Genomic DNA, 418,109 nt, shown 5'->3' on the forward strand with positions numbered 1-418,109 from the left:
AAAATTCCGGTCCCCGGGAGGCTGCCAGCGTTTCGTCTCCGTCTTCTCCGCCGTCCGTAACCTCTTCGTCGCGCCCCGCTCCATCGACAACGCCCTCTCCCGGCACATCCAGCGGGTCAGGGCATTTGCCCAATGGAATAGCGCCACCGCGCTCCCCGCCTGAAAACGTTTGGACAGCGGGTAACTCAAAAAGCCAAAGTTAACGCGACAGCACCCGTGTCCTCAAACTGTCCGAGTTCCAGTTTGGCGGACGTCGTGTCCAGCCAGCGTCGGGCCAGCTTGGCCGAGGAGAAGGTCTGGTGGATTCTCTCGCCGCCTGCGATGCGCTTGCGGGCACGATACTGGCCCTTACCGCGATACTCGACGCCTGCGGGGAGGGGGCGGCCTGTCGCAGGATCGATTTTGGCAGAAGTGATTCGGTCTTTCATGGTGAGCCTCGCCTGGGCCCAGCATAGCCTTTTCATGGGCCCATTGGGACCATGTGCTTATCGTCTTTTTTTGGCAGTGGGCCCAAGGTGGGCCCAAAAACGGGCAATTGTTTCGCTCTATGGCTGCTAAGTCATTGAAAAAAATTGGCGTCCCATAGGGGATTCGAACCCCTGTTGCCGCCGTGAGAGGGCGGCGTCCTAGGCCTCTAGACGAATGGGACATTGGCCGTGGCGGGTTCTTAGTCGAACCCTGCGTCGGACACAAGCGGTCAGAAAAAAATATTCCTCGGGATGGAGGAGGGGGCGCTTTTTTGACGGGCGCATGATCGGCTTCAGGGCTGAATGCTCACCCGACCTGCCTCGCGCCCGTGGGGCACGTCCCACAGGATCACGCGATCCGGGCCGCCACCCGTGAGCTGTACGGCCAGGGTATCGGCGTCGCGCCAGGTGATTCCCGCGATATGGCTTCCTTCCGGTTCATGCAGCGAGGCGGAGAGGCTTTGGGCGCCGGCTGGCCTCGTGGGGTGCGACAGCCGATGCGCGACGACCACTAACAAAACTACAGTTCCAACGACGATCATCGCGCCCATGCCAATCACGGCGGCTAGAAGCCCTCGGTGCGCCACGCTACCCTGCTTCATCCCAGATACGCCTTTCCGTTCGATCAAGCGGCCTGTAGAGACCTTCCATGACCGTTTCAAGCCAAGATCTACGCACGCTGGTGGCCGCGGAGCAGCACGCCGGGGAGCGGATCGACCGGGCTCTCGCCGCAGCGTTCCCTGACCTGTCACGTTCACGGATCAAGGCGCTGATCGAAGCGGGCCATGTGACACGGGACGGGGCGCTGGTGCGCGAACCTGCCGACTCCCTTCGTATTGGCGCGACGCTGGTGCTGAGCGTTCCACCGCCCGTGTCCTCGACGCCTGAGCCGGAGAACATTTCCTTGCCGGTTTTATATGAGGATGCCGATCTGATCGTGATCGACAAACCCGCCGGGCTGGTCGTGCATCCTGCGCCGGGCAACGAGACCGGCACGCTCGTCAACGCGTTGCTGGCGCATTGCGGTGATTCCCTCTCGGGTATTGGCGGGGAACGGCGCCCCGGCATCGTGCACCGCCTCGATAAGGACACGTCCGGCGTTATGGTCGTGGCCAAGACGGAGCAGGCGCATGTCGCGCTGTCGAACGATTTCGCGGCGCGACGAATCGACCGGAAATACCTCGCTTTGTGCTGGGGCGTGCCGTCTCCGGGAAATGGCGATTACGAGGGCGCGATAGGCCGGGACAAGGCCGACCGCAAACGGATGGCGATCGTCGCAAGGGGAGGGAAGGAAGCTCTCACGCACTACAAGGTGCTGAAAAGCTTCAACGCCTGCGCGGCGTTGATGGAGTGTAAGCTGGCCACAGGCCGGACTCATCAAATACGCGTCCATTTTTCCGCCAACGGACATCCGCTGATTGGCGACCCTCTGTATCTGCGGCGCATTCCGGCAGTCGCCAAACGTTTGCCTGTCGAAACGCGCGATGCGGCGCTCGATTTTCCCAGGCAGGCGTTGCATGCGGCGCGACTGGGATTCGTTCATCCGCGCACAGGGGAAGCGCTGTTGTTCGAAACTATGCCGCCAGAAGACTTTCGGGCGCTTGAACTGCAGCTTGCAGAAAGTTAAGGAGTTGGATTTCTTGTAAATCTTGACTTTTTGGAGGCAGCGCCCTAGAAATCGGTGGTCTTTTCGACGCGCCGATGCGGCCGCCGGAATGGACGTTCCGGTCTCGTTCGCTCAACGGAGGGACGCAGACCGGGAACGATGTGTCCAGTCCCAGCGTGTCCCGATCACGCAGGCGCGTGTCCCCGACAGTCCCCTACGAAGTCGGTCTCCACGCCCTCGCTATCGGGAGAGAAAGGAGAATCCTACCATGGCGTCGTCCGCCCTTACAGTAGGTCCCGATACCAGCCTCTCTCAGTATCTGCAGGAAATCCGCAAGTATCCCCTGCTGACCCCGGAAGAGGAAACGTCGCTGTCCCGCCGCTGGCGCGACAACGGCGACGTGAAAGCCGCCCATAAACTCGTCACCTCGCACTTGCGTCTCGTCGCCAAGATCGCCCTCGGCTACCGCGGTTACGGCCTGCCGCTGAACGAACTAATCAGCGAAGGCAATGTCGGCATGATGCAGGCGGTGCGCCGCTTCGACCCGGAGCGTGGTTTCCGCCTCGCCACATACGCTATGTGGTGGATCCGCGCGGCGATTCAAGAATACATCCTTCACAGCTGGTCGCTGGTGAAGATCGGCACGACGTCGGCGCAGAAGAAGCTCTTCTTCAATCTGCGCCGCCTGAAAGGCCAGATGAAGGCCATAGACGAGGGCGATCTGCAGCCGGAGCAGGTGGACGCCATCGCCAAGGCGCTGGGCGTCCCCGAAGACGACGTGATCAACATGAACCGCCGCCTTGCTTCCGGCGACCACAGCCTGAACGCGCCTCTACGTGCCGATGCCGACGGGGAGTGGCAGGACTGGCTGGTCGACGACGCTGAGAGCCAGGAAGACACGCTCGCCGAGCACGAGGAATTCTCGGATCGAAAGGCGCTTCTGGTAAACGCGATGAGTGCGCTCAACGAACGGGAGAAGCGTATCTTCGAGGAAAGGCGTCTGAAGGACGACCCGAAGACCCTTGAAGAACTGGCGCAGCACTACGGCGTGTCGCGTGAGCGCGTTCGCCAGATTGAGACCCGCGCCTTCGAAAAGGTGCAGGCTCACATGAAGGCGGAAATCGAGGAGCGACGCGGGGCGGCGGCCTGAAAGGGCCGCCGGTGGCGTGTCGCTCTCGCGACTTCTTTAAGGAGCCGGGTTGCTGTGGACCTGATGGATGGCGTTGATCTTCGCCTCCAGTTCCGGCGTGATCGTCACATCGACCGATTCGAGAATCGTGCGAAGCTGGGCCACGCTGGTCGCCCCAATGATATTCGAGGTGACGAACGCCCGTGACGTCACGAACGCCAGCGCCAGTTGTGTCGGATCTATCCCCTCCTCTCGCGCCAGCGCGATATACGCTTCAATGGCGACGTCGACGCCCGGTTTTTCGTAGCGCTGGCCGCGATTGAACAGGGTCGTGCGCGCCCCCGCCGGTCTGGCGCCGTTCAGGTATTTTCCCGTCAGATACCCTTGCGCCAGAGGCGAATACGCCAGAAGCCCAACCTTTTCGCGGATCGCCATTTCTGCGAGCCCGATCTCGAAAGTCCGGTTGATCAGGTTGTAGGCGTTCTGGATCGACGCCACGCGAGGTGCGCCGCTTTTTGACGCCGCAATGAACTGCGACACGCCCCAGGCAGTCTCATTGGAAAGGCCGACGTGGCGAATTTTTCCCTGCGTGACCAGTTCTCCGAGCGCGCCCAGCGTTTCCTCGATCGGAACTTCGTCTTCCTTCGGCACGTCGCGGAACGTCGTGCCGCCGTCGCCGAACAGCCCGACTTTACGATCCGGCCAGTGCAGCTGGTACAGATCGATGTAATCGGTCCCAAGGCGACGCAGCGATCCTTCGATCGCGTAACGGATCTGAGCCGGCGTCAGCCGCGTCGGCTCTCCCTCCGGTCGGAACCACGGGTTCGTTCCGCGTCCTACCACCTTGCTGGCGATCACCAGTTTGTCGCGACCGCCTTTGGCCTTCAGCCAGCTGCCGATGATTGTCTCTGTTGCGCCATAGGTCTCTGCACGCGGCGGAATGGAGTAAAGTTCGGCGGTGTCGATAAAGTTGACGCCATGATCCAGCGCCATGTCGAGTTGTGCGTGGCCTTCGGCCTCAGTGTTCTGCTGCCCGAAGGTCATGGTGCCGAGGCATATCTCGCTCACCATGACGCCGGTGCGGCCGAGTTCACGTTGCTTCATGTCAATTTTTCCGCATAGCCAGTGATATCGGCAGTCGACCGGGCGGGGATGTCTGACTGCCGGAGGCAAGCAGTATCGCTTTCAATACAGCTGTGGCGCAAGTCATCGCTAGTTGCGGCCGCCAGGCGCTAGCCGGAGTTCGCCAGCGAAAGCCTGTCATTCACGAGGACTTCGTAACGCCTTCCGCACGGTTCGCTTCGGAGGCGGGCGACAGACCCATCCAACGTTCGCGGTCGGGCCGCATGCCGTCGGAGTTCCGGAGCGTTCTGGCATGCCCCGCAATGGCGATTGACATTCTGTAATGCGAACAGTAACGACTTAGATGATAATGATTATCATTCGTGACATTGTATGTCAATCGTACGGAATGCCTGACAAATGACTGTAAAAACAAAGGGATGTGTAGACGCTGTGATCGGCATGGCGTCCGGCACGGCTATCTGTAGCGTCGCCGTAATGATTGGCGCTCACGCCGCTGCGGCTGCGGACACACTTGAACACGACAAGAAAAAGAAGCGCCATCATTCAGCGGATATCGAGCAGGGCAAAGCTATTCCGGCGCATGAAGAAATAGACGTTGTTGGACAGTGGCAGCATCGTTCGCCAAAATTTACGGCGCCCTTGCTGGATACGCCAAAAAGCGTTTCGATTATCTCTCGTGAGTTACTCGACCAAACAGCATCCCATACGCTTGTAGACGCCTTGCGGAACGTGCCGGGCATCACGCTCGGGGCTGGTGAGGGAGGAAACCCGGTTGGTGATCGGCCCTTCCTGCGTGGTTTCGACGCCCAGTCCAGCACTTTCGTAGACGGATTACGCGACGTGGGCGCGCAGTCGCGCGAGACGTTCAATGTGGAAAGCGTAGAGGTCATCAAAGGCGATTCCGGCGCAATCAGCGGTCGCGCCGGGGCAGGTGGCTCCATCGTCATCGACAGCAAAATGCCCAAGCTCAAACAATCGATCGAAGCCAGTCTCGGTTTTGGAAACGCGGACTACAAACGCGGAACCTTCGACGGAAACTGGAGAGTTTCCGACACGGGCGCATTTCGCCTCAACCTCATGGGCGATGATGAGGGCAAGGCGGGCCGCGGCCCCTCCCACTACAGGCGTTACGGCGTGGCTCCCTCGCTCTCTTTCGGTCTTGGAACGCCGAACCGCATTACCCTCATGTATTATCACATGCAGAATGATGATCTTCCCGACGTAGGAATCCCCTACGACAATCCGACGTTCAACGCCCGAACGGACGGAACTGCGCGCGTCAGCGTCGCTGGCAGCGGCGCTCCGGTCAAGGTTCCGTTCAACACCTGGTATGGCCTTGAGAGCCGCGATTCCAATCAGGATGGAATCGATATGGGGACGCTGCGCCTTGAGCATGATTTCAGCAGTAACCTGCATATACGAAACACAACGCGCTATTCGGAAACGACGCAGAACGACGCCTGGACCATGCCGGACGACAGCCAGGGCAATATCTATTACGGATATGTCTATCGACGTTTGAACAGTCGCATATCGACATTTGACACCGCGACGAACCAGACTGATTTCTACGGCGTCTTTCATTTGCTGGGCTTCAGAAACCAGTTCTCGACGGGAACGGAATTCACGCGCGAGCAAGGCAAGAACGACACCTATACGGCCTATGTGAACGGCGTGAGCGTCACGTCGGGGACGAATTTTACGCATTGCGCGACTGCTCTGGCGTTTTCTACCCACACCTGCACGAGCCTGACCAATCCCAACGGGAATGATCTGTGGACCGGGCAATTGCGGCGCACGGGAAATCCAAACAGCACACGCATGGATACAAAAGCTGTTTACTTTACAGACACGATTACGTTCATGCCGCAACTTCTCGCCAATTTTGGCGTCCGACTGGATAACGTGCAGAGCACATACAGAGCATCGACCGGCGAGTACGGCCGTGGCGACAATCTGTTCACCTATCAGGGAGGGCTTGTCTATAAACCCGCCCGAAACGGCTCCATCTACGCCTCCTACGCAACGTCGGCGATCCCTCCGGGAAATTCCGTTGGGCAAGGTTCTGACGATATTTCTCTTGGGGCGGATCGTTCAGGAAACGTCGGCAACGTATTGAAGCCAGAAAAGGATCGTACGATCGAGGTTGGAACGAAATGGAACGTTCTTCACGATCGTCTGACGCTTACCGGTGCGTTGTTCCAGATCGATACAACGAATTTCAAAATAACTACAGCGACGGGCGGTATTTCGAACGGTGGTAGCAAGCGGACGCGCGGCGGCGAGGTTGGCGTGTCAGGAAACATCACTCGTGATTGGGCGATCACGGCGGGTTACAGCTATCTCGACGCGCGTCTGGTGCAGGCGGGCGGCAGCGGCAGTGCGGCAGGCGTTATGAACGGTCGTCGCGCGCCGAACGTGCCGGAGCACAGCCTGTCGATCTGGACGACCTATAATATAACACCGGCGTTTAAAGTTGGCGGCGGCGCCTACTACATGGGCAAGGTGTATGGAACAGATTCACCCACTGTCCCCAAATTCGTTCCCAGCTACTGGCGCTTCGACTTCATGGCCAGTTACCATTTCATGAAGCACTACGGCTTACAGCTTAATATTCAGAACATCGCCAACAAACGTTACTTCAATCAGGCGTATACGACGCATTACGCGATGCAGGCTGCTGGTCGCACTGCTTACGTCACCTTGAATGCCCACTTCTGAAGCCCAGGAAGTCCTGTTTGGCGACGTAGCCCGACAGGCCCGCTCCGGTGATCCGCAAGCGCAACTTGCATTGGGGCAAATGCTGCTCAACGGCGTGGGCGTTGCGCGCGACGAGAGCGCGGCGCTGCGCTGGTTTTTGGCCAGCGCGGCGCAAGGAACGCCGATGGCGTGCAACATGATCGGCAGGAGCTGTGAACTCGGCAAGGGTGTTGCGATCGACTTGCATACCGCAATGCTTTGGTATGAGCGCGCCGCCCGCGCAGGTTTGGACTGGGGGATGTATAATTTCGCCACGGGGCTGACTTTGGGGTGGGGCGGCGAGAAAGATCTTCCCGCCGCCCTCGCGTGGTACAGGCGTGCAGCTGCGCTGGGTCATTGTAAATCATTCAACATTATTGGCGGATTTTATGAAGATGGCTGGGCCGTCGCACGAGACCTGCGCCGCGCGCGCGCTTATTACGTACGCGCGGCGCGGTGCGGAGATTTTCGTGGCTGCTTCAACCTAGCCCGCTTTCTGCTTCAGGAAGGGCGCGACGCAGAGGCGGAGCGTTACGTAGCGATGGCGCGTCAGATGGGCACGAAAGAATTTCTCGAAAAAATGGATGCGTTTCTGGAGCGTCGCGTCAACGCGTAGCGAGTGGCGGGTGCGCCCGTTGACATCGGCGGACGGGTCGGCGTTTAGGGCGGCGGAGCCAGATACAGCCGGGATTGTCCATCTGGCGAAACATCGGCGGCGCGAAAGGTGTCGAGCACAGGCTGCAGGAGCCTCCGCTGACCCTGCTTTTCCGGCTCCGGGCGACCACGCCGCTGCGGCTGCTCGAACGTAGCCGGCAGCACGAACATGGCGAGCCGCCCACTCGCAAGCAACTGCCGGAACGCCGCATCCGAGCCGCCTCGCCGGACATATTCGGCGTAATTGAAGACGTCGATCTGATTGCTCTTTCCCGCCCAGTAGCAAAGCGCGTTCATATGGCAGGCCACGTCGCCGGGCTCATCATGAATCTTGGCGATGAACGTGTTCCATTCTGATGAAGATTGGCCAACGGAGGCGATAGCGGCGACGCCCCGCGGCAGAAGTACCGGCGCACCGATCAAAAACGGCGCAATCGCAAGAAGCAACAGGACGACGGCCCTGCGTTCTCTCCTGGCGTCGCCCGAAGGCGTTGCGGGAGGCGAGAGCGCTACGCCCGTCAGGATGGACAGGGCGACAAGCGCCTCGAACCATGCGTTCAGGGCGACGCCTTCGCCGCATCTCTGAAGTAGGGCTGACGCCACCGCGAAAATAGCTGCGCTGACCGCGAACGTTCGATGACGAAGCGGGGTCGCCCGCCGCGCCAGAGTCGTGGCGACAAGAGTGAGCGTCAGAATTTCGGATGTGCGCCGCATCCCGCGCAGGGCCAGTGACGGATCGACGACACGGGGATGTCGGAGCAGGGCGATCAGGAATTCCGGGCCATAAGCCGCTAAGCACACGCCGACGGCGAACAGAACGAATGCACTGGCGCTCGCTAGCCAGATAAACAGGCGTGTCTGCGCAGAGCGCCTGCCATCGGCTGTGCTCGATCCGAAGGCGTCGACGCCCAGTTGCATCGTTATGGCGAGGGGCCACGCGATAAGGTTGTGCTTCACCATCCCAGCCGTCACCATCAACGCCGCGGCTGCGATCAGCCGCCAGTTTCCGGCGCGGCCAAGGAAGATTGTGACCCCGCCGAGCATCAGCGCGATCCCCAGCCATTGCGGGTCGTTCATCGCGACGTAGTCGTGGCTGAAGGCTGACACGTAGAGCAGAGGCAGGAGGGCGGCGCACACAGCGCCGCGTGGCGTGGCGCCGCACCGACGGGCGATCACCGACGCCAGAAACGCCGATATAAACAGGGCGGCGAGGGCCACGATACGGCCCGCGACGATCATGTCGCCGTCGAGCCGCCCCAGTTCGCCGACGATCAGAAAAGAGAGAGGCGGGTAGTTGTTGAAGATCAGGCCGCCCGGAGCAGGGTAGAGCGGCCCGCCGCCAAGTCCGACGGCCCTGAGCGCCGCATAGGCGTTCCAACCCTCGTTGTAATTGATCGGAATATGCGTGGGCAGCGCAAGCACCGCTCCACCGATCATGACGATAATCGACAGTGCGGCGCCCAGCAGAAGCATGACGAACAGCGACCCGGAAAGGGATCGCGGTGGGGCTTCTGGCATGGGCTCGGCGTGCTCCGGTCAGCGGCTGGGCGGCGCCTGAGCGCCGGGATGGGCTCTTATGAACCCAGGGTCCGGGGGGAGCAATGTCGCGGCCCGTCTGCGTCGGGTTCAGAACGCATAAGCCAAACCGGTGCGAAGCTGGACGCCATTGCTCCAACTGCTCGGTTCATAGATGCAGCAGAGCGCATGCCGGTACAGGAGGTTCTGGCTTCTGCCAAAGGAGCGGTAACGGTATTCCGCCTCGATTGTCCAATGTAGCGCCGCCATCAGGCGATAATCGAAGCCGAGAGATGCTTCCCATTCGGGCCGGGGGCGCAGACGGAACGTGCCGTCCTGCCCGACGGCGTTCATGCGGGTTCCCACAAGTTCAGCCCAGCCGAGACGCCCCCGCACAACGAAAGCGTCGGTCAGCGCGTAATCGAGACGCACTGTGATCCCGGCCAGGAACCCTCCATAGGTTTCTGTCGATCCAGAGACCATATCGGAGCCGCCGACAGCGCGCCGCCAGGACCAGTAGCCGCCCTGCATCGCTGGCGTGATCATGAATCGATCCGTGACCATGATGCCCTTGCCGATCTCAAGCCTGGTGTCGGTGGTCAGGGAGCCGCTTGTGGAGTTGAAGGGGCTTATGGCGCCGGTTGCGAAAGATTGTGCTGAACCACGATACTTCACCGACCCGTCGCCGAACGCGAAATGTAGCGCGAGGAAGATGTGTTCGACTTCATACGTGTCGAACATCGCCGCCGCGTCCGCCTGAAAACCGGGAACCCACCCGTTTTCACGGTTGTACCCGGTGAACGGGCCTTGGTACAACCCCTTCTCCTTGTAGTTGTTCCACGCGCCCGTCATCGACAGGCCGATCTCCCGGTTCACCTGCACGACAGCTGGAATCCACGATCCATAGGCGCGTCGATGGACGGGCATGGGGCGATACGGCGTGATGTCGGGGCCGACGGCGACGTCGACCAGAGGCCGCACGTAGCCGGGGTTCTCTCCCATGGTCATCAGCATCCGGGCCATGTCGCGGTGGCGGAGTTCGTCTTCGCGCCGCTCGTCCAGAAACTGCGTCGTGTGGCTGGGAGCGAACTGGGCGAACGCAGCCTTGACCGGGGCCAAAGAACAGGCGGCGACGCCAAAACACAGAGCAATCTTGCGCACGCGCGCCTCGTTCTCATCATGGACCGAGCCGGATCGAATCTCCGGCGAGCGTTATGATGTAGTCGCGTGCGGTTAAGCTAATCTTGACGCGGGCTTATTCCGCCCGCCACCCGTCGAGCTTCAGCGTCTCTCCTGCGAGATAGAGGCTGCCGCATATCAGCACGCGCGCAGGCGGCTCCTTCGCCAGAGCGGCCAGCGCGGCGGAGATGGTCGGGCCGACGCGTGCGACGCCACCGCTGGCGGCGACGATATCTTCGACGGGCAGCGCCAGATGCTGTCCGGGCTCCGCGACCGCCCACAGCGTCGTCGCATGGCGGGCGACAGGCGCGAGGAAGCCCCGCGCGTCCTTGGTCTGCTTCATGCCGACAAGCACATGCAGCGGCCGATCGCTCCAGCGCTCGAGAAACGGAGCGAGAGCCTCGCCTGCGCCGGGATTGTGCCCGCCGTCGAGCCACAGTTCCCAGCCATCGGGCATGGACCTGGCCAGCGCGCCGTCGAGCCGCTGCATTCGTGCGGGCCAGCGAGCCCGCCCGACGCCCTCCCATGCCTGATCCGGAAGGCTCAGGCCGCTCGCGCGCAACGTCGCGACGGCGAGTCCGGCGTTGTCGGCCTGATGTTCGCCCGCCAGCGCAGGGGCGGGCAGGTCGAGCGCGCCCCTGTCGTCGCGATAGCGCAGCGCGCCCGAGGTTCCGGCAGCCTCCAGTAGCCATTCATGTCCCTGCCGCAAAAGCGGTGCGCCCCGCGCCGCCGCTTCATGTTCCAGCACGGCCATGACCTCGTCGCCATGACGCCCGGTGACGCAGGGAACGCCGGGCTTGATGATCCCGGCTTTTTCTCCTGCAATCGCGGTCAGCGTCGACCCGAGAAACGCCTCGTGGTCCATGGAAATGGACGTGATCGCGCATGCCGCCGGGCGCGTCAGCACGTTGGTCGCGTCGAAACGACCGCCGAGTCCGACCTCGATCACAGCAAGTTCGGCCGGATGGCGCGAAAACAGGAGAAAACCTGCAGCGGTCAGGACTTCGAACACCGTGATTGGGGCGCCGTCGTTGACCCGCTCGATCTCTTCCAGGACGGCGGTCAGTTCCTCTTCGCTCACCAGCTTTCCGGCGATGCGGAACCGTTCCGTCACGTCGATCAGATGCGGCGAGGTCATCACATGCACGCGCCATTCCGCCGCCTCGCCAATGGCGCGGAGATTGGCGCAGGTGCTGCCCTTGCCGTTGGTTCCTGCGACGTGGATCACTGGCGGAAGCCGTCGCTCCGGGTTGCCCAGACGTGTCAGCAGCGCCTCGAGACGACCGAGGGACAGGTCGATCAGCGCCGGGTACAGCCGGTTCAGCCGCTCGAGCACGACGCCGGTGCGTCCTGTGAACTCTGCGCCGAGTCCGCCGCCGGCGGGCTTTGTCGGAAGAGAAGCGGCTTGAGAGGGAGGCTGGGTCATCGGTCTTGTCCGCTTCCGGGTCCGTTCGTCGCCGCCGACTGCGGACGCGTCCAGTGATTGTCCATAGAGCGGCGAAAAATAGCCGGCGCGTCGTCTGGACCGTGCCACGTCCCCTACAGGCGGCGTGACGGCGTTCGCCCCCACTTTGCGTCTGTAGGACGAGCGCTCAGGCCGCCGTGCGCGCGGCTCCGCTTTCGGGCTGGGACGTCGCTCCGCCGGACGGCGCTCCTTCGGGGGCGGGCGACGCTTGTTCCGGCGTCTCGTTCGTCAGCAGACCGATCACCCGGCCCAGCGTAGCGCGCAGGTCGCGGCGTTCCACCACCATGTCCAGCATGCCATGCTCAAGCAGGTATTCGGAGCGCTGGAAGCCTTCCGGCAGCTTCTCGCGCACCGTGTCCTCGATCACGCGGGGGCCGGCGAAACCGATCAGCGCCTTGGGTTCAGCGATCTGCACGTCGCCCAGCATCGCAAAGGACGCGGTGACGCCGCCCGTGGTCGGGTCGGTGAGGACGACGATGTAGGGCAGGCCTGCATCCTTGAGCATCTGCACGGCTACGGTCGTGCGCGGCATCTGCATCAGGCTGATCAGACCCTCCTGCATGCGCGCGCCGCCGGACGCGGTGAACACGACCAGCGCTGAGCGCTGCAATACTGCGAGGCGCGCGGCGGCGAGGAACGCCTCGCCCAGCGCCGAGCCCATGGTGCCCGCCATGAATTCATAAGCCTGCACGGCGACCACGGCCGGATGTCCGGTGATCTTGCCGTGGGCCACCACCAGCGATTCATTGATGTGGGACTTCGCGCGCGCGTCCTTCAGACGGTCGGAGTAGCGCTTCTGGTCGCGGAAGCCGAGCGGGTCGTTCGGAACCTTCGGCAGTTCGATCAGCGTGTAGCTGTCCTTGTCGAACGTCCATTCCAGACGGTCCGCCGCCACAACCTTCATGTGGTGGCCGCAATGCGGGCAGACGTTCAGCGTACGCCGAAGTTCCTTGTTGAGCACCATCTGATGGCAGGAAGAGCAGTTGGTCCACAGATTATCGGGGACCTCGCGGTTGAGGAGCCCCCTGATCCGGGGGCGGACATAGGTGGTCAGCCAGCTCATGCCTGAACTCCATCTGCGGCCTCGTCGCCATAGCGGCGGCCGCGGCCTCAGCTTGTTAAATGTTTGGACGCTGTGTCCGGACGGCGTGAAGACCAAGCGACCGGGCGGCGCCCTGCGGGTGCGGCGCGGCCGCTCGTCGGCCACGCTCATCTGCGCGGGGGCAATTGCATAGCGTCGCTGTGGCGCGCTGCCAAGTAAGCGGTCGCCTGAAAAGGTTGGGCGGCGCCGATCCGACCTTTGCTCAGCGTGCGGCGCAGTCCCGTGTGGCCTTCGCCGTCACGAAAATGTTCGAAACACACGAAAGGAGGTGCATGCTTCCGCGCTGCCTCGCAGCGCGTCGGGCTCAGGGAGGCGACGTTTTGTCGGGCCGCACGGTCACGATATAATGGACGACACACTCAATCCCGCCGACCTCAACGTGCGGCGGGAGGCCAACTCCAGTGCGAGGCGCCCAATGCGGGACTTCCGATCCCTATATCGTCATGGCTTCGCCCGCGTCGCCGCCTGCACCCTGCCGGTGACGCTCGCTGATCCGCGCGCCAACGTCGCGCGCGTCATCGAAGCTGCGACGGAATGCGGAGACGCAGGCGCCGTTCTTGCGGTCTTCCCCGAGCTTGGCCTTTCTGGCTACGCGATCGACGACCTGCGGCAGCAGGACGTGTTGCTCGACGCGGTGGAGGAAGCGATCGCCAGCCTCGCCGCCGCGAGCGAAACATTGCTTCCGCTGCTGCTGGTCGGCGCCCCGCTGCGTCATCGGGACGCGCTGTATAACTGCGCCGTCGCGATCCATCGCGGTGAAATTCTCGGCGTCGTGCCGAAGTCCTTTCTGCCTAACTATCGCGAGTTCTACGAGGCGCGGCAATTCACGCCCGGGGCCGGGTTGCGCGGGGAGAGCATTCGCGTCGCTGGCGCGGAGGCGCCGTTCGGCTGCGACCTGCTGTTCGAGGCGAGCGACATCGCCGGTTTTCGCGTCGGCGTCGAAATTTGTGAAGACCTGTGGGTCGCGTTGCCCCCGAGCACGCACGCGGCGCTTGCCGGAGCTACGGTGCTGGCGAACCTATCCGCCAGCGATATCACCGTGGGCAAGGCGGACGAGCGTGACATGCTGTGCCTGTCGCAATCGGCGCGCTGTCACGCCGCCTATCTTTATGCGGCGGCGGGCGAGGGTGAATCGACAACCGACGTCGCGTGGGACGGGCAGGTCTCGATTTTCGAGAATGGGCGCAAATTGGCGGAAAGTGATCGCTTTCCGGCGGGCGCCCGGCTTGTCATGGCCGATATCGACCTCGACCTGCTACGGCAGGAACGCGCGCGCATGACGTCCTTCGCCCACAGCGCATCTGCTACGGGCGACGCAGGGTGGCGGCGGATCGTGCGCCGCTTTTCTCCTCCGTCGGGTGATCTGGGCTTGCGCCGCGTCGTGCCGCGCTTTCCCTTCGTGCCGGACGATCCGGCGCGATTGGCGCAGGACTGTTACGAGGCCTGCACCATACAGGTCGCGGCGCTCCGTCGCAGGATGGAGGCCAGCGGCGCAAAGACGATGGTCATCGGTGTGTCCGGCGGCCTCGATTCGACACAGGCGCTTCTGATCGCAGCCCGGGCCGCCGACGAACTGGGCGTCGGGCGGAAGTCGGTGCTGGCGTTCACGATGCCGGGGTTTGGCACTGGCGACGAGACGCGCGCCAATGCGCACGCCCTGATGAATGCGCTGGGCGTCACTGCGGAGGAACTGGAGATCCGATCTTCCGCGTTGCTGATGCTGGAGCAGATTGGCCACCCCTACGCAGACGGCGAACCGCTCTACGACATCACCTTCGAGAACGTTCAGGCCGGGCTGCGGACAGACTATCTTTTCCGGCTGGCGAACCGACACAACGGCATAGTGATCGGCACCGGGGATCTGTCCGAACTCGCGCTCGGCTGGTGCACCTACGGCGTCGGCGATCAAATGTCGCACTACAACGTCAATGGCGGCCTGCCGAAAACACTGATCCAGCACCTGATCCGCTGGTTCATCTCTTCCGGGCAGTTTAATGTGGAAGCGGCGGAGATTCTGCGCGCAATTCTCTCGACAGAAATTTCACCGGAATTGATCCCCGCAGGTGAAAATGGCGCGCAGAGCACTGAGGCGACCATTGGGCCATATGCGCTGCATGACTTCACGTTATTTCACGTCCTGCGTTACGGTTTTCGGCCATCGAAGATTGCGTTTCTGGCGGAGGCCGCGTGGCGCGACGCGTCGCGCGGGGCATGGCCGCCGGGATACCCCGAGGCTGATCGGCGCGAGTATGATCTGCCCGTTATCCGTCGCTGGCTTGGTGTCTTCCTGAGGCGGTTTTTCGCCACCAGCCAGTTCAAGCGCTCGGCCATGCCGAATGGCCCGAAGATTGTCGCAGGCGGAGCGCTGTCGCCGCGTGGAGACTGGCGCGCGCCGTCGGACGGGAACGCGCGGGCGTGGCTGGAAGAACTGGAGCGTGGCGTGCCGGAATGAAGCGCGCATAATAAGTTACAGGATTCGAAGAATACAAATTTGATATCTTATATTATTTGAAAAAACTTTGGACGCCTGGCGGCGCCAGGACTCTTTTTGCTGTGTTTTGAAATGTGGCGCAGTCTTGGGGGGCTTGATGCGTCGTCTTGTTTTTCTGGTCGCCATTTTTGTTCTGCACCTGTCGTCCGTCGCGCACGCGCAGCTTCCGACCAGTGTGTCCGTTACTTCGGGTTCTGGCGTTTCCGCGAAAACATTGTCGCGTATTGATAACAGCGGCGGGACGATGCTGGTCTTCAAAGTTGGCGACGAAAGCGAGGCGTTGACGGTTCAGGGCGAGGCGTTTGACGCGCTGCTTGGAAAGATGATCGCGCAACGGGCTTTACCGGACAGTTTTTCCGTAAGACTGGCGGGTTCCCGGACGGCTTTGATCCGCCAGTTGCAGGACGAATTGCAGCGCCCGGACGCCAACTGGAATGTCGATACAGGGCAGCCCAGGCACGGCGCGTTGCCGGACGTTTTGATGGGAGAGTTGAACTCTGTCCTGAAAAAATCGCCCGTAGCGAGCGCATTTGCGCATCATGGATATGTTCTGACTGTCGAAGGTCTCGAGCATATAGAGGAAGATCCCGGAAGCTTCCCCAGGCCACACGTTCGTGTGCCAACGGATATTCTTGTGATGGAAATCACTGCAGGCAAGGAGGCGGGTAAATGACGCGCCGTGCGCTTCCTTCTTTTGACAGGCTGGTCGCCAATTACCCGTATCGGTAAACAGTGCTCGCGTTGAAGCGTATGATCGGCGGGGCCGCCGATGACACGACTGCCCCGTCGAGCGATCAGTGGCTTGGAGGTGCGTCTGGCGACACCTGCATCCTACGTATGAGCCATGCTTTCAAATACAGCGGGGCTCACATTCCGCAACCCGCCCAACACATGGTGACGGTCCGTGGCGCAGATCGTCTACGATACGGATTTCGGGCGAGGGAGTTCGACGCCCGGGTGCGATCCTCTGATGGGCCGCCGGATATTGAGGTGAAAGGCAAGTCGGTTTCTCGCGAGAAATTTCGGGGGAAAGTGGGTTTCATCAGTTTTGATATTACGTTTGGCCTCACCCCTGACGGCCGGACGCGCGCTACGGGTCATATCGACCCGTGGGATGGGGTGACCTTTTTTGATGAGATAAACGGCATCAGTCGCCCTGATCGGAATTTTTTCAATGTCGCCGACGGGATGGCGCTACGGCTCGCGCCAGGGAAAGCCAATATGCCACGGTTCTGATGAGCCGGTAGAGGTCGATAGTTTGCCGTTTTTTGCGTCGCGTTTTTTCGATTTTCAGCGGGTGTCGAGCCAATATCGTTTGACAAAGTCGTTGTTCTTGATGGGTGTTTTTATTTCTTCGGGGTCGGTTTTTTTTGCGCTCACGAAGCCTGCAGTAGTAATCAAATTCACCCTAATCCATGTGTCTGAGCGTATGTTTGGAAATTCACGCTGGGGGACGAGTGTGCCCGGTTCGGGCTGCTTCCGACGTGTATTTCCGGGTGTCGGCGCGCGCCGCCTTGACGACCGTGAGCGCCGAGGGCGCGCGTTGGGTCGCTGCCAGCGTGAATTTCCAAACAGGCTCGAAGGGCGGCGTGACGCGTCCGCGAGACGTAAATAAACTCAAGCCCGGACCGTTTCTTAGGGTTTTGTTTTCTATTTTGTCCACATTTTGGGGCGTTGGATCAAATCCTCAAAGTGAATGGGTCTATGTCTGGGGCTGCTCATCCTGAACACTCATCGGCCGCCGATGATACGGTCGCGACGGACGATAACACGGCGTTTGGCGTAACTTCAGCGTCGATCAGGCCCTATCCAGATCCGGCATCCCGGCCGACGCAGGAAGGACCATCCGGCGTTCGGTTCGATTTCAACGTCGGCTGTCGTGTAGCCGTGCCTCATCCTGAAAGCGGAGACTGGCGTGTTCAACTGCGGGATCTGAATACGGGCAACATTCTTTTCGATCAGACGGGTATTAAGGGCGCTACGATCCATTCCAGTAAGCGCTGGTTCGTGCGCTTTGGCGTGACTGTGTGGAAAAGCGGGCGTGAGGGAGGTCCGGGAGAGGAAGTTTTTCGTCACGAATACGATGCGCGGGGAAAGAGCGTTCTGGTCCAGTTTCCAATCGGAACGCTTGGCGACACGCTTGCCTGGATGCCTTACGCGGCGCGCTTCGCCGAGGCGCACGGCGCGAAGGTCACGTGTGGATTGTCCTCTTTGATCGCACCGCTTTTTCGTGACGCATATCCTGATATCGACTTTGTTACGCATGAAGAAATCGTCGAAAAAAATCTCGCCGAGACGTTCTATGCAACCTATAGTCTGGGGTTGTTTTTTGACGATGCGGACTGCAACCACCAGCCCACAGATTTCAGGTTTGTCGGCTTGCATCGAACCGCAGGTTATATTCTCGGCGTTCCTCCGGGAGAACACCCGGCGCGGATAGTGTTTCCAGACGAAGGGCGTCCGATTGAAGAGCCTTATGTGTGTATAGCCGTGCAGGCGTCTTCTCAGTGTAAATACTGGAACAACCCGAGTGGCTGGCTGGACGTCGTCACCCATCTCAAGGCGCACGGATATCGCGTCGTTTGTATAGACCAGAAAAAAGTGCATGGAACCGGCATCGTCTGGAATCACATTCCATTTGGGGCGGAAGACCAGACCGGCGACCGGCCTTTGGCAGAGCGCGCCCGGTGGCTGAAACATGCTGATTTTTTTATAGGCAACAGTTCAGGGCTGGCGTGGCTCGCCTGGTCGGCAGGCTGCCCTGTCGTTCTGATTTCCGGCTTCACGCATCCGACCAATGAATTCCACACGCCCTATCGCATCATCAACTGGCATACGTGCAATTCCTGCTGGAACGACCCGCGGGAACGGTTCGATCACAAGGACTTCCTTTGGTGTCCAAAACACAAGGACACGTCGCGGCAGTTTGAGTGCACACGATTGATCACCAGCGAGATGGTGATTGGGCAGGTGGACGAAGCCATACGCGACGTGCGCGGAGATTCGCCCTGATCAAAAAAACCGTCAGGGGACGGTCGATCAGTTATGCAGTTGTTTTTCGTATCTAGCCCGCCAAGATCCGCTATGTTCGGGGCCCTCGCCCTAGCCGTGTTCAGGCGACACACACACTCTCTCTCTGTAGAGTGATCTGTCATTCAGATTTTTTGCGGAAAGTTTTAAAGGAAGATCTGGAGCTGCTTGCGGCAGGACTACTTTCCAATCAGTTTCCGCATCGAGGGAATGGTCGTGGCGCCTGCGTCGCTTGCCCTGCTGCTTGCCTGAGAGTCGATCGTCATGTCGCCGGTTGAAAGGTCTGCTGACACGACGACGGGTTCACGAACGTCAGCATTTGGAGAAGATGCTGAATAGATTGCTCCGAGCTTCAGCGTCGAGCCGCCGTTGCCGCCGACTACGCCTATAGCTTCCAGCTTTTGGCAGGTTTCGGCTTCGAAATCGCCCGCCCCGATCGTTTCCAGCCGACCGACATGGCCATTTTGGGGATCGAGCCATGTGAGTAGGCATGGGCCTCGATCATCACCCTTCCAGTTCTGCGTTTCGGAGTAAAGATATCCGACCGTCTGTCCCGCCGCGTTAATGGCGTAGAATTGGGCGTCTTTGCTTGGTTTGAACGATGACCTGTCAGCTGCGGGTAGAACCCCGGAATAGGCCTTTGCGTCGCTTGCTGTCATCGTGGCGATTGGCGCTGCGTGTAGCGGGGTGCGCGACAGCAGAAGACATATGCTCGCAGTCGCGGACGTGCGCAGGAAACTGTTCCGAAAAGAGTGCATGATCAGGCCCTCAAGGCGATAAGGTAGTTTTTCTCGAGCTTCGCGTCATACCGGTTTTCGGCATATTTGGGGCCATTGTAGCGGCGCGCAAAAGTCGTCCAGTGTTTATTGACAATAGATGTTTGCAATACTGCGTCTTCGCGGATGAAGCAGACAAAGGCGTCAGCCTGTTTGTTGATGTCTGCCATGTTTGTTACGAACTGTTCAACCGAGGAGCACCCGGCCGCCCGAAAATTTGCTCCCATGATCTGAAAGGCGCCCCACGATGCGGATTGCAACGCCGCATCGCGGTCCAACTTCAGGGCTTTTTCGAGACGGCCGTATTGCGCGCTGAACTTCCCGTAACCGCCTGCTGTTTTGTTCGAGATATCCGGTGCGACGGCGTCAAAGCGGCCATGCGTGAGTTTGTGGAAGTAGTGACGTTCAAACAGGATCGTCGGGCGGCCCTGAGCATCGAATGGCTGGCGGGATGTCTCGGTCATAACCACAGCCTTGATGGCGGCTACTTCGCAGCCGATATTTTGCGCCATCTGGGTATATTTCTCTGGACTGATCGTAGCGCCCGATGTCGCTTTGGGGAGGGCGTAGTCAGCGTCGTCGCTATTTGTCGGAGTGTAGGGAGGGGACGCAACCGGGATGCGGCGTGGCCGAAGAAAGGCGCCGCCCACTTTGTTCAATGCGTTGATGGTAGGTCCATTGGCGGCGATCAGGCCGTCTGGATGAGCAAGGTGGGCGTGAGTCGACTGGAACTCCCTGATCGCGGAGCAGGTCAACGCGCCGCAAAATCCATCCGTAGCAAGCCTGTTGCGGTTCGAGGGAATATAATTGAGCAATATTTGCACAGCTCTGACATCGTTGCGTAAATTCACGCCATGTTCGCCAACTGATGCAGATAGTCTCAATGTCCTGCTCCCGAAATATATCGCACGCACGATAGCATCCGGTACAATGCCGCGGGAGTGATCAGGAAAAATTTTTAGACGAAAATTTGCTGACGAAGCCGTCTGACTAGTCTTTAAGCGGGGCTGTCGCTCTTCGGCGTGTTCCCCGGGGCCGCCATGTCCCCCCTCTCATCCCCCGTCGCATTTCGTCGCGTTGCGCTGTATGACGGCATCCGCTTTGCCGTCCGTCTGGCGGCGAGAGCGCAGGGAGGGAGCCCTTACGCATGTCCGATTGTCTGTTCCACCGCTACCGCGCGCATGTCCTCGACGTGCTGCGACGCGTCGCGCCCGAGGTGGGCGATGACGTCCTCGCCCGCGTGGAACTGACGCCGACGCGCGATCCCGCTCATGGGGACATGGCGACCAACGCGGCGCTTCTGGCTTCGAAGGCCGCCCGACGCAAGCCTGCGGACATCGCGAAGGATCTGGCGGCGGCGCTGGCAGAAATCGACGGCGTGGCGCGAGCGGAGGCCGCCGGGCCGGGCTTTGTGAACCTGACGCTGGACCATGCCGTGCTGCAGAGCGTCGTGCCGTCCGTGCTGCGCGCGGGCGAAGGTTTCGGCGATTCACGCGTTGGCGGTGGAGAGCGGGTGAACGTCGAGTACGTTTCGTGCAACCCGACGGGGCCGATTCATGTTGGTCATTGCCGTGGCGCCGTGGTCGGCGACGCGTTGGCGAACCTGCTGCGCAAGGCTGGCTACGCCGTCACCAAGGAATTTTACATTAACGACGCCGGCGCGCAGGTCGCCGCGTTGGCCTGGGCTGCTTACTGGCGGTATCTGGAGGTCATCGGGACAACGATGACTGAAGAGGAATATGACGCCGTAGTCCCCGGCGGCCTGCAATATCGCGGCGATTACCTGATCCCCATTGGCCAGGCTCTGGCGGAGGCGCACGGGACCAGCCTTGCGGAAGACGGCGCGCGTCCTGCCGCGCCGGAGCGCTGGTTCGATCTGGTGAAGGCCTTCGCCATCGCCCAGATGATGGCCGGAATTCGCGAAGATCTTGAGCTTCTTGGCGTGCGCCATGACGTCTTCACGTCCGAAGCCAAGGTGCTGGCGGATGGCGTGACTGATCGCGCGATAGGCGTTCTGGAAACGAAGGGTCTGCTCTACGAAGGCGTGCTGGAGCCGCCGAAGGGCAAGCTGCCGGACGATTGGGAGGCGCGGCCGCAGACGCTTTTCCGTTCAACGGATTATGGCGACGACGTGGATCGTCCGCTTCGCAAGTCGGACGGATCGAACACCTATTTCGCCAATGATATCGGCTACCATCTCGACAAGGTGGAACGCGGCGACGCGACGCTGATCGACGTGCTCGGCGCGGATCACGGCGGCTATGTCAGCCGCATGAAGGCCGCCGTCAGCGCGTTGACCGACCGGCGCGTGGCGCTTGACGTGCTGCTTTGCCAGATCGTGCACATCGTGCGCGACGGGCAGCCGGTGAAGATGTCCAAGCGCGCAGGAACCTTCGTGACGCTGCGCGATCTGCTGGACGAAGTTGGACGCGACGCGGTGCGCTTCACCATGCTGACGCGCAAGAGCGACGCACAGATGGAGTTCGATCTGGACGCAGTCGTCGCGCAGACGCGCGACAATCCGGTGTTCTACGTTCAATATGCGCACGCCCGCTGCCGCTCTGTCCTGCGTGCTGCGGAAGAAATGCTGGGGGCGGAGGCGGTGACGCCTGTGGCGCTTGAGGCCGCTGATCTCGCCAGTCTGACGGCGGACGCCGAGGTCGCCCTGATCCGTCGCATCGCAAGCTGGCCGCGTACGGTAGAGGGCGCTGCGCAGGCGCACGAACCGCACCGTATAGCGTTCTATCTTGGCGACCTTGCCGCCGACTTCCACACGTTGTGGAATCGTGGGCGCGACGACGCCGCGCTACGCTTCCTGCAGGCGGACGAGCCGGAGGCGACGCGCGCGCGCCTGGCTCTGGTCGCGGCGACGGCGATGGCGATTCGCTCGGGGCTGGCGGTTCTGGGCGTCGAACCGGTGGAGGAGATGCGATGACAGACCGCGACGACACGCCGCCAGATCCGCACGAAGATCGGCTGAACCGTGCGCGCGAGCGTATGGCGACCGATTACGAGGACGCACCGCCTCCGCGCCGGTCTGGCGGCAAGCTGGCGCTGGGCGCGCTGCTGGCGGGCGACGCGAACACACGTCGCCTGACCTACGGCGTCGCCGGGTTGGGCGGGCTGCTGGTGCTTGGCATCGGCGGTTGGTCCCTGCTGGGTCATCATCAGGGAGGCATTCCTGTTCTTGGCCCGCCGCCGGGACCGGTGCGTGAAAAGCCAGCTGATCCGGGCGGCATGCAACTCGATGGCGTGATGGCGCCTGCCGAAACGCCAGAGGGCGCCACCCACCTGGCGCCGGGGCCGGAGCAGCCGGACCCGGCGGCGCTGGCCGCACGTTATGGAGGGAAGGCCGCGGCTTCTGAAGAGCCGCCCGCCGCCGCTCCTGCGCCAGCGTCCGCTCCGGACGCTGCTTCGGCTCCGGCGAAGGACACCCCGTCGCAGGCCGCGCCAAAGGCGACCGACGCATCGCCGTCGCCTACGCCTGCTGCGCCTCCTTCGACCGTAACCGCCAAGCCGTTGCCGGATACGGCGACGACACAAACGAGCCACGCCGATCAAGCTGACGCACCGCCGGTCCAGTCGAAAGCGCCGCCCGAGGAAACCGCCAAACCGGTTGCAAGCGGACCGTACGGCGTGCAACTGGCCGCGCTCGACTCCGAAGCGAACGCCCGCAAGGAGTGGGATCGCGCAAGAGCGACCGCGCCCGACCTGTTCGCCGGTCATACGCCCGAGATCGAGAAGGTGACCAACAAGACCGCGATCTTTTTCCGCTTGCGGATGCGTGGCTTCGACAGCATGGCCGCAGCTCAGTCCTTCTGCGAGAAGCTGCGCGGACACGGGCATGCCTGCAATCCGATCCGCCCCTGAGGACACAGCCTCGGACGGGGTTGGGGCAGATGACGATGCGCGCAGCAGGGGCGCTGGGGTCGTGACCGGTTCCGCCGGGGCGCAAGCGGCTGAGGCGGCCGGGGAGGATGCTGACGGGCTCCCGCGTTCTCCGGTGTTGCGGCTGGAGGGGTTCGAGGGACCGCTGGACCTGCTGCTCGATCTGGCGCGGGCGCAGAAGGTGGACCTCGCCCGTATTTCGATCCTGCAACTGGTTGAGCAGTATCTGGCGGTCGTCGAATCCGCACGATCAATTCGTCTCGAACTGGCGGCTGATTGGCTGGTGATGGCGGCCTGGCTGGCGTGGCTCAAGTCGCGTCTGCTGCTGCCGCCAGAGGATGGCCCCGACGAGGAGGCGGAGGACGCGGCAGAACTGCTGGCGGCGCGGCTGGAGGAACTGGCCCGTATCGGCGCCGCCGCAAGCTGGCTGGCGGAGCGGCCTCAACTCGGTCGCGACGTGTTCGCACGCGGGGAAGCCGAGTCCCTGATCGAGATTGATCGGTCCGGGCTCGTCCTCGACGTGCCGCAACTGATGCGGGCTTACCTCGCAGCGATCCGCCGCTCGTCCCGCACGCGGGTCTATACGCCGCGCGCGATCCGCTTCTGGACGGTGCAGGATGCGCTTTCCAGACTGAAGCGCCTGCTGGGCGACACGCCGCCGGGCTGGAGTTCGCTTGACGCCTATCTTCCCGACCTGCCCACCTCGGGCGATGAAATCGAGAGCATGAGAATACGACGCGCGGCCATGGCCGGAACCCTGATCGCCGGGCTTGAACTGGCCAAGAGCGGGACGCTGGAACTGCGTCAGGACGAGGCGTTCGGACGAATCATGTTGCGTCCGCAGGAGGGTGGAGCGTGAGCGGGGCCGATGAAACTATGGGCGCCGACGACGCGCGCTGCGATGACGCTGCGCAAAAAGCCGCGATGACGCTGTCCGGCGCGGGCGAGACGGGCGCTGCGAAGGCGGCAGGGTCCGCCACAGACGTATCAGTGGGCGCTGAGTTCGAATCTGACATGCGGCAATCTTACGCCTCCGCGACACAGGAGTTCGAAGCAGGCGCTTCGGAGGCTGATGCTCCCGAAGCTGATGACGCTGGAGCCGGCGCACTGGCGGAGGTAGGCGCCGACGTCGCTATTTCTGCGGCTGAAATACGTGACGCCGAGAGCGCGCAAACAGACGGTTTCGTGTCTGACGCTGACAGGCGCGAAACCGCCGAAGACCCGTCGGTGGTTGTTCCTGCGGCGAATGTTGCGCCACTGGCTGAGGCGAATGGCGCCGAAGGTCAGACCGTCGACTCGCAGCCCGCAGAACCTCCCCCGCCGCCCGGCGAGCAGGTGATCCGTGCCGTAGAGGCTCTGATCTTCGCCAGCACGGAGCCGGTCAGCGCCCGGACGATTCTCGGTCTTCTGGAAAGCCGCGCCCTGATTCCGGAAGCGGTGCAGGATGTCGGAGCCTATGTGCGTGAGACCCTCGTCGCGCTTGTGGCGCGCTATGACGGGCGAGGGGTCGCTCCGGTTGAAGTCGCAGGCGGCTGGCAGTTCCGCACGGCGGCGGATCTGGCCCCGATGCTCACCAAGGTTCTCGCCAAGCCGCGTCGATTGCAACGCGGCACGATGGAGACACTGGCGATCATCGCCTATCACCAGCCCTGCACCCGGGCGGAAATCGAGGAAATTCGCGGCGTCAGTCTGGGACAGACCGTGCTCGACACATTGATCGAGGAATCCCTGATTGCGCCGCGCGGGCGAAAGGAAGTGCCGGGACGTCCGGTGTTGTGGGGCACGACGGCGGATTTTCTGCGGCATTTCGGGCTGACCAGCCTGACAGCCCTGCCGCGTCGTGAGGAGCTTCTTGGCGACATGCCGACCTCGCCACGTCTGCCCGTCACACATAATGCACAGCAGAACTCCGCCGATCTGCTGACGCACGGGACGGAAAGCTCCGAAGAGTCGTCTTCTCCGGAGGATGAGAAGGACATGGGTGGGCGCTCCGTGCCCGATGACGATACGCGCGAGCCATCAGGGGGAGACGCAGGCGCATCGGAGGCTCTGTCTGACGACGAGGACTGATGCTTCATCCGCCGCCGGTGGTTTCCACATCGCTGCGGTCAGGGTAAGCGTGATCCGAATTCCAGCTCTCCCGCTCGGGTGGGCTGGTCGGCAGCAGGTCGCGCAATGACCGGCTGTCGTCTTCATGCTATGCGCGAGACCCCTCGCGCGCTGGTAGATCATGCCGCCGCATCGCGGGCGGCTGTTCGCGTGGGCGGTGACGATGTTTGATTTCGCATGGTCGGAATTCGCCCTGATCGGGATGGTCGCCTTGCTGGTGATCGGCCCGAAGGATATGCCGACCGCCATTCGCGCCGTCGCACGTATGGTGCGAAAGGCGCGAGGTCTCGCCACCGAGTTCCAGAGCCATGTTGATGAAATGGTGCGAGAGGCAGACCTCGGCGAAGTGCGGGATCATGTCCGTGACCTGCGCAATTTCGACGTGCGCGGGCGGGTCATGCGTGCGGTCGATGGCGACGGCAAGATTCGCCGCGCGTTTGACGATCCGCTCGCTCGCTCAAGCTTGCTGACGGGGCCGGAGAGCAGCCGCTCCGCATTGTCTTCCGACACACCGTCGTTGGCGGTGGCGTCCTCTGGCGGAATCGCGCCACCGTTGCTGCCGCCAGCGATGGAGATCGGCGCCCCGGTGGCGCCGCCCGAACTTGAGCTGACTGCGGTTCAGGACGAGCGCCCGAAACCGCCGCCAGCCGTGTTGCCGCCCTCCATCGCGCGCCGCGTGACGGCTGAACACCGCCGTCTTGCCGCGCCGTCGATCCTGCCGCCGGTCCGCGTCCTGCACGGAACGCATCGGGTGGCTCCGTTCGCGGCGTTGGTCACACAGAATGAGAAGAGCGCCGACCATACGGCCATTCGGGAGGATGGGCTCTGAAACAGGACGCCATCAATGACGAGCCCATGCCGCTTCTTGAGCACCTGCTCGAACTGCGGCGCCGGTTGCTCTGGTCCGCCGTCAGCTTCGGCCTGTGCTTCGCGCTGTGCTACCACTACGCGGGCGACATCTATCTGTTTCTCGCACGGCCGCTTGGCGAGATCATGCGCCAGAAGGGCGAACAACCGCATCTGATCTATACGGCGCTGTACGAAGCGTTCTTCACCTACATCAAGGTCGCGGCCTTCGGCGCCGCGTTCCTGTCCTTCCCCGTCGTGGCGATACAGGCGTGGATCTTCATCGCGCCGGGCCTCTATCGCTCGGAGAAGCGCGCCTTCGCGCCGTTCCTGATCGCGACCCCGATCCTGTTCCTGCTTGGCGCGGCGCTGGCCTATTACTTCATCTTCCCCGTCGCGTGGCGCTTCTTCCTGTCGTTCCAGACCTCCGGGGGCGATGACGGGTTGCAGATCCAGCTTCAGGCCAAGGTGTCGGAATATCTGGCGCTGGTCATGAAGCTGATCATGGCGTTCGGCGTGGCCTTTGAACTGCCGGTGGTGCTGACCCTGTTGGCTCGCGCCGGGATCGTCACCTCCGCACAGTTGAAGAGGTTCCGTCGCTACGCGATCGTCGGCGCCTTCGTTGCGGCGGCGATCCTGACGCCGCCTGACGTGATCACGCAGACCGGCCTCGCCGTGCCGCTGATCATCCTTTACGAGATTTCCATCATCTCCGCCCGCCTCGTGGAGCCACGGAGCGAGCCGACACAGACAGACCAAGAGGCTTCCTGATGCACGACCTTCGCGCGCTGCGCGCCGATCCCGCCGGATTCGACGCCGACCTCGCCCGCCGTGGACTGGAGCCCGTGTCCGCCTCGATCCTCGCGCTCGACGAAGAACGCCGCGCCGCCCAGACCGCGTTGCAGGAGAAGCAGACACGCCGCAACGCGCTGTCCAAGGAAATCGGCGTCATTCGCCGCAACAAGGGCGACAGCGCGGCGCTGGAGGCCGAAGCGGTCGCCCTGCGCGCCGAGATGGAAGGGCTGGACGCACGCGCGCAGGCGCTGGACGTGGAGACGCGCGATCGCCTCGCCGTGCTGCCCAACCGGCTTGACGCCAGCGTGCCGGCGGGCGCGGACGAGACCGCGAACGTCGTGGTCCATGAACGCGGCGCCGTGCGCAATTTCGCCTTCACGCCGAAGCAGCATTTTGAACTCGGCGAGGCGATGCAGCAGGACGGTTACGCGCAGATGGACTTCGCCACGGGCGCGCGTCTGTCCGGCGCGCGCTTCGTCATGCTGCGTGGCGGGATCGCAAGGCTGGAGCGCGCGCTGGGTCAGTTCATGCTGGACCTGCATGTAACCGAGCACGGCTACAGCGAAACCCATGTGCCGGTTCTGGTGAATGAGCCCGCGATGTATGGCACCGACAAACTGCCGAAATTCGCGGATCAGTCCTTCGTCACAACCGACGGTCGCTGGCTGGTGCCGACCGCCGAAGTGCCGCTGACGGCCTCCGTCATGGGCGAGATCGTGGATGCCGCGCAACTGCCGATCCGCCTGAGCGCGCTGTCGCTCTGCTTCCGCTCTGAAGCGGGCGCGTCCGGTCGCGACGTGCGCGGGATGTTGCGCCAGCATCAGTTCGAGAAAGTCGAAATGGTGTCGGTCACCACGCCCGAAGAAAGCGACGCCGAGCATGAGCGCATGACGCGCTGCGCCGAGCGCGTACTGGAATTGCTGGAAATCCCGTATCGTCGCCTGCTGCTTTGCGCTGGCGACACGGGCTTTGGCGCCGCGAAGACATACGACCTTGAGGCATGGTTGCCGGGCCAGCAGGCCTGGCGTGAAATCTCATCCTGCTCCAACACGCGTGACTTTCAGGCGCGGCGGATGAACGCGCGCTATCGCCCCGGTGAAGGCGCGCCGGTGTTCGTGCATACGCTGAACGGATCGGGCCTTGCGGTCGGGCGCACGCTGATCGCGGTGATGGAGAACTGGCAGGAAGAAGACGGTAGCGTGACCGTGCCGCCTGCGTTGCGGCCGTATATGGGTGGGGTGGAGCGGTTGGGGTAAGATAAACAGAGAAATTCGATTGTGTTGAAGATTTTATTTCATATATTTGCGGAAAGCACAGTTGAGAGTGTTTATAATCATGTTTGTAAATAAATTCTGTAGCCCGGGGTGGAATTCATGAAAATAAAACCGTTTACTGTTAAAATTATTGTATTCATATTCTATGCTGCGATATCCGCGATTTTATACCGTCCTTTAGGATCGTGGTTTACTCATATGGTTGGGGGAGGTGATCCTCTTCAATTCGTATGGGCGCTGAGTTGGTGGCCGCATGCAATCTGGCATGGCCAGAATCCGTTCGTTACTGATCGTATCTGGAGTGGTTTTGGGTTCAATCTGACTTGGTCGACAGCAATTCCGACACTAGCGATTCTTAGCGCGCCTCTGACGATGGTGGCAGGGCCGGTTTTGGTGTTTAACTTGGTCAACGTAGGGGGGTCAGCGCTTTCCGCGTTCAGCGCCTATTGTCTGGCGAAAAACATAACTGGTCGTGACGCTCCATCATTTATGGCTGGTTTAGTTTTCGGCTTTTCGGCCTATGAATCAGCTCAGATGCTGGGTCATCTGAATTTGACGTTCACACCATTAATACCACTTGCCGTTCTGCTTTGCCGCTTGCGGTTGCAAGAGAAAATACGTGTAAGATATTTTGTGATTTTTATGGCGCTCACGGCTCTCGCGCAAATGGGTATTTCAAGCGAGGTTTTGGCGACTTCGTCGGTTCTTGGTGTGGTTGTCTGGTTTGTTTGCTTGATAGGAGCCAGCAGAGGTGAGCGCATACGGCTTGTGCGTCTGGCTGTTCATATTTTACTTTCCGGATTGCTAACACTCGTCTTGGCTGGACCATTTCTGTACTACATGGTTCTAGGGGCGCATCTGACGCCTCGTGTTATGAACGACCCCGAAACTTACTCTAATGACGTATTGTCATTTGTTCTGCCCACGGTAGTGCTAAGAGCAGGCTCTCGACTTTTTCAGGATGTCACGAATAATTTTACCGGTAATGCATCGGAGTGGAATGGCTATATCGGATTGCCGATGTTGCTTGTCGCTTTGTGGATGGTGTTTCAGCGCGCGCGGGTGTCGCGCCTTGTTTGTGTGATTGCAGTTTGTACTGGCGTGGCTGCCGTTTTTTCAATGGGTGGTCATTTGCATTCAGGTCGACAAACAAGTTCGTTTGCTTTGCCTTGGGCATTCGCTGAGCGGCTGCCACTATTGGGTTCGGTGCTTCCGTCGCGAATTGGCATGTTCGTCAACTTAGGCATGGCTCTCTTACTGGCGATATTTTTATCGGAGCGTCGTTCCGGTTTTCGTTACGCGGTTGCGATCATTGCTTTGCTTTGTCTCGTGCCAAAACGTGATTTTTATCGCGGCGGTTCGTGGCCCACCGATCCGTTTTTTACGCCGGCTCACATTAAGGCGATCTTGCCTCCCGACCCTGTTGTACTAATTTTGCCATTTGGAAGTATCGGACCATGTATGGCGCTTCAGGTCGATGCGGGCTTTAACTTTCGTCAGAGTGGTGGTTACCTTGGATATACTCCGGCCGAGGCTTCTGCAGATCCACTGATTTCTGCGCTGCAGCAACGCCGTGTCGACGCAGACTTTACTGATCAACTGGCTCGGCATGTAAAAAAATATAAAATAGACGCGATTTTGATAACTCCCGAGACTGATCCTAACCTGCGTAAGGCGGTAGAGAGTATAGGGTGGCAGTCTACTTCTGATGGGGATGTGATAATTGTGCGTCCATTTGAGAAACAATAAGCCGTCGTCAGGACCCATTGAGGTGGGCGTAGCGGTACGATTCTGGCCGCTGTGAGGAAGTTGGCTCTGAGTGATTTGGAGGGTTCGAAAAACCTCCTGGTTTTGAGTTTATCTCTATGTTTCCATTTTCCCTGGGTTGGTCAGGGGGATGGATCGTGAAACCGTCTGGTTTCTTTGACGTTAGAAGAGCGCCTGGCCCGTTTGAGAGGGCTTGGTGACCAGTTCGAAGCTTTTCCCGGACTGTGGATTTTGAAGTGCTCCGCACAGATATAGATAAGGCTCTGGCCTGTGCGTGGCGGAAAAAAAGGGGGGCGCCCACCGTTTGATCCGGTAGTGATGTTCAAGATCCTGGTCATCCAGATGCTGAACACCTTGTCCGACGAACAGGTGGAATACCCGGTCAACGACCGCCTGTTCCGTGAGCGTCTGACCCAGGCCGATGCGATTGACGTTCTGTTTGATTGCCTTGACGTCACCCTGAGGGATGCTGGTTATCTGCCGATGTCATCAGGTCAGATCCTGGATGCAACGCTGGTGACGGCTCCAAGGCAGCGCAATACCAACAGTGGGAAAGCGGATCTTCGGGAGGGACGGATACCACAAGACTGGCAGGACAGGCCCTTAAAGCTTTCTCGCAAAGACCGTCATGCACGCTGGACGTTGAAGTTTATCAAGGCGAAGCAGCAGGAGGATGGAACCCTATCGACAACAGATCTTGCCATCCCGCTCTTTGGCTATAAGCTGCATATTTCCATTGTTCGGAAGTTCCGGCTAATCCGTCAATGGAAGGCGAGCGATGCAGCCGCCAGTGATGGTGCGCAGCAGATTACGCGAGAGGCTTCTAGGCTCAGGACCCATTGATATGAGCGTCAGGTTGTGATTCAGGCTCCTTGAGGAGACTGAAGATGAGTGACCTGTATTGGTTGACGGACGAGCAGATGGAGCGTCTGCGGCCTTTTTCCCGAAGAGCCATGGTAAGCCTCGGGTTGATGACCGCCGTGTGTTGAGCGGGGTCATTTTCGTGAACAGAAATGCTCTGCGCTGGCGTGATGCGCCCCGGGAATACGGTCCACACAAGACGCTCTACAACCGGTGGAAGCGCTGGCGCGCCATGGGGATCTTCATCCGCATGATGGAGGGACTGGCCTCCGGAAGGGCAGAGCCTCAGACAATCATGATTGATGCGACCTATCTCAAGGCACATCGCACAGCTTCGAGCCTGCGGTTAAAAAAGGGGCTCCAGGCCGTCTGATTGGGAGCACCAAAGGCGGGATGAATACGAAGCTGCATGCCGTCACCGACCGGAACGGACGTCTGCTCGACTTCTTCATGACAGCAGGCCAGATCAGTGATTACACCGGCGCCGCAGCTCTTTTGGACGGTCTCCCACCAGCCGAATGGATGCTGGCGGACAGGGGCTATGATGCTGACTGGTTCATGGACGCCCTGGGGGAGAAAGGGATCAAACCCTGCATTCCGGGACGGAAATCCCCGGGGAAACCCACAAAATACGACAAGCGGAAATACAAAAGACGCAACCGTATCGAGATCATGTTCGGGAGGCTCAAGGACTGGAGACGGGTCGCGACACGCTATGACAGATGCTCCACCGTATTCTTCTCGGCCATCCGCCTCGCTGCAACCGTCATGTTTTGGCTATGAGTCCTGAGCCTAGGACGTGTCGTCATTTAATGGCGATGATGGCGGCGACGAGTTGGACTGCTGCGAGGAATGTTGACTTCAGCTTGTCGTATCGTGTTGCGATGCCCCTGAATTGCTTCAGTCTGGCGAAGAACCGTTCGATGATGTTTCGTTTTTTGTAAAACGAGAAGGACATTTTCCTTGGATAGCGTCGGCTTTTCTTTGACGGAATAACCGGTGCTATCTGCCGTTCTTCAAGCTTTTCGATAAGCGTATCGGCGTCATAAGCCTTGTCGGCGATAAAGGCTTCAGGGTCGACTTCGTCCAGAAGGGTGTCTGCTTTAGTGATGTCGGCCCTTTGCCCTGGTGTCAGGGAAAGAGCCACGGCCTTTCCCGCAGCATCGACAATAGCGTGGATCTTCGTGGTCAGTCCGCCCCGGGACCATCCGATGGCCTGATCCGCGCCCCTTTTTTAAGAGCGCCTGCACTATGCTGATGTGCCCGGACGATCGTGCTGTCGATCATCATGTATTCATTGTCGCGGTCGGCGGCCAGATGCCGGAAAATCCGTTCGATGACACCGCTTTCGCACCAGCTGGGCAACCGTCGGTGGACGTTCTTCCAGTCACCAAAGCGGACAGGCAGATCGCCTCAGGGAATGCCTGCGCGGTAACGATACAGCACAGCTTCGACAAACAGGCGGTTATCCGCAGCCGTGCCACCAACATGACCTTCACGACCCGGAAGAAGATCCTTTACCCGCTCCCACTGACTGTCGCTCAGGCGATACCGACGCATTCACAGTCCTCCCCCGCTCCAAAAACAAAGAGAAAACATCACAGATCAGGTGGAAGTACAAGCTTCAGGGTACCGCCCCCCTAACTGACGACACGCCCTAGATAAAACCAATACGGCTCCAACGGCTTGGGCGGATACTGCCTGCCGCTTAAAAGCCAATAGAACTTCATGGGCAAGCATGGCCTTGCCTCAAAGGTCCACAGAAAAAAGCCGCATCTCAAGCCTGCGCCACGACGTATCCAGAGGTTGAATGCCGGAAAACCGGTCATCCGATCCCGCATCGAACACGTTTTTGCCGATCAGAAGTCACAGACGGGGCTCGTTGTCCGAACAGGCGGCATAACGCGAGTCGCCGTGAAGATTGGACTGGCCAATATCGTCATCAACATACGCCGCTCTCTTTTTCCGCAGCGAATTAACGCCGCAGCGTAGCGATCCAAAGGATGACCTCCTTGCTCTGCTCAAAATGCAGAACGGAAGCCAGGCGCCAAAATCAAGTCGCAAAAACTTCAATCAACGGCGCTTCGAGCCCTCCGACTTTTGGCTCTAATCAGCGCGTCTTGAGTTTTGGATTTTATTTTTTACTTCAATCAATTCTGTGATATATCTTCCTTCTAATATATATTGGCCTATTCTTTGTTTCCATATACATCCTTCCTATATATTCACCCAAAATTCCTACACTGATAATTTGCACGCTTCCAAGTAGAGTTATTGCAAAAAATATAGATGCGTAACCAGGTACTGCACTTCCAAAAATCATGGTCCTAAGTGTAATGAAAATTCCGTATAGAAGAGTTAATAACGCCCCAGTGCATCCTATGTAAGTCCAAATTCGTAGTGGCACTGTAGAAAAGCTAGTTATTCCTTCAATGGCGAAATTCCATAACGAAAAGGGTGAGAACTTTGTAACCCCACTGACACGCGGCGCTCTGACGTAATCCACGGTTACGGTACGAAAGCCTACCCAGGCGAATAATCCTTTCATAAAGCGCTGCTGTTCAGGGAGCGTTTTGAGCGCATCTACTACGCATCGGTCCATCAATCGGAAATCGCCGACGTTCTCAGGTATTTTTATTTTTGAAATGCGGTTGTGAAGTGAATAAAACCAAGAAGCCGTGGCGCGCTTTGCTACACTGTCCGATGACCGGTCGATGCGTCTACCGAGAACCACCTCGGCTCCCTCACGCCACTTCTCCACCATGGTCGCAATGATCTCAGCTGGATCTTGCAGATCGGCGTCAATCACCACAACAGCTGCGCCGGAAGCGGTGTCTAGTCCCGCGGTGAGTGCTGCTTCTTTACCAAAATTACGGGACAGTTCGACGACTTTAAATCGGGAGTCGCTTAACGAAAGATCTATCAACTTTTGTAGAGTTTTGTCAGAACTTCCGTCGTCCACGCAAATTAGTTCCCATTCGCTGGAGGGGATTTTTGCGAGAGTTGAGGAAATTGTTTTTGAAAAAAAATCTATACCTTCCTCTTCATTGTAAAATGGAACAACTAAGGAGAGGTTATCTACCATAAAAGATGCCGCCAATTTTACGTCTGATAGCCAACACGAGTGAGAGGCGTATGCGCGTCCCAGTTACATGGCTGCAGACCCGGTGTCCGTATACCGTGAGTTTCATTGAAGGGTTGATAGTCTTTTTGCCAACGCAAGTGTAATTGATCATATTTCAGTTTGCAACGTACTGCCTCAATCGTTGTATTAAAATGAGAGATTTATTTCTAAGAGAGCCTCTTGACAAAGAGCCTATTTTTGATACGAAATTTATGTCAATATACTATTCGATTATAAATATTGGTTGCATATTTCGATGATTTTTATTTTCCGTACGGAGTGATTTCGGTGCTGGCTTGCGGGTCAATTATCAGCAAGATGCATCTTGCGTCGACGGATTGAGACGTGTGGTAGATGCGGCAGCGAAGACCAATGTGGATGGCTCGGAAAGCCCTCATTTGAACTGTTCCGTTATTTAGTGACATCGCTGAGTCATGATTCTGTCGTGACCACAACAATGTGGTCTTGCAGTTCTATATTTGTATGTCAGCTGCTTCATAACTCGAATTGATCATCGGTCTTTCGGGGGCTTCGTTTCCAAAAGTTAAAGGGATAAGAGAGGCGTCTGCTCACTAAACACGGAAACGACAATTCGTTTCCGTGAGTTCGGCAAAGAAGGGATAGTGCGTGCTATTCCTTAAGCAGGCAGCGCCTCAGGCTCACTCCGAGCCCGCTTCACCAGCAGCTTGTTCAGCCCGTGGACATAGGCGCGGACGGCGGAGACCACCGTGTCGGCGTCAGCGCCCTGTCCATCGACCATTTTGCCGTCTTCTTCCAGACGCACCGTCGTACGGGCCTGCGCGTCAGTGCCTTCGGTGACGGCGCCGACGGAATACAGGGCCAGACGCGCCTCATGAGGGAACGCGCTGCGGATGGCGTTGAAGGCGGCGTCGACGGGGCCGTTGCCGGTGGCGGTGGCTTCCACCAGTTCACCGTCGATTTCCAGCTCCAGCGTAGCTTCGGCCGGGCGGCGTGAGCCTGCGGAAACGTCCAGCGCCAGGAAGCGGATACGGGCGTGGTCGCGAACCTCGTCATCGACCAGAGCGACGATATCGTCGTCGTAGACGACCTTCTTGCGGTCGGCCAGATCCTTGAACCGCTCGAACGCGTCGTTCAGCTGGTTATCGCCGATTGTGTAGCCCAGCGCCGTCAGCTTGTCGCGGAACGCGGCGCGGCCTGAATGCTTGCCCAGCACCAGCGAGGACTTGGACCAGCCGACGCTCTCCGGCGTCATGATCTCATACGTCGCGGCGTTCTTCAGCACGCCGTCCTGATGGATGCCGCTCTCATGCGCGAAGGCGTTGCGGCCGACGATGGCCTTGTTCGGCTGCACGTCGAAACCGGTGATGGTCGAGAGCATGCGCGAGACCTTCAGCAATTTCTCGCTCTGCACGCCGTTGGTGTAGGGTATCTGGTCCTGACGCGTACGCAGCGCCATGACGATTTCTTCCAGCGCAGCGTTGCCCGCGCGCTCGCCAATGCCGTTGATCGTGCATTCGATCTGCCGTGCGCCGCCGCGCAGGGAGGCCAGCGTGTTGGCGACGGCCAGACCCAGATCGTTGTGGTTATGCGCTGAGAAAATGACCGTGTCGGCGCCGGGCACGCGCTCTTTCAGCATGGAGAAGATGCGCTCCATGTCCTCGGGCGTGGCGTAGCCGACGGTGTCGGGGATGTTGATGGTCGTGGCGCCCGCCTTGATCGCGGCTTCGACGCAGCGGCACAGGAAGTCCGGCTCGGTGCGCGATCCGTCTTCGGCGGACCATTCGACGTCGGCGGTGAAGTTGCGGGCGGCGACGTTGCCTGCGGTGATGATCTCCAGAACTGTCTCCGGCTCCATCCGCAGCTTGTATTTCATGTGCAGCGGGGAGGTGGAGATGAAGTTGTGGATGCGTCCGCGCTCGGCGCCGGCGATGGCCTGCCCTGCGGCGGTGATGTCGTTCTTGCCGCCGGAACGGGCCAGCGCGCAGACGACCGACCCGCGCACGACGCGGGCGATTTCACTGACGGATTCGAAGTCGCCTTTGGAGGCTACGGGGAAACCCGCCTCGATGACGTCCGCGCCAAGATCGGCCAGCGCCTGCGCCATGCGCAGCTTCTCGTCCAGATTCATCGAGAAGCCGGGGGATTGCTCTCCGTCACGCAGGGTGGTGTCGAAGATGATGACCCGGTTGTCGTCGATGCGGCCGAAGGAAGGATGATCGATAGCCATGGTAACCTCGGTATGGTCTGCGCCGTCATAACGGCTTGCGCGTTGTCCCGGTTCCGGCGTCGAAATGACGAACGGAACGCTGATGCTGTCTTCGAACCCCTGGGCGCGCCGACGTCCTGTCGGCCCGATCGCTCAGGGGCGGATAAGTCGAAGGAGAAGCTGGGGAAGCTGACCGAGGGTGTGGACGCGCGTCATCGGCGCGCTGTGGCGCGGCATCGAATCAGAAAGGACGCGGGTCGGAACCATGCGGGGTAGGATACAGGACCGCATCGCGGACGCAAGGAAAATTCTCGCGCGGGGCGGGCCTGAAAACCGGGAAACAGTCTCCGCCGCGCAGCCGGTCTGGCGCGCGGCGGAGGATGGGGCGCTTCAGAGCGCGCCCTGAACCCAGGCCTTGAGCTGGCTCTTGGGCAGTGCGCCGACCTTGGTTTCGACCGGCTTGCCGTCCTTGAACAGGATCAGCGTCGGGATGCCGCGCACGCCAAAATTGTTCGGGGTGACGGGGTTGTCGTCGATGTTGACCTTGGCGACGGTCAGCTTGCCCTTCAGTTCAGCGCCGATTTCATCGAGCGCCGGGGCGATCATCTTGCAGGGGCCGCACCACTCCGCCCAGAAGTCGACAAGGACCGGACCCTCGGCCTTGAGGACGTCGGTTTCGAAGGTGCTGTCGCTGACTGCGACGGTGTTCTCGCTCATGTTGGCGCTCCAGTTGTGTCCCCGAACACTTGGGGTGAGACGCGGCGGGGTCAAGTCCCCCTCTGCTGCGCGCTCTTTCCTGCGGCGAACGCCCGCCGGAAAGTAAAAAAATGTATCGCAGGAAAAATACGATGCGCGCTAGAAATGGTGCGCATCGTCACGACAGCGCGACGCCGTTTCGAGCGCCCTGCTTTGGGATCTGACCGTCAGATCCGGGGTGTCGGACCGCCAGGGAGCATCGCCCCGAATGTTGGCACTGATACGTAAAAGTCTGACTGAAAAGGGGGGCGCGTTGCGATTGGCGGTGGTGGTCGCGGCCCCTGCGGCGGTCGCGGCGGCGTTCGTCGCGACCGCCGGGTGGCTGTCTCCCGACCGCCTCACCCCGGTGACGTTCATGCGTGATTTTCACGCCGTAGATGGATCTCATCCGGGCTTCAGGCGCAATCATGCGAAAGGCGTATGTGTGTCCGGCTGGTTTGACGGGTCTGGCGCGGCGACGCCCCTGTCGCGCGCGGCGCTGTTCGGAAAAGAGCGTTCGCAGGTCGTCGGGCGTTTCGCGCTTGCTGGCGGCGCGCCGAATCAGCCCGACGCGCCGGGCAAGGTGCGCAGCATGGCGTTGCGGCTCATGCCGACGAATGGCGCCGAATGGCGCATGGGCATCAACGATATCCCGGTCTTCCTTGTCAGAAACGCGGCGGATTTCAGTGATTTCACGCTGGCCACTGCGCCTGTTCCCGGAACGGGGCAGCCGGACCCCGCCCGGATAGGGGCTTTTCTGGACAAACATCCCGAAACCAAAAACGCGCTGGGCCTTCTCAAGGCGCGCGCGCTGACGTCCGGCTTCGCTAACGACACGTATAACAGCCTCGACGCCTTTCTCTTCGTAAACGCTGAGGGGGGTGCGACGCCCGTGCGGTGGACGATGGTCCCGGAGCAGACGGTTGAGCCGCCTGCGGCCGGAGAGGGCGGGCAGGATTACTTGTTCGACGATCTTCTGAAAGCGCTGGCGCAGGGGCAGCTTCGGTGGCGCCTGATGGTGACGGTCGGCGAACCGGGCGATCCAACGGCCGACCCGACCGCCGCCTGGCCAGAGCAGAGACGCAAGGTCGACGCAGGGACGTTGACGCTCACGAAGGCGGAGAGCGAGGACGGCGGCCCATGCACGGGCATAACCTTTGACCCGCTGATTTTACCGGAGGGCGTCGCTCCGTCCGACGATCCGATTCCGGCCGCACGTTCGGCTGTTTATTCCCGCTCCTTCACCCTGCGCTCCGACGAAACCAAGCCGCCCAGCGAGATTACGCCCGCCGCCGTTCGCTCCGGAGGACAATAATGCGCAGTGTCGAGAGTTTTCCGATTTCCGCGCGCGTGCTGCACTGGCTCATGGCGACGATGATTTTGGCGATGCTGTTCATCGGCGTTTTTATGGCGGCGACCGTCGGTCCGGTCTATCACACGCTTGTCGATCTGCATCGGCCCTTGGGCATAGCGATCCTGCTGCTGGCGCTGGTTCGGCTTGCCAACCGGTTCCTGTTTCGTGCGCCGCCATTGCCTGACACGTTGCCGCCAGCTCTCAAGTTCGCTGCGCGAGCATCCCATGTCGTGCTTTACGCCCTGATGATCGCGCAGCCCCTCGTGGGGTGGGGGATGCTTTCTGCGGGCGCCTATCCGGTGACGATGTGGGGCGGCGCGTCGTTGCCGCCGATCCTTCCGTATGACACGGCGTTATTTGCGACATTACGCCATCTCCATTCGTGGCTGGCGTTCTCACTGTTCGCTGTTGTGCTTGCTCACCTCGGGGCCGCGCTGCTGCACGGCCTGGTGCTGCGCGACGACGTGTTCCCGAGCATGACGTTTCGCCGCGGCAACGGGGAATAATTTCAGAGCAAGGGGTGTACGCGGGCGAAACTGGCTCCGGAGTCACGTCGCGGTGGAGATACTGCGTCGAGGAAAGGAGAGGGCGTGTCGGCGGGAAGAGAGGCGTCGTTCGCGACGCCAAGCAGCAGGCGCACCCGCCGCGTCTCGGCGTCGCTGGCCAAGGCATAGAAGATGGCGCGGGACGCCCGCCGCGCCACGATCACCCCTGCGCGCCGCAGGGTTGCGAGCTGCTGGCTGAGCGTTGGTTGCGTGACGCCGGTTTCGTTCTCGATGTCGCTGACGGCGCGTTCGCCGCGCAGTAGCGTGTCGAGGATAAGCAGGCGTTGGGGTTGCGTATAAATTTTCAGAAATTCTGAAAGTTTTCGTGCGCTTTCGGGCGTCAGGGCGCTCATGATGCGGAGGCTTCCTGAAGAAACCATCGCGGGCCGAGTCGCGCAAAGTCCCTCTGTATCTCTGGCGGCGGCGCAATCGGCGGTTCGCCGGGGCGCCAGCCTTCCGGCGTCAACACTGGCCTGGCTGTCACCAGTTGCAGGGCGGCCAGCAGGCGTTTGAGTTCGTCAACGGACCGGCCGACTGTTGGCGGATACCACTGGATGGCCCGGATCACGCCTTCAGGGTCGATGACATACACGGCGCGAATGGTCGCGCTGTTCTCGGACGCGTCGTCCAGCATGCCGTAAGCTCGCGACACGGCCATAGAGGGATCTTCAGCGATGGGGAATGGAATTTTTACGCCGAACTCCGCTCTGATGGCCTCGATCCACGCCAGATGGGAAAAGACGCTGTCGATCGAAAGGCCGATCAAGGCGCAGTCCATGGCGGCGAATTCCGGGGCTGCGGCGGCGAGGGCGATGAACTCGCTGGTGCAGACGGGCGTGAAATCAGCCGGGTGGGCGAACAGGATGGCCCACTGGCCGCGCAGATCGCTGAGCGTCAGTTCCCCTAGTGTCGTGCGGGCGGAAAAGTCAGGCGCCTTGTCTCCAATCTTGGGGAAGGGGCGGAATGTCGGCGTCGCGCTCTGACTGGAAAAATCGTTCATGGTGTTCTTTATGAAATTCAGGATGCCTTGACGCAATATAGTTTCATGATTAAATAAATTAAACAATTCTTTTTTCCGTCGATGGAAGGCGTCTCGATGTCGGACAGGGTGCTCGCGGAAGCTTCTGAGCAGATTGCTGCGGTGCGACGGGGCGCGCGTCCTGCGCCCGTGGTGCGGACATTCTTTGACGAGAAAACCTTTACGGCCACGCATGTCGCGCATGACCCTGTCACCCGAGAAGCCGCCGTCATAGACAGTGTTCTGAATTATGATCAGGCGTCGGGACGCACGCATCATGATGAGGCTCAGCGTGTGGTCGATTACGTGAGGGCTGAGGGGCTGACGGTCACCTGGGTCCTTGAGACCCACGCGCACGCGGATCATCTGTCGGCGGCGCCGTGGTTGCAGATGCAGTTGGGCGGCAAGCTGGGCATTGGGGCGGAGATCGTTCGGGTTCAGGATGTGTTCGGCAAGATTTTTAATGCCGGAACTGAATTCGCCCGCGACGGGTCGCAGTTTGATCACCTGTTTCATGACGGTGACCGTTTTTCGCTTGGAGATATGGAGGTCACTGCCCTCCATGTGCCCGGCCACACGCCCGCTGACATGGCGTTCGTCATCGGCGACGCCGCCTTTATCGGCGATACGCTGTTCATGCCGGATTACGGTACGGCCCGCGCTGATTTCCCCGGCGGCGACGCTCGGCAATTGTTTCAGTCGATCCGACGTCTTTTATCCCTGCCCGGCGAAACGCGTCTCTTCCTCTGTCACGATTACAAGGCGCCGGGCCGCGACTGCTACGCATGGGAAACCACGGTCGCAGCCGAGAGGGGTGGCAATATCCATGTGCATGACGGCATCGAAGAAGATGCATTTGTGCGGATGCGGTGCGACCGTGACGCCACGCTTTCCCTGCCGAACCTTATCGTGCCGTCGGTGCAGGTGAACATGCGCGGCGGGCGGATGCCGGAGCCGGAGAGTAACGGAACGCGTTATCTGAAGGTGCCGATCGACACTCTGTGATGCGCGTGGAAGAATATTTGTTTATGTGTGGCGAGGATTTTGGGCTGTTCCCCCTTTCGTTCGGGGCTTCAGGCGTTTTCGTCGGCATGACGACCTGACATGGAACCCCTGATTCTGCACGCAGCGCTTGAAATCGCTTGTGGATCTCTGGTCGGATTCACGCTCGGTCTGATCGGTGGCGGCGGTTCGATCCTCGCTGTGCCATTGATGGTCTATGTCGTCGGCGTCGCCAATCCGCATGTCGCCATAGGGACCAGCGCCTTCGCAGTCGCGGTCAACGCCCTCGCCGGTCTGGCGCATCACGCACGTTCCGGCGTGGTGCAGTGGCGCTGCGCCGGCCTGTTCGCCAGCTGCGGCGTGGCGGGCGCTTTGGCGGGAGCCACGATCGGTAAAGCCGTAGACGGTCAGCGCCTGTTGCTTTGCTTCGCGCTGCTGATGATTGTCGTTGGCGTGCTGATGTTACGCGGTCGCAAGCGCGCCGTCTGTCCCGGCGGCGGGTTTACGTGGGCGGCGGCGCCGAAGGTTATGGGGGCCGGACTTGGCGCCGGAGTCCTGTCGGGATTCTTCGGTATCGGTGGCGGATTTCTGATCGTGCCCGCCCTGATCGCCGCTACGGGGATGCCGATTTTAAGCGCGATCGGCACGTCGCTGGTCGCGGTCTCCGTTTTCGGCTTCAGTACGGCCGCGAGTTATCTTGCTTCCGGCCTGATCGACTGGCCGCTGGCCGGGTTGTTTATTCTGGGCGGCGTCGCGGGCAGCTTCGCCGGAACGCGGGCGGCCCGAAGCATGGCGGGAAAGACCGGCCTTCTGTCTACGCTTTTCGCGTGCGTCATCTTTGTTGTCGCTGCCTATATGATCTGGCGCAGCGTCTGACGCACGCGATTGGCCCAACCGATAGGCCGCCGGCAGCGGATCAGGGCGTAATTGTTCCCTCAATTCTCGTTACGACGTCGCCGCCGATCCAGATATCGTCCTTCTCCCGCTCGACGAAGACGCGTCCGATACGCCCGAGAGCTGCCCCCTGACTGGCGATATACTGTGATGGCGCGAATCCTCCGTCGATAAGCCACTGCGCGATAGCCGCGTTCAGGCTGCCTGTGACGGGGTCTTCAAAACCTCTTCCATCTCCTTCACTGTATAGCGCGCGGATTTCGAATTGCGCCGCATCGCCGTCTTGAGCGGGGTCCCAGGCACCGACAAGTCCCAGTTTCAGTCCGTCGAATGCGTTCCAGTCTGGCCGTGCGGTCAGGACGGCCTCGCGGGAGCGAAGGCGGAGGGCGAGCCATCCGGGGCCATTGTCCGCCCATTCCGCAGAGATCACGTCTTCGACGTTCAGCCGCACTGCCGCCGCCGCTCTGGCGATTGTCGCCTCGTCGGCGGGGCCGCTGCGCCGGCGGGGTGGGGCGGCGAACGAATAACGTCCATCTCGCTCGCGCACAGGCACTAGCCCCACGCCGCATTCCTGCATGATGGCGTCGCTTTTGGGGTGTCCGCCAAGCGTCCGCCATACGTAAGCCGTGCCCAGCGTCGGGTGCCCGGCGAAGGGGAGTTCGCCGTGCGGCGTGAAAATGCGGACGCGATAATCCGCTTTTGGATCTTCGGGTTTGAGGATGAACGTCGTCTCGCTGAGGTTCGTCCAGTTGGCGATCTGCGCCATCTGGTCGGTGCTCAATGCATCGGCCCCGGCGACGACTGCGAGCGGATTGCCGCGAAACGCCTCAGCGGCGAACACGTCGACCTGAAGGAAGGGCAGTTCTGTCGTCATGGCGTTATTGGTCCTGGTTCGTGGTGGTTGTGGCGTCAGTTGCATCGGCGAGGCGAGTCAGCAGTGGGTTGTGAAAGGATTGTATGGCGCGCCGGAAACTTTCGCGATGACAGGCGGAGTTCTCAGCGACGGACTTCAGTGGCGCCGACACGTTGCTGGCTCCGCCGCATGCAGTGATCGAAGCGGCGTCCAGGCGGTGCAGGAGCGCTTTGGCGCGTGCAGCGTCCGTGAGGTCTTCCGGGCGCCATGATACAGCGACGCGCTCAGTGACTGTGTCGTCGTCATGCGCTGCGGCTGGCGCGCGGATCGCGAGTAGTAGGGTCAGGCCGCCGATGATCGCCGTTAGCGTCCAGGCGGCGTTCATAACGTCGTGCGGAATTCTGATGTTACGCCGGTCGAGTTGACCTGTGGGGGGCAGGGCGGCTCTGCCCATGAAAGCGGAAAGCATGAAGGTTGTTCCGATTGTTATAGTACAATCAACACGAATCGATTCGATTGCTATAAATTGCCAGCTTCACAAAAGAGATCAATTCTTATATTGAACCAATACAATTTACCCGCAGGAGACGTTGCATGTGGACGCCCGTGTTACCTGATGGCCACGCTCCCCTTTATGAGCGCCTTGTCAGCGCCATAGATCACGACATGCGTGCGGGCGTTTTGTCCGATGGGGAGAGGCTTCCGCCGCAACGCGAACTGGCTTTTCGTCTCGGCGTCAGCGTTGGCAGCGTGACGCGTGCGTATGCCGAGGCGGAGCGGCGTGGGTTGCTGTCGGCCCATGTCGGTCGTGGGTCGTTCGTGCGGGTGCAGGCTGATCCTCTGCGCGATGTGCCGACGCGGGAGAGGGGCATGGTGATCGCGCAGGATCGCGGTACCGTTGACCTGCGGTGCAATACCCCGCCTCCTGTGTCGCTTGTCGGGTCGTTGAACGCCGCGCTGGCGGAGCTTGCCGCGCGAGGCGTTCTCGAACCCGCGCTGCAATACGTGCAGGGCGCGGGGTTGCCAGCAGTGCGTGAGGCGGCGGCGTTGTGGCTGGACCGGCAATTCGGTTTGCAGGTCACGGCTGGCGATCTGGTGCAATGCAATGGCGGTCAGCACGCGCTGGCGCTGGTTTTTTCGTCTCTTTGCCGTCCCGGCGATACGGTTCTGTGCGAATCTTCGACTTTCTACGGCGCGCGGATGGCCGCCGAACATTTCGGCATCGCCATGCGTGGCGTCGCGATGGATGCGGAGGGGCTGTCGCCGGAGGCGCTTGACCGCGCGGCGGCGGAAACGCGGGCGCGTCTGTTGTTCACTGTGCCGACGCTGCATAATCCGACATCCCGCACCATGTCGATTCAGAGACGGAAAGAAATTGCGGAGGTCGCTCGTGCGCGTGATCTTCTGATTCTCGAAGACGACGCCTATTATTCATACTCGGGCAAGCCTCCGCAGATCGCCCGGTTCGCTCCTGAGCGGACGATCTACCTCGCCAGTCTCTCCAAGGGTGTCTGTCCGGGGTTCAGGCTGGCGTTCCTCGTGCTGCCGCAATTGTTTCCGGTCGAGAGAATGCTGCGTGGCGTGAGGGCGTTGGGATATTGCCCTCCGGCGTTGGGTGGGCTGGTGTTCTCGCAATGGGTGGCGGACGGACGCGTCGATGCGATCATGGCGGACGTGCGCAGGGAAGCGTCCGAACGGTTTACGATGGCGCAGGCTGCGCTCGGGACCGCGATGGCGTCGCCCGGCGGCCCTTGTTCGCCGCATGTCTGGTTGCCTCTCTCTCCGCTGGCGGCGGAGCAGGTGGCTGCGCGCGCGTTGCGCGGCGGGGTCGAGTTGACGCCGCCGGACGCGTCGACCGTGTCGAACGATGCAGATTCAGGCCTGCGGTTGTGCCTGGGTGCTCCGGATGATCGTGCGTCGCTCGCGATGGCTCTGTCGGTGGTCTCGGAGGCGCTGGTGCGTCGGGAAGAACTGGCGTGTGAGGGGGTGGTATAAAAATTTTCCGAGATGGTGTTTTTTGTATATTTTCCATCTCATTTTTGTAGCGCAGATGATGTTATGCGAACGCTTGAGTAAACGCCGTGACCGGCGACGGTGTTGGTCTCGCTTGTTTTTCATTAAATTGACGCACGTGCGCGGGATTGAATGGACGGTCTGCGGAAGCGCACGAACAAACTTCAGCGTGTCCGATTTATTGTGGATTCAAATTAACAAAATAGACCAATAAACACTATGCTCTGTTTCCCAGGTATAATGCCCCAGCGGTGCGTAAATTAAAATCGCTGGTTCCACGAAAATTCTGATAATTATTTCGGATCACCAAACCAAGGTCTTGGCAAACCGGGTGTTCGTGACGACGTAGATTGTCAGCTTCCACGTCGGCGTTCTGTTGGTCATTCAGGCTGCTGGCGTTTAGAGGAAACCAGGGTTGTTTTTGGCCGATTTTACGCCCCAAACGATAACCTCGATCTTCGATAAATTGTTTGGCGTGCCCGAGTTCATGGAGTAAGCCGATCTCTGGGGAGTAATCAGCGTCTACGAGGCCTCGACTGTTTTCCCTTTTTCCAAAAATTGTGAGTGAACGGTTGGCTGCCCAGACGATGCAGGGCGGCGGTATTTGAAGGTCGTTCTTGTATGGGTAGAAACCACTGTCTTGATCTCTAACGACAAGGACATTGATCTCGATGTCGGAAGTTTCGACGTATGATATTATCCCGCAGGCATTTTTGCTGCATTTTTTTAGATATTCAATGGCGTTCAAAAAATATGTGCTGGCGAGGTGATACTCTATATGAGATATCTCAGGCTTTCTTGCGAGACTGATCATTTTTTCTCTGCTTGACGTATGATTTTGCAAGTGGAGCCTTTTTTATTTTTTTGATGCAATGCATTTTTGGTTACAATTGAAATTTTCTATATAATTACTGCATCGCATATTGTATCTGTATTTTTTATATATCGTTTTCTTATCTGGGGTATTTCATTGAATCGCCATGTGTCTGTATGAGTGGGTTTGCCTAAAATTTTGTGGCGGACTGGGTGATTGCTATGATTTATCGTCCGATCAGCAGTCTGTTGCCGTTGTATTTAGTGCTATTATAATCTGTCTATTCGATTAATTGCTGAATTTAGGAAGTTTCAAAAATCAGAGGAAATTCGCGATGTTCCGTAATGGCGGTTTGAACGATGGTGGATGGGGCCGGGTGGTGCTTCGGGGTGCCGTATCTAAGCTACGAGGAAGATGAGCGCTTTCGATATCTCTCCAATTCTAATGCTCGAACGCACTGGTGCAAACCGGCGGCAAACATTTTTCTGCCGCGATGAGGGTTCGGTGAAGTGATCGTTGATCGTAATTTAAGGATTTTTTTGACGTTCAGGTAAGCAGAAAATTTAGAGTAGAACCACAGGATTCTGAAACTTTAAGCGTCAGCAGCGCGTCGGCCCGCGTGCGTCCAATCGTCACGGATGCGATCGGCAGGCCAGCGGCGGCCGCCCTTGCGACGAAGCGGTAGCCGGACTGGACCATCAGTGAAGAGCCGACGACCAGCATGGCGTCGGCGCGTGCGAGATGCGCCAACGCTGCGTCGCGTCTTTCGGCAGGCACGTTTTCCCCGAAGAACACGACGTCCGGCTTCAGGACGCCACCGCACCGCGCACAGGGAGGAATGCGGAACGTCGAGAAATCCTGTCCGTCCAGATCGGCGTCTCCATCCGGCGCATTGGTCGCGTCGAGCGCCGCCCAGCCGGGGTTAAGGTCGAGCAGTCGCGGCTGAAGGTCGTGGCGGCGGCTGGTTTGTCCACAATTCATGCAACGGATTGCGTCGATACGACCATGCAGGTCGATCACGTTACGGCTGCCGGCGGCCTGATGCAGCCCATCGACGTTCTGCGTCAGAAGCACTTCGCACTGACCGCGCGCTTCCAGCGCCGCCAATGCGCGATGTGCGGCGTTGGGAAGCGCGGCGCCGAGCTGCCGCCAGCCGATCAGACTGCGCGCCCAGTATCGACGGCGTACGGCTTCGTCTCTCATGAACGCCTGAAAAGTGACCGGCTGTGGGCGTTTCCATTCGCCCCGCTCGTCACGGTAATCAGCGATGCCCGATTCGGTGCTGCATCCGGCGCCGGTCAGCACGAAGATGCGTTGATGGCGGTCGACGAAGGCGCGCAGGGCGTCATTGCTGGCGGAGGCAGGCTGAACCGTCTCAGCGCTGTCGGATAGGGACGTCGCCACGTCACTCTGTCTCGTAATTGAACCCGTAATCGAAGCTGTAGCGGTGAGAGCCGTCCGACTGATCGATCGTCATCGAACCGTACAGGCCGGTCAGGTCGCCGGTCCCGGAGTCGGGCACGACGGTGACGCTGCTCTCGGCGCGCCCGCGGGTCAGCGTTCCGGAATGCTGCAGCGCGAATGTGCCTTCCCGTCCGTTCAGCCGTCCCGAAATTCGCTCCATCGCGACATAGCCTGCGGAGCCGGGCGTGTCCGTGCGAGCGCCGAACATGCCGCCGGAGGATGCGCCTTCGAGGTCGCCCTGAAAGCGTTTGGTAAACGAAAGGCGGCTGAACAGCCGGTCGAACTCGGCTTCTGGACGGAGATCGACGGTGAATGTGCCGACGGCGTGAGCCGTCATGTCCGGCGGAGTCATGGGGAGCCGCTCTCCTTGCTGGTTCAGGGCAGGCTTCCGTAACGGAAACGCGATCTCACCATAGGGCCGAACGAAGCAGACGCGCCAGCAGCTAAAAGAAAGCGGGGCGGCGCCATGCAAGCGCCGCCCCGCTGTTTTTTCGGCTGTTTTCCTGAATTATTTTTTTGCGGCTTCGAGCGCGGCCTTGATCAGTTCTCCGGCGCGCTCCTTGTCGCCCCAGCCGGTGACTTTTACCCACTTGCCCTTTTCCAGATCCTTGTAGCGCGTGAAGAAGTGCTCGATGGCCTTCACGGTGATTTCGGGCAGATCCTCGATCTTCTCGACCTTCGAGAACTGCGGGTGGATCTTGTCGTGCGGCACGCAAAGGATCTTCTCGTCCTGCCCGGCCTCGTCCTCCATCAGCAGCACGCCGATCGGACGTGCGCGGATCACGCTGCCCGGAACGACGGCCTGCGGCGTTAGGACCATGGCGTCGGCCGGATCGCCGTCGGCCGCCAGCGTGCCGGGAATGAAGCCATAGGCCGCAGGGTAGGCCATCGGCGTGAACAGGAAGCGATCGACGAACAGCGCGCCGCTCTCCTTGTCGATCTCGTATTTGACCGACGAACCCTGAGGGATCTCGATCACGACGTTGATGTCGTTCGGCACGTCCTTGCCGGGGGAGAGTTTCGAGACGTCCATGGGTCGCTCCGTGAGAAGAATTTGTGGCCTGAAAATCGGCCCGCAGACCCTATCCGCGCTGTTTCTCGTTGCCAAGCGGGCGCCATGTGCGGGTTGCGTCTTGCAAAATGCTTCGGGTTGAGCGAATCAGGGGCCGCCTGCGCGCCCGTAGCTCAATTGGTTAGAGCGGGCCGCTCATAACGGCTTGGTTGCGGGTTCAAGTCCTGCCGGGCGCAGGCGCATGTCCGACCTGCCGTATTAACTTTACGTCCAGGCGCGGTCCCTCTGGTCCCCTTCTCAGGAGTTCGTCCCATGGCGGCTTATCAATATGTCTATGTGATGAAGGACCTGACGAAGTCCTATCCGGGCGGGCGTGAGGTCTTCAAGGGCATCACCCTGTCCTTCCTGCCGGGCGTCAAGATTGGCGTGCTGGGCGTGAACGGCGCCGGTAAGTCGACCCTGCTGAAGATCATGGCCGGGATCGACAAGGAATATGGTGGCGAGGCCTGGGCGGCAGAGGGCGTGAAGGTCGGCTATCTGGAGCAGGAGCCTAAGCTCGATCCGAACCTTACGGTCGGCGAGAATGCGGCGCAGGGTTTCGGCGATCTGAAGAAGGCGGTCGACCGCTTCAACGAGATTTCGATGAAGTTCGCCGAGCCAATGGAAGACGAGGAGATGAACGCTCTCCTCGCCGAGCAGGCTGAGCTTCAGGAAAAGATCGACGCTGAAGACGGCTGGGAGCTTGACCGCAGGCTCGACATCGCGCTCGATGCGTTGCGTTGCCCGCCGGCCGACAGCCCGGTCGACAAGCTTTCAGGCGGTGAACGCCGCCGTGTCGCGCTGTGTCGCCTGCTGCTGGAAAAGCCCGACATCCTGCTGCTCGACGAACCGACCAACCATCTGGACGCCGAAAGCGTCGCGTGGCTGGAAAAGACGCTGCGCGAGTACACAGGCACCGTCATGGTCATCACCCATGATCGCTACTTCCTGGACAACGTGACCAACTGGATTCTCGAAATCGAGCGTGGCCGCGGCTATCCGTTCGAAGGCAATTATTCTTCCTGGCTGACCCAGAAGCGTAAGCGTCTGGCGCAGGAAGAGAAGGAAGAAAGCTCCCGCCAGCGCGCTCTCGCCGCCGAACAGGAGTGGATTTCCTCCAGCCCGAAGGCCCGTCAGGCGAAGAGCAAGGCGCGTATCACGAAGTACGAAGAGCTGCTGGCGCAGAGTAACGAGAAGGCCAACGGCGTCGCCGATATCGTCATCACGCCTGGACCGCGTCTCGGTGGTGTGGTGATCGAGGCCGAGGACCTGCGCAAGGGCTTTGGCAACCGTCTGCTGATCGACGATCTGAGCTTCAAGCTGCCGCCGGGCGGCATCGTCGGCGTGATCGGCCCGAACGGCGCGGGTAAGTCCACGCTGTTCAAGATGATCACCGGCGACGACAAGCCGGATAGCGGTTCGCTCACGGTCGGCGACACTGTGAAGCTTGGTTATGTCGATCAGTCGCGTGACAGCCTCGATGATAACAAGACTGTCTGGGAGGAAATCTCCGGCGGCACCGACGTGATCTATCTGGGCAAGCGCGCCGTGGCGTCGCGCGCCTATGCCGGCGCGTTCAACTTCAAGGGCGCGGATCAGCAAAAGAAGGTCGGTGTTCTTTCGGGCGGTGAGCGCAACCGCGTTCATCTGGCGAAGATGTTGCGCAAGGAAAGCAACGTCATCCTGCTCGACGAACCGACCAACGATCTTGACGTCGATACGCTGCGCGCGCTGGAAGACGCGTTGGCGGAGTTCCCCGGTTGCGCTGTGATCATCACCCATGATCGCTGGTTCCTCGACCGTCTGGCGACGCATATTCTGGCCTTCGAAGGCGACAGCCACGTCGAATGGTTCGAGGGAAATTTTCAGGCCTACGAAGAGGACAAGCGACGTCGCCTCGGCGCCGACGCGACCGAACCCAGCCGCATCAAGTATCGCCCGCTGGCGCGCTGAGACCCGCGCCGCCTGAGGGGCGGAGGGACGGCTTCATGCTCCGCGCCTCTCCGGCGTTTCGCTTGATGCGGACGTGGGCCGCTTTCGGCGTGCGGGGAGGTTGGGCGTGACCGGGCGTTCGTTACGGACAGCGCGTCTGACGCTTGATCCGGTATCTTGGCGCGACATGGATGATATCGCGCGTCTGAAGGCGGATGGCGGCGCGTTCGCCATGATGCTCGGCGGCGTGCGTAACAGGCAGCAGGCGGAAGCCGAAATGGCTTCTGACGTGGCTTGTTGGGCCAAGCATGGCGCTGGCATGTTCGCAGTCCGTGAAAACGGAAAGCTCGTCGGAATCACAGGTGTTCACGAACGACCGGATGGCCGGGGCATGGCGTTGCGGTTTTCGATCTATCCATGGGCCGGAGGGCGTGGATTGGCGCGGGAGGCGGCGGCGGCGGCATTGCGGCAGGCGCATGCTTCCGGACTGCAGCGCGTGATAGCCATTGCGCGTGAGACCAACATTGCATCGCGTAAGGTGCTTGGCGGTATCGGTATGCATGTTGTCGAGCAATTCGATCGTGACGGGCACGAGATGCTGGTGTTCGAGAGCGTGTCCTCTTCTGCGGATATTTGAACGGTATTGTTTAACCGGCCGATGTGCCGAGGCAGGACTTGTCTAACTGGCGACGCCCGGGCGTCCAATGTTCGGCTTCTTGGTGGTGCATTACGAAATTTACAGAGGGGGCGTCTGCCGTCGGCGTTTCTGCGTTCGTTCTAAAAAGTATTGATGGATATCAAAATGATAAGAAAGCAATAAAATAATGTCTGGTTTGGGGGTGGAGTGATTTTTCAAAATTTTATTGTAATTGATGAAGATTTTTCTCTGTGTAGATTTTGGCGGCGTCGGATGCTCGCCTGAAAGGCGGTGCGAATTGGAATGTCGTAAAATACGAGTGACAGCCATGAGAGGCAGATAGCGGTAATGGCGCTCGCCAAGGCAATTTGGACAGAAGGCGTGGCGCCAAGTTGCGCTGAAAACCAGACGTGAACCGGATCGTGCAGCAGATAAAGCGGGTAGGACATTTCGCCCATCCAGGAAAAAATTCTGTTTGCTCTGGTTGAGTTGATAGCTTCCAGGCCAGCAATGATGAGTGCTGGAAAGCCAAATATGATCGCGCCCATGTCCATGGACAGGTCGATTGCGCTCCGGTGCGTCAGGGGGCACGTCAGGCATGCGAGCAATCCTGCGGTTGCGATGGCAAGCCCTCCCGGGATGCGCGGAAGGCGATGCTCCTTATGAAAACGCCATATCAGCACGCCAGCCGTGTAGGAATAGCCTACTCGGGCGATTGCGCCGATGGCGGTCGTAGTCCGGGCGCCGAGATCGAGCGTTCCGAAATGATGGCTGCATAAGGCCAACACGACAGCGGATGCGGCCATGACGCCTGTCAGACCGGCAGTCCCCATGCGTCTTAAGAGCAGTACGTGGCATATATTGGCGAATAACTCGAACAAGATCGACCAGGTCGCGATGTCATAGGGGTAGAGCGTGCGTCCTCCGGACACGGCCGGGATCAGAAAAATTTGCGACAGAAATGAAAAACCGGGCGAGGTGGGAAGGCGATGTGCAAGATATGCTGCGGCGCAACCGGCGCATGTCGAGAGAAGAAGCAGAGGGTAGAGACGGGGGAGGCGCACCTTCAGCATGAAGTCGGGCAAATCCAACCCGGCGCTCAGGCGTTTTTCATATGCAGCGCCCATCACCAGGCCGGATAGCGCGAAGAAAAAATCTACGGCGAGATACCCGCGTGGCGTCCAGTGCGAACTGTCTGCAATCTGATAGTGAAATATCATAACTGCGATAGCAGCGACGCCGCGTAACCAGTCCAGGCCGTTGAAGCGTGCATTGCCCGTCATGTCCTGCCTTTGCTGATAAATTATCGGTGTCAGGCGTCGTTCCGTAACGAAAAGCCGCTCGTGCGCTACGATGAAACAAAGTGGAGAATACGAAACGTCCCCAAGTCAACCCGATGATAATAAAATTAGCTATTTTCGAGCATATTTCCGAATATGAATTGATAAAAGTATCACTTATGATAAAAATATTTATGTATTATAATTTTATGGATCACGTATTTTGCGTGGATTTTCGACACATTTTTTGGATCGCCACAACATCGGATTGGACAAAAAAAGTCTATAAAAATAGCCAATTCATGTCGCGTTCGCCACGCATGCGAAACCTGAAAATATCACTGCTTTTGCATTGCGGTATGGAGACGTTGTTATGTTTTAGAAAATAAATTTTATAATAATACTATCAAATATAATAAAAAATTTCTGTAAATGACCGTTGTCGCTTACCGGGCGCGTGACGCGCCCGGTAAGCCACCGTGAATGAGACCTGGTGCGCTCGATTGGCGAAATTTGGTTGTGCTGCGACTTCAGTAATAAAAGAATGAGCGTGTAGCGCTCGACGTCAGCACGGGTGCGAGCGTGGCCGCCGCGCGGGGCGCAATTGACGCGGCGGTTGAAATGCCCAGAGGGTGGGTTCCGTCTGCGGATGGCATCGATGCAGTGAACCACCCCGTCGTCGGCGCAAAAGTTATGTTCGCGTTGTTGACTGCAGCAACGGCGGCCTGCAGTCCGGTTGTCACGGTGGCCAGTTCATCGGCGGTCATATAAGTCGCGCGGCCCTGATATGGTTGGAGGACGACGATACGGGTCGCAGGACACGTGGCGACAAGATTTTGCAGCACGGTCGTCATGGCCGCCTGCACAGCCGCCGCCGTGGCTTTTTTTGCGCCATCGTTCGTCCCCTCGTTGAGAACGATCAGATCAGGAGCCGGTGAGAAATTTCTGAGCTGCCCGCCCCAGAGCATGTTCCACGTCGTCGTGAGCGGCGGAACATTTCCGTTCCCTGTGACTGTCAAACCAGAGCCGGTGAATGCGACGACGCCAATATTCGCGCCGAGCGCCGCGCGTTGCCTGTAAGCCCAGGCGAGCGAGGAATCGCTAACGCTGGCGTCCGTCGAACTGCCAACGGCCGAGATGGACAGATACCCTTCGCTGATGCTGTCGCCGTAGATCAGGACGTTTTTCGTATAAGCGGTCATTGAGCTGACGGTCGCACCGAGGGCGAGCGTGAAGCTAGTGATTTTCAGGCTGGTATTTTGCGGAGACCAGCGGCTTTGGGTGCATGTCGCAGACTTGAATTGAATCTCGACCGTATGGACCGGCCAGGATGCAGTCGCGGCGGGGATGATGGGCGTGATGGTCGCCGCGGCAGTGAATAGCTGGGGCGCCTGTCCGTCGATTGTCACCCAAATCTGCGGGAACGGCGCAAGATTTTGCGTTACGTCGCATGCGATCTGCAAATTGGTTCCGGTGAAGCAGAAGTTCAGATATGCGCCCGGGTTGACCGAGGTCGCGACCTGCGAACCGACCTGCCAGTTATAGGGTGAATACGTGATCGCTGCGTTGTCGGGCGTTATGATCGCCTCCGTGCTGGGCGCAGCGGCGGTCACAGTAAGCGCCGCAGGATCGAGAAGACCGCCGTTGTTTGTGACGCCGAGAGCGCCGGACCCGGCCACCGAAGGGGTGAATGCGAACGTGTGCGCGGCCGTCGAACCTGCGGGCAGCGTCACCGTCAGAGGGGAGAAAACGCCGCTCAACTGCCAGGAGGGCGTTACGACGACATCGGCGGACGGTCCCGTAGAGCCGTTTGGCGTCAGCGTGTAAGTGGAGGAGTGGCCGACAGTGAGTGCGCTGGGGCCGCTCAATGAATAGGTCGTGCTGGTCGTCGCTCCTTGCGGATAGACGACCGAGGATGTGGCGAAATACGCAGCGTCGCCCGATTGATCCGCGCCTTCGATGGCGTAGTAATACGTGGCGCCCGTCGCTCCCGACGTATCGGTGAACGAAGGCGTCCAGCCTGCGCTGTGATCGCCGACGGACGGCCCGGTCCACGCGAAAAGCGGCGTCGCCGTCGTGCTGGTTGGCGGCAATCCTGTAGCGGCGGTCGCACGATACAGTCGATATTCGTAACCTGAGGCGATCCCGTCGCCGCCCGTCATTGCCGCAGTAGCGGCGATGGTGACTGACGCGCTTCCCGCTGTAGCCGCGACGCCGCTCAAGGAAAGGGGGGCGTATGTTGTGAGGGATAGCGCGGGCGGGTTGATGACGCCGCCGCTGTTTGTCGTGGACAGGGAAACGGCGCCGGCTGCCGCAGGCGTATAGGAAAACGAACCGGTCGTGGCGCCGACGGCGATGCTGATCGTGGTCGGTGAGAACACACCGCCGGCGCCCGCATCGGAAGGCGTGAATGTGACCGCAGACGTCAGGGCTGCGCTACCAAGTGTCAGAACGAATGTGCTGGCGCTCCCTGTCGGTGCGCGCGAAGGACCGGAGAGTGCGCTTGTGACACTGGCGGAGGCGGAATCAGTTCCATCTCCATCGAGGTGATACAGCGCGACGAGACCAGATTCAGAGCCGGTGTAAGGGCTGGTCGTCGGTGTATAGGCGCCGCTGTCCCGAGTGGGAGAGAAGATCGCCACTTCATCGATGACGCCAGCATTTGTGTATGGCTTGCTTGAGCCCGGATAGAAGCCGACGCCAAAAACCTGCTTGGTCCATGACATGGCCGCCTGCACCGTGGATGAGACGGCGGCAGTGGCGACGGCCGCGCCATCCACCAGCAACTGCATGGTCGCGTTGCTGTAGATAAGGGCTACGCGGTGGCTCTTGCCGTCAGCGTAGGCGCCGGGGCTGGTCACGGTCGCGTTGGTTCCGCCGACATAGCCAATCCACGCTTGTATTTTTCCGGCTGACGTAAAGGCCAACGCGAAAAGATAGTCCTGCATCGCGATGATCGCATTGGTTGACGGAGCAGTCGTATACTCAATGACGCATTCGACTTCCAGCGACGCGCCGGCAGCCGAGAACAGGGCGGCGGCGGAGACTCCGGATCCTCCGGATTGCAGAGCCTGCCCGAAAGTCGAAACCGGGCTCGCTGCGAACGTGGCGGCGCTGTTGAGGGTGAGATCATGCGCCATGCGTCAGCGTCCTCCCAAAGCTGCGACGAAAAACCGCACGCGACATTCGTATCTGAGGAGATGAAAGGTTTTTGAAAACGAAGGGGAAGGACATGCTGTGCGGCTCTCGCAAAAGCGGACCTGCCGTCGCAGCCATATCGGCGCGCAGGCTGGCGCTCTTTCTCAATATTTGTTCAAACGGTTCGGTCCGGCGCGCCGCCTCCAGGCCTGCAGGGAGTGGCGTAGGAATCAGACGGACTAACGGCGGAACGGTGAAGTGTATTTATCCGACCCCAGAACGATGGTCCGAAAATTTCCGACCGCGTATCGTCTGACTGTAGTGTCCTTATCTGAGCTGTCTGATCGAGCAGCTTCTGCAGCATGATCGGAAAACGACGCGGAGTTGTCGTTTGTATTGCGCGTCGTTGTCGGTGGAACAGGCGCATTCTTCGGATCACCATCTGATGACATGCATTCTGCGCCGTATCGTGCCACAGAGAATGTCGCTCTGTTAACGGGGCTGGTGACTCACGCCGAGGAATATTCGGCGCCAGGCATTATGCAGGGTCATCCCCCGTCAAAAAGAAACTGCAGCCGAACGGAACCCCATGCCCGCCCAGACGCCCAACGCCGTCGTTTCAGTGGCCGTCGTCGCAGATGGGTTGCCCGCCGCCGTAAGAGCAAAGGCCGTGATCGCGGTTTCGCTTTCCCTGTTGCTGGCTCTCCTCGATTACGCGATCGCCAATGTCGCTCTGCCGGAAATCGCACAGGATCTGCAGGCGTCGTCCTCGGCCTCGATCTGGGTAGTGAACGCGTACCAACTGGCGAGCTTCGTCTCGCTTTTGCCGCTCGCGGCTCTGGGCGCACGGGTGGGTTACGCGCGTCTTTGCCTGTTCGGGGTTGTGCTGTTCATGGCGTCGTCGGTTGGATGCGCCATGTCGACAAGCCTGCTGTTTCTGTCGATCGCGCGCGCGGCGCAGGGCCTTGCAGGGGCCTGTATTCTCAGCGTGAACACTGCGTTGATCCGGTTTATCTATCCTCATGCGGAACTGGGGCGTGGCCTTGCGCTCAACACTGTCATTGTCGGCGTCGGGCTCGCACTGGGGCCGACAGTCGCCGGACTGGTGCTCGCGGTGGCGACGTGGCCGTGGCTTTTCTGGATCAACATCCCTCTTGGCGCGCTGACGCTCTTTCTCGGCTATGCGTCGCTGCCGCGTGTGGCGGCTCACGGTTCCATGCCGGACGCGTTGGGGGCGTTGCTGTGCGTGATCGCTTTCACGGCGCTCGGTCTGGGCGCTGACGGCCTTGCTCACGGTGCGAACTGGTCTGTGCAGTTGATATTGTTGGCGGCGGGAGGTGCGGCGTTGATGGCGCTGACCCGACGTGAATCCGGTCTCGCCCACCCGATTCTGCCGGTCGACCTGCTTCGCGCTCCCGCGTTTTGCGTTGCATTTCTTACCGGCTTGATCGGCTATGTCGCATCGAATTTCTTTATAATCTCGATGCCGTTTACGCTGCACCAGGATTATGGATGGAGCGCCACGGCTACAGGCCTTTTGATGACCTCATGGGCGTTCGGACTCATAACGTCGTCGACGATGACCCGGCGTTTGTCGGACAGGGTTCCTGCAAGCGTAATTTCTTCCGCGGGTTTGCTGTTGACGGCTGTGGGTTTCGTCGCATTGCGGTTACTGCCGGATCATCCGGGAGCGTTCTCAATCGGATCGCGCATTTTCGTCGCGGCCTTCGGGTTTGGTCTGTTTCAGGTCCCGAACAATCGTGCGATGATGTTCGGGGCGCCGGCGGGGCGGGAAGGCGGAGCGAGCGGTATGGTGCAGGTTTCGCGGCAGGGCGGGCAGACGCTGGGAGCGATCGCCGTCGCGGCGACCTTGCGGATTGCGGCGCCGAATGGCGGGCTCGAATGCCTTGACGCCGCCGCCGCGTGTGCTGCGCTCGCGGCTGTGCTCAGCGCGTCCAGGCTTGTCAGAAAAAGGTCTCGCGCCGCATCTGCATAGGAAGGCTTTTCGTTGTCAGATTGGAATGCCGCCTCTTCAAGTCTTCTGGTGAGGGCCGGACGCGAAACAGATGCGCCGTTGCTTCCCGATGTCGAGCGATCAGCCGCACAGGCGTTTCTTCAGGTTCCGGGGTTGGAATGGATTGCCGCCGATGATGTAACGTCGGAGGCCGAGCATCGTGCAGCCATCCGCGCCGGGGCGAGTTGGGTCGCAGAAATTTCGCGCGAACTGGTGGGGTTCGCTGTCGCCACCGAGGTCGGCGACGCCCTTCATCTGGAGGAATTGTCGGTGCGTTTCGACGCGCAGGGCAGGGGCGTTGGCGCCGCCCTTATGCGAAACGTGATCGACTTCGCCGTTTTACGCAGACGATCGGTCGTCACATTGACGACTTTTCGTGACCTGCCGTTCAATGAGGCATTCTATTCGCGCTTTGGTTTTTTGACGCTGACGCGAGATCGGCTTTCCGCACGATTACGCGACATCCTCTCGCAGGAGGAGTTGCTGGGGATGCCGCCTGATCGGCGATGCGCGATGTCGTTGAACTTGGAGAGGGAGAAGCCGGGTGGGGGCGAAAGGTGACGTGGCGTCGGTGAGGGCTCGGTTGGCGCGCATCCTGCGCGTCTTCGCTTTGGCTGGCGCTGTTTGCGGTCTTCTCCTGTTCTTTTTTGGAAAAAAGGATCAAGAAGCAATTGGTTATGTGAAGACATCCTGCTGGAAATATTTGCCTGAGCAGTAAGGGGCTTTTGACCCCTCAAGATCGAGATCGGACATCGGTCGAAAACCCGAATCCTTAATCAGGCCAAAATATCTTTAGATCATTTCCAGAGGCACGGCTTTTCTGGGCGGCGGAAACGCCGTGTCGAGAGCAGCAAGATCGTCATCCGACAGTGTTATTTCCTGCGCAGCGATGTTCTGGCGCTGATGCCTCACCGTCGCAGCTTTCGGGATGGCGATGACGTTCGAACGACGCAGAACCCACGCCAGCGCAATCTGAGCAGGGGTCGCCTGTCCGAGCGACGTCGTGTGCTTTCTGGCGATATCGGCCAGTGTTTCATTGCGAAGAAGAATGCCGCCCTGACCGATGGGGGAGTAAGCCATCGTCGCAACGTTGCGCTGCGCGTCCTCACCCAGAAGATCGAACTCAACGCCGCGGTGGTCGAGGCTGTATAGTATCTGGTTGCTTACGCACTTTTCGCCCTGATCGACGCTGAAAAGTTCGCCCATGTCGTCGATGTCGAAGTTGGAGACGCCCCAGTCGCGGATCAGCCCCTCTTCGCGCAGGCGCTCGAACCCTTCGATGGTCTCGTTCAAAGGGATCGAGGAACGCCAGTGCAGCAGGTAGAGGTCGATGTAATCGGTCCTGAGTTGTTCCAGAGAAGCGCGGCAACTTTGTGCGACGCCGCGCTTCGATGCGTTGGAGGGTAGAACCTTCGTGACAAGATAGACGTCGCTGCGACGCCCCCGGATGGCCTCGCCCACCAGGTCTTCCGACCGTCCATTCCCATACATTTCAGCCGTGTCTATGACGCGCAGCCCGAGATCCAGCCCGGTCCGAATGCTCTCGATTTCCTCTATGCGGCGTAGGGGGTCGTCGCCCATGTTCCACGCACCCATGCCGAGCGCCGGGACTTCAACGCCATTTTTGAGCTTGACCGTTTTTGTCATGACCCGACCTCCATGCCCCGAACGCCATGTGCCGACGATCGTTCCTCGCCGACTACGCTGCCGACGATGACTGCTGTGTGATCAACGCGCCGATTTCAGGCGACGTCAATAAACCTGACCGGGGACGATCTGGGTGGTGAAGGCGGGCGTTGCGACGTTCTCGCGCGCATCGACGCCGATGTTGGTGTGATTCCCGGCGTCGCCCGACAGCGTGGCGTCCCACGTCTCTACAAATTGTGAACGAAGAATTTCGTCGTATACCGCCAACGTTGCGCGCTGCATGGTTTCGGTCGTGTAGTGCGCCAGAACGTTCTGACGCGCGTGCTCGCCCATCGCTGCGCGCTGCTCGGGCGTTGCGGACAGCGCGCCTGCCAGCATTTCCGCGAAGGCGCGGGCGTCTCCCGGAGGGAACAGCAAGCCGGTTTCGCCGTGCGTCACCGTCTCCATGGCGGCGCCGTGAGCCGCTACGATGACCGGACGCGCCATAGCCTGCGCCTCGACCACCACGCGGCCGAACGGCTCCGGGCGGAGCGAGGGCACAACGGCGACCTCAGCGAGAGCAAGGGCTGCAGCCATGTCCGAACAATGACCGCCAAATCGCACGCGGTTGGTCAGGTCAAGCGAGGCCGCCTTGGCGCCGAGGCGCTCTGCGAATGCGTTGTCGCGGGCTCCGTCGCCGACGAACACGCAGACCCAATTCCGGTCAGTCCAGTTTTCCCGCGCCATGATCGCCAGCGCGTCGAGCGTCAACGCCTGTCCTTTCCATTCGGTCAGGCGGCCGGGCATCAGAATGACGGCCTGATCTGCGGCTACGTTCCATGCCTCGGCGAGGTTCTGGATACGGTCGCCGCGAACCAGCGCCGGATTGAAATGCCGGGTGTCTGCGCCGCGCGGTATGACACGCAGGCGATCCGGTCCGACGCCGTAGTCGCGGGACAGGCGTTGGGCGATGTAGTCGCTGATGGCGATGACCCGTTCGCCTGATGCGAGAACGGAGTTGTAGGTTTTTTTGCCCGGAAATTTCTCATGGTGAACGCCGTGCCATGTCGTCACGAAATGCGTCTTCGTTGATCTGCAGGCGAGGCGCGCGGCCCAGGCAGGGGCGCGTGAACGCGCATGCACAAGCGTCACGCCCTCGGCGGCGATGAGGGCCTTGAGCCGCCGTGCGTTGCGAAGAATGCCCAAAGGCGACTTGTCGCCGAGCCTGAGCGAGATGTGGCGTCCGCCTAAATATTCCACCCGTGGAACGAGTCGCCCTTCGGCGCTCGCCACGAGAGCTCTTCCGCCAGCCTGAGCGATGGCTTCGACCATCTCCAAGGCTCCCCGTTCCACGCCGCCTGCGTCAAGCGACGGAAGTACTTGCAGAATCACAGGACGATAAGCGGAGGCAGTCATCACGTTCGATCCTTAGCACGCTCTGGCGCGTGCTGCATCCGCTGTGCGGTGAAGGGTTAACACTTTATTGATTCTTCGTCTCGCGGCGGGAGGCCCGCTGCGATCGTGCTTGACCGGAAGGCGGCGGACGCGGTCAATTGCGGCATGGCCGTTTGTTCTTCGCCGATCCGCCAGAGCGTGACCGGTCTCCCCGCCTTCGGGGGGAGCGCTGCGCGTTCGCTCGCGGTTCTGCCTATTTTGGGCGCTCTGAGCGGCCAACCGGCGCAGGCGGCTCGCCCATCGCACGCGCCGCAGCCGCCCTTCGTCTTCTCCGAATGCGCGGCCCTTCTGGACGACGACCCGGAACAGACATCCGATTATATAGCCTCCCATCGCGTCGCGGGGCGTGAGCGGGCGGCGAAACGTTGCGAAGCTCTGGCGCAAGTGAATATGGGCGACCCTGCGGCCGCCGCAGCGATTCTCGACGATCTGGCGCGCAGCGGCTCAGCGGCGGTGGATACCGATCCGGACGCGTCTAGGGCCGCTGCCGCCACCGACGCCGCGCGAGCCTGGCTCGCGGCGGGGCGTCCTTCACGAGCGGAAGCGTCGGCGGCTTTCGGGCTAGGGCTCGCCCCGACATCGACGCCTCTGCGTCTGGTGCGCGATCGGGCCCTGTTGCGGCTGGGGCGGAGCGAGGAAGTCCTGTCGGATGTTTCCTCGATACCGTCCGACGCTGCGAACCTGCCGGATACGCGCCTGTTGCGCGCGACGGCGGAGCGCATGCTCGGCAGATTGCGGGCGGCCCACGTCGATATCGCCGCCGCCGCCGCCGCTTCTCCGGACGATCCATCTATATTGCTGGAGAGAGGTGTGATCCGGCAGCGTCTGGGCGACGGTCTGGGGGCGCGTCAGGACTGGGAACGTGTGGTCGAACTGGCTCCCGATACGCACGAGGGGGATTCTGCGAATCAGGATCTGACGCTGCTGGCGTCCGACCCGGATACGGCGTTGGGTCCGACCAGTTCAGCGCCAGCGACTGCCTCGCCTGCGCCGGTCGGGTCTGCCGTGCGAACCACCACTCCGCCGTCGACTGCCGTTTCGCGCTCTCCAGCGGCACCGACTCTGCGTCGAGACGCGGACAATATGTCGCTGAAACCAGCGCCCTGAGATGTTTTCGTGGTGACGGCTGTGCAATGCGCCAGTGCGCCCGCGCGCATTCTGGTCATCAAACTGGGCGCCTTGGGCGATTTCGTACAGGCGTTTCCCGCCTTCGCCGCGATCCGGGCGCATCATCCTGATGCGGCGATCACGCTGCTGAGCACGCGGCCTTTCCTTGAGCTCGCCGCCGCCAGCCCATGGTTCGATGCAATCGAAATCGACACCCGCCCAAAATTGTTCGATCGCCGTGGAATGGACCGCCTGCGTGTCGCGTTACGGGGATTCGACCAGGTCTACGATCTGCAGACGTCCAATCGATCGAGTTGGTATTACCCTCTGGCGGGACGTCCTCCGTGGTCGGGTATTGCTCGCGGCGCGAGCCTGCTCCACGCCAATCCATTTCGTAATGAAATGCATACCCGCACGCGACAGCGCGATCAGCTTCGTATGGCGGGCTTGCCTGACGTTCCGTCGCCCGACCTGAACTGGCTGGCGGCCCGCGGACCAATGATCGAGGACGATTATGCTCTGATCGTACCGGGCGCCGCGCCGCATCGACCGGGAAAACGCTGGGCCGCACAAGGTTTTGGCCGTACCGCTAGTGTGCTGGCGGACAGGGGGGTGCTGCCCGTGATTGTCGGTTCAACTGACGACGCTCCGCTGGCGCATGTTATCCGTGAGGCTTGCCCGGAGGCGCTCGATCTGACCGGGAAGACGAGCCTTCCCGATCTCGCCGGTCTGGCGGCGCGAGCGTCACTCGCAATAGGCAACGATACCGGTCCCATGCATCTTGCTGCTGCAATGGGGGCCCGTTGCGTCGCGCTATTTTCTTCGGAAAGCGATCCGGGCCTGACCGCCCCTCTTGGCATGCGGCCGGGACAGGTCACTGTGATCCGCGTAAACGATATGGCGACTCTTTCGGTCGATAGGGTTGTCTCCGCCCTCGGCTGACGCCATTACAGTGGCCCCCGGCGTCATGCGTCGTGGGTTTCAATCATGTACCGGAGCTTGAACCATGCTTGCCATCACCCTGCCCGACGGAACCGTGCGCCGCTATGACGGACCGGTGACGGGCACGGAGATCGCCGCGTCGATCGGCCCGGGACTCGCCAAGGCGGCGCTCGCTATCGAGGTCGATGGAAAGCTGCGCGACATGGCGCTGCCGGTCGAAGCGGACGCTGCGATCCGCTTCGTGACCCGCAAGGACGAAGCCGCGCTGGAGATGATCCGCCATGACGCCGCCCATGTGCTGGCCGAGGCCGTGCAGTCTCTGTATCCCGGCACTCAGGTCACCATCGGCCCGTCCATCGAAAACGGCTTCTATTACGATTTCTATCGCAACGAACCGTTCACGCCGGACGATTTCGCCGCCATCGAAGCGCGGATGCGCGAGATTGTTACGGCGAACGCTTCGTTCGTGCGCGAAGTATGGCCCCGTGACGAGGCGATAGCGTTTTTCGAGGCGCGCGGAGAGCGCTTCAAGGCTGAACTGATCCGCGATCTGCCGGAGGACGAGCAGATCTCGATCTACCGTCAGGGCGAATGGCTCGATCTGTGCCGCGGTCCGCATCTGCGCGGCACGGCGGATGTCGGGAACGCCTTCAAGCTGATGAAGGTGGCGGGCGCCTACTGGCGCGGCGACCATCGCAACCCGATGCTGACCCGCATCTACGGCACCGCCTGGCGCGATCAGAAGGAGCTGGACGCTCATCTGCTGCAGCTTGAAGAAGCGGAGCGTCGTGACCATCGCCGGATCGGCAAGGAGATGGATCTCTTCCATATTCAGGAAGAAGCCGTCGGGCAGGTGTTCTGGCACGCGAAGGGCTGGCGTCTGTACACCGTATTGCAGGATTACATGCGCCGCGCCCAGGTCCGCGCCGGGTATGACGAGGTGCGCACCCCGCAACTTGTCGACCGCTCGCTGTGGGAAGCTTCGGGTCATTGGGACAAATATCGCCACCACATGTTCATCGCGACGGTCGAGGACGAGGACAAGACCCTCGCCCTCAAGCCGATGAACTGCCCGTGCCATGTGCAGATTTTCCGCCATGGCTTGCGCTCCTACCGCGAATTGCCGCTGCGTATGGCGGAATTCGGCGGCTGTCACCGTTATGAACCCTCTGGCGCGCTCCACGGCATCATGCGCGTGCGCGGATTCACGCAGGACGACGGGCACATTTTCTGCACCGAAGCCCAGATCGCCGATGAGACGGTCCGCTTCGTCGCGATGCTCGCCGACGTTTATCGCGATCTCGGGTTCGAGCAGTTCCGGGTGAAATACGCCGACCGGCCGGAAGCAAGCGCCGGGTCGGACGAGGCGTGGGAGAGGGCGCAGAGCGCGCTGATCGACGCCTGCCGCATCGCGGGCGTAGAATACGAGCATAACCCGGGCGAAGGCGCCTTCTACGGCCCGAAGCTGGAGTTCGTGTTGCGCGATGCAATCGGCCGTGACTGGCAGTGCGGCACGTTGCAGGTGGATATGGTGCTTCCGGAGCGTCTGGACGCATCCTACGTCGGAGAGGACAGCGCGCGCCATCGTCCGGTGATGCTGCATCGCGCCATTCTGGGTTCGTTCGAGCGATTCATCGGAATCCTGATCGAGCAACATGCAGGCAAGTTCCCGCTCTGGCTGGCGCCGACGCAGGTTGTCGTGGCGTCCATCGTCTCGGACGCCGAACCCTATGCGCTCGAAGTCGTGGAGACGCTGCGCAAGGCCGGTCTCGTCGTTGAAGCGGATGTCCGTAACGAGAAGATCAACGCGAAGATCCGCGAGCACAGTCTTGCGCGCGTTCCGGTCATCCTGGTGGTCGGCCGTAAGGAAGCCGAGGCCCGGACGGTCGCCATGCGCCGTCTTGGTGGGGCGGAGCAGCAGGTGCTGTCTCTCGCCGAAGCCGCCGATGTGCTGGCTCAGGAAGCAACGCCTCCCGATCTGCGTCGCGCCTGAGCGCTAAGCGCCGGTAGAGCCGCCATACGTCCGGATTTTTTCGATCCGGCGTATGGCGACTGCCAGATTGCGCGCGAACCGCCTTGATGCAGGCGGTCTCAACCCGTTTGAGTGCGGCGGCCCTCCCTTCAACTTGGGAGGGAGATGCCACCATTTGTCAGCGGGAAGAACACATGCAGCGCGCCCCGAAGTCTCGCCTGCGGATGCAGCAGCTATAGACTGGGGCGAGAAGGGCGCAATGCAATCACGGCAACGTCGGTTACTGCGGACTGCAGGCAGCTTGACGCGTGTGGCTGTGCGTGCCGTCTGACACGGCCTGTTTGCCGCCACGCCCAACCGCTACCGACATGAATGCCGAAAATAGAGAGACAGCCGCGTTTCGCGATGGGCGACCGCGTGGTTTCATGCTCTATCTTTTCGGAATCGTGACGTTTGAGGGGCGGTCGTAAAACTCAACATGAAAACAAATTCGTTTTTTCAGTGGGTGAATCTCCGTTCCAGAGAGCTTTTGGCCGTCGCAGTGACAGCGGGTGCACCCTGCGCCACTGCCGCGCCTACGCATGCCGCGACCGGGCAGGCGGGGCTTCCCCCGGGTTTGACTGCGGCAATCATCGACACGACGGTCGAACGTACGCGACAGGCGTTCGACGTTCCCGGAATCGCCATTGGCATTGTGCATGATGGCAAGATCGTCTTCACCCGCGGCTATGGGCGTCGTGCAGAAGACAGGGCAAGTCCGGCGGTGGACGCCCGTACCCTCTTCGCGATCGGTTCCAACAGCAAGGAATTCACAACCACGGCGCTTTCCGTGCTGGTCGACGAGGGCAAGTTGCGATGGGACGACCGCGTTATCGATCATTTGCCTGAATTTCGCGTATCGGATCCATGGATCACACGCGATTTTCGGATTTCCGACCTGCTGACCCATCACAGTGGCATGGGGCTGGGGACGGGCGATCTCATGCTGTTTTCCCATAGCACGTTCACCCGCAGGGAGGTCCTCGCGGCGTTGCCCTATATGCCGTTCACCGCTCCGTTCAGGACTACATACGCCTATAACAACCTGCTTTACGTCGTTGCGGGCGCCGTGATCGAACGCGTGAGTGGGCAAAGCTGGGAAGAGTTTTTGCAGTCGCGTCTGATCGACGCTGCGGGCCTGCCCGCATGTCAGAGCACGCCGCCGACCCGGGACGAGGCCGACGTCGCGACCGGGCAGGGGGAAGGCGGCCCCTTGCCCGTACGCGAAGGATTGCGTCTGCCCGCCGTGGCGCCTGCTGGCGGCGTGTGGTGCAGTGCGGATGGCGTTAGTCGCTGGGCGCAGATCTATCTCAACGGCGGCGTTACGCCGGAGGGCAAGACGATCTTCAGCCGCGCCCGACGCGATGAGGTCTGGGCGCCGCACGCTTTGCTGCCGCTGCCTGATACGGCGGAGGCGACGAAAACGCATTTCCGGGCTTACGGATATGGCTGGTTCATCGAAGATTTTTACGGACAACGGCGCGTCTGGCACACCGGCACGATCAACGGCATGGTCAGCTATGTGAATTTCCTGCCCGAACTCGGGACCGCGATTGTCGTTCTGACCAATCACGACGATCACAACGCAACCTATTCAATAGCGACGACCCTGAGTTCCTACGTTGTGAAGGGCGGAAGCGACGACTGGATCGGGCATTGGAAAAGGGAAGAGGACGCGAAGAAAGCGGCGAACGCTGAGCAGGCGTCGGCCCGCGGTCCCGGCTCTCCCGCTCGGCCTTTTCATCAACTTTCGCAGGATGAACAGCGAGAGTATCTCGGCGCCTATCGCGACGACTGGCGCGGCGATATTTTCGTCACAAGGCGTGGAGGAGACCTGCGGCTGACATTCTCGAAAGCTGATGGGTTGGCGGGAACATTATCGGCCCTGCCGCACGATCTGTTTGTCGCGCGTTGGGACATTCGCGGTCAGGATGGAGAGGACGATTGCTACGTGCAGTTCGAGCGCGATGTCGAAGGTAAAATTACAGGAATGAAGATGCGGCTTTTAGGATCGGATTTCAGCTTTGACGCTCAGGATCTGCATCCGCGCAAGATTTCGGACCATTCGTGATGGAGCGCGCAGTGAATCAGGAGCGCCGTCTGGCGCTGCGTACGGTCGGCCTGCTGACGTCCGGAGCGCTGCTTGCAGGTTGTGTGTCCCGCGTGCGTGAGACGCCGCTGTTTGCTCCCGAACCGTCGTTCGCGGCGGCGGACGCCGCAGTGCGCGACGCGATCGCCACGGGCGCATGTCCTGGCGCGGTGCTGGCGGTGGGGCGGTCCGGTCGCATCGTGCACAGCGCCGTGTTCGGTCGCCGCGCCGTCACGCCAGTCGCTGAGCTGATGACCTGGGACACCGTGTTCGACATGGCGTCCCTCACCAAACCCATGATCACAGCTCTGGCGGTCATGCAACTTGTCGAGCAGGGCAGGTTGGACGTCGACCAGCCGCTCGCCCGCTACTTGCCGGATTTCGCCGCCAACCGAAAGGCGGCGATCACGCTGAGGCTGTTGCTGACGCATTATTCCGGCCTGCCGCCCGATCTCGCGCTCGACCGGCCGTGGTCGGGGCGGGCGCAGGCATGGCGCCGGGTCGTCGCAGCAACGCCGATCCATCCGCCCGGCGAGACGTTCGTTTACAGCGACATCAATTTCATAGCATTGGGTTTTCTTGTCGAACGCATCAGCGGCAGAACGCTTCCAGATTACGCCGCGACGCATATTCTGACGCCGCTGGGGATGAAGGACTCGGCCTTTTTGCCGGGGGCGTCGACGCGCGCAAGGGTGGCGCCGACCCAGTTCGACGAACACGGCGTCATGTTGCGCGGGGTCGTGCATGATCCGACGGCGCGCCGGATGGGCGGCTACGCTGGACATGCAGGGCTGTTCTCGACGGCGACGGATGTGGCCACATACGCCACGGCGCTGCTCGATCGTCGCGCCGGGCGTGACAGCCGTTTCCCGCTCGCGCGAGCGACATTGCTGATGATGACCACGCCACAGCAACCCGCCGGGCGCGCCGAACAGCGCGGGTTCGGGTGGGATATCTCGTCGCATTACGCGACTGCGCGTGGTGAACGGTTTTCGCAAGAGTCTTTCGGTCATACCGGATTTACCGGAACGTCTCTGTGGGTTGATCCAAAAAATGATTGTTTTGTGACTCTCTTAACCAACCGTGTGCACCCGGACGGCCATGGAGGGGTAGTGCGTCTGCGTAAGGATGTGGCGACGGCCGTAGCGAGGGCGCTTTCGATCTGAGCTTGCGTGAAGCTGCACTACGGGCACTTGTTGAGAGCAGCTCATTTCGGTCGAATATGATTTTCTGTATATCGAAAAAATTGCAATGCGGAGAATCTGACGGCGGCTGGAACGCATGATCGTTCCAGCCGCCGCATGCGGCTTGTGTAATTGAAACAGGTGTGAGTCTTACGCGGCTGCCGGTATGCTTCATGGTTCGCTAATCGTCATCGTGTGCGGTTGTAATTCGATATATTTTTTATGAATGACTAGAATTCTCGTTATTCCATCGAAGGGCGGCGTTGAATTTTCCCGACTTGATCCTCTCGAACGCAACCGTATTTTCGTTGTGTTTTTTGATTTATCGAGCGCGGAACCTGATGCACGGGTGATGGGGGCGAACAGCTCTTAAGTCATTTTATGCGATCAATTCGCATTTACATCTTCGGCGCCGTGACGTAAGTCACATTCAGAAACATTGCCTCGTAGGTGTTTTGTGCGAGTTCCAAGGAGAGGGCCGAGTTTCCGATGAGTGATTTAATCCGACGTTGCGTCGCGCCGTTGTCTGTCGCGGGAACTCTGTTTGCCCTGAGCCATGCTAATGCTTCAGACACCATCGGCGCCGCTGAGCGGGAAGATGTTCCCGCCGACAAGCTGTACGACAGGAAAAATCAGAAAACGCCCACTCCCGGACGAAATTTTGAGAGCGGGGATGTGGAGAATCTGACTGTCAAAGGACATGGTTTCAACACCATGCATCAGAATCTCGGTCTGTCCAGAATGCCGCAGGACGTGCTTCATACGGCTCAGACGATCGACGTGGTGCCGCAGGAACTGATGCGCCAGCAGAACGTGAAATCTTTGGATGAGGCGCTTCGCAACGTGCCCGGCGTGACATCATCGATCGGCGAAGGCGCCGGTGGAATGAACGGCGATCAGTTTCTGATCAGGGGTTTTCAGGCCCAGAACGATATCTATGAAGATGGATTGAGGGATTTTGGCGTATATTCAAGGGATTCATTTAACCTTGAAACGGTGTCCGTCATAAAGGGACCTTCGTCGGAGGTGTTCGGCAACGGCACTACTGGCGGCGCCATTAATATGATCACGAAGTCGCCCACGCTGGCGAACCGTTACGCCGCAGAGTTCTCCGGAGGGTCGGGTAGTTATTATCGGGGAACGCTGGATGTCAACCAGAAGATAAACGATTCCACGGCTTTCCAGCTTTCAGGCATGGGCGACGAACACAACGTCGTTGGCCGCGATTATATCTACTCGCACCGTTGGGGCGTGGCGCCTTCCATCGCCTTTGGATTGGGTAAACGTGCGACGCTTGTATTGCAGTATATGCATCAGTCGGAAAACTCGATTCCGGATTTCGGCGTTCCGGTCGTCACGAAGCCTGGAGCGGCCTACGGCCAACCGATCACGGCATATGGTATTCGCAGAACGAATTTTTATGGAACGAGCAATGATCAGAATGCAACAAATGACAATATGGAGACGGCTCGCTTTACCTACAAATTAAATGATCACATTACGTTTTATGATGATCTTCGGGGCGGCCAATACTACCGTACCTTTGCTGCGTCGAAAGCGACTTGCGACACGACCTGCGTAGATAATTATTTTGATGGGAATGCGGCCAGCGCTCTTGTCGCGCGTTCAGGCCCCAACGGCGCCGGTAACGGAGCTGGCGCGGGCACGTATATGGCGCCTCTTCCTTACCAGCAACAGAGCTGGTCCGTTCAAAATGTCGCTTCAATGGTCGCGAATTTCAGAACTGGATTCTTGAAACACCAACTCGTGGCGGGTTTTGATCTCGAGCGTGTCAGCGATCGACGTGAGCAGTCGACATATCTGAAGGCCAAACCCTATGCGAGCCTGGTCAATCCTAATCCTTATGTAGGAAATCTTGACCTTGTATCGGGCGATTCCAACCCCGGCGGATTAGTCAATTTGGGCGGAATCGGCGCGAAGGCCAACAGCAACGGCTACGGCTTTGACACCGGATTATTTCTGTTTGACCAGATCTGGTTCACCGACTGGCTTTCGCTTAAAGGCGGTTTTCGTTGGGATCGGTGGCAGACTACGTACAATGTCACCGGAGGAGATGTCTCAAAATATCCCGACAAGCATTTTCATGACGTCAGCGGCGTATTCAATCCCAACGTAAGCCTGATCGCCACCCCGGACAGCCATCAGACCTATTACTTTACGTGGGCCAGCTCGACCACGCCCATGGGTATGTACGTCACCAACGGCTCCGTTCCGATCCGCCCGGGTACGAATTCCTTCGCCAGCCCGGAAAAGGCGCAGCTTTACGAGGTTGGCGCGAAGTACAGCCTGTTCCATGATCGTATGGGCTTCACGGCTTCATTGTTCCGTCTGGATAAAGGGAATGCTCTCAATGCGGATCCTGTGACAGGTCAAATTGAAAGTTCCTCGGACAGGCAGCGCAACCAGGGGCTCGAGCTTTCTGCCGGGGGCGTTATCCTGCCGGGCTGGAACGTGACGGCGACATATGCGCTGTACGACAGCGACACGACATCATCAGCCACTGCCGCCAATCGGGGCAAGAACGTCCAGTATGTTCCCCATAATCAGGCGACGTTCTGGACCGCTTATAACGCGTTTTCCAACAAGCCGTATAATTTCATGGTCGGCGGGGGCGTGACGTGGCGTCAGCATGTGTGGCTCAATGCGGCCAATACCGTGCGCGCGCCAGCAAATCTTGATTTCAGCGCCGTCATTTCTCACCGTTTCAACGAACACTGGAAAATTTCAATGAACGGTTACAACCTCGCCAATCACCTGAATTATCAGAGCCTCTTCTCTAACCGCGTTACGCCGTCTGCAGGCCGTATGTTCCTGGGCGAACTGAGCATGGTTTACTGAACGTTTAGCAATATGCAGTAGTCGCACGGCATATCGAGTCCGTGCGACGTCATAGTATTTCTAACTGAAGAAACTTTATTCCGTTTATTCAGGGCGATTTTCTAGATTTTTTAAGGAAGCGTTCACGTCCGCCTGAGACTCGACCGCTTCCTTGCCCCGGCTTACTTCTGAACCGGGACCTCGATCCAGCTTCCCTTCACATCAATGGAAACGGTCGCCGGTTTGTATGAATCAGCCGGCGCCAAAAAGATATTGTCGACATAACTCTGCGGGTTTCGGTCGTAGAGAGGGAACCAGCTCGACTGGATCTGCACCATAATCCGGTGGCCAGGCAAGAACGTGTGGTTCGTCATAGGCAACGGAAACTTGTACAATTGCGGGGTATTCGCCGGGACGGCCGCCGGCTTGTCGAAGCCGTTCCGATACCGGCCACGCAGGATGTCCGCGCTCACCATGAACTGGTAACCGCCCATCTCCCGCTGGTCCGCGACCTCGTCAGGATAGACGTCGATCAGCTTCACCACGAAATCGCCATCGGTTCCCGTCGTGGACGCCGTCAGATGCACGAGCGGTTCGCCGCGAAGGGTGACAGGCTGCGTCAAGACCGGAGAAGTGAAGGTAGCGACGTCCGTTCGCGCTGTAACGTTGCGCTGATCGGTCGCCAGCCAGTAAGGCCAGGGCGATCCCTCCACGCCCTTGGGGCGGATCGGCCGCGGAATATAGGGAACCGGATGCGCGGGATCGGCGACGTAGTTCACGGGACTGGCGTCCGCACCCGGCGTGCTGAAGCCCAGCCCGTGGTTCGCTTGAAAATGCAAAGCTTCACAACCGGAGGCGCAGGCGGCTGGCGGCAACGCGTCCGTTGTCTCCCATACGTTGTCCCCGGTCCGGAAACGTGTGACGCGGGCGGGCAGAGGCGTCGCAGCGTCTTTCAGGTAGTGGGCGAGGAAAGGTTCAAGAACGTTCTTGCGAAAATAATATCCTGTGTCGGAACGCAGGGCCACCGGACCCAACGTGCTCGCCGCCCTGATCTCTCCTCCATGGTTCCACGGTCCCATGACCAGATAGAGGTTGGCGCTTGATGCTGGAGAACGGTGGAGTGCGTAATAGGTCGCGAGTGCGCCGTAGATATCCTCCTGATCCCAGAGGCTGTGCACCAGCATGGTGGGGACCTTCAGGCCTTCGCTGGCGAGAATCTTGTCCATCGCCTGAGCCTGCCAGAAGGAATCGTAAGCAGGATGGGCGAGCAGGGCGCGGAAGAAGCCGATCTGCTCCATCCCGCGTGACTTGCCAACGGCGCCAGCCGATACGCCGTTCAGATAGAGGTCGTACCCGTCGTACTGGCTGGACCACCATTTTACGGTGTTCTTTGGCGTGCCGTCCTGCTCATAGACGTACGGAAGCATTTCTTCACGGAACGCCCCGTTGTGGAACCAGTCGTCTCCCATCCACCCATCCACCATGGGATTCATCGGCACAGAAACCTTCAGCGCCGGATGAGGGTGCACAAGTGCGGTCAGGGCGGTATAGCCGTCGTAGGACACGCCAATCACGCCGACCTTGCCGTTACTTTCGGGAACGTTGTGGATCAGCCACTCGATCGTGTCCCAGGTGTCGGTTGAATGATCGACCGACGTAGCGTTCAGGGGGCCGCGCATCGGGCGGTTCATGACGTAACGTCCCTCGGATTCGTATTTTCCACGCACGTCTTGCAGCACGCGGATATAGCCTCCGTCGAGGATCACGTCGGGCATGTTGTCATAACCCTGCAGGCTCGACGCCTCGTCGCCGCTCGACGTGCGCGCCGCCATCTTGTCCGCGCTGTAGGGCGTGCGGGTCATCAGCATTCCGGCGTCGTGCGCGCCCTTGGGAATGATAATGATCGTGTGCAGCTTCACGCCGTCGCGCATCGGAATCATGACGTCGCGCCGGACGTAGTTGAAACTTGAAGAATCAACCTTGAAGGTTTCTGGCATATCCGGAAACAGGCCGGTAGTCGGCGCGGCGAGCGCGGTAAGGGGAAGCGCCTGCGTCGCCAGAAGAATTTTCAATATTGCGCGTATTTTCATAAACTGTGTCCGGGAGTGGTGGGTGAATGCGAAGACGCTAAGCCGCTCGTTCGCTGACGGGCGGCCGCGCTGTTTCGTCGATGGTTGGAGAATGACGGTGACCTGTTCGAGGGGGACGCCAAGACGAGCGGACGGCAGGCCGCGCATCGATGGTCGGGAGCGGGCCAATCTGGCGGTCATGGGTGGAGATATGCTGGCACGACGTTCCCTTGGGTTGTATTCGATCTCGAAACGATAAATGTGCTGCAAAAATATTGTCAAACTACGGCGGGCGCCGATTCCGGACATTTTGCTTCACGGGGGAGGGCTGAGTCTGTTTTATGGCGGACGACGCCGCTCTCAAGACGGCGCGTCTGACGCGTAAGGAAAAACGATGCCACGCTCGTGTCCGCCCCCATCGCATATGAAAATTCCGCTCGGTTTGCGCAACGCCGCGACGACGGCCGTCGTGCTGGCGCTGGCCGCCTGCTCCGGATCGCCGGAAGAGCCGAAGGCTCCGCCGCAGGCCGCTGGTCAGTTGACGTCCTCTGAGCCGCTTCCGGCTGCGGATGCGCTGTCTGAGGCAGGGACGTCGTTGCGCATCACTTATCTTTCCACCGATGGCGTGACCGGCTCTGGTCTCGTTCCTGTAACGGGGGAAGTGTTCATTCCGTCAGGGGCGCCGCCCGCAGGGGGGTGGCCCATCGTCGCATGGGCGCATGGCACTGTAGGCGTCGCGGACTCGTGCGCGCCTTCGCAGAATCCGGTCACGCCTCGGAATCAGGCCTATCTTTCCGCATGGCTGCAGCGCGGATTCGCGATCGTCGCGACCGATTATCAGGGGCTGGGAACACCCGGCCCTCATCCGTACCTGAACGCGCGCGCCGAAGCTTACAGCGTGCTCGATTCTGTGCGGGCGGCCCTTTCGGGCGTCAAGGGCTTAAGCAACAAGGTCATGATCGTCGGGCAATCACAGGGGGCAGGGGCTGCTTTCGCCGCCGCGGCCTACGCGCCTGTCTACGCGCCCACGCTTGGCGTGAAGGGTACGGTCGCGACAGGAATTCCATATATGAGCCCCCAGATCGTTCAGGCGATGCTGGCGAACATCACGAAGGCGCAGCACGTCAAGAGCAAGGCGGCCAAGGGCGGTCACGGGAAAGTTGCGCCGTCGGGCGAGGGTGATCCAACAGTTGTCTACGCTTTGTTGCTCGGCGCGTCGCAGGCGGCGCTCGATCCCGGCTTCAAGCCGGAGACGGCGTTTACCCCGGCGGCTATGCCTTCGTTCCAGGCTGCGTCGCAGATGTGCATCGATCCTCTGTTCAAGCAGGTCGGCGCGGCGGGGCTGACGCCTGCAACGGCCTTCACGCCCGGGTTCGCGCAGGCTCTGGCGCCAACTTTCCGCGCGATGGCGTATCCGACGCTCAAGCTGGCGCAGCCGGTATTCATCGGAACCGGAACCGCAGACAAGGACGTCTCCCCGGCGTCGCAGCTCGCGCTCGTTCATGATGCGTGCGCAGCAGGCTCGACAGTGCAGGCGCATCTTTACAAGGGGCTGGCGCACTCTCCGACCTTGTTGGCGTCGCTGAAAGATTCTGCAGCTTTCACCGAAGCGGTGATGAACGACAGGCCGGTGGTCGCCGAGTGTACGCCGACGCCGAAATAGGCGAGCTTCCGGGCGAGGCGATTAAGCCCCGCCGCGCCCGGACTCAACCTGGATGGTCAAAGCGCCCCCTTCACATGGATTCGTTTGTTCAGGGGGATGAGGCGTTTTGAAATAATGAGATGGAGCATTTCCGCTGAACCGGAGTTCTGTGGAAATGCTTTCGATCATAATGCAGAGCTAGAGGCGAGACGGTCCGCTCTCTGGCGGGTCGGACAGAGCCCTCACTATCTGACGTAGTTTCTTGATCCGCGTGGAATACGTGAGGCCTTATTTCGTCGCCGCTCTGCCCAGACACGCGCGAGCGGAGCGGCTTTTCCGATATGCTGGATGTCTTTTCTTGCGAGTATCCCAGTCTCAGGCGGACAGTTCGCCAATCGTCGGGCGGTTTAGCATCGCCATCAGTTCTTTGCGCGTGTCCGAGTTTTCGCGGAACACGCCGAGCATCCGGCTGGTGACCATCGACACGCCGGGGCGGTGGACGCCGCGCGTCGTCATGCACTGGTGTCCGGCTTCGATGATGACGGCGGTGCCGTGGGGCTGCAGCACAGAGTCGATGGTGTTGGCGATCTGCGCCGTCAGACGCTCCTGAATCTGGAAGCGACGGGCGTAGGCGTCCACCAGACGCGCCAGCTTGGAAATTCCGACCACACGGCGGCGCGGCAGATAGGCGACGTGCGCGCGGCCGATGATCGGCGCCATATGGTGCTCGCAATGGCTTTCGAAACGGATATCGCGGAGCAGCACGATCTCGTCGTAATCCTCGACTTCAGAAAACGTGCGTTGCAGTAATTCTTCGGGATTGACCGCATATCCCTGAAAAAACTCTTCGTACGCGCGGGCTACCCGGGAGGGCGTGTCCAGCAGGCCCTCGCGTTCGGGGTCTTCTCCAGCCCAACTGAGGAGAACGCGGACAGCCTGTTCAGCTTCCTCGCGGGTCGGGCGGCGTGTGTTCGGGGCGGGAGACGACGTATCGGCCATTGGCGCAACTTCTTTCGGAAAATTCTCTTCACAGCGGAAGGCGCTGAGGCGTCTGTATGAAGAGGAAAAATTGGGGCGTCTGGAGCGGCGATTCAGTGAATGAGGCCCGACTGGTAGGGGCTGTCCAGACTGAAGGCGGGAATGGAAATTTCGAAACCACGTCCGGTCGCGACCTCAATCATGTGATAGGCGCCGCGCATGATGCCGCTTGGCGTATCGAGCGACGCACCGGAGGTATATTCGAAACCCGAACCGGACTCGATGACGGGTTGCTCGCCCACTACGCCCTCGCCGCGCACGTGCTCGACGTTGCCGCGCCCGTCGATGATCTCCCACGACCGCTCGAGCAGCTGCACCGACGTTGCGCCGTGGTTCTCTATCCGTATGCGGTAAGCCCAGCAGAAATTGTTTTCTTCCGGCTGGGACTGATCGTCGAGCCAAAAGGCCCGCACCTGCACCCGCAGGCCCTGAGTTGTCGCCTCGTAAGACGGAAGCGCCGCGATCGCCTCGTTCAGCGCGGCTTCGGCGTCGGCGAACGGCTTCGGGGGCATTGGCGGCCGACCGGACATGTCTGCTTCCTCCCTGATGACGACTGTCGGGCGTTCTCGCGAGCCCGGTAGGGGTTCCGATTGAAACGGCGCCACCGAACACGGGTTCGATGAATACGCTCCAACCCTTTGTTTGCAGAACGTTCTTAATCCCCTTCCGCCCGCTATGGCTGAAGGGGATGCGCTCCGCGTTCAGGCGGTATGGCTCGCCTGTCCGAGCGCCGCAACGCCCCGTTCGAGATCGGCGATCAGATCGTCTGCATCTTCAAGCCCAACCGACAGCCGGATAGCGCCGTCGGAGATGCCGAGACGGGCGCGTTCTTCCGCGCCGATTTTCATATGAGTCGTGGTCGCCGGATGCGTCGCGAGAGAGCGTGCGTCGCCCAGATTGTTGGAAATCAGCACGACGCGCAGGGCGTTAAGGAACGCGAAAGCGCCCGCTGTTCCGCCCGCGACCTCGAACGCCACCAGCGAGCCGAAGCCTGTCATCTGCCGCGCGGCGATCTCGTGCTGCGGGTGGTCTTTACGACCCGGGTACCGCACGCTGACCACGCCGGGCGCGCTGGCGAGCCAGTCCGCGACGATCGCCGCGTTGCGGGTCATGGCGTCGACACGCAACCGGAGGGTCTCCAGGCTCTTGAGCATCACCCACGCATTGAACGGCGACAGCGCATTGCCAGTGTTGCGTGTGAAGGGTTGCACAACCTCTTCGATCCATTGCTTCGATCCGAGGATGGCGCCCCCGAGCACGCGCCCCTGTCCGTCGATATGCTTGGTGCAGGAATAGACGACCACATCGGCGCCCAGAGTCAGGGGCTTCTGGTAGACCGGCGACGCGAATGCGTTGTCGACGATCACGATGGCCCCGGCCGCGTGCGCCCGTTCGGCGATGGCGCGCAGGTCGAGGACGTCGAGCATCGGATTCGACGGGCTTTCGAGCAGCACGGCTGCGGTCGGTTGGCGCAGGGCTTCGCTCCATGCGTCCAGATCGCCGCCGTCGACGAACACCGTCTCAACGCCGTATTTCGGCAGGAGACTGGCGATGATCCAATGGCAGGAGCCGAACAGGGCGCGCGACGCGACGACGCGATCGCCAGCTTTCACGTGCGCCAGCAGGGCAGAGGATACGGCGCCCATGCCGGTCGACGTGGCGATACAGGCCTCCGCGCCCTCAAGGTCGGCCAGGCGACGCTGCAGGGCGTCCACAGTGGGATTGCCGAAGCGGGAATACTGATAATGAACGGCGTCGCCGGTGAACGTGGCTGCGGCCTGCTCGGCGCTGTCGTAAGCAAAGCCGGAGGTGAGGAACAGCGCCTCGCTCGTCTCTCCGTAGGGAGAGCGTTCGACATTGGCGTGCAGCAGGCGGGTCGCCTCGCGCCATTCCTGCGAGACGTCAGGGGACCCGTTTGTGTCTGATGTGCTCATCGCGGTCTCGGTTCTTTCCTGTCCTCCGCGCGGGACGGGTGAGGGAACCTGACGCGTTGTCGCCCCCACGCGGATCGTCGACCGTGGAAACCTTGTCGGACGCACTCGCCCGCCAACGCCTCTTTAGCGCGATTCTTTAGCCTCGCCGCAAGCCGGCCTAACAAATCGCGAGGCCCTCCGCGCTATTTGCGGGAGGGACGAGCCTTATCGCGGATCAGCCTTCGGCCCGTCAACCGGATTGGGCGCCCGGGCGGGGTATAGCTGCCTTCGCGATACCATGCCGTGTCTGGGGCCCGGCATACATGTCGTCGGTTTTCAGCGCGCAATCCGGTTGGCTGCGACGGCGTCTGTCCGACGTGCCCGCCGGAACTGAACGCCATGTGTCGGCAACATACTGACGGAGGGGGAAGGCGATATCGTTCGCAAGGGAAGGGGGGCGATCGAAAAGGATCAGGTGAGGAGCGCTGCCGCGGGCGCCCTGTCCGCTGATATGTGCGCCGGGATAGAAAATGATTCTGTTGGGGGGAGGGTCATGGAGGCGCTTCGGGCGCTTCGGTCCTGATCCTTTGAGGCATCGAATTGATGCGGTTTTTGATCAACATCCCGTGATAGGCGCAGGCGCCGCATGGATCATGAGGCGTTGCAATCGGGTCTCCGGCAAGGAGGTTCCTCCGCGTCCAGAACGATTGTCATCCACGGCGGGCATGGCTATAGATCGGCCAACGCGGGTGTAGTTCAATGGTAGAACGGCAGCTTCCCAAGCTGCATACGAGGGTTCGATTCCCTTCACCCGCTCCAGCGACACGCTGATATGGCCGCCTTCAGGCCCTCCGTCCCCCCGGCTCGACAATTTGCGGTATTAACGTCATGCGCAGGCGCAGCGTTGTGTCTCACGTATGATTTGAGCACATTACGCGCGAGACAACAGGAGCCTCTGATGACCCGTCTATCCACGCATGTTCTCGCGGCCCTCGCCGTCGCCGCCGGACTGGCCTCGGTTTCCCCGGCTGCCCGGGCCGACCAGCCCGCACCGGTTTCAAAGGGTGGCGAGACTGCGACCAGCGACAAGAACCCCACTGGAACGAATCTTGCGGTGGCGACTGCGGCTCAGGTCGCCGAGATTTCTCCGGCCAACGTCGCTGGACTTCTAAACTACTGCGTCGAAACCGAGCAGGTTTCGCATGAGGACGGCGACGCCGTGCAGACGGCGCTGAACGCGAAGACCAATGCGGTTCCGACCGACCACGCTGGCAACATGGACTACGCCATCGGCACGGCCGGACAGTTTCTGGTCGGCGGCAAGGCGTCCACACTTACGGGTCTGGACCAGCCGGCGCAGGGCAAGCTGTGCACGGTCGTTCTCGCGCGTTCGCGTTCCCTGATCTGAGGTCAGGTTTCTTCGGCGCGGCGCCTTTCTCAGGCGCCGCGCCGAAGGCGTGTTCCGCTCAGGTCCTAGGGTTCTGGCGGGGCAATATTCTCAAGATAACGCCGTTCCTGCGTATTGCAGCGTGCCAGATCGCAGCGCCGAGATGCAGCAGAAGCAGCGCATAAAGCGCCCATTGCGCCGTCGAGTGGATATTCCACGCGATATCGCCGCGAGCCTCGTTCTTCGCGAAGGACGGAAGCGGCGCAATTCCGAAAAGCGACACTGGATGCCCGTTCGCGGCCATCATGTAGCCGCTGACCGGCATCACCAGCAGCGCGATATAAATCAGCCAGCGCGAGATCGTAGCAGCGGTTTCCAGAAGCTTGCCGCCGCCCCCGGCAACAGGTTCACGCCGCGAGATACGGACGCCGATGCGCAGAAAGGTCAGGAGCAATATCAGAAGGCCGACCGATTTGTGCCAGAACATCAATTGCGGGTGCGTCATGAAGCCGGTCTGATCGTCCGGCGTCGCGGCAGCCACCCAGCCTAGCGCCATGACCGCCACAACCAGCGGGGCGCTCAGCCAGTGAAGCAGGATCAGCGCCGACGAATAGCGTGTAGGCGCGTCTGAAGTCGGTAGAGTCGAGGGCACGCTGGTCTCTCCTCAGTGGGCGCGCGGTGAAGCAGACAGCGCGCTGGAGCGTTACGCAACGAATTTCCACATAGTCGGCGTTTTTCCTGAAGAGTTCACGGGGAGCCGGCCCCGGCGCCAGTCCCGTCAACCCCAATCCCGTCCACCAAGGCAAAACGGGGCTGACTGTTGACCGTTTCCAGCCACATGGAGAGAGGTCGGACCCATAGGCCGCCTTGCGTTTCGCTGCGATATACGACCAGCGGCTCTTCGGTCTCGCTGTGTCGCGCCACGCCGAGCACTGTGTAGAAGCCGCCCTTATAGTGGCGGTACCGCCCTGGCGGCGCCAAGAGTTCTTCCTGCAAAATCAAATCGCTCCTATACGTTAACGCCGCTATTATAGCGTTGGCGCCGCGCCGTGGCGGCGCGAGACATTGTCGTCACCGGAGATTCAAGACGTTGTCAGACCTCCTATCGCGCCCCTTCACAACATCGTCTCCTCCCGCGCGTCGTGCTGACGCCCAAGGTGGACGCAGGTTTGACATTCGTCGCGCGCTCATCCTTTGCGGGACCGTCCTGTGTTGGGCGCCCGCTGGAGGAGCGATGGTCGCCGGAACGGCCGCAGCGGCGGTGCACCATCACAGCCGAAGCTCCACGAAAAATTCTCAGGCGGCGTCAGGCAAGCCGGTTCTTCTCAGCCAGCAGCCGGGTACCGAACTCGACAAGCAGGCGCGCCTGCTCAGCGCGGACGATATTGCAACTTCACTGCGGCATCATCAGCCGCCACTGGTTCTGATTGGATCGGCCCCCCTATCTACGCGCAAAGGCGAGATAGCGCTCTTTGTACAGCTGCAGTCCGCAGCCCTCTGTGGGTCGGCCGGATGCTCGACGGACGTTTACCTGCATCGGGGCGACGACTGGATCAAGGTGCTCGATTCCATTAGCGGCGCCATCAGCATACTGCCGCAGAGCCATGGCGGCATGTATGACATTATTGTGGACGGAGATGACCGCTGGGTGTGGCGCGGCGGCAGTTATCAGGACACGGTGTCGGCTCCCCCTATAGGCAATCTGCGGGGTGAGATTAAGCGGTTTCAGGCTGAAAATGGCGTCAAGGACGACGGCGGGCATTAAGACCGCCTCGCTCGCCGCTCAGCAGGGGGCTTGTTTGACTGTGTTGCTATGGAGCGGGCATATGTGGAAGGTCTCCGGTCGGGAGTTTATTCCGCGTGTGGCGGCAGCGTGGGCTGCGTCGTCTACAGGGTGTGGATCATGATGCGAAATGCGGTCGCAAAATGCACGCTCGCCGCATCGCTCGCCGCCTGATTCAACAGGATGTCCACGTTGGGTTGAGACGTGAGATAGATTTGGCAAAACCCGCCCGTGACCTGTTCCCGGTGTCCCGTGACACACGGGGCGTGGCGTTGCATGAGCGCTTGCCGCAGCGCCGCGGTCCCGGCTCCGTCAGCGGAGATGACCGCGTCGAAAGGGGTCTGGTCAATCTGCGCGAGGCTGACGGCGACCGGATGCATCGAAAGGCCGCCGACCGTGAGTTCGCCGTCGAAGTGGTCCACGACCTGATTGGCCTCTCGCTCCGATCCTGGCGTGGCCTGATTGTAGACGACTGCGACGCGGATCGCTCCTTGCAGTGGCGGTTCAATGAAGTGCAGAGCCTGCCCCACGATCATGATGTCTTTCGCATTTAGGGGTTCGGCCGCCGCCGCCCTGCACATGGCTGCGACCAGACATAGAACTGGCGGGAGAAGCGCGAGGCGTCTGAAGTACGAAATGCGACGAAGAAAATGCGGCACGACTCTCAGCCCGGATCAGATATGGACATGATCGGTCATGCCTATTGAGGAACATTTAAGCGCGGTCATATCGCGCTTCAGGGGCTCGGAAACTGTGCTTTCTTTGCAGCCTGTAGCCACGCCTGCACTTGTCCTTCCGGGTCATCGGCAAGAACGAAGTCTGATACGGCCGCGACGGAATCCGCGCCAGCGGCGAGGCATTCCGGCATTCTGGCCAGCGTGACCCCGCCGATCGCCACCAACGGAACGTCGCCAGCCAGCTTTCGCCATTCGCCTATACGCTCGACCCCCTGCGGCCCGAACGCCATTTTCTTCAGGCGCGTGGGCCATACAGGCCCGAGGGCGACATAATCGGGGCGCAGCGCCAGCGCTCGGCTTAACTCTTCATGGGAATGCGTGCTGACGCCGAGCCGCACGCCCGCCGCCCGTAGGGTGCCGAGGTCCGCCGTATCGAGATCTTCCTGCCCAAGATGCACGTAATCCGCGCCGGTCTCGATCGCGATCCGCCAGAAATCGTTGACGACGAGCGTCACGCCAAGCCTTCGCGCGGAAGCCAGTGCGGTCGCAATCTCCTCGCGCAGGGCGTCGCCGTTCATATCCTTGACGCGAAGTTGGATGAAGCGCGCGCCGGCGCCGCCCAGACGGTCGATCCAGAACGCGCGATCGACGACAGGGTAAATTTCCTGCGGCAGTCTTCTGGTCATCATGACAGGGCGGGCTTTCCAAGCAGCGGGGTCGAAGGCGCGGCCATGTCGCGGGCCTCCATCGGGTCGGCGATCCGAGCGAGACGTCCAGCCTCGACGGCCAGACGAAACGCCCGGGCCATAGCTACGGGGTCGCCAGCCTTTGCGACGGCCGTGTTGATCAGCACGGCGTCGTAGCCGAGTTCGAGCGCTTGTGTGGCGTGCGACGGCAAGCCGATCCCCGCATCGACGACGAGGGGGACGTCCGGGAAGTGCGCGCGCAAGGCGCGAAGGCCGAAGACGTTGTTCAGGCCTTTGCCGGACCCGATTGGCGCACCCCATGGCATTAACACCTCGCACCCGGCGGCGAGTAGTCGTTCCGCCACAACGAGGTCTTCGGTCGTGTAGGGGAAGACTTTGAACCCTTCGGACGACAGGATGCGGGCTGCTTCGACCAGTCCGAACACGTCCGGCTGAAGCGTGTCGGACTCCCCGATCACCTCCAGTTTCACCCAGTCGGTTTCGAACACTTCCCGGGCCATATGCGCGGTGGTCACCGCCTCTTTCACCGTATGGCATCCCGCCGTGTTGGGCAGGACAGGCGTTCCCAGATCGCGGATCAGGGACCAGAAAGCCTGGCCAGCTCGCGCGCCGGCGGATTCCCGGCGCAAGGAGACGGTGACGAGACCGGCGTCGGCCGCGCGCACGGAGTCGGCGAGAATTTCCGGCGACGGGTACTGGGCTGTGCCCAGCATCAGGGGCGACGCCAACTCCGTTCCATAGAATAACATGAGATCAACCGCCTTGCATCGGCGCGACGATTTCGACGCGCATACCGTCAACGATGTCCAGCCCGCAGCGGCGGGACCCGGGGATGAACTCCCCATCGACGGCCGTGGCGATTCTCGCGTCGCCGTAGCCCAGTTCGTCGACGAGCGCCGCGAGCGTTCGGGCGTTCACCACCCGCGTCTCGTCATTCACCACGATGTTCATGCCTGACCTCCGTGTCGCTGATAGCACGTACATGCACTGATTTGGTTCGACATGCGCGTGAACGCAAGCCGAAGCGGTCTGAGTGGGCCATCATGCCGGAGGCGTTGGCGTGCGTTCCAGCTGCGAAGTGGCGAAGTCGACGTGGTCCCGGCGGCTTGATGTGGCGACCATGTCGGTCCTTGATCAAGTTAAGGTTCGCCCGCTCGGGCCGTCGCCTCCGCGTGCGTCGGGGGCGGAGAGCGGGTGCGCGGCGAGCGGATGTCGCGTGCCTGATCGTCTGGGCCGCGTGATGGAACGTCGTTGAGCCGAGTTTCGGGGGTAAGGGGCATGCGGCATGCGGCATCATGTGCACAGAAAATGATGATCTGACGTTCGCCCGTAAGGACGTCCGATTGAATGCATTACGTATTTGATTGGAGGCGTCCTGTAAGTCGCGGAGCGCGTTGACGCTGTTTGATGGTAGATCGTTTAGAAAAAAGGGTCTTCAAATAAAGGGAAGAATTGAACTGCTTTATCAGTGTGAGGCGACGTTAACTATGGGCGCGCTGCCTGATTACGCAATTTTATGCGAATGCGATCAGGTCATGAACGTATTCAGGAAATGGCCTGATGTTTACAAATAAATTAAAAAAATACTATATATAAAATGAGATTATCATTTCAGTGGATTTCCCCCTCTTTCTCCAGCAGCGACACGCCTTGGTGAAAGAGGGGAGGGAGCTTGCGGGACTCAGAACCCAGTCGATATAGTGCCCGTCATTGTAAAGCGGGGCACAAGCCAATACGTCGCGCCGTTGCCGCCGGCCAGCGTTGTGCCGTCCATCAATGTGGTGGAGTGGTTGTTGGTGCCGAACCCATAGGCGCCGCTGCGCACGCGAGAATCCGTAAGGTTGCTGAAATTCAAACGAAAAGTCGGGCTTTTTAGGTAACGCCAGGGCTTGAAGCGATACCCGAGCGAGATTGCGTCAGTGATATAGCCGGGCATCCGTTCGTCGCCGACAAGCGTGACAGATTGTGGGCCGACGTATTTCAGCGTGAAATTGCCAAAGAAACGCCCGTCGTCGTAGGTCAGGCCGAAGCTGGTCGTCACGTGCGGGGCGCCCACGGCCTGCTTGCCCTTGGTGTTAAGATATGTGTTCTGGTACGGCACGTTGCTGTCGAGCCTTGCACTCAGATACTCAAAGCCAATGAACGGACTGATGTGGTGCCACGGGTGGGTGGCGAGCATCAGGTCGACGCCGCGCGTGGTCTGGTTGCCCACATTGACAGTACTGGTCTGCGTGTCGCTGACCGCCACGGACATCAGGCGGTTGGTGATGTTCATATTGAAGAAGGAGAGATCGACGATGAAATGATCGTCGTTGTAACGGTATCCAAGTTCCTCAGAGATGGAGTACTGAGGCTTGGGCAGTGTGCCCTGATAGTTCGGCGACAGGGCGTCCGGGCTGGGTTGCCGGAAATTGCCCTGCGCATTCACATAAATCTGGTGGTGTGGATTAAACTGATAGCTGATCGACAGATGCGGCAGCGGGGATGTCAGGTTCATGCCGTAGCGGCCTGAGTAGCTGTATCCAGAGCCGCCGCTGACGCCCACGCCGCTGTAGGGGTCCCAGTAATTGGTCATGATGTATTTGAAGCCTGCGTTGATCACGAGGCGATCTTGCAAGTATTTGGCTACGTCTTCGATGAAGAGCGCGTGCAGATCATAGCCTGGATTGGTGTAATAGCTGTTGACGCGCCTGAGTTGACCATCGACCAACGTAAATGCCTGAGACGTCTCCGTGTTCGGGCTTGGGTTCGAGCCGTCCGTCCTCGTGTAGCTGGAGGGAATGCCGTAAGTCGTGGTGTAGTGTTCGAACCAGTACCCGAACGTCAGGTGATTGTGGCGGTCGACGTCAACGCCCAGTTTCGCCGTCACGCCCAGCTTCTGGTCCGCGTATTGCTGGTAGTACGACGTCAACCATGTATTGGGGTCGGTAATGGGCGTGCCGTTGGACGTGTAGTAACCGGTGGCGCCCGCAGTGCCGCCGACCCGGCTGCTGGTCGCGCCGTTCCCATCCCATCCGCGACCAAGATTGAAATAGGGAAGCAGGTCGAACGACACATGCTTCGTCAGGACGAAATGCTGTGGCGCCGACAGGAAAAGCTGGTTCCAGTGATCGATATTGTTCTTCCAGTAACGATTGGCGTCGTCCGACGTGGGGTCCCAGGTATTGGTCTTGTTGTAGTTAACGCCGTTATGTTTCAGATCATAAAACTCAGCCGCCGTCGGCTTGTGGTCGATGGTGAAGTCCTCGTAGTTCCATGAAATGAAGATGTCGTTGGTCGACCCGTTGGCCCAGGTCTTCTTCATCCCGAAGTCGATATGCTTGCGCCAGTTGATGCCGGATCCAAGCCAGGAGCGGGCGTGGGTGTTCGAAAACGAGAAGTAGCCCTTGACGCCGCTATGACCGATCTCGCCGCTCTCCAGACGGATAAACTCGCGGGACATGTTGTTTGTGCCGTAGGAGAAATCCACCATGCCCCCGAATTTATCGGTCGGGGTGTGGGTCGTTTCGTCCAGTACGCCGCCTGCGGCGGCGGTGATGGGCATTTCGACACGCGAGGATGAGGGCGTAATCGTAACGCTCTCGACGTTTTCTGCGTCCGCGTCCTCGTTGAGGTAATTGGCGGACGTCGCGGGGGCTCCGTTCAGAAGCAGGCCGATGTCGGAGTCCGTCAGGCCCCGTGACTGAATGTTTCCACCCTGCATTCCCGATGTGTCGGCGACAGAAATGTTCATGCTGGGCGTGTTTTTGGCGATATCGAGGATGGTCGCCGTAGGCGAGATCATATCGATATACTGCTTGCTGACCGTCTGCACGTTGCTGGCGCTGGTCTCGACCCGCATCATGCCGCCGCCGACCTCTCGCGCATGGCGAGAAACGGACACGTTGACGGACTCTGACCCCTTTGCGAGGACGTGCACGGGGCGGCGTGGCGCTGGAGCGACGGCTGCTGCTGCTGCTGGAGCTGTGGTGGCGGCACGCGGTGTCGTGACGTGTCGTTTGTGACTCTTGCTTGTCGACGTCGCGGCCTCGGCGCAACCGACCCACACGATGCCTGCGCAGGCGAGGCCCGTTGTGCATGTGAGCAAGGACATGGCTGAGGGCCCGCGGCGCGGCCCTGCTTTATGGTGAATCATGACTCCCCCCGGAGCGAAATGCTCGAACACCAATGCGCGTCCGCTTCATCCCCCCTCAGAAATGGTGCGACCGACGCTTTGCAGCGTTCGACTTTACAGGGCCGAAAGTCGCCAATCAATGCGTTCGTGGAATATTTCGACGCGCCAACCCTAAGGGGGCCGGTAACGGAATATTATTCCGGATTCGGAACCATGTGATAAGGAACCACGCCTCGTTCCTCGCCGCCGGCGTCGATTTGAAATCCGGCGGCCGGGAGCGCCCTGTGGCGGCAGTCAGTGCGTATGCAGGCCCGGCACCCCGGGCCGATTGGAATGATCATCCGTTCGTCGTCCAGGTCGAGGCCTGCGGCGTAGACGATATCCGACGCGTGCGAGATGGAGCAGCCAAGCACGACTGCGACGAGGCGCGGTCGGTCGAAATATGAAACGCCGGCGTGGCCGACCGTGCGGGCGACGTTCAGGTACACGGCGTCGTCTGTCGTACGCGACACCTGCACATGCAACTGACCCGGCGCTGAAAAACTGCGGAAGACGTTCCATTGCGAGCACAGGCCGCCGAAGCGCGAAAGGCTGAAGCGTGTAGCGCTGTGGCTCTTGAGGATATTGCCAGCGATGTCGGTCTTGATGAAATAGAAAGGGATTCCCTCCGCTCCGGAACGCTGCAGGGTCGACAGACGGTGACAGACCTGTTCGAAGCTGACGCCGAACTGACGCTGGAGTTGGTCCAGATCGTGCCGCTTCTCCAATGCTGAGTGTCTGAAACGCTCGTAGGGGAGTAGCAATGCGCCTGCAAAATAGTTGCTCATGCCGACGCGCGCCAACCCGCGCGCGTCCGAACTGTTCAGGTGTGCGCGCTTGATCGCCCGGTCCAGCACGCGGGCATAGTCCAGCCGCCCTACGGCTTGCGCCATCCAGAAGACGGCGCTTTCCGACGGGACGCCGTCGGCGATGAAAAGCCTCTTGCCGCGCCGGTCCAGGCGCCAGACTACGCCCTTGCGGTCGAGGTCCGTGTCAGTCACGACGCGTATTCCGTGACGATCCCGCAGGTAGCGGGCCAGATTGGCCGCCATCATTCCGTTCGAAAAGGCGCTCGATTCATAGAGGTCCTCGGCGGCGCGGTCGGCCTCATCGAAGTAATTGTGTTCGTCATGCACCCAGTCGCCGACGGCTTCATAGGGCGGGGTCGTGGCGGGCTTGAGGTCGTCGTTTCCTGTTTTGCGATCAGAGAAAATGGACGGCGCGCCAGTCGCCCCGGCGCGCGCGGGAGAAGGTGGGGCGCTGGCGGGCGAGTGCGGATCGTTGGATTTGAGGTTGCGTGGCATGGTGGCGTTGTCTGGCGCCGCATGCTCGCTCATCGCGCGGAAGGAGCGGTAGAGGGTTATGAACCGATCGGCGAGGCCGGGCGCAGCCCGGACCGCGGCCTGAAGTTCCGCGGGACGAAGGGAGGCCGTTTTGAAGAGGGGGTCGCCGAGAATTTCACGAAGCGCCTGGATTTGGCGAATTTCGTCGGTATCGCCGAAATAGGCTTCCGAAACTTCAAAAATTTTGCAAAGTTTTAGCAGGAGCGGGGGCGGGATGGGGCGTTGATCGTTTTCGATCTGATTAAGGTAGCTGGCGGAAAGGCCGAGTTCTTGAGCAAGCGCCTGTTGGGTCTGTCCGATACGACCGCGTAACTCGCGAATTCGAGAACCTGCGAACACCTTGTTTGCACGACGGATCATCTTCGCATCCTTTGCAAAACGCTCTCTGATCCTCGCATTTATTCGCTCGCTTTGCTATACCGCGCCTCGCGTCTGTGAGTGTAGGATAAATAAGGGAATAGGCTGACACGCGTCGCAATTATGGTGCGCCGCGGGGTGTGGATATGTGCCCTGAAGGCGGCGGATGGAGCGATAATGTCTGGTGACTTTAAGGTGTTGCGGATGGCGTCGGTGATCCGGGTTGGCGTGAGTGGCGGGTATGGTCAGTGGGCGATGCTCTGTTGGAGTTGCGCTTCTTGGATATGAGTGAGGCGTATTGATGATGGTTGTTTCGTGATGGGCGATGTGACGCGTTGCGCTAGAGGTGTTTTGTAAAAAATCGTCCATTTTTGAGGAGACTTAATATTTATGTATCTTATGAATAATAATTTTTATTTTGTTGTTGGGGTTTGTGCGGATTGATCTGCGTCGCTCGGGTTGTTGTCCGTAATCTGTGACATTGGCGTCGCGTGTGCCGGAAAATAATAATTCAGAAAATATATATGATGTGTATGAGCATCGTCGGCTCTCTCTCTCTCCACTCTTGCGAGCGCGTAAAGTTGTGATCGTTCGCCGAATGTCTTGAGCGGATGAGGTGGGCGTGACAGCTTGGGGCGTGAAGTTTCCGGCTCTGCCTCATATTTTAAGAGATATGGATATGTGCGCTGCGGCGGACGCGTTGCAGAAAGATACGTTTTTCTGTTCATCGGGCGTGTGGCGCGATCCTGCGATTTTAATCTGAAATGATTCGGGTATTTCAAGAAAAATTGTTTTAATTAATTGAAAATTTTACTGCTGCGATGGCGCTGGTCGTTACGTCAGATTTTCAGATGTTTTCCAGTGAGGCGCATGGCCCCAGGGGACATGATGCGCGTGTGGGATGTGTTTTTGCGATATTGAAATAATTTCAATGATATTAAGTGTCTATAGGATAAAAGATCAGTGTGGTGTCACTCAAGCTCGAGTTGTGAAAACTGTAACGCCGCGCGGGTGGCTGTGTGCCACGGGAAGTCGATTGAGAGGCGCGGTTCTGGTCTGGTGAAAGGGGTGGATTTTGGAGAGGCAATCGCGTAAACTACGCTTATGGAGCAACATACAATAAAAAATGAAAAGCTCTTATACCCCAACGGAGGTAATGTCGGTGCTCGACAATGTGCTCAGCCTGGTGTCGTCTAACCTGAACGACCTCGATGCTGAAAAAGTAGAGCGTGTTTCCGCGTTGCGCGCGCAGGCGGAAGGTCAACCGGATCAATTCTGGCTTGAACGTGCGCGTATGCTTGAGTGGGAAAAAGCGCCGACAAAAGCGTCAAATTCCTCGTTTCGCGGAGGCGTATCCATCCGCTGGTTCGAGGATGGGCGCCTCAATGCGTCGTATAATTGCCTCGACCGCCATCTGCGTGAGCGCGGGGATCAGGCGGCGTTGATCTGGCAGAGCGAAGACGCAAGCCATTCGCGCGTTCTCACCTATCGGGATCTGCATGCTGAGGTCTGTCGTTTCGCCAACGCATTGCGCGCCCTCGGCGTGCAGCGCGGCGACCGCGTGGCGATCCATTTGCCGCTTGTGGTCGAGGGCGTGGTGGCGATGCTCGCCTGTGCGCGGATCGGCGCGATTCATGTCGTTCTGTTCGGAGGATTCTCGCCGGAGGGACTTGGTGAACGGCTGGTCGACAGTGGAACGGTCGTTGTCGTGACGGCCGACGCCGGACGTCGCGGCGCGAAGCGCGTGCCTCACAAGACGGCGATCGACGCGGCGTTGAAACATGCAGGCACGATCTCGAGCGTTCGGAACGTGATTGTCGTCCGCGTCACCGGTGATGATGTCCCGATGAAAGAGGGACGCGATCTCGAATATGCCGCTATCACCGAAGGCGCGTCGACGGAGTGCGCTCCGGAAACGATGGCGGCTGAAGATACGCTTTTCCTGCTTTATACTTCCGGAAGCACAGGCAAACCGAAGGCGATGCTGCATACCACCGGCGGTTATCTGGTGTGGGCGGCCTATACCATGGACATCACCTTCGCGCCGGAACCGGGAACGACCCACTGGTGCACGGCGGATATCGCATGGATCACCGGGCATACCTATGTCGTCTACGGCCCGTTGCTGAATGGCGGCACTACTCTGATTTACGAAGGGCTTCCGTCCTACCCTCAGCCAGGGCGCTGGTGGGACATAATCGACAGGCACAATGTCTCCGGGCTCTTCACTGCCCCGACGGCCATTCGTTCGCTGATGCGTGAAGGCGACGGCGTGCCGGCTCAATACTCGCTGAAGTCGCTGCGTCGTCTCGGCTCGGCTGGCGAGCCGATCAGTCCGGACGCGTGGGACTGGTTCCATCAGGTCGTTGGCCGTGGCGAGTGCCCCTTCATTGACGTCTGGTTCCAGACCGAGACGGGAGGTTTCATGCTCGGACCTGTGGCGGGCGCGCAGCATCTGAAACCAGGATGGGCGACGACTCCTTTGCCGGGGCTGAAGGCGGTGCTGACGAATGAGAAAGGCGAACTGATAGAAGGAAACGGGGAAGCCGAGGGTTGCCTCTGCTTCGCCGGGTCCTGGCCTGGTCAGGCGCGGACGATTTGGGGCGATCACGGACGCTTCCGACAGACATATTTCAGCTTCAGCGTGGGGCTTTACTTTGCTGGCGACGGTGCGCGCCGCGATGCTGACGGGTATTACCTCATCACCGGCCGCATGGACGACGTCATCAACGTATCAGGTCATCGTATCGGCACGGCGGAGATCGAGGACGCTGTGGCGACGGATCACTCCGTGGCGGAAGCGGCCGCCGTCGGCGTCAATCACGATCTGAAGGGGCAAGGCATTGTCGTGTTCGTCGTGGCGCGGAGCGATAAAGTCAGGCCGCCGTCAACCAAGCTGACGAATGTGATCAGGGAGCGCGTCGGGCCGTATGCGGCGCCGGAGAAAATCTTTCTAGTCGCCGATCTTCCCAAGACGCGTTCAGGTAAAATCGTCAGGCGGCTTCTCAGGAAAATCGCGTCGGGCGAAACGGACGCCCTTGGCGATCTTTCGTCGCTTTCCGACCCGTCGATCCTGCCGGGATTGATTGAGGAAGTTCGTACCCAAAGCGCGCAGTGAGTGAAGTGTTGTGGACGTAACGTTGCTCTTCGTTACGTCTTTGCTAAGATGTTATTAATCGCTCGAAGTGACGATGCGCCCGGTATCGTCATTTCGGAGCTTACAGCATGTCCTCCTCGATTTCTGGTCTTTCCGGTTCGGCGTTGAGCAGTCTCTACGGCGCAGGATCTTCCTCGGCGTCGTCTTCAGGCGCATCATCGAGTTCGGGAACGAGTTCGTCACAAGACACCACGACGGTGACGACGAATGCCGACGGATCCATTACGACAACCGTCACGGATTCTCAGGGCGACATTATTTCCGAAACAACTACAGGCGCGTCGAAGACTGCGTCCAGCGCCGATAGTTCCGCGCTCGATATCACCGCCTGATCTTTATCGGTTCTGGATGTGGTTAAGCTGCGTCTAAATGCTGTAGCTGAACCATCTCCCTGATGAGATCACAGTAAAAGGCCCTTCGAAACGCATGTTTCGAAGGGCCTTTTGTTTGCGAACGAGGCAGGTGTGTCATTCGGCTTTTTAGTGCCGTGTGAAAACAGAAAGGCCGCCAACCCATGGGGTCGGCGGCCTTGCCTGAGACTTCCGGTTTGAACCGGAAGCAGATCAGCGCTTGCTGAACTGGAAGGAGCGGCGGGCCTTGGCCTTACCGTACTTCTTACGCTCGACCTGACGGGAGTCACGGGTCAGGAACCCGGCCGCCTTCAGGATGCCGCGAAGGCCAGGTTCGTAATGGGTCAGCGCGCGGCTGATGCCATGACGAACCGCGCCAGCCTGACCGGACAGTCCGCCGCCGGTGACGGTGCAGACGACGTCGAACTGGTTGTAGCGGTCAGCCACAAGGAAAGGCTGGGTCAGCAGCATGCGCAGCACGGGGCGTGCGAAATACGTGACCACCGGGCGGCCGTTGACGGTGATGTCGCCTTTGCCGGGCTTGATCCACACGCGAGCGACGGCGTCCTTGCGGCGGCCGGTCGCATAGGAGCGGCCCTGCGCGTCGCGCTTTACTTCATACACGGGGGCTTCCGAAGCGAGCGTCGCCGGGGCGATGTCCTTCAGATCGGCCAGTGTGCCGGTGCGTTCCAGAGTTTCGGACATAGTGATCAGACCCCACTCTTCGCGATGGCGGTGTTCTTGCGGTTCATCGCCGCGACATCCAGTTTCACCGGCTGCTGCCCGTCATGCGGGTGCTCGGCTCCGGCGTAGACATGCAGGTTGCGCATCTGGGCGCGCTGCAGCGGGCCGCGCGTGATCATACGCTCGACAGCCTTCTCAACGACCTGACCCGGGTTCTTGCCGGTCAGACGCTGGGTGATGGTGCGTTCCTTGATGCCGCCCGGATAACCGGTGTGGTAGTGGAACAGCTTCTGCCCAACCTTGTCGCCGGTCAGCTTGATCTTCTCGGCGTTGACGACGACGACGTGATCGCCGCAATCGACATGGGGGGTGAACTGCGGCTTGTGCTTGCCGCGTAGACGCTGGGCGATGATGGCGGCGAGCCGACCGAGAACGAGGCCTTCGGCGTCGATCAGGATCCAGTTCTTCGTCACCTCCGCGGGCTTGAGCGAGAGGGTGGTCTTCATTGGTCGTATGTCCGTCCAGAAATCTTGATCGGTTCGGGTGGCGCGTTATGCGCACGGACACGGGCTTCGTCAAGCACGATCGTAAGGCGTGATGAGGTTTCTTGGGTTTGTTCGCCGTTTTTCAGGGCTTTTTGATTGCGGTAACATAATACCGCATTTTCCGTTTCGACTGTCCCTGTCTGGAAAAGCCCGGCCGGTGCGGCGTTCGCTGGCGTATCCTGAGGTCCAGCGCCTTGTTTTATAACGGATGGCGGCCTCTTCGGGGTGTCGGTCGACGCTCATGCTGTTACCTAGGGGGCTCGCTGTCGCCCGTGTCGATTCCGGTTTGCGGGCTGTCGACGTCGAATCGTCACTTAAGGACCAGATATGATGCAACCCCGCGTCCTCATAGCTTCCTCCGCGGTTCTCGCCGTTGTTTTGATTGGCGGCGGCGGAGCGGCCTGGGTATGGGCGCAGCGTGTTGCGGACGCCCGGCTGGACGCTGCTCTGGCGCAGTTTCGCACGCAACTGCCGCCGGGGAGCGAGTTGACCTACCGACAGGCCAAGGCGATGCCTCTCGGACATGGCGCGCGCTTGAAGGACGTCATGCTCAGGGAGGAAGGGCTGACATTCACTGCGTCCACGCTGGAGGCGCTCGGCGTTATGGCGCCTGACGCAGGGACGAAAGCGCCGCTGCGCTTCGATCATCTGATCGCTTACGACGGGCGCCTGCAGGCGCCGTCTCTGGAGGTCATGTTCAAGCGTGTCGCGGTCGACCAGTTGCAGACGCCGATGCAGGGTGAGTCGCTGGAGAAGCTGGTTTTCGGGCACGGGGAACTGTCCGAGCTGTCGATAAAGCCCGCCGAGGTGCAGGCTGACTTCGCTATCAAGGCTGCGTCGATCGACAATTTTGGCGTTGGTAAGGCATCGCGGCTGGATGTCGCCGATTTCGTATTCCACGGATATGCGACGCCAGCGCGCCAGATCACGTTCGCGCATCTTGCAGTGGATGGTCAGGATATCGCGTCGCGCGTCAATGGCGGCCCCGGCGCCAAACTTCCGCCCCGCGACGGCGACAGCGGCCTGCGTCTGGACGACCTGAAGCTGGACGGAGAAGCGGACGGCGCACCGGGTAAAATGCAGGCGTTTCTTTCCTTGAAACGGCTGGTCGAGCACGCAGCGACAAACGACCTGAAGAGCAACGCCAGGGTGACGGTCGATCACCTGCTGATCTGGCCGTCGGCGCCCCATTTCGAGATTCTGAAGGAACTGGGCTACCCGTCGCTGGACGCCTCGATTGCCATGAACGTGATTGTCGACGGTCGCGCGCATACAGCGACCGTCAAGAATTTCGACCTGACTGCGGCGGGGGCTGGGCGTCTTACCGTCAGCGAAGACCTGAGCGAGATGGATATGCCGAGCGTCCTCGACCTAGCGGGCGCAGGCGTGACAGGCGCGAAGGTTAACCGTCTTGATATTGGCTGGCGCGACGAGGGGCTGGTGAATCGGGCGATCACTCGATCGGCCGTGGCTCAGGGCGTCGATCCGGACGCCTATCTCTCGGCGCTGAAGCGTTCGTTGGCCCCGACCGGGGCTGCGCCGGACAGTATGGGTGCGCAACTGGCTCAATACCTGCAGGCGCCAGACAAGGGAACGCTGCGGATATCGCTGGCGCCGCCTCAGCCGCTGCCGCTGATCGCAGTCATTGCTGCGCTGCCGATGGCGCTTTCGTCCGGCGGGTCCTCCGAGCTGGTTCAATCCATGGGGCTCACGATTCACGCGCCCGCAAGTGGCAGTAAGGGGGAGAAGGCGCCGGACGCGACGATGGGCGGCGATGGCGATGCGGCCGACGCCACGGACGAGGTTCCGCCCGATGCGCTTTCCGCACCGTCCAAGGCGGCGCCGCGTCCATGAGCGCGGAAACGGTTCATGTCATCGGCGCGGGCGGACGTTCTGGCGCGGCGCTATGTAAGGCGCTGCTCGCTCAGGGGCGAGCCGTTGTGCCGGTGGTCCGGGACGACGATCGCTATCGGCGCGGGTTAGCGCGCGCGGGCGTGGTCCTGACGGGTGCGGGTGCGCTGCGGGAGGCGCGGTTTGGGGATCTCGAAGCGTCTCTTCCGCCGTTGCGCCGAGCGCTTGCCGATGCGACGACTGTCGTTTGCACCGCGCATGCGCGCAATGTTCCGGTCGTTCTTTCCTGCATGCCTGAGCGTGCGCAACTGGTGTGTCTTGGCAGCACGCGGAAGTTCACGCGCTGGCCTGATGCCCATGGCGATGGGGTGCTGCGCGGTGAGCGAGCACTGTTGGAGTCTGGCCGCCCCGGCGTCATCCTGCACCCGACGATGATCTATGGGGCAGAGGGGGAAAACAACGTGCAGCGCCTCGCCGCGCTCTTGCGGCTTTTGCCTGTCGTGCCGCTTCCTGCTGGCGGGCGAGCGTTGGTGCAGCCGATTCATCAGAGCGACGTCACGGCGAGTGTTCTGGCGGCGATCGACATCGACTGGCGCGGGCCGGAAGCCATCGTGATCGCGGGCGCGGCGCCTGTTTCCTATCGTGACTTCGTCCGGATGGTGGCGGACGCGGCGGGTGTCCGGCGTCGACCGGTGCTGTCCGTGCCCGCCGCGCCTCTGATCGCTCTTGCGGGCGTGACACGGGCAATTCCTGGAGCGCCAGATATCGGCGGGGCCGAAGTCCGCAGGTTGCTTGAGGATAAGGCGTTCGACGTTACGGCTATGCGCGAGCGTTTGGGCGTTATGCCGCTGGCGCTGCAGGAGGGGCTGGAGCGCCTGTTTGGTGGCCTGTGAAGCGATGGATGGTGCTCATCGCGTTTGGCGTTGCGGAGCACGGTTTGATTTTGCGTGATGGCATATTTCTCGGGAATGATATTTTAAAAAAATTCTGTAAATTATAAGTTTTTAACATTTTATGCGGAGATTTTTCTGCAACGATTGAAAGATCGTTTGAATGTCTGCGTAAGCTATAGCTCATGAGTGCGGACGTTTCGCTATGACGATGAATCCCCATCCGCTTGTGCCGGGTAATGGACAGAGTTCCCTTTCTCCGTCGCTGAGAGTCTTATGCGTTCGATCAGTGAATGATCGCTATTGTCAATTTTGTGAAAAATGATTTCATGAATTGTGAAAATCATATCTACAGAAGGGGGTGAATCATAGCGTCTCGTGCGTGATGCGCCCGCCCACGATGGTCAGGACGTTCTGAAGTGAAGGGAGGTCGTCGGGATCGACCGTGAACGGGTTCGCGGAAAGCACCGTAAGGTCGGCGTACGCGCCCTCGGTTATTCGCCCCTCATCCTGGTCGCGTCCTGCGGCGTAGGCCGCGCCTTCAGTATAGGCGTGAAAGGCTTCCGGGAACGTTATCGCCTGCCGCGTCACCCACCCGGCGTCGGCGGGCGCGCCGAGCGGACGGCGCAGCACCGCCTTGCGGATGCCAAGCTTTGGATCAAGCGGCACTATGGGCCAGTCGGTGCCAAATGCGAGCCCGGCCCCTGCATCCAGGAGGGCGCGCATGGGAAAGGCGTTTTGCAGGCGTCGCGTTCCGACGCGGGCTTCCCACACGCCCTCCATGCCCATCCAGACGTCGGACGGCGCGATCATGACAGGCTGCATGCTCGCGATGGCGCCAATGCGAGAAAAGCGATCAATATCCGCCCGGTAAGGGAGTTCGACATGCTCTACGCGCGGCCGCAGACGATGCGACAGCAGCCCGGCGGCTTCAATGGCGTCCAAAGAGAGGGCGATGGCGCCGGGACCGATGGCGTGGGTCCATATGGTGAAGCCAGCTTCCATGCCGCGACGGACAGCGTCGATATAGGGTTCCTTCTCCCACAGCAGCGCGCCGGTCAGATCCGGCCGATCCGCATAGCCATCCGGCATGGAGCCGGTATGGGATTCAAGCACGCCGTCGAGGAAAAATTTCAGGCCGTCGATGCGGAGCATATCCGTGTCATAGGTCGCGCGCAGCGCAACTGCGTCGCGCAGTCTCGCTTCCGTCATTGAGGGCGGCGCGATTTCCGTCATCATGCCGATCCGGATGGGAAGTTTTCCGGATAACTCAAGATCGTGCAGCATTGGCAGGAGCGATTCGTCGAAGGCTGCGCTCTGCATCCGGGTCACGCCGCAACGCGCCGCTTCCTGGAACGCCAAATCGAGGCCGCGTCGCCGATCCTGCTCATGTGCAGCGGGCATGTGGCGGCGGACCAGATCAACGGCGTGCTCCTTGAGCCAGCCCGAGGGGGAGCCGTCAGGACGGCGGACGATCTCGCCGTTCGGCGGGTCGGGAGTCTCGGCGGTGATTCCCGCAACTTCGAGAGCGCGGCTGTTGGCCCAGGCCGCGTGCGCCATGGCGGAGACAAGCAGGACCGGCCGGTCGGAAGAGACCACGTCCAGCATCGCACGGTCGAAGACACCGCCGGGCAGGTCAGGGTAGCCGTAGCTCCATTCGAGCCCGTATATCCAGGGCGCGTCCGGCGTGGCGGCGGCGCGCGCCGCAACACGTTCCACGACCTCTTGCATGCTACGGGCGTCGCGAAGACCTACCGCAGAGAGGTATTCCGCCGCCATTAACACATGAACGTGCACGTCAATGAAGCCGGGCGCCAGGAACATGCCGCCCAGATTTCGAATAGTCGTCTCGGGGCGACATAAGGCGCGGATCTCTTCCGTCGGGCCGATATGGACTATGCGTCCATTGGATATCCCAACGGCCGCTCCGATCAGGGGCCGGGTGTGAGATCCTGTATGAACCGTGGCGTTGAGAAGGGCCAGGTCGAGCGTCATGCCTGTGTTCCCCCGAAGATAAAGCTGAAGCCCCTCGCGCCCGCTGTCCGGGGTCTGCGTGAGCCTGAGCGGTCCGCATTTCAGGCTCATATGTGGCCCTGATTGTATAAGCTTCTCGTGACAGCGCCAATCTGGCCGCAATGGGCGACGGTCGTCAGAGTGGCGAGCGCGCCAAACATTTGGACGACGCGGAAATGTTCTTGCCTGCTCCGGATCGTTTGCTGTTATAAAAATGAAGATTGGAACCTGCCCGTTTTCCGCGATTTAAAGTCTTGAACAAGGATTGATCGTTTCGTAGGCGTCGGCGCTTATTTTGGCGGCGTTGGCTAGGCGCAGGCGTGCCCCCGCCTCGGAAGTTTCGATGCGTGGACGATGGGAGTTGCGTGCATTCTGTCCAGTGCGGCTATGGCCGCACCGGGCGTCGGGGCTCCGGCGCGCCAATGATTTCATGTGAGGCGGCGCGATGGATACGGAGCACTCGGATCGGAACATTGCGGCAGGAACGGTGGCGCTGCTGGAGCGTCTGGTCGCGTTTCCGACCATATGTCGTCAGGATAATCTTGAATTGATCGATTGGCTCGCCGCCACGCTGATGGAAGCGGGCGCGCGCGTGGAAATCGTGCCGGGAGATGAGCCGGGGCGTGCGGGGCTTATCGCAAGCGTCGGTCCTGATCGCCCGGATGGCCTTGTGTTGTCCGCTCATAGCGACGTGGTGCCGGTCGAAGGGCAGCCGTGGACCACCGATCCGTTCGGCCTGGCAGAGCGCGACGGCAAGTTGTTCGGACGCGGCTCAAGCGACATGAAAGGGTTTCTGGCCTGCGCCGTCACGGCGATCCGCGACGCGGCGGCGCGACCGTCCCTGGCTCGGCCGCTGCATCTCGCCGTTTCCTATGATGAAGAAATCGGTTGTGTCGGCGTTCATTCGCTGTTGCGACGATTGCAGGAGCGGGAGTTCGCCGCTGCCGGGTGCGTGGTCGGCGAACCGACCGGGTTACGGGTCGCCGTCGCGCACAAGGGCAAAGTCGCAGCGCGGATTACGTGTCATGGACAGGCTGCGCATTCCGCTAATCCTGCACTGGGTCGCAACGCAATTCTTATGGCTTCGCGCATGATTTCCGAAATCGAGGCGATACAGGCGGATATGATCGCGAACGGACGGCAGGACGTCATGTTCGAGACGCCGCACAACACCGCGCAGGTTGGGCTGATATCCGGTGGTGTGGCGCTGAATATCGTGCCCGATCTGTGTGTCGTGGACTTTGAGATGCGACTTTTGCCCGCAGAAGCGTCGGATGTCTGGATCGAGCGTCTGCAGCGGCATGCAGAGCGCGTTCAGAGCGAGTTTCCGGGCGGTAGAATCGGGATCGAGGTCATTAACGCATACCCGGGCCTTAAAGCCGAGGCGGGCTCTGCGACAGGCGCGCTCGTGCTGGCTGCGGCAGGACGTAATGACGTCGTAACTGTAGGATTCGGGACGGAGGCCGGGCTGTTTCAGGAAAAACTTGGTCTGGACACGATCATATGCGGTCCGGGGTCGATAGATCGTGCGCATAAGGCGGACGAATACGTCACGCGTGACGAACTGGCCGGGTGCGAGAGGTTCCTGTCAAAGCTCGTTGATGCGCTTGTCTGAAAGAAACGCGTCAGTCGCTGCCGGGCAATTTTTTTCCGGCGAGCAGCTTGCGGCACACATCGAGAACAGCGCGGCAGCGGGCGGTCCGCCGTACTCCGGAGATCGTCGCTATGCCGTAGCGCAGCGGGCGGACGTCGTCTTTCAGGGCGAGGTAGGCCAGCGCTCTCCCGTCCAGCGCCGCCTTGTTGCGTGGTCGGGCGTTCGCCAGTCCGTAACCGTCGCCGCGCGCTACAAGGCTGCGAACAACGTCGATGCTGCCAAAACGTCCGGCGATTTTCGGCGACAGAGTCTGCTGACTGAACAGGCCGAGGAAGTAGTCACGCGACAGAGGCAGGTCGAGCAGGAGAAAGGGTTCGTCGATCAGTTCGGACAGCGAAACGGATTTGCGGCGCGCAAGCCTGTGCGTGGTCGACACCATGACAAAGGGGGGCAGAGTGGCCAGCGGTTCGAACTGGACGTCCGGCGGGGTGTTGAGATCGTAGGCGAGGCATGCGGAAATTTCCCCTCGTCGCAGGCGGTCTACAAGTTCGGCATGATGCCCGGCGCTCACGAGAAGCCGCGCGGCCGGATGATGGTTTTCAAACGACTGCAGCAGTTCAGGGACGATCAGCGAATACAGCGTCGTCATACAGCCGATTTCGACCTGGCCATTGATCCGGTTGGACAGACCTGCAGCTTCGGCGTCGAATTCCTGCGCATGAAGCAGAAGGCTTTGCGCTTCCCGAAGAAAGCTCTGGCCTTCCGGCGTCAACGACAACCCGGCGGCGTGATGGCGGATAAAAAGCGGGATGTTGAAAGCCGCCTCCAGTTGAGAAATGGCTGCGGATATGGACGGCTGCGAAATGTTGACCTGTCGCGAGGCCGCTGTGATCGAGCCAGTTTCAGCAGCCGCCACGAAATATTCGATTTGTCTCAGGGTGAACCGCATGGAGTTGCTCCGAACGGTCCATCGGGCATGCCGACACCCGTCAATAGAGAGGTATAGAGAATGACGTTTTCCATTGTCGCCCGATGTGAGCGTACGGGTCAATTCGGCGTCGCTGTCGTGTCGTCGTCGCCGGCGGTGGCGGCGCGATGCGCTTTTGCTCGTGCGGGGGTCGGCGCAGTGACGACCCAGAACGTCACCGATCCACGCCTGGGGCCGAAAGCTCTTGATTTTCTCGCAGAGGGACTGTCGGCGGCAGACGCTCGCGATCAGGTGTCCGCGGCGGCGACCTATGCTGAATTCAGGCAGGTGACCATCGTGGATCGAAATGGCGAGGGGGCGATTTGGTCGGGTGGCCGGACCCTTGGCGTGAACGCGGAAGCTCTGGCGCCGAACGTCGTCTCCGCGGGCAATCTTCTGGCGAATGATAGCGTCCCGGCGGCGATCGTCGCGGCGTTTGGTGCGTCCGATCCTGGGCAGGAACTGGCCGAAAGAATTTTGCATGCGCTGGAGGCTGGTTTGGCCGCGGGCGGCGAAGCAGGCCCCGTGCACTCGGCCGGATTGCAGATCGTCGAGGGCGAGGCGTGGCCGTTGGTGGACTTGAGGATCGACTGGTCAGAGGAGCCTGTCGCCGATCTGCGCGGCTTGTGGGAGCTGTGGCGACCGCAAATGCGCGATTATCTTAGTCGTGCGCTGAATCCGCTGGACGCCCCGTCTTACGGGGTTCCCGGCGACGAATGAATGAATTTTGTAAAAAATTGTTATTTCGAAATTTACATAGCATTTTCTGATGATAGGCATCGGTAGTCCTTGCTTGGTCAGAACGATGCGCAACCCTACTGTTCGGATGTTCTGGGCGTCACGCCCGCGCGTTGGCGACGTATCGCCGGGACACCGTGGCTGTGACGGGGGCGGTGGTTACTGCTTCGTCAGGCTCGCTTGCCGGGCTGCGTCTGAGACTATTCAGGTTTAGGCAAGGCGTTCCTGATGGGAGCGTCACTGTCAGGGAAAGACAAGAGTATGATTCACAAACGCATCCGTCCGTTCAATACGAAAGCCACCTACCCGGAGCAGAGCCTCGATAACGATCTCTGCCAGGCGGTGGTGGCTGGCAAGACCATCTATCTGCGCGGGCAGGTTCCTCAGGATCTTGATACGCGCGAAAATGTCGCGGTGGGCGATCCGGAGGGACAGGCGGAGAAAGTGATGCAGAATATCGAGTTGCTGCTGCGCGAATGTGGGGCGGAACTCGCGCATATCTGCAAGGTGACAGTGTATCTGACCGATATCCGCCATCGCGAAACGACCTACCGTGTGCTTGGCAAGTGGATGAAGGGCGTATTTCCGGTTTTCACTGGACTCGTCGTCGTGGCTCTTGCTCGGCCAGAATGGTTGATTGAGGTGGACGTAATTGCCGAGCTTCCATAATCGCGGACGTAGTATTGTATATACAATTCGGTGAGTGATTTGTGGTGATCGTCGGCGTTTATTCCATCCAATTTGAGTTCAATTGCGAGGACTGATTTCCGGCTCAAAAAGGCGAGTATGGCCCGGCGTCGTCGGCTGCTGAACGTTCCGCGTCTCGCGGGGATTTTGGTGAGTGTTGTAAGATCGCAACATTCAATTTTTGTTCCGAAAATGTTTTGAATTTGGCTTGTCGCCCACATTCCGTATATGCAACCATAATCAATAATGGTTAGCGTCTTTCGGGGCGACGTGTGCGACGCCGCATGCGGCAGGACATAACTGGCGCATTGGGGCGTCGTGGTGAGGAGTTGCGGCGAGATGATCAAACACACGACATGCCTTACCGGCTGCGTGGCAGTTTCAGCGATTTTGGCGATCGCGCTCGCAGGGACGGCGGGAGCCGCCACGCGAGCCCATCATCGCGGGTCATCAGGCGCTAGCGCCGCGGCGAGTTCGGCAATTTCTCCACGTAATGGGGGCGCCGCTGCAGCGGTGCCTGTAAAGCGGGCGCCGACCGTTTTTAACGCAGCCGGAACAGAGGCCGTTGCGGCCGTCGGGCACAGGCATGTTTCGGGCGGCGGCATGATGCGCGCGGAAACTGCAGCGAAAGCCGTCAGCACGGTTACGCACGAATATATCTCGAAGCAGTCCCCCGCGTCCAATGCTCTGGCGCTGATTCAGATGGCCCCGGGCGCCAACGTCGCCATGGGCGATCCGTTCGGCGTCAGCGATGAATCGATGATCACCGTGCGCGGCATGAACCAGCAGCAGATCGGGTACACCTTCGAAGGTGCTCCGATGAACGATCCCGACGATTACACGCCGAATTCGTCGGAATGGATCGATTCCGAAAATATGGATAATGTGCAGCTGCAGCAGGGGTCTGGCGAGTTGAATTCACCACTGACGAACTCAGCTGGCGGCATCATGGCCGTGAATATGCGCAATCCGAAATACGAGCATGGCGGCGAACTCGACATCAGTTACGGCACGCATCAGCTAAATCGGCAGTTCATCCGTTATGACACTGGCGAAATCGGCCATAGCGGCGTTCGCGCGTTTGCTTCCTACTCCAATCTTTCCGGCAAGGCGTGGCGTGGCCCCGGTCGGAACAACCGACGTCATATGGATTTCAAGGCGATCAAGGAGTGGGGCAACAGCTTTATTTCTGTCGCGGGTTCCTACAACAATGAAAATACGGCGTATTACCCGACCTACAACTCCGTCAGCGAGTGGAATCAGGAGGGGTTGAGCCACAACTTCTCTGGCACATATAACGTCAATGACGCCAGCTATAACGGTTTGAACAGCTACTATAAGTTCTATCAGACCAACTGGGCTGACATTCTGATCAGCGCGCCGATGCATTTCGAGGCGAGTCCGAAGCTGACTTTCGACGTTTCGCCGTATGTCTATCACGGAAGCGGCGCTTATCCGTTCGGTGCGGGCAGCCTTTCGAACGGCGCAGGCGATTACGGCGGTTTGCTGGCGATCAATGGCTCTAACTACAACGGAACCGGCACGACTGGCGCGTCGATCGCGACTGGCAATGCTGCCACCTACAGCACCGCGCAAGGCGAAGCCATCAACGCCATGTATAACTGGCTCGGCACAGAAGGGTACGCTGGGCTTAATTCGTCGGTGAAATACAAGACTAAACACAACGAGCTGACGTTCGGCTGGTGGTTCGGCTATACCGATATGCAGGCTCTTGAGCCTTTTTCCGCGCTGACCGCGACTGGCCAGGCCGCCAACTTCGATGGTCGCTACAATCTGAAGCTGACAGACGGGACGCTTTTGAGCGAGCAGTCGTACCACACGATCACCATGACCAATATGCTCTATATCGGCGATCAGGTGACGCTTCTCAATGATCGCCTGCATATTTCTGCAGGTTTCAAGGAAGCGATGATCTCGCGCGACGGCACGTTCGGGCAGCCTGTCGAGGGATATTACAAGGTGGGCTACAACACCGCAGAGCCCTTGCCGCGGATGTCCATCGACTACCACGTCAATCCGAACGTCATGGTTTTCGCCAGCGTCAACACCAATTTTCGTACGCCAGTCGGTACGGCGATGTATAACGCCTACGATAACCCCTGGAACGGATCGCAGATCACCACGGGCAATACCAAGCTGAAAAACGAATACAGCATCGTCGAAGAAGTTGGCGCGCGATATTCCGGCAGCCTTGGAAACGCATCCATCACCGGCTTCAATTACAACTTCACCAACCATCAGGTGAACGCCTATAATGGCGCCAACCCTCTGCCTGTCGCGATGAACGTCGGCGGCATGACGATCCGAGGCGTGGACGCCCAGATGGGCCTGCGTCCGTGGCATCACTTCTCGCCTTACGCTTCTGGCGAATACCTCTACGCCACGACGGATAACAATATTCCTGACGATACTGGTGGATATCTCAACACCAAAGGGAAAATCGCGCCGTCTGCGCCGCGTTGGCAGGCGTCAGTCGCGCTCAACTACGACGACGGTACGATGTTCGGCAGCGTGACGCTTCGCTATGTCGACAAGCAGTACAGCACTTACACGAATGACGAGCAGATCAAGGGTTACAAGCAGGTCGACATGATGATCGGCGCGCGGATGAAGAAGATCGGGTTCATGAAGTCTCCTTCTATCCGTTTGAATATTATCAATCTGGCCGATCACCATTATCTGTCGGGCGTGTATTCGCCGGGAACGACCGCTGGCACAGCGCAGCTACTCGCCGCGCCAAATTTCGCCTGCCTGGCGACCTTCAGCACTGGGTTCTGATCGTCGATCCGCATTGGGACAGGGCGTGATTGATCGCGCCGGTGTTCCGCAGACAATCGACTTTCTTGCCGCTAACTTGGGAGTGATGTCCGCATGACGATGGATAGTTATGCGGAGTTTCCCTCTGAGAGCTCTGTAAACGCTTCGGCTGCCTCCCCGGCGGGGGCTGTTTTGCCGCTGCCGGTCCTGATCGGCGCCTGTATCGGCTCGGGCACGGCGCATCTCGCCTCTTCGGCGATGCCTTTTCAGGTCGACGCCTTGATGACTGGCGCGAATTTTTCGGCGACGAACTCAGGATGGTTCGGTTTCTTTGAGATCATTGCCCTGTCGCTGACGATGATCGCCCTGTCGCGCCTGCATCGCCCACTTCCGCCGGTCGTGACCGCCATAGCCGGAGCGGCCCTTGGCGCAATCGCGAACATACTGCTCTTCAGTGTCGCGCGCTCGACGCTCGCCTGCTGGGGGTGCGCAATTCTGATCGGCGTCGCCTCAGGATCTCTGGCGCGCTCCTATATTCAGGCAGTCTCTGCGTCGCGCAATGTCGATCGCGTGTATTCGATTGCTAGCGGCGGCGGCCTGATTGTCATAGTCGGGGCGATATCGCTGGTGCCTCTGGCGACGCGTCTATGTGGTCCTTTAGGGGCTTTTCTTGCCTTTTGCGCACCAATGCTGGTCGCGACGCCGTTGCTGCTGATGCTCCGCAAGGCCCCGCACGCGGCGGCGGCCCATGAGCGCGCGCCGCTGCGTCTCAGCGCGGGCGGGGTGGCGCTGGTCTTCATGTGGACACTGTCGTCGCTCGGTCAAAGCGTTGCATGGTCGTTCGCCGGGCGTGTCGGCGCCCATTTGGCGTTGAGTGAAAAATTCATCGTCACCCTGTCATCTGTCGGAATCATCGCGGGCGTGCTTGGTAGTTTCGGCGGCGCTGTCATCGCGACGATGCTGCCGCGTTCCGTCGTGTTGCTCTCCAGTCTGGTGGGCGTCGCGGCTGCCTGCTTCTTCTCCTGCGCAGCCTGGAGTCCGTGGAGTTACGCCATAGCCATCACGGGATTCTGGGTGTTTTCGATGCTGTCTTACGCCTATCTGCTTGGAAGCGCCGCCTCTCTCGATGACACTGGCAAGGCGGGGACCTTGTGCAGTGGTATGGACAGGCTTGGGTTCGCTCTGGGCGCCCCGCTCGGCGGATTGGTCGTGGATCACGGCAGCTTCCTGACTCTGGCGCTGATGGCTGCCGGGGTTGCCGGACTTGCGATTCCGTTCTGCTATCCTGTGCTGCATCGAGAACTGCGCGCAGCCCTCTGAACGTCGTCTGGAGCCGTAACCATTCACAGGCATGGCTCCAGCTTATTGTTTTGGCGAGCATCCTGATCCGACTGAATGATTCCGTTTGCTCGGATAATACTCTGATGCCTGCAAGGAATTCCTCTAATGCCGCACACCCATGCATCGTCCGATGGCGTGATCGAACTGAAGGAAAGTCTGCGTTGGCGCGACGTCGCCGCGGTCGCAGAGGGGAAGCGCGTGATCCTTTCAGCGGCAGCGCTCGCACGCGTGACTGCCGGAGACGACCGGCGTCGCACCATCGTCGCCAGCGGCGACCGGGTTTATGGCGTCACGACAGGAGTCGGGGCGTTGTCCGAAGTCGTCGTCTCGCGGGAAGCTCAAAGCGCGCTGTCCCACAACATCCTGCGCAGCCACGCCGTGGGCGTTGGCGCGCTACTGCCGCCTGTCGAAACACGGGCGATCATGGTCGCTGCGGTCAATAATTTTGCGCACGGACGATCCGGCGTCCGCCCTGCTGTCGTTGCGCAGATTCTCGACTTACTGAACGCAGGCTGCACGCCGTCGGTCCCGAGAGACGGATCGGTCGGTTACCTGACCCACATGGCGCATATCGCTCTCACACTGGTGGGGGAGGGGGCGGCTATGTCGCCCGTTGATGATCGGGAGACGGATGGCGCCGCCGCACTTGCGCGGATCGGCAGGGAACCGTTGCGCCTGGAGGCGAAGGAAGGGCTGTCGCTCGTCAACGGCACGCCGTGCGCCACGGGAATGGGCGCGCTTTTGCTGGCGCGACTGGAACGGTGGCTCGATTGGGCGGACGCCATCGCAGCCCTGACGTTTGAGTGTCTGGAAGGGCAGGACGTAATTTTTCGGCCTGAGTCCACGACCTTGCGCGCCCGCCCCGGCATGGCGCTTGTCGCCGCGCGCATGGCGAAGCTTCTGGAGGGTTCGGTGCGGATCGAGGCTGCCCGCGGCAAGCGCACACAGGACGCGCTCAGCTTACGGACCATTCCGCACCTTCATGGCGCAGTCAGGGACGTCTGGACGAATGCGGCGGATTGCGTGGATCGGGAGCTGGCAAGCGTCACGGACAATCCGGCGCTTCTTGACAGCGCCGATGGACCGTTCGCCATGTCGGAGGCGCACGCGGTCAGCCCGGACATAGGATTGGCTTTTGATCAACTCGGCGTCGCCATTGCGGAATTGGGGATGATATCGGAGCGTCGTCTTGACCGGATGCTCAACCCGATGCTGAGTGGGCTGCCTGCTTTTCTGGCGGGGGCGTCTGGCGCGGAATCAGGCTTCATGATCGCACAGTACACGGCCTCTGCGCTTGTTTCGGCCAATCGTCGCGATGGACTTCCGGCCAGTCTGGACGGAGGCGTCACCTCGGCATTGCAGGAAGACATGCTGTGCCACGCGACCGCGGCCGTCACCAAAGCTCAGGCGATTCTCGACCGGACCGCGCTGATCCTGACGATCGAGTTGCTGGCGGCGGCGCAGGCCTGCGATCTGGTCGGATGCGTCGAGAAGCTGGCTCCGCGTACGCGTCAGGTATTCGGATTCGTTCGGAGCGACGTCGCCCGGTATGCCGACGACAGGCCACTGGCCGGAGACATCGCCCGGATGAAAGCTCGCCTCGCGGAGACGCCTGTGGAGAGGGTCGTCCCGGTGTAACGCCTCCGGGTCAGACCTCGTCAGTCGAGTTTCGCCACCCGATCAGCGCGGATCATCGTCAGCAACGTCGCTTCCATCTCGCGCAGCGGGATCATGTTGGGCCCGTCGCTCGGCGCGCTGTCCGGGTTTTCATGTGTTTCCATGAAGACGCCGGCGACGCCGACCGCAAGAGCCGCACGCGCCAGCACAGGCGCGAATTCACGCTGGCCGCCAGAAGACGAACCAAGCCCGCCCGGCTGCTGCACGGAGTGCGTGGCGTCGTAGATCACCGGATAGCCCGTGCGGGCCATGATTGGCAGGCTGCGCATGTCGCTGACTAACGTGTTGTAGCCGAAACTGGCCCCACGCTCGCACAGCATGATGCGCTCGTTGCCGGTCGAGGCGATTTTCGCGGCCACATGGGTCATGTCCCACGGCGCGAGAAACTGCCCCTTCTTGACGTTGATCGCAGCGCCCGTCTCGCCTGCAGCCAGCAGGAGATCGGTCTGGCGGCACAGGAACGCGGGGATTTGCAACACGTCGACGGCTTCGGCGGTTGGCGCGCATTGCTCGGCCGAATGCACGTCGGTCAGCACCGGAACGCCGAAACGTTCGCGCACGCCTACGAGAATTTCCAGCCCTTTCGCCATGCCGACGCCACGCTGGGAGCCAAGGCTGCTGCGGTTCGCCTTGTCGAACGAGCTTTTGTAGATCAGCCCGACGCCCAGCCGGGTGCAGATCTCGACCAGCGCGGAAGCCATATCGTTCGCGTGGTCGGTTGATTCGATCTGGCAGGGGCCAGCGATGAGCACGAACGGCAGCGCGTTGCCGACGGCGACGTCGCCGACCGTGACCACTCGTTGGGAGGACGCATTCTCCGTGCTCATACGAGGCGTGCTTTCTGTAGCGCGGCGGCGACGAAGCCGGAGAACAACGGATGTGGCGCGAAGGGGCGCGAGATCAGCTCCGGATGGTACTGAACGCCCACGAACCAGGGATGGTCAGGGTATTCGACGACTTCCGGCAAAATGCCGTCAGGCGACATGCCGGAGAACTTCAAGCCGGCGGCTTCGATGCGGTCCCTGTAGTGGACGTTTACCTCGTAGCGGTGACGATGCCGCTCACGAACCGAAGTCGAGCCGTAAATTTCAGCCGCTCGCGAGCCTTCGGCCAGCTTCGCCTGATAGCCGCCAAGGCGCATCGTGCCGCCAAGTTCCCCGCCCTCGCGGCGGCGAAGCAGTTCGTTGCCGCGTGCCCACTCGGTCATCAGGCCGACCAGGGGTTCATCCGTAGGGCCGAACTCGGTCGAAGACGCTTTCGGCAGTCCTGCAAGATTGCGCGCGCATTCGATGACCGCCATCTGCATCCCGAAACAGATGCCAAGGAACGGCACCTTGTTCTCGCGCGCAAACCGCACCGCTTCGATCTTGCCGCCGGAGCCGCGCTCCCCGAAACCGCCAGGCACCAGAATGCCGTGCGCTTCACGGAGACGATCGAGGGACACGCCCGATTTCTCGCCTGACCTTTCGAACATCTCCGATTCGACCCAGTCGAGTTTCACGCGGACCTTGTTGGCGATGCCGCCATGCAGCAGCGCCTCGTTCAGCGATTTATAGCTGTCGAGCATAGCCGTGTATTTGCCGACTACGGCGATACGGACCTCGCCTTCCGGTTCGCGGATGGCGTCGACGATGCGTTTCCAGCCCGAGAGATCCGGCTCGTCCTCGTAGGGCAGGCGGAAATACCGCAGCACTTCCGTGTCCATGCCCTCCGCATGGTAAGACAGGGGACAGGCGTAGATCGTGTCGACGTCGCGCGCCGCGATGACTGCTTCCGGGCGCACGTTGCAGAAATTCGCGATCTTGCGCCGCTCGTTGTCAGGAATCGCCCGATCGCAGCGGCACAGCAGAATTTGCGGCTGAAGGCCGACATTCTGCAATTCCTTGACCGAATGCTGCGTCGGCTTCGTCTTCAACTCTCCAGCCGAGGGAATCCACGGCAGCAGCGTGAGATGCACCACCATGGTGTTCTCGACGCCGAGGTCGTTGCGAAGCTGGCGGATGGCCTCAAGGAACGGCAGGCTCTCGATGTCGCCGACGGTGCCGCCGATCTCGACCAGTACGAAGTCGAGCCCTTCGGTGTCTGCGACGACGCGTTCCTTGATGGCGTCAGTGATGTGCGGAATGACCTGTACGGTCCCGCCGAGATAATCGCCGCGCCGTTCACGGGCGATCACGTCGGAGTAAATCCGCCCGGTCGTCGCGTTGTCTGATTTCGTGGCGTTGACGCCGGTGAAGCGCTCGTAGTGACCGAGATCGAGGTCGGTCTCGGCGCCGTCGTCTGTTACGAACACTTCGCCATGCTGATACGGGCTCATCGTGCCCGGATCGACGTTCAGATACGGGTCGAGCTTGCGAAGCCGAACCGAGTATCCGCGAGCTTGAAGGAGGGCGGCAAGAGCCGCAGATGCGATTCCCTTGCCGAGAGAGGACACCACACCGCCGGTGATGAATACGAACCGCGTCATGGACGCTCTCCCTACACCGACAGGGCAGGGAGAGGGAAGTACGGAATGAGCGTCAGGCGCTCAGTGCTGCGTGGCGTCGGGCGCAGGCGTCGCAGGCGTCGCAGGCGCGGTTGCCGCAGGAGACGTCGCAGCGGGGGCGGTAGCCGGGGAAGCGGCGCTCGGCGCAGGCGCGGTTGGGGTCGACGCGGTCTGCGCGGGAGCCGCGAGAATGTCGTGACCGCCGCCCGTGACCGCGCCGCGGTTGATGACCGCGAGCGTTAGGGACAGCACCATGAAAAGCGCCGCGAGAATGGAGGTGGACCGCGTCAGCAGGTTGGCCGTGCCGCGTCCTGACATGAAGGCGCCCATGCCCTGCGAGTTGCCGATGCCTAGACCGCCGCCCTCGCTACGCTGAATGAGCACCGTTCCGATGAGGGCGATGGTGACGAAAAGATGCAGGACGAGCAGGGCGGTGGTCATGGAGTATCCGGTTCGAAATTAAACAATCCGCGCGGCCTTGAGGCTGACGGGCGTCAGGCGCCCGGCGCGGCGTGAATGATGGACAGGAACGCGTCCGGCTTCAGGCTGGCACCGCCGACAAGCGCGCCGCCCACATTCGGAATGGTCAAAATCGACCCGGCGTTCCCCGCATCGACCGAGCCACCATACAGAATCCGGAGAGTTTTTCCACTCTCGTTGAACTGGCGCACCAGCTCCGCCCGGATGAAGCCGACTGTCGCCTCAATATCTTCGCTGGTCGCGGCGAGGCCGGTGCCGATCGCCCAGACCGGCTCATAGGCGACGACGCCGGTGAAACCGTCCGGCAGGGAGCCCTTGATCTGCCAGCCCAGAACGCTTTCCGTCTCCCCGCTCTGCCGCTGATCTTCGGTCTCTCCGATGCAGACGATTGGCGTGAGGCCAGCCTTCGCGGCGGCGACGACTTTCTCGCGCACTGTCTCGTCGATCTCGCCGTGATCGCGACGGCGCTCCGAATGCCCGAGGATGACGTAGGCGGCGCCAGCGTCCGTCAGCATCTCGGGGGAGATGTCGCCGGTGTGGGCGCCGCGCTCCGCCTTGTGACAATCCTGTGCGCCCAGAGCGACAGGCGCGTCTTCAAGCAGGGAACCGACGAGCGCGAGTTGAGTGAAGGGCGGACAGATCGCCACGTCCACGCCAGCAGCGGGTTGCGCGCGCAGCCCGTCCACGAGCGCCTTGACGCGAGCAGTGGAGTCGGCGCGCAGGCCATTCATCTTCCAGTTCCCGACAACGAGTGGCTTGCTCATCCGACCTCTCCCCTCCTCGCGCTCCGGCTCCGGCGCGCCTGTCTTTCCTGCGTCCCGTTTTTCCGCGCGGCGCGTTTATTCGACAATGCGTAATCCACTGCGGCGCGATCGGGCAAGCCGGGGGTAAAGCGCGCGCCGCCCATCCTTGCGGCGCAGCTTGTAGGCCCCGCTTCTGGTCAACAGGGCGAGGGATGAATAAGGTGCGCCGCCCGGACGCTTCGCGTCATCGCAAGCCGCCCGGCATCCTTGATACGCCCAACCGCCCGGACTGCTTCCCTTATGATCTCGTTCCTGCGCCGTTTCGTCGTCGACTCATGGGTCGGCCGGGTCCTCGCTCTGGTGATCTTCATCGCATTCGTCACCTGGGGCGTGGGCGACGTGATCAGCAATCTCGGAGATGATCCGTCCGTCGCCGCCAGCGTAGGATCGCGCAAGATTTCCGCCCGTGAACTGGCGACCGCTTTGCAAGCGGAACTGCCGCAGATGGCGCAGCGCATGGGCGCGCCCGACATCAAGAACCTTCCGCCCCAGTTCCGCAATCAGATGGCGCAACAGGTGCTGCAACGGCTGATTGGTCAAGCGCAGGTGCTGGAGGCCGGAGCGGCGATGGGTCTCGTGGTCCCCGATTCCGCCGTCCGGGAGGAAATTTTCGCAATGCCCTACTTCAAGGGCAAGGACGGAAAGTTCGACCGCAAATTGTTCGACTCGCGTATGGCGCAGGCAGGTATGACGGAGCAGCGCCTGATCGGTCTCGTGCGTGACGACCTCGCCGGTCGTGGCGTGCTCGACGCTACTCTCTCCGGTGCCCATGTGCCCGATGTGCTGGTGAGCCGGACATATGGCTTTGAAACGGAGACGCGTGTTCTGGACGTGCTTCACATTCCGTTTGCGTCCGAACCGATGCCGCAAGACCCCGATGAAGCTACGTTGCGGCGGTTCTATACGAACCACCCGTGGCTGTTCGTCAGCCCGGAACTTCGTCATGCAAGAGTTGTCGTTCTGTCGCCCGACACGGTTGCGTCCACCGTGTCTGCGACCGACGAGGAAATGCATCGTCTCTATGACGCCCAGAAAGAGCGGTTCCATCTGCCGGAACTGCGCAGCGTTCAGCTTGTGACGGCGCCCGACGAGACGCAGGCGCAGGCGATCGCAACAGTATGGCGCGGCGGGGCGACCTGGGCCCAGGTACAGGCGGCGGCGAAAGACAGCGCCGCCGTGGAGTTCGACGACGCGCGCGAAAGCAGCCTGCCGTCGGAGGCCCTGCAGAAGCTGGTCTTCTCGGCTCCGGCCGACACCGTGCAGGGGCCTGTGAAGGTCGATACCGGCTGGGTGGTCTTCCATGTGGTCAAGGTCACACCGCCCAAGGATACGAGCTTTGACGACGCGAAGGCTTCGCTGAAGGATCAGATCGTCAAGGCGCGTGCGCCGGAGACGGTGAACGCTAACGTGAAAAAGCTGCAGGACGCGATCGCCGGAGGCGGACTCGACGCGATTCCATCCGATCTTGGGGCGGCGGCGGCGGCGGGCACGCTGGATTCAGCAGGCATGACGAAAGACGGCGAGCCCGCGCCTCTGCCCGCATCAGGTGCGCTTCGGGCCGCTGTCGTGGCACGCATTTTCTCGCAGGCGAAAGGCGCGCCTCCCGTGCTGACGGAAGCGACCGCTCCGGCGAAGCAGGGGCAGCCGGGCCAGTCGCTTGGCTGGTACGCCGTCTCAGTCGACGACGTGACGGCGAGCCAGCCGGTGCCGTTCGATCAGGCCCGTGCTCGCGTGCTCGCGGCGTGGCGGGACGAGGCGCGCAGGCATGCGGCGGACGAGCAGGCTACGGGCCTGTATCTGGCGGCTCAGCAGCAGGGCGGCATTGCAGCCGTGGCTCCCACGGGCGCCGACCTCAAGAAGGGCGTCTTCGCGTCGCGTGCGCGTCCGCCGGAGGGGCTGCCTGAGGATTTGGCGCAGACGGTGCTGAGAATGCCTGCCGGACGCAGCGTCATGGGAGAAGATGCGGAAAGCTACATCGTCGTGACCGCGACGGCCGTGCAGCACCCTGATCCTGCCGCCGACTCACTCGGGTTCGGACGCGTCCGCGACGGGCTGACCGACTCGCTGACGTCAGATCTGACCGGGGTGCTGACCAGGTCGCTGGGCGAGCGTTATAAGGCGAAAATCGTTCCCGCCGGGGTGAAGGCAGCGCTTGATATGGCGGGCTTTGGAGACGGCTCCTGATGCGTTTGACGAGCTTTTCTTCTCCTACCCGCGCCGAGTGTGCGGAGGCCTGGGGACGAGGCGAGGCCACGGTGATCTACGCCGTGGAGGCCGCGGACCTGCTGACGCCTGTCGCCGCCTATATGCGTCTTGTCGCGTTGAACCGGCATGGCGGACGCAACACGCTGCTGCTTGAATCGGTCGAAGGCGGCGTGTCGCGCGGGCGTTATTCCGTGATCGCGCTTGAACCCGATCTCGTATGGCGCTGCCACGACGGAAAAGCCGCGATCAATCGGACGCCCGGCGTCGATCCGGAGGCCTTTGCGCCGCTCGAGACTGCGCCGCTGGACAGCCTTCGCGCGTTGATCGGTGAGAGCCGTCTTGATTTGCAGGACGGGTTGCCTCCGATGACGGCAGGGCTGTTCGGATATCTCGGCTACGACATGGTTCGCCAGATGGAGCGTCTGCCTGACGCGCCGCCGGACGATCTAGGGTTGCCTGAAGCGATCCTCATGCGGCCGGGCCTGTTTGCGATCTTCGACACGGTGACGGACGAACTGATTCTTGCAGCGCCAGTCCGTCCTGCTGAGGGTTTGACGGCCGATGCTGCGTTCGATCGCGCGGAGGATTTGATCGCCCGTGCGCGGGTCAGTCTCGCGGCGCCGCTGACGCCGCCGCAGGATCCGCACGTCAGTGCCATCCAGCTCCCGCGTTCGACGTTCTCGGCGGCGGAGTTCGAGGCGATCGTTGCGCGTATTCAGGAATATATCGCTGCGGGCGATGCGTTCCAGGTTGTGCCAAGCCAGCGCTTCACCACAGAATTCGCGTTGCCTTCGCTGTCGCTTTATCGCGCGCTGCGACGCGTCAATCCGGCGCCGTTTCTGTTCCATCTCGATTTCGGCGGGTTTTCGCTGGTTGGGTCGTCGCCGGAAATTCTGGTTCGTCTGCGCGACGGCAAAATGACGGTGCGTCCGCTGGCGGGAACCCGCCCTCGCGGTGCGGACGCCGCAGAAGATCTGCGGCTGGAACAGGATCTGCTCGCCGACGAGAAGGAGCGGGCGGAGCATCTGATGCTGATCGACCTCGGGCGTAACGACGTTGGACGCGTCGCGGCGCCAGGGTCGGTAAAGGTCACGGAAAGCTTCGTGATCGAGCGTTTCAGTCACGTTATGCACATCTCTTCGACGGTCGAAGGTGTGCTTCGTCCTGAACTGGAGGCGCTCGACGCCCTGGTCGCTGCGTTTCCGGCGGGGACTCTGACCGGGGCGCCGAAGATCAGGGCTATGGAGATCATCGACGAGGTCGAGCGCTCACGACGTGCGACCTATGCCGGTTGCATCGGGTATTTCGGTGCGGGCGGGGAAATGGACACCTGCATTGGTCTGCGAATGGCGGTGGTCAAGGACGGGAAGATGCACGTTCAGGCCGGGTGTGGCGTCGTCGCGGACAGTGTGCCGAGGTTGGAGCGTGAGGAGACGGAGCACAAGGCGCGCGCGCTGTTCCGTGCTGCTGATGAGGCCGTGCGCGTCGCCATGCGAAACAGGGGCGACTGAGAACAAGTTTATATGAGGGTCGGAGCGCGCTTTCGGCGGTTGTTTTTGGCCCTACGTCGATCGCCATATGAAGTTTGCGCCAGATCCTGTGCTTTGACGCCCCGTGTTTGCGGGTGCGCCATTCACCTTCTCCCTCGACCTTGATGCCGGTGCTGTCGATCGGAGGACGGAGCGGACCTTCCGAACCGCGATAGGGAATATCGACCGTCAGGGATTTCTGCCGGCGGCTCAGTGTGCTGAAATCCGGCACGGACCACGCAAGTCCGGCCAGACGCAGGAGACTTTCGACAAAACCCGTCGTCTGTCGCAGCGCAAAACCGAACAGAACTCTCAGCGTCAGACAGGTCTGGATCGCAGCATCGCTGTAACCCGGCTGACGGCCACGACGTCCCGTCGGAAGAGCCTCCCAATTCATCGACGGGTCAAACCACACCGTCAGAGATCCAGGCTTCTTCAGCGCTGTGTTGTAGGAGGACTAGTTCGTCGTTCGGTAGCGCATGGGTTGCCGCTTGCTCATCACACCCAGCGAACAAACTGAACTCAAACAGGGAATCCCGGCCCCGTATTTGCTCAACAAAGCCTGGCGGACGGCAAAATGGCGCCGGTTTCGAGGATGATCTCGATGGAGCAGAAGGTCGTGGCTATATCGCGCAGATAGCACTGGATCGTGTCGACGTCCCGATCGAAGAGGGGATCGCTCGGTTTCGGTCGGGGATGGCCGTGACAGCAGAAATCGTCACTGGAAAGCGAAGAGTCATCTCGTATCTCCTGCCGCCAATCCAGCGTTATGCTCAAGACGCGGGGAGAGAGGGATGATAAGACTCATCGCAATATGAACAACAGCAGTGTGTGAGCACCTTATGCAACAAGTTCCAAAAAAAGGCACGGAGGAATATTATGTGGCCTCCGTGAGATTTGCTGATAAGATAATAACAAAAATACCAGAAAAAGTGAGATATTTGCTTTGGTTTATTTCTGTATTTTCAATAATTAGTATATTGGCTCTTATATTTGTAAATATCCTGCATATTGAGTTTTTCTATAGACGTCATACGCATAGCGATGACATGAAATTCGTATTTTTTCTTCTGTTTGTATGGGGTCCACTGTTGTTAATCGGATGGTCTTGGCTCGTGATCATTTACAGTAAATACTACGCCAATATCATGATCGAGAAGTTGAAACGAAACAAGTAAAGTCGCAACAAAGCCGCCCGAGGCCTGTCGAAGAATTCGTAAGCCTTCACGACGCGGCGATCGCAGGCGAACGTTGGGTCATGGATGGAAATTATTCCAGATGTATGCAGAAACGTTTTGCCCGTTCTACCGGGGTGATTTTGCTTGATGTTTCAACCGTGACCAGTCTGATCCGCTACCTTCGTCGATCATGGGGGAGGCGCGGTCGTATTGGTGGACTGGATGGGGGAGCGGACAGCGTAAAATGGGATATGATTCGTCATATCGCAGGTGCAGGAAGAGAAAACAGGAAACGATATCGGTCTGTGTTGGCGGAGTTATCCACGCCGACGATTGAACTTATGTCGTTGCGCCAGATAACTCGCTTTTGCCAGCAGGAAGGACTTTCTCGGCGGGCGTAGCCACAGCGCACGATCGAACTTCTTCGCTGATAACTGATGATGATCCTACTTGCAGTTGTGGCGTCACGGTGAATCGGCATAATTCGTGATTCGTTATCTTTTGATCAGAGATTCTTGACGGAAATTGTCTCTGAGAAAGACCATTGTCGATTTTTATGATTTTCTCTGTAAATTCTATGAAAATTTCTGGAAATCTGGTCGTGCGCGAATAGGTGGACGGCAGCGTCGAAAAATCGCCTTAGCCGAATTGAGATCATGGCGCCGGGCATGTGCACTCGCGATCAAATCGCATGGAGGTATTTTTCTTTGCTTTGGTTGATTTTTTCGGCGAGAAAATCACCTCTGTATTTTTATGAAATCGTCGACAGCCAGGTTTCCGGTCAGAAAATGTTCTATGCAGGCGATAGCAAATCGGATTGCAGCTTCATCACCAACCGGAGAATCGGAACAAGCGGCTGCTTTCCGTCGATGCGAATCCATTCGTCCAGAGCAGTCCGAAAGGCGGCTATTCCAGATCGAGCGGCGACGCGCGCGGAGAGCGCCCGGCCGTCTGATGGCGGCAGCCGTCGGGACAGGGCATTGGCGAGGCTGTCTTCCCACTGCGCGTATTTCCTCAGGCTGACGGGCTGAAGCGCAGGCGTGCGTTCGATGAGTACGACGAACGCCAGCGCCTTTGCTTCAGTAGGAGCAATATGGGGAATCACAGCTTCCAGCGCATGACCTATCAGCGTCTGAGCGGAACATCCGTCGGGGCAGGCGTCCACTGTGGCGGCCAGAACCGACGTCATCTGCAGCGTCCAGGCGGTGACGATGTCCGCTTTGGTCGGGAAATACCGGAACAGTGTTCGTCGTGAAATTCCCGCTGTGGCCGCTATTTCATCCACAGTCGTTTCATCAAAACCCTGACTGGAGAGCAGGGACATCGCGGCGTCCACAAGCGCATCGTGCGTTTCGATGCGGCGTTGTTCACGTCGGGATAGAGGGGACTCAGGTAACGAGGGCAAAATCTGTGGCTCCATGCTGGTCGTTCTTTTGAAACGCTGTCGTTCGTTTCGAAAGTCTGTGCGCGGAAAACCGCAGCCAACGGCCAGCGAGAATATTATGTGGTAGCGGAGTGAGACCGCCTGGCGGCGCGGCGTCGAATCTTGCCGTGAAATTGATCCCCTCTCTTGCGGCGCCGCTGAGGGCAATGAGCTGTGGAATTGGCCGCTGATTTAGGCGCAACCCGAATGAAATGGCTGTTCAGGTTAAAGCGTCGGGCTGGCGGCTTGTCTATGAAACAATTCGTTTGCAAGGAAATGTGTCAATTGGGCCGCTACGCAGGGTCTGTGGTCCTCTCTCCGAATTTCGGAGGGGCTATATCTTTGCTGCGGTCCGAATTTTATACGTAAGCATTTTCGGCAGTACGCAAGAGAGAAAGCCTTGCGTGAAATCTTTTCTCTTTCTGACATGACATGGATGGGTTTCAGCTACGACTACCGCTGCGCCGACCAACGCCGCCAGGCCGATGCCTCGTGAGGCCATCAATGTCAGCAACGCTTCAATCCTTACCGTCGGGGGGCCTCTGCTGCCGAGAGGCCGCACTTTCGAGACAGCGGACTGGCGCATACTCGCTGGCTGCTGGCATCCCGTGACTCTGGTTCGTGACGTTGGAGCCAAGCCGTTGGGCGTAACCCTGTTGGGTGCCCCCCTTGTGGTCTATAAGGCCGGTAAGAAAATCGTGATCGCCGAAGACCTCTGTCCACATAGCGGCGTGCCGCTCAGTATGGGGGGGCGGCGATGAGGAGACCGTAGTCTGCGCTGATCACGGGTTCCGGTTTGGGTAAGGGGGGGCGCGCAGCGTTCGATAAGCCAAAGTGCGCTTGCGGTAACTGTCCGCTGCGCGACTCATCATCTGCCGGTGACGGTCATTGATATTGCCGATGAGCTTCCCGGGGCTGCCACGTATAACGGCTCCTTCGGGAAACTCCCTGCCTTCGGGAATCACTGTTCCAGCGGCCACGAGGCAACTCGCGCCAATGCGTGCGCCGTTCATGATGATCGCGCCCATACCGATTAGGGAGTCGGCGCCGATGACGCATCCATGGAGCATGGCCAGATGTCCGACCGTGACATGTTCAGCGACTTCTAGAGGAAAGCCGGGGTCGGTGTGCAGGACGGCGTTGTCCTGGATATTGCTTCCCTCCCCAATGACAACAGCCTCCGTGTCGCCGCGCAGGACAGCGCCGAACCAGACGCTTGCCTGAGCCCTCACAGTAACCGAGCCAATCAGAGTGGCGTTCTCGGCGATGAAGCCTGCGTGCGGCGAGATGTCTGGAATTCGGCCACCAAGTTCGTAGAGCATGTCTTTACTCCGCTTCGGCGCTTTTTTCGGAGGGCGGTCTTTACGCGCAGATTGAAGCTATTTGAGGAAAGATGGCGTTGACGATCTGGAAGTCTTGCAGCTTCAGGATGAGCGTCCGCCACTGCTCTGACAGATTGAAAATACCGTAGAAAGCGGATCGCGGAGAATTTTGGCGACCTCGGCGGGATTGAGTCTTCTCAAAGCCGTCTGGAAAAATAATTTCATCAGTCAAGACCTTTACCTCTTGGGTGTGGGGTGAGGCCTGTCGGTATTTGCGGGCTTCGGCAGTGTCGTGCGGTTTCAGGCGGCCCCTTAAGCGTGTCGCTTCATCGGCTCGGAAAGCATGGCGTCGATCTGCGCCGCCGATCCGGGCCGTCCAAGCATGAATCCTTGAATGAAGGGGATATCATTGTCACGCAGCCACTCCAGTTGATCGTTCGATTCCACGCCCTCGGCGACCACATACACATTCATATCGGATGCGAGACGGGCGATGGTGCGCACAATAGCTCCGACCTTCCTGGACTGAGGCAGGTCCCGGATGAAGCTGGCGTCGATCTTTATGCCGTCCACATCAAAGCCGCGCAGATATGTCAGTGACGAGTAACCGGTTCCGAAATCGTCCAGCACAATACGGACGCCCATCCGCCTGATGGCGTCGAGCTGGCTTACGGTCCCTGCGCTGGCCGCGAGGAAGACTGTCTCGGTCACTTCCAGAATTAAACGCTCGGGCTGAATGCCTGTATCCCTGATGCAGGCTCGTAATACCGGAACGAAACGCCCGGAGTGCAACTGCCGGGGAGACAGATTTACCGCAACCGGGATGGGCTCGCGCCATGTCATGGCTTCAAGGCATGCGGCGTAGAGTACAAACGCGCCTAGTTCCTCGATCAGGTCGTTCGTTTCGGCGATGGCGATGAATTGTCCGGGGGAGAGAACGCCGCGCGTCGGATGTTGCCAGCGCACAAGTGCCTCAGCGGAGACCACCGCGCCGGTGATCGTGTCCCGCACCGGCTGGTATTGGAGAAAGATCTGATGGCTGTCGAGCGCGGTGGACAGTTCCAGGCTCAGGCGCATGCGGCCAAGATATTCCGTCTCCATCCATTCGTTGAACATCACGCACACATTTTTGCGTTCTTTCGCCTGGTAGAGCGCGAGATCCGCGCGGCGAATCAGTAGGTCCGGGCCGTCCCCATGTTCCGGGAACAGGGTCACGCCAATGCTGGCGCTCGGTTCCAGGGACATGTCGTTCACACGGTAGGCCTCATGCAACAGGATATTGAGTTCGTTGCTGACGCTGAGGGCGGTAGCTTCGGTAGCGCCGGAGAGCAGCACAGCGAATTCGTCTCCGCCGAGACGTCCACCGAAATCATTCGGTCCAAGGGCTCCGCGTAGCCGTTGGCTGATGATGCGTAATAGGCTGTCGCCGATGGCGTGCCCCAGATCGTCGTTGACGCGCTTGAAGTCGTCGAGGTCGATTAGCAGCAGGGCGAAAGGTTCGCCGGCGACGCATATCTCGCTGACGCTTTCGACAAAGGCGCGGCGGTTCAGCAGGCCGGTCAGATCGTCATGCGTGGCCAAATACTGGATGCGTTGCTGCGCTTCCCATTTCTCCGTGATGTCGGAACCTATGCCGCGAAAGCCGTTGAACAGGCCATCGCGGTCATGAGATGGATGGCCGGTCAGGCTGATCCGCCGTGGGCGAGCTTCGTCTGGAGCCAGAACGATGAGATCGCGAAATGCGGTGTGGTCTGCGAGTAGCGAGCCCAGACTCCGCTCCTCTCCGGGCGCATTGACGAGGTTAAGTTCGGCGAACGAGCGTCCTTCAAGATCCTTGGTTTTTTCGTCGATAAGTAGCAGCCACATGCCGGCGCTGACGTTGCGAAGCCGACCGCCGGCGTCAGTTTCCCACGTCCAGTCTGTGGAGACTTCCTCATATTCGCGCAGGAAGATGTGCAGCGTTTCATGTTGCCGCTCGAGATGCAGACGCCCGAGCGACCGGTCGAGAAGCAGCTTGTTCATGTAAACAAGCCCGACGAAGACGAACGCCACGAAGCCGAGGAAGGAAACGATCGCCACACCCTGCATTGGTTGCAGGTCGATCAGGATCGCGCATGAGCAGAATAGCGTCGTGGGGATATAGAACGCGAGAGCAGCGCCGATGGGGACGCCCAGCATCGAACTGGAAAGCAGGCCCATGATCAGACCGATGATGATACCGTGCTGATCCGGGCGGGCGCGAAGGGCCATCAGGTTTGTATAGGCGCCCCACGCGAACGCCAGCATGATGAGAATCCAGAAAGCTGCGTTGATGAACGCAGAGTCTTCTTGATCACGCCTCCAGCGCCATGACGTCGCTCCCAGAGCCGTGTAGAGCGTGACGATTAATCCGCACAAAAACGCGGTTGAGCGGTCGAACTGTTCGCGGAATCCGAAGGTGAAGAGAAGGCAGCTTCCAATCCCGAGGCCGATGAAAAGAATGACCATGTCCGAGAGAATCAGGGCCTGTTCGTGCCGCAGGGCGCGACGGTTCTCTCCCGCCTGACTGAGGCGAAAAAAACGCCAGATTCTCGAGAGGTTCCCGGGGTAGCGCAGGTGGATATCGTCTGCCTTGTCTCTCATGGCTTTCGTCCGGGCGTCGATTTAGTCAGCTTGGGAACGAACATGGCCGTCTGACGCCGGTATTCCATATATCCGGCCGCCAACGCAGAAGATGAGAAACGACGCTCCTCCGAACGCGCCAGCAGCGCGTACCAACCGATGAGTGCGCCGCATACAAGCCATTGAACTCCCCCGACGCCCACAGCGGAGGCGACCCAGAAAATCATATAGGAAAGGTAGAACGGATGGCGCGCGAATGCGTAAGGGCCGTGGCGGTATAGGGTGTCTGCGCCGTCCGCCGAGTGCGCGATGCGCGGAGGCGCCGCGCGGGTGGCTCTGGCTGTCCACCAGAAGAGGGCGGCAGATAACCCGAACAGCACGATCGCGGTCGCTGTCGCAGCTTCTGTCAGCCTGGCCTCATGGCGAAGGTAGAGAAGAAATATCGCATATCCCGACGCATTGAAGACAGAGAGCGCCTTCATGCCCCGGGGCGTTGCGGCGCTTTTGCGAAAATGGGCGACGACGCCCCACACGAAAGAAGCGAACGGCGCCAGGGAGGTGAGAGCCAGGAGAATTGCCTCCATGGTCATTGTGGGGCCACGAGAGCAAGCGCCACCGGCTCGCCGGAAAGGAAACTCTCCAGTGGACCGGTTGCGCCCGCAAATGGGTCAAGAATCGGATACGTAAGGCGGGTCACGTCGTAGCGTTCGCGGTCGCAGGCCATCAGCAGCATCGGGCAGTGCAGGCCTGGATAAGGGCGCAATTCTGTTTTGGATGAGTATCCGAGACGCTGGTAGAACGAGACGTGTTCCTCGCGCACACAGGCTAGCAAAATCTCCGCGTCGGCGGTGATGCCGATATAGCCCGCCATCCGGTACAGCATGAAAATCAGCCCTGTATTGTTCAGCACTGACGGGCTTCGAACAAGGCGGGTGGTCTCCACTGCACGAAATCCTCCATGGCCGCCCGGCCTGTCGCCGGCGAGAATACGCTGCACCTCTTCAGGGAACGCATGAGAGGCCGGGGAGGCGCCCCCGTGTCCGCTTTCAGCCGTCAGCAGGCATGTTCTAACTGACCCAATCGGCACGCCAAATCGATACAGGACCACTGTGCGGCTGTTCGGGAGGGAGTCGTATTCATCAGAGAAAAGTTCGTCGTCGTTAGGAGAAATGTAACCAAAGTACAAATAGCTTTCGTAACGCAGCCGAAAAGCGTCCCGACGCGTTTCCGGGTCCAGCGCTACGCGCGCGACATACTTGGACGAGCGCAGCGGGGCCAGAAATGGGGCCGAAGGGTGATCCGCGGAATTAATACGGGCGTTTTGGACTGGGGACATATTCGATCGTCCCTGTCTTTGGTTTCCCACGAGCATTGTTCCCTCGGCTCCGACTGCGGTCATCGGATAAACGAAAGTTTGGAAAGAATGGTTGATCTGGATCTGGTCAAAACGGCTAATGAATTCAAATCTCTCAATGAAGGTGAGATTCTGAACGGTTATTTAGACGGATTCTACGGCGGACCAAAGCCCGGATGCGATTCGTCGGAGTCTTATCGCCTTGGCTGGGCTAATGGTCGGACTGATTCCGGGCTGGGGATGACCGCAGAGGCGCAGCAGTCGGACGCCGATCGGCTCGCCGTGTCCTCGTGAATGTATTTTGTATTTATGTCTTCTGGCGCAGTTGAAAAATGAACGTGGCGTGATCCGCCGTCATATGTCGGCGTCGAACAAAACAAGGCGACGCGTAGCGATCGGCCACTGTGTTTTCCGGGTCATGCTGAACATCGTGGGAACGCAGATATTACAAATGACGCCGGGGCAGGGGTTATTATTAATATAAATACTCAATAAGCAGGTGAGTTTTTAGAAAAAAACAGTAGAAATAGGCAGTTCACGCCCCGCGTTTGCTGTCCTCGATCGCCTGCCGAGCCGCCGTAGCAATCTGATCGACCCGCTCGTTCTCGGCGACGCCTGAATGGCCGCGCACCCATTTCCAAGTTACCTGATGTTTTTTGTCGGCGTCGAGAAGCCTGCGCCACAGATCCATGTTCTTGACGGGATCCCCCGCAGCATTCCGCCAATTCCGTCGGACCCAGCCTGTATGCCAGCGCGTGATGCCGTTTTTGACGTATTCGCTGTCGGTGTGAAGGTTGACGACGCAGGGGCGGGTCAACGCTTCAAGGGCCTCGCACGCAGCCGTCAGTTCCATGCGGTTGTTCGTTGTCTCGGCCTCGCCGCCCGACAACTCTCGTTCCCGCCCCTTGAAGCGCAACAACACGGCCCACCCGCCGGGGCCGGGATTCGGCTTGCAGCCGCCGTCCGTCCACACTTCGACAACGGAGGCGGCGTCTTCAGCCGACAGCGCAGACGCGTCGCCGTTCTCAAGATCCGTGCTTTCAGACACCGTAGGCTCCGATCGTCGGGGTGGCGAGATGGAAGCGGAGTCGTCGGACGTAGGCCATCGGGTCCTTGCGCGTCACCAAAGCTCCGGCGGGCGTGTTGAGCCAGTCGTACAGGCGGGTGAGGCTGAAGCGCATCGCGGCTCCGGCGGCCAGCACGGGGAGCGCTTCGCGCTCCGCCGCAGAAAGTGGTCGTACGCTTTCGTAGCCTTCGAGCAGGCGGCGGGCGTACGTCACGTTGAAGTCGCCCTGATCGTTGAAACACCACGCGTTGAGGCAGATTGCGACGTCGTAGGCAAACAGATCCGTGCACGCGAAGTAGAAGTCGATCAGGCCGGACAGGTCATCACCGAGGAAGAAGACATTGTCGGGAAAAAGATCCGCGTGGATATGCCCGCGGGGAAGATCCGGCCGCCCCGCCGTGCCGGGCCAGTATGGCAGGATGGAGTCCAAAGCCGCTCGCAATTCGTCGATCAGGCCGGGGAAAGCTGACGAAGCCTGCTTGTTCTCCGAACTGGCCTGCAGCAGCGGCGGCCACGCTTCCGGGCCGAGCCCGTTGGCTCGGGTGGGGGTATAACCGGTTCCGGCGAGATGAAGGCGGCCAAGAGCAGCGCCAAGAGGCGCGCAATGGCGCGCCTGCACCTGTCGAGGCCAGACGCCGGAGAGAAACGTTGTGATGGCGGCCGGACGACTGGCCAGGCGACGCAGCGCCTCGCCGTCGCGTCCTGCCACGGGCAGAGGGCAATTCAGCCCTTGCGTCGCAAGATGCTGCATCAGGCCCAGAAACCAGGGCAGGTCGCCTGGATCGACCCGTTTTTCATAAAGAGTCAGGATGAAATCGCGCTGCTCTTCACCCTGCGCGGTACGCAGGACGAAGTTGCTGTTCTCAACGCCTTCCGCGATCCCGCGAAAGGCTACCAGACCGCCGATGTCGTATTCGGTCAGGAACGCCGCCAGAGCGTCGTCCCCGACATCTGTGTAAACTGCCATACGGGTCTGAAGATCAGCCGAGCGGGGCGGGAAGACGGAAGGTGACGTTCTCTTCCTTCACCGTCCGTTCCTCGATCTTCAGCGTGTAGCTTTTGGCCAGAGCCGTGACCATCTCCTGCACGAGCGCTTCGGGGGCGGACGCTCCGGCGGTGATGCCAAGGGTACGCACGTCTTCCAGCACCGACCAGTCCAGCGCCGCGAGCTTCGGAACAAGCAGCGCGCGCTTCGTTCCGGAACGCTCCGCGACTTCACGCAGACGTTGGGAGTTGGAGGAGTTCGGCGAACCGATGACGATCACCAGATCGCAGTCAGGAGCGATCGCCTTGACGGCTTCCTGCCGGTTGGTCGTCGCGTAGCAGATATCCTCGCGCTTCGGGCCTTCGATAAGGGGGAAACGCGAGCGAAGGATGTCCACGATCTCGGCCGTGTCGTCGACCGACAGCGTCGTCTGCGTGATGAAGGCGAGGCGCGCCGGGTCGGCTGGCTGCACCGTGCGGGCTTCCTCAGCATCATTGATCAGCGTGACGGCGCCGGGCGGCAATTGGCCCATGGTGCCGATCACTTCCGGGTGTCCGGCGTGTCCGATCATCAGAATGTGGCGCGACTCGGGGCCGCCGTCGGCGTAATGACGCTCGGCCTCGCGATGCACCTTGGAGACGAGGGGGCAGGTCGCATCCAGATACAGCAGGTTGCGACGCTCTGCTTCCGCCGGGACGGTCTTGGGGACGCCATGGGCCGAGAAGACGACATGGCCATCGGCCGGAACCTCGTCCAGTTCCTCGACGAAGATGGCGCCCTTGGCTTCCAGCTCTTCGACGACGGTGCGGTTATGGACGATCTCGTGGCGGACATAGACCGGTGCGCCGTAAGCGCGGATGGCCTCCTCAACTACACGGATGGCCCGGTCGACGCCGGCGCAAAAGCCGCGAGGGCCCGCCAGAATGACCCGTAGATCGCGCGCCGCGCCAGTCGTGGCGCGGCCGTCGTCGGTAATGGTGTCAGAGACGGTGAGTTGATCGGGCATTGTCTTCCCCAGGCGGTCGGCGGACAGGACGAACGGCCGCCGAGAAACGGTCGGGGCCACACTGCAAGATGGGTTTGTCCTCGCCCTACGGCAATACGCGTCTCTTGCGCAAGCGGTAACGGGCGCCGGACGTGTTTGCGAATGGCGTGCGACGTCACGTCAGGATGGCGTCGGCGAGGGTTTTTCGCCATGAAGGCGCGCTGGCAAGATGGACGGGTTTTCATGTCGTGACATCTGTTGAATAGTCGCCATCTGTGAAGCGCATGGCGAAGCTCGTCCGCTCTTCCATACGTTATGCATGTTTCTTCAGAGGTCGCCCGTTGCATTGGATTCAGTCACCAGCGCGTCGAACGCCCGTCAGTCCGGACCCTTTCATGACAGCTCCAGCCCCTCGGATTTCGGTTATGCCTCGCTACACGGGAACCGCTGAATTTTTCTTCGCCGCCCGTCGCGCGGGCGCACACGTTCAACGCAAGGGGCTGCCTGCCGCGCTGGCGCTGGCGTCGTGCCTTGGCATCGCCGCCTGCGGCTCGGACGACGCGGACATGCGTTTCGCTCCGACATGTCCGACGCCGCACATTCCGGCTGAGGTGGGAGATTACTACGCCTATGCTGGCGGCAAGACAGATTTTGCCCACCTGATCATGAGGGCGAGCATCACGCGCCTTGGCGGCGACTGCATCGCGGGCGGCCCCAAAATGCTGAAGACGCGGGTGGGGCTGCATATCGTTGCGCGTCGCGGCCCTGCGCCGTGGACAGGCGACCTGACGTTGCCGTGGTTCGTAGCGGTGGTTCACAATGACAAGATCGTCGGCAAGCATGTCTTCATCCAGCCGGTCACGTTCCCTGCGAACGTCTCAACCGTCGAATTCGACACGCCTTTGACCACGGTCGACCTTCCGGTGAAGCCGACGAACGGCGACAACGATTATCGATTCGAGTTGGGATTTCAGCTTACGCCAGCGGAACTGGCCTATAACCGCGACCATGGCGTTACCGCAGCCTTCAAGTGACGCTTCTGGGCGCTGGCGCGATTGCAAAATAGCGTAACCTTTCGCCCTGTGCATGCGTTGATCCCTCAACGGGCTTACAAATCGCTTGCGATGGGCCGGCTGCCCTGACTTTCAGACGTAATTGCCGCTGCGTTCTCACTCGATCGGCGCGGAGTCGCCACGAAATCGGCCTTGCTCTGCCCGTCGTTTCATCGGGTGTGTACGAAGCGACGACGAATGGCGAAGCGAGTTTTCGGAGTGTCGTTACGATCGCAATGCACTGCGGAATTCCACACATGGTCCTTTCGTGCGACAGGGCTTGAGCCATGTCCGAGTGTTCGTGTTCCAGTCCCGGGTTCGATTGTCGCTGACGTGGAAGAAAATGCGGCTTATCGTTCGATAATATCGCCCTGCACGAAGGCGAACTCGTTCCGATTGCGTGGCGTCGGCTCTTAAAGGCGGATGCCGCCTGACCAACCAAAATCGCGGGACGGCATAGATGCGCGCCCGTGTAGCGAGCGCACATATAGCTTGAGGCACGAGTGAACCGATAAGCCGCTAAAACCGGAAGATGAAGTTCGACTGATAATAAGTGCCGCTGGAAGCCCCCGCGCGCGCCATGCTGGAAGAAACCATGAAGCGCGAAACATATTGCTGCCACGTCACGTGTGGAAGGATTTGCCATGTCAGCGACGCCTGCGGCGCCATGCCGATGAACCCACCGTGTAACTGATGTGCGAAGGTGTAACGTCCTGAGCTCATATATACGGCGTCGTTGGTGCTTTCGCGCCACAGCAGAGGGTATTTGACCTGCACGGATACCTGCTTGAACGGTGAGAAACGCACCAGTGGGGCAAGGCTGACAAGATTCGATCCCGAGAGATAGGTTGTGGTGTCGAGGTAGTTCGTCTGGGGGTTAAAGGGGACGATAAATGTCCCGACGCCCCCGGTTTTTCTGGCGTCGTCGCCGCCCGAGTAAAGATCGGTCTGCAGGCCCAGAAAGGGACTGGTCGCCAACTTGAGCCGGTAACCGACCAGTGTGTTGACGGCGAAAGCGTTAACTGACCGGGGTTTGTTGGAGCCGGCGTATTGGAAAACGCCTCCCTGCCAGGTGCCGCCGATCGAGAATTCGATTGGTCCCGCGACGCCGTAGTAACGCCCGCCAAAATTGTTGCGTGTGGTGGAACCCGATGACGAGCCCGTCGCCGTGGCTATGGCTGCGCCGGATCCTGCGAGTTTATAGCCTATGTAATAGAGATCCAGAAACGAATAGCCGTCGCCGCCGAGAAAGCGAAAATCTGGCGGAGCCCAGGTCATATCGACTCCGTAAAGACGGTTTTTGTAGTTTTCCGTATCTTGGAACATACCGGTCTGGGAGTCGTCGGTCTGCACGAAATCGTAGGCGTCGATGCGAAAACGAGACCAGATGGAATAAGCGCGAAAACCGTTCCACGACAGCGGGACGTTGGGCGTTTCACGATTGTAGAGCAGGTATGTGGGGGCGTCCAAAAACTGCTGGCGGCCGAAAAGAAAACCTGCGCGCGCGCCGAGAAATTTTCCACTGAGCTCTACGAACGCCTGTTGCACGTCGAGGCGCTTGCGATAGGTCGTCCCGTAGCCGTAAGCCGCCCATCCTGCCGCGTCCCCGTTAACCAGCTGGCCAAAGAAGCGCAGGTGAGAGCCCAGATGCAGGTCTGCGCCATAGAGATTGCGCACACCAAAACGACCTGAGTCGTTCGGGGTTTTTGTTCCGAGCACAGGCCTTGTCTCGAACCAGTTGCGCAGTCGCGTCTCGCCCGAAAATGAAAGCCAGATGGAACCGCTTTCGTTGAGGGGGACGTATTTCAGCCAATCGAATGGATCGCCCTTGCGAACGTGATGCGGCCTGACGCCCGTCCAGTCCTGTCCCCAGGGAGTCATGCCGGAAGGACCGAAGCCTGAGGCTTCCCCGGTGCCGCGATTGAACACGAGGTTGTTGCCGTATGAGGTCGTGATTGTCGTCAGCGGCTGCCCGGGAAAGCCGGCGTAAGGTATCCGCCCTATTGGCGTGCGTCGTACGGTGCGCGGCGCCACGACTGACGTTGTTGTCGGGATGCTGGCGGGGATAGCGGCCGCCTGTGCGGCGGACGATTGAACGGTCTTGCTGGCCGACTGGTGTGTGGTCGCCGTGAGTGAGGCGGTTTGGGCGACTGCGGCGCCGCCGGACATTGCGATTGTGGCGACGGTGAAGGCCGAGAGGCTGGGGAAGACTTTATTCACTATTTAACACCGTTATATATACAATACGCGACGTTCGTTAATGGCATTTTGCATTGTACAATTAATAACGCAATATCATGGTGAAAATAAGATTTTATCGGAAAATTGCGTAATGTGTCGGTTGACGGCGAGATCGAACCGGTTGAGAATTTTTCAATATGGGGAGTATTTTTTGAAAATATTTGAAAACAAAGGAAAATATATTGTTGTCGTGCTTTGGGTGGTGGGGTGATAAATATACTATTTAATGTAGTGAATTATAGGCAATAAAAAAAGAATAGTCATGGAAGGCGGCCGTCACGCGGCGTCTGTTCGAATAAGGAGGATGCTCGTATTGATCGTGGCGTGCGTTGATTGCGCCGCGCGTGCGGTGCTGGTGACTTAGAGTTTTGGTGGGTATTTTTTGGGGCGTTCGCGATTGCCTCGCACATTCGAATTTTATCAAAACATGTCTATACGCACCTGCCCCGCATATGCGGGCAGGTTGGCGTAAAAGGCGTGCTGCCGCGCGAAACCGGTAGCGCGAAGCGGTTGTTCGGCACGGGTTCATGTAGGGACAGGGTTCGCCGCCACTCGCTTTGGTCGTCGTCTGTAACGCGACACCCACACGCCGCCCGGGCTCTCTGCTGCGCGCCCGTTGCCGCATGGCTGGAAGAAAGCTAATCCAAAGGGAGGTCAAGGCCGGATCGGCGTGGCGGCGCAGTTCGCGTCAACTACGATCGGCAATATCAGCGGAGCCGGTCGTCGGCGCCGACGCAAGTGTATGGAGTATTCTCTGCGTGCGTGAGCCTCCCACGAGACCCCGGTCTGCCGAGCGAGCGCGGGGGGCGACCTCTGCCTGGCGTCCCCGTATATCCGGGATCGCGGCACGGGCGGCGATCCGTAAAGCAGGGCTTTTCCTGACCGCAGCGAGCGTGCTCTCCGCATGCGGCGGCTCAGGCGGTGTGAAAAAGTCTCCTCTGTCGCTGCTGGGGCTCGGGCAGGCCGCTCGTACCGGTTATGTCGGTACGGTCGTCGCCGATGAGCCGATCGCGGCGCTCGCCGCCCATGATGTGTTGTTGAGAGGCGGGAATGCTGCTGACGCAGCGGCGGCTTTGGGGCTCGCTTTGTCCGTCACGCTTCCGTCGCGGGCTTCTTTGGGAGGGGGCGGTGCCTGTCTGGCCTGGAAGCCCGGCGACCGGGATGGCGGCAGGGCGTTCCTCTTCCTCCCTACGGGCGATGCGCCGCAGGACGCGCAGCAGGCGTCGGCGTCTCGTGCCGATCGTCCGGCGTCAGCGCCGATGTTGGCTCGTGGTCTGTATTTGATGCAGATTCGGTATGGGAGCGTCGATTTCGCCGATCTTACGCGCCCGGCGATCAGTCTGGCCCGCGCCGGTTTCGAGGTCAGCGGGCAACTCGCTGCGGATCTGTCCGTCGTGCAGGCGCCGCTTCTCGCAGACGAGGGCGCGCGAGCCGTCTTTGGACGCGTCGACGGTTCGGCCCTCAAGGCGGGCGATATCCTCCGCCAGCCGCGTCTCGCCGGATCTCTTGAGCGGATTCGCAGTGGCGGCGTGGGCGACCTCTACTCGGGCGCCCTTGGGCAGACGCTGGTTGCGGCAAGCAACGCAGCGGGCGGCGGTCTGACGATGGCCGGTCTGCGCAGCGCCCTTCCTGCTTCGGTTGCGCCGCTTACCGTAACGTCAGGCAATGTCAGCGTGTCGTTTCTGCCTCCGCCTGCTGATGGTGGTTATGGCACCGCGGTCGCATGGCTTGGACTGGCGAACGGCCAGGGGAGTTCTAGCAGGGGGCGGCAGGCTGTGGCCGCATGGCGCGCCAGCGAAGCCGGTGGTTCCGTTGGCACACAGTCCGCTCGCGCCGAGGCGTTGCTGAATTCCGGACATGCTCCAGCCAATGGTGGAACGTTGCCCAGTCTGCCTGCGTCGACGTCCTTCGCGGTGGTCGATCGTGACGGTGAATCTGTCGCATGCGCGCTCACAATGAACAACCTGTTCGGCACAGGCCGTATGGCGGGCTCGACGGGTATAGTTCTGGGCGCGTCGGCTGCGCATAAACCTGGCCCTCTATTGGCCGCAGCGATCGCGCATCGCCGAGCCGATGTATTTCTTGCCGCCTCGGCCGCCTCGGGTCAGGCTGACGCCGCCGACGCAGCGGCCGCTGCTCTGACTGGCGCTCTGGGCGGCAACGTCAAGGCGATGTCGCCGACGACCGAAGCGGGGCGCGCCAATGCCATCTCCTGTCCCGGCGGCCTGCCCGGCGAGGGCGAGCGTTGTCGCGGCTGGACCGACCCTCGTGGCGGCGGCTATGTATCTGCGAGCGACGGCTCCTGAAGCGAGATCCGTCAGGCAGAGGGGCGGTCGCGCTATTCCGTCCCTCGATAACACTATGAAGTGCGCCTTTACCCGCCGCCGAAACTGCGGACGAGGCTCCCGGCAACCAGTTGCCATCCGTCCACCATCACGAAAAAGATGAGTTTGAACGGCAATGATATGGTGGCGGGCGGCAGCATCATCATGCCAAGGCTCATCAGGACGGTGGCGACGACGAGGTCGATCACCAGAAACGGAAGATAAAGCAGAAAGCCCATCTCGAAGCCGCGACGTAGCTCGCCGATCATAAAAGACGGGACAAGTACGCGCCAGGGCGTATCGGCTGCCGTCGCTGGCGGGTGCAGGTTGGCGAGGTGGAAAAATGTGGACAAGTCCACAGGACGCGCATTCGCGAGCATGAATTTTCGAAAGGGTTCTGCCGTTGCGCGAAGCCCATCCATTTCCGTCAGACGGCCGTCCATCATCGGCGCTACGCCGTTCGTCCAGGCAAGATCTAGCGTAGGCTGCATGACGAAGAAGGTCAGGAACAGGGCGAGTCCGATTAGCACGGTGTTGGGCGGCGTTCCCTGGGCGCCGAGCGCGCTGCGCAGAAGCGACAGAACGATAACGATCCGTGTAAACGCGGTGACCATCACCATAAGGCTGGGGGCCAGCGAGAGGATCGTTATCAATGCCGAAAGCTGGATCAATCGTCCCGTAGTGCCGGGGCCGCCGCCTTGTCCGAGGTCCAGATTGATCGATTGCGCCTGCGCGGCGTGGGAATGCAGACAAAGCGCAAAGCCGATGATGACCGCGTAAGCTACGGCATCACGGAGCAAACGATTTATGGCGTTGGGCGTTCCTGGCGTCACCGGCGTTTTCACGATTCCGCCTCATCGTTCGGCGCCCATCCGACCACGAGGTCGTTTGGCCCCCCGGTGAGGATAAGAAGCCTCTTGCCGTCGCATGTTAAGACATTAAGGCGTCGCTTCGGATCGATGGCGAGAGATCCTGCCACGGCGACACCTGCGACTGCTTTCCCGTTCGGTCGCAGGCGGTCGGCAAATTTCCATCCGTGGCGGCTGAGCAGGATCATCGCGACGACCGCGACGAGCGCAAGCAGGGCGGAGGCGGCGTCGTGAAATCCCATTCGCATGTTCCGTGGCTGATGCGTATGGACGTCATGTGGACTGCAAAAGCTAACGAAGTATTTAGCGAAAGATTCAATTTAAAAATATAAACAAAAAATCCAGAATATAATGTCAATTAACGTATTTTCAGCTTTTGACGGTCATGGTCGATGCTTGGGATGAAGCGTTAAAGAAACTGGAGAACGTAGATGCTGGAGGCTTCCCGATCAGTTGCCGGCGGGGTCGATATTTTTGGCCTCGCTCAACGCCGTATGCAATGGTTGGAGGCGCGTCAGCAGGTTCTCGCAGGCAACGTCGCCAACGCCAATACGCCGGGATACGCGCCACAGGACGTCGCGCCTTTTGACGGGATAATGGGGCAGTTCGATATCCCGCTTGAAACGACCTCCCAAAAGCATATCCCTGTTGGGGCGCGTGGAAGAGTGCAGAAAGTCGCAGGCGTTGACGAGCAGTCGCCGGATGGGAATCGTGTTTCCCTGGAAACGCAAATGGAAATGGTCGCCGATACAGGAGATCAACAGCGCCTCGCGGCTAATGTTTACACAGCTTACAAGACGATGCTCGGCGCTGTTTTGGGAAAATGACGGTCTGAAAAATGGATATGACGTCAACGCTGAATATATCCGCCGCGGGAATGGATGCGCAATCGCAACGTCTCCGTGTTGTCGCGGAAAACTTAGCCAATCAGGACACTACCGGCTCTACGCCGGGAGCTGATCCCTATCGTCGAAAGACCATCACTTTTCAGAATGAGGTCGATCGACAAAGCGGCGTCCCTACAGTCAGGGTCAAAAAAATTGGTCAGGACATGTCTGATTTTGAAACCGAATATGATCCGTCGCACCCAGCGGCGGACGCACGTGGCTATGTGAAGAAGCCGAACGTCAACACGATGGTGGAAGTGATGGATGCGCATGAAGCGCAACGATCCTATGAGGCCAACCTGAATACGTTGCAGGCGACACGCTCAATGATGACTCGCGCGATTGATCTGCTCAAATGATAACTGAATCGAGCTCGGCCAACTTCCTGGCGGCGGCTGCGTATGCGCGCACTCAGGCAGGCGCCGCTACTTCGCATGATTCAGATGCGACGTTTGCCGGGGGAGGCGGAAGCGTTCAGGGATTCGGCGCTGCGTTGGAAAACGCGGTCGAAGACTTTGTCAGTTCCGGTAAGACAGCAGAGAAAAAGGCGGCTTCAGGACTGAGGGGGCAGGGTAACCTGACCGATATCGTGACGTCCGTATCTGAAGCGCAGATGGTTCTGCAGACCGCGTCGGCAGTACGTGATCGCGTCATTCAATCATATCAGGAAATCATGCGCATGACGATATAGAATTTAACTTTCTATTTATATTAAGAAGAAATTTAATGAATACGATAGATATAGCCAATATTCTACGTGAAACCCTGTTTGTGGCTGTGAAGGTCGGAGCGCCCACTCTTTTGGCGTCGCTGGCTGCGGGTTTATGCATATCCATTTTGCAGGCGGTTACACAGATCAACGAGTCCACGCTTGCATTTTTGCCGAAATTTTTAGCGTCTATGGCGGCGTTGCTGTTTTCCGGGTCTTTTATGTATGAAACGTTAATAACATACACACGGCATATTTTTGATCAGGTTATCGTCGCAGGCGGATCTTGAGTGACGACCTTACGACCCTGATCGCAGAACTGCCTGCGCAGGCGGTGATCTTCTCTGCAGTACTATCCAGGGTTGGGGCGATGGTCGTTACTATGCCAGGGCTGGAAGCAGAGACGCCAACTTCAGTGAGGGCTGCTCTGGCAGTAGTCATATCGCTTTTGATGTTTCCTGTTTTGGATAAATATTTTTCGGGGATCGGCGCGATCAATATCCTTGATCCGGGGCGAATGGTCTTACTCATCGGCGGCGAATTGCTGAACGGCGCGTTGATTGGCTGGCTGGCTCAGTTGATGGCGCTTTCGTTTCCAATTGCGGCGCAAATACTTTCAACGTTTACAGGTCTGTCGAACGTCCTTCAGCCTGATCCGGCTCTTGGGTCACAGGAGACGCCGCCAAGTCGTCTGGCCTCGATCCTGATCCCAGTCGTGCTTTTTTCGTCAAATCTCTACGTGCTGCCTCTGCGAGCGCTGGCAGGCAGCTATAATGTGTTTCCGCCAGGATATTTTCCGCTTCCTGGCGATGCTGCGAGGAGCGTTGCTGAAACAACGTCTCACTCGTTTCTTCTGGCCTTCCAGCTGGCTATGCCTTTCGTTCTGATCGGTGCGTTGTGGCCTGCCATGTTGGGGTTATTGAATCGTTTTTCTCCGTCATTGCAAATTTACTACCTTGCTATGCCCGCACAGATGCTCGGAGGAATTCTGCTGCTGGCGTTGTTCATTCGCGGCATGCTGGAGACGTGGACAACTGCGTTCTCTGCCTCCCTGAATGGTCTGCCCGGGATGGGTGTATTTTGAAGAGCGTAAAATCATATCGTGGTTCATAAGAAATGTTAATTAATAAATCTATGATTTCGGATCATGGCTGAGGGAGATTCGGGCTCGAATACCGAAGCTCCGACCGCTCAAAGGTTGGCTCGCGCCCGAGACGAAGGCAACATCGCGCAGTCGCGGGAGTTGCATCTTCTTTCCAGCCTGGGCTTTGCAACGTTGGCCCTGACCATGGCGCTCCCTGCCGGATCTCGTGATTTTGTCATCAGGATGCGTGGATTGATGGCGAATAGCTCGCAAATAGACCTCGATCCTGCGAGCGTTGCGGAGCTGTCCTGGTTGGGCGTTCGCATGATGCTGGTAGTGGGAGCGCCCATCGTCGCGGCGGCGTCTTTGGGCGGCGTCGCTACGGCGCTTCTGCAGTCCGGGTTTCTGCTCCGGATGGAAGCCCTCATCCCCGACATCGGCCGCTTAAACCCGTTATCGGGGATAAAACGAATATTCAGCGTCAATAATGCCGTCGAAGTTGCGAAGTCTGTTGTAAAGATGGGCGTATTTTCTTTTCTTTTATTTGGCGTCATTCGTGAGACTTTGTCGGCCGCCATGGTGTCATCAGGGTGGACTGTGGAATTTTTTACACGACAACTCTACGGTTTTTTTATCAGATCTATAATGACTATTCTGGCTGTCCAGGCGATCATCGTCGTTCTGGACGAAGGCTGGACCCGTTATCGGCGTGTGCAGGATCTGCGTATGAGCAGGCACGACATACGTGACGAGATGCGGCAATCCGAGGGTGACCCGCATGTGAAGGGTCGGCTCAAGCAGATACGCATGAGCCGATCGCGGAAACGTATTCGAGAGGCCGTTAAGACCGCTACTGTGGTCGTCACAAACCCGACCCATTATGCGGTCGCATTAGCTTACGATTCCGGTGTCAACACAGCGCCGCGCGTGGTCGCAAAGGGCGCGGACGAATTGGCTGCGCGCATACGTGAATTCGCTTACGAGGCGCGAGTGCCTGTCGTGTCCAATCCGCCGCTTGCGCGCAGCCTGTATACATTGCCGGAAGACGCTGAAATTCCCTACGAATATTTTCAAGCTGTGGCGGCGATCATCGCATATGTCTGGAAGCTTAAAAGACCTGCTCCGAATGCGCCTGCCCCTGTGCGGTAGTAATGGGGTGTGCTGTACTAGAGATTACGCTATCAACAGACGAAAGCGTCAATGAAAGATGACGTTTTTACGTGTTTTTGATTGTATGATCCGCACAGATTCAAAGAGGTCGGCATTGCTTACTTTGCCTGCGTTTGCGACAGTGTGACCTGCATGCTTAATCCAGTTGGACAGGATTTTATTTGCCGCAACTGAACCTGACCCGGCTTGTCGGCCAAACCAGTTTCTACAGGGAAGGGAGGGGGGGGGCTTTCCCCCCAAATCACGGCAAACCCGGTAATCCGCCAAACCAGGTGTGGGTTCTTTTTGGCTTAAAGCGACGTTCCGGCGACGAACACACAACTTCGATTGATTGAGGGCGGCGTGGCTTTCCCTGATGTGGGCGTCGGGGAGAGTTGACGCACGCGTATTGGCGCTTGAAAGGATCATTGGCAACCTGTGCGCTCGATATGGAGAGGAACGACCCGGGGATGAACGAACTGCAGAGGCCGCATGTCGTGGTTGTCGGCGGCGGTCCTGCGGGGCTGGCTGCGGCGGAGACACTCGCGGCGCGATCCTGTAAGGTGACGGTGGTAGACCGTATGCCCAGTCTTGGCCGCAAGTTTCTGATGGCTGGCCGAAGTGGCCTCAATCTTACCAATAATGAATCGCTCTCGGACTCTGACAACGGTGGATTTCTTCGCCGTTATGGCAACGCTGCATCGTGGTTGGGTTCTTCGGTCCGGGCGTTCCCGCCCGAGAAACTGGTGAACTGGGCCGGAGAACTTGGGCAGCCCTGCTACAGCGGGGGAGGTGGGCGCGTGTTCCCGAAGGCGATGAAAGCGTCGCCATTGCTTCGGGCGTGGCTGCAAAGACTTGGCGCCGCTGGCGTGTCGGTTCAAAGCGGTTCGCGCTGGATTGGGTGGAGTGAGGACGGCGCTCTCCTGTTTGAACACCGGGACGCCGTCGCATCGATGACTCCCGATGCGACCATTCTTGCTCTTGGCGGCGCCAGCTGGTCCCGGCTCGGTTCGGATGCGCGCTGGGTAGGCGCTCTGGTGGAGCGGGGCGTCGACATGACGCCGTTTCGCCCGGCAAACTGCGGCTTCGTCGCCGCGTGGTCGGATACTTTCCGCGAGCGCTTCGCCGGAACGCCACTGAAGCGTATCGCCGTATCATTTGAAGGCGTCGCCTTGCGTGGCGAGGCCGTGGTGACGGCCCGAGGGATCGAGGGCGGGGTCATTTATGCGCTGTCGGCGACGCTACGGGACGCCATCGACCGAGGCGGTTCAACTATTTTACATCTTGATTTGCGGCCGGATCTCGACGAGGCGGCGCTCGCCCGCCGCCTCGCCAGCGTGCGTCCACGCGAAAGTCTGTCCAATCGCCTGCGCAAGGCGGCTCAGCTTCCGCCCGTCGCGGCGGCGTTGCTGCGCGAGGTTGGTGAGCCGCCTAAAGACCCCGTTTCGCTCGCTCGCCTGCTGAAGGCGGTTCCCGTCAGTTTAACCGCGACAGATTCGCTCGACCGGGCGATCTCCGTAGCGGGCGGCGTGGCGGCGTCGGCGTGTGACGAGCGTTTCATGCTCACCGCCATTCCGGGCGTCTTTGTCTGCGGAGAGATGCTTGATTGGGAGGCGCCGACCGGCGGGTATCTTTTGCAGGCGTGTTTTTCCACGGGCAGGGCCGCAGGCGAAGGCGCCGCACGTTGGCTGGAGACGCGCGGACTGTTGCGCGAACAGGATTCGGGACTGTATCCCCACCCGTCATGAGCAGCGCGATCGATATGGGTGAAATTTCCGGCGGGGGGCCTGCGACGCTCGACCTTACCGAGCTTCTGGCCACGCGTCTGCTCGTGCAGGGCAATTCGGGTTCTGGAAAATCTCATCTTCTGCGCCGCTTGCTGGAGCAGACGGCGACACTGGTGCAGCAGGCGATCATCGATCCCGAAGGCGATTTCGTCAGTTTGGCCGAGGCCTACAGCCATCTGGTGATCGACGCGGCGGAGCACACGGAAGCAGCGTTGCAGGCGGCGGGCGAGCGGATGCGGGTGCACCGGGCTTCCGTAGTGTTAAATCTGGAAGGGCTCGACGCTGATCTCCAGATGAAGCGCGCAGCGGCTTTTCTGGGGGGCATGTTCGATGTGCCGCGCGCGCATTGGTACCCGGTGCTGGTGGTGGTCGACGAAGCGCAACTCTTCGCGCCGGCCGCAGCGGGAGAGGTGACGGAGGAGGCGCGTCGCGCCTCGCTCGGGGCGATGACCAATCTGATGTGCCGGGGACGCAAGCGCGGCCTTGCTGGAGTGATCGCAACGCAGCGGCTCGCCAAGCTGGCGAAGAACGTCGCGGCGGAGGCGTCCAACTTCCTGATGGGCCGTACCTTTCTTGATATCGACATGGCGCGCGCGGCGGACCTTCTTGGCATGGAACGGCGGCAGGCGGAGGCGTTCCGCGATCTTCCTCGCGGAAATTTCGTGGCGCTTGGTCCGGCCCTGACCCGACGCCCGCAGACCATTCGTGTCGGCGCAGTGCACACCGAAAGCCGTTCAGCAGGTCCGGTGCTCGCGCCGTTTTCTCCGCCGGTCGAGCCGGTTGCCGAACTGATTCTGGCGCCGCTTCCTGAGCCGGAGCAGTTCGTCCGCCCTCGCCGTGTTGCGCCGCCTCCGCCCGACCTGCTGACTCAGCTGGCGAGTCATGGAGATGCGCTGGCAGAGGCGTCGACGGACGCAGCAGCGGAGGCGCAGGAACCCGTTGATCCGGTCGAACGGCGCCGCGCGCTGGCGGCTGTGTTGCGGGAAGTTCTGGTTGAGGATGACGGGGGGTTCAGACCTCCCGCTTCCTTGTATCAGGATTTTCTCGTCCGGTGCCGTATCGCGGGCCTCGGCCGCGACGCCATGGACATGCGCGCTTTTCGTCGCGCGCTAGCCACCGCCCGCAGCGGCGTCGCCGAGGAGGCGGAAGAAACGGACGAGTGGCGTGCGGCTGAGGAAGTTGCGTTCTCCTTGCCCGACGATATGCAGGGGACGTTTCTCTTCCTTGCGCGAGCCGCCATGGATGCGGCCCCATGCCCCTCGGACGCGGATATTGCGCGGATTTACGGGACACATTCGACTGGCCGTGCGCGCCGGATGCTGGGATGGCTGGAAGAACGCAACTTCGTCGTGCTGAGGCTCGATGGCGCGGGGCGTCGTCGAGCGGCGATCATAGGTCTTGGGTGGGAGACCGCACCGGGCGATCCGGGGACTTGAGGCGGGCCAGACCGTCACTCCGGTGGATTGCCATGGAGAGATGCAGCGTGGATAAAAGGCCGCGCGCTGGTTGCGTAACCTGGCCAGAAAGAAAGAACGAAATCATGTCCTTCCCGCACCGCTTCGCTCTTGCGCTGGGCGCCGCCGTTCTCGGCGCAGCAGTCATTCCGCCCGCGTCCGCGCAGGGCGTGATCACCAGCAACATGACTGCAGTCGACACTGTGGAGACGATTGATCCCGACACCGGGACGGTGCTGCTGACGACCGCCGGTGGCGACCATGTGACGGTGAGCGTCCCGGCCGACGCTCGCAAGAAGCTGCCGCATATTGAGCCCGGCGATCAGCTTCGCCTGCATTTCTTCCAGACCGTTGACGCTGAAATTGCGCCGCCTGACTCGCCGGCGCCTGAGTCGACCGTCTCCGCGAGCAAAGGCTATGCTCGCCGACATCCTCACGGAACGATGGTCTCGTTCCGTCGCCAGCGCGTGCATGTCCTCGCCGTTGACGCGCCGCATCATACAGTGACGTTCAGCGACGGAGATCTGGCCAGCCGAACGGTCACGGTGCGCCAGAAGGCCATGCGTGATTTCCTTGCGACGTTAAAGCCTGGCGACACCGTCGACCTGACCACCATGGACTCGGTCGGGTTCGAAGTCCTCAACCGGACCGTGACGCCTGACGTCAAAGTCCAGGAAAACGCCGGACAGCACTGACCGGACCTCGGCCGTCAGGTTCCGACGGCCGTCGACCCCTCGTCTTGCTGGCGCCAGCCGCGCATTCTACGCTGCCCTGACTTGTTGAAAACGGGACGGGGTTTGGTGGATGAAATGGAGCACTTTCGGGGCGGTCGTCACCGTCGGTCTCCAAGTGTTCTTTATCATTCGCGCGTTGTTGCGCCCCCACCGCCAGCCCACGTCGCGCGTGGCATGGGTCGCCATTCTTGGCGCTTTGCCGTTGCTTGGGACGGTCGCCTACATCCTTCTCGGGGAGACATATCTCGCGCCAAAAATCGTGACGCGGATACGCGAGGCGATGCGGCGCCTGCCCGTTCCGGGGCGTCATTCCGATGAGCTGATAGACGCAGAACGCGAATTTGGGATGGAGCCACGTCTGGCTCCGCTGTTTCGGGTCGGCCAATCCATCAGTGGTTACCTGCCGCTTGCGGGCAACAGCGCCACACTAATGCGGGATTCGGATGCGGCGATCGACGCCATCGTCGCCGATATCGAGGCATCCCGAGAGCATGTACACATAAGCTTCTATATCTGGCTGGCTGACAACAACGGCATGAAGGTCGTGACGGCGCTGATCGCTGCGGCGAAGCGCGGGGTGGTTTGCCGTGTGATGGCGGACGATCTGGGATCGCGGCGTCTGATACACAACGACCATTGGAGCGCGATGGAGCGCGCCGGTGTGAGGCTCGTTCGCGCCCTGCCGTTGGGCCATGTGCTGCAAAGACCTTTTCGTGGGCGCTTTGACATGCGCAACCATCGCAAGATTGTCGTGATCGACAGCCGCGTCACATATTGCGGCAGTCAGAACTGCGCGGATGCGGCGTTCAGGGTCAAGGCGAAATATGCGCCGTGGGTCGATGTTCTGGCGCGCTTCGAGGGCCCGGTGGTGCTGCAGAACCAGCATTTGTTCGCCACGGACTGGTTCGCGCACACAGATGAGGACCTGACGACGCTTCTCAGCAACGCGGGCACCGAGGAAACCGGTGAGATTGTCGCGCAGGTAATCGGCACCAGCGCAGCCGTGCGTTACGCCGCCATGCCAGAAATGTTTGTCTCGCTGATGGACGCGGCGGCGGAGGAGTTGACGGTCACGACGCCGTATTATGTGCCCGACGAGCCGATCCAGATGGCTCTCTGCGCCGCCGCCAGACGAGGCGTAAAGACGACGCTCACGGTGCCGCTTCGTAATGATTCATGGATCGTTGCAGGGGCAAGCAGAAGTTATTATCGGGACCTTTTGGACGCGGGCGTAAAGATCTACGAATATCCACTCGGGCTTCTGCATGCCAAGCTCATGACTGTCGACGGCAAAATGACGCTGATCGGTTCCGCCAATATGGATCGTAGAAGCTTCGACCTTAACTTCGAAAATAACATTCTCCTCGCGGACAGGCCGTTCACTGCGAACATCCGAGAGCGGCAGCAAACTTACATCGACGCTTCGATCCCGGTCCGCGAGGAGGTGGTGGACAGCTGGCCCAAATACCGCGTTCTTTGGAACAACGTTCTGGCGATGATCGGGCCGGTTCTTTGATGGGACGCGGTTTAATGGGGTGTAACAGGCTTCAATTTTCAGAAAGAAATTTAGATATGAAATGAACGATGATCGTGGAGACCCTGCAGGCTTTGGTTGTTTTACCGCAACATTGAAGAGTGATGTATGTAGAAGTCCGCTATGTGGTCCGTCCGCAATGATTCATATATTGTGCAGGTCAAATAACCACGCTGCCAATTGAGGCTCCGTCACCAGCCCGAACTGGTGAAAACAGAGCCGTGAGAGGTCTGGAAATTTATGGGAGATGGATTTTTTCGGGCGCCGCGAAACGGCGCAGGGCTGGAAGCATGTCTGACGGTTCCGGGCGTCGCGTATAATCCGGATTGACTTCCGCATAGAGAATTATTCCGTCCTGTCCAATTACGTAACGGGCGGGCATCGGTAATGTCCAGCTGTTGTCGCCGTTGAAGCCTGGCAGGTCGTTTTTAAGATCTTCATATAGTGCGACCAGGTAATCCGGCAGTGCAAAACGTAATCCGAAAGCTGCGGCGACTTCGTTATGTGTGTCGGACAAGATGGGGAAGTCGAGCGCATTCTGTCGCACAGATTTGCGACTGTTAACAGGATTCTGCGGTGAAATCGCTGCAACACTTGCTCCAAGGGCGTGGAAACTCGACAAAGATTCCTGAAGGGCCTGTAACTCCATATTGCAGTAAGGACACCACACGCCACGATAAAAGCTGAGAATCAGTGGCCCGCTGGCTAACAGCGAGGCCGAGGATATCGCGCGGCCGTCCGAATCATTCAGTATAAAGGCAGGAGCCTTGTCGCCCGCCTTCAGCGCAAGGCCCGCTGCGTTCGACGCAATCAGTTCCGCCGTGGCGCGGTGCATGGTTTCGATGACAGATGGAGGAACGCTGTAAGGAGGTTTGCCAGCTTCGAAATCGGCCTTGAAAGCGTCCAGCTTCGCCTGAAGAGTCATGGGTTGTCTCCAAATCTTGTTAAAAGCAGAAGTTGTTTATCAAGCGGAATCAACGGAGAAGTTGCGCGGTCAGGCATGGCTTCTCGGGGGATTTAGCTCACGCAGCGTCCTGATATGGCGGCTGGTCGGTGTAGCCGTGGGCGCCGCCGCCATGAAAGGTTGAGCGGTTAAGCGGAAGGCCCGCGCATATGGGTCAGCGGCGCCGTCACGACACGATGGTCGAGTTCCAGAGCGCTTGCCCGGAATGGAGTAAACAATTTGCTCATGGTAAGCGCCTTTAGGTCTGTATTCAGGACTCCGGAGCGAGCGCTGTGACGCGTCGAATAGCGCGCTGAACAGCTGGGCGGGCTCCCACCTCCGTGAACCAGCGTGCGACATCGGGGGCTGCGTCCAATGTCACTCCCGCAAATTCGCGCCGCCAGAGCCATCCGAAATGAGCGATATCTGCGATGGTGAAGTTTTCTCCGGCGACAAAGCGGTTCTTTGCAAGAACTCCATTCAGGATGCCGAGTATTCTGGCGGCTTCGCTGGAGAAACGCCCGATCGCCAATGGCTGAGGCTCTGCCGCCTGGCGTTGGAAAAAACCGGCCTGCCCGAAAGCGGGGCTGAGGCCAGAGGCGTGGAAGAAAAGTTGTTCGAACGTCCGAAACCGGGCATCCCCAGATACAGGAAGGAGTTTACCGGTTTTTTCGGACAAGTAGACCAGAATGGCCGCAGACTCTGTCAGGATGAACCGATGACCCGCTGCACTGGAATCGACCAGAACGGGAACCTTGGCGTTTGGATTCAACGCAAGAAAATCGGGAGCTTTCTGCTCACCCTGGCGCACATTGACGTTGTGAAGCTCATAATCCAGCTCAAGCTCTTCAAGTGCGATCAGAACTTTGATGCTATTCGGCGTCGAAAACGCATAAACATCAAGCATTGTTGTTATCCTTTTTACTGTAATGTCGGGAGGAGGCGGCGAAGCAGCGGGATCAGAACTGCGATCGCCGCCTGAGTTGGGCTGCCGTGAAGATGGAGTGCGAAAAGCGCATTCAACACCGACGGTGCGTTCACCAACCGCTCCAGCATGTCCTGATCTCCTGCGGCGCTTCGAACCACCCGAAGCTGGTGAAGACGTAGCGGCGTCAGTCTGGACACGGCAGGCAGCTTGCGGCGATAACGCTCATTCCCGGGAGGAATGACATGGATCGTTATCAGGCGATGACCACTTTTCTAAGGGTGGTGGAGACCGGCTCGTTTTCCGCCGCTGCTCGGTTGTTGAATGTGGGCCAGCCAGCAGTTTCCAAGACAATTGCGCAGCTGGAGGCGCGTTTGCAGGTGAGCCTGCTAGTCCGCTCGACGCATGGACTCAATCCGACCGAAGCAGGTCAACTGTTTTACGAGAGGGCGAGCGCGGCGATTCAGGAAGCTGATGAGGCGGAATCCGCAGCGCGCGGCGCCGGGGCGGGCCTGACAGGTAAACTGCGTGTCTCGGCGGCGACCACGTTCGCCCGTTTGCATGTTGTGCCTCACTTGCCAGAATTCCTCGACGCCAACCCCGGACTGGAAATCGACTTCATCCTCGACGACAGGATGATCGATCTGGTGGGCGAGGGTGTGGACGTGTCGTTGCGCATGGGAGAGTTACCTGATTCCGCTGCTGTTGCGCGCCGCCTTGCCACAGGGCGGCGTTCCGTCATGGCGACGCCGGCTTACCTGGCGAGGGCGGGTGAGCCGAAAACGCCGGCCGACCTCGCGGCTCATCAGGCAATTGTCTATAGCCGACAACCAAATGTCTGGTCCTTCACCCGAGATGGAGCCGCGGCGTCAGTCACGGTGCACGGGCGCTTAAAACTCAGCGCCGCAGAGGGAATAAGGGCTGCCGTTCTGGCGGATATGGGATTGGTTATCTCGTCTGACTGGATGTTCGCTGATGAATTGGCCTCTGGCGTCGTGAGCAAGGTGCTGTCGGGGTGGAGTCTGCCGACGATCGATCTTTGGGCAGTATTTCCGACAGGGCGCATGGCAAGCGCCAAGGCGCGTCGGTTTGCAGCCTTTGTAGAAGCGCTGATGAATCGATGAGCCAATATTCCAATCTGGAATAAACGTTAGTCGCACGCGCCTGCTACGCGCCGCGGTCTTGTTCCAGCAGGTTCTGGTTTGTCGAAACGATACAAACAGGAAGGAACCTGATCATGACCCAGTTTACCGCATACACCGCCGACACCGCTCCAGACGCTGCGAAGCCGATCTTTGAGGGCGTTGAAGCCGCTTTCGGATTTGTGCCTAATCTTCAATCCTATATGGCGGAGTCCCCGGAGCTTCTATCGGGGTATACCGCGCTCTGGGATCTGTTCTCCAAGACGACCCTGACGACGCATGAGCAACAGGTTGTCTATCTGACAGCAAACTTCGAAAATGAATGCCATTATTGCATGACCGGTCATACGACCCTGGCGATGATGCAGAAGATGGACTCCGCTGTCATCGCCGCCCTTCGCGATGGAACGGAATTGCCCGACGCACGCCTTGAAGCCTTGCATCACTTTACTTCACTGGTTGTCCGCAATCGCGGCTGGGTGTCAGATGATGAGGTCGATGCGTTCATTGCCGCAGGTTTCACGCGCCGTAACGTGCTGGAAGTTGTTCTCGGCGTCGCGACCAAGGTGATCAGTAATTATACGAACCATATCGTGCACACTCCGCTCGACGCTTTTATGAAGGGCAACGAATGGACCAGGCCTGAGGCCGGAGTCTGAAATCTGAGTTTCCTGAAGTTCTGAAACCTGTCGTTTCGGATTTCGTTATTGTGGATAGACGCCGCAAAACGATGTTTCGGTCTGCGTAGGCTCGTCGGTAAAAGCATGCCAGCCTTTGAGCCGAAGATAGGGGCGTCTGAAGCCGTAAGGACGTGAAACCAGTAGCGCCGTTTGGCGGCGCTACTGGTTAATACTGCTCTGCCCGTTTTCTGCCTTAATCGGGCCGGGAGTTTATCTTCGGCGCCCGTCGCGTGGGGGTTTCGCGCAGTGCGCGGTCGGCGTAGGCGCCCGTGATCGCCGCCTGCCCGCCGTGCTCGAACAGATCCAGCAGCAAGGCGCTGTGAACGAAGGCAAGATGACTGAAAGCTTGAGGAAAGTTACCGAGAAACGATCCATTTTCCGAAATTTCTTCCGAGTAGAGGCCGACATCGTTCTGTAAGGCTCGAAGCGCCTCGAAGCGCGCACGCGCCTCTTTTTCCCGACCAAGCCATAGAAGGGCGTCCACCATCCAGAACGCGCAAATCAGGAACGTGCCTTCGTGTCCGGGCAGCCCATCATCGTTACGGTATCGGTATACAAGATGACCATGCCCAAGTCGATCGATAATTTTGTTGACAGTTTTCTCAAATATCCGTCGGTCGACAGGAAAACCTACCAGAGGCGCAATCAGAAGGGCGGTATCGACATCGTCCGAGCCGATATATTGGGGATAAAATCCTTCGGCGTGAACTGCCGCTCCATTGACGCAGGCGACGATTGCATCGCGTTCGCGCGTCCACTGTGGACGTTCTCCAAACAGCCGGATCGCCCTGTCCAGGGCGACCCAGTTCATAATCGCGGCATGCAGATATCGCTGTTCAGGTTTACGCGGCTCCCAAAGACCGGCATCTGGTCTGCGCCAGTGTGCCGCCGCAATATCGGCGAGCCGGATCGCATGCTTTTGCATAACCGAGGTCAGTTTTCCGCCTAATTGATCGTAGAAATGGAACAGGTCCAGCAACTGGCCATAGGCGTCCGCCTGATGCTGTTCGGCAGCCTTGTTGCCGTGCCGAACCGGCGCGCTACCCTGCCAACCTTCGAAATGTGCAATTTCGTGCTCTGTCAGTTCTGTCGTTTCACCCCTGACGCCGTATAGCGGACGCAACAGGTCGTCATCGTTGACAAGGGTCGAGATGAAGCCGAAAAAATGCTCGGCCTCCTGGGTCATTCCGAATTTTTTAAGAACATAAAATGAAAGACAGGCGTCGCGAATCCAGCAGTATCGATAGTCCCAGTTGCGTATGCCTCCAATTTCCTCTGGAAGGGATGTGGTCGCGGCGGCGACAATGGCTCCTGTGGGCGTATAAACGAGAGCCTTCAGCACCAATGCCGAACGATTGAGTTCTCCGCTCAGGGGACCGGTGTACGCAGCGCCTGATGACCAGCGGGTCCACGCAGCCCGCACGTAGTCCATCAATGCCGGGACATCGGGTGGCGTGACCGGAAGGTCGCCGAGATAGAGCAGGAGAGAATGCCATTGTGTAGCCGTGACGTCGAAACAGGCTATGGCCTCTCCCTCGCTGATCTCGAAATCCAGTTCAGAGCCAAGGGAAAGCCTGCCGCCAACCGTAAGTCCGTTTTCAGCGCGAGATATAGTGTCCGGGGTGGTGGAAAAGCCATCCAGCGGCCGAAATCGGACGATCATGGGAACGCGCCCGGAAATGCCGACCAGATGGCGCACGAGACATGGGCGTTCCCGTGAAGGCCCCGGCCGCGCCATGAAGTCATGAACAGTCACAATGCCATCGCCGTGGATGAAAGTCGTAGCCAGAATATTGGTGCGCCCCAGATATTCACGCGTTGTTTCAAAATTTCCGACGGGCTGGAGAATAAAATACCCGCCACGAAGACGATCGAGCAAACGCGAAAAAGTTGGCGCGGCATCGAAGCTCTGAAGGCACGCCCAGTCGATAGAGCCGTCACGTGCGACGAGAGCGCTGCCTTCGCAATTGCTGAGCAGCGCGTAATCTTCGATCGGCCGGTACGACCGGGCGTAAGGCGAACCTGCTGTCAGCTGCAACAATTCGGACATCTTACGCCTGCTGTGTTGGTTGGCTCTGGATGTTCCAACCCGTGCAAGGTTGACCGGTTGCGTGGTGTCTGAAATCTTAAGTATTACATTTGGTTTATTAGATGCGTCAGCCTCGATGCCGGTATGACGCGACGAGAGCGCACGATTCCTTCTATGCTCTTGTTTTCAAGAAAAAAGATCGCTTGCGCTCGTCAATGCTCGGATATGCAGCCTGTTTGCGGCCAGGACGGTCCCGATAGCAACGATGTAGCCTCACCGAACACGCTTTCCAGCTACCCCAGCTTCTCTCGCATCGCCATAGCCAGTTCCGCCGACCGACGTCGTGCAGCGTGATCGTAGAGCGGAAACGCGATCATCAACTCGTCTGGCCGATGGCGATCAATGAACCTCGACAGGCGCGGCAGGATGCTTTCCGGGGAGCCTGCGAAGGTGCAGGACAGCGTGTGGTCGAGCATCGCCTGTTCCTGCGGGAGCCAGTTCGGCGCGTCGATCGGCGGCGGATATGGAATAGGGCGACCGCGCCGCAGCGCGATGAAATACTGCTGTAACGACGTAGCCAGACGCTTCCCTTCCGCCTCATCGTCCGCAGCGACGATATTGACGGTCAGCATCACACGGGGGCGCGGGCAACGCTCGGATGGTTCGAAACGGGACCGGTAAAGAGCGATCGCTTCCTCCATCTGCCCGGGCGCGAAATGGGACGCGAAGGCGTAGGGCAGGCCGAGTTGCGCAGCCAGCACGGCGGAGAACAGCGATGAGCCAAGGATCCACACCGGCACGCGCAATCCCGCGCCCGGCACCGCGCGCACCAGATGCGCGTCGGTGTGGTCTGACGGTTCGAAGTAATGCAGCACTTCGACCACGTCCTGCGGGAAGCGGTCCGGCGCGTGCGGGTCGCGGCGCAGCGCCATGGCCGTGCGTTGATCCGCGCCGGGCGCACGGCCCAGACCGAGATCTATGCGGCCGGGAAACAGGGTCTCCAGCGTGCCGAACTGCTCGGCGATGGCCAGTGGCGAGTGGTTGGGCAGCATGACCCCGCCGGATCCGACGCGAATACGCTCCGTACGGGCCGCCACCTGTCCGATCAGGACGCTGGTCGCGGCGGAGGCGATGCCGGGCATGGAGTGGTGTTCGGCGAGCCAGTAGCGGTGAAAGCCGAGTGAGTCGCCCAGCCGCGCGAGGTCGAACGTGTTGCGGAACGCATCCGCAGGCGTTGAGCCCTGCGCAATCACTGCGAGGTCGAGGATGGAGAAGGGGATCACGCTGCGGGCCTCCAGACTGGACAGTCCGGGTTCATATGGGCGCCGTGCGGGAGCGCCGCCAGTGCGGGGAGGCGTTCGTGAAGCGCCACCCCAGAGCCTGAAGCTCAGTCCTCGTGAGAAAAACTCTGGTAGATCGCCGTTTCGAAATCCATGTAACCGCTGAAGGACGGTCCGTCGGCGAAGGGAAAAATCTGCGTGGCCCAGAAGCCGCCCAGCCCGTTCCTGCGGTCTATCCAGTAATAGAGATTGGCGAGCCCGGCCCACCCGAGCGCGCCCGCCGGTCGTCCGGTGGGGGCGTCTTCATCATTGATCATGAACGTATATCCCCACGATTTTGATTGGCCGGGGAAAAACTCCGCGTCATTGGAAAGGCTCGGGATGACGCCGTCCAGACTGGTCACCTTCAGGTCCCCCAGGCCGTTTCGCGACATGGCGGCGACCGTTTCCGCGCGCAGGACGCGGCCATTTTCTCCGGCCCCGTCGTTCAGGATCATGCGGATGAAGCGCATGTAATCGCCTACGGTGGAATACAGGCCGTGTCCGGCCATATGAATTTCCGGGTCCTGCGCCAGCTCGAAATCGGCCAGCGGGTTCAGCGCTCCACCCTCTTCCCGCTGGTGCATGGCGGCAAGGCGGGAGCGCATGTCAGCAGACAGGGTGAACGACGTATCGTTCATGCTGAGGGGTTCGAACACGCGCGCTTTTAGCACATCGCCCAGCCGCGCCCCGGCGATGCGTTCCACGGCCAGCCCCGCCCAGTCGATATTCACGCCGTAGTTCCAGCGCTCGCCCGGATCGAACAGCAGCGGCGCCGTGATCGAGGCCTTGCTCGCGGAGACGATGCTCGGCAGACGCCCGTCCTCAGCCAGTCTCCTGTAGCTTTCGCTGAAGAAATCATATCCGAAGCCGGCCGTGTGCAGCATCAGCATCCGGGTGGTGATATCGCGTTTCGGCGCCCGCAGCATGGGCGCGCCCGCCGCGTCGAACCCCTCGATGACCTGAATATCGCCAATCTCCGGGACATAGGTTTTCGCGGGCGCGTCGAGGTCGAGCCTGCCTTCCTCGACCAGTTGCATGACGGCGACGCCCGCTACGCCCTTGGTGCAGGAGAAGATGCGGAACACCGTGTCGGTCGTCATGGCGCTCCCGCCGCCGAGGGAGCGCTCTCCGAACGCGCCTTCGTAGAACGTCTCGTTTCGGTTCGTCGCCATGGCGACCACGCCGGGCACTCTGTCGTTGGCGGTAACGGCGCGCTCAAGGATGGCGTCGCAGCGGCTTTTTGTCTCATCGCGCATAACTGTCCCTTCGAATCGGAATATATTCGGGACAATGGCTCTGAATCGACCTGTGCGCCGCCTCTGATCGGCAGGCGGCGCCTGTTATCGGCGCCGTAACGGTCCGATTGGCGTCAATCAGTTGTGAGCGCGCCGCACGGCGGACGGAAGTTCACCGAAGCGCTGTCTGAAGCTGCGCGCAAACTCGCTGAAATTGACATAGCCCCAGCGGCTGGCGACGGCGCCGACAGTCTCCTCCGGCCCGCCCTCAAGCAGATCGCGGCGGGCGTGCAGCAGTCGCTGTTCGCGCAGAAAGGCGCTGGGGCTGGCTCCGCGATAGCGTCGAAAGGCGCCGGACAGGGTTCTGACGCTGACTCCCGACGCGGCGGCGACCTCGGTCATCGTGGGCATGGCTGCGACATGCGCGCGCATGAACTCCTCCGCGCGTCGCACGTAGAACGGCGCAGCTTCGTGCGTCGGACGGTCAAGTTCGATACCGGCGTTCGCCGCCCAGTTTTTCAAAAGCTCCAGACACACCATTTCCTCGACACGCGCGCTGGCGCGGTTGTCCGGGGACCACTGGCTTGCGAAACGCGCAAGATATTCCATCAGCGCGATCCACGAGCCATTGCGGTCGCCAAAACGGGTTTTTGTGGTCCAGAGCCCGTCGCCGGGTGCGACATCGAACCACTGACGGGCGAAGTTCGCGAGCGTGTCGTGCGCGATTGTCAGGTTCAACTGCAGATGGTCCGGGCTGGCCCGCAGCCAGTACGACGTTCGACTGCAGTCAACGACAAAGCTCTCGCCGCCTCTCGTTGAAACGCTTCCCGATCCACTGGACGAATGTTCGATGGCGCCGCGCAGTGTGGTGAGGACAAGAACTCGACCGGCGGAAGGATCGAAGTCCGAGAGATGGACCGGCGTGCCGTAGGCAAAGCGGGTTGCGAGGATGCGTCCGGTGTCGAACGAGTACATGGTGGCGTCCGGTCGCGCCGCCGCCGTCAGGGCTTCCGTTCGGTAGGGCATGTAGGCGTCGCGACAGAAGCTTCTGACTTCATCCCAGTCGGATGAATGGGGCTTGTGGCGTTGTCGGCGAGGCAGGCCGCCGGCGTCGATCAGAAGGGCGTTTTCGAGCATGGGGCGCGCAGGCTTTTCGTGGCGGGAACGGGCGTGCCACTTGTCTGCGCTCCGGGAGGGTGACGTCGGAAATCAAAATATCCGGAGAGCGCGCCAGATCTCCGGCGCGACGTTCAGGCGACGTATCTGATCGCCGCGCCGACGCCTGCCCGGCGTGCCGTGAGCAGCCGCGCTTCTCCGCCGTCATCGACCAGAAAATCCCGCCACACACGGAATGATTTCAATGCGCCCGACGTCACGAGCGCCGCGCCGCCGTTTTCATCGGGCGACAAAGTATCGGTTACGACGGCTTCGCGGCTTTCGCGCAGGGTGCGCAAGTTTGCGATCTGCGCCGAAAGCGTAGGACCGCCATCGAAGATGTCTATGTAGCCGTCGTGGCTGAAGCCTTCTGCTTCAAGAATGCGTCGGGCCGGTATGGCCTGATCGTGCGCGCGGCCGATGCACTCCCGCGCGGCTTTCGGCAGCAGATCCACATAAATGGGATAGCGCGGCATCAGGTCGGCGATGAACTGGTTGCCGTGAAGCGCATTGTAGTGATCGGCTTCACGGAAGTCGCGACCGAAGAAAATACGGCCGATGGCGTTCCAGAACGGCGATCCATCGGGGCCGACATAACCGCGCAGATCGGCGATGATTCTGTCGGGGAAGCGTTCTCGGTGCTGGGCGATGAACAGGTAACGACTGCGCGCCAGCAGGGCGCCGAGTCCCCCGGAGCGGTGATCGGGGTGCAGGAACAGGCCGCCGACTTCCGCTGCGCCGTCAAAGTCGTTGACGATATGCAGAAGCCGCGCCGCGAAGCTGTGCGACAGTTCGCGCGACACATGCGTGTGCGTGGCGATCTTGTAGCTGTAGAACGGCCAGGGAACGCCGATGCGCGAGAAGACGCAGGCGCAGCCGCCGATCGCGCCGGTGTCCTCGTTTTCCAGCACAAGAAAATAAAGTTCATTTTCCGGCGCTTCGAGTTGACGGGCAAACGATGCTTCGCTCCATCCCAACCGAGCCTTAAGCGCGTCGCGGTCATGGGGCAGATTGAGCAGTCCGCCGTCAGTATGGCTTGCGAGTTCATACAGCGCATCGACGTCGCTGGAATTCGCGGGACGCACGACCCAGGGAGACTCCGCTCCCTGACGTGCGGCGGTCGCAGATTGCGCGAGGGGCGGCACCATGCGGTTCATGCCGCGGTCAGCCCCAGAAGGGAAAACAGGGCTTCGCGGGCGGCGCGGCAATCGGCCCACAGATCGGCGTGGCCGAGATCGTCCGGCGCGATGCGTTCGGGCCAACGCTCGTCGACCAGAGCGGCAATGGCGTCGATCCGGCGTTCGCTCAACAAGAAACGTCTGTCGAGCGCGGCTTCGGCAGCCTCGTCCACAGCGACGCGCAGGCGCAGGCAGGCGGGGCCGCCGCCGTTGCGCATGGATTCCCGCAAATCCATCATCTGCACCTGTCGGATCGGGCCGTTCCCAGCAAGCATGGTGTCCAGCCATTGTTTCACCGACGGCGTGGCGTCGCATTCCGCCGGTACGACCAGAGTCATCCCGCCTTCCGGCCGGGTGAAGAGCTGCGCGTTGAACAGGTAGGAGCGAATGGCGTCCTCCAGGCTGACCTGATCGGCGGGCACTTCCAGAATGCGGGCTTCAGGAAGGTGCTGGCGGATGAAGCCGTATACTGCATCCCGGTCCTCGAACGCTTGCTCATGGGTCAGCAGGACCGATTCATTCGCGACCGCCACCACGTCATTGTGGAAAGCCCCTGCCTGCAACGCGGCGTCGCTCTGTCGCGCCAGCAGCACGCGCTCCGGCAGCAGGCCGTGACGTCGGGCGATCGCAGCGCTCGCGGCCTTAGCCTGCCGCGCCGGGAAGCCGCCGGGGATCGTCTCACCGTAGACGAAAATCTCGATGCCCGGGGCGCCGTGATGCGTGCACAGGCGCATGTGGTTTGCTGCGCCTTCGTCTCCCAGTGCGGCCGGGAGGGCGTCATGCACTGCGAAATACCGCTTGTTCGCGAACAGCGTCTTCAACAGTCGCGTCGTCTCGGGCGCCTCAAGGCTGCGATGAATCATGGAGGAGAGATTCGCCACGGACACATGGCAACGGCGATCGGCGGTGTCGGGCGATGGGGACACTGTCGCGGCGTTCGCGGTCCACATAGGAGAGGCGGAGAAGGCGGCCATTAGAAGGCCGGGCTCGTCGCGCCACGCGGCGGCGCAGACGGCTTCGTCTGCGCCGCCGAACCCACACTGGCGCAGCCACGCGACGTTGGGGCGGTCATGCGGCGGCAACAATCCCTGACCCAGCCCAAGCTCCACCATGCGCCGCATCTTCTCCAGTCCCTGCAGCGCGGCTGCTCGCGGGCGGGAGACGTCGCCAGCGTTGCCGGTCGAGGCGCGGTTGCCGAAGGAGAGGCCTGCGTAGTTGTGGGTCGGGCCGACCAGGCCGTCGAAATTGAACTCGCGCATAGGCGGCTTTCATCACTGGGCGTCAAAAAGGCGAGGGGCGGCCTCGTCGGGCGCGCCCGGGTTCTTGTTCACGGAGCGTCGTCGCCGTCCGAGCTGGCCGACGGTTCCGGGGCGCGGTGGTGTCATACAGGAGCGCGCACGATTACGCACGCGTTCGGGATGGATATGGAGACGGTGTCGCTGAAATATCATGCGGCACTGCAAGTCTGAGAGCTTTGCGGCGTCCGTCCGGTTATGCGCTCTTGACGCTCGTGGACAGTGCGGCTCTGGCTCTGGCTCTGGCTCTGGCTCTGGCTCTGGCTCTGGCTCTGGCTCTGGCTCTGGCTCTGGCTCTGGCTTGCTGTTGCTGTTGCTGTCGCTGTCGCTGTCGCGCAGCCAGGCGTATGGTGCCGCGTGTCGGCGGATTTCCGGTGCTTGCCAGCCCGGCCGCTCAAACCGCCGGAGTTGCAGATGCACGATCAGAACGCCTCAAACCCCGCAGAATTCCCGAGCAAAGCGTCGCCGGGCGATCTGCTGGCGCTGGACGCTGCCGAGATGGCGGCCGCGATCCGCAGTGGCGCGCTTTCGCCGGTGACGCTGGTGGAACGCGCGTTGGAACGAGCCGAGGCTGTGCAGGCGCAGCTCAACGCCTTCGTAGTCATTCGTCGGGACGAAGCGTTGGAAGCTGCTCGTGTCGCCGAGCGAGAAGCTGCAGAGGCGGGTAAGAGCGGAGCCGCGCTGGGGCCGCTGCACGGTGTTCCGGTGGCGTTGAAGGATATGACGCCGACGAAGGGCGATATCTGGACCGATGGGTCGCGGCTGTTCGACGGGCGCGTCGCGGACCATGACGCGACAATCGCCGACGCCCTGCTGGGGGCGGGCGCGATTCTTCTTGCCAAGACCACGACGCCCGAGTTCGCCTGGTCAAGCCGCACGGACAGTCCGCTTTGGGGCGTCACCCGCAATCCATACGATCCGTCTCGCACGTCTGGCGGAAGCTCCGGCGGAGCGGGCGTGGCTGTCGCCACCGGCTGCGTACCGCTGGCGGAAGGGTCGGACATGGGGGGGTCGATCCGGATCCCGGCAAGTTGTTGCGGCGTGATTGGCTTCAAGCCGAGTCTTGGGCGCATTCCCTACACCGGCTTGCCCAACGCGTTCGATCCATTGTCGCACTGGGGACCGCTTGCGCGCACCTGCCGCGACGTCGCGCTGTTTCTCGACGTGACGCAGGGGGGCGTCAGTCACGACGGCGCGCCGCGTAATGGCGACCCGGGTTACGACCTCGCGCCGGTGGAGCGTTTCGCCGCACGAGTGGGGTCTCTCGATCCGGCGCGACTGCGCGTCGGCGTCTCGGTTGATCTGGGGTGCTACGAAGTCGACGCCGCCATAGCCGACAACCTGCGCGCGACGGCGGACGCGCTCGCCCGCATGGGGGCGGAGGTGGAGGTGGTCGACGTCGTGTTTCCCGCCGAACATGCGGCGCTTTGGGACCGCGAATGGGCCGTCTGGCAGGCTTTCTATTACGGAGAAGCCGCCGCAGGGCGGGAGGACGCGCTCGATCCCGAAATGCGCGCGCTGATCGAGGAGGGGCGGCAAATACGCGCGGTTGATTACAGGCAGGGCGAGATCATGCGCACGACGATGTGGCGTTCCCTGGCGCCGATCCTGCGGCGTTGCGACGTTCTGCTCTGTCCGACTTTGGCGCGCGATGTCCCGTCCGCCGATGGATTGTTGCCGCCCGCATATGTGACTGCAAATGGACGATTGCGGGAGGTGACGATGACGGGAGCGTTCAATCTGCTTGCGCGTCTGCCCGCATTGTCGGTTCCGAGCGGCGTCTCGGCGAGCGGCCTGCCTACGGGCGTGCAGGTCATAGGGCGGCCTGGGGACGATCTTACGGCGCTACAGGTGGGGGCGCTGATCGAGAGTGCCATCGGCGCGCCGATAGCGCCGGTGGGAAGCTTCGGACAGTAATCGAGAAAAAGCGGCAGGGGCGCCAGATATATTGGCTGCGTGTCGGCCCGCTTCCACGTGTCAGCCGGTAACGCCGGGCGCGCCAGCGTTTTTGGATGCGCGTGATCAAGTTTTCACGGGGGCTTCCTGCGCCCTCTTGCGTTACGTTGAGATATAACCGGATAGTGCGCCACTGTCCGTCGTTTAGTAAGGACGTCTCAAACAAGAACGTCAGCGACTTGGCCTGAAATAAAAAAACACAAGGGCTCAGGATGACATTGGTAGATATCAGCGCCCAGCCTGAACGGCACGGCGCAAAAATTCGGTCAGCGGTCGCAGCGGGCGACGGCGCGCGGTCGCGGATCGCTGCATCGTGGCACAGATGCGCGTCTTATTACGGACTTGCGCCGGAAAGCGTCGTCTCCCGACGCATTCTCACTGAACGGGAGCTGCGCGATTCCAGGGAGCAGCTGGGAAGTCTCAGCGACCGAATTTTTCCTGCGTTGTCGCGGCTTTCCAAAATCCTATCCCCGTATAACGTGTGCACGAGCTTTGCTACGCCCGACGGCGTGATCGTGGCGCTTGAGACCTTCGTTGACGACGCCGATGCCCTGCGTAACTGGGGGCTGGCGCGAGGAGCGGACTGGAGCGAGCCAAGGGAAGGCACCAACGGCATCGGAACGTGCCTTGTCGAGGAAACGCCCATCGCGATCCGCCACGATGAGCATTTCTTCCTGCGCGACACTGTGATGACCTGCCTCGCGGCTCCGGTTTTCGACCATCTCGGGCAGATCGGCGGGGCGTTTAACGTCTCGTTATGCGGTTCTGACGTGGACAGCCCGGCCAGAGCGCTGATCGCGTCTCTTGTGCTCTCCTCGACGCGGCAGATCGAGATTGATCATTTTCACGCGTGTTACGCCAATCGAAAAATCATATCTCTCCCGCCGGCGAATGGGCAGTCGGGCGGCGTTCTTCTGGCGGTCGACGCTGACGGCGTGATATGCGGCGCGACACGGGCTGCGCGTACGCAATTTTCGCTGACCGACGCGCGTCTGCGCTCCGGCGTATGCGCGTCCGACGTCGTCGCGCAGGGGGATGATGATTTCGGGACGTCGGAACGGTCCGTCATTCGCCGTGAACTCGTCCGGACCAATGGCAACGTGTCGGCCGCCGCCCGAAATCTGGGCGTCAGCCTTGCCACGCTCAAGCGGCGCATCGCCCGCTACGAACTGCGTAACGTCTTCCGGGGCGAGTGAGCCGTCCACGAGCGGGTAGTCGGGATGAAGTGGCTCTCTGGTGAGCCACTTCTCTGGCGGGGCCAGCTGGACGCCGACGACAAATCGATAAAACCCTCGCAAATATTCATCGTCCGACCAGTGAATGCGAGGAAGGCCCAATGGCCCACGACAAAGAAGACAAAAAAAACGCTCAGCCTCGATACAGCAACTTTATCAACGGCAAGTTTGTTGACGTAACAGGCGAAGCGCTCGAAGTTCGAAATCCGGCCAACGGGCGGCTGCTCGGGCACGTGCCAGCCAGCGATGCGAAGACCGTCGCCGACGCTGTCGCTGCGGCGAATGCGGCGCAGGGGGCATGGGAAAAACTCCCGGCCATACAGCGCGCAGGATATCTCAGGAAAATATCGGCCGGCATCCGCGCCCGCCGCGGCGAATTCGCGCGCACGATCGTCGAGGAGCAGGGCAAGGTCCAGCCGTTGGCGGAGGTCGAGGTCGATTTCGCAGCCGATTATTTCGACTACATCGCCGAATGGGCGCGTCGTCTGGAAGGAGAGGTGCTGACCAGCGACCGCGTAAACGAGACGATCCTGCTGCTGCGCAAGCCGCTGGGCACTGTCGCTGGCATCCTTCCCTGGAATTTTCCGTTTTTCATGATCGCCCGCAAGGTGGGGCCGGCGCTTCTGACCGGCAACACGATCGTGATCAAGCCCAGCGAAGAAACGCCGATCAACGCGCACAAGTTTGCGGAACTGGTGGCCGAGACAGATCTCCCACCGGGCGTCTTCAATCTGGTCAGCGGAACCGGCGCCGTCTGCGGGCAGGCTCTTACCGAGAGTCCGAAAGTCGACATGGTGACTTTCACGGGAAGCGTGCAGACCGGCATCAGGATCATGGAGACCGCAGCGCGGAATCTCACGCGCGTCAATCTTGAGCTGGGTGGGAAGGCGCCGGCCATTGTCCTCGCAGATGCGGATCTCGATCTCGCAGCCAAGGCGATTCATGCGTCACGCGTGATCAACGCTGGACAGGTCTGTAATTGTGCGGAGCGCGTCTATGTCGAAAAGTCAGTCTACGAAGCGCTTCTCGAGAAACTGAAGGTTCTGTTCGCAGCCACCCGCTATGGAGATCCTTCGGAAGATCGTACTCTGGATATGGGGCCGCTCATCAATCAGGCGGCGGTCGATCGTATAGTCAAAATGGTCGAGCAGGCGAAAACTGAGGGCGCGAATGTTGTCGTCGGCGGAAAAGTGGATGACCAGAAGACAGGGTTCCACTATACGCCGACGCTGCTCTCCGATGTGACGTCCGATATGGATGTAATGAAACGTGAGACTTTCGGCGCTGTGCTGCCTGTTATGGCGGTGTCCGGTCTGGATGAAGCGATCGCTCTTTCCAATGATTCTGAATATGGGCTCACATCGTCCATCTACTCGACCAATATCAATTCCATCCTGAAAGCCACGAGGGAATTGAAGTTTGGCGAAACTTACGTGAATCGCGAAAACTTCGAAGCGATGCAGGGGTTTCATGCAGGACGTCGGAAGTCCGGAATCGGCGGCGCCGATGGCAAGCATGGGCTATATGAATTCACGGAAACGCACGTCGTCTACATGCAGGGATAGAGCTGACGAACTCTCCTGCCTTCAGAAGAAAAAATGATAAAAAAGTCGTCGCTGAGGCGGCGGCTTATTCGGAGAAGAACAATGACCGTCGTCAACGCGGCATATTTAAAGTCTGATCATAGATCATCCTCCCGTCTGAAGCAGCTTGGCCTGTTTTGCGCTGCGTCCCTGTCGTCGCTGTGCGTTGCAGCGGGCTCCGCGCAGGCCGCCGCAGGGCCTGCTGACGTCGATGGTCAGAGGATCATCAACGCCGACAAGGAACCCGGTAACTGGATGTCCACAGGTCGGACATATGACGAGCAGCGGTTTAGCCCCCTGACCCAGATCACGAGCGATAACGTCGGCAAGCTGGGGCTTGCGTGGCAATACAAGCTCGATTTCGACCGTGGCGTCGAAGCCACGCCGATTGTCGTCGATGGCGTGATGTACACCACGGGCGCGTTTGCAGTTGTTTATGCGCTGGATGGAGCGACGGGAAAGTTGCTCTGGAAGTTCGATCCGAAGGAAGATCGCGCCAAGTCGGGACAGTTTTGCTGCGACGCCGTGAACCGTGGCGTGGCGGTGTGGAAAGGTCGCGTCTATGTTGGAACAAATGACGGTCGCCTTATCGCGATCGACGCAAAGACCGGTCAATCCGTCTGGGACGTCGACACAATTGCCGACCACGATCGCTCTTACGCTATTTCAGGCGCACCGCGTATCGTCCATGGCAAGGTGATCATCGGCAACGGCGGCGCGGAATACGGCGTACGTGGCTATGTGACAGCTTACGACGCCGACAGTGGAAAGCAGGCGTGGCGCTTCTACACGGTGCCGGGCGATCCGGATAAGCCGCAGGAGACGCCTGAACTTCAGATGGCCGTTAAGACCTGGACCGGGAAAGCATGGTTCGAGCAGGGCGGCGGCGGCACCGCGTGGGACTCCATGGCGTATGACCCGGACCTGAACCTGCTCTATATCGGCACAGGCAACGCGTCGATGTGGAACTACAAGCTTCGCTCAGAAGCCAAGGGCGATAATCTGTTCCTGTCGTCGATCGTCGCGATCAACCCGGACACTGGAAAATACGTGTGGCATTATCAGACCACGCCGGGCGACGCGTGGGACATGACGGCCACCCAGCATATGATTCTCGCGGATCTGAACATCAACGGGCAGCCGCGCAAAGTCATCATGCAGGCGCCGAAGAACGGCTTCTTCTACGTTCTTGATCGCGCAACAGGAAAGTTCATTTCGGCGGAAAAATACGCGCCGGTGAACTGGGCCAGCAAGATCGACCCGAAAACCGGTCGCCCTGTCTTTACCGGGGATGCGAGCTACTGGGAAAAGAAAGGCCCTGTTCTGGTGCGTCCCGGTTTCTGGGGTGGGCATGACTGGCAGCCGATGTCGTACAATCCTGCTACTGGGTTGGTCTACATCCCGAAACACGTGTTCGCCGTCGAATACGAAGATACGCCTGATTACAAATATATCCAGCATAAGCGAAATTTCTATCAGTTGGGCGTCGGCGCCGCCGCGATGAAGGACGATCCGGCGGATATGGAAAAATGGGCGAAGAGCTGGACCGGCGCGCTGCTTGCATGGGACCCGGTGCATCAGAAAAAAGTGTGGGAAGTTCCCTACACGACGATTTTCAATGGCGGTACGCTGTCGACTGCCGGAAATCTGGTCTTTGAAGGCACCGCAGATGGTCGTGTCGTTGCTTATAACGCCAAGGACGGGAGCAAGCTGTGGCAGTCTCCGGCGCAATCCGGCGTTATCGCCGCGCCAGTTACGTACGAGGCCAATGGCGCTCAGTATGTGACATTCATGGTCGGCTGGGGCGGCGCTTTCCCGACATTTGCAGGCGGCGCATCCCTGCGGGCTGGCGTGAAACCATGGGCGCAGGTCCTGACTTACAAACTTGGCGGCACGGCTGAATTGGCGAAAGCTGAATACAAGGTGCTGCAAACGCCGGAACCGCCCGCGCGTGCAGGGACGCCGGAGGATATCGCCATGGGCAAGGATGCGTTCAATGGCCATTGTTCGCAGTGTCATGGCATCAACGCGGTTTCGGGTGGCGTCGTGCCGGATCTGCGTCGTCTGTCGGCGGCCCAGCATCAGATGTTCCCGATGATCGTTCAGGGCGCTTACCAGAGTCTTGGCATGCCGTCCTACAAGGGTGTCCTGACCGAGACTCAGATTGGTCAGATCCATGATTACCTGATCAAACGCGCCTATGACCTTCAGGACGAATTGAAGAACGGACACAGCATAGCCGACTAAAATGGCCTGCGGTTTCTCTCCGGAGCCATGCAGGCTTCGGAGAGAAATGGTGAAGTAAAACGATGTAGTCTTTAAGGTGTGACGGCGAACTGAGCACGTGGAAAAAGGACAAGATCAGCCGACGAAGGCGGAATCCTTTCCGAGATAAAAACAAAAACAATAATCGCTACGGGCCGCTACAGACACTGTCGTTGCGGAGCCGTTGCTCGGAGACAGGTTTCAATGACCACGGTAAATATAAAACGCCGCACGATCTATGCGTGCGCAGGACTCGCTATTTCTGTGCTCGGCCCGCACGCGGCGCAGGCGTCAGACATAACTTTCGCGGTCATAGGTCCGCATGAGTACGATCTTCCCGTCGATTTCAAGCCCTTCAACGTGTTCGTCCAATATGGCGACGGCAATGCTGCTGGAAACACCTATGACGGTCAGGGAAATCGCAGAGGGACAGGGGGAAGTCATACATGGGTTGGCCTCAGCAAATACGTGCATTTTCGGAGTTTTGAGGCGATTCCCAAAGTAGGGTTCGCCTTTGAACTGATTCAGGCGGAGAGCTTCACGCTTGCGAACGGAACGAATTACGGCGGGTTAGGTACGACCATTCCCGGATTTGCGTCCTGGTTCAAGCCAAACAGTCACAGCACGTTCGGGTTTCAGACTTTCATGCAGTCACCGTCCGGTACGCGCGATGCAACGGCTTCACACTACTGGTCAAATATTTCCAGTTTTCTCTTTGACTATGAGTGGAAGCATTTCAGCTTTGACGGCGATCTTGGCGCCGTGACTTCCGTAACGTCGAGGCATTTGAAAAATCAAAATTCTTATACCCCGGGTACGAGTTTTTTCACGAATCTTCGGTTTAGCTGGAAGGCGACGAAACTATTTGAACCGTTCTTCGCCTTTGATTGGCAGAACGTCGCCGGAATTTACGACAAGACACAGAAAATGTACGTATCGGACAGCAGTTCGCGAGAGGTCGCCGGTGGAATGGGCGTTATGCTTAATCTGAGCAAGAGCGTGTCCCTGACCATGCGGTATTCGCATTCTATCGAAGGGAGAAACGTGCCGGAGACGAACGCATATTATATGAAGTTCGTCTATTTGTGGTGATCGTCAGCCGAAGCCGCTGCTGCGCGGCGGCGGCGATATCGTGTTGTGCAGCCGGATAATTCGGTGTTTGTCGTCGCGCATTGCGCGCCTGGTCGAGGCGCACAGACTCCTGCATGCTATGCCGTTCAGAATTCCAGACAGATTTTTCCGAAATGTCGATTGCTTTCCTGATGCCGAAACGCCTGGACAATTTCCTCCAGAGGGAAGCTGCGGTCGACGACAGGCTTCATGCCGTTCGCGTCGATGGCCTTGATCATTTCGATCTGCTGTGCGCGATTGCCAACCAGAACACCCTGCAGGCGAATCTGTTTGACGAGAACAGGAACGAACTGTAGCGCAGCTTCGACGCCGCCCAGAATGCCGATAACTGAAATATGGCCTGCGGCGCGCACCGCCTCCATGGACTGCTGTAGCGTTGATGGGCCGCCAACGTCGACGACATGATCGACGCCTCGACCGCCGGTCAGCGCGCGAGCGGTCTCTCCCCACGCCGGATCTGAGCGGTAATTGATTACGTGATCTGCGCCGAGGGAGCGCAGGCGCTCGAGTTTCTCGTCGCTTGACGAAGTCGCGATCACTGTCGCTCCCGCCATTTTTGCGAACTGCAGCGCGAAAATGGACACGCCGCCTGCGCCCTGCACAAGCACGACGTCTCCGGGTTTCACATGGTCGTCGGAAAACAGAGCCCGCCATGCGGTGAGACCCGCCGTAGTCAACGTTGCGGCTTCGGTGTGGGAGTAGCCTTTGGGAGCATGGGTGAAGGCAGTGATTGGCGCAGTCACTTCCTCCCGCGCGTATCCGTCTACGCCGTCGCCGGGAACGGTTGCGAACCCCACGACGTTCGGTGCGCCAGATAACCACGTCGGAAAAAACGTGCTGACCACCCGGTCGCCGACAGCGAACTCGTTTACGCCTTCGCCGATTGCGATCACCTCTCCCGCGCCGTCCGCCATCGGGATACGCGGTTCCGCCGGTCCCCACACGCCGCTGACCACTACGTAATCGTGGTAATTCAGGGAGTTGGCGTGCAGTCTGACCGTTATTTCACGGGGGCGTGGCGCAGGAGCCGGACGCTCGGCGACGGTGACGTGGTCGAAGCCGCCGCCTGTGCCGACGATGATTGCTTTGGGCATGTGATTCTCCCGTTGTCGCGATCAAGCCTATGTCGCGCCAAAGGATGAGCCAAGTGGTGGGCCGCAATTTCTGTAAGTGCATGAACGCGTGCCGTGAAGGTATGCAGGCGGTACTTGAGTTTTGAGAGATAAAAATTTTTGAAAATATATCGGCGTTGCGAAAAATACTGTCGCTTCGGTCGGCGGTTCGGTAGCCAGAGTCGCCGGGCAAAAAATCGTCAAAGCATGTAATTGGGATAATCAGTCACGAAGCCACGAGAAAGGGTAATGCGTCAATTTAGTGTGTGACAGGCATGCTGGCAGCCTCAAAGTCGCGCTCGTCCGGCCGCCTCGCTTTCCAGCACGGCTCTGTCCTCCGATGGAAAAAGTCGTTTTTCAAAACCGCGAATAATCTTCCGCCCCGGAGTTTCAATGAACCGGTAGGACAGGGCTGAGACGGGAAGAATGACCGCCCAACATGCGACGACGCCAACGGCGCGCGCCAAATCGAACCCGATGCGCGCCTGGAGCAGCGCTTCTGCGTGCCACATGATAAAGAGCAGGGGAAAGTGCCAAAGGTAGATAGCGTAAGACCAGAGGCCAAACATGTAGATTGGTCGCGCGCTAAATATTGTGGAGAGCGCACCATTCCGAGCGCTCAGGGCAATCATCAACGGAGGAAGCAACGCGACAAAGACGATGTCTGACCGGGGTATTGCGATTGCGCAGATCAGAGCGAGGCCTATCGCGAGGTCGATGCAGGTACGTGTAGACAGGCCGAAACGCGTCACGGTTCGGCTTTCCGTTCGTCGCGAAAACAGGCGACTGGTCGCGGCGCGATAGCTGACGAGTCCAAGAGTAAACTCAGCCATGCAGCGTAGTAGAGGCCAGAACGGTGCGCCGTCCGACAGATCAAGTGGCCCGTGGCGTTCGCTCAGTATGTCGGTCGTGGAGTGGCAAGCGACAGCAAGAACCCCGCACCCAGCTAGCAGAACGGTCAAAGCAGGCAGAACCTGGCTCCGTGAGGTGACGGATTTTAACAGCAGCGGGAATAGAAAATAGGCCGCGAATTCGGTTGAAACCGACCATGATGGCCCTAGGATTGAGGGGCGGCCAACCCAAGCCTGAATCAGAAAAATGTTGAAAGGCAGGTCCGTCAGTAGCGATCGTGCAGGGCCGTGCGTCAGAAAGGCCTGACCAATCAGGCGGGTGGACACGAGCAGCAGTACAAAAATGTAGAGCGGGTAGATTCGCGCAATGCGTCGTAACATGAAGACGCAAAAGGTTTTGCCAGTCAGCGGATGTGTAAATATGCGGCGATAGGACATCGCCATTACGAAGCCGCTCAAAACGAAAAAAAGATCGACCGCGAGGTAGCCATGTTTGATCATCGCGTCGATCAGGCCGCTGCCCGGATCGTGTACCACCATATGAAAGAGGACCACCCACACAGCGGCGACGCCGCGTAATCCGGTCAGAGAACGGATTTCTTCTGAGGCGTCGATCGAAGGAGCGACGCCGGTCAGATATTGAGGCGTTTCAATGATGTTGGTCGTACGCAACCTGAAACTCCTCGCGTAGGCAGGTCGATGAGCGCAATTGTTATGCAGTGGGATATTCAATGTTACGCATGAGTAACACGACGCGCAGCGCGCGTATCGCTCGAGTACGTGAATTTCATATCAATAATTGGCTGATCAAAGGCGGTCAGGGGCTTCTTTGCGGTGCCCGCCCGGCTTCGCTGACACGCAGGCGCCCGTGCGCGCGCCGCCGGTGTTTTTTGGCGACCAAATACCCTCTGTCGTGCGTCGGCCTTGCCCTTCGGCCTCGTGGGGGGTAGAAGCCCGCCTCTGATCCCCCAGCTTCTCTCTTCCAGGGACGACTTATGAAACAGCAGGCGAACCTGATCCGCGCCGGACAGGTCATCGAGCATGACGGACGTCGGTGGACGGTCCTCAAGCAGCAGATCATTACTCCCGGAAAGGGTGGAGCCTTCATTCAGGTCGAGATGCGCGACCTGAAGACCGGCAACAAGACCAACGAGCGGTGGCGCACCGCCGATACGGTCGAGCGTCTGATGACCGAGGACAAGGAATACACCTATTCCTATTCCGACGGCGACACGCTCGTGCTGATGGACCCCGAGACGTTCGAGCAGTTCATGATTTCTGTCGAGCTTCTGGGCGAGCAGGCCCCGTTCCTGCAGGACAACATGGTCCTGAACGTGAATCTGGTCGAGGGCGACCCGGTGGCCGTCACGCTGCCGCCGCACGTCACGCTTGAGATCGTCGAGGCGGACCCGGTGGTGAAGGGGCAGACTGCAAGCTCGTCCTACAAACCTGCGGTTCTGTCCAATGGCGTGAAGACCATGGTGCCTCCGTTCATTGAGGCGGGCGAGCGCATCGTGATCCGGACTGACGACGCGAGCTATGTGGAGCGCGCGAAGTCCTGAATTCAGGACTGACCAGACGCTTCATACGCCGGACGGATGCCTGTCCGGCGTCTCTGACCAAGATTTTCCCAAGGATGTGACCTGTGGCCATGCGCCTCTCCCCCGTGATGACCGTCATGCAGAACGCGGCCCAGAAGGCTGCGAAGCGCCTTCTGCGCGACTTCAACGAGGTCGAGCAGTTGCAGGTCAGCATCAAGGGACCCGGCGACTTCGTGTCGCAGGCCGATCTGCGCGCCGAGGCCACCATCCGTGAAGAGCTTGAGCGGGCGCGTCCCGGCTACGCCTTTCTGATGGAAGAGTCCGGCGCTTCCGGCGGTGACAACTGGACCTGGCGCTGGGTGGTCGATCCGCTCGACGGAACGACGAATTTCCTTCATGGCCTGCCGCACTGGGCGATCTCCATCGGGTTGCAACGACGGTTGTCGGATGGATCGGTCGAGCTGTCGGCCGGACTGGTCTACAACCCGGCTGCCGGTGAGATGTTCTGGGCGGAAAAGGGCGTAGGCGCGTTCTTTAACGAGCGTCGTATGCGCGTATCCGCCCGTCGTGAAATGTCGGAGTCCCTGTTCGCGACCGGCATTCCCTTCGCCAAGGTGCCCGCGCGTCAACGCCTGCCGTTTGCCCGCACGATGGGCGCGCTGATGCCGCAGGTGGCCGGAATCCGTCGCTTTGGCGCGGCGGCTCTCGATCTCGCGTGGGTGGCCGCCGGGCGCTATGAAGGATACTGGGAGTTCGGCATTCGCCCGTGGGATTGTGCTGCGGGGGCGCTGCTTGTGCGCGAGGCCGGAGGCTACTGCACCGACCCGGCAGGCGTGGATATCAACGACCTTCCCGATGATGTGCTGCTTGTGGCCGGAAACGCGCAGCTCCATGGAAAGCTCCGTGAAATCGTCGCGGACAGCCTCGTCGAGCGCGACTGACCGCCCGGGACGCGATCTTGCGCGCCGTTGACGAAGCTGCCCGCGGGCGGACCTCTCTCCTGCGGGGGCGCAGCTTGACGTGCGGATTTTGCCGGGTGACATCGGCATATGGCTTTGTTTCCAATCGGGAGATGAAGCAGACGTCGAGCGATCTGCCTGGAGCGTGCTATTTCGTGCCGCGGAACTGGTTGTCATGAAGCTGCATTTCTGCGCCGCCGTTTCGGTCGCGGCGGTTTTGACCGGCGGCGTCGCGCTTGTCGCGCCTTTGTCGGTCCGCGCGCAGGTGACCACCAATCCGGACGCGCTCGATTCGATAACGCCTGAGCAGAAACCGAGGCAGGAGGCCAGCGCCTCAGGACACAAAGCCCTTGCGCAGAGATCAGCGCGTGTCGGTGCCGACTCCAGCGCTACGGTTAAACCTGCGGCGGCATCGCAGCTGACAGCGCCGGAAAAACCTGTCGACGGCGCCGTAGCTGCGGCATCTGGAAAGAGCGACGCGCAGCCGCAGGCCTCCGCGCCTGCGAAACCTGTGGCGCCGGGCAAACCACCGCCGCCGCCAACTATTCCGCCCGCACCGCCCCCGATTCCGATCCTCACGCCGCCGCCGACGCCGGTCGATCTTCACCCGTTTCCAAATCCTGCAGATCCTCCGGCAGTCAAGGATGCGCAGGGGGCGGCGACGCCTATCGACGGTGGCGTGCGCATCACCTTTGCTGCGAAATCGTTCGATCTGAACGCGGAAACCCGCGATGCGGTCCTGGCCTTCGTGAAAGCCCTGCAGGAAAAACCAGACTCGCGCGCCCTGATCGACGCGATCGGCAGCGGCGCGCCTAACGATCCGTCCCGCCCACGTCGTATGGCGCTACAGCGGGGCCTCGCCGTTCGTGCGGTCCTGATGAACGCGGGCGTGCCGTCGACGCGTATCTACGTCCGGGTTCTTCCCGCGCTGGCCTCTCCCAGCCCCGAACCTGCCGACCGGGTGGACATAAGGCGTTCGGACGCGGTACCGTAACCGTCGGCTCCGTTACGCCTGCGTCCCGACCACATTCTCATAATCCAAGGCGCCCGATGACCAAACCCACGAGTTATCTCCTCAGGATGGTCGCGTTTCTCGCCGCCGTCATCATTGTCTGCGGCTTGTTGTGGCGCCCGCTACGTGCGGCGTTCTTCAACAACCCGATGCTCGACGGCCTGATCCTGTTGATTCTTACCATCGGCGTGGCGTGGAACATCCGTATGGTGCTGAGGCTTCAGCCCGAGGTCGAGTGGGTGGACGCGATGCGGCAAGGCCGGACCGCTTTGGCGCCGCCCGAGCCGCCGACTATGCTCGCTGCGGTCTCCACCGCGCTTGCGGGGCAATCGGGCAGGAGCCGGATCGCGCTGTCCACGCCCGCCATGCAATCGATGCTCGACAGCCTGTCCGGTCGTCTGGACGAGGGGCGCGAGGTGTCGCGCTATATGACCGGATTACTGATTTTCCTCGGTTTGCTGGGAACGTTCTATGGCCTGCTGCTGACTGTCGGAGCCATCGCGGACGTGATCGGCGGCATGTCGATCGGCAACGGCGATCTCAACGCCATGTTCGACCAACTTAAGGCGGGTCTCGCCAAGCCGCTTCATGGCATGGGCACGGCCTTCTCCGGCTCCCTGTTCGGTCTGGCGAGTGCGCTGGTTCTCGGTTTCCTCGATCTTACCGCCGGGCAGGCGCAGAACCGCTTCTTCAACGAACTGGAAGAATGGCTGGCCAGCCTGACGCGTTTTTCCTCGACTATGGGCAATGTCGAAGGCGACGGCTCTATCCCGACCTACGTGCAGGCCTTGCTGGAGCAGACGGCGGAGAATCTCGAAGGCTTGCAGCTTATGCTGCGGGCGAGCGAGGAGCAGCGCACGCTTCAGACCCAGATGCTGGCGCGTCTGAGCGGTCATCTTGGCGCCATGGCGAATCAGGGTGGCGACAACAACGAATCCCGGCAGGCTCATATCCACCTGCGCAACATCGAGACGCTGCTGAGCCAGCTTGTGTCGGACGCGGAGCGAGGCAGGCAGCAGATCATTGCCGACGTTCGCAGCGATATTCGTCTTCTCGCCCGCACGGTCGCCGCGACCGGCGGCCAGACCCCGCAATAAGGCGCCCCGATGCGACCGGGTCGCCGCGGCAGAACCCATCAGGCCGGGCTGGATGCGTGGCCTGGCTACGTGGACGCGTTGTCCACGCTGCTGATGGTCGTCACCTTCGTTCTTCTGGTCTTCGTGCTCGGGCAGGCTTTCCTGTCCGTCGCATTGAACCGGCGCGAGCATGTGCTCGACAAGCTGCAGGTCCAGGCGGCCGAACTGGCGCGTATGCTGGCGCTTGAACAGAAGACGACGTCCGATCTGAAGGCGAACGTCGCGACGCTTTCAGCCCAGCATGACAAGGACGCGGCCAGCCTTGCGGCGATCGGCGGCCAGCTTGAGCAGGCGCGCGCAGATACGAAAAAGGCGTCCGACCTTGATCACGCGGCGGAAGACAAGGTCACGCAGCTCGATCAGCAACTGACGTCGTTGAACCAGCAGTTGACGGCGATATCGCAGGCTCTCGACATCGCCCACAAGGACGTGTCGGATCGTGATGCGAAAATCGCCGATCTGGGCAACAGGCTGAACATCGCGTTGGCTGACAAGGTGGAGCAGCTCAAGCGGTATCGCTCCGAATTCTTCGGACGACTACGCGACGTGATGAAAGATCAGAAGGGTGTGCAGATCGTCGGCGATCGCTTCGTGTTTCAGAGCGAGGTGCTGTTTCCGACCGGCAGCGCCGACCTGACCCCGAAGGGCGCTGCGGAGATCCGGACGCTGGCCAAAACCTTCCGGCAGGTGTCATCGCAGATTCCTGCTGACGTTCCGTGGATTCTACGCATTGATGGTCATGCCGACCGGCAGCCTATCCACACGGCGTTCCCCAGTAACTGGGAGCTGTCGAGCGCCCGCGCCATCACAGTGGTCAAATTGCTTATCGCCGAAGGCGTGGACCCGCATCATCTGGCGGCGACCGGCTTCTCCGATTACCAGCCTCTGGTAGAGGGTTCGACTTCCGAGGCTTTCGCTCGTAATCGCCGCATCGAATTCCGGCTTACGGATCGCTAAGAAGACGCGGAGCACGCGTCTCTGCGTTCAACGCTGCTCGTAATGCCAGGTTGCGAGCAGCGCTGAGACGAAGCCACGGGATTCCCTCGGTTTGGAGGCCGTGCTCCTGATGGCGCGGATAATTATTCGCTTGCCCCCGATGGTATTGGGCTATGTCGCGGCGCTTAGGCCCGATCTTCAGACAAGAGCGATAGGGCGCGGCAATAGGTAAGCGCCTTTCCGCTTCCAATCCTGATACGGCGGCCTTTCGCGGCGATGTGACGCTGAAAAGCCTGCAGAAGGCTGGAAGCGTGAGATGGCGACCCGTCAGGCGGCCGAGATATGGCGATAAAGCGTGTGAGCTGAGGACTGTCGTAAAGTCAGATGTCCGGTTCGCGCCGGGACGAGGAGATGGTTTCGGCTCCTCGTTCGATCAAACAATGTTATGCGAGCGGATGCGTCCGTCCGGTCGGATACTGGGTTATCCTGCGGCGTCGAGGAACCGCCGCAGGCCGAACCCGGTCGCCTTCTCCGGGGCGATGGAAGGTTGCATCGCGACGCTGAAACGCTGCAGCGCGGCGTTCCAGACGGAGATATCCGCGTTTTCAGGCGCTTCCACAGTCGTCACGCCGCAGCGCAGGAGAAATTCGTACTGGTCGGGCAGGATGTGGCCAACGGCGCGCACCTCGCCTTTGAAATGCAGGTGCTCGCGAAGCGCCCGCGCCTGACTGAAAGCGCGGCCGTCGCGGAAAATCGGAAAACGCACAGCCACCAGAGACAGCCTTGCAAGAGCTGCGCGAAGCGTCTCCGCCGCTTCGTCGGGCGCGAGCAGAACGCCGAGTTCGCCGCCTGCGCGACCGAGCCCCTCACTGAGGCGCGAGGAAGGCACGATGACGGGGCCTTCGCCCAGCGGCTGGCCCTCAACGGCGTAGGTCCAGCGGTCGGCGACCGCGCGGCCGTTTTCAAGCAGCGGCATAGACAACATCCTTGAAGGCGGCCGTCCCGAGACGGCGGAAAGTGTCGAGGAACCGCTCAGAACCTTCGCGGCGCGCCAGATAGAGATCGACCAGCCGGGAGACGGCGTCGACAGTATCGTCCTCAGTCATGGCCGGGCCAAGAATCTGACCAACGGAAGCGTCCTGCTCACCGGATCCGCCCAGGGTGATCTGGAAAGCCTCTTCGCCGCGCTTGTCCACACCAAGAATGCCGATATGGGCGGCATGATGATGGCCGCAGGCGTTGATGCATCCCGAAATATTGAGCCGCAGCTCACCAATTTCCCGTTGCAGGGTGATGTCGGCGAAACGTTGGCTCAACTTCTGCGAAATGGGGATCGAACGCGCGTTGGCGAGTGCGCAGTAATCGAGGCCGGGGCAGGCGATGATGTCGCTGATGAAGTTGATGTTCGCGGTCCCGAGGCCTGCGGCGTCGAGACGGCGCCACAGTTCCTGTAGCCGATCCTGTCGAACATGGCCGAGCACGACGTTCTGCAGATGCGTCACACGGATTTCGCCGAAGCTGAACTCGTCCGCCAGATCGGCCAGAAGGTCGAGCTGCGCGTCCGTTGCGTCGCCGGGGATTCCACCGGCTGGCTTCAGAGACACGACGACCGAAATATAGCCCGGCGCGCGGTGCGGGTGTGTATTGGTCCGAACCCATCCGTCGAACGTCCGGTCGGCGGCGCGCGCAGCGGCGAGCACGGCAGTCGCGCCAGCTTCCGGTTCGAAGTGCGGCGCCCCGAAGCGTTCGCCGATCGCTGTGACGATGGAGGGATGCAGGCGATACCGCGCGCGATCCATAGCGGCGAACTCCGCCTCGACTTTCTGGCGAAAAACATCAGGGCCGAGCGCCTGTACCAGGATCTTGATACGCGCTTTGTAGATGTTATCGCGCCGACCATACTCGTTATAGACGCGCAGGATCGCTTCCAGATACGCGATCAAGTCTTCCTCGGGCAGATCGTCGCGCAGACTGACGCCCACGATCGGCGTACGCCCCAGACCGCCGCCAACGAACACCTCGAACAGCGGCGCGCCGTTGTCGCCGGGACGCGCGATCAGGCCGATATCGTGGAAGCGTGCGGCGACACGGTCGTTCGGGCTTCCAGAGATCGCGATCTTGAACTTGCGTGGCAGGAACGTGAATTCCGGATGTAGCGTAGACCACTGGCGCAGGATTTCGGCATGGATGCGCGGGTCGAGCAATTCGTCCGCCGCCGCACCTGCGAATTCGTCCGAGGTCACGTTGCGGATGCAGTTGCCGCTGGTCTGGATGGCGTGCATGTCCGCTTCAGCCAGAACTTCCAGCGCGGCGGGCGTGTCCTCCAGCTTGATCCAGTTGAACTGGATGTTCTGCCGTGTGGTGAAATGGCCGTATCCACGGTCAAACTCTCGCGCGATCCGCGCCAGCGCGCGCATCTGGCGCGAGTCCAGCGTTCCATAAGGGACCGCCACGCGGAGCATGTAGGCGTGAAGTTGGAGATAAAGCCCGTTCATCAGACGCAGCGGCTTGAATTCGTCCTCGGTCAGGGCGCCAGAGATGCGGCGGCCCACCTGATCGCGAAACTGCTCGATCCGGTCGCGCAGGAAGTCACGGTCAACCTGATCGTAGGCGTAGCGCCCGACGGGAGGCGCCGCGCTGTCCTGCCTTACGAGGGTTTCGGTCGACATCCTTTTTCTCTCCTCCATGTGAAGCGATGCGCTTCATCTCAATCCCGCCGGGTCGCAAGACCTTAACGGGTGTGCCTCACGGTCATTATTTCGAAATCATCATCGAAGACGTCCGGTTTTCACCGACGACTCTTCAGGCCCGCTCCGGAGCGAAGACGGTCGGCGCGAACTCAGGGTGCACAGACGGTCCGAAGGCACGAATTCGTTCGCGGGTGGTGAGGGGCGTGATCTCCGCCTCGTCCTCACGGGTCTGCACACCGTAAATCCCCAGCACGCCCTGTGCCTGAGCCTGTCCCTGTAGCGTCTTCAGAAGCGCTTCGACTTCGTCGTTCGGGACAAGGGCAGCGTCGCCGATGCGTTCGCGCCATGCCCCGTCCGCCGCGCGCCAGACCACGATCCCGTCAAGCAGCCGGTTGGCGGTGATCACGCTACGACCATCGGTGTCGCGTCTGTTGCTTCTGATATCCACAGTGAAAGAAATCCGTTACGCAAAAACCGCTCTACATTTACGACGCCGATTCAGAAAATACAAGATCAACGGCGTATATCACTATATTTAAGCGTGCAAATAGAAACTGCTCTACACGGGCTCCGGAATGGCGTCGGAGGAAGTCGTCACGGCGTCGATCGGAAGGCGGGCGTTTTCGACAGCCGGTTTTCCATTCTGAAAGAGACGCGCCTGGGCGATCTCCAGAACGACCAGGCCGGATGGCGGCGCGCTCACGGGGCGCTCGATCTCGACAGTGCGTGTGTCCAGATCGACGGCCAACCGTTCCAGCGGCCCACGCCGGCCGACGCGTTTCGCCGTTCCGCCGGAGGCGTCGGGACGAAGCACCGCCTCATGGGGGCGGATCAGCGCCTCGGTCGAGCCGTCGACGGCAGTCGTAGAAAACGGCGCGACGTGGGTGTCGGCGGGGACGAAAAGCCCATTGGACACGACACCAGGAAAACGCAGCGTCTCGCCGAGAAACTCCATGACGAAAGGCGTTGCTGGCGTTGCGTCCAGCGTCTCTCCATCCGCGTCCTGCACAATGCGCCCATCCTGCATCACGACCAGCCGGTCCGCGACGTCGAGCGCCTCTTCCTGATCATGGGTGACGAGGATTGTCGTCAGGCCTAATTGATCGTGCAGATCGCGCAGCCAGGTCCGAACGGCGCGGCGGACCATCGGGTCGAGTGCGCCGAACGGCTCGTCAAGCAGCAGCAGGCGCGGGCCGGTGGCCAGGGCGCGGGCCAGCGCCACGCGTTGTCGCTGGCCGCCCGACAGACGCTGCGGGTAGGCGGCTCCAAGATCCGGTAACTGGATCAACGTGAGAAGCTCCGCGACTTTCGCGTCGATCTCGGCGCGGGAAGGGCGGCTCGCGCGCGGACGAACGTCCAGCCCGAAAGAGATGTTGCGTGCGACAGTGAGGTGTCGGAACAGAGCGTAGTTCTGGAACACGAAGCCGACGTTGCGCTCGCGAGGAGGAAGACCTTCCATCGCACGCCCGTCAATCTCGACATGGCCCGAGGACGCAGGGTCAAGCCCCGCTATGGCGCGCAGCAGAGTCGTCTTGCCCGCGCCTGATGGCCCGACCAGCGCCACGAACGCCCCGTCGGGAACGTGCAGCGACACGTTGTCCAGCACGACCTTGCCCCCGGCGACCTGGCGCGTGAGATTTTCGATCAGAACGCTCATGCGCCGCCTCCAGCGGTTTCAGCCTTGCGTGGTTCTTCGCGTCGTATCCGGGCTTCGAACAGCGAGCGCATGCCGACGGTCGCCGTCGCCATGATGGCGAGAAGCGCCGCCATGCTGAAGGCGGCGACGCTCTGGTAGCCATTATAAAGCGTTTCGATATGCAGCGGCATCGTTTCCGTAAGGCCCGGTATATGGCCTGAGACCACAGAAACTGCGCCGAACTCGCCCATCGCGCGGGCGGTCGTCAGCAACACGCCCGAAAGCAGCGCCCAGCGCGCTTCCGGCAGCGTGACGCCCCAAAGAATGCGCCAGAAAGACGCCCCCAGCAGCGTGGCGGCTTCCTCAGCGTCGCGGCCCTGTTGCTCCATCAGCGGCAGCAGGGTGCGTGTCACGAAGGGGAAGGTGACGAACAGGGTAGCCAGCAGGATGCCCGGCGTGGCGAAGGCGATGGTGATTCCGACCCTGTTCAGGGCCTCTCCCCACCAACCCTGCGTCCCGAACAGCAGCAGCCATACCAGACCTGCGACCACTGGCGACACGCTGATCGGAATTTCTATCAGTGCGACAAGAACCCCGCGTCCCGGAAACCGGTATTTCGCCAATAGCCATCCGGCGAGAACGCCGAAACTGGTGTTGATGACCACGGCGGCGACCGTCATTTCCAACGTCAGCTTGATCGCGGAGAGGGCGTCGGGATCCGTGATGCTCGCCAGCGCGGCGCCCAACCCGGAGCGCAGGGCCTCGGTGAAGACGAGGACGGGTGGCAGGACAAGCATTAGCCCCACGATCGCGTAGGCTGCGGCGATTAGCGCGATCTCGGCGGGCGAACGGCGAGCGCTGTCCGGTGAGGATGATGCGAGTGCGTTCACGCCGCGCCCTCCGCCACCAGTCCTCGTGCCGCGCGTCTGCGCAGCATGGCCACGGCGGCGAGGCACGCTGAGGACGCCACGAGCAGGATGAAAGCGATCGAGGTCGCTCCCGCGTAGTCGAACTCCTGCAACCGCACGACGACAAGAAGCGGAGCGATTTCGCTGCGAAACGGCTGGTTGCCCGCGATGAAGATGACCGAGCCGTATTCGCCTATGCCGCGCGCGAAGGCGAGGCCGAAGCCGCTGATCAGCGCTGGAAGAAGAGCGGGCGTCAGCACCCGCGCCACGATCTGCCAGGGTCTGGCGCCCAATAGTGTCGCGGCTTCCTCAAGCTCCGGCGGCAGATCGCGCAACACGGGTTCGACGCTGCGAACGATGAAGGGCAACCCCACGAACATCAGGGCTGCGACGATACCCGTCACGCTGTAGGCGACGCTGATTCCCAGTCGTGATAACGGCGCGCCTAACCAACCCTGCGGGCTGTATAAGGTCGCGAGGGTAATGCCGGTGACCGCTGTGGGGATCGCGAACGGCAGGTCGATCAGCGCGTCGATCATGCGTCGTCCTGGAAGGCGCGTCCGCACTAGCGCCCAGGCCAGAATCAGGCCGAGCGGCAGATCCAGAATGGCGGCGAGCACGGCGGACTGGAAGCTGACCCGAAGCGCTGCGAACATGCGTCCGTCGTTGAGCGCAGCGAGCATCGCCGATGCGCCTTCCTGCCAGGGTCGTACCGCCAGCGCGGTAAGCGGAAGGACGACGGTCAGGCCCAGCCACAGCAGCGTCGCGCCCAGCGCTAGGCGGAACCCCGGCAATGGATCGCGAGCGCGCCGTCCCTTCGCGTGCAGCGTCGAAGGCTCACGCGTAGGGGAAAGCGTCGCGGAAGGGGTCATTTACTGTAAATCTGATCGAAGACGCCGCCGCTTGCGAAATGCTTTTTCTGCACGGCGGTCCAGCCGCCGAGACTGGCGATGTCGAACGTCTTCACCGCAGGGAAGATCGACGCGCTTTCTGCCGCCACAGTTGGATCGACCGGGCGGAAGTAATGCTTGGCGCCGATTTTCTGGGCCTCGGGCGTATAAAGGAACTCGAGATAGGCCTGCGCCGCCTCCCGTGTGCCGTGCGCGTCCACATTCTTGTCGACCAGTGCGACCGGGGGCTCAGCAAGGATGGTCAGGTCGGGAACGACGATGTCGAATTTATCCGGCCCGAGGTCGCGCGCTGCGAGCAGCGCCTCGTCCTCCCACGCGAGAAGAACGTCGCCCAGTCCACGCTGCACGAAGCTGTTGGTCGCGCCCCGCGCCCCGGCGTCGAGCACCGGCACGTGAGCGAACAGAGATTTGAGGTAGGCGCGCGCCGTATCCTCCGTCCCACCCGGTTGACGCAACGCCCAGCCCCATGCGGCGAGGTAGTTCCAGCGCGCGCCGCCGGAGGTTTTGGGATTGGGGGTTACGACCTGCACGCCGTCACGGACCAGATCGGCCCAGCCGTGGATTCCCTTCGGGTTGCCTTTGCGCGTCAGGAACACGATTGTGCTGGTGAACGGCGTGGAATTGTGCGGCAACCGCGTCTGCCAGTTCGTCGGCAGAAGGCCATGCGCCGCCAGCATGTCGACGTCATAGGCGAGGCCCAGCGTCACCACGTCGGCGGGCGCTCCCTCGAGGACAGAGCGGGCCTGCGCGCCGGAACCGCCGTTGGATGTGCGCACCGCAAGGGCGCTTCCGCCATGAGTGGAAGCCCACTTGGCGGCGAATGCGTGGTTGATGTCGGCGTAAAGCTCGCGGGTCGGGTCATACGACACGTTGAGCAGCGCCTGAGCGGCGCTGGCCTTGTGTCCACGCCCGATGGCGGCCAAAGCGGCGCATGCTGCCGCGGCGCCGAAGAGCGTGCGGCGGGTGAGGGTGAGCGGCGAGGATGACGTCATTGGCTCGGCTTCGTGGGTTTCAATATTACCGTATTTTACGGTGGTATACGCAATATACCCTACTACGTGGCGCTAAATATCGGCAAGCCCCGTCGTTATCTCTGAAAACCACGGTATAAAATCGTTTTTATTTAGCCACAGGAGGGGCGGCGGCGTGAAGCGTCTAAAATGACGCGTAATGTAACATCTGTCCGTGTTGCGCAGGCGGACGAAACTTGGGAAAACGCGTGGGATCGCGCTCCGCATGGCACCCTAGGCGCAGCGTTTGGGAGATGATTTACGAACATGGTCACGTCCAACAGGCTACGCGGATACGGACTCCGGACGCTCTCAACCCGCCTTACCGCGACTTTTGCGCTGGCTCTCCTTGTGGCGCCGTCCTTTGCGTCCGCGCAGGACGCTGACCCGGACGAACACAAGGGGCCGGACATGCATCAGCTCGCCGCACATCCATCAGCGCCTCCGGTCCACAAGGATTACAGTCACTACCTCTATCGTCCGCACGGCGATCGGGTGCAGGAGCAGCCGGATCTCGACCGACTCCTGTTCTGGACGCCGGACGGAAAACCAGACGGTTATGCGCAGCGCCGGGGCGAGAGCGTCATCTATTACGACGCGGCGGGACGCGCGGTCCGGGTGCAGCGCCTCGCTCCTGAGGATCTGCAATAAGCCGGATCGTTACCGGCTTAACGCGCCGTCCGGGTCGTCATCCTCCGGGCAGGCGTATTCTGGAAAGACGGCGCTCATCAAAGTAACGCGCGAGAGGCGTTACACGCTCCGAAGTGAACGGATGCCCGCCTAGACCGTCGCGGCTGCGGCGAGGGGAGGGGGTAGCCCCTCCTCCCACGGAGGGACGCCGCCGTATCGTTCGGCGCCGTATTGCTCCGCCAGATAATCGATCATAGCCCGAACCTTGAGGGATACGGTGGGGGTAGGTGCGTAGACCGCATGTAACTGCGATGCTTCAAGCAGCGGCGCGTCGAACGCCAGCGTCACGAGCGCGCCGGAGCGCAGGGCGTCGGCGACAATGAACGTCGGCTGATAGATAATGCCCTGACCGACGATTGCTGCTTCTCGCAGGGCGTCGCCATTGTTGGCCACCAGGGGGCAGCGGATCGGGGCGGTTCTTTCGCCTTTGTCCCCGAAGCTCCATCGCGTCGTGCCGACCGCGTCACTGAGCGTATACCCGAGGCAGGCATGGCGCTGCAGATCGGCGACCGTCGCGGGTGTGCCGTGTCGTGCAAGGTACGACGGCGCGGCGCAGACGACCATGCGGATTGACGCGAGCTTGCGCGCCCGCAGGCTGCTCGGCGCCATACGCCGGATGCGCAGGGCAAGATCCCATCCATCCTCGATCAGATCCACAGTGCGGTCATCCAGCCCAAGGTCGACGGTCACAAGCGGATAACGCTCGCTAAATCCTGAGAGCAGCGGCGCAACGTAGCGAATGGCGAACGAGACCGGCGCGTTCAGTCTGAGCGTGCCGCGGGGCTCCTGCGCATCGACGGCGACGGCTTGTTCGACGTCGTCCAGTGCCGGGAGAATGCGCTGGCACCCATCAAGAAAGCGCCGTCCGGCCTCCGTCAGGGAAAGGCGACGCGTACTGCGCTGAAACAAGGCGACGCCCAGGCGCGTCTCCAGCGCTGCGATGTGCTTCGTCACCATTGTCTGCGACATGCCGAGCGACCGAGCGGCGGCGGCGAAGCTGCCGTCAGCGACGACGCGAACGAATGTCTGCATTCCGGTGACGCGATCAAGCATCGGGGGGTATCTCACACCAGGAGTGTTATATGAACGTCCTGAACGAGGGATTATCGTCTGGTGGTCGTAGCGGCAAGATCGCGCCGTGTTTCGACGACAAAAGGTGACGCCGATGACGGCCTCGACCACCACGCCTGCCCGGCAACCCGTTTTGTTTGCGCCTCATGGCGGAGGACCATGCTTCTTCATGGACCAGCCGGTCATATGGGATCGTATGGCGGCTTATCTGCGCGGGCTGGCTGCAACCCTGCCGCAGCGTCCACGTGCGATACTGGTCGTCTCCGGGCATTGGGAAACCGAGCGGCCGACGGTGACATCCAGCGCAGCGCCACCGTTGATTTACGATTACTACGGATTTCCAGAGCATACGTATCATCTGCAATACCCTGCGCCGGGATCGCCCGAACTTGCAGCGCAGGTCCGGTCGCTCCTGTCCGCCGCCGGAATCGCAAATGACGAAGACCCCGAGAGGGGGTTCGATCACGGCGTGTTCATCCCGTTCCTGCTCGCCTTTGGCGACGCTGACATCCCGGTTGTCGAGCTGTCGCTTCGGCAGGATATGAACGCTGCGGAAGAGGTCCGCATCGGCGCGGCGCTGCAATCACTGCGCGGCGAAAATGTGCTGATCGTGGCTACCGGGATGACGTACCATAACCTGCGGCAACTCCGGCAGTCGGATCCGTCGTCAGCGGGCGCGTCGCAAGCCTTCGACGCCTGGCTGACCAAGGCGGTCGAGGCGGAGCCGGAGGAACGGAATGCGGCGCTGCTGCGTTGGGAGGCGGCGCCAGGCGCTCGGCAGTGCCACCCGCGTGAGGAGCATCTTTTGCCGCTGATGTTCGCAGCCGGCGCTGCGGGCGCGGATCTTGGCAAACGCGATTACAGCGACGTCGTCATGGGAAAGGCCATGTCCGGTTTTCGCTTCGGCTGAACAGTTTCCGTCGGCGCAGGGACGCGCCGACGATCGCCCCGACCGGGCGACGCCACATTGGCAATGAAAGAGAGAATTTATGAAAACGCGTCTTGTGACTTCGACAGTCGCCGCTCTGGCCGCTGTTGCGTTCATTTCTTGCGCTCGCGCCGAAACGTCGGCTCAGGGAATTCAGGCCGGCCAGTATAAGGTCGAGCCCGGCCACACGCAGGTCACGTTCTCGCTGCTGCATTTTGGGTTCACCCAGTATTCGGGAATGTTCTCCGGCGCTTCGGGTTCGTTGAAGATCGATCCGGCCCATTTGGCCGCCACGAAGCTGACGGTCAGCCTGCCGATCGCCAGCGTCGCGACGACGAGCGACGTGCTGACTGGCGAGTTGAAAGAGCCCGACTGGTTCGACGCCGCGCGCTATCCGACCGCGACGTTCACCTCCAAAAGCGTCACTGCGACCGACGCCGGACATGCGACGATCAGCGGTGATCTTACCTTGCACGGCGTCACGAAACCCGTCGTTTTGCAGGCGCAGTTCATTGGCGCTGGCGTAAACCCGATGGACAAGGCGTACACGATCGGATTTCAGGCGACCGGGGTTATCAAGCGCAGCGATTTCGGTGTGTCGAAATACGTTCCGATGGTTGGTGACGACGTGACCCTGTCCATTGCAGGTGCGTTCGAAAAGCAGAACTAATCTGATCCGGTCTCTCTGACCGGATATCGAGTTTCAAAGCGGCGGCCGACAGGTCGCCGTTTTTTTTTGTAGCAAGAGGGGTGTCATTTTCATGTAATCCATTGAAATAGCGCGTGTTTTTGTTGGGGCATCATTGGGCTCCGTGCGTCGATGGTCGACCTGATGCGTCATTGCCTTTGGGGGCGAGGCAACACAGCGAATCATGGAAGCTTGCCCAATACGCAGCGTCGCCATCACGTTATGAACAGAATTTATGTATTTATGAAATCAAATCATTTTTATTCACTCGACTGGTCATGCATAAATAAGTGCTAGCGCTTAACAGTTGATGTGACGAAGGCTTCAATGATTCAGGATTCAGCCTTTTATATAAGACGGATTTGTTTTGATGAGGATTATTGTCCCTCTGACAATACGCGTCTCACGACCAACTTCGCCAATCTGGCCAGAGGGGAAAGTCGTCAGGAGAACCTGCGTAACGTCCTGCGGATGATTGACAATCGTTTCAACGATCTGGCCCATTGGGATAATCCGAATGGGGATCGCTATTCCGTTGAGATTGAGATCGTCTCAGTTGAGATAGATATCGATTCGGAGGGCAAGAGCATTCGTTTTCCGTTGATCGAAATGTTGAATACTACAATTGTCGATAAAAAAGACAATAAACGCATTGCGGGTGTAACGGGTAATAATTTTTCTTCTTACGTGCGCGATTATGATTTTAGTGTTTTATTGTTGAATTACAACAAAAATAGGAGAGAATTTGGCGTTCCTGCCAATTATGGAAATCTGCACGGCAATCTCTTTAAATGTGCTGTGAATTCGTCCGCTTACAAAAAAAACTTCGATAAAGACCCTTTAATATGTCTCAGTGTTTCAAGCAACAAGACCTATCTTCGAACTGGAAATGAGCATCCTGTTCTGGGTGTGGAGTATCAGCAGAGTGAGTTTTCCCTGACGGATCAATATTTCGCAAAAATGGGAATGCGAGCTCGTTATTTTATGCCACCCGGAGGCGTGGCGCCGCTAGCTTTTTATTTTTTCGGCGACCTTCTCTCTGATTATTCCGCTCTGGAGTTTATCGGCACCATCAGCACGATGGAGTCCTTTCAGAAGATTTATCGCCCCGAAATCTACAATGCCAACGCCGCTGCGTCTGATTGCTATCAACCGAGTTTGAAGCATCAGGATTATTCTACAACCCGCATTGTCTATGACCGGGATGAGCGTAATCGACTGGCGGTAGCGCAGGGTAAATATACGGAGCAAAGCCTTATCAAGCCATACCGGGACATGCTTGAGGCATGGTCGGAAAATTACGCCGCCTGATTCCACGGACAGCACAAGGTCATCTTTTATGAAAACACTGCTCCCGACCTCCACCGCAGGCAGTCTTCCGAAGCCGTCCTGGCTTGCTCAGCCTGAGTCGCTCTGGTCTCCATGGAAATTACAGGGCGAAGAACTGCACGAAGGCAAACAGGACGCCTTGCGTCTGACTCTGGATGAGCAGGATCAAGCAGGTATTGATATCGTCAGTGACGGTGAACAGACGCGTCAGCATTTTGTGACGACATTCATCGAGCATCTCAGCGGCGTCGACTTTGAAAATCGACAGACGATCAAAATTCGGAATCGCTACGACGCCAGCGTGCCGTCGGTTGTGGGTGCAGTCACCCGCGAAAAGGCCGTTTTCGTCGAGGATGCGCAGTTTCTACGCGCGCTGACAAAAAAGCCAATCAAATGGGCGCTGCCGGGCCCAATGACTATGATCGACACCCTCTATGACGGTCACTATAAAAGCCGGGAAAAACTGGCATGGGAGTTCGCAAAAATCCTTAACCAGGAGGCGAGAGAACTGGAGTCCGTCGGCGTTGATATTATTCAATTTGATGAGCCTGCATTCAATGTTTTTTTTGACGAGGTGAATGACTGGGGCATCGCCACGTTGGAGCGAGCCATTAAAGATCTTAAGTGCGAAACGGCAGTTCATATTTGCTACGGTTACGGCATTAAGGCCAATATAGACTGGAAAAAAGGCCTGGGGGCGGAGTGGCGACAATATGAACAAATTTTCCCGAGGCTGCAGAAATCCGCTATCGATTTGATTTCGTTAGAGTGTCAGAACTCACGCGTTCCGATGGATCTGATAGAACTTATTCGTGGTAAAAGAGTAATGGTCGGCGCCATTGACGTGGCGACCAATGTGGTTGAGACACCAGAAAATGTCGCCGACATTTTGAGGAAAGCGTTGAAGTTCGTAGATGCAGACAAACTCTATCCCTGCACAAACTGCGGCATGGCTCCTTTGCCTCGAGAGGTGGCGCGCGGCAAGCTTCACGCGCTGAGCGTCGGTGCGGAAATCGTCCGAAGAGAACTTTCTTCGTGAGAGAAGGCGCGACCGGAATAGCGCCAAGTAGGACTTGATGAGGCGGTCTCGGCAGTGCGCTCGTGGTGCGAGCGTCAACGTCAATTTTGACTTATCTCTTGACGTCACAGTTGTCGAACAAGGCAGCCACTGTCATACTTTTTTTATACAGAATGTAGATAAATCTTTTGGTAATTGAATATTTTTCGTAATCATTTCGAGTGCGTGATCGAGCGTCCACTTGATGTGTTCCCGATGAGAATACGCCATGTGGCAAGCAGGACTGGAAGCGCCAAAAGCATGCGCAGATGGGCTCTATCGCCATGGAAAGCCGTTCGACATCCGTCGCCATATCCGTCGTGGGATATGGCGGTGCATCCGGTATGGTCAGGCATATAAGTCTTCTGGCGTTTTTCTAGTAACCGTCTGAAAATTGTGCATTTCAAAAATAACGCAAAGTAAGAAATCACTTCCCCTCTTGGCAGAAATGGAGACCAGGCCGCTGACGATGACGCAAAACGCCGGGGCTCAGTCCGCTCTGCATTTGCTACTTAAACCGCGTGTTGCACTGATTATCAGAACAATGGCATTATGCAGCACGGACATCCGAACTGGCTTTCCGCTTCAGGAGGGGCGTCTTGGGTTTGGCATCACATGTCCAGATCGCACCATCATACTCTCTATCTGCGCCGCCCTTCGAGGCCGGTATAAGCGTCTCTTTGAGAAAACTTCTTCCTCTGACTTGCGTACGATCAGGCGTCATCGTTCGTTATCAAAGGTAGACATGCGGATGATCCATGTCTTCGCCGATGATAGGAGTTTCAAAAAATGAAATAAAGTAATATATTGCTATGTCAAATAAAAATAGTGTAATTTGGAGCCATGCATGAGTGTTCTTGAGCGCAGTCATTTGATAATTATTCAAGAAGTTGCGCGAGAGGGATCGTTGACGGCTGCGGGGGCGCGCCTGCATCTGACTCAGCCGGCTCTCAGTCACGCCATCCGCAAGATAGAACGTCAGCTTGGCGTGAAGATATGGCGACGGGAAGGACGATCGTTGGCGCTCACTCAAGCGGGGGAGTGGCTGTTGTCGTTGGCGAACCGGTTGCTTCCCCAGTTTGAACTGGCGGAAAATCGCCTCGAGCAATTCGCAAATGGCGAGCGTGGCACGTTGCGCATCGGAATGGAGTGTCATCCCTGTTATCAATGGCTTATCAAAGTCGTATCCCCTTACCTGGATCGGTGGCCGAAAGTCGATGTCGATGTAAGGCAAAAATTCCAATTTGGTGGAATTGGCGCGCTTTTCAGTAACGAAATTGATATTTTGGTCACCCCTGACCCACTTTATAAGCCAGGCCTGAAGTTCACGCCGGTTTTTGACTATGAACTTGTTCTGGTTGTTGGGAGTAAGCACTCGTTGAGGGGTGAAAAATTTGTTTTGCCTGAGCACTTGGCAGGCGAAACGTTGATAACATATCCGGTTCCGACAGAGCGTCTCGATATTTACACGCAGTTTCTCCAGCCGGCAGGCATCGCCCCGCGGCAGCAGACACAGATAGAAACGACTGACATTATGCTGGTGATGGTAGCGCACGGTCGAGGTGTCGCGGCGCTCCCCCGATGGCTCGCAGAAGAATATGCATCACGGTTTGAACTTTGTACGATAAGCCTTGGAAAAATGGGTATCGCGAAGAAGATATTTCTTGGTTGCCGTGAGACTGACGAAGAAATTCAATATGTGGAAGATTTTATCGAATTCGCAGGTTCATCGCATTTAAATAGTGGACGGTGATTCCGGGATTGGGCATTTGCTCGCAACTTCTACAGATTTTGGAAGAATTTTAATTCTATCTTATAAGACGAAATATGAGTGAACCGCATTGACTGACACACAAACAGATGGAATGCTTGTGGCCCGATTTTAGGCTCGGCACCTATTAATGTATTGGATTGAGTGGGGTGTTGCGATTCACAGGTCTCCGATGGAGGAGCTGTCTTTGAGGGATGTGTTTTTGCTGTCTGAGAGCCAGATGGAGAAGATCTGGCCGCATTTTCCGCTGGCGCATGGGGTGCCACGCGTGGACGACCGACGGATCCTGAGCAGGATTGTTTATGTGATCCGCAACGGCCTTCAGTGGAAAGACGCCCCGAAAGCCTATGGTCCGCACAAGATCTTGTATAACCGCTTCATCCGATGGAGCCGCCTGGGCGTCTTTGACCGGATCTTTGTCGCCCTGACAGAGCATGCTGGCCGGTCGAAGCGTCTGATGATTGACGTGACACATCTCAAAGCGCACAGAATGGCAGCGTCGCTGCTCAAAAAGGGCTTTTCCCCGCTATATCGAAAGCTGCATGCCGTGTGCGATGTCAGGGTAGGCCTGTCCGCCTTCATCTGACTGCGGGACAGGTCAGTGACTTCAGAGGCGCAGACGTGCTGCTGGCGGATCTCCCCAACGGGACAGAGTAAGCATTGGCGACAGGGGATACGACAGCAACCGGATCTGGCCGTCTCTGGCGGAACGCAACATCACTGCCTGTATTCCGCCGAAGAAGAACCGGAAATCAAAGCCGCCTTACGACTGGCGCCTGTATAAAAAGCGCTATCTGATCGAAAACATGTTCGCAAAACTGAAAGACTGGAGGCGTGTTGCAACCAGATACGACCGCTGCGCTCATACTTTCATGTCCGCAATCCACATCGCAGCAATGAAGCGCACCAGATGGTTTGGAACCGCCGGACACAACGTTTGGAACCCCAGACAATGGTCCGACGGGCGCCTCCTAGAGCCGTCTAAGAGAGACGTTAGAGACCAATAATTCGCCCCTCGGGGCGCGTCCCGCAAAGCGACTATCCAAGCCGTATGCGGCTTCAACCTCCATCAAATGAAACGGCGCGAATACTTCTCGCGTCTCCGGTCGGTCGTTGATCGAAAGCATGAACGTCCCGCGCAATGACGCCAAAAAGTCAGCCAGAGACGCGAACGCAGACCGATCGAACGTGGCGGCGTAATAGTCCTCTGATCCCCAGTAAGGCGGGTCGAGATAGAACAGCACTCCCGCGCCGTCATATCGCTCTATCAGCCGCGCATACGGCAGACATTCGATCGTCACCGAGCCTCGCTGGACGTCGCCTTCAAGATCGTAAGTCGCGGGATCGACCACCGAGATCCGCGTGAAATATCCCTAGGCATTGTTCACGAAGGTCACCGCGCCGATCAGCATGTCGCGGTGAATGTTGGAATACGCGCCGCTGACCGGCACCAGCGTGTTAGGCGTCCACAGCGCGCCGCCCATGCTGTGGCCCGCGACCGTGTAAACACGGGCTGTCCCATCCGCGCGGGTCGTCCGCATCCGCTACAACGCCTGATCCTGCAACGTCCAGGGCGTCCCGTCCGTTCGCGGCTTTGTCGCCTGGGCTTCTTGCTCCGCGTTGCGCGGGTCGCGTGATAGGCGTCCGGATTGAGGTCCTGATTACGCAGGTATCCGGCTGCGTCTGCGTCAAGCGCAACCACCGCGTAATTGTCGCGTCAAAAGACTATCTCGCCGCACGAGAGACACCCATGACGCCAGAAGCTCTCGTGGATCACGATTGCCTGCATCAGGGGCCCGGCGCCGTATGGAAACTGATCGGTCCTGACGGCCGTCTCGCTGAGATCGAGGCCAGATCGAGACTTCGTTGCAACAATGGCGAAGTCTGGCACGATTGGGCGTTGGCTGGCTCAGGCATCGCAATGAAATCGTGGATCGACGTAGCCGAAGATGTACGCGCCGGAAGGCTTATTCATGTTCTACCTGAATGGAGAAGTCCTCCGGCGCCGATCTGCGCATTGCTACCGACGCGAACCCTCGTCCCTACGCGCGTTCGTGTGTTCCTGGAAAGCATGGCCGATCAGCTTCGCAAGAATGATAGCTTGCAGCCGCTTCAGGCCGCCGGCGCAACTTTCGCAGAGTAATAGCGTCGCAACCTGCCATCTCCGACATTTACCTGTGCCGTTTAGAGATTTACCCGCGCCACTCTACATACGGGCCCAAGAACAGCTGACGGACTCAAAACTCTTTTACAGTGAGTGGACTCCACTAAAGCGAAGAAATGGCCGGAGCCGGAAACACGTCAACCCACAAAATCATTATAACTGCCCGTTAGATAACTACTCACCATCATCACCTGTCGCCCACGCTCGCTCTTGCAGCTTAAACAGCAGACGCCGTTCATCAAAGAACGCCCCTTAGACACGCTCGATCAGAAGCGCGACGCCCTGTCCGACTCCGACGCACATGGTCGCTATCGCACGTCTCAGACCAAGCGTCTCAAGCGCACTAACAGCCGTGAGAGCCAAACGTGCACCCGACATTCCCAAAGGATGACCCAGTGCAATTGCGCCGCCATTTGGATTGACATGAGCGGCGTCATCCGGGAGGCCAAGCTGACGCAGCACCGCGAGGGACTGACTGGCAAACGCCTCGTTCAACTCGAAGATATCAATGTCTGCAAGCGACAGACATGTCCGCGCGAGAAGCTTCGTCACCGCGGGCGCAGGGCCAATGCCCATGACGCCCGGCTCCACTCCTGCGGTCGCCATGGCGACGACGCGCGCTCGTGGCGTAAGACCGTGACGTGATGCGCCCTTTTCACTTGCAAGCACAAGCGCTGCCGCACCATCGTTGACGCCAGAGGCGTTGCCTGCCGTCACCGTGCCGCCCTCAGCCTTGAATGGGGCGCGTAGTTTATTCAACGCCTCAAGCGTCGTGTCTGCACGCGGATGCTCATCTTGTGAAAAAACGCTCTTTGTCTTTCGTGTTTTAACGGTTATCGGCGTAATCTCTTTAGAGAAGAAACCGCTGGCCTGAGCTTTGGCGGCGCGTTGTTGTGAGTTGAACGCGAACAAATCCTGATCCGCTCGCGAAATGCCATACCGCTCTGCAACATTTTCTCCCGTTTCAGGCATGGAATCCACGCCCCAGGCCGCCTTCATGGCGGGGTTGACGAAGCGCCAGCCAATCGTCGTATCGAACATCTCTGCTTTACGGCTAAACGCTTCGCTAGCCTTGCCCATTACAAAGGGAGCGCGGGTCATACTTTCAACGCCGCCCGCCAACAAAAGCTCGCCTTGGTCCGAACGGATCATTCTTGCCGCAGTGCCTACGGCGTCAAGTCCGGAACCGCAGAGGCGATTGATGGTCGATCCCGGCGTCGTGACAGGATATCCGGCGAGGAGAACAGCCATGCGTGCGACATCACGGTTATCTTCACCGGCCTGATTGGCGCAGCCAAGATAGCAATCATCCACAGCATCCCAGTCTACGGATGTGTTACGTTCACGCAGGACGCGAAGCGGATGCGCCGCGAGATCATCCGCACGGACATCCTTCAGGGCGCCGCCGAAGCGGCCGATTGGCGTGCGAGTGAAGTCACAGATAAATGCCTCAGGCATATCAGTTCTCTTTCCTGTACAGCACCGCGCCAGTTTGCACCTGCAACGCCTCAAAACTCAGGCCGGGGATAATTTCGACCACCTCAAACCCGCGCGACGTCACATCAATGACCGCAAGATTGGTGTAGATGCGGTCTACGACGCCCGGCGCCGTCAGTGGATAGGAGCAATGACTCACCAGTTTTGGAACGCCATCCTTCGTCGTGTGCTCGGTCACGACCCATATCCGCTTGGCGCCCACGGCAAGATCCATCGCTCCACCTACAGCGGGCGCCGCGTCTTCAGCAGATGTAGCCCAGTTCGCAATATCTCCATTTTCCGCCACCTCGAACGCACCGAGAATACACAGATCGATATGCCCGCCACGGATCATCGCGAAACTGTCTGCGTGATGAAACAATGATGCGCCATCAAGCAAGGTGACATTCTGCTTGCCTGCGTTGATCATCCACGGATCGACATCCTCGGGTGCCGGTGAAGGCCCCATACCCAAAATGCCATTTTCCGAATGGAGGATAATTTCCCGGTCTTTCGGCAGGCAGTCTGCAACCAGGGTCGGAATCCCGATTCCAAGGTTGCAGACCCAACCTTCCGGGATGTCGTGCGCCACACGAGCGGCCATTGCGCGACGGGAGAGAGGTGTAAATTCGGACATGCGACTTTTCCTTGAGAATACTCTCTATCAAACCGACACATTGCTCTGGAATGGCACGACACGGCTGACGAACAGGCCCGGCGTAACGACGTTTTCCGGACGAATCTCGCCCAGTTCGACAATTTTCCTTGCAAGCACGATTGTGGTTTTTGCCGCTGTGGCCATGATCGCGTTGAAATTCCGACCGCTTCCGCGATAGTCGCAGTTGCCCCAGCGATCGACGCGCCACGCTTCCACCAGGGCCACATCAGCCGGAAGCCAACGCTCCATCAGGTAGGTCTTGCCGTCAAATTCACGGGTTTCTTTTCCTTCGGCAATCTTGGTGCCAACGCCGGTCGCCGTATAAAATGCGGGGACGCCGGCGCCTGCCGCCCGGATGCGTTCAGCCAAGGTTCCCTGGGGAACAATTTCCAGTTCCAGTTTTCCAGCCTTGAACAGATCTTCAAATACGACCGATCCGGCGGAGCGCGGGAAGGAGCAGATGATTTTTCGCACCCGACCAGCTTCCATCAGTTTCGCAAGACCAACATGGCCGCTACCAGCATTATTAGCGACGATGACGAGTTCCCGAGCGCCTTGCTCAATCAGACCTTCGATCAGGGAGTCAGGCTGCCCGACCGAGCCGAAACCGCCGACCATGACCGTCGATCCATCCTGGATGCCCTCCAGCCCTTCGGCGACATCACGTACCCGTTTATCGATCATATTTTCTCTCCTGCACGCACAACGAGATGCCGCAAAATGTGCGCTTAGCGCACATAAATTCGCTATACGCACATACTCCGCCCGAATAAAAAGGATGCAAGTAAAAAATACGGGATCATGCCGCGTTGCAAGCCGACAGACCTGCGCACCATCCGTCCGAAAACATTTCGGGCAGAACAAAATATTATGCGATCAATAAAACGCTGGGGCTACGATATCGGCCGCCTGTTTCAGGGCTGGGAGGAAAACCTCTTCCAAATCATTCCGGCTGGTTCGGTGACTCTGTGTGCCGACATTCAGCGCCGCGACCACCTGCTTCCCTTGTCGCCTTATGGGGACAGCAAGGGAGCGAAGACCAGGTTCGAGTTCCTCGTCGAGAATGCTGTAACCATCCTCGGCCACGCGACGAAGTTCCTGCAGCAACAGAGTACGATCGGTTTTGGTCGTTACTGTCCTCTGCACAAGAACGGGAGGGATGAGGCGAGCCCAGTCTGCGGGAAGCAGGTCGGCAAGCAGGACTCGTCCCAGCGAGGTGCACCAGGCAGGCAGGCGCGTGCCCGGTCCCAGATTGAGCGAGACGATCCGACGGGCCTCCGCCCGCGCCAGATAGATAATGTCGGAACCCGAGAGCACCGCAACCGAGAAACTCTCGTCAAAGCGGTTACTCAGTTCATCCAAAACAGGCTGCACATTGCGCGTGAGCGGCGCCGAAATCATTGGCGCCGCGAGGGCCAGAACTTTGGGGGTCAGGGAGAACAAACGCCCATCACTGACCAGATACCCTTTCGCAACGAGTGTCAGCAAGGAGCGTCTCGCGCTGGCGCGTGTCGTATCAGTACGACGCGCCACTTCAGCAAGGGTCAGCCCCTCGGAGGCGTCGGCGCAAGTGAGCAGAACATCCAGGCCGCGGGCCAGGGCATCGACAAAGTCACGACTTGCCTTGTCAGTCCTATTTTTCAACGGCATGCTTCTGATAGTTTCCATGGAACGAGGTGAAATTCACGTAAATGCCGGACCAGTTCCAGCCAGCGTCTGTATCCCGTCGGGGATGGGATAACCCAGATCGGAATATATCTCCTTGATCGTATGCGCCATCACGACGAGTTCGGGAGACTGATCTCCTGAACGATAGCTCATGATGATGGGAGAAGACGCCTCTTCGGTCGTCCTTATGTCGCCAATCCCGATCTGGTTGCACGTCTTCACGAAGATCTCCCTCTCTCAGAGCCTGACGGGGATACTTTCTTTGGCGGCGGCATGCAGGGCTATACGGATTATCCTGTCGCTGCCGCGGCGCCCTGACCTTTGGGGAGATGACACTATGCCCGATACTTTTTCCGCACTCCCGGCAGTGACCCGACGAAGCGCCTTGACGCTGCCGATCGCGACCGCCGCACTTGCTGTAACGGCAGGTCGAACAATGGCGGGACCGCTCCAGCCAGCCACAACCGAAACCACGGAGCCCCTTGGCATCGGGTTGGAGGGGTGGCCATATCCAGGCCCTGTTTCATTCCTGCCGCTTGTGATGGGCGGCCAGTCAGTGCGTATGGCCTATATGGATTTCGCGCCGACGTCGGGGGCCAATGGCCGGGCGATCTTTTTGCTGCACGGAAAAAACTTTGATGGCAGCTACTGGAGCGGACCGATCGACTGGCTGCGGGGCGCCGGCTTCCGGGTGATCGTGCCAGACCAGATCGGTTTCAACAAATCCTCCAAGCCTGATCTCGACTATTCTTTCGAAGCGCTCTCACGCAACACCCTGGCCTTGGCTGACGCCCTGTCGCTTGGCCGAATCACGTTGTTCGGCCACTCGACCGGCGGTGCGCTCGCTGTGCGCATGGCCAGTATGGTGCCCGATCGGATTGAGCAACTCGTCCTCGAAGACCCGATCGGATTGGTCGATTACCGTGCTTTCATCCCCTCGCAGGAAACTGAAACGCTGGTTACGGCCGAGCATGCATACACGATCGACAGCTACCGGGCGTTCATTGCTCACTTCTTTCCATTGTTGCCTAAGAATTCTTATGAGCCATTTGTGACATGGCGAATGCGGACAACGCTATCAAGCGAGTTCGATCGCTTCGCCCGCGCTTCGGCGCTTACTTACCAAATGATTTATCGAGAACCAGTTCGTCCGCTCTACGCTTCCCTCACCATGCCCGTCATGCTTACTGCGGGAACGAAGGACCGTTCGGCGCCGCTCATATCCTATGCATCCGCCGCAGCCAGAGCGGCGATGCCGGGGATCCATCCGGCAGCGCAGCAGGCAGTAAACGAGCTGCGCAATGGTCGATTTATCTCTTTCTCAGATGCTGGCCATGTGCCGCACTTAGAGATGCCGGAGCGATTCCGCGCAGAGCTTCTTTCATTCATGAAATCATAGGGTATTAAAATGTTTTTTAGAAAATATCTCTATCTTGTCTCTATGGCGATAACCGTCCCTGCCTTGGCTGCTCCGACCACAGGTGCGTTTCATTCTATCGTGAATGTTGACTTGATGCCGAGCGATCAGGTCGAGGGAGAAAAGCTTCTGGTCAATTATCGCGATCAGCTAAAAAACGATCCGAATGTTCAGTCGATCGCCCTGATACAGCAGGCTGGCGACGCGTCGAATCATTTTATCCTGACTGAAACCTTCGCCAGCGAGGCGGCCTATCGACGTTTTATCGAGTCAGAGGCGGTTCGTCGCTTTCGAGCTGCGCTCTATCCTCATCTGGGCAGTCCTTGGGATGAGCGCTTAGGCAGTGAACAGTTGCGTTAAATTTCAGAGATCGTGTGAAAGGCAAAATATCCGGACAGTAATCACAACTGCCGTCGCTTAAAGATAATTGGTGCGCTCTGGCGGCCTGCTATTGCCAGATCTCTTCCAAAATACACATTGTAGCCGCCCGCCGCAGCTTACGCGCTTCAAAGAACGGCTGCCGCGTTGCCTGAACGTCGCGCGCCCCAACATGGCCGCCCTGACGGCTCACCTGCGACGGGCGCCTAACGACATACGCTTTGAGGCTGATCGTGTAGGCCGGAGAGACATGCCGCAGCTATGTCAGAGCGTCAAAGCCCCGCAGCCCGCTCAATAGCATCGCGACATTCCAAAAGCATTTTCTCCGTGTCACCCGATTGGGCGTCGTAGCGCTGCCGTGTCTGAAGAATGGAAAGAGCATAATTACCGGTGAGGATTCCACGGATAGGGGCAGCTATTGCGCACACGCCTTCTGAGTATTCCTCGACGTCTTGAAAAATACAGTCCTCTGGAGTCGCCTGAATGCCAGCGATTAGTGCATTGGCGTCGAACAAGGTTCGTGAGGTGTGCCTTCTCAGGGGCGTAGCGAGGAGGGCTTTGCATTGTTCGGCAGACAGTTGCGACAAATGAGCCTTGCCGCTCGCAGTGCAGTGCAGCGGGAGTGGCGTGCCGACATGGGTGACCACCTTCAACGTATGCGGGGCGTGTACCTGTTCAACAACTACAGCCGTCGAACCTTGCAATATGGTCAGGTCGATCGTGTCATTGACGCGCTTGTTGAGAATTTTCATATGAGGGCGACACATACTGATGACGTCGCGATGGACCGACCCGGCAATCCGGGCCAGTTCGGCGCCAAGAGACACCCCGGGTGTCAGTGGGTTCGTTGTGACAAAACCTTCTGCTTCGAGCGCCCCGACAATTCTCTGAACTGTAGCGCGCACCAAGCCGGTTTCAGTCGCGATCTTTCCAAGGCTAAGGCCGTCGCCATGGTCTGCAAGGGCGCGCAGGATAGCTGCAGCGCGTGAAATGAGGCGCATTTCGCCTCGAGCCGGCCCCGCTTCACCGGTATTGTCTATGTCTGTCGCACAATTGCGACCGACAGTTGACCTGCTTGGCTTCATTTCCAGTCCACTGCCCCTGAAGTCTTGGAAAGCAACCATAGCTGTATCGTTTGGCGAACACAAAATCGGGCTTCCTGGAGGCTCGAGCCGTGAGGTTGTTCGGCGGTCTGATCGTCGCCGAAGCTGTCTACCGGAGCGCCATTACTTTTTGGAGTAAGGCCTATCTGTCGCAAGGCAACCAACGAAGACGGTAGATTTTACATAAGGTCAGAGCATGGGGCCGTCGCGCAACATTCAACGCGTCGCGGTATGGCGCACCTGCCCGAAACTCGCCACCTGATCCAACATGACGATCGTGCGGCTACCGCGAAGCTTTTCTGAATGCGATCAGGCGGAGAACGTCCGGCGCCCTTTTGTAGACCTATAGGACAAGAGCAGGGTGGCAAGTGACAGCCCGCCCCTGCTCTCAGAAACACACGCATCTGTGTAGTTCGTCTGTTTAAGCACAGATTTTTGATAAATTCGACCCGGAAAGTACTGGTCGATCAGGCTTAGAGAGCATAAACATCATCAAACAACGATACATATGTATCGTCCAGCGATACACTTTTTATCCGGAGGCGCCAGCCCAGCATGCCGCTTATAGTGAAACCGAATGCGGATGCTTCGTGTGGGCCGTAAAATAGGAGGGAAGCACAGTGAGTGATCTTCCTGCTCAAATTCTTCTGACGCTCAGTACGCTGGGCTACAGCGCGATTCCCGCGATTTTTGACTCAAACGAGACGCATATGACGAATCCGCACTGGGTTCCCCACGCGCGCTTTCATGTGGTCTGGCAAGTGTTGAGCTATATCGGCGTCGCCGCTCTCGCGCTCTACTTTATCTGGACGCCCGACGACGGGTCCGGTCGTAATCTGTGGTATGCATCATTTTTGTCGATAGCTGCTTACACAGGCTTTTTCAGTGCGTCCCTGACGACGAAGCTCTACGGTGGAGCTAATTACGATGAGAACGGCGTGGTGCCATACAGGCCGCCATTTCTGGGCCGCTATATGGCCTTTGAAGTAAATATCACGCTTTTTTCTGGCGCCGTGGCTATTCTGGTAATGGGCATGTTGTGCATCTTCATGTCACACTCAACTCATATCTCGAACACTCTCGCTACGGCGATCTGGTCCTTCATGGCTGTTACGACTGTCGTATTGCTGGTGCTGATCGTCGTGTTCGTCGGCGGATTCATGCGACGCGGCAAGGGGATGGATGTCGGAATTTCTCAAGTACCAGACGAAATAAATAATTTTTCCTGAAAAACAGCGTGCAAGGTGGAGAATATGGATATTCATCAGGAAAGCGGCATTCGTGATGCTGCGGCTGCAATTGTTAGCGCTTTCGACAAACGGGTCCCTACGGATCCGGTGAAATCACTGATTGAACCGCTGGGACTTGGCGCCGCATACAAGGTGCAGCGCGAAGTTGTCGCTCATCTTTCAAGAAACGGCGCGCGCTTGACCGGGCGAAAGATTGGTCTGACAGCGCGATCCGTTCAATCGCAGCTCGGCGTTGACCAGCCCGATTACGGTGCGCTGCTCGATACGATGGAATACGCGGACATGGATGAAATTCCATGGAACACGCTTATTCAGCCGAAGATTGAGGCGGAAGTCGCGTTCGTTCTGGAACGGGATCTTGATCAGGAAGGGCTGTCGATGGTCGATGTCATTGGCGCAGTAGCTTACGCACTTCCAGCCATTGAGGTCGTGGACAGCCGCATTCGTGACTGGAAAATATCGATCTTTGATACAATCGCGGACAACGCCTCCAGCGCTGCCTATGTGCTGGGTGGCGAGCCTCGGAAAATCGACAAGCTTGATCTCCGGTTGTGCGGTATGCGCATCGATAACGCAGGAGAGCCGGTATCGACGGGCTGTGGCGCCGCATGTCTGGGCAATCCGTTGACTGCGCTGACCTGGCTCGCGCGCCAGATGGTGCGTCTGGAACAGCCTCTCAAGGCCGGACAAATAGTCCTTTCCGGGGCTTTGGGGCCAATGGTGTCGGTGGCGCGCGGGGAGGTTTACGAAGCGCAGGTCGCCGGCCTGGGCAGCGTGCGCGCCGTGTTCGGAAGATAAACAGATACCCCTTAGAGGAAAAAGGAGGACATCATGTCATTCATTCAAAAATTCGCTGAGAGGGTTGATACGGCGGCCATCTCTGCGACAGCCATTCCGCAGATTACGCAGGAGCAAAATTTCGGGGTAGATGAGGCGTATGCGATTCAGGCGGCGAGCATCGATCGTCGTGTGCAACGGGGCGATCCCATTGTGGGCATCAAGATGGGTTTCACCAGTCGAGCCAAGATGGTGCAGATGGGCGTCAGCGACTTGATCTGGGGCCGCCTTACGCGCTCCATGATCGTGGAAGACGGCGGTTTTACCGAAATGTCGCGTTATATCCATCCACGAGCCGAGCCTGAAATAGCCTTTCTTCTTCGTAAGCCGCTGAGTGGCGTCGTTACGCCGCTGCAAGCCCTTGACGCCGTGGGCGGCGTGGCGTGTGCAATCGAGTTGATTGACAGCCGCTATGAAAATTTCAAATTCTCTTTGGCTGACGTGGTAGCCGATAACGCGTCGTCCTCTGGGTTTGTTGTCGGAACCTGGCGTGAGCCGGGGACAGACCTGAACAATATCGGAATGATCATGAACGTAGACGGCCGCCCGGTGGGCTACGGGTCGAGCGCCGCTATTTTGGGCGATCCAGTGCGGGCGCTGGTGTCCGCCTCGCGCGTTGCAGGCGAAGCGGGCCTTTCTCTGGAGCCCGGGATGGTCGTCATGGCGGGCGCCGCCACTGCGGCGATTGCGCTGGAGGCAGGACAGCATGTTCGCCTGGAGGCCTCCGGGTTAGGTTTTTGCGAATTCCGAATTCGCTGACGAAAGGGAAGATACAATGCCGATTATACAAATTAATCTCGTTGAGGGGCGTGACGATAAGGTCGTCAGTGAATGCGTGCGCGAAGTAGCTCGCACGGTCAGCCGCACCTTGGATGCGCCACTTGCTTCGGTTCGCGTCATGGTCAACGTGATAAATCCTCAGTTTTTCTCTGTTGGCGACGTAACGAAAGCAGAGTCTGCAGCTCAGAAAGACAAGTCTTAATCTTGATAGGGTCCGTATAGAATTTCATAGGCCGGATCTGGCTGCAGACGTCCGATCGTGCATGAATACCGGAGGGAGAGCGCAATGCAAGTTCCTGTAAATAACTTTAAGAAAGCTTTGTCTTCTGGAGATTCGCAACTGGGCATCTGGGCAAGTTTTGCCGATCCCTATGCCACAGAAGCGATTGCGACGGTCGGCGCAGACTGGCTGCTGATTGACGGCGAACACGGGCCAAACGACGTGCGCAGCATTCTGGCGCAACTTCAAGCGGTGGCCCCCTATGCTTCACATCCAGTCGTGCGGGTTGTGGACGCCAATCCCGCCGTCATCAAGCAGGTGTTGGACATTGGCGCGCAGACGCTGATGGTTCCCATGATCGATACTGCTGAACAGGCGCGCGCGGTCGTGGCGGCGACACGCTACCCGCCGAACGGCATACGCGGCGTGGGCGCGGCTTTGGGACGTGCGTCGCGTTGGACAAGCATACCGGATTACGCCGATTCTGGCGTGAAAGAAATCTGCGTGATCGTTCAAGTCGAAAGTGTAAAAGGAATTTCTAACATCGAAGAAATCGTCTCTGTCGACGGTGTCGACGGCGTCTTCTTTGGGCCGGTCGACCTTTCTGCGTCTATGGACCTTATGGACCAACCGACGCATCCGGATGTCGTGAAGGCGATCGAACATGGAACGTCCATTGCTAGAGCGGCCGGAAAAGCGGCAGGCGTCCTCGCCACGGATGTTGAACGCGCTAAGGGATATCTTGCTGCAGGTGTTCAATTTGCCGCTGTAGGCATCGACATTCTCATGCTTATCAATTCTGGGCGAGCGCTTTTGCGCGAGCTTAGGGGTGATGCTGATGAGAAAAGAACATCCTACGGATGATATTTGGAAGATGTAGTGAATAAAGAAGTTATTCCAAGATGAAATGTCTCTTCTTTTCAGTGTCAGATTACGTAAGGTGTTGCAGCGTTATGTGGAATCGATGACCGACTGTCTGTTTCTCTGTTTCTCTGTTTCTCTGTTTCTCTGTTTCTCTGTTTCTCTGTTTCTCTGTTTCTCTGTTGCTCGAGGGGGCGCAGAGGATCCTGGCGTAAGGCGTGGCTCTCGCGGATGAGCGGAGTTTGACCCTCTTCCTCGCGATCGTGGACTGCAGCGCTCTCCCGCCTGCGTTCGTGTGGATGGACGAGGCTGCACCTGTTACTGCGGAAGTTGCTATTGGAGGAGCGCGTACGGCGGCGTATCTCGGTGCTCCGTCAAAGCTCTTCGAAGACATGATCAATACCGGTCAAGCGTCGATGGCGACGGTCCCTGGGTTGTTGCCGCTGCAAGGAGGCGTGCCGGTTCTGCTCGAGGGGGCCGTCATCGGTGCGGTCGGCGTCAGCGGTTCATCGGGTGAAAATGATCAGGACATCGCCACGCGGATCGCCGAGTGTTTGTGACTTATGGTTAGTGACGCAACGGGCCGCACGTAAACGTCATGTGTTGAGAAAGGTTAACACTATCATGAGCCTCAACAGAAAAACTCTTGTCGTGATCGGCGGCACGTCGGGCTTTGGGAAGGCTCTCGCGGAGCGGGCGGCGGCACTTGGGGCTTCTCTCGTGGTGACGGGCCGGGACGCGGCGAAACTGAGCCAGGTGGTGGACGAATTCTCCGGGCGAGGTTTTCGCGTGAAAGGACATATCGTTGATGCGTCAAATGAGGATAGCCTCGCATCCTTTTTCGAGAGCGTCCCGTCGTTTGATCATCTTGTGTCGATGGCTGGCGGATTCATGGGGGGCGGGTTCCTCGGCGCAGATTACGAGACGATCTATCGCGCGGTCGACGAAAAGCTCTTCGCGAATCTCCGTATCGCGCGTTATGCGGCGGCGAAGGTTGGAGCGGGCGGCAGCATGGTGTTTACCGCAGGAGCCGGCGGGCGGCCCGACAATGCTTCCGGGGCTATCGTCGGAAATGACGCCATTCGTCTGCTGGTGCAGGGGCTGGCCGTGGAACTGGCGCCTAATGCGCGCGTGAATGCGGTGGCTCCGACCTGGACGGAAACGCCACTCTGGCGAAACATGCCGCCGGCGGACGTTCAAGCCACGAAGGAGCGCTTTGCCAAGGCGATCCCCATGGGACGAACGGCCACGATTGACGAGGTCGTTCAGGTTTATCTTTTTCTGATGCGGTGCGGTTTCATTACCGGTCAGACGATCATTGTCGATGGTGGGTTGACACTGGTGACATGATTCTTCCCGCCAACGTCGGCTATCTGGTTAACCCGTATGCCGCGATAATCGAAAAAATCATGACGGAATCTTTAGTAAATGCCACTCCAGATAACCCAGAGGTTCGAGAAGGTATCGGGATCGTCGAGAGGATATGCGACAAGCCCTTTCGGCAGCAAATCGATGGCGATTTTGGCAACGAACTGAGCGCCATAAAGCCGGGGCGAGGATCAGGCTATCAGGCTATGCCGTGCCGGACTGCCTACGAAGATCCACGTCATTGTCGGTACTGCCGGAAAGGTTGCGGTTCTTTCTCTGCCGCCCGGATAAAGGGTCGATGTCACTGAAGCTGAAATATTGTTTGATGAAGTCGAACCCGAGTTCTTCATCGTCGGCAGTGTTTATGATGCCGATCCGCTTATTAAAAGGCCTTATGTCCAGCAGATCACGCCGGTTATCCCGTCGAGGAGAAATCGACCCAATTGATAGAAAATTAGCTTCTTGGTTTATAGAAACAGAAACATTATCGAATGCTTATCCGTCAGACTGAGGCAGTCCACGGCTATCGTAACACGCGGCGGCAAACTGAAATCAATTTTTCTCGCCGCCGTTCAACCCGTCGTCGCTATCTTCGGAATTACCCAATGCCCTACTTGGCGACGGGCGTCGTCGTTTTTTCACCCGCATCCTTTTCGAGCGGAATTTATTTGAAAATGGTTACCATGCCCACTGTGGGGATAGGTGCAACAGGCACGCTCTCAAAGTCAAGAAGTTCTTCGATCCTTTCCACGTGATTCGGTGTTTGTAAATCAACCAATAAGTTAACAGCATTGGGATAAGTTTTGTGTGTTATTCTATAATTTAATCTCCCTGATTCTGTTCAATGGATTTCTTCGCCATCGGTGGATAATTTTTGTCCAGATGGTGACACAATATACAAAAATTTTAAGGGAGCGGCATCTTCTCGCTTATGTTTAATGAACGCCATAACAGATCCCAGGTTATCGAATTTCTTTTTCCTGATTCCAGGTTTTGTTTTTTTTTGATAAAATAAGGACCAATATTCGAACATCTTCTACCGCTCCCATTTATGCTCAGGCGATGTTTAATAACTTCTATTTGAATCAATTTCAAAAAATTACCACATTTCAATGAGATTCGCATGATAATGAGAAACGATCGTCGGTTCTGTCCTTCTGACACGCCCAACCCATCCCGAAAGTAAAGAATGGTTCCAATTTTTTTCGAAAAATACAGAGAAACAACGCCGAAACCCTTTGGACTTGCAAATGGCATATCCTCCGATATTGGCTTCTTCGAGTAGAACCGAATCCCCCAAATTCGGTAACACACTGGAATTCTTCGAATAAGCGATAAACTTCACCACGATTTTTACTTTCATCAAAAGTTTAACGTGTTTCGATTGAGACCTATGTCATGCAGAGCCGTTGGAATTCGTAATCGAATAACCATTTTCGTGAAGGGATTTGATGATATCGTCGGCTAGATCTTCATATGACGGTTCTTCATAATCCTTATCTTGCAAGCAACGGGTTATGATGTCGCGCATCCGAAAATACGCCTCATCTTTTATAGTCATGCGCCTTTCCCCTTGTTTTCTTCAGCATACTCCCAGCCTCCCCCGAGTGATTTGTACAGTTGAACAAGCATAGCCTCGGACTCGGCTTTGCTGCTCACTAAGCGGGAGCTCTCGTCGAGATACTCACGCTCAGATGCGATGACATTCAGATAGTTTTCTGTTCCATCGGAGTAGCGTTGCTGAGCGACATCTAGTTCTCGTTTCGCTTCCGTTACAGTATTTTTAATCTCATCGTGAGTTTTTTGTACGTTTCTATATGAAACCATGGCGTCATCTACTTCATTCCACGCTTTCAGAACGACTTTCTGATAGGCGATTGCGGCCTCTTTTTGCTCTGCCTTACGTAGATGCAATTCCGCGCGGAGCTGGCCTCCCTTAAAAATCGGGATGTCGAGAGAGGGACCAACGGCGCCTGCCCGAGAACTAAGATTGAACATTTTGGGAAATTGAATGGACTGCGTACCGAAATTCCCGCTCAAAGAAATGTCAGGGTAGAAGGCCGCAACCGCAGCGCCAGTCTGCGCTGTTGCTGCGTGGAGTTTGGCCTCGGCTTCGCGAATGTCCGGCCGACGTCGCGCGAGTTCAGACGGCAATCCGGTCGGTACTGACGGTGGAAGGTCAGGTTGGTTTGTCGATGCCAGCAATTCGCCATCAAGTGAATGTGGGGATTGAGCGAGAAGCAAGGTGATGGCGTTCAAGAGGTGAGAACGTAGAGATTCCATAGCTGGAAGTGTCGAACGCATCGACGTTTCAAGTTCTAGCGACTCAGCCAGGTCCAGGTTATTGCCGGTTCCAAACATGATTTGGTTGCGGACGAGCCTGGTGTTTCGCTCTGCTATTGCGACGTTGCGTTTTGTAATTTCTATTTTATTCTGAACAGCTCTTAAGGAGAAATAATTAAGCGCGAGGTCGGAGACAGTCTCCAATGCGATCGCGTGTCGCGCCTCTTCAGCTGCCGCCGTATTGGCGCGTGCGGCTTCCACCCTGCGTCTGATACGTCCGAAAAGATCGGCCTCCCAGGAAGCCATGATCGAATTCGAGAAGAGATCGTATTCAGTCGGCGCGCCTGGTCTGGGCTGTACAAGCTGCAGAAATCCTTGAGGGCTCATCATCGTCCGCGAATAGCTGGCGGAGGTGCCTAACTGAGGGAGTCCTTGAGACGCAGCCGCGTTTCGTTCCTGCCGTCCTTCCTCAACGCGCTGCTCCGCCATAGCCAGATCAAAGTTTTGAGCAGCGAGCCGTGAAACCAGAGACGTCAGTTCGGCGTCATGGAAGCTGTTCCACCACGTGGCATCGACCGCGCCGCCATAGGTTGTGCTCGCTACCGAATGAGGGCTTTCATTCCACCTGCTCGGCAGGTTGGCGTGCGGTTCCTTGAAATCTCGTCCAACCGTGCAGGCGCCCAGCGTGGTCGCCGCGCACAGAAGATACAACCGTCGAGTTTTTCTTCCAAACATGGTCATCTCATTCGTGTGCAAGCGTCACTGGCGCAGTCGAATTGGTCTGCGCGCCAACAACATCGTCAAAATTCGTGTAAATCGTGGTCTCAACCGAATAACCAAGTCGCAACAGATGCGCTAAAGGCTGACGAGGACTGACGACGATCTTTACCGGGAGACGCTGAACGATCTTTGTGAAGTTTCCGGTCGCGTTCTCTGGAGCGATCGGCGCAAACTCTGCGCCAGTAGCGGGAGGCACGCTGTCTACGACCCCGTTCAGGTCAACGTCATACGCATCCAGATGGATTTTCACCTTTTGCCCCGGGCGGACGTGACGCAAAGCGACTTCACGGTAATTCGCCTCGATATAGATGTCGTTCATGGGAACCACAGCCATAATGGTAGCCCCCGGGCTCACGTAATTGCCCGCCTGTACCGTCCTGGCGCCAACCATGCCGTCGACGGGCGCGTGAATACGGGTATAGGAGAGGTTCAGGCGGGCTTGCTCCACCCGAGCCTCATCCGCGCGCACCGCCTGCGTTGCTGCATCATGTTTGGCCTTAAGGATATCCAACTGGTGGCGCGCGGCTTCCAGTGCAGCCTGCGCTCCCATCAGATCGGCTTCATCCTGGCGCCACTTTGTGGCCGACAGTTGCTTCTCCTGAGACGTGCCAGCGCCTGTACTTGCAAGATGATCGTATCGGTATGCGTCCTGTTTGGAAAAATTCATTTTGACTTCGAGGGCCTTAACGCGAGCTTCGGCTTCTGAAATCAAAGACGGTTGCCGCGCGACAGTCGCTGCGGCGTCGTCCACTTCAGCCCGGTCCCGGGCGAGGGTCGCTTCTGCGTCAGCCAGCGCGGTATGGTAGTCCCGGTCGTCGAGCACGGCGAGAATATCGCCTCGCTTCACCATCTGGTTGTCGTTGACATTGACTGTCTCGATCTGCCCCGGGATACGCGGCGCAATTACAGCGTTATGAGCGTGAACATAGGCGTCATCTGTCCATACATTTTTTGTCGGAATAAAAATGATTCCAAGGACCACGACAACGAAGCAAAGCGCTACAGCCACCCCGAGGAACAGGGGCCATCTGCTTTTTGGCGTTTCGTGGCCAGGGGGAGCGGAGTGGGGATGTGGATCAGCCATAAAAATTCACCTGTTATTTCTTCATCAGAGCTATACGAGGGGCGTAAGTGCGGATCGGTAACGTAACGATCAGCAGCATCAGACCGACTGATATTGCTGCGAACACAAGATACGCATCGCTGACAGTAAGAGTTGTTACCTCGGCTTTTACCGTATGGGAGAACCACTCAAGGCTGCCGTCGAAGCGGGGCGCTCCGTCAGGAAGCAGCGGCGTCGGGTGTTGCGGAAGATATCCGTTGGATTGCACGACTTCGAAGCGCCGACGTCCAAGCTGATCAGTGACTCGGGACGAATGCAGCCCTCCACGCCAACGCTCAATAAGGTCGAGCAGCCAGAGGCCTACCGCCTCCGATATTGCGCGCGGGGTGTTGACGATACCAGCTGCGAAGGCCCCCTCCGGCGGCTGAATCGAATTCGTCGCCATTTGCAGAAGCGGCACCACAATCATCGCGAGCGCGAGACTGAAAACCAGTTGCCAGCCATAGAATTGCTCTCTGTTCCACGAACTCGTGACGAACGATTCTCCAATGCAGGCGCAGAAGAATAGCGACACGCCAATGAAGGACACTACTCGCGGATCCACACGTTCACGGTTCAGGAGAACCGCCATCGACGGAAGAAAAACAAGCTGGGTCAGGCCAATTTCCAGCGTAATAAGATGCGCGTTGATAGGCCTGTAACCCTGAACTTCGGTGAGGTACATAACCGGCAACGACGACGAAGCCGCATTTATCAACAACAACGTGAATAACGCTATGACGCCGTAGAGAAGATTCGGTCTTTTAAGGAGAGGAAGTTTTACGAGGGGGAGCGGGTGCCGGTTTTCGTTTATGACAAAGAGCGGGAAACTCACCACAGTGAGGAGTATCAGAACGCAGATCAGCGGAGAGTTGAACCAGTCAAGACGATCTCCCTGGATCAGAAACGTCGATAGCGAACTCAGGCAAATGAACGCGAGAAGTGAACCGCGCCAGTCGAATTGGCGTAGGCGTTCGAAATGCGTCGGATCTCTCCATAGGAAGGTCGAGCACAAAGCTGCAGCGATCGAGCATAGAAAGATGGATTCATAGAAACCGAACTGCCATCCCACGACGTCGGACCATAATGCTGCAAGCGTCACAGACAGGTTCGGGGTAAATGTCGCAGTAAGCGCGTAAACCGCCAACCCCCATAGCCTTATCGGCGGCGGTAAGGCGCGAAGAGCCGTCGCCATCAATAGAGGAATTGTTAGTCCACCGGACAGTCCCTGAATCCATCGAAGAGAAAATAATAGAGTCAGATTTTCGCATTGAGGGATGCAGACTGATGTCAGGCAGTTCACAGACAGAACGATCAGTACCAATTTTCGCAGCGATAATGTATACATCCACCAGGGGGAGAAACACATGCCGAGAACTTCTCCGGATACGTAAAGACTTTCCAACCACGTTCCCGGGTCATGGCCGACGCCAAGAGCGCCTCGCAGGTCCGGCATCACGACGCCGACCACCTGATCGTTGAACTCGGCGCTAAGCGCCGCTATCAGGACTCCAAGGAGTCCCAACAACGGTTTGATATCAATTTTGCCGCTCATCAGGGATTTTTCCCGAATTTCTTCCGAGAACCTCCATTTTTTTTCTGAACGCCATAGGCGGCAAGTAATCCGTTGAATGTGAGACGCAACAGTTGCCCAACGGTCGGGGATGCGGCAATTCCAGATAGAGGCGCATGAGTCAATTCGAACACGAGCGCGCCGAGCATCTCATCATCGCCTGGAAATTCGCTATTAAACATCGGGCGTAAACGTTTGCCGACAGCCCACCAATTATCTCGGATCAATGCCGTCTGCAGTTCGCCGAAATCTGAATCAGCCCCGACATGGCGCGCATACTCAAGCGCCAAAAAGGCCCAAATCCCGTTCTTGGCAAGATTGTCGGCCCATGCCGCCAGACGATCCACAATAACGTCGTGTGAGCTGTCGTCGTCGAAGATGCTCATCACGGACGTGAGGCTCTCCTTTTGGTATCGCTTCATAACTTCAAGAAAAAGATGCTCTTTACTCTCAAAATTCGAGTAAATTGCCCCTTTGCTGTAACCAGCCTCTGAGGCAATGGCCTCCAGACTTGCTCCCCCAAATCCTACTCGAGCGAACAGGGCGCCAGCGGTCGCTAGAATCTCCTGGCGAGTTTCTGCTTGCTGTTCGGTGCGACTCAGGCGCTTGCGGGGTGCAGTTTGTGGTTTCATGTGAGTTTCATATACCGATCGGTATGCAGCGTCCATATGGTATATCGATGCCATGCGCGATTTCGTTTTCCAAATCAGCGAAATCAGGTTTGCGTGGACTCCGTATGTTCATCTGGCAGTTTCGAAAATGGCTGGATGTCTCTGTGCGTCGCCGTCCCAGGAGGTTCTCGCCGGCGCAATCGCGGCGGCTTGCTGGACGCTTGTCATGCGGGATTTTTTGGCTGGAAGCGCGGTGGCGGCTCGCTATCGAGCGAATACCGCCTGATGGCGAAGATGAGGACCAGGCCCCGCAGATATCGGCTCAGGGTGCGGAAAAAGCTGCGGTGGCCGGAGAGCACGGCGCGGGGTGGTGACATCCGCCTTGCGAGCGGGATGTTTTCATAAAGCATACAAGTTTTTACAAGGGAGGATCTGAGTCTTACTTTACTGTTTGGGTCACGGCGGGTGCGACGCTGCAGGGAAGCGCGACGTGGTTCTGCCTTGCCCGTAGAACTTTATCCTATCGGTGATCACCCATATGCGGCTGTTCCCTGCGTGTTCGGCAGCCGGGGCGATGGACGCGTTGCGGCCATCGTGTTGTATGACGCAGATGAATTCATCGGGAATATTTCGTTCTAATCGACAGTGCGGTGAGGCCAGCGTAGACTGGCGCCCGCTGCAATCATTGCCTCAGCGGAGGCCTGTCGCAGCAGCTTATTGGCAGCGACGAATTTCGGATTCCGACGCCGGATAGGCTCACGCAACGCAACCATCCCATATTCAAGGAGGTAGTTGCTCGATCAACCGAAAGCTCGCTGATGGCCGAAAATTCAGGCACGCGATTTATTAAGTGATCACGCGATGGATATGGCCGCGATCTGACGATCGCAAAAGCAAGAATCGTGCAGCAAAGGCGCCCGCCAGCCAGATGCCTTGGCTGCAAAGATAATGTGTCGAATTATTCTTCAGTTTTCTTGAATATTTGTATTTTTTGCCATGAGTTCTTTTAATCCGGATTCCAGCGCCGTCTGAAACGCCTGTAACGTCTCCTCGCTCGCATAATGCTCGATGCCCTCGGCATCTATGCGGACATTCTCGGCGCTGATTCCCAGTGCGGAGAGAAACGCCTCGACGATGCCATGGCGGCGCCGCGCGTTCATAGCGACGGCCTGTCCGGCTTCGGTCAAAAAAACCCCGCGATAGGGCTTCTGCGCCACCAAGCCTTCGGAGGCGAGGCGAGCGAGCATTTTCGCGACGGTGGGTTGCGAAACTCCAAGCCGGGCTGCGATGTCGACCTGCCGCGCGTCCATCCCCTCGTCAATCAGGTCCGCGATCAGTTCCACGTAATCCTCGATCAACACGTTGCGGCGCGCCTCCCGGTTGGCCCGGAAGCCCTCGCTCTGCGACTGCGCGTCCACAAAACGCGGCTGGGTGACGGATTGCGTCTTCTTTCTCATGATGTCCCGGTAGGCCGACAATATGCCCAGGGGAATAAAGCATTTCGCGCGCGGGGTCCAAGCAGTAGCGGCATGTGTATGACGCGGACCCTTTCGCTGCGCTCCTGACGGGTTACGGGCGCCCATTCGGCGCATGTCCCGGACGAGGCCGCCCGGATCCCTCAACCCTGGCACCGCGGCGCTTGCATCGACGGGCGTCAGGGCGTGTTGTTCTCCTCAGGCGAGTCAAACGTTTAAGGAGGACCTGTTTATGAAGAAACGTGCGCTGGGCAACACCGGCTTCGAGATCGCCCCCATCGTTTTTGGTGGCAATGTGTTCGGCTGGACGATCGACGAGAAAAGCAGTTTCGACGTTCTGGACGCCTTCGTGGATCACGGTTTTGACGCCATAGACACGGCGGACGTCTATTCCGTGTGGGTTCCGGGCAACAAGGGGGGAGAGTCCGAAGCGATCATCGGCCGCTGGCTCAAGGCCCGGCCCGGCATGCGGGACAGGGTCAAGCTCTTCACCAAGGTTGGCATGGACATGCGGCAACCGGGACAGACTGGGCTGTCGGAAAAGTGGATTCTCACAGAGGTTGAAAACTCCCTGACCCGACTGGGCGTCGAGCGGATCGACCTCTACTTCTCGCACAGGTTCGACGAGACGACGCCGCAGGAGGTGACGCTCGCGGCATACGAACGCCTGCTCAAGGAGGGCAAGATTCGCTCCCTCGGCGCTTCGAACTTCGACGCGGCGCAACTGCAGGATGCTCTCGATGTCTCGAAGAGGGATGGTTTGCCCCCTTATCAGGTCCTTCAGCCGGAATATAATCTCTACGACCGTGGCACCTATGATGGGGCTTTGCGCGACTTGTGTCTGAGAGAAGGCGTGGGCGTCGTACCGTACTATGCGCTCGCATCCGGGTTCCTGTCCGGAAAATACCGCAGCGAGGCGGATCTTGGCGTCAGTCAACGGGGCGGCAAGGTGAAGGATTATCTGAACACACGAGGGTTCGGGATCCTCAAGGCGCTGGATGCTGTCAGCGCGCGTCATGGGGCAAGCGATGCGGAAGTCGCGCTTGCGTGGTTGATCGAGCGTAAGGGCGTGACTGCTCCAATCGCAAGCGCGACGAAAGTGTCTCAGGTTGAGAGCTTCGCGAAGGCGGCTAGCCTGCAACTGACGGCGGAAGATATGGCTGAGCTTGAAGCGGCGGCCGCATAGCCACTTAACGCAGCGTGTGGCCGGGGAGGCGTTTCCGGACGCCTCCCTTTGAATAGGTGCGGGACTATATGAAAGTGCTCACGATCCAGATTAAAAAAACGGCGGCTGTCGCCTTTTGGACCAGATAACGGCGACGCGCGAATGCGCGAGTCTGGTCAAAAAGCGCATCTAAACGAAATGGCTTTGTATTAGCTGGTGATCGTGAACGAAGCCCGCGTGAACGCGTGCCTTCGAATGGGCGAAAACAGCCGACGCTTCAATACTCGGCGTTAATCCCACCCAGTCGAAGTGGGCGGGAGACGTGCTTAGCGAACCTGAAACGCTCGCGACGCATCGAGAAATTCCCTGTTGGCGTCCAGCTCGTGCGAAACCACGATCAGATACGCCATGGCGCGCGTCAGTTCGATACGAGTGGAGACGTTGGTCTCACGCGCCTCCAACCGACGCAGCATCGCTGTCGCGCGCCGGGCGGTTGCGGCGGCGCGCCCGTAACGTCCCGTAAACTGGCTCATCCGCTGCATGGTGAGCAGCAACGCGTCACGGGCTCTGGGGGGAATCTGGTCGCGCTCGAGAACGGCACGTAGACGGATTATGTTCAGGCCTATGGTCATCGCCGCCAAAGTGCCCTGCAGGCACCCCTCGATAGTGGGGGAGGGGGTGGGCCCGGCGTGGCGGATCAGACGTGCGAAGCGATCAATGTTTCGACCGATCCAGTCCTGCGTCAGTGGTATGGGCTGTGCGGAGGCGAGGGTCCGCAGATCCTGCAGCATCGTTCGACGCATCCGCCAGCGCTCCGCTGCGGCGTCGAACGGCAAGATGACCTTGAAGATCAGCACCGAGCAGGCGACGGACAGCAAGATGGCTCCGGTCGAATTGAACCAGGCAATTTCGTTTTCGCGGGTATGATTCGTGGGATGAACGAAATTCGGCAACAAAAGGGTAAAGGCGGCGGAATGCAGGGCGGTCGCCGGATTGCGGGCGGCAAGGCCACCGGCGATCATCGGGACCGAAAGTGCTGCGATCAGCATTTCCGGATCGGAAAGACGCGGCACGATCAGGAAAACGAAGAAAAAGGAGACGATCGCCGCCCAGACGCTGCCCTTCAGGAAGTTGGTCGTCGCCAGAACCGGATTTTCACGCGTGGCGAAGAGCCCGCAAACCACCCCGACGAAGGTGATGAATCCTATCCCCGCGGACCACGCCGTCACCTCCCAGATCAACGCCGCCGCCATCAGCGCGATTGCGGCGCGGATGCCGTTGTAACCAGCCTCACGCCAGTCACGGTGGGATTGGAGGCGAAAGCGAAAATGGTCGCCGCGAACCGTCGTCTGGCTAGCTTCGAACTCCAGGATCGCCCGGTCGAGTTCTCCCAGCAACTCGTCCAGAGCGTTGTGCAGGATACGCTGGTCGAGCAACGCCACGACCTGCTGATTCTCTGACGGCAGGTTGAGAGAAATCTCTTCGGTCAGTGCGTCGACGATACGCTGACGGCACTCACCGCGCAGAAGAGACAGGTCCTGCCTGAGGGCTGCAATGGATTCATCGCTGTCCAGCCGTTCGGGGGCGTTCGTCAGAAATGCGCGCGTCTTTTCTGTCGTCGCCTGAAATACGGGCTGTTCATGTTCCAGAGACTGTATCCGCACGGCCATGCCAAGCCCGCGCGACAGCAGCACCGAAACGGCCGCCAGCGCGGCGCGGGCGTGGTCGCCCTCATGCCCGTGCGGCCCCATCTCGACCTCACTGAATTCGATCTGGTCGTTGATGGACAGCAACGGTCCGAAGAGCGCGCGTGAACGGATCAGGGCGGCCTGATTGCCCTCGAGCAGCGATGCGATAGCATCGGTCACGCTGGCCAGCGCAGTGCGAAGCTTGGCGCGTATATTGGCGCGCGCGGAGTCGGCGAGATTATGCGCGAACAGGCCCGCAATAAGGCTCTCGCAGGCGATGCCGAGAAAGATGTAGGTCGCGCGCGACATCGCGACCATGAAGATGTTTTCCGGGTTGCTGACCGCGCCAAGCGCAATGATGGCGCAGGTGTAGCCGGTGAGCACGAGGGCGTAGGAACGGAAATTGTGCACGACGGTAGCCAGCGCGCAGCAAAGCCCCATCCAGATCGCAAGCGCCGGGAAAAACAGTCCAGGCTGCTGCGGAAAAGCGGAAATCAGGGCCACGGCGGAAATGACGCCGAAAACAGTGCCGACGATACGCCACCGCGCTTTCGACAGACTCTCGCCGCGCGACCCCTGGGCCACGATCCAGACGGTCATGGGCGCCCATTGCGGATCGTCGAGCTCCATCCACATGGCGATGATCAACGACAGCAGCGCCGCTGTCGTCGTGCGGACGGCGAACCCGAGGGCCGACATGGTGGGGAAGAACAGCCAGCGCAACCGGCCGTTGCGCGCCTCGCCGGGCCGCCGCAATGGCGTCAGGTGCTGAAGGAACGCCATGCGGCGGGCAATGAAAAGGGGGATTCCCGGTAAGACCAGCACAGCTCTACTTGCGTCCGAGGCGAAGAACGTCGATCATTTAAAGCAATTCGAGCCATCCCGTGCATGGGACGCTCGCATATCTGTTATCGCGCCGCGCCGATGAAGGCGCTTCGGGGACGTGGCGCGGACGAGCTTCATCGAGGGCGGAGACTCACTGATGTCTGGATTTTTTGGCGGACTTGTTGACAAGCTCGGTGGCGCGCTCGGCGTCGATCTGCATGCGAAACTGAACGAGGAGCTGGGGTCCTTGTTGCAGCCTGACACGATTCGTGATCTCGTCGCGAAGGCGGATCAGGCAGGACTCGGCGATCGCGTCCGCTCGTGGATCGGTTCAGGCGACAATCTGCCCATCTCGGCCGATGAAATCCGCAACGTCCTCGGCAGCTCGCAGGTTCAGGACCTCGTCGCGCGCACCGGCCTCCCCGCCGACACCCTGCTTCCCGCTTTGGCGCATTTCCTTCCGGACGCGGTGGACAAAAACACCCCCGCTGGTACGGTCTGAGCGGCGCGGTCTGGAGCGGTCGAAACGCGCGAGTTGACGGCATGACGTTTGGAGAGCGGGTGAGCAAGGCCGATTTGTGGCTTCTGGACAAGGTGTTCCAGCCGGTCGCAAATCGCATGCCGGAGAAGCTGTCGGCAGTCGAACTGGGCATGAGCATGCTGTTTGGCGCGCTGATGCTGTCAGCGGCATCTATCGTCGCGATGGTCTTTCTTACCGGAATGGAGATCACCGACGCGATCTTCAACGTGCTGATCTGGGCGTTCGGCCTGTCGTTCTATATCGGCGTCGCCCGTATGAAGACGCTCGTGCGCCCGGGCCATCTCAACCCGCTTCGAGTCATGCTGACCGGCATGCGGCTTCTGTCTATCCCCTTCGCTATTTACGCCTTTTATCAGGGAGTCTCGGCCCCTGCGCCGTTCGTGATTCCGCTCTGGTTCAATGCGTTGGCGAATCTGGTTTTCGTCGTAGGTATTTACTTCGTCTCGTGCGAACCCCCGCCGCCGCCAATGCGGCAGTCCGTGTGGGAGCGGGGATTCGGGGAGGCCTCTAACAGAACCTGAAGCCCGTAGCGTCAGGACGCGATCAACTTCAGACGCTCTCCCTGTCTGCCAGAAGGGCGCGTGCTTCCTCAGCGTCCTTTGTGATCTGTCCCTTCAGGGCGTCCAGATTCTCAAATCTCTTCTCTGCCCGCAGCAGTGCATGAAGGGCGACGGAAATCGTCTGCCCGTACAAATCGCCGCTGAAATCGAAGAGGTGAACCTCAAGCCGCGATTCCTGGCCATCATTAATCGTCGGTCGCCGCCCTATATTGGCGACGCCATAGTACGTATGGCCGTTCGAAAGGCGCACCATGCAGGCATAAACGCCGCGCGCCGGTTCAATATGCCGCCCAAGGGCGACGTTCGCGGTGGGAAAGCCCAGCAGGCGGCCACGCTTGTCGCCGTGCTGGACAACGCCGCGGATAGACCACGGGCGTCCCAGCTCAACCGCTGCGCGCTCAGGATAACCGTCCTGCAGCAGGCGGCGGATGCGCGTCGAGGAGTAGGGGCCGTTCGCGTCGGTCAGGGCCTCCGCGACAGTGAACCCGAAGCCAAGTTCTGCCGCCCGTTCCGTTAGAAACGGCACGTCGCCGCCTCGCCTGTGGCCGAAGGCGAAATCGTGACCGCAGGCGACGTGTCGCAGGCCAAGCGCGTTGTGCAGAACGTCTTCCACGAAGCGATCGGCCCGCATCTGTGAAAACGCCTCGCCGAACGGAATCTGGAAGATGTGCTGCACGCCGAGCGCGCCCAGAGCGGCCGCACGCTCGTCAGGCAAGGTCAGTCTGAACGGAGGGTCTTGCGGGCGGAACAGTTCGCGCGGGTGGGGCTCGAACGTCACAACCGCCAGAGGCGCGTCCGGGCGCGCTAGCTGCACGGTGCGAACGAGATGGGCGTGGCCGAGATGGACGCCATCGAAATTGCCTAGCGCGGCGACTGCGCCGCGCGCCTCGGGGGGAACCGAACGCCAGTCTTCGTGCAGGCGGGGAGTCATGGAGCGTCGGCTGTCACGTCGTCGCCGGGAAGCCCGAACAGGACGCCGACTTCAGGCATGTCGTGCGCCACCGGATGGGCGTCTCCGGCTACCGTGCCGTCCTGAGCCCGCACCATGTGGCAGGTTTTCATTCCCGCCCCGCGCGCCGCGTCCAGTTCCGCCACGACGTCCGACACGAACAACACGTCTCTCGGAACCCACCCCTCTGTCTCAGCAATTTTGGCATAGCTGGCGACGTCCTTCTTGCCGCCCATCGCAAGGTCGAGGAACGCGTCGAACAACGCCGTGGCGTCGCCCTCGGCAGTGTGGCCGTAGATCAGCTTCTGCGCAGCGACCGAACCAGATGAGTAAACCGCGAGCTTCACGCCCGCCTTTCGCCATGCGCGTAGCGTGGGCAGAACGTCAGGGTACAGCGTGGCGACGAGTTCTCCGTCCGCGTAACCCTCCGCCCAGGCGAGCCCCTGCAACGCCTTGAGCGGCGCGACTTTCGCGTCCTCTTTCATCCACGCGTTCAGCCGGGCGAGCGGCTCCATGTCCGGCGCAAGTCGACGCGTCTCCTCCAGCGCCGCCGCCACGGCGGGCTCGGATGCACGTCGAACGATCAGGTCAGGCAGCGCCTTGCGCGCATAAGGGAACAGGACGTCATGAACGAATGAGACCGGCGTCGTGGTGCCTTCGATGTCCAGAAGGACGACTTTGGGTTTCATGCAGCGACGGCCGGAAAGCGTAACGCGATGTCGTCGCCGGTGTAGTCCGCGATCCAGCCATCGGTGTTGGTGAAGACGCGGAGCGCCACCACATCCGGGATTTCTCCGGCGTCAAACCAGTGCGGGATGCCTGCCGGCACCGAAATCAGATCATTCTGCGTGCAGCCGATATCGTAGACGGCGCCGTCTACGTGCAGGATGAAGTGCCCCGCGCCGTGTACGAAGAACCGCACCTCGTCCTCGGTGTGGCGGTGCTCCGACAGAAATTTGTCGCGCAGCGCAGCCCGGTTGGGCGTGTTCACGTCGATGCGGATGACGTCGGCCGACCCGGCGCCCGTCTCGCCCATCAGCTTGTCCAGCCAGGGACGATAGGTGTCCAGCACGTGCTCGGCCGAAGCGTCGCGGGGAGGGATATCGACGCCAAGCCAACGCTCGAAGCGGACTCCGATGGTCTTCAGACGTTCGGCGATGGCCGCCGGGTCGCTGGTGGAGAAGCGCGCCGCGCCGGGCGTGCCGTCATCGAACACCACAAGACTGCTCATAGTCGTTCCTCCGCAATTCTCGTCGGGACGCCCAGCTTGACGCGCTCCAGTTCGCAGGCGAGCAGGAACTCCAGTCCCTCAAGCCGGGCAAGCGCGACGTCCATGGTCGGCCCCCATACGTACACGCCATGGCCGCGAATGATGTATCCGGCCTTCATGTCGTCGAGATACAGCGCGACGCTGCGCGACAGGTGCGCGATGTCCTGATCGTTGTCGAACACAGGAACAGTGACACGCGCTGCGTGGGTGGTCTGCCCCTCGAAGACTTTCTGGACTTCGTAATCCGCCAGATAGAGCGCCGACGCTTTAGTAGCCATCGACAGCACTGTTGCTGCGACGGAATGGCCGTGCAGGACAGCTCCGGCGGCGGGAAAATTCCCGTATATCTGGCAATGCAGCAGCGTTTCGGCGCTCGGGCGGTCGCCTTCGCGCTGTGGACGACCCTGCAGATCGACCTCGATCACGTCGTCCGCGTTCAGGAAGCCCTTGTGGCCACCGGAGCGGGTCAAGGCTATGCGGCCATCAGCCAGCCGGACGCTGATGTTGCCGGCGGTCGCCGGCACCCATCCGCGCTGATCCATCCTCCGGCCCGCGCGTACAATCGCCTCGGCTGCGGCGGCCCATGCAGGGTCCGCGACGACCGCGTTGTGCCCCTCGCTCATGACCCCGCTCTGATGAATCAGTTGGGGCGCGCGTTCGTCGCAGCGCGGTCAGCCGCGCTGGCGTCGGTCGCAAATCCGGTCGAGGCGGCGGGCGGCGCGGGAATGCGGCCATCCTGCTTGTTCGCCTGCTCCATGGATTCGTCGTCCTCCATGTTCTTCTTGAAGGACTTCAGACCCTTGGCGAAATCGCCCATCAGGGAGCTGATCTTGCCGCCCCCGCCGAAGACCACCAGCACGACCGCCAGAACGATCAGCCAATGCCAGATGCTCAAGCTACCCATCGCCTCAATCCTTGCCGTGTCGAGTTGCGCCCTGTCCGGGCAGCCGGAACGCAGGACGCGCTCCATGCAATACTATCTGACCGGATGACATGGCCGCCCCGCGGCGATCATGCAAGCGTCGAGAGCGTTGTTCCGCATAAATTGCTTCGATAAAGGCTCGCCGCGCCATCTGCGCAGAATACCGCGCACGGCTTTGGAGAAGGCTCTCCGTCAGGAGATCCAGCCATTGGGCTGTTCAGGTATAATGAAACCGTAAGTTGGAAAGACTGTACGCCCCATGGAGCCGGTTGGCGACCACCAGACGCGCACCCGAGACCAGTCGTTGCGAGCCGACACGTCGACAACCGGGACGCGGCGGTCGACATGTCCGGGACTCCAGTTCGCCTGATCGACGAGCACGGCGCGTGGCCCTTCGATCGACCGCACGACGGACACGTGCCCGTCCGGCAGGCGCGACGTCGACCTGAAGACCAGCACGGCGCCCGGCTTCGGTTGAGCGGCGCGCGCGTATTTCCCGTTGGCCGAGCGCCACCAGGAGGCTGCAGGACCGTAGAGAGCGACGTTCGAATGCTCCCGCGCCCAGGGAGCGCACTGGACCCGCCCATTAAATCCGCCGCCGCAGGCCGTGAGCAGCGCGGCTAGGGAAAACGCGAGCGTGTTTCTGACGTGGCGGGCAAAGCGTGCCGACCGCGATGGCAGGGTGATGACCGCTTCGGTGCGGCAGGCAGGCCGCCGAGAGAACCTGTGTCGGGTCATGGGGAGTTCCTGAGGGCGTGGATACGCTCGTCGGCCTCGTCGCGCTCTGTGGCCAACACGCGTTCGGCGACGTCACGGGAGAAGCCGGCGCGAGCAAAGGCGGCGAGAATGCGGGAGACGTCCTCATTGTCGCCGCCTTCCACGCCTTCCGGGCGAAAGGGGCCGACGCGTCGCTTGCGGGCGAAGACAAGCGCCGCGCCGAGTTCCGCATCTCGTCCGGCGTCTCCTTCGCCCAGAGCGCCCTCCAGCGCGTCGTCAATCACCGAGGCGTCGAGCCCCTTGGCGGCGAGCCGCGCCTGCACCGCCCGCCGCGAGCGGCCGGAACGGGTCAGTCTGGCGGCGCGGGCTTTGGCGAACGCTGCGTCATCGACGGCTCCGAGAGTGGTCATCTCGGCTGCGATCTGTCCGGCCAGCGGACGTAGAGCTGCCGCAGCACTAGCGACCTCTCCGGCGTCGAGGCCTGCGTCGGCCGCCTGCCGCGCCCATCGCAGGATGCGGCGTTCCAGAACTTGAGAGAGCGCCTGCTCGGTTGTGGAGAATCTGGCGAGATGCGCAAGCGCGGCTTCGCGCAGACGTGACCGGTCTGGCTGAGGCGGTGCGGCGTTCTGACTGGAGGCGGGGCGTCGGGAGGGCATGGTCTTGTGATCTAGCATAATTCGTCGAATCGGGCGCGCCCAGCACGCTGGCGTGTCCCTCCGTGCGTGACGCCTGGACCTTCGGGTTTTTCGCGCCAAGGTGGAATGCGTCGCCCAGGTTCGTCGTGTGACATATGATCAACCAAGCATTTCGAGCGCTGGCGTTGGCGGCTGCTTGTGGTCCGCCGATTCCAGGCTTGACAGTAGTCGTATCAGGGCGTAAGCGCCGCCCCTCCTACGGAACGCGGGAGGTCGCGGTGCGCGTCAGCGCATTGGCAGACCGCCAGTACCGCGGTTCGGGTGAAACTTAACAGGAGTCCCCGGATATGGCCAAAAAGATCGTTGGCTACATCAAGCTGCAGATTCCCGCCGGCAAGGCTAATCCTTCGCCGCCGGTCGGCCCGGCGCTGGGTCAGCGCGGCCTGAACATCATGCAGTTCTGCAAAGAATTCAACGCGAAGACGCAGGGCCTCGAGCCCGGCATGCCGATCCCGGTCGTCATCACCGCGTTTGCTGACCGCACGTTCAGCTTCATCACCAAGACGCCCCCGAACACCTACTTCCTGCTGAAGGCGGCCAAGGTGTCCAAGGGCAGCCAGACGGTCGGCAAGTCCGCAGCCGTCGGCAAGGTGACGATGGCCCAGCTGCGCGAGATCGCCGCCGAGAAGCAGAAAGACATGAACGCGAACGACCTCGACGGCGCCGTGCGTATGCTCGTCGGTTCCGCCCGTTCGATGGGTCTGACGGTGGAGGGCTGAGATTATGGCGAAGAACAAGCGTCTTACGAAGGCCCAGGCCGCCGTTGACACCACGAAGGCCTATGGCCTCGACGAGGCGATCGCTCTGGTGAAGAGCAACGCTACGGCGAAGTTCGACGAAACGGTCGAGATTTCGCTGAACCTCGGCATCGACCCGCGTCACGCTGACCAGATGGTCCGCGGTCTGCTGTCCCTGCCGAACGGCACGGGCAAGACCCTGCGCGTGGGCGTTTTCGCTCGTGGCGCGAAGGCTGAGGAGGCTCTGGCCGCCGGCGCCGACGTGGTTGGCGCGGACGACCTGATGGAGAAGGTGCAGGCTGGCGAAATCGACTTCGACCGCTGCATCGCGACGCCGGACATGATGGGTCTGGTCGGTCGTCTCGGCAAGATCCTCGGTCCGCGTGGTCTGATGCCGAACCCGAAGCTCGGCACCGTCACGATGGACGTGAAGGGCGCTGTCACGGCGGCCAAGTCCGGTCAGGTCGAGTACCGCGCTGAAAAGGCCGGCATCATCCATGCTGGTATCGGCAAGGCCTCGTTCGACGGCGAGAAGCTGGCGGAAAACATCCGCGCGTTCGTCGATGCGGTGCAGAAGGCTCGTCCGACTGGCGCGAAGGGCACCTACCTGAAGAAGGCGGCTCTGTCTTCGACGATGGGCGCTGGCGTTCGCGTCGACGTGTCGGCTTTCTCGGTCTAACGGCCGAGTTCAAGACGTTGCCGTGTGGCGCGCTTTCGGGTGCGCCGCGCGGCTTCCAGGGTGGCGCGCCCCCGCGCGCCATTCCGATCCTGTCCCAGACCGGGCGTGGCGCTCAGCCTTAATGTTCTCTGCTTGACGGGGGACGCGGCCGGAAGACGAGGATGCTGGTTATGCAGGCTCAGTCTGCGTCTCCGGGTGTTCCGTAAAAGGACAGGCGAACCGGATCGCCGGATGTTTTGTCCGGCGGTTCTAGGGAAACCCGGTCTGTTCGAGTTCCTCGGGCAGACCAAGACGGAGACGGGATTTGGACCGTACGGAGAAGCGCGAATTTGTCGCGTCCCTGGCCGCCGTGTTCGCCGAGACGTCGATGGTTGTCGTCACCCGCAATGAGGGTCTGACGGTCGCCGATGTGACGGATCTGCGACGCAAGGTGCGCGCAGCGGGCGCGACCTACAAGGTCGCGAAGAACCGGCTGGCCACTCTCGCCCTGGATGGGACCCGATTCGAAGGCATCTCGCCGCTGCTGAAGGGACCGACCGCGCTCGCGTGGGCGGCCGACCCTGTGGCTGTGGCTAAGGTGATCGTCGAGTTCGCCAAGACCAATGACAAGCTTGTCGTGCTCGGTGGAGCCCTTGGAACCCAGACGCTCAATGCGGATGGCGTAAAGGCTCTGGCCGAACTTCCGTCCCTGGATACGCTCCGGGCGCAGCTGGTGGGGCTTATCTCCACGCCGGCCACGCGCATCGCGGGTGTCCTTCAGGCGCCGGCAGGACAGCTTGCGCGGGTCTTCGGGGCCTACGCCAAGACGGGCGAGGCGGACGCAGCCTGACCCTGTCCCCGCGCGCGGGGACAAGAAAATTCGCACGTCCGGCTTTCGCCGGGTTGTGTATCGATAACCGGTATCTATATTAGGAAGACTAACCATGGCCGATCTGAACAAGATTGTTGACGAGCTTTCCGCTCTTACCGTTCTCGAAGCCGCTGAGCTGTCCAAGCTGCTCGAAGAGAAGTGGGGCGTTTCCGCTGCTGCTCCGGTTGCTGTCGCCGCCGGTCCGGCTGCCGTCGCGGCTGCGCCTGCTGAAGAGCAGACCGAGTTCACCGTGATCCTCGCCAAGTCGGGCGACAAGAAGATCAACGTGATCAAGGAAATCCGCACCATCACCGGTCTGGGCCTGAAAGAGGCGAAGGATCTGGTCGAGGGCGCGCCGAAGACCGTCAAGGAAGGCGTCAACAAGGACGAAGCCGAGAAGATCAAGAAGGTTCTCGAAGAGAACGGCGCTTCCGTCGAAATCAAATAACGACGGGTGTTTTTGGCGGGGCTGTGGTTTATGTCTTGTCGAGGTTTTTGAAAGAGTTTTTGGGCGGGGGTCGTCTTTGGCCTCCGCCCGTTCGTCTGTGGCGGTCTGTGTGAACGGATCGTCAGGCGCGGCGCCTTTCGGGGCGCTCCGCGCAGGCGAAGCGCGGATGGCGGCCGCGCGGCTGGTGTGAATTACGGCCGGACCGTCCGGCCGCCGGTGGTTGCAAGCATGCAGCTACGGGCGGCCGGATGGTCCGACGGCAGGGACGGGGCAGTAAAGACATGAACGCAATCTCGAAATCGTTCACAGGGCGCAAGCGGATACGCAAGAGCTTCGGGAAAATCCCCGAAATCGCCCCGATGCCTAACCTTATCGACGTGCAGCGCGCGTCCTACGAAGCCTTCCTGCAGGCGAACGTCTCGCCTGACGCGCGCACCCAGACGGGTCTGCAGGAAGTTTTCCGTTCGGTTTTCCCGATCAATGATTTCGCCGGTCGTGGGCGTCTCGAGTTCGTGCATTACGAATTTGAAGAGCCGAAATACGACGTCGAGGAATGCATCCAGCGTGGCCTGACCTTCGCCGCGCCGCTGAAGGTCATTCTCCGTCTGATCGTCTGGGACGTTGACGAGGACACCGGTTCGCGCTCGATCCGCGACATCAAGGAGCAGCCCGTTTACATGGGCGACATGCCCCTGATGACGGATAACGGCACCTTCATCATCAACGGCACAGAACGCGTCATCGTCAGCCAGATGCACCGTTCGCCCGGCGTGTTCTTTGATCACGACAAGGGCAAGACGCACTCTTCCGGCAAGTACCTGTTCACGGCGCGCGTGATTCCCTATCGCGGCTCGTGGCTCGACTTCGAATTCGACGCCAAGGACCTGATCTACGTCCGTATCGACCGCAAGCGTAAGCTGCCGGTGACGACGCTGCTGTACGCCCTTGAGGGCGTGCACTCTGAAGCTGCGCGCGCGAAGAAGCTGGAAGAAGGCGGGGACGTCGACTCGCTGGATATCCGTGGCATGGACGCGGATGAAATTCTCGGCTTCTTCTACGGCACGGTGACCTTCGCCAAAACGGCGAAGGGCTGGGCCCGTCCGTTCGACCCCGAGGCGTTTCGTGGCCAGAAACTGCTTTCCGACCTGGTCGACGCCGAATCCGGCGAAGTCGTCGCCACCGCCGACACCAAACTGACGGCGCGCTCCGTGCGCAAGATCGCCGAGACGACCAAAGAAGTGCTGGTTGGTGAAGCTGATCTGCTCGGTCGCTTCATCGCGCATGACATCGTCAACATGCAAACGGGTGAGATCTATGGCGAAGCTGGCGAAGAGCTGACGGAAGCGCGTCTGGCGGCGCTTGAGGAGGCTGGCCTTACCGAGCTGCCGACGCTTGCGGTCGATTCCGCCAATGGTCCGTGGATTCGCAACACGCTGACGGTCGACAAGAACGGCAGCCGCGACGAAGCGCTGATCGACATCTATCGCGTCATGCGCCCCGGCGAGCCGCCGACTGCCGAGACGGCGGAAGCGATGTTCCGTGGTCTGTTCTTCGATTCCGATCGTTACGACCTGTCGGCCGTCGGGCGCGTGAAAATGAACATGCGTCTGGGCGTCGATTGCCCGGACACCGTCCGCGTGCTCCGCAAGGAAGACATCCTTCGCGCCATCAAGATGATGTGCGACCTGAAGGACGGTCGCGGCCAGATCGACGACATCGACAATCTCGGCAATCGCCGCGTGCGTTCGGTCGGCGAACTGATGGAGAACCAGTATCGCGTCGGCCTGCTCCGTATGGAACGCGCGATCCGCGAGCGTATGGGTTCTGTCGATATCGACACGGTCATGCCGCATGACCTGATCAACGCGAAGCCGGCCGCCGCCGCCGTGCGCGAGTTCTTCGGTTCGTCGCAGCTCAGTCAGTTCATGGACCAGACCAACCCGCTGTCCGAAGTGACACACAAGCGTCGTCTTTCGGCGCTTGGCCCGGGCGGTCTGACCCGTGAGCGCGCTGGCTTCGAAGTCCGCGACGTGCATCCGACCCATTACGGTCGTATCTGCCCGATCGAGACGCCGGAAGGCCCGAACATCGGTCTGATCAACTCGCTGGCGACCTACGCGAAGGTGAACAAGTACGGGTTCATCGAGACCCCGTATCGCCTGGTGAAGGACGGCGTGCTTCAGGATGGCTGGAAGTATCTTTCCGCCATGGAGGAAGAGCGCCTCGTCGTCGCGCAGGCTGACGCCAAGCAGGACGTGGATGGCAAGCTGACATCGGAGCTCGTCTCCGTGCGTCGTGGCGGCGATTTCCGTCTGGTGCCGCCAACCGACGTCACGGCCTGCGACGTCTCGCCGAAGCAGCTCGTCTCCGTCGCTGCGGCGCTGATCCCGTTCCTTGAGAACGATGACGCGAACCGCGCGCTGATGGGCTCGAACATGCAGCGTCAGGCGGTGCCGCTGGTTCGTTCCGACGCGCCGCTGGTCGGCACGGGCATGGAAGCGGCGGTCGCACACGACTCCGGCGCCACCATCGTTGCGCGCCGCGCAGGCATCGTCGATCAGATCGACGGTGCGCGTATCGTGGTGCGCGCAACGGGCGACACGGGTTCGACGCAGGGCGTCGACATCTATCGTCTGCGTAAATACTCGCGGTCCAACCAGTCCACCTGCATCAACCAGCGTCCGCTGGTGCGCGTGGGCGATCAGGTCGCTGCCGGGGACATCATCGCCGACGGTCCGTCGACGGAGCTTGGTGAACTGGCTCTCGGCCGCAACGTGCTCGTCGCGTTCATGCCGTGGAACGGTTACAACTTCGAAGATTCGATCCTCATCTCCGAGCGTATCGCCCGTGACGACGTGTTCACCTCGATCCACATCGAGGAGTTCGAAGTCATGGCCCGCGACACGAAGCTGGGTCAGGAAGAAATCACGCGCGACATCCCGAATGTCGGTGAAGAAGCCCTGCGCAGCCTCGACGAGGCCGGCATCGTCTATGTCGGTGCGGAAGTGAATCCGGGCGACATTCTGGTCGGCAAGGTCACGCCGAAGGGCGAAAGCCCGATGACGCCGGAAGAGAAGCTTCTCCGCGCCATCTTCGGTGAGAAGGCGTCTGACGTCCGTGACACGTCGCTGCGTCTGCCGCCCGGCACGACCGGCACGATCGTCGACGTTCGCGTCTTCTCCCGCCGCGGCGTCGACAAGGACGAGCGTGCGATGGCGATCGAGCGCGCCGAGATCGAGCGTCTGGCGAAGGATCGCGACGACGAGCGCGGCATTCAGGAGCGTTCGTTCTACAACCGTCTGCGTGAGCGTCTGCTCGGTCAGACGGCGGGAACGGGCTTCAAGGGCATTAAGTCCGGCACGGTCATCACGGAAGAAGTTCTCGCCGAGGTGCCTCGTGGCGCATGGCGCAATGTTTCCGTGGCTGACGACGCGATTGTCGCCGAACTGGAGACCCTGCGTCGCGAATTCGATGCGTCGGTGCAGAAAATTCAGGCCCGCTTCGACAGCAAGGTCGAAAAGCTGCAGCGCGGCGACGAACTGCCTCCCGGCGTGATGAAAATGGTCAAGGTGTTCGTCGCGGTGAAGCGTAAGCTGCAGCCGGGCGACAAGATGGCCGGCCGTCACGGAAACAAGGGTGTCGTCTCTCGCGTGGTGCCTGTCGAGGATATGCCGTTCCTTGAAGACGGGACCTCGGTCGATCTGGTACTGAACCCGCTGGGCGTGCCGTCGCGTATGAACGTCGGTCAGATTCTCGAGACCCATCTGGGCTGGGCCTGCGCCAACATTGGGCGCGGCATTGGCGATCTGGTGGATGAGTATCAGCGCACCGGCGAAAAGAAGCAGGCGCTTCTCGACGAGCTGAAGGACGTCTACGGCGAGAAAGTCTACGAAGACGATATCGCCACGATGAACCACGATCAGCTGGTCGAGCTGGCCGGAAACCTCCGCAAGGGCGTGCCGATCGCGACGCCGGTGTTCGACGGCGCGTCGATCCCCGACATCGAGGCGATGTTGACCAAGGCGGGCGTGGACAAGTCTGGTCAGTCCCAGCTCATCGACGGCCGCACCGGCGAGCCGTTCGAGCGCAAGACGACCGTCGGCTACATCTACATGCTGAAGCTGCATCACCTGGTCGACGACAAGATCCATGCTCGTTCGATCGGTCCGTACTCGCTCGTCACCCAGCAGCCGCTGGGCGGTAAGGCGCAGTTCGGTGGACAGCGCTTCGGAGAGATGGAGGTCTGGGCGCTTGAGGCTTACGGCGCCGCCTACACGCTGCAGGAAATGCTGACCGTGAAGTCCGACGACGTGTCCGGCCGAACCAAGGTTTACGAGTCGATCGTGCGCGAGCAGGACGATTTCGAGGCTGGCATCCCGGAAAGCTTCAACGTTCTGATCAAGGAACTGAAGTCGCTGGGGCTCAACGTCGATCTGGAAAGCGGCGAAAAGTGATATCGCGACGGGAGATCATCCCGTCTTCGGGAGGACAGTCCTCCCGGTTCTGGCTTGTTTTTAATGAACTGGGGGCAGGGCGTAGCACTCTGTCAGGCGCGGGTTTCCCCCGCGCTTTTCCCGTCCTGGAGGTTTTCGGCGCATGAATGAACTCATGAAGATCCTTGGCCAGACCGGCCAGGCCGCCACATTCGATCAGATCAAGATTCAGCTCGCGTCTAGCGAGCAGATTCGGTCCTGGTCGTACGGCGAGATCAAGAAGCCCGAGACGATCAATTATCGGACGTTCAAGCCGGAGCGCGACGGTCTGTTCTGCGCGCGCATCTTTGGCCCGATCAAGGACTACGAGTGCCTGTGCGGCAAGTACAAGCGTATGAAGTTCCGCGGCATCATCTGCGAAAAGTGCGGTGTTGAAGTCACGCTTGCGAAGGTGCGCCGCGAGCGCATGGGCCACATCCAGCTCGCAAGCCCCGTCGCTCATATCTGGTTCCTGAAGTCGCTGCCGAGCCGCATCGGCCTGATGGTCGATCTGACGCTGAAGGATCTGGAGAAGATCCTGTATTTCGAAAACTACGTCGTTCTTGAGCCCGGCACGTCGCCGCTCAAGCAGTACAGCCTGCTGAGCGAGGACCAGTATCTCGACGTGCTCGACGAGCACGCGGAAGACGGCATCGAGATTGGCATCGGCGCGGAAGCGATCAAGAAGGTCCTTGAGCGCATCGATTGCGACGCCGAGAAGGTAAAGCTACGTCAGGATCTTAAGGAGACTACCTCCGAGGCGAAGCGCAAGAAGCTGGTCAAGCGCCTGAAGCTGATCGAGGCGTTCTCGGAGAGCGGCTGCAAGCCGGAGTGGATGATCCTGGACCTCGTGCCGGTCATCCCGCCGGAACTGCGTCCGCTGGTTCCGCTCGACGGCGGTCGTTTTGCGACGTCCGACCTGAACGACCTGTATCGCCGCGTCATCAACCGTAACAACCGTCTGAAGCGGCTCATGGAGCTGCGTGCGCCGGACATCATCGTCCGCAACGAAAAGCGCATGCTGCAGGAAGCCGTTGACGCGCTGTTCGACAACGGTCGCCGCGGCCGCGCCATCACGGGCGCCAACAAGCGCCCGCTGAAGTCGCTGTCCGACATGCTGAAGGGCAAGCAGGGCCGCTTCCGTCAGAACCTTCTCGGCAAGCGCGTCGACTACTCTGGCCGTTCGGTCATCGTGGTCGGTCCTGAGCTGAAGCTGCACCAGTGCGGCCTGCCGAAGAAGATGGCCCTCGAGCTGTTCAAGCCGTTCATCTATTCGAAGCTCGAGAAATACGGCCACGCGACGACCATCAAGGCCGCGAAGCGGATGGTGGAGAAAGAGCGTCCGGAAGTCTGGGATATCCTTGAAGAGGTTATCCGCGAGCATCCGGTCATGCTGAACCGTGCGCCGACGCTGCATCGTCTGGGCATCCAGGCGTTCGAGCCGATCCTCGTCGAGGGCAAGGCGATCCAGCTTCATCCGCTGGTCTGCACCGCCTTCAACGCGGATTTCGATGGCGACCAGATGGCCGTTCACGTGCCACTGTCGCTGGAAGCGCAGCTCGAAGCACGCGTGCTGATGATGTCGACCAACAACATCCTCAGCCCCGCGAACGGCAAGCCGATTATCGTGCCGTCGCAGGACATCGTGCTGGGCCTGTACTATCTCAGCCTGGAGACGCCGGAATTCGCGGCGACCCCGGATCGCAGCGAGTACGATCCGACGACCGGCAAGCTGACGAAGCAGGGCGCGTCCGCGTTCGGCGAGGTCGGCGAGGTCGAATACGCCCTGACGGCCGGCGCGCTAAAGCTGCACGACAAGATCCGCACGCGGTTCGAGACGGTCGACGTGGACGGCAAGCCTGTGACCCAGAACGTCGTTACGACGCCGGGCCGCATGCTGATTGCGCAGATCCTGCCGAAGAACGTGATGATTCCGTTCTCGCTGATCAACAAGCAGCTGACGAAGAAGAACGTGTCGGACGTGATCGACGCGGTTTATCGTCACTGCGGTCAGAAAGAAGCGGTGATTTTCTGCGACCGGATGATGGCTCTCGGGTTCCGTCACGCGGCGAAGGCCGGCATTTCCTTCGGCAAGGATGACATGATCATCCCGGCCGAGAAGAAGGAGCTGGTCGATCGCACCGCCGCTGAGGTGAAGGAGTTCGAGCAGCAGTATCAGGACGGTCTGATCACGGCTGGCGAGCGTTACAACAAGGTGGTCGACGCGTGGTCGCGCTGCACGGACGAAGTGCAGGCCGCGATGACGAAGGAGATCTCCAGGGCCGAGATCGGCAAGCCGATCAACTCGGTGTGGATGATGAGCCATTCCGGCGCCCGTGGGTCGCCGGCCCAGATGAAGCAGCTCGCGGGGATGCGCGGTCTGATGGCCAAGCCTTCGGGCGAGATCATCGAGCAGCCGATCATCGCGAACTTCAAGGAAGGCCTCTCGGTTCTCGATTACTTCACGTCTACTCACGGCGCCCGTAAGGGCCTCGCGGACACGGCTCTGAAGACCGCGAACTCGGGATACCTGACGCGTCGTCTGGTCGACGTGGCGCAGGACTGCATCATCGTCGAGAACGATTGCGGCACCGAGCGCGGGCTGACTGTGCGCGCGGTGATGGATGGCGGTGAAGTCGTCTCCTCGCTTTCCGAACGTATCCTTGGGCGTACGCTTGCGGCGGATGTGGTTAACCCGGCGACGGGCGAGCTGGTGTTCAACCGCAACCATCTCGTTGACGAGGCGGACGCCGAGGCGATCGAGAAGGCGGGCGTCGAGACGGTGCAGATTCGCTCGGTTCTGACCTGCGATAGCCGCGTCGGCGTCTGTGGCCACTGCTATGGCCGCGATCTGGCTCGCGGCACGCCAGTCAATATTGGTGAGGCTGTCGGTGTTATCGCGGCGCAGTCCATCGGCGAGCCCGGCACGCAGCTGACGATGCGCACCTTCCACATCGGCGGCGCCGCGCAGCGTGGCGCGGAACAGTCGATGGTCGAGGCGTCGCGTGACGGCAAGGTGATCATCCGCAACCGCAACGTCGTTCATAACAGCCAGAACGTGCCGATCGTCATGTCGCGTAACTGCGAAATCCTTCTGACGGACGACACCGGAGCTGAGCGCGCGCGGTACCGTGTGCCTTACGGCGCCCGGTTGCTGATCGACGACGGGCAGGCGGTGACGCGTAACCAGAAAATGGCGGAGTGGGACCCCTACACCCTGCCGATCATCACCGAGAAGGCTGGTAAGGTTGAGTATCTCGACCTGATCGACTCCATCACGCTCGTCGAGCGCATGGACGAGGTGACCGGCCTGACGTCCAAGGTGGTGGTCGACTACAAGCAGGCGTCCAAGGGCGTTGATCTGCGGCCGCGCCTGCAGCTCAAGGACTCGAACAACGAGGTCATCAAGCTCGATAACGGCAATGACGCTCGCTACTTCCTGTCGCCGGACTCGCTGCTCTCGGTTGAAAACGGCGCGACGGTCCATGCAGGCGATGTGCTGGCGCGTATCCCGCGCGAAGGTTCGAAGACGCGCGACATTACCGGTGGTCTGCCGCGCGTGGCCGAACTGTTCGAGGCCCGTCGTCCAAAGGATCACGCGATCATCGCTGAAAACGAAGGTCGGGTTGAATTCGGCAAGGACTACAAGTCGAAGCGCCGCATCATCGTGAAAAACGATGAGACCGGTGAAGAGACCGATTACTTGGTGCCGAAGGGCAAGCACGTATCCGTGCAGGAGGGCGACTTCGTTCAGAAGGGCGATCCGCTGGTTGACGGTCCGCGCGTGCCTCACGACATTCTGAAGGTCATGGGCGTCGAGGCGCTGTCCGACTATCTCGTAAACGAGATTCAGGACGTGTACCGACTGCAGGGCGTGAAGATCAACGACAAGCACATCGAGGTGATCGTTCGCCAGATGCTGCAGAAGGTCGAGATTCTCGAACCCGGCGACACGACCTATCTGATCGGCGAGACTGTGGACCGAATCGAGTTCGAGACGGAGAACACCAAACGTCTCAACGAGGGCGATCGTCCGGCGTTGGCGATGCCGGTGTTGCAGGGCATCACGAAGGCGTCGCTGCAGACGCAGTCGTTCATCTCCGCAGCGTCCTTCCAGGAGACGACTCGCGTGCTGACCGAAGCGGCCACGGCCGGCAAGGTCGATTCGCTGAACGGCCTCAAGGAGAACGTGATTGTGGGTCGCCTGATCCCGGCGGGCACGGGCAGCGTGATGAACAAGCTACGCGCCGTTGCGGCCCGTCAGGACCGTCAACGCCTCGGGCAGGGCACGGAAGCGGCGGAATAAGCTGCCGTCCCTCTTGTAACTGGAGAAGGCCGGGGCTTGTCCCCGGCCTTTTTCATTAAAAGTCTATTTTTCCGCCATTCACTGCCGATTTTACTGGCGAAGGACGCTCATTAACGGTAAGAGCGCGGCAGTTCGTTGCGTTACGACCGAACGGCCCCTTTCTTCAGGGCGCATGTCAGAGTTTCGCAACAGGGAAATCGGCCGCGAATCGCGTGACTCTGCTTGACTCACGTCGCCAGCGACCGTAGCTTCCGCGCCCTCGGCTCCCCGTATTCCGAATGCTTTTCGGGCGTGGTTGCTGAATGTAGCAGAGCAAGCATGTGGTGCCGCACGTCCCGATTGGGGTGGGCCAAGGCCGGATGCAAACATAGGCTCCTCGGGCGTTCGCGTCCGAAGGAGTTCGTTTTGAATGACAGTCGGCAACCGGAAGGAAGGTTGGCCGGCCGAACTGTGTAAGGATCGGGAAGGGCGCATGCCGACCATCAACCAGCTGATCGCCAAGGGGCGCGAGCCCGCGGCCAAGCGCAACAAGGTGCCGGCCCTCCAGGGTTGCCCTCAGAAGCGCGGTGTCTGCACTCGCGTCTATACGACCACTCCGAAGAAGCCGAACTCGGCGCTGCGTAAGGTCGCCAAGGTGCGTCTGACGAACGGCTACGAGGTGGTGAGCTACATTCCGGGTGAGGGTCACAACCTTCAGGAGCATAGCGTCGTCCTTATCCGCGGCGGCCGCGTGAAGGATCTTCCGGGCGTGCGCTACCACATCCTGCGCGGCGTGCTCGATACGCAGGGCATCGCAAAGCGTCGTCAACGCCGTTCGCTGTACGGCGCGAAGCGTCCGAAGTAAGAGGAATATCGAGGCATGAGTCGCCGTCACCGCGCTGTAAAGCGCGAGATCCTTCCCGATCCGAAGTTCGGAGACATCGTGATCACGCGTTTCATGAATGCGCTGATGTACGATGGAAAGAAATCCACCGCCGAAGGCATCGTCTACGGCGCGCTCGAGACGATGCGTCGTCGCGGCGGCGCGTCGGCCGACCCTGTGGTCATGTTCCACAGCGCTCTGGACAACGTGAAGCCGGCCGTTGAGGTCCGTTCGCGCCGCGTTGGCGGTGCAACGTATCAGGTTCCGGTCGAAGTCCGGGCCGAGCGCCGCCAGGCGCTGGCGATCCGCTGGCTGATCGACGCTTCGCGCAAGCGCGGCGAAAACACGATGCAGGACCGCTTGTCCAACGAACTGCTTGATGCTGTGAACAATCGCGGCGCCGCAGTGAAGAAGCGGGAAGACACGCACCGCATGGCGGAAGCGAATAAGGCCTTCAGTCACTATCGCTGGTAACTGACGGTTTTTCCTTCCTCGCGCCGCTGGTCGTGGCGCCGGACTACAGAGTAAACAACCGCATCCCGCAGATTTGCGGGTAACGGAGAGAGACGATGGCAAAGGCTAAATTCGAGCGTAACAAGCCGCACTGCAATATCGGCACGATCGGTCACGTCGACCACGGCAAGACCTCGCTGACTGCGGCTATCACCAAGACGCTGGCGAAGACCGGCGGCGCCGTCTTCAAGGCGTATGACCAGATCGACGCAGCGCCGGAAGAGCGCGCTCGCGGCATCACGATCTCGACGGCGCACGTCGAGTACGAGACCGCAGCGCGTCACTACGCTCACGTCGACTGCCCCGGCCACGCCGACTACGTGAAGAACATGATCACCGGCGCTGCGCAGATGGACGGCGCGATCCTGGTCGTGTCCGCAGCTGACGGCCCGATGCCGCAGACTCGTGAGCACATCCTGCTCGCCCGTCAGGTCGGCGTGCCGGCGCTGGTCGTGTTCCTGAACAAAGTCGATCAGGTTGACGATCCGGAGCTGCTCGAGCTGGTCGAGATGGAAGTGCGTGAGCTTCTCTCGTCCTACCAGTTCCCTGGCGACGATATCCCCATCGTCAAGGGTTCGGCTCTGGTCACCCTGGAAGATGGCGACGCGACGATCGGTGAAGACCGCGTTCTCGAGTTGATGACCCAGGTCGACGCCTACATCCCGCAGCCGGAGCGTCCGATCGACCGTCCGTTCCTGATGCCGATCGAAGACGTGTTCTCGATCTCGGGTCGTGGCACCGTCGTCACCGGCCGCGTCGAGCGTGGCGTCGTCAACACCGGCGACGAAGTTGAGATCGTTGGCCTGAAGGCCACCGTGAAGACGACCGTCACCGGCGTTGAGATGTTCCGCAAGCTGCTTGATCGCGGAGAGGCCGGCGACAACATCGGCGCGCTGCTGCGTGGCACGAAGCGTGAAGACGTGGAGCGTGGTCAGGTTCTGGCGAAGCCGGGCTCGATCACCCCGCACAAGAAGTTCAAGGCTGAGGCCTACATCCTGACGAAGGAAGAGGGCGGCCGTCACACGCCGTTCTTCACCAACTACCGTCCGCAGTTCTACTTCCGGACGACGGACGTCACAGGTGTTGTGCAGCTGCCGGAAGGCACCGAGATGGTGATGCCGGGCGACAACATCGCCATGGATGTCGAGCTGATCGCTCCGATCGCCATGGACGAGGGCCTGCGCTTCGCGATCCGCGAAGGCGGCCGCACCGTCGGCGCTGGCGTGGTGGCCTCCATCACCGAGTAATCGGGGCGGGCGCCCCAACGGGCCCTGAACTGAGTGGCCCCGGTCGGAGTGATCCGGCCGGGGTCTTACTTGGCGGCGGGAAATTTACGGGCAGACCCCGGCCGGTGCTTACCTGGGCCGGACGAGAAAGTTGGACTGAACAAGACGATGGACAACCAGAACATCCGCATTCGCCTAAAGGCGTACGATCATCGCGTGCTGGACAACAGCACGAAGGAAATCGTCAACACGGCGAAGCGTACGGGTGCGCGGGTTCGGGGTCCTATCCCGCTGCCGACGCATATCGAACGGTTCACTGTGAACCGCTCACCCCACGTGGACAAGAAAAGCCGCGAGCAGTTCGAGATTCGGACTCATCGCCGGCTGCTCGACATTGTCGAGCCGACCCCGCAGACCGTGGACGCCCTCATGAAGCTCGACCTCGCCGCTGGCGTTGATGTCGAGATCAAACTCTAAGGTCCAGACGATGCGCACCGGATTGATCGCAAGAAAGCTGGGTATGACCCGGCTATTCAAGGAAGACGGGACACATGTCCCGGTCACTGTCCTGCACCTCGATGAGTTGCAGGTGGTTGAGTCGAAGACGATCGAGCGCGACGGGTACACCGCCGTGCAGCTCGGCCTCGGCAACGCCAAGGTAAAGAACGTCTCGCAGCCGAACCGCGGCCATTATGCCCGCGTGAAGGTCGAGCCCAAGAAGGTCGTACGCGAATTCCGCGTCGACGCTGACGCCGTGCTTGAGTCAGGCGCACGCATCCTCGCTTCCCATTTTGTGGTGGGACAGAAGGTTGACGTGACCGGCACCAGCAAGGGCAAGGGCTTCGCCGGCGCCATGAAGCGCTGGAACTTCCGCGGCCTTGAAGCCACGCACGGCGTGTCCGTGTCTCACCGTTCTCATGGTTCTACCGGTAACCGTCAGGATCCCGGCAAGACCTTCAAGAACAAGAAGATGGCCGGTCACCTCGGTGACGAGCGCATTACGACGTTGAACCTTGAAGTGGCGGCGGTCGATCCGGAAAAGAACCTGCTGATGATTCGTGGTTCGATCCCGGGCGCCAAGAACGGACTGGTCATGGTCCGCGACGCGATCAAGAAGGCCCGTCATGCCGAGGCGCCGTATCCGGCAGCCCTCGCGACGGCGGAGGGCTGAGGACCATGGAACTCGACATCAAGACGCTCGATAACGGCAACGCTGGCACAGCGACCCTGCCGGACGAGATTTTCGCAACCGCTCCCCGCGCCGACATTATGGCGCGCGTGGTTCACTGGCAGCTGGCCAAGCGCCGCGCCGGCACCCACAAGGTGAAGGGCATGGGCGAAGTCTCCGGCACGACCAAGAAGCCCTACAAGCAGAAGGGCACCGGCTCGGCTCGTCAGGGTTCGCTTCGTGCGCCGCAGTTCCGCACCGGTGGCGCCGTTCATGGTCCGGTCGTGCGCGATCACGGCTATGATCTGCCGAAGAAGGTTCGCCGCCTCGGTCTGATCTCCGCTCTGTCGCAGAAGGCGAAGGACGGCAAGCTGATCGTTCTCGACTCGACGGATGGCGTCAGCAAGACGGCCGAACTGGCTGCGAAGCTGAAGGTTCTCGGTTGGTCGTCGGCGCTCATTGTGGATGGCGCGTCGATCAACGAGGCGTTTGGTCGTGCTGCGCGCAACCTGCCGAAGATCGACGTCCTGCCGACCATCGGCGCGAACGTCTATGACATTCTCAACCACGACGTCCTGGCGATCACCCGCGCCGGCGTTGAGGGCCTGAAGGAGCGCCTGGCATGACCAACGTGCTTGCGATCCGCAAGAAAGCGGAGCGGATGTCCAAGGAGGCGATGTTCGACATCGTCCGGGCTCCGTTGATCACGGAGAAGGCGACGGCGCTGTCCGAGAAGAACCAGATGGTCTTCAAGGTCGCGCTGTCAGCGACGAAGCCGGAAATCAAGGCGGCTGTCGAAGGTCTGTTCGGCGTGAAGGTTCTGGGCGTGAACACGCTGGTCCAGAAAGGTAAGGCGAAGCGCTTCAAGGGTCGCCCCGGACAGCGCTCCGACATCAAGAAGGCGTTCGTGCAGCTCGCGGAAGGTCAGTCCATCGACCTGACCGCGAAGCTGGCGTGACGCGGGGTATCGACACATGGCACTGAAGCACTTTAGTCCCGTCACGCCGAGCCTTCGTGGCACGGTTCTGATTGACCGGTCCGACCTTTGGAAGGGCAAGCCGGTCAAGCAGCTGACCGAAGGCAAGAACAAATCGGGCGGGCGTAACAACCACGGCCGTACGACGTCTTTCTTCCGTGGCGGTGGACACAAGCAGTCTTATCGTTTCGTCGACTTCAAGCGTCGCAAGTTCGACGTTGTCGGCACGGTAGAGCGTCTGGAATATGACCCGAACCGCACCGCGTTCATCGCACTGATCAAGTACGAAGATGGCGAGCTGGCGTATATTCTGGCTCCTCAGCGCCTGAAGGTTGGCGATCAGATCGTCGCCGGCGCGCGCGTGGACATCAAGCCGGGCAACGCGATGCCGCTGTCGGCCATTCCGGTCGGCACCATCGTGCACAACATCGAGCTGAAGCAGGGCGCCGGTGGCAAGCTGGCTCGCGCTGCGGGCACGTATGCGCAGCTGGTCGGCAAGGACGCCGGCTATGCGCAGATCAAGCTGCAGTCAGGCGAACTCCGCGTCGTACGTGGCGAATGTCTGGCGACGGTCGGCGCCGTGTCCAATCCGGACAACATGAACCAGCACATTGGTAAGGCGGGTCGCGCTCGCTGGCTGGGACGTCGTCCGCACAACCGTGGCGTCGTTATGAACCCGGTCGATCACCCGCATGGTGGTGGCGAAGGCCGCACTTCGGGCGGTCGTCATCCGGTTACGCCGTGGGGCAAGCCGACGAAGGGTTACAAGACCAGGGTCAACAAGCGTACGGACAGTCTGATCATCCGTCGCCGGAAGACCGGCAAGTAAGGGGCAATAAGAGATGGCACGTTCCGTCTGGAAAGGCCCGTTCGTGGACGGGTATCTACTGAATAAAGCCGACGCATCGCGCGCGTCCGGTCGTAACGAAGTGATCAAGATCTGGTCGCGTCGTTCCACGATCCTGCCGCAGTTCGTGGGGCTGACCTTCGGTGTTTATAATGGTCACAAGTTCCTGCCCGTGCAGGTGACGGAGAACATGGTCGGACACAAGTTCGGCGAATTCTCTCCGACCCGTACGTTCCATGGGCATGGCGCGGACAAGAAGTCGAAGAGGGGCTGAGATGAGCAAGTCAAAGCAACCTCGTCGACTGAGCGAGACCGAAGCGCAGGCGATTACGCGGAACATCCGCGTCAGCCCGCGCAAGCTCAATCTCGTCGCTGGTCTCATTCGCAACAAGCCTGCCTCGCAGGCTGTCGCGACCCTGACCTTCTCGAAGCGTCGCATCGCCCAGCAGGTCAAGAAGACCTTGGAGAGCGCGATTGCAAACGCGGAGAACAACCATCAGCTCGACGTCGATCAGTTGGTGGTCAAGACCGCCGACGTCGGCAAGTCGATCGTCATGCGGCGTTTCCACGCCCGCGGTCGTGGTCGTTCGGCGCGTATCGAGAAGTTCTTCAGCCACCTGACGATCGTCGTGGCCGAGCGTGCGCCCGAGCCCGAGATCACCAAGGAAGAGAAGGCGGCCTGAGATGGGACATAAGGTCAATCCGGTCGGGCTCCGGCTCGGCATCAACCGCACCTGGGACAGCCGCTGGTACGCCGATGCGGACTATTCCCGGCTGCTGCATGACGATCTGAAGCTGCGCGCTTTCCTGCGTCGCAAGCTGGCTGGCGCAGGCGTGTCTCGCGTCGTGATCGAGCGCCCGGCGAAGAAGCCGCGCGTTACGATTTACGCTGCGCGTCCCGGCGTGGTCATCGGTAAGAAGGGTCAGGACATCGACGCGCTCCGCAAGGAGCTGACGAAGATGGCGAAGACCGACGTTGCGCTGAACATCGTCGAGATTCGCAAGCCCGAAATCGATGCGACACTGGTTGCTGAGAACATCGCGCAGCAGCTCGAGCGTCGCGTCGCTTTCCGTCGCGCCATGAAGCGTGCGGTCCAGTCGGCGATGCGTCTCGGCGCGCAGGGCATCCGGATCAATTGCTCCGGACGTCTTGGCGGCGCTGAAATCGCTCGCATCGAGTGGTATCGCGAGGGGCGCGTGCCTTTGCACACGCTTCGCGCCGATATCGATTACGGGACCGCGACGGCGAAGACGACGTACGGCACCTGCGGCGTGAAGGTCTGGATTTTCAAGGGCGAAATCCTGGCTCACGACCCGCTGGCGCAGGACCGTCGCGCCGCCGAGCAGGCGCCGCAGCGCTGAGGGATAGACGAAAATGCTTTCTCCCAAGCGGACTAAATTCCGCAAGGCCCATAAGGGCCGCATTCATGGTCTCGCCAAAGGCGGCACTCTGCTGAACTTCGGTGCCTACGGTCTGAAGGCGCTGGAGCCGGAGCGGATCACTGCTCGGCAGATCGAAGCGTCGCGTCGCGCCATTACGCGAGCGATGAAACGTGCCGGTCGGGTGTGGATTCGTATTTTTCCGGACCTCCCGGTCTCGACAAAACCTGCCGAAGTGCGTATGGGCTCCGGCAAGGGATCTCCGGAATACTGGGTGGCCCGTGTGAAACCGGGTCGTATCCTGTTCGAGATCGAAGGCGTTCCGCCGGAAGTCGCGCGTGAAGCGTTGGCTCTCGGCGCGGCGAAGCTGCCGATTAAGACGAAGTTTGTGACCCGCATCGGGGAGGCGTGAGATGAGCAAGGCGCTCAAGCCGGCTGATCTGCGTGCGAAGTCCGTTGATGAGTTGCAGACGCTTCTTCTCGATCTGAAGCGCGAGCAATTCAATCTGCGGTTTCAGCAGGCGACCGGTCAGAACGAAGGGGTGAGCCGCGCGCGTGCAGTGCGTCGCGACATCGCCCGTATTAAGACGATCGCGGCGCAGGCCGCGGCGAAGACTGTCGCGGGAGCCACTGCTCCGGCGGCTAAATCCTAAGGGGTCCGGCAATGCCGAAGCGCATCCTGAGCGGGCGCGTGACCAGCGACAAGATGGACAAGACGATCACCGTCCTTGTCGATCGTCGCGTCATGCATCCGCTTTATAAGAAGTTCATCCGTCGGTCGAAGAAGTATGCGGCCCACGATGAACTCAACGAGTGCAAGATTGGCGATTCGGTGCGTATTGAAGAATGCGCTCCGATCTCCAAGCGCAAGACCTGGACTGTGATTTCCCGTAACGGCGAGACCGTTGGCGAAGTCCAGTCCGGCGCTGTTGCGTAAGAGGGGTAAAGACCAATGATCCATCCCGAGACCAACCTTGAGGTCGCCGACAATTCCGGCGCCCGTCAGGTGCAGTGCATTAAGGTGCTGGGCGGCTCCAAGCGGAAGTCCGCCTCGGTCGGCGACGTGATCGTCGTTTCCGTCAAGGAAGCGATTCCCCGTGGTAAGGTGAAGAAGGGTGACGTCCATCAGGCCGTCATCGTTCGTACGTCTTACCCGGTGCGTCGTGCCGACGGCAGCGCGATCCGGTTCGACCGGAACGCGGCCGTGCTGATCAACAAACAGCAGGAGCCGATTGGCACGCGTATCTTTGGCCCGGTCGTTCGTGAACTGCGTGCGCGCAAGTTCATGAAGATCATCTCTCTGGCGCCGGAGGTGCTGTAATGGCTGCTCGCATCAGAAAGGGCGACACTGTCGTCGTGACGACCGGTTCCTCCAAGGGGACGCGTGGAGAAGTTCTCTCCGTAATCCCCTCCGAGAACAAGGCGGTCGTGCGTGGCGTTGCTGTGGCGAAGCACCACAAGAAAGCCACCCGCATGGGTGAGGAAGGCGGGATCATTGCGCGCGAAGCCGCCGTTGACCTGTCCAACCTGGCGTTGATCGATCCAAAGAGCGATAAGGCGACGAAGGTCGGCTTCCGCGTTCTGGACGGCGGTCGCAAGGTTCGCGTCGCGAAGGCGACCGGCGAAGTGATCGAGGGCTGAGGGGGTAGACATGTCAGAGGCAACGGATACTCGCCAGCTCCCGCGTATGCGGACGCGTTACGAGAACGAAATCGCTGCGAAGCTGCGTGAGCAGTTTGGCTACAAGAACGTCATGCAGATTCCCCGCCTTGAGAAAATTGTTCTCAATATGGGTGTTGGCGAAGCTGCTGGCGATCAGAAGAAGCTGGACACGGCGCTCGCCGAGATGATGCTTATTGCTGGGCAGCGTCCTGTAAAGACCGTCGCGAAGAAGGCAATCGCGGGTTTCAAGATTCGCGAAGGTCTGCCGATCGGTTGCAAGGTCACGCTCCGTAGCGCACGTATGTACGAGTTTCTTGATCGTCTGGTGACGATCGCGATGCCGCGCATCCGTGACTTCCGTGGACTGCCGGCGAACAAGGGCTTCGATGGTCGCGGGAATTTTGCGATGGGCTTGAAAGAGCAGATCGTGTTCCCCGAAATCGAATACGACAAGGTCGACCAGGTTCGCGGCATGGACATCATCTTCGTAACGACTGCGAAGACGGATGCGGAAGCCAAGGCGCTTCTGAAGGCGTTTGATCTGCCGTTTGCGGCATAAGACGCACGAGGCGAGCATGCTCCGCGGATGACTGCATCTGCGGGGCTTTCGTTTTCGTCCTCCGGCCTGCGCCGGTAGGATGAAGAACTAAAAAGTTTTTGGAAAACCGCTGGAATGGTCCAGCAGGTTCCGGAGGGTAGAATCAGGCATGGCCAAGATCTCCGCCGTCACTCGCAACGCCAAGCGCGCCCGTATGGCGCAGCGCGACAAGGCTAAGCGTATGGCTCTGAAAAATATCGTGATGGACCGCTCTTTGCCGGTTGAGGATCGCTTCGATGCGTCGCTCAAGCTGGCCGAGCTTCCCCGTAATGGTTCGCGCGTTCGCGTGCGTCTCCGCTGCAAGCTGACTGGCCGTTCGCGCGGCAACTATCGCAAGTTCGAGCTGTGCCGTATCGCACTGCGCGATCTGGCGTCGAACGGTCAGATTCCTGGCGTGGTCAAGGCGAGCTGGTAAGGGCGGGCTATGTCACTTTCTGATCCTTTGGGTGATATGCTCACCCGTATCCGCAACGCGCAGCGCGCTCGTCACGCCGCGTGCGTGGCTCCCGCGTCGAAGCTGCGCGCCAGCGTTCTCGAAGCTCTGAAGCGCGAAGGTTATATTCGTGGTTTCGCGGTGGAAGAGGTCCGCAAGGGCATCTCCCAAATCCGTATCGAGCTGAAATATACCGATGGCGATCCGGTCATTAAGGAGATTCACCGTGTGTCCCGTCCGGGTCGCCGCGTGTACTCCAAGATCAAGGAACTGCCGCGCGTTTACGCCGGTCTCGGCGTGTCGATTCTGTCGACGCCGCGCGGCGTGCTGTCCGATGCAGAGGCTCGCGCCGCCAATGTTGGCGGCGAAGTTCTCTGCCGCGTGTTCTGAGGAGGGATAAATGTCGCGCGTAGGCAAATATCCCGTCGACGTCCCCGCGGGCGTCACCGTCTCGATCGCCAATGGCGTTCTGACGGCCAAGGGCAAGCTCGGAGAGCTGAAGCTCCCGCTGTCCAAGCATGTCGAGACCACGGTCGACGATGGCAAGGTCACGGTGAAGCCGTTGGGTTCGGTGGCGCAGGCTCGCATGATGTGGGGCACCACCCGTGCGCTCGTCGCGACGATGGTGAAGGGCGTTTCCGAGGGGTTCTCCAAGACCCTGGAAATCACCGGCACCGGTTATCGCGCCGCCGTGCAGGGGTCGAACCTGGTCCTGAACCTCGGTTACTCTCACGACGTGGTCTATCCGATTCCTGCGGGCATCAAGATCACCACGCCGCGTCCGACTGCGGTGGTGGTCGAGGGCATCGACAAGCAGCGCGTTGGTCAGGTCGCACTGGACATCCGCAGCTATCGCAAGCCGGAGCCGTATAAGGGCAAGGGCGTCCGCTACGACACTGAGACCATTCGTCGCAAGGAAGGCAAGAAGAAGTAATGAGCACGCAACAGGATCTGCGGGAGCGTCGCCGCCAGCGTCTGCGCTTCCAGCTCCGCCGCAAGGCCGGCGGACGTCCGCGCCTGTCGGTGTTTCGTTCAGGCAAGAACATCTATGCCCAGGTGATCGACGACGCCGTTGGCCGCACGCTGGCCGCTGCTTCGTCGCTGGACAAGGACATTCGTTCGGACGACGCCACGGGCGCGAACCGCGAAGCCGCTTCTGCTGTTGGCAAGCTTGTGGCGCAGCGCGCTCTTGCGGCTGGCGTGACTCAGGTCGTCTTCGACCGCGGCTCGTATCTGTATCATGGGCGCGTCAAGGCGCTGGCGGAGGCTGCCCGCGAGGGCGGTCTCTCCTTCTAAGAGAGGGGACACGTAATGGCACGTGAACCGAGAGACGGCGGTAGAGGCCGGGAGCGCGAGCGGGAGCGCGAGGGCGACGATCTGATCGACAAGCTCGTCACCATCAACCGCGTCGCGAAAGTTGTTAAGGGCGGCCGTCGCTTCGCCTTCGCCGCTCTGGTCGTCGTAGGCGACCAGAAGGGCCGCGTTGGTTACGGCGCTGGCAAGGCGCGTGAAGTGCCGGAAGCGATCCGCAAGGCGACCGAACGGGCGAAGCGCGGTATGATCCGCGTACCGATGAAGGAGGGGCGTACGCTTCACCATGACGCGGCAGGTCATTTCGGCGCTGGCAAGGTGATCCTTCGTTCGGCGGAAGCCGGAACGGGAATCATCGCAGGCGGCCCGATGCGCGCTGTTTTCGAGAGCCTTGGCATCCACGATGTGGTCGCCAAATCCCTTGGAACCCGTAACCCGCACAACATGGTCAAGGCCACGTTCGCGGCTCTGGAGCGTTGCGCGAGCCCTCGCGCTGTGGCGAACCGTCGCGGCAAGAAGGTTTCGGACATCCTTGGCAAGCGCGAGCAGGCTGTGGAGGGCGCAGATGCCTGATACAAAAACCGTCCGCGTGACGCAGGTTGCGTCGGGTAACGGTCGTAAGCCCGGTCAGCAGGCAACGCTGGTCGGCCTCGGCCTGAACAAGATCGGCCGCACGCGCGAACTGCAGGACACGCCGTCCGTTCGTGGCATGCTGCGCAAGGTAGCCCACCTGGTGAAGGTGGAGGACTGACATGAATCTCAATGAGCTTCGCGATAACGACGGTGCGCGTTATCGCAAAAAGCGTCTCGGACGCGGCATCGGGTCCGGCAAGGGCAAGACGTCGGGTAAGGGCGTAAAGGGTCAGAAGGCGCGTGAAGGCGTGTCGCTGAACGGCTTCGAGGGTGGTCAGCTTCCGCTGTATCGTCGTATGCCGAAGCGTGGGTTCAAGAACATTTTCCGTAAGGAATATGCTCCGGTGAACCTCGCGGCGATTGAGAAGGCCATCACCGATGGCAAGCTCGATGCGGGTTCGGTGAACGAGGAGGCTCTGCGTAAGGCCGGTCTCGTCGGAACTGGCAAATACGCTGGCGTGCGCCTTCTGGGTGTTGGCGAGCTTACCCGTGCCGTCACGATCGAGGTAGCTGGCGCGTCTGCGACGGCTATTGCTGCAGTCGAGAAGGCTGGCGGCTCCGTGAAGACCACGGTCGCCCCTAAAAAAGCTGCTGAGGCAGCATCGTAAGCCGCAAGCCAATTTAAGGGACGCTCGACGAACGTGCGAACGTCCCTTATGACCTATTTCGGCTTTGCAGACGGAAACGTCTGCCGTGACAGCGTCCCGCTTTGCGGCGGCGCTGTTTTTTGTGAAAGGACAGGCGCATGGCTTCCGCGGCCGAACAGCTGGCAGCCAACTTCAACCTGGGATCGTTCGCGAAGGCGACCGAGCTTAAAAAGCGGATCTGGTTCACCCTCGGCGCGCTGATCATTTATCGACTCGGCACCTACATCCCGGTGCCGGGCGTCGACGCGACCGTTATGGGACAGCTTCTGGCCCAGCATCAGGGCGGGATACTGGGCATGTTCGACATGTTCAGCGGCGGCGCTCTTGGCCGTATGACGGTCTTCGCGCTCAACATCATGCCGTATATCTCGGCGTCGATTATTGTGCAGCTGATGTCGACCGCGATCCCCTCGCTCGAGTCTCTCAAGAAAGAAGGCGAGCAGGGACGGAAGAAGCTGAACCAGTACACACGCTATCTGACGGTCGCCATTGCGCTGTTTCAGGCTTACGGCATCGCCATAGGCCTTGAGCGGATGAGCAGTCAGGCTGGATCGGCTGTGGTTAATCCGGGCTCATTTTTCATTCTCTCCTGCGTTGTGACGCTGGTCGGCGGCACGATGTTCCTGATGTGGCTGGGCGAGCAGATTACGTCGCGGGGAGTCGGTAACGGAATTTCGCTGATTATCTTCGCGGGAATCGTTGCGAATCTCCCGCATGCATTGGCGAGCCTGTTCCAGCTTGGCTACACCGGCGCGCTTTCACCATTCTTCGTGTTGGTGTTTCTGGTGCTCGCGGCGGCCACGATTACGTTCATCGTATTCATGGAGCAGGCCCAACGCCGTGTCGTGATCCAGTATCCCAAGAGGCAGATGGGCAACCGCATGTTTGGCGGCGAGTCGACGCACATGCCGCTGAAGGTGAACACTGCGGGGGTCATCCCACCAATTTTCGCGTCTTCAGTGCTTCTTATCCCGGTGACGATCGCGGGCTTCATGAACGGCAAAGCCATGCCGGGCTGGTTGTCTTTCCTTGGACAGCAGCTTGGGCAGGGCCAGCCGCTTTACATGGCGTTCTACGCGGCGATGATCCTCTTCTTCTCCTACTTTTACGCGGCGGTGACGTTCAATCCGGAAGAGACGGCGGACAATCTGCGCAAGCAGGGCGGCTTCATTCCCGGCATCAAACCGGGAGCTGCGACGGCGACTTACTTTGACCGGATTCTGACGAGACTGACGACGATTGGTGCGCTGTATCTGGTGGCTGTCTGCCTGCTGCCGCAGATATTGATCAGCCATTACAACGTTCCGTTTTATTTTGGCGGCACGAGCCTCATCATCATCGTCTCGGTGACAATCGACACCGTGACCCAAGTTCAGTCTCACCTGGTGGCGCACCAATATCAGGGACTGATCCAGCGTAGTCGTCGCGGCGGGCAGAACCGGAGGATTATTCGTCGATGAACATCATCTTTCTCGGCCCGCCGGGCGCCGGCAAAGGAACACAGTCGAAGCGTCTGGAGATTCGCTACGGGATCTCTCAGATTTCCACCGGCGACATGCTGCGCGCCGAGGTGAAGGCGGGTTCTGACATCGGGCGTGAAGCCAAGGCGCTGATGGACGCGGGGAAGCTTGTGTCCGACTCGATGATCGTAACGATGCTTGAGGCGCGAATCCGGCAGCCAGACTGCGAGAAGGGTTTTATTCTCGACGGCTTTCCTCGGACGGTCGCGCAGGCTGAAGCGCTTGATGACATGCTTGCCCGGCTGCAGAGCAAGATCGATGTCGTTCTGGTGCTGCAGGTTGATGAAGAGGCGCTGGCGGATCGAATCGCGGGACGGTTCTCGTGCGCGAAATGCGGTGCGAGCTACAACGATGCGTCGAATCCGACGCGTGAGTCTGGCGTCTGCGATATCTGCGGCTCACATGAGTTCGTGAGGCGCGCGGATGACAACAGGGAGACAGTGACGTCTCGCCTGGCGTCCTATCGTCGGGAGACCATGCCGCTGCTGCCTTATTACGAGGCGAGCACCCGTGTGGCGTTTGTAGACGGGATGGCTCCGATCGATGGCGTGAGCGCCCAGATCGACGGGATCATGACTGAAGTGGAGAAGATCACGCAAAAGTGATCTGTTTTCGTTGACTCATAGTCGCCGGTCGGTCTATTGCGCGCGCTCTAGACCGCATGGCCGCCTCTCGCGGCATTCACTGGCGGCAATCTGATTATCATACGCTTGCGCGGGACGCAGGCGGACAGGAGTGTGTGGCGTGGCGCGTATTGCCGGCGTGAATATCCCGACCAACAAGCGTGTTGTGATCGGTCTTCAGTATATCTACGGGATCGGACAGACGAAGGCTGAGCAGATCTGCAAGACCCTCGGTCTTCCGGACGCCAAGCGCGTCAACGAACTGAGCGACGACGAAATCTCGAAGTTGCGTGAGCTGATCGACGCAGACTACCGCGTCGAAGGCGACCTTCGTCGTGAAGTTGCGATGAACATCAAGCGTCTGATGGATCTCGGCTGCTATCGCGGCCTGCGTCATCGTCGCGGGCTTCCGGTTCGCGGCCAGCGGACCCATACCAATGCGCGCACGCGTAAGGGTAAGGCGGTTGCGATCGCCGGTAAGAAGAAGGTCACGCGCTAAGGTCGCGGCCCGGCTCGCCGGGAGTCTTTTGGAAATTGTGCGGCCTTGGCGAATTTCGTCAGGGCGCGTCCGGGGTTTTCCCGTGACGGTAGAGAGAAGCAGGACGAAGAAACATGGCGAAGGCCGCCGCTCCGCGTATCCGCAAAAAAGAGCGCAAGAACATTATCTCGGGCGTGGCGCATGTGCTCTCCACGTTCAACAACACCATGATCACGATCTCCGACGCGCAGGGTAACGCCATCGCGTGGTCGTCGGCTGGCGCTCAGGGCTTCAAGGGCTCGCGCAAGTCGACCCCGTATGCGGCTCAGGTCGCTGCCGAGGACGCAGGCCGTAAGGCGCGCGAGCATGGCATGGAGACGCTGGACATCGAAGTGTCTGGTCCTGGTTCAGGGCGTGAGAGCGCGCTGCGGGCTCTTCAAGCGGTCGGTTTCTCCATCGCTTCGATCCGCGATCTGACGCCGGTGCCGCACAATGGTTGCCGTCCGCGCAAGCGTCGTCGCGTCTGATCGTCCCACGATGCGGGCGGCGGGCGTAAGCCTCGTCGCTCGAACTCGTGTGGTTTGAGTTTTGCCTCGGCTTTGTCGGGGTTTTTTCGCCGTCAGTTGGCGGTTCCCGTTTGTGAAAGGCCGATACCTTGGTCCTCCAGAAAAACTGGCAGTCCCTGATCAAGCCGGAAAAGCTGGAAGTCGAGTCCGGCGCCGTCCCGTCGCGCGTCGCGACCGTGGTCGCGGAGCCGCTTGAGCGCGGCTTCGGCATGACGCTTGGTAACGCGCTGCGCCGTATTCTGCTTTCCTCCCTGCAAGGCGCGGCCATCACGGCCATCCAGATTGATGGCGTCCTGCACGAATTCTCGTCGGTCCCCGGCGTTCGTGAAGACGTCACCGATATCGTCCTTAATATCAAGCAACTCGCCCTGAGTATGCATGGTGAAGGACCGAAGCGCATGGTCCTGACTGCGACTGGCCCGGGCGAGGTCCGCGCGGGTCAGATTCAGGCGGGTCATGGCATCGAGATCATGAATCCGGATCTGGTGATCTGCACGCTCGACGACGGCGTGAAGCTGAGCATGGAGTTCACGGTCAACATCGGTAAGGGTTATGTCCCTGCCGCCGCCAACCGTCCGGAAGATGCGCCTATCGGGTTGATCCCGATCGACGCGATTTATTCGCCGGTCAAGCGCGTGTCCTATAAGGTCGAGCCGACTCGCGTCGGACAGGTGACCGATTATGACAAGCTGCTGCTCACGGTGGAGACGAACGGTGCGGTGACGCCTGAGGACGCGGTGGCTCTCGCTGCCCGCATTCTTCAGGACCAGCTCCAGCTCTTCATTAACTTTGACGAGCCGCGCCCTGTCGTGGCTCAGGAGCCGGAAGACGATCTTCCGTTCAACCGCAACCTGCTTCGCAAGGTTGACGAGCTTGAGCTGTCGGTCCGTTCGGCCAACTGCCTGAAGAACGACAACATCATCTATATCGGCGATCTGGTTCAGAAGACCGAGCAGGAGATGCTGCGCACGCCTAACTTCGGGCGTAAGTCTCTGAACGAAATCAAGGAAGTCCTCACGGCGATGGGGCTCTCCCTTGGTATGAACGTCCCGGCATGGCCGCCGGAGAACATTGAGGATCTGGCGAAGCGGCTCGACGAGCCCTTCTGATCCGCAACAACAGGAACCTTCACCATGCGTCACGGTGTTGCCGGTCGGAAGCTCGGCGTTACCTCCACTCATCGCGCGGCCATGTTTCGCAACATGGCTGTCGCTCTCATCAAGCATGAGCAGATCACGACGACTCTGCCCAAGGCGAAAGAGCTTCGTCCGGTTGTCGAGAAGCTGATCTCACTCGGCAAGCGTGGCGATCTGCATGCCCGTCGTCAGGCGTATGCGCAGCTCCGTGACGACGTGATCGTCAGCAAGCTGTTCTCCGCGGTAGCTGATCGCTACAAGGCGCGCACCGGTGGCTACACCCGCGTCCTGAAAGCTGGCGTCCGTTATGGCGACGCGGCCGACATGGCGGTGATCGAGCTGATTGATCGCGACGTCAACGCGAAGGGTCAGGACAGCGGCCCGAAGCCTGTTCATGAAGAGCAGGACGATCTCGCAGCCTGATTCAGGCGTCATGCGCTTTCGAAAAGCCGGCCTTAGGGTCGGCTTTTTTTATGCGATATCGCCGGCAACAGAGCTGCGGATAGTCGAAACTGCGACTCTATTGCGGTTGTATCGAGTTCAGTCATATCCTGTCGCGGAAAATAGATAATACACATTTCAATAGTGATAAGGCGTGAAACGGAATGAAGCTCAAAAGCGTGACGCGCCGTGTCTTTTGTGTCGGCGTCGCGGCGATTGGCTCGCTGACGGCTGTCGGCGCGAAGGCGGCGACGCCGGTGCGGGTCGGCTATATCCCGGTTTTGGGGTCTTCAGCGCTTTTCGTTATCGATGGCTTAGGCTGGGCGAAAGAGGCAGGGCTGGAGCTGGAACTTGTTCGGTTCACGTCCGGTCCGCAAGCTATTCAGGCGCTTGTTTCGGGGCGCATCGACGCCTATGTCGCGGGGGTTCTGCCTCTCTTGCAAGCGCGGGCGCACGGGGTGGATGTGAAAGTCGTCGCCACTGGAGCCATAGAGGAATTGTCGCTGGTGGTGCGCGGTCCTTTGGCGGCTGGTCTGGATGCGGGAAAGCCCGGCGGGCTTTCTCATGACGCTCTGGCTGCGCGATTTACTGATTTTCAGAAGACCGTGGGACGTAAGCCGAAAATTGCGGCGCAGCCACAAGGTTCGGTGCCGGACACGCTGCTTCGTTACTGGCTCAAGGAACGCGAAGGCGTGGATGTGAGCGCTGTCGACATTGTCGGTCTCGATATCGATGGCGCGCAGCAGGCGTTGCTTGCCGGAGCGGTCGACGGCGCGGTGTTGCGCGAGCCCGCGTTGACGGTCGTTCGTGCGCGTCGTTCCGACGTGCGGACGCTGGCCACCGGACATGATCTGATGCCCGACCAACCGGGCTCGGTTCTGGCTGTTCTCAAGCCTGATGCGCCAGAACGAAAGGCGTGGGCGAAGGCATTGACCGGCCTGTTCGTGCGGGCGACGTCTTTGCTTGCGGAACACCCTGAGCAGGCGACGCCCTATGTAACCAAAGCGCTGGGCGGCGGATTACTGCCTCCGGCGGTGATCGAAGGAGCGCTGAAGGCGTCGGCGCCTACGTTTGTGGCGGATCCAGCACGCATCATGGCGAGCGTGAGCAGTCTGCAGAACTTTGAGGTGTCGCAAGGCCTGCTTACCGCGCCTCAGCCAGTGGATGCTCTCTTCGATCTTCAGACCTGGCGTGGTGGCGCGCAGTGAACGGCCGCCGCGTGGTTTTCTGTCGTCAGGTATGAGTTGATGAGACTTTTGGCAGGACGTCCCGCGTGGGCGACGCGCGATCTTGCGCCCGGCGTTCGCGTCGTTCTTGGCGTCGTCGGACTGGTTGTGTTGCTTGCCACATGGCAAGCTGTCGTTGCTTACGGGCTGGTTCCGCCCGACGTCTTGCCGGCACCGACGGAAATATGGCCCGCCTGGATCAACGAGGTGTCCGGCGGGTTCTGGTCACAGGCCGTGCTGGACAGTCTGACCCATTACAGTCTTGGCTTGCTGATCGGCTCGGCGCTTGGCGTCGGCGCAGGATTGTTGTGCGGGTCTATGCCTGTGGTCGACGCGTTGACGGGCGGTGCGGTCCGTCTGCTGCGTCCGATTCCCGGGCTGGCGTGGGCGCCGTTTGCGATATTGTGGTTCGGGCTGAACACCGCAGGGGCGACGTTCATCATCGCGATATCGGTGTTCTGGATTACCTTCTACGCGGCTTACGGCGCGGTGCGTGCGATTGATCGCGACCTGTATGAAGTTGCGGCCGCGTTTGGTCACGGCGGCTTTGTCGGACGGATGCTGTATGTCGTGCTTCCGGCGTCCGCGCCGGGTGTGATGGCGGGCTTACGGACCGGGCTAGGCCAGGGCTGGATGTCCGTCGTGGCGGCAGAGCTGTTCGGCGCGCCCGGCGTGGGTGCGCGGATGTTGCAAGCGTCGAGCCTGCTCGCGACGGATGTCGTGGTGGTCTACATGGTGACCATGGCGTTGCTGTATGCGTTGACCGATGTTGCGTTCGGTTTTCTCAGCAAGCGCGCGCTGCGCTGGCAGGGCTGAGACATGGAGCCTTTGATTCGGCTGGAGAACGTGGCTCTGTCGCATGATGGCGGCGGCTCGTTCGTTTTTCGGAATATCGATCTTTCCGTAGTGTCCGGCGAGTTTATCGCCATTCTCGGACCTTCCGGCGTCGGGAAATCGACTCTGCTGCGGGTGCTGATGGGGCTTGTGGAGGCGTCGGAAGGTCGTGTGATCCTGTCGTCTGGATCGGCCTCGAAGATGGGAGGGCGCGCGGCGCTGGTGTTCCAGGACGCGCGGCTCATGCCCTGGCGGACAGTTCGTCGTAACGTGGAGTTCGGGCTGGAAGGTATAGGTCTCTCCCGAACGGAACGTCGGCAACGGGTGGAGCGGGCGTTGGCGCTGGTCGGACTGGCGGATGAGGCTGGGCGTTGGCCACGGCAATTGTCCGGCGGGCAGCGGCAGCGCGTCGGGGTGGCGCGCGCACTCGCGGTGGAGCCTGATCTTCTGCTTATGGATGAGCCCTTCGGCGCTCTGGACGCGATCACGCGTGGGGGATTGCAGGCCGAATTGCTCTCTATCTGGGAAAAGACCGGCAAAACGGTGATTTTTGTGACGCATGATCTCGATGAGGCGATTCTATTGGCGGATCGTATCATTGTCCTCGCGGGGAGACCGGCGACCGTGCGTGGCGACCTTCGGGTGGGGCCGCGTCCGCATGACCCGTCGTCACCGGCGATGAGGGCGTTGGCGGGCAGGCTCCGGGCCTTAATCGGCGGCGAGGAGGATCCTGGGGTGGAGCCTTACGCGCGCTTTGAGGGCATATGACGGCGTTGACCGACGAGAGACGACGCCGCAGACTTGGCGGCTTCCAGAGTGAAGGGAGGGTGTCATGACGGTGGAAGAAAAGGACTTCGGACTTGATGGCGACGTGACGTCGATACAGACGCAAGAGGTTCGCAACCGGGGCGTTCGAGCGGGCGACGCAGTGTCAGAAGCGCTCGATACGGTGCGAGATATTACCGCCGACCAGCCGCTTTTGATGGTTGCGATCGCCGCAGGGCTCGGCGTGCTGACCGGCGGTTGCCTCGCGCGGCGCTGATAGGCGCGGGGAGCGCGCTGAGGCAAGTTTATTACGAGGACAGAGTGCCGGTAAGGAAACTTCATAGCCGGTAGGTAGTTTGTAGGATATTGGCGTTCTGCCCACAGGAGTTCGTTGAGATGCTTAAACTTGCCCTCTTGTTTCTGGTGATCTCTGTCATTGCGGGCCTCTTCGGCTTTGGAGGCATTTCCAGCGCCGCCGCAGGGATGGCGAAGATTCTGTTCTTTATCGCCATCGTCGTCTTCCTTGTTTTCCTCGTGCTGGCGCTGATCGGCGGTAGCGCTATTGCGGGAAGATGACGCTCCTGCATGATGATTTCGTAGACTGAAAGTCGCTCTGACGATCGTTGTTGCGAGGTCAAAAAACGAATAGGCGGTTGAGCGAAGCGAAGCGCTTTCTCAACCGTCTATTTTTTTGAGTATACCGTGAAAGGCAGTGTTACTTTCTACGAACTGCCTCAGACAGCGCACGCACGCCCTGCAGCACGGTTGGAACCGTTTGCGCTGTCGCCTGATCGTTTGCGTCCAGCGTGTCGGCAAGAGTTGCGAGCAGCGCGGATGCAACAACAGCGCCGTCGGCGATACGGGATGCCGAGGCGGCCTGCTCCGGAGTGCGGATGCCGAAGCCGATCGCAACCGGCAGGTCGGTCGCAGCCCGCAGGCGCGTCAGCGCCGCGGTCAGATCGTCGTCGCTGGCCGAGCGGGTTCCGGTGATGCCGGTGATGCTCACGTAATAAACGAAGCCGGATGCGTGGTTCAGCACCAGACGCAGGCGCTCGTCGTCCGTCGTGGGCGCGACGAGGCGGATAATGTCCAGTCCGTGCTCGCGCGTGGGACCCTCCAGCGGCGCGGCTTCTTCCGGCGGTAGATCGACGATGATCAGGCCGTCGATGCCGGCCTTGCTGGCGTCGGCGCAGAAGCGTTCAAGTCCGTAGGACTCAATGGGGTTCAGATAGCCCATCAGGATCAGCGGCGTGTCCGCGTCGTTCTGGCGGAAGGCGGACACCATCTCCAGAACACGGGGAAGCGTGGCCCCTGCTTTCAGGCCGCGTTGCGCCGCGCGCTGGATGATCGGGCCGTCGGCGGACGGATCGGAGAACGGCATGCCGATCTCGATCAGATCCGCGCCCGCCTCCGGCATCCCGCGCAGCAGGGCGAGGGCGGTGTCGAAATCCGGGTCACAAGCTTCGAGATACGGGATCAGGGCGCCGCGCCCCTGTTCCTTGAGGGCGGCGAAACGGGCGGCGATGCGGCTCACAGGCTGACTCCGAGATGTTCGGCGACGGTGAAGATGTCCTTGTCCCCTCGACCGGAGATGTTGACGACGACCAGAGTGTCGGGGCTCATCGACGGCGCGACTTTGATGGCGTGGGCGATGGCGTGCGCGCTCTCAAGCGCCGGGATGATGCCCTCGGTCTGGGTGCAGGTCTGGAAGGCGTCCAGCGCCTCGTCATCCGTGACGCCGACATATTCGGCGCGCCCGATTTCATGCAGCCATGAGTGCTCGGGGCCGACGCCAGGATAATCCAGCCCGGCGCTGATGGAGTGGGCTTCGTCGATCTGGCCGTTCTCGTCCTGCAGCAGATAGGTGCGGTTGCCGTGCAGCACGCCGCGTCGTCCACGCGAGATGGAAGCGGCGGTCTTGCCGCTGTCGAGGCCGTGGCCTGCCGCTTCGACGCCGATCAGACGAACGGAGGCGTCGTCCAGAAACGGGTGGAAGATGCCCATGGCGTTCGATCCGCCGCCGATGGCCGCGATCACCACGTCCGGCAGACGGCCTTCAGCGTCCTGCATCTGCATCTTCGTCTCCTCGCCGATCACGGTCTGGAAATCACGCACCATTGCCGGATACGGGTGCGGCCCGGCGACCGTGCCGACAAGGAAATAGGTGTCGGCGACGTTGGCGACCCAGTCGCGCATCGCCTCGTTCATCGCATCCTTCAGCGTGCCTGCGCCGGACGTGACGGGCACGACCTCGGCGCCCAGGAGCTTCATGCGGAAGACGTTGGGCTTCTGACGCTCCACGTCGGTGGCGCCCATGTAGATCACGCATTTCATGCCGAACAGGGCGCAGACCGTGGCGGTCGCGACGCCGTGCTGTCCGGCGCCGGTTTCCGCGACGATGCGGCTGCGCCCCATGCGGCGGGCGAGCAGGATCTGGCCCATCACGTTGTTCAGCTTGTGCGAGCCCGTGTGGTTCAGCTCTTCACGCTTCATGTAAATCTTGGCGCCGCCGAGTTGCTCGGTCAGGCGACGCGCGAACCAGAGCGGGGAGGGGCGACCGACGTAGTCACGGAGATAGAACTCGAACTCTTTTCGGAATTCCGGATCGGCTTTCGCGGTTTCGTAAGCCGCGTTCAGTTCCAGCAGCAGCGGCATGAGCGTCTCGGCCACGAAACGACCGCCGAGGCCGTCGCCGAAATGCCCGGAAGGGCTGGGCCCGCTACGCAGGCTGTTGCTTCTAGTGCCGTCAGTCATCGCCAGTTCCCGCTTTCTTGGCCCCTGTCTGGAGCTGTCTCCGTGCCGTTCCCCTGTCGCGTGGGCAGGATCTTCAGGTCAGGGCGTATACCAGAGAGGGGGAACGGGCGTCCAATTGGGGACCTTGCGGCCTTGTCGCTTGCGGCCACATATTATTTGGAACAGCGCGAGTTGATGAGTGACCTGATGAATTACGAACTAATTTCAGAGGAAGATTACGCCAATCTGCCAGATGACGATGATCGTTGTTTTGTCGAGTTTGAAGCGATCTGTAAGAGGAATATGTTGCGGCTGATTGACGAGAATACGTCTGGAATTTTTGATCGGACCGTTCGTGAGCAGTATATGGTCTCGGTATCTGCCGTCGCTGAAGAGTGTTTAATCCCGAACATATTATATAATCCCGAATACTCTGTAGATTTTGATGAAATTTTTTCTCGATTTTGTTTGGATGTGCAAGGTGAGGTCGCTCGTATTCGGATCAAATTTCGTCGCGCAAGGCATGCTTACTCTGTGCACTTGACAGAAAATACGCGCACGAAGGTTGAACATTATATATATCGCGTATTCGCGATGTAGTGGAAAATTCAAATTTGGATGAAAATCGTAAAAATAACTTATATAGAAAGCTGAATCATTTATCTGAAGAAATTTCTGGAAAAAGATTAAGTTTTGCAAAAACAATGAGTGTGTTGACCTCGGTTTTAGCCGCTACGTCTGCTGGAGTGACGATAATGGCAGACGGCCACAACGCCGTCGTGCAAATTATGCAACTAATTGGTCATGACAAAGAGTCTGAAGAGTTGGCAGTTCAACGTTTGACTCCGCCCCTGCGGGCGCTGCCGCCACCTGTAGGTAAGCAGCCCAGTTTGCCGAAACCGCGGGAAGAGTTGGACGATAATATTCCATTCTGAATGTCAGAAATCTCTACAATATTCAGTCAGACAGATTAACGAGAAAGTTTTGGAATTTATTGCGGGGATTGATTTTTTTAAAGCGCTGGCAACACCTTCCCCGGATTCATCAACCCCTGCGGATCGATCGCGGCCTTGATACGGCGCATCACGTCCAGCTCGGCGCCGCCGCGCCAGTCCGGCATCATGTAGGTCTTGAGCTGACCCACGCCGTGCTCGGCGGAGAAAGAGCCGCCCAGTTCACGAACGATCCCGGCGACGGCGTCCATGATGTCGTGATCACGCGCCAGAAAAGCGGCGCCGTCCGCGCCTTCGGGCTGGACCAGATTGAAGTGGATATTTCCGTCGCCGATATGGCCGAAGGGCGCTACGCGCACGCCAGGGATCAGGGCTTCGCAGGCGGCGCTGGCGCGTTCGATGAACTCCGGTATGGCCGACAGCGGCACAGAGACGTCGTTCTTCACCGACGCGCCCGCGCGCTTTTGCGCCTCCGCATGCTCTTCGCGCAGTTTCCACAATGCGCCGCGCTGCGCTTCGCTTTCTGCAAGAACTGCGTCTGTCACCAGCCCGTTTTCCAGTGCGTCGCCGAGTGCTTCTTCCATCAGCTCTCGCAGCGCGCCGCCTTCTCGGGGACTCGCCAGTTCGACGAGCACGTAAGCGGCAGCGGGCTCCGATAGCGGCAGCTTCGCGTCGGGGATCAGCGTGTTGACCAGACCCATGCTGACGCCTGACATGAACTCGAACGCCTGAATCGCGCTGGGTTCGCGGGAGCGGAAGGCGGCGAAAAGACGCAGGGCGGCGGCGGGACTTTCCACGGCGCACAAGGCCGCCTCAATGGAGCGCGGCGCTGGTTGCAGTTGCAAGATCGCGGCGGTGATCAGACCGAGCGTGCCCTCCGAGCCGATGAAGATCTGGCGCAGGGCGTATCCTGTGTTGTCCTTGCGCAGGCGGCGCATCAGATCGAGCTTGCGTCCGTCGGGCAGGGCGACTTCCAGACCCAGCACCAGCTCGCGCGCATTGCCGTAGCGGACCGTGTTGTTGCCGCCAGCGTTCGTCGCCAGCACGCCGCCGATTTCCGCAGAACCTTCGGACGAGATCGACAACGGAAGGAGCAGTCCTGCCTCCTTGGCCGCGTCCTGCGCTGCTTTCAGGGTGACGCCAGCTTCGATGGTCATGGTCTGGTCGATCGGGTCGATTGCGCGCACGCGGTTCATGCGGCTCGTGGCCAGAACGAGCGCCCGTCCGCTTTCGTCAGGGGTCGCGCCACCGACCATGCTGGTGTTGCCGCCTTGCGGCACCACGGCGATCTTGTGCTCGGCGCAGATGCGTAACGCTTCAGCGCAGGCTTCGGCGGTGGCCGGGCGCGCCACGGCGCAGGCGCGCCCATGAAATAGGTTCCGCCAGTCTGTGACGAATGGAGCCATGTCGGAGGCTTCGGTCAGCAAGCCGCCTGAACCCAGAGCGGTTCGAAGCTGCTCCAGAGCGCCCGCGGGAAGGCTGAGCGCGGCGTCGCTGGCGAAGGCGGTCATGGGTGTCCTCTCAAAGCCCGGCGGCGGGGCGTGGGCCGCGGCGGCGGCGGTGTCGCGCGATCTTACACCAGCCTGCCGCGCTGCGCCCACCCCGGCGGAACGCGGTAGAGCCTGACGTTAACGCAGATAGACGGCGTTTGGCGTATGAGTCGGGGCAGGGCGCAACGCGTGAAACAATTCGCCGCCAGCGACTCCCGCCACTGCGCCAATGATGAACGTGACGATCAGCAGCGTCAGACGGAGCTGTCCTGCGGACTGCATCGAAGACAGCTGCGTCTGAGTCTCCGCGCGGGCCTGTTGGGTCAGGAACAACTCGGCGCGTAGCGCAGAGTTGTCTGCGCGGCACGTGCGAAGCTCCATGTCCAGTTTGGTGAGGCTTTCCGTCAGGTCGCGAACCTGTGCTCGGGCCTGCTGGGTTTCCGCGGACGTGGCGCCGGCGCGGGTGGAGGCGCGGGCGCGGGGCGCCGCGCGGGTTGGCGGGTTCGGCGCGATGGCGGTGAACAGGTTCTTCAGAGCGCCGCCGGTCATCTTGTTGCGCCGCGCCCGGGCCCGCAGCGCGTCGAGCGCGGAGCTTGCCTGCCCGGGCTGATCTTCCAGCACCAGAGCAAGAATGTCGCCGAGGACCTTGAGTTCCTTGGGATCCAGATTGTCGCTCATAAGGCCTCGTGACGACAGGTGGACGCCGCTTCGCGAGGAGACGCGTCAGATGGGGGAGGGGGCATATGCGGATGAGGTGGGCGGGGCGCCGCCGCTCGAGCTAGACGGTCGCCAATAGCGGCCCCGAGGCCATGGCTGGGGACCGGGGCGGCGGCGATACGCTTCAGCCCGCGCTTCCGCCCTTCAGCGTCGAGGTGGCGCAGTCCTGCGAAAAGTCGGGCGGCGGCTTCTTCGAGATCGCCGCTTTCGCTGAGATTCCAGCAAAGATTCGAGGAACGCGACGCCGGCCCGAAGGCGAGCAGCGCTTCGTCTGGCTCTATGTCGGTCGCGTTTAGTCGCAGGGGCAGGGACGGAGCGTAATGCGAAGACAGCTGACCCGGTGAACGGGGGGCGGACGGCTCGTCGGGAGCGTCCAGGAGAACCGGGCCGATTTCGGCTTCGATCGCCTCCAGCGGAACGCCGCCATGGCGGAGCAGGACCGGGTTGGGTCCGGAAATATCCAGCACAGTGCTCTCCACGCCGACTGAGCAGGGGCCGCTGTCGAGCACAGCGTCGATGCGGCCTTCTAGTCCGTCCAGCACATGGTCCGCGTCCGAGGGGCTGACCGAGCCGGAGAGGTTGGCGGACGGGGCTGCGACGGGGCGACCGACAGCCCGCAGAAGAGTTAACGCAGTTTCGTGCCCCGGCACGCGCACGGCTGCGGTCGGCAGACCGGACGTTGCGAGGTCGCAGATGGCGCCGTCAGCACGGCGCGTCATGACCAGGGTCAGCGGTCCGGGCATGAAGCGTCTGGCGAGGGTTTCCGCGATCGGCGTGGCCTGCACATGTGCGAACGCATCTGCGGCCGACGCGAAATGGCTGATGAGCGGGTTGAAGTCAGGGCGCCCCTTGGCGGCGAAAATCCGCGCGACGGCATGGGAATCCGTTGCGTCCGCGCCCAGACCGTACACCGTTTCCGTTCCGAACGCGACAAGTCCGCCTGAGCGCAGCAATTCTGCGGCGCGGCTTAGTCCGGCTTCGGTTACGGGCAATCGTTCGGTCATGCTATTCCTGCAAGAGCGCGACGGCATAGCATGGAGCGCCGGGCAGCCGCCAGTCTCGGCGCATGAGACAGTGGATTGTCAGGCCGCGTCACGCTGCGCACGCCGTCAATCAATCCGCGCGAGCAACGTTACAGAGAGGCAGCGCCGAAGGTAAAGCGCAGTTTTCAGTCTGTCTTATCGTCGCGTCGCGCCCCGGCACACGAAAGGCGGGTTTTTCCAGCCGGGTTTGCCGTAACGGAGCGGCGCATGGTCTTCTGTGACGATCTCTCCGCCTGCGGCCTCGACGATCGCCTGCGGCGCCGCGGTGTCCCATTCCATAGTGGGGCCGAGGCGCGGGTACAAGTCGGCGACGCCTTCTGCGACGCGCACGAATTTTACCGCCGAACCGATATTGCCGAGCGACGCGATGGTGGAGCCATCCAGAAACGCCTTGAGGCGCGGGTCGTCGCCGTAATGGCGCGACGCGAGAACGGCGAGGCCTTCGGCAGGCGGCGTGCGGACGTGAATATCGTGCACGCCGGCGCCGTCATGGCGGCGGGCGCCGAGTCCGACGCCGCCTTCGTAGAACTGGCCGTAGGCTGGCAGCGCCATTGCGCCGAGGACGGCGCGATCGCCCCTCACCAACCCGATATTGACGGTGAAATCATCGCGGCCCGCCGCGAATTCGCGTGTTCCGTCGAGCGGATCGACCAGCCAGTAGCTCTCCCCGGCTTCGGTCATACGCCCGGCGGCAACTTCTTCTTCGGCGATCACGGGAATGCCGGGCGCTTCGCGTCGCAGGGCGGCGACGATATGGGCTTCGGCTGCTTCGTCGGCTTCGGTGACGGGGGAGCGGTCGGATTTCGTCTGGGTGACGAAGCCTCTGGCCCGAATCACGTTGATGATATCGGCAGCCTCACGAGCGAGGCGAAGGGCGAGGGCGAGCAGATCGTGATCGGAGGGCGTGCGTGTGAGCGTCGTCATGATCCTGTCATACTCCACGGGAGCGGGCGCGCAATCGCAAACCCGTCCTTTCGACGTCGCGTCAGGTCATGACACGGCGCATGTATGGGCCGAAGCCGCGCGCAGTTGCCAACGCCGTGGTGGCTCCGCTACGCCTGCCGCACATGCGGCGGCGCTCGTGACGGCGCGCCCGGTCAGTAAGGCAGGAGACGTGACGGTGACAGACATCGGATTTTCGGCGCTTGAGCTTCCGAAGAACGGGGCGCTCGCGCTCCTCGAATTTTCCGACTCGGACCGTTCAGCCCTGTTTCAGGCCGCCGATGCGGCGACCGACGGCGCTATCTCGCGCGCGGTGTCCGTAGCGGGCTTTTCTTTCAAGCGTGGCAAGACTTGTGTGATCCTCGCTCCTGCTGGCGGTCTGGACCGTATCGTTGTCGTTGGCCTCGGCGCGCGTGCCGAGGCGAATGAAGCTTTAGCCGAGCAGGTCGGCGGCGTGGCCGCGCAGGCCCTGTCGACGCATAAAGTCGCTGCGATCGCCGTTGGCGCCCTCGACGCCGCTCTGGCGCCTTCGGTGGCGCTGGGCGCAAGTCTCGGGCTGTATCGTTTTGACCGTTATCGCACGACGTCAGGCGACGAAGGTGCGAAGCTCGCCACGCTTTCCGTTCTGGTCGCTGACCCCGCCGCCGCTGGCGCTGCGTGGGCCGCATGGGAGCAGGTTGCGCGTGGCGTGACCTTCACGCGCGATCTTGTCACCGAACCCGCCAATGTCCTGTCGCCGGAAGTCTTCGCCGATCGGACGCTGGCGCTGCGGGACCTTGGCGTCGAAGTCGAAGTGCTCGATGGGCCTGCGATGGAGGCTCTGGGCTTCGGCGCGTTGCTGGGCGTGGCGCAGGGCAGCGCCAACGAGCCGCGCATGGTTGTAATGCGCTGGAACGGCGCTGGAGACGATTCAGCTCCGATAGCGTTTATCGGCAAAGGCGTGACCTTCGATTCCGGTGGTATTTCGATCAAACCTGCCGCAGGCATGGAAGATATGAAGTGGGACATGGCGGGCGCAGGCGTCGTCGCGGGCTTGATGTCGGCATTGGCGGGCCGCAAGGCGCAGGTGAACGTCGTGGGTCTGATCGGACTGGTCGAGAACATGGTGTCCTCGACGGCGCAACGCCCTGGCGACGTGGTTCGTAGCGCGTCGGGTCAGACCATCGAGGTTCTGAACACCGATGCGGAGGGGCGTCTGGTTCTGGCCGATGTGCTCTGGTACGCCCGCGATCGTTTTGCGCCCCGGCTTATGGTTGACCTAGCCACGTTGACTGGCGCGATTATCGTAAGCCTTGGCCATGAGCATGCCGGTCTTTTCTCGAACGATGACGGTCTTGCGCGTCGTCTGGAGGACGCGGGTTTGCGCAGCGGCGAGAAACTCTGGCGGATGCCGCTCGGCGAAGAGTATGATGAACTGCTGAAATCCGACATTGCCGACATGAAGAATATCGGTGGACGTCCGGGTGGATCGATCACTGCAGCGCAATTCCTCAAGCGCTTTGTGGGCGATACGCCTTGGGCGCATCTCGACATCGCGGGCGTCGCCTGGGGCTCCAAGGCGAAGCCCGGCTCGCCGAAGGGCGCCACCGGCTTTGGCGTGCGCCTGCTCGACCGGTTCGTCCGTGAGATCGAGGCCGGCGCGCACGGCTGAGTGCTTGATGACGGCGTGTTGATGGAGGGATCGTGGCGGAGATTGGTTTTTACCATCTGACCCGCACCACGGCGGACGAGGCGTTGCCGCAGTTGTTGGGGCGCACGCTCGACGCCGGAAAACGCGCGGTGGTGCGTTGTGGCGAAAGCGTCGACGTCGCTTCTCTTGATGAGGCGCTCTGGCGGGTTTCTGAGCCCGTGTGGTTGCCGCACGCGGCGACGGGCGCGAAATTTCCCGATCGTCAGCCGATCTGGATCACGTCCGGAGATGATACGCCGAACACCGCTACGTATTTATTCCTCCTTGGAGCGCGTGAAGCCGAAAAGCTTGAGGCGTTTGAGCGTATTTTTGACCTTTTTGATGGCCGCGACGATATGGCCGTAGCCGCCGCCCGGCGCCGCTGGTCGGCGCTGAAGGCGCAGGGGCATTCCTTGACGTATTGGCGTCAGGGTGAAAAAGGCTGGTCGAAAGCCGGGTGATCGGGTAGTCTCTGGAAATATTCAGAATATGGCACTATTTATCCGTGAATCTGTGACGCCGCCAAGATTGGCGGAGCGACCCGGCCAGAAGGAGTTTCAGGAGCTTCATCCGTAAAGATGAGGTCGTTGGCCGGAGAGGGACGCTCGTCAGATCACTCAGTTGGCGCCGTATTCGCTAGTTCATGTGAGATGGATGCATGCGGCTCTAGAATGGCGCTATTGCGTCAATAATTTGTTGTCCATATCGTGGTGTTTGTAAAATTGTCAGTTGCCCGCGCCCGCCGTAGGATATGCGGGCCTCCGCCATGCGGTCATGGGTCACGGTGTTGTCGGCCGTGATATCCTGCGGGCGTACCACGCCGGTGACTTGCAGGTCGCGCAATTCGCTGTTCACGCGCACTTCCTGCCGCGCCACGACGACGAAATTACCATTGGGCAGGACCTGCGTGATGGTGCCGGCGACGCGCACTGTGACGACCTCGTTTCGGGCGATACTGCCCGTGGCGGCGTTGCCATGGCTGCTTGACGTCGAGAGCGCGCTCGAACTTGTCAAATGCGATATCAGCTTGCCGTGCAAACCGAAAACACTCGGCATGCCCATGGCTTCGTTACCGCTTCCTGTTGTGGTGGTGTTGTCGACCATTGTCGCATTATCAGTGATGTCGACGATCACGGTTATCAGGTCACCGACCTGGCCGGCTCTCTGGTCTTTGAAGAAGGCGCGGCTTCCGGGACGCCATAGGCTCGCGACCTCGACTGGCGGAGGTTGCGTAGGGGGCATGGGCATTGTGACGGGTCGGTAGCTCGTATCACGCGTCGGATCCTGAGTGCGCGTCAGGGCCGGTGGATGGCCTATTTCTGATAGACTCCCCACTCCGTTGCAGGACGTCAGGCAAAGAAAAAGGGACGTAACGGCAATTTTTTTCATGAAATGAAGATTTTTCCGAAACAGAAGTCGAGTTGTCGTCAGATACTGCTACGGGTTCCCTGAGACGCTGCGCGCAACGTGCGTTGGTCAGCGGGCGCCGGAATGCTGCCGGGCAAGACATCGACGCGGGATTTGTCGATCACTTCCCCGATGACGACCATGTGCGAACTGGGATTGAGCACATGGATGCGTTCGCCAAGACCGCCGCCGTCCAATGCAACGCCGGAAGCTGTCACGCGCAGCCCGGCCGAAGATACAGCGAGTATGACGGGAGAGCCTTTTTCCACGACATCCTGTTTCACAAGAAGATCCGGAATCAGAGGCGTGTTCTTCGCAATGGTCGCTCGGGCGGCGCGTCCGATCGCGTCCCGCGGGTCGACAAGCGATCGGGCCGGGATACGCCGCGAATCTTCGGTGACGATATCGAGATCTTCGCGCGTTACGATTTGCCCGGGCGCAATATCCCGTGCGGCTGTGACGACTGTCGCGGAGGCGCTGACGACACCGTCGACGCGAAAGGATTGTGTGGCGCCGTCCCCTGCTGGAACGATGAAGAAGGCCGAGAGCCGACCGTGCGAAGCGTCATAGACAAGATTGCGGAGATGAGGGGGCGCGGACTCCTCCTCGGGTATGGCGGGGCTTTGGAAGGGGGCCAGGTCGATGTTCGGGAGGGAGGGCGCGCCGCGCTCTTGCAACGCAGTCGTTATCAACGGCAATAACTCGTTTGACGATATCGAGCGGCTGGCGCGCGTCAATGTTGTTTGCGCGGTGTCAGATGCGCCCGGCCAGTCGAGACCGTACTGCGCCGCGATGGCCTGTAATTGGGCGCCGCCGATGGTTATGTTTTGTCCCGCGGCGGGGGCAGGTCCGATATCGCAATCCTGATCGGCGCCGAGGTCTGTGAACAGGTCCGATAGATGGACGCGCGCCGTGTGCAGCGTAACATGCCCGCGCGGCGCCGAGGCGATTGACGCCGCAGGAGCAAACAGAACTCCGCTACCCAGCGCGAGGGCGGTGGCGCAGATGTGGCGGCGCGCCCCGTGAATCACTTCAGCCCTGAAAGCGTCTGGAGCATCTGGTCGGAGGCGGTGATTACCTTGCTGTTCATCTCATAAGCGCGTTGTGCGGTGATGAGATCAGTAATTTCCGTAACAACATTCACGTTTGATTCTTCCGTGTAGCCCTGGCGAATGCTGCCGAAGCCGACGCTCTGTCCAGTGCCGCTGATTGCGTTTCCGGATGATTGTGTCTCGGTGAACAGATTCTGCCCCATAGCGGCGAGACCGTTCTCGTTCTGAAATGTCGCGAGCTGCAACTGCCCCACGATCGTCGATGTTGTCTGCCCGGACACGGTTACTTGCACCTGCCCGGTCTGGTCGATGGTGATCGTCTGTGCGTTGCTGGGAACGGTGATGCCCGGGCTGACGGTGTAGCCGTCGGCAGTTACGATCGTTCCTGTATCAGACAGAGAAAAGGTTCCGTCGCGCGTGTAGGCGTATTCGCCGGAGGGCAGCGTGACCTGAAAATACCCTTGTCCTTCGACGGCGAGGTCGAGGCTGTTACTCGTCTGTTCCAGCGTGCCCTGTTCATTAATTCTGTAGATTCCAGCGGTGCGTACGCCAAGACCAACCTGAGCGCCTGCAGGAACGAGAGTGCCGGAATCGGAACTCATCGTGCCTGCGCGGCGGAGATCCTGATAGATCAGGTCCTGAAATTCTGCGCGTCGGCGCTTATAACCTGTCGTGGTCATGTTTGCGATATTGTCAGATATTACTTCAACATTCGTCTGCTGGGCCTGCATCCCCGTGCCGGCGATGTCGAGTGCGCGCATCATGTCGTCAGGTTTCCGTTTCTGTGGGTCAGGATTGAAGTTGTGTGATCTTGTCGATAGCGTTCTGCTTACGGGTCGCTTCGCTTTCGATCAGGTTGGTATTGAATTCAAAATCACGTTGCAGCTGCACTAGCTGCGTCATTTCCGTCATGGAGTTGACGTTGCTGCCTTCGACCATGCCTTCACGGATATCGCGGTTTGTCATCTGACGCGTGGCGGTTGTGGCGCGGAACAGCTGTGAACCTTCGCCGACAAGCGTATAGGCGTTGTCGACGGTCACGACCCCTATTTCCGCAGCTACGCCGTTCTCGGTCGACACGGTTCCGTCTGAGGCGATGCTGACGGTGCGGTCCGTCGGCTGTAACGTCACAGGCTGCCCGGTGCGATCAAGCAAAGCATCCCCCGCTGAATCCGTGATGCGGCCGTCGGACAGGCGCTGGAACCGACCGTTGCGGGTCAACCGCACGCCGTCGCGGGTCATCACCGAGAAATATCCGTCCCCCGTGATCGCGGCGTCCAGCGAATTTCCGGTCTGTTGCAACGCGCCCTGGGCGAAATCGTGATAGGTCGCCTTGTCCTGGTTATAGGCTTCGGTGGCGGCGCCGGGCGTCGTGTGTTCGCCCTTCATCTTGACCAGATAATCCGAAAACAGGACGTGGCTGGCCTTGAAACCGGGTGTCGAGGCGTTGGAGAGGTTGTTGGCCAGAACGCTCATCGCCCGCATTTCTGTGTCGATGCGCGAAAGCGCGATATACGTGGTGTTGTCCATCTGACGCAGCTCTCCTCTGCGAGAGACCCTGAAGCTCAATGGTTGATAAAGCGTTGCTTTGCGCTATGTGGAGGGCATCGTGCGTTTTTAACGTCGCTGATTGCGCGGCGGGGAACGGCGAGATTGGCGTTGCTCGCGGTCTGGCGCGCGGCGCTTTCCGATGGGGCTGCTGATGTCCGGCGGAGCGCCCTTCCGCCTGAGTGTGTTTTTTGGCCGCGATTCGGATGCGCATCCTCCACTGTATTCTCACTCACGAGTTCGCGGGCACCGAGCGCTATCTCAGCGAACTGGCGGCGATGCAGGCTGACATGCACGAGGTGGTCGTGCTGGTCGCCCGCGATACGTGCGACCGACGGACCAAAGGCGATCTCGTCCCGCGCCTGCCGCCGTCAGTGCGTGTCGTAAGATCCAGTTTCGACGGTTACCTGCTGTCGTTGCTGTCGCTCTGGCGGGGTTTCCGACCCGACGTAATTCATACTCATGTCGGCGCTGCGAGCATTCGCGCCGGGGTGCTCAACAGTCTTGGCCGGACGATGCGCCGGGAAGCGCAGGCGCGTTGCCCGGTCGTCGCCACGCTGCACAGGAAATACGTCGCGCGCGTTTACGAACGGCACGATGGGCTGATCTGCATCGCGGACTGGCAGCGCGCAGAAATTCCGACCTCTTTCACAGGTCCTGTGGAAACCATCTCGAATTGGACTCCCCCGTGTTCTTCGCTACCGGACGCTTCTGGTCGTCTGCGCGCCGAACTGGGCATTGCGGAAGGCGTCTTTTTGATCGGCGCCGCCGGAAGGATGATCCCCGAGAAGGGTTTTGACGTGCTACTGGAGGCTTTCGCTCTAGGCGCTCCGGAAAACGCGCGCCTCGTTGTGTTTGGCGACGGGCCTGAACGCGAGGCGCTGCAGGCCCGTGCGTGCGGCCATGTGCTGTTCCCCGGCTTTCGCTATGATCTGCGGCGCGACCTTGCGGGGCTGGACGCATTCGTAATGCCGTCGCGTCACGAACCGTTCGGGCTTGTTTTGCTGGAGGCGATGGCGGCGGGGCTGCCGGTCCTCGCCACGAACGCCGGCGGCGTGCCGGACATTCTGGGTGAACATCCCTCCTGCATGACCCCGCCTGGAGATGCGCGCGCCATGGCGGAGGGAATTCGGGCGCTGCTCGGTCAGCCCAAAAAAATCTGGGATATGGAACGCTTCGCTCCGCTTCGACAGGCGGCGCGGATCGAGGCGTTTTACGAACGCTGTATTGACTGGAAGCGGCGCGCTCAGGCCGGAGAGTGACGGCGGTCCATCAGCGTCGCCGTGACGGCTGACTTGAAGGGCGGCACGGCGTCGGCAATTCTCAGCCCCAGCCCGCGCAGCGCCCGGAAAGGCGCGGCATCGCGCGTGTAGAGCGTGGCGATGCTGTTGGTCGCGGCGAACAGGGGCATGGTCGCAGCGCGATGTTTCGCTTCGAAACGCCGCAGAACGGCATGCTCGCCGATATCCCGGCCAGCACTGAATGCCGTCGCCACTTCGGTCGCCAGCGTATCGACGCCGCGCAGGCCGAGGTTGAAACCATGCGCCGTGATGGGGTGCATGCCCACGGCGGCGTCTCCCAACAGCGCCAGACGTCGGGCCGCGAAACGATGCGCATAAACCGCTTTGAGCGGATAGGCGTGACGGGAACTGATCAACCGCATGGCGCCGAGACGGCGCCCGACGCGGCGCATGATCTCGTCATTGAAGGCCGCCTGTTCGGCGTTCATCAGACGGCGGATATCCTCGGGAGGCAGGGTGAGCACGAGAGACGACGCGCCCCCGTTTACGGGCAGCAAAGCCACCGTCTGCCCCTCATCGAACCACTGCAGGGCGACATGGTGATGGGGTTCGTCATGCGCCATGCGGCAGACCATCATCACACGCTTGAAGTCGTGAATGACGGCGCCGATTCCCGCGCGGCGGCGTGTCGGCGAAAAACGACCGTCGGCGCCGATCGTCAGGAGCGCCCGTAGCGCACCGCATTGGCCGCCGGAGTAATGCGTCACGGCGGAGGCGGCGTCCTGCCTGATCGAATCGACATCGACGCCCGATAGCAACGTGACGCCGGAGCGAGACGCCGCTTCGGCGAACAGGGCGCGGCGGATCTGGTTGTTGGAGACGAGCCAACCCAGGGGCGCATTCGGGGCGCTGCTTTCGGTATGGTCGGCCGGGGCGTCAAAAATGAGCGGATGGTTGCCTCGCCCGGTCTCCACGCGGGCTTCGCGCAAGGGGGAGATGGCGACATGGGGAATATGACGCCACGCCCCGACGCGTTCGAGAAGGTCGCGCGCGTGGTAGGTGAGCGCGATCTCACGTCCGTCGAACCCCGGCTCTTCCCAGGCGGAACGCGGCGCCCGTTCCAGCACCGCACAGGTCAGTCCAGCATTGTCGAGAGCCAGCGCGGCGGCGAGGCCGACCGGGCCGCCGCCGATGATCGCTACGTCGTAATCGGTCGCGTGCGCCATGCCTGCAGCCTATTGCTTGTCTGCTTCGAACGACACGGGCGCTCCGGTCCAATCCGCCACGTAAGGCGCAACGGACCGGCGCTTCGGCGTTTCGCGGTCTTTCTCGGGGGTGCCGACGAAGATAAATCCTGCCAGCGCATGCGGCGGTGGAAAGCCGAGTTCCGTCGCGAGTTCAGGGTCGTAGGCGATGTCGCCCGAGACCCACAGGCCGCCATATCCTTCTGCGTGCAGCGCATTGAGGATGTTCATCGCCGCCGCGCCGACGGCCAATTGTTGTTCGAGCAGGGGAATCTTGTCTTCCGGCCGAAGATGCATGCCAAGGACGATGGTCAGCGGCATGGTCGAGAAGCGGGTGCGGCGCTTTTCGATCTTCTGTTCAGGCACGTTCGGGTCCAGCCGCTTCATGCTGGCCACGACCCGTTCCGCCAGCGCCAGACGGGCCTCTCCGCGCACGAGCGCCATGCGCCAGGGGCGCAGCTTGCCGTGATCCGGAGCGCGCATGGCCGTGGAAAGAATCGCCTCCAGCTCCTCGCCTTTCGGCGCCGGTTTGACGAGAGTGTCCGCCGAGGCGCGCGAGAGCAGAGTCTCAAGCGCGGTGTGGTGGTGCTTGCTCACGGGGTCAGTCTCCGATCATCGGGATGTTGGCGGGACCATGACCCAACTCGGCCGGAATGCCAACTCGACGCCGGAGGGCGCTCAGCCCTCTTCGGGCAGCTTCGCGTCGCCTCCCGGCAGCGTAAGAGCCGTCAGCAGCGTGCAGAACGCGCAGGCGGAGACATACCAGAAGAACCAGCTTTCGTGGCCAGCCTGCTTGCTCCAGAGCGCAACGTATTCAGCCGTGCCGCCAAAGATCGACACGGTGACGGCATAGGGAAAGGCGACGCCAAGCGCGCGGATGCGTGTCGGGAAGAGTTCTGCTTTTACGACCGGATTGATCGCTGTGTACCCGGAAATCATGGCGAAAGCGACGATGATCAGCCCGAACGCTCCCCACGGAGAATGCGTGGCGGATAACGCGGACATCAGCGGGACTGTCCCGAGCGTGCCCAGAACGCCGAATGCGACGAGCAGGGGTTTGCGTCCGATCCGGTCTGACAACGCGCCGAAAGCGGGCTGCATTGCGGCGAACACCAGCAGCGCGCCCGCGGAGATCAACGTCGCCGTGTCCTTTCCGAACCCGAGAGAGTTGGCGAGGAATTTCTGCATGTAGATCGTGAACGTGTAGAAGGAGACCGTCCCGCCGATGGTCAGTCCGATGACCGTGGCGACGGCGCGAGGGTGCTGAAGCAGGACGGCGAGGCCGCCCCGTTCGCCTTCATCCTGCTTCTTCTTGAAGGTCGCGCTTTCTTCCATATTCCGGCGAAGCCAGAAGATCAGCAGCGCTCCGGCGGCGCCGATGACGAACGGCACACGCCAGCCCCACGCGGTGATCTGCTCCGGCGTCAGCAACACGTATTGCATCAGCAGCAGCACGGCCATCGCGCCGAGTTGCCCCATGACCAGAGTCACATAGAGAAAGCCGGACCAGAAACCCCGGTGTTCAGGCTTCGACACTTCGGCGAGATAAGTGGCGGAGGCGCCGTATTCGCCGCCGAGGCTGAGCCCTTGCACCAGTCTGGCGAGAACCAGAACCGTTGGGGCGGCGAGTCCGATCTGCTCGTAGGTCGGGCAGAGGGCGATGATCAGGGAGGCCGCGCACATGGCGGAGACCGAGACCGTGAGCGCGGCGCGGCGACCGTATCGGTCCGCCATGACGCCCATAAGCCAACCACCGACAGGGCGCATCAGAAAGCCGACGGCGAAGACTGCTGCGGTGTTCAGCAACTCTGCGGTCGGAGAGCCGTGGGGAAAGAAAGCATGTGCGAAATACAACGCGAACGCGGAATAAACGTACCAGTCGTAATATTCCAGCAGGTTCCCGGCCGATCCGGAGAACACGCCCCGCAGGCGCTGGGCGTTGGTGAGTTCGTCCGGGGAACCTGCGGTCATCTCAGAAGGTTAGCTCCAGGTTGCTTTGAACGTATGCGCCGGAAGACGCGCCAGCGTTGATCATGGCCTTCGAGGCGAACACGTACTCGCCGTCGATACTGAGCGTTATATGACGCGTCGCGCGCCACGTGAAGCTGGCCTGCGGCATGGTGGCCGTGTAGCCGCCGTGTGGGCGGAATGCGTAGATGGCCGTCGGGTTGGCGTAAATCGCGTCGTTTGTACTATTTCTCCATATTACAGGAACTTTCATCAGGAGAGACGTGTTTTTACTTGTAGAGATCGTGGCGATCGGTCCAACGTCGATGATGTTCGAGTTGCCGATATAGGTGCTGATGTCGAGATAATAGGCGCTGGGCACCCATGGCGACAGGAAGTTGCCCCACGAACTGGTCTGGCTCTTTCTGGTGTCGCCGCCGGATATGTCGTCGGCCTGAATGCCCAGCAGGGGGCGGCCCCACACCTTGGCGAAGCGCCATGAAATCTGCGCATCGAACGCATAGGCGTCGACGGAGCGGCGCGGCCCGTTATTCGCGGCCTGAAAGTATCCCCCCTGCCACATGCCGCCGACAGAAAACTCGATCGGTCCGGCGTTGCCCCAAATTCTCATGCCCGGAGTGTCTCTGCGGGTCGATCCGGCGATGGTTCCGGTCGTCTTCGCAATCGGGTTGCTGGCGAGCAGATAGCCCATGAAGAAGGTGTCGACGAAGACCTGGCTCTTCATGTTCATGAACTTGAACGACGGCACGGCGTAGGATGTGTAGGCCCCATACCAGCGGGTTCGGTAGCCGACCTGATCGTGAAACGCGGTTGTCGGGGCGTTGTTGGTCAGGGTCAGATCGAAGAGATCGACGCGGAAGTTCTTCCAGAAGGAATAAGCCCGGACGCCATTCCACGAATAAGGCACGGTCGGATAGACGCTTCCTGCGGTGATATAAGGCGGCGCATCGAGGAACGTCATGCGCCCGACCATCACGCCCATGTTCGCGTGCAGCAGATGCCCCTTCACTTCTACGAAGGCCTGCTGGGCGTCCAGCTTGCTGCGCCAGCGGCCGCCAGCGTATCCGTAGTAGTTCATGCCGCCAGCTTGTGCGCTCATGAGTTCGCCGTACAGGCGCAGATGTTCGCCCAGATGCAGGTCGGCGCCCGCGTTCCAGCGCAGTGTCGAACGATAGGCCGGGTCTTTCTTGGTCGTGCCGAAACCGGCGCGCTGGTCGAAGAAGCCGTGATGGCGGAAATTTCCGCTCAGTGTCAGATAGATGGAGCCGCTCTCATTTAACGGAATGTATTTGAGCGGGTCCAGAAAATCGATGCGGTTGCGCTTGTCGCGGAGTTTTGACCAGTCTTCAGCCCAGCGAGACACGGCGTAATAACCGACGGTTCCGAAACCGGATGCCGCGCCGGTGTTTGCGTTGAAGACGCCCCAGGGCCCTTGGTGCAGGAGAGCGGATGGCTGGGGCGTCAGCTCCAGCGATTGAGGCTGTGCATAGAGTTCGGGACGGGAGTCCAGGGTCGGAAGAAGTTCGGAATCCCAGAATCCCTTCGTCGTGCGTCGTATTATAGGCAGCGCCTGCAAGGGGCCATTTGGTCCGTATTTATTTACGGTCGCTGGCGTCGTCGTGTGAGCGGTGTTCATGTAGGCGTCAGGGATCGGGGTATGTTGGTTTATGCCTGCGTTCGGTGCTGTTTCAGCGGCCGCAATGTGCGGCGAAAAAAGAAACAAACCAGTAAGAAAGCTGGAAGTTCTTAAGATTTTTGTGATGGAGACGGAGCGTCGACCGGGAAACGTCTTCGTGTCTGTGTGATTCATCTTCAGCACTTCGATTGTTTTTTTTGTTACTGGCGAAAATCCGGTGCGAGGTTTTTCTTCACCGGTTGTGCGATTGCAATGATGCACACTGCGCCCCCCGTCGTCATGTAGCTTTATTGTGTGCAGGCATGATCAAAGGCGCCTGTGTCATCTTTACAACGTGCGCGTGCATCGAGGCGGCGCGAAGAGGTAAGTGCATAATCCATTATGCTTATGGAAAGTTCCCGACTTAAACAGTATTCTCTCGAAAACATGTCGCTGACGGAAGGTAACTATGGAGACGGTGGCGACTGACACGCCGTCTGGAAATTTTTCGCGGTTCCCTGCGTCACAAAGATTTTTTATCCGCCTATTATGTTCGTAAATGTTTTTATTCGTTCAAGTAATCACCATCATACGACACGCGGGGGAGGTCCTTTGCGTCCATAGTGGAACGAAGAAAGGACTTCGATTCTTTGTTGGGGCGTGTATCGTTATTCGAACGAACGGATTTGCGTCGAGCTAACAGTTTAGTGAAAGCGGTGTACAGTCGCCTCATCACGGGCTTCGTCTTCGATCGCGGCCGGGGTGAGTTCGGTCGGCGGCAGACGACCGGCAAGCGCGTCTGACAGACGCGCGCTGTCGAGTTGGTTCTCCCATTTCGCCACGACAATCGTTGCGACTGCGTTGCCGACGATATTGGTCAGGGAGCGGCACTCAGACATGAATTTGTCGATGCCGAGAATAAGGGCCATGCCGGCGACCGGGACGCTGGGCACGACGGAGAGAGTCGCAGCAAGAGTGACGAATCCCGCGCCGGTGACGCCTGCAGCGCCTTTGGAGCTGACCATCGCCACCAGAAGCAGAGCGAGCTGCTCGCCGAAAGACAGATGGATGCCTGTCGCCTGTGCGATGAACAGGGCGGAGAGCGTCATGTAGATATTGGTGCCGTCCAGGTTGAACGAATATCCCATGGGTACGACAAGACCCACGATCGGTCGGGCGCAGCCTGCGGCTTCCAGCTTGGACATTAACGTCGGCAGGGCGGACTCGGATGAGCTGGTGCCGAGGACGATCAAAAGCTCTTCACGGATGTAGACAAGGAGACGAAAGATCGAAAACCCGCATACTCGCGCCACGACGCCCAGAACAAGCACGATGAACAGGATGGATGTCAGGTAGAACGTGCCGACCAGCCAGATCAGGCTGACGACGGAGCCGATGCCGAACTTTCCGATCGTGAAAGCCATTGCGCCAAACGCGCCTATAGGGGCGGCGAGCATCACGATGCGCACGACCCCGAATACGAGTTCGGTCAATTGACGGAACAAGTTGAGGACGGGTTCGCCGCGTGAGCCCATCTGTGACAGGCTGATGCCAAACACGACGGCTACGAACAGCACCTGGAGAATTTCGCCCGAGGTGAAGGCGCTTGCTGTGGTGGTTGGGATGATCTGGAGGAGAAAATCAGTGAAGGAGTGATCGTGTGCGCGATCCACATAAGTGCTGACGCTGGCGGCGTCGAGGGAGTGGGGATCGACGTGCATGCCCCCTCCGGGGTGCACGACGTTGGCGACCACCATTCCGACTGCGAGAGCCAGCGTCGAGAAGACAAGAAAATACGCCATCGCCTTGGCGCCGATGCGACCGGCCTTGCCAAGGTCTCCCATCCCGGCGATGCCAGTAGAAACGGTGAGGAAGATCACCGGCGCGATGACCATCTTCACCAGCTTGATGAACGCGTCGCCCAATGGGCGCATGGAGGCGCCCAACTGTGGGGCGAATTGACCCAGCAGGACGCCCGCCACGACGGCGACGACGACCTGCACATACAGGCTCCTCCACAGAGGCGTGCGGGAACTGGGCTGGGGAGCGATCGCGTGCATGGATAAGGGGTACCATCTGCAGGGGCGTTTATGGGGGCGCCGATCGTCTTTAATATTATCTGTTCGTTGTCGACCGGGTGTCGCGAAATTTCCGATAGCATCGTCCTCCGCCGACGCCAACCGCAGGGGTTCGGTCGGTCAGCGGTCGAGTTTCGAGGAAGGGCGGATTGGTTTTTTATCGAGGAGAAAACGCCCTATCACGTGCTGGTCGCTCCGAACGCGTCGGTCGACGGCGTTCCTGAGGGCTGGTCGCTTTCTCGGAACGCGTAAAGTTGATACGTCCGTTGGACGGAAGCAGGAGGTTTGGCGGGGTATGGGGAGACAGTGTCTGGCGGGGCGAGCAGAGTGAGTCTCATGCCGCCGGACGCGGGGACGGGAGCCGCGCTTCTCGCTGCGCTGGCTCTGGGTGGCTGGATCGGCGCGACGCTTGCGCGTCGCAAGCCAACTGGAGGAACCCCGGACAGCGATCTCCTCGCGCGGTTATACGTGCTCGTGGAGCGAGAGGGCGTCGCCCGGCGCGCCGAGGCGGAGCATCACCTGGCACGGCTCGGCGAGATGGAGCGCGCGATGCTCGCCCGGGTGGAGCAGATGCGGGCCGAGACGGCTGAGCGCCTTGGGCATATCGGCGGCAGTCTGGGGCGTGAGCAGGCGGAGGCGCGCGCCGCATCTGCTGCGGCCCTGCGCGAAATGGCGGAAGCGAGCGCCGTGCAACTCGCCGCCATCCGGGGGGCGGTGACTGAGCAGCTTCACGCCGCAGTCGAAAAGCAGATGCAGACGTCGTTCCAGCGTGTGCTGGAACAATTTTCCGCCATGCAGAAGGCGATGGGCGAAGTGTCGGCCATGACGGCCCAGATCGGCGACCTCAAGCGCCTTTTCGGCAATGTGAAAACCCGGGGTGGTTGGGGCGAGGCGCAGCTTCGCGCCATTCTGGACGATATTCTTCCTCCCGGTGCCTACGAGGCCAACCGGCGGATCGGGCAGGGCGGGGAGGTCGTGGAGTTCGCTGTGCGGATGCCCGTGCGCGCCGCTGCGCCGCCGGTCCTCGCCATCGACAGTAAATTCCCGACAGAGGCGTATGAGCGTCTGCTGGACGCCAGCGCGCAGGACGATCGAGAGGCCGAGCGCGCGGCGCGACGTGCGCTTGAGACAGCGATCCGGTTCGAGGCGCGGAAGATTGCTGCGAAATATATTTCGCCGCCCGAGACGGTTGAATTTGCTGTCCTCTATCTTCCGACCGATGGTCTATACGCAGAAGTCGCCCGTGCGCCGGGTCTGATCGACGAGATCGGCAGGACATGCAGGGTCCTGGTCATGGGGCCGTCCCTTACGCCGGCACTGCTGCGAACGATTCATCTCGGCTATGTCACGCTTTCTCTCGAGGATCGTACAGAGGCTATCGCAAGCCTTCTTGGCGCGACCCGGCAGGAAATGCTGAAGATGGACGGGGTTCTCGAAAAACTTTCTCGAAATGCGCAGGCGATGTCTTCATCGATTGAAGACGCGCGTCGTCGGACAAGAGTGGTCGCGAGGCAGTTGCGTTCGCTGGATTCTGCTGAACAGACTGTCAATGATGCGAATTGATATGATTTCTTACTTATGCACTGCCAATCTTGTGATTGGCGGAGGGTTAGTCTGGTAGATTTTATGGGAAAAAATAATTACTTCGCATTTATTTCATATATATATTGAAATTTAACTTGTAATATATTTAATAAATACAATATTTATGAGTAAAACTTTGTAATTGAAAATTTATTACCATAAGTAAGAGATTTTATTGTTAAATCGGAAGAATTTTCGTATCGCGTCGACTTTACGGTGAGGCATCATTTTTCTGTAGCGACGATTTCGATGTGCATACGACGTAAGAGAAAGCATACTTTGCGGTAGCGAGCCGATTTGTCTTGTTAGGCAGGCGGGACAATCTGCGCGGCGCCAACAGCGCTTGCTCTGCTTCCATTTGGAAGTCTCGGAAAAAAAAGGGGACGCTGTTTAAGCGCCCCCCCTTCCTGCTTGAAGAAAATTTTAACAGAGTCTGGGATCAGAAGTTGACGCCAGCCTGCAGGTAAACATAGCGACCGAGCATAAGCTCACTGTAGTTCTGGGCGCTGGTGTTGGTGGCTCCATCCGCGACGAAGGGCGCCTTTTTGTCGAGGATGTTGTTAACGCCGCCCATGAAGTTCCAGCGACCGAGCTTGTAGTTGACTGTTACGTCGTGCGTGAAGATGCCCGGTGTCTTGCAGTAATAGTACTGGCTGCACGAGACGTCGTTTGTGCCGTCGTTCCACTTCATGCCGCCCGTGTAGGACATCATGTAGGTGAAGCTGAAATTGTCATGCGTCCACGTTGCTGAGGCATAGTCGCGCACGCGCGGCATGCCGGCTCCGTAACCTTGGTAAAACAGACGCCCGGCGTAGTTGTACCAGGGCCCGCCAGGTTCGTTTTGCTGCAGGTAAGACACCAACTGCTGGAAGTTGTTGTTCAGCGTCAGGCTGTCGCGCATGCTCAAGCTAATGCGGTAGGAGAGATCGAAATCGATACCGCTTGTGCGCAGGCCACCGACGTTCTGGTAAACGTTTTCAACCGTCGTCAGCTGCTGGGCTGAGTTACGCGGATTGACGAACTGGCATTCATAAGAAGACGTGCCGGTCGCGCATGAATCGACGATATATTGCGTTGGAAGCGTGCCGATCATGTTTTTCAGGGTGTAGTGCCAGTAGGTCACGCCAACGCGCAGACCAGGCGTCCACCGCGGGGTGATGACCGTTCCGATGGTGTAGGTGCGCGCCGTCTCGGGCTGCACTTTGGAGTTGCCGCCCTGCACGATCGGAATCTGCGAATTGGGCTGTTCAAAAGTCGCCGGATTTTTGATGCCCTGCTTCATGCAGTACGCCGTCACGGCTTCGCTGAGCGCGCCGTAGGTCGAAACCTGCGCGCACGGATCAATGGCGGAGGCGTAAGAGACGTTCTGGCCGCCATACAGCTCGGTCACCGAAGGCTGACGGAAAGACGTGCCCAACGTCGCCGAGAAGCTGATGTCCTGAACAGGCGCCCAGTCGATGCCGACTTTCCACGTCTGCGTGCTGCCAAACGTGTTGTAATGCGACCAGCGGCCCTGTGCATCGATCATCAGGTTTTTGGCGAGGAACGCGTTATGAAGAAGCGTCATCTTGCCTTCGAGATACACTTCGGTTGCGTCAAAGCCGCCGCCGGTGTTGCTCGAAGAGTTGCCTGAAGAATCGCCGCTGATATCGAGAGGATCGGCATGGTAGCTCGCCTGCTCGCTGCGGTGTTCGATACCGCCGGCGATGCCAAGCGACCCACCGTTCTTCCAGGGCAGCTTCACGACCTGATCGTTATGAACGCGAGCGTTGAAGTCACGCAGCTGATAGTCGGCGTGATTGTGCTCGTTGAAGCGAACATAATCGGCAGCCTTTGAGCTGAGCGGGTCCATAGGGTTCGACAGAACGCATCCAGCTGACGCCTGGCAGACGCTTGGATCATACGTGACGGCGCTGCCCGCGTCCGAAGGGTCAACCTGACTGATGCCATAAGTCTGCATCAGCTTGCGGTAATTGAGTTCATTGTTCGTGTTGAAGGTGGCCTGGCTGGAGCCATAGCCCATCGACACGTCGTATTCCCATTTGCCGACGATGTAACCCTTCGCGCCGGCGGTCACCTGATAGGTGTCCGACGCCGTATTCATCTCACGATTGCCGACGTCCGTGTAACGGCGGTACATATACGCGTTATCGCCCCAGGAGCTGCTGTAATAAGGCGCATTTTCGGGGAGGTAGAGAGGATTGGACAACGTGGAGGGGTAAACGCTGCCGGCCACAGGCATGCCGGCCATCTGCGAGTTTTGCGACTCATGCGTGTACCACACGTTCGCGTAGAGCGTGACGTGCTTGTTTAGGTCGTAATGAGCGTCGCCGCCCAGATTGGACGTCTGAAGGTAAGACAGAAGGGAGGAGGGGCCGCCGTAATTGTAGCGATCAGATGAACTGAATGTACGATAACCGCCCTTGCCGTCGGGGACGACGCCGGCGCCAGGTGTGTTGTCGCCAAAAACACGTGACGTGGCTGAGTAACCCGAGCCATACGTAGGGCTGTCGCCAATCGCGGTGTTTTCCGTCCAGGGATTGGACAGATAGCCGCGATTTTTCTGCATCACGCCTTCCTGGGTCATGTACTGCCCGAAGACGGTGATGTTGCCTTTGCCATGATCGAAATTGAAGCCGTACTGGCCGGAGAGCTTGCCGGTCTTGTCGTCGCCGACATCGGTGATGCCGCCGCGTGCGGTGATGGTGCCGCCAGTAATGTTGTGCTTCAGCTTTACGTTGATAACGCCCGCGACAGCGTCGGCGCCGTACAGTTCTGAGCCGCCGTCCTTAAGGATTTCGACGCTCTCAATCATATCCGTCGGGATATTGTTCAGATTGGCGCAGGAGAAGCCACTGGCCATCGTCTGTGTCATGCGCTTCCCGTCGATCAGGACGAGAACGCGAGAGGAGCCGAGGTTACGGAGGTCGGTGCAGGAAAGACCTTCACCGCCATTCTGTACGGCGTTCGACGTTCCGCTGCTGCCGATAGAGGGCAGGCGTTGCAGATAATCGCCGAGGTTGGTGGCGGACGTCTGTTGGATGTCTTGCGACTTTACCACTTGAACGGGGTTCGGGTTGTAACGGCCCGAGCGCAGGGCCGAACCGGTCACGACAACGTCTTCGCTCGTATTGGCCTCGAAAGGATGGCTGAGAGCGTCGCGCGTGCCTGCACGTGCTGCTGTGGGTTGTGCTGCGGGAACGACGGAGGCCGCTGCCGCACTGCGATTGGTCGTCGCGTTGTGCTGGAGCGTGGAGTGAGATGCCGCGCTCCGAGTGCGTTTTGCGTGGTGAGAGGTGGTGGACGTCGCCGCGTGAGAGGGCGTGGCGCAGACGACTGCAATGATTTGCGCAGATGCAAGAACGGTCGCTGCGAGCAGGCTTTTTCGACCGTTGCGTGTTACTCGCTTTTCGGCGCCAGGCGCGTGGATGGAATCCATATAGCGGGCCTTCTTTATACTAAATGAGTCTTCGACATGTGTCGGAATAGTGTTGCGTTTGCATCAACTGTGATGCTGCCGCAACGTTACGTATCGGTGTGCGATCACTTGGCTTCATATAGTTGCAATATTGTCACTGAGTTGGTCATCGCTGTTACAGTGAGGCGCGCGGGGGGGCGTGAAATGAAAGCGATTTTAATGGTTCTGGTGCGAGCTTGAGGTCATCGGTCAATGTCATGAGCGAATCAGGCAGGACGTACAGGCCCCGCGTCCTTCTCGTCGAGGACGACGGGGGCATCGCCCGGGAGATTTCCGAGGAATTGGAAAGCCGGGGGTTCGATGTGCTGGCGATCGAGGTCGGCGATCAGGGGCTGGAGCGCGCGCTTTCTGGCGAGTTCGACGTCATGGTCGTCGATCGCATGCTTCCGGCTCTCGATGGGCTGACGATGATCGAGACGCTGCGCGCGCGCGACATACGAATTCCTGTGCTCGTTCTGTCCGCGCTTTCGGCGGTTGACGACCGCGTGAGCGGCCTGAAAGCCGGTGGCGACGATTACCTGACGAAACCTTTCGCAATGGAAGAGCTGGTTGCGCGGATCGAGGCGCTGCTGCGGCGACCGGACGACACGCGCGTGACGGTGCTCAGAGTCGGTCCGATAATAATGGATTTGATTGATCGCACGGTCACGCGAGACGGGCGCGAGATAGAATTGCTGCCGCGCGAGTTCAGGTTGCTCGAGTATCTGATGCGGCGCCCCGCGCAGGTGCTGACACGCGCCATGATGCTGGAAGAGGTGTGGAACTACCGTTTCATACCCCAGACCAACCTGGTGGACGTGCATATAGGCAAGCTGCGCCGGAAGGTGGACGGTCCGGACGAGGAGCCGATGATACATAGTATCCGCGGGTCCGGCTTTTCTCTCCGCGTGCCAGACGCGTCCGACGAATGAGCGGCGCCTCCGCTCCGAAGGAGGCCCCATCGCGCGCGTTTTCCCGCAGGGAACTGACCCGGGCCGCGGGTTTTCGGCTGGCGCTCGGATTCGCTCTCGCCATGCTTGGGGCGATGGTCCTGCAATTCGCTCTTGTCTATGTCCAGATGACGTCGCTGGAGCACAGCCGGTCGGATGCTCTGCTCCGCAGGGAGACGGCGCTGCTGCTGGCCATGCCGACGGAGCACATGAACTACGTCATCAGCGAGCGCTCCACGGACGATCTGCGTCTCATCATCAACGCGGAAGGCGTGTTCACGTCTTCACGGGAGCGGATCGTCGGCGATCTGAAGGCGTGGCCGGAGGGACTGGTCGAGGACGGCATTCCCCATGACGTGACGGTGCAGCCGGAAGAGGGCGCGCCTTACGTCCTGCGCTTTATCGCCACGCGTATGCCGGATGGGCGCATTCTGGTGCTTGGTCGAAGCCGCCATATGCTTGGCGAGCAGAAACTCATGCTCAGGCGCGCTTCGCTGATAGCGGCGACGCCGGTCCTGCTCTTCGCCCTGATGGCGGGGTTGTGGCTCAGTCACCGGGCGTTGTCGCGCGTCAAGGAGATGCATGAGGCGGTGGACCGGATCATGCAAGGCGATATCCACGAACGCCTCCCGGCCGGGAGAGAACGGGACGACCTGCAACGTCTGGCGGGCAGCGTGAACCGGATGCTCGATCGGCTTGAGCAGTTGATGCACGACATGCGGGAGGTCGGGAACGATATCGCGCATGACCTTCGCACACCGCTTGCGCGCGTGCGCGCACGCCTTGATCGCGCGTTGACGGGAGCGAACGCGAACTCCGTCGAGGAACTGCACAAGGCGATCGGTCGGGCGATCGACGATCTTGATCAGTCTTTCGGCATCATTACGGCGCTGCTGCGTATGGCGGAAATTGACAACGGCCGCCGCCGCGACGGCTTCGCCGCCGTCGATCTGGATGATCTGGCTGGCGATATCATAGATTTGTACGAACCAATCGCAGAGAGCGAGGGGGTGGTGCTGCTGCGTGACGACGGGGCGCCACAGCGCAAGGGCGGCGTTGTGGATAGCGGGCACGTCTGGACGGCCGCCCGCGCCACGGAACAAAGGCAGGACAGCGTATCGCGGCCTCTTGTGGTGCATGGAGACCGGGATCTGCTGATCGAGGTTCTGGCCAATCTCGTCGATAACGCGATCAAGTTCACCAAAGCTGGTGGTGAAGTGCGGGTGTCGGTCGGCCTGTGGAATGATCACCCGGCGCTGTCGGTTACGGATACAGGGCCGGGCGTGGCTCCTGAGGAGCGTGAGGCAGTGCTGACCCGTTTTTATCGTTCGGACAAGAGTCGCCATGTGCGCGGGAGCGGTTTGGGCCTGAGTCTTGTGTCATCTATACTGCGGTTGCATAACGCGCATGTGCGTATTGAAGATGCTCAGGCTGGGCGGCCGGAGCGTGGGGCCCGGTTCATTGCGGTTTTTTCTGCGCCCGCCAGATAGTTGGGCATCCGCCGAGCTAAGCTCTAAATGCTAATTTACTCGCTGCAACACTCTGTGGCTGGCATAGGCCGAGGCATGTTGACTGTGAACGTTTCTGTAAGGCGCGTGTCCGAGGTGACTGGATTATGAACGAAATCGTCGTAATCGCCCTCAAGCGACCCTATACCTTCGTCGTTCTCTCGATCCTGATCGTGGTGTTCGGCGTTCGCTCCATCTTGTCGACTCCGACCGATGTGTTTCCGAACATCAAGATTCCCGTCGTCGCCGTGGTCTGGAGTTACACCGGGCTGATGCCGGAAGACATGTCGGGGCGTGTCGTCTACTATTACGAACGGGCCCTGACCGCGACGGTCAATAATATCGAACATATTGAGAGCCAGTCGTATTACGGTCGCGGCATCGTCAAGATTTTCTTCCAGCCGGGCACGGACGCGACGGTCGCGCAGACGCAGATCACTTCCGTGTCGCAGACGGTCATCAAGCAGATGCCGACGGGAAGTACGCCGCCGCTCATCCTGACTTATAATGCGTCGTCCGTTCCGGTGATGACCCTGCAGGTGTCGTCGACGACGATGACCGCCTCGCAGATTTACAACATGGCGTCGAACCTGATCAGGCCGGCGCTTGTGTCGGTCGCGGGCGCCGCGATGCCGAATCCGTACGGCGGGCAGCCTTCAAACATCATGGTCGATCTGGATCCGACCAAGTTGCTGGCTCACGGATTGTCGCCCGTCGACGTGTCGGTGGCTTTGAACAAACAGAACATCGTTCTTCCAGCCGGCGATCAGAAAATCGGCGCGATGGACTGGATGGTGCAGACCAACGCGACGCCAAGAGATATCGATACGTTTAACGAGATTCCGATCAAGCAGGTCGGTAATTCGGTGGTTTACCTGCGGGACGTGGCCTGGGTCCATCAGGGCGGACCGCCGCAGACCAACCTTGTTCTGGTCAAGGGGCAGCAGGGCGTCATCATCGTCGTCATGAAAAGCGGCGACGCTTCGACGCTGGATGTGGTGGCGGGCGTCAAGAAACTCCTGCCGGACGTGGTGAAGACGTTGCCGCCCGGCGTCGGCGTGAAGATTCTCAGCGATGCTTCGATCTTCGTGAAAGACTCGGTGCGTGACGTCGTGCAGGAAATGGTCACTGCGGCGATCCTGACCGGTCTGGTCGTGCTGCTGTTCCTCGGGTCCTGGCGCTCCACCGTTATCATCGCAACGTCCATTCCTCTCGCCATGCTCTGCTCGATCATCGGACTGGGCTGGGCCGGGCAGACGATCAACGTGATGACGCTTGGCGGCCTCGCGCTCGCGGTTGGCATCCTCGTCGACGACGCCACGGTCATGATCGAAAATATCGACTCCCATCTTGAGCAGGACAAAGATCTCGAGACTGCGATCATCGATGCCGCAAACCAGATCGTCGTGGCGACTTTTGTCTCGACCTTGTGCATCTGTATCGTCTGGACGCCGCTGTTCCAGTTGAGCGGGGTCGCAGGGTGGCTGTTCATGCCGATGGCCGAGGCGATCATCTTCGCCATGCTTGCATCGTTCATTCTTTCGCGGACTCTGGTCCCGACGATGGCGAAGTATATGCTTGCGGCACAGGTTGAGGCGCACAGGCAGGGACATAAAGAGCCGACCAATGTATTTGGTCGCTTCCAGCGTGGTTTCGAAAAACGGTTCGAGCAGTTCCGCATGAGATATCGGGACATGCTGGTTGCGCTGGTAGCGCTGCGCGGCAAATTTCTGCTGGGCTTTCTGAGCGCCGCAATATGCTCACTTGGCCTTCTCTTCTTCGTCGGGCAGGACTTCTTTCCGGAAATCAATTCAAATGCTCTGGCCATCCATATGCGCGCGCCTCTGGGCTCGCGCATTGAGGAGGCGGGAAAAATCTCGCAGTTGGTCAATGCAGAGATTTCACGCCTGCTGCCGGGACAGGTTGAGGACGTCGTTGACAATTGTGGTTTGCCGTTCAGCGCTCTGAATCAGGCGTTCATCCCGACGCCGACTGTCGGCGCGCAGGATTGCGACCTCAATATTACGCTGAAAGACGATGATTCGCCGGTTGCCGAATACCGCCAGATTCTACGCGACGGTCTGTCCAAGGCATTTCCGGGAACGCAGATTACATTCATGCCAGCCGATTTGACCGCGAAGATTCTGAATTTTGGTCTTCCCGCTCCGATCGATGTGCAGGTCGTGGGACGAAACCTCACCGACAACTTCGCATTTGCCAACCGCCTGGCTGCCCGTCTGCGTCGTGTGACAGGCATAGCCGACGTCAGTGTCCAGCAGCCGATGACGACGCCGACGCTGCGGGTGAACACTCACCGCAGCTTCGCGTTGGGCACCGGCATTACTGAAAACGACGTCGCCAACAACGCGCTTGTTGCGCTCTCCGGAAGTTCGCAGGTCGGGCAGGTTTACTGGCTCGATACGACGAGCGGCGTGTCACATCTAGTCGACATCATGACGCCGTCGAACTTCCTGCAGACCATGAATTCACTGGAAACCTTGCCGATCGACAAGGGCGATGGAAACCCGAAGGGCACGACGCCACAGCTTCTCGGTGGATTGAGCAAGATCGTGCAAACCGGCACACCCGGTGAAGTCGCGCACTACAACATCATGCCGGTGTTCGATATCTACGCCACGAACGAGGGTATCGATTTGGGCACAGTTGCGCGCGAGGTGAAGCGTATCGTGGCGCAGGAGCAGGGCAACCTGCCGCACGGGTCGTCCATGGTGGTCCGCGGGCAGGGCGTGACGATGAACGCGGCGTATGCGCAGCTCATCGGCGGTCTCGCGATGTCGATCCTGCTGGTCTACCTGATCATCGTCGTGAATTTTCAGTCCTGGCTTGATCCGTTCATCATCATCACGGCGCTTCCGGGCGCGCTGGGCGGCATCGCGTGGTCGCTGTTCCTGACGCACACGGCGCTGTCGGTGCCAGCGTTGACCGGGGCGATCATGTGCATGGGAACGGCGACGGCCAACTCCATTCTTGTCGTGTCCTTCGCTCGTGACGAGCTGGATCGGCACGGGGATGCGATCAGGGCGGCGATTGACGCCGGGTTTGAGCGTATTCGGCCCGTGCTGATGACCGCGCTTGCCATGGTTGTCGGCATGTTGCCGATGTCGATGAGTAATTCCCAGAATGCGCCGCTCGGCAAGGCGGTTATCGGCGGTCTTCTGATCGCCACAGTGGCTACATTGTTGTTCGTGCCATGCGTTTTCGCGATGATCCACGGTCGCCGGGCGCACGCAAAGCAGGGAGAGGCGGCATGAGCGGCCACCAGACGCAGCATTCGCCGGCTCATGGGGCGCCTGCCCCGACCGGGCAAGGTGGTGGGGGGCGAGGGCGGCTCGCCGTCATCGTGGTCATCGCGCTGGCGCTTGTCCTTGCCGTATGGGGGCTGGTGCAGCGGCACGGCGCCTACGTCGATCTCGCGAAAAAGACCACAGAGGCTTCTTTCCCTCGTGTGCAACTGATCAGTCCGTCGCCCGGGCCGACGAGCCGCAAGCTTGATCTGCCGTCGAACATATCGGCCTGGTATCTGGCGCCGATCTACGCGCAGGTCTCGGGCTACGTGAAGATGTGGTACAAGGACATCGGCGCTAAGGTGCATAAGGGCGACCTTCTGGCGGAGATTCAGACGCCCGGTCTCGATGCGCAGTATGCGGCCTCGAAAGCCAATCTCGACGTGGCTCTGGCGCGTTACAAGATTGCCGACGTCACTGCCAAGCGATGGAAGGCCTTGCAGGGTACGCAGGCGGTGTCGCAGCAGGAAGTGGACGTGCAGGCGGCGAACGCCGCTGCACAGCAGGCGCAGGTCGAAGCCGCCCAGCATGACGTTGAACAGTTTCAGGCCCTGGAGGCGTTCAAACGGATCGTGGCGCCGTTTGACGGTGTCGTGACTGCGCGTTTCGCTGACGTCGGCGACTACGTCAACGCAGGCCGTGGCGACGTGAATTCGAATGGCACGGCGACCGAGTTGTTCAGCGTCGCAGACGTCCACGCCATGCGCGTTTATGTATCGGTGCCGCAGGATTACGCGGACATTGTCGGACCGGATCTGCAGGCGACGCTGACTCTGCCGCAGTTCCCTGACCGCGTGTTCCATGCCCGTTATCTGACGACCGCTGGAGCGTTCGACACCAACACCCGCACGGTGCGGACAGAGTTGATGGTCGACAACGACGATGGCGTTCTGTGGCCCGATTCTTATGCGACGGCGCATTTTGTGGCGCCGGGAGACCCGAGTATTCTGACTCTGCCCGAAGGCGCCCTGATCTTCCGTGCGGAGGGGATGCAGGTGGCGATGGTCGACGCCACCAATCACGTCCATCTCGTTCCCGTAAAGGTGGGAACCAACCTCGGGACCATGGTGCAGATCCTCTCCGGGTTGAAGCGTGAGGACAAGGTCATCAACAACCCGTCTGCGGGACTTCTGGATGGCGAAGAGGTGCGCGTCGTGCCCGGAACGCCGGGTTACGACGCGCCGTCCGTTCCGCAGAAGACCCCTGGTGACGCCCATCAAGACAATGTCCGCGCGATGCCGAACGACAATGCGCCTGGGCCGGAGGCGGGTTCGCGGCAATGACCGAGCGCAGGTTTCTGACGCGCGGACGCGTGACGCGTCGCTTTCTGACGCGCGCGACGGCGCTGCTGGTGGCGTCCGGGCTAACAGCGTGCGATCTGGCGCCGACCTATGCGCCGACGAAACTGATCTTCCCGGCAAATTGGGAAGGGCAGGGCGCCATGCGCTTTGGCCAACCGTCTGACGGCGCGCCGAGGGCTGACTGGTGGAAGACTTTCGGCGACCCTGAACTGGACGCGCTTGAGGAGCAGGCGCTGAAAGCGAACCCCGATCTGGAAGCGGCGGCTGAGGCGTTCACGCAATCGCGCGACGTCGCCGCGCAGGTGGCGTCCCATCTATATCCGCAGGTCTCGGGTACAGCCGGCGGTGAAAAATACAAAAGTTCGAAGCATCGGCTGTATCGAGGCGGCACTGCGACCGGCCCGATCTACATGTCTTCGGAGCAGTATTACGGCGCCGCGACATGGGAGCCGGATTTCTGGCGCGCGATCCGCAACCGGACGGCGATGGCAAAGGAAGCGGCGCAGCAGAAGGCTGCGGATTATGCGGTGGCCCGTCTAGGTCTTGAGGCGGAACTTGCGCAGGACTATATCGCATTGCGCGGATTTGACGCTCAGGACGCCGTCTATCGGGATTCCATCCGTTACTATCGCCTCGCCGTCCAGATCACACAGATGCGCCTCGCCGGTTCGATCGCAGCAGGTCTCGACGTGTCGCGCGCCGAGACGCAGCTCCACTCCACTGAAGCTGCAGAGACGGACATTCTGGCCCGCCGTGACGTTATGGAGCACGCAATCGCAGCCCTGGTGAACGTGGCGCCGGCGGCGTTCCACATAGCCCCCGTGCAGGCATTGGCTTTTCGGGATGTTCGCCCTTCCGCAGGGCTTCCTTCGGCGTTGCTTGAACGCCGCCCGGACATCGCGGCGGCGGAACGCGAGATGGCGCAGGCCAATCGGGCGATCGGCGTGTCTCGGGCCGCGTTCTATCCCGAAATCACCTTTAACGCGATGACGGGTTTCATGGATAACGGATTCGATCTCGCATCGTTGTCGAACTCGATGTACCAGTTTGGCGCGCAGGCGGTTCTGCCATTGTTTCAGGGCGGTTTGCGCAGGGCGGAATTGCAGAGGACCTGGTCTTACTACCGGCAGTCCGAGGATGATTACAGATCGACCGTGCTTTCCGCGTTTCAGGAAGTTGAAGACGGTCTGACCAACGTCAACCGGCTGAAGACAGAAGGCGGTCAGCAGGCTGAGGCGGTCAGCGCCGCTCTGCGGACGCAGACAATGACCATGCAGCTTTATACCGGCGGCCTGACCAATTACCTTGACGTCGTCGTTGCGCAGCAGGCCGCATTGACGGCGCGGGTCGCTTTGGTTCAGGTCCAGACACGACAGATCCAGTCGGTGGTCGAGCTAACCCGCGCGCTTGGCGGGGGGTGGTCCGCATCCGATCTTCCCAAAACAACCCAGATAAGACCCTTCGCTCCGCTACAGTATAGTGGGTTGAGGAATCCGAAAGACGTCGGAGACGTGAAAACGTCGCCCAATCCCTCGAACGCCGATCTGACAACAAAACCCTGATTTTGAATGATGTAGTCAGGACCCGCGACAGGTCCTGATTACACAACTTTCTGAAATCCAGCGTTAGGGCGTGCCGTCAGTTAACGGCGTTGGCAAAGGCCTTGTAATTCCTCTTGCTTTGCGGTGTTTCCTACCGGCTTTTCTTGGAGATATGCTGGCATTCACACTTTCCGTAAAAACAGAGAGAACAAATTACAGATCAGGCGGGAGTGCGGGCTTCATCAAACTCCGCACTTTATATGGCGACATGCCTGAATTTCTCCTGAGGCTCTTTGATAAAATGCTGCTGCTCAACCACTAGAGTTTGAGCGGGCGCGCCTTTCGCTGATTGCGCAAGGCGCCGAGCGTGACATACATGCGTCCGAAATAACGGCTCGCCACCGGCCAGATGAGGTTACCGGCCGTGCGAGACATGCTTCATGCTCCGATCGTGACGTGATTAGACATGTAGGCTTGCAACTGCCCAATCGTGTCACTGGCGACGGGCAGAACCGGGCCGTGCGCGACGCCGATAGTGGATGGCAGCTTGTCGAGCGCGCTTCCGGTCGGCGTGACGCCTAGAGCGGCGTATTCAGCCTTGGGAAAGTGAAACTCCGCGATCAAAGCGACAGCGCCAGCGAGACCTAATGCCGTCGTAAACGGATTCACAACGGCATGTGCGGCGAGCGATAGCGCCGCTTGGTCGGACGCAGCGCCGATCTGCAGGACCGAACCATAGTGCGGGTAGGCACCTCCACCTTGCGACTGGGGCACGTAAGCGGGAGCGAACGGCTGCTCGCCAGCGACGTCGGAGCTATAGTTGGCGACAGGATCTCCCTGTGTCACCACAGAGATGAAATTCGAGCCTTTGCCGACGGCGTTGGGATCCTTGGGAATTCCACTTGGCTCGAAACCGATGCCTGCCAGTCCGGTCTGCTGCGACACATATTCCGCCTCGATACCGCCCAGCGAATGTCCCGTTACGAAAATCTGGTCTGCGCTGTAGCCCTGTTGACCAGCGGCGGCAACGACCTGTTTGGCAAATGCAAGCGCTTCTTTCTGTGCGGGAGAAACCTGCCGGAGCAGGATGCCGAGATCGCTTAACAGGCCACCCGCAGTCGCCAGCGGATCGATCAGCAGGTTTTCGCCGCGTGTCGTCCCCGCGTAGGTAATGAGAACTTGGTTTTCGGGCGTAATCCAGGCATGCCCGACGCCGCCAGTGAGGTCGTCATGAAACGACATCTGTTTTCCGTTCTGAAGAAACGGTTTCATGCCCGCCGGCACGCCGCCGATTACATATTCGCTCACTGCCCCGTTTAGAAACTCTGTGACCGTAGGCGTGAGTTGAGATGCAGGTATCGCGTTTTCAGGCGCGAGAAAGCTCATCGCTGTAGTGGCGCTGGCGGATTTAGCGCTCAGGCTGGTAACTGACGACAATAATTCCGAATTCAGGAGCTGATTGCTGGCCCCGTTGAGTTTCAGGTAATTATCGGTTTGAGAAGTAACGGACATTGGCAGACCCTCGTGTGTTTTTCTTTGTGAGGCGGCCTAATGAGGTTTTTGACGCGTAAGCGCTGCTATTTTTTCGAATATTCGGCGTTACATTATTCCGCAGTGGAATCCGGCATTGCGCTCGGCGCCCTGTTAAGTCAGCCGATATTAGGCCAAATCGGTTGACCTCGCCGCCGATCGTGGAAGCGCCGAATGTATATGTCAACAAAGTAACGGAAGTTCACCCAATGTTACGACGAAAACGCCTTCGGTCGCCATTAGGTATGCATATTCCGAAAGAATTCACTGGAAAAAGAACAATAAATTATTTGTTTTTTCGAGAATTCCGTAAGGGAAGGTTGTCGTGGTCGGCCGGTTGCGCGCACGATCAATCGATCGTCGCGAACGAAGTCGGCGATACGGGTTTCTTTCAAATTTCCGCAAAAAATACCCGACTCGCGGTCTTTTCGAGTGCTTGGATGAGAGGTGTTCCGAAAACCGTCTCTCTGACTCGGGTGGGTGGCGGCAGGCAGGGTGAATCCGTTCTGGGTGGGAACGAATACCTATTTCAGTGGTTCGTGTGTCGGACTTATACGGCTTCAAACGTCGTGCTGAAACCGAGATATTTATGATCGGAACTGAGCAGCTTTCCTGCACTCTGGCCAAACGCCGCTTATGCGAAGCGGTCGAGGCTATTGCTTTTCCCCTTGTGCGGGTTCGTTCAAACCACTCTTCCTGAACACGGAAGATTTCAGCGGCGACGTGCTCCGCTGGCCGCCCGTGCGGCTACGGCCGCGAGATGGCGGCGGCACAGCAGCGTGTCCATCGCTCCGGTCTGCTTGCAGGAAAGTTCGAATTCCTGCGTTCGGCGCGCGATTTCAGACAGTCCGTCCAGGGACCAGACGTCGAGAGCTCGGTTGAAGCTGGGCGCGCGTTTGAAAAACACCGGGGGCCGTAGCGTCTTTATGGCGTCGGCGCGATTGCGGCCCTGCTCCATCGTGGCTCGGATCAAGCGAAGCCGTCCGATATGCGAGAGCATAACGCGCGCTATCGCGACCGGGCTTGCGCCTTCTTCCAACGCGCGTTCGAGCGCGAAATCGGAACTGGCGCGGTCGCCTTCCATAGCGGCGAAAACCGCGTCCTCCATGGAAGATGAGCCAGAGTCCCCAGCGCATTGCTGCACGTCGTGCAGCGAGAGTGTGCGTTCTGCTCCGGCGTAGAGCGTCAGTTTCTCGACCTCACCGCGCACGCTGACGCGATCAGGGCCGAGATGCGCTGTGAGCCACGCCAGAGCGTCCCCGTCGATTGCGACTCCCTGCTCCTGAAACATCCGTGACACGGAGGCCTCAAGGGCGCGCCCTTCTTCGGGGTAGCAACCAATGGAGGCCGCGCTCGGCGCGTTTTCCACCAGGGCGCGCAGCTTCGAGCGCGCAGCGAGGACCCCGCCTTCGACGATGATCAGGCTCTCTGCGGTCGCCTCAAGCAGGTTGCCGAGAGGGGCCGCCAGAGCGTCTGTCGCATCCCGAACCCAAACGACGCGGCGTCCCCCATCCAGGGACAGGGCGGTCGCTTCTTCCTCGAGCCGTTCGTGGCTCTCTTTGGAGAGTGTGGCGACACGGAACGGATCGTCGAGCGAGCCGGCGACGGCGCGCGTCATGTTCGCCGCGTATTCGCGTATCAGCCCGGCGTCCTCGCCGTGGAGCAATATGGCCCGCCAGTCGGACGGGGAGTGGAGGACCCGGCCTAGCGCGCGGGCGTCAATCTTCACCATGCCGCGGACCTCTCGCGAACTCTCTGCCAGCGTCGTTGCGTTGATCCGGGCCGACCGCGTGTGCGCGGGTCATTGCATGTCAGGGTCGTTCTCGTCCGCGTTCGGATCGGTGCGCCCCGTCGCAAGTGCGGGCAATCCGTCTTCGCCGACGCCCTGAACGGGCTGCTGCTGGCTGGAGTTCGGGATCGCGTTCGGCATTTGATAATAAACTGGCCGACGTTTCTGAGCGACGGGCGCCGGAGCGTGGGTTTCGAACCATATGGCGACCTGCTGCGTCACGATGTCAGCCAGCGTTCTGGCGACACGGTTTTGCAGCGTTTCCGTATTCAGGCTCTGGGCAAAATATTCTTCGAAGGTGTTGTTCATGCCATCGAGCGTGGTGGCGTCACCCTCGGCCAGAAACTTCGGCGCCAAGCCGACGGTCCAGAGCTGCCAATGCGCGTGGCCGGTGGCGCGTGTGCGACCGGAGGTGTTGTCGGCATGGATGTCGATGGACTCTTGCGCCATGTAGCCGTTCACTTTGAGCGTGTAGCCGGTCGGGTTTTCCGGCCCGGCGCCGCTCATCTGCTGCTGCAGGGCCAGACGCAGCACTTGCCCGAACCGGTCGGAAATGCCGGCGACATAAACCTGCTTGAGCTTCTCCTGAACGTCGATATGACCTGCAGAAGTCTCGTAGAGCGGGTGAAAACCGCACGCCGGGAGCGGGAGACTTGTTGCGCCGAGGATCAGCGCAGTCAACGCTCTCGATCGTATGCGGCTTGCCACCGGTTAACCCGCCACCACGAAGTTCACGATCCTATTCGGAACGTGAATGCGCTTCACGATCTTCTTGCCTTCCAGCAACCGCGCCACGTTGGGCTCTGCTTCAGCGCGCGCTAACACGGCAGCGCCATCCTCGTCCGGTTCCGCGTCGATGGTTCCGCGCAGCTTGCCCATGATCTGCACCGCAAGCTTGATTTGAGTGACGGCTAGTAATGCTGGCTCAGGCGTTGGCCACGGGCGTTGCGCGGCGAGCGCGCCGCTCGGTTCAAGCAGTGACAGCAGCTCTTCGCCAAGATGCGGCGTCATCGGCGCGCAGAGCAAAGCCAGCGTGCGCGCGGCTTCGCGGCGGGCGAAGGCCATGCCCGGCTCGTCATCTGCGCGTTCGGCTTCGGCCAGTGCAGAAGTCAGTTCGTGCAGGCGGGCGACAGCCACGTTGACTGTGAACGCTTCGAGCGCTTCGGTCACTGCGGCGATCGTGCGGTGCGTCGCGCGGCGCAGCGCGTCCACAGCCGCAGGGATATCCCCGGTCTGCTCTAACGTGTCGGTTGGGCATTCAGCGGCAACGGTGCGGACGATGCGGTAGAGGCGCTGGACGAAACGCGCGGCGCCTGCGACGCCAGCCTCGGTCCATTCCATATCGCGTTCGGGCGGGCTGTCGGACAGCACGAACCACCGTGCGGTGTCGGCGCCGAAGCGTTCGATGATCGACACGGGCGCAACGGTGTTGCGCTTCGATTTCGACATTTTCTCGACGCGGCCGACGGTGACCTCTTCCCCGGTCTCAGCGTGGAACGCGCCCGAGCCCGTGCGGCGCACTTCCTCCGGATAGAGCCAGCCGCCCTTGGCGTCCCGATAGCTCTCGTGGTTGACCATCCCCTGTGTGAACAGCCCGGCGAACGGCTCGCTCACGTCCAGATGTCCGGTTTCACGCATCGCGCGGGTAAAGAAGCGCGCATAGAGCAGGTGCAGGATCGCGTGCTCGATGCCGCCGATATACTGGTCCACGGCGAGCCAGCCGTCCGCAGCCGGCCGGACGGTCGGGGTTGCGGCGTGCGGCGCGGTGAAGCGCGCGAAATACCAGGAGCTGTCGACGAACGTGTCGAAAGTGTCGGTTTCGCGTGTCGCGGGTTTGCCGCATTTCGGGCAGGCGACGTGCTTCCAGGTCGGGTGATGGTCCAGCGGGTTGCCAGGGCGGTCGAAGGTGACGTCCTCCGGCAGAACTACCGGCAGTTGTTCGTCAGGAACGGGGACCGGGCCGCAATCCGCACAGTGAATGACCGGGATGGGGCAACCCCAGTAACGTTGGCGTGAAACGCCCCAGTCGCGCAGACGCCAGTTGACCACGCCGGTTCCGACGCCGAGGCCTTCGAGGCGCGCGATGGCTTCCGTCCGCCCGGCTTCACAGCTCAGGCCGTCGAGGAAGCCTGAATTGATCAAGGAGCCCTCTCCGGTCCAGGGTCCTTTGTCCGCTGTCCAGTCGCTCGCGTTTTCACCGGGGGGCAGGACCACGAGCGGGATGGCCAAATCGTATTTGCGGGCGAAATCATAATCGCGCTGATCGCCGCAGGGGCAGCCGAACAGGGCGCCTGCGCCGTAGTCCATCAGTACGAAATTCGCGATCCAGACAGGGAAGCTCTGGTCCGGCAGGAAGGGGTGGCGTACGCGCAAGCCCGTGTCGAAACCGCGCTTCTCCGCCTTTTCAACGGCTTCAACCGAGGTGCCGAGGCGGCGGCACTCTGCGATAAAGTCGGCTGCGGCGGGGTTGCGCTCGGCCACCTTCGCGGCGAGCGGGTGATCAGGCGCGAGCGCGAGAAAGGACATGCCGAAGAGGGTTTCGGGGCGGGTCGTGAAGACTTCCACCGAATCAAGATTTTCGTCGAAATCCGCCGGAGGCTGGGCAAGGGAGAAGCGCAGGCGCGCGCCCTCGGATCGACCGATCCAGCGCTCCTGCATCAGCCGGACGCGCTCGGGCCAGCGGTCGAGAGAGTTCAGGCCAGCAAGAAGGTCGGGTGCGAACTTCGTGATGCGCATGAACCACTGGGAAAGCTGCTTCTTCTCGATCGGCGCGCCGGAACGCCAGCCCTTGCCGTCGATCACCTGCTCGTTCGCCAGCACCGTTTCGTCCACGGGATCCCAGTTGACCCAGGACTCGCGGCGATCAACAAGGCCTGCCGCCAGGAAATCGAGGAACAGCTTCTGCTGCTTGCCATAATATTCCGGCAGGCAGGTGGCGATCTCGCGATCCCAGTTCAGCGAGAAACCCAGTCGTTGCAGCGTCCCGCGCATGGCGGCGATGTTGTCGAGCGTCCATTGCCGGGGATGCACTCCGCGCTCCCGTGCAGCGTTCTCGGCAGGAAGTCCGAAGGCGTCCCAACCCATCGGATGCAGCACAGCGTAACCGCGGGCGCGTTTATAGCGCGCCACAACGTCGCCGAGTGCGTAGTTGCGGACATGCCCCATGTGGAGTTGACCCGACGGGTAGGGGAACATCTCAAGTACATAGTATTTGGGCTTGTCGGCCGGAGGCGTATCGGGAACCGCAAAGACCCCGTCGCTTTCCCATCGCGCCTGCCAGCGCGGCTCCACGGCGTGGAAGTCATAGGTCGCAGGCGTGTCGTGGGCAGTCATGTGCAATCAGTCCAGAAGGCGAGGCCGACAAGCGCAGACTTGAGCGGCGTTGTGTCGGGCGATACGCAATCGCGCAATAGTTAAGAGTTCGAGCGACGCCTGACAGGCGTCACGCTCAGACGTCAGTCGTCGTGGCCGCCGTTCGCAGCGCGTAACTGACGCGCGCGAGCAAGAATTTTTGACGTGATGTCAGAGGCCGTGTTCGCTGCCGCCGGGGTGTCGGTCCACGCCCCGTCCTGAAATATTTGCCGGAAAACGCTCACACGCAGCGCGTCGGAACGAAGGCGCTTGTCCAGAACATAGGCTGTGATCTTGAAGCGCTCGCCATGCGCTCCGGGCGGGGCGTACCAGTCGGTGAGTATGAAGCCGCCTACGGCGTCGGCCGAGGATATCGGCATAAACGACAGGGTATCGAGCGCGCCGCGCCAGAGATAGGCGTTCACCCCGCCTCCGAGTTGATCGTCGCCGCCCGTGGCGCCACGATCTTCGGTCAGCAGGTGATTGCGGGGTGCGGTCAAATCGCTGGCCTTGTCGCCCTGTGAGCAGCCCGCCAATGGCAGCGCGAGCGCAGCCGCGCCTGCGATCAGGAGTCGAGAAAGGTCGGTGATCCTGGTCGAAAGCGTCCGAGTGGTGGGCATGGTGATGCTGCGACTCCTGTAGCCTGACTTGCCAAGCGTCACCGCCTCGTCTGCGAGGGAACTTACCGCATCTGTTGAGGCACGACGGCGCCAGCCTGTGAGGGGCCTTCATATCCTGTAGCCGTCACGCCGCCAAGCACCCTGGAGTCGGCCGCATCCGATTGAGTCAACCCAGGCAGATCCAGGCCCATCGGGAGGCCACTGCCCTGAAGGGCCTCTTTCAGGAAACTGCGAGCCGCCTCAGGCAGGTGCGTGTACCGTCTGACCGCTGCATTTATGCAGATATCCGGCTTGATAAGGAACAGGCGTTCCGTGACGTCTTGCATCTCGTCGGAATTCGCGGCGCCGCCAGTCGCGTTGAGGCTCGCAAGCGCAGCGAGATGCAGCAACAGGAGCGACGTTCGTGTCGGCGTAACGCTCAAGCGCGCCCGCGCCCAGGACGCGGCTTCCTGAAAGCGCCCAGCCAACAGGTCGATCAGGAGGATATCGCTGTCAACGAGCTCGGTGAAGGGGTGGGTCGCATGGCGGGTCTGAAACTCGGCCATAACCTCGAAGGCTTCGGCAAACTGCCCCTGCGCTAGGCGCCGATAAGCTTCCCCGATAGCGACCAGATCGACGCCAGCAGCTTTCGACGTCAGTTCCTCAAGCAGCGCCAGCCCGTAAGTCTGTTCCCTGGACATAGTCAGGAGCAGGCGGCCAAGAAGCATTTTGCCGCTAATGCTGTCGGGCGCAACCTGAAGCAGTCGGCGCGTGACTTCCACACCGCGTTTGAGGCTTTGCTCGCGTACAGTGTCCCATTGCTCGCAAGACTGAAGCAAAGACGTCAAGCCTGACACCAGCAGCAGAAACGGGTGGTCCGGCTCATGCAGCAACGCATGGTGCAACAGATTGCTGGCTTCGGTATAAACCGAAGGATCGCCTCTCGTCATAAGCGCTAGCGCGCGGAGTCCGGCTTGAAGGGGTTGCAACTCGTCGGCAGTACGGCTTGCCACGCTTCTCGCCTCGGCCAACGCGACGCGCCATACTATCTCGGTGACTATGCCGCTCACGTAGGAGTCGATGGCGCTTTGAGCGAAATCGACTCGCGTCGCCCAAACGATGACGCCGCCTCGCCGCCGATCGGTCACGCGCACGAGCAGTCGAAGCGTGCCATCGGGTGCGCTCGCGGTCGTGGACGCCAGCTGTAAACGGTGTTCGACAAGGAAATCCGCGTCGGACGCATCTTGTCGTTTTGATTCCCTCGCTGAGTTTGCGTGAGGCGTGGGGCCGTCGTTCGCATTGGGCGGCACCACGCCCAGAAGGGAAAACTGGGCGAGACCGGTCGCGATCGACTCCGCGATATCTTCGGACACCTCCCGTAAGTCGTCGTTGTCTTGGCGGGGCTTGGCTGACGTAAAGGCGATCGACGCTACGTAAGGCGGCGTAGGGGTCGATAAGGCGGAGTCGGCGTTGGTTGAAGGGACGTTTGCGCCGGACGCGAGCGGGCTGGAGTGCGGCTGGGGCGAGCCGCCGCGCGCGGCCTTCAGATCTGAGATTATCGCCATGGTCGCAGCGCCTGGCTCCGCGCCGAGGGCATCCCGAAAAGCAGACAGGCACTCTTCGGCGGCCACCAGCGCGCTACCGCCGTCGTTGCGTCGCGCCAGTTCGCGCAGGACCGTCTTCCACGCGTTTTCGTTCAGTCGGTCGAATTTCAGGACCCGGGTCGCGGCGGTGAGGCGCAGTTCCGGATCGGACTGATAGAGCATCGCCTGCTCGAACGTGGCGATAAGATGCTGATGCAGTCGCGTGCGTTGCTGCGACAGCCACTCGTCAAGAGCCGGGTCCACGTTGCTGAGATCGGACAGAAGAGTTCCGCTGATCTCAGGCAGCTTGAGGACATTTTGGGGAGTCGCATTCAGATAGCGTTCGACGTCGACCGTCGTGAGTACCGGCTTGAGCGCCAGGGCATGGCGCTGGACATCGATTACATCTGCTCCTAGCGGGCTTAATGCATCGGCCAGCCGATGAATCTCCTGACGAAGGGAGGCGCGCGCCTGCTCGTCGGAGCGTCTGCTCCATAAAAGATTCGCCAGAGCGCGTCGGGATACCGGCCGTCGATCAGACATCGCCAGAATAGCCAGAAGCCCTCTGGTTTTCGCGCCTGTTGGAGTGATGGTCGTTCCGTCAAGCATGTGGGCCGCAGTAGCCCCCAGAAGTTCGACCCTGAGGATGGCCGCGTCAGATTTACGCAATCCCGGTTTGGCCAGGTCAAACAAAGCCATGAACAAATACCTTTTCGCCAACGCACGAGCGATGTCTCGAATACTCGATCAGCGCCTGAAGTGTTTCCTTGTTGTCCAATGCGCCTAATAAAGTTTCAAACCAGAATTAGCTACATACTTTCATCGTAAAACTTACGGTCAAATTGTTTCGCAGAGATGAACATGCCTTAAGGACACAAGATAGCCGAAATTGATAAAAATACTAAATGCCCGAGGTGTGCGGATGAAAGGTCGCCCGAAGCGTTCTCTCTGCAGCGTTGGCAGGTAATTGTGTCGACGTTTACTTGCCGTAGGTATGCCGGGGGATGAATTTTTGTCTCTGCGCCTGCGCTGCACGAGACTCTGATCACGATTTTTATGTCGATATAAATGATTACGCTTGCATCGTTGTGGGCGGCGATATGAATTTTCCATGCAAATTCAGTATAATAGAAACCTATTTATATTAATTGGGATGTGATGACCGCCAATCTGCTATTTTGACCGGAAACTTTTGAGCCAATTTGCCGTTTTCGGCAGTGAAACCGCCCCTCGGAATTGTGATGCGCAGAAAGATTGCATTCGGTTTTTGTATGAGCGTACCGTCACGTTGAGAATAAAAAGTGCCTAAACAATAATCAGGGCGGGTAGAGTGGTGATCGACAAATCACTCGCGTACAGCAGTAGACGGGAAGATGTTCCACACGCCGAGCGGATTTATAACTCGCTGAGGGATGAGTCCGCCTCAGGCCGATCCGCTCTTTTGGCGTCCTGGATGCGCTCCTTGCGGCACTACGGGCTTGAGCCCGATACCCAAAGGCCTCCCAACCAGCTTTCGGGGGGCGAGTTCTATCAGGTTAGAGAGCGAAACGCCGCGTTGCTGCTGGCTAGCGCGCCGGTCCTCGACCGACTCGCCCTCGCTGTTCGACGGCCCGGATACTGCGTGCTCCTGACGGACCCACACGGCGTCACGCTCGAAAAACGTTGTGACGTCGGAGACGAGGACACGTTTGCGAGATGGGGTTTGACGCCTGCGATGCTGTGGGACGAAGCGCATGAGGGCACCAACGGCATAGGAACCTGTCTGGCCGAGGATCGCGCCCTTACGATTCACCGCGATCAGCATTTTTACACGCGCAATACGCCGCTCAGTTGCACGATGGCGCCCATTCACGATCCGCAGGGGCGGGTGGCTGGCGGCGTCGACATATCGATCTGTGATCAGGAAAGCGACGGGCGGGCCATAGCCCTGCTGTCGCTCGTCGTGGAAGACGCCGCCCGCCGCATCGAGCGACGCCTGTTCAGCGAGCTGTTTTCCGAACGGCGGATAGTGTCGTTCGGGGTCGACGGTCAGGCGTTGTTCGCCCTTGACGACGATGAGGTGATTGTTGGCGCGAACAAGGCTGCGCGGGTTATGTTCCGGTGCTGCAATGACAGCGGTGTCACCCTTCCCGACCTTCTCTCCGTTTCCGGGCATGAAAATCCTGCTCACGCTGCGCACGCTGCGATCCAACGCATGTTGAAACGATGCGGCGGCAACGTGTCCGCCGCCGCCAGGGAGCTGGGGATCAGTCGCGCGACCCTGCACCGTAAGATCAAGCGTCATTCTTCGACGAGCGTCGTAGCGCCCTGATCTTGAGGCCCCGTAGCGCCTGCGGTGAAGGTGGGTTCCCGTCATATCAGAACGTCACCCGGATTCCGCCAAAGCCGCCGATGGGCGCCGATGGGCTGTAGCTGCGGGGGTTGGTCGCGTTAGGCGCCTGAGCAAGATAGACCGAGCTGGTGGGCGAGAACGTGCCGTATGTATAATAGCGGCGGTTGGTCAGGTTCGCGATGCTTCCAAACACTTGCAGGTGCGGGAGAACCTGCACGGCGGTATGAAAATTAAGCACGAAGAAGCCCGGCAGCTTCGAGTTGAGATTTGCCTCGTCTCCGTAGAGATACTGACCTGACTGTAGATCGAAGTCGAACCCGGCCGTCCAGATTGATGTGATGCGCATGTCTACGCCGCCGGTCAGCTTGCTGCTGGGAATGCCCGGCAGCCGGTTGCCCCGCCGCACGGTCACGTCTCCGTCGGCGTCTGCGGCGGGGTTGCTGCCAGCGTCCTCGGTGAAGCTGCTTCTATAAGTCGCCTTGGTGTATGTGTAGTTCAGGTAGGCTGACCACCGAGAAAGTTGCAACGAGAGATGAACTTTCGCGCCCTGCCTGCGAGTGCCGCCAATATTGGCGAAATATGCGCGATTGAGAGTTTCGCTGTTAATAAAGACGATGTCATTGTCAGCGTCTGTGCGAAACAGGCCAAGATCGTAGCTCAGGCTGTTATGTTTTTTGTTGAGCAGGAACCTGCCACGCAGTCCGGCCTCATACGTACGCGCCACGACCTGTTTCAGGTCGGGATCTCCGACAAAAAAGTTCGCCAGACTGCAGGAATTTTCTGGGCCGGCGCAAGACAGTTCAGCCGGCGTGGGCGCTCGGTTGGCTTCCGAGTAGCCGCCGTAGATGTTCGCCCAGTCTGTTAACCGGTAGCTGAGGCCGGCGGCTGGGTTGACGCGACCGTAGGCGTGGTTGCCCGAAAGGTCGCCGCCGTTCTGATCGTGCAGGTTAATTTCGGCAAAGTTATAACGTGCGGAGCCAGTAAGTGAGAGGCGCGGCGTAATGTCGATCGTGTCGGCCACGAATGCGCCGACATAGGTGTCGCTTACGGAAACGCGGACCGGAACATTGTCGCCCGGCTCGTCGATGACCACGCCGGGGCCGTAATAAACGCGCGTATAGGGCGTAAGGCCGCCGATCAGGCTGGTCGCGGAGAACATGGTCTGCGCGCCGTTATAGCTGACGCCCGCAACTTCGTGATTTTTGAACCCGAAAATATTGTGGGTGAAGGTCTCCTGCAGCGACGCGCCATAACTATTGGTGTTCGTCGTCTGCTGATCCATTTCCGAATACATCCCGCCATTCAGAAAATCCGGTATGGTTCCGCCGCCGACGGTCCTGGAAGGCGTGTCGTCGTCGGAACAGAGGAGGCCAGCGTTTTCGCTATCGTCGCATGGCGTGTCGTTGGCGGCGTTACCGTTCAAAACGCGCTGTTGGAAATAGGAATAAAAAGCTTGGCCCTGAATCGAAAGATGTTGGCTGAATTCATGACGGCCGTTCAGGCCGAATTGTATGAATTTGTTCGCCATCAGATTCGGCGCCGTGAACTGCGCCTTGGGGTCGGCGCGAAGCAACTGGATGGGCGAAGTTCCGGGACCGTTGAGAACAGAGTTGGCCAGATCCAGATTTCCGTGGATTTCCGTTCGTTCGTCTTTCCAACCCAGATCCGCGTAAAGAGACTGGATGTCGGAACTTTGCAGGTCGCGCCACCCATCTTCATGCACTTCACGCGCAGCGACGTAGAACGCGGTGTTGCCTCTGCGACCGGCGTATTCGCCTTCGGCCTGAATTTTTCCAAACGACCCGCCGGACATATCGGCCTCGCCGCCCGCTCGCGTATTGAACCCGTTTTTCATGTTGATGTTCAGCGCGCCGCCGAGCGCGTTCAGGCCGAACACCGGGTTTGATCCCTCGACCGCCACTCGGCTGATCGCCATATCAGGGATCAGATCCCAGTTCACCGTGTCGCCGAACGCCTGATTGAAGCGTATGCCGTCCATGTAAACTGCAACGCCCTGCGCCACGCCCTGCAGCGGGGACGCCTCAAAGCCGTTCATCATGACGGTCGGCTGGTAAGGGCTTCCAGAGGCGTAGTTCAGGCTCACGCCCGCAAGCTGTGTGTCGAGAGCGTGCAGGAGGTCTGGCGTCCCTTCGCTCGAGAGAGAGTTCTGGGTCAGGACGGATGTACGTGCCGGCAGGCGGTTGCGATCGATGCTGGAGCCGGGGAGGGGAGACGTGCCGATGACGGTGATGTCCTCAGAATCCTGCGCATAGACGGGGGACGTCGTTGTCGTTGTCGCGGTTTGCGCGAATGCGACCGCAGGACAGCCGAGGCAGACCGCGAACAATCCCCATCTCGTTTCGGTGCGTCGGTAGAGCTTCGAGAGCATGATCGTCGTTCTTGTTTTTCTATGTTGGTTGCCTTGCATCTCATCAGTCGGCACAGTGCGTGTCGACGGGAATAATTCCCGATGAAGAAGAAAATCTCAGAATTTTACCGCAATTGTGAACGACTGTTTGATATGGCGGCTCAGGAACGACGCGGTATGCCCATCCAGACTCTCCGTCAGAGGCTCCTGTTGGCGGTCGCCACCGCGAGCGTCGTCTGCTTCAGCTTTGGCACGATGATTGCAATGATGCGGGCGACCCATTCAGTGCGTGTCGAGTTGTCATCTGCGTTACGCGGCGCGCGGGACGCGGTCACGGTTCTCCCGCCAGCGCTGGTGGACGAGAGGGAGGCGCAGTCGGTATGCGCGATATTCAGGGACAATCGCCATGTGACGGCGCGTGTGGCGTCGCGAGAGGGGCGCGTGCTGTGCGAAGCTGGCCCTCTTGCGTCATCCTCGCCTCCATCATGGTTTTTACGAACTGTCGCTCCGAAGATACCCGATGTTCTTCTCGCCGTCGGGAGCGATGGGCGCACAATCAATCTGTCGGCCGATCCCACGAATGAGGCAGCGGAGCGGTGGTCGGATTTTCTACAGGAAATCGTGGTCGTCGGCGCGCTTTCGGCCCTTATGGCCGGGCTTTGCGGCGCCATAGTTTCCCACGGATTGAGACCGCTCGGCGCGTTGACCTCTGCCTTGTCGCGCTTGGGAAAAGGCGAAGCTGGTGTTGTTCTTTCCGAGCAGGGACCACAGGAAGTGTCCATAGCGGCGGCGGCGTTCAACCGCATGGCCCGAGCCTTGCGTGATGCCGACGAGCGGAACGCTCGATTGCAGGAGCAGCTTGCCTGTATCACGGAGGAGGAGCGCGCGGCGTTCGCTCGCGATCTTCACGACGAGGTTGGAGCTCTTCTGTTCGGCATAAACACGTTCGCGGCGGCGATCGAGCACTCCCTCGTCGGAGGGCGGATCGACACCGCATCGGCCCAGATAAAAACCTTGAAGGAGACGACGCGGTCCGCGCAGCGGATTGTAAGAGAAATGCTTGATCGTCTCCATGGGAATCCGACCTGCGACGTTCCGCTACGCATTGCGTTGGAGGACATGAAGCTATTCTGGAAGGCGGTCGCGCCGTCTGTTGCGATTGATGTGAACATCCAGTGCGACATAGAAAGTCTTAATGAAGAGACACGGGGCGTCCTTGCGCATGTTGCTCAGGAGGCTTTGAGCAATGCAATTCGTCATGGTTCTCCGAAACGGGTCTCGGTATCCGTCGTGAAAGAGAATTCCATGGTGCGGCTCGTGATTCACGACGACGGGAGCGTTCAGGCTTCGTCGACGGGCTTCGGTCTGCTCGGAATGAAGCGCCGCGCGGAAATTGTCGGTGGAAGTCTGGAAATCCGGCAGGGGAGCGGATGGACTGTGATACTGTCCGTGCCGGACGATAGAGCGACTTCCCTGATCGGAGCGTAACTATGAAAATACTGCTGGTCGACGATCATGCCGTGGTGCGCGCAGGGCTTGCGCAATTACTGGCGGCGTCTCTGAACGCACAGGTTTTCGAAGCTTCAGATGAGAACTCTGCTTTAGACTGGCTGCGGCGCCATCGCCCGGATCTGGTCATTGTCGATTTGGGCCTCCCGGGAGCGGGCGGCTTGTGGCTATTGACCCGATTGCGCGATATGGGATTGCGCTGCCTGGTGCTGAGCATGCATGCCGAGGCGATCTATGCGCGTCGTGCGCTGGATGCGGGAGCTTGCGGGTATATATCGAAAAATATCGATGCGAGTGAGTTGTTGCATGCGGTGAAGCAGGCCTTCGAGGGGCGCATCTACGTCGAGAAGCCGATCGCGGAGCAACTGTCCTTGCATTCGGACGTTCTCGGCCGCGATTTCGGAAAGCTCACGGCTCGCGATCTGGATCTGATACGTCTGCTTTCGGAGGGAAAGACATTGAGTGAAATCGCTGCGTGTGTCGACATCAGTTACAAGACGGTCGCGAATGCGATGAGCCTGATCAAGGCCAAACTCGGTGTGTCGAGTACCGCAGATCTGTTGCGGTTTGCGGTGTTGGCGAGGCCCGAACACTGAAAGAGAAAAGGTGATCGGGCTGTCTGGCCCGATCACCCGAAGCGTTAAAAGAAGATGGAGGCGCCAGCGGAAATGGTGCTGTCGTCTTCCTTGAACGGACCGTGCGCGGCGGATCGCGTATGCGCATATTCCGCAACCAGCGTCAGCCAGTCGGTCAGGGCATAGTAACCTGCGCCGATTTCGGACTCGTTGCGCCTTACGAGAGAAGGCGAGTAATCGCCGGGAGCCCGGTAAAGATTGCTGGCGCCATAGCTGCCGATAAGTTTGAATTTTTTCGTGAAGTTGTAGCCAAACTGCACGTAATAGCCTTCGGATGCGCGTTTGCGTCCGTTCGCCGCCACGCCGTCGAAGAACAGGCCTGTCGTGCCAAGGCCGCTGCCGCGATAGTAGTATGCGACCAGTTGCGCGCCGCGCCATGTCAGCTTCGTCCCAATATCGCCAGCCTCCGCCACGACGCTACGTGGACGACCGCCGGTGTCGATGTCGCTGCCGGTCAGGCTTTGCTGGCGCTGGACGAGGAAGCTGGACCAAATTCGGCCCGTCAGCTTGTTGACGGTGAAATCGTATGTGACTTTCCCCTGCACCATAGGCGAGCTGTGGTGGGTCGATGTCGCGGAAAGTCCAGAACCTGCATAGTTGTATTCATCCAAAGGCTGGAAAATTCCGATTGTTCCCTGAAGGCCTTTGTAGACGGGGGAAGCGTAAGAGATTTGCGGAATCCAGTCCGCGTAGACGTAACCGACGCCGATACGACCGAGCGATGTGTTGGCGGGGGCAGCGGTGCCGCCCGTCGAGCCGACGCTCAGCAGCGTCGCGTCACTTAGAATCGCGTCAGATGCGAACAGCGCCAAATCGCGTCCGATTTTCACGGTTCCGAAAGTCTTGGTTCCCGCCGTTATGAATATCTGACGGAAATCGATTCCGGGGGTTCCGAGCCCGACTGCGCTTCCGCCGGAATTGGCGTTGAAGGCGCCGCTCGCGGCGTTGTTCAGGCCAGGATACATGCCCAACGTGCCTGCAAGGTCTATGCCCGATTGCGTCGTCGCGACTTTCAGGATCAGACCCGCAGGAAGCAGGCCGTTACGGACGCCCGACTGGTCGAATTTGCTGGAACCGGTGGATACGCCGCCGGCTACGCCGTGCCCCCCGCCAGGAGAATTATAGCTATAGAAGCCATTGATAAATCCCGATAATGTGATGTCGACGGGACCGGCGGAGAACGTCAAACCCTTGCCCGGAACGTACGGAGCGACGCGTACGACGCTGGCGCTTTTCATGCTCATGCGTGTTTCGGCAAGCGCTTCCTGTGCCGAACGGGCGCTTCGGGCGGCGTCGTCCGCCGCCCGTTGCGCTTCGAACACCACCGGATCTTCGACCGTCGCTGTGGTCGTTCCGTGCGCCGTCGAGGCGCTCCGACGCCCTTTTACGGGCGTCGCGCTCCTGACTTCCGATGCTTGTCCTCTGTGCAAATGTTTAGCAAGCAGCGTGTTGTATTCAGAACCTGTCAAGCTGCCTTTTGCACGAAGAATGTCGAGAAGGTCGCTGTAGTCGTCTGCGCGGGCGAGGCGGGGCGATGTTGCGACCGCGCACCCGGCGGCGACTGTGAGCAGCAGCCCCAGTCGGATGCTGTGTCTTGTCTGCATCTTACGGACTCTTTCTTTTTGCATGTTGCTTTTGAGTCGTAACGATCAGTCGCCTTTGTAGACAAGAGGCGTCTTGGAGGATTTTGCGGCGTCAAAGGTCAGAGCTGTGGACCCGGCGGGCATTCCGTTCTGCTGGAGCAGGAACGCCATGATGTTGACGTACTGATCATGGGTCAGGCTGCCCGGCTGGGTGGCGGGCATGTTCTGGGACACGATTGTGAAGATGTCGCTGACGTGGAAGTTGGCCTTGGGCGAGGCAAAATTTTTGCCCTTGAGCGCGGGTCCAGCCATGCCCTCCAGATTATCGCCGTGGCATTGGGCGCAGTTGTCCGCGTATTCCTTCTTGCCTGCGTCCGCCTGAGCTGACGTGTAGAGCGCGGCGTCTCCCCCGGATGGAGCGGCGGCGGCCGGAGCCGGCGCGTCGGCGGAGGCCAGAATAATCCCCGATTTTTGCGGCGCTGTTGCGAAGGGCTGCACCAATGAGGCCAGCTTCCCGTCATTCTGGAGATCTGCGACGCTTTTCATGAAAGCTGCAGCCGCGCGTTCGTTCTGCGGCGCATACAGTGCGACGACGTTCCAGCGGGAATACGGCTCGCTCAGCGCGTGCATGCAGTAATCCCGCGCGTGATTCTTGTCCGCGAGAGCGGAGACCGCACTTGCGCGCCAGATCATGGCCGCTTGCACCTTGTGCTGGAAAAGCGATGCGAGCGTGTGTTCGTCGTCCGGGCGGATGTCGGCTTGGATATTCGGGTGTTTTGCGAAATACAGGTTGGGCGGCGTCAGATAGGTGACGGCGACCGTCGTTCCCGCCGGGAGCTTGTCCAGCGTGCTGGCGTCGTGCTGGCGCGGCGTAAGCAGAACGAAGCCGGTTTCTCCGTAAGGCGTCGTCGCCTTCGTGCCTTCCGGCGTTTCTCCGCTTGACGCCTCGACCGGGAAGCCGAGAACGAGTTCGCAACGAGACGAAGCAAGTTTCTTAAACTCTTTGACGTCGAAACCGTCATCGTCGCCCCCGGCGTTGCCGTCGAAGGGCACGACAGTCGCGGACGTGTGTTGCTCTTGGGCCACCGCGTCAATGACGCGATGGTCCATGGCCTGTGCCGGGCTGGACTTGTCGATGCATACCGAAATGGCGGCGTTCGCAGCGTGCGGCGGCGCGACGGCCATACCGAGAGCGGCGACGCAGGTCAGGCGGGTTGCGGCGAGGGCGGCGATTTTGAATGCGTTCATGAAATCAACTCCTTAGAGGCCGAACACGTAGAGATGACCGCCGAGCGGAATCGAACGGACCGCCTTGTCCTTCGCCATATCGCCGCCCCAAATCGGCACGCCGCCGCCCCAGCCCGCGTAAACGGCTACGTACTGCTTGTCGCCCACTTTCCATGTCGCAGGCACGCCGATCACGCCGGATGACATTTTCGGACTCTTCCATTTTACGTCGCCTGTTTTGGCGTCGAAAGCGTAGAGATAACCGTCCGCGCTGCCGGAGAACACCAGCCCACCCGCCGTTGCGAGCATGCCGCCGTTCCAGGGCAGGGTGGATTCGAACGACCAGGCCCGCTTGCCAGTGTTCAGGTCGATCGCCTGCACCGAACCCCAATGATCGGGATTCTCTGGATCGTGCATGACGTTGAAGCTTTCGCCGAGGAACGGCAGCCCTGCTTTATAAGAGACCGGGTTGCCCTTCATCTTCATGCAGGTGTGCAGGGTCGGAACGAAAGCCAGATGGTTCTGCGGGTCGACCGCGATCGGCCACCAGTTCTTGCCGCCAAGAAAGCTCGGGCAGGTGAACACTTCCTTGCCGATATCCGGTCGCATCGCGGGATCGGTGATCGCCACGCCGTCCTTGAATCCGGAAACCGACGTCGCATGCGCGAATTTTTCTGCGTAGATGAATTTTCCGTTTTGACGGTCGATGGCGTAGAACCAGCCGTTGCGGCTTGCGCTGACAAGGGCCTTGTAGGGCTTTCCTTCATAGGTCAGGTCGACGAGAACGGGTTCGTTGGTGCCGTCGTAATCCCATGTGTCATGCGGCGTGTACTGATAATGCCATTTGATATGGCCATTATCCGGGTTCAGCGCGATGACGCTGTCGGTATAGAGGTTGTCGCCCGGCCGCAGGGTTGCGAGCCACGGACCCGGGTTGCCGACGCCCCAGATCAGGGAGTCTGTCTGGGCGTCGTAGCTGCCGGTCAGCCACGTCGCGCCGCCGCCGGTCGTGTAGGCGCCCTTCGGCCAGGTGTCGCCGCCGGGCTGGCCGGGCTCCGGAACGGTGAAGGTCTTCCAGTCCTGCTTGCCGGTTTTGGCGTCGAGCGCCGCGATAAAGCCGCGACCGCCATATTCGCCGCCGGAGATGCCGACCATGATCTTGCCCTTCACCACCAGCGGGGCGAGGGTCATGGCGTAGCCGAGATCGGCGGGTTCAAGCTGCACGTCCCAGACGATTTTTCCCGTCTTGGCGTCGAGCGCGAGCACATGGTTGTCGAGCGTGGCCATGTAGACATTATCGCCATACAGCGCCACGCCGCGGTTCACCACGTCGCAGCAGATCGTCTTCAACCCGACTTCGGAGAGGTCGCGCTCATATTTCCACAGGAGCTTGCCGGTGCTCGCCTGAAAAGCCAGCAGGTGGTTTTTCGGCGTGCTGACGAACATGTAGTCGCCGTTGATGATCGGCGGGGCTTCATGTCCGGTTTTGATCCCGGTTTCATAGTCCCAGACAGGCTTCAGTTGTGCGACATTGCCGGTGTTGATGTCGGTGAAGGGCGCGTAGCCCGAACTGGTGTAGTCACGGCGATACATCAGCCAGCCATTGTCTTTCGACGCATTGGCGAGACGGCTGCTGGTGACGGACGAATAGGGTCCCGCGTCTCCGTCCGCCTTCGCGTGCGAGGGGATGGACAACGCAGTGGCGCACGCCAGCGCGGCCCCGAGGGCCAGCGACGGAATGGACCTTCGTGATCTTGTCGCGGTGGCGTTACGAAGAGCGACCTTCATTCCAAAATCTCCCGAGAGGAAGTTTCGCAAGTGAAACTTTAAACCAAGAACCAGAAACCGATCTCGTCGTTCCGTCGTGTGTCTGGCCGTGCGCTTTTTGGGGCGTTGGCCGTGGACGGAGCGGCGAAAGCGATAAGTCGTTCCCTGAACCTGCATGCCTAATAGCGTGACGGATTTTCATTGTTTTGCTTGTCACGATGGACTGTCTGTGCCGCGACGTTACGAATAAGTCACCACGCGTAAATCTGAACGCGCGCCGATATGTCGCAAATCTGCGACGGTTTGCCGTGCAGCGCGACGGAACTGGCTGGCATAGTCATTCTGCGATGCGGCAAGCGCTTTTTTTATGGTTCTGCGTGGGTCAGAGCTGAGCCGTTTTGGTCGTTTCGAATTGGCTCCATAACCTTGTTTTTGCCCCGTTTTTGCCCGATGATGCGACGAGTGTTCGCTCCCGATGTCGCGATTCTGCGACAGGTAGGCAGCGTCAGCTTGATCTGGCGCGGTGACAGGGCGGAAAGGTGACGTAAAGCTTCAGTGGCGGCGCAGAATGAAGAACGCAAAGAGCGCCAGCCGCCAGAAGACCTGTCAGGAGACCTGTATGTTTGGTTTGCGCGTCGAGGGTCGCGGTTGCGGACGTCCTCTCGTCGGAGTTTTCTTTTCTATGGGCCTTGTCATGACGGTCAATGTCGGGGCTTCGGCGCGCGCGGAGGCTCAGGACGTGGAGGCCGGACGCGCGATAGCGACGCAGGGCGTGCTGGCGGGCCACGCCGCCTGCGCGGCATGTCATCTGGAGAGCGGGGCCGGGCAGGCCGAGGCTGCCATCCCACGCATTGGCGGCGTGGCGGCGTCTTACATCAAGCAGCAGTTGACGTTCTTCGCATCAGGCCAGAGGCCCAGTGCGTGGATGACGCAATACGCGAAACAGCTGTCGCCAAAGCAAATCGATGACGTGGCGGCCTATTACGCTGCGCAGGCTCCGGCGGTGGAGGCGCCCCGGATCGCGACGTCCGCCGAGCAGATCGCGCACGGAAATGATCTTTACAAGAAAGGCAATATGTCGGCGCACGTCATGCCGTGCGCCGGTTGCCACGGTCCGGCAGGGCAGGGGCTTGGCGCCATGTTTCCTGCGATCGCCGGGCAGTCGCCATCCTATGTCGTTCAGCAGCTTTCAGGCTGGAAGGCCGGAAAGGACCGCGATCCGATGGGCAAGATGATGATGTCGGAAGTTCACGGCTTGACGGACGAAGAGATACAGGCGCTCGCCGCCTACATTTACACGCTGCCGCAATCGCCGGGCGCCGCGAAATGACAGTCGATATCACGCCGAAAGGCGGTCCCGAAGAACAGGTTGAGGCCATGCAGGAACACCCTTCCGCTGAGACGCAGATCATCCCGCAGGACTGGAGCCCGGAAGCGGTGCGTCCTGTCGGTGCCTGGGTGGTCGCTGGCGTCGTGTTGAGCAGCATTCTGGTTATCTGGGTGCTGGTTTCGTTGATCTTCCTGCACCGGGCGTAGGGTGGGGCAAAAATCATGAGTGGAGATTCCGGGATGACCCCGTTCGATGAAGCCTTCCACGCTTCGGCCGAACGTCACGAGCGGGCGTTCATCGTCTGTGTGATCGTGATGATGGCGCTGCTGACCGTCGCGACGATGTTTTACGTCGTGCATGATTTCGGACTCGTCACCACGACGCAGTCATTTCATTCCGATCCGACGGCGGCGGAACGTGAAGTCGCCGCTGCTGATACAGGCAGGGTCGTCAAGACGGGCCCGAACAGCTACGCAGTGCACATCACCGGAAAAGCGTGGCGCTGGACGCCGGGCGTGATTCATGTGCCGGAAGGCGCGGAGGTCACGTTCTACGTCACCAGTTCCGACGTGCTGCATGGCTTTGAAATTCAGGGCACGCCAGTCAATCTGACGGCTGTTCCGGGCGTTGTCGGCACGGTGAAATACACCTTCCACCGTACGGGCGTGTTTCGCATCATTTGTAACGAGTACTGCGGCATGGTGCATCACGCCATGATCGGGCAGGTCATCGTTGACGCGAGGGCGGCGGAATGAGCGGGCGCGCTTTTACTCCGGGTCCCGTGGTCTATCCTGTGGAAACCGACGAGGGCTGGCGCCCCGAGCGGCGTATGATGCTGCTTTTCCTGATCGCGGGGTTTTGCGCCCTGCTGATCGGCGCGTCGATCGGCCCGCTGCAGGCCTTGAACTATGACGGCGTGAACGCCTATCCAGCCCTTCGCTCGATCTTTCATACCTATTATCAGGGTTTGACGGTTCATGGGGTTCTGAACGGCTACGTCTTCACGTTTTTTGTGACATGTGGCCTTCTGGTTTACCTGCCCGCCCGGGAATTGGGACAGCGCCCAAGTATGGCGCTGTGGGGCGCGTGTTTCGGCCTGATGGCGGTTGGGGCGCTCAGCCTGATCTACGCGATGTTCGACAATTCATCGAGCGTCCTGTGGACGTTCTATCCCCCCTTGAAAGGCAGCCCGTTCTTCTATCTCGGAATGACGATCCTGACTTTGGGCAGCGTGCAGCCGCTACCGATCCTGCTCAAGATGCGGGCGGCGTGGAAGCGGGCGCACCCCGGATGCGTTACGCCGCTGGTGACGTATATGAGCCTTGTCACCATGCTGATGTGGACGCTGGCGGGCGTAGGGGCGTTGTCGGAGCTTATTCTGCAACTCGACCCGTGGTCGCTCGGCCTGATCGGGACAATCGACCCGTTGATCAACCGCACGTTGTTCTGGCTGACGGGGCATCCGATTGTCTATTTCTGGCTGATGCCTGCTTATATTTCCTGGTACGGCCTGCTGTCGCGGCAGGCGGGCGGCAAGCTGGCGTCCGATCCGATGGCGCGGATGACGTTTGCGCTGCTGCTGATCTTCTCGCTGCCGGTCGGTTCGCACCACCAATTCTCCGATCCCGGATTCTCCCAGATCTGGCGCGCGATTCTCGTCGTGCTGACGATGTCTGTCGCGATCCCCAGCATCATCACGGCGTTCACTCTCGGGCTGAGTCTTGAATATGCCGGGCGCATGCGCGGTGGTTTGGGGCTGGTCGGCTGGTTCCGCGCGCTGCCGTGGAGCGACCCGAGCGTGGCGGCGCAGGTACTCGGCGCGCTGACCTTCATCCTTGGCGGCGCCACCGGCATCGTCAACGGAAGCTGGGAACTTGACGCCATCGTCCACAACACGACGTTCGTGCCGGGGCATTTCCATGTGACGGTCGGCAGCGTGACGGCGATGACGTTCATGGGACTGGCGTTCTGGATGATCCCGCATCTGACTGGACGAAAGCTGATCAGCCGCCGCATTGCGCTGTTCTCCGTCTGGACGTGGTTTGTCGGCATGACGATTTTCGCGATCGGCATGCAGTGGGCCGGGCTGTACGGCGTGCCGCGTCGCGCCTGGGTTTCGGCGCTGCCGCATGAAACCTACCACGCCCTCTATGGCGTCGCGGCGACGCCGACGGCGCTGATCGCGGTGGGCGGGGTGATCCTGTGGGTCGCGACTTACAGCTTCTTCCTTGTGTTTTTCGGGACGCTGCTGTTCGGGCGTCGCGCCGAGCGCCCAGCCGTTCCGTTTGCACAGGCCCTGAGCGGACCGGTGAGCCACGAAACTGGCGTCGCCATTCCTGTTGCGACGGGGCATGGCGCGTCGGTTCTTGCCAATCGTCTCGAGCATGTGTGGGCGCTCGTCGGCCTTACCGCCGTCGCGACGGTCGCCGCTTACGTGCCGATCCTCTGGCCGTTCCTGCATAACGTCACCCATTCCCCCGGGTGGGTTCTCTGGTGAGCGGCTCGGCGGACGCGCCCCGCTTCCGCCGATCGGTGTTTCGGGGGTTTTGCGTCGGTGCGCTCGCCCTCGCCGGACTGGCGGCCTACGCTGGGCTCGGCGGCGGGTTCGGGCGTTTTTCAGGGTCACCGCTCGCAGGAGACACAGTTCCTGCCCTGTCGCTGGTGGACGATAAGGGACGCAGCTTCAGTCTTGCTTCCCTTCATGGTCGTGCGGCTCTGGTCTATTTCGGATATGTCCGTTGTCCTGATGTGTGCCCGATGGTTCTGGACTCATTGAAACCGGTGTTCTCTCAACTCGGCGCAGATGCGGACAAAGTTCGGGTCGTTTTCGTGACGCTTGATCCCAAGCACGACACGCCACGGGAACTTCACGATTTCCTCTCCAACTTTGATCCGACGCCTATCGGCGTGACGGGCGAGCCCGGCGCCGTGGCGCAGACGGCGAAGGCCTGGGGGATCGCCTGGTCGGCCTCTGGTGGAGCCGGTCGGATCGACCATACATCCGTCCTCACCCTTGTCGGCCCGGCAGGCCGGGCCGTTGTGCGCTACGGGATGACGCAACTCAACGACCCGGCAGGCATGGCGTCGGACATCAGGGTGGCCTTGAGGGCGGGATGAGGGAATGGACGACCGGGGTCGCTCTTGTCTGGACGGCGACCGCGATCATGGCGGCCTGCGCCGTGCTGTGGGCGGGACGCTCGCGCAGACGCGGTCTGGCGCGTAGCGTCGCAGGCGTCCTCGGGTGTGGGCTTTGGATTGCGGCTGAATGGGGGCTGCACGATCCGCTGGCGTCGATGACGCAATATACGGCGGGCCTGATGGTCATGGGACAGGTGGTTCCGCCGTTTCTGCTTCTGGCGATGCCGGCGGGTGGTTTCATGCTGAACAGGGGTGGGTGGCTGCGCGATCCGATGGTGGCGCTGGTGCTCTTTGCCGGGCTGGGCGTCGCCACCGGGCTGCCGTCCGTGCTCGACAGATCTCTTGCGAACGCCCTGTTCAGCGCGCCCCTGGCGTTGCTGGGCATGTTCACGGGGCTGTTGTTCTGGGCGCAGATTCTGCCCGGCGTCCGGGTGTTGAAGAGCGACTTTCTGGTCGGGGTTCTGGTGCTGGTCGGATCTCTGCCGATGACCGTCATCGCGGTGATCTGGATGGTCTCCTCCCATGTGCTTTACGCGCCTTATCTCGACGTTTTGTGCCGTTGGGATCTGACGCCGTTGCAAGACCAGAGATGGGCGGGCTTCGTCATGCTGCTGGCGGGCATGCCGCTGCAGATCGTCGGACTCTGCTCGCTGCTGCTGGGCGGTGGGCAGCATGAGGGGCAGGCGTCGTGGATGGCGAGCGGAAAGCCTGAGCGAGGCGCCTGACGCCAATTGGCGGTTTCGTGCGGATTGTCAAAATAATTCACTATAAAATATAGTTAAATTTATGTCTTTTCGGATACACACGATACGCAATGCGTATCTGCGGCGTAATGCTTCGTGAAAAATCCTTACAATCAGGTCTAAGAAGAGTGTCTGGCCCTATTCGGTCGAACATTGTGAGGATTTATTGTGCGTTCGAAACGTTATGCGACCTTTTCATTGCGCTCTGTACTTCGGGTGACGTTGCTTGGTACTACGTCTGTAGTCTGTTTTGTCTCTCATAATTCTTCTGGAAACGCAACGACTGCTCGCAAGGCGTCCGCCAAATCTCATGTTTATACGCGCCCTGCTCCGACTCACGTAGCGTCTGGGCCTCAGCGTACGGCGGCGGCATCGAGCGCGCGCTCCGTCGCGCTGCCGTCGGCGCCTCCGGCTCCCGCCGCGCGGGAGTCAGAGGGGACTGAAACCGTGATCGTCACCGGCACCCGTGAGACAGGCAAGAAGGCGCGAGACAGCATTTCCCCGATCGACGTCGTGTCCGCGAAGCAGTTGTCGGAAACAGGCATGCCGACATTGCGCGATGCGCTGACGCAGTTGCTGCCGTCGCTCACCATGCCGACCGGCGGTTTCGACACCGGCGCGCTGACGTCAGCGTTCAGTCTGCGGGGCCTGAGCCCCAACGAGACGCTGGTTCTTGTTGACGGAAAACGCCGCCACACCACAGCGAATATCTATGCCAACGCCGGTCCGCAGCAGGGAAGCACGCCGGTCGACGTTGACATGATTCCATTGGCGGCGATCGACCACGTTGAAATCCTGCGCGACGGCGCGTCGGCGCAGTACGGGTCGGACGCGGTCGCGGGCGTGGTCAATATCATCCTCAAAAAGCAGGATCATGGTTTCCACGCGCAATCCATCACGGGCATCACCGCGGCCAAGGACGGGTTCGAACAGGGACTGTACCTTGACGGCGGCGCCAAGCTGACGGACCGGGGTTATATTCATATCAGCGGCGACTTCGATCATCAGGATCACACGTATCGCAGTGCGCCGGATCTGCGTACGGGCACGAAGATCAACAAGATTCTCGGCCAGCCGGAGCAGACGCGCGAGAGCGTGGCGGTCAATGCGGGCTATCACATCCTTGACGATCTCGAGGCGTATGTCGTCGCGACTTACGCCCATCGCCATGCGGAATCGTTCCAGAATTACCGGACGGCGGCGTCTCTTGCAAAATACCCAGCATATGCGGCGATCTATCCGGATGGATATTCGCCGATCGAGACGTTGGACGAGAACGATTGGGAAGTTACAGCCGGACTGCGCGGCGAGATCGACAAGTGGCATTGGGATCTGTCGTCGGTTTACGGACGCGATTACGATGATGTCGGCCTGAACAACTCCGCCAATCTGTCGCTGTCGACGGCTACAGGCCGCACGCCCCGGAATTTCGACGTGCAGGGCTTCACCAATGAGATGTGGAGCAACACGTTCGATATTTCGAAGTCATTACGCACGCGCTTCTGGCCGCACGCCATCAACGTCGCGGGTGGAGCGACCTATCGCTATGAAAGCTATGCGATCGGAACGGGGTCTCCGGATTCGACCTATGGCAGTGGTTCCGATGCGCTGGCAGGAACGGTCGCGGGTAATGCGGGGCATTACAACCGCGACGTGGTTGGCGGCTACCTCGACGTCGCCACGCATCTGACGCGCAATATCCAGCTCGATCTCGCCGGTCGATACGAACACTACACCGATGTCGGCGACACCGAGACGGGAAAGGCGGCCCTGCGATATGACCCGACGCCGTGGCTGGGTTTCCGCGCCACGATCTCGAACGGTTTCCATGCGCCGACTCTGGCGCAGGAATATTACAGCGCGGTCTCTCTTTCCCCGACGGCGGCGAACGGCATCATCGGCGCAAGCTCGCCGGGAGCGCTGGCCAACGGGGCGTCGCGCCTGAAGCCTGAGCGCTCTACGAACGCGTCAGGCGGCGTGGTCATCACGCCTGCGAAAAACCTGCACCTGACTGTCGACGTCTATCAGATCAACCTGCGCGACCAGATTCTGCCGGGCGGAAACGTCTATGGCGCGCAGGCGTTGCAGGCTCTGGAGATGAACGGCTTTACCCTGCCGGACGCGGCGTCGACATGGGGCAATGCGCTGTCCACGCACTGGTTCGCCAACGTGGCCAGCACCCGCACGCAGGGGCTGGATCTGACCGCCACCTATATGAGCAGGCTTGGCGAGGTTGGGCGCATCGACTGGGATGTTGCGATCAATCTCAACCGTACGCGCCTGACGCATGAGGGTGTGTCCGCGTCCGGCCAGTCGTTGTTGACGGCGCAGAGCGTCGCCTACATCACCACAGCGTATCCGCGAAGCAAGATGATCTGGGGCGGTCGTTTCACGAGCGCGGACGGAAAGTGGTCCGTCGGCGTGCATGAAATACGTTGGGGGCAGACGACGTCCGAACTCAGCGTCTATTCCGGCGCGACGAACAGCAGCGTCGCGAATGCCTATAATTTCCTGCAATTCCACAACACGCCGAAATTCGTCACGAATCTCGAAATTACTTACCGCGTCACGCCGAAACTTGCCTTCACTCTGGGGGCGAACAATCTGTTCGACGCGCGGCCTTCTCGGGTGCCGGACGGCAACCGCTACCTCGGCGTTCCGCAGTACTACATGAGCACGTCGCAACTTGGCATGAATGGCGGGTTCTATTACCTCAAGGCCAATCTCAGCCTGTAACGTTACGGCCGCTCCGGATCGCGTCCCCGCCGCAGAACCAGAGCGGCGGGACGCTTTTAGTTAATCCACAGATCAGAACTTTGTAGTCACTGTCAGCCGGGTTGAGATGGGTTCGATCGCATGCCCGGTGGCTCCGGTCGACTCCGATGGGGTTGGCGTGAGCCGATAGTCGTAGGCGTATTGCGCCGCGTATCCGTGGTTATTGAACATGTTGAATATGCTGAGTTCAGCGTTGAAATACCGCGTGAAGCGATATCCGACGTTCATGTTCACTTCCTGATATCCTTTCGAGCGCAGCAAGTTGTCCTCGATCAGGGCGTATCCGCCGAGCCATCGGACCTGCAGCCCGCCATACCAGGGGCCGTGGGTGTCGACGATGGCCCCGAACGACCAGACGAAATCGGGGGCGTTCGTCACATACAGGCCGGGGATGCCGTATTCGGCCGGATCGTGCGTGCGATAGCGCGCTTTCGCGAAAGACAGGTCGGTATTGAACTCAAGCCAGTACCAGGGATTGTACTGCGCGGAAAGCTCCACGCCCTGACGCCTGCTCGCCGGGCCGGGGGAGTTGACCCCTGCGTCCCCGTCATATGTCAGCTCTGAATCGAAATCGATGATGAACGCCGCGGCCTGCACGTTGAGATGCGGCGCCAGCGTGGTCCTGACACCGACTTCTCCGCTGGTCGCTGCGGTCATGATAGGGACATGGACAGATCCGGTCGCAAATTTTCCCACGGAGTAAGATCCGACGACGGAGCGGAAGTCGTTGGAGTGATAACCGCGTCCGGCGCTGAGGTAGAGTTCGGTCTTTCTCCATGGACCGAAAATCAGGCTGCCTTTCGGTTGAAAGAGAAACTGGCGCCGCCGGGTGTGGCTCCCGTCAACAAGATTGTCGTCCGACCCGGCCTGATAATCCTCGCGCAAGCCGATGACAGTGCGAAACCATGGTAGCCAATGCGTGGTGTTCTGAACGAAGATCGCGGCTGAGCCGATGTTGATATTGTCTGCGTTGCAACGATATTCGTCGGAATCGTCCAGACTGCCGGGACAGTCCTTCAGCGTGACGCGATCACGCGTGTGTCGTCGATCGACATAGAGAATGTCGTATCGTCCCTGTACGCCAACCTGCGTTTCCGTGCGAAAGCCGCCGATGACGTCATGCCTTGAATAAGTGCTGGTCCCGCCAAGGGTCGTGCGCGTTTCGTCCTGCGAATGCTGGTCGCCGTTGACCGGATCGTCGAGATAATGGGTGAAGTTGTTCCATAACGTCAGCCTGTCATGTGAAACGAAGGCGCTTGTGATCCACCGCCAGTTGGAGGCGGACAGACGGTAGTGCCCGGACAGGCTGTAGCGTTCGGAGAAACCGCCATCGGTCGGGTCCAGCGAACCATATTTGCCGATCATTCCGTCCTGCATGGCCTCCAGCGGCTGATCATTGGTCGCCCGCCATTGGCCACGATAAAACATTGCGGTCACATCGAAACCGTTCGCGGCGTCTCCGTGCGTATAGCGTGAGGTCGCCTTGATGCTGCGCGCGTTGTCCGGGTAGCGCCACGGACCGTCGGAGTGCGAGACGGCGAACGCGCCGAGCCAGCGGTCGCCGTTTTGCATGTGCGCCGTGCCGCCGATATAGGCCCGGTAATCGCCAAGCGTGCCGGCGCTGAGGGATATCTGGCGGGGGATATCGCCCGCCAGACGCATGTGGTCCGACCCCGCCACGCCGAAATCGCCGATCGCGGCGTGAAAAGGCCCCTTGGTGTAATCGACGCTCTCCAGCAGTTCCGGCATCAGGAAATTAAGATCCGTGTATCCTTGTCCGTGCGCGTTGGTCGCGCCGTTGATTGGGATGTCGTCTACGAAACTCGCCAGATCGGTTCCGTGATCGAGATTGAAGCCACGCAGTAGAAACTGGTTCGCCTTGCCCTCCCCAGAGTGGCTGGTGACGACGAGGCCCGGAATGGCCTCCAGTATCTGTCCCACACGATAGATCGGGCGCAGGTGCAATTCCTTGGAGGTCAGCGACCCTTCGCTGGCGGTCCCGGCTCGTCCGAGAAGGTCGCGTCGAGACGCCGTGACCTGAATGCTCTCCGCATGACTCCCTGTTGCCGACTGTGCCGGGGATCGCGCGTCGCCGGAGATTTTCGCGGAAACGGCCTCGTCATCATGCCGGGTTTTTGCGTGCGCCGCCTTTCTGTCGCTGTCCTGCGACGCTGGTGACGCGGCTGAGGCGGAAAATGAGGGCGCGGCGAACGACGTGACGATCGCCGCAGCGGCGACGGGCAGACGTCGTGGCGAGGATGAGTGGCGTATGCGGCCGAGTGAAATTCGCGGCGGGGTGTTGGGGGGCATGGAAGTCCTGACGACGCGGAAACATGGTTTCCGCGAATCTTCTCCCGCCCGGACGTCGTCCTCGGCGGACGTGCGGCGCCGTTAAGTCGGCGCTTTGCGGAGCCGGGCGGGAAAAGTCGATGAAGTGCATGCGGCAGCGCCGTTCGGCGCGCGACGACCGTTCACCCTGTCAGCGTCCGGCGGCCGGGATGATTGTCCAGCCTCGCCGGGGAGCGGAGGAACAAACGACGTGCCTGGTCTGCGGGCGGCTTGCTGCGGCTCAACGTGATCGGAAGAGCGCGGCTATGGCTCCGTCCGGTAGCGGAGAAGCCTGGGGCGCGTCAGGCGCGGAGATGTCGACGTCATCGTCTGTCTTTCGATACGCTGGCCAACCCCGACCGGCTTTCGGTTGATCGCGACGATGGCAGGTCTCCTGACTCGCGGGTCATAGACGTCCGTTCGACCTTCCCGGCCCGGCAGGACCAGTGGCTCGTCCCCGAAAGGGCGACATGAACGGCGTCTCTCCGCCAACAGTTGCGGGGGCAGTCGCCGACTTGCCTGCGGATCGTAGTCCGCAAAGGCGCACGGCGTTCCCTTTTCATCCGTTCGCACGGAACCATCGACAAGGGTGTCTATAATCGGGGTCAGGCTTCGCCAGCAATATGAAAGCGCTGCCAGTTCGATGCGCGTAATTGTTGACAGGGAAGGGGGGGCGATTAAATGTGCGGACATGCATCAGGGGAAGTCGGTGAAAATCCGACGCGGTCGCGCCACTGTAACCGCCGCCACATCCTCGGCGGCGGAAGCCGGACCCTCTGTCACTTTTTTATCGTCCCAACACGGAACGCGCCTTTCCGAGCGGAGCAGGTCATGAGCCACAGTCTTTCCTCGTCCATTCCCGGTTTCGCTCCGGCGCCCGCCGCTATCCCGGTCCGCGCCGTCCTGCCATGGGCTGCGTTCGGCGTGGTTCTCGCTCTGGCGCTGCTTTATTTCGTGGGCGCGGAGCAGGGCGCGACGTCGCTGATTTCCGGTCATGCGGTGCATGAGTTCGTTCATGACGGGCGTCACCTTCTGGGCTTCCCCTGCCACTGACGGCGGGTCGTCTCTCATGGCTGGTCGTCTTCTCGCTCGCGGCATGGTTGCGGGCGTTATCGCCGCTTGTCTCGCTTTCCTGTTCGCCCGGATTTTCGGCGAGCCTCAGGTCAATCTGGCCATAGCGTTCGAAGCCGCGCAGGACGCGACCGCCGGCATGGCGCCGGAGCCGGAACTCGTCAGTCGCGCGGTGCAGGCGACATTCGGCCTGCTTGTCGCTTCGCTGATGTATGGCGCTGCGTATGGCGGAATTTACGCCGTCGTCTTCGCGTTCGCCTATGGGCGGATGGGACGGATATCGCCGCGCGCACTCGCCCTGCTGCTTGCCGGGGCGGGTTTTCTCACGTTCGTGCTGATCCCCGGGCTGAAATATCCGCCTAACCCCCCGGGCATTGGACATCCTGACACGATACAACTGCGAACCGCGACCTATTTCGAGGTGATCGCTCTGTCCGTGTGCGTGATGGCGATCGCCATCCTTGTGGGGCGGCGTCTGGCTCTGCGGCTTGGCGCATGGAACGCGACGTTGTGCGGCGTCGGGCTGTTCGTGGTCTTGACGGCGCTCATGCAGGCGACGGCGCCGGACATCAACGAAGTGCCGGCGAATTTTCCCGCCGTCGTGCTTTGGCGATTTCGGGAAGCCGCCATCGGCATGCAGATCGTCCTGTGGAGCGCGCTCGGGCTGATCTTCGGGCCTCTCGCCGCCGCCGTGCTTGCTCCGAAAACGGGCGGTCGGCGTCTGGCGCGTTGATCGCCGGGAGCGTCAGGCCTCCTCAAGCCAGAAGCGCGCCCATGCTTGCGACCCGCCAATGTGTGTGGCGGGTCATGACGCTAAGGCTCGACGGAGGAATATCGAGGCGCGCCGCCATCTCCACGCCGCCGCCGAGAGCGTGGATCAACAACGCTTTTACAACCGATGGCTGCGCCACAACGACAAGATCCACGCCTGTATGAGGCGCTTCGTCCAGCCACGCTGCGGCGCGCATGAAAGCGCCGCGGGCGGTTTCTCCTTCTGGCGGGGCGAAGTCCGGGTCGGCTATCCACCGTGACAGATCGTCGGGGGGGAGGTCCCGCAAGTTTTTCCCGTGCCACTGGCCATGATCCCGGTCGGACAGCGCCAGCCTCCTGAAGATTTGGTGAGTTGGGGGCGGTGAGTCGATCAAATTTATGTCGCGGCCGACGAATATTACGCTGTCGCCGGGGACGCGGCGTAACCACGCGCGTGTGCCGGAGGCAAGGGCGGGGGCTGCATCACGCGCCGGAATGCAGCCCTTTTTTACGCCGTCGGGAGGACTGGACGTAAGCATAAATATTTTCATTTCGTCACGCTTTCGCCGTACAATTTTCAAAGTGATTTATAATTCTGTGTTTCCTTTGGTGTAGCGGCGCGATGGACAGCATTTATAGCCGGACCGACGTGGTTGCGAGCAGTGGGAGGAAGGCTGGGGCATATGCTGTTTCGTGCGAATTTTCGACGGCCAATAGGGTTGGAGCGGCAGGACGCTCTGTTCGATTTTGCAGGTCAATATGGCCTCTGGTCGTGAAATTGCCATGTTTTCCATGGCCGGGCATAATATTGAAGACGATTGAGATCTAATAACGACAATAGGTGACGGGAGCATTTATGGAACATCAGGTTAATTCGCTGTGGACACAGCTCAATGGCTGGCTGCCTACGGTTCTGGGGTATGTCGGGCAGGTCGTGCTTGCGGTTATCGTGTTTCTTGTCGGCTGGACCATCATAAATATGGTGACCCGCGCGATGGGGCGGATGATGGCGGCGAGCCATATCGAGCCGACCCTGCGCGGATTTTTGCTTAGCGTCGTCAGCCTGTTCCTCAAGGCGTTGCTGCTGATCAGCGTCGCCTCGATGGTGGGCATCGCCACGACCTCATTTGTCGCCGTGCTCGGCGCAGCCGGTCTGGCCGTCGGTATGGCGTTGCAGGGAAGCCTCGCGAATTTCGCAGGCGGCGTCCTGATTCTTCTCTTCCGGCCCTTCAAGGTGGGGGACACCATTAACTCGGGCGGCAGCTCTGGCGTGGTGGTCTCGATCGAAATGTTTCGCACCGTGCTGCGCAGCGCGAGTAACGAGATCATTTATGTGCCGAACGGCGCCTTATCGAACAATGTGGTGGTGAACACATCGCAAGAAGACAAGGTGCTTGCGACGGTCACCCTGCTGATCGACTATGCGGATGACACCGACAAGGCGCGGGCCATGCTGCTCGCGCTGCTGCAGGGGGACGCATTGGTTCTGGATTCACCTGTGCCGGCTGTGTCCTTCCTGCCGCAACCAGCCAATATCTCTGTGGGGCTTGGTTTTTGGTGCGCGCCGGCGAATGTCGCCCCGTTGGTCGGAAAATATTCCGAAGCTGCGATCAAGGCCCTCAAGCAGGAAGGCTTTCGTCTGGGCGTCAACACCCGCGCCGCAGAATAAGCTTTTTGACAGCCCGTCCGTGTCTTGCGGACGGGAAGGGCGCGAGGCGAACGGCTCCAGAAGAGCGCTCTGCGTCAGGCTCCTTGGTGCGTGATTCGTGATTGCCGGGCGGGGCGTGATGCGTGCGGGCGTCATTGGCAGTATAAAACAGACCGCTTGGCAACCGCGCATGAGAGTCTGACTCGTGGACTGGCGGATGCAGCGTTCCGATTTCGGAGGAAAATCCCGATGAAGCTGAACGTGCGGATTGGACGTTCGCCGTGTTCGTTGGAGCGTGAAAAAAAATCGTTATTTTGCGCGTTGCGTGCAGGGGCGACGAGTCTGGGTGATTTTCTGGTATAATTTTGAAAAAATTCTTATGAAGAAAGATTTTTTCGCTTTAAGCTGCGTGTTCACGCCACAGGTGGAGCGCGTGCTCCAGCCGCGCCCAGGCCTCATCCCCGTCAGGAAGGCCAACGCGTAGAACGTTGGCTCTGCCGTCGAAAAATCTGGTCACGATTCCTTGTCGGCAAAAATGCAGCCAGACTTTCATGGCGTGTTCGGTTTCCACCAGCGTGAACAGGCTGCTGTCGCCCTTGCTGTCGAAGCCGGCATTGCGCAGTATTCCATCAAGCCGTGCGCGCGCGCGGCGAGCCGTCAGGCGTGCGCGCTCCAGCCAGTCAGTGTCTAGTAACGCCTGCCGCCCGGCAGCGATGGCGAGGCCACTGACGGGCCATGAGCCAAACATGTCGCGCGTGCGCTGAGCTATAGGTTCCGCTGAGATGAGAAACCCCAGACGCACGCCCGGCAGGCCATAGGTTTTGCCAAATGACCGTAGAACGACAAGGCCGGGATGCGGCAGGGCGTTCGCTACGCTCTCCCCCTCGAAGTCGGCGAACGCTTCGTCTACGACAAGATAATTTCCGTAAGTCGCGCAACGACTGGCAAGAGCGACAAGCATTTCCGCCGAGAAGCTGCGTCCGTCGGGATTGTTCGGGTTGCAGACAACGCAAATCGCGCCGGGTTGCGACGCTTGTGATTCAAGGCCGAAAAAATTGGAAAATTTACTGACAGGGACGCCTGCTTGCAGCCATGCCGTTTCATGACCCGAATATGTCGGCCCGAGAATGTACGCCCGGTTAGCATTCAAAATACGTGGCAAAAGGGAAATAAGGCTCTGGCTGCCGGGGCCACTTGCGACCATGGAAGGGTCGGAGACGCCATAAGCCGCCGCCGCCGCTGCGCGCAGATCGTCCTCTTCGTCCTGTTCCGGCAAGCGGGTCAGGCTGGCAGGCGATGGCATGGTCAAGGGATAGGCGTTCGGATTGACGCCCGTCGACAGGTCAATAAAAGGGCGCTGCGCCTCAGGGAAGTGACGCATGATCGCCTTGACCTGCCCGCCGTGAGCGGGAAGGGGAGGAAACTGTTCTCGGGTTTCAGTTCGGCTGGATGCTTCCTTCCTGGAGCTGGATGTATCTTCCGTCATGGGATCACGGCCTCGCCGTCGTCTTTGTTTGCGGCGCGGCGAAGCAGATAGATATCCATGATCCAGCCATGCTCCGCCCGTGCGGCGGCGCGGGCGGCGGCGATGCGCGGCCCTGTTTGTAAAAGCGGCCCGGAGAGCAGGATCTGTTCTGGCATCCCCACATACGCGCCCCAGTATATAACGATGCCTTCCGGCGCGAGATGTCGGAACGAACACTCCCCGTCCAGCATCACGACCACCGTATTGGCGCCCTGCGGCCAGCCATGGTCGCGCAGCTGACGCCCGGTCGTCACCAGAAACGGCGCGCCGATTTCATTCATGGCGACGCCATGAGCGGCGGCGAGCATGTTCGGAGACATGATTCCGGGAATGCTGCGCACGATCGGTTTCGGCGTCAGCCGGGCTGCGATACGTAGCGAACTGTCATACAGCGCGGGGTCTCCCCAGACGAGCAGCGCAGCTTTCCCGCCTGTCGGCAGGTTTCGCCCGATGGCGTCGCTCCATGCTTCGGCGATGGCGTCGTGCCAGCTATCGACCCCCCGGCGATAATCCGGGGCGCTTGCGTCGCGTCGCGGCATGTCGAACTCGACGATGCGGACGGCAGGGTTCGTCAGAACCTGCGCGCAGATAGTCCGACGCAGATCGGCGAGGTCGGTCTTGTCCTCTCCCTTGCGCGGTATCAGGATCAGATCTGCGGCGTTGAGTTCGCGCACGGCCTGTAGCGTCAGATGTTCCGGATTCCCCGTGCCGACGCCAACGAGAATCAGCTCAAGCATGCAGCGCGTCCTTTCCGCTCGCTGGCGCGATCAGATGGAAGAACGTGCCGCTCGCGAGCCCCCGTCGCGATCCGGTTTCCGGCACGTCGGCGCCGTCGGCGTTGACCGTTCGCGCAAGCGGATCGTCGGGCTGTTTGAGGATCGTGGCGTAATGAAATTCATGCCCGCGCAGTTTTCGTCCGGCGTCGTAGCCCGGTATTGGCGAAAGAAGCGTGGCCAGACGGTAGCCGAGATGCATTCTCCGTTTGGCGAAGGACGTCTCCAGCCCAAGCAAGCCGGCCATCTCGTGCCGGACGCCAGCGGCGTCGATCAGGCCCGCGCCCATCGCCATGTATCCCCCGCACTCGCCATGCGTCGGTCGGGTTTGTGCGAAGCGGCGCAGCCCGTCACGAAAATTGTTGGCGGCGGCGAGTTTTCCCGCGTGGAGTTCCGGGTAGCCGCCGGGCAGCCAGCAGGCGTCAGCGCCCTCTGCGGGCGCTTCGTCGGCGAGCGGCGAAAAAGGAAGAATCTCCGCACCGGCCGCGCGCCACCCCTCCAGAAGATGTGGGTAGACGAACGAAAAAGCTGCGTCGCGGGCCAGCGCCACGCGCTGTCCGGGCGGCGTCAGCGGGACCGGCGTCGCGCCACGCCCGAACGCGCCATCAGCCAGCGTCATCAGGCGATCAAGATCGACATGCTCGGCGACGAACGCGCCGAGTTCCTCCAGCAACGCGGCCAGTCCCGGCTGTTCCTCCGCCTGAACGAGGCCGAGATGCCGCTCGGGCAGAGCGACGGTCTCCCGGCGGGGCAGGGCGCCGAGCACACGAAACCCGGTGGCCTCCATCCCTGCGCGGATCAGCCTTTCGTGACGCGGGCTGGCCACCCGGTTGAGAATCACTCCAGCCATGCGCACGCGGGGCGACAGGGTGGCGAACCCGTGTGCGACGGCGGCGGCCGACTGGGCCTGCCCCGACACATCGAGGACCAGCACGAACGGCCATCCGGTGAGAGCCGCGAGATCGGCGCTTGCCCCGTTCCCGGCTTCTCCGGTCGAAGCGACGCCGTCGAACAGCCCCATCGAGCCTTCCGCCAGAATCAGGTCAGCGTCCGACCTGCCGCCGATCAGCCCCGCAATTCGTTCCGTCGACATGGCCCAGGTGTCGAGGTTGACCGACACGCGCCCCGATGCGGCGCTATGGAACGCGGGGTCGATGTAGTCCGGTCCATTTTTGAAGGGCTGCGCCGCCACCCCGTGCGCCCTCAGGGCCGCGAGCAGCCCCAGCGTCACCATGGTCTTTCCTGCGCCCGAGGACGGCGCGGTGACGATCAGGCCGGGCGCGCTCATTCGCCCTCCGGGAAGCGTGGCGCTGCACCGACGGGTCGGAAGCGGCGGTCGTAATCTCCTGCGTACAGGCGGCTCTCTTCGAAATCAGTCGCGCCGATCGCGCGCCCGACAAGGATCAGCGCCGTTCGTTCCAGCTCTCCGCCCAGCGCCGTCTCCAGTGCGCCCAGAGTGGCGTGGACGATGCGTTCATCCGGCCAGCTTGCGCGCCATACGACGGCCACCGGGCAGTCCGCGCCGTAATGCGGGAGCAGTTCCGCGACGACGCGATCCAGCACATGAACCGACAGATGAACCGCCAGCGTGGCGCCCGTGACTGCGAACGCCGACAGCGTTTCGCCCGGCGGCATGGCCGTCGCGCGGCCCGACATCCGTGTCAGCACCACGGACTGGGCCACGCCGGGCAAGGTGAGTTCGGCGCCAAGCGCGGCTGCTGCTGCTGCGAAGGACGGCACGCCCGGCGTTACGTCATACGGAACGCCCAGCGCACGCAGGCGGCGCAGTTGCTCGCCCATGGCCGACCAGACCGACAGATCGCCCGAATGCAGACGTGCGACGTCCTGCCCGGCGGCGTGCGCCGCCGCCATCTCGGCGACGATCTCGTCCAGCGAAAGGGGCGCAGTGTTGATGATGCGCGCGCTCGGCGGACAGTGATCGAGCAACGCCGTCGGAACCAGAGACCCTGCGTAGAGGCAGACCGGGCTGGCGGCGATGAGGTCTCGCCCGCGCAGCGTGATAAGGTCCGCGGCGCCCGGCCCGGCGCCGATGAAATGAACGGTCATGGGCCTGTCGCCTCGGTCCTTTCGGCGATCGCTGCAGTCGCCATCCTGTCAAAAGATACGGCGCGCGGGGTCAGCAGACGCGAACCCGCGCCTGCGGCGCTGAGCGCTACGGCTTCGGCGATGCTGCCGGTCCCGAAATCAGCCATGATCCGTTCGGAGCGCGTCAGAGTGACGATGCGCGCTGCAGCGTCGGCGGATACGGCGGCGACCGGAAGGCCCAGTTCTTTCGCCAGCGCCAGAAATGCCGGTGCGTTGGCTTTCTCCTCCAGCGTCGCCAGCGCGGCCAGTCCCTCCGCTCCGCCAGCCGCCGCCAGCGCCTCGCGCAGCGACGCCAGTTCCGCCGCGCGACGGAAGCCGAAGCCTGCGACCTTCATCGCGTGACGCTCCATTGGGTCACGGGCCTTGCCGGGCGCCAGCCGCGCATCGACCCGAGCGGCGCCGCGACGGACAGTTCGATGCGCAGCAATTCGCCGCCCTTGCGTCCGTGCCAGAGGGTCAGCAGCGCCTCCGTCTCCAGCGTCACCGCGTTTGCGACGATGCGGGCGCCTACGGGCAGACGCTCCCACAACGCGGTCAGCAGGACCTCGTCCGCGCCGCCGCCGATGAACGCGGCGTTTGGTTCAGGCAGATTCGCAAATGCGGCAGGCGCCGGGCCATCCACTACGTGCAGCAGGTGATCAACCCCGAACTCGCGCGCATTGGCCTGTATTGTCGCGGCCCGATCCATTCGCGTCTCTATCGCGACGGCGCGACCTCCAGACAGGCACCATTCGATGGAAATCGATCCGGAGCCTGCGCCTATATCCCAAAGCAATTCGCCGGGCCGTGGGGCGAGGGCCGAAAGGGTCAAGGCGCGAACGGGGCGTTTGGTGATCTGCCCGTCATGGCTGAAGCATTCGTCGGGCAGCCCTGATGCGCGGGCCAGCCCGCTCCGGCCCACGAACTCGATGGCTGCTGCGACGGGTGTGGCGATGTTGGCCAACGAAAAACTTTCCGCGCAGGCGCTGCGGATCCGCTCGCGCGCACCGCCCAGAGCCTCCATGACGTGCAGGGTCGAGGCGCCGAAACCGCGTTCGCTCAACCATCCGGCCAGGGCCACGACGGCGGGACCGTCACGCATAAGGCAGATCGCGCGCGCGCCGTCGCTCAACGCGGGCAGCAGCCGTTCGAACGGAGCGGCGTGCAGACCGAAGCAGGAGGTTTTTTCCAGACTCCAGCCAAGGCTGCTGGCGGCGAGGGAAAATGTGGACGGGGCCGGGTGCGCGATCCATTCGTCCGGATCGAGCCGCTCGGCAAGGCTGGCGCCGGCGCCGAACCAGAACGGATCGCCGGAAGCAAGCACAACGACTGCCCGCCCACGTTCGGCCAGAACGGGTGCGACGGAGAATGGAACCGGCCACGGGCGTCCGCGCTCCCCCGCATTTACCAGCGCGAGGTGACGGGGGCCACCGAAAATCACCGCGGCCCGGTCAAGTTCGGCATGGCGCGTAGCGGATAAACCTGCCATCCCGTCCTCACCAACGCCGATGATCACAAGCCAGGGCGCAGGGGCGCTCCGGCTCCCCGTTTCGCACCCCGGCTTGGGTTCAGGAGCAATTTCAGTCCGGAGGTCAGCCATGACCCGCGTCCTTCTTCTCGGCGGCACGACCGAAGCCAGTCAAATGGCGCGCACTCTGGAGTCGGCTGGCGTGGACGCGACCTTTTCCTACGCAGGTAGAACGGCGGCGCCGCTCGCCCAGCCGCTGCCGACGCGGATCGGCGGCTTCGGCGGCGCGGACGGGCTTGCGGAGTATTTGCGCGAACAGGGCATAAGCCACGTCATAGACGCCACCCATCCCTTTGCGGTCCAGATGAGCCGCAACGCGGTGGAGGCGTGCACCGCCGCCCATGTGCCTTTGCTGGCGTTCGAGAGAGCGCCATGGACGTCGGGCGAAGGCGACGACTGGCGCATGGTCGCTGACGTTCCGGGCGCGGCCGAAGCGTTGCCGGAAACGCCGTCGCGGATTTTTCTGGCCATAGGCAGACAGTTTCTTGACGTCTTTGCAGCCCGCCCGGAGCACGATTACCTGCTGCGGCTGGTCGATCCCCCCGAAGTCGCGCTCCCGTTGCCGTGCGCCACGGTCATCGTCGCGCGCGGACCGTTTACAGTGGAAGGCGATCTGGCCGTTATGAAGGCGCACGGCGTCACGCATGTTGTCACGAAAAATGCAGGTGGCGTCGGCGCGCGTGCGAAACTGGACGCCGCGCGCGCGCTTGGCCTGCCGGTGATCGTGATCGACCGGCCCGAAGCGCCGCCTCGTCCGGTGGTCCGCACTACGGAAGACGCAATGGCGTGGCTTGGTCATTCCGCGTGTCTCGGCGTGTAAAGATACGGTCCGACGCGTCGCGTCGCGGCGTTTCCGACCAGCACCACCGTTCGCATGTCGGCCATGTCGGCGTCGGCCTCCATCACAGACATGACGGTGATCCGTTCTTCCGGCGTGGTCACGGCGCGGGCGAAGACGATCAGGCGATCTGGTCCGCATTCTTCTCGTAAAATCTCGAGAACAAGTGCGAACTGATGCGGTCTGGCGGCTGAACGCGGGTTGTAGAGCGCCATGGCGAAGTCCGCCTGCGCGGCGAGGCGAAGCCGCCGTTCGACGGTCGCCCAGGGCTTGAGGTTGTCGGACAGGTTGATCGCGCAGAAATCGTGCCCGAGCGGCGCGCCGACACGCGCGGCGGCGGCGAGCATCGCGGTGACGCCCGGCATGATTTCGATCTGGATGCTTCCGAATGCGGGGTTTTTCTCAAGCGTCTCGAAAACGGCCGACGCCATGGCGAACACGCCGGGATCCCCGGACGAGACGACCACGACACGACGACCGGCCGCCGCCATCTCCAGCGCATGGACGGCTCTGTCCAGCTCAACGCGATTATCCGTCGCGTGCAGCGTCAGTCCCTCGCGCACGGGAATACGCTTAACGTAAGGAATATAACCGACCACGTCGGTCGCTTTTGCAAGAGCCGCCGTGACTTCCGGCGTGATCTGTGCGTCGTTTCCGGGGCCAAGCCCGACGACGGTCAGGACGCCGCTCACGGCGAATCCTCCCTTCCGGGGCGACGGCCTTTTCCATGCGCCAGAACCGTCGCGAAATAGGGGCAGTCGCCATCCTCCGCGTCGACAAGGCGAAGCACTCGCTGGCCGGGCATGGAGCCGCGTTCAACCAGCCACGCGTCCTCCGACCTGCCAGCGGCGGCGAGGGCGCGGCGCACTTTTGGCAGGTTGCGCCCGGTTTTCATCACCACGAGCGCGTCGGCGTCGCGCATGCGCCGTGTCAGTTCGGCTTCGGGCATCGTGCCGGTCAGCACGGTCAGCACGTCGTCGCCCCAGGTGATCGGAATTCCGGTCGCGTTCCAACACCCGGTCATGCCGGGAACGCCGGGGATGACCTCGACAGTCGCGCGGCCTTGCAGGCGCACATGCAGATGCATGAAGGAGCCGTAGAAGAAAGGATCGCCTTCGCACAGGACCACGATGTCCTGCGTCTGCGCGAGCGCGATGAGGCGATCCGTCCAGTCGTCATAGAACGTGGAGAGCGTGTTCCGATATTCGTCGCTGTCGAAAGGAAGTTCCGTGGTGACTGGATATTCCATCGCGTGTTCGACGACATCCGACGCAAGCATGCCTTCGACGATGCGCCGCGCCTGTCCCGCGCGTCCGGCCTTGCGGAAATACGCGATGTGCTCCGCATTGCGTATCAGCCTGTCGGCGCGCACGGTCATCAGCTCCGGATCGCCCGGCCCAAGACCCACGCAGATGATCTTTCCCGCCATGGCCTATTCCTTCCGGCTGGCCAGCGCGTTAATGGCGGCGACTGTAATCGCGGAACCCCCGAGCCTTCCCCTGACGGTCACTGCCGGGGTCGGAGAGGCCTCCATCAGCGCCGCCTTGGACTCCGCCGCGCCGACGAAGCCGACGGGACAGCCGATGATCGCGGCCGGGCGGGGGCAGCCGGGCTCCTCCAGCATGTTGAGCAGGCGGAACAGGGCTGTCGGCGCGTTGCCGATGGCGACGACGGCGCCAGCCAGATGCGGCCGCCACAGCTCCAACGCAGCCGCCGAGCGCGTATCGCCCATCTTTCGCGCCAGAGCGGGCACGCGTTCGTCATGCAGCGTGCAGACGACGTCGTTGCCGGCGGGTAGGCGCGCGCGGGTCACGCCCTCGCTGACCATGCGTGCGTCGCACAGGATCGGCGCGCCCGCTTCCAGCGCGGCGCGCGCGGCCTGGGCCATGCCGGGCGTGAATTCTATATGGCGCTCCAGCCCGACCATCCCGGCGGCGTGAATCATCCGCACGACGACGATCTCCTCCTCCGCGCTGAAGCGCGCGAGGTCGGCCTCCGCGCGGATGGTGGCGAAGGATTGGCGATAGATGGCGGCGCCGTCGGTTTCATAGGAATATGGCATCGGCGCCCCTTGTCAGCGTTTCGGGCGCGGCCTGCAACTGCCGGGACGTCAGAGAGCGTTCGACAGGGGATGAGGCGTCGCCGTTCCGCACAAGACCGAACCCGTCGATTTGCGCCACGAGCGTCACGGACGCAGCGGCGGGATGGGCGCAGCCCTTGGCGCAACCCGAGACATGCAGCGTCTCGCCCGGAGCGATACGTGGCGCCAGCGCGCGCGCCAGAGGCCGCGTGGGCTGCAACGCCTGCGCGCAGCCGGGCGCGCCAACGCAGGCGACGACGCGCAGGAGCAGATCGTCCGCGCAGGTAATGACGCCGTCGATTTCAGGAGCCGTCGTCACGCCTTCCAGCAACACCATGCGCCATGGCGTGACGCGAAGCGGCGCAGTGGCGGCGAGGGCCGAAAGTGTTGCCGCTTCCATCTGCCCGAACGTGAGAGCGACCGTGAAACCGGCTGCGGCCGGGCCGGGAGCCGGGCGCGTGGCGGGACGCTCCATTGTAGCTGCGACTTCGGAGAACATAGGGGGAGGCGTCGCGCCGCTCGCAATATGCGCCGCCATGCGCCCTGCGCCGCCGCTTGCGACGAACCATCGGGCAAGGGCGAGCGCGGCGTCCGCCATCGTCGCGGCTGTGACGCGCGCGCCATGGCTGGCGCCGTCAGCGCGGCACAGAAGCTCGCCCGATTCGTCGCGCTCGATCCGTATGTCGGCGGAGACGTTCCGCAGGACCGGCTGTTCCCCGGCATCCATCGCGAAGCCGAATTTGCCGGGCAGGGAGAGGCCCTCTTCGTCACGCAAAGCGTTGGAAAGGCGGCTGGCCAGTTCCATCGTATCGTCGCCGTCTCGCCAGAACGGAGCTACGACGAGCGAGCGTCGCGCCTCAGCTTCCGGTGTCGGGTCGAGCAGCCCCAGTTCCGCCAGACCGTCGAGCAGGCGCGGCCAGCCTTCCTCGTTAACGCCCCGAAGTTGCAGATTGGCGCGCGTCGACAGATCGAGCAGCCCGTTGCCGTAGCGCGTCGACAAAAGCGCCACGCCCGCCGCCTGCGCCTGCGTCAGGCGACCACAGGGCGGTCGGATACGGACCAGCATCCCGTCGCCGGACCTCATCGGACGCAGCGCGCCCGGACACCAGCCCTTGACCATAGGACGCGAGGGCGTCGTCACGGCGAATCCCGCAGGCTGGCGGCGATGGCGTTGCGGCGCGTGACCCATAGCCCGGCGTCGGCAAGGGCTCGGAACCGATGGCGCAGGGCCGCGAGGGCGGCCGGATTTTCCTGTTCCATGAACGCGACAAGATCATCCCGTCCAAGCGTTGCTTCGTAATAAATGTCGAACAGATGCGCGGGCACGTCGCGCGTCAGGTGAGCGAAGGCGGCGAGGTTGTCGAGCGTGGCCGTGATCTCCGCTGCACCGCGAAAACCGTGACGCATCATGCCGCCTGCCCAGTTCTGATCGCCTGCGCGGGCGCGCACGACGCGCGACAGTTCTTCTCGCAGCGTGCGGGCGCGGGGTGCTTCGGGCCGGGTCGCGTCGATGTGGTACAGCGCGGGCGAGGCACCGCCGAGCATCGCGGCGGCGGCGGCGGGGCCGCCTTCATGCGCGGCGTAATCCTGCGAAAGCAGCAGGTCCGTTTCGGGAAGATCCTGCACATGGGCCATGGCGTCGGCGTTCAGCAGGCGCGCCTCCAGAGCCTCCCGATCCTGCCGTATGTCGCCGTCCACGCCGATCGCCCATTCCGAGGCCCCGAGCCAGGCTTCTCCGGCGTCGTCACGACCGTCGGCGGTGTAATTCTCCGCCGCGTCGCCAAGACCGATCCCGTAATGACCGGGTTTCGGTCCAAAAACGCGTGGTCCACGGATGGCGTAGGGGTTGTCCTCCACCGGCTCGTCCCGCTCCGACAGCGCGGCGGCCGCAGCCTCGAACATTTGCGCGAGGCCGGGAAAGGTGTCGCGGAACAGGCCGGAGACCCGCAGCGTCACGTCGATGCGCGGGCGACCAAGGAGGACCGGAGGCAGGATCTCGAAACCGTTCACCCGCTCCGAACCTGCGTCCCAACGGGGGGCGAGCCCCGCCAGATGCAGCGCCATGGCGAATTCCTCGCCCGCCGTGCGCATGGTCGCCGACCCCCACAGGTCGACGATCAGCCCGCGCGGCCAGTCTCCGTGATCCTGCAGGTGGCGTCTCAACAGTTCCTCCGCGAGCCTGACGCCTTGCGCGTGCGCCACGCGGCTGGGCACGCTGCGCGGATCGACGGCATAGAGATTGCGCCCGGTGGGCAGCACGTCGGCCCGCCCGCGCAGCGGCGATCCGGACGGGCCCGGCGCAACCCGACGCCCCGCAAGGGCCGCCAGCAGCCCCTCGCTCTCGCCCGCCCCCTGTCCGTAGACGTGCAGGCCGTCGCCGAACTGGCTTTCCTTGATATCACAGACAAATCGGTCGATCCGCACGATAGCCTCGGCGGCGCCGGCTTCCTCGGGGACGCCCAGATCCTGCTCGACGCCCGCCGCCCGCGCTTCGGCGCGGATCGCGTCGATCAGCCGCGTGCGCCGCGCCGGGTCCAGTCCTTCGGCGGACGAATATTCGTCGAGCAGTCGCTCCAGCCGCAACATACCTTCAGGAACCGAGGCGGCCCGTTGCGGCGGCGGCATGTGGCCGAGCGTGACGGCGCCGATCCGCCGCTTCGCCTGCGCGGCCTCGCCGGGATCGTTGACGATGAAGGGATAGATCACCGGCAACGCGCCGGTCAGCGCTTCCGGCCAGCACGCGTCGCACAGGGCGACCGCCTTGCCCGGCAGCCATTCCAGCGTGCCGTGCGCGCCGACGTGAACCAGCGCGTTCGGTTCCTGCGTCCTCAGCCAGAGATGGAACGCGACATAGGCGTGGCGCGGCGTTCTGGAGAGGTCGTGGTAGTCGCCGTCACGCTGGCGGGCGTCGCCGCGTTCGGGTTGCAGAGCGATCAGCGCCGCGCCTCGACGCGTTGCAGGAAACCGGAACGCGCCGTCGATGACCGAAGGGTCGGAGGACGGGTCGCCCCATTCGGCTTCGACCGCCTGTCTTAACGCGGACGGCAAGCTGGCGAGCGCTACGCGATAGGACTCCAGAGACCATTCGAACCGCTCGGTCTGCAACGCCTCGACCAAAGGCGTCGCGGAGGGCTCTATGGCGTATCCGGCGTGCGACAGGTCGCCCAGAATTGCGTCGGTCGAGGCGAGTGCGTCCAGCCCTACCGCGTGCGCCATCTGGTCGGGACGCCCGGGATAGGTCGAGAGAACGAGAACCAGACTCCGTTCCGCCGCTGCCGTGACGGCCAGTCTGCGCCATGCGGCCACACGATCTGCGGCCGCTGCGATCCGCGTCGTGTCGGCCCGATGCGTCAGGCGAGAGAACTGAAGCTGGAGATCGCGCTCGTCCGCGGCTTTGAAGCTGACGACGCCAGCGAAAATCCGGCCATCCACTTCAGGCAGAACGACATGCATCGCCAGATCGGCAGGTGACAGCCCGCGCTCGGACACGGCCCAGTCTTCGCGCCGCGCGGTGGACAGCGCGACCTGAAAAACCGGACATTCGGGAGCGTCGAGCGGCGAGGCGCCGTCTTCCCCGCGTGTGGAAAAGGCGGTGGCGTTGATGACGGCGTCGGCGTGCGCGTCGCGCAGCGCGCTCGAGATCCAGCGCGCAGCTTCCGGGGATTTGAGCGACGTTGCGAACAGACCGACCGCGCGAAACCCCCGCGCGCGCATGGCGTGGATCATGGCGTCCACAGGATCTGTGTCGGCCGCCGTCAGATAGGCCCGGTAGAAACTGACCACCGCCAGCGGCTCGGAGCCGTCTGGTGGAGAGGAAATGACGCCTGCGTCCGGATCGTACCAGCCGTAGTCCGGGATCGCTGCAACCGCTTGCGGAGGAGGGGCGGAGAGGCCAGCGGCCTGCGCCAGTTCGGCCAACGCCGCCTGCGCGGCCGTCGCCCCGCCGGTGTCGCACAGGCGGGACAGGCGGCGGAGCGTCGTTTCCGAAATGTTGGAGGCTGCGTTCAGGCGCGGATCGTCCTGCCCGTCGCCCGGCAGCACGGCGAGGGAGATCCTGTTGCGGAGGGCGAGATGCTCCACCTGCGACAGCCCGTATTGCCAGTATCCGACCCCGCCGATCAGGCGGATCAGGATCGCTTTCGCGTGTGACAGCGTGGCGTCGAGGTAGGTGTCAATCGAAAGCGGATGTCGCAACGTCGCCAGATTGGCCAGACGCAACGACGGCAGAGCGCCGTCTGCCGTCCGCCATCCGGCGGCGAAGGCGCCAAGGTCGCTGTCCGAGAACGACAGCACGACGATCTCGGCCGGAGTCTGTCCGAGATCGACCGGCGTTTCCGTCTCTTCCAGACCATGACTTTCCCGGAAGATGACGTGCATCGGGTTACGCTTTCTGTGTGGTCCGGCCCGCCAGCACGGCGCGGATCGCGACGGGATCAATATGATCGTGCTCGGCGATCGCCACCAGCCGCGTCATGCGCGGCGCGGCGCCCCATGGTCGGTCGTACTGTGTCCGAACGCGCTCGCCGACCGCCTGCAGCAGCATACGCATGGGCTTGCCAGCGACGGCCACATATCCTTTCACGCGCAGGATCTGCTGTTCACGGGCGAGAATGCGGACGGCCTCCGCCAGCTCCTCAGGATCGGCGATCTCCGGCAGGTCGATGACGACGCTGTCGAAATCCTCGTGTTCGTGATCGTCATGGCCGTCGTGGTGCGACGGGCGGGCGGCCAGGTCGTCTTCGGCGGCGGCTTCCAGCCCGAGGATGACCTGCGGATCAATGACGCCGTCGTTCATCGCGACGATCGGCAGCGGACGTGGCGCAATCTCCGTGATCGCTGCGCGGGCGCGGGCGAGTTTCTCTGCGTCCACAAGATCAGCCTTGGTCAGCAGCACGATGTCGGCGCAGGCAAGCTGGTCTTCAAACACCTCCGCCAGCGGCGTATCGTGATCGAGGCTGTCGTCGGCCAGCCGCTGAGCCTCCACCGCCGCCGGATCGGGGGCGAAGCGGCCGTCCGCGACGGCTTCCGCGTCCGCCAGCGTCACGACGCCATCTACCGTGATGCGCGAGCGGATGCCCGGCCATTCGAACGCCTTGAGCAGCGGCTTGGGCAGCGCGAGGCCCGAAGTCTCGATCAGGATGTGATCCGGACGTTGCGGCAGCGCCATCAGTCGTTCGACAGTCGGGATGAAGTCGTCGGCAACCGTGCAGCAGATGCAGCCGTTCGCCAGTTCGAGGATGTTTTCCTCGGGGCAGTTCTCGTCTGCGCAGGATTTGAGGATATCCCCGTCCACCCCGAGCGTGCCGAATTCGTTCACCAGCACGGCGAGCCTGCGGCCCTGCGGATTGGTCATCAGGTGACGGATGAGCGTGGTTTTCCCCGCCCCGAGAAAGCCGGTGACGATGGTGACCGGAATTTTTTCGAGCGTCGTCGCCGGCGTCGATGCGGACATGTCAGTTCTCCTGCGGGGGAATGCGGGCAAGGCTCTGCTTGCGGAAAATCACGGGGCGTTCGCGCCAGGGCACGATGCCGTCAGCGGTCGTGGCATAGGCTGCAGCGCCACTCAGGATGTCGGGGGCGTCGGTTTCGGTCAGGCGGCCGTAGACGTAGCTCCATCGTCCCGGCCCGGCGAGCGCCACGGCGCAACCGTTGCTGCAGGCCGAAAGGCATTCAGTGGGGATTATGGTCACGCCGTCCGGCGCGTCCGCCGCGGTCAGGGCGGCGTGCAGGCGCGTGCCCGGTACGGGCTGGCCTTCCACAACCGGCTCTCCGGCGCGGCAGGTCGTGCAGACGTAGAGCTTCGCGTTCATGTCCCGGCCTTGTCTTGCGGCCGGGAAAGGCGTGCGCGGCCGCGCCCGCGCCACAATGCGGCGGCGAGGGACGTTCAGCCGGTCACAGCGCACCCCGGCTGTCCGTTGTATCGTCGCTGGCAGGTCTCCCGGCTTGCGGATTCAGGGTCTCCCCAATGATCGGGCGGCCTTCCCGACTGTCGTCAGTGGCTGTGCGCGATCTTTCCGGTCACGGTCGCGGGGGCGGCTGCGCTTCAGACGTCGTCCTGTCGCATTCCCTCTTCGCCTCTCGATAGATGTGTCTATAGAGCGGAACCAAGCAATTTTGCTGTTGGGGCAATGCGCCTGGCATGTCAAGCGTTCGCATCTCAGGGATTGGAGCCGGGCATGACCACCGATATTGATCACGATGACAATGGTCAGGACGATAATGCGCGCCACGCCGAGAAGATGGCGAAGAGGAAAGCGTCTCGCGACAGGATCATGGCGACCAAGCAGGGCGAGAAAGGTCTGCTGATCGTTCATACCGGGACGGGAAAAGGAAAATCCTCATCCGGTTTCGGGATGATCCTGCGCTGTATAGCCCACGGCATGCCCTGCGCTGTCGTGCAGTTCATCAAGGGCGCCTGGGACACTGGCGAGCGACGGCTGATCGAAGCCAACTTTGCCGATCTGTGCCAGTTCTATGCGATGGGCGAAGGCTTTACCTGGGAGACGCAGGACCGGGAGCGCGACATCGCCGCCGCCCGCAGGGGGTGGGAGAAGGCGAAGGAATTGATCCGCGACCCGCGTATTCAGATGGTGTTGATGGATGAGATCAATATCGCCCTGCGCTACGACTATCTCGACCTTGACGAGGTTCTGACGTTCCTGCGTGAGGAAAAGCCGCCGATGACCCACGTGGTGCTGACAGGACGCAACGCCAAACCCGAGCTGATCGAGATGGCCGATCTGGTGACGGAAATGACGCTGGTGAAACATCCCTTCCGCGCCGGGATCAAGGCGCAGGCGGGCGTTGAATTCTAGGACATTATCCGTGCGTGCGCTGATGATTCAGGGAACGGGCTCCAACGTCGGCAAATCCCTGCTGGTGGCGGGGTTGTGCCGCGCGGCGCGGTGCCGTGGGCTGTCGGTCGCGCCGTTCAAACCGCAAAACATGTCCAACAACGCGGCGGTGACGGCGGACGGTGGGGAGATCGGACGGGCTCAGGCGTTGCAGGCGCTGGCCTGTGGGCGCGCCGCGCACACGGACATGAATCCCGTCCTGCTCAAGCCTGAGTCGGAGACCGGGTCGCAGGTGATCGTGCAGGGTCGACGGTTCGCAACAGTGAAAGCGCGCGAATACGCCAGCCTCAAGCCGCAATTGCTGGCTCCGGTGCTTGAGAGTTTCGACCGGCTGCGTCGAAGCGTGGATATCGTCATCGTCGAAGGCGCGGGCAGCCCGGCGGAGGTGAATCTGCGCGCGGGCGACATCGCCAATATGGGGTTCGCGCGGGCTGCCGACGTGCCTGTGATCCTCGTTGGGGATATCGACCGGGGTGGCGTGATCGCCCAGATCGTCGGCACGAAAGCAGTGCTGGAGCCAGAAGACGCAGCGCAGGTGGCGGGGTTTCTGATCAACCGTTTTCGCGGCGACCCCAGTCTGTTCGATGACGGGTACGCCCTTATCGAGCGCCGGGCAAGATGGCGCGGCTTTGGCGTGATCCCCCACTTCGCCGACGCTGCGCTGTTGCCTGCGGAGGACGCGCTCGACCTGCGCCGCGCCGCCGGTTCTGGTCCCCTGCGTATTGCGGTCCCGGTTCTCTCCCGCATAGCCAATTTCGACGATCTTGATCCGCTGGCGCAGGAACCGGGCGTCACGCTTTCCATGATCGGCGCCGGAAGCGCCATTCCGGGCGACACGAATCTGGTGATCCTGCCGGGAACCAAATCGACGCGAGCGGATATCGGCTGGTTGCGGGCGCAGGGGTGGGATATCGACATCGCGGCACATGTGCGGCGTGGCGGACATGTGCTTGGCATTTGTGGCGGGTTTCAGATGCTTGGTCGTGCGATCCACGATCCGCTGGGACTTGAAGGCGCGCCGGGGGATACGCCAGGACTTGGACTGCTGGATCTGGTCACGGTCATGCGGCCCGAAAAGCGCCTGTCGCGGGTGGAGGCTATCCATGCGGCCAGCGGCGCGCCCTTGTCGGGATACGAAATCCACATTGGCGAGACGACAGGCGCCGCGCTTGATCACCCCTTCGCACATGTGGCGGGCGCGCCCGAAGGGGCGGTTTCGACCAACGGACGGATCATGGGCAGTTATCTGCACGGCATGTTCGCCGACGACCGGTTTCGTGGCGCCTTCCTGCGCCAGCTCGGTGCGGCGCCTTCCGCCCTGAACTATGGCGAGAGGGTGAACGCTGTCCTCGGCGGTTTGGCGGATCATCTGGAAGCGCATTGCGATGTGGCCGGTATGCTGGCCGTAGCGAGGTAGGTCTCAATTCGTTCAACTGGGATCGCCCTAGCGGGCGAAGAAGTCTGATACGCCTCAACTACTGCTTGCCGTTACTGAAGGAAGGTGAGGGTTGCCGCGAACCGGGTCGGAGCAAAAGCATCAGAGTCGATCTTTTTAAGAAGCGATTTTGTCAGGGTGGTCATCAGCATTTTTTAAAGTTCTAAAGGAAAAAAAGCGTCTTAAACCCATGTCACGGCATTAATTTACGTTTTTTCGATCCTTCTACCCCCTATCTCTTGTCGTCGATCTGAAGATATATCTTAGATGTAACGAGGGAAAAGGAAGATTAAACATGAGCATAAATGAATTCTATGCACCTTTTTGTAGTGTGGAAATATGAAAAAATTTGCATTTGTATTGTTTTTCCTCTCAAATACTATTGAAATTTTAATATACACATTTATAATGATTCCTTTTGTTTTTCGTGTTATTTCATGGAATCCACTTCACTATTTCGCGATAATTTTGGGAATTGATATGATATTATCATTAATATTTATAGTAAATCCAATATTAAAAATAGCCAGAAGAAAGGAAGGTGAATTCTTCGTGCTATTTTATGTGGCGTGGTTCATAACCTCAATATTGAATATATCTTCTTTGATTTTTTCTCTTTTGGGAATCCCCTCCTTACTATCATTTTTATCTTACGGTTTTTTAGTAAAAAATCTCAATCGGTAAATTTTTCATGAATATATAATGAAAATCAGAAAATATGTTTTAAAAAATAAACCGTGAGATTAAGTTGACGTCGTGCGCAAACGCGTCGGATGGCGTCACGAGGAGTCGGGTCCTACCCGTCTTAGTGACGTTGCTGGGTCTTATCGTTGCTCCCATGGGTGCGCGTGATTCTTTTGCCATCCGGCGCGATGCAACAGCGGCATGTCGTCGTCGAACTCTGGATAGCCGATGCAAAGATAAGCGGAGAAACGCCAGTCGGGCGGGCAATCGAACAGGGTCTCCATGGACGCCGGATCGAGAATGGAGACCATGCCGAGCCCCAGATTTTCCGTGCGGGCCGCAAGCCATAGACTGTGGATCGCCATATCCGTAGAGGCGCGAAGCGTGTCCGGTATGGAGCGACGGCCCAGAGCATGACCCTCGTCGGGGTCGGAGACGGTGAAAACCGCGAGTTGAAGAGGCGCCCGATCCAGACCGGCAAGCTTCAGGCGCAGGTAATCATCATGCTTTTGACCGTCATACGTGGCGGCGGCCTCAGCGTTGCAACGCGTGAAATTCGCACGGACGGCGGCGCGCAGGGCGGTGTCGTCAACGCGGACGACGCGCCACGGACGGGCGTTGCCGACCGAAGGGGCCAGGTCCATCGCATCTTGCAATCGGACGATGATCGCCTCGTCGATCGGATCAGTCCGAAAATGGCGCACATCCCGACGCCAGCGCAGGATGCGGCGCAGGGTCTCCGTGTCCTCGGGGGTGAATTTCATCGAATCAGCTTCCCTGCGTCTCGTCGGCCAACCTTGTGTGGCCGGCGCAGTGGGTTATCGATGGTCGGGACGCAGCGCAATCCGGCGGTTCTCCCGAATGCGGATCATGATGCCCGGACAAAACCGCGATCGCAGCCATGACCACCGCCAAAGCCGCCAGCATCCTGCGGTACAGGGCCAGTCCGTGCAGGAGGTCTCGAGCCTGCGGGTCTGGCGCGTCGCCGTTGAGCCACGGCTCGTTGGCGACGCGATCAGCATAGGCGCGCGGTCCTGAAAGACGAATGTCGAGGGCGCCCGCGAATGCCGCCTCGGGCCACCCGGCGTTTGGGGAGCGGTGGAAGCGTGCGTCGCGCCAAATCGTACGCAGCGCAATGAGAGGTCTTCTGGAGACGAGGGCGAACATCAGCCCCGTCATGCGAGCTGGAGCCAGATTGGCGACGTCGTCGATCCGGGCCGCGGCCCAGCCGAACGCTTCGTGGCGGGGCGTTCGATGGCCGATCATCGAATCAAGCGTGTTGATCGCCTTGTACGCGGCTATGCCGGGCAGCCCGAATAATGCTCCCCAGAACAATGGGGCGATCACGCCATCGGACGTGTTTTCGGCCAGACTTTCGGCCGCAGCCCGAGCGATCCCCGCTTCGTCAAGCAGATCGGGGTTGCGTCCGACGATCATGGAGACGGCGCGTCGCGCGCCGGAAAGATCACCATCGGCCAACGGCTTCGCGACCGCCGCGACGTGATCGTTCAGAGAATGCGCGGCGACCAACGGCCACGCCAGCGCCCCGGTCAGGACTGAGCCGATCCATCCTCCGGGTAACAGTTTGGCTGCGATCAGGCCAGCGCTCGTGGCTACACCGATCGTAAGGCAAGCGCAGATCGCGCCGGCGGTGCGGCGGGAAAGGCTGCTTGCGTCCTCGCGGTTGAGGTCCCGGTCGCCCAGATCGATCAGCCTGCCGAGCCACGTCACGGGATGGCCGATCCGCAAATATACGCTGTCCGGCCAGCCGATCATCGCGTCCAGAGCCAGCGCGATCAGCATTGCCGCGACCGAGTCTCCGCTCAGCAAGGCGCGCGCCGACGGGCAGAGAGGAGCGGGGCTCGCAAGCGGAACGGGACAGGGGTGCACGCATGCGCCAAGTCGGGATCTTTCCATCGAACGGTTCGGGTGCTTCTGGTCTCGCTGTGTCCGTTAGGCAGTTTTATGACGGAAGGCCAGAGACGTCCCTGCCGTTCGTCGAGCAGTCGTCGTCGAGACGCTCAGAGGCGATTTACGTGCGGCGGTGTGGTGGATCGTTCGTGCGGCTCTCAAGTCAGCGTGATGCTGAAAGCATGGAACCTGCATCATCAGTTAACGTATCCCATCTCGGGTAATTGGAATGCTGCCCAATGCTTTGATTATTATGCGGGAGGGGCTTTCACCACGAAGGCAAAATTATGCATATGGCTTGTTCTATAAGAGATCTCGGGCCTCTTCATTCGGTTCAGTGAAGGCGTGTCTGAGATTAGTAGAATTAAATGAAAACCACAGAAATCCACAAAAATATTTATCAGTTGCTCCCTGATGCGTCTTTTTTGGATGACGGGGCGGAAGCGTTTCGCGATCACAGAGGGAGTAAGTGAAGCACATGCAACGTTGGTATACCGTGGTCATTCCGACGCGACAGAGCGGGAAATGGATGTCAGCGCTTCTGGAGCACTATCGAGCCCGGAGCGTCGCGCCGATATTGCTGATTGACGCCAGAACCACCGACGACACGCGGCAGATAGCCGCCGAATACGGCGCGCAGTGTGTGGAAGTTAAAGATTTTACCTTCACGGAAGCGATCATGCCTCTGGTGAAGGACGTGGTTACGACCCCATGGGCGTTGTTTATTCATGACGACGAGATTCCCTCGGACGCGCTTTTCGAGCGGCTGGACGGACCGGAGCCTCCCGCTGAGGCGCAGTCCGTTGCGATTCCGCGTAGGTGGGCATGGTATGAACCCGGACAACCGTTGAAGTTCGGTCGGTCCGATCGTTGGGCCGACAGGGCGCTGCACGCGGGAGCGGATCATGCCTGGAGGCTGTTTCGCCCTCAGGAAGTCGAATATGTCCCGGCAATGCATAGCGAGGGGTTTTACATCGATAAATGGTCCCGTTTTTCCAGCGATTTATATATTGTCCATTTCGAATGGATCATTCGGACGCGCGCGCAGCGTGAAGAAAAATTGCGACGTTATGATGAATACCGCTACGGATATGGGGTTTTCTTCGAACCCCTTTACCTTCCGGAGCGTCAACCAGAGGGATTAATTGATTACTTTCTGTTCGAAACGCACGACTATGACAGGTTGGCTGAGGTGTATTATTCCCTAAGCGAGCCGGACCTGAAAATACCGCATCATAGTTTGAGAACCAGGGTTTCTGGTATGAAATCTCGCGTCCCGGACAACTTGGGATTAAATGACCTGTTCAAGGAACCATCGGATCGACGGGCACTGGGTGTGCATCTGGAAAAAGAAATTCGTGACACGGGTCGGTTTTATATTTAAAAAATATCTATATATAAAATAAAATTTTTAATAATCGTTTGATGGGCGCTGGCGAGAGAATCCCCGCCAACGTCCCGCTTGAGCGCTGGCGCAGCCGCGCGTCATTCCGACGACGGGATATGGTCTTCGTAATCCGCCCAATGAGCGAGAAGTGCAGCGATGACTGGCGCTCCGGCGCGCTCGTTATTATCGAACGCTACTGTTTGCCCCGGTCCTTCGTCGCCCATGGACTTCGCCGCGTTTTTCCCCGGCGGCGGCATGTCGAAGTTGCTGCCCGAGCGCAGCACCATGATCCGGCGCGCGTCGAGATAGCCGCGATCGGCCAGCAACCTCATTTCGATCTGGTTTGTCTGGCTCTCTTCATTCGTCATGACGAAAACGCCCTTGCCGTGCGTCCAGAGAGAAACCCAGCGTTCGGCCCAGCGGTTGCGTGACTGACCATGCCAGTAGCGCAGGGCCCCAAGCGTTTCGCCCATCAGCACGAAGGGCGGTCTCTGCGCGTTCGGAAAACCTTTCCATGCGGCGCGGCGTCGGGCGATTTCCGGGTCGTCCGACAAGCTTGCCGTGCGGCTTATGGCGTAAGCCCACTGCGCCAGACCGGCGTTTAGCGGATAAGCCTTGCTGAGTTCGTCCATGTCCGTGACCGAGCCATAATGATTGGCGTCCGACGGCAATGTGTCGGGCTTGTCGGCGCCGATGGCGTAGAGGCCGTAAGGCCAGCCCTTCGGAATGTCGCGGTCGTCGATTTCGCGGAGGGCGTCGCCGTCCACCACCCAGCGCGCCCATGCAACACTGCCGACGGAAGCGACGCTCGGATCGACGCCGGAAATGCCGGTAAATATCCAGTAGCTGTGGTGCAGGTCGAAATGTGGGTCCAGCGCCAACGCCATCAGGTCGGTTGCGCCATGGCGCAGCACAAGGCCGTAGACCCCTTCCTTGTTCCGCCGAAGTATCGCGTCCGGCACGCCGCGGACCGGCACGACTTCGTCCAGATGCTCGCGCTCCACCCAGTCCTGATATTCGCCCGGCGCGTCGCCAGAATCCGCGCCATTCTCCCACCCCGCTACGACGATGACCTTCGGGGCGGAGGCGACAATCCGGGCTGCGGGAGTGCTCGTCGACTCACTGGATGCGCAGGCAGTTAATGCGAGGGCGGAAACAAGGGCGAGAAAGGTTGCGCTGCGGGTAGAAATTTTCATGGAAGCACCCCGTGTATGGTCCAGAATTGAAATCTTAAAAAAGCACGAGAGTGCGGCCCCGGCGCCTTTTGTCCCTCGCAGTTCAGCACAGTTTCCCGCATATGGTGAAAATAACTTCGCGTTGGAAAACATCGCGCGAAACGCGTCGTCAGTTCAGGGCGCTGACATTACTGCTGCGATGGAGCGCAGGCGATATCAGGCACCTTTTCGATCAGGTCTGATCGCAGTCCACTCTGCCACCCGCTCGTATGCGCGCCCGATGCGAAGCAGGTCGAGGTCGTGGTGATACGGCGCCACAAGTTGCAGCCCCATCGGCAGATTGCGGGCGCCGCCGAACCCCGCCGGTACGGCGAGCGCCGGGCAACCGCTGAGGGAGACGGCGAATGTGACCTCCATCCAGCGATGATAGGTGTCCATCGCTACGCCTGCGATCGCCTCTGGCCACATCTTTTCGAGGGAGTACGGAAAAAGCTGCGCTGTCGGCAGAGCGAGAACGTCGAAACGTTCGAACAGGGAGGCGAAAGCGCGATAGAGTTTCGTGCGCGCCACGCCAGCCTCGTGGATGTCCCGTCCGGTCTGCCTGATGCTGCCTTCGATCTCCCAGACGACATGCGGCGCGAGTAGCTTGCGCTTCGATGGATCGTCGTAGAGTGGGCGAACTGCGTTGCCGACGCCCCAATGCCGCAACGCGAGCCATGTGTTCCAGATCTCCGGCTCGGAGAGGGGAAAGTCGACTTCCTCCACGCGCGCGCCGGTCGTCTCAAACGCCGCGAGCGCATGGCGGCAGACATCGAGGACGCCATCCTCCATGGGCAACGATCCGCCCATGTCGCCAAGCCAACCGACCTTCAGGTCCCGACAATCCCGTTCGCCCGGGTGCGCGAAAGCGGCAGGATCGTCGCGCAGGGATAAAGGGTGGCGAGGATCGTAACCCGCCTGCACAGACAGAAGTAGGGCAAGATCGTCGATCGTGCGCGCCATCGGTCCTTCGTAACCGAGCTGGCTGAAAAAAACGTCCTCGCCGGGATCCTTGGGCACGCGCCCGGATGTCGGACGGAAACCAAAGACATTGTTCCACCCGGCAGGATTGCGTAACGATCCGCCAAAGTCGCTGCCATCGGCCAGAGGCGTCATGCGCGTCGCCAGCGCCACGGCAGCGCCGCCGCTGCTGCCGCCCGCCGAACGGTCGAGGTCGTACGGATTGCGCGTTGCGCCGAACACGGGGTTGACGGTGTTGGAGCCGAAGCCGAACTCCGGCGCGTTCGTCTTGCCGATAATGATGGCTCCTGCCTCCCGCACTCTGGAAACCGCTAGGCCGTCTTTCTGCGCCATAGTTCCGGCGAAAAGCGGCGATCCCATACTTGTTGGGAAACCACGCGCTGGCGAAAGATCCTTGATCGCGTGAGGGAATCCGTGTAGCGGGCCGGCGAACTCTCCGCGCGCCGCCAGTTCGTCCTGTGCTGCGGCTTCGGCAAGCAGCGCGCCTTCGTCAGCGAGAGACACGATCGCGTTGCAGGAAGGATTTTCGGCGGCGATCTGGTTCAGATGCGCGCGCATGACCTCCTGCGCGGAGACGGAGCGCGCGTGGATGGCGTCTTTCAGCGCGCAGGCGGTCATATCGGTGATCGCGGTCATGGTCGCTCTTTCCCCTTGCGGATGGGTGGTTTCGTGGTTTTCAATTGACACGAAATAAAATTTTGGAAGTGTGTGCGATTTTTAATATATTTCTGGAACCTGTCGCCGCGTTCACGATGTGACGTGAACGGGCGAGGGGCGTGCGTCAGGCCGCCTGATCCGGGGCCTGTCGCACCGGCGGCTGCACGTCGGCCGGGATCGGGCTGATATACGGCTGGACGCGCAGACGGTCGGCGTGGTCCGCTTTCGCCCGGGTGAGCAGCGTTTCGTCCGTCAAGAGATCGATCGCGGTCATGGCCATGACTTTCGCGACATGGATCATGCCCTTGTGCGCGACCGAGGATTTGCCCTGCGCCGTCATCTGCCACGAGTGCAACTGTGTGCCGACGGCGCATGTGGCGCCCAGCGCCTGTACGGTTGGCACTGTCCAGCTTACGTCGCCGACATCGGTGGAGCCCAGAGACATCCTTGTTGTCGCGAGCGGCAGGATTGACGCGCATAACGGCTCATCCGGAGCCGGAGGGAGGCCTACCGCGCGGAAGGCTGACAGGATGTCTTCGCGCGGAAATGTCTTCTGCATTTCAAGAGCGAAGGCGCGGTCCGCGTCGTCGAACGGCGGCGGCCCGAGCCGTTCGAGGTTTGCGTGCATAGCGCGCTCAAGGGGCGGGCAGGGAAGAAGGTTCGCCATGCCGCTAATGATCTCCGCCGAAACCGAAGTTTCCGTCATCATGGCGGCGCCGTCGGCGACTTTACGCACTCTGTCGGCCAGAGCCATCATGTCGCCGAGTTCGAGTGCGCGAACCGTGTAGCGAATGACCACTTTCGATTGCACGACATTAGGCGCCACGCCGCCTGCGTCGAGGTAGGCATAATGAATGCGCGAGGTCGGCAGCATGTGTTCGCGCAGGTAATTGACGCCGACGTTCAATAACTCGGCGGCGTCCAGGGCGGAGCGGCCGAGATGCGGCGCGGCGGCGGCGTGCGCCGCCTTGCCGGTGAACGTAAAATCTATGCGTATGTTGGCGAGAGAGTTTGGCGGAAACACACCCGCGAAGCAGAGCGGATGCCAAGAAACGGCGGCGTCCACGCCATCGAAAACGCCAGCCCGCACCATGAAGCTTTTTCCGGCGCCACCTTCCTCGGCCGGACATCCGTAATAACGGACGCGGCCCGGAACATTGTTGGCCGCCAGCCAGGATTTGACCGCCGTGGCCGCCAGAAGCGCCGCCGAGCCGAGCAGATTGTGGCCGCAGGCATGACCGTTGCCGCTGCCGGGAAGCGGTGCGTGCTCGGTGACGCCCGCGGCGTTGCTCAGGTTCGGCAGGGCGTCGAACTCTCCAAGAAACGCGATGATCGGACCGCCTTCCCCAGCCTCGCCCATGACGGCAGTGGGCAGACCGGCGACGTCGCGGGTGACGGCGAACCCTTCGTTTTCCAGCGCGCTGGCGTGCAGCGCGCATGATTTGAATTCGCCGAAATTAAGTTCCGGGACTTCCCAGACATCGTCACTCAGCGCGACCAGAGGCGCTGCATGAGCGTCGACGAGATCCCATATCTGGTCGGAATTTTTCATGACGATCTCCAATATGTGTTCAGAAGATTTCGGGTGGTCATTCAGCCATCAACGCCCGCGCGATCTCTTCTGGATTCACATGCTCGACATTGCGCCGCGCTAGGGTGTGAAGACGAAGATAAACGAGGAGACCGGCGGGTAGGACGAAGGCCATCATGTATGCAGGCGTCATCGGGTCATGGGTTTTGGCGATCAGCCAGGCCGTGGCGGGTTGCGTCATGCCGCCGAATGTCGAGACGGCCAGTGCGTAGATAACTCCAAACAGGGACGAACGGGCTCCCGTGGGCAGCGCATCGAGCATCGCCTGCCAAAGTCCGACGGCGGTAATGCTCGACAGCAGGAACATCGTGACATTAAGGGCAAGTTGGCTGCCCAGTCCCGGCACATGAATGGCGTAATAATATAGCGGCACGCTGAGAACAGCGTTGAGCAGGCCTACGGAAACAACGATCGCTCGGGCGTCTGACTGGCGCGTGGCGATCCTGATGCCGATCAGAATGCCGACGAGTCCGGCGGTCAGCCCCGCGACCATGCCCATCATGCTGATGGAGGGCGACAGGCCGAGAACCGTCACGGCGTAGCTGACGCCGAAATTGCGCAGATACGTCGAAATCGTGCCGCACATGATCCCGATGAAAACGAAGAACACCGCCTGACGTAGAGCTGCTTTTTCGTGCGGTGTCGAAGCGGAGAGAGGAACCTGACGATCAAGGACTTGTGCGCCCTCATCTGAGAAGGCCAGACGCCGGAGCACCAATCCGACCGGCACGATGAGAAGGCCGAGAACGAACGGAACGCGCCATCCCCAGCTATAGAGCGCGTCGTGAGACAGCAGCTCCGAAAGCGCCAGACCAATGACCACGGCCACCAGAGAACCGAGCAACTGCGTCATATATTGCAGAGAACCGAGCATGCCCCCCATTCGCTCGGGTGCGGCGTCGAAGATCAGGGCGGTCGCAGGGCCGACTTCCCCGCCGTCGGAAAAGCCTTGCAACATGCGCGCAACGACAATCAACAGCGGCGCCAGCAGCCCGATAGAGGCCGCAGGGGGCGTGGCGGCCAGCAGCAGAGAGCCTATGGCCATCAGCAGGAAGGTGACCATCAACGAAGCCTTGCGCCCCTCACGGCGGGAGTAACGCTCCATCACGAAGGCGCCCACCGGGCGCAGTACGAAGCCGACCGCGAACGTCATCAGCGCGTAGAACAACTGCATGAGCCAGTTTTCGCCCGGAAAGAACGCACGGGCGATCATGGGCGCGAAGAAGGCGAACGCCATAAAATTATAGAATTCGAGAAAATTTCCGATGCAGGCGGCTGTGATGACCAGCGTGCTCCGCGCTTTCGTCGGTCTAGAGTGCGTCATGCCCGTTCCGATTCAGGGTGTGCGCCCGCCAGCCCGTCAAGGACCCGACGAATCCCGCGCAGTATGAACAGTTCGACGGAGCGGATGCAATCGGGAGCGAAACGTTTGGCGTCGGTTGATCACGATGCTGGCCACTACGTCGTGTGAAAGAAGCTTACAGCGAACCGAAATCCACGTTTCCGCCGGACAGGATAATCCCTACCCGCTTGCCCGCAACGGGAACGACGCCTTCCAGAACGGCTGCGGCGGCGAGGCAGCCGGTAGGCTCCACGACCAGCTTCATACGGGTGGCGAGCGTACGCATCGTGCTGCGCAACTGCTCGTCAGTCGCGGTCTCGATCGCCGTCACGCGCTCGCGGATGATTCTGAAGGTCAGCTGCCCGAGCGCCGTTGTCTGGGCTCCGTCGGCGATCGTAGCCGGAACGGGGATCGAGATGATCCGGCCAGCTGCGAATGACCGCTTGCCGTCGTCGCCAGCTTCCGGCTCGACCCCTATGACTCGGCAATCGGGCGAGAGCAGCGACGCGGCGAGCGCGGTTCCGGCCAACAACCCGCCGCCACCCAGCGGGGCCAGGAGCAGGTCGAGCGGCCCCGTTTCTTCAAGCAGTTCCAGCGCTGCGGTGCCCTGTCCGGCGATGATGTCCGGATGATCGAAAGGGGGAATCAGCGTCAGCCCGCGTTCGTCCGCCAGCCGCGCGCCGATCGCCTGCCGATCCTCGGCGTAACGGTCATAAAGGACGATCTCGGCCCCATAACCTCGCGTCGCTTCCAGCTTGATGGCGGGGGCGTCCTTCGGCATCACGATCACCGCTGGGACATCGGCGCAGCGTGCTGCCAGTGCGATGGCCTGTGCGTGGTTGCCGGACGAGAACGCGACGACGCCCAGACGGCGCTGTTCGGGCGTCAGTCGCGCGATGGCGTTCGCTGCGCCGCGAAACTTGAAAGCGCCTGTCCGCTGGAAAGTCTCGGCCTTGAAAAACAACGTCGCCCCGACGCGGTCATCAAGCGTGCGGGAGCGAAGGACGGGCGTTCGGTGGGCAAGGCCCTTAATGCGCGCGGCGGCGGCGCGGACGTCTTCGGCTACAGGCGCGTCGCTCATGAAAAAGCCTCGTCATAGAGTGGTCGGACGCTCCGCATTTCCACCAGCGTTAAAGGGTCAGGGTCCCTGTTTCACGCTTTGCAGGCCGTCCCTGTAGCCAAGGGCTTCCCACTGCTGCTTCTGCGTCAGGTGCTTCTTCGGATTGTCTCCGCCGCCGAACAACGAACACCCGGACAGGACCATCGCGCCGAGCGCCAGAATGAGGACACGCTTCATGATCGGCCAGAAACTCCGCAGGCTGTTTTTTGACGGGACGGGGCAGGTAGCTCCCGCATTTCCACGCTGGTTTTGATAGAGTATGGCCGCCTGTCGGGCGACGGCACAAGGGGCGGCGTCTAGCGTCGCAACTCCATCGTGATCGGCCCCTCGCGACGGCCATGCGTGAACTGGTCGACCATCGCGTTGCCGCTGTTCATCAGGCAACTCGCTGCGCCACGCCATACCAGACGGCCCTGGTAGAGCATGGCGGCCTGATCGCCGATTCTCTGGGCGGACGCCATGTCATGGGTGATGGCGATGGCTGTTGAGCCCAGCTTCTTGACGCAATCGACGATCAACCCGTCGATGACGGCGCCCATGATCGGATCGAGGCCGGTGGTCGGTTCGTCAAAAAACAGGATGTCAGGCCGGTCGGCGATTGCGCGGGCGAGGCCGACGCGCTTCTGCATGCCGCCCGAAAGTTCGGACGGGTAAAGGGCGCCGACGGACGGATCCAGCCCTACCTGCGTCAGGACCTCGCCTGCTCTTTCGCGCGCCTGCGCGCGGGTCAGGCGGGGATGCTTGTCGTTATGCTTCTTCGTTTCCGGCGCAAGAAGTCCGAACGCCACGTTCTCCCAGACGGGCAGGCTGTCGAACAGCGCAGCGTTTTGAAAGAGCATGCCGATCTCGCCGATCAGCTCTTCCCGCTTGCCGCGAGACGCCGTGAGCAAATTCACGCCGTCGATCTCGATCGTTCCTGCATCCGGGGCGATCAGCCCGAGGATGCAGCGCAGCAACACGGATTTTCCGCTACCGGAACCGCCGATGACGACGAAGGAAGTTCCTTCTTCGACGTCGAGATCTATTCCGTTCAGGACGTGCTTGCCGCCGAACGATTTGTGCAGCCCGCGAATACGGATTTTCGGCGTGCGCGCAGAGGGCGTGAATGCGTCGGTCATTGGGCGAAAAACAGGTCGGTTAGCAGATAGTCGAAGGCGAGGACGAGTATCGACGCCGACACGACCGCCGAGGTGGTGGCGCTGCCGACGCCTTCGGCTCCGCCGCGGCTGGAATAGCCGTAATAGCATCCCATAAGGGCGATGATGAAGCCGAACACCGCAGCCTTGACCAGCCCGACCGTGATGTCGATCGGTTTCACAGCGTTGATCGTGGCGGAGATATAGGCCGCGGGCGCGAAGCCCAGCTTCACGACAGACACTGTAAAGCCGCCGGCGACGCCCAGAATGTCCGCGACCACGACGAGCAGGGGTAGGGAGATCAATCCAGCCAACAGACGCGGCGTCACGAGGTATTTCATCGGGCTTGTGCGAAGGGTTGTCAGCGCGTCGATCTGGTCGGTCACGCGCATGGTGCCGATCTGCGCCGCCATCGCCGCGCCGACGCGTCCGGCGACCATCAATCCCGCCAGCACCGGCCCAAGTTCGCGCGTAACCGAAAGCACGACGATTCCGGCGATAGCGCTTTGCACGTGGTACTGCGCGAAGCCAGTGTATGACTGCAGCGCGATCACCCCGCCCGCGAACAGCGCCGTCATGGCCACGACGGGCAGCGATAGGTAGCCGGTGTCCATCAGGGCGCCGCCGAACACGCGCCAGTAGAAGGGCGGCCTTACGGCGTGAAGCAGGCCCTCAACGGCGAACATCGCGAGGGCTCCGGCGCCTCGCGCTGCTTCCAGCACGTGGCGTCCGATCACGGCGATCAAATCGAGAAGCGCGTTCATGCAGAAGGTTCGGTCCGACCGCGTTGCGAGCGCGTCGAAACGTGTCCTTGTGGAGCAAGGGATATCAGGTGCATGCTCAAGCCGTAGCCCGAGACCCGGCGCGCGTCAAAGCGCCCCTCCGACCAGTGCGATAAATTTTTTCGCCGATTGACAGACGGATGTCGTATTTCATCGCCAAAAAAGGGTATCTGCCCGCTTGACCTGTGTGGCCTATACAGGGTCAAGTCGCCTACCGTTAATAAAACGGTAAACCTCTCTACAGACCGCCTGCACACCTGAAGCGAAGCCGAAATGGCAAGGAGGAACCAGTGCGTATTGCAATGATCGGAGGCGGCTATGTCGGCCTCGTGTCAGCCGCGTGTTTCGCTGAGTTCGGCATCGAGGTCGCCGTGGTGGAAACAAGCCCCAGCCGCCTCGCGGCGCTGCGCGAAGGGCGTATTCCCATCTACGAGCCCGGCCTGGACAAGCTTGTCGAAACCAACATGCAGGCAGGACGCCTGACGTTCGGCGATGACATCGCCGTGGCCGTGGCGGGAGCCGAAGCGGTGTTCATCGCCGTCGGCACGCCCCCGCGCAACGGCGACGGGGCGGCGGACATGCAGTATGTCCACGCAGCGGCGGAACAGATCGCCAACGCTCTGACGGGCTATGCGGTGGTGGTCACGAAGTCCACCGTTCCCGCGGGAACGAGCCGCCGGATTGCCGAAATTATCCGTGCAGCCCGCCCGGATGCGGATTTCGATGTGGCCTCCAACCCGGAGTTCCTGCGCGAAGGCAACGCGATCGGCGATTTCATGCGGCCAGATCGTGTGATTATCGGTCTTGATCGCACACGTCCGGAAAGAGTCGCGCGTGCGGAAGCGGTCATGCGCAAGGTTTATCGCCCTCTGTCGCTGATCGAGGCGCCGCTTCTCTTCACGTCGCTTGAGACGTCGGAATTGACCAAATACGCGTCGAACTCGTTCCTCGCGATGAAGATATCGTTCATCAATGAGATGGCCAGTCTCTGCGAAAAACTCGGCGCGGATGTGCATGATCTGGCCAAGGGCATGGGGCTCGACGGGCGTATCGGCCGCAAATTCCTGCACCCCGGTCCGGGTTACGGCGGCTCATGTTTCCCCAAGGACACGCTCGCGCTGTCCCGTATCGGGCAGGAAGCCGGTAGCCCCTGCCGTCTGGTCGAGACCACCGTGCAGGTCAATGACGCTCGCAAGATCGGCATGGCTGGTCGCATCATTGCGGCGTGTGGCGGTTCCGTGGAAGGCAAGAGTATCGCGGTGCTGGGGCTGACCTTCAAGCCGGAGACGGATGATATGCGTGAGGCGCCGTCGCTGCCGATCCTGCATCGTCTGGCCGAAGCTGGCGCGAAGATCCGCGCTTACGATCCGGTCGGAATGGATGCGGCCAAGCCCGGTCTTCCGCCATCCGTCGCATATTGCACGGATGCGATCGACGCAGCGACGAATGCGGACGCTCTGGTGGTTCTGACCGAGTGGAACGTGTTCCGTGCGGTTGCGCCCAAAGCGCTCAAGGAAGCCATGAAGGGCGATGTCGTGGTCGACCTGCGCAACATCTTCGACCCGGCCGCAATGCGAGCTGCGGGCCTGCAATACCAGTCTGTGGGACGGCCCTGACGCAAGGGGCGCCCGTCGCCGGAGCGGTGGGCGCCGACTGGGACAAAGATTTGTCGATGCAATAAAGAGTAACGGCCCGGGTTTCCCGGGCCGTTACTCTTTTCATCGCTTCGTTGCGGTGGAGCATTTGTGCGCGCATCAGCGCTACATGGGCGGATTGGGCGGTAGGCCGCAAATGGCTGCCCTGGAAGCCTGCACTTGTGAACCGGCATGCCTGACCGGAGTTTCGAAAACGGTCTGACCACTAAAGCGTTCTGGCTGCCGCCTATTCCGCTTTCGCGAAGAGGGGGGCTGGGCGGCGGCGTAGCTGATCGACGTCGTCCCATCTTGCCGAATCGCAATGCAGTCCTATTTTTGAAGAGCGATATTTCGTCATTGTATGGACAGCCGCCCTCGGAGGCGCCGGAAGGGAAACGTATGGAGTGGCATGGGTTTGTCGCGCTGATGACGTTTCTGTTCTTGTCTATTTTCGCGCCATTGCTGATCGCTTTGGTGATTCTCTGGCGTAACGCCTTGGACGAGGGATGGGCGGAGCGCGACGCCCGGTTCCGTGAAGTGATTCTCCGTCGCCCAGGATTGGCGCCTCACGCTCCGTCGAAAACTCAGCAACGCAAGGTGCAGTAATCATCTGGCGACGTGTGCTGACCGAGCGTTATCGGGGTGCTAATCAGTAAAAATTGCCGGACGTCGCTTCAGCGAAGATGGCCTCATCAGCCACGTGGGTTCGATGACGCAGAGCGCACTCGATCGGACGGATGCGAGAAGCGGGTTGGGGGTTCAGGCCAAAGGAGGCGGCCCCATCGACCCGTCGTCGACGATGGGGCCATCAGGCCGAGGATTAATCGGTTCGAGCCCGTCAGTTTGACAAGTGAGACGCTTCACGCCCGAGCGGAGGTCGTTGGCGCTCGAACATGGTGACGGTGGTTCCGCGATATTCCGATGCTCCGAAAGGATTGAATCCCAGCCGGGTGGCGAGTTGGATCGAACTGGCGTTGTCGGGGTCTATGATACAGACGGTCCGTAGCTCGGAGCGCGTTTCATCGAACCAGCGAAACACGGCCGACATTGCTTCAGACGCGTAACCCTTGCCGTGGAACGCCCCCTTGAGCAGCCATCCTGCCTCTGGTGAGCCGTCGAAGGACGCGCTGAGCCCGCGGTGAAAATTCGCCAGCCCCAGTTCCCCCATGACAGTTCCGGTCGCGCGCTCGACGACAGCGAACATTCCGTAACCAAACAGACTCCAGTGCCCCGTGTGTTGAAGGAATCTGCGCCACGCCTCTTCACGGGTCGTTGGCATGCCCCGGATGAATTGATTAACGGCGGCGTCAGTCGTTACCGCCAGTATGGCCTCAAGGTCTTCAGGGGTATGCGGTCGGAGAAGCAGGCGATCGGAGGTGATCATCGTGGGTTCGGCTCCAGTGTGCGGGCGTGAAATGTGTCAGAGGCGAAAAGCAGACAGAGCAGGGGCGAGAATGAACAGGCGGGTCTGAATTCGCGATGCGGCAAGAGATGGCGTGGCGCGACTGGCCGCTTGCGCCAGTCACATGCGCAATGATCGGTCGCGTCAATACAACAGATAAGGGCGGCGGACGTGGGCGAACGCCGTCGTTTCGGCGCTCCATTGACGCAGGGTCGCGGCTGGCGGCGTTCCGGCGTCCACGGATTGCCGCAGGGTGTCCGTTCCCGCCAGCCTGTCTATCGCGCGTCCTTCCTCGCGCCACGCAAAACCGGGCCAGACGGCCTTCGCCGCGAGCAGCAACGCGACGCCGAGGGCTACCGGATTGAAACGCCCGGAATCAGTCACCAGCATCTGCGCCCCCTGCACCTCGCGGCCCGAGAAAATGGAAGAAGAGGGCGTAAAGCTCGTCTCCCGAAATCCGACGCCAGGCAGCGAGAAATCGTTGAGCCGTTGGACGAATGCCGATGAATCGAGATCCGGCGCGCCTGCGAGTTCGAATGGCGTCGTGGTGCCGCGCCCAAGGGACAGGGTCGTTCCTTCCAACAGGCATACGCCGGGATAGACAGTTGCCGTCATCGACGTCGGCATGTTCGGGCTCGGGGGCACCCACGCCAGCCCGGTTTCGCCGTACGTCATCCAGCGCCGCCAGCCTTGCATGCTGACGACGTCCAGACGCGCGGGCCGTCCCGGGTAATTTGTGTGCGGCAGGATCTCTGAGTTGAAGAAGCGCGCCAGTTCGCAAACTGTCATGCCGTGTTGCAGCGCGACAGGCGCCCTGCCGAGAAAGGACGCATACTGTGGCGAAAGGACCGGACCGCGTACGGCCTCTCCACCCAGCGGGTTCGGTCGATCAAGCACGATTACCCGCAGGTCAAGCCGCGCGCACGCCGCCATCGCGTCGAACAGCGTCCAGATATAGGTGTAAAATCTTGCGCCAACGTCCTGAATGTCGAAGACCACCGCCTCGACGTCCGCTTGGACGAAAACCTGCTCCAACGCGGGGCCTGACAGTCCGTAAAGCGGCATGACGGGTAAGCCGGTCCGCTTGTCCCGGCCCCCTTTCTCCGTCGCGCCGGGAGGGGCTGAGCCATGCAGCCCATGCTCGGGGCTGAACAGCGCGCGCAGATCGACGTCGGGTTGTTCGTGGAGAATCTCCGAGATGTGCCGAAAGTCGGGACCGATACTTGTCTGATTGGCGATTATGCCTAATCGCATGCCACCTAGCGACGCGAATCCCTGCGCCATCGCCACTTCAAAGCCGGTGCGCACCCGCTCGCGTCCTCTTTCGCATCGGGATGCGGTATGTCCGGATCGGGGGACAAGAGCCGCCGCTCCGGCGCCAAGAAGGGTGCGACGCGACAAGCTCGTTCTGCAAGGTTCATGCGCCGGGGTGGAAAACCCGGTCGCGAACGACCACATTGCGTTCGATCGGGGCCTGTCGCTTTCGCGTCCGGGCGCCAGCTGCCTGTCGGCAGAGCGTCGTCTATCAGAATCCGAGGCCGTACTTGCGCTCATTGATCCGAAAGCCCCTTCTTCTGCTCCCGCTCCTTATCCTGAGCGCATGTTATGGCGGCCATTATCGTCATCATCACCATAGGCGCTGGGGCGGAGGCGCGGGTTACTCGTCTCCCCCGCCTCCGCCTGCCGCGCCGCCGCGAGGGTGGTGAGGCCCGGTGTCAGGGCGCCCGTAAGTGACTTCGGTATCCGGGGTCACGTTCGACGTGCCGGGTTTGGGGAGAGACGTTCCTGCATACGGCGCGGGCTCGTAGCGACCGCCACGGGTGCGGGGCGCCGAGGCGTCGCTGTAATCTGCTTCGCGCTCTCGCCGTTCTTCGGCTTCAGCCGCTTCTGGGAAGTTGCGGCCGGGACGCTCCGGAGGCACGTCGATGTCCTCGCCTGCGCCGGGGTCCTGAGCGGTGGGACGGCAGCCGGTCGCGAGCAGGCCCGCCATGGCGAGCAGAAGGGGGCGCCGTCCCGTCAGCACGGGCCGCTCTCTTGGGTCGACGCCATAATGCGAACTGTCAGTCGGCCAGCGCGCGCGCCTCTTCAGGCAGCATGATCGGGATGCCGTCCCGCACAGGATAGGCGAGGCGCGCCTGCGCGCTGATCAGTTCGCCTGCGGCGCGGTCGTATGTGAGCGGCCCTTTCGTAACGGGACACACCAGAATCGACAAAAGTCGCGGGTCCAGCGGCGCTGCGTCGTGCGGGGTTGTGTCCGGGGATGATGGCGTCGGGGCAGACATTGGATGACTCCGTGTGGCGATGCTGGACGGCGGCGTCTCTGACGGCCGTCTAGGATGGGGAGATATTACGCGGCGCTCCGTCGCCCGGATACGGTCCGGAAAGATCGAGCAGGGATTGCAGCACCTGAGCGCGCTCGGTCAGCGTCTCCGCTTCAAGCAGCGCCTGTTTCTCGGCGGAAGGGAACGGGCAGATCATGGGCAACGTGACCAGAAGGGCGTCGTCGCCCATCTGGTCGATCGCCTCCCAGCTCACGCTCAGGCCGCGCGCCTGGAAATATGTCCGCAGCGAAGAGAGGAGATGCTCCCGGTCGAACGGGGCCGACGGCATGTCGCTCAGGTCGCCGGAGTAGGCCGACGTATCGATCCGCGCCCGCCGGTATCCCCGGCGCACGCCGCTTTCGCGAAGGAACCGGAAGCGCGACACGCCGGTCAACGTGACGGCATAGGTCCCATCGGCGCGTTCGGAGAAGGATGTGATCCGACCGAGGCAGCCGACGTCGAAAAGCAACGGCGCGCGCCCGTCTTCATCAGCGTCGAAATCGTTGAACGGCTGGATGATCCCGATCAGACGACGATCCGCCAGCGCGTCCTCGACCAGCGCCACGTAACGAGGCTCGAAAACGTTAAGCGGCAGCTTGCCGCGTGGCAGCAGCAGAGCCCCGAAAAGCGGAAAAAGGCCGATCTCCGCAGGGAGATCGGCAAGTGTCATGTCCGGGATGCGGGGTATGAGGCGCGGTATCTCTTCGCTGAAGACCGAGTCGTCCAAACCCGGTCCTTTCAGGAAAACAGCAGGGAGGAGAGACGCCGACGCGCGAGCAGCGTGGCCGGGTCGTCGTGCCCCCAGGATTCAAAGAACTTGAACAGAAGCTGCTTTGCAGCGCCGTCGTTCCAGTCCCGGTCCGCGCGGAGGATCGCCAGGAGTTCGTCGGCGGCTTCCTGTTTCTGGCCAGCGGCGTTCAACGCGTTGGCGAGCCCGACCCGCGCCTCGAAATCCTTGGGGTCGGCTTCGATGCGGGCGCGGAGCGCCTGCGCCTCTCCTGCTACGCGTCGGCCTTCTCTCTTGAGTTCCAGAGCGGCGCGCGCGCCTTCGATGTCGGCGTGGGAGGCGATCGCTGCGGGGACGTCGTTCAACGCCGCCCCGGCGGCTTCTTCGTCATCCAGTGCGAGCATGGCGCGGATTAGCCCGCCCCAGGCGGCCGGATTTTCCGGCTCCATCTCAAGGACCGCGGAATAGAGCTGCGCCGCCTGTTCGGGCTGCTCGGCGTCAAGGGCGGCGCGCGCCTCGACCAGCAAATCAGCCGCAGGCAAGGTCGCGCCGCCGGCGGCTTTCAGCACGCCCTCAATGAATTTCTTCACCTGGCTTTCCGGCAAGGCGCCCTGAAAGAGGTCGAGAATCTGCCCCTTCCAGAACGCAGCCACCATCGGGATCGATTGCAGGGGCAGGCCAAGCTGGCTCAACTGAGCGACGAGCGAACGGTTGGCTTCGATGTCGATCTTGACCAGCCGCACGCGTCCGCCAGCCGCGTTGACGACTTTTTCGATGACCGGCGTAAGCTGTTTGCAGGGGCCGCACCAGTCGGCCCAGAAATCGACCAGCACAGGAACCGAGCGGCTGGCGTCGATCACCAGCTCCATGAAATTGGCTTCCGTGCCGTCCATGACGGCTGGCGCGGTTGATCCGGAAACGGGAATCCCGTCCTCCTGAAGCATTCCGGAGCCCTGCGTCGTCCCGGTCGCGTTCGGGCGGTTCTGGCCGATTATGTAGTCCATCGTCTCGAATCCTGCCTCAGCTATGCCACGCCGCGTTCGGGCTTTTGGCCCGGACATCCTTGATCAAGCTTCCGTCTAGCGCAGCGACGGCGAAATACAAACCCGCGCTACCGCAGATCGATACAGGCCCAGTCACAGCCGCGCGAAGCTCGACATCGTTCGGTTTATAACATTGGCGACGGCGCAGGCTCGCGCAATATCCGCACGCAGAATAAGGGCGCGCGGCTCACGCCTTCGCGCGCTTCGGCGCAATCAATTCCTTATCGGGATAGAGGCAGTGGGCCGTGGCGACGCATCGCCAGCATTCCGGGCGCCGCGCCTTGCAGACGTAACGCCCCTGCAGGATCAGCCAGTGGTGGGAATCCCGCAGCATGGGGAGCGGAACGCGCCGTTCCAGCGCCCGCTCGACGTCCAGAACATTCTTTCCGCGCGCCAGTCCCGTGCGGTTTGCGAGGCGAAACGCATGCGTGTCCACGGGCACCGCCGGTTCTCCGAACGCGACGTTCAGCACAACCGCCGCAGTCTTGCGTCCGACGCCGGGCAGGGTCTCCAGGGCGTCGCGGTCGGTCGGAACTTCGCCGTCGTAACGCTCCACCAGCATCTGCGAGAGGGCGACGACATTGCGGGCCTTGTTCCGCCACAGGCCGATCGTGCGGATGAACTCGCCAACCTCGTCCGGGGTCAACAACGCCATCTCCGCAGGTCCGGGGGCTTTTGCGAACAACGCGGGCGTGACCCGGTTGACCGAGGCGTCGGTAGCCTGCGCCGCAAGCGCCGTGGCGACAAGAAGCTGAAAAGGCGATGAGAATTTCAGTTCGGTTTCGGCGTCCGGCCATGCGCGGGACAGGTCGGTGAGAAAAGCCGTGACTTCCTTCTTTGTCATGTCCCTCGGCGCGAAGGCGGCGCCTTTTGGCTCCGGATCGGCGGGCTTCGACGTGGAGGTTCTGGTTGCGGGCTTCGTTCTGGCGGTCGGCATGGGACGGATGTTTCACCGTTCCGGCTCCGCCGTCAAAAGACGCCTTCACCTGGTGACTATAAGATCGGACGGCTCTGTCGGTCCTTGCGGTGGAAAGGTGTGCTGGCGTGTGAGCGATGTGAGGGTTTCCGCCCGGTCAGTTTGATTCGACGTCGAAAGATATCGTGTGCGTTGCCCTCATCATGTAACAATGGCCCCGGAATTCAGCGATGCGGCGGAAGGGAGCGGGTGAGGGCATGCGCGCGGAAGTGCAGGATAAACGTTCGGACAGCCGACCCATGGCGCGATTTCGGGGCCGTGGCTTTCATGTGGTCGCCGATCTGGCTGTGAACTTCGCGCTGCCTCTCCTGATCTATAACCGGGCAGCCCCGGTTTACGGCGATGTTACGGCGCTGCTTGCATCCGCAGCTCCGCCCATTCTCTGGTCACTCGCCGAATTCGCAATCCGGCGCATTGTAGACGCGATTTCAATGCTCGTTCTCGCGGGTATAGCGCTGTCTTTGCTCGCAATGATGGGCGGCGGGGGGGCGCGCTTCCTTCAATTGCGGGAAAATCTGGTTTCGGCGTTGATCGGGGTGATGTTTCTGGGGTCGGTCGCAGCAGGAAAGCCTCTAGTCTATTATCTGGCTCGCGCCACGATGGTGCGGCAGGCGGACGATTCTCTGGAGAGGTTCGAGGCGCTGCGCCATAATGCAGGTTTCCGGCGCGTGATGACCATCATGACGTTGGTATGGGGATGTGGTCTGCTGGTTTCCGCGAGCGTCGCGTGTGTTCTTACGTTTGTGTTGAGCATTCAGGCGTACCTCATAGTGCACCATTTTCTGGGCTACGGCACGATGGGAGCGTTGGGGGCGTGGACGTTCTGGTATCGGCGTCGCGTCGAGCGGAGCGCCCGGTTTAGGGGCGAGGGCGTCACTTCTGCAACTGTACATGACGCCGCAATTGGATCGTAGGTAATTCGAAACGAAATTTTACAAAAATTCTTTTCATGCTTCTTAAGAGAAGGTCGGCAGCGTAATTTTTTGTATGAATATTTCGTGTCAGAGGCGGTTAAATTGAACGCTGCCTGAAAAGCGAGCGAGCGGCGGTGGGCCGAAGCGCCGTGCGTAAGTGAGGTCGGCGCTGAGTCGCCCTGATAGACGATGTGTCGAGCAACAGATCATCGAAAAGGTTCTTGGCGATTATTTGCGGGTTGATAAGCGAGACTCAAAAAAGCGGCGATGCGACGCCGGTCATGCTCCCTGAAGCGTTCGTGTAACGGCGATGCCTGCGCCTTTTCGTTATCCGTGGCATTGGCTCCGCAGAGTGTTTGAAGACGAAATGGTGATGGCGTGTCTGCGTAAGGGGGGGGTCTGTTTTGATTTTTGTTTTTTTGACGGCGAAAATTGGACTGTTAGTGATTTATCGATCGCCTTAGTGCTCGTCGCTCAGATTATTTTTCCAATAAATTAGAAAATTATAAAAATAAATATTAGTATCATAAATACGCACTTTGAGTATTTTTATGGTTATTTCTATTAAAATATCGTTAAAAAATGAGCACTTTTCGCTTTGTGTTCATTGTAAAATGTGATCTCTTTCACGCTCTGTTTGAAAGCGGGAAGATGTTGAGCCCGGTTGGAGCGCGTGTTGCTCCTGTCGAAAGATGGTGCGTGTGGACGCATTTTTTATGCCATTGGCGAAATATCCTGTCGGAAGGCGCAATTTTGACGCGATTTCTTTTGGCGTCATGTAAGGGAGCGTCGCCATGAAAGAGCAGCTTGTTTTTGCGGACGTCGATATTGATTTTCCTGTGAGCGATACGCGTCGAACGCTGTCGATCGTATCGCCGGGGCGGCAGCTCCTGCGGGAACCTTACCCGTATCTGCATACAGTTCTGGCTTCGATCGTATTTTCTGTCGACGCGGGCGCGGTTTTTCTGGCCTCGTTCTTGGCGTCCCACTTTGTGCTGGATATCCCGCTCGCGGGCGGTTTGATGCCCGCGACCGCAGCGGATTTTGTCGCGGCGCTAGCTTTCGTGCTGCTTCCAAAAAAACGCCCGTTGCTCGCATATCCGAAAATTAAAAAATTCAATACGCAATTTCGGTATCTGGTCCCCGGGTTTCTTATGGCCTGCGTTGTAAACGCGGGGATGTTGATTGCGTTGCAGCGTCCGATCCTGGAGGCGTTTCGCCTTGCCGCATTGTGGGGCGCCGCCGCTGCCATAGCGCTGCTGGTCGGCCGTGCGGCGATCGCGCTGGCGCTGGCGAGTTCATTCGTCACGGTTAAGCTTCAGAGGAAAATCGCCATTGTCGGCGGCGGCTCGATGGCGTTTGCGCTGGCCGGTCGCATTTCGGCTGATGGTGCTGGCGCAAACGGCGCCTATGGCCTTATGGGGATTTTCAACAATGTATCGGGATCTGCCGGGTTGGACGGAGATCTGGACGATCTTGTTGAAAAGTGCCGTGTAGAGGGAGCGCATGCGATTATTCTCGCCATGCCCGACAACGGTTCCGCGAAGGGCGGCGTGCGTGACGTCAGTTACAAGCTTCGTAAAGTTCTTTCTGATATATACATCGTGCCGAACCTCGTTAGCGGCGTGGACTCGGCCCTGCCTGTCGAATATCTGGGGCCGCATCCGCTGTTCATCCTGCAGCGGCGTCCGTTGTCCGATATGCAGAACTTTCAAAAAATGGCGTTTGATTTCGTATTTGCGCTTGTCGCGGCGATACTGCTTTCCCCGCTGCTGCTTGCCATAGCCCTGATCGTGAAATTGGATTCCCCTGGGCCGGTTTTCTTTCGTCAGCCCAGACGCGGGTGCAACGAAAAGCGTTTCATGGTGTTCAAGTTTCGCTCAATGCGAACGGAAATGTCCGATTTGGGAGCGGCGCGGCAGACCAGCCGGAACGATCCCCGGGTCACGCGCGTCGGCAAGTGGCTGCGTAAACTCAGCCTCGACGAATTGCCGCAACTGTTCAACGTTCTGGCGGGGGACATGTCTCTTGTCGGTCCTCGTCCGCACGCTCCGCAGACGCGTGCGGGCGGTCATCTTCTGGACGATGCGCTTGCGGACTACGTCCTTCGTTATCACGTGAAGCCGGGCATAACCGGGTGGGCGCAGGTCAACGGCGCGCGCGGAGAGCTTGTGACAGTCGGTGATCTTGAACGGCGCGTAAAATACGACCTTGACTACATCCGCCGCTGGTCGCTGTTTTTCGATGTGAAGATTATCTTCCTTACGGTCGTTCGGGAGATTTTCAGCCGCCATGCGTTCTAATCTGGCGACCGCCGCGGACCCGGCGTTTACCTCACCTCCGGATGACGTTGCGCCGCCCCCGGCTATCGACGTCATGGGTTTGGGGCTCCAGATGATCACGCGTGAGGAGATCGTCGATCGCGTGGTGGGGGCCGTGCGCGCGGGTCGCGCCTTGCGCGTGATCAACGCCAACGCCCATTGCGTCACCCTCGCGCAGCGTCGCCCATGGCTGCGTCGGATGTTCCAGGATTCGGAAATCAGATTTTGCGACGGCGCGGGCGTTCAGCTTGCTTCGCTGTTCCTGACGGGACGCAGGCCGCCACGCACCACGCCGCCAGAATGGGTTGGCCCGTCGCTCGAGCGTTTGGGTGACGATGCGTCAGTGTTTTGGCTCGGCGGAACGCAGGAGGCGGCCGAGTCCGCCGCGCAGATATACAGCGCGCGATATGGTTGCAGGACGGCGGGCGCGCATGGAGGTTTCTTTGACGCGACGCCCGGTTCCCCGGACTCGGAAAAAGTGCTGCAGGAGATTCAGCAGGCTCGGCCTTCCGTCCTGCTATTGAATATGGGCATGCCGCGTCAGGAACGCTGGCTTTTTGATAACTGGAGCCGACTGCCGCCCATGGTCGCCATTACAGCCGGAGCGCTGGTCGATCACGCGGCTGGCCGGGTCTCCCGTCCTCCACGTTGGGTCGCTGATATGGGGCTGGAGTGGCTGGTGCGCCTCGTGCGCGAACCGAGACGTTTGTGGCGTCGCTATCTGCTCGGGTTGCCTGTTTTCGGCCTTTACGTGCTGCGCTGGAAACTGTTCGGGCGCCGATCGGCCCGGGCTGCGGAGGCTTTGTGATCTCTGACGACGAAACTCGAACCGACCTCACGCAGGAAAGGAACCGTCGCCATGGGCTTTGAACGAGAACTGGACCATCCCTTCGACAATGGCGCGGCGTATCATCGTCAACCGGTGGACGGGTATGCGGTCATGTGGCGCTATGTCGGGGTCATGTCGCGCCATCGCGCGTTGTTCGCCAGTGTCTTCGCCGTTGCGTTTTTGGGCGGTACCGGGGTTGTCTTTTCTCTGAAGCGATCATTCGTTTCCACGGCCACGGTCGTCGTGACAGCGCCTGTCGATGACCCGTTCAGCCAGACCGCGCAGGGCGGAAAGACGCTTGAGGACGATGAGCTTGCGACGCAGGCGGAACTGATTCAGTCACGCGACGTCGCCGAACTCGTCCTCAAGCAGATTCCGCCGTCAGAAGGTGGGCATAAGGGCGGCCTGCGCGCCGCGCTGTGTTCACACGGCCTGAAGTTTGCCTGCCCCGCGCCTGCCCCTTCGGAACAGCAGGGGCAGCTTGAACACGACGCACGTATCGACGGGCTCCTGACGACGATCACGGTGGAGCCGCAGCCGCATTCCCGCGTCATCGCCCTGAGCGCCAAAGCCGACACGGCGGATGCTGCGGCGTCGATCGCCAACGCGTTTATCAGCAGCTATCAGCAGGTGTCGCTGACGCAACAGCGCGGGGATCTGGCGCGAGACGCGGAGTGGCTGGATGAGCGGACCTCGGCGCTGCGGCGGCGCTGGGTGGAGGCGGAGAAAGCGGCGAGCGACTTCAACGCCCAGCACGGCCTGACCAACCTCGACGGCGATTCTCCGCTCGTCGGGCACGAAATCGCGACCATGGCGGCCAGCCTCAATCAGGCGCAGGCGCGATACGCCGCCGCTCAGGCGCGCATGGAAGTGCTGAACGAGGTGAAAGCGAACGGCGACCCGCGTTCCATCATCGCCCTTGGCGATCAGCCGCTGCTCGTGGCTTCGGCAAACGCGCTGATGCAGGCGGAAGCCGCAAGAGCGCAGAAGATCGGATCGTTCGGGCCGAACCACCCGGACGTCGTCGGATTGACGGGACAGGTCGCCGCTGCGAAGGCCAGTCTCGCCGCGGAAACGCGGCAGGCTCTGGGATCGGTTAACGCGGAACTGGTGGCGTCCCGCGCGGAGGTCGCGCAGCTTACCCGCTCGCTCGACGCGCTGCGTGGCAGCTACACCGGGCAGGGGGCGGCGCAGGCGGAATATCGCACGCTGCGTCAGGACGCTGACAGCGCGAAGAGCGTTTACGAAGCTTTCCTCGATCGCGCCAAGGAATTCGCCGACCGTGCGGCTTTGCTGCGGCCGCCGGTCGCGTTTGTTTCACACGCGGCGGTCCCGGCCGCGCCGACATTCCCCAATCGTAAAAAGCTCGAACTTGGCGTCATCGTTCTGGGCCTTATTTCGGCGAGCGCCGCCGTTGCGCTACGGGCCATGCTGTCGTCCGGCTTCACGGATATCGAAGAATTGCGTCGCTTCGGGGGGCTGCGCCTTCTGGCTGTGTTGCCGAAGACGCGTGGCCTTGCGAGGGCCAGCGGCAAGCTTTCGGTCGGCCAGAGTTATTCGCCGATCGGCGATGCGGCGCGCGGCCTGTTGACCCAACTGTCCCTCATGCGCGCAAGCGGTGACGCCGACGACAGGATCGTCGCTGTGACGTCGCCAACGTCAGGGGACGGCAAAAGCACGCTGGTGTCTTGGCTCGCGGCGACGGTGCAGGCTGGTGGGCAGGATGTGCTGGTGATCGGCGACGCGGCTGGCCGCAGCACCGTTGGTCATGGGCTATGGGACGTCGCTTCCGGGCGCGCGACGGCTGACGAAGCGATAGAGCGTGACGCCACAACCGGCGTCGACGTGCTGTGGGGCGGGGATCTCAGCGCGTTCGACCCGTCGGGCGTCGACAAGCTTCGCGCCGTGCTGCGGGGGCTGTCGTCACGCTACCGCATGATCGTGATCGACGCGCCGTCGCTCATGGTGAACCCGGACGGCCTCGTGCTGGCGTCCATCGCTGATCAGGCGTTGTTCGTCTGCCGCTGGAACGATACATCCCGCCGCGACGCCGCCCTGTGCATCGAGCGGCTGCGTCATTACGGCGTGCGCGTAAGCGGGCTGGTTTTGAACGCCGCTGAAGGTCGCGCCGCCGGAGTGTCTCCTGACGGGCAGGCGCCGCGCGCCTCCGTCGGCCTGCTTCAGCATTTCAGATAGAAACCAGGATAATTCGTGAAAATCGTTCATGTCGTCAGGCAGTTCAGTCCTTCGGTCGGCGGCCTAGAGGATTCCGTTCGTCAGCTCGCGGCTCTGCAACGTCGCGAACTGGGGCTCGACACTCGGGTCGTGACGCTCAACCGTGTTTTTAACAGGCCGGGCGTTCTCGCAGATGAGGATGAGGTGGACGGCGTGCCCGTGCGCCGCGTTCCGTGGCGCGGTTCTACGCGCTATCCGCTTGCGCCGTCGGCTTTGCAGGCGCTTGGCGACGCCGATCTGATTCATGTCCATGCGATCGATTTCTTTTTCGATTATTTTGCTGCGACGACGTGGTTGCACCGCAAACCGATGATCGTTTCGACGCATGGCGGTTTCTTTCATACCGGCGCGTTCTCCCGGTTAAAAAAACTGTGGTTCTCTACACTCACGCGAATGAGCATACGTGCTTACGATGCAGTGATTGCGTGCAGTGAAAACGACGCCGACATTTTCCGTCGTATTGCGGGAACAAGGCTGATGACGATCGAAAACGGCGTCAATCAGCAGAAATTTTTCGACGCCTCATCCCCGTCTCCGCGTCGAACCATCGTCTCTTTCGGTCGCTTCGCCAGCCATAAACGGCCTGATCTACTGTTTCCTCTTCTTGTCGCGTTGAAGAGAAAGAATCCGGATTGGTCTATGGTCATCGCCGGACGTCCGGCTGACGTCTCCACGGAAGATTTGCGTCGTATGGCGCAGGATGCGCAGGTCGCCTCGTCCGTGCGATTTGTGGTTGATCCCGACGACGAGACGCTGCGGGAGACAATCGGAGAAGCTAGTTATTTTGCAAGTCTTTCCGAACATGAAGGATTTGGTCTGGCTGCTGTGGAGGCGATGTCTGCTGGCCTGACGCCGCTTCTGAGTCCGATCCCTCCGTTTCGCCGCCTTGTCGCCCAGACTGGTGTGGGTGTGCTGGTTGATCCGGCCGATCTGGACGAGGCGGCCATACGGATTGAAGCGGCGCATGTTGAGGACGAGGCCGCAGCTTCGGTAGTGCGACGACTGGCGATGCAAGGGGCGGAACCTTACGACTGGCGAAGCGTCGCGCAACGTTACGCCAACGTATATCAAGATATTTTGAGGCCGTCCGGGCATGCGTCCCTTCGAGGCGCGAGCGTGCAAGGGCGGTCCTAAAGTTGGGGGCAAGCACGTGGACCTGTGTGCGTGTTCTTGCGGCGTTCGGAGGGATCGTCATGACTGTCGCGGCATCGTCCGAAGCGAAAGCGCAGTTGATCGAACGTTATTTCCCATCTGATCTTCCCGGATACGGCCCAGATACGACAGGATCGGTGGTGATGCGACAGATGATCGAGAACTCCCAGCCCGGCATCCCGGTCCATGATTTCATCATTCGACCGAAGGTCAGCCAGTCCGTCGGCTACAACGCAAACGTTCTAGCCACGCCGGGAACTGGCAGTGCGCAGCTTGATACTTCCGCAAGCCTGCGGGTGAATTCCGACTGGCGGCGCAACGCTGCGGGCGTATCGGTCGGCGTCGCGAACAAGGCTTATCCTTCATTGTCGCAGGCGGGCTACACCAACTGGAACGTCGGCGCCGGTGGCGCGCTGGATATCGGTCGGGACAGGGTTTCGCTAGGATATTCTCATAGCGCGCAACATCTTTCTGCGACGGATCTGGGTAATTTCGGCGTCGCTTATCCGGTGCCCTATGCCGTGGACGACCTCCGCATCGGATATACGAAAACATGGGGTCGGTTCTCGCTGATTCCTGGCGCCGCATGGGACGATTATTCGTTCGGGAGCGCCACCGGTCCCGTCGCCTATGATTCGCGAGATTTCCACTCCGTCAGCCACCAGACGGAATCGCAGATGCTTCAGTCGCGGTTCGCAATATCCCAGGGCGACGCCGTCGTGGCGATTTTGCGAGCGTCGGAAGCGCAATTCGTCAAAGGGGGCGGGACGTCATCGAACTACATCGATGGCGGCGGGTTCGTCGGCGTCGATCTGCGTTCCGACGCCGTCCTGCAATATCGCGCGCTCGTCGGGGGAGAGACGCGTCACTTCACCAACGCTTCGACCAGAGCGATCGTGACGCCGACCGCCGAGGTTGACGTCATCTGGACGCCTGGGCGCCGCAACACCATCACCCTGACGGGGTGGCGGGGCATTTTCGATCCGACGTCCCCGTTCTCGCGCAACCAGACGGCGTCCAGCATCAGGTTGCAGTTCGACCGCGAACTTCACCATGATCTTTACCTGCGCGGGTTCGCAAGCGCCGCGAAAACCGTGTCGCGTTCCAGCGACGTCGACGGCCCGGATCGACGCCAGACCCAATTCACCTTTGGCGTCGGCGTCAACTGGAAGATCAATCGCGACTTCACGGCGTCGCTGAACTACAGCCACATGAACAGCTATTCCCATTACGGAGTGGCGCAGACGACCAGCTATGGCGTCAGCCGCTCCACATACGCCGCGAACGCGGTCATTCTGTCCTTGAGCTTCGCGCGATGACGGTGCGGAGTGGAGAGCGGACGGCGCGGCGCGTCACTCGTCACCCAGTTGAGAAGGGCATCGTTCGTCGCATGACCATCACTTTCGCTTTCCCGACGTCGAAGCGTGTAACGCCGGTCGGCTCCAGCCGCCGCAGAGGCGATGGTCGTTTTGCCGCAAGGGCGCTGATTTTGCTCAGCGTGCTGGGCGCCGCCGCCTGTTCGGCGCCGGGCAATCTCCAGCCGTTGCCGCCGCCGCCCGCGTCGTATCTTCTGGGGGCAGGAGATACGCTACGCATCCTGACGTATAACGATCCGCAATTAAGCAATTCGTTCACGGTTAGCGACGCGGGGACGATCGGGTTTCCGTTGGTCGGGCCGGTGAAAGCGGCAGGAAAGACGCCCGACCAGCTTGCCGCCGATCTGTCCGGCGTGCTGGGACAGCGCGGCGTCCTCAATCATCCCAGCGTGTCCGTGGAAATTGCGCAGTACCGACCGATCTTCGTTCTCGGAGAGGTGGCGAAACCGGGTCAGTATCCCTACAGCCCTGGCATGACCATGCAGTCGGCTGTCGCGCTCGCCGGAGGGTACTCTTACCGGGCGGTCACCGATATGGCGGGCGCAGTGCGAACGGAAGGCATGCAGGGCGGGCGGCCGGTCACGGGCAGCGTCAAACCGGCGAGCCTGCTGGCGCCCGGAGATGTGGTGACCGTGTACGAGCGGTATTTCTGAGCGGTTGGCGGACGCCCGTCAGAAGACAAGCCAAACCAGAAAGGCCCAGAACGGCGTGCAGATAAGCACGCCTATAGCCAATCCCCGGAAAAGTGTTCGCTCCTGCCCACGTTTCCGTCTTGCGTGTTCGACCAGTTGGGTCGGTCGTCGGGCGAGCGCCTCTTCCGCCGCCTTGAAGGCGGACCAACTTGCTTGGTTCTGCTGATACGGCATTTTGAAGTCCAAGGGGCGTCGCTTTAATTCAGTGATAGACCAGTTTGATGGATAAAAATCATTAATTTTCCGTCCATGTGGTTTCGGGGCGCTATGGAAACAGCGCGCCTGAACGGCTCTTCAATTCCGTCACGCGAAAAAATGCTTTAGGAGCACGCTGCGGCCCCGGCCCGGGCCGCGATCCGTCTGAGGTTTAAGGGAGACCCGTTTCATGGTGCCGCGTTATTCGAGACCCGCGATGTCGGCCATTTGGGCCCCCGAAAACCGCTATCGGATCTGGTTCGAGATCGAGGCGCTGGCTTGCGAGGCGATGGCGGAGCTGGGCGAGATTCCGAAGGAGTCCGCCCGTACGATCCGCGAGCGTGGGGACGCGGCGATGGCCGCATTCTCCAGTGTCGACCTGGACCGGATCGACGCGATCGAGGCGGAGACCCGGCACGACGTCATCGCGTTCCTGACCTGGCTCGCCGAGAAGATCGGACCGGACAGCCGCTTTGTACATCTGGGGATGACGTCTTCCGACGTGCTGGACACCTGCCTCGCGGTGCAATTGACGCAGGCGACGGACATCCTGCTTGAAGGGCTGGACTCGGTTCTCGCCGCGCTGAAAAAACAGGCGTTCGCCCATAAATACACGCTGACCATCGGTCGCAGCCACGCCATCCACGCCGAGCCGACCTCGTTCGGCCTGAAGATGGCAGGACATTACGCGGAGTTCGTTCGCAACCGGGAGCGCCTGCTGACGGCGCGCGCTGAAATTGCGACCTGCGCCATCTCCGGCGCTGTGGGCACGTTTGCGCATCTCGACCCGAAGATCGAGGAATTCGTCGCCGACAAGCTCGGGCTGAAGATTGAACCTGTGTCCACGCAGGTCATCCCGCGTGACCGCCATGCGGCCTATTTCTGCGCGCTCGCGGTCATTGCCAGCGGCATCGAGCGTCTGGCGACCGAAGTGCGTCATCTCCAGCGTTCGGAAGTGCGTGAAGCTGAGGAATTCTTCCATCCGGGGCAGAAGGGGTCCTCCGCGATGCCCCACAAGCGTAACCCTGTGTTGTCAGAGAATCTGACGGGTCTCGCTCGCCTCATCCGCTCGCATGTCGTTCCGGCGCTCGAGAACGTCGCGCTGTGGCATGAGCGTGACATCAGCCACTCCGCCGTCGAACGCAATATCTGCCCGGACGGTACGATCGGACTCGATTTCGCGCTCGCGCGCCTCGCGGGGATGATGGACAAGCTGGTTGTTTATCCCGAGCAAATGGCGGCGAATCTGGAAAGCCTCGGGGGCGTCGTGCACTCGGGCGAGGTGCTTCTCGCGCTCGCCCGGGCTGGCGTGCTGCGCGAGGACGCGTACAGGATCGTCCAACGCTGCGCGATGGCGACCTGGACGAAGCTCGGCAAGCCGGACGGCCGCAGTTTCCGCGAAAATCTGGGCGACGATCCGGACATCGTGGGCAAGGTGGCGCCGGAAGTGCTCGACGCGGCGATGGACAGCCGCGCGCACCTGAAGGCGGTGGATGCGCGTTTCCGTCTCGTGTTCGGGGAACCCGGCCCGGCGGCCTGAACGGCGGTTGTGGGGGAGGGCGCGTGGTGAGCTTTCTCCCGCTGCGCCGTGCATGGGCTGTATCATCCGACGCGGAAGGCTGCTAAGAGGCTGCCCCAACGGGGCCCCCAAGCAGGGGCGACAACAGCACGGATTCTGCGCCTTGAAGCAGGCCCGTGCGCAGCCAGCAAGGATGACGATGGCCCGCCGCCGCCAGCTTTACGAGGGAAAAGCCAAGATCCTGTTCGAGGGACCGGAGCCCGGCACACTCGTGCAGTATTTCAAGGATGACGCGACGGCCGGCAACGGCGCCAAAAAAGGGATCATCACCGGCAAGGGCGTGCTGAACAACCGCATCAGTGAGCATGTGATGCTGCGCCTGCAGGAGATCGGCATCCCGACGCATTTCATCCGCCGCATCAACATGCGCGAGCAGTTGATTCGCGAGGTTGAGATCATTCCGCTTGAGGTCGTGATCCGTAATGTTGCGGCCGGAAGCATCGCCAAGCGCCTTGGAATCCCTGAAGGCACGCGGCTTCCGCGCTCGATTGTCGAGTACTATTACAAGAACGACTCCCTCAACGACCCGATCGTGGCCGAAGAGCACATCACGGCGTTTGGCTGGGCGTCGACGCACGATATGGACGACATGGTCGCCATCGCGCTGCGCGTGAATGATTTCCTGTGCGGTCTGTTCGCCGGAGTGGGCATTACGCTGGTGGACTTCAAGCTGGAGTTCGGTCGCCTGTGGGAAGGCGAGGAGATGCGCATCGTCCTCGCTGATGAGATATCGCCCGATAACTGCCGCCTGTGGGACGCCAAGACGAGTGAGAAGCTCGACAAGGACCGTTTTCGGCGCGACATGGGGCGCGTCGAGGAGGCGTATCAGGAGGTCGCACGTCGTCTGGGCATTTTGCCCGAGGCTGGCAATGGCGACCTTAAAGGCCCGGAGGCCATGCAATAAGGCCGGGCCAAAAGGTTGGGGCTTGGTCTGACGTCGGGAAAAGTTCGGAAAAGAGGGTGATATGAAAGTACGGGTGACGGTTTCGCTGAAGGAAGGCGTGCTGGATCCGCAGGGCAAGGCCATCGGGCACGCACTGCATGTTCTCGACTTTCCCGAAGTTCGTGAGGTTCGCGTGGGCAAGGTGATCGAGCTGGATCTCGACGAGGCCGACGCCGCGCGTGCGCAGGAGCGCGCCATTGAGATGGCGAAGGGGCTTCTGGCCAATCAGGTCATCGAAGATTTCAGAACGGAGATCGTACAATGAACCGTGTCCGGACTCTTGCAACGGCTTTCTGCGCCGTCGCAGCGACTTCCCTGCTGGCGTCGGCCGCCGATGCGCAACGTGTCTCCCCCATGACGGCGGGCAATTTCGGACGCATCTGTTCGAAGCCCGCCGGTGGGCAGATCTGCGACGCGTACATCACCGGCATGGCTGACGCGGGCGCGCTCGCCAAGGTCAATGACCGCAACGAAGGCGACGCCAACGCGCCTGCGGGCTTCTGCATTCCGCAGGCCGAGACCGGCGTCGCCATGCGCGGCAAAGTCGTCGCCTGGCTGAAGGGGCATCAGGACGCGCTTTCCAAACCGGTGGGCGAGGGCGTGTTCATGGCGCTGCATGATTCCTATCCCTGTGGCGGCGCGAAATGAAAACAGGGATCGTCGTCTTCCCGGGCACCAACCGGGAGCGCGACATGGCGATCGCGCTCCACGGCGTAACCGGGCGCAAGCCGGAAATGCTGTGGCACCGCGACACGGCGCTGCCTGACCTCGATCTGATCGTGTTGCCAGGCGGCTTCAGCTATGGCGATTATCTGCGTTGCGGCGCGATGGCCGCGCATTCCCCGATCATGCGGGAAGTGAAGGCGTTCGCCGAACGTGGCGGTCATATCCTTGGCGTCTGCAACGGCTTTCAGATTTTGACGGAAGCCGGTCTTTTGCCTGGCGCGCTGCTGCGTAACGGCGGCATGCGTTTTCTGTCGCAGGATTGCTATTTGCGCGTGGAAACCAGTGAAACGCCGTTCACCCGTCACTGGAAAAAGGGTGACGTGTTCCGTGCGCCGCTGGCGCATGGCGACGGCAACTACGCGTGCGATGCTGAAACGCTTGCGGAACTGGAAGGCGAGGGGCGCGTGGCGTTCCGTTACGCCTCGGCGGGTGGCGTCGTTGACGCCAGCGACCGCGCGTCCAATCTGAATGGCAGCGTTAACGCCATCGCGGGCGTGATCAGCGCCAACAACCGCATTTGCGGCATGATGCCGCACCCCGAAGATCTGGTCGATCCGCTGATGGGCGGCGTCGACGGCAAACCGTTATTCGATGGCTTGGTGGAGGCTCTGGTCCGGTGACTGCCGCACAGAAGACAGTGGACGCGGCTCTCGCGCGCGAATTCGGGTTGTCGGACGAAGAATACGGTCGCGTCCTGACGATCATGGGCCGCACGCCATCCCTGACGGAACTTGGCGTGTTCTCGGTGATGTGGTCGGAGCACTGCTCCTACAAATCCTCCCGCAAATGGCTGCGCACGCTGCCGACGACGGCGCCGTGGGTGATCCACGGGCCGGGCGAAAACGCGGGCGTGGTCGATATCGGCGAGGGGCTGGCCGCCATCTTCAAGATGGAGAGCCACAATCACCCGTCCTTCATTGAGCCTTATCAGGGTGCTGCGACAGGCGTCGGCGGCATCCTGCGCGACGTGTTCACCATGGGCGCTCGCCCTGTCGCCAACCTGAACGCCCTGCGCTTCGGCTCGCCCGAGAACCCGCGCACGCGGCAGATCGTCGATGGCGTCGTGCGTGGCATCGGCGGTTACGGCAACTGTGTTGGCGTGCCGACTGTTGGCGGGGAGGTGAATTTCCATCCCGCTTATGACGGCAATCCGCTGGTCAATGCGATGACCGTCGGCGTTGCGCGTCAGGACCGAATCTTCCTGTCCGCTGCAGCCGGTGTTGGCAATCCGGTCGTTTATGTCGGGTCGAAGACGGGCCGCGACGGCATTCACGGCGCGACCATGTCCTCGGCCGAATTCGACGAGAACGCGCTTGCGAAGCGCCCGACCGTGCAAGTCGGCGATCCGTTCGTCGAGAAGTTGCTGATCGAAGCCTGTCTTGAATTGATGGCCACCGATGCAATCGTGGCGATTCAGGACATGGGCGCCGCTGGCCTGACCTCGTCCTCGGTCGAGATGGCCGGGAAAGGCGGGGTCGGAATCGACCTTGATCTGGACGCGGTTCCCCAGCGCGAACCGGGCATGACGGCCTATGAGATGATGCTCTCCGAGAGCCAGGAGCGTATGCTCATGGTGATCAAGCCAGAGCGGACTGAACTGGCCCGTGCCGTGTTCGAGAAATGGGAGCTTGATTTCGCCGTCGTCGGTCATCTGACCGATACGGGTCGCATCGTCGTTCGGCATCGCGGCGCGGTGGAGGCGGATATTCCGCTGGATCCGCTGGCCGATCAGGCGCCGATCTATGATCGCCCGGTCGCGCCGCTGGCGGCGCCGGAAGAGCTTGGCCCGATTCATGACCCGATCGGCTTGGAGCAGTCGCTGTTGCGTCTGATCGGGTGCCCCGATCTGGCGTCGCGTGCGTGGATCTGGAACCAGTACGACAGCGCGGTCGGCGGACAGACCGTTCGCCGTCCCGGCGGAGCGGACGCTGCGGTCGTGAAGATTGAGGGCAGCGAGATCGGCCTCGCCCTGACTACCGACTGCACGCCGCGCTACTGTCGCGCCAATCCTCGCTCGGGTGGGGCTCAGGCGGTCGCCGAGGCATGGCGCAACATCACCGCGACGGGCGCGAAGCCTCTGGCGGTGACGGACAACCTCAACTTCGGCAACCCGGAAAAACCTGAAATCATGGCGCAGTTCGTCGCCGCGATCGAGGGCATGGGCGAAGCGTGCCGGGTGCTCGACTTCCCGGTCGTCAGCGGCAACGTGTCTCTCTACAACGAAACTCGCAATCCTGACGGTTCGACGCAGGCGATCCTGCCGACCCCGGCCATTGGCGCGCTCGGCGTTCTTACGGATGTGCGGAAGACCGTTGGGCTTGCGCTTCCCGCGTCCGGCGTTCTCGTTCTGGTTGGCGAAACGGGTGGTCATCTTGGACAGTCGCTCTGGCTGCGTGAGGTGCTTGGTCGCGAAACAGGCGATGCTCCCGGCGTCGACCTTGCGCGTGAAAAACGCAACGGCGACTTCGTGCGCGAACGTATCGCTGCGGGCCAGGTCGCCGCGTGCCACGATCTTTCGGATGGCGGGCTTCTGATTGCAGTCGCAGAGATGGCGATGGCGGGCGGGGTCGGATGCGTCCTGCAATCGGCGGAATCGGGCATACGTCCGGAGGCGTTCTGGTTCGGCGAAGATCAGGCCCGCTATCTGGTCGCCATTGAAGGCGACGCCGACGCACTGATCGCGCGGGCGAAAGCGCAGAGCGTTTCCGCGCGTGTGATCGCGACAATCGGCGGAGACGGTTTGACTTTGCCCAATGGCGCTACAATATCCATTGCGCGCCTGCGTTCAGCGAACGAGGCATTTTTCCCCGGTCTGATGGAAGCGTGACGGCTCGGGCCGTCGTCCCCTTCCTGGCGGCCCGCAGAACGTTCACGGAGACTACCCCGATGGCCATGCAGGCGTCCGAGATTGAAGCCTATATCCGCAAGGCGATCCCCGACGCCGTCGTGAGGATCGAAGATCTGGCGGGTGACGGCGACCACTACGCCTGCACGGTTATCAGTGAAGCATTTCGTGGGCTTTCGCGCGTAAAGCAGCATAAGCTCGTTTACAATTCGCTCGAAGGCCACATGGGCGGCACGCTGCACGCGCTTGCGCTGCAGACCGCCGCTCCCTGACGTTCTGCCTTGCTTTTCTGCCCTGCACGCTCGTCGGCGGGGTGTCTTGAATCGGACGCCGACTTTTGCGTCCGCAGCCATTGGCCACTGCCAGCAAAAGGAATCTGAACGATGTCCACCCCCGTAGCCGAGCGTATTCAGGCGCAGATCGACGCCAATCCGGTCATGCTGTTCATGAAGGGAACGGCGGACTTCCCGCAGTGCGGTTTCTCTGCGCGCGTCGTGCAGATTCTCAATCACCTGGGGGTTCCGTTCAAGGACGAAAATGTCCTCGCCGATCCGGAGCTGCGCGACGGGATCAAGACCTTCTCTGACTGGCCGACGATCCCGCAGCTTTATGTAAAGGGCGAGTTCGTTGGCGGGTGTGACATCGTCACCGAAATGGCGAAGTCTGGTGAGCTGCAGACCCTGTTCGTCGAAAACGGAATCGTTTCCGCTCCGGTCTGATTGCAGAGAGTAGGGTCGGCTTGTTCTTCAACGAAGTCGACCCGATAAAAACTGGCTATTTCATGGCGGAGTCGGACCAGATTTCCAGATAAATCTGGTTGTTCCGGCTTGCTCGCCAATTCAGGTTCATTGTATCGTCTCTTTGAAATGTAATATGAGAGTTGCAATGACCGGGATGCTCCGCAAGCTGTCGATATTCGCTCTTGGCACAGTTGCTGTGGGCGCGTTTTACGGAGCGAAGCCCGCTCACGCCGAGCGGATCATCTCTGATTACGAGGCGAGCCGCCTCACTCTGGCGTCCTTGACCGCTGCTCCGCCGGTTTATCACGCCGTGCATCATGTGGCTGCGCGCTCTCATGCGGCGCCTGCGCACCAGTATGCGTCCTCGCGCAGCTATTCTCATGGTCTCGTGCATCTTGCGGCTTATCACAGCCCCCGGAAAGCCGCTTCTCATGCTCGTGCGGTACGTCACCGCACCTGACTTGAGAGCTAACGCTCTCCCTGAATAGCCCGCGAAGTAGGTTGTATTCCTCTACTGCAACCGAAAAGCGTCGTGGATGTGGGCGGCGCGCCCGTGTCCATCGATCACGATAACGTCGAACGAAATCTCCTCGTAACGCCAATGTGGATGGCTTGCGAGAAGCGCCTCGGCGGCTCCCATAATGCGAGCCTGCTGGCGTGACGTGACGGACATGGCGGCAACCGCTAATGAGGCGCGGGCTTTCACCTCGACGAACGCCAGCTTTCCCTCACGGGAAATGACGAGGTCGATTTCTCCTCGCGCGGTTCTGGCTCGCCGCAATAATATTTCCCAGCCTTCCGACGTCAAAAGCGTTTCAGCCTGAGCCTCGGCACTCAAGCCGATGCGATAAGATCTTTCGCCACGTCGCGCGACGCTCTGCTTCAACTGGGTTTTTGTTGGCTTTTGCATCATTGCCGCCCAGCATACGCTATGCAAATGAAGTAGTGATGAATGAGAGACGCTTCATCTAGAGCCATACCCGGTTGTGTCGTATTTGCCTCGTTGTTTTGGCGAGTGTTTCCCCCGACGAACTGACTCAATCCGATCGAATGATGTTCTGGATCAAGCGCGGAGGGGACAGTTCTGGAGTTTTCAGCACTCAACGTTCTGAATATGACGCTCTCCGCGCTTCGTGTGCTTCTCGCGCTGGCAGTGACCATTCACGTATTGCTTACAAAGCGCGATACAGCAGCGGCGATCGGTTGGATCGGGATGGCGGCGTTGATGCCGGTTCTTGGTTCAATTCTTTACCTGATGTTTGGCATCAACCGTGTGAAGCGTCTGGCTCGCAAGCTTGTCAGACAACGTGGCGCCCCGGGTTCGGCTCCAGCCACGCGATGGCAGAAGAGCGTTGAGGGACGGTTCGCGCCTTTGGCGAGCATGGTCGGGAAACTGACCAGCCGCTCGCTCGTAGGTGGGAACAATATCGAAATGCTGCATGATGGGGATGAGGCTTACCCGGCAATGCTGGATGCAATCCAGCGCGCGAACACCAGTGTCCTGTTGTGTTCTTATATCTTCCGGGCGGATCGGGTAGGCGGGCTGTTCATCGACGCGTTGATTGACGCCCACAGCCGGGGCGTCGCCGTACGGGTTCTGGTCGATGGCGTCGGCGCCGGCTATTTCTCTTGCCCCACCGCTCGGCGTCTCCGTCGGGCGGGCGTTCCCTGCGGGCGTTTTATGCATTCGCTGCTCCCGTGGAGCATGCCGTTTATAAATCTGCGTAATCACAGGAAAAGCCTGATTATCGACGGTGTTCTGGGGTTCATCGGCGGCTTGAACATAGGGGATGAGAATATGGTCGCTGACCGTCCCCGCGATCCTGTTTCGGACACGCACTTTCGGGTGCGCGGGCCGATCGTTCGGCAACTGGCGGCTGCCTTCGCATGGGACTGGACCTTCACCGAGGGGGAGGATCTGGCCGGACCGACATATTTTCCCGATATCGACGCCAGTGGGGCGGATCTGATGCGGATCGTGACCGCCGGCCCCGACACGGATCTCGAAAAAATAGAGTTCGTCATGTTACAGGCCATGACGCTCGCCAGAAGCAGCATCCGCTTGATGACGCCGTATTTTCTACCCGGCACGCGGCTTTCGACCGAGCTTTGTCTGGCGGCGCTGAGAGGGGTCACTGTCGATATCGTCATCCCGCAGCGGAGTAACCATGTGGTCATGGACTGGGCCTGTCGAGCGGATATCCACCCGGTGCTGGACGCCGGCTGCAGGGTTTGGTCGGCGTCACCCCCGTTCAACCACTCCAAGCTATTGGTCGTGGATCGGGAGTGGTCGTTCGTGGGAAGCTCAAATCTTGACATGCGCAGCCTGCGCCTGAATTTTGAAATCAACCTTGAAACCTATAATGCGGAATTTTCGCAAAGGGTCGATGACTTCATCGTCGGGCATTGTGGTCGCCGGGTCACGCATCATGATCTTGATAAACGAAACTACCTGACGAAATTGCGAGACGCCGGAGCAAGACTTCTTTTGCCGTATCTCTGATACAAAGCGCTCACGTGTTGTTTGCGCAAGGTGGGGTGCTCGTTGAGAGGTGTTAGAGTTGTCGAGACACGACGCGATCTTGAGAGGTTGCGATGTTCAGCCCTGCACAATCATGGAAACGGAAGAAATCGTTAATATTTCGTTTTGTGGAACTGTTCCGTGACGTAATATCCCAATTTTTGGAAAATTTTTCTATAATATCTCATCTATGCGCATGTATATTATCTACTTGTATTCCTAGATTGAGGCCATCCTGAATCGTGACGTGGGTAGCCTGCGGAAGCGCAACCAGCGGCGTTGCGCCGTCCGAAATGTGTGCCGCCGACGTTGAGGACGCTATGGGCCCGTTCAGGAAAAATGTGTGCGCGGCCGCGGTGGTGATGTGTGCTGCTTTAGCCAAATCGTTTTCGCGGTCGCGATATCTGACCCGTATGCCGCATTTCGCGGTGTCCTGTTTCATGTTCGTCTTTACCGTTTGCAGCGCGTCGGGACAGGAGCCGGTCTACGGCGCCAATCTTGAGGGGTTTTCTTACCCTTTTCCGGTGTCCTACTTTTCCTTTGAGTCCCAGCGTTTGTCGTTGCACATGGCGTATATGGACGTTCGGCCTGCAACCCCAAACGGGCGTACGGTTGTGCTATTTCACGGAAAAAATTTCTGTGCGGCTACCTGGGAAAAGACGATCAAGGCTTTGGTCTCTGGCGGATATCGTGTCATTGCGCCGGATCAGATCGGCTTTTGCAAGTCGGACAAGCCTGAAGGATATCACTACAGCTTCCAGCAGCTTGCGGAAAATACGCTTGGACTTCTGAAATACGTAGGCGTGTCTCAAGCGATATTTGTTGCGCATTCCACAGGCGGCATGGTCGCTGTAAGGACGGCATTAGCTTCTTCCGCCGGTGTCCAGAAACTGGTGCTTGTGGATCCGATCGGGCTGGAAGACTGGAAGGCCAAAGGCGTTCCGTGGTTAAGCGTTGAGGGTTGGTACAAGAGAGAAATCACAAATACTGCAGACAGGATAAGAACATACGAAAAAAATACCTATTATGCCGGGCAGTGGAAGCCCGAATACGAAGTCTGGGTTCAGATGCTGGCTGGCATGTATCGCGGACCCGGACGGGAGCGTGTCGCGTGGGCCTCGGCGTTACTCTATGATATGATCTATACTCAGCCGGTCATGTATGAATTCGGGTCTCTGACCATGCCAACAGTGGTGATGATCGGGGACAAGGATACGACGGCCATAGGCAAGGATCTTGCTCCCCCGGAATTACGTGCAGCATTGGGAAATTACCCGGTTATTGCACGACGTGCGGTACAGGCGATGCCGGATGCGCAACTCGTCGAATTTCCTGAACTGGGGCACTCGCCCCAGATTCAGGATGCTGCGCAATTTAATGCAGCTTTGCTTCAGGCTTTAGCGCCCAGTTCAGACATTCAGCCGACCATAAAGCAGCACCAAGGATAGTTGCTTCATTAGTTGGGTTTTACGGGTATTTTCTAACACGATGTGAAACGTTTCTTTATTCAGGTGTCTTATGAGGTTTCCATATTCTGTCCACCCTCAGTTCGGCAATGAAACTGGCCGTGGGTCGTTGACCAGTATTTCAATCTGCCAACTCAGTTCTTGAGCCGTAAGGGCGTAGGAACCGTCGGCGGAGGGGCGGATGGTGCGGTGCGGCGGAATCATCGCAATATGAATCTGAATGGCGGCGGCAACGCTGGCAGGCAATCCGGCTTTCCATGCCAGAGCACAGATCGCTCGTGCGTTGCTTTCGGAAATTGCTCTTTGGACAGCGGCCAGCCCAATCTGGTCTGCAGCGGCGAGGGAATGTGCGACTTGTTCGATGTCGCCCGCTTCAAGCGCGTCATTTACAGCGCCGGAGCAACCGTTCGCTGTGGATGCGCGTGGGGATGGCGGCGGGTCTGCGACGGTAATTTCCGAAGTTGCAGCGAATTCGAACGAAAGCTCTTTTTCGATTGCCAGCCTCACTGGAGCGATCAGTGATGCGCACCGCTCGCGTACCAATGATCGGACGGTGACGACGCAAGCGTGATCAAGGGAAGTACGTCGACTATGATGCTTTTCCATCGCATCCAGGGTTGTCTCGATTACACGACCCGCCTGGTCGGTGCCCAGAGGCCGGGGCGTTACTGAACCGGTATTATGAAGACTGACAGACGAGTCTTCATATCCGGTCAATTCGTCGTTGATCGTATTGTCGTCGAGTCCCGCCACAAGGCGATTGAGCGGGGCAGGGGATTCAGAAAGGGGCCCAATGATTGAAATGGCCAGGGTGTCGCCTGCGGCCTGGGCGATAATGCGTTGAGCCAGCTTCCAGTTTGAGGCGAGGGCCGCGGTGAGGGTCGTTTCAAGTCTGGAGACCAACCTCGCGATGCGTTCCGGATCATAATTTGGCCGTAACGCCCTCACTCTACGCTGTAGTTCTTCGCACGTGGTCGGTGTGTTCTCTACGATCATCAGCGGAACGCGACCGCCTCTTCTGGACTTGTTCAATGCCGCTTCTGGTGGCAACGCCCGCGTCGGCAGAATCTGAAAGAACTTCGGATCGAGAGATGCGGTCATGGGGGAGACTCCTCCAAAGAGGCGTGCCAACGGGCGCCGCCGGCCAGTTTCACGCTGCGCATCGCCAAACTGGCGCGATCTATAAGAGATTCGATCGTTTCTCCGGTTTCCCAACTGCGGGTGGCGAGTCCGACGGAGAAAGTCAGGGTTGTCGGCGCTGCAAGAAATACGACGACGCCGTTCTGGCAGAATGTTTCAGCACGTTCTGCGGCAACGAAATGGTCCGCCCCGTCGAGCCAGAGACCGAAAATATCGCCGCCGAGACGGCCGGCGAGATCAGTGGGGCGTATGGCGTTGCGGAGGTAGGTGGCGACTTGCTGAAGAGTGCGGTCGCCTGCCTCAAATCCCTGCGCCGCGTTGATTTCGCCGAAGTGATCGAGGCCGATGATCAACAGCGCGCCACAAAGACGCTCACGATCCAGGCGGGGGAGACGGCGGGATATTTCGGCGATGAGGCCAGCCCGGTTGAGCATTCCGGTGAGAGGGTCAAAACGTGCGTTTTGAGCCAGCGCCTTGTTGAGCGCTTCCATCTCTACGGCGGAAGCGAAAGTCGCCAGAGCAGCGTCGGCCAGATTGGCGTCGTCCTGCGTCCAGACGCCCAGCCCGTCTCTCCATAACGCCATCGCTGCGGACGTCGTGTAGCGAATGCGGCTGTAACAGAAAATGACGTCCCGCTCTTCGACCTGCGTGACTTTGGGCGCGGTTAAAGCGCCTTCCTCATAATCACGTAAAAGGGATTCGATCCGGGTGTCGAGCGCTGAGCCTTTCGCGGGAAAGCGATGTACGACGTCGTCGCTGACGCGACTCCCTGTTTCGAGAATGTCCTGTTCGGCGCATTCTGCGTCGCAACCTGCCTGCCGGGCGAGCAGGATTCCGCCGGTGGCGCCGAGCATGGCTCCCAGTTCCTCAAGGGCTGGCGGGACGCCAAGCCGGAACATCGGGCGGGAACGCATGGTCAGCGTGATGCGTCGGATACTCTCGCTATGGAGCCGTGCGATGGACAGATCAGCATTGTTGTTGGCGTCGTCAGACACGTCGATACCGAGTCCCCTTACCCCTACGTGTCGTCCCGAAGGGGATTGCAGGGGCGTGGCGTAGATCAGCAGGCACGCGAAGGTGCCGTCCGCTCGCCGGATCCAGGATCGCCTGCCACGAATGGCGGCGCGCGTCTGGAACGGGTTGGGGCCGGGGACACTGTCGACGAACGGGAGGAGCCGCGAGCATGTTTCTCCGACAAGATCATGCTCCGCCCACCCAAGCGTCGTCCCTGAGTCGAGGAATGTGAAACGCCCGTCTTCGTCGGTTTCGAAAATAACGTCGGCGACCAGCTGGGTCAGGCTCTTCCATCTGCGGCGGCTTGCCAGCAGAACGTCCATCATCTCGCCGCTGTTCGAGGGCGGATTTGAATCCGGGAAGAGCGGCCGAAGGGGGGTGTTCATACCTGGGCACTTCAACGCGAAAAGGTTGAGGGCGCGTTAACGGCTATGCGTTGACAGGAGGGGGCGCGATCCGCATGGTCCGGCGACGACCGCGCCTGACGCGAGCTCCCGCTCCCGCAGGAGGGAGTTGACGCGCAGCCTATTTGCTGGACCCGAGGACGATGACCGAACACGAACTGCAATCCCGTATCGACACGTTGTGGGAGGCGCGCGCGACGGTCTCTTCGGCCACCTCGGGAGAAGATCGCGCCGCGATCGAAACGGCTCTGGAGAAACTCGACTCGGGGGAGCTGCGCGTCGCAAGCCCCGGCGCGTCCGGCTGGACCGTTCATGAGTGGCTGAAGAAAGCCGTTCTCCTGTCGTTCCGGCTTTACGACAACGTGGTGATGGATGGCGGCTGCGCTGGCGCTCCCGCCTACGATAAAGTGCCGCTCAAGTTCACCGGCTGGGACGCGGCAAAGTTTGCCGCTGCAGGTTTCCGCGCTGTGCCGGGCGCTGTCGTGCGTCGCTCCGCCTTTATCTCTCCCGGCGCGGTGCTGATGCCCAGCTTCGTCAACGTCGGAGCGCATGTCGGCGCGGGTTCGATGATCGACACATGGGCGACGGTTGGAAGCTGCGCGCAGATCGGCGCGAACTGCCACATCAGCGGCGGCGCCGGAATCGGCGGCGTGCTGGAGCCGTTGCAGGCGGCGCCTGTGATCATCGAGGACAATTGCTTCATCGGCGCCCGTTCCGAGGTGGCGGAGGGCGTCATCGTGGAGCGCGGTTCGGTCCTCTCGATGGGCGTATTCCTCGGCGCGTCCACCAAGATCGTCGATCGCGCTACGGGCGAGATTTTCATTGGCCGCGTGCCGGCGTATTCCGTCGTTGTCCCGGGGATGCTCCCCGCGCGGAAGACCGTCGGCGACGACAATCAGCCCAATCCGGGGCTCGCCTGCGCGGTCATCGTAAAGCGGGTTGACGAGCGTACGCGGTCCAAGACGTCGATCAACGAACTGCTGCGGGACTGATCGGGCCTCATGGTCACGCCGCTCGACGTCGCCGGGTTGGCGGCCGCCCTGATCCGGATACCGTCCGTCACGCCTGATCCGGGTCACTCGCAGGAGATGCTGGCGGGAGTTCTGACGGAGATGGGCTTCGATGTCGTCCATCTTCCGTTCGGCGAGGGCTCTGAGCGCACGCCGAACCTGTTTGCGCGGCTGGGTTCCGGTTCTCCGCATCTCTGTTTCGCGGGCCATACTGACGTCGTGCCTCCGGGCGCCGCGACGTGGCGGCACGATCCCTGCTCCGGAACGATCGAGGGCGGCGTCCTGTTCGGGCGCGGCGCCTGCGACATGAAGGGCGGCGTCGCCGCGTTCGTCGCGGCGGCCTCATCGTTTCTCGCCAGCAATCCCGGCTGGAGCGGGTCTATCAGCTTCCTGCTGACCGGTGATGAGGAAGGCCCGGCCCGTTTCGGCACGCGCAAGGTGCTGGAATGGATGCAGGAGAACGGCCATACGCCGGATTTCTGTGTTGTTGGTGAACCGACCAACCCATCGGTCATGGGCGAGGTCATCAAGATCGGTCGGCGTGGCAGCATGAATGCGCGCATCGTGGTCGAGGGGAGGCAGGGTCACGTCGCCTATCCGCATCGGGCGGATAATCCGGTGCACAGACTCGTCCGGATTCTTGACGCGCTGACTGCCGCTCCGCTGGATGCGGGCAGCCAATGGTTCGAGCCTTCGAGCCTGCAGATTACAAGTATCGACGTGGGCAACGTAGCCACCAACGTCATTCCTGCCTCGGCGATGGCCGCGCTGAACATAAGGTTCAACGACCTGCACACCAGCGCGTCGCTGGGGGGCTGGATCGAGACGATCTGTCGCCAGCATGCGGGGCGCGTCGTCGTAACGACCGAATGCAGCGGGGAATCGTTTCTCACCGCTCCCGGCGGCGAGGTGGACGTGCTGCGGGACGCCGTCATGGACGTGACCGGGCGCGAACCGCGTCTCGACACCGGCGGCGGCACGTCGGACGCCAGATTCATCGCCAGGTATTGCCCTGTCGCAGAGTTTGGGCTGGTCGGCGCGAGCATGCATCAGGCGGACGAGTGCGTGGCGGTGGAGGACCTCCAGACACTGACCCGCGTCTACGTGCGGTTGCTGGAAAGGATGATGACGTGAGCACCGAACGCAGGAGCGACCCGCCGGACCCGAAATCCGTGGTCCAGGGCATGGCGCTGCTCGCGTCCGGTCGCGCGGAGGGACTGAATCGGTTCCGGGGCTCCGCCGATTCGTTTCTCGCCGCCATCGCGCCGGGAGTCGCCATCAATCTGGTCAGCCTGCTTCTGGTGACGATGCAGGACCATGTCGCGATCGGGCTGACCAAGGTCGAATTGTCGTTTTGCGCCCTGTTGGCGCCGCCGGTGATCTCGAATTTCTTCGCGCGTCGCTGGGGGCGTGAAGATTTGTGGCTGCGCTACGCCACGGCGGCTGCCTGGTGCGAGTGGGTGTCGGTGTTCGTGTCGGTCGTTGCGCTCGCAATCGCGAGTCTTTTCGCGCCCGCCCTGGTTCATACGCCTTCGTTCGTTCAGGCTGTTGTAGCGGCTGCGGAGTTGTACGGGGTCTGGCTAGGGTGGTTCGTTGCGAAGGTCGGCCTGCGCCTTAGCTGGGGGAAAGCGCTTGTGGTGTATGGCGCTTCCGTAGTCTTCGCGTTGATCTGCTACGGGCTGGCTTCCGTTTTCCCACCGCATTATTCGTTTATCGCCGATCTTCTGAAACCCATGGTGGTGAGTCAGGCGAACTGACCTGAAGAATCGCTGCTGAACGAAGGCGATGAAGGCCATACATCGAAGCATGTTCTTCGAACGGATTTGCCTCTCCAGAAAAAAGAGAATTTTTGTGCACGGGAATGCATGAGCGTCCCGAAAAACAGCGTCGGCTGATAAGAAGTTTTTGGTTCTTTTGTCAAAAAGCAGAAATCGGCCGACTAACTGTACCAAGCTGCGCGCAGGCACAGCGCCGGCGCTTTATCAGGCGAAGCTCGTCTCCTCAGTTCAACGACGCCTCAAGAGCGCGCTGCCCCTCTGCTCCAGCAGGGTCGTCGTGCGTGACACGACGTCGCGTTCGTCAAACAGGCGCAGTGCGCGGGCGCGGCCAGCCGAACCCATCGCAACGCGCAATGCGGGCTCGTTGACCAGTCGCGCCAGCGCTTCGGCCAGAGGTGTGACAGTCGCGGGCGGCGCGAGGAAGCCGGTTTCATTCGGCGCGACCTGCTCTCGTGAACCACGGATGTTGGTCGCGACCACCGGAAGACTCGTCATCATCGCTTCAATGATCGACATGGGCAGTCCCTCGAAATGGCTGGGCAGCGTGAAGATGTCGGCGGCGGCGAGCACTGCGGCGACATCCCTGCGGTAGCCAAGCATACGTAGCCGTCCGTCTAGAACACGCGCCGCACGTTCGAATTCCTGCTCCAGCGACTCTCCGTGATCAGACGGCAGGCGTTCGCCCACCACCCAGAGTTCGGCGCCGGGCACGGACTCCATGGCGCGAAGCAATTCGGGGTAACCCTTGTGGCGCACGAGGCGGGAGACGGCGACGATTACGACGCGACCGTCCGGCGTCCCGAGCTCGGAGCGGATGCGCGCGCGCGTGGCGGCATCCGGATGAAACACGTTCGGGTCCCGTCCATTGCCGACCGCCTGCGCCCGGCGATGGATGTGGAGACGTTTGGCGTCCTGAGCCTCTTCCTGAGAGACGGTCATATAGACGTCGGTGACGCGTCCGGCCGCCCATTCCAACGTAAGCGCGACAATCCGCCGCAGCCGCGATCCGGGCTGGTTGAACAGGAAACCATGGCATGTGTAGGCGATGCAGGGCACGCCGCAGAGACGGGCGGCGAAGCGGGCGAGCAGTCCGCTGATCGGCATATGGGCATGGACGACGTCCGGTCGTTCGCGCCGGATCAGCTTCACCAGCGCGGCGAATGCGCGCAGCTGCGCAATGGGCGAGAAAGAGCGGGCCATCGGCGGGGTTTCCACGCGGAAGCCCTCCTTCCTCACGTCGGCCAGCAGGGGGCCGTCCGCGCAGGCGCCGACGACATCATGTCCGCGGGCGCGCAACTCCCGCATAAGCGGGAGAATGAAGTGGCGCAGAGAGAAGTCGACGTTGGTGACTTCGAGAATTTTCATAGTCTTCTCTCAGAGGCTTCTTCGGGGGGGGGGGCCGAGACCGCTCCGCCCAGACCTGGAGCGCGCTCAGCCGTCCAGGCGGGAGAACGCCCACCGGACGCCACGCGCCTGCTCGGCAGGGCGCGTCACTGAGGGAGGCGTTTCTTCCGCCGTTGCGGTCGGCTTGTCAGCGCCGTCCGGCGACTGGTCCTCCGCCCACTCGCCGGACTCTACGTCCGCACCCCGTGACTCTGCGTGCGGCGTCTCCAGAACTTCCGCATGTTCCTGCGGCCAGACTTCGGCGTCGTAATCCTCGGCAACGCCGGACGCCGTACGCTCGTCATAGGGTGCGTGATCTGTCTCGTCAGGGTGGTCCGTCGTTTCGGCTTGTTCCACTGACGGCGCGCCATCTTCATGCGGCTCTACGGCGACAGGCGTTTCGATATTCGGCGCAGCTTCGATCATGGCTGGGCGGACGACGATTTGCAGCGTCTTGGCAGGCGTGCGGCCGCCCAGATAGACGCTTTCCTCGATCGACGAATATCCGTCGCTGCGAAAACGCCAGGTTTCTGTTTCGGTCAAAAGAAGAATGTCGGTTTCTTCGAGTTCGACGCGCACGCCGGGATGCAGGTGGAAGCGAAGCACGAATTCGGACGCAGGGCCTTCGCCGTCCAGACGATCCTCGCCTCGCAAATCTCCGCCGTCCTGCGTCAGATACAGGCGACGGCGATAGACGCCCGCTCCGGCATGAACATAGGCGTCGGACGAAAGCTCCAGAAGATGATCCGCATCGAGCACAGCATGGTCGCAGGCGACTTTTGGGCTCGATTCGAGACGCCCGTTGCGTCCCCATCGCAGCGCCGGGGTGGAGGGAAGTGACAGCACGGAATGCGCAGCGGCCTCGCGCAGCGCTTCGCTCCAGCCCGGCAACGTGCTGGCGCCGCAATTGACGATTAACTGTGACCGGCCAGAGGACAGTTCGAAAGACAGAGCGCCTGCATGGGCGAGGGCGTCGAAGCCCTGCGGCGCGGGAGAGCCACCGTCGACGAACAGCAATGTGTCACCCGCCGAGAGGCGGACCAGCCTGCCTTCCGGCAGGCTGCGTGCGACGACATGACCGCGCGGCAGCGCCCGCGCGATGATCGAATCGATGCGCGGAGCGGGGTGCGGCCGCGTTCCGTTGAACAGGGCGAGCCGTCCGTCGCCGTGCCGGAAGGCGCGCAGAACAGGCGTCATGCGATCCAGCGTGGCGGCCATCGTCGTCGGAATCGGGATGCGGGCGCTTTGCAGCATCACCCGCATCTCGGCGAGTTCCTGAAGCACGAGAAGCTGCGTTTCGGGACTGCGCGAGGCGTGGCAGCCATCGGACAGAGCCTGTTGCTCCAGTTCCGTATCGATCAGCTTCATGTAGCGGGCGAGAAACCCCGACTGCTCCGGCAGCGCGATGGCGGCGGCCAACAGGCCCTTGAGCGCCTGAAACGCCGACCAGTCACGTCGGTCGCCGGGGGCCAGCGCCATGACGGTCCGCGCTTCAAGCACGACTCTGGTCATCAGGTTCTTGCGGAAATCCTCGTCCGCCGAGGCAGCGTAGAAATCGTAATGACTGAGCCAGGCTGCGACGCGCGCGCCGGTGACGGCGGGGTTTTGCAGCGGCGTTTCGCCGATCGGCTGCCCGAGCCATGTGGCGACCATTGCGCGCGCCTTGCTGCGTGCGGAATCGGTTCCAAGCTCTCTCAGATCGCGCAACCAGGCAAAACTTTGCAGCCAGTCACGGAATTCATCGGGCCAGTCTGGCGCGGTCCAGCGACCGTGGCTGAGTGGGCGCGTGACGCCGCGGTGCGAGGCGTGGCCGCGCACCATCAACTCGCCCCCGGCTTCGTCGCCGGTCCAGAGATCGCGTACTGTGAGCGCGGGAGCGGAGGGAACCGAGCGCAGGCCGCCGAGCGGGCCGAGCAGCGCGAGGGAAAGGCGCGCGTCGCGCGCCCAGCGGCCTAGTCCCATGACGGGCGCTCCTTTTCGGAACGGCGATCCATGCCCGGACTCCCGTCGCTCCGGTTGGCCTTGTGACCGAGGGGCGTGGGCCGTCTCCCGAAGGGGGCGGAAGCGATGATGTGCGGCGCAGCGTCGATGTGACGTGTGATGCAGGCGTTCAAGGTAATCAGCAGTCGGTTCCCTGGCTGGCCGATCGCAACGCACTTATGGCGGCTGCGTAGTCGTCTTGGCCGTAAACCGCGCTGCCCGCGACCAGAAAATCTGCCCCGGCCTCGATAGCCATCGGCGCGGTGTCCCGATCGACGCCGCCGTCGACGCCGATCCTGATCGCTCGTCCGGATTTCTCGATCATCGAGAGGATTTCGCGAATTTTTCCAAACTGGCTTTGCAGGAACTTCTGACCGCCGAAGCCGGGGTTGACCGTCATGACAAGCACGATGTCGACGAGGTCGAGAATTTCGGACAGCGCTGAGGCCGGGGTCGCGGGGCAGATCGCGACCCCGGCTTTCTTGCCGAGCGCCCTGATCGTTTGCAGCGAGCGATGAACGTGTGGCCCACCTTCGATGTGGATGACGATGTGGTCGGCGCCGGCCTCGGCGAAAGCCTGCAGATACGGATCGCACGGTTCGATCATCAGATGCACGTCGAACGGCAGACGCGAATGCGACCGCAACGCTTTTATGACGGCCGGGCCGAAGGAAATGTTCGGGACGAAGTGTCCGTCCATGACGTCGAGGTGAATCCAGTCCGCTCCCGCTGCGTCGATCGCCGCCACTTCTTCGCCAAGGCGAGCGAAATCGGCGGAGAGAATGCTGGGAGCGACGAGAAGCGGCGCGTTCTTTGTCATCTTTGCTTTATCGATAATCCCGAGGCGGCGCGCAACAGGTCTTCTGCACGGTTGAGAAGGTCATGTTGGGGCGCCGTCGCCTTACTTCCGCCACATCCTGTTTTATCAGATTCGGCTGTCGTTCGTTCGAAAAGGCGCTTCGCAGGATAACAGCGGAACAGTTAACGCCGTTTAAGCGCGGGCGTATGCACGCCGCCGTTCTTTGAGGTGTTTGTCGTGGAGCTTTCTGACTGGCGCCAGGGAACGTTACTGACGCAGGGGAGGCTGTGCATGGAAGCGGGCCAGTTCTTCCAGCGTGAAATCGATAGTTGCCGTCACGTCCGCGAACCGATAGTTCTCGCTGTGGAGCGAGCGTGCGTTGTCATCGACGTCGCCCTGCGCCACAGACGCCGTATCGACGACGTCCACGATCAGATCTTCGGGAAAATAAACCGGGGCCGTGTCGTGCCCGGCCTGATCCATGACCCAGTGAGCCGGGCGGCGTTCGATTACGCGTCGGTTGGAATGCGTCACCCCCGGCGTCGTCGTCGTCCAGCCGATCTTATGCTGCACCGACCCGTGATGGCAGACGTAGAAATCGGCGCGCGCCGCGAGGGCGATGGAGTTCAGGATTGACAGGTTGCTGGCGTCGATGACGCGCTCTGCATAGGCGGGCGTCTCGGTTTCAACTGCGCGGACAATCGCGGCGACCTCCTCCGCGTCCCGCGCGGCGGTCAGGCGCGACTTGACGTCTTCCTGCGTGATCAGGTCCTCGCAATCGTTTTCTGCCAGGAGCGCGGAGAGGGGTGCGCCGCGTTTGCGAACGTCCTCCGCGATGGAATGCCCGTCGAGAAGAACGACCGCATTCGGCCAGGTCGCGAGCAGCCGGGCGATGAGGCCCGTAAGAAATTCGTGCTGGTTGACCGGTGTTCTGTTGCGAGTCCTGACGCTGACCCACACGATGGGACGTCGCCCGTCAAGACGAGCGGACAGCACTCTGGCGGCGTCCGTCGCGATCGCGTCCCGCGCCGATCGATGCAGGGTGGCGCGTGTTTGCGGGTCTATCCGCGTCGAGCCGAAGCAGAACAGGGCCCGCCCCGGTTCGTTCGGCATTGCATAGCGTGTCGAGCGTTCCACCGGCCAGTGCGCGATTTCCGGCGTCAGCAGTCCGATATCGCCAAGGGGTTCGAAAAACGTGACGATGGTGGGTGGCGGCGTCCGGCTCTGCGACAAGCTTGCGGCTTCTCGCAGAGCCGGAAGCTGGTTCCACAGCATATGTGCGAAATTGGGATCGCCGCAAACGGCGGCGACGTCGGCTGCAGGGCGAACGGGCTGCCATTTCTCCGCCGCGAATATCGTGATCGCGTCTTCAGCTTCTTCGGGGGCGATCGTCCACGTGCGCGTTCCGAAATTCAGGCCGCATCGCAGGGACGGCATGAGGATCGTGTTCAGGGGAAAACCTTCGCCCAGATTGCTTGCGCAAAGCAGTAGATCCGGCGCGTCGGGGAAGCGGAAGACCGTCTTGTGCCCGCAGACCGATTTTTTTTCAGTCACTGTGATGGCGTCGCCGGACCGGATCATGCAGGCGGTGACGGGAGACGGGATGCGAAAGAAGCGGTTTTCGAACAATTCTCGCTGATACCAGCGCAGGGCGCGCTCCGATGACGTCTTCTGTCGGGCGTCGATGTAATTGATCAGGGTTCCGACATGCGGCGCATGCGTGATCATGGCCCGCCACGTCCGCCGCCCTTCCACCGTGTCGATGTGGGGAATGGAGAAGGGGGCAGGCGGCTTCGTTGAGAGATCGTCTTCCGTCATGTCGGCTCTCGATTCGTCAGCGTAGTGTGCGGCGACGCCCCGATCACGTCACGCGGGGCGGATGAAGCGCGCGGCGAAGAAGCCGTCCATGCCCCCCAACTCGGGCCACAGGCCGGGATGCGTCCGCAGCCATCCTTCGGGCGTCAGCGCTTCGGGAATGTCGGCCAGTTCGGACGGCCGGAAAGGATCGGCGGTGAAGCCGATGCGCAGGGCGGCGGCGACGCGGTCCGGCCCTTCTTCCTTCTGGAGAGAACACACGGCGTAGACCAGACGGCCGCCCGGCTTCAGCATCCGGAACGCCGCAGCCAGCAGAGCGTCCTGTCCTTCGGTCAGGGCCTCCAGATCGCGAGGCCGCTTGATCCACAACGCGTCCGGGTGGCGACGACCAGTGCCGGTGGCCGAGCACGGGGCGTCGAGCAGGATGGCGTCTAGCGGCGCATCGGGCGTCCATGCAGTGGCGTCGGCGCAGATCGTGGTCACATCCAGTTTGAGGCGGACGATATTCTCCTTGAAACGCTCCAGACGCGCCGGATCACGTTCGATAGCAGTGACCACGGCGCCAGCGTTGGCAAGCTGCGCAGTCTTTCCTCCGGGCGCGGCGCACAGATCAGCGACCCGTTCCCCCGGCTGAACTGCGAGCAGACGCGCAGGCAGCGCGGCGGCGGCGTCCTGCACCCAGAACGCACCTTCGTCAAAACCGGGGAGCGTCGTGACGCGCGTTCCCGCGGGCAGGCGCCAGGAGCCTGTCGGCAGTCGCTCGGCTTCGGGGGGCGCTTCCGCGTCCGGGCGGACGGAAATGTCCAGCGGCGCTTCATGCGCCAGTCCGCGCGCGATCACTCTGGCCACGCCCGGTCCAAGGTGCTTCCACGACGTCCACAGCCAAGGCGGGACGTCCAGACGTTCCTGATCGAGTCCTTCGAGAACCGCCGGGCCCTGCGTCGCAACGCGTCGCAGCACGGCGTTGGCGAGCCCCGCGAAGGGCGCAAGGCCGCGTCGCCTCAGGAGGTCGACGGTGGTGCCTACGGCTGCGTGCGGCGGCGTCTCAAGATACAGCAATTGCGCAGCGCCGAGCAGCAACGCTGCACGCACGGGCTCCGGCGGCTCCTTGCGCAGGAACGGCTCCAGCGCCGTCGTCAGAGTCCCGAGGTGGCGCAGCGCAGCCGCCGCCAGACGGTGGGCTGCGGCCCGGTCGCGCGTGTCGGCGGCGCGCGCCTCGGGCGAGCGCAACAGGGTTGTCTCCAGCATACGCCGGTTCTCGATCACGCCGCGCAGGATATCGAACGCGATGTCGCGCGTCGGGTCCGACGACGCAGCAGGACGTTCGGCGGCCGGGGAGGCGCCGCGCTTTGTGTGGCTACGTGACGCCGATCGGGCGGCCGGTTTGGGGTTTGACGGAATGTTCATCGTTTCCGGTTTGAATGCTCGCTGGCCGACGACATGACACGTCATCCGTCGCGGCGCCAGCCGTTTACGCCGTAACACCGGCATCCGTAGCCGCAAGCAGGATCACAGCCCGGACCATGGAGATCCGTTTCGAGCAGCACATAGCCCCTTATTCCGGTGCTTTCGTAGCGTTCGCGGGGTCGGCCGTCACGGCGGCCTCCTCTGCAGGAACGTATTTTCTTCCGACGACCAGCCCGCTGATCGGCGGTGTCGCCGTGCGGGCGCAGTCGGGAGGAGCGCTGGACGCTCTCGCTCTGAATGTTTTCGGGACGGGCGTGCTGGTTGTGTCGCCTGAATGTATCGATGATTTCGGCTTTCGGGTGAGCGTGTTTGACCGCGCGCTCTTGCAAGGGGTGTCGGGATTGCGGCGGGTGACGTCCGGTCTCGTGATGCGTGAAACGTTGCGCGCCGCCGCCGCCGGGTTCGCCGGGCGGGAAGCCCAGACCCTCGCCCGAGCTGTGGCTCCGGAAATGACCCGGCGCAGGGTCGATCTGCGCAGACGCCTCGTCTCCCATGCGGCGGGCTGGATAATCGACCCGAGGGTGTTTCGATGGCTCGCCGGGGTGCTGGTCGAGGCGGGAATGGCGAATTCGATTGGCGCCGGAGCTGACTTTCTTACGTCGGTATCCGCCACGCCGCCTCGTTTGGCCCTGTTGCGGGACACCGTCGCGACGCTCTCCGAGGCGCTGCCTGACGACAGGGGCGAGACGATTCGTCGCCGTTTGTGCAATGTCGCGACGGCGGCGCTGGGACGTGTCGAGGCGATGTACGCCACGCTGCGCGACCTTTTGACATCGCAAGGCATGATCGCGGCCTATCGCGACGCTGTGCCGCAACTTTTTGCTGATCTGTCGACGCTGCGCGGCTGGACGAGATTTTGTCTGTTAGCAAGAGAGATCGCGCACTCTCCATCGCGCTCCCATGCGCTGGGCGATCTCGTCGCTCTGGCGCAGCTTCTAACGCACAAAAGAGGTCTGACGGGCGACGAGGCGTTTCTCGCCAGCGCGCTGCGTCCACGATTGTCAGACTGGCCCCCGGAGGTTGACCACACTGTCTACGTGATGTCGCGCAACGAACGAATCCTGAGGGCGGAAATCATTCTGGAAGTCGGAGATATCTAGGATGAAACTCTCCTCCCTTCGCGACAGCAAGAGCCACGTCCGGGACAGTCCGGACCATGCAGTGGCGAGCGCGTCCGGTTTGTTGTTCAGGCCGCTCTGGCCGCTTCTCACTTCGCTGGAGCGTTGGCGCGCGGGAGCTTTTTGCGCTGTGCCGGACACGCTGTTGAATCCTTTGAAAATCTGGATTTTCGATTGCTACCCGGATGCGGATATTGTCGAGCGTCTTGTCAGCCATGGCGCAGGGGAGCGGCTTCCACCGCGCGATCCTCTGACCGAGCCCGAGCGTGCTGATCCACTCGAATGTGCGACGGGAATGCTGTGGGCGCGCGCGGCGGAGGTCCTCTCTCGCCCCATCCCGCCGATCGTGTTGACCGAAATCGCAGCAGCGTCGCATCTGGATGCGGTGCAGGTAACGGAGTTGGTCGCGCCGCTCGCAGCCATCTACCGGCACGCGTCATTGTTGTGTGTGCAGGGGGCCGATCCTGCGCCTGCTCGTCCATCGTCCGCTGTGTTGCGAGAGGCTCTGACCGACATTGTCGCAGAGGGTGAACTGGCGTGGCGGTTCGGGCTGCTGTTGCTGCTGGCCGGGCGGATTGACATCGACATAGCGCTTCCCGCTGCGCGCACCGTGGCTTTGACGACGGTGGATCCGGGGCTGCATCTCGACATCTGTGATCAGGCGCTGGCGGCTGCGTTCAACATCATGGAAGAGCATTGCGAATGTCTTCGGCGGGAGATCGAGAATCTCAGACCGGCACGCCGAGCGGATCGTAGGCCGTTGATCTGGATGGACGTTCCAGAGTTCGCGGCAGTTTCGGCGTTGATCCGGTTTTCCAGTCGGTGCGGTCTGCACGTGGGGTCTGCGACGCAGTTGAAGCACGCCGCCGCGCGTCTGGCGTACACGCAGTTTGCGTTTCTGGTCGATGAGGATTTGCTTATTTCCTGGCCCGACGGCGCGTGGCCGGATAGCCTCATGACCGTCTTTGAGCGGGGCGTGCGGCGCTTACGCAATCTTGCCTCGCTTGGTGCGTGTTTCACGCATCTGACTGACTTTCGACTTCTTATCGAGCGCCTTGCGTCCCACTACCTTGAGAATATGTCGATCGGGCTGAACACAGTTGAACGGGTGCGCGTGGCGGAAATTCTGCTCGATGTGACGGCGCGCCTGCCGACCCGGTCCGGTGTGGCGTCAGTGACGCCGGGCGCTCGTGCTCATGGTGCGCCCGGGCGCTAACGGCGCCACAGTCGCCTGAAGATCTGGGAACGTGATGCGAGCGAGAAATCCTCGGGTCGTTCCGGGAATCGGCGAGATGAGATCGAGGCGTGCGTTCATCTGGGTTGCGATGGTGGTCGCGATGGCGAGGCCGAGTCCGCTGCCGGGGCTTTCATGGCGGCCGCGAACGAACGGCGTTTCGATTCCTGCAAGCAGATCCGGGGCCAATGCTGTGCAATCGTTGATGATTTCGACGACGTTGCTTGCCGCAAGCATGATAGTGACGGTTGGGCCCCCATCGGCTGGAGGTTGACCGTAACTGAGGGCGTTTTCGATCAGGTTGCGAAAAAGCAGCCCTGCGGCGTCCAGATCGCCCTCCACCATCATCCGGCGGGATGCGCCGGGCTGAAACCGGATGCGGGCGGCTGCGCGATTGTCGGCGCGTCCGTCGCGTCGCTCCAGTTCCTCCGACACGAATGCCACAAGGTCGATCACGTCGAAACGATCCCTTCGTAAGGCGACGCCTGACCACGCGCGGGAGAGCTGCAGTAGTTTATCGGTGATCCCGCCCAGTCGCCGAACCTGCGCAATCAAGGTTTCAATTCCAGGCGTGGCGTCGGCGATCGTGCGGTGGGCGCCCTCCGGTTCCATCCGGCTGGCATGAAGCGTTTGCAGCAATTGGGCCTGCGCGAGGATGGCTCCGATAGGGTTACGCAGTTCATGCGCGGCGTTGGCGGCGAAAGCGCGCTCCGCCGACAGCGCCTTGTCCAGCCGATGGAGCAGCAGGTTCACTGCGTTCTGGATGGCGGTCAGTTCGACAGGGAGGTCCGGGGCGGAGACGGGATCGAGATAACCGCCGCCGCGTCGGCGCAATTCAGCGCCAAGCGCGTCGACTGGCCGCAGGCCGCGCCGGACGATCCAGCGTACGAGAAGCCATACGACCGGTGCGAGGACGAGGATCGGCAGGGTGGCGATGACGATGGCGCGATGGACCGCTTCCAGGCGGTGGAAGGATGGTTCGGCGACCAGAACGCCATGCTGCTTGTCGGAGGACAGGCTGACGAAGACGCGGAAATGCGGTCGGTCGTAAAAACCTGGGACAGTAGGCGTGACGAGAGGTTCTTCCGGTGCATTCTGGGAGCGCAGGATAACGCGTCCGGCAGCATCTGTGACCTGGTAGGCGAGCGCCCGCGGGCCGATCCCCGGCAGAATCGCGATCTGAGGGCCGCCCTGTCGCGCTGGCGTGAAGGCGACGATATAGACAAGCCGTTCCGCCACCTCACGCAAGGAATCGTCCAGACGCTCGGTAACCTCGAAACGGGTGAACGCCGCCAGCGCCAGAGCGAGCACTAGCAGCGAGCCCAGCACCGCTGCCGTGACCCCCGCCACTATATGGGCGGACAGGCTCCACGAACCGTGGTCATTCGGATTTTTCGGCGTATGGATTTCAGGGATCGGCAAGGCGATATCCCCGGCCGCGCGCTGTAAGGATAATGTCACGCCCGATTTTTTTGCGAACGCGGCTGATGAAGACTTCGATGGTGTTGCTCTCGATATCCTCCTGATGATCGTACAGCGCATCTTCGATCCGTGATCGTGAGCAGATTGCGCCAGGTCGTCGAGCCAGCAGCTCGATCACCGCCCACTCGCGCGCCGTAAGATCTATTTCCGCGCCGGCGCGTGAGAGCCTGCGGCGAGTGAGGTCGATCTCGACGTCGCCCAACGTCACAACGGCGCCGCCGTAGGCGGGATTGCGGCGTGAAATTGCGTCGATCCGCGCCATGAGCTCATCGAGATCGTAGGGTTTAACGATGTAATCGTCCGCTCCCTCGGACAGGCCTGCGATCCGGTCGCTGATCTGATCTCGCGCGGTTGCAACGAGGATCCCGAGTTTTGCGCCTTCGGATCGCAGGCTGCGGACAAGGTCGAGGCCGTTTCCGTCGGGAAGACCGAGATCGAGCACAAGAAGGTCGTAGTCTGTTGCGGCGAGAGCAGAGCGCGCATCTTCCAGCGCGCAGTACCAGTCTGCCGCGTGTCCGTGGGAGCGGAGCTTCGCCAGCACGGCCGATCCGAGGGCGGGCTCGTCCTCGATAACCAGCAGGCGCATGAAAAACCTCCAATCAGCGGACAGGCAGCGCGCGGCGTTACGATTTACGCATAGGCGAATGGCATCGCCGTTGCGTAAAGGGTCGCCAGCGCCACAGCCCCCACTGCTACGATGCGCTCAGGCTCGTGGTCAAACTGACTGCGGGGCAATGGGGTTCAATGGAAAGAAACGAAGCGAACTGCGCGCATTTTGACGACAATGATGCATCTGAAGTGTCGGTAACGCAGAGATGTTGAGCGGAAAGAAGGCGTCGTTCAGGCCCCCGCATTAGGTTCTGCGTCCCCTGACGTTCGTGGACTGGTCGTCCAAAAGTGGAACAGGAACGGTTCGCGACGGTGCCTCCTGGAAAACCGCCGCATACAGAGACATCCCGCAGAGAGAAAGCGCCCATGCGTAACGTCGGGTAGGTCTCGGTGTGCGCTGGCAACGTGCTGACGGCCGCAGTTGTGCGTCAGCGCGAGTTCAGGTGCGGAGGCGTAATTGCGCGCTGTCGCTTGCGTGCCGCCCCGGCGAAGGGGGTGGTAAGGGGACGTGGCAAACAATGAGCGTGGCCATTTCGTGTTTACGTCCTGGAAGGCGTCGGCGGCTACCGCAGCGTGGGGTCTGCGAAGCGGCGGTTCTGCAAGACCGGTAGAGTGGCCCTCGTTTTGGCGATTCGTTCTTTGGAAATTTCGCAAAACAGGAGATCGGGATCTTGCCCTGTTCGTACAACCGCGACGCCGAGCGGATCCACGACCATGCTGCAGCCGATATTCCGTGGGCCGCATTCGCCAATGCCTGCCACATAACACGTGTTTTCCAGCGCGCGGGCGGTCAGCATGACCTCCCAGTGCCACTCCTTGCCGGGACCGCGCACCCAGGCGGACGGAACGGCTATCAGTTCAGCGCCGTTCAGCGCGAGCGCCCGGGCTAGTTCGGGGAAACGCACATCATAGCAGGTCATCAATCCGATCTTGAACCCGTCGATCTCGATCAGTGGCGCGATTTCAGCGCCCGGCGTCTGTCTGTCGGATTCCCTCATGGCGAAGGCGTCGTAGAGATGCAGTTTTCGGTACGTGCCGATCAGACCTTGCGCTGAGACGACGATATGGACGTTGTAAACGCGACCGCTTCCGTCAGGAACGAAAATACATCCCGAAACCGTAAGATCGAGGCCTTGCAGCCCCGCGATCAGTCCCGTGACATACGGCCCGTCGAGTTGTTGGGCTGCGCGTAGCGTGAGGTCCGGGTCTTGCATGTCGGCTGCGAGGATGTCTTCCGGCAGCAGCAGCAGGCGAGCCCCTTCGGCCGATGCACGCCGCGCCAGATCAATGGCGGTGGCAAGATTTTCTTCCCAGCGGGGGGTGGCGGCGAACTGACCGAGAGCGATTTTCATGGGTGTCCTGCAGGGATGACAAGGGTGCTGCTTCATAGCACGGTCAGGCAGCCCCGCCGACTTTTCAGGTTGAAAGTGTACGGAGGGATAATCGTGGAGCTGGATATTGTTGATGTGGTGTGAGCTGGGGTATGCCAAACGATGGATTTTGATGATCGTGGAAACGTACGGCGGTAACGCTGAAAATGAATTTCAGGTTTTACGACTGCGGCATGCCGTTCATTGAATATTGTTTTTAAATAAGTCATGAAATGTTTTTTTGTGGATTTCGGACTATATATTGTCATATTTTTAGCATGATTTATAAATTTTTGTATTGTATTTTTAATTATAAATTATTTATCAAGCAATATTTGATTATTTTTATTTTGCACGAACTTTAAAAATCAGCCTTCAGCACGCCAATAATTTGCCTTTGAGTTCTGATGCCTCCGGTCGTGCGAATAGATGGGGCGTTGAGTTGATTTCCGTTTAATGAAATCACGAAATGCTTGCTTAAGTTCCATGCGATTCGTGCATTTATCGTGACAAAATTTCTGACCATGACGTTTTCAAGGTTCAGGGTTTTGAAGTTAGCTTGCACATCCTGATAATGCGATTGCCACCGGGCATGTGCACTGATTTCGAATTTATTGCGCGTGTAATCGACGCCGCCAATAACGCTGTTGACGGGCGTCTGTCGCTGAAAGTTGATTGGTGACGATTGATCCAGATCGCGGACCGACGCCATTGCGTAGGAAATACTCCAATGCAGGCCGACATGGGTCTTCCCGTCCAGTTTCGCCTCTCCGCCAATATCGTCCACGCGTCCATAGTTGTGAGGGCTGACCAGAATTTGCGCAGGGGGGACGAAGGTGAAATTTGTTGCGAAAGGCGTGCCGAGCATGTTGTTCGTCCTTTGGGCGAACAGCGCCAGCGTGAAGTTGGCGTTGAGCTTTGGGAGTCTGCGTGAGTAATCGGCGCCGACATTAATCGTGGTTGCAGGAACAAGGGAAGAATTGCTTTTAAAGTTGACCGGACCGAACATCGTGCTGGGGGAAAAATCAAACAGCGGGGGTAATTGCACTCCTCGCGCGACAGTAATGCCGAAGATACCTGCGTCGACAGCGTCATATCGAAGTTTCGTATTGAAAGTCGGTTCTATATATTGAAATGAATCTGACTTTACTCTCGGATATATAGTTCGTGACGATCGGGTGGGGATTGTCAGCGCGTCGAGCCGAAATGCTGTCGTCATGGTAAGGCGCGGCGCGATACGCCAGGTCCAGGTAGCTGAGGCCGCAGCAAGGTTCTCGATTTGAGATCCGAGTAATTGACCTGATGATTTTGCTGCGAGGGAGGTATTGCGGTATTCCGCCCCCAGACGAATGTCGTTGGCGTTGTTCAGGGCGATGATATCGGAAGCCTGTATGACAGTGGTCGTGGTGGTGTAATCGAAATTTATCGGAAAATTCTCGCCAACGGCAGTGACAGCGAGATCGTTTTCTGTGGAATATCGGTTACTGTAGGCTTTTAGTTCAAGAAGTCCCCAGCTTGTGTCGGCGTCTATCCTGGTCATAAGGCTTCGCATCGTGGGGGCCGTGTGAACATAGGAGCCAAAATCGAGCCACAACGCCTGCCGCTCTTTGCTGGCCGAAGCGGAAAAAAGCCAGTCGATATTGGGTGTTATTTTTCCTCGTAAATCCAGCGCCGTTTTAAACGTCATAACGGTAGGCGTCACGTTTATAGCTTCTCTGGGCGAAAACTCTTTCGAACGCATTCCATCGACGGTGAGCTTCGCGGCGAACCCGTCCGAGAATTTGTGAGAGATAACCAGAGAACCGCCAAAATAATTTTGACTGCCGCCTTTGACGCTTACAAAGCTCCTGCTTTCGTATAAGGGGTCGCGCGTGACGATGTTGATGACGCCGCCGGACGCATTGAATCCGTAAAGTGCCGAGTTTGGACCGCGCACGACTTCGATTTGTCGAATGTCGCCAATGGCTGCGGGCAGCACGCCCCAATCCATGAAATTGTATCCGTCCTGATAAACTTGGCGTCCGTTGAGAAGCACGAGCGTATGCGATCCGCCTGCGGCGTCATTGCCGCGCACGGAGACATTCTCGTCGATCATGCCGTAACGGCGCACGTCTACTCCCGCAACCATACGCAAGATGCCGGGGACGGTGTTCGCGCCCATTCGGGAAATCTGGTCGCTTGTGATGATCTGCGTATCTGCCGAAAGTTCGCTTTCACGCTGCGGTTTGCCCGTCGCGGAAGATGTTACGGGTTCTCCGAACATCGTTTCGAACGTGTCGTAATCGATTGTCTGGGCCTGAGCGCCGGAGGCCTTTGTGTCGATCACGACAGCGGACATCATGGCGGACGCCAGCAGTAACATTTTTTTCCGCGTGAGCCGGCCGCGACGGCGGGTGTCTTTCTGGGCTGTCACGGAGCTTCGCATTTTAACGGCGGCCTAGCGGGAATATGAGTTCACCCGACATGCCTAAATGCATTAACTTACCGCGACGTTAAGTAACGTCGCGGCTCCGCTTTGCGTATGACGCCCGCGACGCGATGTAGCAAGCAGACTCGGATAGTGATGAGGGTGGATGGATCAAGCAGCGGTGACCGGGGGCGGGCATCCCGATGAAAGCGACATGGGGGAGCCGGGGGTCGAAACGTCTCAGGCAGTGAGCGCGCCGCCGCATCCAGACGCCGTCAGCGACGTAAGCCTGCTTCCCATGTGTCCCGCTGCTCCGTCAGAGGGAGCGTCATCTGCACGGGTGGCTGCGGACACCCGTATGGATATGGCTGCGACCCGCGAGCTTTTTCAGATGGTCGGGGCAATGGCGTTCGTGACGGCGATGTTGCTGGTGGGCTGGCACGCGGCGCATTATTCGGGCGCCTGGCCTTACTGACCACGCGGGGCTGTAGCGTATCGGTCGTCCTGGCCTCGCATTATTGATGACGTAGCGTTACGACCAGAACATCGCGAAACGCATGGCGGGACGGGTCGACCGGCGTGATCGGGGTAACGCCGTGATACACGTGGTTGTCGTCGACAAACGCTGAGTCCATTGGCGCGGAGAGCGTGAAGCTTCCCAGTTTATGGCGTTGAAGGTCGTGAATGGTGGTGTCGCCGCTCGCCACGTTCTCTCGTCGAACCATCAAAACGAGCACCCAGTCCACGCCGTCGCGGTGCAGCCCTTCCGGTGTAGGCCGCCCCGTCTGGTTTTCCTGGGTTTCAATGCGAAATTGATGAACCTCGGCATGCCAGGTGGGGGGACGGGCTGCGTCCGGAGTCAGGTCGTCAGCCAGTTGGCGCGTCAGGCGAAGTGTCGCATGCATGGCGGGGTGCTCGCCAATTCCTGGCTCGACCGGCGCGAACCAGCGCTCCACGCCGCCATTCAAGGCGTTGTAATCGCGGCTCTGATAATGCGGCTGATGCGCCTTGCGCACGACGGAGTCCCCGCTAAGCGCGAAATTCGCGTGTCGGCGCCGTCGATATCGTCCCCCATCGGCCATGTAGCGATCCACGCCGAGCCGGTCCCAGCTTGCGGCGAAGCCTTCCCAGTCCGTCAGCCCATATGCGTGAAGCAGAGACGACATGTCCTTGGCCGGGACGATGGCGAAATGCTCGCGTCGCGTCGCGGCTTCGACCTTCTCCAGCGCATCTTGCGCGCCTTGTCCTTCAAGCCTCGCCATTGTCGTGTTCCGTTCTGTCAGGCGTGTCGTTCGCCTGTGTGTTTTTTGTCGGCTGCGGGGTCGTCGCTGCGCCGCCGTCCACCGCGACGCGCAGAGCGCCGCCCGGCGGCGTGGCCGTATAGGCCATAGGCACGCAGAATTTTATGCCGGCCTCGACCAGGCGGTTGCCCAGACGCCGATAGAACTCGCGCTGCACCTTCCATTTCATCATGGGGGCGGTGCGGATCGATCCCACCGTGACCGTGCCGTCGCCATCGCTCAGATCGACGCCGAGATCATTGTAGCCGGAATAGATCATGCTCTTGAAGTCGTCCTCTTCGCGCATCTCGTCCACGACTTTCGCCATTACGGCGACGACGCGCGCCACGTCTTCGGACAGGTCGATCTTCTGGTGGATGATGACCTGATTGTAGTCGCGGCCCGTGTTGGCGATGGTCGACACCGAAGAGAACGGGATGATGTGCAGGTCGCCGTTAGTGGCGCGGACCCGCACGGCGCGGATCGAAAGGTGCTCCACGACGCCGGATACGCCGCCAGTGGTGACCCAGTCCCCGACCTGTATCGCGTCTTCGACCAGCATGAAGAAGCCTGTGATGAAGTCCTTCACCAGACTTTGCGAACCGAAGGCGATCGCCGCGCCCATGATGCCTGCGCCCGTGAGCAGCGGCGTCACGTTGATTCCGATCTGCGACAGCGACGTCACGACGACGATGATGATGATGATCGTCAGCAGAACTGTGCGAATGATCGGCAGCACTGTCCGAAGGCGCGTCGCGCGCGCCGCCTGAGCGTTCTCTTTGTAGCGTTCGAGCTGACGGTTCAGCAGGTCGTTCACTGTCTCCCAGATGATGGCCGCGACGACGAGGGCTATAAACAGCGTGATAACGGCGCCGAGCAGATGACGGCCCAGATCGGTCGACAGGAAGAAATGCGCGGTGGAGAGGCCCCAGGATTCCGTCAACGCCACGATGCTCACGAACATGACAGTCGCAGTAAGCGCGGCTCGAACGAACGGGTAGTAACGATCTGCTCGTTTCTGCAGTTCCGGGCGTTTGGCCTGCATCTCGGGCGAAAGACGGAACAGGCGGTCCTGCGCGCCGTAGGCGAGGATGGCTATCACGCGAGACGCGATCACGATGGCCACGGTCAGGCCGAGGGTCTGCAGAATCCAGAGATACCCCCCTCGTAGATGGGCCGCCCAGACCAGCCACAGGGCGGCGTCGAGGAACAGCGCCGGAATCCACCAGGCTTTCGCAAGCGTCAGCGCGAACGTCCAGAACGGGCTTTGGGTCTGGGGCGCCTGACGGTTGAGCGCGCGCGTAATGAGCGGGCGCATGCGCCATATAAAGATCGCGATGATGACATGTTCGACCAGGACGACGGTACGGATAACAGCTTCTGTGCCCTGGGCGCTCAGATCGAATTGTTCTCCGAGGTTCGAAAGGCAAAGCACGGCGGCCGGAGCAGCGACCAGGACGTTCCACCACCGTGTCAAGATACGCGCGACGCTGTCGCTCGCAGGGGCCAGGCGAATGGCGGGAGAGCGGGGAGCGAGAACGGACTCGACGACGACGAACAAAAGGCGCGCGACCGCGTAGGCGCCGGCGAGAATGATCGTCGTCGCCTCGGCCTGCGGCGTGCTTGTCGCCAGCTCGGCGCCGCCGTAGCTGACGCCCATGAAAACGGCCACGGGCATCAGCTTGAGGCCGAAATGAGCCAGCGTGTATGGCGCGCGTCTCAGAAAGCGCAGTGTTTCTCGTTGTCTGCGCTGGTCCTTTGCGCGTGTCTGCAGAGTCTCGATGGTCCCCGCGCTGGCGCCCGAGGCGAGTGCGTCGGTAACAGCGGCGTTGTCCGCAGCGGACGCATCTCCATCAGGAGGCGTCGCTTCATTGTCATCGGCGCCTGCGCCGTTGAGCCGCTTTTCGCGCGTCGCGGCGTGCGTGGCTATGGCCGTCAACCTCGGTGCTATCACAAGCACCAGAGCACGTTCGATCACGAGCGCCACGATGACGATCAGCCCGGCGCGGGTAAATGCGTCGATCAACACCTGCCGTGTCGTCGGGTTGGCGATCTGATGGTCGAACCAGACGCCGACGCTACGCAGGTCTTTGAACAGACCGAGGAAATTGCGGCCATAAGCGCGTGCGCGCTGGCCAAGGGAGGAAAGGCCGCTATGCAACGCAACCGCTTCGGGGGTCACGATGGAGGAGCTCGTCGCGCTGGCATTCGCAGGCGTCGTCGCGGCCGTGGCGCCAGCCTGCTGCGCCCCGCGCGCCATCAGCGACAAGGTGTGCGTGAAGGCGTCACGCTGCTTCGGATCGTTGAGAACGCCCAGCAGTTCCTGCGCCTCTTTCGGCGAAAGGGCGCCTGACGGCGCACCCGAAGTCGAAGAGGCGGCCGTCGCGCCGGGCGCGTCGGCGCGCGCCGGCGATAGGGCGCCGAATGTCAGAAGCAGGAGGCTCGCTATCCCGAGAAGCCGTCCCATACGTCGCGTGACAGGCGCTGTAGCGTTCGCGTGACGTAACTTCGGCCTGCGGGGCGCTGTGACGATCATTCCTGCTCCTTCGGACTGTCCTTTACCGTGGCTACGAGCGTTGCCGCGTCCGATCAACCCCGAGGGCGACCGGAGGAGGTCAGGCGGGGCCGGTAAACCGTGTCGGGCGCTCTTCACGCAGGACGATCGTGTTGGCCACCAGATCATGCAGCCCCTGCTTGTGTCGGGTGAACGCGACCATGATGACGCCGATGCAGAGGAACGGGTAAGATATGAACGTCTTGACCAGTGTGCGTACGACCGAGCGGGGAAGTCCGATGCGGTCTCCGTTCGGATCGCAGACTCTCAGGCCCAGCGCGCGTTTGCCGAGTGTTCCGCATAGCGGAGAGGCTTCCAGACCCGCGAAATAGATCAGGGGAATCAGCGTGGTCAGCGCCCAGGCGAGGGGCTCGCCATGTATGTGCGGGGTCAGCAGGAGCGAGGACGCAGCGTCCTGAGCGTCTGGCCGCCAGGCGACGTCGATGGAGCGGGCGTCTCCGTGCCCCATCCATTCGATCGACAGGGCGGGAGCCGAGAAAAACCTGAGAACGGCGCTGAACAGCCCAAGAATGAAATGATCGATCAGGGCAGCGCCTACCCGGACCCAGAAACCTGCATAAACCCAGATCTGGCTCGGATATGGACGGCCCGTCGCAGTCGCCCAAGGATCGGGCGCTACGCCGCCATAGGCGTTTCCTTGCGAGCCCCCTGTGTGACCCCATCCTGGAGGCAGGCTGTTGGACATGCGCGTGTTCCTTGACTGGCGGCGAGCGGGGGCGGAGATCCTGCGCCGGATCGGTTCCTGTGATCGTCTGCTCGGGACCGTGGAACCGCCCGGATTTTCGTCGGAAAGTTTTGAAAGCGTCAGCTTCTGTAGGAGCCGTTGATATCGATGTAGCCATGCGTCAAATCGCACGTCCAGACTGTCGCTACGCCGTCGCCAAGTCCCAGATCGACGTCGATTTCGATGTCCTGCCCTTTCATGTGCGCCACGACGGGGGTTTCGTCGTATCCGGCGGCGACCGCGCCTTCGCTCGCGATGGTCACGCCGCCCATCGCAACGGAGAGGCGGTCTCGATCGGCGGGTTCGCCGCATTTGCCTACAGCCATGACCACGCGGCCCCAGTTGGCGTCCTCGCCTGCGATCGCTGTCTTGACCAGCGGAGAATTGGCGATCGCCATGGCGACGACGCGCGCCGAAGCGTCGGAGACCGCGCCCTTCACGGCGACGCGGATCTGCTTGGTGGCGCCTTCGCCGTCGCGGACGACCATCAGGGCGAGATCGAGGAGCACGGCGTCGAGCGCTTCGCGGAAGGCGGAAAGCGCCGGATCGGCGGCGCTTGTCACCGGCGCATTGCCCGCCTTACCGGTTCCGAACAGCAGCACCATGTCCGAGGTGGACGTGTCGGAGTCGACCGTGATGGCGTTGAAGCTGCGCCCGACGCCTTCTGAAAGAAGTGTCTGAAGGACGGCGGAGGGCAGCGCTGCGTCCGTCGCGATGAAGGACAGCATCGTCGCCATGTCCGGAGCGATCATGCCGCTGCCTTTGGCGATGCCCTGTATCGTCACGGCGACGCCCCCGACCTCAACCTGCCGGACGGACGCCTTGGGGAAGGTGTCGGTTGTCATGATCCCGCGGGCAGCGGCTTCCCACCCGTCTTCCGACAGGGCGGCGCGCAGGTCGGGAAGCGCGCTGGTGATCCGCTCGGCCGGGAGGACTTCGCCAATGACGCCGGTCGAGGCGAGGAAGACCTCATGAGCGTCGCAGCCCGCCAGCCCTGCTTCGGCTTCCGCCGTCAGGCGGCAGGTCTCGATCCCGGCCCGGCCGGTGAAAACATTGGCGTTGCCTGCGTTCACCACCAATGCGCGCGCCACGCCGTTGCGCAGCGACTCGCGCGACCAGTCGACCGGCGCGCCGGGGCATTTCGATTTGGTGAAGACGCCAGCGACGGAGGCGCCCTCGTCGAATTCCGCCAGAACGAGGTCGGTTCGACCCTTGTAGCGAATTCCCGCCGCTATGGCGCCAAGCCGGACGCCGCGAACGACGCCGAGAGGCGGCAGGGGCGAGGCGAGGGGAGAAATCGGCAAAGGCTTGGCCATCGAAAGGGACCTCAGAGCAGAATGGAAACAGCGTGCAGTTGCAGGGAGATGCATCGCAGGGCGAAACGGTGTGGCCAAATCGGGCCAGAACGCAAGAAGGGCGCCGTAAACGACGCCCTTTGCAGCAGATGAAGCGCCGTATTCTCGTGGCGCCCATACTTGACCATGAACTTGCGGCGGCGGGAAAACGCCGCCGCAAGTCGATCGGAGCTTACTTTTTGGGCGTCGCCGGAGCAGCGGCGGGCGCTGTCGCCGGGGTGTCGGGGACGACCTTTCCGTCCGGTCCGTAATGGACGATTTTCACCTGCGCGGCGGCCTTGCTGACGGCGGCGCGGACGTCGTCCTGGATCAGCTGCTGACGGATCTTGTCCTTGACCTCGTCAAGTTTCGGCGTCGGGACGGTGCGGGTCTCAAGCACCTGAATCACATGGTAGCCGTACTGGCTTTTCACCGGGGTCTGGCTGTAGGTGCCGGGCTTCATGGAGAAGGCGGCGTCGGAGAACGCCGGGATCATGTCGCCCTTCTTGAACCAGCCGAGATCGCCGCCATTGTTCTTGGCGCTGCCGGTGTCGGTGGACAGCTTGGTCGCCAGCGTGCCGAAATCGGCGCCGCCCTTGAGCTGCTTGATGACGTCAAGCGCTTCGGGTTCGGTCTTCAGCAGGATGTGACGGGCGTGAACTTCCTGTTCAGGCGCCTTTTTCGCGTAGTCCTGATCGTACTTCGCCTGGATGGCGGCGTCGGTCAGAAGCGGCGTCACCTGCTTGGACAGCCATGCGTTCTGGAGGGCGTTCGTCGCCGCCGTCTCCATCGCCGTCTTCACTTCAGGATCGTTCTGCAGGTTTTCCTTATGGGCGATGATCTGGATCGCCTTCTGGTCGACCAGCTGGTTCACCAGCATCGGCAGCACCATGTTCTGCGGAAGCTGGCGGAGTTGCGCCGGCATGGTGGCGGCGGCCTGGCGCAGATCGCCCAGCGTGATTTTTTCGCCGTTCACAGTGGCGACGACCATGTTGGGGTCGGAAGGAGGTGCGGGCGGCGCGGCGACCGGGGCCGCTGCAGGAGCGGCCGCCGGGGCGGGAGCCGCGATAGCGTGGCCCAGAAGGGCAGGAGCAAGCAGGGCCGCCGTTGCAAGAAGGGAGGCCGGGCTGGTGAACCGCATAAGAACAAACCCTGAATATTCGAGTGACGGGCATCATGGCCGACCGTGGATGTGGTCGCAAGAGCGGCTCCGCCGATATCGCAGCCTGTAGCGGATATTCATACGGGCGCGCATTCGTCCGCAGCCGGGCGCCGTTTCTGTGTGCGGCCATCGGTTGACCCGTGACGGCGCGGGTCTTATCTGATTGCGCGCGTGTGGTTGGCTGTGCGCCGCCAGCATTTTTGAGTTCGTCTTCCACGGCCCGTCGACGGGACGCTTCAGCGTCTTCGGCAGGAGCGCGGAGAAAATCGGGCGCGGTCAGGTCCGCACGCCGTTCCGGAAAGGTTTACATGCTCGCCTCGCTCGCTCGCGCCCTGTTCGGCACCGCCAACGATCGCTCGCTGAAGGCCTATCAGCGTCGCGTGCCGGAGATCAATGCGCTCGAATCGCAGATCAGGCCGCTCGATGACGCCGCCCTCGCCAATAAGACGGTGGAGTTTCGGGAGCGTCTGGCCAAGGGTGAAACGCTGGACGCGCTGATGCCGGAGGCCTTTGCGGTTGCCCGCGAAGCTTCGCGTCGCGTGCTCGGCATGCGGCATTTCGACGTGCAGCTTGTCGGCGGCATGGTGCTTCATTCGGGCAAGATCGCGGAAATGCGGACAGGCGAAGGCAAGACCCTCGTCGCGACTCTGGCGGTCTATCTCAGCGCTCTGGCGGGCAAGGGCGTGCATGTCGTCACCGTCAACGACTACCTCGCGCGGCGTGACGCCGAGGAAATGGGGCAGTTGTACGGCTTTCTTGGTCTGACGACCGGCGTCATCGTGCCGAACCTGCCTGACGACGCGCGCCGCGCCGCCTATGCTGCGGACATCACCTATGGCACGAACAACGAGTTCGGGTTCGATTACCTGCGTGACAACATGAAGTTCCGGCTGGAGGACATGGTCCAGCGGCCGTTCTTCCACGCCATCGTGGACGAGGTGGATTCGATCCTGATCGACGAAGCCCGTACGCCTCTCATCATTTCTGGCCCGGCTGAAGACAGCTCAGATCTCTACCGCAGCGTTGACGCCGTGGTCGCAGCGCTGGTTAGCGACCCGGCGACGTATGACAAGGACGAGAAATTCCGTACGGTCATTCTGACCGAGGAAGGCTCGGACCGTGTCGAGACCATGCTGCGGGAAGCAGAGGTGCTTGCTGAGGGCGGTCTGTACGACGTGCATAACATCGCGGTCGTTCACCACGTCCAGCAATCCCTACGCGCGCATACGCTGTTCGCGCGGGACGTCGATTACATCGTGCGCGGCGGCAAGGTCATCATCATCGACGAATACACCGGTCGCATGATGGATGGTCGCCGGTATTCCGACGGCCTGCATCAGGCGCTCGAGGCGAAGGAGCATGTCGAGGTTCAGCAGGAGAACCAGACGCTCGCCTCCATCACATTCCAGAACTATTTCCGCCTTTATCCCAAGCTGTCCGGCATGACCGGCACGGCGATGACGGAAGCGGACGAATTCGCGGAAATCTACAAGCTCGACGTCGTCGAAATTCCGACGAACCTGCCGGTCGCCCGCAAGGACGAAGATGACGAGATCTATCTGAACGAGGCGGACAAGTTCGCCGCGGTGGTTCGTCTTATTCAGGAAATCCACAAAGGTGGTCAGCCGATTCTCGTTGGTACGACCTCCGTCGAGAAAAGCGAGGCCCTGTCCGGGGAACTGAAGCGCGCGGGCGTTCCGCATAACGTGCTCAACGCCCGGTTCCACGAGATGGAGGCGACCATCGTCGCCCAGGCGGGCGCGCCCGGCGCGATCACCATCGCCACCAACATGGCGGGTCGCGGCACTGACATTAAACTGGGCGGCAACGTCGAGATGCGCATCCAGCAGGAACTGGCGCATATCGAAGACCCTGCGGAGCGTGACGCCGCGATTGCGGCGCTGCGTGAAGAAGTGGCCAGCAACCAGAAGATCGTGCGCGAGGCGGGCGGACTCTACGTCATAGGCACGGAGCGTCACGAAAGCCGTCGCATTGACAACCAGTTGCGTGGCCGCGCCGGACGTCAGGGCGATCCGGGCAATTCCCGTTTCTTCGTCTCCCTGCAGGACGACCTGATGCGCATTTTCGGGTCCGAAAGGATGACCGGGATGCTGCAGAAGATGGGCATGCAGGAGGGCGAGGCCATCGTCCATCCGTGGCTGAACAAGGCCCTTGAGCGTGCGCAGAAGAAGGTCGAAGCCCGCAACTTCGACATGCGCAAGAATACGCTCAAATACGACGACGTCATGAACGACCAGCGCAAGGAAGTGTATGCGCAACGTCGCGAATACATGCTGGAAAGCGACGTCGCCACGACAGTCAGCGAGATGCGCGAGGAATTGATCCACGCGCTGACGGAACGGCGGATTCCCGAAAAATCCTTTGCTGAGCAGTGGCAGAGCACTGAGCTTCAGGACGACGTCCAGCGTATCCTCAACCTCGACCTGCCGATTGTCGACTGGTCGCGTGAGGACGGCATGGACCGCGAGCAGGTCGCCGCAAGGATCGCTGACGAGGCCGCGAAGGCGCAGGCTGTTCGGACGGTTAACTTTGGTCCCGACATCATGCGCTTCATCGAGAAGCAGATTCTGCTGACGACGTTCGATGGCGTGTGGAAGGAGCATCTGCATGCGCTCGACCAGCTTCGTCAGGGCATCGGGCTTCGCGCGTATGGTCAGAAAGACCCGCTGAACGAGTACAAGCACGAAGCGTTCCAGCTTTTCACTTTCATGCTCGACGAAATGCGGGAACGGGTCGTGTCGCTTATCGCGCGTGTCGAGGTGGCGCCGCCTCTCGATCTCGAACCATCCGCCAATATCGCTGAATTTCACCCAGATCCGGGCGTGCCCGGTCTGGCGTCCGAGCCAGTCGCGATGTCGGTTGGCGACGCGGCTCCGACGCTTGTGACGATGGAGCCGCCGGGATCCGGCGCGATTCTGCCTGATGATCCGTCGAGTTGGGGAGAGACGCCGCGCAACGGACTCTGCCCTTGCGGTTCAGGGAAGAAGTACAAGCATTGTCATGGCCGCCACGTGTGACCTGACCGGTGTGCGCCCGGTTTAGGGCTGGCTGACTCAAGGCTGCCTGTGCGCCTCTTTCCAGGCGGACGGACTGTTCTGAACGTATGGCGCGATGACGTCATGAGACATTGATCGGGGATCCTGGCGGATCTCCGTGGCACTGACGAGCGGACGATGGTCTCCGCTCAGGACGAGGACTGTGAGGGCGGCATGGCTGGCCATTCCCAATTTAAAAACATCATGCATCGCAAGGGCGCACAGGACGCCCGACGCGCCAGGCAATTCGCCAAGGTTATTCGCGAAATCACGGTGGCGGCGCGCTCCGGACTTCCTGACCCGACTTCCAATCCGCGCCTTCGCGCCGCCATTTCGGCGGCGCGCGAAGTGAACATGCCCAAGGACACCGTGGAGCGGGCGATCAAGAAAGCCACTGGCGCGGGCGGCGGCGACGATTACGTGGAGGTCCGCTACGAAGGGTACGGTCCGGCTGGTGTGGCTGTGATCGTCGAAGCTCTGACTGACAATCGCAACCGCACGGCGTCCGACGTGCGCGCAGCGTTCTCGAAATATGGCGGCTCTCTGGGCGAGACGAATTCCGTGTCGTTCATGTTCGCGCGTCTGGGCGTCGTCACCTATCCGGCAAAGGTCGCTGGCGAGGACGACATGCTTGAGGCTGCGATCGAAGCTGGCGCTGATAATGTGGTCTCCACGGAGGAGGCGCATGAGGTGACGTGCGAGATTGAGGCGTTCTTCGCCGTGCGCGACGCTCTGGAGGCTCGTTTCGGCGAACCAGAGAGCGCCAAGCTCGACTGGCGTCCTGAGAACTCTGTGCCTCTCGACGAGGAGAAGGCGCGTTCCGTGCTCAAGCTGCTCGACGTGCTCGAAGAAAACGACGACGTGCAGAACGTTTACGCGAACTTCGATCTGCCAGAGGATGTTGCAGCGGCGCTTTCGGCCTGAGTAAAAGCGTCCGCCCCTGATGCCGTATAAGTCTGGCGTCGGGGGCGAATTTTCCTAATAAAGAAACAATTACACAAGAGACGTTGATCGTCGCGGTATCGCCTTGCCGAGCGGAAATTTATACCGGTACGCCGGGTGAGATATCGTAGGCTTTCTGAACCAGTTGGTTTCGCTTTCCTACGCCGTCTTCGATTTTTCGATCCCAGACGGCGTCCATCATCTGGCGCTGTTCGTCGACGATTTTCTTCGGCTCGACGTTTCGATATGTGCGGATCTTCCCGGTCAACACCCCGATTGTCGTTTCAATGACGGGTTCCTGATCATATTGCTCGTGCGGAAAAGCAATGTTTTCGTAATTAAACAACCTCTTTGACGGATCGTCCCTCCAGCTTTTCCAAGTTTCGAACATTCGGTCGTTGAAACCTGTCAGAAACGGGCCGGGGTTTATAGTGGCGACTTCGATGCCGAATTCCTGCATTTCCTGCCGCAGAGCCTCTGCAATTGCTTCGACCGCGTGTTTTGACGAGGAATATACTCCGGCAAACGGATCTGTGGTCAACCCGGCGACAGATGACATAAAGACGACCAGACCGTGTCCTCGCTTCGCCATATCTCGTACGACGATCTGCGTAAGCAGGGTTGGACCGATAACGTTGACCTCATATTGGCGGCGAAGGTTTTCTTCCGGAATGTCGACCACCGAGCCGCCTTCGGATATTCCCGCATTATTCAGGAGAACTTCAACGTTCCATGAAGCAGCCTTGCGTCGTTCGCCCTCGCTCGTCACATCAAGGGTTTCGATACGGAGATCGACGCCACGACGCTTTGCCTCCTGTTCCAAAGCGTAGACCTGGGCGGGAACCTGCACGGCGGCGATAACTTCGTGGCCGAGCGCCGCCAGACGCAGGGCAGTTTCGGCGCCGAAGCCGGTCGCAGCTCCGGTAATCAGAATTACTGGCATGATTTTGATCCTCGGCTGGATGGTCCAGTTTCGGCAAGCGAGGTGATAGTTTTCGTACTCAGTTCACGATTTTGGGACACTCGTGATGACCGGATTCAGGCCTTGCGGTGTCCGCTCTATGCATTGAAACGGCGCGTGAAGTTTTGGTGTCTCATCCGTAAAGTTGGATAGAAGGCATGCAGTTTTTCATTAGTGCCTTCGTTCCCGCTTTTTTGGCGAATGAAACGATATTATCGATGAAATATTTTTATAATATCAAATATATTTCACCGATGGGCGGTCGCTTCGCGTCAGTATTCAGTCTGTTCGCCTTTCAACGGAACGGATGTTTTCTGCCCTTTGGTGCCGGAGTAGACGAGAATCAGCACCGTCTCCTGATCGCCCGAGACGCCGCGGTGGGCGTCCTCGACGCTTTCGGTAAACGCCTCACCAGTATGAAAGGTCTTTTCCTTGCCGCTGGCCTTATCTTGAATGGTCAACTGTCCCTGCAGAACATATCCGGCGTTCGGGACCGGATGGACATGCCATGGGAGGGCGGAATTCGGCGGTATCGTCAGCTTGAGAACAGTCAATTCCGGAGCAGTAGTCGGATAATGCTCGTAAGGCTTCCCGTTCCACGAGGCGCTGCTCTGGACAAGGATGTCAGCGTGGCCGGACGCCGTTTGCGGCGTGGCGGCGGAAGCTTGAAGCGTTGTGGTGGAAGCGGCGATGAAGATAGTGCCACATGCGATTTTTTGGGCGACAGACATGAGTTGCTCCCCGAGAGATTCCTGGCCGCCTGGCTCCCCGGTTGAGCCCTGCAGTCGGAGCTTTGGCTCTCCTGCGTCAGGCGCAATGAGGATGGGTAGGACATGATCCCGGTGATCGCGGATTCCATGCGCGATTTGCCGGGCGGCTTGGGTGCTAACGGCTGTGGTCGCGAAGGGTTTGGCTTCTTCATGTAGAGTTGGAAGGAAAATTTTTTGAGCTGACCTGGCCCGCGATGATGGACGGCGCTGCAGCAGGATTGCTGCGCCACCAAATCCCGGATCGCGGGCGTTAACGCGTCAATATGCAAAATCGCTGCGAGTTTTTGGCCTTCCCGCGTGACTTTTTTGGGGGAGGCAGTGATGAAGTTCGGACGGTCGTAAGTTGAGTTCTAACCCAGCGGCGTAGCCGCCTGGTGGATTAATAAAGAGCAGGAAACGGCGCGTGGCGGTCTATCCCGGTGCGCCGCAAGCATCAGTCATTCACGACTTTCGCATCCTCGCCGGGATCGGCTATACGGCGAAGACCCTGACGGGAGCGAAGGGGGTAAGACCACGCGACGTTCCCTGTTCGTGTGGACGGTTTCCTTCCCAGAGGACCATGAATGCAGGCCGAAGCTCCGAAACGATCCGCCGTCGTCGATCTTGGCTCCAACTCTGTCAGGATGGTCGTGTTCGACGGGGTCTCGCGCAATCCCGTGTCCATTTTCAATGAGAAGGCTGTTCTGCGGCTGGGCCGCGGCCTTACGATGACTGGTCGTCTGAACGACGAAGGCGTCGCCATGGCTGTGGAGGTGCTTCGGCGCTATCACGCCATCGCACGCAGCATGAACGCCGACCCGTTCGAGATACTGGCGACGGCCGCCGTGCGTGATGCGGCTAACGGGCCGGATTTCGTGGAGGCGCTTCGCAAGGAGATGCCGGGCGTGCCGATCCGCATACTCTCTGGCGTGGAAGAGGCGGACCATTCGGCTGTTGGAGTGCGCTGCGGCATACCGGAGGCGACGGGGCTGGTCGCCGATATTGGCGGCGGCTCTCTCGAACTGATCCGGCTCGACGACGACGGGCGGGAAAGCGCGAATACGCTGCCGCTGGGCGTGATCCGACTGAGCGACCGGTCGGGCGGCGATCTGACGATCGCCAAGGGCATCGCCGACGCCGATCTCAGCGGAGTCGACTGGTTAGGCGGCATGAGGGGCCGCACGCTGTATCTGGTTGGCGGCGCGTTTCGCGCTCTGGCGCGATTGCAGATCGCACGAACGAACTATCCGCTCAATATTGTCCATTATTACTCCCTTACGCCCGCCGCCGCGCGGGAAATGACGGGATGGTTGATCGAATCCAACCGCCGCACGCTTGAGCGTTTGCCGAATGCTCCGCGCAAGCGGCTGGACGACGTGCCGTTTGCGGCTACCGTTCTGCGGCGGCTGCTGAAACGTGTCGAGCCGGATCGCGTCGTGTTCTGCGTCGATGGCCTGCGTGAAGGCTGGTACGCGATGAACGTAGCGCCGGAATTACAGTCTCTCGATCCTTTAGACACCGTTGCTCAGGATCTCTGCCAGCGTCTGGGGCGGAGCGAGACGCTGCCGGAGGCGCTGTTCGCCTGGACGGCGAAGCTCTTCCCCGGCGAAAGTGATCGTGAGCGTCGGCTTCGCATGACGGCGTGCCGCCTTTCGGACGTAGGCAGCCACGACCATCCTGAATACCGGGCCGAGCAGACCTATATGCGGGTGCTGTGGATACAGGGCGTCGGTTTCGATCACGAAGCGCGTGCGGCTTTGGCGCTGGCTTTGGCCGTTCGATACGAGGCTGAACCGACGGCGGCGTTCGTCGCGCCGTCGCGGGCGCTGCTCGACGATGCCTGGTTTGGCTGGGCAATGACGCTGGGGCTGGCGCTGCGTCTGGCGTACTCACTTTCCGGCGGGGCGAGCGCGCTGCTCGACGGCACGCGGCTGGAACATGACGGCGGAGAACTGCGCCTGCATCTGACGTCGGCCAGCGTCGCGGTGCGCGGAGAGGCGGTGAAGCGCAGGCTGACGCGGCTCGGGCAGGTGATGCAGGTCGAGACGAGGATTACGGAGGTTTTGGGAGGGTGAGATCGTTCCGAGTATGATGCCGCCGCAAATATTGCATATAAATCTTCAATATTGACATGATTATTTGCAAGGTGCTCATTTGTTCGCGGTTTCGAGGTGACCAAGAGTTGTCTTTACGTAATTTGATCGAACAAATGTTCTGATTTGTTTAGTGGAATTTCCGCTATATTTTTTGAAATTCCAAATTACGTTATATATGGATTATTTCAAGGTGATATTTCGATCTCGCCTGTAATGTGACGTAAGTAATTAAAATAATAATTTTGAATGGCCGATGATTAACGTCTGCGCAGCGGCAGAATTTTCAATGATTTTCTGTGAAGATATTGAAATTATTACGAATGAAATGATTTTTTTGTGGATGTTTTTTATTAACTGTGCGACAGCGGTAGGGTTATTTCGATGTTTTGGCGCCTTTTTTCCTGTATGAATTCTTGGGAAGCACAGCATGTCACTAGCCGAAGATTTGAGAAACAGAACGGCCCATTTCATGAGTAATTACGTCCTGAGCGCTGCTGGAGCTTTTCGGTATCCTGTCGCAGGTGCGCAAAATAATCAGGAAAACTTGCAACCGGATGCTCCTCGTTCGTTTTGGCTCAGTTCTTACGAAAGTAAAGAAACCTCTGGAAAGAGTAAAGGAGACAATGTCGTTATTATCAGCACCCAATCCAGAGGCTCGCCTAATAGTGAATCTCGGGTTAGCGCATACTGGATTCCGCAAGGCGGGTCGTGCCTGATTCCAACTAATCCGGGAGAGGGCACGCTGGCGTTCACGCCAGATTTTAGTGGTTGTTCCATTGTGGTTGATCAAATCGACGATGACCAATACCGATTTTACCATGTTCAGGGGGGGAGTGCACGCGGAAGCGCTGGCAGTTATTTCGACGAGGAATACCTTGCGGACGGAATCGACCATGGCTTTGGTTTCGCCGGATGCATGCGTTTTGATGATTACGGTATCGAGGGGCGCCCCCGCGCCTTTGCCGTCATGAAGTACCAGGATGGACGCTGGTGGATATATTTCCAAAGGCAGGCAGGGCAAGGAGGAATCGGCTGGGCAGGAAACGAGCCTTCTATAGCAGGTGTGCAAAAAGTGCTTGGAGGGGGGCGTATCCCTGTTGCGGACTTGCTGCGTCAGCGGGCAGATATGCGCGGGATAGAAGGAGATTCGCGGTTAAACCGACCTATGCCAGAAACAAATGTGGCCGGTTATGAGAATTTCCCGCCTGTTGGGGGCGTTGAGCAAATCGCATAGAGGACGTCGTCGTGTTCTGGTGTGGGGCGCGGGGCGTCAGGTCACGGCGGCGGACGTCCCATCAGCGACCGCTCGCCGCCCCCGGGCCAAAGCAATATAAACCCCGCCGCCAATGACGACGCCCACAAACCATGATAGCGCGCTGACGGGCGCCAGCGCCGGGATCACGAACCCGCTCGCGGCGACCGCGCCGCCGATCAGCATGGCGGACACGCCGCCATGCCCCCAGCCGCGTGCGCCAGCGTAACGGCCGTCGCGCCGATAGAGATCGTCCACGGCGATATTTTGTCGCCGCACGACGTAGTAATCCGCCAGCATGACGCCCGTGACAGGGCCGAGCAGGGACGAGATGATGGTGAGGATACGGTAGATTCCGTCCGCGCGGTCGAACCAAAGCCACGGAACGAACAGCACGCCCAGCGCGAGGACCAGTCGTCCCGCCTTTATGAAATCCAGACGACGCGGCGCGAGGTTTATCAGATCGTAGGCGGCGGGCATGATATTCGCGACGACGTTCACAGAGAGCGTCGCCAGCAGGATCGTCAATCCCCCAAGCACCGTGATCACGGGGTGGTTCAGGGCCAGCAGCAATTCGACCGGGTTCCAGATCGGACGCCCGAACATCAGAATGGTGGCGGACGTGGTGATGATGCCCATCGGCGTGAAAATCAGCGCCGTAAGGGGCAGTCCAATGGCCTGTCCGACGACCTGATCGCGCTGCGTACGAACGAAGCGGGACAGATCGGGGATGTTGACGGCGAACGTCGCCCACATGCCGATCATGCCGGTTACGCCCAGCGCGAAAGCGTTCCAGAAGGCCGCCCCGTGCAGCTTCGAGGGTTGGGAGAATAGCGGCCCCAGACCGTGCCCCACCCGCAGCGCCCAGATCGTCGCCGTCAGCCCGGCAAGGATGACCAGTGGCCCCGCGATCAGTTCAAAGTTACGGATACGATGAACGCCATGACTGGTGATCCAGCCGTGAAGCGTCCAGACGATCGCCATCGCCAGCCATGTTTTGATCTGCATGCCCAGAAACGCGACCGTCCATCCTGCCCAGGTGGCGCTGAGCGTGGACATGATCGCATCGACCGCTTGCGCTGCGGCGTAGGACTGCACTGAAAACCAGAACACGGCGCAGAATCCCCGCAACAGGACGGGCAGTTGCGCGCCGGTCGGCCCGAAGGATGATCGGATCAGGACGCAGAACGGTATGCCGTATTTCGTTCCGGGTCGGGCGTTGAACCACATTGCGAGAAACAACACGCCGTAGGCCACGGCGACGACGCCCAGACTCTGCCAGGCGGAAAAGCCCAGCGCCATCAGGCCGGAGGCGGCTTCGTAGACCACGATGTTGTGGACCATCCCCATCCAGACGGTCGCCATGTTGATCCAGGACCAGTCGCGTTTTTCAGGTGGAACGGGTAACAGATCCGCGTTGGCGAGATCGGGATCGAAGCCGTCCGGCAGGGGAACATGTGAGATCTGGCGGGATGGAGGCATGAACCCTCGCGGCTGACAGCCTAAGACTGCCGATTATATTCAACCAACCGATGTTATTGCGGCGCCGCACAGAATGAAACCGTCCCGGAACCTTGGCTCTGCGTTTTGTGGGAGCGGTGCTGGAGCGTCCGCAATGCGCGAGACCACGACGACGAAACAGGGTACACGCAGTTGCGAACAGCGGCGGAGGGTAATCCGTCGTATCTTTCGCGTTTCGTAAGGAGCGCATGGGCGCAAGCCGCCTGAAGGCCCCACGGAGATATGCCAGTGACTCAGGAGATTCTCCGCATTCCGCAGATGCGCCCGTGGCTGGTCACAGCTTCGCAGGCTCAGGCGCCTGCGCCACACCGGGCGCCTCATCACGGGTTGGTCACGTCCATGGGCCGTGCTTCCGCATGACCGCCGCTCCGCCACCTGCCGCGTCGCCGCGCATCGTCCTGCCTTCCATGCATGTCCTTCTGGTCGACGACGACGCCAGCGTTCGCGCGAGGCTGCGGGATTTTCTGACGGGCATTGAAGGAGGGGCGGTTTCGTGCCGGGACGTTGCCGGGGCGGAGGATGCGGTCTCCCTGCTGCAAACGTCTGCGTTCGACGTCGTCGTGATGCGCGCCGATCTGTCGGGGATGAGCGGATTGCAGGCGACGCGGCGGATCATGGCGTCTCGTCCCGTGGCGATTGTAGTCACGATCGCGCCAGGTTCGCCGTCTCTCGGCCTTGCCTTCGAAAGTCTTCGGTCAGGAGCCCTGGCGCTGATTCCGCGCATTGACGGGCAAGATGCCGGACTGTCGGGTCTGGAGGGCTCGAGCGGCGTTGACGAGGTGTTGGTTTGGGAATTGCTGACGGCCGCGCTGGCGCTTGCCTGCAAGGCCTCCAGACGTTCCGGGGATGTGTCTCGATCCGAGGTTAGGGAGGCGGCGGACGGCAGACTGCCAAATGCTGCGCGCAGAGCAGATGGCGCGCCCGCGAAAGTAATGGCGCTGCTTGCGGGCGGCGGCGCGCTGGGCTCTGCGCTCCGCATGCTGGAGAGCGCCGGCGACGCGCGTCCGCCGACGCTGTTTCTGACATCGGTCGCGGCGCCGTTCCTTGATGATTTCGTGGTCTGGCTCAATGGCGTGGCGCCGGGAGGCGCGGTGCGCGGGCGTGCGGGACCGATCGCTATCGGGCCGGTACGGGTCGTCGCCGCGTCGGACGGATTTCGGGTTTCAGACTCCGGCGCGCTTGTGTCGACGCCTGTTTTGCCTGGCGTTTCCGGCACGTCCTTTCCGGGTTTGCGCGGGGCATCGTTCGACATGTTGTTGAGTTCGATGGCCGAGGCGCTTCGTTCCGACGCGATGGCAGTGCTTCTGGGGCAGGTCGAGGACGACGGCGCGCTTGGTCTTTTCGCTATTCGGCATGCCGGTGGGCAGGCGTACGAGGAGCGACCTGCACGCAACCCGTTTACGTCCGGCGTCGCCGTTCGTATGGGGGCGGCGGAGGGAGCAGGGTCGGCCGAAGCTCTGGGCGAACTGGCGGCCTCCGCAGCAGCCCGTGTGTTGGTTTCCGAAAATGGTGACGATCATGAAGCATGAGGCGCCGCGTCTGCTGCTGGTCGAAAACGCCGCCACGCAGGGACTGAGAATTGGCCGTATGCTTGAAGCGTACGGCTTCGAGATCGAGAGCGTGCAGAGCGGGGAAGCCGCTCTCGATAGTCTGGACGCCTGGATCCCCTTTCTGGTCGTCACGGACTTTCGTTTGCCGGGCATGGATGGCGGTCAGATGGCGCGTCAGCTTCGGTTGAACGCGGCGACGCGCGCCGTGCCCGTTCTGATGTTGACTGACGGTCACGACCCAAAGCTGGAGCGAGAGGTGCTGCTGGCGGGAATTGACGCCTGCGTCCCGCGCTCGGCGGACACCAGTCTGCTTGCCTTCCGGATCAGGGCGCTTCTGCGCGAGCATCCGACATCGCAGACGCCATCGCGCGGGATGTTCCGCCGCCCTGCGGTGGCCGTGGCTACGGGACCCGGCGGCGCCTTGATGGCGTGGGGACCGCAAGCTCTGCATGTGACGCGGTCATCCATGGAGCGTTTGAATCCTCATAATGCTTCGATGGCGACTCTCGCAGGGCTGGGAAAGCCGGGGGGCGACGCAGCACATGCAGCTGAAGGCGATCCGCAGGGGCTGAATGATCCGATCGTGCATCCCTCAGCCGCCTTCGGCAGGCTTCCGGTGATCCGGCTGCTTCATGGGGACGGCATGGAGGCGATGGCGCTGGATAATGCCGCGCTCGCGTCGCCGGACCTGTGGATCGACACGGTGGATTGCGTAATCGTCGACCTGACCTGTCCAACCTTTGACGGCCTTGCGTTATGCCGGAGCCTGGACGCGCGCCGAAACGCACGAGTGGGCGGTGGCGCGCCCACACGACTGCTGGGATTCGGCGGCGGGAGCAGGTCGGAGGGCGATCACGCATCCGACGCGTATGCTGCGGGCGTCGACGATCTGGTCGGTGCGGACATAGACGTCGATTTCCTGCTTTTGCATGTGCGGGCGCTGCTTCGTCGCAAGGTGCTGCAGGACGAAAGCCGCAGGAGTGAGGCGGAACGCGCGGCGCGAGAAGCGGCCATGCAGGGCGCGCGCGCAAAGGCGGCGCTCGCCGAGGCTCTGGAGCAGGCGAACACCGAGCTAGCCGCCGCCAACCGCAAGCTGATTGATGCGCAGACCAAGCTGGTGCAGTCGGCCAAGATGGCGTCGCTGGGTGAACTTGTCGCGGGAATCGCGCACGAATTTAACAACCCGCTGGCTTTCGTTTTGGCGCATGAGGACACCGTTGCGCGAAATCTGGAAAAAGCGATATCGGCGCTCGCACAGGACAACGCTGGGGAGGCGCGCGTTCTGCTCGACAAGAGCCGCGATCGACTGGGCGCGTCGTCTGTCGGGTTGGGGCGGATGCGAGATCTTGTGTCAAGTCTTCGGCATTTCTCCCGTCTTGATCAGGGTGTTTTTATGGACGTCAACATGCCTGAGGCCATAGGCACAGTGCTGTCGCTTCTTGGTCCCAAGTTGGGAGACGATATTGTCGTCGAGTGCGCGTATGGCGCACCCCCGGTATTGCGGTGCCAGACGGCGTTGGCGCATCAGGTGGTGATGAACGTAATCAGCAACGCGGTTGACGCATTCGAGGCAGAAGGCGGCGCGCTTGGCGGCGTGCCGCGTATCCGCATAGAGACGGCGCTTTGTCCGGCAAATGACGTCGTTGTGGCGGGAAGCGTCTCACGCCTGATCACTGACTGGGCTGGGGACGCTTACGTGATCACGGTCTGTGATAATGGACCGGGCGTGCCGCCCTTCATGCGTGAACGCGTGTTCGAGCCTTTCTTCACCACGAAACCGGTCGGGGTCGGTACCGGGCTTGGGCTCGCCACAGCCTATGGCGTGGTGCAGGCCCATGGCGGCGGGATCGAGGTGGGGGTGTCGCCGGAAGGCGGCGCCTGCTTCACGATAGCAGTGCCTTACCGCGGCCCCGGATCGTTGGACGATCAGCCGCAGCATACGGTCACTGCGGCGACGCGCGCGACCGAAGGCGAAACCGGAAGCATGGAGGTTCGCCATGAACGGGCCTGACTCTCTGTTGCGCAGTTTCGGGCATCATGGTGCGGCAGCGCGCGAGCGCGTGCTGCTGGTGGACGACGAACCGGAGATTCTCGTCGCGCTCTCGGATCTTCTGGAGGACGAGTTTGAGATCGTGCGCGCTACGTCGGCCCGTGAGGCGCTAGCGTTGATTGCGGAGCGGAGCGATTTCGCCGTCGTCGTGTCCGACCAGCGCATGCGCGACATGACGGGGGATGTCTTCCTTGCCGAAGCGCGGACGATGTCGGATGCGGCTGCGATTCTGCTGACCGGGTACGCGGATCTCGAAACGGTGGCCAGCGCTCTCAACCGGGGTTCGATTACGTTCTATGCCGCCAAACCGTGGGAGCCGGACGCCTTGCTGGCGATGGTGCGGGAAGCCGCTGCTGCCTGTCGCACGCGGCGGATGCTGGCGACGGAACGGGAAATCCTGCGGAGTCTCTTCGACAATCTTCCTGTCGGACTTGCGTTCAAGGATGAGGAGGGGCGTTTCACGCGTCTGAATGCGTTGGCGGCGCGGGCGTTGGGACGTTCACAGAAAGAATGCCTTGGCCGTAGAGAAGAAGATTTTACGCCGTCGGGAGCCCCGGTCCTTGGCGACAGGACCAGTTCCGGCGACAGCGGAGCGCCGGAACTGGTCGCGCGCCGCGATGCGTCCGGACGGCCGCGCTGGCACCGCGTCACCCGCGTAGCGTTGGGTGGCGGTCGCGCGGGTTCGCCATCCGGAGAGGACGGCGTGTCGGAAATTTCTGTCCTGATCGATCAGGACGTGACCGATCTGATGGAGATGGAGCGCCGGTTGCGGCAGGCCGACAAGATGCAGGCCATCGGCACTTTGGCGGGAGGCATTGCGCATGATTTCAACAACCTGCTGACTGCTATTTTGGGGTCCCTGGAGCTGGTTTCCGACCTTTCGCCGGATCTGGACGCCCGGGCTGCGCGGCTGTTCGGCAATGCTATGGACGCTGCACGCCGCGGCGCGACGTTGACGCAGAAGTTGCTGGATTTCAGCCGGCCGCGAGATTTGGCGCGTCAATCAGTCGATGTTCCGAAACTTCTCGAACAGATGCAGGGGTTGCTGACACAGAGTGTCGGAGGCGGCGGGAAGCGCATGACGCCGGTTCATGTCGCCTCGCCGCCGGCAGGTCTTCCGGCGGCGTCGACCGATCCTGCGCTGCTTGAAGTGGCGCTGGTCAATCTGTGCCTCAATGCACGGGATGCGCAGCCGAATGGCGGTGAAATCCTGATTTCGACGCGTGAGGCAATGGTTCGTGCTCCGGAAGCGGGAATGGGTCACGCCTCTTCGAACTCCGCCGGTTCTGCCGCGAAGGGGCAGGAACCGCCCGAAACGCAGTCCGGCCAACCGCTGGCGCCCGGTCGTTATGTGATCGTGACCGTGTCGGATCGTGGGGTCGGCATGTCGCCAGAGACGCAGACGAGGATTTTCGAGCCATTTTTCACCACCAAGGCGGTGGGCGGTGGTATTGGTCTCGGCCTGTCGATGATCTATGGCTTCATGCAGCGCAATCAGGGCGGGGTGCGCGTCAACAGCGCGCCAGGGCAAGGGTCTTCCATAGAACTCTGGTTGCCAGCCGTTGAGAGTTCGTCTTCAGGCGTGCGTGGAGATGCGGCGAAGGACGTCGCCAGTTCGAAGCGTGGCGGTGGACGAAGCGTGCTCGTGGTGGATGATGACGAAAGTGTCGCGTCAGTGACATCGAGTTTCCTGTCCAAGGCCGGGTTCGATGTCATCGAATGTCACAGCGGGGCGGAGGCGATAGACCTCACGACGCAGCGGCCTGAAATCGGTTTGGTGGTCATGGATTTGCTGATGCCGCAAATGAATGGGGACGAGTGCGCCCGACGCATCGCTGAAATTCGTCACGATTTGAAGATTCTTTTCGTTACGGGGTTCGCAGATCGGGCGAGATTGCCAACAGGCGCCAAGGTTATCGCCAAGCCGTTTACCCGTGATGCGCTGCTGTCCGGGATTGATACGGTGCTCGCGGGGTAATAGTGCTGCTTACGACTACGGTTGCATGACTGTGATTTCTGTCTGTCCGTTGTGATAAACGGAGAGTAGGCTGATCGTCTTTTTTCTGCTGACGTCTTCGGGAGTGTTATTTGTGTATCTGAAGCAGAGAAAGTTGCGGTGACGCGCAAACCCTAAATTCACTAGGTCGCGTTGACAAAAGATCTATACGATCTGCCTGAGATCTGATTCACTTCCTGCCTGTGGGGTAAGGAGCAGAGAGAACAGGCATGGCACG

The 418,109-nt window shown here is 60.6% G+C and carries 373 protein-coding genes, 3 tRNA genes, 7 pseudogenes and 4 riboswitches; of the genes and pseudogenes, 204 read left to right on the plus strand and 179 right to left on the minus strand.

All coding sequences use genetic code 11. The features are described from left to right. Positions 1 to 185 precede the first annotated feature (185 nt). From G442_RS0104795 to G442_RS0104805, 3 genes are all read right to left on the minus strand, one after another. On the minus strand, positions 186 to 428 hold the full coding sequence (locus tag G442_RS0104795; protein WP_026397071.1) for a hypothetical protein: 243 nt from the start codon (positions 426 to 428) through the stop codon (positions 186 to 188). Between the two features lie 145 nt (positions 429 to 573). After that, positions 574 to 649, minus strand: a tRNA-Glu gene (locus tag G442_RS0104800). 111 nt (positions 650 to 760) lie between these two features. Continuing rightward, on the minus strand, positions 761 to 1,069 hold the full coding sequence (locus G442_RS0104805; protein ID WP_035376222.1) for a hypothetical protein: 309 nt from the start codon (positions 1,067 to 1,069) through the stop codon (positions 761 to 763). 47 nt (positions 1,070 to 1,116) lie between these two features. Here G442_RS0104805 and G442_RS0104810 point away from each other — a divergent pair, with 47 nt between their 5' ends. Both G442_RS0104810 and rpoH read left to right on the plus strand, forming a co-directional pair. Then, on the plus strand, positions 1,117 to 2,094 hold the full coding sequence (locus G442_RS0104810) for an RluA family pseudouridine synthase (protein ID WP_026397073.1): 978 nt from the start codon (positions 1,117 to 1,119) through the stop codon (positions 2,092 to 2,094). A 247-nt stretch (positions 2,095 to 2,341) separates the two neighbouring features. Continuing rightward, positions 2,342 to 3,223 carry an RNA polymerase sigma factor RpoH gene (gene rpoH, locus G442_RS0104815; protein ID WP_026397074.1) on the plus strand — a complete coding sequence of 294 codons (882 nt, stop codon included), beginning with the start codon at positions 2,342 to 2,344 and terminating at the stop codon, positions 3,221 to 3,223. A 36-nt stretch (positions 3,224 to 3,259) separates the two neighbouring features. Here the strand turns inward: rpoH and G442_RS0104820 are convergent, their stop codons facing one another. Beyond that, complete coding sequence (locus G442_RS0104820) at positions 3,260 to 4,306, minus strand: aldo/keto reductase (RefSeq protein ID WP_026397075.1); 1,047 nt, start codon at positions 4,304 to 4,306, stop codon at positions 3,260 to 3,262. Between the two features lie 378 nt (positions 4,307 to 4,684). Between G442_RS0104820 and G442_RS0104825 the strand changes: the two genes are divergently transcribed. Beyond that, positions 4,685 to 7,009 carry a TonB-dependent receptor gene (locus G442_RS0104825; RefSeq protein WP_026397076.1) on the plus strand — a complete coding sequence of 775 codons (2,325 nt, stop codon included), beginning with the start codon at positions 4,685 to 4,687 and terminating at the stop codon, positions 7,007 to 7,009. Further along, positions 6,996 to 7,643 (plus strand): tetratricopeptide repeat protein, encoded by a 648-nt coding sequence (locus G442_RS0104830; protein ID WP_026397077.1) that lies wholly within the window; start codon positions 6,996 to 6,998, stop codon positions 7,641 to 7,643. The genes G442_RS0104825 and G442_RS0104830 overlap by 14 nt, the downstream gene beginning before the upstream one ends. A gap of 44 nt (positions 7,644 to 7,687) precedes the next feature. Here G442_RS0104830 and G442_RS0104835 read toward each other — a convergent pair whose 3' ends face one another. The 4 genes from G442_RS0104835 to accD form a co-directional block, all read right to left on the minus strand. Then, positions 7,688 to 9,199, minus strand: a complete 1,512-nt coding sequence (locus G442_RS0104835; RefSeq protein WP_026397078.1) for a glycosyltransferase family protein — start codon at positions 9,197 to 9,199, stop codon at positions 7,688 to 7,690. 108 nt (positions 9,200 to 9,307) lie between these two features. Further along, positions 9,308 to 10,357, minus strand: a complete 1,050-nt coding sequence (locus G442_RS0104840) for a hypothetical protein (RefSeq protein WP_026397079.1) — start codon at positions 10,355 to 10,357, stop codon at positions 9,308 to 9,310. Between the two features lie 94 nt (positions 10,358 to 10,451). After that, a complete protein-coding gene (locus tag G442_RS0104845) occupies positions 10,452 to 11,801 on the minus strand; it encodes a bifunctional folylpolyglutamate synthase/dihydrofolate synthase (protein ID WP_026397080.1) in 1,350 nt (449 codons plus the stop codon). Positions 11,802 to 11,967: 166 nt separating this feature from the next. Beyond that, on the minus strand, positions 11,968 to 12,903 hold the full coding sequence (gene accD / locus G442_RS20915; RefSeq protein ID WP_051291943.1) for an acetyl-CoA carboxylase, carboxyltransferase subunit beta: 936 nt from the start codon (positions 12,901 to 12,903) through the stop codon (positions 11,968 to 11,970). Between the two features lie 454 nt (positions 12,904 to 13,357). Between accD and G442_RS0104860 the strand changes: the two genes are divergently transcribed. The 4 genes from G442_RS0104860 to G442_RS0104875 all read left to right on the plus strand — a co-directional run bounded on the left by G442_RS0104860 (position 13,358) and on the right by G442_RS0104875 (position 18,445). Then, the gene (locus tag G442_RS0104860; RefSeq protein ID WP_026397081.1) at positions 13,358 to 15,394 is read left to right on the plus strand and encodes an NAD(+) synthase; all 2,037 of its coding nucleotides are present in this window, start codon (positions 13,358 to 13,360) and stop codon (positions 15,392 to 15,394) included. A gap of 136 nt (positions 15,395 to 15,530) precedes the next feature. Further along, positions 15,531 to 16,106: a hypothetical protein gene (locus G442_RS0104865; RefSeq protein ID WP_026397082.1), complete on the plus strand. Its 576-nt coding sequence runs from the start codon at positions 15,531 to 15,533 to the stop codon at positions 16,104 to 16,106. 77 nt (positions 16,107 to 16,183) lie between these two features. Next, positions 16,184 to 16,669 carry a T6SS effector amidase Tae4 family protein gene (locus G442_RS0104870; RefSeq protein ID WP_026397083.1) on the plus strand — a complete coding sequence of 162 codons (486 nt, stop codon included), beginning with the start codon at positions 16,184 to 16,186 and terminating at the stop codon, positions 16,667 to 16,669. A 468-nt stretch (positions 16,670 to 17,137) separates the two neighbouring features. Beyond that, positions 17,138 to 18,445, plus strand: a complete 1,308-nt coding sequence (locus G442_RS0104875; RefSeq protein ID WP_035376223.1) for an autotransporter strand-loop-strand O-heptosyltransferase — start codon at positions 17,138 to 17,140, stop codon at positions 18,443 to 18,445. Between the two features lie 197 nt (positions 18,446 to 18,642). Here G442_RS0104875 and G442_RS0104880 read toward each other — a convergent pair whose 3' ends face one another. Together G442_RS0104880 and G442_RS25865 are read right to left on the minus strand one after the other, a co-directional pair. Beyond that, entirely contained in the window at positions 18,643 to 19,221 is a 579-nt protein-coding gene (locus tag G442_RS0104880) for a hypothetical protein (RefSeq protein WP_026397085.1), read from the minus strand. A 2-nt stretch (positions 19,222 to 19,223) separates the two neighbouring features. Continuing rightward, complete coding sequence (locus tag G442_RS25865) at positions 19,224 to 19,751, minus strand: N-acetylmuramidase family protein (RefSeq protein ID WP_146882367.1); 528 nt, start codon at positions 19,749 to 19,751, stop codon at positions 19,224 to 19,226. Positions 19,752 to 20,386: 635 nt separating this feature from the next. Between G442_RS25865 and argS the strand changes: the two genes are divergently transcribed. The 10 genes and pseudogenes from argS to G442_RS24255 all read left to right on the plus strand — a co-directional run bounded on the left by argS (position 20,387) and on the right by G442_RS24255 (position 31,562). Further along, a complete protein-coding gene (gene argS / locus G442_RS0104890; protein WP_026397087.1) occupies positions 20,387 to 22,174 on the plus strand; it encodes an arginine--tRNA ligase in 1,788 nt (595 codons plus the stop codon). Then, a complete protein-coding gene (locus G442_RS0104895; protein WP_026397088.1) occupies positions 22,171 to 23,109 on the plus strand; it encodes an SPOR domain-containing protein in 939 nt (312 codons plus the stop codon). Before argS ends, G442_RS0104895 begins: the two co-directional genes overlap by 4 nt. After that, positions 23,084 to 23,986 carry a segregation and condensation protein A gene (locus tag G442_RS20920; protein WP_084440374.1) on the plus strand — a complete coding sequence of 301 codons (903 nt, stop codon included), beginning with the start codon at positions 23,084 to 23,086 and terminating at the stop codon, positions 23,984 to 23,986. Before G442_RS0104895 ends, G442_RS20920 begins: the two co-directional genes overlap by 26 nt. A gap of 476 nt (positions 23,987 to 24,462) precedes the next feature. Beyond that, complete coding sequence (gene scpB, locus G442_RS24250) at positions 24,463 to 25,197, plus strand: SMC-Scp complex subunit ScpB (RefSeq protein ID WP_246789354.1); 735 nt, start codon at positions 24,463 to 24,465, stop codon at positions 25,195 to 25,197. 160 nt (positions 25,198 to 25,357) lie between these two features. After that, a complete protein-coding gene (tatB, locus tag G442_RS20930; protein ID WP_307188542.1) occupies positions 25,358 to 26,065 on the plus strand; it encodes a Sec-independent protein translocase protein TatB in 708 nt (235 codons plus the stop codon). Positions 26,066 to 26,091: 26 nt separating this feature from the next. Beyond that, positions 26,092 to 26,853, plus strand: coding sequence for a twin-arginine translocase subunit TatC (tatC, locus tag G442_RS0104915; RefSeq protein WP_035376225.1), 762 nt, complete (start codon positions 26,092 to 26,094; stop codon positions 26,851 to 26,853). Then, a complete protein-coding gene (serS, locus tag G442_RS0104920; RefSeq protein WP_026397090.1) occupies positions 26,853 to 28,133 on the plus strand; it encodes a serine--tRNA ligase in 1,281 nt (426 codons plus the stop codon). Before tatC ends, serS begins: the two co-directional genes overlap by 1 nt. A 117-nt stretch (positions 28,134 to 28,250) precedes the next feature. Further along, on the plus strand, positions 28,251 to 29,900 hold the full coding sequence (locus tag G442_RS0104925) for a hypothetical protein (protein WP_146882369.1): 1,650 nt from the start codon (positions 28,251 to 28,253) through the stop codon (positions 29,898 to 29,900). A 155-nt stretch (positions 29,901 to 30,055) separates the two neighbouring features. Further along, a pseudogene (locus G442_RS20935) lies at positions 30,056 to 30,722 on the plus strand (transposase); the annotation flags it as partial. A gap of 83 nt (positions 30,723 to 30,805) precedes the next feature. Continuing rightward, positions 30,806 to 31,562 (plus strand): annotated as a pseudogene (locus G442_RS24255) (IS5 family transposase). 22 nt (positions 31,563 to 31,584) lie between these two features. On the opposite strand, the pseudogene G442_RS24260 reads toward G442_RS24255, so the two are convergent. Then, a pseudogene (locus tag G442_RS24260) lies at positions 31,585 to 32,339 on the minus strand (IS5 family transposase). 97 nt (positions 32,340 to 32,436) lie between these two features. Between G442_RS24260 and G442_RS20945 the strand changes: the two are divergent. Then, a pseudogene (locus G442_RS20945) lies at positions 32,437 to 32,771 on the plus strand (IS5/IS1182 family transposase); the annotation flags it as partial. A 154-nt stretch (positions 32,772 to 32,925) separates the two neighbouring features. Here the strand turns inward: G442_RS20945 and G442_RS0104965 are convergent. Together G442_RS0104965 and G442_RS0104970 are read right to left on the minus strand one after the other, a co-directional pair. Then, positions 32,926 to 33,864 (minus strand): glycosyltransferase family 2 protein, encoded by a 939-nt coding sequence (locus tag G442_RS0104965; RefSeq protein ID WP_026397095.1) that lies wholly within the window; start codon positions 33,862 to 33,864, stop codon positions 32,926 to 32,928. Positions 33,865 to 34,540: 676 nt separating this feature from the next. After that, positions 34,541 to 36,112: a 2-isopropylmalate synthase gene (locus G442_RS0104970; protein WP_026397096.1), complete on the minus strand. Its 1,572-nt coding sequence runs from the start codon at positions 36,110 to 36,112 to the stop codon at positions 34,541 to 34,543. A gap of 244 nt (positions 36,113 to 36,356) precedes the next feature. Between G442_RS0104970 and G442_RS0104975 the strand changes: the two genes are divergently transcribed. Continuing rightward, a complete protein-coding gene (locus G442_RS0104975) occupies positions 36,357 to 36,497 on the plus strand; it encodes a hypothetical protein (protein WP_154660347.1) in 141 nt (46 codons plus the stop codon). Here G442_RS0104975 and trxA read toward each other — a convergent pair. Then, complete coding sequence (gene trxA, locus G442_RS0104980) at positions 36,482 to 36,808, minus strand: thioredoxin TrxA (RefSeq protein ID WP_026397098.1); 327 nt, start codon at positions 36,806 to 36,808, stop codon at positions 36,482 to 36,484. The genes G442_RS0104975 and trxA overlap by 16 nt on opposite strands. Before the next feature lie 247 nt (positions 36,809 to 37,055). Between trxA and G442_RS0104985 the strand changes: the two genes are divergently transcribed. Further along, a complete protein-coding gene (locus tag G442_RS0104985; protein ID WP_051291945.1) occupies positions 37,056 to 38,141 on the plus strand; it encodes a catalase family peroxidase in 1,086 nt (361 codons plus the stop codon). Next, positions 38,141 to 38,686, plus strand: coding sequence for a cytochrome b (locus G442_RS0104990; protein WP_026397100.1), 546 nt, complete (start codon positions 38,141 to 38,143; stop codon positions 38,684 to 38,686). The genes G442_RS0104985 and G442_RS0104990 overlap by 1 nt, the downstream gene beginning before the upstream one ends. 2 nt (positions 38,687 to 38,688) lie before the next feature. On the opposite strand, the gene G442_RS0104995 is transcribed toward G442_RS0104990, so the two are convergent. Further along, complete coding sequence (locus G442_RS0104995; RefSeq protein WP_026397101.1) at positions 38,689 to 39,078, minus strand: ArsR/SmtB family transcription factor; 390 nt, start codon at positions 39,076 to 39,078, stop codon at positions 38,689 to 38,691. Continuing rightward, positions 39,075 to 39,725, minus strand: coding sequence for a peroxiredoxin (locus G442_RS0105000; protein ID WP_026397102.1), 651 nt, complete (start codon positions 39,723 to 39,725; stop codon positions 39,075 to 39,077). The genes G442_RS0104995 and G442_RS0105000 overlap by 4 nt, the downstream gene beginning before the upstream one ends. A 96-nt stretch (positions 39,726 to 39,821) precedes the next feature. On the opposite strand from G442_RS0105000, the gene G442_RS0105005 reads away from it, so the two are divergent. Together G442_RS0105005 and G442_RS0105015 are read left to right on the plus strand one after the other, a co-directional pair. Continuing rightward, the gene (locus tag G442_RS0105005; RefSeq protein ID WP_026397103.1) at positions 39,822 to 40,748 is read left to right on the plus strand and encodes an MBL fold metallo-hydrolase; all 927 of its coding nucleotides are present in this window, start codon (positions 39,822 to 39,824) and stop codon (positions 40,746 to 40,748) included. A 99-nt stretch (positions 40,749 to 40,847) separates the two neighbouring features. Continuing rightward, entirely contained in the window at positions 40,848 to 41,621 is a 774-nt protein-coding gene (locus G442_RS0105015) for a sulfite exporter TauE/SafE family protein (protein ID WP_026397104.1), read from the plus strand. Between the two features lie 40 nt (positions 41,622 to 41,661). On the opposite strand, the gene G442_RS0105020 is transcribed toward G442_RS0105015, so the two are convergent. Together G442_RS0105020 and G442_RS0105025 are read right to left on the minus strand one after the other, a co-directional pair. Continuing rightward, positions 41,662 to 42,513 carry a PhzF family phenazine biosynthesis protein gene (locus tag G442_RS0105020; protein ID WP_026397105.1) on the minus strand — a complete coding sequence of 284 codons (852 nt, stop codon included), beginning with the start codon at positions 42,511 to 42,513 and terminating at the stop codon, positions 41,662 to 41,664. Positions 42,514 to 42,517: 4 nt separating this feature from the next. Then, positions 42,518 to 42,961, minus strand: coding sequence for a UrcA family protein (locus G442_RS0105025; RefSeq protein ID WP_026397106.1), 444 nt, complete (start codon positions 42,959 to 42,961; stop codon positions 42,518 to 42,520). Positions 42,962 to 43,086: 125 nt separating this feature from the next. Here G442_RS0105025 and G442_RS0105030 point away from each other — a divergent pair, with 125 nt between their 5' ends. After that, complete coding sequence (locus G442_RS0105030; protein WP_035376226.1) at positions 43,087 to 44,487, plus strand: aminotransferase-like domain-containing protein; 1,401 nt, start codon at positions 43,087 to 43,089, stop codon at positions 44,485 to 44,487. Positions 44,488 to 44,722: 235 nt separating this feature from the next. Here G442_RS0105030 and G442_RS0105035 read toward each other — a convergent pair whose 3' ends face one another. The 4 genes from G442_RS0105035 to ppa form a co-directional block, all read right to left on the minus strand. Continuing rightward, positions 44,723 to 45,319, minus strand: coding sequence for a hypothetical protein (locus tag G442_RS0105035; protein WP_026397108.1), 597 nt, complete (start codon positions 45,317 to 45,319; stop codon positions 44,723 to 44,725). A 546-nt stretch (positions 45,320 to 45,865) separates the two neighbouring features. Further along, positions 45,866 to 46,723 (minus strand): NAD-dependent protein deacetylase, encoded by an 858-nt coding sequence (locus G442_RS20950; protein WP_035376227.1) that lies wholly within the window; start codon positions 46,721 to 46,723, stop codon positions 45,866 to 45,868. Between the two features lies 1 nt (position 46,724). Continuing rightward, positions 46,725 to 47,135 (minus strand): DUF3224 domain-containing protein, encoded by a 411-nt coding sequence (locus G442_RS0105045; protein ID WP_211229117.1) that lies wholly within the window; start codon positions 47,133 to 47,135, stop codon positions 46,725 to 46,727. 156 nt (positions 47,136 to 47,291) lie between these two features. After that, positions 47,292 to 47,816 carry an inorganic diphosphatase gene (gene ppa / locus G442_RS0105050; RefSeq protein WP_026397110.1) on the minus strand — a complete coding sequence of 175 codons (525 nt, stop codon included), beginning with the start codon at positions 47,814 to 47,816 and terminating at the stop codon, positions 47,292 to 47,294. Between the two features lie 141 nt (positions 47,817 to 47,957). On the opposite strand from ppa, the gene G442_RS0105055 reads away from it, so the two are divergent. The 3 genes from G442_RS0105055 (at position 47,958) to G442_RS0105065 (ending at position 50,403) form a co-directional block, all read left to right on the plus strand. Beyond that, a tRNA-Ile gene (locus G442_RS0105055) sits at positions 47,958 to 48,031 on the plus strand. A gap of 76 nt (positions 48,032 to 48,107) precedes the next feature. Beyond that, positions 48,108 to 49,787, plus strand: a complete 1,680-nt coding sequence (gene ettA, locus G442_RS0105060; protein WP_026397111.1) for an energy-dependent translational throttle protein EttA — start codon at positions 48,108 to 48,110, stop codon at positions 49,785 to 49,787. Between the two features lie 106 nt (positions 49,788 to 49,893). Further along, the gene (locus G442_RS0105065; protein WP_026397112.1) at positions 49,894 to 50,403 is read left to right on the plus strand and encodes a GNAT family N-acetyltransferase; all 510 of its coding nucleotides are present in this window, start codon (positions 49,894 to 49,896) and stop codon (positions 50,401 to 50,403) included. Positions 50,404 to 50,618: 215 nt separating this feature from the next. Here G442_RS0105065 and G442_RS0105070 read toward each other — a convergent pair whose 3' ends face one another. Together G442_RS0105070 and G442_RS23855 are read right to left on the minus strand one after the other, a co-directional pair. Beyond that, on the minus strand, positions 50,619 to 51,686 hold the full coding sequence (locus G442_RS0105070) for an acyltransferase family protein (protein ID WP_026397113.1): 1,068 nt from the start codon (positions 51,684 to 51,686) through the stop codon (positions 50,619 to 50,621). 527 nt (positions 51,687 to 52,213) lie between these two features. Next, the gene (locus G442_RS23855; RefSeq protein WP_051291946.1) at positions 52,214 to 54,823 is read right to left on the minus strand and encodes a GDSL-type esterase/lipase family protein; all 2,610 of its coding nucleotides are present in this window, start codon (positions 54,821 to 54,823) and stop codon (positions 52,214 to 52,216) included. A gap of 587 nt (positions 54,824 to 55,410) precedes the next feature. On the opposite strand from G442_RS23855, the gene G442_RS0105080 reads away from it, so the two are divergent. Continuing rightward, positions 55,411 to 56,817, plus strand: coding sequence for an MFS transporter (locus G442_RS0105080; RefSeq protein ID WP_051291947.1), 1,407 nt, complete (start codon positions 55,411 to 55,413; stop codon positions 56,815 to 56,817). Positions 56,818 to 56,829: 12 nt separating this feature from the next. Next, on the plus strand, positions 56,830 to 57,396 hold the full coding sequence (locus G442_RS0105085) for a GNAT family N-acetyltransferase (protein ID WP_026397115.1): 567 nt from the start codon (positions 56,830 to 56,832) through the stop codon (positions 57,394 to 57,396). 231 nt (positions 57,397 to 57,627) lie between these two features. Here G442_RS0105085 and G442_RS0105095 read toward each other — a convergent pair whose 3' ends face one another. Beyond that, entirely contained in the window at positions 57,628 to 58,482 is an 855-nt protein-coding gene (locus G442_RS0105095) for an aldo/keto reductase (RefSeq protein ID WP_026397116.1), read from the minus strand. Between the two features lie 105 nt (positions 58,483 to 58,587). After that, on the minus strand, positions 58,588 to 59,877 hold the full coding sequence (locus tag G442_RS20960; protein WP_084440375.1) for a glycosyltransferase family 4 protein: 1,290 nt from the start codon (positions 59,875 to 59,877) through the stop codon (positions 58,588 to 58,590). Between the two features lie 105 nt (positions 59,878 to 59,982). Between G442_RS20960 and G442_RS20965 the strand changes: the two genes are divergently transcribed. The 6 genes from G442_RS20965 to G442_RS0105135 all read left to right on the plus strand — a co-directional run bounded on the left by G442_RS20965 (position 59,983) and on the right by G442_RS0105135 (position 70,108). Further along, positions 59,983 to 61,023 (plus strand): tetratricopeptide repeat protein, encoded by a 1,041-nt coding sequence (locus G442_RS20965; RefSeq protein WP_051291949.1) that lies wholly within the window; start codon positions 59,983 to 59,985, stop codon positions 61,021 to 61,023. A gap of 9 nt (positions 61,024 to 61,032) precedes the next feature. Beyond that, positions 61,033 to 61,965, plus strand: a complete 933-nt coding sequence (locus tag G442_RS0105110; protein ID WP_174766891.1) for a glycosyltransferase family 9 protein — start codon at positions 61,033 to 61,035, stop codon at positions 61,963 to 61,965. 64 nt (positions 61,966 to 62,029) lie between these two features. Then, a complete protein-coding gene (gene thrS, locus G442_RS0105115) occupies positions 62,030 to 63,958 on the plus strand; it encodes a threonine--tRNA ligase (RefSeq protein WP_026397118.1) in 1,929 nt (642 codons plus the stop codon). Positions 63,959 to 64,478: 520 nt separating this feature from the next. Further along, positions 64,479 to 66,047 (plus strand): serine hydrolase, encoded by a 1,569-nt coding sequence (locus G442_RS0105125; RefSeq protein ID WP_246789338.1) that lies wholly within the window; start codon positions 64,479 to 64,481, stop codon positions 66,045 to 66,047. Continuing rightward, complete coding sequence (locus G442_RS0105130; RefSeq protein ID WP_084440376.1) at positions 66,047 to 67,231, plus strand: serine hydrolase domain-containing protein; 1,185 nt, start codon at positions 66,047 to 66,049, stop codon at positions 67,229 to 67,231. Before G442_RS0105125 ends, G442_RS0105130 begins: the two co-directional genes overlap by 1 nt. Before the next feature lie 507 nt (positions 67,232 to 67,738). Beyond that, positions 67,739 to 70,108, plus strand: coding sequence for a TonB-dependent receptor (locus tag G442_RS0105135; RefSeq protein ID WP_371863409.1), 2,370 nt, complete (start codon positions 67,739 to 67,741; stop codon positions 70,106 to 70,108). Positions 70,109 to 70,269: 161 nt separating this feature from the next. Here G442_RS0105135 and G442_RS0105140 read toward each other — a convergent pair whose 3' ends face one another. Beyond that, entirely contained in the window at positions 70,270 to 72,357 is a 2,088-nt protein-coding gene (locus tag G442_RS0105140) for a CocE/NonD family hydrolase (RefSeq protein WP_307188543.1), read from the minus strand. 223 nt (positions 72,358 to 72,580) lie between these two features. On the opposite strand from G442_RS0105140, the gene G442_RS0105145 reads away from it, so the two are divergent. Next, positions 72,581 to 73,819: a lipase family protein gene (locus G442_RS0105145; RefSeq protein WP_026397123.1), complete on the plus strand. Its 1,239-nt coding sequence runs from the start codon at positions 72,581 to 72,583 to the stop codon at positions 73,817 to 73,819. A gap of 354 nt (positions 73,820 to 74,173) precedes the next feature. On the opposite strand, the gene folE is transcribed toward G442_RS0105145, so the two are convergent. The 3 genes from folE to metZ form a co-directional block, all read right to left on the minus strand. Then, positions 74,174 to 74,797, minus strand: coding sequence for a GTP cyclohydrolase I FolE (gene folE, locus G442_RS0105150; RefSeq protein ID WP_026397124.1), 624 nt, complete (start codon positions 74,795 to 74,797; stop codon positions 74,174 to 74,176). 92 nt (positions 74,798 to 74,889) lie between these two features. Further along, positions 74,890 to 75,366 (minus strand): Co2+/Mg2+ efflux protein ApaG, encoded by a 477-nt coding sequence (apaG, locus tag G442_RS0105155; RefSeq protein ID WP_026397125.1) that lies wholly within the window; start codon positions 75,364 to 75,366, stop codon positions 74,890 to 74,892. 171 nt (positions 75,367 to 75,537) lie between these two features. Then, a complete protein-coding gene (metZ, locus tag G442_RS0105160) occupies positions 75,538 to 76,770 on the minus strand; it encodes an O-succinylhomoserine sulfhydrylase (RefSeq protein WP_026397126.1) in 1,233 nt (410 codons plus the stop codon). A 102-nt stretch (positions 76,771 to 76,872) separates the two neighbouring features. Then, positions 76,873 to 76,952: riboswitch (SAM riboswitch) on the minus strand. A 542-nt stretch (positions 76,953 to 77,494) separates the two neighbouring features. Here metZ and G442_RS0105165 point away from each other — a divergent pair. Both G442_RS0105165 and G442_RS0105170 read left to right on the plus strand, forming a co-directional pair. Next, positions 77,495 to 77,568: transfer RNA gene (locus G442_RS0105165), tRNA-Gly, on the plus strand. A 139-nt stretch (positions 77,569 to 77,707) separates the two neighbouring features. Continuing rightward, entirely contained in the window at positions 77,708 to 78,157 is a 450-nt protein-coding gene (locus tag G442_RS0105170) for a hypothetical protein (protein ID WP_026397127.1), read from the plus strand. A 58-nt stretch (positions 78,158 to 78,215) separates the two neighbouring features. Here G442_RS0105170 and G442_RS20970 read toward each other — a convergent pair whose 3' ends face one another. Then, entirely contained in the window at positions 78,216 to 78,788 is a 573-nt protein-coding gene (locus G442_RS20970; RefSeq protein WP_051291953.1) for a cytochrome b, read from the minus strand. Positions 78,789 to 78,883: 95 nt separating this feature from the next. Further along, positions 78,884 to 79,132, minus strand: a complete 249-nt coding sequence (locus G442_RS0105180; protein ID WP_035376265.1) for a DUF1653 domain-containing protein — start codon at positions 79,130 to 79,132, stop codon at positions 78,884 to 78,886. A gap of 238 nt (positions 79,133 to 79,370) precedes the next feature. Between G442_RS0105180 and G442_RS20975 the strand changes: the two genes are divergently transcribed. Continuing rightward, positions 79,371 to 79,901, plus strand: a complete 531-nt coding sequence (locus G442_RS20975; RefSeq protein ID WP_146882371.1) for a hypothetical protein — start codon at positions 79,371 to 79,373, stop codon at positions 79,899 to 79,901. A 122-nt stretch (positions 79,902 to 80,023) separates the two neighbouring features. Here the strand turns inward: G442_RS20975 and G442_RS0105190 are convergent, their stop codons facing one another. The 4 genes from G442_RS0105190 to thiS form a co-directional block, all read right to left on the minus strand. Beyond that, positions 80,024 to 80,578 (minus strand): hypothetical protein, encoded by a 555-nt coding sequence (locus G442_RS0105190; RefSeq protein WP_026397129.1) that lies wholly within the window; start codon positions 80,576 to 80,578, stop codon positions 80,024 to 80,026. Positions 80,579 to 80,655: 77 nt separating this feature from the next. Further along, positions 80,656 to 81,282, minus strand: a complete 627-nt coding sequence (locus G442_RS0105195; RefSeq protein ID WP_026397130.1) for a thiamine phosphate synthase — start codon at positions 81,280 to 81,282, stop codon at positions 80,656 to 80,658. Beyond that, the gene (locus G442_RS0105200) at positions 81,282 to 82,052 is read right to left on the minus strand and encodes a thiazole synthase (protein WP_026397131.1); all 771 of its coding nucleotides are present in this window, start codon (positions 82,050 to 82,052) and stop codon (positions 81,282 to 81,284) included. Before G442_RS0105200 ends, G442_RS0105195 begins: the two co-directional genes overlap by 1 nt. Positions 82,053 to 82,056: 4 nt before the next feature. Continuing rightward, positions 82,057 to 82,254, minus strand: a complete 198-nt coding sequence (gene thiS, locus G442_RS0105205) for a sulfur carrier protein ThiS (protein ID WP_026397132.1) — start codon at positions 82,252 to 82,254, stop codon at positions 82,057 to 82,059. A gap of 109 nt (positions 82,255 to 82,363) precedes the next feature. Here thiS and G442_RS0105210 point away from each other — a divergent pair, with 109 nt between their 5' ends. Continuing rightward, complete coding sequence (locus G442_RS0105210; protein WP_146882373.1) at positions 82,364 to 82,558, plus strand: hypothetical protein; 195 nt, start codon at positions 82,364 to 82,366, stop codon at positions 82,556 to 82,558. A gap of 426 nt (positions 82,559 to 82,984) precedes the next feature. On the opposite strand, the gene G442_RS0105220 is transcribed toward G442_RS0105210, so the two are convergent. Both G442_RS0105220 and G442_RS0105225 read right to left on the minus strand, forming a co-directional pair. Beyond that, entirely contained in the window at positions 82,985 to 85,396 is a 2,412-nt protein-coding gene (locus G442_RS0105220; protein ID WP_026397134.1) for a TonB-dependent receptor, read from the minus strand. A 215-nt stretch (positions 85,397 to 85,611) separates the two neighbouring features. Next, a complete protein-coding gene (locus tag G442_RS0105225; protein WP_026397135.1) occupies positions 85,612 to 87,159 on the minus strand; it encodes a helix-turn-helix domain-containing protein in 1,548 nt (515 codons plus the stop codon). A 1,153-nt stretch (positions 87,160 to 88,312) separates the two neighbouring features. On the opposite strand from G442_RS0105225, the gene acs reads away from it, so the two are divergent. Beyond that, positions 88,313 to 90,274, plus strand: a complete 1,962-nt coding sequence (gene acs, locus G442_RS0105235; protein WP_026397136.1) for an acetate--CoA ligase — start codon at positions 88,313 to 88,315, stop codon at positions 90,272 to 90,274. A gap of 107 nt (positions 90,275 to 90,381) precedes the next feature. Then, on the plus strand, positions 90,382 to 90,645 hold the full coding sequence (locus G442_RS24265) for a hypothetical protein (protein ID WP_084440377.1): 264 nt from the start codon (positions 90,382 to 90,384) through the stop codon (positions 90,643 to 90,645). A 231-nt stretch (positions 90,646 to 90,876) separates the two neighbouring features. On the opposite strand, the gene rpsI is transcribed toward G442_RS24265, so the two are convergent. Together rpsI and rplM are read right to left on the minus strand one after the other, a co-directional pair. Beyond that, on the minus strand, positions 90,877 to 91,368 hold the full coding sequence (rpsI, locus tag G442_RS0105245; protein WP_035376228.1) for a 30S ribosomal protein S9: 492 nt from the start codon (positions 91,366 to 91,368) through the stop codon (positions 90,877 to 90,879). 5 nt (positions 91,369 to 91,373) lie between these two features. Continuing rightward, complete coding sequence (rplM, locus tag G442_RS0105250; RefSeq protein WP_026397138.1) at positions 91,374 to 91,853, minus strand: 50S ribosomal protein L13; 480 nt, start codon at positions 91,851 to 91,853, stop codon at positions 91,374 to 91,376. Between the two features lie 366 nt (positions 91,854 to 92,219). Between rplM and G442_RS0105255 the strand changes: the two genes are divergently transcribed. Next, positions 92,220 to 93,746 carry a hypothetical protein gene (locus tag G442_RS0105255; protein WP_026397139.1) on the plus strand — a complete coding sequence of 509 codons (1,527 nt, stop codon included), beginning with the start codon at positions 92,220 to 92,222 and terminating at the stop codon, positions 93,744 to 93,746. Continuing rightward, positions 93,743 to 94,636, plus strand: a complete 894-nt coding sequence (locus tag G442_RS0105260; protein WP_026397140.1) for an NAD(P)H-binding protein — start codon at positions 93,743 to 93,745, stop codon at positions 94,634 to 94,636. The genes G442_RS0105255 and G442_RS0105260 overlap by 4 nt, the downstream gene beginning before the upstream one ends. Positions 94,637 to 94,999: 363 nt before the next feature. On the opposite strand, the gene G442_RS0105265 is transcribed toward G442_RS0105260, so the two are convergent. Next, entirely contained in the window at positions 95,000 to 96,718 is a 1,719-nt protein-coding gene (locus tag G442_RS0105265; RefSeq protein WP_246789340.1) for an amidohydrolase, read from the minus strand. A gap of 373 nt (positions 96,719 to 97,091) precedes the next feature. Here G442_RS0105265 and argE point away from each other — a divergent pair, with 373 nt between their 5' ends. Then, positions 97,092 to 98,261, plus strand: coding sequence for an acetylornithine deacetylase (argE, locus tag G442_RS0105270; RefSeq protein WP_035376229.1), 1,170 nt, complete (start codon positions 97,092 to 97,094; stop codon positions 98,259 to 98,261). Between the two features lie 10 nt (positions 98,262 to 98,271). Here the strand turns inward: argE and G442_RS0105275 are convergent, their stop codons facing one another. Further along, positions 98,272 to 99,189, minus strand: a complete 918-nt coding sequence (locus G442_RS0105275) for a LysR family transcriptional regulator (RefSeq protein WP_026397143.1) — start codon at positions 99,187 to 99,189, stop codon at positions 98,272 to 98,274. A gap of 60 nt (positions 99,190 to 99,249) precedes the next feature. Here G442_RS0105275 and G442_RS0105280 point away from each other — a divergent pair, with 60 nt between their 5' ends. The 5 genes from G442_RS0105280 to G442_RS20990 all read left to right on the plus strand — a co-directional run bounded on the left by G442_RS0105280 (position 99,250) and on the right by G442_RS20990 (position 106,389). Continuing rightward, on the plus strand, positions 99,250 to 99,927 hold the full coding sequence (locus tag G442_RS0105280; protein WP_026397144.1) for a DUF1028 domain-containing protein: 678 nt from the start codon (positions 99,250 to 99,252) through the stop codon (positions 99,925 to 99,927). A gap of 279 nt (positions 99,928 to 100,206) precedes the next feature. Beyond that, positions 100,207 to 100,614 (plus strand): RidA family protein, encoded by a 408-nt coding sequence (locus G442_RS0105285; protein WP_026397145.1) that lies wholly within the window; start codon positions 100,207 to 100,209, stop codon positions 100,612 to 100,614. A gap of 357 nt (positions 100,615 to 100,971) precedes the next feature. Beyond that, positions 100,972 to 103,431: a TonB-dependent receptor gene (locus tag G442_RS20980; protein ID WP_051291955.1), complete on the plus strand. Its 2,460-nt coding sequence runs from the start codon at positions 100,972 to 100,974 to the stop codon at positions 103,429 to 103,431. Between the two features lie 93 nt (positions 103,432 to 103,524). Next, complete coding sequence (locus tag G442_RS20985) at positions 103,525 to 104,730, plus strand: hypothetical protein (protein ID WP_051291957.1); 1,206 nt, start codon at positions 103,525 to 103,527, stop codon at positions 104,728 to 104,730. A gap of 126 nt (positions 104,731 to 104,856) precedes the next feature. After that, positions 104,857 to 106,389 carry an HAL/PAL/TAL family ammonia-lyase gene (locus G442_RS20990; RefSeq protein WP_051291959.1) on the plus strand — a complete coding sequence of 511 codons (1,533 nt, stop codon included), beginning with the start codon at positions 104,857 to 104,859 and terminating at the stop codon, positions 106,387 to 106,389. A 20-nt stretch (positions 106,390 to 106,409) separates the two neighbouring features. On the opposite strand, the gene kdsA is transcribed toward G442_RS20990, so the two are convergent. The 4 genes from kdsA to tpiA are packed head-to-tail and all read right to left on the minus strand — an operon-like array spanning position 106,410 to position 110,157. Further along, positions 106,410 to 107,255, minus strand: a complete 846-nt coding sequence (gene kdsA / locus G442_RS0105305; RefSeq protein WP_035376230.1) for a 3-deoxy-8-phosphooctulonate synthase — start codon at positions 107,253 to 107,255, stop codon at positions 106,410 to 106,412. Then, positions 107,252 to 108,895 carry a CTP synthase gene (locus G442_RS0105310; RefSeq protein WP_026397147.1) on the minus strand — a complete coding sequence of 548 codons (1,644 nt, stop codon included), beginning with the start codon at positions 108,893 to 108,895 and terminating at the stop codon, positions 107,252 to 107,254. The genes kdsA and G442_RS0105310 overlap by 4 nt, the downstream gene beginning before the upstream one ends. A gap of 60 nt (positions 108,896 to 108,955) precedes the next feature. Continuing rightward, the gene (gene secG / locus G442_RS0105315; RefSeq protein ID WP_026397148.1) at positions 108,956 to 109,354 is read right to left on the minus strand and encodes a preprotein translocase subunit SecG; all 399 of its coding nucleotides are present in this window, start codon (positions 109,352 to 109,354) and stop codon (positions 108,956 to 108,958) included. Between the two features lie 53 nt (positions 109,355 to 109,407). Further along, on the minus strand, positions 109,408 to 110,157 hold the full coding sequence (gene tpiA / locus G442_RS0105320; protein ID WP_026397149.1) for a triose-phosphate isomerase: 750 nt from the start codon (positions 110,155 to 110,157) through the stop codon (positions 109,408 to 109,410). A 279-nt stretch (positions 110,158 to 110,436) separates the two neighbouring features. Between tpiA and G442_RS0105325 the strand changes: the two genes are divergently transcribed. Both G442_RS0105325 and trpE read left to right on the plus strand, forming a co-directional pair. After that, positions 110,437 to 112,380, plus strand: a complete 1,944-nt coding sequence (locus tag G442_RS0105325; RefSeq protein WP_026397150.1) for a peptidylprolyl isomerase — start codon at positions 110,437 to 110,439, stop codon at positions 112,378 to 112,380. Next, the gene (trpE, locus tag G442_RS0105330) at positions 112,380 to 113,912 is read left to right on the plus strand and encodes an anthranilate synthase component I (protein ID WP_026397151.1); all 1,533 of its coding nucleotides are present in this window, start codon (positions 112,380 to 112,382) and stop codon (positions 113,910 to 113,912) included. Before G442_RS0105325 ends, trpE begins: the two co-directional genes overlap by 1 nt. Before the next feature lie 55 nt (positions 113,913 to 113,967). Here trpE and G442_RS24270 read toward each other — a convergent pair. Then, positions 113,968 to 114,429, minus strand: a pseudogene (locus G442_RS24270) (IS5 family transposase); the annotation flags it as partial. Positions 114,430 to 115,901: 1,472 nt separating this feature from the next. Further along, complete coding sequence (locus tag G442_RS0105340) at positions 115,902 to 116,528, minus strand: TetR family transcriptional regulator (protein ID WP_026397153.1); 627 nt, start codon at positions 116,526 to 116,528, stop codon at positions 115,902 to 115,904. A gap of 488 nt (positions 116,529 to 117,016) precedes the next feature. Between G442_RS0105340 and G442_RS24275 the strand changes: the two are divergent. Next, positions 117,017 to 117,332, plus strand: a pseudogene (locus tag G442_RS24275) (Rieske 2Fe-2S domain-containing protein); the annotation flags it as partial. Here the strand turns inward: G442_RS24275 and G442_RS0105350 are convergent. The 5 genes from G442_RS0105350 to G442_RS0105365 form a co-directional block, all read right to left on the minus strand. Next, on the minus strand, positions 117,314 to 117,853 hold the full coding sequence (locus tag G442_RS0105350; RefSeq protein WP_026397155.1) for a gamma carbonic anhydrase family protein: 540 nt from the start codon (positions 117,851 to 117,853) through the stop codon (positions 117,314 to 117,316). The pseudogene G442_RS24275 and the gene G442_RS0105350 overlap by 19 nt on opposite strands. Before the next feature lie 40 nt (positions 117,854 to 117,893). Further along, positions 117,894 to 118,085 (minus strand): hypothetical protein, encoded by a 192-nt coding sequence (locus G442_RS24920; protein ID WP_146882375.1) that lies wholly within the window; start codon positions 118,083 to 118,085, stop codon positions 117,894 to 117,896. A gap of 80 nt (positions 118,086 to 118,165) precedes the next feature. Further along, positions 118,166 to 120,475: a putative bifunctional diguanylate cyclase/phosphodiesterase gene (locus G442_RS0105355; protein WP_026397156.1), complete on the minus strand. Its 2,310-nt coding sequence runs from the start codon at positions 120,473 to 120,475 to the stop codon at positions 118,166 to 118,168. Further along, positions 120,472 to 121,044: a methyltransferase family protein gene (locus G442_RS20995; RefSeq protein WP_051291961.1), complete on the minus strand. Its 573-nt coding sequence runs from the start codon at positions 121,042 to 121,044 to the stop codon at positions 120,472 to 120,474. The genes G442_RS0105355 and G442_RS20995 overlap by 4 nt, the downstream gene beginning before the upstream one ends. Next, positions 121,041 to 121,790, minus strand: a complete 750-nt coding sequence (locus G442_RS0105365; RefSeq protein WP_246789341.1) for an N-acyl amino acid synthase FeeM domain-containing protein — start codon at positions 121,788 to 121,790, stop codon at positions 121,041 to 121,043. The genes G442_RS20995 and G442_RS0105365 overlap by 4 nt, the downstream gene beginning before the upstream one ends. 87 nt (positions 121,791 to 121,877) lie before the next feature. Between G442_RS0105365 and G442_RS0105370 the strand changes: the two genes are divergently transcribed. Beyond that, complete coding sequence (locus G442_RS0105370) at positions 121,878 to 122,102, plus strand: hypothetical protein (protein ID WP_026397158.1); 225 nt, start codon at positions 121,878 to 121,880, stop codon at positions 122,100 to 122,102. Between the two features lie 241 nt (positions 122,103 to 122,343). Here the strand turns inward: G442_RS0105370 and rnhA are convergent, their stop codons facing one another. From rnhA to ispH, 3 genes are read right to left on the minus strand one after another with little or no spacing between them, the layout of a single operon-like run. Then, positions 122,344 to 122,856, minus strand: a complete 513-nt coding sequence (rnhA, locus tag G442_RS0105375) for a ribonuclease HI (protein ID WP_026397159.1) — start codon at positions 122,854 to 122,856, stop codon at positions 122,344 to 122,346. After that, a complete protein-coding gene (locus G442_RS0105380) occupies positions 122,849 to 123,841 on the minus strand; it encodes a homoserine kinase (RefSeq protein ID WP_026397160.1) in 993 nt (330 codons plus the stop codon). The genes rnhA and G442_RS0105380 overlap by 8 nt, the downstream gene beginning before the upstream one ends. A gap of 13 nt (positions 123,842 to 123,854) precedes the next feature. Next, the gene (gene ispH, locus G442_RS0105385; RefSeq protein ID WP_026397161.1) at positions 123,855 to 124,865 is read right to left on the minus strand and encodes a 4-hydroxy-3-methylbut-2-enyl diphosphate reductase; all 1,011 of its coding nucleotides are present in this window, start codon (positions 124,863 to 124,865) and stop codon (positions 123,855 to 123,857) included. A 374-nt stretch (positions 124,866 to 125,239) separates the two neighbouring features. Here ispH and G442_RS21000 point away from each other — a divergent pair, with 374 nt between their 5' ends. Continuing rightward, a complete protein-coding gene (locus tag G442_RS21000) occupies positions 125,240 to 125,878 on the plus strand; it encodes a hypothetical protein (RefSeq protein ID WP_146882377.1) in 639 nt (212 codons plus the stop codon). 537 nt (positions 125,879 to 126,415) lie between these two features. On the opposite strand, the gene G442_RS0105395 is transcribed toward G442_RS21000, so the two are convergent. Then, positions 126,416 to 128,065 carry an alginate export family protein gene (locus tag G442_RS0105395; RefSeq protein WP_084440412.1) on the minus strand — a complete coding sequence of 550 codons (1,650 nt, stop codon included), beginning with the start codon at positions 128,063 to 128,065 and terminating at the stop codon, positions 126,416 to 126,418. 902 nt (positions 128,066 to 128,967) lie between these two features. On the opposite strand from G442_RS0105395, the gene G442_RS0105400 reads away from it, so the two are divergent. Further along, positions 128,968 to 130,443, plus strand: a complete 1,476-nt coding sequence (locus G442_RS0105400; RefSeq protein WP_026397163.1) for a gamma-glutamyltransferase — start codon at positions 128,968 to 128,970, stop codon at positions 130,441 to 130,443. Between the two features lie 68 nt (positions 130,444 to 130,511). On the opposite strand, the gene fliP is transcribed toward G442_RS0105400, so the two are convergent. Continuing rightward, positions 130,512 to 131,231: a flagellar type III secretion system pore protein FliP gene (gene fliP / locus G442_RS0105405; protein WP_146882386.1), complete on the minus strand. Its 720-nt coding sequence runs from the start codon at positions 131,229 to 131,231 to the stop codon at positions 130,512 to 130,514. Positions 131,232 to 131,302: 71 nt separating this feature from the next. Further along, positions 131,303 to 131,572 (minus strand): hypothetical protein, encoded by a 270-nt coding sequence (locus G442_RS21005; protein WP_246789344.1) that lies wholly within the window; start codon positions 131,570 to 131,572, stop codon positions 131,303 to 131,305. Positions 131,573 to 131,761: 189 nt separating this feature from the next. On the opposite strand from G442_RS21005, the gene G442_RS0105415 reads away from it, so the two are divergent. The 10 genes from G442_RS0105415 to cls (G442_RS0105460) all read left to right on the plus strand — a co-directional run bounded on the left by G442_RS0105415 (position 131,762) and on the right by cls (G442_RS0105460) (position 140,650). After that, positions 131,762 to 132,157, plus strand: a complete 396-nt coding sequence (locus G442_RS0105415; protein WP_026397165.1) for a flagellar basal body rod protein FlgB — start codon at positions 131,762 to 131,764, stop codon at positions 132,155 to 132,157. 11 nt (positions 132,158 to 132,168) lie between these two features. Beyond that, positions 132,169 to 132,576, plus strand: coding sequence for a flagellar basal body rod protein FlgC (gene flgC, locus G442_RS0105420; RefSeq protein WP_026397166.1), 408 nt, complete (start codon positions 132,169 to 132,171; stop codon positions 132,574 to 132,576). Continuing rightward, entirely contained in the window at positions 132,573 to 132,908 is a 336-nt protein-coding gene (locus G442_RS0105425) for a flagellar hook-basal body complex protein FliE (RefSeq protein WP_026397167.1), read from the plus strand. Before flgC ends, G442_RS0105425 begins: the two co-directional genes overlap by 4 nt. Positions 132,909 to 132,943: 35 nt before the next feature. Next, positions 132,944 to 133,216: a flagellar biosynthetic protein FliQ gene (locus tag G442_RS0105430; protein WP_026397168.1), complete on the plus strand. Its 273-nt coding sequence runs from the start codon at positions 132,944 to 132,946 to the stop codon at positions 133,214 to 133,216. Beyond that, positions 133,213 to 134,010: a flagellar biosynthetic protein FliR gene (locus tag G442_RS0105435; protein WP_026397169.1), complete on the plus strand. Its 798-nt coding sequence runs from the start codon at positions 133,213 to 133,215 to the stop codon at positions 134,008 to 134,010. The genes G442_RS0105430 and G442_RS0105435 overlap by 4 nt, the downstream gene beginning before the upstream one ends. A gap of 63 nt (positions 134,011 to 134,073) precedes the next feature. Continuing rightward, the gene (locus G442_RS0105440; protein ID WP_026397170.1) at positions 134,074 to 135,159 is read left to right on the plus strand and encodes an EscU/YscU/HrcU family type III secretion system export apparatus switch protein; all 1,086 of its coding nucleotides are present in this window, start codon (positions 134,074 to 134,076) and stop codon (positions 135,157 to 135,159) included. Positions 135,160 to 135,629: 470 nt separating this feature from the next. Then, the gene (locus G442_RS21010) at positions 135,630 to 136,907 is read left to right on the plus strand and encodes a TIGR03862 family flavoprotein (protein ID WP_051291966.1); all 1,278 of its coding nucleotides are present in this window, start codon (positions 135,630 to 135,632) and stop codon (positions 136,905 to 136,907) included. Next, positions 136,904 to 138,382, plus strand: coding sequence for an ATP-binding protein (locus G442_RS0105450; protein WP_026397171.1), 1,479 nt, complete (start codon positions 136,904 to 136,906; stop codon positions 138,380 to 138,382). The genes G442_RS21010 and G442_RS0105450 overlap by 4 nt, the downstream gene beginning before the upstream one ends. Positions 138,383 to 138,486: 104 nt before the next feature. Further along, positions 138,487 to 139,095 carry a hypothetical protein gene (locus G442_RS0105455; RefSeq protein ID WP_026397172.1) on the plus strand — a complete coding sequence of 203 codons (609 nt, stop codon included), beginning with the start codon at positions 138,487 to 138,489 and terminating at the stop codon, positions 139,093 to 139,095. Positions 139,096 to 139,204: 109 nt separating this feature from the next. Beyond that, positions 139,205 to 140,650, plus strand: a complete 1,446-nt coding sequence (cls, locus tag G442_RS0105460) for a cardiolipin synthase (RefSeq protein ID WP_026397173.1) — start codon at positions 139,205 to 139,207, stop codon at positions 140,648 to 140,650. A gap of 256 nt (positions 140,651 to 140,906) precedes the next feature. On the opposite strand, the gene G442_RS0105465 is transcribed toward cls (G442_RS0105460), so the two are convergent. From G442_RS0105465 to G442_RS24925, 3 genes are all read right to left on the minus strand, one after another. Next, positions 140,907 to 141,593: a peroxiredoxin-like family protein gene (locus tag G442_RS0105465; RefSeq protein WP_026397174.1), complete on the minus strand. Its 687-nt coding sequence runs from the start codon at positions 141,591 to 141,593 to the stop codon at positions 140,907 to 140,909. Positions 141,594 to 141,882: 289 nt separating this feature from the next. Beyond that, complete coding sequence (locus G442_RS0105475; RefSeq protein WP_026397175.1) at positions 141,883 to 142,518, minus strand: glutathione S-transferase family protein; 636 nt, start codon at positions 142,516 to 142,518, stop codon at positions 141,883 to 141,885. 14 nt (positions 142,519 to 142,532) lie between these two features. Then, a complete protein-coding gene (locus G442_RS24925) occupies positions 142,533 to 142,736 on the minus strand; it encodes a hypothetical protein (protein WP_146882379.1) in 204 nt (67 codons plus the stop codon). Between the two features lie 45 nt (positions 142,737 to 142,781). Here G442_RS24925 and G442_RS0105485 point away from each other — a divergent pair, with 45 nt between their 5' ends. Together G442_RS0105485 and G442_RS0105490 are read left to right on the plus strand one after the other, a co-directional pair. Further along, positions 142,782 to 143,660, plus strand: a complete 879-nt coding sequence (locus G442_RS0105485; RefSeq protein WP_026397176.1) for a LysR family transcriptional regulator — start codon at positions 142,782 to 142,784, stop codon at positions 143,658 to 143,660. Positions 143,661 to 143,773: 113 nt separating this feature from the next. Beyond that, positions 143,774 to 144,337, plus strand: a complete 564-nt coding sequence (locus tag G442_RS0105490; RefSeq protein ID WP_026397177.1) for a carboxymuconolactone decarboxylase family protein — start codon at positions 143,774 to 143,776, stop codon at positions 144,335 to 144,337. 214 nt (positions 144,338 to 144,551) lie between these two features. Here G442_RS0105490 and G442_RS0105495 read toward each other — a convergent pair whose 3' ends face one another. The 6 genes from G442_RS0105495 to G442_RS0105520 form a co-directional block, all read right to left on the minus strand. Next, positions 144,552 to 146,408, minus strand: coding sequence for a glycoside hydrolase family 15 protein (locus G442_RS0105495; RefSeq protein ID WP_035376231.1), 1,857 nt, complete (start codon positions 146,406 to 146,408; stop codon positions 144,552 to 144,554). Positions 146,409 to 146,680: 272 nt separating this feature from the next. Further along, the gene (locus G442_RS0105500) at positions 146,681 to 147,670 is read right to left on the minus strand and encodes an LLM class flavin-dependent oxidoreductase (RefSeq protein ID WP_026397179.1); all 990 of its coding nucleotides are present in this window, start codon (positions 147,668 to 147,670) and stop codon (positions 146,681 to 146,683) included. A 104-nt stretch (positions 147,671 to 147,774) separates the two neighbouring features. Beyond that, positions 147,775 to 148,965, minus strand: coding sequence for a methyl acetate hydrolase AcmB (locus tag G442_RS0105505; RefSeq protein WP_026397180.1), 1,191 nt, complete (start codon positions 148,963 to 148,965; stop codon positions 147,775 to 147,777). A gap of 117 nt (positions 148,966 to 149,082) precedes the next feature. Further along, positions 149,083 to 150,081, minus strand: a complete 999-nt coding sequence (locus G442_RS0105510) for a helix-turn-helix transcriptional regulator (protein ID WP_026397181.1) — start codon at positions 150,079 to 150,081, stop codon at positions 149,083 to 149,085. A gap of 113 nt (positions 150,082 to 150,194) precedes the next feature. Then, positions 150,195 to 151,256 carry an arginine N-succinyltransferase gene (locus G442_RS0105515; protein WP_211229118.1) on the minus strand — a complete coding sequence of 354 codons (1,062 nt, stop codon included), beginning with the start codon at positions 151,254 to 151,256 and terminating at the stop codon, positions 150,195 to 150,197. Continuing rightward, on the minus strand, positions 151,253 to 152,536 hold the full coding sequence (locus tag G442_RS0105520; protein WP_026397183.1) for an N-succinylarginine dihydrolase: 1,284 nt from the start codon (positions 152,534 to 152,536) through the stop codon (positions 151,253 to 151,255). The genes G442_RS0105515 and G442_RS0105520 overlap by 4 nt, the downstream gene beginning before the upstream one ends. Positions 152,537 to 152,794: 258 nt before the next feature. Here G442_RS0105520 and G442_RS0105530 point away from each other — a divergent pair, with 258 nt between their 5' ends. The 5 genes from G442_RS0105530 (at position 152,795) to G442_RS0105550 (ending at position 160,703) form a co-directional block, all read left to right on the plus strand. Then, positions 152,795 to 154,489, plus strand: coding sequence for an amidase (locus G442_RS0105530; protein ID WP_051291968.1), 1,695 nt, complete (start codon positions 152,795 to 152,797; stop codon positions 154,487 to 154,489). A 251-nt stretch (positions 154,490 to 154,740) separates the two neighbouring features. After that, the gene (locus G442_RS0105535) at positions 154,741 to 155,724 is read left to right on the plus strand and encodes a helix-turn-helix domain-containing protein (protein ID WP_051291970.1); all 984 of its coding nucleotides are present in this window, start codon (positions 154,741 to 154,743) and stop codon (positions 155,722 to 155,724) included. A gap of 140 nt (positions 155,725 to 155,864) precedes the next feature. Next, positions 155,865 to 157,328 carry an aldehyde dehydrogenase gene (aldA, locus tag G442_RS0105540; RefSeq protein WP_051291972.1) on the plus strand — a complete coding sequence of 488 codons (1,464 nt, stop codon included), beginning with the start codon at positions 155,865 to 155,867 and terminating at the stop codon, positions 157,326 to 157,328. 81 nt (positions 157,329 to 157,409) lie between these two features. Then, positions 157,410 to 159,593: a PQQ-dependent dehydrogenase, methanol/ethanol family gene (locus G442_RS0105545; protein ID WP_026397188.1), complete on the plus strand. Its 2,184-nt coding sequence runs from the start codon at positions 157,410 to 157,412 to the stop codon at positions 159,591 to 159,593. A 222-nt stretch (positions 159,594 to 159,815) separates the two neighbouring features. Continuing rightward, entirely contained in the window at positions 159,816 to 160,703 is an 888-nt protein-coding gene (locus tag G442_RS0105550; RefSeq protein ID WP_035376232.1) for a transporter, read from the plus strand. A gap of 125 nt (positions 160,704 to 160,828) precedes the next feature. On the opposite strand, the gene G442_RS0105555 is transcribed toward G442_RS0105550, so the two are convergent. Then, positions 160,829 to 161,836: a zinc-dependent alcohol dehydrogenase family protein gene (locus tag G442_RS0105555; protein WP_026397190.1), complete on the minus strand. Its 1,008-nt coding sequence runs from the start codon at positions 161,834 to 161,836 to the stop codon at positions 160,829 to 160,831. 305 nt (positions 161,837 to 162,141) lie between these two features. Then, positions 162,142 to 163,377 (minus strand): acyltransferase family protein, encoded by a 1,236-nt coding sequence (locus tag G442_RS0105560; RefSeq protein ID WP_026397191.1) that lies wholly within the window; start codon positions 163,375 to 163,377, stop codon positions 162,142 to 162,144. Positions 163,378 to 163,700: 323 nt separating this feature from the next. Between G442_RS0105560 and efp the strand changes: the two genes are divergently transcribed. The 5 genes from efp (at position 163,701) to G442_RS0105585 (ending at position 168,310) form a co-directional block, all read left to right on the plus strand. Then, positions 163,701 to 164,267, plus strand: coding sequence for an elongation factor P (gene efp, locus G442_RS0105565; protein ID WP_026397192.1), 567 nt, complete (start codon positions 163,701 to 163,703; stop codon positions 164,265 to 164,267). 89 nt (positions 164,268 to 164,356) lie between these two features. After that, positions 164,357 to 165,187, plus strand: a complete 831-nt coding sequence (locus tag G442_RS0105570; RefSeq protein WP_026397193.1) for an inositol monophosphatase family protein — start codon at positions 164,357 to 164,359, stop codon at positions 165,185 to 165,187. Positions 165,188 to 165,380: 193 nt separating this feature from the next. Continuing rightward, positions 165,381 to 166,199 carry an OmpA family protein gene (locus tag G442_RS21015; RefSeq protein WP_035376275.1) on the plus strand — a complete coding sequence of 273 codons (819 nt, stop codon included), beginning with the start codon at positions 165,381 to 165,383 and terminating at the stop codon, positions 166,197 to 166,199. 56 nt (positions 166,200 to 166,255) lie between these two features. Beyond that, positions 166,256 to 167,314 (plus strand): hypothetical protein, encoded by a 1,059-nt coding sequence (locus G442_RS0105580; protein ID WP_026397194.1) that lies wholly within the window; start codon positions 166,256 to 166,258, stop codon positions 167,312 to 167,314. A gap of 9 nt (positions 167,315 to 167,323) precedes the next feature. Then, complete coding sequence (locus G442_RS0105585; protein WP_026397195.1) at positions 167,324 to 168,310, plus strand: peptidoglycan -binding protein; 987 nt, start codon at positions 167,324 to 167,326, stop codon at positions 168,308 to 168,310. Between the two features lie 460 nt (positions 168,311 to 168,770). On the opposite strand, the gene G442_RS0105590 is transcribed toward G442_RS0105585, so the two are convergent. The 7 genes from G442_RS0105590 to G442_RS0105620 form a co-directional block, all read right to left on the minus strand. After that, positions 168,771 to 169,265, minus strand: a complete 495-nt coding sequence (locus G442_RS0105590; protein WP_026397196.1) for a DUF934 domain-containing protein — start codon at positions 169,263 to 169,265, stop codon at positions 168,771 to 168,773. Then, entirely contained in the window at positions 169,252 to 170,958 is a 1,707-nt protein-coding gene (locus tag G442_RS0105595) for a nitrite/sulfite reductase (RefSeq protein ID WP_026397197.1), read from the minus strand. The genes G442_RS0105590 and G442_RS0105595 overlap by 14 nt, the downstream gene beginning before the upstream one ends. Positions 170,959 to 171,091: 133 nt before the next feature. Next, complete coding sequence (locus tag G442_RS0105600) at positions 171,092 to 171,427, minus strand: DUF2849 domain-containing protein (protein ID WP_026397198.1); 336 nt, start codon at positions 171,425 to 171,427, stop codon at positions 171,092 to 171,094. A 111-nt stretch (positions 171,428 to 171,538) separates the two neighbouring features. After that, a complete protein-coding gene (locus G442_RS21020; RefSeq protein ID WP_051291974.1) occupies positions 171,539 to 172,636 on the minus strand; it encodes a sulfate/molybdate ABC transporter ATP-binding protein in 1,098 nt (365 codons plus the stop codon). Continuing rightward, a complete protein-coding gene (locus tag G442_RS0105610) occupies positions 172,633 to 173,451 on the minus strand; it encodes a sulfate ABC transporter permease (protein ID WP_026397199.1) in 819 nt (272 codons plus the stop codon). Before G442_RS0105610 ends, G442_RS21020 begins: the two co-directional genes overlap by 4 nt. A gap of 50 nt (positions 173,452 to 173,501) precedes the next feature. Then, positions 173,502 to 174,395 (minus strand): sulfate ABC transporter permease subunit CysT, encoded by an 894-nt coding sequence (gene cysT, locus G442_RS0105615; protein ID WP_084440383.1) that lies wholly within the window; start codon positions 174,393 to 174,395, stop codon positions 173,502 to 173,504. Next, positions 174,392 to 175,426, minus strand: a complete 1,035-nt coding sequence (locus G442_RS0105620; RefSeq protein WP_026397201.1) for a sulfate ABC transporter substrate-binding protein — start codon at positions 175,424 to 175,426, stop codon at positions 174,392 to 174,394. The genes cysT and G442_RS0105620 overlap by 4 nt, the downstream gene beginning before the upstream one ends. A gap of 285 nt (positions 175,427 to 175,711) precedes the next feature. Here G442_RS0105620 and G442_RS0105625 point away from each other — a divergent pair, with 285 nt between their 5' ends. After that, on the plus strand, positions 175,712 to 176,095 hold the full coding sequence (locus G442_RS0105625) for a hypothetical protein (protein WP_084440384.1): 384 nt from the start codon (positions 175,712 to 175,714) through the stop codon (positions 176,093 to 176,095). A gap of 129 nt (positions 176,096 to 176,224) precedes the next feature. Here the strand turns inward: G442_RS0105625 and G442_RS0105630 are convergent, their stop codons facing one another. Beyond that, positions 176,225 to 177,187, minus strand: coding sequence for a LysR family transcriptional regulator (locus G442_RS0105630; protein WP_026397203.1), 963 nt, complete (start codon positions 177,185 to 177,187; stop codon positions 176,225 to 176,227). Positions 177,188 to 177,299: 112 nt separating this feature from the next. Between G442_RS0105630 and G442_RS0105635 the strand changes: the two genes are divergently transcribed. From G442_RS0105635 to G442_RS24285, 6 genes and pseudogenes are all read left to right on the plus strand, one after another. Next, positions 177,300 to 178,115, plus strand: a complete 816-nt coding sequence (locus G442_RS0105635) for a DODA-type extradiol aromatic ring-opening family dioxygenase (RefSeq protein WP_026397204.1) — start codon at positions 177,300 to 177,302, stop codon at positions 178,113 to 178,115. A gap of 79 nt (positions 178,116 to 178,194) precedes the next feature. Continuing rightward, positions 178,195 to 178,803 carry a YceI family protein gene (locus G442_RS0105640; RefSeq protein ID WP_026397205.1) on the plus strand — a complete coding sequence of 203 codons (609 nt, stop codon included), beginning with the start codon at positions 178,195 to 178,197 and terminating at the stop codon, positions 178,801 to 178,803. 345 nt (positions 178,804 to 179,148) lie between these two features. Further along, positions 179,149 to 180,132 (plus strand): DUF1852 domain-containing protein, encoded by a 984-nt coding sequence (locus G442_RS0105645; protein ID WP_026397206.1) that lies wholly within the window; start codon positions 179,149 to 179,151, stop codon positions 180,130 to 180,132. A 28-nt stretch (positions 180,133 to 180,160) separates the two neighbouring features. Next, on the plus strand, positions 180,161 to 181,189 hold the full coding sequence (locus G442_RS0105650) for a methionine synthase (RefSeq protein WP_026397207.1): 1,029 nt from the start codon (positions 180,161 to 180,163) through the stop codon (positions 181,187 to 181,189). A gap of 865 nt (positions 181,190 to 182,054) precedes the next feature. After that, entirely contained in the window at positions 182,055 to 182,960 is a 906-nt protein-coding gene (locus G442_RS0105665) for a LysR family transcriptional regulator (protein ID WP_026397209.1), read from the plus strand. Positions 182,961 to 183,165: 205 nt separating this feature from the next. Further along, positions 183,166 to 183,874, plus strand: a pseudogene (locus G442_RS24285) (IS5 family transposase); the annotation flags it as partial. 75 nt (positions 183,875 to 183,949) lie between these two features. On the opposite strand, the gene G442_RS21030 reads toward G442_RS24285, so the two are convergent. Together G442_RS21030 and G442_RS24935 are read right to left on the minus strand one after the other, a co-directional pair. After that, the gene (locus G442_RS21030) at positions 183,950 to 184,330 is read right to left on the minus strand and encodes a DNA adenine methylase (RefSeq protein WP_051291978.1); all 381 of its coding nucleotides are present in this window, start codon (positions 184,328 to 184,330) and stop codon (positions 183,950 to 183,952) included. Positions 184,331 to 184,351: 21 nt separating this feature from the next. Further along, positions 184,352 to 184,519 (minus strand): hypothetical protein, encoded by a 168-nt coding sequence (locus G442_RS24935; protein WP_154660349.1) that lies wholly within the window; start codon positions 184,517 to 184,519, stop codon positions 184,352 to 184,354. 92 nt (positions 184,520 to 184,611) lie between these two features. Here G442_RS24935 and G442_RS21035 point away from each other — a divergent pair, with 92 nt between their 5' ends. Further along, positions 184,612 to 185,121, plus strand: coding sequence for a substrate binding domain-containing protein (locus G442_RS21035; RefSeq protein WP_051291980.1), 510 nt, complete (start codon positions 184,612 to 184,614; stop codon positions 185,119 to 185,121). Positions 185,122 to 185,394: 273 nt separating this feature from the next. Here the strand turns inward: G442_RS21035 and pcaF are convergent, their stop codons facing one another. The 5 genes from pcaF to G442_RS0105710 all read right to left on the minus strand — a co-directional run bounded on the left by pcaF (position 185,395) and on the right by G442_RS0105710 (position 189,166). Next, on the minus strand, positions 185,395 to 186,600 hold the full coding sequence (gene pcaF, locus G442_RS0105690) for a 3-oxoadipyl-CoA thiolase (RefSeq protein ID WP_026397210.1): 1,206 nt from the start codon (positions 186,598 to 186,600) through the stop codon (positions 185,395 to 185,397). 1 nt (position 186,601) lies between these two features. After that, complete coding sequence (locus G442_RS0105695) at positions 186,602 to 187,255, minus strand: 3-oxoacid CoA-transferase subunit B (RefSeq protein ID WP_026397211.1); 654 nt, start codon at positions 187,253 to 187,255, stop codon at positions 186,602 to 186,604. A gap of 27 nt (positions 187,256 to 187,282) precedes the next feature. Beyond that, positions 187,283 to 187,960: a 3-oxoacid CoA-transferase subunit A gene (locus tag G442_RS0105700; RefSeq protein ID WP_026397212.1), complete on the minus strand. Its 678-nt coding sequence runs from the start codon at positions 187,958 to 187,960 to the stop codon at positions 187,283 to 187,285. Between the two features lie 192 nt (positions 187,961 to 188,152). Then, positions 188,153 to 188,926 carry an IclR family transcriptional regulator domain-containing protein gene (locus G442_RS0105705; RefSeq protein WP_035376234.1) on the minus strand — a complete coding sequence of 258 codons (774 nt, stop codon included), beginning with the start codon at positions 188,924 to 188,926 and terminating at the stop codon, positions 188,153 to 188,155. Between the two features lie 33 nt (positions 188,927 to 188,959). After that, positions 188,960 to 189,166, minus strand: coding sequence for a hypothetical protein (locus G442_RS0105710; RefSeq protein WP_026397214.1), 207 nt, complete (start codon positions 189,164 to 189,166; stop codon positions 188,960 to 188,962). A 115-nt stretch (positions 189,167 to 189,281) separates the two neighbouring features. Between G442_RS0105710 and G442_RS0105715 the strand changes: the two genes are divergently transcribed. Both G442_RS0105715 and G442_RS0105720 read left to right on the plus strand, forming a co-directional pair. After that, positions 189,282 to 190,343 carry an alpha/beta fold hydrolase gene (locus G442_RS0105715; RefSeq protein ID WP_051291984.1) on the plus strand — a complete coding sequence of 354 codons (1,062 nt, stop codon included), beginning with the start codon at positions 189,282 to 189,284 and terminating at the stop codon, positions 190,341 to 190,343. A 63-nt stretch (positions 190,344 to 190,406) separates the two neighbouring features. Then, entirely contained in the window at positions 190,407 to 190,721 is a 315-nt protein-coding gene (locus G442_RS0105720; protein WP_211229119.1) for an antibiotic biosynthesis monooxygenase, read from the plus strand. Positions 190,722 to 191,011: 290 nt separating this feature from the next. Here G442_RS0105720 and G442_RS0105725 read toward each other — a convergent pair whose 3' ends face one another. Then, complete coding sequence (locus G442_RS0105725) at positions 191,012 to 191,740, minus strand: IclR family transcriptional regulator (RefSeq protein WP_026397217.1); 729 nt, start codon at positions 191,738 to 191,740, stop codon at positions 191,012 to 191,014. 722 nt (positions 191,741 to 192,462) lie between these two features. On the opposite strand from G442_RS0105725, the gene G442_RS21040 reads away from it, so the two are divergent. From G442_RS21040 to G442_RS24940, 8 genes are all read left to right on the plus strand, one after another. Then, positions 192,463 to 193,071, plus strand: a complete 609-nt coding sequence (locus G442_RS21040; protein WP_051291986.1) for a DUF6640 family protein — start codon at positions 192,463 to 192,465, stop codon at positions 193,069 to 193,071. Positions 193,072 to 193,095: 24 nt separating this feature from the next. After that, positions 193,096 to 193,890 carry a 2-keto-4-pentenoate hydratase gene (locus G442_RS0105735; RefSeq protein WP_035376236.1) on the plus strand — a complete coding sequence of 265 codons (795 nt, stop codon included), beginning with the start codon at positions 193,096 to 193,098 and terminating at the stop codon, positions 193,888 to 193,890. A 33-nt stretch (positions 193,891 to 193,923) separates the two neighbouring features. Then, positions 193,924 to 194,688, plus strand: coding sequence for a 2-keto-4-pentenoate hydratase (locus G442_RS0105740; protein WP_026397219.1), 765 nt, complete (start codon positions 193,924 to 193,926; stop codon positions 194,686 to 194,688). Between the two features lie 16 nt (positions 194,689 to 194,704). Then, on the plus strand, positions 194,705 to 194,911 hold the full coding sequence (locus G442_RS0105745) for a tautomerase family protein (protein ID WP_026397220.1): 207 nt from the start codon (positions 194,705 to 194,707) through the stop codon (positions 194,909 to 194,911). A gap of 84 nt (positions 194,912 to 194,995) precedes the next feature. After that, a complete protein-coding gene (locus G442_RS0105750; RefSeq protein ID WP_026397221.1) occupies positions 194,996 to 195,793 on the plus strand; it encodes an aldolase/citrate lyase family protein in 798 nt (265 codons plus the stop codon). 215 nt (positions 195,794 to 196,008) lie between these two features. Beyond that, positions 196,009 to 196,350, plus strand: coding sequence for a GlcG/HbpS family heme-binding protein (locus G442_RS21045; protein WP_051291988.1), 342 nt, complete (start codon positions 196,009 to 196,011; stop codon positions 196,348 to 196,350). Positions 196,351 to 196,414: 64 nt separating this feature from the next. After that, positions 196,415 to 197,140 (plus strand): SDR family oxidoreductase, encoded by a 726-nt coding sequence (locus G442_RS0105760; protein ID WP_035376237.1) that lies wholly within the window; start codon positions 196,415 to 196,417, stop codon positions 197,138 to 197,140. Then, positions 197,137 to 197,466, plus strand: a complete 330-nt coding sequence (locus G442_RS24940) for a hypothetical protein (protein WP_154660351.1) — start codon at positions 197,137 to 197,139, stop codon at positions 197,464 to 197,466. Before G442_RS0105760 ends, G442_RS24940 begins: the two co-directional genes overlap by 4 nt. A 1,088-nt stretch (positions 197,467 to 198,554) precedes the next feature. Here G442_RS24940 and G442_RS24945 read toward each other — a convergent pair. From G442_RS24945 to mntR, 6 genes are all read right to left on the minus strand, one after another. Further along, positions 198,555 to 198,719, minus strand: a complete 165-nt coding sequence (locus tag G442_RS24945; protein ID WP_154660352.1) for a hypothetical protein — start codon at positions 198,717 to 198,719, stop codon at positions 198,555 to 198,557. Then, complete coding sequence (locus G442_RS0105775) at positions 198,716 to 200,182, minus strand: efflux transporter outer membrane subunit (RefSeq protein ID WP_084440386.1); 1,467 nt, start codon at positions 200,180 to 200,182, stop codon at positions 198,716 to 198,718. Before G442_RS0105775 ends, G442_RS24945 begins: the two co-directional genes overlap by 4 nt. A 1-nt stretch (position 200,183) precedes the next feature. Next, positions 200,184 to 201,305 carry an HlyD family secretion protein gene (locus tag G442_RS0105780; protein ID WP_051291993.1) on the minus strand — a complete coding sequence of 374 codons (1,122 nt, stop codon included), beginning with the start codon at positions 201,303 to 201,305 and terminating at the stop codon, positions 200,184 to 200,186. Between the two features lie 13 nt (positions 201,306 to 201,318). Then, positions 201,319 to 202,878 (minus strand): MFS transporter, encoded by a 1,560-nt coding sequence (locus G442_RS0105785; protein WP_051291996.1) that lies wholly within the window; start codon positions 202,876 to 202,878, stop codon positions 201,319 to 201,321. Beyond that, positions 202,878 to 203,528 carry a TetR/AcrR family transcriptional regulator gene (locus G442_RS24290; RefSeq protein ID WP_161628334.1) on the minus strand — a complete coding sequence of 217 codons (651 nt, stop codon included), beginning with the start codon at positions 203,526 to 203,528 and terminating at the stop codon, positions 202,878 to 202,880. Before G442_RS24290 ends, G442_RS0105785 begins: the two co-directional genes overlap by 1 nt. A gap of 944 nt (positions 203,529 to 204,472) precedes the next feature. Then, a complete protein-coding gene (gene mntR / locus G442_RS0105805; protein ID WP_051292000.1) occupies positions 204,473 to 204,964 on the minus strand; it encodes a manganese-binding transcriptional regulator MntR in 492 nt (163 codons plus the stop codon). 250 nt (positions 204,965 to 205,214) lie between these two features. Here mntR and G442_RS0105810 point away from each other — a divergent pair, with 250 nt between their 5' ends. Then, entirely contained in the window at positions 205,215 to 206,168 is a 954-nt protein-coding gene (locus G442_RS0105810) for an aldo/keto reductase (RefSeq protein WP_026397229.1), read from the plus strand. 305 nt (positions 206,169 to 206,473) lie between these two features. Here the strand turns inward: G442_RS0105810 and G442_RS0105815 are convergent, their stop codons facing one another. Further along, positions 206,474 to 208,618, minus strand: coding sequence for an FUSC family protein (locus tag G442_RS0105815; protein WP_051292002.1), 2,145 nt, complete (start codon positions 208,616 to 208,618; stop codon positions 206,474 to 206,476). 199 nt (positions 208,619 to 208,817) lie between these two features. Here G442_RS0105815 and G442_RS0105820 point away from each other — a divergent pair, with 199 nt between their 5' ends. Continuing rightward, complete coding sequence (locus G442_RS0105820; RefSeq protein ID WP_026397231.1) at positions 208,818 to 209,162, plus strand: YidB family protein; 345 nt, start codon at positions 208,818 to 208,820, stop codon at positions 209,160 to 209,162. A gap of 41 nt (positions 209,163 to 209,203) precedes the next feature. Next, positions 209,204 to 209,722, plus strand: coding sequence for a hypothetical protein (locus G442_RS0105825; RefSeq protein ID WP_026397232.1), 519 nt, complete (start codon positions 209,204 to 209,206; stop codon positions 209,720 to 209,722). A 28-nt stretch (positions 209,723 to 209,750) separates the two neighbouring features. Here the strand turns inward: G442_RS0105825 and G442_RS0105830 are convergent, their stop codons facing one another. From G442_RS0105830 to G442_RS0105860, 7 genes are all read right to left on the minus strand, one after another. Continuing rightward, a complete protein-coding gene (locus G442_RS0105830) occupies positions 209,751 to 210,692 on the minus strand; it encodes a bifunctional riboflavin kinase/FAD synthetase (RefSeq protein ID WP_026397233.1) in 942 nt (313 codons plus the stop codon). Next, positions 210,689 to 211,399: an acireductone synthase gene (gene mtnC, locus G442_RS0105835; RefSeq protein ID WP_026397234.1), complete on the minus strand. Its 711-nt coding sequence runs from the start codon at positions 211,397 to 211,399 to the stop codon at positions 210,689 to 210,691. Before mtnC ends, G442_RS0105830 begins: the two co-directional genes overlap by 4 nt. Next, positions 211,396 to 211,941, minus strand: coding sequence for a 1,2-dihydroxy-3-keto-5-methylthiopentene dioxygenase (locus tag G442_RS0105840; protein WP_026397235.1), 546 nt, complete (start codon positions 211,939 to 211,941; stop codon positions 211,396 to 211,398). The genes mtnC and G442_RS0105840 overlap by 4 nt, the downstream gene beginning before the upstream one ends. After that, on the minus strand, positions 211,938 to 212,603 hold the full coding sequence (locus G442_RS0105845) for a methylthioribulose 1-phosphate dehydratase (protein WP_026397236.1): 666 nt from the start codon (positions 212,601 to 212,603) through the stop codon (positions 211,938 to 211,940). The genes G442_RS0105840 and G442_RS0105845 overlap by 4 nt, the downstream gene beginning before the upstream one ends. 17 nt (positions 212,604 to 212,620) lie before the next feature. Continuing rightward, positions 212,621 to 212,884: a twin-arginine translocase TatA/TatE family subunit gene (locus G442_RS0105850; RefSeq protein WP_026397237.1), complete on the minus strand. Its 264-nt coding sequence runs from the start codon at positions 212,882 to 212,884 to the stop codon at positions 212,621 to 212,623. Between the two features lie 210 nt (positions 212,885 to 213,094). Next, complete coding sequence (locus G442_RS0105855; RefSeq protein ID WP_084440388.1) at positions 213,095 to 213,640, minus strand: CHAP domain-containing protein; 546 nt, start codon at positions 213,638 to 213,640, stop codon at positions 213,095 to 213,097. Then, positions 213,637 to 214,275, minus strand: coding sequence for a RecX family transcriptional regulator (locus tag G442_RS0105860; protein ID WP_026397239.1), 639 nt, complete (start codon positions 214,273 to 214,275; stop codon positions 213,637 to 213,639). The genes G442_RS0105855 and G442_RS0105860 overlap by 4 nt, the downstream gene beginning before the upstream one ends. Before the next feature lie 326 nt (positions 214,276 to 214,601). Here G442_RS0105860 and rplK point away from each other — a divergent pair, with 326 nt between their 5' ends. The 41 genes from rplK to G442_RS0106070 all read left to right on the plus strand — a co-directional run bounded on the left by rplK (position 214,602) and on the right by G442_RS0106070 (position 246,227). Beyond that, positions 214,602 to 215,033 carry a 50S ribosomal protein L11 gene (gene rplK / locus G442_RS0105865; protein ID WP_026397240.1) on the plus strand — a complete coding sequence of 144 codons (432 nt, stop codon included), beginning with the start codon at positions 214,602 to 214,604 and terminating at the stop codon, positions 215,031 to 215,033. Positions 215,034 to 215,037: 4 nt separating this feature from the next. After that, complete coding sequence (gene rplA / locus G442_RS0105870) at positions 215,038 to 215,730, plus strand: 50S ribosomal protein L1 (RefSeq protein ID WP_026397241.1); 693 nt, start codon at positions 215,038 to 215,040, stop codon at positions 215,728 to 215,730. Between the two features lie 304 nt (positions 215,731 to 216,034). After that, entirely contained in the window at positions 216,035 to 216,559 is a 525-nt protein-coding gene (gene rplJ, locus G442_RS0105875) for a 50S ribosomal protein L10 (protein ID WP_026397242.1), read from the plus strand. Positions 216,560 to 216,653: 94 nt separating this feature from the next. Then, positions 216,654 to 217,028, plus strand: a complete 375-nt coding sequence (gene rplL, locus G442_RS0105880; protein ID WP_026397243.1) for a 50S ribosomal protein L7/L12 — start codon at positions 216,654 to 216,656, stop codon at positions 217,026 to 217,028. A gap of 281 nt (positions 217,029 to 217,309) precedes the next feature. Then, positions 217,310 to 221,482, plus strand: a complete 4,173-nt coding sequence (gene rpoB, locus G442_RS0105890) for a DNA-directed RNA polymerase subunit beta (RefSeq protein ID WP_026397244.1) — start codon at positions 217,310 to 217,312, stop codon at positions 221,480 to 221,482. A 142-nt stretch (positions 221,483 to 221,624) separates the two neighbouring features. After that, entirely contained in the window at positions 221,625 to 225,806 is a 4,182-nt protein-coding gene (rpoC, locus tag G442_RS0105895; protein ID WP_026397245.1) for a DNA-directed RNA polymerase subunit beta', read from the plus strand. A gap of 472 nt (positions 225,807 to 226,278) precedes the next feature. After that, positions 226,279 to 226,650 carry a 30S ribosomal protein S12 gene (gene rpsL, locus G442_RS0105900; protein WP_003621118.1) on the plus strand — a complete coding sequence of 124 codons (372 nt, stop codon included), beginning with the start codon at positions 226,279 to 226,281 and terminating at the stop codon, positions 226,648 to 226,650. A gap of 15 nt (positions 226,651 to 226,665) precedes the next feature. Beyond that, entirely contained in the window at positions 226,666 to 227,142 is a 477-nt protein-coding gene (gene rpsG / locus G442_RS0105905; protein ID WP_026397246.1) for a 30S ribosomal protein S7, read from the plus strand. A gap of 95 nt (positions 227,143 to 227,237) precedes the next feature. Next, a complete protein-coding gene (gene tuf / locus G442_RS0105910; RefSeq protein ID WP_026397247.1) occupies positions 227,238 to 228,428 on the plus strand; it encodes an elongation factor Tu in 1,191 nt (396 codons plus the stop codon). A 147-nt stretch (positions 228,429 to 228,575) separates the two neighbouring features. Next, positions 228,576 to 228,884: a 30S ribosomal protein S10 gene (rpsJ, locus tag G442_RS0105915; protein ID WP_007282720.1), complete on the plus strand. Its 309-nt coding sequence runs from the start codon at positions 228,576 to 228,578 to the stop codon at positions 228,882 to 228,884. 10 nt (positions 228,885 to 228,894) lie between these two features. Beyond that, positions 228,895 to 229,578, plus strand: a complete 684-nt coding sequence (gene rplC, locus G442_RS0105920) for a 50S ribosomal protein L3 (RefSeq protein WP_026397248.1) — start codon at positions 228,895 to 228,897, stop codon at positions 229,576 to 229,578. Positions 229,579 to 229,583: 5 nt separating this feature from the next. Beyond that, entirely contained in the window at positions 229,584 to 230,201 is a 618-nt protein-coding gene (rplD, locus tag G442_RS0105925; protein WP_026397249.1) for a 50S ribosomal protein L4, read from the plus strand. 35 nt (positions 230,202 to 230,236) lie between these two features. Next, the gene (locus tag G442_RS0105930; protein WP_174766886.1) at positions 230,237 to 230,533 is read left to right on the plus strand and encodes a 50S ribosomal protein L23; all 297 of its coding nucleotides are present in this window, start codon (positions 230,237 to 230,239) and stop codon (positions 230,531 to 230,533) included. A gap of 16 nt (positions 230,534 to 230,549) precedes the next feature. After that, positions 230,550 to 231,380, plus strand: a complete 831-nt coding sequence (gene rplB / locus G442_RS0105935) for a 50S ribosomal protein L2 (RefSeq protein WP_026397251.1) — start codon at positions 230,550 to 230,552, stop codon at positions 231,378 to 231,380. 13 nt (positions 231,381 to 231,393) lie between these two features. Then, positions 231,394 to 231,672 (plus strand): 30S ribosomal protein S19, encoded by a 279-nt coding sequence (rpsS, locus tag G442_RS0105940; RefSeq protein WP_026397252.1) that lies wholly within the window; start codon positions 231,394 to 231,396, stop codon positions 231,670 to 231,672. Between the two features lies 1 nt (position 231,673). Next, complete coding sequence (gene rplV / locus G442_RS0105945; protein WP_026397253.1) at positions 231,674 to 232,081, plus strand: 50S ribosomal protein L22; 408 nt, start codon at positions 231,674 to 231,676, stop codon at positions 232,079 to 232,081. A 1-nt stretch (position 232,082) separates the two neighbouring features. Further along, positions 232,083 to 232,760 (plus strand): 30S ribosomal protein S3, encoded by a 678-nt coding sequence (rpsC, locus tag G442_RS0105950; protein ID WP_026397254.1) that lies wholly within the window; start codon positions 232,083 to 232,085, stop codon positions 232,758 to 232,760. Between the two features lie 13 nt (positions 232,761 to 232,773). After that, positions 232,774 to 233,190 (plus strand): 50S ribosomal protein L16, encoded by a 417-nt coding sequence (gene rplP, locus G442_RS0105955; protein ID WP_026397255.1) that lies wholly within the window; start codon positions 232,774 to 232,776, stop codon positions 233,188 to 233,190. 1 nt (position 233,191) lies between these two features. Continuing rightward, entirely contained in the window at positions 233,192 to 233,431 is a 240-nt protein-coding gene (rpmC, locus tag G442_RS0105960; RefSeq protein WP_026397256.1) for a 50S ribosomal protein L29, read from the plus strand. Between the two features lie 11 nt (positions 233,432 to 233,442). After that, positions 233,443 to 233,715, plus strand: a complete 273-nt coding sequence (rpsQ, locus tag G442_RS0105965; protein WP_026397257.1) for a 30S ribosomal protein S17 — start codon at positions 233,443 to 233,445, stop codon at positions 233,713 to 233,715. Between the two features lie 15 nt (positions 233,716 to 233,730). Continuing rightward, entirely contained in the window at positions 233,731 to 234,099 is a 369-nt protein-coding gene (gene rplN / locus G442_RS0105970; RefSeq protein ID WP_010666045.1) for a 50S ribosomal protein L14, read from the plus strand. Continuing rightward, positions 234,099 to 234,419 carry a 50S ribosomal protein L24 gene (rplX, locus tag G442_RS0105975; RefSeq protein WP_026397258.1) on the plus strand — a complete coding sequence of 107 codons (321 nt, stop codon included), beginning with the start codon at positions 234,099 to 234,101 and terminating at the stop codon, positions 234,417 to 234,419. Before rplN ends, rplX begins: the two co-directional genes overlap by 1 nt. A 10-nt stretch (positions 234,420 to 234,429) precedes the next feature. Then, positions 234,430 to 234,999: a 50S ribosomal protein L5 gene (rplE, locus tag G442_RS0105980; RefSeq protein ID WP_026397259.1), complete on the plus strand. Its 570-nt coding sequence runs from the start codon at positions 234,430 to 234,432 to the stop codon at positions 234,997 to 234,999. Between the two features lie 148 nt (positions 235,000 to 235,147). After that, positions 235,148 to 235,453 carry a 30S ribosomal protein S14 gene (rpsN, locus tag G442_RS0105985; RefSeq protein ID WP_026397260.1) on the plus strand — a complete coding sequence of 102 codons (306 nt, stop codon included), beginning with the start codon at positions 235,148 to 235,150 and terminating at the stop codon, positions 235,451 to 235,453. A 9-nt stretch (positions 235,454 to 235,462) separates the two neighbouring features. Continuing rightward, the gene (gene rpsH, locus G442_RS0105990; RefSeq protein ID WP_026397261.1) at positions 235,463 to 235,861 is read left to right on the plus strand and encodes a 30S ribosomal protein S8; all 399 of its coding nucleotides are present in this window, start codon (positions 235,463 to 235,465) and stop codon (positions 235,859 to 235,861) included. Between the two features lie 10 nt (positions 235,862 to 235,871). After that, the gene (rplF, locus tag G442_RS0105995; RefSeq protein ID WP_026397262.1) at positions 235,872 to 236,405 is read left to right on the plus strand and encodes a 50S ribosomal protein L6; all 534 of its coding nucleotides are present in this window, start codon (positions 235,872 to 235,874) and stop codon (positions 236,403 to 236,405) included. Beyond that, a complete protein-coding gene (rplR, locus tag G442_RS0106000; protein ID WP_026397263.1) occupies positions 236,405 to 236,767 on the plus strand; it encodes a 50S ribosomal protein L18 in 363 nt (120 codons plus the stop codon). The genes rplF and rplR overlap by 1 nt, the downstream gene beginning before the upstream one ends. Before the next feature lie 15 nt (positions 236,768 to 236,782). Continuing rightward, entirely contained in the window at positions 236,783 to 237,355 is a 573-nt protein-coding gene (rpsE, locus tag G442_RS0106005) for a 30S ribosomal protein S5 (RefSeq protein WP_035376239.1), read from the plus strand. Continuing rightward, a complete protein-coding gene (rpmD, locus tag G442_RS0106010; RefSeq protein ID WP_026397265.1) occupies positions 237,348 to 237,533 on the plus strand; it encodes a 50S ribosomal protein L30 in 186 nt (61 codons plus the stop codon). Before rpsE ends, rpmD begins: the two co-directional genes overlap by 8 nt. A 1-nt stretch (position 237,534) precedes the next feature. Continuing rightward, positions 237,535 to 238,023 carry a 50S ribosomal protein L15 gene (gene rplO / locus G442_RS0106015; protein WP_026397266.1) on the plus strand — a complete coding sequence of 163 codons (489 nt, stop codon included), beginning with the start codon at positions 237,535 to 237,537 and terminating at the stop codon, positions 238,021 to 238,023. Positions 238,024 to 238,160: 137 nt separating this feature from the next. Continuing rightward, the gene (gene secY, locus G442_RS0106020) at positions 238,161 to 239,522 is read left to right on the plus strand and encodes a preprotein translocase subunit SecY (RefSeq protein WP_026397267.1); all 1,362 of its coding nucleotides are present in this window, start codon (positions 238,161 to 238,163) and stop codon (positions 239,520 to 239,522) included. Then, complete coding sequence (locus tag G442_RS0106025; RefSeq protein ID WP_026397268.1) at positions 239,519 to 240,187, plus strand: adenylate kinase; 669 nt, start codon at positions 239,519 to 239,521, stop codon at positions 240,185 to 240,187. Before secY ends, G442_RS0106025 begins: the two co-directional genes overlap by 4 nt. Positions 240,188 to 240,326: 139 nt before the next feature. Next, positions 240,327 to 240,704 (plus strand): 30S ribosomal protein S13, encoded by a 378-nt coding sequence (gene rpsM, locus G442_RS0106030; RefSeq protein ID WP_026397269.1) that lies wholly within the window; start codon positions 240,327 to 240,329, stop codon positions 240,702 to 240,704. Between the two features lie 113 nt (positions 240,705 to 240,817). After that, positions 240,818 to 241,210: a 30S ribosomal protein S11 gene (gene rpsK / locus G442_RS0106035; protein ID WP_026397270.1), complete on the plus strand. Its 393-nt coding sequence runs from the start codon at positions 240,818 to 240,820 to the stop codon at positions 241,208 to 241,210. A gap of 128 nt (positions 241,211 to 241,338) precedes the next feature. Beyond that, positions 241,339 to 242,358 carry a DNA-directed RNA polymerase subunit alpha gene (locus G442_RS0106040; protein ID WP_026397271.1) on the plus strand — a complete coding sequence of 340 codons (1,020 nt, stop codon included), beginning with the start codon at positions 241,339 to 241,341 and terminating at the stop codon, positions 242,356 to 242,358. 24 nt (positions 242,359 to 242,382) lie between these two features. Next, complete coding sequence (gene rplQ, locus G442_RS0106045) at positions 242,383 to 242,808, plus strand: 50S ribosomal protein L17 (protein ID WP_026397272.1); 426 nt, start codon at positions 242,383 to 242,385, stop codon at positions 242,806 to 242,808. A 182-nt stretch (positions 242,809 to 242,990) separates the two neighbouring features. Continuing rightward, positions 242,991 to 244,034 (plus strand): ABC transporter substrate-binding protein, encoded by a 1,044-nt coding sequence (locus tag G442_RS0106050; protein ID WP_026397273.1) that lies wholly within the window; start codon positions 242,991 to 242,993, stop codon positions 244,032 to 244,034. 39 nt (positions 244,035 to 244,073) lie between these two features. Next, positions 244,074 to 244,868: an ABC transporter permease gene (locus G442_RS0106055; RefSeq protein ID WP_051292004.1), complete on the plus strand. Its 795-nt coding sequence runs from the start codon at positions 244,074 to 244,076 to the stop codon at positions 244,866 to 244,868. Positions 244,869 to 244,871: 3 nt separating this feature from the next. Next, positions 244,872 to 245,654, plus strand: coding sequence for an ABC transporter ATP-binding protein (locus G442_RS0106060; RefSeq protein ID WP_026397275.1), 783 nt, complete (start codon positions 244,872 to 244,874; stop codon positions 245,652 to 245,654). Between the two features lie 64 nt (positions 245,655 to 245,718). Then, the gene (locus tag G442_RS21055; RefSeq protein ID WP_035376240.1) at positions 245,719 to 245,928 is read left to right on the plus strand and encodes a hypothetical protein; all 210 of its coding nucleotides are present in this window, start codon (positions 245,719 to 245,721) and stop codon (positions 245,926 to 245,928) included. Positions 245,929 to 246,047: 119 nt separating this feature from the next. After that, positions 246,048 to 246,227: a DUF1328 domain-containing protein gene (locus G442_RS0106070; RefSeq protein ID WP_026397276.1), complete on the plus strand. Its 180-nt coding sequence runs from the start codon at positions 246,048 to 246,050 to the stop codon at positions 246,225 to 246,227. A gap of 139 nt (positions 246,228 to 246,366) precedes the next feature. Here the strand turns inward: G442_RS0106070 and trpA are convergent, their stop codons facing one another. Together trpA and trpB are read right to left on the minus strand one after the other, a co-directional pair. Continuing rightward, complete coding sequence (gene trpA / locus G442_RS0106075) at positions 246,367 to 247,185, minus strand: tryptophan synthase subunit alpha (protein WP_026397277.1); 819 nt, start codon at positions 247,183 to 247,185, stop codon at positions 246,367 to 246,369. Further along, a complete protein-coding gene (gene trpB / locus G442_RS0106080) occupies positions 247,182 to 248,405 on the minus strand; it encodes a tryptophan synthase subunit beta (protein ID WP_035376241.1) in 1,224 nt (407 codons plus the stop codon). The genes trpA and trpB overlap by 4 nt, the downstream gene beginning before the upstream one ends. 174 nt (positions 248,406 to 248,579) lie before the next feature. On the opposite strand from trpB, the gene G442_RS0106085 reads away from it, so the two are divergent. After that, positions 248,580 to 248,984, plus strand: a complete 405-nt coding sequence (locus G442_RS0106085) for a hypothetical protein (RefSeq protein ID WP_146882287.1) — start codon at positions 248,580 to 248,582, stop codon at positions 248,982 to 248,984. Further along, positions 248,984 to 249,319, plus strand: a complete 336-nt coding sequence (locus G442_RS0106090) for a hypothetical protein (RefSeq protein WP_154660354.1) — start codon at positions 248,984 to 248,986, stop codon at positions 249,317 to 249,319. The genes G442_RS0106085 and G442_RS0106090 overlap by 1 nt, the downstream gene beginning before the upstream one ends. 77 nt (positions 249,320 to 249,396) lie before the next feature. Here G442_RS0106090 and G442_RS0106095 read toward each other — a convergent pair whose 3' ends face one another. From G442_RS0106095 to G442_RS0106110, 4 genes are all read right to left on the minus strand, one after another. Then, the gene (locus G442_RS0106095; protein WP_026397281.1) at positions 249,397 to 250,848 is read right to left on the minus strand and encodes an FAD-binding oxidoreductase; all 1,452 of its coding nucleotides are present in this window, start codon (positions 250,846 to 250,848) and stop codon (positions 249,397 to 249,399) included. Positions 250,849 to 250,965: 117 nt separating this feature from the next. Further along, the gene (locus tag G442_RS0106100) at positions 250,966 to 251,505 is read right to left on the minus strand and encodes a hypothetical protein (protein ID WP_026397282.1); all 540 of its coding nucleotides are present in this window, start codon (positions 251,503 to 251,505) and stop codon (positions 250,966 to 250,968) included. Continuing rightward, positions 251,502 to 252,548 carry an L-threonylcarbamoyladenylate synthase gene (locus G442_RS21060; RefSeq protein ID WP_084440389.1) on the minus strand — a complete coding sequence of 349 codons (1,047 nt, stop codon included), beginning with the start codon at positions 252,546 to 252,548 and terminating at the stop codon, positions 251,502 to 251,504. Before G442_RS21060 ends, G442_RS0106100 begins: the two co-directional genes overlap by 4 nt. A gap of 174 nt (positions 252,549 to 252,722) precedes the next feature. Further along, complete coding sequence (locus tag G442_RS0106110; RefSeq protein ID WP_026397283.1) at positions 252,723 to 253,511, minus strand: 3'(2'),5'-bisphosphate nucleotidase CysQ family protein; 789 nt, start codon at positions 253,509 to 253,511, stop codon at positions 252,723 to 252,725. Between the two features lie 196 nt (positions 253,512 to 253,707). On the opposite strand from G442_RS0106110, the gene G442_RS0106115 reads away from it, so the two are divergent. Together G442_RS0106115 and G442_RS0106120 are read left to right on the plus strand one after the other, a co-directional pair. Next, positions 253,708 to 255,180, plus strand: a complete 1,473-nt coding sequence (locus G442_RS0106115) for a leucyl aminopeptidase (protein WP_026397284.1) — start codon at positions 253,708 to 253,710, stop codon at positions 255,178 to 255,180. Between the two features lie 32 nt (positions 255,181 to 255,212). Then, positions 255,213 to 255,659: a DNA polymerase III subunit chi gene (locus G442_RS0106120; protein WP_026397285.1), complete on the plus strand. Its 447-nt coding sequence runs from the start codon at positions 255,213 to 255,215 to the stop codon at positions 255,657 to 255,659. Between the two features lie 205 nt (positions 255,660 to 255,864). Here G442_RS0106120 and flgH read toward each other — a convergent pair whose 3' ends face one another. From flgH to flgF, 4 genes are read right to left on the minus strand one after another with little or no spacing between them, the layout of a single operon-like run. Continuing rightward, positions 255,865 to 256,587: a flagellar basal body L-ring protein FlgH gene (gene flgH / locus G442_RS0106125; RefSeq protein WP_026397286.1), complete on the minus strand. Its 723-nt coding sequence runs from the start codon at positions 256,585 to 256,587 to the stop codon at positions 255,865 to 255,867. Between the two features lie 38 nt (positions 256,588 to 256,625). Further along, a complete protein-coding gene (gene flgA, locus G442_RS0106130; protein ID WP_146882291.1) occupies positions 256,626 to 257,636 on the minus strand; it encodes a flagellar basal body P-ring formation chaperone FlgA in 1,011 nt (336 codons plus the stop codon). Then, a complete protein-coding gene (gene flgG / locus G442_RS0106135) occupies positions 257,633 to 258,418 on the minus strand; it encodes a flagellar basal-body rod protein FlgG (RefSeq protein WP_026397288.1) in 786 nt (261 codons plus the stop codon). Before flgG ends, flgA begins: the two co-directional genes overlap by 4 nt. Positions 258,419 to 258,446: 28 nt before the next feature. After that, on the minus strand, positions 258,447 to 259,187 hold the full coding sequence (flgF, locus tag G442_RS0106140; RefSeq protein ID WP_026397289.1) for a flagellar basal-body rod protein FlgF: 741 nt from the start codon (positions 259,185 to 259,187) through the stop codon (positions 258,447 to 258,449). Between the two features lie 209 nt (positions 259,188 to 259,396). On the opposite strand from flgF, the gene G442_RS0106145 reads away from it, so the two are divergent. Next, the gene (locus tag G442_RS0106145) at positions 259,397 to 260,467 is read left to right on the plus strand and encodes a glycosyltransferase (protein ID WP_051292006.1); all 1,071 of its coding nucleotides are present in this window, start codon (positions 259,397 to 259,399) and stop codon (positions 260,465 to 260,467) included. Here G442_RS0106145 and ubiM read toward each other — a convergent pair. From ubiM to G442_RS0106170, 5 genes are all read right to left on the minus strand, one after another. Next, the gene (gene ubiM, locus G442_RS0106150) at positions 260,452 to 261,672 is read right to left on the minus strand and encodes a 5-demethoxyubiquinol-8 5-hydroxylase UbiM (protein ID WP_026397291.1); all 1,221 of its coding nucleotides are present in this window, start codon (positions 261,670 to 261,672) and stop codon (positions 260,452 to 260,454) included. The genes G442_RS0106145 and ubiM overlap by 16 nt on opposite strands. Positions 261,673 to 261,681: 9 nt before the next feature. Continuing rightward, positions 261,682 to 262,287: a nitroreductase family protein gene (locus G442_RS0106155; protein WP_026397292.1), complete on the minus strand. Its 606-nt coding sequence runs from the start codon at positions 262,285 to 262,287 to the stop codon at positions 261,682 to 261,684. Positions 262,288 to 262,368: 81 nt separating this feature from the next. Continuing rightward, a complete protein-coding gene (locus G442_RS0106160; RefSeq protein ID WP_026397293.1) occupies positions 262,369 to 263,661 on the minus strand; it encodes an MFS transporter in 1,293 nt (430 codons plus the stop codon). 1 nt (position 263,662) lies between these two features. Beyond that, the gene (locus tag G442_RS0106165; protein WP_243429824.1) at positions 263,663 to 265,294 is read right to left on the minus strand and encodes an alginate export family protein; all 1,632 of its coding nucleotides are present in this window, start codon (positions 265,292 to 265,294) and stop codon (positions 263,663 to 263,665) included. Between the two features lie 683 nt (positions 265,295 to 265,977). Beyond that, positions 265,978 to 267,333: a dicarboxylate/amino acid:cation symporter gene (locus G442_RS0106170; protein ID WP_035376243.1), complete on the minus strand. Its 1,356-nt coding sequence runs from the start codon at positions 267,331 to 267,333 to the stop codon at positions 265,978 to 265,980. 354 nt (positions 267,334 to 267,687) lie between these two features. Here G442_RS0106170 and G442_RS21065 point away from each other — a divergent pair, with 354 nt between their 5' ends. Next, positions 267,688 to 268,914: a DNA recombination protein RmuC gene (locus tag G442_RS21065; protein WP_051292008.1), complete on the plus strand. Its 1,227-nt coding sequence runs from the start codon at positions 267,688 to 267,690 to the stop codon at positions 268,912 to 268,914. A 460-nt stretch (positions 268,915 to 269,374) separates the two neighbouring features. Here the strand turns inward: G442_RS21065 and G442_RS0106185 are convergent, their stop codons facing one another. Beyond that, entirely contained in the window at positions 269,375 to 272,374 is a 3,000-nt protein-coding gene (locus tag G442_RS0106185; protein ID WP_051292009.1) for a TonB-dependent receptor plug domain-containing protein, read from the minus strand. 236 nt (positions 272,375 to 272,610) lie between these two features. Between G442_RS0106185 and G442_RS0106190 the strand changes: the two genes are divergently transcribed. From G442_RS0106190 to G442_RS0106210, 5 genes are all read left to right on the plus strand, one after another. After that, positions 272,611 to 273,324, plus strand: coding sequence for a response regulator transcription factor (locus G442_RS0106190; RefSeq protein ID WP_035376244.1), 714 nt, complete (start codon positions 272,611 to 272,613; stop codon positions 273,322 to 273,324). After that, entirely contained in the window at positions 273,321 to 274,832 is a 1,512-nt protein-coding gene (locus G442_RS0106195) for a sensor histidine kinase (RefSeq protein WP_146882293.1), read from the plus strand. The genes G442_RS0106190 and G442_RS0106195 overlap by 4 nt, the downstream gene beginning before the upstream one ends. Positions 274,833 to 274,957: 125 nt before the next feature. Continuing rightward, the gene (locus tag G442_RS0106200) at positions 274,958 to 278,122 is read left to right on the plus strand and encodes an efflux RND transporter permease subunit (protein ID WP_026397300.1); all 3,165 of its coding nucleotides are present in this window, start codon (positions 274,958 to 274,960) and stop codon (positions 278,120 to 278,122) included. After that, positions 278,119 to 279,438 (plus strand): efflux RND transporter periplasmic adaptor subunit, encoded by a 1,320-nt coding sequence (locus G442_RS21070; RefSeq protein ID WP_084440392.1) that lies wholly within the window; start codon positions 278,119 to 278,121, stop codon positions 279,436 to 279,438. Before G442_RS0106200 ends, G442_RS21070 begins: the two co-directional genes overlap by 4 nt. Continuing rightward, positions 279,435 to 281,018, plus strand: a complete 1,584-nt coding sequence (locus tag G442_RS0106210; RefSeq protein ID WP_084440393.1) for an efflux transporter outer membrane subunit — start codon at positions 279,435 to 279,437, stop codon at positions 281,016 to 281,018. Before G442_RS21070 ends, G442_RS0106210 begins: the two co-directional genes overlap by 4 nt. Before the next feature lie 417 nt (positions 281,019 to 281,435). Here G442_RS0106210 and G442_RS0106225 read toward each other — a convergent pair whose 3' ends face one another. From G442_RS0106225 to G442_RS0106250, 6 genes are all read right to left on the minus strand, one after another. Beyond that, on the minus strand, positions 281,436 to 282,509 hold the full coding sequence (locus tag G442_RS0106225) for a hypothetical protein (RefSeq protein WP_051292011.1): 1,074 nt from the start codon (positions 282,507 to 282,509) through the stop codon (positions 281,436 to 281,438). A gap of 730 nt (positions 282,510 to 283,239) precedes the next feature. Beyond that, entirely contained in the window at positions 283,240 to 284,256 is a 1,017-nt protein-coding gene (holA, locus tag G442_RS0106230; RefSeq protein ID WP_026397303.1) for a DNA polymerase III subunit delta, read from the minus strand. Positions 284,257 to 284,328: 72 nt separating this feature from the next. Next, complete coding sequence (locus G442_RS0106235; RefSeq protein WP_246789346.1) at positions 284,329 to 284,997, minus strand: hypothetical protein; 669 nt, start codon at positions 284,995 to 284,997, stop codon at positions 284,329 to 284,331. A 30-nt stretch (positions 284,998 to 285,027) separates the two neighbouring features. Beyond that, a complete protein-coding gene (gene leuS, locus G442_RS0106240; RefSeq protein ID WP_026397305.1) occupies positions 285,028 to 287,649 on the minus strand; it encodes a leucine--tRNA ligase in 2,622 nt (873 codons plus the stop codon). A 122-nt stretch (positions 287,650 to 287,771) separates the two neighbouring features. Further along, entirely contained in the window at positions 287,772 to 288,287 is a 516-nt protein-coding gene (locus G442_RS0106245; protein ID WP_051292012.1) for a DUF3576 domain-containing protein, read from the minus strand. A gap of 62 nt (positions 288,288 to 288,349) precedes the next feature. After that, on the minus strand, positions 288,350 to 290,548 hold the full coding sequence (locus G442_RS0106250; protein ID WP_026397307.1) for a BTAD domain-containing putative transcriptional regulator: 2,199 nt from the start codon (positions 290,546 to 290,548) through the stop codon (positions 288,350 to 288,352). A 754-nt stretch (positions 290,549 to 291,302) separates the two neighbouring features. On the opposite strand from G442_RS0106250, the gene G442_RS0106255 reads away from it, so the two are divergent. Beyond that, the gene (locus G442_RS0106255; RefSeq protein WP_084440394.1) at positions 291,303 to 292,160 is read left to right on the plus strand and encodes a helix-turn-helix domain-containing protein; all 858 of its coding nucleotides are present in this window, start codon (positions 291,303 to 291,305) and stop codon (positions 292,158 to 292,160) included. A gap of 46 nt (positions 292,161 to 292,206) precedes the next feature. On the opposite strand, the gene G442_RS0106260 is transcribed toward G442_RS0106255, so the two are convergent. Further along, complete coding sequence (locus G442_RS0106260) at positions 292,207 to 294,570, minus strand: TonB-dependent receptor (RefSeq protein WP_035376245.1); 2,364 nt, start codon at positions 294,568 to 294,570, stop codon at positions 292,207 to 292,209. Positions 294,571 to 294,726: 156 nt separating this feature from the next. Between G442_RS0106260 and G442_RS0106265 the strand changes: the two genes are divergently transcribed. Then, the gene (locus G442_RS0106265; protein ID WP_161628335.1) at positions 294,727 to 296,037 is read left to right on the plus strand and encodes a sensor histidine kinase; all 1,311 of its coding nucleotides are present in this window, start codon (positions 294,727 to 294,729) and stop codon (positions 296,035 to 296,037) included. 2 nt (positions 296,038 to 296,039) lie between these two features. Beyond that, positions 296,040 to 296,654, plus strand: coding sequence for a response regulator transcription factor (locus G442_RS0106270; RefSeq protein ID WP_026397311.1), 615 nt, complete (start codon positions 296,040 to 296,042; stop codon positions 296,652 to 296,654). A 44-nt stretch (positions 296,655 to 296,698) separates the two neighbouring features. Here the strand turns inward: G442_RS0106270 and G442_RS0106275 are convergent, their stop codons facing one another. Genes G442_RS0106275 through G442_RS0106285 form a run of 3 tightly spaced genes read right to left on the minus strand, consistent with a single transcriptional unit; the run spans position 296,699 to position 301,291 of the window. Further along, positions 296,699 to 298,297 carry a porin family protein gene (locus G442_RS0106275; RefSeq protein WP_026397312.1) on the minus strand — a complete coding sequence of 533 codons (1,599 nt, stop codon included), beginning with the start codon at positions 298,295 to 298,297 and terminating at the stop codon, positions 296,699 to 296,701. A 45-nt stretch (positions 298,298 to 298,342) separates the two neighbouring features. Next, entirely contained in the window at positions 298,343 to 299,524 is a 1,182-nt protein-coding gene (locus G442_RS21075; protein ID WP_051292014.1) for a c-type cytochrome, read from the minus strand. Between the two features lie 12 nt (positions 299,525 to 299,536). After that, positions 299,537 to 301,291 carry a methanol/ethanol family PQQ-dependent dehydrogenase gene (locus G442_RS0106285; RefSeq protein WP_026397313.1) on the minus strand — a complete coding sequence of 585 codons (1,755 nt, stop codon included), beginning with the start codon at positions 301,289 to 301,291 and terminating at the stop codon, positions 299,537 to 299,539. 547 nt (positions 301,292 to 301,838) lie between these two features. Between G442_RS0106285 and G442_RS21080 the strand changes: the two genes are divergently transcribed. From G442_RS21080 to G442_RS0106325, 7 genes are all read left to right on the plus strand, one after another. Continuing rightward, the gene (locus G442_RS21080; RefSeq protein ID WP_051292015.1) at positions 301,839 to 302,600 is read left to right on the plus strand and encodes a c-type cytochrome; all 762 of its coding nucleotides are present in this window, start codon (positions 301,839 to 301,841) and stop codon (positions 302,598 to 302,600) included. Beyond that, a complete protein-coding gene (locus G442_RS0106300; protein WP_026397315.1) occupies positions 302,597 to 302,806 on the plus strand; it encodes a hypothetical protein in 210 nt (69 codons plus the stop codon). Before G442_RS21080 ends, G442_RS0106300 begins: the two co-directional genes overlap by 4 nt. Positions 302,807 to 302,839: 33 nt before the next feature. Then, positions 302,840 to 303,355, plus strand: a complete 516-nt coding sequence (locus tag G442_RS0106305; RefSeq protein ID WP_035376246.1) for a cupredoxin domain-containing protein — start codon at positions 302,840 to 302,842, stop codon at positions 303,353 to 303,355. Then, positions 303,352 to 305,097, plus strand: coding sequence for a cbb3-type cytochrome c oxidase subunit I (locus G442_RS21085; protein WP_051292016.1), 1,746 nt, complete (start codon positions 303,352 to 303,354; stop codon positions 305,095 to 305,097). Before G442_RS0106305 ends, G442_RS21085 begins: the two co-directional genes overlap by 4 nt. Then, positions 305,094 to 305,717 carry an SCO family protein gene (locus G442_RS21090; RefSeq protein ID WP_051292017.1) on the plus strand — a complete coding sequence of 208 codons (624 nt, stop codon included), beginning with the start codon at positions 305,094 to 305,096 and terminating at the stop codon, positions 305,715 to 305,717. The genes G442_RS21085 and G442_RS21090 overlap by 4 nt, the downstream gene beginning before the upstream one ends. Continuing rightward, complete coding sequence (locus tag G442_RS21095; protein ID WP_051292018.1) at positions 305,714 to 306,463, plus strand: cytochrome c oxidase assembly protein; 750 nt, start codon at positions 305,714 to 305,716, stop codon at positions 306,461 to 306,463. The genes G442_RS21090 and G442_RS21095 overlap by 4 nt, the downstream gene beginning before the upstream one ends. A gap of 411 nt (positions 306,464 to 306,874) precedes the next feature. Continuing rightward, a complete protein-coding gene (locus tag G442_RS0106325; protein WP_169720791.1) occupies positions 306,875 to 309,217 on the plus strand; it encodes a TonB-dependent receptor plug domain-containing protein in 2,343 nt (780 codons plus the stop codon). A gap of 72 nt (positions 309,218 to 309,289) precedes the next feature. On the opposite strand, the gene G442_RS21100 is transcribed toward G442_RS0106325, so the two are convergent. Continuing rightward, positions 309,290 to 311,566, minus strand: coding sequence for a TonB-dependent receptor (locus G442_RS21100; RefSeq protein ID WP_084440397.1), 2,277 nt, complete (start codon positions 311,564 to 311,566; stop codon positions 309,290 to 309,292). 385 nt (positions 311,567 to 311,951) lie between these two features. After that, positions 311,952 to 312,181: riboswitch (cobalamin riboswitch) on the minus strand. 46 nt (positions 312,182 to 312,227) lie between these two features. Further along, a riboswitch (cobalamin riboswitch) is annotated at positions 312,228 to 312,379 on the plus strand. Between the two features lie 36 nt (positions 312,380 to 312,415). Here G442_RS21100 and G442_RS0106340 point away from each other — a divergent pair. Further along, positions 312,416 to 312,637, plus strand: a complete 222-nt coding sequence (locus G442_RS0106340) for a CbtB domain-containing protein (protein ID WP_026397319.1) — start codon at positions 312,416 to 312,418, stop codon at positions 312,635 to 312,637. Between the two features lie 16 nt (positions 312,638 to 312,653). After that, a complete protein-coding gene (locus G442_RS0106345; protein ID WP_026397320.1) occupies positions 312,654 to 313,388 on the plus strand; it encodes a CbtA family protein in 735 nt (244 codons plus the stop codon). A 22-nt stretch (positions 313,389 to 313,410) separates the two neighbouring features. Here the strand turns inward: G442_RS0106345 and G442_RS23865 are convergent, their stop codons facing one another. Next, the gene (locus G442_RS23865) at positions 313,411 to 313,944 is read right to left on the minus strand and encodes a histidine phosphatase family protein (protein ID WP_170230059.1); all 534 of its coding nucleotides are present in this window, start codon (positions 313,942 to 313,944) and stop codon (positions 313,411 to 313,413) included. 317 nt (positions 313,945 to 314,261) lie between these two features. Here G442_RS23865 and G442_RS0106355 point away from each other — a divergent pair, with 317 nt between their 5' ends. Continuing rightward, the gene (locus G442_RS0106355) at positions 314,262 to 315,074 is read left to right on the plus strand and encodes a mechanosensitive ion channel family protein (RefSeq protein WP_026397321.1); all 813 of its coding nucleotides are present in this window, start codon (positions 314,262 to 314,264) and stop codon (positions 315,072 to 315,074) included. 379 nt (positions 315,075 to 315,453) lie between these two features. On the opposite strand, the gene cobD is transcribed toward G442_RS0106355, so the two are convergent. Genes cobD through cbiE form a run of 6 tightly spaced genes read right to left on the minus strand, consistent with a single transcriptional unit; the run spans position 315,454 to position 321,036 of the window. Continuing rightward, complete coding sequence (gene cobD / locus G442_RS21110) at positions 315,454 to 316,539, minus strand: threonine-phosphate decarboxylase CobD (RefSeq protein ID WP_084440398.1); 1,086 nt, start codon at positions 316,537 to 316,539, stop codon at positions 315,454 to 315,456. Continuing rightward, entirely contained in the window at positions 316,536 to 317,315 is a 780-nt protein-coding gene (cobF, locus tag G442_RS0106365) for a precorrin-6A synthase (deacetylating) (RefSeq protein ID WP_026397322.1), read from the minus strand. Before cobF ends, cobD begins: the two co-directional genes overlap by 4 nt. Next, complete coding sequence (locus tag G442_RS0106370) at positions 317,308 to 318,639, minus strand: cobyrinate a,c-diamide synthase (RefSeq protein WP_026397323.1); 1,332 nt, start codon at positions 318,637 to 318,639, stop codon at positions 317,308 to 317,310. The genes cobF and G442_RS0106370 overlap by 8 nt, the downstream gene beginning before the upstream one ends. Further along, positions 318,636 to 319,418 (minus strand): precorrin-4 C(11)-methyltransferase, encoded by a 783-nt coding sequence (cobM, locus tag G442_RS0106375; RefSeq protein WP_026397324.1) that lies wholly within the window; start codon positions 319,416 to 319,418, stop codon positions 318,636 to 318,638. Before cobM ends, G442_RS0106370 begins: the two co-directional genes overlap by 4 nt. Continuing rightward, entirely contained in the window at positions 319,415 to 319,792 is a 378-nt protein-coding gene (locus G442_RS0106380; RefSeq protein ID WP_026397325.1) for a cobalamin biosynthesis protein, read from the minus strand. The genes cobM and G442_RS0106380 overlap by 4 nt, the downstream gene beginning before the upstream one ends. Further along, a complete protein-coding gene (cbiE, locus tag G442_RS0106385; protein ID WP_084440399.1) occupies positions 319,789 to 321,036 on the minus strand; it encodes a precorrin-6y C5,15-methyltransferase (decarboxylating) subunit CbiE in 1,248 nt (415 codons plus the stop codon). Before cbiE ends, G442_RS0106380 begins: the two co-directional genes overlap by 4 nt. Between cbiE and G442_RS0106390 the strand changes: the two genes are divergently transcribed. Next, positions 321,035 to 321,784: a cobalt-precorrin-6A reductase gene (locus tag G442_RS0106390; protein ID WP_026397327.1), complete on the plus strand. Its 750-nt coding sequence runs from the start codon at positions 321,035 to 321,037 to the stop codon at positions 321,782 to 321,784. The two genes, cbiE and G442_RS0106390, sit on opposite strands and share 2 nt — an antisense overlap. Here the strand turns inward: G442_RS0106390 and cobJ are convergent. Genes cobJ through G442_RS0106425 form a run of 7 tightly spaced genes read right to left on the minus strand, consistent with a single transcriptional unit; the run spans position 321,760 to position 329,785 of the window. After that, positions 321,760 to 322,494, minus strand: coding sequence for a precorrin-3B C(17)-methyltransferase (gene cobJ / locus G442_RS0106395; protein ID WP_026397328.1), 735 nt, complete (start codon positions 322,492 to 322,494; stop codon positions 321,760 to 321,762). The two genes, G442_RS0106390 and cobJ, sit on opposite strands and share 25 nt — an antisense overlap. Next, positions 322,491 to 323,231: a precorrin-2 C(20)-methyltransferase gene (locus G442_RS0106400; protein WP_026397329.1), complete on the minus strand. Its 741-nt coding sequence runs from the start codon at positions 323,229 to 323,231 to the stop codon at positions 322,491 to 322,493. The genes cobJ and G442_RS0106400 overlap by 4 nt, the downstream gene beginning before the upstream one ends. 3 nt (positions 323,232 to 323,234) lie before the next feature. Continuing rightward, positions 323,235 to 323,864, minus strand: a complete 630-nt coding sequence (locus tag G442_RS0106405; protein WP_026397330.1) for a precorrin-8X methylmutase — start codon at positions 323,862 to 323,864, stop codon at positions 323,235 to 323,237. Beyond that, positions 323,848 to 325,023, minus strand: a complete 1,176-nt coding sequence (gene cobG / locus G442_RS0106410; RefSeq protein WP_026397331.1) for a precorrin-3B synthase — start codon at positions 325,021 to 325,023, stop codon at positions 323,848 to 323,850. Before cobG ends, G442_RS0106405 begins: the two co-directional genes overlap by 17 nt. After that, positions 325,020 to 328,259 (minus strand): cobaltochelatase subunit CobN, encoded by a 3,240-nt coding sequence (cobN, locus tag G442_RS0106415; protein WP_026397332.1) that lies wholly within the window; start codon positions 328,257 to 328,259, stop codon positions 325,020 to 325,022. Before cobN ends, cobG begins: the two co-directional genes overlap by 4 nt. Positions 328,260 to 328,263: 4 nt before the next feature. Continuing rightward, positions 328,264 to 329,334, minus strand: a complete 1,071-nt coding sequence (gene cobW, locus G442_RS0106420; protein WP_026397333.1) for a cobalamin biosynthesis protein CobW — start codon at positions 329,332 to 329,334, stop codon at positions 328,264 to 328,266. 1 nt (position 329,335) lies between these two features. Further along, complete coding sequence (locus G442_RS0106425) at positions 329,336 to 329,785, minus strand: DUF1636 family protein (RefSeq protein ID WP_246789347.1); 450 nt, start codon at positions 329,783 to 329,785, stop codon at positions 329,336 to 329,338. Between the two features lie 8 nt (positions 329,786 to 329,793). Further along, a riboswitch (cobalamin riboswitch) is annotated at positions 329,794 to 330,007 on the minus strand. A gap of 51 nt (positions 330,008 to 330,058) precedes the next feature. Between G442_RS0106425 and cobO the strand changes: the two genes are divergently transcribed. Then, positions 330,059 to 330,697 (plus strand): cob(I)yrinic acid a,c-diamide adenosyltransferase, encoded by a 639-nt coding sequence (gene cobO, locus G442_RS0106430; protein ID WP_035376298.1) that lies wholly within the window; start codon positions 330,059 to 330,061, stop codon positions 330,695 to 330,697. 22 nt (positions 330,698 to 330,719) lie between these two features. Continuing rightward, positions 330,720 to 332,153 carry a cobyric acid synthase gene (locus tag G442_RS0106435; protein WP_211229123.1) on the plus strand — a complete coding sequence of 478 codons (1,434 nt, stop codon included), beginning with the start codon at positions 330,720 to 330,722 and terminating at the stop codon, positions 332,151 to 332,153. Between the two features lie 842 nt (positions 332,154 to 332,995). Here G442_RS0106435 and bluB read toward each other — a convergent pair. Continuing rightward, positions 332,996 to 333,619: a 5,6-dimethylbenzimidazole synthase gene (gene bluB / locus G442_RS0106445; protein ID WP_026397337.1), complete on the minus strand. Its 624-nt coding sequence runs from the start codon at positions 333,617 to 333,619 to the stop codon at positions 332,996 to 332,998. 4 nt (positions 333,620 to 333,623) lie between these two features. Continuing rightward, positions 333,624 to 334,772 carry an adenosylcobinamide-phosphate synthase CbiB gene (cbiB, locus tag G442_RS21115; protein ID WP_246789348.1) on the minus strand — a complete coding sequence of 383 codons (1,149 nt, stop codon included), beginning with the start codon at positions 334,770 to 334,772 and terminating at the stop codon, positions 333,624 to 333,626. Between the two features lie 571 nt (positions 334,773 to 335,343). On the opposite strand from cbiB, the gene G442_RS0106455 reads away from it, so the two are divergent. Further along, a complete protein-coding gene (locus G442_RS0106455) occupies positions 335,344 to 336,150 on the plus strand; it encodes a glycosyltransferase family protein (protein WP_146882295.1) in 807 nt (268 codons plus the stop codon). Between the two features lie 101 nt (positions 336,151 to 336,251). On the opposite strand, the gene G442_RS0106460 is transcribed toward G442_RS0106455, so the two are convergent. From G442_RS0106460 to G442_RS0106495, 8 genes are all read right to left on the minus strand, one after another. After that, complete coding sequence (locus G442_RS0106460) at positions 336,252 to 337,349, minus strand: purine-nucleoside phosphorylase (RefSeq protein WP_035376247.1); 1,098 nt, start codon at positions 337,347 to 337,349, stop codon at positions 336,252 to 336,254. 195 nt (positions 337,350 to 337,544) lie between these two features. After that, on the minus strand, positions 337,545 to 338,984 hold the full coding sequence (locus G442_RS21120; RefSeq protein WP_035376248.1) for an amidase: 1,440 nt from the start codon (positions 338,982 to 338,984) through the stop codon (positions 337,545 to 337,547). A gap of 145 nt (positions 338,985 to 339,129) precedes the next feature. Further along, positions 339,130 to 340,557, minus strand: a complete 1,428-nt coding sequence (locus G442_RS0106470) for an amidohydrolase (RefSeq protein ID WP_026397340.1) — start codon at positions 340,555 to 340,557, stop codon at positions 339,130 to 339,132. A 37-nt stretch (positions 340,558 to 340,594) separates the two neighbouring features. Further along, entirely contained in the window at positions 340,595 to 341,920 is a 1,326-nt protein-coding gene (locus G442_RS0106475; RefSeq protein ID WP_026397341.1) for an MFS transporter, read from the minus strand. 154 nt (positions 341,921 to 342,074) lie between these two features. Continuing rightward, positions 342,075 to 343,019, minus strand: coding sequence for a threo-3-hydroxy-L-aspartate ammonia-lyase (locus tag G442_RS0106480; RefSeq protein ID WP_026397342.1), 945 nt, complete (start codon positions 343,017 to 343,019; stop codon positions 342,075 to 342,077). Positions 343,020 to 343,076: 57 nt separating this feature from the next. Next, entirely contained in the window at positions 343,077 to 343,235 is a 159-nt protein-coding gene (locus tag G442_RS24955; protein ID WP_154660355.1) for a hypothetical protein, read from the minus strand. A gap of 119 nt (positions 343,236 to 343,354) precedes the next feature. Beyond that, complete coding sequence (locus G442_RS0106490; RefSeq protein WP_026397343.1) at positions 343,355 to 344,176, minus strand: ABC transporter ATP-binding protein; 822 nt, start codon at positions 344,174 to 344,176, stop codon at positions 343,355 to 343,357. Beyond that, a complete protein-coding gene (locus tag G442_RS0106495; protein ID WP_026397344.1) occupies positions 344,173 to 344,958 on the minus strand; it encodes an MlaE family ABC transporter permease in 786 nt (261 codons plus the stop codon). The genes G442_RS0106490 and G442_RS0106495 overlap by 4 nt, the downstream gene beginning before the upstream one ends. A 320-nt stretch (positions 344,959 to 345,278) precedes the next feature. On the opposite strand from G442_RS0106495, the gene G442_RS0106500 reads away from it, so the two are divergent. Both G442_RS0106500 and G442_RS0106505 read left to right on the plus strand, forming a co-directional pair. Then, positions 345,279 to 346,592, plus strand: a complete 1,314-nt coding sequence (locus G442_RS0106500) for a UDP-glucose dehydrogenase family protein (RefSeq protein WP_035376249.1) — start codon at positions 345,279 to 345,281, stop codon at positions 346,590 to 346,592. A 210-nt stretch (positions 346,593 to 346,802) separates the two neighbouring features. Beyond that, positions 346,803 to 347,216, plus strand: coding sequence for a hypothetical protein (locus tag G442_RS0106505; RefSeq protein ID WP_026397346.1), 414 nt, complete (start codon positions 346,803 to 346,805; stop codon positions 347,214 to 347,216). Between the two features lie 232 nt (positions 347,217 to 347,448). On the opposite strand, the gene G442_RS0106510 is transcribed toward G442_RS0106505, so the two are convergent. The 7 genes from G442_RS0106510 to nth form a co-directional block, all read right to left on the minus strand. Next, positions 347,449 to 347,994, minus strand: coding sequence for a GNAT family N-acetyltransferase (locus G442_RS0106510; RefSeq protein ID WP_026397347.1), 546 nt, complete (start codon positions 347,992 to 347,994; stop codon positions 347,449 to 347,451). A 162-nt stretch (positions 347,995 to 348,156) separates the two neighbouring features. Continuing rightward, the gene (locus tag G442_RS0106515; protein WP_026397348.1) at positions 348,157 to 349,413 is read right to left on the minus strand and encodes an exo-beta-N-acetylmuramidase NamZ family protein; all 1,257 of its coding nucleotides are present in this window, start codon (positions 349,411 to 349,413) and stop codon (positions 348,157 to 348,159) included. Positions 349,414 to 349,669: 256 nt separating this feature from the next. After that, positions 349,670 to 350,035, minus strand: coding sequence for a hypothetical protein (locus G442_RS21125; protein ID WP_246789350.1), 366 nt, complete (start codon positions 350,033 to 350,035; stop codon positions 349,670 to 349,672). Between the two features lie 37 nt (positions 350,036 to 350,072). Next, a complete protein-coding gene (locus G442_RS21130) occupies positions 350,073 to 350,294 on the minus strand; it encodes a Trm112 family protein (protein ID WP_035376250.1) in 222 nt (73 codons plus the stop codon). Between the two features lie 49 nt (positions 350,295 to 350,343). After that, positions 350,344 to 351,003 (minus strand): LON peptidase substrate-binding domain-containing protein, encoded by a 660-nt coding sequence (locus G442_RS0106535; protein WP_084440401.1) that lies wholly within the window; start codon positions 351,001 to 351,003, stop codon positions 350,344 to 350,346. 68 nt (positions 351,004 to 351,071) lie between these two features. After that, positions 351,072 to 352,004, minus strand: a complete 933-nt coding sequence (locus G442_RS0106540; protein ID WP_371863403.1) for a tetratricopeptide repeat protein — start codon at positions 352,002 to 352,004, stop codon at positions 351,072 to 351,074. A 286-nt stretch (positions 352,005 to 352,290) separates the two neighbouring features. Continuing rightward, entirely contained in the window at positions 352,291 to 353,040 is a 750-nt protein-coding gene (gene nth / locus G442_RS0106545; RefSeq protein WP_084440402.1) for an endonuclease III, read from the minus strand. Positions 353,041 to 353,249: 209 nt separating this feature from the next. Here nth and G442_RS21140 point away from each other — a divergent pair, with 209 nt between their 5' ends. The 7 genes from G442_RS21140 to G442_RS21165 all read left to right on the plus strand — a co-directional run bounded on the left by G442_RS21140 (position 353,250) and on the right by G442_RS21165 (position 362,559). Next, positions 353,250 to 353,993, plus strand: coding sequence for a VC0807 family protein (locus G442_RS21140; protein ID WP_146882297.1), 744 nt, complete (start codon positions 353,250 to 353,252; stop codon positions 353,991 to 353,993). Positions 353,994 to 354,787: 794 nt separating this feature from the next. After that, positions 354,788 to 356,296, plus strand: coding sequence for an exopolysaccharide biosynthesis polyprenyl glycosylphosphotransferase (locus G442_RS21145; RefSeq protein ID WP_051292022.1), 1,509 nt, complete (start codon positions 354,788 to 354,790; stop codon positions 356,294 to 356,296). Then, positions 356,286 to 357,122 (plus strand): WecB/TagA/CpsF family glycosyltransferase, encoded by an 837-nt coding sequence (locus G442_RS21150; RefSeq protein WP_084440403.1) that lies wholly within the window; start codon positions 356,286 to 356,288, stop codon positions 357,120 to 357,122. The genes G442_RS21145 and G442_RS21150 overlap by 11 nt, the downstream gene beginning before the upstream one ends. Before the next feature lie 51 nt (positions 357,123 to 357,173). After that, the gene (locus tag G442_RS21155; RefSeq protein ID WP_051292023.1) at positions 357,174 to 359,339 is read left to right on the plus strand and encodes a GumC family protein; all 2,166 of its coding nucleotides are present in this window, start codon (positions 357,174 to 357,176) and stop codon (positions 359,337 to 359,339) included. Positions 359,340 to 359,354: 15 nt separating this feature from the next. Then, complete coding sequence (locus tag G442_RS21160; RefSeq protein WP_051292024.1) at positions 359,355 to 360,512, plus strand: glycosyltransferase family 4 protein; 1,158 nt, start codon at positions 359,355 to 359,357, stop codon at positions 360,510 to 360,512. A 59-nt stretch (positions 360,513 to 360,571) separates the two neighbouring features. Beyond that, a complete protein-coding gene (locus tag G442_RS0106580; protein ID WP_084440415.1) occupies positions 360,572 to 361,849 on the plus strand; it encodes an outer membrane beta-barrel protein in 1,278 nt (425 codons plus the stop codon). 71 nt (positions 361,850 to 361,920) lie between these two features. Beyond that, positions 361,921 to 362,559, plus strand: a complete 639-nt coding sequence (locus G442_RS21165; RefSeq protein ID WP_051292025.1) for a polysaccharide biosynthesis/export family protein — start codon at positions 361,921 to 361,923, stop codon at positions 362,557 to 362,559. Between the two features lie 18 nt (positions 362,560 to 362,577). On the opposite strand, the gene G442_RS24960 is transcribed toward G442_RS21165, so the two are convergent. Beyond that, positions 362,578 to 362,772, minus strand: a complete 195-nt coding sequence (locus G442_RS24960; RefSeq protein WP_146882299.1) for a hypothetical protein — start codon at positions 362,770 to 362,772, stop codon at positions 362,578 to 362,580. 211 nt (positions 362,773 to 362,983) lie between these two features. On the opposite strand from G442_RS24960, the gene purB reads away from it, so the two are divergent. The 9 genes from purB (at position 362,984) to G442_RS0106630 (ending at position 370,086) form a co-directional block, all read left to right on the plus strand. Then, positions 362,984 to 364,333, plus strand: coding sequence for an adenylosuccinate lyase (gene purB, locus G442_RS0106590; protein ID WP_026397353.1), 1,350 nt, complete (start codon positions 362,984 to 362,986; stop codon positions 364,331 to 364,333). A gap of 178 nt (positions 364,334 to 364,511) precedes the next feature. After that, a complete protein-coding gene (gene purC, locus G442_RS0106595; protein ID WP_026397354.1) occupies positions 364,512 to 365,276 on the plus strand; it encodes a phosphoribosylaminoimidazolesuccinocarboxamide synthase in 765 nt (254 codons plus the stop codon). Between the two features lie 61 nt (positions 365,277 to 365,337). Then, a complete protein-coding gene (gene purS, locus G442_RS0106600) occupies positions 365,338 to 365,580 on the plus strand; it encodes a phosphoribosylformylglycinamidine synthase subunit PurS (protein ID WP_026397355.1) in 243 nt (80 codons plus the stop codon). Next, on the plus strand, positions 365,577 to 365,963 hold the full coding sequence (locus G442_RS0106605; protein ID WP_026397356.1) for a Rap1a/Tai family immunity protein: 387 nt from the start codon (positions 365,577 to 365,579) through the stop codon (positions 365,961 to 365,963). The genes purS and G442_RS0106605 overlap by 4 nt, the downstream gene beginning before the upstream one ends. Then, positions 365,960 to 366,661, plus strand: a complete 702-nt coding sequence (gene purQ / locus G442_RS0106610; RefSeq protein WP_026397357.1) for a phosphoribosylformylglycinamidine synthase subunit PurQ — start codon at positions 365,960 to 365,962, stop codon at positions 366,659 to 366,661. The genes G442_RS0106605 and purQ overlap by 4 nt, the downstream gene beginning before the upstream one ends. Continuing rightward, the gene (gene purL / locus G442_RS0106615) at positions 366,658 to 368,868 is read left to right on the plus strand and encodes a phosphoribosylformylglycinamidine synthase subunit PurL (RefSeq protein ID WP_026397358.1); all 2,211 of its coding nucleotides are present in this window, start codon (positions 366,658 to 366,660) and stop codon (positions 368,866 to 368,868) included. Before purQ ends, purL begins: the two co-directional genes overlap by 4 nt. 59 nt (positions 368,869 to 368,927) lie before the next feature. Next, the gene (locus G442_RS0106620) at positions 368,928 to 369,158 is read left to right on the plus strand and encodes a BolA/IbaG family iron-sulfur metabolism protein (protein WP_026397359.1); all 231 of its coding nucleotides are present in this window, start codon (positions 368,928 to 368,930) and stop codon (positions 369,156 to 369,158) included. A 111-nt stretch (positions 369,159 to 369,269) separates the two neighbouring features. Next, entirely contained in the window at positions 369,270 to 369,605 is a 336-nt protein-coding gene (gene grxD, locus G442_RS0106625) for a Grx4 family monothiol glutaredoxin (RefSeq protein WP_026397360.1), read from the plus strand. 166 nt (positions 369,606 to 369,771) lie between these two features. Then, positions 369,772 to 370,086 carry a hypothetical protein gene (locus tag G442_RS0106630; protein WP_051292026.1) on the plus strand — a complete coding sequence of 105 codons (315 nt, stop codon included), beginning with the start codon at positions 369,772 to 369,774 and terminating at the stop codon, positions 370,084 to 370,086. Positions 370,087 to 370,137: 51 nt separating this feature from the next. Here G442_RS0106630 and G442_RS0106635 read toward each other — a convergent pair whose 3' ends face one another. After that, entirely contained in the window at positions 370,138 to 370,539 is a 402-nt protein-coding gene (locus G442_RS0106635) for a YraN family protein (RefSeq protein WP_246791235.1), read from the minus strand. Positions 370,540 to 370,740: 201 nt separating this feature from the next. Here G442_RS0106635 and cls (G442_RS0106640) point away from each other — a divergent pair, with 201 nt between their 5' ends. Together cls (G442_RS0106640) and G442_RS21170 are read left to right on the plus strand one after the other, a co-directional pair. Further along, entirely contained in the window at positions 370,741 to 372,129 is a 1,389-nt protein-coding gene (gene cls / locus G442_RS0106640; RefSeq protein WP_051292028.1) for a cardiolipin synthase, read from the plus strand. Positions 372,130 to 372,587: 458 nt separating this feature from the next. Next, positions 372,588 to 373,595, plus strand: coding sequence for an alpha/beta fold hydrolase (locus tag G442_RS21170; protein WP_211229120.1), 1,008 nt, complete (start codon positions 372,588 to 372,590; stop codon positions 373,593 to 373,595). Between the two features lie 96 nt (positions 373,596 to 373,691). Here G442_RS21170 and G442_RS21175 read toward each other — a convergent pair whose 3' ends face one another. Further along, a complete protein-coding gene (locus tag G442_RS21175) occupies positions 373,692 to 374,714 on the minus strand; it encodes a DUF2336 domain-containing protein (RefSeq protein WP_051292030.1) in 1,023 nt (340 codons plus the stop codon). Further along, a complete protein-coding gene (locus G442_RS0106655) occupies positions 374,711 to 376,153 on the minus strand; it encodes a sensor domain-containing diguanylate cyclase (RefSeq protein ID WP_026397364.1) in 1,443 nt (480 codons plus the stop codon). The genes G442_RS21175 and G442_RS0106655 overlap by 4 nt, the downstream gene beginning before the upstream one ends. 161 nt (positions 376,154 to 376,314) lie before the next feature. Here G442_RS0106655 and dapD point away from each other — a divergent pair, with 161 nt between their 5' ends. Genes dapD through G442_RS0106670 form a run of 3 tightly spaced genes read left to right on the plus strand, consistent with a single transcriptional unit; the run spans position 376,315 to position 378,938 of the window. Then, complete coding sequence (gene dapD / locus G442_RS0106660) at positions 376,315 to 377,163, plus strand: 2,3,4,5-tetrahydropyridine-2,6-dicarboxylate N-succinyltransferase (protein WP_026397365.1); 849 nt, start codon at positions 376,315 to 376,317, stop codon at positions 377,161 to 377,163. 9 nt (positions 377,164 to 377,172) lie between these two features. Next, complete coding sequence (gene dapE / locus G442_RS0106665; protein WP_026397366.1) at positions 377,173 to 378,315, plus strand: succinyl-diaminopimelate desuccinylase; 1,143 nt, start codon at positions 377,173 to 377,175, stop codon at positions 378,313 to 378,315. Then, positions 378,312 to 378,938: a hypothetical protein gene (locus tag G442_RS0106670; protein WP_026397367.1), complete on the plus strand. Its 627-nt coding sequence runs from the start codon at positions 378,312 to 378,314 to the stop codon at positions 378,936 to 378,938. The genes dapE and G442_RS0106670 overlap by 4 nt, the downstream gene beginning before the upstream one ends. Before the next feature lie 249 nt (positions 378,939 to 379,187). On the opposite strand, the gene G442_RS0106675 is transcribed toward G442_RS0106670, so the two are convergent. The 5 genes from G442_RS0106675 to G442_RS0106695 all read right to left on the minus strand — a co-directional run bounded on the left by G442_RS0106675 (position 379,188) and on the right by G442_RS0106695 (position 386,343). Next, complete coding sequence (locus tag G442_RS0106675) at positions 379,188 to 380,324, minus strand: glycosyltransferase family 4 protein (RefSeq protein WP_026397368.1); 1,137 nt, start codon at positions 380,322 to 380,324, stop codon at positions 379,188 to 379,190. Between the two features lie 66 nt (positions 380,325 to 380,390). Then, positions 380,391 to 382,304 (minus strand): heparinase II/III family protein, encoded by a 1,914-nt coding sequence (locus G442_RS21180; RefSeq protein ID WP_051292031.1) that lies wholly within the window; start codon positions 382,302 to 382,304, stop codon positions 380,391 to 380,393. 157 nt (positions 382,305 to 382,461) lie between these two features. After that, a complete protein-coding gene (gene rpe / locus G442_RS0106685) occupies positions 382,462 to 383,142 on the minus strand; it encodes a ribulose-phosphate 3-epimerase (protein WP_026397369.1) in 681 nt (226 codons plus the stop codon). 246 nt (positions 383,143 to 383,388) lie between these two features. Next, the gene (locus G442_RS23870) at positions 383,389 to 384,939 is read right to left on the minus strand and encodes a Rossmann-fold NAD(P)-binding domain-containing protein (RefSeq protein ID WP_026397370.1); all 1,551 of its coding nucleotides are present in this window, start codon (positions 384,937 to 384,939) and stop codon (positions 383,389 to 383,391) included. Between the two features lie 48 nt (positions 384,940 to 384,987). After that, positions 384,988 to 386,343, minus strand: coding sequence for an RsmB/NOP family class I SAM-dependent RNA methyltransferase (locus tag G442_RS0106695; protein WP_026397371.1), 1,356 nt, complete (start codon positions 386,341 to 386,343; stop codon positions 384,988 to 384,990). Positions 386,344 to 386,459: 116 nt separating this feature from the next. Between G442_RS0106695 and G442_RS0106700 the strand changes: the two genes are divergently transcribed. Both G442_RS0106700 and G442_RS21190 read left to right on the plus strand, forming a co-directional pair. Further along, complete coding sequence (locus tag G442_RS0106700) at positions 386,460 to 387,503, plus strand: hypothetical protein (RefSeq protein ID WP_026397372.1); 1,044 nt, start codon at positions 386,460 to 386,462, stop codon at positions 387,501 to 387,503. 1 nt (position 387,504) lies between these two features. Beyond that, entirely contained in the window at positions 387,505 to 388,737 is a 1,233-nt protein-coding gene (locus G442_RS21190; RefSeq protein ID WP_051292032.1) for a hypothetical protein, read from the plus strand. Here the strand turns inward: G442_RS21190 and G442_RS21195 are convergent. The 4 genes from G442_RS21195 to G442_RS0106725 all read right to left on the minus strand — a co-directional run bounded on the left by G442_RS21195 (position 388,693) and on the right by G442_RS0106725 (position 394,377). Next, the gene (locus G442_RS21195) at positions 388,693 to 390,162 is read right to left on the minus strand and encodes a sensor histidine kinase (RefSeq protein ID WP_084440418.1); all 1,470 of its coding nucleotides are present in this window, start codon (positions 390,160 to 390,162) and stop codon (positions 388,693 to 388,695) included. The genes G442_RS21190 and G442_RS21195 overlap by 45 nt on opposite strands. Before the next feature lies 1 nt (position 390,163). Then, positions 390,164 to 390,823, minus strand: coding sequence for a response regulator transcription factor (locus tag G442_RS0106715; RefSeq protein ID WP_026397373.1), 660 nt, complete (start codon positions 390,821 to 390,823; stop codon positions 390,164 to 390,166). Between the two features lie 586 nt (positions 390,824 to 391,409). Beyond that, entirely contained in the window at positions 391,410 to 392,198 is a 789-nt protein-coding gene (locus tag G442_RS0106720; RefSeq protein WP_026397374.1) for a deaminated glutathione amidase, read from the minus strand. A 379-nt stretch (positions 392,199 to 392,577) separates the two neighbouring features. Continuing rightward, a complete protein-coding gene (locus G442_RS0106725) occupies positions 392,578 to 394,377 on the minus strand; it encodes a TonB-dependent receptor plug domain-containing protein (RefSeq protein WP_246789355.1) in 1,800 nt (599 codons plus the stop codon). Between G442_RS0106725 and G442_RS26100 the strand changes: the two genes are divergently transcribed. Both G442_RS26100 and G442_RS25720 read left to right on the plus strand, forming a co-directional pair. Continuing rightward, positions 394,258 to 394,575 (plus strand): hypothetical protein, encoded by a 318-nt coding sequence (locus G442_RS26100; protein WP_246789356.1) that lies wholly within the window; start codon positions 394,258 to 394,260, stop codon positions 394,573 to 394,575. The two genes, G442_RS0106725 and G442_RS26100, sit on opposite strands and share 120 nt — an antisense overlap. A 214-nt stretch (positions 394,576 to 394,789) precedes the next feature. Next, complete coding sequence (locus tag G442_RS25720) at positions 394,790 to 395,098, plus strand: hypothetical protein (protein WP_051292034.1); 309 nt, start codon at positions 394,790 to 394,792, stop codon at positions 395,096 to 395,098. A 40-nt stretch (positions 395,099 to 395,138) separates the two neighbouring features. On the opposite strand, the gene G442_RS0106735 is transcribed toward G442_RS25720, so the two are convergent. From G442_RS0106735 to G442_RS0106760, 5 genes are all read right to left on the minus strand, one after another. After that, positions 395,139 to 395,885, minus strand: coding sequence for a 2OG-Fe dioxygenase family protein (locus G442_RS0106735; protein WP_026397376.1), 747 nt, complete (start codon positions 395,883 to 395,885; stop codon positions 395,139 to 395,141). Next, entirely contained in the window at positions 395,872 to 398,439 is a 2,568-nt protein-coding gene (locus tag G442_RS0106740) for a mechanosensitive ion channel domain-containing protein (protein WP_026397377.1), read from the minus strand. Before G442_RS0106740 ends, G442_RS0106735 begins: the two co-directional genes overlap by 14 nt. Before the next feature lie 79 nt (positions 398,440 to 398,518). Beyond that, the gene (locus G442_RS0106745) at positions 398,519 to 399,163 is read right to left on the minus strand and encodes an RDD family protein (RefSeq protein WP_026397378.1); all 645 of its coding nucleotides are present in this window, start codon (positions 399,161 to 399,163) and stop codon (positions 398,519 to 398,521) included. A gap of 119 nt (positions 399,164 to 399,282) precedes the next feature. Next, positions 399,283 to 400,518, minus strand: a complete 1,236-nt coding sequence (argJ, locus tag G442_RS0106750) for a bifunctional glutamate N-acetyltransferase/amino-acid acetyltransferase ArgJ (RefSeq protein ID WP_026397379.1) — start codon at positions 400,516 to 400,518, stop codon at positions 399,283 to 399,285. Between the two features lie 211 nt (positions 400,519 to 400,729). Next, positions 400,730 to 401,677: a peptidylprolyl isomerase gene (locus tag G442_RS0106760; RefSeq protein WP_026397380.1), complete on the minus strand. Its 948-nt coding sequence runs from the start codon at positions 401,675 to 401,677 to the stop codon at positions 400,730 to 400,732. 329 nt (positions 401,678 to 402,006) lie between these two features. Between G442_RS0106760 and secA the strand changes: the two genes are divergently transcribed. Together secA and G442_RS0106770 are read left to right on the plus strand one after the other, a co-directional pair. Further along, a complete protein-coding gene (gene secA, locus G442_RS0106765; RefSeq protein ID WP_026397381.1) occupies positions 402,007 to 404,736 on the plus strand; it encodes a preprotein translocase subunit SecA in 2,730 nt (909 codons plus the stop codon). 192 nt (positions 404,737 to 404,928) lie between these two features. After that, positions 404,929 to 405,678 carry a YebC/PmpR family DNA-binding transcriptional regulator gene (locus tag G442_RS0106770; protein ID WP_026397382.1) on the plus strand — a complete coding sequence of 250 codons (750 nt, stop codon included), beginning with the start codon at positions 404,929 to 404,931 and terminating at the stop codon, positions 405,676 to 405,678. A 118-nt stretch (positions 405,679 to 405,796) separates the two neighbouring features. On the opposite strand, the gene G442_RS0106775 is transcribed toward G442_RS0106770, so the two are convergent. Together G442_RS0106775 and G442_RS0106780 are read right to left on the minus strand one after the other, a co-directional pair. Then, entirely contained in the window at positions 405,797 to 406,642 is an 846-nt protein-coding gene (locus G442_RS0106775) for an SDR family oxidoreductase (RefSeq protein ID WP_026397383.1), read from the minus strand. Positions 406,643 to 406,929: 287 nt separating this feature from the next. After that, entirely contained in the window at positions 406,930 to 407,388 is a 459-nt protein-coding gene (locus G442_RS0106780) for a cupin domain-containing protein (RefSeq protein WP_146882301.1), read from the minus strand. A gap of 602 nt (positions 407,389 to 407,990) precedes the next feature. Between G442_RS0106780 and G442_RS0106785 the strand changes: the two genes are divergently transcribed. After that, complete coding sequence (locus G442_RS0106785; protein WP_026397385.1) at positions 407,991 to 409,481, plus strand: Ppx/GppA family phosphatase; 1,491 nt, start codon at positions 407,991 to 407,993, stop codon at positions 409,479 to 409,481. A gap of 448 nt (positions 409,482 to 409,929) precedes the next feature. Continuing rightward, complete coding sequence (locus tag G442_RS24965; protein WP_146882303.1) at positions 409,930 to 410,736, plus strand: hypothetical protein; 807 nt, start codon at positions 409,930 to 409,932, stop codon at positions 410,734 to 410,736. Positions 410,737 to 410,772: 36 nt separating this feature from the next. Here G442_RS24965 and G442_RS0106795 read toward each other — a convergent pair whose 3' ends face one another. Then, on the minus strand, positions 410,773 to 412,236 hold the full coding sequence (locus G442_RS0106795; protein ID WP_051292036.1) for an NCS1 family nucleobase:cation symporter-1: 1,464 nt from the start codon (positions 412,234 to 412,236) through the stop codon (positions 410,773 to 410,775). 267 nt (positions 412,237 to 412,503) lie between these two features. On the opposite strand from G442_RS0106795, the gene G442_RS26440 reads away from it, so the two are divergent. From G442_RS26440 to G442_RS0106810, 4 genes are read left to right on the plus strand one after another with little or no spacing between them, the layout of a single operon-like run. Continuing rightward, on the plus strand, positions 412,504 to 412,635 hold the full coding sequence (locus G442_RS26440; RefSeq protein WP_264801022.1) for a hypothetical protein: 132 nt from the start codon (positions 412,504 to 412,506) through the stop codon (positions 412,633 to 412,635). Further along, positions 412,632 to 413,804: a response regulator gene (locus G442_RS0106800; protein ID WP_026397387.1), complete on the plus strand. Its 1,173-nt coding sequence runs from the start codon at positions 412,632 to 412,634 to the stop codon at positions 413,802 to 413,804. The genes G442_RS26440 and G442_RS0106800 overlap by 4 nt, the downstream gene beginning before the upstream one ends. Next, positions 413,794 to 415,836: an ATP-binding protein gene (locus G442_RS21210; protein ID WP_246789352.1), complete on the plus strand. Its 2,043-nt coding sequence runs from the start codon at positions 413,794 to 413,796 to the stop codon at positions 415,834 to 415,836. The genes G442_RS0106800 and G442_RS21210 overlap by 11 nt, the downstream gene beginning before the upstream one ends. Further along, a complete protein-coding gene (locus G442_RS0106810) occupies positions 415,823 to 417,853 on the plus strand; it encodes a response regulator (protein ID WP_084440407.1) in 2,031 nt (676 codons plus the stop codon). The genes G442_RS21210 and G442_RS0106810 overlap by 14 nt, the downstream gene beginning before the upstream one ends. Positions 417,854 to 418,109: the final 256 nt, after the last annotated feature.

This window comes from Acetobacter nitrogenifigens DSM 23921 = NBRC 105050 (assembly GCF_000429165.1).
GTDB classification, from domain to species: Bacteria; Pseudomonadota; Alphaproteobacteria; order Acetobacterales; family Acetobacteraceae; genus Acetobacter; species Acetobacter nitrogenifigens.

Bases quoted from the DNA above. Each gene is read 5' to 3' on its own strand.
- G442_RS0104795 (WP_026397071.1), bottom strand. From the start codon at position 428: ATGAAAGACCGAATCACTTCTGCCAAAATCGATCCTGCGACAGGCCGC.
- G442_RS0104805 (WP_035376222.1), bottom strand. From the start codon at position 1,069: ATGAAGCAGGGTAGCGTGGCGCACCGAGGGCTTCTAGCCGCCGTGATT.
- G442_RS0104810 (WP_026397073.1), top strand. From the start codon at position 1,117: ATGACCGTTTCAAGCCAAGATCTACGCACGCTGGTGGCCGCGGAGCAG.
- rpoH (WP_026397074.1), top strand. From the start codon at position 2,342: ATGGCGTCGTCCGCCCTTACAGTAGGTCCCGATACCAGCCTCTCTCAG.
- G442_RS0104820 (WP_026397075.1), bottom strand. From the start codon at position 4,306: ATGAAGCAACGTGAACTCGGCCGCACCGGCGTCATGGTGAGCGAGATA.
- G442_RS0104825 (WP_026397076.1), top strand. From the start codon at position 4,685: ATGACTGTAAAAACAAAGGGATGTGTAGACGCTGTGATCGGCATGGCG.
- G442_RS0104830 (WP_026397077.1), top strand. From the start codon at position 6,996: ATGCCCACTTCTGAAGCCCAGGAAGTCCTGTTTGGCGACGTAGCCCGA.
- G442_RS0104835 (WP_026397078.1), bottom strand. From the start codon at position 9,199: ATGCCAGAAGCCCCACCGCGATCCCTTTCCGGGTCGCTGTTCGTCATG.
- G442_RS0104845 (WP_026397080.1), bottom strand. From the start codon at position 11,801: ATGACCCAGCCTCCCTCTCAAGCCGCTTCTCTTCCGACAAAGCCCGCC.
- accD (WP_051291943.1), bottom strand. From the start codon at position 12,903: ATGAGCTGGCTGACCACCTATGTCCGCCCCCGGATCAGGGGGCTCCTC.
- G442_RS0104860 (WP_026397081.1), top strand. From the start codon at position 13,358: ATGCGGGACTTCCGATCCCTATATCGTCATGGCTTCGCCCGCGTCGCC.
- G442_RS0104865 (WP_026397082.1), top strand. From the start codon at position 15,531: ATGCGTCGTCTTGTTTTTCTGGTCGCCATTTTTGTTCTGCACCTGTCG.
- G442_RS0104870 (WP_026397083.1), top strand. From the start codon at position 16,184: ATGATCGGCGGGGCCGCCGATGACACGACTGCCCCGTCGAGCGATCAG.
- G442_RS0104875 (WP_035376223.1), top strand. From the start codon at position 17,138: ATGTCTGGGGCTGCTCATCCTGAACACTCATCGGCCGCCGATGATACG.
- G442_RS0104880 (WP_026397085.1), bottom strand. From the start codon at position 19,221: ATGCACTCTTTTCGGAACAGTTTCCTGCGCACGTCCGCGACTGCGAGC.
- G442_RS25865 (WP_146882367.1), bottom strand. From the start codon at position 19,751: ATGGCGCAAAATATCGGCTGCGAAGTAGCCGCCATCAAGGCTGTGGTT.
- argS (WP_026397087.1), top strand. From the start codon at position 20,387: ATGTCCGATTGTCTGTTCCACCGCTACCGCGCGCATGTCCTCGACGTG.
- G442_RS0104895 (WP_026397088.1), top strand. From the start codon at position 22,171: ATGACAGACCGCGACGACACGCCGCCAGATCCGCACGAAGATCGGCTG.
- G442_RS20920 (WP_084440374.1), top strand. From the start codon at position 23,084: ATGCCTGCAATCCGATCCGCCCCTGAGGACACAGCCTCGGACGGGGTT.
- tatB (WP_307188542.1), top strand. From the start codon at position 25,358: ATGCCGCCGCATCGCGGGCGGCTGTTCGCGTGGGCGGTGACGATGTTT.
- tatC (WP_035376225.1), top strand. From the start codon at position 26,092: ATGCCGCTTCTTGAGCACCTGCTCGAACTGCGGCGCCGGTTGCTCTGG.
- serS (WP_026397090.1), top strand. From the start codon at position 26,853: ATGCACGACCTTCGCGCGCTGCGCGCCGATCCCGCCGGATTCGACGCC.
- G442_RS0104925 (WP_146882369.1), top strand. From the start codon at position 28,251: ATGAAAATAAAACCGTTTACTGTTAAAATTATTGTATTCATATTCTAT.
- G442_RS0104965 (WP_026397095.1), bottom strand. From the start codon at position 33,864: ATGGTAGATAACCTCTCCTTAGTTGTTCCATTTTACAATGAAGAGGAA.
- G442_RS0104970 (WP_026397096.1), bottom strand. From the start codon at position 36,112: ATGGCTATCGATCATCCTTCCTTCGGCCGCATCGACGACAACCGGGTC.
- G442_RS0104975 (WP_154660347.1), top strand. From the start codon at position 36,357: ATGCGGGGTAGGATACAGGACCGCATCGCGGACGCAAGGAAAATTCTC.
- trxA (WP_026397098.1), bottom strand. From the start codon at position 36,808: ATGAGCGAGAACACCGTCGCAGTCAGCGACAGCACCTTCGAAACCGAC.
- G442_RS0104985 (WP_051291945.1), top strand. From the start codon at position 37,056: ATGTTGGCACTGATACGTAAAAGTCTGACTGAAAAGGGGGGCGCGTTG.
- G442_RS0104990 (WP_026397100.1), top strand. From the start codon at position 38,141: ATGCGCAGTGTCGAGAGTTTTCCGATTTCCGCGCGCGTGCTGCACTGG.
- G442_RS0104995 (WP_026397101.1), bottom strand. From the start codon at position 39,078: ATGAGCGCCCTGACGCCCGAAAGCGCACGAAAACTTTCAGAATTTCTG.
- G442_RS0105000 (WP_026397102.1), bottom strand. From the start codon at position 39,725: ATGAACGATTTTTCCAGTCAGAGCGCGACGCCGACATTCCGCCCCTTC.
- G442_RS0105005 (WP_026397103.1), top strand. From the start codon at position 39,822: ATGTCGGACAGGGTGCTCGCGGAAGCTTCTGAGCAGATTGCTGCGGTG.
- G442_RS0105015 (WP_026397104.1), top strand. From the start codon at position 40,848: ATGGAACCCCTGATTCTGCACGCAGCGCTTGAAATCGCTTGTGGATCT.
- G442_RS0105020 (WP_026397105.1), bottom strand. From the start codon at position 42,513: ATGACGACAGAACTGCCCTTCCTTCAGGTCGACGTGTTCGCCGCTGAG.
- G442_RS0105025 (WP_026397106.1), bottom strand. From the start codon at position 42,961: ATGCTTTCCGCTTTCATGGGCAGAGCCGCCCTGCCCCCCACAGGTCAA.
- G442_RS0105030 (WP_035376226.1), top strand. From the start codon at position 43,087: ATGTGGACGCCCGTGTTACCTGATGGCCACGCTCCCCTTTATGAGCGC.
- G442_RS0105035 (WP_026397108.1), bottom strand. From the start codon at position 45,319: ATGATCAGTCTCGCAAGAAAGCCTGAGATATCTCATATAGAGTATCAC.
- G442_RS0105045 (WP_211229117.1), bottom strand. From the start codon at position 47,135: ATGACTCCGCCGGACATGACGGCTCACGCCGTCGGCACATTCACCGTC.
- ppa (WP_026397110.1), bottom strand. From the start codon at position 47,816: ATGGACGTCTCGAAACTCTCCCCCGGCAAGGACGTGCCGAACGACATC.
- ettA (WP_026397111.1), top strand. From the start codon at position 48,108: ATGGCGGCTTATCAATATGTCTATGTGATGAAGGACCTGACGAAGTCC.
- G442_RS0105070 (WP_026397113.1), bottom strand. From the start codon at position 51,686: ATGACGGGCAATGCACGCTTCAACGGCCTGGACTGGTTACGCGGCGTC.
- G442_RS23855 (WP_051291946.1), bottom strand. From the start codon at position 54,823: ATGGCGCATGATCTCACCCTCAACAGCGCCGCCACGTTCGCAGCGAGC.
- G442_RS0105080 (WP_051291947.1), top strand. From the start codon at position 55,411: ATGCCCGCCCAGACGCCCAACGCCGTCGTTTCAGTGGCCGTCGTCGCA.
- G442_RS0105095 (WP_026397116.1), bottom strand. From the start codon at position 58,482: ATGACAAAAACGGTCAAGCTCAAAAATGGCGTTGAAGTCCCGGCGCTC.
- G442_RS20960 (WP_084440375.1), bottom strand. From the start codon at position 59,877: ATGACTGCCTCCGCTTATCGTCCTGTGATTCTGCAAGTACTTCCGTCG.
- thrS (WP_026397118.1), top strand. From the start codon at position 62,030: ATGCTTGCCATCACCCTGCCCGACGGAACCGTGCGCCGCTATGACGGA.
- G442_RS0105130 (WP_084440376.1), top strand. From the start codon at position 66,047: ATGGAGCGCGCAGTGAATCAGGAGCGCCGTCTGGCGCTGCGTACGGTC.
- G442_RS0105135 (WP_371863409.1), top strand. From the start codon at position 67,739: ATGAGTGATTTAATCCGACGTTGCGTCGCGCCGTTGTCTGTCGCGGGA.
- G442_RS0105140 (WP_307188543.1), bottom strand. From the start codon at position 72,357: ATGACCGCCAGATTGGCCCGCTCCCGACCATCGATGCGCGGCCTGCCG.
- G442_RS0105145 (WP_026397123.1), top strand. From the start codon at position 72,581: ATGAAAATTCCGCTCGGTTTGCGCAACGCCGCGACGACGGCCGTCGTG.
- folE (WP_026397124.1), bottom strand. From the start codon at position 74,797: ATGGCCGATACGTCGTCTCCCGCCCCGAACACACGCCGCCCGACCCGC.
- apaG (WP_026397125.1), bottom strand. From the start codon at position 75,366: ATGTCCGGTCGGCCGCCAATGCCCCCGAAGCCGTTCGCCGACGCCGAA.
- metZ (WP_026397126.1), bottom strand. From the start codon at position 76,770: ATGAGCACATCAGACACAAACGGGTCCCCTGACGTCTCGCAGGAATGG.
- G442_RS0105170 (WP_026397127.1), top strand. From the start codon at position 77,708: ATGACCCGTCTATCCACGCATGTTCTCGCGGCCCTCGCCGTCGCCGCC.
- G442_RS20975 (WP_146882371.1), top strand. From the start codon at position 79,371: ATGGTCGCCGGAACGGCCGCAGCGGCGGTGCACCATCACAGCCGAAGC.
- G442_RS0105195 (WP_026397130.1), bottom strand. From the start codon at position 81,282: ATGACCAGAAGACTGCCGCAGGAAATTTACCCTGTCGTCGATCGCGCG.
- G442_RS0105200 (WP_026397131.1), bottom strand. From the start codon at position 82,052: ATGTTATTCTATGGAACGGAGTTGGCGTCGCCCCTGATGCTGGGCACA.
- thiS (WP_026397132.1), bottom strand. From the start codon at position 82,254: ATGAACATCGTGGTGAATGACGAGACGCGGGTGGTGAACGCCCGAACG.
- G442_RS0105220 (WP_026397134.1), bottom strand. From the start codon at position 85,396: ATGTCCTTGCTCACATGCACAACGGGCCTCGCCTGCGCAGGCATCGTG.
- G442_RS0105225 (WP_026397135.1), bottom strand. From the start codon at position 87,159: ATGATCCGTCGTGCAAACAAGGTGTTCGCAGGTTCTCGAATTCGCGAG.
- acs (WP_026397136.1), top strand. From the start codon at position 88,313: ATGTCGGTGCTCGACAATGTGCTCAGCCTGGTGTCGTCTAACCTGAAC.
- G442_RS24265 (WP_084440377.1), top strand. From the start codon at position 90,382: ATGTCCTCCTCGATTTCTGGTCTTTCCGGTTCGGCGTTGAGCAGTCTC.
- rpsI (WP_035376228.1), bottom strand. From the start codon at position 91,368: ATGTCCGAAACTCTGGAACGCACCGGCACACTGGCCGATCTGAAGGAC.
- rplM (WP_026397138.1), bottom strand. From the start codon at position 91,853: ATGAAGACCACCCTCTCGCTCAAGCCCGCGGAGGTGACGAAGAACTGG.
- G442_RS0105255 (WP_026397139.1), top strand. From the start codon at position 92,220: ATGATGCAACCCCGCGTCCTCATAGCTTCCTCCGCGGTTCTCGCCGTT.
- G442_RS0105260 (WP_026397140.1), top strand. From the start codon at position 93,743: ATGAGCGCGGAAACGGTTCATGTCATCGGCGCGGGCGGACGTTCTGGC.
- G442_RS0105265 (WP_246789340.1), bottom strand. From the start codon at position 96,718: ATGAGCCTGAAATGCGGACCGCTCAGGCTCACGCAGACCCCGGACAGC.
- argE (WP_035376229.1), top strand. From the start codon at position 97,092: ATGGATACGGAGCACTCGGATCGGAACATTGCGGCAGGAACGGTGGCG.
- G442_RS0105275 (WP_026397143.1), bottom strand. From the start codon at position 99,189: ATGCGGTTCACCCTGAGACAAATCGAATATTTCGTGGCGGCTGCTGAA.
- G442_RS0105280 (WP_026397144.1), top strand. From the start codon at position 99,250: ATGACGTTTTCCATTGTCGCCCGATGTGAGCGTACGGGTCAATTCGGC.
- G442_RS0105285 (WP_026397145.1), top strand. From the start codon at position 100,207: ATGATTCACAAACGCATCCGTCCGTTCAATACGAAAGCCACCTACCCG.
- G442_RS20980 (WP_051291955.1), top strand. From the start codon at position 100,972: ATGATCAAACACACGACATGCCTTACCGGCTGCGTGGCAGTTTCAGCG.
- G442_RS20985 (WP_051291957.1), top strand. From the start codon at position 103,525: ATGACGATGGATAGTTATGCGGAGTTTCCCTCTGAGAGCTCTGTAAAC.
- G442_RS20990 (WP_051291959.1), top strand. From the start codon at position 104,857: ATGCCGCACACCCATGCATCGTCCGATGGCGTGATCGAACTGAAGGAA.
- kdsA (WP_035376230.1), bottom strand. From the start codon at position 107,255: ATGAGCACGGAGAATGCGTCCTCCCAACGAGTGGTCACGGTCGGCGAC.
- G442_RS0105310 (WP_026397147.1), bottom strand. From the start codon at position 108,895: ATGACGCGGTTCGTATTCATCACCGGCGGTGTGGTGTCCTCTCTCGGC.
- secG (WP_026397148.1), bottom strand. From the start codon at position 109,354: ATGACCACCGCCCTGCTCGTCCTGCATCTTTTCGTCACCATCGCCCTC.
- tpiA (WP_026397149.1), bottom strand. From the start codon at position 110,157: ATGAGCAAGCCACTCGTTGTCGGGAACTGGAAGATGAATGGCCTGCGC.
- G442_RS0105325 (WP_026397150.1), top strand. From the start codon at position 110,437: ATGATCTCGTTCCTGCGCCGTTTCGTCGTCGACTCATGGGTCGGCCGG.
- trpE (WP_026397151.1), top strand. From the start codon at position 112,380: ATGCGTTTGACGAGCTTTTCTTCTCCTACCCGCGCCGAGTGTGCGGAG.
- G442_RS0105340 (WP_026397153.1), bottom strand. From the start codon at position 116,528: ATGGAGCCACAGATTTTGCCCTCGTTACCTGAGTCCCCTCTATCCCGA.
- G442_RS0105350 (WP_026397155.1), bottom strand. From the start codon at position 117,853: ATGCTCTACGAACTTGGTGGCCGAATTCCAGACATCTCGCCGCACGCA.
- G442_RS0105355 (WP_026397156.1), bottom strand. From the start codon at position 120,475: ATGAGAGACAAGGCAGACGATATCCACCTGCGCTACCCCGGGAACCTC.
- G442_RS20995 (WP_051291961.1), bottom strand. From the start codon at position 121,044: ATGACCATGGAGGCAATTCTCCTGGCTCTCACCTCCCTGGCGCCGTTC.
- G442_RS0105365 (WP_246789341.1), bottom strand. From the start codon at position 121,790: ATGTCCCCAGTCCAAAACGCCCGTATTAATTCCGCGGATCACCCTTCG.
- G442_RS0105370 (WP_026397158.1), top strand. From the start codon at position 121,878: ATGGTTGATCTGGATCTGGTCAAAACGGCTAATGAATTCAAATCTCTC.
- G442_RS0105380 (WP_026397160.1), bottom strand. From the start codon at position 123,841: ATGGCAGTTTACACAGATGTCGGGGACGACGCTCTGGCGGCGTTCCTG.
- ispH (WP_026397161.1), bottom strand. From the start codon at position 124,865: ATGCCCGATCAACTCACCGTCTCTGACACCATTACCGACGACGGCCGC.
- G442_RS21000 (WP_146882377.1), top strand. From the start codon at position 125,240: ATGACAGCTCCAGCCCCTCGGATTTCGGTTATGCCTCGCTACACGGGA.
- G442_RS0105395 (WP_084440412.1), bottom strand. From the start codon at position 128,065: ATGTCCGGCGGCGCCGCAGTCGCCCAAACCGCCTCACTCACGGCGACC.
- G442_RS21005 (WP_246789344.1), bottom strand. From the start codon at position 131,572: ATGGGATTTCACGACGCCGCCTCCGCCCTGCTTGCGCTCGTCGCGGTC.
- G442_RS0105415 (WP_026397165.1), top strand. From the start codon at position 131,762: ATGCTGGAGGCTTCCCGATCAGTTGCCGGCGGGGTCGATATTTTTGGC.
- flgC (WP_026397166.1), top strand. From the start codon at position 132,169: ATGGATATGACGTCAACGCTGAATATATCCGCCGCGGGAATGGATGCG.
- G442_RS0105425 (WP_026397167.1), top strand. From the start codon at position 132,573: ATGATAACTGAATCGAGCTCGGCCAACTTCCTGGCGGCGGCTGCGTAT.
- G442_RS0105430 (WP_026397168.1), top strand. From the start codon at position 132,944: ATGAATACGATAGATATAGCCAATATTCTACGTGAAACCCTGTTTGTG.
- G442_RS0105440 (WP_026397170.1), top strand. From the start codon at position 134,074: ATGGCTGAGGGAGATTCGGGCTCGAATACCGAAGCTCCGACCGCTCAA.
- G442_RS21010 (WP_051291966.1), top strand. From the start codon at position 135,630: ATGAACGAACTGCAGAGGCCGCATGTCGTGGTTGTCGGCGGCGGTCCT.
- G442_RS0105450 (WP_026397171.1), top strand. From the start codon at position 136,904: ATGAGCAGCGCGATCGATATGGGTGAAATTTCCGGCGGGGGGCCTGCG.
- G442_RS0105455 (WP_026397172.1), top strand. From the start codon at position 138,487: ATGTCCTTCCCGCACCGCTTCGCTCTTGCGCTGGGCGCCGCCGTTCTC.
- cls (WP_026397173.1), top strand. From the start codon at position 139,205: ATGAAATGGAGCACTTTCGGGGCGGTCGTCACCGTCGGTCTCCAAGTG.
- G442_RS0105465 (WP_026397174.1), bottom strand. From the start codon at position 141,593: ATGACTCTTCAGGCGAAGCTGGACGCTTTCAAGGCCGATTTCGAAGCT.
- G442_RS0105475 (WP_026397175.1), bottom strand. From the start codon at position 142,518: ATGCTTGATGTTTATGCGTTTTCGACGCCGAATAGCATCAAAGTTCTG.
- G442_RS0105485 (WP_026397176.1), top strand. From the start codon at position 142,782: ATGGATCGTTATCAGGCGATGACCACTTTTCTAAGGGTGGTGGAGACC.
- G442_RS0105490 (WP_026397177.1), top strand. From the start codon at position 143,774: ATGACCCAGTTTACCGCATACACCGCCGACACCGCTCCAGACGCTGCG.
- G442_RS0105495 (WP_035376231.1), bottom strand. From the start codon at position 146,408: ATGTCCGAATTGTTGCAGCTGACAGCAGGTTCGCCTTACGCCCGGTCG.
- G442_RS0105505 (WP_026397180.1), bottom strand. From the start codon at position 148,965: ATGCGCGATGAGACAAAAAGCCGCTGCGACGCCATCCTTGAGCGCGCC.
- G442_RS0105510 (WP_026397181.1), bottom strand. From the start codon at position 150,081: ATGCTCGAAAACGCCCTTCTGATCGACGCCGGCGGCCTGCCTCGCCGA.
- G442_RS0105515 (WP_211229118.1), bottom strand. From the start codon at position 151,256: ATGAACCGCATGGTGCCGCCCCTCGCGCAATCTGCGACCGCCGCACGT.
- G442_RS0105520 (WP_026397183.1), bottom strand. From the start codon at position 152,536: ATGCGCGAGTTCAATTTCGACGGCCTGGTCGGCCCGACCCACAACTAC.
- G442_RS0105535 (WP_051291970.1), top strand. From the start codon at position 154,741: ATGACATTGGTAGATATCAGCGCCCAGCCTGAACGGCACGGCGCAAAA.
- aldA (WP_051291972.1), top strand. From the start codon at position 155,865: ATGGCCCACGACAAAGAAGACAAAAAAAACGCTCAGCCTCGATACAGC.
- G442_RS0105545 (WP_026397188.1), top strand. From the start codon at position 157,410: ATGACCGTCGTCAACGCGGCATATTTAAAGTCTGATCATAGATCATCC.
- G442_RS0105550 (WP_035376232.1), top strand. From the start codon at position 159,816: ATGACCACGGTAAATATAAAACGCCGCACGATCTATGCGTGCGCAGGA.
- G442_RS0105555 (WP_026397190.1), bottom strand. From the start codon at position 161,836: ATGCCCAAAGCAATCATCGTCGGCACAGGCGGCGGCTTCGACCACGTC.
- efp (WP_026397192.1), top strand. From the start codon at position 163,701: ATGAAACAGCAGGCGAACCTGATCCGCGCCGGACAGGTCATCGAGCAT.
- G442_RS0105570 (WP_026397193.1), top strand. From the start codon at position 164,357: ATGCGCCTCTCCCCCGTGATGACCGTCATGCAGAACGCGGCCCAGAAG.
- G442_RS21015 (WP_035376275.1), top strand. From the start codon at position 165,381: ATGAAGCTGCATTTCTGCGCCGCCGTTTCGGTCGCGGCGGTTTTGACC.
- G442_RS0105580 (WP_026397194.1), top strand. From the start codon at position 166,256: ATGACCAAACCCACGAGTTATCTCCTCAGGATGGTCGCGTTTCTCGCC.
- G442_RS0105585 (WP_026397195.1), top strand. From the start codon at position 167,324: ATGCGACCGGGTCGCCGCGGCAGAACCCATCAGGCCGGGCTGGATGCG.
- G442_RS0105590 (WP_026397196.1), bottom strand. From the start codon at position 169,265: ATGCCGCTGCTTGAAAACGGCCGCGCGGTCGCCGACCGCTGGACCTAC.
- G442_RS0105595 (WP_026397197.1), bottom strand. From the start codon at position 170,958: ATGTCGACCGAAACCCTCGTAAGGCAGGACAGCGCGGCGCCTCCCGTC.
- G442_RS21020 (WP_051291974.1), bottom strand. From the start codon at position 172,636: ATGAGCGTTCTGATCGAAAATCTCACGCGCCAGGTCGCCGGGGGCAAG.
- cysT (WP_084440383.1), bottom strand. From the start codon at position 174,395: ATGACCCCTTCCGCGACGCTTTCCCCTACGCGTGAGCCTTCGACGCTG.
- G442_RS0105620 (WP_026397201.1), bottom strand. From the start codon at position 175,426: ATGACGTCATCCTCGCCGCTCACCCTCACCCGCCGCACGCTCTTCGGC.
- G442_RS0105625 (WP_084440384.1), top strand. From the start codon at position 175,712: ATGGTCACGTCCAACAGGCTACGCGGATACGGACTCCGGACGCTCTCA.
- G442_RS0105630 (WP_026397203.1), bottom strand. From the start codon at position 177,187: ATGCTTGATCGCGTCACCGGAATGCAGACATTCGTTCGCGTCGTCGCT.
- G442_RS0105635 (WP_026397204.1), top strand. From the start codon at position 177,300: ATGACGGCCTCGACCACCACGCCTGCCCGGCAACCCGTTTTGTTTGCG.
- G442_RS0105640 (WP_026397205.1), top strand. From the start codon at position 178,195: ATGAAAACGCGTCTTGTGACTTCGACAGTCGCCGCTCTGGCCGCTGTT.
- G442_RS0105645 (WP_026397206.1), top strand. From the start codon at position 179,149: ATGATTCAGGATTCAGCCTTTTATATAAGACGGATTTGTTTTGATGAG.
- G442_RS0105650 (WP_026397207.1), top strand. From the start codon at position 180,161: ATGAAAACACTGCTCCCGACCTCCACCGCAGGCAGTCTTCCGAAGCCG.
- G442_RS0105665 (WP_026397209.1), top strand. From the start codon at position 182,055: ATGAGTGTTCTTGAGCGCAGTCATTTGATAATTATTCAAGAAGTTGCG.
- G442_RS24935 (WP_154660349.1), bottom strand. From the start codon at position 184,519: ATGCGGACGACCCGCGCGGATGGGACAGCCCGTGTTTACACGGTCGCG.
- pcaF (WP_026397210.1), bottom strand. From the start codon at position 186,600: ATGCCTGAGGCATTTATCTGTGACTTCACTCGCACGCCAATCGGCCGC.
- G442_RS0105695 (WP_026397211.1), bottom strand. From the start codon at position 187,255: ATGTCCGAATTTACACCTCTCTCCCGTCGCGCAATGGCCGCTCGTGTG.
- G442_RS0105700 (WP_026397212.1), bottom strand. From the start codon at position 187,960: ATGATCGATAAACGGGTACGTGATGTCGCCGAAGGGCTGGAGGGCATC.
- G442_RS0105705 (WP_035376234.1), bottom strand. From the start codon at position 188,926: ATGCCGTTGAAAAATAGGACTGACAAGGCAAGTCGTGACTTTGTCGAT.
- G442_RS0105715 (WP_051291984.1), top strand. From the start codon at position 189,282: ATGCCCGATACTTTTTCCGCACTCCCGGCAGTGACCCGACGAAGCGCC.
- G442_RS0105725 (WP_026397217.1), bottom strand. From the start codon at position 191,740: ATGCGCCTCATTTCACGCGCTGCAGCTATCCTGCGCGCCCTTGCAGAC.
- G442_RS0105735 (WP_035376236.1), top strand. From the start codon at position 193,096: ATGGATATTCATCAGGAAAGCGGCATTCGTGATGCTGCGGCTGCAATT.
- G442_RS0105740 (WP_026397219.1), top strand. From the start codon at position 193,924: ATGTCATTCATTCAAAAATTCGCTGAGAGGGTTGATACGGCGGCCATC.
- G442_RS0105745 (WP_026397220.1), top strand. From the start codon at position 194,705: ATGCCGATTATACAAATTAATCTCGTTGAGGGGCGTGACGATAAGGTC.
- G442_RS0105750 (WP_026397221.1), top strand. From the start codon at position 194,996: ATGCAAGTTCCTGTAAATAACTTTAAGAAAGCTTTGTCTTCTGGAGAT.
- G442_RS0105760 (WP_035376237.1), top strand. From the start codon at position 196,415: ATGAGCCTCAACAGAAAAACTCTTGTCGTGATCGGCGGCACGTCGGGC.
- G442_RS24940 (WP_154660351.1), top strand. From the start codon at position 197,137: ATGATTCTTCCCGCCAACGTCGGCTATCTGGTTAACCCGTATGCCGCG.
- G442_RS24945 (WP_154660352.1), bottom strand. From the start codon at position 198,719: ATGACTATAAAAGATGAGGCGTATTTTCGGATGCGCGACATCATAACC.
- G442_RS0105775 (WP_084440386.1), bottom strand. From the start codon at position 200,182: ATGACCATGTTTGGAAGAAAAACTCGACGGTTGTATCTTCTGTGCGCG.
- G442_RS0105780 (WP_051291993.1), bottom strand. From the start codon at position 201,305: ATGGCTGATCCACATCCCCACTCCGCTCCCCCTGGCCACGAAACGCCA.
- G442_RS0105785 (WP_051291996.1), bottom strand. From the start codon at position 202,878: ATGAGCGGCAAAATTGATATCAAACCGTTGTTGGGACTCCTTGGAGTC.
- G442_RS24290 (WP_161628334.1), bottom strand. From the start codon at position 203,528: ATGAAACCACAAACTGCACCCCGCAAGCGCCTGAGTCGCACCGAACAG.
- mntR (WP_051292000.1), bottom strand. From the start codon at position 204,964: ATGAGAAAGAAGACGCAATCCGTCACCCAGCCGCGTTTTGTGGACGCG.
- G442_RS0105810 (WP_026397229.1), top strand. From the start codon at position 205,215: ATGAAGAAACGTGCGCTGGGCAACACCGGCTTCGAGATCGCCCCCATC.
- G442_RS0105815 (WP_051292002.1), bottom strand. From the start codon at position 208,618: ATGGCGTTCCTTCAGCACCTGACGCCATTGCGGCGGCCCGGCGAGGCG.
- G442_RS0105820 (WP_026397231.1), top strand. From the start codon at position 208,818: ATGTCTGGATTTTTTGGCGGACTTGTTGACAAGCTCGGTGGCGCGCTC.
- G442_RS0105825 (WP_026397232.1), top strand. From the start codon at position 209,204: ATGACGTTTGGAGAGCGGGTGAGCAAGGCCGATTTGTGGCTTCTGGAC.
- G442_RS0105830 (WP_026397233.1), bottom strand. From the start codon at position 210,692: ATGACTCCCCGCCTGCACGAAGACTGGCGTTCGGTTCCCCCCGAGGCG.
- mtnC (WP_026397234.1), bottom strand. From the start codon at position 211,399: ATGAAACCCAAAGTCGTCCTTCTGGACATCGAAGGCACCACGACGCCG.
- G442_RS0105840 (WP_026397235.1), bottom strand. From the start codon at position 211,941: ATGAGCAGTCTTGTGGTGTTCGATGACGGCACGCCCGGCGCGGCGCGC.
- G442_RS0105845 (WP_026397236.1), bottom strand. From the start codon at position 212,603: ATGAGCGAGGGGCACAACGCGGTCGTCGCGGACCCTGCATGGGCCGCC.
- G442_RS0105850 (WP_026397237.1), bottom strand. From the start codon at position 212,884: ATGGGTAGCTTGAGCATCTGGCATTGGCTGATCGTTCTGGCGGTCGTG.
- G442_RS0105855 (WP_084440388.1), bottom strand. From the start codon at position 213,640: ATGACCCGACACAGGTTCTCTCGGCGGCCTGCCTGCCGCACCGAAGCG.
- G442_RS0105860 (WP_026397239.1), bottom strand. From the start codon at position 214,275: ATGCCCTCCCGACGCCCCGCCTCCAGTCAGAACGCCGCACCGCCTCAG.
- rplK (WP_026397240.1), top strand. From the start codon at position 214,602: ATGGCCAAAAAGATCGTTGGCTACATCAAGCTGCAGATTCCCGCCGGC.
- rplA (WP_026397241.1), top strand. From the start codon at position 215,038: ATGGCGAAGAACAAGCGTCTTACGAAGGCCCAGGCCGCCGTTGACACC.
- rplL (WP_026397243.1), top strand. From the start codon at position 216,654: ATGGCCGATCTGAACAAGATTGTTGACGAGCTTTCCGCTCTTACCGTT.
- rpoB (WP_026397244.1), top strand. From the start codon at position 217,310: ATGAACGCAATCTCGAAATCGTTCACAGGGCGCAAGCGGATACGCAAG.
- rpoC (WP_026397245.1), top strand. From the start codon at position 221,625: ATGAATGAACTCATGAAGATCCTTGGCCAGACCGGCCAGGCCGCCACA.
- rpsL (WP_003621118.1), top strand. From the start codon at position 226,279: ATGCCGACCATCAACCAGCTGATCGCCAAGGGGCGCGAGCCCGCGGCC.
- rpsG (WP_026397246.1), top strand. From the start codon at position 226,666: ATGAGTCGCCGTCACCGCGCTGTAAAGCGCGAGATCCTTCCCGATCCG.
- tuf (WP_026397247.1), top strand. From the start codon at position 227,238: ATGGCAAAGGCTAAATTCGAGCGTAACAAGCCGCACTGCAATATCGGC.
- rpsJ (WP_007282720.1), top strand. From the start codon at position 228,576: ATGGACAACCAGAACATCCGCATTCGCCTAAAGGCGTACGATCATCGC.
- rplC (WP_026397248.1), top strand. From the start codon at position 228,895: ATGCGCACCGGATTGATCGCAAGAAAGCTGGGTATGACCCGGCTATTC.
- rplD (WP_026397249.1), top strand. From the start codon at position 229,584: ATGGAACTCGACATCAAGACGCTCGATAACGGCAACGCTGGCACAGCG.
- G442_RS0105930 (WP_174766886.1), top strand. From the start codon at position 230,237: ATGTCCAAGGAGGCGATGTTCGACATCGTCCGGGCTCCGTTGATCACG.
- rplB (WP_026397251.1), top strand. From the start codon at position 230,550: ATGGCACTGAAGCACTTTAGTCCCGTCACGCCGAGCCTTCGTGGCACG.
- rpsS (WP_026397252.1), top strand. From the start codon at position 231,394: ATGGCACGTTCCGTCTGGAAAGGCCCGTTCGTGGACGGGTATCTACTG.
- rplV (WP_026397253.1), top strand. From the start codon at position 231,674: ATGAGCAAGTCAAAGCAACCTCGTCGACTGAGCGAGACCGAAGCGCAG.
- rpsC (WP_026397254.1), top strand. From the start codon at position 232,083: ATGGGACATAAGGTCAATCCGGTCGGGCTCCGGCTCGGCATCAACCGC.
- rplP (WP_026397255.1), top strand. From the start codon at position 232,774: ATGCTTTCTCCCAAGCGGACTAAATTCCGCAAGGCCCATAAGGGCCGC.
- rpmC (WP_026397256.1), top strand. From the start codon at position 233,192: ATGAGCAAGGCGCTCAAGCCGGCTGATCTGCGTGCGAAGTCCGTTGAT.
- rpsQ (WP_026397257.1), top strand. From the start codon at position 233,443: ATGCCGAAGCGCATCCTGAGCGGGCGCGTGACCAGCGACAAGATGGAC.
- rplN (WP_010666045.1), top strand. From the start codon at position 233,731: ATGATCCATCCCGAGACCAACCTTGAGGTCGCCGACAATTCCGGCGCC.
- rplX (WP_026397258.1), top strand. From the start codon at position 234,099: ATGGCTGCTCGCATCAGAAAGGGCGACACTGTCGTCGTGACGACCGGT.
- rplE (WP_026397259.1), top strand. From the start codon at position 234,430: ATGTCAGAGGCAACGGATACTCGCCAGCTCCCGCGTATGCGGACGCGT.
- rpsN (WP_026397260.1), top strand. From the start codon at position 235,148: ATGGCCAAGATCTCCGCCGTCACTCGCAACGCCAAGCGCGCCCGTATG.
- rpsH (WP_026397261.1), top strand. From the start codon at position 235,463: ATGTCACTTTCTGATCCTTTGGGTGATATGCTCACCCGTATCCGCAAC.
- rplF (WP_026397262.1), top strand. From the start codon at position 235,872: ATGTCGCGCGTAGGCAAATATCCCGTCGACGTCCCCGCGGGCGTCACC.
- rplR (WP_026397263.1), top strand. From the start codon at position 236,405: ATGAGCACGCAACAGGATCTGCGGGAGCGTCGCCGCCAGCGTCTGCGC.
- rpsE (WP_035376239.1), top strand. From the start codon at position 236,783: ATGGCACGTGAACCGAGAGACGGCGGTAGAGGCCGGGAGCGCGAGCGG.
- rpmD (WP_026397265.1), top strand. From the start codon at position 237,348: ATGCCTGATACAAAAACCGTCCGCGTGACGCAGGTTGCGTCGGGTAAC.
- rplO (WP_026397266.1), top strand. From the start codon at position 237,535: ATGAATCTCAATGAGCTTCGCGATAACGACGGTGCGCGTTATCGCAAA.
- secY (WP_026397267.1), top strand. From the start codon at position 238,161: ATGGCTTCCGCGGCCGAACAGCTGGCAGCCAACTTCAACCTGGGATCG.
- G442_RS0106025 (WP_026397268.1), top strand. From the start codon at position 239,519: ATGAACATCATCTTTCTCGGCCCGCCGGGCGCCGGCAAAGGAACACAG.
- rpsK (WP_026397270.1), top strand. From the start codon at position 240,818: ATGGCGAAGGCCGCCGCTCCGCGTATCCGCAAAAAAGAGCGCAAGAAC.
- rplQ (WP_026397272.1), top strand. From the start codon at position 242,383: ATGCGTCACGGTGTTGCCGGTCGGAAGCTCGGCGTTACCTCCACTCAT.
- G442_RS0106050 (WP_026397273.1), top strand. From the start codon at position 242,991: ATGAAGCTCAAAAGCGTGACGCGCCGTGTCTTTTGTGTCGGCGTCGCG.
- G442_RS0106055 (WP_051292004.1), top strand. From the start codon at position 244,074: ATGAGACTTTTGGCAGGACGTCCCGCGTGGGCGACGCGCGATCTTGCG.
- G442_RS0106060 (WP_026397275.1), top strand. From the start codon at position 244,872: ATGGAGCCTTTGATTCGGCTGGAGAACGTGGCTCTGTCGCATGATGGC.
- G442_RS21055 (WP_035376240.1), top strand. From the start codon at position 245,719: ATGACGGTGGAAGAAAAGGACTTCGGACTTGATGGCGACGTGACGTCG.
- G442_RS0106070 (WP_026397276.1), top strand. From the start codon at position 246,048: ATGCTTAAACTTGCCCTCTTGTTTCTGGTGATCTCTGTCATTGCGGGC.
- trpB (WP_035376241.1), bottom strand. From the start codon at position 248,405: ATGACTGACGGCACTAGAAGCAACAGCCTGCGTAGCGGGCCCAGCCCT.
- G442_RS0106085 (WP_146882287.1), top strand. From the start codon at position 248,580: ATGAGTGACCTGATGAATTACGAACTAATTTCAGAGGAAGATTACGCC.
- G442_RS0106095 (WP_026397281.1), bottom strand. From the start codon at position 250,848: ATGACCGCCTTCGCCAGCGACGCCGCGCTCAGCCTTCCCGCGGGCGCT.
- G442_RS0106100 (WP_026397282.1), bottom strand. From the start codon at position 251,505: ATGAGCGACAATCTGGATCCCAAGGAACTCAAGGTCCTCGGCGACATT.
- G442_RS21060 (WP_084440389.1), bottom strand. From the start codon at position 252,548: ATGACCGAACGATTGCCCGTAACCGAAGCCGGACTAAGCCGCGCCGCA.
- G442_RS0106110 (WP_026397283.1), bottom strand. From the start codon at position 253,511: ATGACGACGCTCACACGCACGCCCTCCGATCACGATCTGCTCGCCCTC.
- flgH (WP_026397286.1), bottom strand. From the start codon at position 256,587: ATGAAAAAAATTGCCGTTACGTCCCTTTTTCTTTGCCTGACGTCCTGC.
- flgG (WP_026397288.1), bottom strand. From the start codon at position 258,418: ATGCGCGCACTCGACATCGCCGGCACGGGGATGCAGGCCCAGCAGACG.
- flgF (WP_026397289.1), bottom strand. From the start codon at position 259,187: ATGGACAACACCACGTATATCGCGCTTTCGCGCATCGACACAGAAATG.
- ubiM (WP_026397291.1), bottom strand. From the start codon at position 261,672: ATGGCGCACGCGACCGATTACGACGTAGCGATCATCGGCGGCGGCCCG.
- G442_RS0106160 (WP_026397293.1), bottom strand. From the start codon at position 263,661: ATGACCGCAGGTTCCCCGGACGAACTCACCAACGCCCAGCGCCTGCGG.
- G442_RS0106165 (WP_243429824.1), bottom strand. From the start codon at position 265,294: ATGAACACCGCTCACACGACGACGCCAGCGACCGTAAATAAATACGGA.
- G442_RS0106170 (WP_035376243.1), bottom strand. From the start codon at position 267,333: ATGCACGCGATCGCTCCCCAGCCCAGTTCCCGCACGCCTCTGTGGAGG.
- G442_RS21065 (WP_051292008.1), top strand. From the start codon at position 267,688: ATGCCGCCGGACGCGGGGACGGGAGCCGCGCTTCTCGCTGCGCTGGCT.
- G442_RS0106185 (WP_051292009.1), bottom strand. From the start codon at position 272,374: ATGGATTCCATCCACGCGCCTGGCGCCGAAAAGCGAGTAACACGCAAC.
- G442_RS0106190 (WP_035376244.1), top strand. From the start codon at position 272,611: ATGAGCGAATCAGGCAGGACGTACAGGCCCCGCGTCCTTCTCGTCGAG.
- G442_RS0106195 (WP_146882293.1), top strand. From the start codon at position 273,321: ATGAGCGGCGCCTCCGCTCCGAAGGAGGCCCCATCGCGCGCGTTTTCC.
- G442_RS0106200 (WP_026397300.1), top strand. From the start codon at position 274,958: ATGAACGAAATCGTCGTAATCGCCCTCAAGCGACCCTATACCTTCGTC.
- G442_RS21070 (WP_084440392.1), top strand. From the start codon at position 278,119: ATGAGCGGCCACCAGACGCAGCATTCGCCGGCTCATGGGGCGCCTGCC.
- G442_RS0106210 (WP_084440393.1), top strand. From the start codon at position 279,435: ATGACCGAGCGCAGGTTTCTGACGCGCGGACGCGTGACGCGTCGCTTT.
- G442_RS0106225 (WP_051292011.1), bottom strand. From the start codon at position 282,509: ATGTCCGTTACTTCTCAAACCGATAATTACCTGAAACTCAACGGGGCC.
- leuS (WP_026397305.1), bottom strand. From the start codon at position 287,649: ATGACTGCCCACGACACGCCTGCGACCTATGACTTCCACGCCGTGGAG.
- G442_RS0106245 (WP_051292012.1), bottom strand. From the start codon at position 288,287: ATGCCCACCACTCGGACGCTTTCGACCAGGATCACCGACCTTTCTCGA.
- G442_RS0106250 (WP_026397307.1), bottom strand. From the start codon at position 290,548: ATGGCTTTGTTTGACCTGGCCAAACCGGGATTGCGTAAATCTGACGCG.
- G442_RS0106255 (WP_084440394.1), top strand. From the start codon at position 291,303: ATGCGCTCCTTGCGGCACTACGGGCTTGAGCCCGATACCCAAAGGCCT.
- G442_RS0106260 (WP_035376245.1), bottom strand. From the start codon at position 294,570: ATGCTCTCGAAGCTCTACCGACGCACCGAAACGAGATGGGGATTGTTC.
- G442_RS0106265 (WP_161628335.1), top strand. From the start codon at position 294,727: ATGCCCATCCAGACTCTCCGTCAGAGGCTCCTGTTGGCGGTCGCCACC.
- G442_RS0106270 (WP_026397311.1), top strand. From the start codon at position 296,040: ATGAAAATACTGCTGGTCGACGATCATGCCGTGGTGCGCGCAGGGCTT.
- G442_RS0106275 (WP_026397312.1), bottom strand. From the start codon at position 298,297: ATGCAGACAAGACACAGCATCCGACTGGGGCTGCTGCTCACAGTCGCC.
- G442_RS21075 (WP_051292014.1), bottom strand. From the start codon at position 299,524: ATGAACGCATTCAAAATCGCCGCCCTCGCCGCAACCCGCCTGACCTGC.
- G442_RS0106285 (WP_026397313.1), bottom strand. From the start codon at position 301,291: ATGAAGGTCGCTCTTCGTAACGCCACCGCGACAAGATCACGAAGGTCC.
- G442_RS21080 (WP_051292015.1), top strand. From the start codon at position 301,839: ATGAAGAACGCAAAGAGCGCCAGCCGCCAGAAGACCTGTCAGGAGACC.
- G442_RS0106300 (WP_026397315.1), top strand. From the start codon at position 302,597: ATGACAGTCGATATCACGCCGAAAGGCGGTCCCGAAGAACAGGTTGAG.
- G442_RS0106305 (WP_035376246.1), top strand. From the start codon at position 302,840: ATGACCCCGTTCGATGAAGCCTTCCACGCTTCGGCCGAACGTCACGAG.
- G442_RS21085 (WP_051292016.1), top strand. From the start codon at position 303,352: ATGAGCGGGCGCGCTTTTACTCCGGGTCCCGTGGTCTATCCTGTGGAA.
- G442_RS21095 (WP_051292018.1), top strand. From the start codon at position 305,714: ATGAGGGAATGGACGACCGGGGTCGCTCTTGTCTGGACGGCGACCGCG.
- G442_RS21100 (WP_084440397.1), bottom strand. From the start codon at position 311,566: ATGCCCCCCAACACCCCGCCGCGAATTTCACTCGGCCGCATACGCCAC.
- G442_RS0106340 (WP_026397319.1), top strand. From the start codon at position 312,416: ATGAGCCACAGTCTTTCCTCGTCCATTCCCGGTTTCGCTCCGGCGCCC.
- G442_RS0106345 (WP_026397320.1), top strand. From the start codon at position 312,654: ATGGCTGGTCGTCTTCTCGCTCGCGGCATGGTTGCGGGCGTTATCGCC.
- G442_RS23865 (WP_170230059.1), bottom strand. From the start codon at position 313,944: ATGCTTACGTCCAGTCCTCCCGACGGCGTAAAAAAGGGCTGCATTCCG.
- G442_RS0106355 (WP_026397321.1), top strand. From the start codon at position 314,262: ATGGAACATCAGGTTAATTCGCTGTGGACACAGCTCAATGGCTGGCTG.
- cobD (WP_084440398.1), bottom strand. From the start codon at position 316,539: ATGACGGAAGATACATCCAGCTCCAGGAAGGAAGCATCCAGCCGAACT.
- cobF (WP_026397322.1), bottom strand. From the start codon at position 317,315: ATGCTTGAGCTGATTCTCGTTGGCGTCGGCACGGGGAATCCGGAACAT.
- G442_RS0106370 (WP_026397323.1), bottom strand. From the start codon at position 318,639: ATGAGCGCGCCCGGCCTGATCGTCACCGCGCCGTCCTCGGGCGCAGGA.
- cobM (WP_026397324.1), bottom strand. From the start codon at position 319,418: ATGACCGTTCATTTCATCGGCGCCGGGCCGGGCGCCGCGGACCTTATC.
- G442_RS0106380 (WP_026397325.1), bottom strand. From the start codon at position 319,792: ATGAAGGTCGCAGGCTTCGGCTTCCGTCGCGCGGCGGAACTGGCGTCG.
- G442_RS0106390 (WP_026397327.1), top strand. From the start codon at position 321,035: ATGACCCGCGTCCTTCTTCTCGGCGGCACGACCGAAGCCAGTCAAATG.
- cbiE (WP_084440399.1), bottom strand. From the start codon at position 321,036: ATGGCTGACCTCCGGACTGAAATTGCTCCTGAACCCAAGCCGGGGTGC.
- G442_RS0106400 (WP_026397329.1), bottom strand. From the start codon at position 323,231: ATGGCGGGAAAGATCATCTGCGTGGGTCTTGGGCCGGGCGATCCGGAG.
- G442_RS0106405 (WP_026397330.1), bottom strand. From the start codon at position 323,864: ATGCCATATTCCTATGAAACCGACGGCGCCGCCATCTATCGCCAATCC.
- cobN (WP_026397332.1), bottom strand. From the start codon at position 328,259: ATGCACGTCATCTTCCGGGAAAGTCATGGTCTGGAAGAGACGGAAACG.
- cobW (WP_026397333.1), bottom strand. From the start codon at position 329,334: ATGTCCGCATCGACGCCGGCGACGACGCTCGAAAAAATTCCGGTCACC.
- cobO (WP_035376298.1), top strand. From the start codon at position 330,059: ATGACCACCGATATTGATCACGATGACAATGGTCAGGACGATAATGCG.
- G442_RS0106435 (WP_211229123.1), top strand. From the start codon at position 330,720: ATGATTCAGGGAACGGGCTCCAACGTCGGCAAATCCCTGCTGGTGGCG.
- bluB (WP_026397337.1), bottom strand. From the start codon at position 333,619: ATGAAATTCACCCCCGAGGACACGGAGACCCTGCGCCGCATCCTGCGC.
- cbiB (WP_246789348.1), bottom strand. From the start codon at position 334,772: ATGGAAAGATCCCGACTTGGCGCATGCGTGCACCCCTGTCCCGTTCCG.
- G442_RS0106460 (WP_035376247.1), bottom strand. From the start codon at position 337,349: ATGAAAATTTCTACCCGCAGCGCAACCTTTCTCGCCCTTGTTTCCGCC.
- G442_RS21120 (WP_035376248.1), bottom strand. From the start codon at position 338,984: ATGACCGCGATCACCGATATGACCGCCTGCGCGCTGAAAGACGCCATC.
- G442_RS0106470 (WP_026397340.1), bottom strand. From the start codon at position 340,557: ATGAAAAATTCCGACCAGATATGGGATCTCGTCGACGCTCATGCAGCG.
- G442_RS0106475 (WP_026397341.1), bottom strand. From the start codon at position 341,920: ATGACGCACTCTAGACCGACGAAAGCGCGGAGCACGCTGGTCATCACA.
- G442_RS0106480 (WP_026397342.1), bottom strand. From the start codon at position 343,019: ATGAGCGACGCGCCTGTAGCCGAAGACGTCCGCGCCGCCGCCGCGCGC.
- G442_RS24955 (WP_154660355.1), bottom strand. From the start codon at position 343,235: ATGAAGCGTGTCCTCATTCTGGCGCTCGGCGCGATGGTCCTGTCCGGG.
- G442_RS0106490 (WP_026397343.1), bottom strand. From the start codon at position 344,176: ATGACCGACGCATTCACGCCCTCTGCGCGCACGCCGAAAATCCGTATT.
- G442_RS0106495 (WP_026397344.1), bottom strand. From the start codon at position 344,958: ATGAACGCGCTTCTCGATTTGATCGCCGTGATCGGACGCCACGTGCTG.
- G442_RS0106500 (WP_035376249.1), top strand. From the start codon at position 345,279: ATGATCGGAGGCGGCTATGTCGGCCTCGTGTCAGCCGCGTGTTTCGCT.
- G442_RS0106505 (WP_026397346.1), top strand. From the start codon at position 346,803: ATGCCTGACCGGAGTTTCGAAAACGGTCTGACCACTAAAGCGTTCTGG.
- G442_RS0106510 (WP_026397347.1), bottom strand. From the start codon at position 347,994: ATGATCACCTCCGATCGCCTGCTTCTCCGACCGCATACCCCTGAAGAC.
- G442_RS21130 (WP_035376250.1), bottom strand. From the start codon at position 350,294: ATGTCTGCCCCGACGCCATCATCCCCGGACACAACCCCGCACGACGCA.
- G442_RS0106535 (WP_084440401.1), bottom strand. From the start codon at position 351,003: ATGACACTTGCCGATCTCCCTGCGGAGATCGGCCTTTTTCCGCTTTTC.
- G442_RS0106540 (WP_371863403.1), bottom strand. From the start codon at position 352,004: ATGCTTCAGGAGGACGGGATTCCCGTTTCCGGATCAACCGCGCCAGCC.
- nth (WP_084440402.1), bottom strand. From the start codon at position 353,040: ATGCCGACCGCCAGAACGAAGCCCGCAACCAGAACCTCCACGTCGAAG.
- G442_RS21140 (WP_146882297.1), top strand. From the start codon at position 353,250: ATGCGGCGGAAGGGAGCGGGTGAGGGCATGCGCGCGGAAGTGCAGGAT.
- G442_RS21145 (WP_051292022.1), top strand. From the start codon at position 354,788: ATGAAAGAGCAGCTTGTTTTTGCGGACGTCGATATTGATTTTCCTGTG.
- G442_RS21150 (WP_084440403.1), top strand. From the start codon at position 356,286: ATGCGTTCTAATCTGGCGACCGCCGCGGACCCGGCGTTTACCTCACCT.
- G442_RS21155 (WP_051292023.1), top strand. From the start codon at position 357,174: ATGGGCTTTGAACGAGAACTGGACCATCCCTTCGACAATGGCGCGGCG.
- G442_RS0106580 (WP_084440415.1), top strand. From the start codon at position 360,572: ATGACTGTCGCGGCATCGTCCGAAGCGAAAGCGCAGTTGATCGAACGT.
- G442_RS21165 (WP_051292025.1), top strand. From the start codon at position 361,921: ATGACCATCACTTTCGCTTTCCCGACGTCGAAGCGTGTAACGCCGGTC.
- G442_RS24960 (WP_146882299.1), bottom strand. From the start codon at position 362,772: ATGCCGTATCAGCAGAACCAAGCAAGTTGGTCCGCCTTCAAGGCGGCG.
- purB (WP_026397353.1), top strand. From the start codon at position 362,984: ATGGTGCCGCGTTATTCGAGACCCGCGATGTCGGCCATTTGGGCCCCC.
- purC (WP_026397354.1), top strand. From the start codon at position 364,512: ATGGCCCGCCGCCGCCAGCTTTACGAGGGAAAAGCCAAGATCCTGTTC.
- purS (WP_026397355.1), top strand. From the start codon at position 365,338: ATGAAAGTACGGGTGACGGTTTCGCTGAAGGAAGGCGTGCTGGATCCG.
- G442_RS0106605 (WP_026397356.1), top strand. From the start codon at position 365,577: ATGAACCGTGTCCGGACTCTTGCAACGGCTTTCTGCGCCGTCGCAGCG.
- purQ (WP_026397357.1), top strand. From the start codon at position 365,960: ATGAAAACAGGGATCGTCGTCTTCCCGGGCACCAACCGGGAGCGCGAC.
- G442_RS0106620 (WP_026397359.1), top strand. From the start codon at position 368,928: ATGGCCATGCAGGCGTCCGAGATTGAAGCCTATATCCGCAAGGCGATC.
- grxD (WP_026397360.1), top strand. From the start codon at position 369,270: ATGTCCACCCCCGTAGCCGAGCGTATTCAGGCGCAGATCGACGCCAAT.
- G442_RS0106630 (WP_051292026.1), top strand. From the start codon at position 369,772: ATGACCGGGATGCTCCGCAAGCTGTCGATATTCGCTCTTGGCACAGTT.
- G442_RS0106635 (WP_246791235.1), bottom strand. From the start codon at position 370,539: ATGATGCAAAAGCCAACAAAAACCCAGTTGAAGCAGAGCGTCGCGCGA.
- cls (WP_051292028.1), top strand. From the start codon at position 370,741: ATGACGCTCTCCGCGCTTCGTGTGCTTCTCGCGCTGGCAGTGACCATT.
- G442_RS21170 (WP_211229120.1), top strand. From the start codon at position 372,588: ATGTTCGTCTTTACCGTTTGCAGCGCGTCGGGACAGGAGCCGGTCTAC.
- G442_RS21175 (WP_051292030.1), bottom strand. From the start codon at position 374,714: ATGACCGCATCTCTCGATCCGAAGTTCTTTCAGATTCTGCCGACGCGG.
- G442_RS0106655 (WP_026397364.1), bottom strand. From the start codon at position 376,153: ATGAACACCCCCCTTCGGCCGCTCTTCCCGGATTCAAATCCGCCCTCG.
- dapD (WP_026397365.1), top strand. From the start codon at position 376,315: ATGACCGAACACGAACTGCAATCCCGTATCGACACGTTGTGGGAGGCG.
- dapE (WP_026397366.1), top strand. From the start codon at position 377,173: ATGGTCACGCCGCTCGACGTCGCCGGGTTGGCGGCCGCCCTGATCCGG.
- G442_RS0106675 (WP_026397368.1), bottom strand. From the start codon at position 380,324: ATGAAAATTCTCGAAGTCACCAACGTCGACTTCTCTCTGCGCCACTTC.
- G442_RS21180 (WP_051292031.1), bottom strand. From the start codon at position 382,304: ATGGGACTAGGCCGCTGGGCGCGCGACGCGCGCCTTTCCCTCGCGCTG.
- rpe (WP_026397369.1), bottom strand. From the start codon at position 383,142: ATGACAAAGAACGCGCCGCTTCTCGTCGCTCCCAGCATTCTCTCCGCC.
- G442_RS23870 (WP_026397370.1), bottom strand. From the start codon at position 384,939: ATGACGGAAGACGATCTCTCAACGAAGCCGCCTGCCCCCTTCTCCATT.
- G442_RS0106695 (WP_026397371.1), bottom strand. From the start codon at position 386,343: ATGAACATTCCGTCAAACCCCAAACCGGCCGCCCGATCGGCGTCACGT.
- G442_RS0106700 (WP_026397372.1), top strand. From the start codon at position 386,460: ATGGAGATCCGTTTCGAGCAGCACATAGCCCCTTATTCCGGTGCTTTC.
- G442_RS21190 (WP_051292032.1), top strand. From the start codon at position 387,505: ATGAAACTCTCCTCCCTTCGCGACAGCAAGAGCCACGTCCGGGACAGT.
- G442_RS0106715 (WP_026397373.1), bottom strand. From the start codon at position 390,823: ATGCGCCTGCTGGTTATCGAGGACGAGCCCGCCCTCGGATCGGCCGTG.
- G442_RS0106720 (WP_026397374.1), bottom strand. From the start codon at position 392,198: ATGAAAATCGCTCTCGGTCAGTTCGCCGCCACCCCCCGCTGGGAAGAA.
- G442_RS26100 (WP_246789356.1), top strand. From the start codon at position 394,258: ATGCGATCCGCCTGCGGCGTCATTGCCGCGCACGGAGACATTCTCGTC.
- G442_RS0106725 (WP_246789355.1), bottom strand. From the start codon at position 394,377: ATGGGCGCGAACACCGTCCCCGGCATCTTGCGTATGGTTGCGGGAGTA.
- G442_RS25720 (WP_051292034.1), top strand. From the start codon at position 394,790: ATGGATCAAGCAGCGGTGACCGGGGGCGGGCATCCCGATGAAAGCGAC.
- G442_RS0106735 (WP_026397376.1), bottom strand. From the start codon at position 395,885: ATGGCGAGGCTTGAAGGACAAGGCGCGCAAGATGCGCTGGAGAAGGTC.
- G442_RS0106740 (WP_026397377.1), bottom strand. From the start codon at position 398,439: ATGATCGTCACAGCGCCCCGCAGGCCGAAGTTACGTCACGCGAACGCT.
- G442_RS0106745 (WP_026397378.1), bottom strand. From the start codon at position 399,163: ATGTCCAACAGCCTGCCTCCAGGATGGGGTCACACAGGGGGCTCGCAA.
- argJ (WP_026397379.1), bottom strand. From the start codon at position 400,518: ATGGCCAAGCCTTTGCCGATTTCTCCCCTCGCCTCGCCCCTGCCGCCT.
- G442_RS0106760 (WP_026397380.1), bottom strand. From the start codon at position 401,677: ATGCGGTTCACCAGCCCGGCCTCCCTTCTTGCAACGGCGGCCCTGCTT.
- secA (WP_026397381.1), top strand. From the start codon at position 402,007: ATGCTCGCCTCGCTCGCTCGCGCCCTGTTCGGCACCGCCAACGATCGC.
- G442_RS0106770 (WP_026397382.1), top strand. From the start codon at position 404,929: ATGGCTGGCCATTCCCAATTTAAAAACATCATGCATCGCAAGGGCGCA.
- G442_RS0106780 (WP_146882301.1), bottom strand. From the start codon at position 407,388: ATGTCTGTCGCCCAAAAAATCGCATGTGGCACTATCTTCATCGCCGCT.
- G442_RS0106785 (WP_026397385.1), top strand. From the start codon at position 407,991: ATGCAGGCCGAAGCTCCGAAACGATCCGCCGTCGTCGATCTTGGCTCC.
- G442_RS24965 (WP_146882303.1), top strand. From the start codon at position 409,930: ATGTCACTAGCCGAAGATTTGAGAAACAGAACGGCCCATTTCATGAGT.
- G442_RS0106795 (WP_051292036.1), bottom strand. From the start codon at position 412,236: ATGCCTCCATCCCGCCAGATCTCACATGTTCCCCTGCCGGACGGCTTC.
- G442_RS0106800 (WP_026397387.1), top strand. From the start codon at position 412,632: ATGACCGCCGCTCCGCCACCTGCCGCGTCGCCGCGCATCGTCCTGCCT.
- G442_RS21210 (WP_246789352.1), top strand. From the start codon at position 413,794: ATGAAGCATGAGGCGCCGCGTCTGCTGCTGGTCGAAAACGCCGCCACG.
- G442_RS0106810 (WP_084440407.1), top strand. From the start codon at position 415,823: ATGAACGGGCCTGACTCTCTGTTGCGCAGTTTCGGGCATCATGGTGCG.